The sequence below is a fragment of the Actinomadura macra NBRC 14102 genome (assembly GCF_001552215.1).
Taxonomy (GTDB): Bacteria; Actinomycetota; Actinomycetes; order Streptosporangiales; family Streptosporangiaceae; genus Spirillospora; species Spirillospora macra.
In genome coordinates, this window is record NZ_BCQT01000011.1 from 288,358 (window position 1) to 624,385 (window position 336,028).

290 protein-coding genes, 5 tRNA genes, 1 rRNA gene, 2 pseudogenes and 1 riboswitch (1 of these 299 cut by a window edge) are annotated in these 336,028 nt (G+C 71.1%); of the genes and pseudogenes, 175 read left to right on the top strand and 123 right to left on the bottom strand.

Annotated features, from left to right (window positions below):
• Nucleotides 1-104, bottom strand: partial view of a sensor histidine kinase gene (locus tag AMA02S_RS20990; RefSeq protein WP_084265421.1) — the beginning only. 1,159 nt of this gene lie to the left of the window's left edge; 104 of the gene's 1,263 nt are visible here — the first part of the coding sequence; it begins with the start codon at nucleotides 102-104; its stop codon lies off the left edge, out of view.
• Nucleotides 105-213: 109 nt separating this feature from the next.
• Between AMA02S_RS20990 and AMA02S_RS20995 the strand changes: the two genes are divergently transcribed.
• From AMA02S_RS20995 to AMA02S_RS21015, 5 genes are all read left to right on the top strand, one after another.
• The gene (locus AMA02S_RS20995) at nucleotides 214-1,161 is read left to right on the top strand and encodes an ABC transporter ATP-binding protein (protein WP_067461058.1); all 948 of its coding nucleotides are present in this window, start codon (nucleotides 214-216) and stop codon (nucleotides 1,159-1,161) included.
• Nucleotides 1,158-2,564: an ABC transporter permease subunit gene (locus AMA02S_RS21000; protein WP_067461059.1), complete on the top strand. Its 1,407-nt coding sequence runs from the start codon at nucleotides 1,158-1,160 to the stop codon at nucleotides 2,562-2,564. Before AMA02S_RS20995 ends, AMA02S_RS21000 begins: the two co-directional genes overlap by 4 nt.
• Nucleotides 2,561-3,340, top strand: a complete 780-nt coding sequence (locus AMA02S_RS21005) for an ABC transporter permease (protein WP_067461060.1) — start codon at nucleotides 2,561-2,563, stop codon at nucleotides 3,338-3,340. Before AMA02S_RS21000 ends, AMA02S_RS21005 begins: the two co-directional genes overlap by 4 nt.
• 906 nt (nucleotides 3,341-4,246) lie before the next feature.
• Nucleotides 4,247-4,591: a PadR family transcriptional regulator gene (locus AMA02S_RS21010; RefSeq protein WP_067461061.1), complete on the top strand. Its 345-nt coding sequence runs from the start codon at nucleotides 4,247-4,249 to the stop codon at nucleotides 4,589-4,591.
• Nucleotides 4,588-5,469 carry a hypothetical protein gene (locus AMA02S_RS21015; RefSeq protein WP_067461062.1) on the top strand — a complete coding sequence of 294 codons (882 nt, stop codon included), beginning with the start codon at nucleotides 4,588-4,590 and terminating at the stop codon, nucleotides 5,467-5,469. The genes AMA02S_RS21010 and AMA02S_RS21015 overlap by 4 nt, the downstream gene beginning before the upstream one ends.
• Nucleotides 5,470-5,657: 188 nt before the next feature.
• On the opposite strand, the pseudogene AMA02S_RS21020 reads toward AMA02S_RS21015, so the two are convergent.
• The 3 genes and pseudogenes from AMA02S_RS21020 to AMA02S_RS42955 form a co-directional block, all read right to left on the bottom strand.
• Nucleotides 5,658-6,086 (bottom strand): annotated as a pseudogene (locus tag AMA02S_RS21020) (transposase); the annotation flags it as partial.
• A 63-nt stretch (nucleotides 6,087-6,149) separates the two neighbouring features.
• Nucleotides 6,150-6,920: pseudogene (locus AMA02S_RS40520) on the bottom strand (transposase).
• A 16-nt stretch (nucleotides 6,921-6,936) separates the two neighbouring features.
• Nucleotides 6,937-7,506 carry a discoidin domain-containing protein gene (locus tag AMA02S_RS42955; protein ID WP_169806860.1) on the bottom strand — a complete coding sequence of 190 codons (570 nt, stop codon included), beginning with the start codon at nucleotides 7,504-7,506 and terminating at the stop codon, nucleotides 6,937-6,939.
• On the opposite strand from AMA02S_RS42955, the gene AMA02S_RS42960 reads away from it, so the two are divergent.
• Both AMA02S_RS42960 and AMA02S_RS21030 read left to right on the top strand, forming a co-directional pair.
• A complete protein-coding gene (locus AMA02S_RS42960; protein WP_169806868.1) occupies nucleotides 7,483-7,665 on the top strand; it encodes a 4a-hydroxytetrahydrobiopterin dehydratase in 183 nt (60 codons plus the stop codon). The genes AMA02S_RS42955 and AMA02S_RS42960 overlap by 24 nt on opposite strands.
• Nucleotides 7,666-7,884: 219 nt before the next feature.
• Complete coding sequence (locus AMA02S_RS21030) at nucleotides 7,885-9,753, top strand: CocE/NonD family hydrolase (protein ID WP_084265424.1); 1,869 nt, start codon at nucleotides 7,885-7,887, stop codon at nucleotides 9,751-9,753.
• Between the two features lie 37 nt (nucleotides 9,754-9,790).
• On the opposite strand, the gene AMA02S_RS21035 is transcribed toward AMA02S_RS21030, so the two are convergent.
• Nucleotides 9,791-10,228 carry a periplasmic substrate-binding domain-containing protein gene (locus AMA02S_RS21035; protein WP_067461064.1) on the bottom strand — a complete coding sequence of 146 codons (438 nt, stop codon included), beginning with the start codon at nucleotides 10,226-10,228 and terminating at the stop codon, nucleotides 9,791-9,793.
• Here AMA02S_RS21035 and AMA02S_RS43590 point away from each other — a divergent pair.
• The 3 genes from AMA02S_RS43590 (at nucleotide 10,191) to AMA02S_RS21045 (ending at nucleotide 11,714) form a co-directional block, all read left to right on the top strand.
• A complete protein-coding gene (locus AMA02S_RS43590) occupies nucleotides 10,191-10,898 on the top strand; it encodes a helix-turn-helix domain-containing protein (RefSeq protein ID WP_218005072.1) in 708 nt (235 codons plus the stop codon). The two genes, AMA02S_RS21035 and AMA02S_RS43590, sit on opposite strands and share 38 nt — an antisense overlap.
• A complete protein-coding gene (locus AMA02S_RS43595) occupies nucleotides 10,899-11,351 on the top strand; it encodes an integrase core domain-containing protein (RefSeq protein WP_218005073.1) in 453 nt (150 codons plus the stop codon).
• A gap of 120 nt (nucleotides 11,352-11,471) precedes the next feature.
• Nucleotides 11,472-11,714, top strand: coding sequence for a hypothetical protein (locus tag AMA02S_RS21045; RefSeq protein WP_067461065.1), 243 nt, complete (start codon nucleotides 11,472-11,474; stop codon nucleotides 11,712-11,714).
• A gap of 348 nt (nucleotides 11,715-12,062) precedes the next feature.
• Here the strand turns inward: AMA02S_RS21045 and AMA02S_RS42035 are convergent, their stop codons facing one another.
• The 3 genes from AMA02S_RS42035 to AMA02S_RS21055 all read right to left on the bottom strand — a co-directional run bounded on the left by AMA02S_RS42035 (nucleotide 12,063) and on the right by AMA02S_RS21055 (nucleotide 16,442).
• Complete coding sequence (locus AMA02S_RS42035) at nucleotides 12,063-12,476, bottom strand: hypothetical protein (protein ID WP_169806869.1); 414 nt, start codon at nucleotides 12,474-12,476, stop codon at nucleotides 12,063-12,065.
• Between the two features lie 143 nt (nucleotides 12,477-12,619).
• On the bottom strand, nucleotides 12,620-15,250 hold the full coding sequence (locus AMA02S_RS21050; protein ID WP_169806870.1) for an amidase domain-containing protein: 2,631 nt from the start codon (nucleotides 15,248-15,250) through the stop codon (nucleotides 12,620-12,622).
• Between the two features lie 1,118 nt (nucleotides 15,251-16,368).
• A tRNA-Arg gene (locus tag AMA02S_RS21055) sits at nucleotides 16,369-16,442 on the bottom strand.
• Between the two features lie 115 nt (nucleotides 16,443-16,557).
• Between AMA02S_RS21055 and AMA02S_RS21060 the strand changes: the two genes are divergently transcribed.
• From AMA02S_RS21060 to AMA02S_RS21070, 3 genes are read left to right on the top strand one after another with little or no spacing between them, the layout of a single operon-like run.
• A complete protein-coding gene (locus AMA02S_RS21060) occupies nucleotides 16,558-17,346 on the top strand; it encodes a phosphotransferase enzyme family protein (RefSeq protein WP_157430750.1) in 789 nt (262 codons plus the stop codon).
• On the top strand, nucleotides 17,330-18,241 hold the full coding sequence (locus tag AMA02S_RS21065) for a cobalamin biosynthesis protein (RefSeq protein ID WP_067461068.1): 912 nt from the start codon (nucleotides 17,330-17,332) through the stop codon (nucleotides 18,239-18,241). Before AMA02S_RS21060 ends, AMA02S_RS21065 begins: the two co-directional genes overlap by 17 nt.
• The gene (locus AMA02S_RS21070; RefSeq protein WP_067461320.1) at nucleotides 18,238-19,728 is read left to right on the top strand and encodes a cobyric acid synthase; all 1,491 of its coding nucleotides are present in this window, start codon (nucleotides 18,238-18,240) and stop codon (nucleotides 19,726-19,728) included. The genes AMA02S_RS21065 and AMA02S_RS21070 overlap by 4 nt, the downstream gene beginning before the upstream one ends.
• Before the next feature lie 5 nt (nucleotides 19,729-19,733).
• On the opposite strand, the gene AMA02S_RS21075 is transcribed toward AMA02S_RS21070, so the two are convergent.
• From AMA02S_RS21075 to AMA02S_RS21090, 4 genes are read right to left on the bottom strand one after another with little or no spacing between them, the layout of a single operon-like run.
• Nucleotides 19,734-20,726 carry a glycine betaine ABC transporter substrate-binding protein gene (locus tag AMA02S_RS21075; protein ID WP_067461069.1) on the bottom strand — a complete coding sequence of 331 codons (993 nt, stop codon included), beginning with the start codon at nucleotides 20,724-20,726 and terminating at the stop codon, nucleotides 19,734-19,736.
• Nucleotides 20,726-21,559: an ABC transporter permease gene (locus AMA02S_RS21080; RefSeq protein WP_067461070.1), complete on the bottom strand. Its 834-nt coding sequence runs from the start codon at nucleotides 21,557-21,559 to the stop codon at nucleotides 20,726-20,728. Before AMA02S_RS21080 ends, AMA02S_RS21075 begins: the two co-directional genes overlap by 1 nt.
• Nucleotides 21,556-22,785: a betaine/proline/choline family ABC transporter ATP-binding protein gene (locus AMA02S_RS21085; protein WP_157430751.1), complete on the bottom strand. Its 1,230-nt coding sequence runs from the start codon at nucleotides 22,783-22,785 to the stop codon at nucleotides 21,556-21,558. The genes AMA02S_RS21080 and AMA02S_RS21085 overlap by 4 nt, the downstream gene beginning before the upstream one ends.
• Complete coding sequence (locus AMA02S_RS21090) at nucleotides 22,778-23,425, bottom strand: ABC transporter permease (RefSeq protein WP_067461322.1); 648 nt, start codon at nucleotides 23,423-23,425, stop codon at nucleotides 22,778-22,780. Before AMA02S_RS21090 ends, AMA02S_RS21085 begins: the two co-directional genes overlap by 8 nt.
• Before the next feature lie 152 nt (nucleotides 23,426-23,577).
• Here AMA02S_RS21090 and AMA02S_RS21095 point away from each other — a divergent pair, with 152 nt between their 5' ends.
• The 4 genes from AMA02S_RS21095 to AMA02S_RS21110 all read left to right on the top strand — a co-directional run bounded on the left by AMA02S_RS21095 (nucleotide 23,578) and on the right by AMA02S_RS21110 (nucleotide 27,683).
• Nucleotides 23,578-24,264 (top strand): DUF1444 domain-containing protein, encoded by a 687-nt coding sequence (locus tag AMA02S_RS21095; RefSeq protein ID WP_067461071.1) that lies wholly within the window; start codon nucleotides 23,578-23,580, stop codon nucleotides 24,262-24,264.
• Between the two features lie 96 nt (nucleotides 24,265-24,360).
• Nucleotides 24,361-25,863, top strand: coding sequence for an AMP-binding protein (locus AMA02S_RS21100; protein WP_067461072.1), 1,503 nt, complete (start codon nucleotides 24,361-24,363; stop codon nucleotides 25,861-25,863).
• 80 nt (nucleotides 25,864-25,943) lie between these two features.
• Entirely contained in the window at nucleotides 25,944-26,585 is a 642-nt protein-coding gene (locus AMA02S_RS21105) for a LysE family translocator (RefSeq protein ID WP_067461073.1), read from the top strand.
• Between the two features lie 114 nt (nucleotides 26,586-26,699).
• Nucleotides 26,700-27,683 (top strand): alpha/beta hydrolase, encoded by a 984-nt coding sequence (locus AMA02S_RS21110; protein WP_067461074.1) that lies wholly within the window; start codon nucleotides 26,700-26,702, stop codon nucleotides 27,681-27,683.
• A 67-nt stretch (nucleotides 27,684-27,750) separates the two neighbouring features.
• Here the strand turns inward: AMA02S_RS21110 and AMA02S_RS21115 are convergent, their stop codons facing one another.
• From AMA02S_RS21115 to AMA02S_RS21125, 3 genes are all read right to left on the bottom strand, one after another.
• A complete protein-coding gene (locus AMA02S_RS21115; RefSeq protein WP_067461075.1) occupies nucleotides 27,751-29,064 on the bottom strand; it encodes a DUF4389 domain-containing protein in 1,314 nt (437 codons plus the stop codon).
• Between the two features lie 73 nt (nucleotides 29,065-29,137).
• Nucleotides 29,138-30,100, bottom strand: coding sequence for a quinone oxidoreductase family protein (locus tag AMA02S_RS21120; RefSeq protein WP_067461076.1), 963 nt, complete (start codon nucleotides 30,098-30,100; stop codon nucleotides 29,138-29,140).
• A 90-nt stretch (nucleotides 30,101-30,190) separates the two neighbouring features.
• Complete coding sequence (locus AMA02S_RS21125; protein ID WP_084265426.1) at nucleotides 30,191-30,877, bottom strand: TetR family transcriptional regulator; 687 nt, start codon at nucleotides 30,875-30,877, stop codon at nucleotides 30,191-30,193.
• Nucleotides 30,878-31,193: 316 nt separating this feature from the next.
• Here AMA02S_RS21125 and AMA02S_RS21130 point away from each other — a divergent pair, with 316 nt between their 5' ends.
• From AMA02S_RS21130 to AMA02S_RS21140, 3 genes are all read left to right on the top strand, one after another.
• On the top strand, nucleotides 31,194-31,466 hold the full coding sequence (locus AMA02S_RS21130) for a hypothetical protein (RefSeq protein WP_245667687.1): 273 nt from the start codon (nucleotides 31,194-31,196) through the stop codon (nucleotides 31,464-31,466).
• 108 nt (nucleotides 31,467-31,574) lie between these two features.
• The gene (locus AMA02S_RS21135; RefSeq protein WP_067461078.1) at nucleotides 31,575-31,850 is read left to right on the top strand and encodes a DUF6504 family protein; all 276 of its coding nucleotides are present in this window, start codon (nucleotides 31,575-31,577) and stop codon (nucleotides 31,848-31,850) included.
• Nucleotides 31,841-35,197: a DNA polymerase III subunit alpha gene (locus AMA02S_RS21140; protein WP_084265427.1), complete on the top strand. Its 3,357-nt coding sequence runs from the start codon at nucleotides 31,841-31,843 to the stop codon at nucleotides 35,195-35,197. Before AMA02S_RS21135 ends, AMA02S_RS21140 begins: the two co-directional genes overlap by 10 nt.
• A gap of 113 nt (nucleotides 35,198-35,310) precedes the next feature.
• Here AMA02S_RS21140 and AMA02S_RS21145 read toward each other — a convergent pair whose 3' ends face one another.
• The 4 genes from AMA02S_RS21145 to AMA02S_RS21160 form a co-directional block, all read right to left on the bottom strand.
• The gene (locus tag AMA02S_RS21145; protein WP_067461080.1) at nucleotides 35,311-35,991 is read right to left on the bottom strand and encodes a DUF4328 domain-containing protein; all 681 of its coding nucleotides are present in this window, start codon (nucleotides 35,989-35,991) and stop codon (nucleotides 35,311-35,313) included.
• Nucleotides 35,992-36,085: 94 nt separating this feature from the next.
• Nucleotides 36,086-36,427 (bottom strand): hypothetical protein, encoded by a 342-nt coding sequence (locus tag AMA02S_RS21150; protein ID WP_245667689.1) that lies wholly within the window; start codon nucleotides 36,425-36,427, stop codon nucleotides 36,086-36,088.
• Nucleotides 36,428-36,537: 110 nt separating this feature from the next.
• Entirely contained in the window at nucleotides 36,538-37,188 is a 651-nt protein-coding gene (locus AMA02S_RS21155; protein WP_084265428.1) for a response regulator, read from the bottom strand.
• A 12-nt stretch (nucleotides 37,189-37,200) separates the two neighbouring features.
• Nucleotides 37,201-38,448, bottom strand: a complete 1,248-nt coding sequence (locus AMA02S_RS21160; protein WP_067461325.1) for a sensor histidine kinase — start codon at nucleotides 38,446-38,448, stop codon at nucleotides 37,201-37,203.
• Nucleotides 38,449-38,675: 227 nt separating this feature from the next.
• Between AMA02S_RS21160 and AMA02S_RS21170 the strand changes: the two genes are divergently transcribed.
• The 4 genes from AMA02S_RS21170 (at nucleotide 38,676) to AMA02S_RS21185 (ending at nucleotide 42,827) form a co-directional block, all read left to right on the top strand.
• A complete protein-coding gene (locus AMA02S_RS21170) occupies nucleotides 38,676-39,401 on the top strand; it encodes an ABC transporter ATP-binding protein (RefSeq protein ID WP_084265429.1) in 726 nt (241 codons plus the stop codon).
• Nucleotides 39,389-41,404 carry an FtsX-like permease family protein gene (locus tag AMA02S_RS21175; protein WP_245667691.1) on the top strand — a complete coding sequence of 672 codons (2,016 nt, stop codon included), beginning with the start codon at nucleotides 39,389-39,391 and terminating at the stop codon, nucleotides 41,402-41,404. The genes AMA02S_RS21170 and AMA02S_RS21175 overlap by 13 nt, the downstream gene beginning before the upstream one ends.
• A 197-nt stretch (nucleotides 41,405-41,601) precedes the next feature.
• Nucleotides 41,602-41,823 (top strand): hypothetical protein, encoded by a 222-nt coding sequence (locus AMA02S_RS21180; protein ID WP_067461084.1) that lies wholly within the window; start codon nucleotides 41,602-41,604, stop codon nucleotides 41,821-41,823.
• A 203-nt stretch (nucleotides 41,824-42,026) separates the two neighbouring features.
• Nucleotides 42,027-42,827: a methyltransferase domain-containing protein gene (locus AMA02S_RS21185; RefSeq protein WP_067461326.1), complete on the top strand. Its 801-nt coding sequence runs from the start codon at nucleotides 42,027-42,029 to the stop codon at nucleotides 42,825-42,827.
• Nucleotides 42,828-43,021: 194 nt separating this feature from the next.
• Here the strand turns inward: AMA02S_RS21185 and AMA02S_RS21190 are convergent, their stop codons facing one another.
• From AMA02S_RS21190 to AMA02S_RS21205, 4 genes are all read right to left on the bottom strand, one after another.
• Entirely contained in the window at nucleotides 43,022-44,695 is a 1,674-nt protein-coding gene (locus AMA02S_RS21190; RefSeq protein WP_067461085.1) for an acetolactate synthase large subunit, read from the bottom strand.
• A 116-nt stretch (nucleotides 44,696-44,811) separates the two neighbouring features.
• Complete coding sequence (locus tag AMA02S_RS21195) at nucleotides 44,812-45,831, bottom strand: LLM class F420-dependent oxidoreductase (protein WP_067461086.1); 1,020 nt, start codon at nucleotides 45,829-45,831, stop codon at nucleotides 44,812-44,814.
• A gap of 256 nt (nucleotides 45,832-46,087) precedes the next feature.
• A complete protein-coding gene (locus AMA02S_RS21200) occupies nucleotides 46,088-46,288 on the bottom strand; it encodes a DUF397 domain-containing protein (RefSeq protein WP_157430753.1) in 201 nt (66 codons plus the stop codon).
• Nucleotides 46,285-47,130 carry a helix-turn-helix domain-containing protein gene (locus AMA02S_RS21205; protein WP_067461087.1) on the bottom strand — a complete coding sequence of 282 codons (846 nt, stop codon included), beginning with the start codon at nucleotides 47,128-47,130 and terminating at the stop codon, nucleotides 46,285-46,287. Before AMA02S_RS21205 ends, AMA02S_RS21200 begins: the two co-directional genes overlap by 4 nt.
• Before the next feature lie 192 nt (nucleotides 47,131-47,322).
• Here AMA02S_RS21205 and AMA02S_RS21210 point away from each other — a divergent pair, with 192 nt between their 5' ends.
• The 15 genes from AMA02S_RS21210 (at nucleotide 47,323) to AMA02S_RS21280 (ending at nucleotide 64,462) form a co-directional block, all read left to right on the top strand.
• Nucleotides 47,323-47,850, top strand: coding sequence for an ATP-binding protein (locus tag AMA02S_RS21210; protein WP_245667692.1), 528 nt, complete (start codon nucleotides 47,323-47,325; stop codon nucleotides 47,848-47,850).
• A gap of 92 nt (nucleotides 47,851-47,942) precedes the next feature.
• Nucleotides 47,943-48,074: riboswitch (cobalamin riboswitch) on the top strand.
• A gap of 55 nt (nucleotides 48,075-48,129) precedes the next feature.
• Nucleotides 48,130-50,208, top strand: a complete 2,079-nt coding sequence (locus tag AMA02S_RS21215; protein WP_245667693.1) for a putative cobaltochelatase — start codon at nucleotides 48,130-48,132, stop codon at nucleotides 50,206-50,208.
• Nucleotides 50,209-50,286: 78 nt separating this feature from the next.
• Entirely contained in the window at nucleotides 50,287-50,901 is a 615-nt protein-coding gene (gene cobO, locus AMA02S_RS21220; protein ID WP_067461089.1) for a cob(I)yrinic acid a,c-diamide adenosyltransferase, read from the top strand.
• Nucleotides 50,895-52,310, top strand: a complete 1,416-nt coding sequence (locus AMA02S_RS21225; protein ID WP_067461090.1) for a cobyrinic acid a,c-diamide synthase CobB — start codon at nucleotides 50,895-50,897, stop codon at nucleotides 52,308-52,310. The genes cobO and AMA02S_RS21225 overlap by 7 nt, the downstream gene beginning before the upstream one ends.
• A complete protein-coding gene (locus AMA02S_RS21230; protein WP_067461091.1) occupies nucleotides 52,307-52,966 on the top strand; it encodes a GNAT family N-acetyltransferase in 660 nt (219 codons plus the stop codon). The genes AMA02S_RS21225 and AMA02S_RS21230 overlap by 4 nt, the downstream gene beginning before the upstream one ends.
• Nucleotides 52,963-53,490 (top strand): hypothetical protein, encoded by a 528-nt coding sequence (locus AMA02S_RS21235; RefSeq protein ID WP_067461092.1) that lies wholly within the window; start codon nucleotides 52,963-52,965, stop codon nucleotides 53,488-53,490. Before AMA02S_RS21230 ends, AMA02S_RS21235 begins: the two co-directional genes overlap by 4 nt.
• Complete coding sequence (locus tag AMA02S_RS42040) at nucleotides 53,487-54,461, top strand: hypothetical protein (protein WP_067461093.1); 975 nt, start codon at nucleotides 53,487-53,489, stop codon at nucleotides 54,459-54,461. The genes AMA02S_RS21235 and AMA02S_RS42040 overlap by 4 nt, the downstream gene beginning before the upstream one ends.
• Entirely contained in the window at nucleotides 54,458-54,952 is a 495-nt protein-coding gene (locus AMA02S_RS21245; RefSeq protein ID WP_067461094.1) for a cobalamin biosynthesis protein, read from the top strand. The genes AMA02S_RS42040 and AMA02S_RS21245 overlap by 4 nt, the downstream gene beginning before the upstream one ends.
• Before the next feature lie 92 nt (nucleotides 54,953-55,044).
• Nucleotides 55,045-55,638, top strand: a complete 594-nt coding sequence (locus AMA02S_RS21250) for a precorrin-8X methylmutase (protein ID WP_067461095.1) — start codon at nucleotides 55,045-55,047, stop codon at nucleotides 55,636-55,638.
• Nucleotides 55,638-56,663, top strand: a complete 1,026-nt coding sequence (cobC, locus tag AMA02S_RS44285) for an Rv2231c family histidinol phosphate aminotransferase CobC (protein ID WP_067461096.1) — start codon at nucleotides 55,638-55,640, stop codon at nucleotides 56,661-56,663. Before AMA02S_RS21250 ends, cobC begins: the two co-directional genes overlap by 1 nt.
• Nucleotides 56,647-58,470, top strand: coding sequence for a nicotinate-nucleotide--dimethylbenzimidazole phosphoribosyltransferase (cobT, locus tag AMA02S_RS21260; RefSeq protein WP_067461097.1), 1,824 nt, complete (start codon nucleotides 56,647-56,649; stop codon nucleotides 58,468-58,470). Before cobC ends, cobT begins: the two co-directional genes overlap by 17 nt.
• Before the next feature lie 135 nt (nucleotides 58,471-58,605).
• Nucleotides 58,606-59,844, top strand: coding sequence for a uroporphyrinogen-III C-methyltransferase (cobA, locus tag AMA02S_RS21265; RefSeq protein ID WP_067461098.1), 1,239 nt, complete (start codon nucleotides 58,606-58,608; stop codon nucleotides 59,842-59,844).
• Nucleotides 59,841-62,195, top strand: a complete 2,355-nt coding sequence (locus AMA02S_RS21270; RefSeq protein ID WP_245667694.1) for an AAA family ATPase — start codon at nucleotides 59,841-59,843, stop codon at nucleotides 62,193-62,195. Before cobA ends, AMA02S_RS21270 begins: the two co-directional genes overlap by 4 nt.
• Nucleotides 62,192-63,913 carry a GTPase family protein gene (locus tag AMA02S_RS21275; protein ID WP_084265434.1) on the top strand — a complete coding sequence of 574 codons (1,722 nt, stop codon included), beginning with the start codon at nucleotides 62,192-62,194 and terminating at the stop codon, nucleotides 63,911-63,913. The genes AMA02S_RS21270 and AMA02S_RS21275 overlap by 4 nt, the downstream gene beginning before the upstream one ends.
• 84 nt (nucleotides 63,914-63,997) lie before the next feature.
• Nucleotides 63,998-64,462, top strand: a complete 465-nt coding sequence (locus tag AMA02S_RS21280; RefSeq protein ID WP_067461099.1) for a single-stranded DNA-binding protein — start codon at nucleotides 63,998-64,000, stop codon at nucleotides 64,460-64,462.
• A 31-nt stretch (nucleotides 64,463-64,493) separates the two neighbouring features.
• Here AMA02S_RS21280 and AMA02S_RS21285 read toward each other — a convergent pair whose 3' ends face one another.
• Nucleotides 64,494-65,129: a TetR/AcrR family transcriptional regulator gene (locus tag AMA02S_RS21285; RefSeq protein WP_067461100.1), complete on the bottom strand. Its 636-nt coding sequence runs from the start codon at nucleotides 65,127-65,129 to the stop codon at nucleotides 64,494-64,496.
• Between the two features lie 69 nt (nucleotides 65,130-65,198).
• Between AMA02S_RS21285 and AMA02S_RS21290 the strand changes: the two genes are divergently transcribed.
• Nucleotides 65,199-65,963, top strand: coding sequence for an SDR family NAD(P)-dependent oxidoreductase (locus AMA02S_RS21290; protein ID WP_067461101.1), 765 nt, complete (start codon nucleotides 65,199-65,201; stop codon nucleotides 65,961-65,963).
• A 242-nt stretch (nucleotides 65,964-66,205) separates the two neighbouring features.
• Here the strand turns inward: AMA02S_RS21290 and AMA02S_RS21295 are convergent, their stop codons facing one another.
• The gene (locus AMA02S_RS21295; RefSeq protein WP_067461102.1) at nucleotides 66,206-66,805 is read right to left on the bottom strand and encodes a dihydrofolate reductase family protein; all 600 of its coding nucleotides are present in this window, start codon (nucleotides 66,803-66,805) and stop codon (nucleotides 66,206-66,208) included.
• A 527-nt stretch (nucleotides 66,806-67,332) separates the two neighbouring features.
• On the opposite strand from AMA02S_RS21295, the gene AMA02S_RS21300 reads away from it, so the two are divergent.
• The 5 genes from AMA02S_RS21300 (at nucleotide 67,333) to AMA02S_RS21320 (ending at nucleotide 72,179) form a co-directional block, all read left to right on the top strand.
• Nucleotides 67,333-68,625: a GGDEF domain-containing protein gene (locus tag AMA02S_RS21300; RefSeq protein ID WP_067461103.1), complete on the top strand. Its 1,293-nt coding sequence runs from the start codon at nucleotides 67,333-67,335 to the stop codon at nucleotides 68,623-68,625.
• Between the two features lie 407 nt (nucleotides 68,626-69,032).
• Nucleotides 69,033-70,697 carry an energy-dependent translational throttle protein EttA gene (gene ettA, locus AMA02S_RS21305; protein WP_067461104.1) on the top strand — a complete coding sequence of 555 codons (1,665 nt, stop codon included), beginning with the start codon at nucleotides 69,033-69,035 and terminating at the stop codon, nucleotides 70,695-70,697.
• Between the two features lie 117 nt (nucleotides 70,698-70,814).
• Entirely contained in the window at nucleotides 70,815-71,276 is a 462-nt protein-coding gene (locus AMA02S_RS21310) for an acyl-CoA thioesterase (protein ID WP_245667695.1), read from the top strand.
• Nucleotides 71,273-71,890, top strand: a complete 618-nt coding sequence (locus AMA02S_RS21315) for a GNAT family N-acetyltransferase (RefSeq protein ID WP_218005075.1) — start codon at nucleotides 71,273-71,275, stop codon at nucleotides 71,888-71,890. Before AMA02S_RS21310 ends, AMA02S_RS21315 begins: the two co-directional genes overlap by 4 nt.
• 67 nt (nucleotides 71,891-71,957) lie before the next feature.
• Nucleotides 71,958-72,179: a hypothetical protein gene (locus AMA02S_RS21320; protein ID WP_067461105.1), complete on the top strand. Its 222-nt coding sequence runs from the start codon at nucleotides 71,958-71,960 to the stop codon at nucleotides 72,177-72,179.
• Nucleotides 72,180-72,297: 118 nt separating this feature from the next.
• Here AMA02S_RS21320 and AMA02S_RS21325 read toward each other — a convergent pair whose 3' ends face one another.
• Complete coding sequence (locus AMA02S_RS21325; protein ID WP_067461106.1) at nucleotides 72,298-72,906, bottom strand: hypothetical protein; 609 nt, start codon at nucleotides 72,904-72,906, stop codon at nucleotides 72,298-72,300.
• 225 nt (nucleotides 72,907-73,131) lie between these two features.
• On the opposite strand from AMA02S_RS21325, the gene AMA02S_RS21330 reads away from it, so the two are divergent.
• A complete protein-coding gene (locus AMA02S_RS21330) occupies nucleotides 73,132-74,553 on the top strand; it encodes a S28 family serine protease (protein WP_084265436.1) in 1,422 nt (473 codons plus the stop codon).
• 114 nt (nucleotides 74,554-74,667) lie between these two features.
• Here the strand turns inward: AMA02S_RS21330 and AMA02S_RS21335 are convergent, their stop codons facing one another.
• The 4 genes from AMA02S_RS21335 to AMA02S_RS44290 all read right to left on the bottom strand — a co-directional run bounded on the left by AMA02S_RS21335 (nucleotide 74,668) and on the right by AMA02S_RS44290 (nucleotide 78,323).
• Nucleotides 74,668-76,236 carry a glycoside hydrolase family 13 protein gene (locus AMA02S_RS21335; RefSeq protein ID WP_067461107.1) on the bottom strand — a complete coding sequence of 523 codons (1,569 nt, stop codon included), beginning with the start codon at nucleotides 76,234-76,236 and terminating at the stop codon, nucleotides 74,668-74,670.
• Between the two features lie 18 nt (nucleotides 76,237-76,254).
• Complete coding sequence (locus AMA02S_RS21340; RefSeq protein WP_067461108.1) at nucleotides 76,255-76,638, bottom strand: globin; 384 nt, start codon at nucleotides 76,636-76,638, stop codon at nucleotides 76,255-76,257.
• A gap of 20 nt (nucleotides 76,639-76,658) precedes the next feature.
• A complete protein-coding gene (locus AMA02S_RS21345) occupies nucleotides 76,659-77,675 on the bottom strand; it encodes a mechanosensitive ion channel family protein (RefSeq protein WP_067461109.1) in 1,017 nt (338 codons plus the stop codon).
• A gap of 216 nt (nucleotides 77,676-77,891) precedes the next feature.
• Entirely contained in the window at nucleotides 77,892-78,323 is a 432-nt protein-coding gene (locus AMA02S_RS44290; protein WP_245667696.1) for a hypothetical protein, read from the bottom strand.
• 503 nt (nucleotides 78,324-78,826) lie between these two features.
• On the opposite strand from AMA02S_RS44290, the gene AMA02S_RS21355 reads away from it, so the two are divergent.
• Together AMA02S_RS21355 and AMA02S_RS21360 are read left to right on the top strand one after the other, a co-directional pair.
• Nucleotides 78,827-80,395: an NsdA family TPR-like regulatory protein gene (locus tag AMA02S_RS21355; protein ID WP_084265437.1), complete on the top strand. Its 1,569-nt coding sequence runs from the start codon at nucleotides 78,827-78,829 to the stop codon at nucleotides 80,393-80,395.
• 7 nt (nucleotides 80,396-80,402) lie between these two features.
• A complete protein-coding gene (locus AMA02S_RS21360) occupies nucleotides 80,403-81,047 on the top strand; it encodes a GNAT family N-acetyltransferase (protein ID WP_084265438.1) in 645 nt (214 codons plus the stop codon).
• A 106-nt stretch (nucleotides 81,048-81,153) separates the two neighbouring features.
• Here AMA02S_RS21360 and AMA02S_RS21365 read toward each other — a convergent pair whose 3' ends face one another.
• The 4 genes from AMA02S_RS21365 to AMA02S_RS21380 all read right to left on the bottom strand — a co-directional run bounded on the left by AMA02S_RS21365 (nucleotide 81,154) and on the right by AMA02S_RS21380 (nucleotide 86,983).
• Nucleotides 81,154-81,621, bottom strand: a complete 468-nt coding sequence (locus AMA02S_RS21365) for a GNAT family N-acetyltransferase (RefSeq protein ID WP_067461111.1) — start codon at nucleotides 81,619-81,621, stop codon at nucleotides 81,154-81,156.
• A gap of 97 nt (nucleotides 81,622-81,718) precedes the next feature.
• Nucleotides 81,719-83,038 carry a helix-turn-helix domain-containing protein gene (locus AMA02S_RS21370; RefSeq protein ID WP_067461112.1) on the bottom strand — a complete coding sequence of 440 codons (1,320 nt, stop codon included), beginning with the start codon at nucleotides 83,036-83,038 and terminating at the stop codon, nucleotides 81,719-81,721.
• A 1,008-nt stretch (nucleotides 83,039-84,046) separates the two neighbouring features.
• Nucleotides 84,047-84,880: a class I SAM-dependent methyltransferase gene (locus tag AMA02S_RS21375; protein ID WP_067461113.1), complete on the bottom strand. Its 834-nt coding sequence runs from the start codon at nucleotides 84,878-84,880 to the stop codon at nucleotides 84,047-84,049.
• A 12-nt stretch (nucleotides 84,881-84,892) separates the two neighbouring features.
• The gene (locus AMA02S_RS21380) at nucleotides 84,893-86,983 is read right to left on the bottom strand and encodes a prolyl oligopeptidase family serine peptidase (RefSeq protein WP_067461114.1); all 2,091 of its coding nucleotides are present in this window, start codon (nucleotides 86,981-86,983) and stop codon (nucleotides 84,893-84,895) included.
• 323 nt (nucleotides 86,984-87,306) lie between these two features.
• On the opposite strand from AMA02S_RS21380, the gene AMA02S_RS21385 reads away from it, so the two are divergent.
• Nucleotides 87,307-87,816 (top strand): HNH endonuclease, encoded by a 510-nt coding sequence (locus tag AMA02S_RS21385; RefSeq protein WP_067461115.1) that lies wholly within the window; start codon nucleotides 87,307-87,309, stop codon nucleotides 87,814-87,816.
• Between the two features lie 71 nt (nucleotides 87,817-87,887).
• Nucleotides 87,888-88,097 (top strand): FmdB family zinc ribbon protein, encoded by a 210-nt coding sequence (locus tag AMA02S_RS40545; protein ID WP_084265481.1) that lies wholly within the window; start codon nucleotides 87,888-87,890, stop codon nucleotides 88,095-88,097.
• A 286-nt stretch (nucleotides 88,098-88,383) separates the two neighbouring features.
• Here the strand turns inward: AMA02S_RS40545 and AMA02S_RS21395 are convergent, their stop codons facing one another.
• The 3 genes from AMA02S_RS21395 to AMA02S_RS21405 form a co-directional block, all read right to left on the bottom strand.
• Nucleotides 88,384-88,734: a hypothetical protein gene (locus AMA02S_RS21395; protein ID WP_067461117.1), complete on the bottom strand. Its 351-nt coding sequence runs from the start codon at nucleotides 88,732-88,734 to the stop codon at nucleotides 88,384-88,386.
• 89 nt (nucleotides 88,735-88,823) lie between these two features.
• Nucleotides 88,824-90,686 carry a dihydroxy-acid dehydratase gene (ilvD, locus tag AMA02S_RS21400; RefSeq protein WP_067461118.1) on the bottom strand — a complete coding sequence of 621 codons (1,863 nt, stop codon included), beginning with the start codon at nucleotides 90,684-90,686 and terminating at the stop codon, nucleotides 88,824-88,826.
• 398 nt (nucleotides 90,687-91,084) lie between these two features.
• On the bottom strand, nucleotides 91,085-91,906 hold the full coding sequence (locus tag AMA02S_RS21405) for a nuclease-related domain-containing protein (protein WP_067461119.1): 822 nt from the start codon (nucleotides 91,904-91,906) through the stop codon (nucleotides 91,085-91,087).
• Between the two features lie 260 nt (nucleotides 91,907-92,166).
• Here AMA02S_RS21405 and AMA02S_RS21410 point away from each other — a divergent pair, with 260 nt between their 5' ends.
• Both AMA02S_RS21410 and malQ read left to right on the top strand, forming a co-directional pair.
• Nucleotides 92,167-93,693 carry an amidase gene (locus AMA02S_RS21410; RefSeq protein ID WP_067461335.1) on the top strand — a complete coding sequence of 509 codons (1,527 nt, stop codon included), beginning with the start codon at nucleotides 92,167-92,169 and terminating at the stop codon, nucleotides 93,691-93,693.
• 38 nt (nucleotides 93,694-93,731) lie between these two features.
• The gene (gene malQ / locus AMA02S_RS21415; protein ID WP_067461336.1) at nucleotides 93,732-95,774 is read left to right on the top strand and encodes a 4-alpha-glucanotransferase; all 2,043 of its coding nucleotides are present in this window, start codon (nucleotides 93,732-93,734) and stop codon (nucleotides 95,772-95,774) included.
• On the opposite strand, the gene AMA02S_RS21420 is transcribed toward malQ, so the two are convergent.
• Together AMA02S_RS21420 and pepN are read right to left on the bottom strand one after the other, a co-directional pair.
• Complete coding sequence (locus AMA02S_RS21420; RefSeq protein ID WP_067461120.1) at nucleotides 95,767-96,765, bottom strand: hypothetical protein; 999 nt, start codon at nucleotides 96,763-96,765, stop codon at nucleotides 95,767-95,769. The two genes, malQ and AMA02S_RS21420, sit on opposite strands and share 8 nt — an antisense overlap.
• A gap of 81 nt (nucleotides 96,766-96,846) precedes the next feature.
• Nucleotides 96,847-99,381, bottom strand: a complete 2,535-nt coding sequence (gene pepN / locus AMA02S_RS21425; RefSeq protein ID WP_067461121.1) for an aminopeptidase N — start codon at nucleotides 99,379-99,381, stop codon at nucleotides 96,847-96,849.
• 230 nt (nucleotides 99,382-99,611) lie between these two features.
• Here pepN and AMA02S_RS21430 point away from each other — a divergent pair, with 230 nt between their 5' ends.
• The 8 genes from AMA02S_RS21430 to AMA02S_RS21460 all read left to right on the top strand — a co-directional run bounded on the left by AMA02S_RS21430 (nucleotide 99,612) and on the right by AMA02S_RS21460 (nucleotide 105,917).
• Nucleotides 99,612-100,163, top strand: a complete 552-nt coding sequence (locus tag AMA02S_RS21430) for a mycothiol-dependent nitroreductase Rv2466c family protein (protein WP_067461337.1) — start codon at nucleotides 99,612-99,614, stop codon at nucleotides 100,161-100,163.
• A 108-nt stretch (nucleotides 100,164-100,271) separates the two neighbouring features.
• Nucleotides 100,272-101,000, top strand: coding sequence for an energy-coupling factor ABC transporter permease (locus AMA02S_RS21435; RefSeq protein WP_245667697.1), 729 nt, complete (start codon nucleotides 100,272-100,274; stop codon nucleotides 100,998-101,000).
• Between the two features lie 32 nt (nucleotides 101,001-101,032).
• Nucleotides 101,033-101,377, top strand: a complete 345-nt coding sequence (locus AMA02S_RS43600; RefSeq protein WP_218005076.1) for a PDGLE domain-containing protein — start codon at nucleotides 101,033-101,035, stop codon at nucleotides 101,375-101,377.
• Nucleotides 101,377-102,141: a cobalt ECF transporter T component CbiQ gene (gene cbiQ, locus AMA02S_RS21440; protein ID WP_067461122.1), complete on the top strand. Its 765-nt coding sequence runs from the start codon at nucleotides 101,377-101,379 to the stop codon at nucleotides 102,139-102,141. Before AMA02S_RS43600 ends, cbiQ begins: the two co-directional genes overlap by 1 nt.
• Nucleotides 102,138-102,920: an energy-coupling factor ABC transporter ATP-binding protein gene (locus AMA02S_RS21445; RefSeq protein ID WP_067461338.1), complete on the top strand. Its 783-nt coding sequence runs from the start codon at nucleotides 102,138-102,140 to the stop codon at nucleotides 102,918-102,920. The genes cbiQ and AMA02S_RS21445 overlap by 4 nt, the downstream gene beginning before the upstream one ends.
• A gap of 264 nt (nucleotides 102,921-103,184) precedes the next feature.
• The gene (locus AMA02S_RS21450; protein ID WP_067461123.1) at nucleotides 103,185-104,132 is read left to right on the top strand and encodes an ATP-binding protein; all 948 of its coding nucleotides are present in this window, start codon (nucleotides 103,185-103,187) and stop codon (nucleotides 104,130-104,132) included.
• A 45-nt stretch (nucleotides 104,133-104,177) separates the two neighbouring features.
• Nucleotides 104,178-105,380 (top strand): hypothetical protein, encoded by a 1,203-nt coding sequence (locus tag AMA02S_RS21455; RefSeq protein ID WP_067461124.1) that lies wholly within the window; start codon nucleotides 104,178-104,180, stop codon nucleotides 105,378-105,380.
• Between the two features lie 60 nt (nucleotides 105,381-105,440).
• A complete protein-coding gene (locus AMA02S_RS21460; protein ID WP_067461125.1) occupies nucleotides 105,441-105,917 on the top strand; it encodes a ribose-5-phosphate isomerase in 477 nt (158 codons plus the stop codon).
• 51 nt (nucleotides 105,918-105,968) lie between these two features.
• Here AMA02S_RS21460 and AMA02S_RS42045 read toward each other — a convergent pair whose 3' ends face one another.
• Nucleotides 105,969-106,199 (bottom strand): hypothetical protein, encoded by a 231-nt coding sequence (locus AMA02S_RS42045; RefSeq protein WP_067461126.1) that lies wholly within the window; start codon nucleotides 106,197-106,199, stop codon nucleotides 105,969-105,971.
• Between the two features lie 200 nt (nucleotides 106,200-106,399).
• Between AMA02S_RS42045 and AMA02S_RS21470 the strand changes: the two genes are divergently transcribed.
• The gene (locus tag AMA02S_RS21470; protein WP_084265442.1) at nucleotides 106,400-107,518 is read left to right on the top strand and encodes a PP2C family protein-serine/threonine phosphatase; all 1,119 of its coding nucleotides are present in this window, start codon (nucleotides 106,400-106,402) and stop codon (nucleotides 107,516-107,518) included.
• 45 nt (nucleotides 107,519-107,563) lie between these two features.
• Here AMA02S_RS21470 and AMA02S_RS21475 read toward each other — a convergent pair whose 3' ends face one another.
• Nucleotides 107,564-108,829 (bottom strand): serine/threonine-protein kinase, encoded by a 1,266-nt coding sequence (locus AMA02S_RS21475; protein ID WP_067461127.1) that lies wholly within the window; start codon nucleotides 108,827-108,829, stop codon nucleotides 107,564-107,566.
• A gap of 592 nt (nucleotides 108,830-109,421) precedes the next feature.
• Between AMA02S_RS21475 and AMA02S_RS21480 the strand changes: the two genes are divergently transcribed.
• Nucleotides 109,422-110,783 carry a sensor histidine kinase gene (locus AMA02S_RS21480; protein ID WP_084265443.1) on the top strand — a complete coding sequence of 454 codons (1,362 nt, stop codon included), beginning with the start codon at nucleotides 109,422-109,424 and terminating at the stop codon, nucleotides 110,781-110,783.
• Nucleotides 110,784-110,795: 12 nt separating this feature from the next.
• Here AMA02S_RS21480 and AMA02S_RS21485 read toward each other — a convergent pair whose 3' ends face one another.
• Nucleotides 110,796-112,211 carry an amidase gene (locus AMA02S_RS21485; protein ID WP_067461128.1) on the bottom strand — a complete coding sequence of 472 codons (1,416 nt, stop codon included), beginning with the start codon at nucleotides 112,209-112,211 and terminating at the stop codon, nucleotides 110,796-110,798.
• Between the two features lie 75 nt (nucleotides 112,212-112,286).
• Here AMA02S_RS21485 and AMA02S_RS21490 point away from each other — a divergent pair, with 75 nt between their 5' ends.
• Complete coding sequence (locus AMA02S_RS21490; RefSeq protein ID WP_067461129.1) at nucleotides 112,287-113,810, top strand: carboxyl transferase domain-containing protein; 1,524 nt, start codon at nucleotides 112,287-112,289, stop codon at nucleotides 113,808-113,810.
• Between the two features lie 57 nt (nucleotides 113,811-113,867).
• Complete coding sequence (locus AMA02S_RS21495) at nucleotides 113,868-114,575, top strand: type 1 glutamine amidotransferase (RefSeq protein ID WP_067461130.1); 708 nt, start codon at nucleotides 113,868-113,870, stop codon at nucleotides 114,573-114,575.
• Between the two features lie 4 nt (nucleotides 114,576-114,579).
• Here AMA02S_RS21495 and AMA02S_RS21500 read toward each other — a convergent pair whose 3' ends face one another.
• From AMA02S_RS21500 to AMA02S_RS21510, 3 genes are all read right to left on the bottom strand, one after another.
• Nucleotides 114,580-114,837 carry a hypothetical protein gene (locus tag AMA02S_RS21500; protein ID WP_067461131.1) on the bottom strand — a complete coding sequence of 86 codons (258 nt, stop codon included), beginning with the start codon at nucleotides 114,835-114,837 and terminating at the stop codon, nucleotides 114,580-114,582.
• 92 nt (nucleotides 114,838-114,929) lie between these two features.
• Nucleotides 114,930-115,628 (bottom strand): gamma-glutamyl-gamma-aminobutyrate hydrolase family protein, encoded by a 699-nt coding sequence (locus AMA02S_RS21505; RefSeq protein ID WP_067461132.1) that lies wholly within the window; start codon nucleotides 115,626-115,628, stop codon nucleotides 114,930-114,932.
• The gene (locus AMA02S_RS21510; RefSeq protein ID WP_067461133.1) at nucleotides 115,625-117,097 is read right to left on the bottom strand and encodes an aldehyde dehydrogenase; all 1,473 of its coding nucleotides are present in this window, start codon (nucleotides 117,095-117,097) and stop codon (nucleotides 115,625-115,627) included. The genes AMA02S_RS21505 and AMA02S_RS21510 overlap by 4 nt, the downstream gene beginning before the upstream one ends.
• A 107-nt stretch (nucleotides 117,098-117,204) precedes the next feature.
• Here AMA02S_RS21510 and AMA02S_RS21515 point away from each other — a divergent pair, with 107 nt between their 5' ends.
• Genes AMA02S_RS21515 through AMA02S_RS21525 form a run of 3 tightly spaced genes read left to right on the top strand, consistent with a single transcriptional unit; the run spans nucleotide 117,205 to nucleotide 120,422 of the window.
• Nucleotides 117,205-118,653 (top strand): aldehyde dehydrogenase, encoded by a 1,449-nt coding sequence (locus tag AMA02S_RS21515; protein ID WP_067461134.1) that lies wholly within the window; start codon nucleotides 117,205-117,207, stop codon nucleotides 118,651-118,653.
• A complete protein-coding gene (locus tag AMA02S_RS21520; protein ID WP_067461135.1) occupies nucleotides 118,641-119,543 on the top strand; it encodes a DODA-type extradiol aromatic ring-opening family dioxygenase in 903 nt (300 codons plus the stop codon). The genes AMA02S_RS21515 and AMA02S_RS21520 overlap by 13 nt, the downstream gene beginning before the upstream one ends.
• Nucleotides 119,544-120,422: a fumarylacetoacetate hydrolase family protein gene (locus AMA02S_RS21525; RefSeq protein WP_245667701.1), complete on the top strand. Its 879-nt coding sequence runs from the start codon at nucleotides 119,544-119,546 to the stop codon at nucleotides 120,420-120,422.
• 145 nt (nucleotides 120,423-120,567) lie between these two features.
• Here the strand turns inward: AMA02S_RS21525 and AMA02S_RS21530 are convergent, their stop codons facing one another.
• Entirely contained in the window at nucleotides 120,568-121,500 is a 933-nt protein-coding gene (locus AMA02S_RS21530; protein ID WP_067461136.1) for an LLM class flavin-dependent oxidoreductase, read from the bottom strand.
• Nucleotides 121,501-121,549: 49 nt separating this feature from the next.
• Entirely contained in the window at nucleotides 121,550-122,122 is a 573-nt protein-coding gene (locus tag AMA02S_RS21535) for a MarR family winged helix-turn-helix transcriptional regulator (protein ID WP_067461137.1), read from the bottom strand.
• Nucleotides 122,123-122,282: 160 nt separating this feature from the next.
• On the opposite strand from AMA02S_RS21535, the gene AMA02S_RS21540 reads away from it, so the two are divergent.
• The gene (locus AMA02S_RS21540; RefSeq protein WP_067461138.1) at nucleotides 122,283-123,725 is read left to right on the top strand and encodes an APC family permease; all 1,443 of its coding nucleotides are present in this window, start codon (nucleotides 122,283-122,285) and stop codon (nucleotides 123,723-123,725) included.
• Nucleotides 123,726-123,731: 6 nt separating this feature from the next.
• On the opposite strand, the gene AMA02S_RS21545 is transcribed toward AMA02S_RS21540, so the two are convergent.
• A complete protein-coding gene (locus AMA02S_RS21545; RefSeq protein WP_067461342.1) occupies nucleotides 123,732-124,292 on the bottom strand; it encodes a GNAT family N-acetyltransferase in 561 nt (186 codons plus the stop codon).
• A gap of 126 nt (nucleotides 124,293-124,418) precedes the next feature.
• Between AMA02S_RS21545 and AMA02S_RS21550 the strand changes: the two genes are divergently transcribed.
• Nucleotides 124,419-124,967 (top strand): GNAT family N-acetyltransferase, encoded by a 549-nt coding sequence (locus tag AMA02S_RS21550; protein ID WP_218005078.1) that lies wholly within the window; start codon nucleotides 124,419-124,421, stop codon nucleotides 124,965-124,967.
• 183 nt (nucleotides 124,968-125,150) lie between these two features.
• Nucleotides 125,151-125,753 (top strand): hypothetical protein, encoded by a 603-nt coding sequence (locus AMA02S_RS21555; protein WP_067461140.1) that lies wholly within the window; start codon nucleotides 125,151-125,153, stop codon nucleotides 125,751-125,753.
• 71 nt (nucleotides 125,754-125,824) lie between these two features.
• On the opposite strand, the gene AMA02S_RS21560 is transcribed toward AMA02S_RS21555, so the two are convergent.
• Complete coding sequence (locus AMA02S_RS21560; protein ID WP_067461141.1) at nucleotides 125,825-126,613, bottom strand: acetoacetate decarboxylase family protein; 789 nt, start codon at nucleotides 126,611-126,613, stop codon at nucleotides 125,825-125,827.
• Nucleotides 126,614-126,847: 234 nt separating this feature from the next.
• Between AMA02S_RS21560 and AMA02S_RS21565 the strand changes: the two genes are divergently transcribed.
• Nucleotides 126,848-128,197, top strand: a complete 1,350-nt coding sequence (locus AMA02S_RS21565) for a glutamine synthetase family protein (protein WP_067461142.1) — start codon at nucleotides 126,848-126,850, stop codon at nucleotides 128,195-128,197.
• 11 nt (nucleotides 128,198-128,208) lie between these two features.
• Complete coding sequence (locus AMA02S_RS21570; RefSeq protein WP_245667703.1) at nucleotides 128,209-129,474, top strand: cytochrome P450; 1,266 nt, start codon at nucleotides 128,209-128,211, stop codon at nucleotides 129,472-129,474.
• Between the two features lie 84 nt (nucleotides 129,475-129,558).
• Here the strand turns inward: AMA02S_RS21570 and AMA02S_RS21575 are convergent, their stop codons facing one another.
• Both AMA02S_RS21575 and AMA02S_RS21580 read right to left on the bottom strand, forming a co-directional pair.
• Nucleotides 129,559-130,986 carry an aldehyde dehydrogenase family protein gene (locus tag AMA02S_RS21575; protein ID WP_067461144.1) on the bottom strand — a complete coding sequence of 476 codons (1,428 nt, stop codon included), beginning with the start codon at nucleotides 130,984-130,986 and terminating at the stop codon, nucleotides 129,559-129,561.
• Nucleotides 130,987-130,990: 4 nt separating this feature from the next.
• On the bottom strand, nucleotides 130,991-132,514 hold the full coding sequence (locus tag AMA02S_RS21580) for a PucR family transcriptional regulator (protein ID WP_067461145.1): 1,524 nt from the start codon (nucleotides 132,512-132,514) through the stop codon (nucleotides 130,991-130,993).
• 91 nt (nucleotides 132,515-132,605) lie between these two features.
• Between AMA02S_RS21580 and gabT the strand changes: the two genes are divergently transcribed.
• The 7 genes from gabT (at nucleotide 132,606) to AMA02S_RS21615 (ending at nucleotide 141,112) form a co-directional block, all read left to right on the top strand.
• A complete protein-coding gene (gene gabT / locus AMA02S_RS21585) occupies nucleotides 132,606-133,958 on the top strand; it encodes a 4-aminobutyrate--2-oxoglutarate transaminase (protein WP_067461146.1) in 1,353 nt (450 codons plus the stop codon).
• 167 nt (nucleotides 133,959-134,125) lie between these two features.
• On the top strand, nucleotides 134,126-135,826 hold the full coding sequence (locus AMA02S_RS21590) for an amidohydrolase (RefSeq protein ID WP_067461147.1): 1,701 nt from the start codon (nucleotides 134,126-134,128) through the stop codon (nucleotides 135,824-135,826).
• A 1-nt stretch (nucleotide 135,827) separates the two neighbouring features.
• Nucleotides 135,828-137,000: an ABC transporter substrate-binding protein gene (locus tag AMA02S_RS21595; RefSeq protein WP_067461148.1), complete on the top strand. Its 1,173-nt coding sequence runs from the start codon at nucleotides 135,828-135,830 to the stop codon at nucleotides 136,998-137,000.
• The gene (locus AMA02S_RS21600) at nucleotides 136,993-137,850 is read left to right on the top strand and encodes a branched-chain amino acid ABC transporter permease (RefSeq protein WP_067461149.1); all 858 of its coding nucleotides are present in this window, start codon (nucleotides 136,993-136,995) and stop codon (nucleotides 137,848-137,850) included. Before AMA02S_RS21595 ends, AMA02S_RS21600 begins: the two co-directional genes overlap by 8 nt.
• Nucleotides 137,837-139,600 carry a branched-chain amino acid ABC transporter ATP-binding protein/permease gene (locus AMA02S_RS21605; RefSeq protein WP_084265445.1) on the top strand — a complete coding sequence of 588 codons (1,764 nt, stop codon included), beginning with the start codon at nucleotides 137,837-137,839 and terminating at the stop codon, nucleotides 139,598-139,600. The genes AMA02S_RS21600 and AMA02S_RS21605 overlap by 14 nt, the downstream gene beginning before the upstream one ends.
• The gene (locus tag AMA02S_RS21610; RefSeq protein ID WP_067461150.1) at nucleotides 139,597-140,322 is read left to right on the top strand and encodes an ABC transporter ATP-binding protein; all 726 of its coding nucleotides are present in this window, start codon (nucleotides 139,597-139,599) and stop codon (nucleotides 140,320-140,322) included. Before AMA02S_RS21605 ends, AMA02S_RS21610 begins: the two co-directional genes overlap by 4 nt.
• A gap of 1 nt (nucleotide 140,323) precedes the next feature.
• Nucleotides 140,324-141,112, top strand: coding sequence for an SDR family NAD(P)-dependent oxidoreductase (locus tag AMA02S_RS21615; RefSeq protein ID WP_067461151.1), 789 nt, complete (start codon nucleotides 140,324-140,326; stop codon nucleotides 141,110-141,112).
• On the opposite strand, the gene AMA02S_RS21620 is transcribed toward AMA02S_RS21615, so the two are convergent.
• The 3 genes from AMA02S_RS21620 to AMA02S_RS21630 all read right to left on the bottom strand — a co-directional run bounded on the left by AMA02S_RS21620 (nucleotide 141,099) and on the right by AMA02S_RS21630 (nucleotide 143,491).
• Nucleotides 141,099-142,109, bottom strand: coding sequence for an LLM class flavin-dependent oxidoreductase (locus AMA02S_RS21620; protein WP_067461152.1), 1,011 nt, complete (start codon nucleotides 142,107-142,109; stop codon nucleotides 141,099-141,101). The two genes, AMA02S_RS21615 and AMA02S_RS21620, sit on opposite strands and share 14 nt — an antisense overlap.
• A 45-nt stretch (nucleotides 142,110-142,154) precedes the next feature.
• Complete coding sequence (locus tag AMA02S_RS21625; protein WP_067461153.1) at nucleotides 142,155-142,481, bottom strand: hypothetical protein; 327 nt, start codon at nucleotides 142,479-142,481, stop codon at nucleotides 142,155-142,157.
• 137 nt (nucleotides 142,482-142,618) lie between these two features.
• Nucleotides 142,619-143,491 (bottom strand): NAD(P)-dependent oxidoreductase, encoded by an 873-nt coding sequence (locus AMA02S_RS21630; RefSeq protein WP_067461154.1) that lies wholly within the window; start codon nucleotides 143,489-143,491, stop codon nucleotides 142,619-142,621.
• Nucleotides 143,492-143,580: 89 nt separating this feature from the next.
• Here AMA02S_RS21630 and AMA02S_RS21635 point away from each other — a divergent pair, with 89 nt between their 5' ends.
• Nucleotides 143,581-146,676 (top strand): AfsR/SARP family transcriptional regulator, encoded by a 3,096-nt coding sequence (locus tag AMA02S_RS21635; RefSeq protein WP_067461155.1) that lies wholly within the window; start codon nucleotides 143,581-143,583, stop codon nucleotides 146,674-146,676.
• Here AMA02S_RS21635 and AMA02S_RS42050 read toward each other — a convergent pair.
• A complete protein-coding gene (locus AMA02S_RS42050) occupies nucleotides 146,607-146,882 on the bottom strand; it encodes a hypothetical protein (RefSeq protein ID WP_157430758.1) in 276 nt (91 codons plus the stop codon). The genes AMA02S_RS21635 and AMA02S_RS42050 overlap by 70 nt on opposite strands.
• Nucleotides 146,883-146,920: 38 nt before the next feature.
• Between AMA02S_RS42050 and selA the strand changes: the two genes are divergently transcribed.
• The 3 genes from selA to selD are packed head-to-tail and all read left to right on the top strand — an operon-like array spanning nucleotide 146,921 to nucleotide 151,115.
• Nucleotides 146,921-148,270 (top strand): L-seryl-tRNA(Sec) selenium transferase, encoded by a 1,350-nt coding sequence (gene selA, locus AMA02S_RS21640; protein ID WP_067461156.1) that lies wholly within the window; start codon nucleotides 146,921-146,923, stop codon nucleotides 148,268-148,270.
• A complete protein-coding gene (locus AMA02S_RS21645) occupies nucleotides 148,270-150,105 on the top strand; it encodes a selenocysteine-specific translation elongation factor (RefSeq protein WP_067461157.1) in 1,836 nt (611 codons plus the stop codon). Before selA ends, AMA02S_RS21645 begins: the two co-directional genes overlap by 1 nt.
• Entirely contained in the window at nucleotides 150,102-151,115 is a 1,014-nt protein-coding gene (gene selD / locus AMA02S_RS21650; RefSeq protein ID WP_067461158.1) for a selenide, water dikinase SelD, read from the top strand. Before AMA02S_RS21645 ends, selD begins: the two co-directional genes overlap by 4 nt.
• 20 nt (nucleotides 151,116-151,135) lie before the next feature.
• Here selD and fdh read toward each other — a convergent pair whose 3' ends face one another.
• The 3 genes from fdh to AMA02S_RS21670 form a co-directional block, all read right to left on the bottom strand.
• Entirely contained in the window at nucleotides 151,136-154,387 is a 3,252-nt protein-coding gene (gene fdh / locus AMA02S_RS21655) for a formate dehydrogenase (RefSeq protein ID WP_169806871.1), read from the bottom strand.
• Between the two features lie 160 nt (nucleotides 154,388-154,547).
• A complete protein-coding gene (locus AMA02S_RS21665) occupies nucleotides 154,548-155,174 on the bottom strand; it encodes a fasciclin domain-containing protein (protein ID WP_067461160.1) in 627 nt (208 codons plus the stop codon).
• Nucleotides 155,175-155,221: 47 nt separating this feature from the next.
• Nucleotides 155,222-156,736 carry a molybdopterin-dependent oxidoreductase gene (locus AMA02S_RS21670; protein WP_369688399.1) on the bottom strand — a complete coding sequence of 505 codons (1,515 nt, stop codon included), beginning with the start codon at nucleotides 156,734-156,736 and terminating at the stop codon, nucleotides 155,222-155,224.
• A gap of 166 nt (nucleotides 156,737-156,902) precedes the next feature.
• On the opposite strand from AMA02S_RS21670, the gene AMA02S_RS42055 reads away from it, so the two are divergent.
• Genes AMA02S_RS42055 through AMA02S_RS21705 form a run of 7 tightly spaced genes read left to right on the top strand, consistent with a single transcriptional unit; the run spans nucleotide 156,903 to nucleotide 166,633 of the window.
• On the top strand, nucleotides 156,903-157,358 hold the full coding sequence (locus AMA02S_RS42055; RefSeq protein ID WP_067461161.1) for a hypothetical protein: 456 nt from the start codon (nucleotides 156,903-156,905) through the stop codon (nucleotides 157,356-157,358).
• On the top strand, nucleotides 157,355-158,320 hold the full coding sequence (locus AMA02S_RS21680) for a hypothetical protein (RefSeq protein ID WP_067461162.1): 966 nt from the start codon (nucleotides 157,355-157,357) through the stop codon (nucleotides 158,318-158,320). Before AMA02S_RS42055 ends, AMA02S_RS21680 begins: the two co-directional genes overlap by 4 nt.
• Nucleotides 158,317-159,264: an AAA family ATPase gene (locus AMA02S_RS21685; RefSeq protein WP_067461163.1), complete on the top strand. Its 948-nt coding sequence runs from the start codon at nucleotides 158,317-158,319 to the stop codon at nucleotides 159,262-159,264. Before AMA02S_RS21680 ends, AMA02S_RS21685 begins: the two co-directional genes overlap by 4 nt.
• 4 nt (nucleotides 159,265-159,268) lie before the next feature.
• On the top strand, nucleotides 159,269-161,053 hold the full coding sequence (locus AMA02S_RS21690) for a hypothetical protein (protein WP_067461164.1): 1,785 nt from the start codon (nucleotides 159,269-159,271) through the stop codon (nucleotides 161,051-161,053).
• Nucleotides 161,050-162,297, top strand: coding sequence for a hypothetical protein (locus AMA02S_RS21695; RefSeq protein WP_067461165.1), 1,248 nt, complete (start codon nucleotides 161,050-161,052; stop codon nucleotides 162,295-162,297). The genes AMA02S_RS21690 and AMA02S_RS21695 overlap by 4 nt, the downstream gene beginning before the upstream one ends.
• Complete coding sequence (locus AMA02S_RS21700; RefSeq protein WP_067461166.1) at nucleotides 162,294-166,178, top strand: tetratricopeptide repeat protein; 3,885 nt, start codon at nucleotides 162,294-162,296, stop codon at nucleotides 166,176-166,178. The genes AMA02S_RS21695 and AMA02S_RS21700 overlap by 4 nt, the downstream gene beginning before the upstream one ends.
• A 20-nt stretch (nucleotides 166,179-166,198) precedes the next feature.
• Nucleotides 166,199-166,633 (top strand): hypothetical protein, encoded by a 435-nt coding sequence (locus AMA02S_RS21705; RefSeq protein WP_067461167.1) that lies wholly within the window; start codon nucleotides 166,199-166,201, stop codon nucleotides 166,631-166,633.
• Between the two features lie 43 nt (nucleotides 166,634-166,676).
• Here AMA02S_RS21705 and AMA02S_RS21710 read toward each other — a convergent pair whose 3' ends face one another.
• Together AMA02S_RS21710 and AMA02S_RS21715 are read right to left on the bottom strand one after the other, a co-directional pair.
• Nucleotides 166,677-167,930: a HEAT repeat domain-containing protein gene (locus tag AMA02S_RS21710; RefSeq protein WP_067461168.1), complete on the bottom strand. Its 1,254-nt coding sequence runs from the start codon at nucleotides 167,928-167,930 to the stop codon at nucleotides 166,677-166,679.
• Nucleotides 167,931-168,104: 174 nt separating this feature from the next.
• Entirely contained in the window at nucleotides 168,105-168,854 is a 750-nt protein-coding gene (locus AMA02S_RS21715) for an IclR family transcriptional regulator (protein WP_218005079.1), read from the bottom strand.
• 176 nt (nucleotides 168,855-169,030) lie between these two features.
• On the opposite strand from AMA02S_RS21715, the gene AMA02S_RS21720 reads away from it, so the two are divergent.
• The 7 genes from AMA02S_RS21720 (at nucleotide 169,031) to AMA02S_RS21750 (ending at nucleotide 178,304) form a co-directional block, all read left to right on the top strand.
• Nucleotides 169,031-170,242, top strand: coding sequence for an FAD-dependent monooxygenase (locus tag AMA02S_RS21720; protein ID WP_067461170.1), 1,212 nt, complete (start codon nucleotides 169,031-169,033; stop codon nucleotides 170,240-170,242).
• 29 nt (nucleotides 170,243-170,271) lie between these two features.
• Nucleotides 170,272-171,762 carry an aldehyde dehydrogenase gene (locus AMA02S_RS21725; protein WP_067461171.1) on the top strand — a complete coding sequence of 497 codons (1,491 nt, stop codon included), beginning with the start codon at nucleotides 170,272-170,274 and terminating at the stop codon, nucleotides 171,760-171,762.
• Nucleotides 171,763-171,988: 226 nt separating this feature from the next.
• On the top strand, nucleotides 171,989-173,317 hold the full coding sequence (locus AMA02S_RS21730; protein WP_067461172.1) for an MFS transporter: 1,329 nt from the start codon (nucleotides 171,989-171,991) through the stop codon (nucleotides 173,315-173,317).
• A gap of 5 nt (nucleotides 173,318-173,322) precedes the next feature.
• Nucleotides 173,323-174,969 (top strand): benzoylformate decarboxylase, encoded by a 1,647-nt coding sequence (gene mdlC / locus AMA02S_RS21735; protein WP_067461173.1) that lies wholly within the window; start codon nucleotides 173,323-173,325, stop codon nucleotides 174,967-174,969.
• Nucleotides 174,970-175,202: 233 nt separating this feature from the next.
• Nucleotides 175,203-175,814 (top strand): hypothetical protein, encoded by a 612-nt coding sequence (locus AMA02S_RS21740; protein ID WP_067461174.1) that lies wholly within the window; start codon nucleotides 175,203-175,205, stop codon nucleotides 175,812-175,814.
• A gap of 39 nt (nucleotides 175,815-175,853) precedes the next feature.
• Entirely contained in the window at nucleotides 175,854-176,879 is a 1,026-nt protein-coding gene (locus AMA02S_RS21745; protein ID WP_067461175.1) for an amidohydrolase family protein, read from the top strand.
• Between the two features lie 138 nt (nucleotides 176,880-177,017).
• A complete protein-coding gene (locus AMA02S_RS21750) occupies nucleotides 177,018-178,304 on the top strand; it encodes an MFS transporter (RefSeq protein WP_067461176.1) in 1,287 nt (428 codons plus the stop codon).
• A 498-nt stretch (nucleotides 178,305-178,802) separates the two neighbouring features.
• Here the strand turns inward: AMA02S_RS21750 and AMA02S_RS21755 are convergent, their stop codons facing one another.
• From AMA02S_RS21755 to AMA02S_RS21770, 4 genes are all read right to left on the bottom strand, one after another.
• The gene (locus tag AMA02S_RS21755; protein ID WP_067461177.1) at nucleotides 178,803-180,314 is read right to left on the bottom strand and encodes a CoA-acylating methylmalonate-semialdehyde dehydrogenase; all 1,512 of its coding nucleotides are present in this window, start codon (nucleotides 180,312-180,314) and stop codon (nucleotides 178,803-178,805) included.
• On the bottom strand, nucleotides 180,311-181,297 hold the full coding sequence (locus AMA02S_RS21760) for an alpha/beta hydrolase (protein ID WP_067461178.1): 987 nt from the start codon (nucleotides 181,295-181,297) through the stop codon (nucleotides 180,311-180,313). Before AMA02S_RS21760 ends, AMA02S_RS21755 begins: the two co-directional genes overlap by 4 nt.
• A 74-nt stretch (nucleotides 181,298-181,371) precedes the next feature.
• Nucleotides 181,372-182,715 carry an amidohydrolase family protein gene (locus AMA02S_RS21765; protein WP_067461179.1) on the bottom strand — a complete coding sequence of 448 codons (1,344 nt, stop codon included), beginning with the start codon at nucleotides 182,713-182,715 and terminating at the stop codon, nucleotides 181,372-181,374.
• An 11-nt stretch (nucleotides 182,716-182,726) separates the two neighbouring features.
• Entirely contained in the window at nucleotides 182,727-184,352 is a 1,626-nt protein-coding gene (locus tag AMA02S_RS21770) for an FAD-dependent oxidoreductase (RefSeq protein ID WP_067461180.1), read from the bottom strand.
• 260 nt (nucleotides 184,353-184,612) lie between these two features.
• On the opposite strand from AMA02S_RS21770, the gene AMA02S_RS21775 reads away from it, so the two are divergent.
• From AMA02S_RS21775 to AMA02S_RS21785, 3 genes are read left to right on the top strand one after another with little or no spacing between them, the layout of a single operon-like run.
• On the top strand, nucleotides 184,613-185,419 hold the full coding sequence (locus tag AMA02S_RS21775; RefSeq protein WP_067461181.1) for an IclR family transcriptional regulator domain-containing protein: 807 nt from the start codon (nucleotides 184,613-184,615) through the stop codon (nucleotides 185,417-185,419).
• Between the two features lie 32 nt (nucleotides 185,420-185,451).
• Complete coding sequence (locus AMA02S_RS21780) at nucleotides 185,452-186,384, top strand: intradiol ring-cleavage dioxygenase (RefSeq protein WP_067461346.1); 933 nt, start codon at nucleotides 185,452-185,454, stop codon at nucleotides 186,382-186,384.
• 2 nt (nucleotides 186,385-186,386) lie between these two features.
• A complete protein-coding gene (locus tag AMA02S_RS21785; RefSeq protein WP_067461182.1) occupies nucleotides 186,387-187,460 on the top strand; it encodes a maleylacetate reductase in 1,074 nt (357 codons plus the stop codon).
• A 34-nt stretch (nucleotides 187,461-187,494) separates the two neighbouring features.
• Here the strand turns inward: AMA02S_RS21785 and AMA02S_RS21790 are convergent, their stop codons facing one another.
• Nucleotides 187,495-188,385 carry a LysR substrate-binding domain-containing protein gene (locus AMA02S_RS21790; RefSeq protein ID WP_067461183.1) on the bottom strand — a complete coding sequence of 297 codons (891 nt, stop codon included), beginning with the start codon at nucleotides 188,383-188,385 and terminating at the stop codon, nucleotides 187,495-187,497.
• Nucleotides 188,386-188,476: 91 nt separating this feature from the next.
• Here AMA02S_RS21790 and AMA02S_RS21795 point away from each other — a divergent pair, with 91 nt between their 5' ends.
• From AMA02S_RS21795 to AMA02S_RS21815, 5 genes are all read left to right on the top strand, one after another.
• On the top strand, nucleotides 188,477-189,265 hold the full coding sequence (locus AMA02S_RS21795) for a CoA transferase subunit A (protein ID WP_067461184.1): 789 nt from the start codon (nucleotides 188,477-188,479) through the stop codon (nucleotides 189,263-189,265).
• Nucleotides 189,249-189,899, top strand: a complete 651-nt coding sequence (locus AMA02S_RS21800) for a CoA transferase subunit B (RefSeq protein ID WP_067461185.1) — start codon at nucleotides 189,249-189,251, stop codon at nucleotides 189,897-189,899. Before AMA02S_RS21795 ends, AMA02S_RS21800 begins: the two co-directional genes overlap by 17 nt.
• Before the next feature lie 124 nt (nucleotides 189,900-190,023).
• Nucleotides 190,024-191,325 (top strand): low temperature requirement protein A, encoded by a 1,302-nt coding sequence (locus AMA02S_RS21805; RefSeq protein ID WP_067461186.1) that lies wholly within the window; start codon nucleotides 190,024-190,026, stop codon nucleotides 191,323-191,325.
• Between the two features lie 281 nt (nucleotides 191,326-191,606).
• Nucleotides 191,607-192,659 carry a cation diffusion facilitator family transporter gene (locus AMA02S_RS21810; protein WP_084265451.1) on the top strand — a complete coding sequence of 351 codons (1,053 nt, stop codon included), beginning with the start codon at nucleotides 191,607-191,609 and terminating at the stop codon, nucleotides 192,657-192,659.
• Nucleotides 192,660-192,824: 165 nt separating this feature from the next.
• Complete coding sequence (locus tag AMA02S_RS21815; RefSeq protein WP_067461187.1) at nucleotides 192,825-193,556, top strand: DUF7873 family protein; 732 nt, start codon at nucleotides 192,825-192,827, stop codon at nucleotides 193,554-193,556.
• 807 nt (nucleotides 193,557-194,363) lie between these two features.
• Here the strand turns inward: AMA02S_RS21815 and AMA02S_RS21820 are convergent.
• On the bottom strand, nucleotides 194,364-194,630 hold the full coding sequence (locus tag AMA02S_RS21820) for a hypothetical protein (protein ID WP_067461188.1): 267 nt from the start codon (nucleotides 194,628-194,630) through the stop codon (nucleotides 194,364-194,366).
• Nucleotides 194,631-195,311: 681 nt separating this feature from the next.
• Between AMA02S_RS21820 and AMA02S_RS21825 the strand changes: the two genes are divergently transcribed.
• Both AMA02S_RS21825 and AMA02S_RS21830 read left to right on the top strand, forming a co-directional pair.
• Nucleotides 195,312-195,959: a DUF4360 domain-containing protein gene (locus tag AMA02S_RS21825; RefSeq protein WP_067461189.1), complete on the top strand. Its 648-nt coding sequence runs from the start codon at nucleotides 195,312-195,314 to the stop codon at nucleotides 195,957-195,959.
• Between the two features lie 44 nt (nucleotides 195,960-196,003).
• On the top strand, nucleotides 196,004-196,645 hold the full coding sequence (locus AMA02S_RS21830; RefSeq protein WP_067461190.1) for a DUF4360 domain-containing protein: 642 nt from the start codon (nucleotides 196,004-196,006) through the stop codon (nucleotides 196,643-196,645).
• Nucleotides 196,646-196,758: 113 nt separating this feature from the next.
• Here the strand turns inward: AMA02S_RS21830 and AMA02S_RS21835 are convergent, their stop codons facing one another.
• Nucleotides 196,759-199,200: a DUF8508 domain-containing protein gene (locus AMA02S_RS21835; protein ID WP_245667706.1), complete on the bottom strand. Its 2,442-nt coding sequence runs from the start codon at nucleotides 199,198-199,200 to the stop codon at nucleotides 196,759-196,761.
• Between the two features lie 348 nt (nucleotides 199,201-199,548).
• Here AMA02S_RS21835 and AMA02S_RS21840 point away from each other — a divergent pair, with 348 nt between their 5' ends.
• Both AMA02S_RS21840 and AMA02S_RS21845 read left to right on the top strand, forming a co-directional pair.
• Nucleotides 199,549-201,912, top strand: a complete 2,364-nt coding sequence (locus AMA02S_RS21840; protein WP_245667732.1) for a phosphoketolase family protein — start codon at nucleotides 199,549-199,551, stop codon at nucleotides 201,910-201,912.
• Between the two features lie 156 nt (nucleotides 201,913-202,068).
• Nucleotides 202,069-202,950 carry a universal stress protein gene (locus AMA02S_RS21845; RefSeq protein WP_218005080.1) on the top strand — a complete coding sequence of 294 codons (882 nt, stop codon included), beginning with the start codon at nucleotides 202,069-202,071 and terminating at the stop codon, nucleotides 202,948-202,950.
• A gap of 71 nt (nucleotides 202,951-203,021) precedes the next feature.
• Here AMA02S_RS21845 and AMA02S_RS21850 read toward each other — a convergent pair whose 3' ends face one another.
• The 5 genes from AMA02S_RS21850 to AMA02S_RS21865 form a co-directional block, all read right to left on the bottom strand.
• The gene (locus AMA02S_RS21850; RefSeq protein ID WP_067461194.1) at nucleotides 203,022-203,204 is read right to left on the bottom strand and encodes a hypothetical protein; all 183 of its coding nucleotides are present in this window, start codon (nucleotides 203,202-203,204) and stop codon (nucleotides 203,022-203,024) included.
• A gap of 97 nt (nucleotides 203,205-203,301) precedes the next feature.
• On the bottom strand, nucleotides 203,302-204,132 hold the full coding sequence (locus AMA02S_RS21855; protein ID WP_084265452.1) for a GAF domain-containing protein: 831 nt from the start codon (nucleotides 204,130-204,132) through the stop codon (nucleotides 203,302-203,304).
• Nucleotides 204,133-204,747: 615 nt separating this feature from the next.
• Complete coding sequence (locus AMA02S_RS42060; RefSeq protein WP_157430759.1) at nucleotides 204,748-204,888, bottom strand: hypothetical protein; 141 nt, start codon at nucleotides 204,886-204,888, stop codon at nucleotides 204,748-204,750.
• Nucleotides 204,889-204,950: 62 nt separating this feature from the next.
• Complete coding sequence (locus tag AMA02S_RS21860; RefSeq protein ID WP_067461196.1) at nucleotides 204,951-205,388, bottom strand: pyridoxamine 5'-phosphate oxidase family protein; 438 nt, start codon at nucleotides 205,386-205,388, stop codon at nucleotides 204,951-204,953.
• A 76-nt stretch (nucleotides 205,389-205,464) separates the two neighbouring features.
• Nucleotides 205,465-206,154, bottom strand: a complete 690-nt coding sequence (locus AMA02S_RS21865) for a response regulator transcription factor (RefSeq protein ID WP_067461197.1) — start codon at nucleotides 206,152-206,154, stop codon at nucleotides 205,465-205,467.
• Nucleotides 206,155-206,292: 138 nt separating this feature from the next.
• Here AMA02S_RS21865 and AMA02S_RS21870 point away from each other — a divergent pair, with 138 nt between their 5' ends.
• Nucleotides 206,293-208,011, top strand: coding sequence for a GAF domain-containing sensor histidine kinase (locus AMA02S_RS21870; RefSeq protein ID WP_067461198.1), 1,719 nt, complete (start codon nucleotides 206,293-206,295; stop codon nucleotides 208,009-208,011).
• A gap of 59 nt (nucleotides 208,012-208,070) precedes the next feature.
• Here AMA02S_RS21870 and AMA02S_RS21875 read toward each other — a convergent pair whose 3' ends face one another.
• From AMA02S_RS21875 to AMA02S_RS21915, 9 genes are all read right to left on the bottom strand, one after another.
• A complete protein-coding gene (locus AMA02S_RS21875; protein WP_067461199.1) occupies nucleotides 208,071-208,523 on the bottom strand; it encodes a pyridoxamine 5'-phosphate oxidase family protein in 453 nt (150 codons plus the stop codon).
• Nucleotides 208,520-209,296 carry an amino acid kinase family protein gene (locus AMA02S_RS21880; RefSeq protein ID WP_067461200.1) on the bottom strand — a complete coding sequence of 259 codons (777 nt, stop codon included), beginning with the start codon at nucleotides 209,294-209,296 and terminating at the stop codon, nucleotides 208,520-208,522. The genes AMA02S_RS21875 and AMA02S_RS21880 overlap by 4 nt, the downstream gene beginning before the upstream one ends.
• Complete coding sequence (gene argF, locus AMA02S_RS21885; protein ID WP_067461201.1) at nucleotides 209,293-210,228, bottom strand: ornithine carbamoyltransferase; 936 nt, start codon at nucleotides 210,226-210,228, stop codon at nucleotides 209,293-209,295. The genes AMA02S_RS21880 and argF overlap by 4 nt, the downstream gene beginning before the upstream one ends.
• Nucleotides 210,225-211,439 carry an arginine deiminase gene (locus AMA02S_RS21890; protein ID WP_067461202.1) on the bottom strand — a complete coding sequence of 405 codons (1,215 nt, stop codon included), beginning with the start codon at nucleotides 211,437-211,439 and terminating at the stop codon, nucleotides 210,225-210,227. Before AMA02S_RS21890 ends, argF begins: the two co-directional genes overlap by 4 nt.
• 13 nt (nucleotides 211,440-211,452) lie before the next feature.
• Nucleotides 211,453-212,835 (bottom strand): amino acid permease, encoded by a 1,383-nt coding sequence (locus AMA02S_RS21895; RefSeq protein ID WP_067461348.1) that lies wholly within the window; start codon nucleotides 212,833-212,835, stop codon nucleotides 211,453-211,455.
• A gap of 156 nt (nucleotides 212,836-212,991) precedes the next feature.
• Entirely contained in the window at nucleotides 212,992-213,504 is a 513-nt protein-coding gene (locus tag AMA02S_RS21900) for a CBS domain-containing protein (RefSeq protein WP_067461203.1), read from the bottom strand.
• 19 nt (nucleotides 213,505-213,523) lie between these two features.
• Nucleotides 213,524-213,910, bottom strand: a complete 387-nt coding sequence (locus AMA02S_RS21905; RefSeq protein WP_245667714.1) for a pyridoxamine 5'-phosphate oxidase family protein — start codon at nucleotides 213,908-213,910, stop codon at nucleotides 213,524-213,526.
• A 210-nt stretch (nucleotides 213,911-214,120) separates the two neighbouring features.
• Nucleotides 214,121-215,608 carry a bifunctional aminoglycoside phosphotransferase/ATP-binding protein gene (locus AMA02S_RS21910; protein ID WP_067461205.1) on the bottom strand — a complete coding sequence of 496 codons (1,488 nt, stop codon included), beginning with the start codon at nucleotides 215,606-215,608 and terminating at the stop codon, nucleotides 214,121-214,123.
• A 40-nt stretch (nucleotides 215,609-215,648) separates the two neighbouring features.
• Nucleotides 215,649-216,110, bottom strand: a complete 462-nt coding sequence (locus tag AMA02S_RS21915) for a universal stress protein (protein ID WP_157430760.1) — start codon at nucleotides 216,108-216,110, stop codon at nucleotides 215,649-215,651.
• 265 nt (nucleotides 216,111-216,375) lie between these two features.
• Here AMA02S_RS21915 and AMA02S_RS21920 point away from each other — a divergent pair, with 265 nt between their 5' ends.
• Together AMA02S_RS21920 and AMA02S_RS21925 are read left to right on the top strand one after the other, a co-directional pair.
• Complete coding sequence (locus AMA02S_RS21920; RefSeq protein WP_067461207.1) at nucleotides 216,376-217,221, top strand: universal stress protein; 846 nt, start codon at nucleotides 216,376-216,378, stop codon at nucleotides 217,219-217,221.
• 30 nt (nucleotides 217,222-217,251) lie between these two features.
• Entirely contained in the window at nucleotides 217,252-218,292 is a 1,041-nt protein-coding gene (locus AMA02S_RS21925) for a zinc-dependent alcohol dehydrogenase family protein (protein WP_067461208.1), read from the top strand.
• Between the two features lie 104 nt (nucleotides 218,293-218,396).
• Here the strand turns inward: AMA02S_RS21925 and AMA02S_RS21930 are convergent, their stop codons facing one another.
• The gene (locus AMA02S_RS21930) at nucleotides 218,397-218,984 is read right to left on the bottom strand and encodes an Rv1733c family protein (protein ID WP_067461209.1); all 588 of its coding nucleotides are present in this window, start codon (nucleotides 218,982-218,984) and stop codon (nucleotides 218,397-218,399) included.
• Nucleotides 218,985-219,243: 259 nt separating this feature from the next.
• On the opposite strand from AMA02S_RS21930, the gene AMA02S_RS21935 reads away from it, so the two are divergent.
• The 5 genes from AMA02S_RS21935 to AMA02S_RS21955 all read left to right on the top strand — a co-directional run bounded on the left by AMA02S_RS21935 (nucleotide 219,244) and on the right by AMA02S_RS21955 (nucleotide 223,675).
• Entirely contained in the window at nucleotides 219,244-220,131 is an 888-nt protein-coding gene (locus tag AMA02S_RS21935; RefSeq protein WP_067461210.1) for a universal stress protein, read from the top strand.
• Nucleotides 220,132-220,251: 120 nt separating this feature from the next.
• On the top strand, nucleotides 220,252-221,283 hold the full coding sequence (locus tag AMA02S_RS21940) for an Acg family FMN-binding oxidoreductase (protein WP_067461211.1): 1,032 nt from the start codon (nucleotides 220,252-220,254) through the stop codon (nucleotides 221,281-221,283).
• A gap of 97 nt (nucleotides 221,284-221,380) precedes the next feature.
• Nucleotides 221,381-221,878 carry a flavodoxin domain-containing protein gene (locus AMA02S_RS21945; protein ID WP_067461212.1) on the top strand — a complete coding sequence of 166 codons (498 nt, stop codon included), beginning with the start codon at nucleotides 221,381-221,383 and terminating at the stop codon, nucleotides 221,876-221,878.
• A gap of 55 nt (nucleotides 221,879-221,933) precedes the next feature.
• Nucleotides 221,934-222,797: a universal stress protein gene (locus AMA02S_RS21950; RefSeq protein ID WP_067461213.1), complete on the top strand. Its 864-nt coding sequence runs from the start codon at nucleotides 221,934-221,936 to the stop codon at nucleotides 222,795-222,797.
• 311 nt (nucleotides 222,798-223,108) lie between these two features.
• Nucleotides 223,109-223,675 carry a DoxX family membrane protein gene (locus AMA02S_RS21955; protein WP_067461349.1) on the top strand — a complete coding sequence of 189 codons (567 nt, stop codon included), beginning with the start codon at nucleotides 223,109-223,111 and terminating at the stop codon, nucleotides 223,673-223,675.
• Nucleotides 223,676-223,829: 154 nt separating this feature from the next.
• Here the strand turns inward: AMA02S_RS21955 and AMA02S_RS21960 are convergent, their stop codons facing one another.
• Genes AMA02S_RS21960 through AMA02S_RS21970 form a run of 3 tightly spaced genes read right to left on the bottom strand, consistent with a single transcriptional unit; the run spans nucleotide 223,830 to nucleotide 225,645 of the window.
• Nucleotides 223,830-224,522, bottom strand: coding sequence for a CBS domain-containing protein (locus AMA02S_RS21960; protein ID WP_067461214.1), 693 nt, complete (start codon nucleotides 224,520-224,522; stop codon nucleotides 223,830-223,832).
• Between the two features lie 26 nt (nucleotides 224,523-224,548).
• Complete coding sequence (locus AMA02S_RS21965; RefSeq protein WP_067461215.1) at nucleotides 224,549-225,409, bottom strand: universal stress protein; 861 nt, start codon at nucleotides 225,407-225,409, stop codon at nucleotides 224,549-224,551.
• A 17-nt stretch (nucleotides 225,410-225,426) separates the two neighbouring features.
• Nucleotides 225,427-225,645 (bottom strand): hypothetical protein, encoded by a 219-nt coding sequence (locus AMA02S_RS21970; protein WP_067461216.1) that lies wholly within the window; start codon nucleotides 225,643-225,645, stop codon nucleotides 225,427-225,429.
• 239 nt (nucleotides 225,646-225,884) lie between these two features.
• On the opposite strand from AMA02S_RS21970, the gene AMA02S_RS21975 reads away from it, so the two are divergent.
• Together AMA02S_RS21975 and AMA02S_RS21980 are read left to right on the top strand one after the other, a co-directional pair.
• The gene (locus AMA02S_RS21975; RefSeq protein ID WP_067461217.1) at nucleotides 225,885-226,346 is read left to right on the top strand and encodes a universal stress protein; all 462 of its coding nucleotides are present in this window, start codon (nucleotides 225,885-225,887) and stop codon (nucleotides 226,344-226,346) included.
• 50 nt (nucleotides 226,347-226,396) lie between these two features.
• Nucleotides 226,397-227,086, top strand: a complete 690-nt coding sequence (locus AMA02S_RS21980; protein WP_067461218.1) for an SRPBCC family protein — start codon at nucleotides 226,397-226,399, stop codon at nucleotides 227,084-227,086.
• 191 nt (nucleotides 227,087-227,277) lie between these two features.
• Here the strand turns inward: AMA02S_RS21980 and AMA02S_RS21985 are convergent, their stop codons facing one another.
• Nucleotides 227,278-228,417 (bottom strand): site-2 protease family protein, encoded by a 1,140-nt coding sequence (locus AMA02S_RS21985; protein ID WP_067461219.1) that lies wholly within the window; start codon nucleotides 228,415-228,417, stop codon nucleotides 227,278-227,280.
• A 278-nt stretch (nucleotides 228,418-228,695) separates the two neighbouring features.
• Complete coding sequence (locus AMA02S_RS21990) at nucleotides 228,696-229,166, bottom strand: proteasome activator (protein ID WP_067461220.1); 471 nt, start codon at nucleotides 229,164-229,166, stop codon at nucleotides 228,696-228,698.
• A 503-nt stretch (nucleotides 229,167-229,669) separates the two neighbouring features.
• Here AMA02S_RS21990 and AMA02S_RS21995 point away from each other — a divergent pair.
• Nucleotides 229,670-231,445, top strand: a complete 1,776-nt coding sequence (locus AMA02S_RS21995; protein ID WP_067461221.1) for a GAF domain-containing sensor histidine kinase — start codon at nucleotides 229,670-229,672, stop codon at nucleotides 231,443-231,445.
• A 15-nt stretch (nucleotides 231,446-231,460) separates the two neighbouring features.
• On the opposite strand, the gene AMA02S_RS43605 is transcribed toward AMA02S_RS21995, so the two are convergent.
• Entirely contained in the window at nucleotides 231,461-233,047 is a 1,587-nt protein-coding gene (locus AMA02S_RS43605) for a polysaccharide deacetylase family protein (protein ID WP_067461222.1), read from the bottom strand.
• Between the two features lie 263 nt (nucleotides 233,048-233,310).
• Here AMA02S_RS43605 and AMA02S_RS22005 point away from each other — a divergent pair, with 263 nt between their 5' ends.
• Nucleotides 233,311-234,159 carry a universal stress protein gene (locus AMA02S_RS22005; protein WP_067461350.1) on the top strand — a complete coding sequence of 283 codons (849 nt, stop codon included), beginning with the start codon at nucleotides 233,311-233,313 and terminating at the stop codon, nucleotides 234,157-234,159.
• A gap of 187 nt (nucleotides 234,160-234,346) precedes the next feature.
• Here the strand turns inward: AMA02S_RS22005 and AMA02S_RS22010 are convergent, their stop codons facing one another.
• Nucleotides 234,347-234,970, bottom strand: coding sequence for a class F sortase (locus AMA02S_RS22010; RefSeq protein WP_067461351.1), 624 nt, complete (start codon nucleotides 234,968-234,970; stop codon nucleotides 234,347-234,349).
• A 1-nt stretch (nucleotide 234,971) separates the two neighbouring features.
• A complete protein-coding gene (locus tag AMA02S_RS22015) occupies nucleotides 234,972-235,544 on the bottom strand; it encodes a hypothetical protein (protein WP_067461223.1) in 573 nt (190 codons plus the stop codon).
• Nucleotides 235,545-235,871: 327 nt separating this feature from the next.
• Between AMA02S_RS22015 and AMA02S_RS22020 the strand changes: the two genes are divergently transcribed.
• On the top strand, nucleotides 235,872-236,756 hold the full coding sequence (locus AMA02S_RS22020) for an ABC transporter ATP-binding protein (protein WP_084265458.1): 885 nt from the start codon (nucleotides 235,872-235,874) through the stop codon (nucleotides 236,754-236,756).
• On the top strand, nucleotides 236,753-238,399 hold the full coding sequence (locus AMA02S_RS22025) for an ABC transporter permease (protein WP_067461224.1): 1,647 nt from the start codon (nucleotides 236,753-236,755) through the stop codon (nucleotides 238,397-238,399). The genes AMA02S_RS22020 and AMA02S_RS22025 overlap by 4 nt, the downstream gene beginning before the upstream one ends.
• A gap of 184 nt (nucleotides 238,400-238,583) precedes the next feature.
• Here AMA02S_RS22025 and gap read toward each other — a convergent pair whose 3' ends face one another.
• The 8 genes from gap to AMA02S_RS42070 all read right to left on the bottom strand — a co-directional run bounded on the left by gap (nucleotide 238,584) and on the right by AMA02S_RS42070 (nucleotide 249,148).
• Nucleotides 238,584-239,582, bottom strand: coding sequence for a type I glyceraldehyde-3-phosphate dehydrogenase (gene gap, locus AMA02S_RS22030; protein WP_067461225.1), 999 nt, complete (start codon nucleotides 239,580-239,582; stop codon nucleotides 238,584-238,586).
• Nucleotides 239,583-239,857: 275 nt separating this feature from the next.
• A complete protein-coding gene (locus AMA02S_RS22035) occupies nucleotides 239,858-242,434 on the bottom strand; it encodes a cation-translocating P-type ATPase (RefSeq protein WP_067461226.1) in 2,577 nt (858 codons plus the stop codon).
• A gap of 208 nt (nucleotides 242,435-242,642) precedes the next feature.
• Nucleotides 242,643-243,221, bottom strand: a complete 579-nt coding sequence (locus AMA02S_RS22040; protein ID WP_067461227.1) for an Rv1733c family protein — start codon at nucleotides 243,219-243,221, stop codon at nucleotides 242,643-242,645.
• 147 nt (nucleotides 243,222-243,368) lie between these two features.
• Nucleotides 243,369-244,415, bottom strand: coding sequence for a hydrogenase expression/formation protein HypE (gene hypE, locus AMA02S_RS22045; protein ID WP_067461228.1), 1,047 nt, complete (start codon nucleotides 244,413-244,415; stop codon nucleotides 243,369-243,371).
• A complete protein-coding gene (gene hypD, locus AMA02S_RS22050; RefSeq protein WP_067461229.1) occupies nucleotides 244,412-245,500 on the bottom strand; it encodes a hydrogenase formation protein HypD in 1,089 nt (362 codons plus the stop codon). The genes hypE and hypD overlap by 4 nt, the downstream gene beginning before the upstream one ends.
• On the bottom strand, nucleotides 245,497-245,820 hold the full coding sequence (locus tag AMA02S_RS22055; protein ID WP_067461230.1) for a HypC/HybG/HupF family hydrogenase formation chaperone: 324 nt from the start codon (nucleotides 245,818-245,820) through the stop codon (nucleotides 245,497-245,499). The genes hypD and AMA02S_RS22055 overlap by 4 nt, the downstream gene beginning before the upstream one ends.
• 2 nt (nucleotides 245,821-245,822) lie before the next feature.
• Nucleotides 245,823-248,144, bottom strand: a complete 2,322-nt coding sequence (gene hypF / locus AMA02S_RS22060; RefSeq protein ID WP_067461353.1) for a carbamoyltransferase HypF — start codon at nucleotides 248,142-248,144, stop codon at nucleotides 245,823-245,825.
• Nucleotides 248,141-249,148: a DUF8189 domain-containing protein gene (locus AMA02S_RS42070; RefSeq protein ID WP_501162063.1), complete on the bottom strand. Its 1,008-nt coding sequence runs from the start codon at nucleotides 249,146-249,148 to the stop codon at nucleotides 248,141-248,143. The genes hypF and AMA02S_RS42070 overlap by 4 nt, the downstream gene beginning before the upstream one ends.
• A gap of 416 nt (nucleotides 249,149-249,564) precedes the next feature.
• Here AMA02S_RS42070 and AMA02S_RS22070 point away from each other — a divergent pair, with 416 nt between their 5' ends.
• Entirely contained in the window at nucleotides 249,565-249,996 is a 432-nt protein-coding gene (locus AMA02S_RS22070) for a hypothetical protein (RefSeq protein WP_157430761.1), read from the top strand.
• Between the two features lie 3 nt (nucleotides 249,997-249,999).
• On the opposite strand, the gene AMA02S_RS22075 is transcribed toward AMA02S_RS22070, so the two are convergent.
• Both AMA02S_RS22075 and AMA02S_RS42970 read right to left on the bottom strand, forming a co-directional pair.
• A complete protein-coding gene (locus AMA02S_RS22075; protein ID WP_084265460.1) occupies nucleotides 250,000-254,751 on the bottom strand; it encodes a lysylphosphatidylglycerol synthase domain-containing protein in 4,752 nt (1,583 codons plus the stop codon).
• A gap of 29 nt (nucleotides 254,752-254,780) precedes the next feature.
• Nucleotides 254,781-255,152 carry an STAS domain-containing protein gene (locus tag AMA02S_RS42970; protein WP_067461234.1) on the bottom strand — a complete coding sequence of 124 codons (372 nt, stop codon included), beginning with the start codon at nucleotides 255,150-255,152 and terminating at the stop codon, nucleotides 254,781-254,783.
• Nucleotides 255,153-255,387: 235 nt separating this feature from the next.
• On the opposite strand from AMA02S_RS42970, the gene AMA02S_RS22085 reads away from it, so the two are divergent.
• The 3 genes from AMA02S_RS22085 (at nucleotide 255,388) to AMA02S_RS22095 (ending at nucleotide 259,312) form a co-directional block, all read left to right on the top strand.
• Entirely contained in the window at nucleotides 255,388-257,805 is a 2,418-nt protein-coding gene (locus AMA02S_RS22085) for a glycoside hydrolase family 65 protein (protein WP_067461235.1), read from the top strand.
• A gap of 287 nt (nucleotides 257,806-258,092) precedes the next feature.
• Nucleotides 258,093-258,509, top strand: a complete 417-nt coding sequence (locus AMA02S_RS22090) for an Hsp20/alpha crystallin family protein (protein WP_067461236.1) — start codon at nucleotides 258,093-258,095, stop codon at nucleotides 258,507-258,509.
• Nucleotides 258,510-258,592: 83 nt separating this feature from the next.
• Nucleotides 258,593-259,312: a universal stress protein gene (locus AMA02S_RS22095; protein WP_084265462.1), complete on the top strand. Its 720-nt coding sequence runs from the start codon at nucleotides 258,593-258,595 to the stop codon at nucleotides 259,310-259,312.
• A gap of 101 nt (nucleotides 259,313-259,413) precedes the next feature.
• Here AMA02S_RS22095 and AMA02S_RS22100 read toward each other — a convergent pair whose 3' ends face one another.
• The 3 genes from AMA02S_RS22100 to AMA02S_RS42075 form a co-directional block, all read right to left on the bottom strand.
• Complete coding sequence (locus tag AMA02S_RS22100) at nucleotides 259,414-260,295, bottom strand: universal stress protein (protein ID WP_067461238.1); 882 nt, start codon at nucleotides 260,293-260,295, stop codon at nucleotides 259,414-259,416.
• Between the two features lie 67 nt (nucleotides 260,296-260,362).
• Entirely contained in the window at nucleotides 260,363-261,208 is an 846-nt protein-coding gene (locus tag AMA02S_RS22105; RefSeq protein ID WP_067461239.1) for a universal stress protein, read from the bottom strand.
• 174 nt (nucleotides 261,209-261,382) lie between these two features.
• On the bottom strand, nucleotides 261,383-261,613 hold the full coding sequence (locus AMA02S_RS42075) for a hypothetical protein (protein ID WP_157430762.1): 231 nt from the start codon (nucleotides 261,611-261,613) through the stop codon (nucleotides 261,383-261,385).
• Between AMA02S_RS42075 and AMA02S_RS22110 the strand changes: the two genes are divergently transcribed.
• The 8 genes from AMA02S_RS22110 to AMA02S_RS22145 all read left to right on the top strand — a co-directional run bounded on the left by AMA02S_RS22110 (nucleotide 261,612) and on the right by AMA02S_RS22145 (nucleotide 267,494).
• Entirely contained in the window at nucleotides 261,612-261,815 is a 204-nt protein-coding gene (locus AMA02S_RS22110) for a DUF1918 domain-containing protein (RefSeq protein ID WP_067461240.1), read from the top strand. The two genes, AMA02S_RS42075 and AMA02S_RS22110, sit on opposite strands and share 2 nt — an antisense overlap.
• A gap of 43 nt (nucleotides 261,816-261,858) precedes the next feature.
• Nucleotides 261,859-262,332 (top strand): cyclic nucleotide-binding domain-containing protein, encoded by a 474-nt coding sequence (locus AMA02S_RS22115; protein ID WP_067461241.1) that lies wholly within the window; start codon nucleotides 261,859-261,861, stop codon nucleotides 262,330-262,332.
• Between the two features lie 5 nt (nucleotides 262,333-262,337).
• Nucleotides 262,338-263,138 (top strand): FAD/NAD(P)-binding protein, encoded by an 801-nt coding sequence (locus tag AMA02S_RS22120; protein WP_245667716.1) that lies wholly within the window; start codon nucleotides 262,338-262,340, stop codon nucleotides 263,136-263,138.
• A gap of 2 nt (nucleotides 263,139-263,140) precedes the next feature.
• Entirely contained in the window at nucleotides 263,141-263,932 is a 792-nt protein-coding gene (locus AMA02S_RS22125) for an NADH-quinone oxidoreductase subunit B family protein (protein ID WP_067461243.1), read from the top strand.
• The gene (locus tag AMA02S_RS22130; RefSeq protein WP_067461244.1) at nucleotides 263,916-265,211 is read left to right on the top strand and encodes a Ni/Fe hydrogenase subunit alpha; all 1,296 of its coding nucleotides are present in this window, start codon (nucleotides 263,916-263,918) and stop codon (nucleotides 265,209-265,211) included. Before AMA02S_RS22125 ends, AMA02S_RS22130 begins: the two co-directional genes overlap by 17 nt.
• Nucleotides 265,208-265,654, top strand: a complete 447-nt coding sequence (locus AMA02S_RS22135) for a hydrogenase maturation protease (RefSeq protein ID WP_067461245.1) — start codon at nucleotides 265,208-265,210, stop codon at nucleotides 265,652-265,654. Before AMA02S_RS22130 ends, AMA02S_RS22135 begins: the two co-directional genes overlap by 4 nt.
• A gap of 181 nt (nucleotides 265,655-265,835) precedes the next feature.
• On the top strand, nucleotides 265,836-266,963 hold the full coding sequence (locus tag AMA02S_RS22140) for a 4Fe-4S dicluster domain-containing protein (RefSeq protein WP_218005081.1): 1,128 nt from the start codon (nucleotides 265,836-265,838) through the stop codon (nucleotides 266,961-266,963).
• Nucleotides 266,964-267,080: 117 nt separating this feature from the next.
• Nucleotides 267,081-267,494 carry an OsmC family protein gene (locus AMA02S_RS22145; protein ID WP_067461247.1) on the top strand — a complete coding sequence of 138 codons (414 nt, stop codon included), beginning with the start codon at nucleotides 267,081-267,083 and terminating at the stop codon, nucleotides 267,492-267,494.
• 98 nt (nucleotides 267,495-267,592) lie between these two features.
• Here AMA02S_RS22145 and AMA02S_RS22150 read toward each other — a convergent pair whose 3' ends face one another.
• On the bottom strand, nucleotides 267,593-267,982 hold the full coding sequence (locus AMA02S_RS22150; RefSeq protein ID WP_067461248.1) for a hypothetical protein: 390 nt from the start codon (nucleotides 267,980-267,982) through the stop codon (nucleotides 267,593-267,595).
• A 312-nt stretch (nucleotides 267,983-268,294) separates the two neighbouring features.
• Here AMA02S_RS22150 and AMA02S_RS22155 point away from each other — a divergent pair, with 312 nt between their 5' ends.
• Both AMA02S_RS22155 and AMA02S_RS22160 read left to right on the top strand, forming a co-directional pair.
• Nucleotides 268,295-269,200 (top strand): universal stress protein, encoded by a 906-nt coding sequence (locus tag AMA02S_RS22155; protein WP_067461249.1) that lies wholly within the window; start codon nucleotides 268,295-268,297, stop codon nucleotides 269,198-269,200.
• Nucleotides 269,201-269,250: 50 nt separating this feature from the next.
• Nucleotides 269,251-271,893, top strand: coding sequence for a bifunctional acetate--CoA ligase family protein/GNAT family N-acetyltransferase (locus AMA02S_RS22160; RefSeq protein ID WP_067461354.1), 2,643 nt, complete (start codon nucleotides 269,251-269,253; stop codon nucleotides 271,891-271,893).
• Between the two features lie 36 nt (nucleotides 271,894-271,929).
• On the opposite strand, the gene AMA02S_RS22165 is transcribed toward AMA02S_RS22160, so the two are convergent.
• Nucleotides 271,930-272,000 (bottom strand) — tRNA-Gly (locus AMA02S_RS22165).
• 143 nt (nucleotides 272,001-272,143) lie between these two features.
• Here AMA02S_RS22165 and AMA02S_RS22170 point away from each other — a divergent pair.
• Nucleotides 272,144-272,217, top strand: a tRNA-Pro gene (locus AMA02S_RS22170).
• A gap of 9 nt (nucleotides 272,218-272,226) precedes the next feature.
• Here the strand turns inward: AMA02S_RS22170 and AMA02S_RS22175 are convergent.
• The 3 genes from AMA02S_RS22175 to AMA02S_RS22185 form a co-directional block, all read right to left on the bottom strand.
• A complete protein-coding gene (locus AMA02S_RS22175) occupies nucleotides 272,227-272,739 on the bottom strand; it encodes a hypothetical protein (RefSeq protein WP_067461250.1) in 513 nt (170 codons plus the stop codon).
• A 20-nt stretch (nucleotides 272,740-272,759) separates the two neighbouring features.
• Nucleotides 272,760-275,402, bottom strand: a complete 2,643-nt coding sequence (gene alaS, locus AMA02S_RS22180; protein ID WP_067461251.1) for an alanine--tRNA ligase — start codon at nucleotides 275,400-275,402, stop codon at nucleotides 272,760-272,762.
• A gap of 247 nt (nucleotides 275,403-275,649) precedes the next feature.
• Nucleotides 275,650-276,045, bottom strand: coding sequence for a winged helix-turn-helix transcriptional regulator (locus tag AMA02S_RS22185; RefSeq protein ID WP_067461252.1), 396 nt, complete (start codon nucleotides 276,043-276,045; stop codon nucleotides 275,650-275,652).
• A 124-nt stretch (nucleotides 276,046-276,169) separates the two neighbouring features.
• Between AMA02S_RS22185 and AMA02S_RS22190 the strand changes: the two genes are divergently transcribed.
• Entirely contained in the window at nucleotides 276,170-276,745 is a 576-nt protein-coding gene (locus tag AMA02S_RS22190) for a YceI family protein (RefSeq protein ID WP_067461253.1), read from the top strand.
• A 221-nt stretch (nucleotides 276,746-276,966) separates the two neighbouring features.
• Here AMA02S_RS22190 and AMA02S_RS22195 read toward each other — a convergent pair whose 3' ends face one another.
• Both AMA02S_RS22195 and AMA02S_RS22200 read right to left on the bottom strand, forming a co-directional pair.
• Nucleotides 276,967-278,739, bottom strand: a complete 1,773-nt coding sequence (locus AMA02S_RS22195; protein ID WP_218005082.1) for a glycosyl hydrolase family 18 protein — start codon at nucleotides 278,737-278,739, stop codon at nucleotides 276,967-276,969.
• A 249-nt stretch (nucleotides 278,740-278,988) separates the two neighbouring features.
• Nucleotides 278,989-279,486 (bottom strand): MarR family winged helix-turn-helix transcriptional regulator, encoded by a 498-nt coding sequence (locus AMA02S_RS22200; protein WP_067461254.1) that lies wholly within the window; start codon nucleotides 279,484-279,486, stop codon nucleotides 278,989-278,991.
• Nucleotides 279,487-279,547: 61 nt separating this feature from the next.
• Between AMA02S_RS22200 and AMA02S_RS22205 the strand changes: the two genes are divergently transcribed.
• On the top strand, nucleotides 279,548-279,967 hold the full coding sequence (locus tag AMA02S_RS22205) for a cupin domain-containing protein (RefSeq protein WP_067461255.1): 420 nt from the start codon (nucleotides 279,548-279,550) through the stop codon (nucleotides 279,965-279,967).
• Between the two features lie 3 nt (nucleotides 279,968-279,970).
• Here the strand turns inward: AMA02S_RS22205 and AMA02S_RS22210 are convergent, their stop codons facing one another.
• Both AMA02S_RS22210 and AMA02S_RS22215 read right to left on the bottom strand, forming a co-directional pair.
• Nucleotides 279,971-280,615 (bottom strand): response regulator, encoded by a 645-nt coding sequence (locus AMA02S_RS22210; RefSeq protein ID WP_067461256.1) that lies wholly within the window; start codon nucleotides 280,613-280,615, stop codon nucleotides 279,971-279,973.
• Nucleotides 280,567-281,865 carry a sensor histidine kinase gene (locus AMA02S_RS22215; protein ID WP_245667718.1) on the bottom strand — a complete coding sequence of 433 codons (1,299 nt, stop codon included), beginning with the start codon at nucleotides 281,863-281,865 and terminating at the stop codon, nucleotides 280,567-280,569. Before AMA02S_RS22215 ends, AMA02S_RS22210 begins: the two co-directional genes overlap by 49 nt.
• Nucleotides 281,866-282,127: 262 nt before the next feature.
• Between AMA02S_RS22215 and AMA02S_RS22220 the strand changes: the two genes are divergently transcribed.
• Nucleotides 282,128-284,632, top strand: a complete 2,505-nt coding sequence (locus AMA02S_RS22220; protein WP_084265466.1) for a Tex family protein — start codon at nucleotides 282,128-282,130, stop codon at nucleotides 284,630-284,632.
• A 52-nt stretch (nucleotides 284,633-284,684) separates the two neighbouring features.
• On the opposite strand, the gene AMA02S_RS22225 is transcribed toward AMA02S_RS22220, so the two are convergent.
• Nucleotides 284,685-285,785 (bottom strand): DMT family transporter, encoded by a 1,101-nt coding sequence (locus tag AMA02S_RS22225; protein ID WP_174550975.1) that lies wholly within the window; start codon nucleotides 285,783-285,785, stop codon nucleotides 284,685-284,687.
• Between the two features lie 301 nt (nucleotides 285,786-286,086).
• Here AMA02S_RS22225 and tig point away from each other — a divergent pair, with 301 nt between their 5' ends.
• The 4 genes from tig to clpX all read left to right on the top strand — a co-directional run bounded on the left by tig (nucleotide 286,087) and on the right by clpX (nucleotide 290,670).
• Complete coding sequence (gene tig, locus AMA02S_RS22230) at nucleotides 286,087-287,640, top strand: trigger factor (RefSeq protein WP_067461257.1); 1,554 nt, start codon at nucleotides 286,087-286,089, stop codon at nucleotides 287,638-287,640.
• 225 nt (nucleotides 287,641-287,865) lie between these two features.
• A complete protein-coding gene (locus tag AMA02S_RS22235; RefSeq protein WP_067461358.1) occupies nucleotides 287,866-288,498 on the top strand; it encodes a ClpP family protease in 633 nt (210 codons plus the stop codon).
• A 61-nt stretch (nucleotides 288,499-288,559) separates the two neighbouring features.
• Nucleotides 288,560-289,222 carry an ATP-dependent Clp protease proteolytic subunit gene (locus tag AMA02S_RS22240; RefSeq protein WP_067461359.1) on the top strand — a complete coding sequence of 221 codons (663 nt, stop codon included), beginning with the start codon at nucleotides 288,560-288,562 and terminating at the stop codon, nucleotides 289,220-289,222.
• Nucleotides 289,223-289,395: 173 nt separating this feature from the next.
• A complete protein-coding gene (gene clpX, locus AMA02S_RS22245) occupies nucleotides 289,396-290,670 on the top strand; it encodes an ATP-dependent Clp protease ATP-binding subunit ClpX (protein ID WP_067461258.1) in 1,275 nt (424 codons plus the stop codon).
• Nucleotides 290,671-290,775: 105 nt separating this feature from the next.
• Here the strand turns inward: clpX and AMA02S_RS22250 are convergent, their stop codons facing one another.
• Both AMA02S_RS22250 and AMA02S_RS22255 read right to left on the bottom strand, forming a co-directional pair.
• Complete coding sequence (locus AMA02S_RS22250; protein ID WP_067461259.1) at nucleotides 290,776-291,435, bottom strand: response regulator; 660 nt, start codon at nucleotides 291,433-291,435, stop codon at nucleotides 290,776-290,778.
• Nucleotides 291,436-291,473: 38 nt separating this feature from the next.
• Complete coding sequence (locus tag AMA02S_RS22255; RefSeq protein WP_067461260.1) at nucleotides 291,474-292,325, bottom strand: sensor histidine kinase; 852 nt, start codon at nucleotides 292,323-292,325, stop codon at nucleotides 291,474-291,476.
• A gap of 217 nt (nucleotides 292,326-292,542) precedes the next feature.
• Here AMA02S_RS22255 and AMA02S_RS22260 point away from each other — a divergent pair, with 217 nt between their 5' ends.
• Nucleotides 292,543-295,188, top strand: a complete 2,646-nt coding sequence (locus AMA02S_RS22260) for a valine--tRNA ligase (protein WP_067461261.1) — start codon at nucleotides 292,543-292,545, stop codon at nucleotides 295,186-295,188.
• Nucleotides 295,189-295,248: 60 nt separating this feature from the next.
• Nucleotides 295,249-296,214 carry a hypothetical protein gene (locus AMA02S_RS22265; RefSeq protein WP_067461262.1) on the top strand — a complete coding sequence of 322 codons (966 nt, stop codon included), beginning with the start codon at nucleotides 295,249-295,251 and terminating at the stop codon, nucleotides 296,212-296,214.
• On the opposite strand, the gene AMA02S_RS22270 is transcribed toward AMA02S_RS22265, so the two are convergent.
• On the bottom strand, nucleotides 296,171-297,265 hold the full coding sequence (locus AMA02S_RS22270) for a folylpolyglutamate synthase/dihydrofolate synthase family protein (protein ID WP_245667720.1): 1,095 nt from the start codon (nucleotides 297,263-297,265) through the stop codon (nucleotides 296,171-296,173). The genes AMA02S_RS22265 and AMA02S_RS22270 overlap by 44 nt on opposite strands.
• Nucleotides 297,266-297,551: 286 nt before the next feature.
• Here AMA02S_RS22270 and AMA02S_RS22275 point away from each other — a divergent pair, with 286 nt between their 5' ends.
• The 18 genes from AMA02S_RS22275 (at nucleotide 297,552) to AMA02S_RS22360 (ending at nucleotide 320,634) form a co-directional block, all read left to right on the top strand.
• Nucleotides 297,552-298,922 carry a bifunctional folylpolyglutamate synthase/dihydrofolate synthase gene (locus AMA02S_RS22275; RefSeq protein ID WP_067461360.1) on the top strand — a complete coding sequence of 457 codons (1,371 nt, stop codon included), beginning with the start codon at nucleotides 297,552-297,554 and terminating at the stop codon, nucleotides 298,920-298,922.
• A gap of 5 nt (nucleotides 298,923-298,927) precedes the next feature.
• Nucleotides 298,928-299,266 carry a DUF4233 domain-containing protein gene (locus AMA02S_RS22280; protein ID WP_067461361.1) on the top strand — a complete coding sequence of 113 codons (339 nt, stop codon included), beginning with the start codon at nucleotides 298,928-298,930 and terminating at the stop codon, nucleotides 299,264-299,266.
• Nucleotides 299,267-299,402: 136 nt separating this feature from the next.
• Nucleotides 299,403-300,845, top strand: a complete 1,443-nt coding sequence (locus AMA02S_RS22285; protein WP_067461264.1) for a hypothetical protein — start codon at nucleotides 299,403-299,405, stop codon at nucleotides 300,843-300,845.
• A 108-nt stretch (nucleotides 300,846-300,953) separates the two neighbouring features.
• Nucleotides 300,954-301,364, top strand: a complete 411-nt coding sequence (gene ndk / locus AMA02S_RS22290) for a nucleoside-diphosphate kinase (protein WP_067461265.1) — start codon at nucleotides 300,954-300,956, stop codon at nucleotides 301,362-301,364.
• Nucleotides 301,365-301,592: 228 nt separating this feature from the next.
• Entirely contained in the window at nucleotides 301,593-302,627 is a 1,035-nt protein-coding gene (locus AMA02S_RS22295) for a rod shape-determining protein (RefSeq protein WP_067461266.1), read from the top strand.
• 34 nt (nucleotides 302,628-302,661) lie between these two features.
• Nucleotides 302,662-303,678, top strand: coding sequence for a rod shape-determining protein MreC (gene mreC / locus AMA02S_RS22300; RefSeq protein ID WP_067461267.1), 1,017 nt, complete (start codon nucleotides 302,662-302,664; stop codon nucleotides 303,676-303,678).
• A 1-nt stretch (nucleotide 303,679) separates the two neighbouring features.
• Nucleotides 303,680-304,279, top strand: a complete 600-nt coding sequence (gene mreD / locus AMA02S_RS22305) for a rod shape-determining protein MreD (RefSeq protein ID WP_067461268.1) — start codon at nucleotides 303,680-303,682, stop codon at nucleotides 304,277-304,279.
• Entirely contained in the window at nucleotides 304,276-306,348 is a 2,073-nt protein-coding gene (gene mrdA / locus AMA02S_RS22310) for a penicillin-binding protein 2 (RefSeq protein WP_067461269.1), read from the top strand. The genes mreD and mrdA overlap by 4 nt, the downstream gene beginning before the upstream one ends.
• A 61-nt stretch (nucleotides 306,349-306,409) precedes the next feature.
• Nucleotides 306,410-307,591 carry a rod shape-determining protein RodA gene (rodA, locus tag AMA02S_RS22315; RefSeq protein ID WP_084265484.1) on the top strand — a complete coding sequence of 394 codons (1,182 nt, stop codon included), beginning with the start codon at nucleotides 306,410-306,412 and terminating at the stop codon, nucleotides 307,589-307,591.
• A 53-nt stretch (nucleotides 307,592-307,644) separates the two neighbouring features.
• Complete coding sequence (locus AMA02S_RS22320; protein ID WP_067461271.1) at nucleotides 307,645-309,567, top strand: TIGR03960 family B12-binding radical SAM protein; 1,923 nt, start codon at nucleotides 307,645-307,647, stop codon at nucleotides 309,565-309,567.
• Between the two features lie 196 nt (nucleotides 309,568-309,763).
• The gene (locus tag AMA02S_RS22325; RefSeq protein ID WP_067461272.1) at nucleotides 309,764-310,639 is read left to right on the top strand and encodes a TIGR03936 family radical SAM-associated protein; all 876 of its coding nucleotides are present in this window, start codon (nucleotides 309,764-309,766) and stop codon (nucleotides 310,637-310,639) included.
• A 208-nt stretch (nucleotides 310,640-310,847) separates the two neighbouring features.
• Nucleotides 310,848-314,009 (top strand): Rne/Rng family ribonuclease, encoded by a 3,162-nt coding sequence (locus tag AMA02S_RS22330; RefSeq protein WP_084265468.1) that lies wholly within the window; start codon nucleotides 310,848-310,850, stop codon nucleotides 314,007-314,009.
• Nucleotides 314,010-314,302: 293 nt separating this feature from the next.
• A complete protein-coding gene (gene rplU / locus AMA02S_RS22335) occupies nucleotides 314,303-314,617 on the top strand; it encodes a 50S ribosomal protein L21 (protein ID WP_067461273.1) in 315 nt (104 codons plus the stop codon).
• A gap of 12 nt (nucleotides 314,618-314,629) precedes the next feature.
• Nucleotides 314,630-314,887, top strand: a complete 258-nt coding sequence (gene rpmA / locus AMA02S_RS22340) for a 50S ribosomal protein L27 (protein ID WP_067461274.1) — start codon at nucleotides 314,630-314,632, stop codon at nucleotides 314,885-314,887.
• Nucleotides 314,888-314,979: 92 nt separating this feature from the next.
• Entirely contained in the window at nucleotides 314,980-316,377 is a 1,398-nt protein-coding gene (gene obgE / locus AMA02S_RS22345; RefSeq protein WP_067461275.1) for a GTPase ObgE, read from the top strand.
• Between the two features lie 19 nt (nucleotides 316,378-316,396).
• Nucleotides 316,397-317,521: a glutamate 5-kinase gene (gene proB, locus AMA02S_RS22350; protein WP_174550976.1), complete on the top strand. Its 1,125-nt coding sequence runs from the start codon at nucleotides 316,397-316,399 to the stop codon at nucleotides 317,519-317,521.
• Complete coding sequence (locus AMA02S_RS22355) at nucleotides 317,521-318,777, top strand: glutamate-5-semialdehyde dehydrogenase (protein WP_067461276.1); 1,257 nt, start codon at nucleotides 317,521-317,523, stop codon at nucleotides 318,775-318,777. The genes proB and AMA02S_RS22355 overlap by 1 nt, the downstream gene beginning before the upstream one ends.
• A gap of 66 nt (nucleotides 318,778-318,843) precedes the next feature.
• Nucleotides 318,844-320,634 (top strand): TIGR03767 family metallophosphoesterase, encoded by a 1,791-nt coding sequence (locus AMA02S_RS22360; RefSeq protein ID WP_067461277.1) that lies wholly within the window; start codon nucleotides 318,844-318,846, stop codon nucleotides 320,632-320,634.
• 97 nt (nucleotides 320,635-320,731) lie between these two features.
• On the opposite strand, the gene AMA02S_RS22365 is transcribed toward AMA02S_RS22360, so the two are convergent.
• Nucleotides 320,732-321,772: a M48 family metallopeptidase gene (locus tag AMA02S_RS22365; RefSeq protein ID WP_067461278.1), complete on the bottom strand. Its 1,041-nt coding sequence runs from the start codon at nucleotides 321,770-321,772 to the stop codon at nucleotides 320,732-320,734.
• 227 nt (nucleotides 321,773-321,999) lie between these two features.
• Between AMA02S_RS22365 and AMA02S_RS22370 the strand changes: the two genes are divergently transcribed.
• From AMA02S_RS22370 to AMA02S_RS22390, 5 genes are all read left to right on the top strand, one after another.
• Nucleotides 322,000-323,286, top strand: a complete 1,287-nt coding sequence (locus AMA02S_RS22370; RefSeq protein WP_067461279.1) for a phenylacetate--CoA ligase family protein — start codon at nucleotides 322,000-322,002, stop codon at nucleotides 323,284-323,286.
• 60 nt (nucleotides 323,287-323,346) lie between these two features.
• The gene (gene nadD / locus AMA02S_RS22375; RefSeq protein WP_067461280.1) at nucleotides 323,347-323,949 is read left to right on the top strand and encodes a nicotinate-nucleotide adenylyltransferase; all 603 of its coding nucleotides are present in this window, start codon (nucleotides 323,347-323,349) and stop codon (nucleotides 323,947-323,949) included.
• 151 nt (nucleotides 323,950-324,100) lie between these two features.
• Nucleotides 324,101-324,514: a ribosome silencing factor gene (gene rsfS / locus AMA02S_RS22380; protein WP_067461281.1), complete on the top strand. Its 414-nt coding sequence runs from the start codon at nucleotides 324,101-324,103 to the stop codon at nucleotides 324,512-324,514.
• Entirely contained in the window at nucleotides 324,507-325,169 is a 663-nt protein-coding gene (locus AMA02S_RS22385) for a histidine phosphatase family protein (protein ID WP_067461282.1), read from the top strand. The genes rsfS and AMA02S_RS22385 overlap by 8 nt, the downstream gene beginning before the upstream one ends.
• Before the next feature lie 99 nt (nucleotides 325,170-325,268).
• Nucleotides 325,269-325,341: transfer RNA gene (locus AMA02S_RS22390), tRNA-Ala, on the top strand.
• Between the two features lie 295 nt (nucleotides 325,342-325,636).
• Here the strand turns inward: AMA02S_RS22390 and AMA02S_RS22395 are convergent.
• Complete coding sequence (locus AMA02S_RS22395) at nucleotides 325,637-326,236, bottom strand: peptidoglycan-binding domain-containing protein (protein ID WP_169806872.1); 600 nt, start codon at nucleotides 326,234-326,236, stop codon at nucleotides 325,637-325,639.
• 243 nt (nucleotides 326,237-326,479) lie between these two features.
• Between AMA02S_RS22395 and AMA02S_RS22400 the strand changes: the two genes are divergently transcribed.
• The 3 genes from AMA02S_RS22400 to AMA02S_RS22410 all read left to right on the top strand — a co-directional run bounded on the left by AMA02S_RS22400 (nucleotide 326,480) and on the right by AMA02S_RS22410 (nucleotide 327,360).
• Complete coding sequence (locus AMA02S_RS22400; protein WP_067461284.1) at nucleotides 326,480-326,710, top strand: hypothetical protein; 231 nt, start codon at nucleotides 326,480-326,482, stop codon at nucleotides 326,708-326,710.
• A 110-nt stretch (nucleotides 326,711-326,820) separates the two neighbouring features.
• Nucleotides 326,821-327,195, top strand: coding sequence for a hypothetical protein (locus AMA02S_RS22405; RefSeq protein WP_067461285.1), 375 nt, complete (start codon nucleotides 326,821-326,823; stop codon nucleotides 327,193-327,195).
• A 92-nt stretch (nucleotides 327,196-327,287) separates the two neighbouring features.
• Nucleotides 327,288-327,360, top strand: a tRNA-Ala gene (locus AMA02S_RS22410).
• Between the two features lie 40 nt (nucleotides 327,361-327,400).
• Here the strand turns inward: AMA02S_RS22410 and AMA02S_RS22415 are convergent.
• The 3 genes from AMA02S_RS22415 to AMA02S_RS22425 all read right to left on the bottom strand — a co-directional run bounded on the left by AMA02S_RS22415 (nucleotide 327,401) and on the right by AMA02S_RS22425 (nucleotide 329,802).
• Nucleotides 327,401-328,498: a baeRF2 domain-containing protein gene (locus tag AMA02S_RS22415; protein WP_067461286.1), complete on the bottom strand. Its 1,098-nt coding sequence runs from the start codon at nucleotides 328,496-328,498 to the stop codon at nucleotides 327,401-327,403.
• Between the two features lie 154 nt (nucleotides 328,499-328,652).
• Nucleotides 328,653-328,910 carry a DUF7218 family protein gene (locus AMA02S_RS22420; protein ID WP_067461287.1) on the bottom strand — a complete coding sequence of 86 codons (258 nt, stop codon included), beginning with the start codon at nucleotides 328,908-328,910 and terminating at the stop codon, nucleotides 328,653-328,655.
• A 52-nt stretch (nucleotides 328,911-328,962) separates the two neighbouring features.
• Nucleotides 328,963-329,802 (bottom strand): MBL fold metallo-hydrolase, encoded by an 840-nt coding sequence (locus tag AMA02S_RS22425; protein WP_067461288.1) that lies wholly within the window; start codon nucleotides 329,800-329,802, stop codon nucleotides 328,963-328,965.
• A 59-nt stretch (nucleotides 329,803-329,861) separates the two neighbouring features.
• Between AMA02S_RS22425 and AMA02S_RS22430 the strand changes: the two genes are divergently transcribed.
• A complete protein-coding gene (locus AMA02S_RS22430; protein WP_067461289.1) occupies nucleotides 329,862-333,116 on the top strand; it encodes an ATP-binding protein in 3,255 nt (1,084 codons plus the stop codon).
• A gap of 286 nt (nucleotides 333,117-333,402) precedes the next feature.
• Here AMA02S_RS22430 and AMA02S_RS22435 read toward each other — a convergent pair whose 3' ends face one another.
• Both AMA02S_RS22435 and AMA02S_RS22440 read right to left on the bottom strand, forming a co-directional pair.
• Complete coding sequence (locus AMA02S_RS22435; RefSeq protein ID WP_245667722.1) at nucleotides 333,403-334,221, bottom strand: ABC transporter permease; 819 nt, start codon at nucleotides 334,219-334,221, stop codon at nucleotides 333,403-333,405.
• Nucleotides 334,218-335,195: an ATP-binding cassette domain-containing protein gene (locus AMA02S_RS22440; protein ID WP_067461290.1), complete on the bottom strand. Its 978-nt coding sequence runs from the start codon at nucleotides 335,193-335,195 to the stop codon at nucleotides 334,218-334,220. The genes AMA02S_RS22435 and AMA02S_RS22440 overlap by 4 nt, the downstream gene beginning before the upstream one ends.
• Nucleotides 335,196-335,947: 752 nt before the next feature.
• Here AMA02S_RS22440 and AMA02S_RS22445 point away from each other — a divergent pair.
• Nucleotides 335,948-336,028, top strand: a 16S ribosomal RNA gene (locus tag AMA02S_RS22445); the annotation flags it as partial.

Genomic DNA, 336,028 nt, shown 5'->3' on the forward strand with positions numbered 1-336,028 from the left:
TAGCCGAACGTCCGCAGCGGCCAGGCCGACAGGACGAACCGCAACGGCCGATGGCGGATCGCCTCCACGACGGCCGTAACCCTCGCAGTGCCGGAGGTCACCATGCTCGCAATGGTAAAGGGAGGGACGCTGCCCCTCGGTAGGGCTGGCCCTCCCCCCAAGATGGGGCCGCGGCCTCCTGTGCCGCGCCGCTGTCCTGGTTTGGATGGTGCCGTGAACGCGAATCAACGGGACGCCGCGCCCACGATCGAGGCCCGTGGCCTGCGCAAGCGGTACGGACGTGTCCTCGCGGTGGACGGCCTGTCCTTCACTGTCCTGCCCGGACGAGTGACCGGCTTCGCCGGCCCCAACGGAGCCGGCAAATCGACGACGCTGCGAATGATCCTCGGCCTGGACGCGCCCGACGAAGGCAGCGCCCTCATCGGCGGCCGTCCCTATCGCGATCTGGGTACCCCCCTGCGTGCGGTCGGGGCGCTGCTGGACGCCGGCGCGATCCACCCGGACCGGCGCGCCGGCGACCACCTGCTGTGGCTGGCGCACAGCAACGGACTGCCGGTGCGGCGGGTCCGGGAGGTCCTTGAGATGGTCGGGCTGGCGCAGGCGGCGCGGCGCCGGGCCGGCGGCTTCTCGCTGGGGATGAAGCAGCGCCTGGGCATCGCCGCCGCGCTGCTCGGTGACCCGCCGGTGCTGATGTTCGACGAACCGGTGAACGGCCTGGACCCCGAGGGCGTGCACTGGATCCGGGGGCTGCTGCGCGCCCTGGCGGCCCAGGGCCGGGTCGTGCTGATCTCCAGCCACCTGATGAGCGAGCTGGAGGACACCGCCGATCACCTCATCGTCATCGGCCGGGGACGGCTCCTGGCCGACGCCGCCGTGCGTGACGTGCGCGACGCCGCCTCGGAGGGCCACCACGTCCTGCGGACTTCGCGACTGCCCGAGGCGGCCGGCCGGCTGCGGTCGGCCGGCGCGGCCGTCACCGCCTCCGGGCCGGACTCGCTGATCGTCGGCGGCTTGCCCGCCCACCGGATCGCGGCGCTGGTCGCCGAGGCCGGGCTGACGATTTCCGAGCTCACCGCGCACCGGGCGTCACTGGAGGAGGCGTATCTCCGCCTCACCCGCGCGGCCGCCGAATACACCGCGTCGGCCGGGGAGCGGCGGTGACGGCCCGACGGCCGGTCGCAGGAGCCGGCTTCGGTGGCCTGGTCCGCGCCGAATGGACGAAACTCCGGTCGGTTCCGTCCAGCCTCTGGTCACTGCTCGCCGCGATGGGACTGATCGTGCTCTTCGCCGTCATGATCTCCATGGGGAACCCCGGCACCTACTCCGACGCGCAATTCGTCGACCGCTTCCGGTTCGCGCACCGGACGCTCGCCGGAGATGGCTCGATCGTCGTCCGCGTACGCGACCAGCAAGCCGACCACCCCTGGGCCATGGCAGGCGTCATGGTAAAGCAGAGCGCCACCGCCGGAGCGCCGTATGCGGCGATCGCGATCACTCCTGGGCACGGTGTCCGCTTCCAGGCGCGCTTCACCACCGACATCGCCGGAAGCGCGCACCGCGCACCGCGCTGGCTCAAGCTCAGCCGGGCGGGCGCCACCGTCACCGGGTACGAGTCCGCCGACGGAGCCACGTGGCACCGCGTCGGCGAGGTCCGCCTGCCCGGGCTGCCGCCGGTCACCGAAATCGGCCTCTTCGCGACCGCGCCGGGCGGCGAGCGCGCCGTCCCTATGCGGCCGGTGCTGCTGAAGACCGGACCCGCGAAGGCCACCTTCGACAACATCAGCGTGACGGCCACCACCTCCCAACAGTGGCGCGTGGACGACGTGGGCCGCGAGAACTCACCGCAACAGCCCGCCATCGCCCAGCAGCCGGACGACGGCGGTGCCCTCACCCTTGCTGGCCTGTCCGGAGACATCCTCGGACAGACCGACGACGGAAGCCGGATCATCGCGGCGGTCGCCGGCAGCGTCGCAGGACTGGTTCCGCTGCTGGCGCTCGGTGTGTCCTTTATCGCCTCCGAATACCAGCACGGTCTGATCCGGACGACGTTCACCGCCGGCCCGCGACGTGGCAGGGTGCTCGCCGCGAAGGCGGTCGTGCTCGGCGGCGTCACCTTCGCCGCCATGCTGACAGCCATCGTCGCCGCGTTTCTGGTGAGCCAACCGCTGCTGCGCCGCCACGGCTTCTCGCCGCCGACCTACCCGGATCCCTCACTCGCCGACCCGGCTGTGCTTCGCGTTCTCGCCGGCACCGCGGCGTTCCTGTCCCTGATGACGGTGTTCGCCCTCGGCGTCGGGGCGGTGCTCCGGCGCGGCGCGGCGGCCGTGCCCATCGCCGTCACCGTGGCCCTCATGCCGATGGTGATCACGCCGTTGTCCGGCAGCCCCTGGCCGCAGCGGCTGGCACCCCTGGCCGGACTGTCGATCCAGCAGGTCAAGGAGACCGACGACGCGTTCCTCCTTCCGTGGGCGGGCCGTCCATGGACCGGACCGGCGCTCCTGGCGGTCTATGTGGCGGCCACGCTCGCCGCGGGCTTGTTGCTGATGCGCCGGAGGGACGTATGAGCCGCGCGTTGCTCGCCGAATGGACCAAGACGCGCACCGTGCGGAGCACCGCCTGGACGCCGTGGATGGCTCTCGGCCTGACGCTGGCGCTGAGCCTGCCGATCGTCGGCACAGCCGGGACGGATACCACCGCATGCGGCCTCGCCGCGGGGTGCGATTCCGTCCGGCTCAGCCTTACCGGCGTGCAACTGGGCCAGATCGCCGTCATCGTGCCGGCCGTCCTGACCATGACCGGTGAGTACGGCACCGGGCTGATCGTCCCGACGCTCACCGCCGAGCCGCGTCGGCTGCGCGTCCTGACCGCCAAGGCGATCATCATGACGGCGGTGGCGCTAGGCGCCGGCCTGCTGAGCGTGGTCGGCTGCCTGATCGCAGGTCATGTGCTGCTGCCCGGCAACGGCCTGTCCTCACCACTGACCCCGATCACCTGGCCCGCCGCGCGGGCGGCCTGCGGAACCCTCCTCTACCTCGCCCTCATCGCACTGTTCAGCCTCGGCCTGGCCACCGCCCTGCGCGACACCACCACAGCCCTTTCGACCGTCTTGGGGTTGCTCTACATGCCCGGGATCCTCGCCCGGTTCATCCCCGACGAACACTGGAGCACCCTGGTGGAAAGGTACGCGCCCATGTCCGCCGGACTCGCCGTCCAGAACACCGAAGACCCGTCCGCCCAATCCATCGGGCCGTCGGCCGGCCTGGGTGTCCTGGCCGCGTATGCCACCGCCGCGATGGCCGCCGGTGCCGTCTTCTTTTGCCGCCGCGACGCGCGTCCATGACCGCGCCGCCAGCAAGACCGGGCCATGCGACGCCCCCGCCGGGCGCCGGTCAAGACGGGGCTGGCGCCCGGCGCCGCGCTCGCTGCGGGATCGCTGGTGGGCTGTGGTCCCGATATGTGACGATGCGGTCTTCCCTACGACCGGGACTCCGAAGCACAGGCCGATAACGGTCCGGCGGAACGCGTTCGTGGTGCCGCTTGGGCAGGGCTGGTGTCGCTGTCACCACATGTTCGGTGAAGCTCTGCGGCTGATCCTGCGGCACGAGTCACACGGGATGGTCCCGGAGCTGCGTCGCCGCGCGGCGACATAGTTCGAGCGGTCGGGGTTGCTGGACGAGGCAGTGGGACAGGCCGTGGCAAGGAGAAGGTCAAGCCGTCTTTCGTCGAGTTCGAGTTCGAGTTCGAGTTCGGGGACGGGGCGGGGACCGGACCGGCGATGGCTATCGCGTCCAAGCGCTGCCCGTGCAGCACACCGTTCCTGCCCTGGACTACCGCATCACCGACCGGACGAGACCACACTCGGCTACACCGGTGACACCGCCTACTGCCCGAACGTGGAGCAACTCGCCTCCACCGGCTCGGAATTGGCGCTGGACACCACCTTCCCCGTCGGCGGCCAGAGGTTTACCGCTGACACCACCGGGCTGCACCCCCGCGGCGGCGCCCAAGCCGCATCCGCACAAACGACCTGACCGCTGCTCAACGGCCCCGGAAGTCCCGCCGCTGGCCGCGAGCGTCGCCGACGGTCGGGGCCGAGCCGCACACTCACCCGCCCGACGCGCGGTGGCCGGCGGCGCTGATCGACCACAGGCCATAGGCGTCCGTGACCTCCTTCGCCTCACGCCGGTACCGCTGAGGTGATCGGACTCATTCCCAATACTTCGACAGATGATATATCGTCCCTCGTATGGTCAAACGAACCACGGTGATGAGCGAGCCCACGTACTTCGTGCTGGCGGCGCTGCTGGACGGGCCGGCGCACGGCTACGGGATCATCAAGAGGACGCAGGCGCTGTCGGACGGGCGGGTCCAGTTGGCCGTCGGTACCCTCTACGGTGCACTCGACCGGCTGGCGAGCGGCGGGCTGATCGTCGTGGACGGTGAGGAGACCGTCCAGGGCCGTCCGCGCCGCTACTACCGGCTGACCGAGGACGGGCACCTGGCCGTCACCCGGGAGGCCCTGCGGTTGGAGCAGGCCGCCCGGGTCGTCACCGGCCGCGCCTCCCTGATGACGGGGGACGCCGGAGCATGAGCGGAGTATTCACCGAACGCTGGTACCGGCTGTTCCTGCGGGCGTTCCCGCCCGGTCACCGCCTCGAGTACGGCGATGAGATCCTCGGCACGCTGCTGAACGACACCCCACGCCGCCTTCCCTCGCCGCGGGAGACAGCTGGGCTCCTCACCGCGGGCTTGGCCGCCCGGGCCCGCGCGGCCGCCGGGGAGGCCGGGCCATGGTGGGCGGACGGCGCGCAACTCGGCCTTTTGACGCTGGCGCTTGCGAATCTGGCCTACGGCATCGCAGACCACGCCTCCCCCGGGTGGCTGATCGCTTCGGCGGCGCTCGTCGTGGCGTTGCTGCGCGGCTGGGCACTGCTGGCCCTGCCGCTCGCCCTGGCCGTGGCGTTCTCGACCGGCCGAGCCATGCTGGTGGGGGCCCAGGCGACGGCCTGGCCGCCGCAGCTGTTCGGACCGGCCTACCACAACTGGGTCTCGCTGGCCCCCTACGGCATGCTGGCGATCGGGGCCGTGACACTTGCGGCCGGCCGGGTGGGCCGGCCGTTGCATCTGCGTGCACGGCCGTGGGGGTGGCTGGTGATCCCCGCAGCCGCCTTGGCGCTCACCTACATGCCCTGGACATGGGAGTACGGCGAGACATGGCAGCTGGTCAGGGCGGGCACGGAGAGCGTCCTCCTGCTCTCCGGAGTGCTGGCCACCGCGATCGCGCGCAGCCCACGCTGGGCACTGGCCGCGGCCATCTACGTCGTGCCCGGCGTGACCTCCCCGCTGACCAACCCGCCATCGAATCCGCAAGACCTCGGCTACTGGTTGACCCTCACCGCGCTCCTGCTGGCCATGGCCGCGACAGCATGGCGACCCCAACCCATCCCCGAAACTCGCCAACCGCAATAGCCGAAGCACGAAACGCAGAGTCGCACCGTTGACTGCACCGACCCGGCGATGGCAGCCACCCCGGGACCGTGGCCAGCAGATCGAGCAAGGCATCAGACAGCCAGTTGCTCAATGGGTCAGGCCACGGTCCCAGGGCGACGTCATGATCGGGTGTGTCAATTTAACGGCTGATCTTGGTTGTTGAGTGGTCAGTTGTTGCTCGGGGTCAGGCGGCCCTCGAAGGCGATCTGGAACGCGTTCAGGGGTGCCTTCCAGCGCATAGTCCACCTCTTGCGGCCCTTCCTCGTCGGGTCCAGGCTCATCAGCGCCATGTAGATGCACTTGAGGGCGGCGGCCTCGTTCGGGAAATGTCCGCGGGCGCGGACGGCCTTGCGGATGCGGGCGTTGACGCTCTCGATCGCGTTCGTGCTGCAGATGACCTTGCGTATCTCGCCATCGAAGGAGAGGAAGGGCACGAAATTCGCCCAGGCGTCCGACCACAGCTTCACGATCGCCGGATACTTCGTGCCCCAGGACTCCTGGAACTCCAAGAACCGCTCCGTCGCCGCATCCTCGCTGGGTGCGGTGTAGACGGGCTTGAGGGCCTTGGCCACCTTGTCCCAGTCCTGCCTAGAAGCTGTCCCGTAATGGTGGAGGTATGGGTCCGGGCGTGCGGCGGTGACTTGTCGCCCCGAGCCGGATCAGCCGGCCATCGCCAGATTGTGCATGAGGGTGATGCCGCGGGTGGCATGGTGGACGCCGTCGCGTTTGCGGCGGCAATGCGGAGGATGTTCCACCACTTCATGTGCGCGAAGGTGTGCTCGACGCGGGCGCGAACCCGTTTGTGGACGGTGTTGAGATCGTGCTGCCAGCCGGGCAGCTCGCTGCCGCCCCGGGGCCGCCGGTAGGGCATGATGACCTGCCGGTTTCCCTGGTAGCCGCCGTCGGCCATCACGTGCGCACCCCGGCACGCGGTAGCGGCACCTGAATCGCGGAAGGCGGTGCAGTCGTTGTGGTTGCCCGGGACCGGACGTCCGACCGCGACCACCAGCCGGGTGTTGGCGTCGATGACGACCTGCATGTTCACCGAGTACCGGTAGTTCTTGGACGAGGCGGTGACCGTCCGGTCGTGGACGGGAACCAGCGTCCCGTCCACGATCAGCACGGTTTCGGGGCCGTGCCGGCGAGTGACCGGGGCGAGTGCCAGCAGCGGCGCCAGGTGGTCGACGACAGGGTGCGCGGCGGATTTTGACACCCCGAACAGCAGTGCGACCTGCCGCAGTGTGAGGTTGGTGCGGTAGTACACCGCGATCAGAAGGACCCGGTCGGCTAGCGGCAGGCTCCAGCGCCGTCCGGTGCCGGTCTGCTCACCGCCCCGACTTGCAACGATCCGCACCAGGCGGCGGAACTGCCGCACCGACAGGCCGGTCGGTGAACACCGGCACCCACTCGTCCCGATCGGCCCTGATCACCCGCTCCACACCAAGATCAACGATCTTGATCGCCTGGCGTTACGGGACAGCCTTTAAGGCCGAAATGGGCAGGACCGATGGATTCGCTCGCCTTGCCTTTCTCAAGGCCGACCTCACCTCGGCTTTGGCCGCTGCTGCACGGTCGTGACCCGAGAATTTTCGGAATGTCATCGTCGGTGCGTAGCGGGCGGGAGCAATGCGGGGCGCGTGCGGCGGCGAGGGTGGTCCAGTCGTTTGTCGTGCGTCGGCGCTGGACACCCTCGTCTCCTGCCGCGGAGATCCGTGCTAGTGAGCCGAAGACCTTGAGGTCCCAGAGGGAGTAGCCGCGGACGGTGCCGTAAACCCTGACGTAGCGGCCGCTGGTGCTCAGCGAGATGCGCTCGACGCCGCCCGCTCCCGTGGTGGTGGAGCGGACGGTGCTCCATGTGCCGTAGTCGTTGGAGACCTCGATGCGGTAGCTCTTGGCGAACGCGGTCTCCCATGTCAGCCTGACTCCGGTGATCTGGCGGACGCTTCCGAGGTCGACCTTGATCCATTGTGGATCGGCGTGGACGCTCCCCCGGTGAGTGAGGGCGGCACCGTCCACGGAGAGGTCGGCCACCACCCGGACATCCACAGCACCTGGCAGCGCATCAGGTTCGCGATCACCACCCACAACGCCGGCGGCTGGATCACCGTGAAGGATTTCGAGCTGGCCCGCCACATTGACGCGATCGCGGCCGGGCACGGGGCCGAGCCGGCCTAGACGTGTGGCGCGATGCACCGACGAAGGGAGCGCGTCCGCGCGTCCGATAGATTCCGGCAATTCGCCACAAACGGACCGTTCGTCGCACAGATCGACCGTTCGACCGACAGCCTCTGACCGCCCTCCTGACCAGCCGTCGTGATCATGCGATGCTCCGCCCGACGACGTCTGACAGTCGGCGGGCGGCCCCGCCGCCCCGGCCAGGAAGGGGTTGCGGCGATGCGCGCGAGACGGCGGACGACCTGGGCGAACAGAAGAAGTCGCAGCTGGCGGCTGTCCCTTGTAGCGGCGGCCGTGGTGCTGCTGGGTGGCGTCGCCGCCGTGCCCGGTGCGGCGGCCGACGCCCCGCAGAAGGCGGAGGAGTGCGAATTCAGCGTCCAGAAGGACGTCCCTGCCACTATGCGGGACGGGACGGTGTTGCGCAGCAACGTGTTCACGCCGAAAGGGACCGGCGAGTTCCCCGTCATCCTGATGCGGCTGCCCTACAACAAGGAGGGCGCCCTGAGCTTCGTCTATGGCCCCCCCGACCGTTACGCCAAGGCCTGCTACCTCGTCGTGGTGCAGGACGTCCGCGGCGAGTACAAGTCGGATGGAACCTTCTACCCGTACCGGAGTGAGGCTGAGGACGGCTACGACGCCATCGAATGGTCCGCCGCTCTGCCGCACTCCAACGGCAAAGTCGGCATGTATGGGTTCTCCTATCCGGGGCTCACGCAGTGGCTGCCCGCCACCCTCACGCCCCCGCACCTTGTCACGATCGCCCCGGCGTTCACGTCCTCCGACATCTACGACGGATGGACCTACGAGGGCGGCGCGCTGTACCAGTCGTTCATCCAGGACTGGCTGCTGAGCTTCCTCACCGGAGGCGTCACCAGCAAGCTCCCGGACGGCGCGAAGCTGCGCGCGGAGATGAACCAGGCGTCCAAGGACCTGCACGCCAAGTGGTACCGGCACCAGCCGCTGAACAATTTCCCGCCGCTGTACCCGGGGGACAACCGCATCGCGCCGTACTACTTCGACTGGATCGACCACCCGAGCGACGACGACTACTGGAAGCGCTGGAGCATCCGCACGAAGTATCCGCAGGTCAAGGTGCCATCGCTGAATTTCGGCGGCTGGTCGGACATCTTCCTCAACGGGACGGTGGAGAACTTCGCCGGTATGCGCGCCCAGGGCGGGTCCGAGGTCGCCCGGCAGGGCACGCAGCTCATCGTCGGGCCGTGGACGCACGGCGGCTCGGACCGCAAGGTGGGCGACGTCGACTTCGGTCCGGAGGCGGTCGTCGCGGTGGGCGATCTGCACCTCCGCTGGTTCGACCACTGGCTGAAGGGGATCGACAACGGCGTGGACAAGGATCCGCCGGTGAAGGTCTTCGTGATGGGCGCCAACAAGTGGCGCACAGCCGACTCCTGGCCGATCCCCGGCACCGCCAACACCACGTACTACCTGCACAGCAAGGGCGACGCGAACACGGCGAACGGCGGCGGCACGCTCGATACCACCGCGCCCGCGACGGACGAGAAGGCCGACCAGTACCAGTACGACCCGGCGAACCCGGTACCGAGCGTCGGCGGCCGTTTCCAGAGCTCGGTGCCCGGCGGCCCGCGGGACCAGCGGTCCGTCGAGCAACGGCCGGACGTGCTGGTCTACAGCACCCCGCGGCTCACCAAGGACACCGAGGTCACCGGCCCGATCTCGGTCACGCTGTACGCCAGGTCCTCGGCGAAGGACACCGACTGGACGGCGAAGCTCACCGACGTCCAGCCGGACGGCACCTCGATGCTGGTCCGGGACGGCATCCAGCGCGCCCGGTACCGGGTCTCGCTGGAGAAGCCGGAGCTGATAACCCCCGGGGAGGTCTACAAGTACACGATCAAGCTGTGGCCGACCAGCAACATGTTCAAGGCGGGCCACCGCATCCGGCTGGAGATCTCCAGCAGCAACTTCCCGATGTACGACCGGAACCCGAACACGGGCGGGAAGTTCGGCACCGACACGACCACGCAGCCTGCGTCGCAGACCGTCCTGCACGACCCGGAGCACCCGTCGTCGATCACGCTGCCGATCATGCCGGCGCCCGTCCGCTGACCCCGGCGTAGCGGCTGGCCCGCGCCCCCGCCGCGGGTCAGCCGGAGGCCAGGTAGACCTGCTCGAAGTGGGCGTTGCCGAACGTCCGTCCGGAGAAGTCGTTCTTGGGCCAGCCGCCGGTCTGGACCTTGTGGGCGTTCTCGACGTTGGCGAAGAACGGGACGATCCAGCCCCCGCGGTCGAAATGGATCCGGTACATCCGCTCGGTGAGCCGCAGCCGCTCGGCCTGGTCGCCGGTGGCCTGCGCCTTCTCGGAGATCGACCGCAGCTCGCGGAGGTCGGCCTCGGGCTGGTGGGTCAGCTTGGTGGTGTCGCTGAGGTCGGTCAGCGTCATCAGGGTCAGGTAGTCGCCCTGCGGCGGCCACTTCTCGACCGAGAACTTCCAGTCGTGGAAGTTGGGGCCGAACAGCGTGGCGGTGTCGACCTGCCGGACCTTGATGGTCATCCCGATCTCGGCGGCGTTCTTCGCCAGCACCGTACACATGGTGTGGGGTGCGGAAACTGGGTTGAGGGTCTCTGACCTGCTGGTTCGTGGCCTGAGCATGGTCGTGTGGCGGGCATCCTGGCTGCTTGTGTCTTGGTCTGTGCTTTTCCTTCTGTTCGGTCGGATCCTTCGGCTCGTGAATATTGCTGGGCGTGGTGATCGGGCCAAGGATCTCGAGATCGTGGTGCTCCGGCATCAGGTCGCGGTGCTGCGCCGTCAGGTCGGCCGGCCCGACCTGAACGACGGGGACCGGGTGTTGCTGGCCGCGTTGGCGCGGTTGTTGCCCCGGTCGTCGTGGGGCAGCTTCACGGTGACCCCGGCGACGCTTTTGCGCTGGCACCGCCGTCTGCTCGCCCGCCGATGGACCTACCCGCGCCGGCGACCTGGTCGGCCCTGCACCCGGAATGCCATCCGTGCGGCGGTGCTGCGGTTGGCCCGGGAGAACCCGACCTGGGGCTACCAGAGAATCAGCGGCGAACTCGCCAGGGTCGGCGTGACGGTACCGCCCAGCACGGTGCGCGACATCCTCAAACGCGTCGGCCTGGGACCCGCTCCACGACGTACCGGCCCCACGTGGGCGCAGTTCCTGAAGGCGCAGGCTGAAGGGATCATCGCCTGCGACCTTTTTCACGTGGACACGGTCTTCCTCAAGCGGATCTAGGTGTTGTTCTTCATCGAGCACGCCACCCCGATCGTGCACATCGCCGGCGCCACCGCGAACCCGACGGGTGAGTGGATGGCTCAGCAGGCCCGCAACCTTGTCATGGATCTGGGAGAGCGAGCCGAACAGGTGCGGTTCCTCATCCGAGACCGGGATGCGAAGTTCACGCGGTCCTTGGACGAGGTGTTCGCCTGGCTGGGTGCGAGGGTGATCCGGGCGCCGGTCCGCGCACCACGAGCGAACGCGATCGCCGAACGCTGGGTCGGCACCGTACGCCGAGAGTGCACCGACCGGCTACTGATCTACAACGAGCACCATCTCCGCCAGGTGCTCTGGGCGTACGAGCGTCATTGCAACACCTGGCGTCCGTATCGGGCGCGAGACCGGCGGCCGCCGGACCCCTCGTCGGTGCCGCCGGTTTCCGGCGATCCGGGACAGATCATCCGGCTCTAGCGCCGCCGCGCAGTGAACGGGCTGATCAATGAGTACACCGCCGCCGCGTAGCCGGACGCGGAACCCCCTGCTCAGCGGGCGAAACCGAATATCCGCACCCCACAGGCTCCGTTGGCGCCCATGGTGGTGTCCGAGCAGTTCCTGCTGCGCGCCGGGCACGACCTGAAAGTCGTGCAGGAGACCCTGGGATTGTCGTCGATCACGGTCGCCTCCGACACCTACACCAGCGTCCTGCCCGACCTGGCCCGCCAGCCCGCAGAAGACGCCGCCGCCGTCATCCTCAACGCCCGCACCGAACCCGAACCCACCGAAACGGTGACACCGGGACGCATCGCACACCTGGCTGAGGCGTCAAGACGATGACCGGCGGAGATTGACCGTCGGATTCCGGGCACCGGTGTCCGCATCCGAACCTGCGGTTGGACGCGGACATCGGTTCGCCGTTTCAGTCGAATGGTCGACCGGGAGCCGTCCAACCCCCGCCGGCCCGTGGCCATCGCGGGTGCGTCGGCGCGTTGGCCGGGGGCACCTGGAACTGGTGGTCAAGTGGGTTGGAGACGGGTTCTGCGACCGGGCGGCGACAGTCGAGCAGGCGTCGACCGGACAGGGACATATCGTGCGTCGTCCGGGATCTCGGCAGTGGCAAGACTACAGTTCAGGGTTTGCGTGCCCGGCAGGATCCGAACCCGCGACCGTCGGATTGGAAGTCGGTCACTGGGGGCACGGCGCGTTGAGAGTTGAGATGTCCGCTCCAGGATAGTCGTCGTACTCTTCTATTCTCCAGGTAATCGGAAACAGTAAGAGGATGGCCGCGCACAGCGCGGATGCACTGACCACCTTGGTCCAGATAGGAGACCGCCGTACGACGATCAGCGCGGTCAGGGCCAAGACAACCGCGAACAACAGTGCTATCAGCGAGCATACTGGGACGATGAAAGGATATCCTTTGGTCCATTGCGCAGAAGCCGGATTCACCTCACATGCTCGCCATGTGGCACGGGTGGCGCGATCTGCAAGGATATTCATCACCCAGAGGATCAAAGCGGCTAGGGCGCTGAATGCTGCCGCGCCTATAGAGAATCCTCTCCAGGCCCACGGGTGCGGTGATTGCCGGATCACTTTCACAGAAAAATTCCGTCTTCAAGATCGCAGTGTTGCGGCCTGTTACACCCCTGGGTGGGATGCTCCTCTCGGAGGCGCATCCCACCCAGGGCCAGGAAATCACTGCAAGTACCGTCCGCTTTACCTCTGTGTCGAGTTGCTACTTTTCACCAGAGCACGAAAGCGAACCCGAGCGCGCTGTAGTTTCCGGGGGCCAGCCCCTGCCACAGCGGCTTGTAGGTGTCGTGGTTGGGTGAGTTGTGCTGGGCGTAGTAGATTCCGTACTGACTGGGGGCCGTGACCTGAGAAACGATCGATGCGTGGGTGAGGGTCTTCTTTGCTTTGCTCTCCCAGTACATCGAGTCGCCGACGGTCACCTCGTCGTACGTTTTCTCCCAGTAGACTCGGCCCTGGCTGCTGAAATGGCGATGGTTGTTCACCACTGCGGCCCAGGTGTACGAGTCCTTGCGCCAGAACAGCTTGACTTTTCGGTTCTCCCACCAGGCCTTGTCGCTCTCCCTGTCCCCATCGACCTCTTCGGCGCCTCCACCATGACGAATCGCTTTGGAGATGAAGTTGGTACAGTCTTGGCCGTATTCGTGCTCTTCTGTTGGCGCCTTCTCCGCGGCCCAGACCCCGATATTGCGGTTGTTGACCGGCCAGAGGCGGGCGGCAACGCGCTTCTTGGTCTCCGACACCTTGCCGCCGGTGCTGTTGAGGGGGAAGGACTGGTCTTTGCCCAACCCCTGAAGCTGCCGGGCCTGCTCGGCCGTGTAGGCGTTGACCCGCTCAATACCGATGATCGGGCCGTCGGCTCCCAGGGCCGCCACCGACTGCACCAGCGTCGGCGAAGCGTCAGCGGTCGAGCCGAGCTTGTCACTGGGCGGGAGGGTGAAGGTGAAGTCTCCAGTGCGAACGAAGGTGTTGGTGACACGCTTCTCTGCTCCGGTCCCATAGTCATTCGCGTAAACCGTCGTGCCGCGCAGGGTCGTACGCACCGTGACAGTTTGTTCGTTGGGGGAATAGCTCACTAAGGTGTCGACCGGATTCATCTGGGTGCTGACCTGGGCGGCATTGCCGGCTGCCCCGTAGGCACGGGTTGCGAGGAGCTGCTCCGCCTCGGTGTAGAGCACCGAGCGGAAGGTACCGCCCTGAGAACTGGTGCTGACAGCTTGCTCGGCGTCACTGTATTTGCCCTCCAGCAGGCCCTCACGGCTCAGCGCGTACTGGCGCATGCCGTCAAGATAACGCTGCTGGCCACCGGGCACCGCCGCAGGTGTGAACACTTTGCTTTCAGCCCATTCACCGACGCCGTAGGCGGTCCGTGCGCGTACCCGGAACTTGTAGGACTTGGTGTTGTTCAATCCGGTGACCACGGCACGAAGATCCTTCACGCGGATTGTTCGCTCCGGGGTGTCGTAGGTGTCCAGGACCTGAAGCTCGTAATCTTGGACGACCTTCTGCTCCTCCGGTGCGTGCGCGCCGAGGTCGTCCGGAGGCGCCCAGACCGCGAGCGCACCGCCTTCTCCGGCTCGGGCGGAGATCTCCGGTACCTTACCCGGAGGGCCTGCGGCTAGGTACTCCAGGACCACGGACATCTTCTCCGGCGCGCCATCAGCGCCGAACGCCACCGTGTCGGCGGCATTCTTGGCGGTCAAGGCCAGACTGGCTGCGGTGCTCGGGTTGTTCTGCCAGATGTTGGCGAGCCCACCGAGATCGATCCTCGCGTCGTCCAACGCAGACTCCCCGACCGGGTCCGGCAATGAACTCGCGAGAACGTCATGACCTGTGGGGTTGTCCGGCAGCGACGCCTTCACCTGGTGCGCCGCGACCTTGCCCGCGCCGGGACAACCGGGCGCACATGACGGCGTGCCGAGGTTCAGCTTCGCCGAGACGATTCTGGCTCTGGCGGGCAGGGCCGCCATGTTGACCTTGACCAGGGATATGAGTTCCTCAGCGCCGCTACCACCGACGCGGACCTGGGAACCCGGATCAAGAGGACAAGGCTTGCCGGAGCAGGCATCCGCCGCCGATCTCCCAGTGGCGATGCTGAGCTTGTCCTTGCCCAGGGTCACGGTCTGGGGCGTGGGGGCGGACGGTGTGGCCGGAACGGTGAACCGTTTGTCGCCGAACGTCTCGTTGCACACCCACTCGACGCACGCCTGAAGCCGCCAGCGATAGGTCTTGCCCTCTTTCACGAAATTGTCCGGCAGGCGCAGCGAGACACGCGGGCTTTCGCTGGACGAGGCGATGCCCTCGGCGTATGGACGTGGCTCAACCGGATTTCCGGCTTCGTCGTACAGGAAGAATTTCCCCGTTACGGGCCGCCCGGAAGGGCGTGACACGACACCGGACAGAACCGGGTTCTCCGGGTCGATTCGGGGCGTGGATCCTCGCGGTGTCAGTTCTGTCGGCGCCAGAGGCGCGTCCACGGTGAACTGCTTCCATCCGGACCATTCACTGGTGCTGGCGCCATCGGACGCGCGCACCCGGAACTTGAACACTCCGGGATTACGCAGGTTCCCGGTCACGACGGCCTTCGCTTCTTGACCTGAGGGAACCTTTTCGGCGGTGAAGGTATGCACCGCCTGGGTGGCTTCATCCAGGAGTTCGAAGGCGTAATTCAGTGCGTCGCCGTCCGGGTCTGTCGCCGTGGCCTTGAGGGTCGGCTTGTCGCTGAACACGACGGCGCCGCCGGTCGACTCCACTGGACCGGCTTTGAGTTTCACCGGTGTCTGCGGTGGACCTGCGGCCATCGCGGTGCCTGGAATCGCAACGAGCACCAGCAGGAAGCTCACGGTCGCCGCCAAGACGCCTAAGCCGCGAACTTTGTTGTTCGGGGGAGGCATGCCTCTTCTCACTGAATTCTGGAATGTGGCTGACCCGGACGGAATTAGACTTGCCATTGATTGAGTTTCCCTTCGGGTTGGTCCCTGAACACATGCGGTGTTGATGTCATCTGTTTACAACCTCCTGTGCGGATCTCTTTTATTTGTTTACTCATGCTGGCCACTGCATTGAGAGCAAGATCATGCCTTCCCAAGCTATGAAATTTTCATCATCCGAACAAGATGCTTCTCATACTCGAAGATTGATTCAGCCATCTCACCCTTGATGACATGGCCAGTCATGGCGTGACCTAAACGGGTCAGAGTCTGTTGTAAACCGGAATGATCGGTCAAGCGTCGGTTGGTCGCGTCGGGTGCAAGGACCCGATGCATGCACTAATGCCTGGCCGATCCATGGCATTGGCTGAACGGGTTTCGTTGCCGCGTCCGACCAGGGTGTCGTCGGCTCCGATCACATCGTCAAGCGGTCCGTCCGGCCAAACGCCCGCCCCCGGGACGTCGGACGGCCACAACGCCGCTAAGCGTGGACGAGTGGGCGGGTCTGCCGCCGTTCGGTGAACGTGAGCCTTGGGCTCCCCGTCCTGTTCTTCGGTCGAAGGGCTAACTGGATAGCCCTCCGTATCGGCCACCGTGACAGGTCGATCCGCAATGAGTTCTGCCTGGCTGTGGCTCCACAGGCGTTGTCGACGTCGAAGTCCGCGGCCTGTTGTTGTGGGTGGTGCCCGTGACCGAGGCCAGCCTCGGCCCGGCCCCACGCGTCTGGGGCGGCTGGTCCAAGGCGTGGTGTTTGGGCTGGTCAGGGGTTGTGTGCCCGGCAGGATTCGAACCCGCGACCGTCGGCCTTCTGGTCTCCGCGAGGGGAGGGTGCGCTGGAGGTTCGGGAGCCCGTGCGTGGATGGGGTTTGCGCGGCCTGGGGGGTGGGGGTTGGCTGCGGGTGGTGGTCGAGGTGTTTGCGGAGGGTGATCGCGACCGGGTGCCGACTGTCGAGCGAACATCGAGCGAACACGGGGACATTCCGGGCGTGATCGAGTGATGCGTCTACGGTAAAACCGCAGGTCAGAGGGGGCGCGCCCGGCAGGATTCGAACCCGCGACCGTCGGATTAGAAGTCCGATGCTCTGTCCAGCTGAGCTACGGGCGCTTGGCGGCCCGGCGGGGCGCCGGGACACAGTGTATGGGTGTGCGTGGCTGGGCTCCACATCTAAAACGGCCGTAACGGGCGGAGTGGGGGGTGGGGGGTCATATCTTGGGGTGCTGTGGCGGTTGACAGTGAGGTGCCGCTCTCCGGCGGGGACGTGACGGAGGGCGTGGTGCGGGTCGGGGATACGGTGCGGAGGCCGTTGCGGGCGCATAGTCCGGCGGTGCACGGGTTGTTGCGGTATTTGGAGGGGGTGGGGTTCGAGGCGCCGCGGGTGCTCGGAGTGGACGGGCGGGGGCGGGAGGTCCTCAGTTGGGTGCCGGGGGAGGCGGGGCAGCGGCCGCTGGCGGCCCATGTGGTGACTGAGGGGGCGCTGGAGGGCGTTGGGGTGCTGTTGCGGCGGTATCACGAGGCCGTCGCGGGTTATGAGGCTCCCGTCGGTGCGCCCTGGGACGTGGAGGCGTCGAATCTGGATGGGGCGCCGGAGATCATCGGGCACTGTGATGTGACGCCGGAGAATGTGGTCTTTCGGGGTGGGCGGCCGGTGGCGTTGATCGATTTCGATCTGGCGCGGCCCACGACGCGGTTGTACGACGTGGTGACGGCGTTGCGGCATTGGGGGCCCATCGCGGATCCGGCGGATCGGGACGCGTTGTTGTATCGGGTGGATGTGGGGCGGCGGTTGCGGGTCTTCTGTGATGCGTACGGGTTGGACCGGGAGATGCGGCGTGCGGTGCTGCCGGCGTCGCGGGTGCGGTTCGAGCGGTCGTATCGGGCCATGGAGGCGAGGGCTCGGGGTGGGGGTGGTTGGGCCCGGATCTGGCAGGGCGGGGCGGGGCCGCGGATTCGGCGGGCTCAGGATTGGATGGAGGGGCATTGGGATGAGCTTGATGCGTGTCTCTCCTGAGGGACTGTTGTTGGGTGTCGCGCTGGACGCCCTGTTCGGGGACCCGCGGCGGGGGCATCCGGTCGCCGGGTTCGGGCGTGTCGCCTCGAGGTTCGAGGAGTCGGTCTATTCGGATTCGCGGGGGCGGGGGGTTCTGTACGTCGGGGTGTTGGTGGGGGGTGCTCTTGTTGGAGGGGTTGTCGTTGAGCGGGGTTTGCGGGGAGAGGTTTCGCGGGCTTTGGTGACCGGGGTTGTTACCTGGGCTGTATTGGGAGGGACTTCGCTGGGGCGCGAGGGCCGTCTTATGGCCTCCGCCTTGGAGCGGGGGGACGTGGCGGCCGCCAGGGCGCGGTTGTCTCATTTGTGTGCTCGGGACCCTGAGGGGCTCGGGAGTGCGGAGTTGGCCAGGGCCACGGTCGAGTCTTTGGCCGAGAACACCTCTGATGCGGCCATCGCGCCTTTGGTGTGGGGCGCGGTGGCGGGGATTCCGGGGCTGGTCGCCTATCGGGCCATCAATACGTTGGACGCGATGGTGGGGTACCGGAATCCGCGGTATGAGCGGTTCGGGTGGGCTGCGGCGCGACTTGATGATGTGGCCAATTGGGTGCCGGCGAGGGTGACGGGGTTGCTGACCGTGGCGTGCTCGGGGAGCGGTGAGGCGTGGCGTGTTTTGCGGAGGGACGGCAGGAACCATCCGAGCCCTAATGCCGGACGGTGCGAGGCGGCGTTCGCGGGTGCTCTCGGGGTGAGGTTGGGCGGGGCCAATTCGTACGGGGGAGAGGTCGAGCGGCGTCCAGGGATGGGGGACGGGCGGGCGCCCGGAGTCGCGGACGTGCGGAGGGCCGTGCGGCTTTCGGCGAAGGTCGCCTTGGCGGCGGCAGGGCTGGCGGCGGTCGTGGCGTGGGGGCGGCGGTGAGCGGGGCGCTGCTGGTGGCGGGGACGACGTCCGACGCTGGTAAGAGTGTCGTGACGGCGGGCTTGTGCCGCTGGCTGGCGAGGCGGGGAGTGAAGGTCGCGCCGTTCAAGGCGCAGAACATGTCCCTGAACTCGATGGTGACGGGGGACGGTGCCGAGATCGGGCGCGCGCAGTACATGCAGGCGCAGGCGGCGGGTGTGGAGGCTCGGGCCGTCATGAATCCCGTGCTGCTCAAGCCGGGTAGCGATCGGCGCAGTCAGGTCGTGGTTCTGGGACGGCCCGTGGCCGAAGTCGATGCTCTTCAGTACGGGGCGCACAAGCAATGGCTTGCGGGGGTTGTGCAGGACAGCCTTGCCGAATTGCGGGACGAGTTCGACGTGGTCGTGTGCGAGGGGGCCGGCAGTCCGGCGGAGATCAATCTGCGGGCCGGGGACATCGTGAACATGGGGTTGGCGCGGGCGGCGGACATTCCTGTGGTGGTCGTGGGGGACATCGATCGGGGTGGTGTCTTCGCGTCGCTGTACGGGACTGTCGCCTTGCTGGAAGAGGCGGATCAGGCGCTCATCGCGGGGTTCGTGATCAACAAGTTCCGGGGGGCGCGGGAACTGCTGGAGCCGGGACTGGAGCAGTTGCGGGCGCTCACCGGGCGGCCCGTTCTCGGTGTGCTGCCCTGGCAGTTGGGTTTGTATCTGGACTCTGAGGACACCCTGGCATTGGACGCGCCCCGGCCGGGGGCGAGGAGTCCTTACGGGAGAGAGACGCTGCGGGTCGCGGTGGTGCGGTTCCCGCGGATCTCCAATTTCACGGATCTGGACGCGCTGGCCTGCGAGCCCGGTGTCGTGCTGCGCTATGCGGCCAGCGCGGGGGATCTGGCGGAGGCGGATCTCGTGATCCTGCCGGGCACGCGCGCGACCGTGAGTGATCTGGCTTGGCTGCGTGAGCGGGGAATGGCCAGGGAGGTTCTGCGCAGGGCGCGAGACGGGTCGCCTGTCCTCGGGATCTGCGGCGGTTACCAGATGCTCGCCGGGGAGATCGACGACGATGTGGAGTCCAGGGAGGGAAGGGTGGACGGTCTCGGGCTTCTGCCGGCGAGCGTTGCGTTTGGGAAAGGCAAGGTGCTCGGGCGGCCGGAGGGGCGGGCCTATGGAGAGGACGTCCGGGCCTATGAGATCCATCACGGGGTCGTCACGGTGGAGGGCGGGGAGCCTTTTCTGGATGGGTGCCGTCAGGGGGCCGTATGGGGCACGACCTGGCATGGGGCGTTGGAAAATGATGGGTTCCGCCGCGCTTTCCTGAGGGACGTCGCGCATGAGGCGGGGCGTGACTTCACTCCCGCGCCGGATGTGGCGTTCCAGGCGCTGCGGGAGGCCACCTTGGACGCGCTCGGCGATCTCGTTGAGGAGCACCTCGATACCGACGCGGTGTGGCGGCTCATCGAGGGTGGGGCGCCCGGGGGGTTGCCGGTCATCCCGCCGGCCGGGGCCTGACGCGGTCAGGTGACGAGGCCCTGGGCGCGCATCCAGTCGCGGGCGACGAAGGCGGGGTCCTCGCCTTCCACGTCGACCTTGCTGTTCAGCTCGCGCATCACGGTGGTCGTCAGTCTCGGGCTGATCTTGGCGAACAGGCCGGTCAGTTCGGGGTGCGCGCGGAGCACCGGCTCGCGGACGGTGATCGCCGGGTTGTAGTTGGGGAAGAAGTGCCGGCTGTCGGACAGGACGCTCAGGTCGAGCGCCTGGATGCGGCCGTCGGTGGTGGTGACCTCGCCGAACGTGCACCGGTCGTCGGTGATGGCCTGGTAGATGACGCCTTCGGACATCTGCCGGACGTTGCCGGCGGGCACAGACGACCCGTAGGACAGCCCGTAGGCCTTCAGCATGCCGCGGAAGCCGTCGTTGCGGGCGAGGAACTCGGGTGCGACGCAGAACGTCCGCTGGCCGGTGGGGAGCTTGGCGATGTCGGTGAGGTCGCGCAGTCCGTACGTCGTGCGCGTCCTGGAAGTGACGGCCATCGCGTAGGTGTTGTTGAACGGTGCGGGAGGCGGCAGCCAGACGATGTGGTTCGTCTTGAGGTCGAGGTCGCGGACGGCCTCGAACTGCTTCTGCGGGTCGACGATGGGGTCCTCGCGGCCGAGGTAGGTGATCCATCCGGTGCCGGTGTACTCCCAGCCGAGGTCGTTCTCGCCACTCGTGATCGATTTGCGGAAGGTGACGCTGCCCTGGGCGTTCGTGTGGTCCACCACGTCCGCTCCGGCGGCCTTCAGTGCCAGCACGGCGATCTTGCCGAGGATGAGCTGCTCGGTGAACTCCTTGGAGGTGACGCGCAGCCTGGCGCCCTCCAGTCCCGGGATCGGCCGGATGCTGCCCGGCTCGACGGCGGGGATGAACGCCGAGGCGGGCTTCAGGCCGCAGGCGGCGAGCGTCGGCAGCAGGACGGAGAGCGCTACCGCGAGCAGCCTGCGTGGGGTCGGCGGAGTCCTGCGCGGCATCACAGCCCCTTCGGCGCCAGGAAGCGGGTCGCCATCCCGCCCAGCCAGTCGATCAGCAGGGCGAGCAGGGCGATGAGGATGCAGCCGGTCAGCAGGATCGGGGTGCGCTGGGTGCTGACGCCGGTGGTGATCAGGTCGCCGAGCCCGCCGCCGCTGATGAAGGACGCGATGCTCGCCGTCCCCACCATCAGGACGAGGGTGGTGCGGATCCCGGCGAGGATCACGGGCGTGGCGAGCGGCAGTTCGACGCGGCCGAGCACCATCGCCGGGGACATCCCGATTCCGCGTCCGGCGTCGGTCAGCGTGGGATCGACCTGCTGGAGACCGACCATGGTGTTGCGCAGCGCGGGCAGCACCCCGTAGGCGACGAGCGCCACGACGGCCGTCCAGAAGCCGATGCCGATGATGACCGCGAGCAGCACCACGACGCCGATCGCCGGGGCGGACTGGCCGATGTTGGCCACCGCCAGCACGAGCGGCGTCACTGGACGGGCCCACACGCGGCTGAGCACGATACCGAGCGGGATCGCGATCGCCAGCACGACCAGGGTGGACGCGACGGTCAGCTCGATGTGCTCCCACGTCTTCTGCCACACGTAGTGCGGCTTGAGGGTGCGCTCCTCGATGCTGTCGAGGTCGGAGTTCTCCACGTACAGCATCCAGGCGGCGCCGACGGCGACGACGACCAGCGGTTCGAGGAACGCGCGCCAGGAGCGGCTGGTGGGGGAGTGCAGGGCCGTGCGCGGCTCGTCGGGGCCGTGCGTGCCCGCGGCGCCGGCGGCACCCGGGGCGGGGTCGATCCGCGCGGACGGGTCGCGGGGCGGCGCGGTCATGAGCCGGCCGCCGGTCGTTCGCCGTTGCTGGTCTGGCTCTTCATCTCCTTGATCGCGTGTTGCAGGGTACCGAGGGTGACGGTGCCCCGGTAGACGCCGCGCGGCCCGACGACCGGCACCCAGTCGTGCTCGATCAGGATGAGCCGTTCGAGTGCCTGCTGGAGGGTGTAGCGGGTGCGGATGGGCGGGGCGGTCGTCACGCCGTGCGTGCCGATCGGCCCGGCGATCCCGTCGAGGTCTTCCAGGTGGATCCAGCGGACCGGGCGGCGCGCCTCGTCCAGGACGATCCCGAACGTGGTCTCGCCGGCCTCGATCCGTTCCCGGACGGTGGCGGCGTCGTCGTCCGGGGCGGCCTCGGGCACCTGCTGCAGCGGGACGTCCGCGACACGGCTGAACTGGAGCAGCCGCATCGTCTGGCCGCCGCCGATGAACTGCTCGACGTAGGCGTCGGCGGGGTTGAGGAGGATCTCCTGCGGTGTCGCGTACTGCGCGACGCGCGAGCCCTGGTCGAGGATGGCGATGCGGTCGCCGAGCTTGAGCGCCTCGTCGATGTCGTGGGTGACGAAGACGATCGTCTTGCCGAGTTCCTCCTGGAGTTGGAGCAGGGAGTCCTGGAGGTGCTCGCGGGTGATCGGGTCGACGGCGCCGAACGGCTCGTCCATCAGCATCGCGGGCGGGTCGGCGGCGAGGGCGCGGGCGACCCCGACGCGCTGCTGCTGGCCGCCCGACAGCTCCCTGGGGTAACGGTCGCGGAACGTGGCCGGGTCCATGTCGACGAGTTCGAGCAGCTCGTCGACGCGGGCGGCGATGCGCTCCTTGTCCCATTTCAACATCTGCGGGACGAGGCCGACGTTCGTTGCGACCGTCATGTGCGGGAACAACCCGGCGTTCTGGATGACGTATCCGATATGGCGCCGCAGCTCGGTCGCGTCCAGTCCGAGGGCGTCCCGGCCCGCCACAATGATCTTGCCGGACGTCGGCTCGATCAGCCGGTTGATCAGCCGCATCATCGTGGTCTTGCCGCTGCCGGACGGGCCGAGCAGCACGACGATCTCGCCGCCCGGGATCGTCAGCGTCACATCGTCGACGGCAGGTGTCCGCTGGCCGGGGTAACGCTTGGTGACGTTGATGAGCTGGATGCCCTTGTGGTCCTCACGCTCCTCGTCCTTGGAGGGGGGCGCGGCTGCGGTGGCGCCGGGGGACGGCGCTGGCGTGGCGTCAGACACGGATGCCTCTCGGGGTCGTCAAGCGGCCGACGAGCATGAAGCAGCCGTCGAAGATCAGGGCGAGCAGGACGATGCCGAGCGTCCCGGCGAGGGTCATGTTGATCGCGTTGGCGCCGCCGAGCCGGGCCAGCCCGGAGAAGATCTGCTCGCCGAGGCCGGGGCCGTTCACGTAGGCGGCGATGGCGCCGATGCCCATGGCGAGCTGGGTGCTGACGCGGACACCGGTGAGGATGACCGGCCAGGCGAGCGGCAGCTCGATCCGTAACAGGATCGCGGTGCGGGTCATGCCGATGCCGCGTGCGGCGTCCACAAGGGTGCGATCGACCCCGGACAGCCCGACGATCGTGTTCCGGAGGATGGGCAGGAGCGAGTACAGCGTCAGCGCCACCACGCTGGGCGCCACCCCTAACCCGAGCGGGGTGATGAGCAGGCCGAGCAGCGCCAGCGAGGGGACCGTGAACAGGACCCCGGCGGTGCTGGTGGCGAACGCGGACATCCGCTCGCTCCGGTAGACCGCGATGCCGATGAGCACGCCGATCACCAGCGCGACCAGGACGGTCTGGAACACCATGCTGGCGTGCTGCCAGGTCTCGAAGACGAGCCGTTCGCGGCGGCTGTCGAGGTATTCCCAGAAGCTCACGGTTCCCTCCAGGGAGGTCATTACCCCCGGTCCACCATGGATCACACATGCACAGGTCAGGGATCCGGCGGGCGCACCCGCGTCGGCGGTAGGGTGATCCACTCCGGAAGGCGCGCGGAAGGCCGTGTGGAGAGGCATAGGAGGAACGTCCCGTGACCGAGCCGCGGTCCAGTCTCGTCGTCCCGCTGATGAAGGCCCGGGTACCCGCCGAAGTGCAGCTGGAGTTCCCGCTGCCGCCGGACGAGGAACCGGTCCGCGACCCGTTCGCCGGCGACCTGTACGTCACGTACGCGCTGGAGCTCGCGGACGAGGCCGCCGCCCTCGGCCGCCGCTACGAGCACGTGGCGCGGCGGCACTGCGCGGAGCTGGGCGTGGCTGAGGGGGACCTGCGCCGGCTGGCCACCATCAACCTGCGCAACCGGCGGCCGGACCTCAGCCTGAGCTGGTATCCGGACGTGCGCGCCGTGACCGTGACCCTCGGCGACGCCGGCCCGCCCCCGGCACCCGGCGGTGTCGCCGCAGGTGGTCCCGGCGGCGCGGGAAGGCCGCGGCGGGGCGGCCTGGAGGCGGGTCTCCTGCTGGACGAGGGGTTCCTGGAGAAGCTCGCGCAGGACGTGGAAGGCGACCTCGTCGTGGCGGCGCCCGCGCGGGACGTGTTCGTCGCGTCCGGAACCGGCCATCCCGACGGCGTCGACAAGCTCCGCTGGGCGGTCGCCCAGGTGTGGGCCGAAGACCGGGGCGACGGCGCAGACCCCGCGTGGGACGTGCCGGCCGGGAGCCTTCTCACCCACCAGCTCATGGTGCGGCGCAACGGCGTGTGGGGCACACTGCCGGGCTGAACCAGCGCCTGCGCATCCGTAGTAACGAAACCCGCCGTGTCGCACCGCCTACCCGGCGTAGTCTCCGCATGTCGCTCCCGGCATGTGGAGGTACTGATGGAGGGTAACCTCGCGGCCGACCTGGCCGCCCGCGCGTACGCGCGCAGATGGCTCGACCGGCCGCTCTACTACATGGACGACGCCGTCTTCAGCCACGGCGAGGTACACGACGCGGGCGCGCGCGCAGCGGGCGTACTCCACGCGGCAGGTATCCAGGCCGGCGATCGTGTCCTCATCGCGCTTCCCGATTCGATCGGATTCGTGGCGGCGTTCCTCGGCACGCTGAGGCTGGGAGCGGTGGCCGTCCTCGCCGGCCCGGAACAGAGCGACGCCGAACACGCCGCCATGGTCGCGGACGCTCGTCCGGCCGTCGCCGTGTGCACCGCCGAAGCGGCGGCGCGCTTCCCGTTCACGTGCGTTCTCACCGACATTGACTTGTTGACCCACGGAGACTTGGCCACGGGGCCGGACGGGACTCCGCAGCCGGTTCTCGTGCCGTCGGACGCTTCCGCCTACGTCCAGTACACGTCCGGTACGACGGGGAGGCCGAAAGGCGCCGTCCACCGGCACAGTGACGCGCACGCGTACTTCCAGGCGATGGCGCTGGGCGCGCTCAGCCTCAACTCCGGCGACACCACCTTCTCGTTGTCCAAGGCGTGCTACCCGCTCGGACTCGGCGCGACAGTGCTCTTCCCCATGCTCAGCGGTGGCGCGGCCGTCCTCTGGCCGGACGCGCCCAGCGTGCGCGGGGCCGTCCGGCAGGCGCGCAGGCATCGTCCGACCCTGCTGTTCACCGGCCCGACCTGGTACGCGCGGCTGGTCGGTGAGCGGCACCGGAACGCGGTGCGGGTGGCGTTCGCCTCCCTGCGGGTGGCGGCGTCGGCGGGCGAACCCCTGCTCCCCTCGCTCGCGGATCGGATCGAGGAAGTCCTCGGATGTCCGGTGCTGGACGGTCTGGGCAGCACAGAAGTGGGCCACACGTTCATCTCCAACACCGTCGCCGGGCGTCGTCGAGGCGCGCTGGGCGTGGTCCTGGATCCGTACGAGATCGAGGTCCGCGCGGAGAACGGGCCGACCTGCCCGTCCGAACCCGGCGCCCTGTACGTGCGGGGGCCGTCGGTGATGAAGAGGTACCTGGGCAAGCCTGACGAGACCGCCGAGGTCCTCGCCCCGGACGGCTGGCTCCGGACCGGTGACCTCGTGCGCGTGGACGCGGAGGGGTTCGTCCATCACCACGGCCGGATCCTCGACCGGGTCACGGTGGCGGGGGAGGAGGTGCTCCCGCTGGAGGTGGAACGCGTCCTCGGGAGGCATCCCGCCGTCGTCGAGGTGGCCGTGATCGCCACCGGTGACGGGACGGCCCCGGGGCGGGCGCTCCGCGCGTTCGCCGTGATCGAGGGGCGGTTCCCGGCGACGGCCGCGCTGGAACGCGAACTGCTCGAACTGGCCCGCGCCGAACTGCCCGCGCACAAGGTGCCCGGTTCGGTGACGTTCCTGGCCGAGCTGCCCCGTACCTCCACGGGTAAGGTCCGCCGCAGCGTCCTCATCGCCTCCGGCTAGATCTCGGGGTTCGTGCCCGTCCTCAGGTAGGGCGCACAATGCGATGCGTTGTTTCGCCCGGTCTGCGTAGTGTGCGGATCATGGTGTCGACGCAGCAGATGCTGGCCTTCTCCGCGATGGCGCTCGCCATCATCGTCATCCCCGGGCCCACCGTCCTGTTCGTGGTCGGCCGAGCGCTCGCCCACGGCCGGACCACCGCGATGACCAGCGTCGTCGGCAACGAGCTGGGCGTCCTCGCGCTGACCGCCGCGGTCGCGTTCGGGGTCGGTTCGATCGTGGAACGCTCCGTGCTGGTGTTCACGACGCTGAAGCTGGTGGGCGCGGCCTACATCGTCTATCTGGGGGTGCAGGCGTTCCGGCACCGCCACTCGCTGGGGGAGGCGATGGGCGGCACGGGGGAGGAGGGCCGGGGCCTGCGCCGGGACCTGTGGCAGGGTTTCACGGTTGGCGTGACCAACCCGAAGACCATGGTGTTCTTCGCCGCCGTCCTGCCGCAGTTCGTCGACCGCGACCTCGGTCACGTCCCGCTCCAGATGCTCGTCTTCGGGGTGATCTTCGCCGTCATCGCGTTGCTGTGCGACAGCGTCTGGGGCCTCGCGGCGGGCACCGCCCGCGCCTGGTTCGCCCGCTCGCCCCGCCGCCTCGCCGCGGTCGGCGGCACCGGCGGGCTGATGATGATCGGCCTCGGCGTGACCATCGCCGCCACCGGCCGCAAGGACTGACGCGCCGGCCTCCCCGGCCCCGCGTCCGGCTCACCGTCCGGCACGGCGGCCGTGGGGAACCGGCGGACCCGCCGCACCGTACGCTGGGGACCTGCGGAACACCAGGGGAGCGCCATGAACGTGACGGCGGACGTGCTCGGGCCCGGGTACGAGGCGATCGAACTGCCGATGGGGCACGACGACGAGGGCGAGGTCGTGGCCACGCTCGTCCGTCGGCGCGGGGCCGGGGCCGGGGACGAGCCGCGCCGGCGTGCGGTGCTGTACCTGCACGGGTTCATCGACTACTTCTTCCAGAAGCACCTGGCCGACTTCTATGTGGATCTCGGCTTCGACTTCTATGCGCTCGACCTGCGCAAGTACGGGCGGTCGCTGCGCCCGTACCAGACCCCGAACCACATCGACAGCCTGTCGGACTACTTCCCCGAGATCGACGAGGCGGTCCGCATCATCCGGGACGTGGACGGGCACGGCACGCTGCTGCTGAACGGCCACTCGACCGGCGGGCTGATCGCCGCGCTGTGGGCCGACCGGGTGCGCGGGCGGGGACTCGTGGACGGACTGTTCCTCAACAGCCCGTTCCTGGACATCGCCGAGCCGCTGCTCATGCGCAAGCTCGGTGCGGGTCTGGCGCGGGCGCTGCGCCCCCGCTTCCCGAAGGCGAAGCTGCCCGCGGGCGTGTCCGACCACTACCCGCGCAGCCTCCACCGCGACCACGACGGCGAGTGGGACTTCGACCTGGGCTGGAAGCCGCTGCTCGGGTTCCCCGTGCGGGCGGCGTGGCTGGCCGCCGTGCGGCGTGGGCAGCTGCGCGTACACCGGGGGCTCGACATCGACGTGCCCGTGCTGGTCATGGCGTCGGCGCGCAGCGTCCGCCCGACCCGCAAGGTGCTGGACGTGACGGGCGCCGACGCCGTCCTGGACGTCGAGCACATGGCGCGCTGGGCGCCGCGCCTCGGGCGCAATGTCACGCTCGTCCGGATCGACGGCGGACTGCACGACCTGGTGCTGTCCGCCGAGCCCGCGCGCGGGCGGGTGTTCGCGGAGCTGACCCGCTGGACGAACGGCTACCTGCCGGGTTCCGAGGCAAGCCCGGCATAGGGAGCCTCGCCGTGAGCCTCGCCCAGCGCGCCCGCGCCGATCACCGGTGCGGTGCGGAACCGCCAGGTCAGGAGGTGCGCCGGGCCTTCGGCAGCGACCTGAACGGCGGCAGCATCTCGCCGGTGAGCCCGAACGCGTAGGCCACCACCCGGCTCGACCAGCGCTGGCAGCCGACGGCGAAGCCGTAGAGGGCGCGCGGGTAGCGGCCGGTGAACGGGATGACGAGCCAGCTCGGCACCATGACCAGCACCAGCAGCGCGTACATCAGCAGCATCACCACCAGGTGCGGGATGACGAGCAGGCCGCGCAGCAGCACGAACCACCGCTTCGGGCCGCGCCACGTCGCCGGGTAGGGCAGGTCGACCAGGACGGTTTCCTCGTCTGCGGCGGGCACGGGGGCGGCTGTCGGCGGCGTCGGGGCGGGCTCGTCCACGTCGATGGCGGTGCGCGGCGGCGGGATGCTCGCGGCGATGTCCGGACGGGGTGCGGCCTTGGCCTTGCCGCCCCCCGGACCGTGCCAGGTCGCCGAGATCGTCTCCGCGACCCGCTCGGGGTCGGCCTCCTCCTGCCCGACGAGCCGGGCCAGCAGGTCCCGCGCGGTCGGCCGGGCGGCCGGGTCCTTGCTGAGGGCGGCCGTGACGATCGCGCGGAGCCGGGGGTCGAGGCCGTCCAGCACCGGCTCCGCGGTACCGATGCGCTCGAAGGTCTCCGCGACCGACTTGCCCTGGAACGGTGGATGGCCCGTTCCGGCGTAGGCGACGACGCAGCCCCAGGAGAACACGTCCGACGCCTGCTCGACCGGCGCGCCGCGCAGCACCTCCGGCGCGATGTAGGCGGGGGTGCCGACGAACTGGCCGGTCTTGGTCGGGCCGTTGGGGGCGTCCAGCGCGCGGGCGATGCCGAAGTCGATGACGCGCGGCCCGGTGGACGACAGCAGCACGTTGGACGGCTTGAGGTCGCGGTGGACGATCCCGGCGCCGTGGATCGCGGCGAGCGCGGTCGCGACGCCGACCGCCAGGCCCTCCAGGTCGGAGCCGGGCAGCGGCCCCCGGTCCTGGACGGTCTTCTCCAGGCTCGGCCCGTCGATGTACTCGGTGACGATGTAGGGCGGGTCCTGGTCGAGTTCGGCGTCCAGGACCGGCGCCGTGCAGAACCGGTGCACCCGGCGGGCCGCGGTGACCTCGCGGCGGAACCGGGCGAGGAACGCCGGCTCGCCGGCCAGTTCCCGGTTCACCACCTTCACCGCGACCCGGCGCCCGGTGGACTCGGCCCCGAGGTACACCGTTCCCATACCGCCGCGGCCGAGCCGGCCGAGTAGGCGGTAGGGCCCGAGGACGCGGGGTTCGTCGTGCTCGAGCGGTCCGGCGGCGTACGTCGTCATGAGGGCTCGGGCTCCTTGGTGATCGGCTCTCCCGCGTCCAGCCTAAGCGGAGCCGGGCACCGGAGAACGCCGATCACGGGATCAGCAGGAGCTTGCCCGTCGTGCGCCGCGCCTCCAGATCGGCGTACGCGGCGCCGGCCTCGGCCAGGTCGTACCGGTGCCCGACGTGCACCCGCAGGTCGCCCGCGGCGACCCATCCGTAGACCTCGGAGGCACGCCACAGCAGCTCTTCGCGGTCCGCCGTGTAGTGCACGAGACTCGGCCGGGCCAGGTAGACCGAGCCGGCGGCGTTGAGGCGCTGCGGGTCGAACGAGGGCACCGGGCCGCCCGCGGCGCCGTACAGCGCCAGGGTCCCGCGCATCCGCAGGCTCGCCAGGCTCCCGTCGAACGTGGGCGCGCCGACCCCGTCGTAGGCGACGGCGACGCCCTCGCCTCCGGTCAGCTCCCGCACCCGGTCGGCGAAGCCGTCGTAGCCGAGCACCTCGTCGGCGCCCGCGTCCCGCGCGAGCTTCTCCTTCTCCGGCGTGGACGCCGTCCCGATCACCCGGGCGCCGCGGCTCTTCGCGACCTGGGTGAGCAGCAGCCCCATGCCGCCCGCCGCGGCGTGCACCAGGACGGTGTCGCCGGGCTGGACCTCGTACGTCGAATGCGTCAGGTAGTGCGCCGTCGCCCCCTGCAACAGGGTGGCCGCCGCGTCCTCCAGGCTCACCCCGTCCGGGACGGGAACGACGCTCGTGGCGGGGATCGCCGCCCGCTCGGCGTGGGCGCCCTGCACGTTGACCCAGGCGACGCGGTCGCCGACGGAGAACTCCTCGACGCCCTCGCCGAGCGCCGCGACCGTCCCGGCCGCCTCCACGCCCGGGACGTAGGGGAGCGGCTGCGCGTAGGCGCCCGTCCGGAAGTACACGTCGACGAAGTTGATGCCGCTCGCCGCGACGTCGATCAGGACCTCGCCGGGGCCGGGCTCGGGATCGGGACGCTCGGCCGCCGTCAGGACCTCGGGGCCGCCGTTCTCGGTGACGACGATCGCGCGCATTTCCAACTCCTCCAGTAGGGATTACCCATCGGCAACCACCCGGCCCGGCGCCCTATTCCGGCGCGATTCCCGCTCGCCAGGCGCCACCGCTCAGACCCAGTCGCGCATCGTCTCGCGGGCGAGCGCCACCGCCTCCTCGACCAGGGCCGCGACCGTCTCCGGGTCCCAGATGTCCTGCCGGGCGCAGTCCTCGAACGCCACACGCGCCGCTGCCGAGTGGAAGGCCACGACGATCTGCGGGCGCAGGTCCCGCTCGGGGTCGACGCCCTCGCGGCGGGCGATCTCGGCGGCGAGGATCCGCTCCGACGCCGAGTAGCGCGCCATCTGCGCCGCCTCCAGCGCGGGCGTCGCCTCGATCACCCGCCGGATCCGGCGGAACCTGGTGCTGTCCTCGGGATCGCCGCCGGCGACCGTCCGCAGCAGCACCCGCAGCGATTCGAACAGGGCGGTGAACGGCCGCTCGCCGGGGGGACGCGAGCTGAGCGCCTCCTCCAGCACCTTGTCGTACTCGCTCAGGAACGCTGTGACGACGTCCTCCTTGGTGGCGAAGTAGCGGAAGAACGTCCGCTGCGACACCTCCACCGCCGCCACGATCTCGTCGATCGTCGTCTCCTCGTACCCCTGGGCGAGGAACAGTTCGAGGGCCGCGTCGATCAGCGCCAGGCGCGTCCGCTGCTTCTTGCGCTCGCGCAACCCGGCCAGCGCGCGGCCGGGTGGCCCCGGGGCGGGCCCGTCCTCCGCCGAACCTGGAACGTCGCCGGCGGGGGCGGCGGTCATCGCGGTCTCCTTCGACTGTTCGCGGGGACGCGGCTCCAGGGCCCGTCTCACAGTGGCTTCTATCATGGAAACAACCTTGATATCCGGACAGTTCCACCATGTGGAAACATGATTGGCGCTGCCGGGCGCGGCGCGTCGTTCCCCCCTCCCCGGTCCATCCCCGCCTACCCGGGAAAACGCCTACGGACTCTCGGGGTTTCTCCTGCGCAGCAGCGGTTCTCGGGTCATGCTGGAGTTCCGGTCACCAGTTGTCGTCGCTCGATCGCCCATGGTCATGGGCGGCGGCCCGACCCCGTGTTGAGGCGGCTGATCGAAGGTGTCTGTAGTCGGTGGGCGCGAGACCTCGCAGGTGCGCAGGCGCCACCTCGCGGCGCTCGCGTACGAGGTCGAGGCGCGCGGCCTTGCGTGGCGGTTCGCGGGTCCGGGCGAGTCGGTCCTGACCGTGCTCGTCCCGCGGACGAGCCGCCAGGTCATGGTGGTCGCGACGCCGGTCGGGGACGGCTGGTCCTATCTGTGGCCGGGCGGCGGCATAGCCGACGTCACCGACGTCCCGCACGTGGCGGACCAGCTCGCCCGTTTGCTGGGCTGACAGACCCGCCTTGCTTCCTCGTCGGGGGCTTCCCTAGACTCGGCGCGAACATATGTTCGAAGATGTCCGCATGCCTTCCCCCGTGCGGTGAACGCGAGGGGGAGGCAGATGACGCGGGTTTTCGGCGATCCGGTGGACGTCTGGGTGAGCGATGGGCGTCCGATCCGGTTCGTCTGGCGTGGCCGGCTCTACACCGTGCGGCGGGTGCTGGAGCACTGGGTCACGACCCGGGACTGGTGGCGGGAGCAGCATCCCGACGGCGAGGCCACCGGCGAGCGGGAGTTCTGGCGGGTCGAGGCGACTCCGGACCGGGAGATCGGGGTGTACGAGCTGCGCTATGACGCGGCGTCCGAAACCTGGCTGCTTTCCCGGGTATGGGATTAATTGTGCATCTTCATGTCGCTTCAGGGTATTCGCTGAGGTACGGCGTGGCGTCGCCCGCCGCGTTGGTAGGACGTGCCGCGGAGCTCGGCATGCAGACCCTGGCGCTGACCGACCGGAACGGCCTCTACGGCGCGGTCCGGCACGTCCAGGCATGCCGGGAGGCGGGCATCGGCGCCGTCGTCGGGGCCGATCTCGGCCCGTTCCCCGGCGGCGGGCGCGTGGTGGTCCTGGCCCGCGGGCGCGCCGGATGGCGGTCGCTGTGCCGGCTGGTCACGGCGGCGCACGCGGCGGGGGAGCGGGGCCGTCCGGCGGTGACGCGGGAGATGGTCGGCGCGCACGCCGACGGGCTCGTGGTGCTGCTCGGACCCGCCTCCGACGTGGGACGGGCCATCGCGGACAGGCGGCCGGACGAGGCGGCCCGGCGGCTGGCGGCCTGGCGCCGGGCGGCCGAATGCGTGATCGAGATCGTCGACCATCTCGACACCGGCGACGGGTACCGCGCCGCGCGGATGCTCGCGCTGGCCCGGGCGGCCGGGGTGCCCGCGGTGCTCGGCAACGCCGTCCGCTATCTGGAACCCGCCGACCACCCGGTCGCGCAGGTGCTGGACGCGGCGCGCCGGCTCGTCCCCCTCGACCGGCGGCACCTCGACGCCAAGGCCGTTCCGGGGGGTGTGGGGGGTCGTCCCCCCACAGCAGACCGGACCGGGCAGGCCTACCTGAAGTCGGTGCCCGAGATGCTCCGGGCCGCGGAACCGGGCTGCGGAGGCGAGGCGGACGCGCTGCTCGCCGAGACGCGGCGGCTCTCCGAGCGCTGCGTCCTGGACTCCCACGATCTCGGCATGGACGGCGTCCACCTGCCCGAGGTCGGGGACGACCCCTACGCCCGGCTCGTCGCACGCTGCGGAGAGGGCATGGCCCGGCGGGGGATCGCGGGGCCGCGGGCGGCGGAACGGCTCGACGCCGAACTCGCGGTGATCGGCCGCAAGGGCCTGGCCGCCTACTTCCTGACGGTCGCCGACGCCGCGGCGCTGATCCGGGATCGCGGCATCCGCTGCGCGATCCGCGGCTCGGGCGCGGGCAGCCTGGTCAACTACCTGCTCGGCATCGGCGACCTCGACCCGCTCCGGCACGACCTCGTCATGGAGCGGTTCCTCGCCGACAGCCGCGACGGGCTGCCCGACATCGACCTGGACGTGGAGTCGGCGCGGCGGCTGGAGGCGTACGAGGCCCTGTTCGCCCGGTACGGCGCGGACGGTACCGCGTGCGTGTCGATGATGGAGACCTACCGGGCGCGCAGCGCGATCCGCGACGTCGGGAACGCCGTGGGGCTGCCGCCGCAGGAGATCGACGCGATAGCCAAGGCGTTCCCGCAGATCAGGGCGAGCCAGATCCGCGCGGCGCTGGAGGACCTGCCGGAGTTGCGGCAGAGCAACCTCGCCACGGGACACCTGGAGGTGCTGTTCCGGATCGCCGAGCGGTTGGACGGGCTGCCCCGCCACATCGCGATGCACCCGTGCGGCGTCCTGCTGTCCAACGCGACGCTCCGCGACCGGACGCCGGTCGAGACCAGCGCGCTCGGATTCCCGATGAGCCAGTTCGGCAAGGAGGACGTCGAGGCGATGGGCCTGCTCAAGCTCGACGTCATCGGGGTGCGGATGCAGTCGGCGATGGCGCACGCGGTCGCCGAGGTCGCCCGGACATCGGGGGAGGAGATCGACCTGGAGGACGTCCCCCGCGACGACCCGGCGACGTTCGAGCTGATCCGCACGTCCCGCACGCTCGGCTGCTTCCAGATCGAGTCGCCCGGGCAGCGGGAGCTGATCGGCAGGCTCCAGCCGCGCGACCTGGACGACCTCGTCCTCGACATCTCCCTGTTCCGCCCGGGGCCGGTCAACTCCGACATGGTCAGCCCGTTCCTGGAGTCCCGCGCCGGGACGCGTGAACCCGAGTATCCGCACCCCGACCTGGAGCCGGTGCTGCGGGAGAGCCTCGGCGTGGTGGTCTTCCACGAGCAGGTGCTGCGGATCATCGACGTCATGACCGGCTGCGGGCTGTCGCGGGCGGAGGCGGCGCGGCGGAGCCTGAACGACGAGCGCGGTCAGGCCGTGATCGGCGAGTGGTTCCGCGCCCTCGCCCACGCGCGCGGCTACGACGAGACGGCCGTCGAGCAGGTCTGGCGGATACTGACCGCGTTCGGCGCGTTCGGGTTCTGCAAGGCCCACGCCGCGTCTTTCGCACTGCCCACCTACCAGTCGGCGTGGCTGAAGCGGCACCACACCGCCGCTTTCTACGCCGGGGTCCTCACCCACGACCCCGGCATGTACCCCAAGCGCGTCATCCTGGACGACGCCCGCCATTTCGGCGTGCCGATCCTGCCGCTGGACGTCAACCGGTCCGCCGCCGAGTGGCACGCCGAGCCCGTCTCCCAAGGCGGCCCGTCCGGTATCAGGGTCGCGTTGAGCGAGGTCAAGGGAATCAAAGACGCGGAGGTCGGCCGCATCGTGGCCGAGCGTCCCTTCGGGTCGCTGACCGACTTCTGGCGCCGCGCCCGGGTATCGCGCCCCATCGCGGAACGGCTCGTCCTGGCCGGGGCGTTCGACGAGCTGTACCGCACGCCGCCGGTGCCGCGCCGCGACCTGCTCTGCCGGGTCGGCGCGCTCCACCGCACCGCCGCCCGCGACGTCCCCGAAGGGCAGCTCCCCCTCGGCGGTCTGGACGGCCCGGATCTCGCCGAGCGCGTGCCCGCCGGCGAGCTGCCGCCGATGACGCCCGCCGAGGTCGTCGAAGCGGAGCTGGACATCCTCGGCCTGGACGTGAGCCGGCACGTCCTGCGGTTCTACGACGGACTCCTGGACGCGCTCGGCGTCGTCCGTGCCGCCGCGCTGCCGGACCGTCCCGGCGGCAGCGAGGTGCTGGTCGCCGGAGTCAGGGTCGCGACGCAGACCCCGGCGGTCCGGTCAGGGCAGCGCGTCATCTTCGCGACGCTGGACGACGCGACCGGCCCGGTCGACCTGACCTTCTTCGAGTCCGTGCAGGACAGGTGCGCCGCGACGGTGTTCGGCTCCTGGCTGCTGGTCGCCCGAGGCCGCGTTCGCCACGCTGGCGCGCGCGCCGTCTCCCTCACCGCCACCGCCTGCTGGGACCTGACGACCCTGAACGAACTATGGCGCCGCGACGGCCTGAACGCCGTCCACACCGCCATGGCCCGCCCAGGCCCGCCCACCCGCAAGGTAGGCCGCCGCATAGTCCACCCCACAGGCTTCGCGATGTCCCCCTACTCGGTGTCTACCGGGGGGCGGCCCCCCAATCCCCCCGGCCGCGCGGCGCGGGTCTCCTCGCTCCGCTAGAGCATCGCTGCGGCGGCGCGGCGCGCCGGGCATGCCCGCTGCGCTCGTCGCGCTCGCTTCGCGTGCCTGTCCCGTAAACGGTTGCTGGGGTCCGAACCTGTCGGGCGCTCGGGTTAGGGCTCGCGGGAGACCTGGAGGCGGGTGATCTGGAAGACGGTTGCCATGCACATGGCGGCGGCGAGGGCCTGGAAGGCGGCGGCGGCCGCGCCCACGTGGATGTCGAAGCGGGCCTCGGCGAGGGTCTCGACGCTGCCGGCGGTGAACATGCGGGCGAGGAGGACGCCGAGCAGGACGCACGTCCACCAGGCCGCGACGACGAGCGCCGCCGCCTGTCGTTCGGCCGTCCGGTACCGGCCACTGTTGACCCAGATCTCGTAGACCAGACGCGGGGGCAGCCACAGGTTGACGATCGGGCAGAGCCAGCCGAACACCACCCAGGCGCGGTGGTGCCGGTGCGGGCCGGGCGACTGCCCGTAGGCGCGCCACAGCCAGCCGAGGTAGAGCAGTCCGGTGACGGCCGCCATGATCGCGCAGATCAGGAAGACGTCGGAGTAGGGCGCGAGGGCCCGGCCGGTGACCTCGGGGTCGTAGGTGTCGTGCGTCGCGCCGCGCAGCGGATATGCCATGCGGAGCAGGCTGATTCCCGAGCCGAGCGCGATGAACGCGTTGAAGCCGAGGAGCATGAACACGGCCACGCCGACGGCGCGGAAGTCCCGGCGCCGCGCCCACGCCCCGCACGCCGGGCATCGGGCGACCTCGGTCGGGATGATGTCGCCGCACAGCGCACACGGCATGATCCACCTCCGAGCCTGGTCCCGCGTTTCTTCGGATACTACGTACGTTTGACTTATGTCGCCCAGCGAGGGTTCGCACGTCCGCCGGGGTACCTCAGAGGATCAGGTGGCCGGCGAGAACCGTCGCGGCGGCGGTGACGGCGGCCCAGGACGCCAGCCGTCCGAGCCCGCCCGTGGCGAGCAGCCGCTCGGGGCGCAGCCCGGTCACCAGGATCAGCGCCCACCACTCGGCGGCCAGCGCGATCGTCGCGTACAGCGAGCCGAAGCCGACCAGGGAGAACAGCAGGACGACCGCCGCCGGGGTCAGTGTGTGGGCGAAGAGGGCGGGCCCGCGGGAGGGGCCGTGCAGGCCGCGCCGGAGCCCGACCAGGACCACGCCCCAACCGAGGCCGCACAGCACCCACACGGCCAGGACGGTCACGGGCAGGCCGTTCATCGACTCCGGTGCCAGTGCCGTCCCCCTCGTGCAGTGCCGTGGTTCGTGCGGTGCGGTGGTTCGTGCCGTGCGATGGTTCGTGCCGTGCGGTCATCTGTGGGTGCGAGGCGTCAGCCCATGAGGCCCGACTCCCAGGCCCACGCGGCCGTCTCGACCCGGTTCCGGGTGTCGAGTTTGCGGTGGACGCTGCCGAGGTGCGTCTTGATGGTGGACAGCGACACGAACAGCTCGCCTGCGATCTCCTCGTTCGTCCGCCCGCGCGCGACGAGCCGGACGACCTCCAGCTCGCGGTCGGTGAGCGGCTCGCGGGGAGGTGCGGGGGCGCGCGTGGCCGGTGTCGCCAGGCGCTCCAGGAGCCGCACGGTGATGGACGGCGACACCAGCGCCTCCCCGTTCGCGGCGGCGCGCACCGCCTCCACCAGCAGCGCGGGGCCGCTGTCCTTGAGCAGGAAACCCACGGCGCCGCCGCGCAGCGCGCCGTACACGTACTCGTCCATGTCGAACGTCGTGACGATCACCACGTGGAGCGGGTCGGCGACGGACGGGCCGGCGAGCAACCGGGTCGCCTCCAGGCCGTCCATCTTCGGCATCCGGATGTCGAACAGGCACACGTCGGGACGGAGCCGGCGGGCGAGCGCGACGGCGTCGGCGCCGTCGGCGGCCTCGCCGACCACCTCCATGTCGGGCTGGGAGTCGACGATCATCCGGAACCCGGTCCGGACCATCTCCTGGTCGTCGGCGATCAGTACGCGGATGGTCACGGCCCGATTCTCTCAGGCCCTGCGTGCGCCGTGGACGGGCACCACGGCGAGGACCTCCCAGCCGCCCTCCGGGCGCGGGCCCGCCAGCAACCGGCCGCCCAGCGCGTCCACCCGCTCCGCGAGCCCGGACAGCCCGAACCCGCCGGACGGCAGCCGCCGTCCCCGCCCCTGCCCGTCGTCCCGGACGGCCGCCTCGACCGACCCGTCGCCGAGGCGCGCGACCGTCACCCGCACGGCGGTGGCGTCGGCGGCGTGCTTGCGGACATTGGTCAGCGCCTCCTGGACCACGCGGTGCACCGACGTCGCGACCTCGGGCGGCAGCGTGCCGAGGTCGGGCGCGAGGGTCAGGGTGGCCGGCGGATGCGTGAACCCGTCCACGAGCTGCCGCAGCTGCGCGAGGTCCCCGACCGGGCGGGTGGACGAGCCGCCGTCGCCCCGAGCGGCGTGCCCGCTGGAATCGGCGGCGCGCGCCTGCCCACCCCGGGCGTCCCCGTCCCGGGCGTCCGCGTACTGGGCGTCCCGCAGCAGGCCCACCATCCGGCGCATCGAGGTCAGCGCCTCGGTGCCCGCCTGCTCGATGCCCGCGAACATCGTGTCGAGCTGGTCGGGGGTCTGCGCCGACCCCGATTGGGCGGCGAACCGTGCGGCCTGCGCCTGGACGACGATGCCCGTCACGTGGTGGGCGACGAAGTCGTGCAGGTCGCGGGCCAGTTCCAGGCGCTCGTCCCGGCGTGCGGCGGACAGTGACCGGGACCGCCGGGAGTCCACCGCGCGCAGGTAGAGCCCGGCGCCGAGGGCGAGTGCCACGCAGATGCCGAGCGGAGCGGTGAACAGCACCGCGCTGATCAGCGTCCAGCGCAGCGGCAGGATCAGCACCGCCGCGCCGAGCACCAGCGCGACCGCGACGAGCCGGTCGCGGGGGGCCTTCCACACCACCCGCCCGATGATGATGAGCATCCCCCCGATCTCGGCGAACACGCTGGGGTTGCCCAGGTCCGGATGGACGGCCGCCGCCAGGAACAGGGTGCTGAGCCCCGACAGCAGCGCGGTGGCCGCCGCCCACGCGAGCGGTCGCCGGACGATGATCGCGCCGATGCTGGCCACCGCGGCGAGCAGGATCGTCCACAGGTCCACCGCGTTCTTCGGTGTGCTGATCAGGCACGCCAGCAGGTACAGGCCCGCGAAGGCGCCGTAGGAGGCGCGCGCGAGGCAGCCGCCCACGGAGTGGATGCGGTCCAGCCGAGCCCCCGGGTCCTTCATGGACATGAAGGCTACGACCCCCGGCCGATGCCCGGGATCGACCGTTCGGCCGATCCCGCCGCCCCCGGTCCGGCCCCGCGCCCGATGCCGGTGACCTGCCGTCCGCCGCAGGCTGGAGGCATGTACCTGATCTATGCGCCCCTCTTCCTGGCGTTCATCGCCTTCGTCGTCTACGGCGGGATCGTGCTGCCCGCCCGCGAGATCGCCGACTCGGTCAAGGGCCGTCGGTGACCGTCCTGTCCGGGCGCGGCCTGGTCAAGCACTTCGGGCCCGCCGTCGCGCTGGACGGCGTGGACCTCGCGGTGGACCGCGCCGAGGCCGTGGCCATCATGGGCCCGAGCGGGTCGGGAAAGTCCACGTTGCTGCACTGCCTCGCCGGGATCATGCGCCCGGACGCGGGGGAGGTGCACCTGCTCGGGCAGCGCGTCGACACGCTCGGCGAACGCCGCCGCAGCGCGCTACGGCGGTCCCGGTTCGGGTTCGTCTTCCAGTTCGGGCAGCTCCTGCCCGAACTGCCCGCCGACGAGAACGTCGCGCTCCCGCTCATGCTGGACGGGACATCCCGGCGTGCGGCGGTGAAGGCGGCGCAGACCTGGTTCGCGGCGCTCGGCCTCGCCGGGATGGAGCATCGGCGGCCGGGGGAGCTGTCGGGCGGCCAGGCCCAGCGCGTCGCCATCGCCCGCGCGCTCGTGCCCCGTCCCGCCGTCGTGTTCGCGGACGAGCCGACCGGCGCGCTCGACCAGGCGACCGGCCACGACACGATGCGGCTGCTGGTGGAGGCGACCAGGCACAACGGCGCCTCGCTGGTCGTCGTCACCCATGACCCGTCCGTGGCGGGCTGGTGCGATCGGGTCGTCGAGGTCCGCGACGGCCGCGTCCGCCCTCCCGCCGAGGGCCCGCCTCTCCCTCCCCCCGGCGGCCACGCCCCTCCGCCCGTCCCGTGGACGTCCTGATGCGGACGGTGCTGGAGCTGTCGTGGCGGTTGCTGCGCGGCGGGGGCCGCCGCACGCTGCTGGGCACGCTGCTCACGCTCGCCGCCGTCGCCGTCTCGACCGGGCTGCTGCTGTTCGCGGTGGGCGCCAACCACGCGTTCCTGCAACGCTCCCACGCCGACGCCTGGCGCCACCCGGACAAGCCCGCCGCGGCACCGGCGGCGATCGAGGCACTATCGACCGACTACGTGCGGGGCCGGCCAATCGCGGTGATCGACCTGGCCGCGCTGAACGGCGCGGCGCCGGTGCCGCCGGGCATGCCGCGCTTTCCGAGACCGGGCGAGGCGTGGCTGTCGCCCGCGCTCGCGCGCCTGGTGAAGGACCTGCCCGCCGACCATCTCGCGCAGCGGTTCCCCGCACCCGCCGGGACGCTCGGGCGCGGCGCGCTCGTCCACCCCGGCGAACTCGTCGCCGTGATCGGACGCGACGCCCGCGACCCGGCCGTGACGGCCCCCCGCAACTCCTCCGACGCGCTGGAGACCACCGCCGGCCCGACCCGCATCGACCGGTTCCCCACCGCGGCGTCCTCGCTCGCGTCCGCCTACCGGGTGCTGATGGCGATCGCGTCGGTGCTGATGGTCGTCCCGCTGCTGGTGTTCGGCGGCGCGGCGGCCCGGCTCACCGTGGCGCGCCGTGACCAGCGGCTCGCGGCGCTGCGTCTCGTCGGCGCGACCCCCGGGCAGGTCGTCGCGATCACCACCGCCGAGGCCGTGCTGACGGCTGCCGCCGGCGCGGTGGCGGGCCTGCTGCTGTACGCGGCGGCGGTCCCGGCGCTCGCGCGCATCACGATCCAGGGCGGCGGCTGGTTCATCGGCGACCTGTGGCCCGGACCCTTGTCGGTCGCCGGCGTTCTCGCGGCGGTACCCGTCCTCGTCGGCGTCAGCGCGGTCGCCGGGCTCCGCCGCGTGGTCGTCAGCCCGCTCGGCGTCGCCCGCCGCGAGACCCCGCCGGCGCTGCGGGCCGTGCGGCTCGGCGCGCTCGTGGTCGTCCTGATCTCGTTCGGCGTGGTGAGCAGCGGCCTGATGAGCCTCGGGCGGGCGGCCCTGGTCGTCCTGCTGGTCTTCCTGGCGCTGGCGTTCCTCGCGCTTAACCTCGCCGGGCCGTGGGTGGTGGCGCTGATCGGCCGAGTCACCGTCGGCACCGCGCGCGGCCCGGCGCGCCTGCTGGCCGGGCGCCGCCTGCTGGACGACCCGCGCGCTGCGTGGCGGACGGTCGCCGGTGTCGCGCTCACCGGGTTCGTCGCGGGGTTCCTGGCGTTGCTGAGCGCGCCGCCGTCCCTGTCCACGGCCGGGGACCCGGACGCGCTGCGGCTGACCGTCCCGCAGGCGAGGTCCTCCGCCGTCGCCGACCAGGTCAAGAGCAGGCTCACCGGGATGAACGCCCGGGTCACGGTGAAGCGGACCACGACGGAGGACGACCCTCTGGCCGAGCACAGCACCGTGACGCGCAACGGGATCGTGACGGTCACCGTTCCCGGTGGCGTCGCCGCCCGCGACCGTGCCCGGACCGCGCTGGCCGGTGTCGTCCCCGGCAAGGTCGCCACCACTCCCGCCGACCAGGACGTGGACGGGGATCGCCTGCTGGCCGATCTGAGGACGGGTGCGTTCACCGTCCTTGCGGTCTCGTTCCTCATCGCCGTCACCAGCGCGGGTATCACGGGCGCGTCCGCTGTCCTGGACCGCAGGCAGGCGTACGCGATGCTGCGCCTCGCGGGCACCCCGCTGTCCGTACTCGACCGGGCCCGGCGGCAGGAGACGCTGATCCCGCTCACGGTGATGGGCGGCGGCTCGCTGCTGACGGGACTGTTCTTCGCCTCGCCGTTCGCCACCGGGATCGGGCCGTCCGGCCTCGTGGCGCTCATCGCGTTCGTCGTGCTCGGCTTCGCGGGGGTGCTCGGCGCGAGCGCGCTCAGCCGGCCGCTGCTTCGCGCGGTCACCACCGAGCCCGCGCCCCGCCCCGACTAGCGCCGGACCAGCGGTCCGCGCGGCGAAAATACGTTCGAGAAATGTCAGTGGTGGTGCGTAGCTTAAGGCTGTGAGCTCGGAGACATCCGGGAACAAGGGTCGAACCGAGTGGCTTGCAGAGACGTACCAATGGGTATGTGACAACCGGTGGCTTCCGCACAGCTGCGGCCCACCGGGTTAAGGAAGGGGTGTTGGCAGTGAGCGAAGCGACCGGCACATTCCATCTCTCCCGTCCACGGCTTGACGGGCCCGCCGAGCGGACCGTCGTGCAGCCGTGGCTCACCGAGTTGTCCCATGCCGCCCTGAACGCCTACGTCGAGATCCCGCCGGCGCTGGCCCTCGTCGAGGCGCTTCCCATCGAGACCCCGATGCCGGTGCCCGTTCACGCCACCGAGCGGCGCGTCGCACTGGCCGCTTAGCACTGGCCGCTTAGCACTGGCCGCTTAGCACTGGCCGCTTAGCACCGGCTGCGTAACACGGACGAACGGCGAACGAGGCCGAGGCGATCCCGCCTCGGCCTCCTTGTGTATCCGGACCTGGGTCGTCTCAAAATATAAGACTGACTTCTCGACATATGAGAACGCGGCGTAAGGTGAGGGCATCGCACGGAGAGGTGATCCCGATGAGCGCGAACGCGTCCTACACCCACGGCCATCACGCGAGCGTGCTGAGCTCGCACCAGTGGCGGACGGTCGAGAACTCCGCCGCCTACCTGATCGAACACCTCCGCCCGGGGCTGACGGTGCTGGACGTCGGCTGTGGACCGGGCACGATCACCGGCGGGCTGGCCCGCCGCGTCGCCCCAGGACGGGTCACCGCCGTGGACTCGGCCGCGATCGTCCTGGACGAGGCTCGCAGGACCGCCGAGGGTGTGGAGAACATCGAGTTCGCGGTCGCCGACGTCCACGCACTGGACTTTCCCGACGCGACGTTCGACGTCGTCCACGCCCATCAGGTTCTGCAACACGTTGCCGACCCGGTACGGGCGCTGCGCGAGATGCGGCGGGTCGCCAAGCCCGGCGGGATCGTCGCGGTGCGCGACGCCGACTTCGGCACCATGGTCTGGTACCCGGACCCGCCAGGAATGGATTCCTGGCTGCCCATCTACTACAAGGTGGCGCGCGGTAACGGAGGCGAGCCCGATGCCGGGCGCCGTCTGGTCTCCTGGGCGCGCGACGCCGGGTTCACCGACGTCACCGCGTCCGCGTCGAGCTGGTGCTACTCCACCCCCGCCGAGCGCGAGTGGTGGAGCGAGTCGTGGGGCGGGCGGCTGCTCCGCTCGTCCGTCGCGGACAAGGCCGTCGACGGCGGCCACGCCACCCGCGACGACCTCCAGCGGATCTACGAGGGCTGGAAGGCGTGGGCCGCCGCCGACGACGGCTGGTACGCCGTCACCCACGGTGAGATCATCTGCCGCCGCTGACGTCCCATCGCCCGGCGGCGGAAGCCGCCCTCAGTGTTGAGAACCTGCCCGGTGATCCAGCGGCCGTCGTCGGACACCAGCCACCGCACCAGCCGGGCGACGTCGTCCGGCGCGGCCCCACCGCCCGAACGGCAGCGCCTGGACGACCCGAGCGGTGAGCTCGGCGGGTCTGTGTCAGCCGCCGTTGTGCGGCATCAGAACGGGCCGGTGAGTTCGCCCAGCTTGTCGGTCAGTTGGAGGTTGTGGGAGTAGTCGACCGGCACCGTGATGACCGAGACCGCGTCGTCGGACAGCGCCTTGCGCAGGGTGGGCAGCAGCTCGTCCGCGGAGCCGACGCGGTAGCCGCGCGCACCGAAGCTCTCGGCGTACTGGACGAAGTCGGGGTTGCCGAACCTGATGTTCGAGCTGGTCCCGAGTTCGAGATCCATCTTCCATTCGATCAGCCCGTACGCGGAGTCGTCCCAGATCAGCACGGTGATCGGGATGTTCTCGCGGACGGCGGTCTCCAACTCCTGGGAGTTCATCAGGAACGCGCCGTCGCCCGTGGCGGCGAGCACCCTGCGGTCGGGGTGGGCGAGCTTGGCCGCGATGGCGCCCGGCACGGCGAACCCCATGGACGACAGTCCGTTCGACACGAGCAGGGTGTTCGGTTCGTACGTCGGGTACATCCGCGCCATCCACATCTTCACCGCGCCGGTGTCGGCGAGGACGATGTCGCGGCGTCCCATGGCGGCGCGGACGTCGGCGACGATGCGGCGTGGCGAGAGCGGGTGGCCGTCCTCGACGGCGCCCTCGGCCAGTTCCCCGGCCATCATCCGGCGGATCTTCTGGCCCGTCCCGTTGACGTCGAAACGGCGGTGGACGGAGTCGGCGAGCGCGCGCAGCGAGCGGGAGATGTCGCCCTGGATGCCGACCTCGACCGGGTAGTGGTCGTCGACCTCGGCCGGGAACTGATGGATGTGGATGATCTTCTTGTCCGCGTTCGGGTTGATCTTGACCGGGTCGAACTCCTGGAGTTCGTAGCCCACCGCGATCAGCACGTCCGCCTCGTCGAAGCCGTAGTTGACGTAGTCGTGCCGCATGAACCCGACCGCGCCGAGCGCGTTGCGGTGGTCGTCGGGGAACACGCCCTTGCCGTTGAACGTGGTCGCCACGGGCAGGCCCAACCGCTCGGCGAAGTGCACGAGCGCCTCGCCCGCCCGGGCCCGGGCGGCGCCGTGCCCCGCCAGGATGATCGGCTGCTCGGCGAGCGCGATCACGTCCGCGGCACGCGCGATCTGCGAGGGCGACGGCTCCTGTGGGCGGACGACGTTGACCGGCAGCGGGTTCAGGTGCGCGGGGACCTTCGCGGACTCCACGTCCTCGGGGATCGCCAGGTAGACGGCGCCCGGCCGCTCGGTCTGCGCCGTCTTGAACGCCTTGCGGACCATCTCGGGCAGCGCCTCGGCCGTCGGCGCCAGTTCCGACCACTTGGTGATGGGCCGGAACAGCGACACCAGGTCGATGATCTGGTGCGACTCCTTGTAGATGCGGTCCAGCCCGACCTGCGCGGAGATCGCGACGACGGGCGTGCTGTTGGTGGTGGCGTCGGCGACGCCGAGCTGCAGGTTGATCGCGCCGGGCCCGAGCGTCGCCGACGCCACCCCGGCCTTTCCGGTCAGCCGCCCGTAGATCTCGGCCATGAACGCCGCGCCCTGCTCGTGCCGGACGAGGACGTAGCGGATGGTGGAGTCCTTCAGCGCGTGGATGAAATGAATGTTCTCCTCGCCGGGGATGCCGAAGACGTACTCGACGCCCTCCGCCTCCAGGATCCTGACGAGCAGCCGGGCGGCGCCCTCTTGTGCGGGCGCTTCTTGCCGAGCGGACATCGTGTGCCCATCTCCAGTCTCTGATCGATCTCTCGGGGGCCCTTTGTGCAGCGTCCCCGCTCTACCTCCCATTCCATCGTGCGGTGTGTGATCGGGCACGCCCGGGGTCCCGCGAGTCAGGCGTCCACCAGACCCTTGACGGCGCGCAGGGTCGGCTCGTCCCTCACCCCGGCGATGAGGACGGTGGTGACGGGGCTGTCGCGCCAGAGCTGGAGCCGCTCCTTGATCCGGCCGATCGGGCCGAGGAGGGAGATGGAGTCGGCCAGCTCGTCCGGCACGGCGTTGATGGCCTCGGCGCGCCGACCGTCCAGGAAGAGCTCCTGGACCCGCCGCGCCGGTTCCGCGTAGCCGAGCCGGCCGATCATGTCGAGGTGGAAGTTGCGGTCGCGGGCCCCCATCCCGCCGATGTAGAACGCCAGCGGGATCTTCGCGAACTCCAGCGCGGCGGGCAGGTCGTCGGTGACGACCGTGGTGACGGTCGCGGCGATCTCGAAGCCGTCCGGACGGCCGGCCAGCGACTCCCCGAACACCGGCTCGATCTGGGCGGGGTCGACGAACAGCGGCAGCCAGCCCTGCGTGATCTCGGCGGACAGCGCGACGTTCTTCGGCCCTTCCGCACCCAGGTAGACGGGGATGTCCGAGCGGACCGGATGCGCGATCGACTTCAGCGGCTTGCCGAGCCCGGTCCCGCCGGGGAGAGGCAGCGGGTAGTGCGGCCCGGGGTTGGTGACCGGGCCCTCGCGGCGCCAGACCTGGCGGACGATGTCGAGGTACTCGCGGGTGCGGGCGAGGGGTTTGGGGAACGGCTGGCCGTACCAGCCCTCCACGACCTGGGGCCCCGACGCGCCCAGCCCGAGGATCATCCGCCCGCCCGAGAGCGCGTCGAGCGTGAGGGCGTGCATCGCGGTCGCGGTGGGAGCGCGCGCCGACATCTGCGCGACCGCGGTGCCGAGCTTGATACGGGACGTGCGTGCGGCGTACCAGGTCAGCGGTGTGAAGACGTCCGACCCGTACGCCTCGGCGGTGAAGACCGAGTCGTAGCCGCACCGTTCGGCGGCGAGGACGGTCTCGGTCTGGTCGTCGGGATCGCGATGCCAGTAGCCGACATTGATACCGAGCTTGAGTTCCGTGGTCACGGGTGCACCCCTCCGGTATGGACGCGCGCAACATGAGAACACGTTCTTGCCGTGCGACTGCGCGCTCGTGCCCAAGTCTGTCTCACGGTGACTTCGGGAACCGTGCGAGCGCGCTACCAGCCCGGTGGGGCAATGCCGAAGGCGAGCGCCACCGGGCTGATCGCGAAGCGATGACGAACTCGCACAAGCACGGCCTGAGGGGCGAACCCCTCAGGCCGAGATTGCCGGACACACAGCCGGAGTGCGGTGAAAGCGGTCAGACCTCCCTCAGTGACGCGAGGAGGGTCCGCCAGGCGTCCGGCGTCAGTACCAGTGCCGGGCCGCCGGGGTCTTTCGAGTCGCGCACAGCGTGCAGATCGCTGGAAAGGGGTGCCACCTCGACACACTGGTCTCCACTCCCACTGTGGGACGACGTGCGCCACTGGGCTCCGCTTAGTGCGTGCTGCAGGTTGATCACGGGCTGCTCCTTGCTGCCTCGGCGATGAGGTGCGCGGAATCCTCGGGGGACAGGGCGGCCGCCTCGATCCGATCGAAGCGGTCCCTATGTTTTGCTATTTCCTCGGCACTCTCAAGGTAAACGTCGCCCATGGTGCCCTCTACGTAGGCGATATCGGGGTCAGCGGGGTTTGGATACGACAATATGGTGAAACGTCCGTCAAGTCCGGCATGTGCCTGAGCGGTATAGGGAAGTACCTGAATCGTCACGGATGGGCGGGTCTTCACGGCCAGGCTGAGCGCGTCGAGTTGGGCGCGCATCACCTCGCGCCCTCCGATGTGCCGGTGCAGCACCGACTCATCGAACACGACGTGCAGTCGCGGCGCGTTCTCCCGGTCCAGCAGCGCCTGCCGGATCTTGCGCGCGGCGATCCGCCGCTCGATCTCCTCCGGGCTCGGCAGGAGCCGGCCCGCCGTGATCACCTCGCGGGAGTACTGCTCGATCTGCAGCAGACCGTGGATGAGCTGCGGGTCCCACGTGCGGATGTGGGACGCCTCGTCCTCCAGCGCGACATAACTGCCGGCGAAAACGTCCTGGTAGGCCGTCCACCAGCCGCGCTGCCCGGCCTGCCTGGCCAGTGTGATGAGCGCGTCCCGCGCCGGGCTCGGGACGCCGTACAGGTCGAGGATGTCGGCGATGTCGCCGGGGCGCGGCCGGGTCTGGCTCGTCTCCAGCCGGGACACGGTGGCCCGCGACCAGTCGAGGCGGTCCGCGACCTCCTGCAGGGTCAGCCCCTGCTCCTCGCGCAGCTTGCGCAGTTCCCGGGCCAGCCGGCGGCCACGGACAGTAGGGCGGTAGGTCATGGAAGTGGAGTCTCCTCACTCTTGCGCCACCCCACAACGCGAATGGCGAACACGGCACGAGGACAGAGCAATCTCATCAAGGCGGTTGCGAAGGTGAGAATCTCACGAGACGCTGGATTCTGTGACGACTCGGGGACTGAAAGTAATCGACCACGCAGGTGCGCGCATGAGCGCGTGACCCCGGGAGGACCCGTGAAGACCTCGCCTGACATCACCGACGACGCCGTGTGCGCGGTGCCGCCGCGCCGGGCGTCCCTCGGCACCAGATCCAGACCGGGCCGGGTGTGGGCCCTGCCCGGCGGGCCGGGCTGCGCCGGCTACGCCCGACGCGCCCTCGCCGACGCGCTCACCCCGCTGCGGGTCCCCCGCGACGTCGTCGCCGACGCCCAGCTGATGGTCAGTGAACTGGCCACCAACGCCCACCAGCACGCGGGCGACCACGGCCCGCACGAATTGTGGTTCGACCCCGGCGAACCCGGAGACGACGGCGCCGCGGAGGCGCGCTGCGCGGTGTTCGACGCCTTCGTCGACGCCGGTCTGCCGGGCTACTCCTGGACGTCCGGCGACTGCGGGCGCGGGCTCAGCATCGTCCGGGAACTGTCCGGCGGACGCTGGGGCATGCTGCGGACCCGGTCGCGGACCGGTTCGCCCGTCCACGGGAAGGCCGTCTGGTTCGCCGTGCCGCGGCTCCCGGCCGAACCGCTGTTCCCCGCGTCCTGACCGCTCGCCGCGCCGCGGTCGCCCGGGGCCGCGCCGGGGGCGAGGGGCGGCGCGGCGGCAGGTGTGCCATTCTGTGGCTGCGACGGAAGCGGAGGAACCCGGTGCGAATCCGGGGCTGTCCCGCAACTGTGACCAGGGGAGTTCTCCCTCGCTCGCGCCACGGCGGGCCCGCCCGGGCCGGCTGGAAGGCCGAGGGGGAGCGGTGATCTGGGAGCCAGGAGACTCCGGCCGTCGGACAGGAACCGCCACGGGCGTGGACACCCGAGGAAAGGACGAGGCATGCCCCCTGATGCGCCGACCGGAACCGACAGGCCGATGGGCCGCGGACGCGCCGGTACCGCGCGCTATCCCTTCTCCGCCGTCGTCGGGATGGCCGACCTCAAGCTGGCGCTGCTGGTCAACGCCGTCTCGCCGGGAGTGGGCGGGGTGCTGGTGCGCGGCGAGAAGGGCACCGCGAAGTCGACGATCGTCCGGGCCCTGGCGGCGCTGCTGCCGCCGGTTGGGGTCGTTCCCGGCTGCCGCTTCTCCTGCGACCCGTACGCGCCCGACCCGTCCTGCCCCGACGGCCCCCACACCGGCCCGGAGCGCGGCGACACGATGCCGGAGCGGGTCGATACGGCGGGGGAGCGGGCCGCGCGGCTGGTGGAACTGCCGGTCGGCGCGTCGGAGGACCGGCTCACCGGGTCGCTGGACATCGAGCGAGCGCTGACCGAGGGGGTCCGGGCGTTCGAGCCGGGCCTGCTCGCGGCGGCGCACCGCGGAGTGCTGTACGTGGACGAGGTCAACCTCCTGCACGACCACCTGGTCGACCTGCTGTTGGACGCGGCGGCGATGGGCGAGTCATACGTCGAGCGGGAGGGTGTGTCGGTCCGGCACGCGGCGCGGTTCCTGCTGGTGGGGACCATGAACCCGGAGGAGGGCGAGCTGCGTCCGCAACTCCTCGACCGGTTCGGGCTGACCGTCGAGGTCGTCGCGACCCGCGATCCCGAGGAGCGTGCGGAGGTCGTCCGGCGGCGGCTGCGGTTCGAGGACGATCCGGCGGGCTTCGCCGCGCGCTGGGCCGAGGACGAGGCGGTGCTGGCGGCGCGGATCGCCGCGGCGCGGGACAGGCTGCCCGGCGTCGAGCTGACCGACGCGGCGGTCCGCCAGATCACGGCCGTATGCGCCTCGTTCGAGGTGGACGGGCTGCGCGCCGACCTGGTCACGGCGCGGGCGGCCATTGCACTGGCCGCCTGGCACGGGCGGTCGACGGTCACCTCCGACGACGTGCGGACCGCCGCCCGGCTGGCCCTGCCGCACCGGCGGCGCCGCGACCCGTTCGACGCGCCGGGGCTCGACCGGCAGAAGCTCGACGAGATCCTGGACGAGCACGCCGAACCCGAGCCCGATCACGGGCCTGACCCGGGCGAGGAGACGGACCGGGAGCCAGAACCGCCCGACGACGACCCAGGTCCGTCCGATGACGGCCCAGGCGGAGGCGTGGCGGGTTCGCAGGAGGGCGGCGAGCGGCCTGAACCGTCGGAGCCGTCCGTGGAGAGCGGGCCTGGACATGCGCCGGACACCGAAACCGCTCCCGCCGATGCCGCGTACAAGCCACGCCTGTTCACCGTGCCCGGCGTGGGCGCGGGTGCTCCAGGGCGCCGCTCCAAAGCGCGTAGCCCTCACGGACGTGTGTCCGGTGCCCGTCCAGGCGCGCGTGGACTGCACTTGACCGCCACGCTGCGCGCCGCCGCGCCCTACCAGAGCGCGCGCGGCCGGGACGGCGCCGGGCTGATCGTGACCCCAGATGACCTGAGGGAGACCGTCCGGGACGGGCGGGAGGGCAACCTCGTCCTGTTCGTCGTGGACGCGAGCGGGTCGATGGCCGCCCGGAAGCGGATGCGCGCGGTCAAGGGGGCGGTGCTCAGCCTGCTGTTGGACGCCTACCAGCGCCGAGACAAGGTCGGGCTCATCACGTTCCGTGGCGCGGACGCAGCGGTGGCCCTCCCGCCGACGTCCTCGGTGGAGGCCGGGGCACGGCGCCTGGAGCGGTTGCCGACCGGCGGGCGGACGCCGCTGTCGGCGGGGCTGCTGCGCGCCGCCGAGGTACTGCGGGTCGAGCGGCTGCGCGACCCGGCCCGCCGTCCGCTGCTGGTCGTGGTGACCGACGGCCGCGCCACGCACGGGCCGGATCCGGCGCGGGCCGCCGGGCTGCTCTCCGGCGTCGCGTCCGTGGTCGTCGACTGCGAGTCCGGTCCGGTGCGGCTCGGGCTGGCGGCCGCGCTGGGCGCGCGGCTCGGCGCGGAGGTCGTCCGGCTCGACCGGCTGGGCGCCGACTCACTCGCCGGGATCGTCCGGGACGCGCGGAACGTCGCATGAGCGGTGCGAGCCGCGCACGCCGTGCGGACCGCGCAAGCCGCATGATCTTCAGGAGCGGGCGGAAGGACGGGGACTGAGATGCCGCAGGGCAAGCCGGAGTACGTGCCGGAGGACGGGTTGACCACGCGGGAGCGCCGCAACCGGCCGCTGGTGATGGTGCACACCGGTCCCGGCAAGGGGAAGTCGACCGCCGCGTTCGGGCTCGCGCTGCGCGCCTGGAACCAGGGCTGGCCGATCGGGGTGTACCAGTTCGTCAAATCCGCCAAATGGCGCATCGGTGAGGAGAACGCGCTGCTCGCGCTCGGCCGCCTGTACAACGAGACCGGCGAGGGCGGGCCGGTGTTCTGGTCCAAGATGGGGGAGGGCTGGTCGTGGATCCAGCGGCCCGGCACCGAGGCCGACCATGAGGCGGACGCCCGCGAAGGCTGGGAGCAGATCAAGCGTGACCTTGCCGCCGAGACATATCGCCTCTATGTCCTGGATGAATTCACCTATCCGATGAAGTGGGGCTGGGTGGACGTCGAGGACGTCGTCGCCGCGCTCCGGGACCGGCCCGGCAACCAGCACGTCGTGATCACCGGGCGGGACGCCGACCCGCGGCTGGTGGAGATCGCCGACCTCGTCACCGAGATGGGCAAGGTGCGGCATCCGATGGACCGCGGACAGAAAGGTCAGAAGGGCATCGAGTGGTGACCGTCCCGCGGCTCGTCATCGCCGCGCCCTCGTCGGGGAGCGGCAAGACGACCGTGGCGACCGGGCTGATGGCCGCGCTCGCCGGTCGCGGCCTGGAGGTCTCCCCGCACAAGGTGGGGCCGGACTACATCGATCCCGGGTACCACGCGCTCGCCACGGGACGTCCCGGACGCAACCTCGATCCCTGGCTGACGTCCGAGGGGCTGGTCGCCTCGCTCTTCTTGCATGGCGCGGCGGGTGCGGACGTGGCGGTCGTCGAAGGCGTCATGGGCATGTACGACGGGGCGACCGGTCTGAACTCGCCCGGTCTGGGCGCGCCAGGTTCTCTGGGTGGTGGCGACTACGCCTCCACGGCGCACGTCGCGACGCTTCTGGACGCCCCGGTCGTGCTGGTCGTGGACGCGTCGGCGGCGGCGGGACGCTCGGTGGCGGCGCTCGTCCACGGCTTCCGCTCGTTCGGGACGGCCCGGGTCGGCGGCGTGATCCTCAACCGGCTGGGCTCGGACGGGCACGAGCGCATGTGCCGCGACGCCGTGGCGGAACTGGGACTGCCGGTGCTGGGTGCGCTGCGCCGCCATGAGGACGCGGCGACGCCGTCCCGCCATCTGGGCCTCGTGCCCGCCGCTGAGCGCCGCGCGGACGCGGTGGACGCCGTCGCACGGCTGGGCGCGCTGGTCGCCTCGTCCTGCGATCTGGACGCCGTGCTGGCGCTGGCCCGCACAGCCCCCGCGTTGACGGCGACGCCGTGGGACCCGTCCGATGCGGTGGCGGGGAATGCGGCTCTCCGGGAGAGGCCACGCATTGCGGTCGCGGGTGGTCCCGCGTTCACGTTCGGCTATGCGGAGAACGAGGAACTGCTGGACGCGGCCGGAGCGGAGGTCGTCCGGTTCGATCCATTGCGCGACGAGTCTCTCCCCGTGGGAACCCGTGGCGTGGTCATTGGCGGTGGGTTCCCGGAGGTGTATGCAGCCGAACTGTCGGCGAACGGGCCGTTGCGTAAGGAAATCGGGGACTTCGCGAAGGCGTCGCGTCCTGTGTACGCCGAATGCGCTGGTCTTCTATATCTCGTGCAGGAGTTGGACGGTGCGCCGATGTGCGGCGTCTTGGATGGCGTCAGAGCGACCATGGCCCCGCGCCTGACGCTGGGCTATCGTGCCGCGGTGGCGGTGGCCGATTCGGTCGTCGCTCGGACGGGGGAGCGCCTGCGCGGTCACGAGTTCCATCGCACGGTAACGGAACCGAGTCATGGGGTTGGAAGGCCGTGGCAGGCGGCGTGGCAGTGGTCCACGTCCGGTCCGGAGGGTTTCGTGAAGGGTGGGTGTGTCGCCTCCTACCTGCATTTGCATTGGGCCGGGTCGCCCTGGCTCGCGAGCAGGTTGGTCGGCGCCTGTGGAGGGGAGCGCGTGTGAACGCCTTCGAGCGGAGCGTCCGCCTGGAGAGCGAACGGCTCGTCCTGCGCCCGTTCGACCTGGACGACGCCGCCGACGTGATCGAGGTGATCCGGGCCGGGGAGGACTTCCTTCCGCCCAATTTCCCGAACCGACTGGAGGCCCAGCCCCTTGCCTGGTTTCTCCGGGAGGGCGTCCACAACGTCCAGCGGCTTGGTGTAGGGATTCACCTGGCCGTGACCGACCGGCACACTGGTCGCCTCACCGGAACCATCGGGCTATTCCGGGTCGACTGGAAGCAACTCACATGCGAGGTCGGATACGGGATGCGGTCAAGCGCGCGCGGGCACGGATACGCGACGGAGGCTCTCGCGCTGGTGTCGCGCTGGGCACTAGAGGAATGCGGACTCTTTCGGGTGGAATTGCGCGCCCTGGTCACCAATCATGCCTCGATCCGTGTGGCGCAGAAGGCCGGCTACCACCGCGAAGGGGTGGCGCGGGGAGCCGAGCGCGGCCCCGGCGGCGCTCACGAGGACATGGTCGTCTTCAGCATGATCGCGACGGATCTGCGGCCGGAGGCGCCGGCCGTTCCCCACGACCCCGGTGAGTCCCGGCCGGCGACCGGCGGAGCCTCCGGAAGGCTCGTCGCCCACGACCAGGGAGAGGGACGGGCATGACCACGCTGGACGCGGCGTCGAGAGTGGCGGCGCAGGGCGAGACGACCCTCGTGATGTACGGGAAGGGCGCGGGCGAAACGGCACGCCGGATGCTGCCCAAGCTGCCGGACGCCTGCTTCATTCCCGCCGACCTGGAGGAACTGCCGGGCGCGGTCGAGCACGGCCTCACCCAGGTCGTCCTGATCGCCGGGATGGACGAGCAGGCAGCGATCGCCGGATGCGTCGCGGGCGTCGCGGGCGCCGCGGGCGTTTTCGACTCGATCACCCTGGACATGGACGGTGGGCGCGCGCTGGCCGCCGAGATCGCGGCGGACCCCACGGCCCTGCGCGCCTACGAGCTGTGGGAGGCGGCGGGCAGACTCGGGCCGTGCGGGCGGGAGCTGTGCCGCCGCACCGCCGGTGAGCTGGAACGCCGCGCCGCCGCGGCCGCGGGCTGGGCGGCGAGCCCGATCGCCGCGCAGGTCGTGCTGGTCGACGCCACCGGGCAGCGCATGGTCGGCATGTTCGGGCGGATGGCGCGATGATCCGCGCCTCCCTGGCGGCGCTGGCCTTCGCCCGCGCCGGACTCTCCCGACACGACGCGATCGTCGTGTCCGCCGACGAGTTCAGGCGGGCGGTGAACGTGTGCCGTGCCCATCCCAAGGTGGCGGTGCTGACGAGTCCTGGCTCGGGACCCGCGGAACTAGCGCGCGCGCTGTTCCCGCAGACCCCGCGTTCGTTCGTGGTCTGCGAAGACCTGGACGGGCCTAGAGAGCGCGTGGTGCACGTCCGTCCGGCCGAGGCCACCACCCGTCCGTGGAACGACCCGGAAGTGGTCCTCGTCCTGGACGAGCGGCGTCCCTCAGAGGGAACGGACTGGCTTTCCGGCGCCAGCTTGGGGCCGCCCGGATGGGCCTTGCCCGAGGAGGCGTTCGGTGGCAGGACCGCGCTGACACCCGAGATCCGGGCTTTCGTCCTGGCCCGGTTGGGGCCGCGCATCGGCGACATGGTCTGGGATGTGGGTTCGGGTGATGGCTCTGTGGGCATCGAGTGCGCGCGCTTCGGTGCGGCCGTGGTCGCCGTTGAGAGCGACAAGGCGGCGTGTGAACGGATACGGGAGAGCGTCCGCGCGCACGGCGTGAGGGTGGCGGTCTCGCGCGGCGAGGTCCCGTCCGTCCTGGACCATCTTCCCGAGCCCGACGCCGTGTTCGCCGGACGCGGCGGTCCCGCGGCGCTCGGGGCGTGCGCGGCGAAGACCCTGAGCAGGGTGGTCGCCATAGCGCACGCCGAGGAGACGGGCGCCGAGTGGACGCAGGCCATGATCGACGCCCTGGCAGGGCGGGGCTTCACCACCGGCGCCGTCCGGCTCCAGGCCGACCCTCTGAGCCCGGGGGCCGAGCCGGGCGGATCCGCGATCGTCGTCTGGGCGGAGCGGGGCGGCCGCGTCCCCGGGCCGCGTGAGCCGAAGGTCGTCCGCCCGATAGAGACGATCCCGATCAAGGACTGCGGACCGTGACCGTGATCAGGGCACCGGGGCTCCCACCGGGCCCGGAAGCCTCAGCGATCGGTATCGGCGCGTCGAGCGGGGCGAGCGTCCGCGAGGTCGGCGACCTGATCGATCACGTCCTCGCCGTGGCCGGACTGGCATCACAGGAGGTCCGTTGCGTGGCGACCGCGGACGGGCGGGCCGCCGAGCCGCTGCTGCGCGCCGCCGCCGCCGCTCGGGGACTCCCGCTCGTCACCTACCCTGTGGCCGTGTTGGCGCGGGTGGACGTGCCACATCCCTCCGACGCCGTCCGGGCACGGACGGGCACCGCCAGCATCGCCGAGGCGGCGGCCGTCCAGGCGGCCCGTCCACTCGGCGCGGGAGAGGCCCACCTCGTGGTGCTGAAGCGCCGCTCCGCACACGTCACCGCCGCTGTCGCCACCGCCATCCCCGATAACGGCGGTGGTAGGCACCAAGTCCGACAAACCTCGTCCAAAAGCGTGATGTCCGGCAACCCGTGACACCCTGGTGCCCGACGTGGAACGAAGCCCGGATGGAACGAAGCACAACGACCGGCGACATCGAGGATCGCCGTGATCAGCCTGGAGGCTCAGTGACCGTACGCCAGCCCCATCCGATCGAGATCCGGTCGTATGAGATCCTGCGCTCCCGCGTCGACCTGTCGCCGATGCCGCCGCTCTGGCGCGCCGTCGCCGAGCGGGTGATCCACGCCACCGCCGACCTGGAGTACGCGGTGGACCTGGTCACCACGGAGGACTTCCTCGGGCAGGGGTGGGCCGCACTGCAAGCCGGGGCGCCGATCGTCACCGACGAGGGCATGGTCGCCGCCGGAATCAGTGCGCGCGAGACGCTCTGCCACGCCACCGACCCCGCCGCCGCCCGGATGGCGCGCGCCGCGGGGATCGCCCGCTCCGCCGCCGCCGTCCGGCTGTCGTATGCGGAGGTGGGGCCCGGCGCGGTCTGGGCGGTCGGATCCGCGCCCGAGGCGATCGTCGAGATCATCGAGCGCGGGGTGCGCCCGGCACTGGTGATCGGGACGCCGGTGGGCTTCGTCGGCGCGGCCGAGGCCAAGCGGGCGCTGCGCGCCAGCGGGCTGCCGCAGCTCAGCAACGTCTCGGAGAAGGGCGGTTCGGTGGTCGCCGCGGCCGCCGTCAACGCGCTGCTCTACCACGAGGCGGCGAGCTGATGGGGGCACCGGACGAGGTGGACCTGCGCCATCACGGGGACGCCGAGGTCGGCGACGGCCTCGCCGACTTCGCCGTCAACGTGCGGACCGGGATGCCCCCGGCCTGGCTCGCCGAGCGGCTGCGCGCCTCCGTCGCGGGACTGGCCGCCTACCCCGACCCGCGTCCCGCCCGCCGGGCCGTCGCGCGGCGCCATGGGAGGGCCGCCGAGGAGGTCCTGCTCACCTCGGGTGCGGCGGAGGCGTTCGTCCTGTTCGCGCGGGTGCTACAGCCGCGCCGGGCGGTCGTCGTGCACCCCCAGTTCACCGAGCCGGAGGCCGCGCTCCGGGCCGCCGGACATGCGGTGGAGCGGGTCGTGCTCGGCAAGGACTTCACCCTCGACCCCGACGTCGTCCCGGACGATGCCGACCTCGTCGTGATCGGCAACCCGACCAACCCGACGTCCGTGCTGCATCCGGCGTCCACCGTCGCCGCGCTCGCCAGGCCGGGCCGGACCGTCGTGCTGGACGAGGCGTTCATGGACTGCGTCCCCGGCGAGCCGGAGACCCTGGCCACGCGCCTGCCCGCCGGAATCGCCGTGATCCGCAGCCTCACCAAGACGTGGGGGCTCGCCGGGCTGCGCGCCGGGTACGTCCTGACCGACCCCCGGCTGACGGCGCGGCTCGCCGAGGTGCAGCCGCTCTGGGCCGTCTCCACGCCCGCGCTCGTGGCGATCGAGGCGTGCTCCACACCGGACGCGGTCGCCGAAGCCGAGGAATGGGCCGTCCGGTTGGCCACCGAACGAAACCGGCTGGCGGCCGAACTCACCGCACGCGGCCTCTACGTGGTGCCCGAAGCGCGCGCGTCGTTCCTGTGCCTGCGTGTGCCGGACGCCCTGGGCATCAGGGCCCTGCTACGCCAGCGCGGTTACGCCGTCCGGCGCGGAGACACCTTCCCAGGGCTCGGCAAGGACTGGCTGCGGATCGCCGTGCGCGACCGTGCGTCCAACGAGGCGCTGCTTAAGGTGCTCGGTGAACTCGGCATCTAGCGCACCCTGGGACGAATTCGAGCGTGAGGCCGTCTACCGTGTCATCACCGATCGGCGCGACATACGCGACGGGTTCCTTCCCGATCCCGTGGACGACGCCGTCCTGACCCGCGTCCTAGAGGCGGCCCACCGGGCCCCATCGGTCGGATTGACCCAGCCGTGGGACTTCCTCATCATCCGGGACGAGGCCAAGCGGGAACGCCTCCGGGCACTGGCCGAACAGCAGCGCGCCCTGTACGCGGCCACGTTGCCGCCCGCGCGCGCCGCCCGCTTCGACGGGCTCAAGGTGGAGGCCATCCGCGAAGCCCCGGTCAGCATCGTCGTCACGTGTGATCCCACTCGGGGTGGACGGAACCCGCTTGGACGTCATGTCCAGCCCCGGACGGCGCATTACTCCGTCGCCTGTGCCGTCGAGAACCTGTGGCTCGCCGCACGGGCCGAGGGGCTCGGCGTGGGATGGGTGAGCTTCTTCGACGAGCGGGAACTGGCTGTCGAACTGGGGCTTCCCGCCCACCTTGAGATCATCGCCTACCTGTGCGCCGGGACCGTGGCCGCGTTCCCGCCCGCGCCGATGCTCGCGCTGACCGGCTGGGCCCGCCGCCGTCCCCTCGCCTGGGCGGTGCACGAGGAGGAGTATGGGCAGCGTGGGCTGCCCGGAGAGGACGTCGTGAACCTGATCGAACAGACCGTCGCCGCGATCGAGCCGCCCGATGAGGCCGCCATCCGGGATGCCCGCGACCACCAGGCCCGCCTCACCAAGCCGCCGGGTTCTCTCGGCGTCCTGGAGGATCTGTCGGTCCGACTCTCCGGGCTGGCCGGGCAGTGCCCGCCGCCGCTGCCCGAGCCCGCCGCCGTCGCCGTCTTCGCCGCCGACCACGGCGTTCACGCCCAGGGCGTGACTCCCTGGCCCCAGGAGGTCACCGCGCAGATGGTGGCCAACTTCCTCGCCGGAGGCGCGGTCGTCAACGCGTTCGCCACCCAGGTCGGAGCCGAGGTCAGCGTCGTGGACATCGGTGTCGCCGCCGAGCTCGACGCCGCGCCCGGGCTCCTCCCGCGCAAGATCGCCGCCGGTACCGCCGACATGACGCGCGGTCCCGCGATGACCATGGACGAGGTCCGCCGTGCCGTCGAGACCGGCATCGAGGTGGCCCGCGACCTGGTCTCCGCCGGCGCCCGCTGCCTGGTCACCGGCGACATGGGGATCGCCAACACCACCGCGTCCGCCGCGTTGATCGCCGCGTTCACCGGCCTGCCGCCCGAACAGGTCACCGGCCGCGGCACCGGCATCGACGACGCCACCCACGCCCGCAAGATCGAGGTCGTCCGCTCCGCTCTCTCGCGCCACGGGCTTCTTCCCGCCGACACGTCCGACACGTCGGAGGCGTCGGACACGAGCGCCACATCCGCGCGGGAGCCCTTGGAGGTGCTCGCGGCGGTCGGAGGGCTGGAACACGCCGCCATCGCCGGGTTCGTCCTCGGGGCCGCGGCGCTGCGCGTCCCGGTCGTGCTGGACGGGGTGATCGCCGGGGCCGCCGCGCTCGCCGCCGCCGCGCTGTGCCCCGAGGTGATCGGCGCCTGCGTGGCGGGCCACCGGTCGGCCGAGCCCGGCCACGCCGCCGCACTCGCGGCGCTCGGCCTGCGCCCGCTGGTCGACCTGGAGCTCCGGCTGGGCGAGGGGACGGGCGCACTGCTGGCGTTGCCGCTGGTCCAGGGCGCTGTCCGGGTCCTGCACGAGGTCGCCACGTTCGACTCGGCCGGAGTCAGCGGCAAAGAGGCCGGACACAGTAACGACATGATCACGGAATGAGTCACGCTCGGCTATCGACTGGCCAGAGGCCCTCTCCATGGACTCCCCAACACGAGTACCGTTGTTCCACAAAGACAGGTCTCCGTCACCGGCGTCCATGAGCCGCCCCGAACATCCGATCGTGAGAATCACCACGTGCCCCCGTACCTGCTAGGTCTGCGACTCGGCGGGCGACGCGTCCTCGTCGTCGGCGGGGGCCGGGTCGCCCAGCGGCGCGTGCCCGCGTTGCTGGCCGCCGGCGCGGACGTCGTGCTCGTCTCGCCCGACGTCACCGCCTCCCTGGAGGGGCTGATCGACGCCGGCCGGGTCCAATGGCACCGCAGGCCCTACAAGCGGGGCGACTGCGCGGGAGCGTGGCTCGTCCAGGCCGTCACCGACGACGCCAAGGTCAACGGGGACGTGGTCGCCGAGGCCGACGCCGCACGGATCTGGGCCGTCCGGGCCGACGACGCCGAGTCGTCCCCGGCCTGGACGCCCGCGAGCGGCCAGGCCGGCGACGTCACCGTCGGGGTCCTGCTCGGCGGCGATCCACGGCGCGCGGCCGGCATCCGCGACGCGGTGGTGGACGGGCTGCGCGACGGGGGCCTTGAGTCCCGGCACTCCCGGCGCAAGCCCGCGGGCGTCGCCCTCGTCGGCGGCGGTCCCGGCGACGCGGGGCTGATCACCGTCCGGGGGCGGCAGTTGCTGGCCATGGCCGACGTCGTCGTCACCGACCGGCTCGCACCCGGCTCGCTGCTGGACGAGCTCGCCGACGACGTGGAGGTGATCGACGCGGCCAAGATCCCCTACGGCCGTACCGTCACCCAGGAACGCATCAACGACCACCTGGTCGAGCAGGCGCGGCAGGGCAAGTTCGTCGTCCGGCTCAAGGGCGGCGACCCGTTCGTGTTCGGGCGGGGCGGCGAGGAGGCGCTGCACTGCGCCCGGCACGGCATCCCCGTCACGGTCGTTCCCGGGATCACCAGCGCCGTCGCCGTGCCGTCCGCCGCCGGGATCCCGGTCACCCACCGGGGCATCGCGCAGGAGTTCCACGTCGTCTCCGCACACGTCCCGCCGGGCCACGCCGAGTCCACCGTGGACTGGGCGGCGCTGGGGCGCGCGAACGGCACGCTCGTCCTGCTCATGGCCGTGGAGCGAATGGCGCTGATCGCACCGGCGCTCATGCGCTATGGTCGGTCGTCCGACACGCCGGTCGCCGTGATCCAGGACGGTACCCTTCCAGGCCAGCGGACGCTCACGGCGACGCTGGGAACGGTGGCCGACGAGATGGCCGCCGGGGGAGTCCGGCCCCCGGCGATCGTGGTCGTCGGCGACGTGGTCGACGTGGCACGAGAGATCGACATGATTCGAGCCGACATGGGACGGGATCCGTGACACCCCCGGCAGAACAGAGCGCGGTTCACGACGAGGAGGCGGGCGCCGGCCCGGGAGGCGGGGTCCAGGACTCCGCGGCGCCCGGCGACGACGCGCCCGGTGGTGACGCGGTGCCCGGAAACGAGCCCAGAAACCCCGAACCCGACAAGCCCGAGGCCGGAAGGCCGGCGGCCGGGAAGCCCGAGGCCCCGAAGCCCAAGCCCCGGACCTCCCGGGCCAGGAAGCCCGCGCCCGGTAAGCCCGCCCCCGGTAAGCCCCAGGCGGGCAAGCCCGCGCCTGACGAGCCGGAGCCGAAGGCCCCGGAGCCGAGGGCCGGGCGACCGGAAGCGGGGACGTCCGCGCCCGGAAAGGCCCAGGCGGGGAAGCCCGGCACGGGGAAGGCAGACGCGGAGAAGCCGGGCACGGAGAGGCCGGGCACGGAGAGGCCCGCGCCCGACAAGCCCGAGCCGGAGCCTGAGAAGCCGGCGGCCGGCAGAACCGAGCGTGTCAGGTCCCGCGGGGCCGCCAAGACCGGGCCCGTGAAGACCGGGCCCGTGAAGACCGGGCCCGTCAAGACCGGCAAGGGAGTACGCGGTGAAGGGGCACGCGGTGCAGGAGCACGGACGTCCGGCACGGCCCGCGGTGGAGGGACGGTGCGGCAGGGCGAGCTGATCCGAGCGCTCACCACGCTCCGCGATCAGCTCGGCGCGTTCGACTTCGTCCTGGACGTCCCGGACGTCGAGGAAGCGCGCGAGGCCCGCGCCGAACTGCGGGGCCAGCTGGAGGACTACATCCTCCCGCGCGTCCAGGCCGCGGGCACCCCCATGCTCGTGGTGCTCGGCGGGTCCACCGGCGCGGGCAAGTCGACGCTGGTCAACACGTTGGTCGGGGCCCGTGTCAGCGCCACCGGCGTGCTCCGTCCCACCACCAGCAGCCCCATCCTCGTCTGCCATCCCGACCACGCCGAATGGTTCCTGGAAGGGCCGCTGCTGCCCGGCATGGGCCGCGTCCGCGGGCCCGCCCCCGACGCCATCGCCGGTGACCAGCTCGTCGTCATCAGCACCGACGTCCTGCCGCCCGGGCTCGCGCTGCTCGACAGCCCCGACTTCGACTCCGTCTTCGAGGACCACTACGAGTTCGCCACCAAGCTGATGGCGGCGGCCGACCTGTGGCTGTGCGTCACCACCGCCGCCCGGTACGCCGACGCGCAGGTGTGGCAGATGCTCCAGCGTGCCAAGGAGAACGGCGCCACCATCGGCGTCGTGCTGTCCCGCATCCCGCAGAGCGAAGGCCCGGACGACCGTTCGGGCGAGGTGGGCTGGGGCGGCGCCGAGGTCGTCCAGCACTTCGGCGAGATGCTGGACGAGCACGAGGTCGGCGACGCGCGGCGCTTCACCGTCCCCGAGACCCGGATCGAGGAGAGCCGCCTCCCCGAGGAGGCCGTCGCGGACATCCGCGCCTGGCTCGTCGGCGTCGCCGAGGACACCGAGGACCGCGAGATCGTCGTCAGTGACACCCTCGCGGGCGTCCTCGACAGCCTCCGCACCCGCGTCCCCGAGATCGCCAGGCACGTCGAGGCGCAGGTGGAGCAGCGTGCCGACCTGGCCCGGCAGGTCGAGGCCGCCTACGCCACCGTCCTCGCCGAGCTTGACGAGGCCACCCGCAACGGCTCCCTGCTGCGCGGCGAGGTCCTCGCCCGCTGGCAGGACTTCGCCGGCACCGGCGACCTGCTGCGCGCGCTGCACGTCCAGCGCGCGCGCCGCGGACGCGCCGCCAGCCGGCGCCACCGGAGCCCCGCCCGTGTGCGCGCGCTCAAGGCCGCGCTGCGCAGCGGGCTCGAATCGCTGATCCTGGCGTCCGCCGAGCACGGCGCCGAGCAGGTCCTCGCCCGCTGGCGCGAGCACCCCGCCGGGGGCGAGGTCATGGCTGGGCCCGCCGCGGCGCTCGGCGGTGTCTCCCCTGAACTGTCCCGCCGCGTCACCCGTGCCGTCAGCTCCTGGCAAGACCACGTCCAGGAGCTCATCCGCACAGAGGGGGTGACCAAACGCTCGGTCGCCAAGCTCGTCTCCTTCGACACCGAGGCGGTCTCCCTCGTCCTGATGATCGGCCTGCTCGGCTACGGCACCTCCGACGTCGCCGTCGAAGGCGGCAACAGCGCCGTCCCGCAGCGGCTCCTGAAGGCGCTGTTCGGCGCGGAGTCGCTGCGCGGCATGGGCGCCAAGGCCCGCGCCGACCTGCGCAGCCGCATCGGGATGCTGTTCGACGAGGAGGCGATCAGGTTCGGGCAGGCGCTCGACGCCGCCGGCATCCCGGACGAAACCGTTCCGGTCCAGCTCTACCAGGCCACCTACAACCTTGAGGTTGCCCGATGACCACCTCGGCCATCCCCGCGAACTCGCCCATGGGCCCCGGCGGCGCTCCCATCCTCGGGACGCCCGTGGCCGGCCCCGCCGTGCCCACCGTGCAGGTGCCCGGTCTCACCGAGCGCCTCGACGGCCTCGACCGGCTCGTCGAGGTCGGAAGGGGCCGGCTCGACCAGCCGCTGCTCGACGACGCCGGCGCGCTGCTCGACCGCGCCGGGCAGCGGTTGCGGCTGTCGGGGGAGCACACGGTCGTGACCCTCGCCGGCGGCACGGGCAGCGGCAAGTCGTCGCTGTTCAACGCGATCTGCGGGCTCGAACTGTCGCCCACCGGCGTACGCCGCCCGATGACGTCCAAGGCGCACGCCTGCGTCTGGGGCCTGGACGGTGCCGGGCCCCTGCTCGACTGGCTCGACGTGGAGAAACGCCACCGCTACGCCCGCGCCAGCGCCCTCGACATGGAGCGGGCCGACAGCTCCCTCCAGGGTCTCGTCCTGCTGGACCTGCCCGACCACGACTCCATCCAGGCCCTGCACCGCGCCGAGGTCGACCGGTTCGTCACCATCGCCGACCTTCTCGTCTGGGTCGTGGACCCGCAGAAGTACGCCGACGCCGCCCTGCACCGCAACTACATCGTCCCGTTCGCCCGGCACACCGGCGTGACGTTGATCGTCCTCAACCAGGTCGACCGTCTCGGCCCGGACGAGATCGAGGACTGCGCGGCCGATCTGCGCCGCCTGCTGGAGGCCGAGGGCCTCACCCACCCGCGCGTCGTCACCACCTCCGCGGTCAGCGAGGACGGCGTCACCGGCTTCCGCGACATCCTCGTCGACACCGTCGCCGCCCGCCGTGCCCGCAGCGAGCGGCTGTCCGCCGACGTCGACAGGGTCGCCGAGCGGTTCGCCGTCCACCGCTACACCGCCGAGCCTCCCGTCACCATCGAGGAAGACCGGCAGCTGGAACTCGTCCAGTCCCTGACCGACGCCGCGGGCGCGCCCGCCGTCGCCGAGGCGATGGAGAGCGCCTACGAGCTGCGCGCCGCCGACTTCGTCGGCTGGCCCGTCGCCGCCCTCATCGACCGCCTCCGCTCGGACCCGCTGCGCCGGATGCGCCTCACCGAGCTGCGCGAGGAACTCCGCAACGCCTTCACCGGCCCGATCGGCGCCCAGCAGGGCGACGTCGACAACGCCCTGCACACCGTCACCGACGGCGTCGCCGCCGAACTGCCCCCGCCCTGGGTGCGCTCTGTCCGGGCGGCCGCACGCTCTCACGCCGTGGAGATCCCCGAGGCCCTCGGCGAGTCCCTCAAGGCGGCGCTGCCCACCTTCAACCAGGTGCCGCGCTGGTGGTGGCTGATCAAGACCTGGCAGTACTTCCTCGTCCTGGTGGCCGTCCTCAGCGTCGCGTGGATCGGCCTCCTCGTGGTCTACGGCCTCCTGGACGCGGGCGGCGACGACCCGCCCGGCCTCGTCGGAGAGGCGGGCCTCATCCCCTATGTCGCCGTTCTTGTCGTCTGCACTCTGGGGATGGGCTGGCTCACGTCGTCCGCCTGCCGGAATCTGGTGGCCCTCTCGTCCGCCAAGCACGGCGACAAGATGGAACTTCACATGAACGAGGGCATCGAGCGCGTCGCCGAGCAGAAGGTGGTGGCCCCCGTCACCGCCGAACTCGAGCTCTACGCACGCTTCCGACGCGACGTCGACACCGCCCTGGGCCGCACCGGCCGCTGAGTTATCCACAATTGCCGAGACGGCTTCCGCCCGCTTCACCACTGCGCCACCGTTGAACTCGTCAGCGAGAGCAACGGAGGAATCATGAACGAAGCGCACATCACCATCATCGGCTGGATTGCCGCGGAGCCCTACTACTCCGTGACCGCCAACGGCACCCCGTTCCTGTCCCTGCGAGTCGGCTGCACGCCCCGCCGCTATGACCGCCAGACCGGCCAGTGGCAGGACGTCGACACCATGTTCCTCACCGTCAACTGCTGGCGCGGCTTGGCCGACAACATCAACGCCTCTGAGTTCCAGCGCGGCCATCCCGTCCTGGTCACCGGCCGGCTCCGCATCCGCCAGTACGAACGCGACGGCCAATGGCGCTTCTCCGCCGAGATCGAGGCCACCACCGTCGGCCACGACCTCAGCCGCGGTACCGCCGACTTCCGCCCCGTCCACCGCGGCGGAGCCCTCACCGACGAGGACCGCCAGGAAGCCCGAGAGGCCGCCGATCAATGGGCCCTGACACCCTCCACCGAAGAGGAGGCCAAACAAGCCGCCTAGTGTCCCGCGGACCAGACGCCGCGCTGGCGCATCACCCACCCAGGCCGGTGCCGGCGAAGTCATCGCCGAAGGCGGCGGCAAGCGCTTTCGCGATCACGTCGGGCAGTTCGGTCCGGCCGTCGTCCTCGGCCCACCGCACCAGTGCCGTGTGCAGGGCGGCCAGGCAGGCGCTCGCGGCCACGTGGAAACGGAACGCGGTGTCGGCGTCGGTGTCATCGTCCCCCAGGGCATCGACGATCGCCTGCTGAAGGGCGTAGTTGTTGTCCAGATGCTTGGCACGCAGGGCCGGCGTCGAGATCATGAGCCGGAGGCGCGCAAGCAGGAACTGCTCATCCGCCGTCAGGCCGTGTCCCTCGCCGCCACCGGCCAACGTCGCGGCCGCGTCGATGAGCGCGCCGCCGATACGGCTGACCAGGGGTTGCGCGGCCGACGATGCCAGGATCCGCTCGGCGACGAGCCGGCCACGCTGGTCGAGGAGCACGAGGTCCTCCTTCGTCGGGAAGTGCCGATACACGGTCATGGGCGAGACACCCGCGGCCTCGGCGACGTCGGTCACGGTCGTGGCGTCGTAGCCGTGCTCGGTGAAAAGCCGCACCGCGTGCGCCTGAATCATGCGCTGCGTCTCGGCTCGCCGTTGCGCGCGCAATGTTGAGTGCTGGTCAGGCATGTGGTAGACACTACCGCAGTGGTAGTGACTACCAGATTGGTAGTCACTAGCAGATCGAGGTGATGAAGCATGAGTGATCCGACCGGCCGGACGGCTCTCGTGACCGGGGCATCCCGCGGCATCGGGCAGGCGATCGCGAACCGGCTCGCCGCGAACGGGGCAAGGGTCATCGTGCACTTCGGCACCGACGAGGACGGCGCGAAGGCGACGGTCGCCGAGATCGAGCGCACCGGAGAAACCGCGTTCGCCGTCAGAGCGGAACTCGGCGTGGAGGGCGACGTCGAGACGCTCTTCGCGGGGGTCGAGACGGTCCTGGACGGGCGACGGCTCGACATCCTCGTCAACAACGCGGCGGCCGCGCCCGCCGGCCCGCTCGCAACCACGACGCGAACGGAGTTCGATCACCTCTTCGCGGTGAACGTGCGCGCGCCGTACTTCATCATCCAACGAGCCCTACCGCTGCTCCCCGACGGTGGCCGCATCGTCACGATCTCGTCCGTGGCGACCCGGATGGCCAACCCGGCCCAGACGTCCTTCGCCATGACGAAGGGCGCGGTCGAGACGATGAGCAGGACCCTGGCCAACGAGCTCGGAGCCCGGGGGATCACGGTGAACGCGGTCGCGCCCGGCGCCACCCGGACGGCGACCAACGGGTCGGTCTTCGAAGCACCGGGCCTGGCCGACCTCATCGCCGCGACGACGGCGCTCGACCGGCTGGGCGGCCCCGACGACGTGGCCGACGTGGTCGCCTTCCTCGCCTCCGACGCTGCGCGCTGGATCACCGGCCAAGTCATCGACGCAAGCGGCGGCCTGTTCCTGGGCCCCCGCGCCTGATCGCCGCCGACAGGCAAGAGACCGCCACATGTCAGCGCAGTACTTGTGTTCGGGCACGCCGGCCCCAGCGTGTCGCATGGTGTCCTCGACCCGCGCCCTCGGCAAGTACGGCGCACGGTCGACCAGGGGCTGTCCTCTGCCTGCGGCCACCGCAGGTACGTCCTGACTCGCGACAAGCCAGGCACGATCCCGCCGTGGCCGCGCCACGTCACGCTGCCACGCCGCCGGTGACGTCATACCGTCTAGTCCGCGTTTCGGCGCTGCGGCCCGACGCCCTCGGGGATCTCTCCGTGGAGGTGCGGGATGTAGACGAGCTTCTGCGTCCGGCCGTCAAGCACGGTCGACTCGATGAGCTCCAGGTCGAGCTCGGCCCCGTCGTGGAGGAGGGCCGCCTGGCCGGCACGACCTGAGACGGCGGGGAACATGAGGATCTCGAGACGGTCGACGAGGCCGGCGGCGAGCAGAGCGCGGTTCAGCGAGATGCTGCCGTGCGATCGCATCGGGATGTCCGTGGTGCGCTTCAGGCGTTCGATCGCCGTCACCGCGTCCTCGTCGAGAACCGTCGAGTTCTGCCATCCGAGCGGCTCTTCGAGCGTGCTGGAGAACACGATCTTCGGCAGTTCGTTCAGGCTGTCGTAGTAGGGCTCGTCATACTCGACCACGAATTTCCGGAACTGCCGGAACGTCGTCGCGCCGAAGACGAGCACCTGGTCCTGCGCGAAGGTGCGCACCCGGTCCTCGCGGATTTCGGGGCCCTCCTTCCCCCAGTATCCGGGCCAACCCGTGGCCATGCCGTAGCCGTCCAGGCTGCAGAAGAAGTCGACGGTGAAGGTGGCGCTCATGGTGGTCTCCCTTTCCTTTGCCCCACGCCGCCTCAGGCGGGCGGCTTCACTGCGTCTACGAACACGACCGACCCGATCCGACACCTGCCTCGAAACCGGTTCCATCATCGGGCTGCGCCGAGCGAAGCCGGCGCTCGCGCCGGAGCCAGGGGTAACGAAAGGTGCGGTCGGGACAGGTGGAAAGTGCTGATGAGCCTTGCGGTTCTGGTGCTTTCGGGTCTGGAGTCCAGGGACCGTGGCGGGTGCGGGACGGAGCCCGGATGGGGGAGCGGGGGCGTCGCCGGGTCGATGGTTGTTGGTGGCGCCCCCGCACCGATGGGGTTCTGCGGCCTGCCTAGATCCAGGAAACGCCGCGCATAGTGAAGTTCCCCCTCAGGATGTGCTGAGGTCCGCGAGTCCGCGGCCCCGGTGCGGGTGCCTCAAGCGGCCAACCCCGCATGTGCGCCTCTGAAGGTACCCGTTTCGCGCCCGCTCCGCACACGTTGCAACTATCGTGTTACACAACGTGATGCGTGTAAGGGGGAAGGATGACGGCTGTGCAGTCGTCCGCCGAGGATCGCGGTGGGGAACTGGCCCGCAAACCCCGGCGCCGAGCGTTTCCAGGGCGCCTGTCCCTGCTCATGGTCTACGTGCCGCTGGTCGTCGCCGTCCATCTCGGGCTCATCGCGGCGGGGTTGCTCGGCACGTCCCCGCAGTTCAACGATCTGCTGACCTTTGCCTCGCTGGTGGCCTGCGGGGCGGTGTGCATCGAGGCGACGCGGCGGCTCGGCATGCCGGCCGGGGTCGGACGCGACCTGCTGTCGGCGTGGTGGTTGCCGGTCGCGCTGCTGCTGCCGCCGGTGTACGCGCTGCTGATGCCGGTGCCCTTGCAGGCGCTGCTGCAGTTCCGGGTACGCCGGACGCTCGTCTACCGCAGGGTGCTCGTCGCCTCCGCGCTGGGCATCGCGGGCGCCTGCGCGTCCACGGTGTTCCATCTGGTGGTCAGCGACCCCCTGGACGGTCCGCCCACCTGGTTGGTCGACGCCTATCCCGGCATTCCGGCGGCGGTGGGCTGTGCGGCGCTGTTCGCCGTGGCGAACTCGGCGCTGGTCGCCGTCGCGGCACACGCGGACAACCCTGAGGGCCGGTGGCGGGACGTCCTGTGGACACGGGAGAGCCTGCTGCTGGACGTGGTGGAACTGTGCGTCGGAATGCTCGTGGCGATCACGAGTGCGGTGACGCTGGGGCTGCTCCTGCTGGCCTTGCCTCCGGTCATGCTGTTGCAGCGGAGCCTGATGCACCAGCAGTTGCAGGCCGCCGCGCGTACGGATTCCAAGACCGGGTTGCTGAACGCCGCGACCTGGCAGCGAGAGGCCGGCACCGAACTGTCCCGGGCGCAGCGCACGCATGACCCGCTCGCCCTGCTGCTGATCGACATCGACCACTTCAAGCGGGTGAACGACACCCACGGGCACCTTGTGGGCGACCAGGTGCTGGTCGGGGTGGCAAGCACCCTGTGCCACCAGCTTCGTGACTACGACGTGGTCGGACGATTCGGCGGCGAGGAGTTCGTGGTGCTGCTACCCGGCACCGACACCGTCGAGGCGTGCAGGGTGGCGGAGCGACTGCGCGGCAGGGTACGGCGATTGGCGGTGCCTGCGGAGGAGGGGACGGTGGCCGTCACGGTGTCGGTGGGCGTCTCCCTGCTCCGCACGCACGGCGAGGATCTCATCGAGCTCCTCGCGTCCGCCGACCTCGCGCTCTACCGGGCGAAGTCGTCCGGCCGCGACCGGGTATGCCTGCCCGCACTAGACGGCCCCCCCAAGGCGTCAGAAGCCTAGAACCAGGGCGTCCCAGGCGAGGGACGGCGCCCAGCACGAGCGCAGCCGGAATCCGATCACGAAGGAAGGCGCCAAGCGAGCCGAACGGCTGTGTGTTGCTGTTCGGGGCGTGCGCTTCTCTCAGAATTGCGTGCCGGATGTGCCGCGCGTGTGATCGCGTGCGAAGCCAGGGAGGAGCGAAGCGAGGGCCTGATCGCGAAGCGAGCCGCCAGGCGAGTCGGAGCGATGCAGCGATCACCGCAGTGTCCGTTGAAGGAGGGCGCCCTGGCGCCCGACGCCGAGGGCAGTGCGATGAACACCGAGATCACCGCAGTGTCCGTTGAAGGAGGGCGCCCTGGCGCCCGAGGCCGAGGGCAGTGCAATAGACACCGTGAAAAACACTTAGCCTGACCCTCTAGTCTTGAGGGATGGCCGAGTACATCTACACGATGCAGCGTGTGCGCAAGGCGCACGGCGACAAGGTCGTCCTGGACGACGTCACCCTGCATTTCCTTCCGGGTGCCAAGATCGGTGTTCTGGGGCCGAACGGCACCGGTAAGTCGACGCTGCTGCGCATGATGGCCGGCCTGGAGCAGCCGTCCAACGGCGATGCGCGCCTGATGCCCGGGTTCACCGTCGGGATGTTGCAGCAGGAGCCGCCGCTGAACGAGGAGAAGACCGTCCTCGGGAACGTGCAGGAGGGCGTCGCCGAGACCAAGGCGATGGTCGACCGGTTCAACGAGATCGCCGAGAAGATGGCGACGGACTACTCCGACGAGCTCATGGAGGAGATGGGCAAGCTGCAGGAGCAGCTCGACCATCGAAATGCCTGGGATCTCGACAGCCAGCTTGAGCAGGCGATGGACGCGTTGCGTTGCCCGCCGGGCGATGCCGAGGTCGCGAAGCTGTCGGGGGGTGAGCGCCGCCGGGTCGCGCTGTGCAAGCTGCTGCTGGAGGCGCCCGACCTGCTGCTGCTGGACGAGCCCACCAACCACCTGGACGCCGAGAGCGTGCAGTGGCTGGAGCAGTTCCTCGCCAAGTACGAGGGCACCGTCCTGGCCGTGACGCACGACCGGTATTTCCTGGACAACGTGGCCACCTGGATCCTGGAGCTGGACCGCGGCCGCTGCTTCCCGTACGAGGGCAACTACTCCACGTACCTGGAGAAGAAGGCCGACCGGCTGAAGGTCGAGGGCAACAAGGACGCCAAGCGCAAGAAGCGCCTCCAGGACGAGTTGGAGTGGGTCCGCTCGAACCCCAAGGCGCGGCAGACGAAGTCCAAGGCCCGCCTGGAGCGGTACGAGGAGATGGCGGCCGAGGCGGCCAAGACCCGGAAGCTGGACTTCGAGGAGATCCAGATCCCGCCGGGTCCGCGGCTGGGCACCACGGTGATCGTCGCCGACAAGCTGACCAAGGGGTTCGATGACCGGGTCCTGATGGACGACCTGACCTTCAACCTGCCCCCGAACGGCATCGTCGGTGTGATCGGTCCGAACGGCGTCGGCAAGACCACCCTCTTCCGCATGATCGTGGGGGAGGAGAAGCCGGACGCGGGCGCTCTGCGGCTCGGCGAGACCGTGCAGGTGTCGTACGTCGACCAGGGCCGAGGTGGGATCGACCCGAAGAAGACCGTGTGGCAGGTCGTCTCGGACGGTCTCGACCACATCAACGTCGGCCAGGTCGAGATGCCGTCCCGGGCGTACGTCGCGGCGTTCGGCTTCAAGGGGCCGGACCAGCAGAAGCCGGCGGGCGTCCTGTCCGGTGGCGAGCGCAACCGCCTCAACCTGGCGCTGACCCTCAAGCAGGGCGGCAACGTCCTGCTGCTGGACGAGCCGACCAACGACCTCGACACCGATACCCTGTCCAGCTTGGAGAACGCCCTTCTGGAGTTCCCCGGCTGCGCCGTGATCACCTCTCACGACCGGTGGTTCCTCGACCGGATCGCCACGCACATCCTCGCCTGGGAGGAAGGCTCGAACTGGTTCTGGTTCGAGGGCAACTTCGCCGACTATGAGAAGAACAAGATCGAGCGCCTGGGCGCCGATGCCGCCCGTCCGCACCGGGTGACGCACCGCAAGCTCAAGCGCGACTGACGCGGGACGGCGGCCGTGCGATCCACCGGGTCGCGCGGCCGCTCGCGCGAATGAGGCGGGGGTCACGTGGGTGCGGAGCTGGGCGGCAACAGCATCCGGGTAGCATCGGGCGGACCGATGGAAACCCCCGTCATCGATCCAGGCGAGGACATGCAGCAGACCGAGGCCGAGTATCGGCACGTCTACGAGTTCAGCATCCGCTTCGGGGACATCGACTCGCAGGGCCATGTGAACAACGTCAAGTTCCTCGGCTACCTGGAGGACGCGCGGCTGGAGATGTTCCACGGCGATCCCGTCCGCAAGGGGGAGCAGCCCGTCCGCGGCATGGTGATCTCCCGGCATGAGATCGACTACCTGTTGCCGCTGCTGCCGACCGTCTACCCGATCCGTGTGGAGACGTGGGTGACGCAGGCGCGCGCCGCCTCGTTCACGTTGGCCTACGAGGTCCGCGACGATGAGAACGTCTACGCCACCGCGACGTCGACGCTCGTGGCGTTCGATGTGGCCGCGAACCGCCTGCGCCGGTTCACTCCTGAGGAGAGGGAGTTCATCGGTCGCTACATCGCCCCTGGGACATGACGGCTGTCACGGGCCCGGCGCTCGGCGACGGTCCGCAGGATCCGCTGCCCGGACTTGGTCTCGGACGCGGCGTCGAACTGCGTCTCGTGCGGGAAGCGGACGCGGTTCCTCTCGCGGTCCTCTATCAGGAGAATCGCGGGTATCTGCGCCCTTGGGAGCCGGAGCGTGCCGACTCGTACTTCACCGTCGAGGGGCAGCGGGCGAATCTGCGGTCCCTGCTCGATGCGTATGGCGCGGGGGAGATGTGGCCCGCCGTGATCCTGGTCGACGGCAGGCCTGCGGGACGGATCACGCTTAACAACATCTTGCGCGGGCCGCTCCAGAGCTGTTTCGTCGGCTACTGGGTGGCGCGCGCGCACGCCGGCCGGGGTGTGGCCACGCAGGCCGTACGGCAGGCGCTGGACGTGGCGTTCGGGGTGCTCCGCTTGCACCGGGTGGAGGCGTTCACCCGGGTGGACAATCACGCCTCGCAGCGCGTTCTTGCGCGCAACGGGTTCACGGTGGTCGGGACGTCCCGCCATCACATTCATGTGGACGGGCGCTGGCACGACGAGCGGCTCTTCGAGCGGCTCGCTCCCTGGGACGACGGGATCGCGTTGATTCCTCCCGGCTGAACCGGGCGTAGGGATCATTCTTGCCGGGTATTACCGGTAAGAATGAGTCGTCCTGAATCGAGAAGCCATGTCCCCCTATCTCGCTGCCTGGGTCCTGTGGATCCTGATGTTCTTCGCCATCGAACTGCCCGCGGTCTTCAACCGCCAAAAGGATGACACCCTGTCCGAGCTGGTCTGGAGCGTCTTCGCGATCCGCGGGAAGCCGTTCGGATGGCAGTTCCGCCGACTCGCCCTGGTCCTTGGACTGGGCTGGCTTCTGGCCCACTTCCTCACGGGTGGCGCCGTCTGACCCCGCCGCGGTCGGAAGGGCGGACTACCAAGGGCCCGTCCTCCCTCCTGGCCGTCCTTCCGGCTCGCGGCGGTGCCGTCAGGCGCGGTGCGGACCTGTCGCGCTGTGGCGCGCCTGGTCAGCGTGAGGCCAGCCACGGGTCCTTGAGGTCCAGGTAGGTGAAGTCGCCCTCGTAGAACTGGCGCATCTCCTCCATCGCGGCCTGCATCTCGGCGGGAGGCTGTTGCGTCTCGCCTCTGCGGGCCTCTGCCTCGGACGTGAAGTAGACGGCCTCGGTCATGCCGCCGTCCCCGTGGGCGGCCCAGACGCCGCCGATGATGTCGGGGCGGAACCGGTGGAGCAGGTCGAGGTCCGCCCGGTCCATCCACGCCCGCAGCCCGTCCAGGTCACGGACACGGCTGTGCATGATCTGGACGAAGCCGGCGTCGTCGGAGCCGCCGGCCAGCCAGGTGCCGGTCTCGGTGCAGTCGTGGAAGGTGACCTCACCGGTGAAGAGCTTGGAGAGTTCGGTCCACCATTGCTCCTGCTCGTGCCGGTGGCTGTTGCCGCGGGCGGCCTCCCGTGACTCGAACCGGGCGAGCGTGATGAACGTGCCGTCCTCGGTGACGCCGGCGGTGCTGCCGAGCCAGCCGATCGAGCCGGGCGCGAGGTCGCGGACCCAGCGGTCCATCGCCTCCTTGACCTCGTCGCGGTCGGTGATTTTCCCCTGGATTACCTGGATGAACATCGCGCGCCTCCTCATCGAGATCGTTGCGCGAACCGGCCGTTTGGACCGGTCCTTCTCAATTTCGACGCTACGCCGGATGCGTGGGGATAACCACTGAGTCGTCACGGGTCGGTAACAAGCAATGCAGAGATCCGTTTCTGCCCTACTTATCCCTCTAGGGTCGCCTCGCGAAATGTGGAGATCCCACGTGGAAGGGGCATGATGCGGCGCGTCTCAACAGGAGCGATGGCACTGCTGCTCGCCGCGGGAGTGACCGGGGCCGGCGCCACAGCGGCGCAGGCGGCGGCCACTGCGCGTACGGACACTGCACGCACGGACACGGCCCTGGCGGGTCCGGCCCAGGCAGGCGACATCCTCGCCCAGCTCAAGGCCATCCCCGGTATGCAGGTGACGGAGAAGACCTCGACGTTGCCGGGCTACCGATGGTTCTGGCTCAACTACCGCCAGCCGGTTGATCACCGCGACCCCAAGGGGAAGTGGTTCGAACAGCGGATCATGTTGCAGCACAAGTCCGCGGACCGGCCGATGGTGCTCTACACCAGCGGCTACAACACGCCGGAGACGATGTTCACCTCCGAGCCGACGTCGCTGATCGACGGCAACCAGATCTCCGTCGAGTACCGATACTTCACCCCGTCGCGTCCCGAACCGGCCGACTGGACCAAGGACACCATCTGGCAGGCCGCGACTGACGAGCACCGGCTGATCGGCGCACTGAAGAAGATCTACAAGGCCCGATGGATCTCGACGGGGGCCAGCAAGGGCGGCATGACGGCCGTTTACCACAAGCGCTTCTACCCGCATGACGTCGACGGCAGCGTCGTCTACGTGGCGCCGAACGACGTCGACAACAAGGACGACCGGGCCTATGACCGGTTCTTCCGGACGGTCGGCACCGACCCCCAATGCCGCGCCCACGTCAAGGCGCTGGCACGCGAGTTCCTCAAGCGCCGCCCCGCGATGTTGTCGCGTTTCAAGGACGCGGCGGCCAAGAACGGCTGGACGTTCGACATCCTGCGGACACCCGACCGTGCGTTCGAGAACTCGGTGATGGACTACGAGTGGGCCTTCTGGCAGTACAGCCTGCAGTCCGACTGCCCGGCACTGCCCGCGGTGGACGCCTCCGACGACACGCTGTACGGGTCGCTCGACGCGATCTCCGGGCTGTCGTTCTACACCGACCAGGGCCTCGCGCCGTACATCCCGTACTTCTACCAGGCGGGCACACAGCTCGGCTGGCCGTCGCCGCAGTTCACGAACCTTCGTCCGCTGCTGCGCTACGAGAGCAGCTACCAGCCGCGCACCTATGTCCCGAGCGACATCCCCGTGCGGTTCGACGGAGGCAAGGCGATGCGCGACATCGACGGCTGGGTCCGCGACCACGGTAGCCGCCTGCTGTTCGTGTACGGCGGGAACGACCCGTGGGGCTCCGAGCCGTTCCGGCTGGGCAAGGGCAGCCGCGACTCTGCCGTCCTCACCGCTCCCGGCATGAACCACAGCGGACGGCTGATCGCCAAGCTGTCCGACGAGGACAGGGTCGATGCCATCGCCGACCTCCAGCGCTGGGCGAACGTCACGCCCGGCGCGCGTGCGTTGACGACGCCCCCGGCCGACGACGTCCTCCAGCTTCAGCGCCCCCCGCTGTAGCGACCTCCGCCGCAGCGTTCGCGCTGTAGCGCCGGACCAGCGGCGCGCCGTCCGTGCGTAGACCCCTCGCACGGGTGGCGCGCCGCGCCCATGGCCCGGCGCGGCGCACCGGAGTCACGGGGACGCGAGCCAGGCGGCGGCATTGCCGGGGAGCAGATCGCCGTACGGTGGGATGCTGGTCAGCAGCGGCCGTCCCGGCGGCAGCCGCACGGGGTTCTCGCCGCAGTTGAGCGCGCAGGTCAGCGGGCCGCGCCGGAGGAACAGCGCCGCCGCGGGGGAGTCGAGCCACTCCAGGTCGTCCGGAAGCCCCGGGACGAGGCGGCGCCGCAGGGCGAGAGCCGCGCGGTAGAACGTCAGCGTCGAGGACGGATCCCCCTCCTGCGCCTCCACGGTCAGCGACGCCCATTCCGCCGGCATCGGCAGCCACGGCCGGACGCCGGCGAGCGAGAATCCGAACGGCTCGGACTTCCCGGACCAGGGGAGCGGCACGCGGCAGCCGTCCCGTCCGAGTTGCCCGCCGTCGCTGCGTTTGAAGATGGGGTCCTGGCGTGCCTCGTCCGGCAGATCCACCACTTCGGGGAGACCCAGTTCCTCGCCCTGGTACAGATACGCCGATCCCGGCAGCGCCAAGAGCAGCAGTAGCGCGGCCTTGGCGCGGGCCAGTTCGATCCCTGGAACCCCTTCCGGCTGCTCGTAACGCGTGATGTGGCGTATGGAATCGTGGCTGGACAGCACCCACGTGGGTGCGGCCCCGGTCGGTGCGACGGCCGTCACCGCGGCCTCCACCACGTCCCGGAACGCGGCCGCCGACCACGGTGCGAGCTGGAGATCGAACTGGAACACCTGGTGCAGTTCGTCCGGGCGCAGGTAGAGCGCGAGGTCGTCGGGGTCGTCGGTCCACACCTCGCCGATGGCCATGCGCTCGTCGTACTCGTCCAGGATGCGGCGCCAGCCCCGGTAGATCTCGTGGACCTCCGGACGGCTGTAGACCGGACCGTTCGCCGTCCGCACGCCGCGTCCGGCCAGGTCGCGGTAGCAGTCCTCCTTCACCAGGCCGGCCGCGACGTCGATACGGAAGCCGTCCACGCCGCGATCCAGCCAGAACCGCAGGATGTCCTCGAACTCGTGCCGGACGTCGGGATTGCGCCAGTTGAGGTCGGGCTGCTCGGTCGCGTACAGGTGCAGGTACCACTCGCCGTCGGGCAGCCGCGTCCAGGCGGGGCCGCCGAACGCCGACGGCCAGTCGTTCGGCGGATCCTCTTCACCGGGACCTTCTCCTGGCCTGCCGGGGCGGAAGATGTAGCGGTCTCGTGCAGGAGAGCCGGGCGGCGCGGCCACCGCCTTCCGGAACCACCGATGCCGGTCGGAGGTGTGGTTCGGCACGATGTCGACGATCAGCCGCAACCCGTGGGCGTGCGCGTCCGCCACCAGCGCGTCGAAGTCGCCGAGGGTCCCGAACCGCGGGTCCACGTCGCGGTAGTCCGCGACGTCGTAGCCGCCGTCCGCGAGCGGGGACGGGTAGAACGGAGTGAGCCACAGCGCGTCCACGCCGAGGTCGCGCAGGTACCCGAGCCGGGACCGGATGCCCCGCAGGTCGCCCTCACCGTCCCCGCTGGAGTCGGCGAAGCCGCGGACGTAGATCTCGTACACGACGGCATCGCGCCACCAGGGGGTTCGTGTCATACAGGGCGATCTACCCGATTATGTCGGGGCGTTCACCATGCTGCGCGCGGCCATCGTGAAGTAGTCCCAGAGCATCTTCTCCAGCTGCTCGGGCAGCTCCAGTTCGTCCACGGCGACGCGCATGTGCCGCAGCCACGCCACCCGCTCGGCCTCGCCGATCACGAACGGCACGTGCCGCATCCGCAGCCGGGGATGGCCTCGCTGCTGGCTGTAGGTGTTCGGACCGCCCCAGTACTGGATGAGGAACAGCCGCAGCCGCTCCTCGGCCGGGCCGAGGTCCTCCTCGGGGTAGAGGGCGCGCAGGGTGGGGTCTTCAGCGACCCCCTGGTAGAAGCGGTGCACCAGCTTGTGGAACGTCTCCTCGCCGCCGACCGCTTCGTAAAAGGTCACCTGTTCAGTCATGGCGCTCCCAGCCTATGTGATCAGGCGGATGGGGCGGGGGTCGCGACGCTGACGCCCGCCTCGTCGAACGCGCGCTTGACCCGCTCACGCAGCTCGCGGGCGGCGTCGGCCTGCTTGCCCGGCGCGGTCTTCAGCACGACGCGGATCACCAGCGCGTCACCCGCGAGCGCCTGCACGCCCCAGACCGACGGCTTCTCCAGGATGATGTCCTCCCAGGTGGGGGACTCGGCCATCGTGTCGGCGGCGCCCTGGAGGATCTCCTTGACCTTCTCGGTGTCCTCGTGGATGGCGACCGGGATGTCCAGGACGGCCCGGCCCCAGTTCTGCGACTCGTTCCCGACCTTCTTGATCTCCCCGTTGGGGACGTACCAGACGACGCCGTTGACGTCGCGCATCCGGGTGACACGCAGGGTGACGGCCTCGACCGTCCCCTTGGCGCTGCCCACATCGATCACGTCGCCGACGCCGTACTGGTCCTCCAGCAGCATGAACAGCCCGGCGAGGAAGTCCCTGACGATGCTCTGCGCGCCGAACCCGACCGCGACGCCGATGACGCTCGCGCTGGCGAGGATCGGCGCCAGGTTGAGGCCGAGCGAGCCCAGGATGCTGAACGCCGCCGTCCCCATGATCAGGATGGACGCGATGGAGCGCAGCACCGAGCCGAGTGTCTTGGCGCGCTGGGCGCGCCGCTGGTTGAGCAGGGCGGGACTGCCGTCGAAGACCGTCCGGGAGCGCTCCTTGACCTTCTCCGACATCGTGCCCTCGGCCATCCGCACGGTCACCTTGGTGATCATCCGGTGCGCGACGTTCTTGACGATCAGCGCGAGCACGAAGGTGACGACGATCCAGGACATGGTCGCGAGGGGCTTGTCGAGCCAGGTCGAGTAGAACCTGGTGAAATCAGTGTTGTGTGAGACGTTCCACACCAGCCTGCACGCGGTAGTGGGCGTCCGGTCGGTTCCGGCGGACGCCTGGCATGCGGTTTCGACCGTCCCCTCCTGCGCCCAGGGCAGCGACGCGTGGAGAACGAGTGACATCGGACAGACCCTCCCCGGCCATTGTGGGTGTCACGACACCTCGCCGTGGACCCGCGGCGGGTACGAGCCCGATCGTAGGGGACGGTGACGACCGATTCGTACCACGCCAGGTGATGTGGCGTGACCTGGCCGGGGAGGGACTGGCCAGACGAACGTGCCCCGCGGGCCGGTGGCTGCCGCGCCGTTCCGGCCACGGCCCGCGGGGCACGCCCGGCCCTAGGAGCGGCTCACCGGCCGCTCATGCCTCTCGCGCTTCACCGCTTCCCTGCCGAGCACGTCCCGGCCGTGGATCTCCCTGCCCAGGGGGTCTCTGCTCGGGGCCTGCCTGCCGTGCCCATCGCCGGCGAGGGGCTTCTTGCCGTGCGCTTCCCGGCGGAGCGGTTGCAGGACGTGCGCCAGCTTCAGGGCGGCGCCGCGCGGGTCGTCCACCCGGTGCATGCGCTCCCCCCATGACCACCAGAAGTAGTGGTCGAGCGACTCGGGTGCCGGTGCGCAGGTGACGTCCTCCGCGAGGCTCGCGGCCTCCGGGTTGACCACGCGCAGGAACACCGGTCCGGAGCGCGTCTGGACGACGCGGGCGACGAGCCCCCGCGCACCCAGCTCGTGCTCCAGCTCCTCGAGGTAGCCGACGCGTCTGTCGCTGACCACCTTCGCACCCCCTCCGTCTGTCGCGCTGCGAGGACCGCTTGGCCGTTTCCCGTGAGGCCGTCCGTCTCCGCCGAGTCCGACAACTGATCAACTCTGCGGATCCGTCTTGTTACCCGCGGCGAGAATTGCAACTCTCACCGTCCGGGGTCAAGGGCGCCCCTGTCCGCCGGAGTACCGAATCACCCCACCTCAGGCAAAGGTTCCTCCCCCCGGGAGGAAGAATCTCTACTCTGGAGGTCGGGGACACATCCTTCGCCTGCGCACTTCACGGGAACCGCTTGGCCTGCACCTGTGCGAGGGTTACGCTGCGTGCGCGAGCAATCATCTGTCGTGGCCATCAAATTACCGGTCGCCGTGGCAGGGACTCCGCCCCTTCCCCCGGGGAGGCGGTGCCCCGGCCCAGCGGTGAGGAGGCCGGATCCATGTCGTCGGACCCCCCTCGGAAAGAGACGGACGTCGCCCGCAGGATCCGAGCGCACGGTCTGGCCCGAGGACGCTTCCCCGTGGACATCGCACACGACATCCACGAACAATGCGCCCCCCTGTTCGGCACCAGCCGGGTGAAGGCACACCGCCTCGCCCACGGGGTCGCGCTGTCCGACATCGTGGCGCAGGTCAGGGCCCTGTACGAGGTCGACGGCAAGCCCGCCCCCAAGCTCGGGGAGACGCTGCTGTCGGCCTACGAGAGCGGGTACAAAAGACCCGGCCCCGAGTATCTGCACTACCTCTGCGCCGTCTACCGGGTGGAACCCGACTCGCTCGGGTTCCGGAGCCCCTGCATCTGCGGCCGCGGCCACACGGTACGCCCGGGCGCCGCCACCGTGCCCCTGCCGAGGGCACCGGAACGGCACCCCGCCCGCGAACCCGACGTCCCGCTCGTCGGATCCATCATCACCAGGGCCGAAGAACGGCCCTGGGTCACCGTCAACGATCTGCGGGGCCCCGACCGCGCCGAGGGCCCCCTGTCCATTGATGTGGGAGAGGAGGACATCGTGCTTCGTAGAACCCTTCTGCAACTCTTGGCCGGAGCGGGCGTGGCGCTCGACGGTCAGTTCCTGGGGGCGGTCGACAACCTGCGACGCAAGATGGACGACACGCTGGTCGGCGCGACCGTCTCACCGACCATGCTCGACCAGTGGGAGGAGACGACCTACGGCTACGGCCAGCAGTATCAGGCCACCCCGTCCCTGCGGATGCTCTGCGACGTGCTGCTGGACTTCAGTGAAGTGCGGCGCATGTGCGACAAGCGCCAGCCGGTCGAACTCCAGGAACGGCTGTGCCGCATCGCGGCGCAGCTGTCCGGGCTGTCCGGCCTGATCATGATCAATCTCGGCGACCACCGGCTCGCCCGGTCGTTCTTCCGTACCGCCCGCACCGCGGCGGACGAGACCGGCGACCGGCAACTGCGCGCCTGGGTGACCGTCCGCGAGTCGCTGGTACCGATGTACTACGGCGACCCCCGGGAGGCGCTGCACCTGGCCCGCAAGGCGCAGGACCTCGCCGGCCGCACCCCCGGTGTGGCCGCGGCCATGGCACCCGCCGTGGAGGCGCGCGCCCTCGGCATGCTCGCCCTGCGCGGACGCGGCGACGCCGCGCCCAGCGCCCGCCGCGCCCTGGTGCGCGGCCGCTCCGTCTTCGACCAGCTGTCCAAGACCGACACCGGCGACCTGGTATTCGGCTTCACCGACCGGCAGATGGCCTTCTACGAGGGCGACACCTTCACCAACCTCGGCGACCACAAGCACGGCGACGAGGTCCTCAGCCACGCGCTGACCCTCTACTCCTCCACCGACCGTGTCGACCTCACCCTCGTGAGGCTCGACCGTGCGACGTGCAAACTGCACGCCGGACACCCGGAGGCGGCGCTGACGGCGGGCCAGGAGGCCATCCTCGACCTCCCGCCCGATCACCGCTCCGACATCCTCGTCCACCGGGCCCGCCAGATCGGCGCCGCCGTCTCGGCCAAGCACGGCGACATCCCGGCGCTGAAGGGCTTCTACGAGGCGCTCGCGGGCCCCTGGATCACCAGCCCCGTCAACGACAGATCCGTCCCCCCGGCCGAACAGGTCTGACCGGGCCATGGGACCAGCAGACGGCGCTCCCCGGCACGAACACACAACGCCGGGGGGCGGCTACGGCGACGCCGAAAACAGTCCCCGGACACTCGTCCGAGTCAAGCGCGAGCCCCCCGAGTGGGCCTTCGCGGAACTCCGGCTGCGGCGCTACCAGGCAGCCGACCACGCCACCGTCCTCGCGCTGCACCGGGAAGGGCTCGCTCAGGTGGGCCTGCGCCCCGGCGACGGCGTCTACTACGACCACGACTTCTTCCGGATGGAGGACATCTACCTGCGCAATGACGGCGAGTTCCTCGTCGCCGAGACCGGCGGTCAGATCGTCGCGATGGGCGGCCTGCGCCGCGCCGACCTCGTCCCCGGAGGCAGGGCCCGCGCATTCGGCGGCTACGCCCCCGGCACACCCGCCCTCGACGCCGTCGAAATGGTGCGGCTGCGCGTCCGTCCCACCGTCCAGCGCCGAGGCTACGGCACCGCCGTCGTCCAGGCACTGGAGGAACGCGCCCGCGAATACGGCTACCGCATCCTTCGCGCCGACACCACCGATCTCCAAGCCCCGGCCCTCGCCCTCTACCAGAAGTTCGGCTGGACGGAGACCCGCCGCGAAGTGATCGGCGGCATCGTCAACATCTACATTGAAAAGGAGCTGTAATCCACCGGGGCCGGCTTCCTGAGAACCACCGGATCCCGGCCCCGGCACCATGAAGAACGGCAAATGCCGAGTGAGGCACGAATGTCCGCGGACGGCTCGCGCTGGACTACACCAGATCCTTCGTCATGAACACGCGGTTGGTCTCCGGGCGAGCCGCGGGGATCTCGCCAAAGACACGCCAGCCATGTCTGAGATAGAAATCCGGAGCCTGAATCTTCATGGTGTAGAGCACGCCGGTGCGGCATCCGCGCCTGCGGCTCTCTTCCTCAGCCCGCCTCAAAACCTCGCCGCCGATGCCTGTACCTCGTAGCTCGGGCGGGAGATAGAACAAGTCCACGAACATCAGGCCCAACGAGGTCCGCCCCGTCAATCCGCCGACCACCCGCTTGGTCTGAGGGTCCCTGACGAGCACCGCGAGGGGGCGGCGATCATCAGTGCCCGACTCCTGAATGTTGAACCTGTTGAGCCCGTCTGAGATGACCGCGAGATCTTCAGCATCAGGCTGGTCGGTAACGAAAACGGCGGACTCGCCTGCCTCGGAGAAGGCGGACACACGCATCGCTGGGTCTGTCATGGAACGACAGTAGCGGCAGGGGACTGACAACGGCCCTGTGACCAGGGCTCGGTCACCTCACACCCACCCCACGCCAAGATCGTGATCCGCCGGGGTCTCAGGTGCCGGATGCCAGCGCGGGTCTGGGGGCGGTTCTGGCCAGTACGCCGCGGAACTCCCTGACGGTCGGGCGTAGCTGCTGATCGAGCGGGACGGCTCGCAGGACGAAATGGCCCATCGCGGTGGTCATCTGGGTTCGGCGATCGGCCGGGATGCCGTCGAGGATCTGTGCTGCCTGTTTCATGCCGCGATCGGTTCCGCCCTTCACGATCGTGCACATGGCTTCATGCAGGCGGACGTTGGTCTCGTATGGGGTGTCCCCACCGCGGCGGCGAGCGATGGCCAAAACCTGGTCGCGTGCCTGATCAGCGTCCTGCTCGTTGCCCGCGGCCGCGTATACCCAGCTCTGCGCGAAACGAGGTTGGTCCTCCACCCACAAGTTGGGGAGGATGCTGGGGGGCGTGTCGGGTCCGCCGTAGTCGACGTTGACTTGCAGTGCCTTCATGGCTTGGTCATGTTGGCCAAGGATGGTGAACGCCTTGGCGCGGGTACCGGCGAGGTCAGCTTTCCAGAACGAGGGTGCGTCCCCGGCCAGATGCTCCGTCTGCCTGACGAGAGCCAGCACCGTTTCCAGGTCGCGCTGACCGTAGAGTCCTACCTTTGCCTCTTCGCATCGGATCATCAGTCGCAGATCGAGGTCGCCGGTGCTGTCGGCGGCGCTACGCGCGGTCCGCCACCAGCGGATGGCGGACCCATGGTCTCCCAGGCGGTTGGACATGTGCGCGTGGAGCATCGCCAGGGCGGCTTGTACCCGCTGTAGCTCGGTGAGGTCCCCGGCTTCGGCGGTATCGAGTTGCTGGCTGAGAGCCAGGAGATCGGTCACCAGGTCTTCCAGGGCCAGCGAGGCGGGACGGGTGCGCAGCGCGTGCAAATGATCGATGCACGCGAGATGCCAGTCGCCCAGGTCGTGAGGGGCCGACGTCAGGACGAGATCAGTCAGACGGCGGTGCAACGGTGCGGCCGCCGACATGCCGACACTCACGCCGATCGTGGTCAGGAGCTGAAGGGCTGCGCGGCGCTGCATGTCGTCGCCCCAGAGGTCGGGAATGCTGCCAAAGGTCACAGTACCCATCGCGGTGGCGCGCCGACCCTGAAAGGAGCGCCGCGGTCGTGAAGGTTCTGGTTTGAGGGCTGCGAGAGCCCCGTCCGCACCGAGGATCTCGTCCAACCGCTCCGCCATCTCCTGTGACGGAGTTCTCAGATCTCGGGCAATCCTCGACAGATAGCCGTCGTCGCAGGGGACGAGGCCGCTCATTTTGCGTTGGCTGATCTGCTGCTCGTTCATGAGTTCGCGGAGCTTTTCGCCGAACGTCGTCATCGACTCATCCCGTTTCGCCCGCATTTGCTCTGCCATCTGTTTTTGTCCCGGCCGTCGGGCAGATGGACAGCGACTTTCACGTTAACGCCAAAAGGAGTCAGGTGTTGGTCGAACGGTTTCGCAGGATATGAAACGGCCCCGGCTCGGCACGGCAACGCCGGGGGTATCTGTGGCCTTGCCGGCATAGGGGTCGAGAGATGGGAAACGTACGTCAGTCGCCGGAAGCGGACGATAGCGCGGGGCCCGACGGCCTGCCTCTCGGAGTGGTGACCGGGGCTCCGATCCCACCTGATGCCCCCAGGTCTCCCCTCTTCGCGGCCCCAGCACCCTTCCCGCGTGGGGTACGGCATTGGCGCGGTCGGGCGACGGGGACGTTCTGGGCGATGATTCCGTGGCCTTGGGCGCCGTCCGGTTACCGGCTGATCGAAGCCGCGACCGAGGCCGACCTCGCTGGACAGGTCCGGCACCTCATGGACGGCATGGCCGCACATTGGGCGAGCCACCACAGGGGGGCCTAGTTGCTGCCGGACCGTCTGGAAGATCCCATGGCCAGCCCTTGGACCTGGTGGTGGCTGCTGGGCGGGCCCCGTCACGTCCACCCGGTGCTTGCCAGGCCAGAGCCGCAGAGCCCACCCGCAGGCGCCGCCCATCCGCCCTGGAAAGAGGAGCCGGACGCGTCATCGGCGACCGAAGATGATCACCCTTGTGAGACGCCACCAGGTACGCCGGTGATCCAGAACCCGTCCGGATGCGAATAGAAGGAGGGGCGGCGCGACCGTCATGTCGGCCGCTGCGATCGGTCGCGTCGCCCTCCTTGGCCCCTGACCAAGTGCCAGAGCCGCACCCACCCCAGGGCCCGAACCCAACTCAGCAGGCTTGAACCCCGACCACGGCCTGAACCGAACCCCGGCAGGCTTGAACCCAAGCCGCCGGTTCGGGACAGGCACGCGGAGCGAGCTCTGCGAGTGCAGCGGGCATGCCCGGCGCGCCGTGCCCCCGGAGCGAGCGCTAGCGAGTGAGGAGGTGACGAGCCGCGCGGCCGGGGGGTTTGGGGGGTCGCACCCCCAAAACCAACTGCATGAGGGGGTAGCGGCGGTGCTTGATGTGGGTGAGGCCTCGGTCGGCCAGGGCGCTGGTGATCTCTTGGTCGCCGAAGACGGTGCATCCGGTGGCGCGTCGCACCAGTTCGCGGCCCAGGTCGGTGGGCAGGGGGAGGGGACGGCGGGAGGTGAGGATGATCAGGTGTCCGCCTGGCTTCAGGACGCGGGTCATGCCGTCCACGGCCGTCCAGGGGTCGTCGAACAGGTACAGGGCGCCGAAGCAGCAGACGGCGTCGAAGGTCGCGTCGCGGAAGGGGAGGTCCACCGCGTTTCCTCGGACGTAGCCGATCGGTGCGGTGGCGGGGGTATCGGCGGCGGCGCGGGTGAGCATGGTCTCGGACGCGTCCAGGCCGACGACCAGGCCGGCAGGGGAGACGCCTGCCGCCAGGGCGCGGGTCACGTTGCCGGGGCCGCAAGCCACGTCCAGGACGTTCGCGGGTGGTTTGGTGGCGTCGTCCGGTTGGGCGAGACCGAGCCAGTCGCGTGCCGTGGCCTGTTCGGTGGCGGTGTCAGGACCGAGGGGCCAGCCCTTCGCCAGGTTGAAGCCGACCGGCCGCCATACCTTCTCGTAGATGCGCGGCAGGAACGTCGACTGCATCACGGACTGCGCGGGTGACGGCGGTGGTTCGGCGGAGGGGCCCAGCAGGTCCAGATATCCGGCGGACATGTCGGGCTCGTCCGGCGGATCCTGGAGTAGTCCGGCGATTCGCTCAGCGGGTGGCAGCACCGACGTGGCGTTCACCCTCTCATTAGATCACCGCGCTCCCTCGCCGTCGGACAGGGGGAGGTTCGTCTGGGCGGCGGTGAAGGCGAGGGTGTCGGCCATCAGGTCGATCGAGCGGCTCACCGAGCGGGCGGCGTGGCCGACCTCCGCCTCGTCGCGGAGCAGGATCGGGGCGCCGGACGAGGTGGCGTGCTGGAGCGCGGCGCACAGCTTGCGGGCGTGCAGGGGATCCACACGGGTGTCGCTGCCGAACGTGGTGAAGAGGGTGGCCGGGTAGGCGGTCCCGGGGTGGACGTGGTGGTACGGGGAGTAGCCGATGAGCCAGCCGAACTCCTCGGGGTCGTCCGCGGTCCCGTACTCGTCGTTCCAGGTCTGCCCCAGGCCGAACTTCTCGTAGCGGACCATGTCCAGCAGCGGGGCCGAGCAGACGACCGCGCGGTACAGGTCGGGACGCTGGGTGAGCGCGACGCCGACGAGCAGGCCGCCGTTGGAGCCGCCCGAGATCGCCAGCTGGGCCGAGGTGGTGAGGCCGTCGGCGATCAGCTTCTCGGCGGCGGCGTGGAAGTCGTCGAAGACGTTCTGCTTCCGCTCGCGCATTCCGGCGCGGTGCCACTCCTCGCCCTCCTCGGACCCGCCGCGCAGGTTCGCGATCGCGTACACGCCGCCCGCCTCGACCCACGCGAGGATGCTGGCCGAGTACGCGGGGGTGAGGGAGATGTTGAAGCCGCCGTAGCCGTAGAGGATCGCCGGACGCGGGCCCGAGGCGCCGGGGCGGGACGCCACCAGCATCCGCACCTCGGTGCCGTCGGACGAGGTGTAGACGACCTGGCGGGTCTCGATCTCGGGGACCTCGACCGTGCCCGGCGCGGACGCCCACAGCGCCGTCTCGCCGGTACGGGCGTCGTAGCGCAGAACCGAGGACGGCGTGACGTTGTCGGTGTAGCCGAACCACGCCTCGTGCCCGCCCTCGGGGCGTTCGATGATCCCGCCGATCGAGCCCAGACCGGGTGTGGGAACCGCGCCGATCCGCTCGCCCGTCTCCAGGTCGTGGACGGTGATCTCGCTGATCGCGTGGCGGGTCCACCCGGCCAGCAGGACGGGTGTGTCCAGATCGTCCAGGATCGCGAAGTCGCTGAGGACGGCCTCGGGGTCTTCGGGGATCAGGTCGCGCCAGGTCCCGTACGAGGGGTCGGACGGGTCGGTCACGCACAGCCGGGACCGGGGGGCGTCACGGTCGGTGAAGACGTAGGCGCGGCCGTCGCGTCCGATGTGCAGGCCCGTCTCGGCGTCCACGCCTTCCTGGACGGCACGCAGCTCCGGCCGGTCGGGCGGCGAGGCGGACAGGTCGGCGATCCACAGGTCGTTGCGCGGCGCGGTGCCCTGGGACGAGGAGATCGTCAGCCAGCGCCCGTCGCGGCTGACGCCGACGCCGTAGTAGTTGGTCTTGTCGCGCCCCTCACCGAAGATCAGGATGTCGTCCCTGTCGGGATCGGTGCCGAGCCGGTGCAGGTAGACGCGCCGGTGGTACTGCTCCTCGCCCTCGGGGACGTCTCCGGCCGCCAGCCGCCGCCCGTAGAAGAACGCCTCACCGCCGGGCAGCCACGCGACGGAGGAGTAGCGGACCCGGTCGATGGGCCCCTCCACCGGCTCGCCCGTCTCGATGTCGATCACGTACAGCAGCGACTCCTCGTCCCCGCCGGTCGACACCTTGTAGCTCAGGAGGCGGCCCTCCTTGTCGGGCTGCCAGCCGTCCAGGGTGGTGGTGCCGTCGGGGTCGAGGGCCATGGGGTCCACCAGGACGCGCTCGGCGCCGTCCGGGCCGGCGGTGTAGAGCACCGGGTGCTCCTGCTCGGCCGTCCTGCGGGTGAAGAACCGCCGCTCGCCCCGCCACACCGGGGACCCGACGCTCCCGGCGCCGAGCAACTCGCCGAGCCGCCGCCGTAGCCGCTCCCGCCCCGGCAGGGCGGCGGCGACCTTGCGGAACAGCTCGTCCTGCGCGGCGAGCCACTCCTTGGTCTCGTCGCTGTCGGGGTCCTCCAGCCAGCGATACGGGTCGGCGACCGTGTGACCATGGATCTCGTCGACGATGTCCTGGCGCGGCGCGGACGGATACGGCGTCATGGGGTGAACTGTATTGGTCCTTGCGGCCGGCTCAGAACCCGCCATAACGCCGTCCTCACAGCGGATTCGACGCTCTCGGGGTGTGTTTTTGCGTTCGATCTGGCACGTGGTGGGGGATTATTGGGGTAGCGGACGGGCTCCTCAGACGCCACACTGATTCCGGGTCGGTTCGCCCCTGAGGAGGACCTCATGGCGAGTGCGCAGGTGCCGGAGACAATAATCGGGCCTCGGTGGGAGGCGCGCTCAGCCGCGCCCGCCGAGGCCAACGGACGACAACGCGGTGGACACAGTCGCGAAGCACAGCGCCCGGCGGAGGGCGTCTGATGCGACAAGTCCTCCTCCTGAACGCGACGTACGAACCACTCACCACCCTCCCGCTCAGGCGGGCGGTCTGCCTCGTGCTCCGGGAGAAGGCAGAGATCGTCCATCACGACACCTCCGGCGCGGTGCTCCACTCGGCCACCATGGCGATCGACGTCCCGTCGGTGATCCGACTGCGGCGTTATGTCCGGATCCCGTTCCGCACCCGCGTCCCGCTGACCCGCGCGGCCCTGATGCGGCGTGACAACTTCCGCTGCGTCTACTGCGGCCGCCGTGCCGAGACGATCGACCACGTCCACCCGCGCAGCCGTGGCGGCAAGCACGTCTGGGAGAACTGCGTCGCGTCCTGCATGACGTGCAACCACCGCAAGGCCGACCGCCTCCTCGAAGAGCTGGGCTGGACGCTCAGCATCACCCCCGGCGTCCCGCGGGGCGCCCATTGGCGCCTCATCGGCCTCGTCCACGACGGTGACCCCCAGTGGGCCGCCTACGTGACGGAACCCGCGGCCTGACGCCCTGAGACCCGGGCCGGGCGGCGCCGCGTGCTCTCGTCCGCCTCGTCCCCACCCCGTATCCTGTGGGCGTGCCACGCTATGACTACCGATGCCGCGCCTGCGGGTCCACCTTCGAGGTCTCCCGCCCGATGATCAACGCCTCGGACCCGGCGCCCTGCCCAGACGGCCACGACGACACGGTGAAGCTGCTGTCCACGGTCGCCGTCACCGGCACCGCAGGGGGCCCCAAGCCCCCGCCGTCCGGCGGAGGCTGCTGCGGCGGAGGCTGCTGCTCCTGACGCGCCCCCAGAGGGCGTCGAAGGGTGGGACGATCCGGACAACGATGATCAGTTGTCCGTGTGGATCCACCAGGAAGTGGAACCAGCCGCCTGCGGCGTCCATCCGCCGCAGGCCGCCGGGTCGGAGCCCTTGTCCGAGCTCGGAGACGTCGATTCCGCTCGCAGCGAGCTCACATAGCTTGACGAGCTCGTCCGCAAGTCGCTCGACCTCTTCGACCACCCGAGTCCGGGACCCGGTCGGTGACATTCGAGCGGCCCGGGTCGTACGCCCAGCTCCACGAGTCGTTCAAGGCCGGAGGTTCCAGCCCAGCGCGGCGAACGCGTCGTCCAGTATGCGGCCGGTCTCTGCTGCGGCGGCCCGAGAATCCTCACCCCTGCTTGCGGCGTCCTCTAGCTCCCGGAGCCGTGCAGAGACATGTGGTTGGCGGTGAATCTGGATCTCCAAGGACCACTGCCGGCAGAAACGCTGAAGCGGGGCGATGCCGGATCCTTGGCGTGCCACCTCGGCGCATTCGTCCAACTGGCCCGTGAACGCGGGCAGGGACGCGGGCAGGATCTGGGCGACCGCCTGACGCAGGGCGGGGATGGTGGCTGGAGGCTGCGGGATGAGCGGCTCCTCGGTCGCCAGGGTCGACATACGCTCTCCCATCCGAAAATGGCCGCCCCGGCTTATCGGGCGGGCCGACCGGCGGCTGGGGGCAGGCGGTCGACCCGTTGCCCGGGGCCTCAGGAGTGGGGTTGGTCGAGTTGGGTGACGTCGCGGGCGGCGCCGGTGGAGGCGGAGGTGGCCATGGCGGCGTAGGCGCGGAGGGCGGCGCTGACGGGGCGGTGGCGGTCGCGGGGGCGGTAGCCGCCGAGGTCGGCGAGGAGCTTCTCGCGGCGGATCTCCAGCTCGTCGGACGGGACGTCCAGCTCCAGCGTGCGGTGCGGGATGTCGATCACGATACGGTCGCCGTCCTGGACGAGGGCGATGATGCCGCCGCCCGCCGCCTCGGGGGAGGCGTGCCCGATGGACAGCCCTGAGGTGCCGCCGGAGAAACGGCCGTCGGTGATCAGCGCGCAGTCCTTGCCGAGGCCGCGGCCCTTGAGGAAGCTCGTCGGGTAGAGCATCTCCTGCATGCCGGGGCCGCCCTTCGGGCCCTCGTAGCGGATCACGACGACGTCACCGGCCTTGACCTTCCCACCGAGGATGCCCTCGACGGCCTGGTCCTGGCTTTCGAAGACGACGGCGGGGCCGGTGAAGGTCCACAGGTCCTCGTCCACGCCGGCGGTCTTGACGATCGCGCCCTCGGGGGCGATGTTGCCGCGCAGGACGGCGAGGCCGCCGTCGGCGGTGTAGGCGTGCTCGGCGTCGCGGATGCAGCCTTCGGCGCGGTCGAGGTCGAGCTCTTCCCAGCGGGCGCTCTGGCTGAAGGCGGAGGTGCTGCGGACGCCGCCGGGCGCCGCGTGGAACAGCTCGACGGCCTCGGGGAGGACGTCGGGGGAGCGGACGTCCCACTTGGCGAGGAACTCCTCCAGGGACGCCGAATGGATCGAGTGCGTGGAGGTGTTCAGCAGGCCGGCCCGGTGCAGCTCGCCGAGCAGGGCGGGGATGCCGCCGGCGCGGTGGCAGTCCTCGACGTGGTACTTGCCGGTGGCGGGGGCGAGCTTGCAGATGCAGGGGACGCGGCGGGACACCGCGTCGATGTCGGCCAGCCCGAAGTCGACGCCGCCCTCGTAGGCGGCGGCGAGCAGGTGCAGGATCGTGTTGGTGGAGCCGCCCATGGCCACGTCCAGGACCATGGCGTTCTCGAACGCCTCGCGGGTGGCGATGCTCAGCGGCAGGACGGAGGCGTCGTCGCCGTCGTAGTAGCGGCGGGCGACGTCGACCACGGCGCGGCCCGCGTCCTCGTAGAGGCGGCGGCGGGCGGTGTGGGTGGCGAGGACGGTGCCGTTGCCGGGCAGGGCCAGCCCGATCGCCTCGGTGAGGCAGTTCATGGAGTTGGCGGTGAACATGCCCGAGCAGGAGCCGCAGGTGGGGCAGGCGCTCTCTTCCAGCTCCAGGAGCTTGTCGTCGGCGATGGAACCGTCCGCGGACGCGATGATGGGGTCGATCAGGTCGAGCTTGTTGCCCCCCATGACGCCCTCGACGGGCTTGCCCGCCTCCATCGGGCCGCCGGAGACGAACACGGTGGGGATGTTGAGGCGCAGCGCGGCCAGCATCATCCCTGGAGTGATCTTGTCGCAGTTGGACACGCAGACCAACGCGTCGGCGCAGTGCGCGTTGACCATGTACTCGATGGCGTCGGCGATCACCTCGCGGGAGGGCAGCGAGTAGAGCATCCCGTCGTGGCCCATGGCGATGCCGTCGTCCACCGCGATCGTGTTGAACTCGCGGGGGACACCGCCGGCCTCGCGGACGGCGCCCGCGACGACCTTGCCGACCTCGTCCAGGTGGACGTGGCCGGGCACGAACTGGGTGAAGCTGTTGGCCACCGCGACGATCGGCTTGCCGAAGTCCTCACGTTCGACGCCGCTGGCCCGCATGAGCGCGCGGGCGCCCGCCATGTTCCTGCCGTGCGTGACCGTGCGTGACCTGAGCGCGGGCATCTTCTGACCTCTCCAACCTGTGACGTGCCGTGACCGTTCGTCCTGCCGTGCCGGCGCCGTTCTGGCGGGGACAGGGCGGACCTGCATGTCCGCAGCGGCGGATCGCGGCGCTGCCGGCCGGTTCAGCGGAGATCGCGCGCACCGGCCCGTGTCCTTCGATGCTACCAACGTCGGGTCGATGCGATCCCGGGCCCGGGAGGCCGGCCCTCCGGCTGTGCCCTGGCGGGCGGAATCGCTTCGCGATCAGGCGCGCCGGCTCGCCCACGCTCCGGCGTGCTGGTAGCGCGCTCGCGTGACGCCACTGGTGGGAGAAGGGGCCGCGACGAGGCGTCCCTCCCGGTCGTTCCGGGGTGTCATGTCGGGGCGGCCCGGGGAAAGGCGGGCCGCCCGCTCGCCTCTCAGTCGGCGTACTTCGGCGGCAGGGCCTTCTCCGCCGCCTCGAAGATCCGGTCGACGTCGGTGTCGGTGAGGATCTTCGGTCGGCGCCGCAGGTACGCGCGCGCCCGGTTGCCGGCGTAGACGTCCACGTCCCGGACCCGCATGACCTTCCACGGGATGGACGGGCCGTAGATGGCCACGGACGGCTGTACGGGCACGTCGAACCCGACCTGCCCGCCGATGATGCGGCTTGCCTGCTCGGCCTCCCAGCGTGCCTCGTCCAGGCGGTCCTTCTTGTTGAAGGGGCCGTGGAAGAGCTTGAGGTGGGACATGGTGCGCACCGGCAGCCGCTTGTCCCATTTCTCGGAGTCGATGGCGTAGACGCCGCTCGGCCCGATCACCAGGTGGTCGATCCGCCCGTCGCTGACGCCCTCGTCGTCGCGGGGCACGGCGCGTGCGTGGAGCACGAGGTACCCGTTGCGCTGGAGGGACTTCAGCTGCTTCTCGGTGCGCCGTTCGGCGGCCGAGGACTTCTGCCAGGCGGGGACGCTTGAGTCTTTGCGGGATGTGCGGACGGTGTCGACGATGACCACGAGTATCGCCGCGGTGATCCCGCCGCGGACGCCGACGATGAGGGAGAGCACGATGCCGGCCGCGATCGCCGCGCCGATGCGCCACATCCAGCGGCGGATCTGGGCGTCGCCGAGCAGGGCCCCCGACGCCCGCTCCTCGGTCGTCTCCTTCACCGGGGTCTCGTGGGCGTGCTCACGTGACTCCTCCGACTCGCCCGGAGGCTGGCCCCGGGCTTCTTCTTGGCTGTTGCCCCGCTGCATGATCGCCATGAGTGACGCTCCGTATTCCTTTCACATCGGGGGCATGATCCTCCGTGCGCAGAGTAATCATTGCGACGGTGGCCTACTAGTAATGCCGGGTTAATACTTTTGTCGCCGTCAGGAGGTGATTCACTGACGGTGCCGACGGGTATGATGGTACTTATCTTCTCTTCCGGAGCGGTACCCACTCCTGTCATCTTTGATGCGCGTCCGTCCGGCGTCTACCGTTCGCCCTTGTGACCCATACCCACGACCTCAGCGTCATACGGATGGCCGAGGCCGTCCGTTCCGGCGAGTTGTCGCCGGTCGAGCTCACCGACCACTACCTTGACCGCATCGACCGTCTGGACCCGCAGGTCGGCGCCTATGTCACCGTGACTGCCGAGATTGCCAGGGAACAGGCACGACAGGCCGAGAAGGCCGTGCTGGACGCGCCGGATCCGGACGCGCTGCCACCACTGCACGGCATACCGGTTCCGATCAAGGACCTCAACATGGTCAGCGGCGTCCGGGCGACGTTCGGCTCGGATGTTTTCGCCGAGCTGACCGGTTTCCTGGACGACAACGTCGTGTGCCTCCTGAGGCAAGCGGGATCTGTCCTCCTAGGTAAGACCACGGCCCCCGAATTCGGACTGCCCTGTTACACCGAAAGCGGCGTCGCGCCGCCGGCCCGGACGCCATGGGATCTCACCCGGTCGGCCGGCGGGTCCAGCGGCGGCGCCGCCGCGGCGGTGGCCGCCGGGCTCGCACCGACCGCGCAGGGCAGCGACGGCGGCGGTTCGATCCGGATCCCGAGCAGCGTCTGCGGGCTCGTCGGGATCAAGCCCACCCGCGGCCGGGTCTCGCAGGGGCCGATCATCCCCGACCTTTTCGGGCTGTCCACCAACGGCCCCATCGCCCGGACCGTCCGGGACGCGGCCCTCTTGCTGGACGTGATGGCAGGCCCGATGCCCGGCGACCTCTACGCGGCGCCGCCCGTCCAAGGAACGTTCCTGTCCTATGCGGACCGCCCGCCGGGACGGCTGCGCATCGCCAGGAGCCGCGAGCCCGCCGTGCCCGGCGCCGTCGTCCACCCCGACTGCGTGACCGCCTATGACGAGGCGTCCGCGCTGCTGGAGGAACTGGGCCACGAGGTCGTGGAGCTGCCGCCGGTGCTCGGCACCGATCTCGTCCCGCACTTCGAGCTGTTGTGGGGGGTGATGGCCACCATGACGCCGGTCCCGGGCGACAAGGAGCACCTCCTCCAGCCGCTCACCCGCTGGCTCCGCGAGCGCGGGCGGGCCACGAGCGCGACGCAGCTGTTCCAGGCGCACGCCGCGCTCCAGGCGGCTCTGCGCGGCGCCTTCCCCGTGATGGACGGGTTCGACGCGATCCTGCATCCCACCCTGGCCCAGCCGCCTGCGCCGGTCGGGTACTTCCACGACCAGGAGCCCGCGGAGAACTTCCAGCGGCAGAAGGACTTCACGCCGTTCTGCGCCGCGTACAACATTTCCGGCCAGCCGGCTGTGAATGTGCCTCTGCACTGGACCAAAGGTAGTTCCGGGGGGTCTGGGGGGTTGTCCTCCCAGGGGGTGCAGGGTAGTTCCGGGGGGTCTGGGGGGTTGTCCTCCCAGGGGGTGCAGGGTAGTTCCGGGGGGTCTGGGGGGGTGTCCCCCCAGGGGGTGCAGGGTGGACTGCCCATTGGGATCATGCTGGCGGGGCGGCTCGGTGGGGAGGGGACGCTCATCTCCCTGGCGGCGCAGCTGGAGGAAGCGCGTCCATGGGTCGACCGCAAGCCCGCCATCTGGGAGGCGTGACCCTTTTGGCCCCGTTTTGATGGGGCATGCCGGCAAGCGTGGCTGACGACGAACTGATCACGCTGGCCGAGCGGCACGGGGTCGCGACGCGGTACACCGACTGGCGGGGGCAGGAGGTCGGGGTGAAGCGGGACACCCTCGTCGCCGTTCTGGCGGCCCTCGGGGTGGACGCATCGTCGCCGGCTCCGCCCCGGCCGATGCTGCCGCCGGTCGTCGTGGTGCGCCGGGGCCTCGCGGCGCGGTTCGCGCGGACGTGGGCGGGTGAGCCACCGGAGTTGAGCGTGGAGCTTGACTCCGGGGAGGTGGTCCCGTTCGTCGAGGACGACCTTCCGCTCGGCTGGCACCGGCTTCACGCGCGCCAGGGCGGCATGCAGGAGACCGTGTCGCTCCTCGTCTCTCCGAGAGCGCTGGAGCCCCCTCCGAAGACGTGGGGGTTCACGGCCCAGCTCTACTCGGTGCGCTCCAGGGCGTCGTGGGGGATGGGCGATCTACGCGATCTGGCGGACCTCGCCTCCTGGAGCGCCGGGGAGCTGGGCGCCGGGTTCACTCTGATCAATCCGCTGCACGCGACGGAGCCCGTCCCGCCGGTGGGTCCCTCGCCGTACTCGCCGATGAGTCGCCGTTTCGCCGCGCCGATCTACCTGCGCGTCGAGGACCTTCCCGAGTACGCGGTCCTGCCACCGGACGACCGGGAGCGGCTCGCGGCCCTGTCCGCCCCGCTCCGCGACGCCGACGGGCCGCTCGACCGCGACGCGGTGTGGACGGCCAAGCTGGCGGCACTGGAACTGCTGTACCGCCTCCCGCGCGAGCCCGAGGCCCAGCGGCGCTATGAGGAGTTCCGTGGGCGCGAGGGACGGGCGCTCACCGCGTTCGCGACGTGGTGTGCCCTGAGCGAGGAGCACGGCGGAGACTGGCGGCACTGGCCCGCCCAGCTCCGCGACGTCGGGAGCCCCGCCGTGGCCGAGGCCGCCGACCGGCTCGCGGCCCGCGTCGACTTCCACGCCTGGCTCCAGTGGTGCCTGGACGGCCAGCTCGGCGCCGCACAGCGGGCGGCCAAGGACGCCGGGATGCCGGTCGGGATCGTCCACGACCTGGCGGTCGGGGTGGCCCACGGCGGCGCCGACTCGTGGATTCATCGTGACCTGATGGCCCCCGGCATGAGCGTCGGGGCGCCGCCGGACGAGTTCAACCAGCGCGGCCAGGACTGGGGTCAGCCGCCCTGGCATCCGCACCGCCTGGCGGAGGCCGCCTACGTCCCGTACCGGGAGATGCTGGCCGCCGCGCTCCGGCATGGCGGCGGGCTGCGCCTGGATCACGCGATGCAGGTGTCGCGGCTGTGGTGGGTGCCTGAGGGCGGCTCGCCGGCGGACGGGACCTATGTCCGCTATGACCGGGACGCTCTGCTCGGCTGTCTGGTCTGGGAGGCGGCGCGGGCGGGAGCGGTCGTGGTGGGCGAGGACCTCGGCACGGTGGAGCCCGAGGTCCGCGACGACCTGGCCGACCGAGGCATCCTCGGGACGTCCCTGCTGTGGTTCGAGCGCGACGAGCAGGGCCGCCCGAAGGCCCCGGACCGGTGGCGGGAAACCTCCCTGGCCACGGTCGGCACCCACGACATGCCGCCGATCACCGGTTTCCTGCACGGCGACCACATCGCGCTCCGTGACCGTCTCGGGCTCCTCACTCGTTCGCCGGTCGAGGAGGCGGACGACCATCGGCGGCAGCTGACCGACTGGCTTGCCCTTCTGCACGCCGAGGACCTGCTCGCCGCCCCACCGGACAAGATCATGCGCGCGCTGGAGGACGGCTCGTCCGCCTATGACGAGCAGGTGGTGGTGGCTCTCCACGCCCTTCTCGGACGGACGCCGGCCCGCCTCATCGGTATCTCCCTCGCCGACGCCGTGGGGGAGCGCCGTACCCAGAACCAGCCTGGAACGATCGACGAGTACCCGAACTGGCGGGTCCCCCTGGCCGATGCCACCGGCAGGCCCGTCCTGCTGGAGGATCTTGCGGCGAATCCCCGGGTGCGGGCGGCCGTGGAGTGGCTTCCGTCCAATCCGCCGCCCGGTCTTCCGCTCAGCTGAGCGTCGCCGTGATGCGGTCGGTGACGTCGTAGAGGAGGGTGTCGGGGACGAGCCCGGCGGCGGCGATCGTCGAGAACAGGGACGGCAGGCCCGCCAGCGGGTAAGGATCGTCGTCCGTGCCGTTCAGGGCGGTGTGCCCCAGGGGCTGGTGCACTAGGGACTTCCGCGCGCGCGTCCACGCGGTCTGCACTTCCTCGGGAGAGGGGACACCGAAACCGTGGCCCACCGGCGCGGCGTGGCGGAGCTTGACCAAGGCGCTGTCGGTGAAGTCGGCCGCGAGCTTGCAGCGCTCGGCCAGGTCGGTGCGGACGGCGTCGTCCAGGCGGGTCATGACGGTGCAGGGGGTGCGGCAGCGGGCCGCGCAGTCACCGAGTGCCGAGGCGACCTGGCTGTGCTGCCGGTCCAGATAGGCGCGCCAGCCGGGGCCCGGCTCCTTGGAGACCCGCAGCGTCCGCTCGCAGGCGGAACGTTCCGGACGGGTGTGGTCGCAGTTCCGCGCGGTCGCGGGGTCGATCGGCACGCCGAAGCGGCTGCCCTCGCCGTTCACCGACGGGCCGATCAGCGCCGGGTCGCCCGCGTGCCCGAGGACGGGTTCCCACGCCAGCAACGGCAGGTACTCGCTCGCGATGTGGACGGCGGCGACGAGCGCGGCCATGTCGCGGCGGTACCAGCGGATCGCGATGACCTCCAGGAGGAGGGCGTAGGCGGGACGCAGGCTCGCGAGGGCCCCGCGCGGCCGCTCCCTCGGCGCCTGCGGCATCCGGCTGGCGCGCGCGCGGTCGAGGAGGTCCTTCGGGACGTCTCCGACGTCCTCGGGCATACCGAAGTCCTCGGCGTCCAGGTCCAGGACGCGCTGCCCGAACGCGCACAGTGCCGCCACGGAGGTGGACTGCACGTCCGCCCCGGGCGTCCCCTGCGTGATGAGCGCCTCCAGGTCCCCGAACGCGTAGCGCCGTGCCAGTGCCGTCAGAACGTCCCGCGCCGTCTCCACGCCCCCACCTTTCCATCCCGTGACCATGCGATCCATCCGCTGCCCTGCCGGAAGCGGTCACATGGCCACGGGGATGGGTGGTCAGCCGGCCGAACGATCCTTCGCGCGGGCGCGCAGGGCGCGGGTCACACCGTCCCGGCCCTCCGACAGGAGGCGGACCAGGGCCGCGGGCGGCTTCTGCTCGGCGATGTAGGCCTCGGTCCGGTCGACAGTGGACTGCTCGATCACCAGGAAGGGGTAGGCGACCTCGGCGAACGTCTGGGACATGTCGCTGCTCCACTCCCTCCAGATCTTCCCGACCTCGGCGAAGTAGGCGTCGACGTAGGGGACCAGCAGATCGGCCTGGTCGGGTTCGACGAACCCGCCGAGCGTGGCGCGGTAGACGGCGTTGGGCAGCTTCCCGGAGACGATCCGCTCCCACGCCGCGGCCTTCGCCTCGGCGGTCGGGAGGGCGGCCTTGCCCGCGGCGGCGTGCCGCTCGCCCGCCGCGGTGCGGTCGCGCTCGTGCTCGGCGTCGATCTCCGCCTCGCCCGCCTTGCCGGTGACGACCAGCCGGCGCAGCAGTGCCCAGCGCAGATCGGTGTCGACCTTGAGGCCGTCGAGCGTGTCCGAGCCGTCCAGCAGGCCCCGGACGAACGCCAGGTGCTCCTCGCTGACGGCGGACGCGGCGAACGCCTGGACGTAGGCGAGTTGGAAGTCCGAGCCCGCCTCGGCCTCCCGGGCCAGCGTGGACAGCGCGTCCGCCATCAGGCCGAGACCCTCCTGGCGCCACGACGGGTCCGCGTACTGCTGGACGGCGGTGCGCGCCTGCCGCAGCAGCGTCTGCGTGACCGAGATGTCGGTGACGCCGCGGATGCCCTGGACGACGAGCCGGATGTAGTCGCGGGTCGCCATCTCGGCGTCGCGGGTCATGTCCCATGCCGCCGACCAGCACAGGGCGCGGGGAAGCCCGTCCCTGATGTCGCCGATGCCCTCGACCAGCGTCTTCAGCGAGTGGTCGTCCAGCCGGATCTTGGCATAGGTGAGGTCGTCGTCGTTGACCAGGACGAGGTCCGGCCGCTTCTGCCCGACCAGCTCGGCCACCTCGGTACGGGCGCCGACGACGTCCAGCTCCACCCGCTGCCGCCGGACGAGCCCCTCGGCGGTCCTGTCGTACAGCCCGATGGCGACCCGGTGCGAGCGGAGCGTCGGGTAGTCGGGCTTGGCCTCCTGCACGACGGTGAAGGACGAGAAGTCGCCGTCGGCGTCCACCTCGTACTCCGGACGGAGCGTGTTGACCCCGGCCGTCTCCAGCCACTCCTTCGACCACGACGCCAGGTCGCGGCCGGACGTCTCCTCCAGCGCGCCCAGCAGGTCCGTCAGGACGGTGTTGCCCCAGGCGTGCCGGTCGAAGTAGTGCCGCACGCCCTCCAGGAAGTTGTCACGCCCGACGTAGGCGACGAGCTGCTTCAGCACGCTCGCGCCCTTGGCGTAGGTGATCCCGTCGAAGTTGACCTCCACCGCGCGGATGTCGGGGATGTCGGCGGAGATCGGGTGGGTGGACGGGAGCTGGTCCTGCCGGTACGCCCACGCCTTCATCAGGTTCGCGAACGTCGTCCACGACCCGGTCCACTTGGTGGCCTCGGCCTGGCACAGGACGCTCATGTACGTGGCGAACGACTCGTTCAGCCACAGGTCGTCCCACCAGCGCATGGTGACGAGGTCGCCGAACCACATGTGGGCCATCTCGTGCAGGATCGTCTCGGCGCGCCGCTCGTAGGCGGCGTCGGTGACCCGCGACCGGAAGACGTAGTCCTCCAGGAAGGTGACGCAGCCCGCGTTCTCCATGGCGCCCGCGTTGAACTCCGGGACGAAGAGCTGGTCGTACTTGGTGAACGGGTACGGGCGCCCGAAGACCTTCTCGAAGTAGGCGAAGCCCTGGCGGGTCACGTCGACGATCGCGTCGGCGTCGAGGTGCTCGGCGAGGGAGGCCCGGCAGAACACGCCGAGCGGGATCACGGTGCCGTCCGTGCGGCGGTATTCGTCCCTCACCACGTGGTAAGGCCCCGCTACCAGTGCGGTGATGTAAGTCGAGATCTGGGGGGTCGGCGGGAAACGCCAGTCCCCCCCTTCCGCCGTTTCGGGAGCCTCGTTGGTGATCACTTCCCAGCCGTCCGGCGCACGCACGCCGAGCTCGAAAGTGGCCTTGAGGTCGGGCTGGTCGAAGCACGTGAACATGCGGTGCGCGTCGGCCGTCTCGAACTGCGTGTACAGGTACACGCTCTCGTCCACCGGGTCCACGAACCGGTGCAGTCCCTCACCCGATCGCGAGTAGGCGCAGTCGGCGACCACGCGGAGCTCGTTCTCGGCGGCCAGATCCGGCAGCGGGATCCGGCCCTTCTCCGCGTCGTAGGACGCCGGGTCCAGGTCCTGGCCGTTCAGCGTCACCTCCCGCACGAGAGCGCCGTGCAGGTCGACGAAGGTCGACGTACCCGCCTCGGTACTGCCGAACCTGACCACCGTGGTGGAGCCGAACCGGTCCTCACCCGCCGTGAGGTCCAGCTCGACGGCGTACGACTGCACGGTGAGCAGCCTGGCCCGTTCCCGCGCCTCGTCGCGCGTGAGGTTGCCTGCCACATGAACTCCTTGGTCGGCTTATCTGGTTGGTGACCCCATGTCTACCAACCTGTCGGCGGTCCGGTCCCGGCGCCACGGCCTTCGGTCGCCCCGGAGGGTGGGAATCAGCGCCGCCAGAGCCGGGTTGACGCGACTGGAAACTCTGATCGCCCCCAAGGAGGACGACGTTGTCGAAGGACGCCCTTACCCCCGTGGACTTCTGGTTCGACCCCCTGTGCCCGTGGGCGTGGATGACCTCGCGCTGGATCCTGGAAGTCGAGAAGCTGCGCCCCATCGAGGTGCGCTGGCATGTGATGAGCCTGTCCGTCCTCAACGAGGACAAGGATGTCGGCGAGAAGTACCGCAGGCTGTTGACCGTGGGCTGGGGACCGGTGCGGGTCGCCATCGCCGCCGAGCAGAAGTACGGGTCCGACGTGTTGGGCCCGCTCTACACCGAGCTGGGAACGCGTCACCACCACGACAAGCGGGAGTTCGGCCCGGAGCTGTACGAGGAGGCGCTCACCGCGGCCGGGCTGGACCCGGCGCTGGCGTCGGCCGCCGATTCCAAGGAGTTCGACGAGGCGCTTCGGGCCTCCCACAAGGACGGCATCGACCGGGTGGGCCAGGAGGTCGGCACTCCGGTGATCGAAGTGGAGGGCAGCGCGTTCTTCGGTCCGGTCGTGTCGCCGATCCCGCGCGGTGAGGCCGCCGTGAAGCTGTTCGACGGCGTCGTCGCGGTGGCGTCCACGGACGGTTTCTTCGAGCTGAAGCGCACCCGCACCCGCGAACCGATCTTCGACTGAGCCGAGCGGGTGTGCCGGTGTGCGACCGGCAAGTAATTGCGAAAATGTTGCAACTGCTAGGTGTGCGCCGTCAAACTGGTTCTACAGCCAGTAACAGGTAGGACGGTGATGGACGTGCACGTACCGGACGGATTCATCGATGCTCCGGTCTCCCTCGCGGCCGGTGCGGTCGCGGTGGTCGGAGTGGCGGTGGGGCTGCGCGGCGCCCGCCGCGAGTTGGACGACCGTACCGCCCCGCTCGCCGGGCTGACCGCCGCGTTCGTGTTCGCCGCGCAGATGCTCAACTTCCCCGTGGCCTCGGGAACCAGCGGGCATCTGCTCGGCGGGACGCTCGCGGCGATCCTGGTGGGTCCCTACACGGGCGTGCTCTGCGTCTCGGTCGTGCTGCTCATGCAAGGGCTGCTGTTCGCGGACGGCGGCCTCACCGCGCTCGGCGTCAACATCACGACCATGGCACTTGTCACCGTTCTCGTCGGATATGGGCTGTTCCGGGTGCTGCTGCGGGCACTGCCCAAGACACGTGCCTCGGTGGCCGGGGCCTCCTTCGTCGCCGCCGTCGTCTCGGTCCCGGCGGCGGCCGTCGCGTTCACGCTGATCTACGCCGTGGGCGGCACCACGGACGTCTCCGTCGGTAAGGTCGCCGCCGCGATGATCGGTGTGCACGTCCTGATCGGCATCGGTGAGGCGCTGATCACCGCCGTGACCGTCTCCAGCGTGCTCGCCGTCCGGCCGGACCTGGTGTACGGGGCGCGCGGCCTGATCAAGCCGCTCGAACTGCGCACCGCCGGGGCCGGGGTCGGGACGAGCGATGGTCCGGCCGAACCGTCGCGGGCCTGAGGCTCGACGTCGTCGTGTAAGGAGACTCCAGAATGACAACCAAGCGCTTCTTCGTCGGGTTCCTGCTCGTCTCGCTGGTCCTCGCCGGGATCGTCAGCTACTACGCCAGCGCCAACCCCGACGGCCTGGAGAAGGTCGCCGCGGACAAGGGCATCAGCGCCAAGGAGAAGGATCACTCGCTCAAGGACTCCCCGCTCGGCGACTACGGGGTCAAGGGCGTGGACGACGCCCGGCTGTCGGGTGGGCTCGCCGGAGTGATCGGCGTCGGCGCGGTGCTGCTGGTGGGCGGTGGCCTGTTCTGGGGTGTCCGGCGGCGCGGTGCCGCGCCGGCCGGGCGGTCCGGGGCTTCGGCGGAACCGTCGCGGAACGCCTCCTAGTGGGCGCTGGGCACGCGCACCGCCTCTACGTCCCGGGCGAGTCGCCGGTGCACCGGCTGCCACCGCAGTGCAAGCTGGTCGCGGTCCTGGCGTTCGTGCTGCTGGTCGTGGCGACGCCGCGCGAGGCGCTCTGGGCGTTCGGCGTGTACGCGCTGCTCCTCGCGGGCGTCGCGGCGACGGCCCGGGTACCGTTCGGCATGGTCGTGCGGCGGATCGTCATCGAGGTGCCGTTCGTCGCCTTCGCGTTCCTGATGCCGTTCGTCGCGAACGGCGAGAAGATCAGCGTGCTCGGGTTGCGGGTGAGCGAGAGCGGGCTGTGGGGCGCCTGGAACATCCTGGCCAAGGGCACCCTCGGGGTGGTCGCGTCCATCCTGCTCGCCGCGACGACGGAGCCGCGCCTGCTGCTGCTCGGCATCGAGCGGCTGCGGATGCCGCAGCTGATCACGCAGATCGCCACGTTCATGCTGCGCTACGGCGACGTGGTCACCGCCGAACTCGGCCGGATGCGGGTCGCGCGGGCGTCCCGCGGTTTCGAAGCGCGTGATCTGCGCGCCACGCGGGTGCTCGCCAGGTCGGTCGGCGCGCTGTTCCTGCGCTCGTACGAGCGGGGCGAGCGCGTCCACCTGGCCATGGTGAGCCGCGGCTACGACGGCCGGATGCCCGTCATGCACGACGTGGGCGCGACCGTGGCGCAGTGGACGGCCGCGGCCGCGCTGCCTCTGGCCGCCGCCGTGGTGACGGTGGCCGCTTGGACGGCGCCATGACGCAGCCGCCCGTAGACGTGTCGCCCGGGATGCCGTCACTTGAGGTCGAGGGTCTCGCCTACGCCTACCCCGACGGGACGCAGGCCCTCTACGGCGTGGACGTGACGATCCGGCGCGGTGAGCGCGTGGCCCTCCTCGGGCCGAACGGAGCGGGCAAGACCACGCTCGTTCTGCATCTGAACGGCATCCTGCACGGCGGGCTGGGCGAGGTCCGGGTCGGCGGCCTCTCCGTCGACCCGAAGGACCGCAGGACGCTGCGGGAGATCCGCCGCCGCGTCGGCATCGTCTTCCAGGACCCCGACGACCAGCTGTTCATGCCGACCGTGCGGGAGGACGTCGCATTCGGCCCCGCCAACCTCGGGCTGCGCGGCGCCGACCTCGACCGCCGTGTCCAGGACGCGCTGGGCCGCGTCGGCATGCTGCACGTCGCGGACCGCCCGCCGCAGCACCTCAGCTTCGGCCAGCGCCGCCGGGTCGCGGTGGCCACCGTCCTCGCGATGGAACCGGAGATCCTCGTCCTCGACGAGCCGTCCTCCAACCTGGACCCGGCCAGCCGCCGCGAACTGGCGGAGATCCTGCTGGGCCTGGACGTCACCGTCCTGATGGTCACCCACGACCTCCCGTACGCGGCGGAGCTGTGCCCGAGGTCGGTCATCCTGTCCGGTGGCGTGATCGCCGCCGACGCCCCGACCCGTGACCTCCTGATGGATGCCGACCTCCTGAAGGCGCACCGCTTGGAGCTTCCCTTCGGCTTCGACCCCGCCGCCGCCCTCCGCTGACCCCTGCCTGGTGCGCTCCACCTGCCTGGTGCGCTCAGGTGAACCTTGGGTGACGCCCAGGTGAAGTCGGCGGGCCTGGTGGTCGCGGTCTTCGCGCGGTCCTTTCGCAGGTGATGCACCGTGCCATGGGGGTCTTCACAAGGAACGTTCACAGGCGGTGAATTTTCGGTTCGGGGTTTCTGCTTGCGCCGTCTGGTGCGCCTTGCCACACTCGGACGACCCACTGAAAGTGGCAACGGTTTTCATCTCCGAATTGAGGTATTCGTGAAGGTTGCGTTCGTCGGCAAGGGCGGCAGCGGCAAGACGACCCTGTCGTCGCTGTTCGTCCGGCACCTGGCCGGGCGCGGGCTGCCCGTGGTGGCCATCGACGCCGACATCAACCAGCACCTCGGCGTGGCCCTCGGCCTCGACGAGGACCATGCCGCCAAGGTGCCCGCGCTCGGCGACCATCTCGCCGAGATCAAGGAGTATCTGCGCGGCGAGAACCCTCGCATCTCGTCCGCGAGCGCGATGGTCAAGACGACACCGCCCGGCGAGGGGTCGCGGCTCCTGCGCTTCCGCGGCGACGACCCCCTGCACGCCCTGGCGCACGAGGTGGACGGCATCACGCTGCTGGCCACCGGCCCGTTCAACGAGGACGACCTCGGGGTCGCCTGCTACCACTCCAAGACCGGTGCGGTCGAGCTCTACCTCAACCACCTCACCGACGAGCCAGGCGAGTACGTCGTCGTGGACATGACCGCCGGAGCCGACACGTTCGCCTCCGGGCTGTTCACGCGGTTCGACCTGATGTTCCTGGTCGCCGAGCCCACCCGCAAGGGAGTCGGCGTCTACCGCCAGTACACCGAGTACGCCCGGGACTACGACGTCGCCATCCGCGTCGTCGGCAACAAGGTCCAGAGCGAGGACGACGTCGCCTACCTGCGCCGTCACGTCGGAGACGACCTGCTCACCTGGGTCGGCCAGTCGGCGTCCGTCCGCGCCCTGGAGCAGGGACGCCGCGGCGTCGCGCTGGAGGAGGCGAACCAGGAGGCCCTCGCGCGGATGGTCACCGAGGTGGACGCGCGCGTGAAGGACTGGGAGAAGTTCCAACGGCAGGCCGTCGAGTTCCACGTCAAGAACGCGCGCAGTTGGGCGAGCAAAGCCGCGGGTGAAGACCTGGAGACGCAGGTGGACCCCGAGTTCCGCTTCCCCGTCGAGTACGCGCGGTGATGACGGCCCTACCGGCCGCCGGAGATCTTCACTAATCTGCCCGCCATGACGACGCGGCGGATCCTCGTGATGACGGGCGGCGCGCTCGCCCCCGTGCTCCTGCTCACCCTGCTGTTCAACAACCAGTGGGTCGTCGACGCGATTCGCAAGAGCGACCTCGAGTACGACCACGGCATCGGCCGGCTGGTCAGCTGGTTCGAATATCCGCAGTGGCGCCTCACCGGTGGCAGCACCCACGCCCCAGGCAAGTTCATCGTCGCGGTGGACATTGGAACGCTGCTGTTCTTCGTCCTGCTGGCGCTGCTCGTGCTGGCCGCATGCCGGGCGATCGACCCCCAGCGCGGGCTGTTCGGCGCGGTGGTGGCCGGCTGGTGGGCCACGGTCGTCGCGGGTGGGCTGTCCGGCATCTTTCTCGGCGCGCTGATCAACTGGGCCCTGGACCTTCCCGGAGAGGAGAACAGCACGACCATCTGGAACACCATGAGCCACGGTGCGAGCTACGGCCTGGTGTACGGCTGGCTGCCCGGCATCGGCGCGCTGGTGGGCTTCCTCTTCACCCGGCCCCGGCAGTACGCCCAGCAGCAGCCCATGCCCGTCCAGACCCTTCCGCCGAGCGGGCCCGTCCCGTCCGGTGCGCCGGGGCACTCGGGCGCGCACCTGCTGCCGGGAATGCACCCGCAACCGGGCGCGCCCATGCAGCCGGGTCAGATGCAGCCGGGTCAGATGCAGCCGGGTCAGATGCAGCCGGGTCAGATGCAGCACGGGGTCCCGATGGCGCCGCCCCAGCACGGTGGGCAAGGGCTCTCGCCGCAGCACCCTGCCGCCGTCCCGTATGTCCCCCCGCCGGGACCCCAGCAGCCACAGCAGCCGCAATGGGGCGGGACACCCGTCCCGCCCCAGGTTCCGCAGTTTCCGGGCGCGTCCGTCCCGCCGCAGCCGGGCCAGGGATTCCAGCAGGCGCCCCCGCAGCAGCCCTTCCAGCAGTCTTTCCAGGAGCCGCCGGCACCGGCCTCCCCGCCGCCCGCCGCGCAGGCGCCGCCGCTTCCCGTGCCCGAGCCCGCGCCGCCCGCCGACGACCGCGCCGAACCCGCCGAGCCTTCTCGCTCCGCCGAGCCGGCGGAGCGGCCGGAGCCCGAGCCGGAGGCCGAGACGAGGGCCGACCAGCCCGAGGACGAGACGTCCGACGGCGAGGCCAGGATGGACGCCGGGCCGGAGGATGACGACCGGCCGCTCCCGCCGCCCCGGTGACGCGGTGACCTGGTGACCCGGTGACCGCACCGCCCTCGGCCACCTGCGAGAATCGGCGTTATGCGCGTCTTCCTGGGATCTGACCATGCCGGTTTCGAGCTGAAGGAGCACCTGGTCTCCTGGCTGAAGGCGAACGGGCACGAGCCCGTGGACTGCGGCGCGTTCGAGTACGACGCCGTCGACGACTACCCGCCGTTCGTGCTGCGGGCCGCCGAGCGGACCGCGGCCGAGCCCGGGACGCTCGGGATCGTGCTCGGGGGCTCGGGCAACGGCGAGGCGATGGCGGCGAACAAGGTGCGGGGCGTCCGCGCCGCTCTGGTCTGGAACGAGGACACCGCGACGCTCGCCCGGGAGCACAACGACGCCAACGTCATCAGCCTGGGCGCCCGGCAACACGACGCGGCGACCGCGACCCGGTTCGTCGAGTTGTTCCTCGGCACGGCCTACTCCGGGGAGTCGCGTCACACCCGCCGGATCAAGATGCTCGGTGAGTACGAGACGACCGGCAAGCTTCCGCCGCTGCCGTCCGGGAACTGACCGTACGGGTCGGACCCTCGGAGGGCAGGGGAGCCTGCGGGGCGCGTTGTGTCAGGTGCCGTTCTCTGTGGGCGGCTTGCGGAGGCCGCCGCGCTTGCCGAGGCGGCGACGCTCGTTCTTGGCGGCCTTGGTGTTCCTGACGGCCGCCACGCCCCGGGCGGCCTCGGACGAACCAGCGGCCTGACCGGTGGCCGGGGGCTCCCCGCCCTCGGGCCGCGGACGGGAGATGTCCCGTGCCCGCATCGCCGCGTCCACCGTGATGCGCATGCCCGACTGTCCCATGTGCCGCCTCCTCGCCGCCCTCGGAAAGACCGTTCCGAGGAACCGGTCTTCAAGGACATTGGACACCATCAGGGCGGGATCATGGCAAGTTCCGGCCTCTCACCGGGTGGTCGATGTCACGTGGCTGGAGCGATGCAACCGGTCACCCCTGGCGCGGATGCCCGCCCGGCGGAGCCGATGCTCGGTACAGTGCCGGAGTCATGCTGCAACGACTGGTGCACCTCCTGCCGCCGAGAGCGCGCGCCATCCTGCGCAGGATCCCCGTCCTGGTGGGCCTGTACCGATGGCTGCGGCGGGGGAAACTGACCAGGGAGCGGTACGTGTTCGCCGCGCTCGCCGTCCTCGCGATCGTGACGGGCGTGACGGCGGCGACCGACACCCGCGGGCTCGCGCCGTCCGGTGCCCTGGTCCTCATCGTGCTGGGCGGCGGGCTGCTGCTGAAGGTCCGCAGCCTGGTCGTGCTGCTGTGCGTCATCGCGGCGATGGTGGCCTACGACGCCTGGCACGACATCGCCGCGATCGGGCCCGGCATGATCGCGACACTGGCGATCACGACGGTGCTGGCGCTGACGCTGGCGCGTACCCGGCAGAAGCTCGGCGTCCAGGGACTGCGCGGCGATTCGATGCTGCTGGAACTGCGCGAGCGGCTGCTCCGCCAGGGCGAGATGCCCGAGTTGCCGGACGGCTGGGACTCCCAGGTCGTGATGCTGCAGGCCGGCGGCTCCTCGTTCGGCGGCGACTTCGTGGTCTCGACCTGCGACGGGTCCTCGCTGGAGGTCGCGCTGGTCGACGTCTCGGGTAAGGGCACGGACGCCGGCACCCGAGCACTGATGTTGTCCGGTGCGTTCGGCGGCCTTCTTGGATCGATCCAAACTGATCGTTTCCTGCCCGCGTGCAACGGCTACCTGCAACGTCAGCGCTGGGACGAGGGATTCGTCACCGCGGTGCACGTCGTCGTCGACCTGAAGACGGGCGAGTATACGGTCGAGTCGGCCGGGCACCCGCCCGCGGTGCAGTTCGACGCCGCCACCGGGGAGTGGAAGGTCAGCCCGGCCAAGGGCGTGGTCCTCGGTGTCGTCCCCGACCTGCGTTGCGTGCCCGAGCGCGGCCAGCTCCGTCCCGGCGACGCGTTGCTGCTGTACACCGACGGGCTGGTGGAGTCGCCGGGCAGCGACCTGGACGCCGGCATCGACCGACTGCTCGGCGAGGCGGAGCGGCTCGTCCCGCGTGGCTTCGCCCACGGCGCGCGGGAACTGGTGGAGACGATGGCGGCGGCCCGCGACGACGACTGCGCGCTCGTCCTCATCTGGCGCACCTGACCCCACAGGCCCGGGTGTCGGTGAGCACCGCCGATGTCGTCGGCGCTACCGCTTCTGCCGCTTGCCGCCCTTGCCCGGTTTGCCCTTCCCCTTCTGCTTCTGGTGCTTCTGTTTCGGCTGATGCGTCTTGGTGACCTGTTGCCGCGACGCACGCGGCCGCGGCGCACCCGCCTTCTTCGTCGGCTGCGCGGAGACGCCCGGCGTGGACGGGGCGGGCGGCGGGTTCGAGTCACCCCTGTGTCCCATGAGGCCGAGGATGACGGCCCCGACGATGACCGTCCCGGCCGCGGCTCCGACGCCGGCCAGCAACCGGGTCCGGGTGGAGGAGAGGCCACCGGCCAGTCCCAGCCCGATCGGCGTGAACGCCTTGGTCGCGCTGTCGTCGGCGGAACGGTCGACCAGGGCGGGCGGTGACGCGGCAGGTGCGTGGACCGCCGCGTCCGCCGACGTCGAGGAGGTGGCGATGGCCGTGGGGACGGGCCCGGCCCCATGTCCGTTGTGCCCCTGCTCGACCAGCGTCAGCATCAGGTGGGACGCGGTCGGCCGGTCGGCCGGGTCCTTGGCCAGCGCGGCGCGGACGCTGGGGAGCAGCGGCTCGGGAAGGTGCGCGAGGTCCGGTTCTCCAGTCGTCACCCGCAGGGACGCGGCGTCGCCGCCGAACGGGAGCCGTCCGGTGCCCGCGTGGGCGATGAGGCAGCCCCAGGCGAAGATGTCGGCGGCCGGGGTCGCGGGCCCGCCGACGAGCACCTCGGGCGCCATCCAGCCGGGAGTGCCGAGCACCATCCCGGTGGTGTTGGTGGCGGTGTGGGAGTCCTGGCTGCGCGCGATGCCGAAGTCGATGACGCGGCAGCCGGACAGGGTCAGCATGACGTTGGCGGGTTTCAGATCGCGGTGGACGAGCCCGGCCGCGTGGATCGCCGCCAGCGCCGAGGCCACCCCGACCGCGACGCCGTGCAGGTCGGCGAGGGGGAGCGGCCCCTCCCCGGCGAGGCGCTGGTGCAGGGAGACGCCGCCGACATAGTCGGTGACGAGGTAGGGGCGCCCGTCCTCCTCGCCGTGGGCGAGGACGCGGGCGGTGCAGAACGAGGCCACCCGGCCGGCGAGTTCGGCCTCGTCGCGGAACCGGCGGCGGTAGGACGGGTCGTCGGCGAGGTGCGGGTGGATGGTCTTGACGGCGACCCGGCCGCCGGACGCCGGGTCGGTACCGAGGTAGACGGTGCCCATACCGCCCGACCCGAGCCTGCCCAGCAGCGTGTGCCCGCCGACCGTGCGAGGGTCGGCGGGTTCGAGGGGCCGAATGTCTCCGTCCATGTGGTGGTCCCGATTCCCTGGCATCTCTTCCGTCCGTCCATCCCCGTTCGTGGGGAAAGTATGGCGGCTTGCAGCACGAACAGTGGAAACGTCTTCGTCATGTGGATGTGGTGCTCAGTGCACCAAGGGAGTGCAGAGTGGGGATTCCGGCAGCGGTCCGGCCCGCCGATTCCTCTTCGGCGCGGGTGACGGGCGGCTGGCGGCACCGAAGGCGATGTCCGCGCGGACGGCACCCCAGGGGTGGGAGGCGCCGACCCGCGCGGGCATCGGTCCCCGGTACCACGGTCGAGACCGGCGTCCATTTCCGCTTAATCCTATTGACTTAGTGGGTATTGCGGGTCAGTATGGATATTGCGAGTTCCGCGCTCGTCGTCTCCGCCGTTCGGGGCGCTCTTACAGCGGGGACCGCCGGATGACCGGGACGGTGCGGCACGGCCCGTTCCGGTCACCGGCGACGCTCGCCCCGCCCCCGGCCCGTGAGGTTTCACCGGGCAAGGCCGGGTAAGAACCACTTTTGCGCACTCCCCCCAGGCGCTGGAACGCGGCGCGGCGCCGGCCGCCGCGCGCGCTGGGAAGGAGGAGGGGCGCCGCGGTGCCGATTCTGGGGAAGTGGCTGTCACCCTCGTGCTGGTCGGTCCGGACCCGCGTGACCGTTGCCGCGACCCTGATCGTCGGGCTCCTGCTGACCATCGGCGTGATCCTGCTCTACCAGGCCGTCCGGCACACGGTCTTCGAGGAGCTGCGCACCCGCGGGGTCCTGGCCGTCGCCGACGTGGCCGCGATCGTCCGCAACGGAGACCCGCACGGCCTCCTCCCCGTCCAGGACGCCGACTTCTCGCTGCTCCAGGTCGTGGACGAGCGGGGCGACGTGATCGCCGCAAGCGACGCGCTGCGCGGCCGTCCCGCGCTGGACGTTCCCGTGCCCCCCGTGCCTGACCGGCCCGTGACCCAGACCGTGCATGTGCCCGGCGTGGCGGCCGATGTCTTCGTGGTCAGCCAGCGGGTCCGGGGCCCGTCCGGGCTCCGCACCGTGCACGCCGGTGCGCCGATCACCGAGCTCACCCGCAACAAGAACTTCTTCGTCGCCGCGCTCGCCGCCACGGTGCTGCTCGCCACCGCCGCGGTCGGGTGGATCGTGGCGTCCGCGGTGCGGCGGGCGCTGCGGCCGGTGCGGGAGATGAGCGGGGAACTGGCCGACATCACCGGCGGCGACACCGACCGCCGCGTCACCGTCCCCGACCCGGTCGACGAGGTCTCCGACCTGGCCAAGTCGGTGAACGTGACCCTGGGCCGGCTGGAGGACGTCCTGATCCGCCAGCGCGGCTTCGTCGCGGACGTCTCGCACGAACTGCGCAGTCCGTTGGCGGGCTTGCGCGCCCAGCTCGAAGTGGCGCTGGAACACCCCGAGGACGAGGACTGGCCGACGGTCGCCCGGATGGCGCTCAGCGACGCCGACCGGCTCCAGGGCATCGTGACCGACCTGCTGATCCTCGCCAAGCTCGGTGCGGGCGTGCACGCCGAGCGGGAGCGAGTGGACCTCGGCGCGCTGGTCAGCGCCGAGGCGACGCGGCGTGTCCGGCGCGTCCCGGTCGAGGTCGAGGTGGGCGAGGACATCGTGATCCTGGCCGACCGCGACCACATGGTCAGGCTGCTGACGAACCTGCTCGACAACGCCGAGCGGCACGCCGCGTCCCGGGTTCGGGTGACCGCCGCCGCGCAGGAGCGGGACGCGGTCGTCGTGGTCGCCGACGACGGATCGGGCATCCCGCCCGAAGAACGCGAGCGCGTCTTCTGGCGGTTCCACCGGCTGGCCGAGGGCCGCAGGCGCGACCGCGGCGGCACCGGTCTCGGCCTGACGATCTCCCGCGATATCGCCCAGGCCCACGGGGGCACGCTCGTCGCCGCCGGGGACGACGGGGCGCGCCTCATCCTCCGCGTCCCGCTGGCCCCCTGAGCCTTCCAGGCGCTACGGCAGCACGGGACGGCGGAGGGCGTGGCGAGTCGTCTGCTCGAACGCGTGCCCGATCCGCAGGACGGCGAGGTCCGCGTGGTGCGGACCGACGATCTGCAGGCCGATCGGGAGCCCGTCCCGGGTGAATCCGGCCGGCACCGACAGGGCGGGGCAGCCGGTGGCCGAGATGAGGTAGCAGGACCGCATCCACTCCAGGTAGTCGGGCATCGGGCGCCCCGCGACCTCCTGCGGGTACTCGGCGGACGCGTCGAACGGCGGCACCTGGCTGACCGGCAGGAGCAGCGCGTCGTACCGGCCGAAGAACGCGCGGACGCGGTGGAACAGCGCCGTGTGCAGGACCTCCGCGCGTCCGACATCGCCGCCCGACAGGGCCCGGCCGGCCTCGATGTTCTCCCGGAGCGCGGGCTTGAGATCGTCCGGGCGGGTCTCCAGCAGCGGGCCGAGGGACAGGTCCCACTGCCAGGCCCGCAGCGTCCGGAACACCTCGTCGGCGCCTGACAGGTCGGGGCACGCCTCCTCCACGGTGCCCCCGAGGTCGGCGAAGACCTTGACGGCCGGTTCGAGGACGCCGGTGACGGCGGGATCGACGGGCACCGTCCCGCCGAGGTCGGGCGACCACGCCAGCCGCATCCCCGCGAGGCCGCCGTCGAGCGGGCCGGCGAACGCCGCGCCGGGCGTCTCCAGCGCGATCGGGCTCCGCGGGTCGGGCCCGGCGAGCACCGACAGCAGCAGCGCCACGTCCGCGACATCGCGGGCCATCGGCCCCTGCACGCCCATCGTCGCCCAGCCCGCCGGCACCGGCCAGGACGGGACCCTCCCGGGCGACGGGCGGAACCCGACGACGTTGCAGAACGACGCCGGGTTGCGCAGCGAGCCGCCCATGTCGCTGCCGTCGGCCAGCGGGTGCATTCCGCATGCCAGCGCCGCAGCCGCGCCGCCGCTGCTCCCGCCCGCCGACCGCGCGAGGTCGTAGGGATTGCGGGTCAGGCCGAAGACCGGGTTGAACGTGTGCGACCCGGCGGCGAACTCCGGCACGTTGGTCTTGCCCAGCGTGATGACCCCGGCGGCGCGCATCCGCTCGATGACCAGGTCGTCGGTGGTGGGCACATGGTCGGCGAAGATCGGGGAGCCGGACGTCGTCCGGATGCCCGCGGTGGCGTGGGTGTCCTTGTGGGCGACCGGCAGTCCGTGCAGCGGCCCGACCTCGGCGCCCGAGGCCAACCGCTCGTCGGCCGCGCGGGCCTGCTCCAGCGCCCGCTCGGCGACCAGCGTGACGACGGCGTTGACGTGGGGGTTCGTCTCCTCGATCCGGTCGAGATGCGCCTGGACGACCTCGCGCGCCGACAGCTCGCGGGCCCGCAGCCGCCGTGCCAGCCCGCGCGCCGAGAGGTAGTGGATCTCATCCGACAAGGAGTCTTCCCTTCCCGAGGGGCACCCGGAGTGCCCGGCCGTCCAGTGACGACGTCATCATGCAGGGAGGACATCATGCAAGTTGGACGCTATCCAAGGCGACGGAGGGGCCGGGTGACGGATCGGGTCGGCGCGCGCGGGCTGCTGGGCCGCGTGCTGGACGGCGGCGATTGGACGTCCTGGGACACCGCTCCGGCCGCCGTCGCGGAACCGGACTCCGCCTACGGCAGGGACCTTGCCGCCGCCCGCGAGACAAGCGGCTGCGACGAGGCCGTTCTCACGGGCTCGGGCCGGCTGCGCGGCCGGCGGGTGGCGTTCGTCGTGTCGGAGTTCCGCTTCCTGGCGGGCTCGATCGGGCTCGCCACCGCCGACCGGATCGTCACCGCCGTCGAGCGCGCCACCGCGGAGGGGGTGCCGCTGCTGGCCGCCCCGGCCTCGGGTGGGACCCGGATGCAGGAGGGCACGGCGGCGTTCGTCCAGATGGCCCGGATCACCGCCGCCGTGATGGCGCACCGCGCCGCGGGGCTGCCCTACCTGGTCTACCTGCGGCATCCCACGACCGGCGGGGTCTTCGCGTCCTGGGGGTCGCTCGGGCACGTGACCGCCGCGGAGCCGGGCGCGCTCATCGGCTTTCTCGGCCCCCGGGTGTACGAGGGGCTGCGCGGCGAGCCGTTCCCGGAAGGCGTCCAGGTCGCCGAGAACCTCGCCGCCAAGGGCCTGGTGGACGCCGTGGTGGGCCTGGACGATCTCGCGTCGGTGGCGTCCGGCGTCCTGGACGTCCTGTGCGCGAGGCCGCCCGGCCGCCCGCGGCCACCGCCTCCACCACCGCATCCACCGCATCCGCCCTGCGACGATCCGGCGTGGGACTCGATCGAGCGGTCGCGTCGCCCCGACCGTCCGGGCGCGCGGGATCTGCTCCGCCAGGGCGCGACCCACGTGACACCGCTCTCCGGCACGGGGCAGGGCGAAGCGGAACGCGGCCTGCTGCTCGCCCTGGCCCGCTTCGGTGACGCGCCGTGCGTCGTCGTCGCCCAGGACCGCCTGAGCCAGCGTGGCGGGCATCCTCTCGGGCCCGCCGGTCTCCAGGTCGCCCGCCGTGGCATGCGGCTGGCGGCCGAGCTGGGCCTACCGCTGGTCACGGTGGTGGACACGCCGGGCGCGAATTTGTCGGTCGAGGCGGAGGAGGGCGGGTTGGCCGGGGAGATCGCCCGCTGCCTGGCCGACCTGATCACCCTCCCCGCGCCGACGCTGTGCCTTCTGCTCGGCGAGGGGACCGGCGGCGCGGCCCTGGCCCTCCTTCCGGCCGACCGTGTCCTGGTGGCCCGGCACGGCTGGCTGTCCCCGCTCCCGCCCGAGGGCGCGTCCCTGATCGTCCACCGCACGCCCGACAGGGCGCCGGAGGTGGCCGCCGTCCAGGGCGTACGCTCGGCGGATCTGCTGCGCGCCGGCCTGGCGGACGTGCTCGTCGGCGAACTCCCGGACGCGGCCGACGAGCCGGTGGCGTTCTGCCGCCGCGCCGCCGCCGCGATCGAGTACGAGTTGTCCGGCCTCCGGCCGGGTGGCGCCCGACAGGACCGCTACCGGGCCCTTTCCCGTTGACCATATTTCGTTTGGGTACGTACGATCTCTGGTGACGACCCCCAAGGAGGCCCCCCGGTGCGTGCCCTGCTCATCCACCACGACCATCTGTCATTCGCCGGCCCCGTGGGTGAGCGCCTGACCGATCGAGGCTTCGACCTGGAAGAACGCGTGGTCGTCAGCGCCGAACACCACCACACCCCGGATGTGGAGTTCGACTACCCCGACCCTCTCGACTGGGACCTGATCATCCCGATGGGCTCCCCCTGGTCGGTGAACGATCCCGGTGTCGCGTCCTGGGTGACCCCCGAACTGGCCATGCTCGACAAGGCCCACGCCGCCGGCGTCCCGATCCTCGGCATCTGCTTCGGCGGCCAGGCCCTCGCCGCCGCGCTGGGCGGCGCCGTCGAGCGCGCCCCGCGTCCCGAGATGGGCTGGGTGGACGTCGAGACCGACGACCCCTCCCTGGTGGCCTCAGGCCCCTGGTTCCAGTTCCACTACGACCGCTGGCGCCTCCCGCCCGGTGCCGTCGAGATCGCACGGAACGCGGTCAGCTCCCAGGCGTTCGTGCTCGGCCGCTCGATGGGGCTGCAGTTCCATCCGGAGATCACCCCCACCGAGCTCGAAAGCTGGCTGACGCACGGCGGAGACGCCCACATGCGCGCCGAGGGTGTCGACCCCGAGGCCGTCCTGGAGGAGGTCCGTCGCACCGAGGCCGACTCGGCTCGCCGCACCCACGCGCTGGTGGACGCCTTCCTCGCTCAGGTGGCGGCCAGGGCCCGCTAGGCGATCAGATGGCGACGGGCGCCGGAGATCCGTTCGCCGCGGCCTCCGGGACGGCGGTCGCCCTTTCCGGCGTCAGGGCCGGGGGCGAGATGCTCCTGGCGCGCGCCTCGCGGCGGCGGGGGAGATGATGGGCGCCGCGGCGGTGCCGGCGGCCTCGGGGTATGAGCGCGGCGAAAGCCGCGAGACCGATCCCGCACAGGACCGCGGTGAGGACATAGACCGCGATCTTGAAGCCGATGCATCGCCCCACTGTGTCCGTCATATCGTTAGCTGTCCTGTCCCTGGGTTTTCCCACGCCTTTCTTCGTATTGCATTCTGTCAGAGATCAACTTGGCTGCGCATCGTGGCAATCCCTTACAGCGCGTGACCGTGACCAGCGGAAGCGCGCACCAAAGCGTTGAAAAGGGACTGCTGTGCGCGGTCCGTCGCAGCGGTGTCCTCCGGGTGCCATTGGACGGCCAGGAACCAGCCGCGCGGATCGGCCAGTTCGGCGGCCTCGACCGTTCCGTCCGCCGAATGGGCGGTGGGCGTCAGCGCCGGGGCCAGCGCCGCGGTCGACTGGTGGTGGTAGCAGGAGGCCATCGTCTCCTCGGTGTCGAGGATCTTGGCCAGCAGGCTGCCGGGGGAGACGGCCACCGGGTGGACCTTGTGACGATGGTCACGCTCCATGTGCTGGTTGAGCGTGCCGCCCAGCACCGCGTTCACCACCTGGAATCCCCGGCAGACCGCGAGCGTGGGCAGGCCCGTCTCCAGGACGTGGGACGCGAGGGCGAGGTCGAAGCCGTCCTGCTGCTCGTCCACGTCGTAGAGGGCCTCGTGCTCGGACGTCGCGCCGTAGTGGCGGGGGTGCAGGTCGCCACCGCCGGGTAGGAGGACACCGTCGCACCGCTCCAGCCGGGACGCGTCGAACGGCGCCGCCGGGTGCATGACGAACGGCTCGCCGCCCGCCCGATAGACGGCCTCCACCAGGGCGCGCGCCGCCACCTCCGCCGCGTACCGCAGCGCGGACGCGTTCGCGGAGAAACGGGCGGGGATCGCGATCAGGGGCCTCACAGCTCGATCCAGGTCGTCTTGAGGTCGGTGTACTTGTCCAGGGCGTGCAGGGACTTGTCACGCCCGTGGCCGGACTGCTTCACCCCGCCGAACGGCACGCTCATGTCGCCCTCTTCGTAGCAGTTGACCCAGACCGTCCCTGCGCGCAGGGCACGGGACACACGGTGCGCGGTGGACAGGTCGGAGGTCCAGACGGCGGCGGCGAGACCGTACTCGGTGTCGTTGGCGAGCGTGACCGCCTCGTCCAGGTCGTCGAACTCAAGGACGGCCAGTACCGGCCCGAAGATCTCCTCGCGGGCCACCCGCATCTCCGGCTTGACCTGGTCGAAGACGGTGGGAGCGAGGAACCGGCCGTCCACGCCGCCCCCGGCGCGCAGGCGGGCGCCGGATGCTCGGGCGGCCTCGATGTGCTCCATCACCCGGGCCTGGTGGGCGGTGGAGACGAGCGGGCCCATCTCGGTGGCCGGGTCCAGCGGGTCGCCCACCCGCAGCGACTCGGCGCGCGCCACGATCCGGTCCAGGACGCGGTCGGCGACCGAGCGGTGGACGAGCAGCCGCGACGGCGCGCTGCACATCTCGCCCGCGTTGAAGAAGATGCCCCAGGCGGCGGTGTCGGCGGCGGCGTCCAGGTCCGGCGCGTCCGGCAGGATGATGTTGGGGGACTTGCCGCCGAGTTCCAGCCACACCCGCTTGAGGTTGGACGCGGCGGCGTAGCGCAGGAAGTGCCGGCCGACCTCGGTGGAACCGGTGAACGCCAGGACGTCCACGCCGGGGTGCTCGCCCAGGGCGCGGCCGGCCACCTCGCCGGGCCCGTTGACGACGTTGAACACACCGGGCGGGAGGCCGGCCTCGGTGCCGAGGGCGGCCAGGTGCAGCGCCGACAGGGGCGACTCCTCGGCGGGCTTCAGCACGACCGTGCAGCCCGTCGCCAGTGCGGGGGCGATCTTCCACGCCGCCATCGTCAGCGGGAAGTTCCACGGCACGACGGCCCCGACGACGCCGACCGGCTCGCGCGTCACCAGCGCGAGGGACGAGGCGGACCCGCGAGGCGACTCGTCCAGCTGCTTGTCGGCGGCCTCGGCGTACCAGCGCAGGCAGCCGATCAGCGCACGCAGCTCGATCCCGTAGGCGTCGGTGATCGGCTTGCCCATTTCGAGGCTGACCAGCAGCGCGAGGGTCTCCCGGTCGCGCTCGACGAGATCGGCCCAGCGCAGCAGGGCCGCCTTGCGCTCGGCGGGTGCCAGCCGGGGCCAGGGACCGGTGTCGAAGGCGCGGCGCGCGGCGGCGACGGCGCCGTCCACCTGGGCGGTGCCGGCGGACGCGACGTGCGCGATCGTCCGCCCGTCGCGGGGTGCGACGACCGGGGTCGTCTCGGGCCCGTCCTGGAACGCGCCGTCGATGTGGTGGCCGGTGTGCGGGACGAGCCCGGCGGCACGGGCGCGCCAATCCTCGTACGGGACGTCGGTCACGGGCCCTCCTCTAAAGTCGTTTGAACCCGAACATTAGCCGGGACGGCTTGACCGCCGCCATCCCGCTTCCTAGATTATTTGGGACCAAACAAACTGGAGGTGCACCGATGGCAACAGTCGCGGGCGTCGCCGTCGAACCCCGGCACTGGATCGGCGGTGAGCGTGTGGCCTCCGCCACATCCTTCACCGACGTCTCGCCGATCGACGAGCAGCCGATCGCCGAGATCGCCCGGGGTGGGGCACGAGAGGCCGAGGCCGCGGTGGACGCCGCGCGCCGGGCGTTTCCCGCCTGGGCCCGCACCAGCCGGGAGGAGCGCGCCCGGCTGCTGCACGCGATCGCCGACGGCGTGGAGAAGCGGATCGAGGAACTGGCGCAGGTCGAGACGGCCGACAACGGCGCGCTGATCCGCTCGCACCGGCGCGGCGTCATGCCGCGTGTCGCGCACAACTTCCGGTTCTTCGCCGACTGGCTGCTCAAGCTCGGCCACGAGGACTTCGAGACGCGCGGCCACACCAACCACGTCAGCTGGGACCCGGCGGGCGTCAGCGCCCTGATCACCCCGTGGAACGCCCCGCTGATGCTGGCCACCTGGAAGATCGCTCCCGCGCTGGCCGCCGGGAACACGGTCGTCCTCAAACCGGCCGAGTGGACGCCGCTGACCGCCTCCCTCCTCGCCGACATCACGGCCGAGGCCGGGCTGCCGGCCGGAGTGTTCAACGTCGTCCAGGGCTACGGGGCGGAGGTCGGCGGGCCGCTGACCGCGCACCCGGACGTCAAGCGGATCAGCTTCACCGGGTCCGTGCCGACCGCAAGGATCATCGCCGCGTCCGCCGCGGCCAACCTGACGCCGCTGTCGCTGGAGCTCGGCGGCAAGTCGCCGCTGCTCGTCTTCGCCGACGCCGATCTCGACCTCGCCGTCGACCTGGCGGTGGAGCAGTACGACAACGCCGGGCAGGTCTGCCTGTCGGCGACCCGGCTGCTGGTCGAGTCGTCCATCGCGGACGAGTTCACTCAGCGGTTCATCGAGAAGGCAGGCCGCATCAAGCAGGGCGACCCGCGCGACGAGGCGACCGACCTCGGCCCGCAGGTCCACCGCAAGCACTTGGAGCGCGTGGACGGCTTCGTCCAGCGGGCCAAGGATGCGGGGGCGCGCGCACTGATCGGCGGCGGCCCGAACGATGACCTGGGCGGCTTGTACTACCGGCCGACCCTCTTCTCCGGTGCTTCGGAGAATGCCGAGATCCTCACCGAAGAGGTCTTCGGCCCCGTCCTGACGCTCCAGACGTTCGATACCGAGGAGCAGGCCGTCGCGATGGCGAACGGTACCCGCTTTGGTCTGGCCGCCACCCTCGCCACTGGTGACCCGGAGCGCGCGCGCCGTGTCACCGAGCAGCTCGTGGCCGGGACCGTCTGGGTCAACTGCTTCTTCGTCCGCGACCTCCAAGCCCCCTTCGGCGGAGCCCGGCAGTCGGGCGTGGGCCGCGAGGGCGGCGACTGGAGCTTCGACTTCTACTGCGACGTGAAGAACACGGTGACGGCACCATGGGCGAAGTAGTCGGCGCGGGGCTCCTCGCGCACGTTCCCACGATCGTGCTGCCCGAGGTGACGCGGCGCGAGCTCAACCACGGCGAGGACACCACCCTCGTCCCCGGCCTCCAGAGGCTCCGCAAGGACGTTTTCGAGCGCGACGACTACGACACCGTGGTCCTCCTGGACTCCCACTGGGCGACCACGGTCGAGTTCGTCACCACGGCCCACGACCGCAGGGCCGGGCTCTACACGTCCGAGGAGCTGCCGCGCGGCATGTCCCGCATGCCGTACGACATCCCCGGCGACCCCGAGCTGGCCCGCGCGGTCGCCGACTACGCCGGCAAGCACGGGACGTACATTACCCCGATCGACGACCCGTACCTGCCGATCTACTACGCCACCGTCAACCTGTGGACGCACCTCGGCGTGCGCGACAACCCCTACCTGGGCGACCCCGGCAAGCGGTGGATCTCGATCGGCGTCTGCCAGACCGCCGACACCGAGGACTTCCTGCGCCTCGGCCGCGCCCTGGGCGACGCGATCGCCGCCAGCGACCGCCGTGTCCTGCTGATCGCGTCCGGGGCCCTCTCGCACACGTTCTGGCCGCTGCGCGTCATCCGCGACCACGAGGCGGCCGGGCCCGAGCACATCTTCACGCCCGCGGCGCGGGCCGCCGACGAGGAGCGCATCGGCTGGCTGCGGGACGGTGATCACGCCCGCGTCCTGAACACCATGCCGGAGTTCCTGACCTTCAAGCCGGAGGCCCGCTTCGGCCACTACCTCATGATGATCGGCGCCCTGGGGGAACACGCCTGTACGGCCCCTGGACGCCTCTACAGCGAGTATGAGAACTCTGTCGGAACCGGCCAGGTGCACATCTGGTTCGACCGCCCCGAGAACGGATGGACCAGCTAAGTGAGCAGTGCCCGCCTGGGGAGCGACCCCCAGACCTCCGAGTACCGGCGCATCCTCCTCGAAGGAGCCGCCACGCAGGTGATCCGCGACGGCGACGAGCTCGTCAGCGCGGACGGCCGGCGTGTGCGCGCGGAGGACGCCGTCCACCTGCCGCCGTGCGAGCCGTCCAAGGTGGTCGCGGTGCACCTCAACCACCGCAGCCGTGTGGAGGAGTTCCAGACCTCGCTCCCGCCCGCTCCCACGTTCTTCCACAAGCCGATCTCGGCGCTGAACGCGCACGGCGGCGCGGTCGTCCGGCCGGAGCGCTGCAAGTACCTCAACTACGAGGGTGAGATCGCGATCGTCATCGGACGGACGGCGCGCAACGTGTCGCCGAAGGAGGCGGGCGACTACATCGCGGGCTACACGGTCGCCAACGACTACGGCCTGCACGACTTCCGGGACACCGACGCCGGCTCGATGCTGCGGGTCAAGGGCTCCGACACGCTGTGCCCGCTGGGCCCCGGCCTCGTCACCGGCTGGGACTTCCGCGGCAAGTACCTGCGCACCTACGTCAACGGTGAGCTGGTGCAGGACGGCAGCACCGACGAGATGGAGTGGGACATGCACTACCTCGTCGCCGACATCGCCCGCACGATCACCCTCTACCCGGGGGACGTGCTGCTGTCGGGGACGCCCGCCAACTCCCGTCCCGTCCAGCCGGGCGACGTCGTCGAGGTCGAGGCCGAGGGCCTCGGGCGGCTCCGCAACCACATCGTCACCGGTCCGGTCCCGGTCCGGGACGACTGCGGCGCGCAGCCGACCGAGTCCGAGGAGGTCATCTCCACGACCTTCGGCGGTGACTGGGAGTTCCGGGGCATCCGTGCCCCCCGCCGATAGCACGGTCGGATCAGCGCCGGTCAGGCCACCGTCGGGTAACACCGTGACGGCGGCCTGACCGGCATCGTGCCGTTCCGGCACAGGCCGGGTTCCGGCCCAAGGCGGTTCCGGCCCCAGGCTAGGTCCGGCTCAGGACAGGCCTGGCTTAGGACAGGAGGGCGTCGGTGCGCTTGACGACCTCGCGGCAGAACGCGCCGACGCCGTCGGGGTCGTCGGTGAACTGGGACGGCTTGATGCAGAACGTCGTGAACCCCTGCGCGATCTTCCCGGGGATGCCCTCCAGCGCCGGGGCGAGGGGCGACACGGAGTCGTCGTCGGGGAACACCGGGCGGCATCCCCCGATGCGCTCCAGGTCGGCGATGTCGCGTCCGGCCGCCGTCATCGCCGAGGCGAGCTGCTCCAGATCCTCCGGCGTCGGGTGGCCGAGCGGGTGGAAGCCGTGGCCGTACTTCACCAGCCGGTGGAGGAGCTTGGCGTGCATGTGCTGCCCGCCGAACCACATGCGCGGCCCGTCAGGGCGGTAGGCGCGCGGCTCGAAGTAGACGTTCTCGAAGGAGAAGTGCTCACCGCTGTAGGAGACGGGCGACCCGCGCCAGAGCAGCTCCCAGATCTCCAGCTGCTCGTCGAGGATCCTGCCCCGCTTCCCGAACGGCACGTTCATCGCCGCGTACTCGTCCCGGCTCCAGCTCACGGTCGGCTGGACGACGAGGCGCCCCTCCGACAGCAGGTCCAGCGTGCCGATGTCGCGGGCCAGCGCGAGCGGGTGCTTCAGCGGGGCCAGCACGGCCGCCGCGGCGAGCCGGATCCGGGTGGTGACGGAGGCGATCGCGCTGAGCAGCATCAGCGAGCCCGGCCAGGGAGTGAACGGGTCCTGGTTGCCGGGCAGCGCGTACTCGCGCGGGTTGCCCATCACACCGTCCGCGCCCGCGTCGGGGCCGAGCACGACGTGCTCGCTGACCATGACGGCGTCGAATCCGGCGTCCTCGGCCTCCCGCGCCCAGCGGACGAGAGTGGGCAGGTCGCGGCCGGTGGTCATCGTCCAGTTCTCGCTCAGCACGAGTACGAAGCGTGGCGTCATCGGACTATCGTACGGACCCAAACGACATGCCCACAAGGGGACGGGAGGGTCAGCTACGGGGGCGCCTGCCGGAGCGGCGCGGGGGCGGGGGAGACGCGGCCCGCAGGGTGGTGCGCCGCGCCTCGCCCTCCTCCTCCAGGTGCTCGACGACGGACCGAAGGGTCTGCGCCAGGTTGCGGTTCTCGTCCCCGTTCAACCGTTCCACCACGAACGCCTCTTCTGCGTTGAAGGCCGGGAACAGCACGCACATCAGCTCCTGTCCCTTGTCGGTCAGCCGCAGCAGGACGAGCCGCCCGTCCGTCGCGTGCGAGCCCCGCTCGATGAGCCCGCGCCCCTCCAGCGTCTTCACGACACCCGTCAGCGTCCCTTTGGAGATGCCCGCCTCCTCCGCGACGTGGCGCGTCTCCATCTCGTCCCAGATCCACACCACCCAGAGCACGACGAAGGAGGTCCAGGTGAGGTCGGCGCCGCGCAGCACCGAACTCTCGAAGTGCTGCCGGATCGCCGCGGCGGCCCGGTAGATGTTGGAGACCGCCATCATCGCGTCGTGCCGCAGGGGCACGTCGCCGAGCCGCCGCTGGATGGCCTGTTCGGTCTCTTGCAGTGTGTGATGCCCGGTCACGTACGTCCTTCCGTGGGGCCCGGCGCGGACTTCTTCCCGCGGGCCAAGTCAGAATCTACCGTTGTCAGTTATCGTTTGAGCCCGTACGATCCGTGCGATTCCACATATCGTGCGGGCCCAAACAATCATGCGGAGGCTCGCACCGGCAATGGAGCCGCGCATGGCGATTCCCGCAGTCGAGTCCCCCTCGTCACCCGGAACCGGCCGCCGTAGTATCGGCGTCCCCGAGATCGTCTTCTTCGTCGTCGCCGCGTCGGCTCCGCTGACCGTCGCCGCGGGCGGCCTGCCGACGTCCTTCGCCGTCACCGGCGTGGTCGGCATTCCGCTGCTGTACGTCATTCTCGCGGTCCTGCTCACCGTCTTCACCGGCGGATACGCCGCCATGAGCCGGTCGATCGCCAACGCCGGGGCTTTCTACGCCTACATCACGCACGGGCTCGGGCGCGTCGCCGGCGTCGGCGCCGCGTTCGTCGCCCTCATCTCCTACAACACGATGCAGGTCGGACTCTACGGGCTGTTCGGCTTCACCACCGCCGACCTGCTGAAGACCAAGCTGAGCCTCGACCTGCCCTGGTGGAGTGTCGCGCTCGCCGGCGTCGCGGTGGTCGCCGTCCTCGGCTTCCGCCGCATCGACCTGAACGCCCGCGTCCTCGGCGTGCTGCTCGCGGTCGAGTTCCTGACCGTCCTGGTCTTCGACATCGCCCAGGTGGCCGACGCCCCGTCCGGCGTCTCCGTCGCCCCGCTCGGGTGGGACGCGGCGAACTCGGGTGCGGTCGGCGCCGCGTTCTGCTTCGCGATGGCCAGTTTCATGGGCTTCGAGGCCGCCGCCCTCTACAGCGAGGAGTGCCGCGACCCCCGCCGGACGGTCAGCCGCGCCACCTACATCGCGGTCGCCGTCATCGGGGTGTTCTACGCCTTCACGGCCTGGGCGATGACCGTCGGCACCGGCTCGTCCCAGATCATCGGTCGGGCCCAGAAGGACGGCCCCGCGCTCGTGTTCGTCCTCGCGGAAGCGCACATCGGCAAGCTCTTCGCGGACCTGGCCCAGCTCTTCCTGGTCACCAGCCTCTTCGCGGCGCTGCTGTCGTTCCACAACGCCGTGGCCCGCTACTTCTTCTCCCTCGGGCGCGAGGGTGTCCTCCCCTCCCCGTTGAGCCGCACCCACACCCGTCACGGTTCCCCGCATGTGGGCTCGCTGACCCAGACCGTCGTGGCCGCGGTCGTGGTGGTTGTCTTCGCCGCGTCCGGCAAGGATCCGGTGCTCACCCTGTTCAACTGGTTCACGAACCTGGGCGCACTCGGCGTGATCCTGCTGCTGGCCCTCACCTCGGCCGCCGTCGTCGTCTACTTCGCGCGGGAGCACCGAGGCGAGAACGCCTGGAACCGCCTCCTCGCCCCCGCCGTCGCGGCCGTGGGACTGGGCACCGTCTTCGTCGTCAGCCTGCTCAACTTCGACGCCCTGCTGGGCGCCGAGAAGGGCTCGTCTCTCACCTGGGTCCTGCCTGGCCTGATCGTCGTGGCCGCCGCGGCGGGCGTGGCCTTCGCGGTGTATCTCCGCCAGGCCCGTCCGGACGTCTACGCCCGGATCGGCGGCGGCGCCTGAGCCTCGTCAACGTGTCCCGGTGGTTCGGACCGGCCACTCGGAGGCGAGCACGGCCCAGACCTCGGTGGTCTGCCGCACGCCCCGGTACGGGTGGTTCTCGCGCAGGGCCCCCTCGCGGGTCATGCCGAGCCGCCGGGCCACATTGATGCTCGCCGTGTTCTCGGACGACACCAACCACTCCACACGGTGCATTCCGCGTTCCCGGATCGCCCAGTCGATGATCACGCGGGCCGCGCGGGTGACCAGCCCGCGGCCCACCGCGTCCGGCTCCAGCCAGCAGCCGGCCTCGCAGTTGCCCAGGCGCACGTCGAAGATCCGGAAGAGGACGCCGCCCACGAGCAGCCCGTCGAGCCAGATGCCATAGAGGCGGCCGGCGTCCGCGGCGGCCTTGTCGGCGTACCCCTGGAGCCAGCTCCGCGCGGATTCGAGATCGGCGGTGACATCGGGGAGACCGACGTGCACGCCGATGTACTCGCGTCCGCGGTCGATGTGCGCGAGGAACTCCTCGGCCTGCCAGGGCTCCAGGGGTCGTAGCTCGGCGCCGTCGCCGAGGGATATCGCGAACATCTCGTCCTCCACGGTGATCGTGCCCGATCTTCGGATCCTCGCACGCAGGAGAAAACCGCGGGCGGTGGCGGCCGCGCGCCGGTTAGCGTGGGTCTCGTGACGGAACCCGGTTTCACATGGCGTCGAGTGACGGAAGAGGACTTCGGTCTGCTCCGGGAGTGGCTGGCGCGGCCCCACGTCGCGCGGTGGTGGAACCACGAGACGTCGCCGGCGGCCGTGATGCGCGACTTCGGCCCCGCGGTCAGGGGAGAGGAGCCCTCCGAGGACCTCCTGGCGTCCCTGGACGGTCGGCCGGTCGGCCTGGTGCAGTGCTGCCTGCTCGCCGACTACCCGGAGTACATCGCCGAACTGGCGCCGCTCGTCGACGTCCCCACCGGCGCGATGAGCATCGACTATCTGGTGGGCGACCCGGACCGCACCGGCCAGGGCCTCGGGACCCGGATGATCGAGTCGGTCCTCGACCGGATCTGGGCCGTCCACCCGTCCGCGACCTGCGTGATCGTCCCCGTCGTGGCAGCCAACCGACGGTCCTGGCGCGCCCTGGAGAAGGCGGGCCTGCGCAAGATCGGCGAGGGCGAGATGGAGCCTGACAACCCTGCCGACGATCCTGCCCACTTCCTCTACCGCGCCGACCGTCCATCGGCGCACGGCGCCGTCCCGCGGGCCGAGACATAGGACGGCCCCGCCGCCGTCGGCTCCGCATCGCTTCTCCTCAGCGCGGTGGACCGTCCGCACCGCTCGAAGGTGGTGTGACAGGGCCCGCCCACACCCTTGCGTGGTCCCCGATCCGCGACGGATGATCCCGTCTCGCGGAGGACCAATCGAGGAGTCCTCCGTTTGGCAGTCCAAGGAGGACACATGAGGCTTTCCACGCTCGCCACTGTCACTGCCGCTGCCACTGCCACCGTGTTGATGCCGGGGGCGGGTCTCGCCGCGGCCGCCCCGCCGGCGGCGGCGCCCGCGGCGCGGGCGGTGCTCGCCGACCACACCTTCGACTATGAGAGCGGAACCGAGGGGTGGATCGCCAAGAAGGACGACAAGCTACGGGACGGGGACGTGACCTGGTCCACCGACCTGGCCAAGAGCGGAACGCACAGCCTCGACTTCTGGCTGGACGGGCCCGGTGACGGCACCCTGTGGGTGGAACGTGGGTTCCCCGTGCCGCTGGGGCAGCCCAGCATCACCGTCGAACTGTCCGTCTGGGAGTGGAACGACGGCGACGACGAGGCGACCAACTGGCCGATCATCGCGCACGTGGACCGCACCGCCCCGACCCACGAGGAGGACTTCGTCAAGTTGGGCTTGGGTCGCACCCAGGTCGATGGGTGGCGGCAGTACACCTACAGCACGACCATCGATGTCCATGACGTCAGGACCTTCTACGTCGCCTACGGGGTCTCGGTGGGCGCGGAGAGATCGCGAGCCCACTACTTCGATCTGGCCCATGTGACCATCACCTGACCCGGAACCGGTGTGGTGGCGCCCGCCTCGGGCCGGCGGGCGCCCCTCCCGTCCGTCTGCGGCCAGGACACCTACGCCAGGCGGCGGCCGCCGTTCCAGACGACTCCCACCTGCCGGTAGTAGGCGCCGATGGGCTCGACCACCTCAAGGCGGGCCAGCTCCTCGGTGGGGGAATCGAAGAGGCGGAGGTCGGCGTCGCCCGCCCAGGCGGGGCCGGCCTCGACGTCCGCCGCGCCGGACTCGATCAGCTCGTCCAGCGCGGGCGGCTGGCCCGGCTCGATGGACGGCAGGAAGCGGTTGTGTGCCATGGGGTGGCCGTTGACGAAGCCGTTCGTCTCGGACGGCCCGCGGAGGGTCACCACGGCCTCGGCCAGGCGGCGGTCGGCGGCGGCCAGGGTCGCGCCGAAACGGCCGCCCGCGGCGATGCGCGGGGCGCCCTGCCCGTACGGGTGCGGGCGGGTCTGGTGGATCGAGCCGAGCTTCTTCGGGTAGCCCTGGTGCAACCCGCGCGCGATGGCGAAGTCCTTGTCGACCCAGATGTAGACGCAGCGGGAGTACGTCCGTCCCTCGAAGGAGCACCGGACGACGACGAAGCACTCCTTGTACTGGGCCCGGACCGGGTCGAGGAGTTCCTCGGCCGACGCCGAGCACGACTGCCAGTCCGCCCAGATGATCGCGACTGCGCCGGGGTCGTCGGGAGCGGGGGACAGCGGGGCGGGCAGCAGTTCGGCCACGCGCTCGGGGTCGGTACGGTACTCGACGGTGAGCAGGTCGCCCGAGTAGTGCCACGGCGGGCTCGGGATCAGTGACGACCGGCCTGTCGCGGTCTTGGGGTGCAGGAAACCTCGGACGGATGCCACCGCGCTCCTCCTGGAATGTCGTTTGGGTCCGTACGATAGGCGTTGCGATGCGGTTTTGCCACTCGGTTCCCATGGTCAGGAACTGTCCCCCCGAGAAGATCGGGCATGTTCGGCGGTTCCGCGGAGTTGTTTTCCAAGGGTGATCGAGTGTGTCCCGGCGGAGTCTTGTCAGGATCTGCTGACCCCACATATGGTTTGAGCCCAAATGAAGTTCGTCCACCGAGGAGAGCTTGCGTGAGCCGACAGGACCCGGCAGTCCATGACGTGGTGGAGCGACTGACCGCAGACGGCATCGACGTCGTCCGAGTCGGCTACACCGACCTGCTCGGCACCGAGCGCGCGCGTGACGTGCTGGTCGAGCGGCTGCCCTCGGTGATGGAACACGGGTTGTCCTTCTGCAGGGCGATCTACCACACCACCCCTCAGGGCGACACCGTCGAGGTCGCGGGCGGGCTCGACGCCGGCCTGCCCGACATCTGCGTCCGCCCCGACCTGTCGACGCTGGTCTCCGTCCCGTGGGAGCCCGGCGTCGCGTCCTGCCTCGGCGACGCCTTCGAGCCGGGCGGCGTCGAGCCCTGCCCCGAGGCCCCGCGCGAGGTCCTGCGCCGCGCCGTCACCCGGCTCTCCGAGCTCGGCCTCGACCCGGTGACCGGGCCCGAACTGGAGTACTACCTCTGCGAGCCCGACCCCTCCGCGCCCTCCGGTTGGCGCCGCTACGGGGACGCGCCCGGCAACGTCTACACCGCCGGCCGCAAGGGCGACCCGGAGGGCCACCTCCTGAGCACCCTGCGCCACCTGCGCGACCTCGGCCTCGGCGTGACGATGGGCAACCACGAGTTCGGCGGCGGCCAGTTCGAGATCAACCTCGACCACTCCGCCGCCCTCGACGCCGCCGACCGCGCGTTCCGGTTCAAGTCCGCCGTCCAGGAGATCGCCCGGGGGGACGGGCTGCTCGCCACCTTCATGGCCAAACCCTTCAACGACGAGGGCGGCTCCGGCTTCCACGTCCACCTGTCCTGCCTGGACGGCGACGGCCGCAACGTCTTTCAGGGCGAGGGCCCCGACGGGCTGTCGGAGACCGCGCACCAGGCCATCGCCGGGGTGCTGGAGCACGCGCCCGCGCTCGCCGCGCTGTTCAACCCGACGATCAACTCCTACAAGCGGTTCGGCCCCGACACCCTCGCCCCCTGGCTGATCGACTGGGGGCTGGACAACCGCAGCGCCATGGTCCGCATCCCGCCCGAGCGCGGCGCCGCGTCCCGGATGGAGGTCCGGCTCGGGGACGCCTCCGCCAACCCCTACCTGGGCATCGCCGGCCTCCTCGCCGCGGTCTACCTCGGGATCCGCGACAAGCTGACCTGCCCGGCGCCGCTGGAGGGCTACGGCTACGACACCGCCAAGGCGCCCGTCCTGCCCGCCGACCTGCCCACCGCGCTGGACGCCCTCGCCGCTGACACCGCCCTGATCGAGGTGCTGGGCGAGCCGTTCGTGTCCGCCTTCCTCACCTACAAGCGGGACGAGGTCGCCCGTTTCGGCCGGCACGTCACCGACTGGGAGTTCCGCGAGTACTCCTACCACCTGTGAAGGAGCCCTCGTTGCCCGTCGACACGCCACACGACACCCTCGCGGTGGACCTCGCCGACCCCGACAACTTCCTCGACGGCGAGACGCCCTGGCGGATGTTCGACGTGCTGCGCCGCAGCCGGCCCGTCCATTGGAACCCCGAGACCGACGGCGGCGGTGGCTTCTGGTCGCTCACCCGGCACGCCGACATCGTGGCCGCCGACCGCGACCAGGCCACCTTCACCTCCGAGAAGTTCGTCAACCTCGAAGAGGTGGACGAGCGGCAGGCGGCCATCCGCCGCTCGATGCTGGAGACCGACGGCCCCCGCCACCTCGCGCTCCGCCGCATCCTGGCGCGCGAGTTCACCCCGCGCTCCGTGGCCGGCTACGCGACGTTCCTGCGCGGCCTGACCGCCCGGACCCTCGACCTCGCGCTCGCCAAGGGCACCTTCGACTTCGTCAAGGAGGTCGCCGCCGACTTCCCGATCAACGTCCTGGCCCGCATGCTGGACGTCCCCGACGACGACACCGAGCAGCTCATCGACTGGGGCAACCGGATCATCGCCAACACCGACCCCGACTACGCCGACGTCCTGCTGCACAGCGCCGAGAGCGAGCGGTACCGCGACCTGCCCTTCCGCAGCCCCGCCTCGCTGGAGGTCTTCGAGTACGGCCGCGAACTCGCCGCCCGCCGCCGCGGCGGCGAGGGCACCGACCTCATCAGCCGTCTGGTCAACGAGACACCGCGCGACGGCGAACCGCTCACCGAGCGCGACTTCGACAACTACTTCCTGCTGCTCGTCGTCGCCGGCAACGAGACCACCCGGCACGCCATCACCCACAGCATGCGCGCGCTGATCGACCATCCCGAGCAGGCCGACCGGCTCCGCGCCGACCCGGACCTGATGCCCACCGCCGTGGAGGAGTTCCTCCGCTGGTCCTCGCCCGTCTACCACTTCCGCCGCACCGCGACCCGCGACACCGAGGTGCACGGCACCGCGATCCGCGAGGGCGACAAGGTCGTGCTGTGGTTCGCGTCCGGCAACCGCGACGAGGCCGTCTTCACCGACCCGCACCGCTTCGACGTCACCCGCTCCCCGAACGACCACATCACCTTCGGCAAGGGCGGCCCTCACTTCTGCATGGGCGCCGCACTCGCCCGCCTTGAGATGCGCATCATGTTCGAGGAACTCCTGCCGCGCCTGGCCGACATCCGCTTCGCGGGAGACATCCGGCGCGTCCGCTCCAACTTCGTCAACGGAATCAAGGAAATGCCGGTCACCACCACCCTCGCCTGACCCTCAGCGGCGCGTGAGGACATGCGGACTCCGGCACGCCTCGACCGCGACAGGGCCCCGCGCTGCGGGGCCCTGTCGGGTGGGTCAGAGGGGGAGACCGGTGAAGATCAGGACCTTCTCCTCGGTGTAGTCGGCCATGGCCGAGCGGAGGCCCTCGCGGCCGACGCCCGAGTCCTTGACGCCGCCGTAGGGCATCTGGTCGGCGCGGTAGGACGGGACGTCGCCGATGACCACGCCGCCGACGTCGAGCTCGCGGTGGGCGCGGAAGGCGATGTCGAGGTCGCGGGTGAACACGCCGGCCTGGAGGCCGAACTTGGAGTCGTTGACCAGGGCGAACGCCTCGTCCACGCCGTCCACGGGTTGGACGATCATGACCGGGCCGAAGATCTCCTCGCGGCACACCTTCGCGTCGGCGGGGACGTCGGCGAGGACCGTCGGGGCGTAGGCCGCCCCCTCACGGGTGCCGCCCACCAGGATCTTCGCCCCGGCGGCGACCGCCTCGTCCACCCATGCCTCGACGCGTTCGGCCGCGTCCTGGCTGACGAGCGGGCCGACCTGCGTCTTGTCGTCCCACGGGTCGCCGGTGACGAGGGCGCCGACCGTGTCGATCAGCTTGGGCAGGAACTCCTCGTACACCGAGCGGTCGACGTAGACGCGCTGGACGGCGATGCAGCTCTGCCCGGCCTGGTAGTTGGAGAACAGCCCGATCCGCTTCGCGGCCCAGTCGAGGTCGGTGTCCGGGAGGACGACGGCGGCGCCGTTCCCGCCGAGCTCCAGCGTGACGTGCTTGCGCGGGACCTGGTCATTGATCGCCCAGCCGACCGGGACGGAGCCGGTGAACGACACGATCGGCAGGCGCGGGTCGTCCACGAGGCCGGGGGCGCGGTCGTTCGGGACGGGCAGGACGGAGAACATCCCGGCGGGCAGGTCGGTCTCGGCGAGCAGCTCACCGAGCAGGAGCGCCGACAGGGGAGTGGCGGGGGCGGGCTTCAGCACGATGGGGGTGCCGACCGCGATGGCCGGCGCGATCTTGTGCGCGGCCAGGTTGAGCGGGAAGTTGAACGGGGAGATGCCGAGCACCGGGCCCTTCGGCACGCGGGTGATGTAGGCCATCCGCCCGTTCGCGGCCGGGTCGGTGTCGAGCCGCTGCGTGGTGCCGCTGAACCGGCGGGTCTCCTCGGCGGCGAACCGGAACGTGGACACCGCGCGGCCCACCTCGCCGCGCGCCCACAGCAGCGGCTTGCCGTTCTCGCCGGTGATCAGCCGGGCGACCTCCTCGGCGCGCTCGGCCAGCCGCGCGGACACGTGCGCGAGCGCCTCGGCTCGCACGTGCAGCGGCAGCGCCGCCGCCTCCGCGCGCACCGCGTGTGCCGCGGCGAGCGCCTCCTCCACCTGGTCGGGGGACGGGACGGCGGCGGTTCCGACCACGCGGCCGTCGTAGGGGTGCGTCACGGTCAGCTCGCCGACACCGGTCTCGGCCCGGCCGGCCAGCCAGAATGGGGTCACGTTCATAGGTTCACGCTATCCCCGGCGGACCTGGGGGCGAGTCTCCAGGATGTCCAATTCGGCTGTCCTCATTGGCCGTGACGGCTAGCGCGAACCACAGCTCCGCGCGGACCGCGGGGTCGTCGAGATCACGGTTCAGGAGCTCGGCCGCCTTGCGCATCCGGGTACGCAGGGTGTGCCGGTGGACGCCGAGCGCCCTGGCCGCCGCCTCGCCCTGGCCGTTCGCCGCGACGTAGGCCCGCACGGACTCCAGCAGGCCCTCCGCGCGCAGCGGCGCCAGCAGCCCGCGGGCGAACGCGCGGGCCGGGCCGGGTTCGAGCAGCCCGAGTAGCCCCTGCCCGGGCAGGTCGGAGTAGTGCAGCACGTCCTCGTCCCGCCGCCGTGCCGCCGCCAGCGCGTCCTCGGCCTCGCGGAGCGCCGTCCCCAGCGCGCCGGCCGGCTCCCGATCCTCGGCGGGCACCGGATCGCTGACGCCGAGGGGGCCGGCGAAGGCGAGCAGGGAGACGATGGTGCCGGTCAGCCCGTCCGGAACGATGATCGCCGTGTGGCCGGGGAGCGGCAGGGCCAGGCAGCGGTCGCCGGCGGGGTCGGAGTCCAGGGCGTCCAGGACGGGGCCGGAACCCCCGCACGCCAGGACGCGGAGGGTGCCGCGCGGGACGGCCGGGCCCTCCGGCGGCAGGCCGAGGAGCAGGGCGGCGAGCGCGGCGCGCAGTTCGCGGCCGGTGCGCGGGACCTCCGACTGGAGCGTCAGCAGCGCGACCGCCGCGCCCACGATGGTGTGGGCGACGTGAGGGAGCGGCGCGGCCGTCCCGACAGCGAGGAAGCCGCGCGGGCGCCCCCCGAGCCCGATCCGCTGCAGGACGATGTTCTCGCCCGGCACCGACAGGGCGACGCTGGCCAGGGCCGCGCCGTCGGCGGGCCGGGACTCCGGGTGCCGCCGGAGCCGGGCCACGTCGCCCGCGAGCGATTCCGCGCGGTCGCCGGCGGAGGCGGGTTCGGCGTGCCGCACCGATCCGGACGAGTCGAGCAGGAGCGCCCAGCCGCCGAGCAGCCGCGCGAGCCGGGCGACCAGCGCGGCGGGGCCGGTGAGGGCGGCGCGGGTCAGCTCCCGCTGGGCCTGGAAGGCGCGGGTGACGTCCTCGTACCACTCGGCGGCGAGCATCCGGGAGACGGCCTTGCCGATCGCGATGAACGGGGTGGGGCGCGGGACCTCCAGCAGGACGAGGTCCCGGTCGCGGGCGGCGGCGAGCAGTTCGGGCGGCACCCTCGGGTGGATCACGCCGATCGCGAATCCGAGGGCGGCGACGCCGCGTTCGACCAGGCGGTCGACGTAGGCGGCGGCGTTCGCCGGGGTGAGCCGCATGCCGGTGGTCAGCATCAGTTCGCCGCCCTCCAGGAAGGGCGTCGGATCCTCCAGCTCGCTCACCGCGACCCACACGACGGGCGTGTCCGGGACGGGCCCGGCGGGCGGCCCGGTGAGCGGACGGAGTCCGAGCTGTGGGAGCGCGGCCACGGCGGCCAGGGTGGGCGGCATTGCGTTCCTTGTGCAGGATGTCCATTCCAGGGGACGGTTTTCGCCGCCCCGTATGGTTCATCGTAGGCGCCGTCCGGCCTATGTTCGCGCCATGACCAGCCAGGATCCCGGCGGCATGAGCCGCCTGCCGCAGGAGCGGCGTGTTGTGACCGAGATTCCCGGACCGCGGTCCCGGGAGTTGCAGGAGCGCCGTCTCGCGGCGGTGCCACCGGGGGTCGGCAGCGTACTGCCGGTGTATGTGACCGACGCGGCCGGCGGCGTGGTCGTCGACGCGGACGGCAACAGCCTGATCGATTTCGGCTCCGGCATCGCGGTCACCGGCGTGGGCAACGCCAACCCGCGGGTCGCCGCACGGGTGAAGGCCCAGGCGGACCGGTTCACGCACACGTGCTTCATGGTCGCGCCGTACGAGTCGTACGTGCAGGTCTGCGAGAACCTCAACCGGATCACCCCCGGTGACCACGAGAAGCGGTCGTTCCTGGTCAACAGCGGCGCGGAGGCGGTGGAGAACGCTGTCAAGATCGCGCGGTACGCGACGGGCCGGCAGGCCGTGGTGGTGTTCGACCACGGCTACCACGGCCGGACGCTGCTGACGATGACGCTGACCGCGAAGAGCATGCCGTACAAGCACGGGTTCGGGCCGTACGCGCCGGAGGTGTACCGGATGCCGCTGGCCTACCCGTTCCGCTGGCCGACCGGGCCGCAGAACTGCGGGCCGGAGGCGGCGGCGCAGGCCGTCGACCAGATCGGCAAGCAGATCGGCGCGACGAACGTGGCCGCGGTGGTGGTCGAGCCGATCCAGGGCGAGGGCGGGTTCATCGAGCCCGCGCCGGGGTTCCTGCCGGCCATCGCGGACTTCTGCCGGGCGAACGGCATCCTGTTCATCGCCGACGAGGTCCAGACCGGATTCGCGCGGACGGGTGACATGTTCGCCTGCGAGCACGAGGGCATCGTGCCCGACATCGTCACCACCGCGAAGGGCATCGCGGGCGGAATGCCGCTTGCGGCCGTTACCGGTCGCGCCGACATCATGGACACGGTGCACGGCGGCGGGCTCGGCGGCACCTACGGCGGCAACCCGCTGGCTTGTGAGGCGGCGCTGGCCGTCCTGGAGGAGATCGAGGAGGGCAAGCTCACCGACCGGGCCCGCGCGATCGGCGAGACCATGCTGCCCCGGCTGCGGGCGCTGGCCGGGCGTCACCCGGCGATCGGTGACGTGCGGGGGCGCGGGGCGATGATCGCGATCGAGCTGGTCCGGGAGGGCACGACGGAGCCCGACCCGGTGCTGACCGCCGAGATCGCCCGCCGTTGCCATGCCGAGGGGCTGCTCGTCCTCACCGCCGGGACGTACGGGAACGTGCTGCGCTTCCTGCCGCCGCTCGTCATCCCCGACCACCTGCTGGCCGAGGGGCTGGACATCATAGAGGCGGCGTTCACGGGCTGACCTGCATGGAACGGGCCACCGGCACCTTTCGGGGGTACCGGTGGCCTGATGCTGCCCATCGGTGAGTGAAGCGCATCACTCTGTTATAGGTTCGTGATTGACCGTTCATCGTTTGGCCCCATACGTTCGCAATACGTTTGGGCCCAAATCAAGGAGCAGGGGCGCACATGAACCACTCCCCGGACCTGGTGCTACTGGACGGCGAGGTCCTCACGGCCGACGCGCAGTTCTCGGTGGCGCAGGCGGTGGCCATCACCGGTGGAAAGATCACGGCGGTCGGTTCGACCGATAACATACGGGCTCTGGCCGGCGCGCGCACGGAGGTCGTCGACCTTCGCGGGCGCACCGCGCTGCCCGGCATCAACGACTCACACCTGCACGGCTGCGCGTTTGGCACAAACCGGCCACCGCTCGCCCTGGAACTGGGCTACCCGGCGGTACGTTCGATCGCCGACATCGTGGCGGCCGTGAAGGAGGCGGTGTCCCGCACCCCCGAGGGTCAGTGGATCCGGGGGAACGGCTGGGACCCGGGCTACCTGAGCGAGTGCCTGGACGGCGGGCGCATGCCCGACCGCTCCGACCTCGACGCGGTCGCCCCGTCCCACCCCGTCTACCTCCAGGACTTCAGCGGGCACCTCACCTGGGCCAACTCGCGGGCGCTGGAGCTGGCCGGAGTCACGGCCGACACCGAGTCGCCGGAGGGCGGGCGCATCCACGTGGACGGCGCCGGCAACCCCACCGGCCTGCTCGCCGAGGGCGCCCAGGAACTCGTCCAGCGCCACCTGCCGCGCTACACGCGCCAGCAGATCGAGCAGGCGATCCGCGAGGCCGTCACCACCCTCCAGCAGGAGGGCATCACCAGCTACACCGAGCCCGGCCTCGGACCAGGCGGCAAGAGCCTGTTCGCGGGCGCCTCGGACCAGCTCACCCTGGACGTCTACGGCGACCTGGCCCGCGGCGGCGACCTCGGCGCCCGCGTCAGCGTGCTGCTGCTGCTCACCGGGATGGGCGGCTCGGCCGCCGAGATCGCCGAGGGCCTCGCCAACGCGAAGGTCCCCGAGGACGTCGACCCGCGCATCCTGAACGTCATCGGCGTGAAGCTGTTCGCCGACGGCATCCCGCCCAACGAGACCGCCTGGATGCGCGAGCAGTACCCCGGAGGCGACTTCGGGTGCCTGTGCGTCCACGGCGCCGCCGACGCGCTGCGCACCCGCGAGCTCAACGAAATGATCAGGTTGGCGCACGTCGCGGGCCACCAGCTCGGCGTGCACGTCACCGGCGACCGTGCCATCGACGCCGTGGTGGACGCGTTCGAGGCCGCGCAGGCCGAGCACCCCCGCGACGACCCCCGGCACTACGTCATCCACGCCGACCTCCTCGGCCCGCAGAGCATGCGCAAGCTCGCGCGGCACGGGTTCGGCGCCAACATGAACCCGGCGATCAAATGGATGATCGTCGACATGCTGGAGGAACAACTCGGACACGAGAGGGCCGCCTACCAGTACCCTGTCCGATCGGCGATCGAGGCCGGTATCCCGGTCACCGCCAGCTCGGATGCGCCCGTCGCCCCACCCAACTGGCGACAGGGTGTAGCCGCGATGCTGCTGCGCGAGTCCAAGGCCAGCGGACGGACGTTCGGCCCTGAGGAAAGGGTCGGACTGCCCGAGGCTGTCCGCGCCTACACCGTCAATGCGGCATGGCAGGACTTCGCCGAGGACTGGAAGGGCACCCTCGAATCCGGTAAGGCAGCCGACGTCACCGTCCTGGACGGGACGCTCACCTCCCTCGACCCCCATGACCTCCCGGAAGTCCCCATCGCGATGACCGTCTTCGACGGCCGGGTCGTCCACAGCACCGAAGGTGTCTGACATGCGAATCACACCCCTCTTCGCCGCTGCGCTTCTCGCCCTCCCCCTGGCGGCCTGCGCAGACGACTCCTCCGGGTCCGACTCCGGGCCGATCAACATCGGGTCGGTCTCGACCCTGAGCGGCCCGGTCACCTTCCCCGAGGCGTCACAGGCGGCCCGCGCCGTCTTCGACGAGGTCAACGCGAACGGCGGCGTCAACGGCCGCAAGATCGCCTACACCACCGCCGACGACAAGGGCGACCCGGCCAGCGCCGCGCTCGCCGCACGCGATGTCATCCAGAACAAGAAGGCCGTGGCCCTCGCAGGCGGCGCCAGCCTGGTCGACTGCCAGGTCAACGGACCGCTGTACGACCGCAACAAGATCACTGACGTGCGGGGTATCGGCGTGGACCCCGGCTGCTTCGCCTCGCCGAACATCTCGCCGGTCAACACCGGCCCGTTCTTCGGCTCGACCGTCACCCTCTACTACGCCTCCGAGAAGCTGAAGCTGAACAAGATCTGCGCGTTCTTCTCGATCATCGGCGGTACGGCGAACGCCTACCGTGAGGGCGTCGACCGCTGGTCCAAGATCACCGGCAAGAAGCTGCTGATCAACGACCTGAGCCTGTCGGCCTCCACGACCGACTACACCCCCTACGTGCTACGGGCTCGCAGCGCGGGCTGCCAGGCGGTGCTGTTCAACGGCGTCGAGCCGATGTCCATCGGCTGGGTCAAGGCCGCGCAGGCGCAGAACATCAACAACATCAAGTGGCTGTTCCTCGCCTCCACCTACACGGTCGAGGCCGCGAAGGCGCTCGGCCCGGCGGGCAAGAACGTCGTGGCGCTGTCGGAGTTCGAGCCCTACACCGACACCCAGTCCGCGGCCAACAAGGACTGGCGGGCGACCATGACCAAGCACAAGGTGCCGCTCACGGCCTTCTCCCAGGGCGGCTACCTCGCCGCCCAGCATCTGGTCACGGTGCTGCGCGGGATCAAGGGCGACATCACCCGCGAAGCCGTTACCAGCGCGATGAAGAGCCTCAAGCCCATCGAGTCGGGCATGACCGGGATGCCGTTCGCATTCGGGGCCGGCAGCACCCACGCGTCCAACCTCGCGGCCAAGTTCGTGAGGCCGGAGACGAAGGGCGACTGGACCGTGCTGACGCCCGAATGGATCAAGCTGCCCAATGCTTGAGGGAGCTATAGCAGGGTTGGCCGGGGGCGGCGCGTACGCCGCCCTCGGGCTCTGCCTGACACTGATGTTCCGCCTGGTCAGGGTCGTGAACTTCGCCCAGGTGGCGATCGGCGTCATCGGCGTCTACACGATGGCGATCGCGGCCGAGCACGGCTGGCCCTACGGCCTGGCAGCGCTCGCCGGCCTGCTCGCCGCCACCCTGGTCGCCGCCGTGCTCGGCTGGGTGATGGGCAAGTGGTTCGGTGAGGCGGGCGCCGACCAGCGCTCGGCGATCTCCATCGCGTTCCTGGTCGGCCTGCTGGCGGTGTCCTACCTGGTGTTCGGCACCGACCCGCGCCGCATGCCGGGCAAGTTCGGCGGTTCGTTGCTCACCGTGGACGGCATCACGGTCACGCAGGCGGCGGCCGTGTGCACCGTCGGCTCGATCGTGGTCGCGGGGGCGGCGTGGCTCGTCCTCACCCGGACCGTCCTCGGCCTGCGGCTCCGCGCCCTGTCGGAACGTCCGACGACCGCCGAACTGCACGCCATCCCGTCCCGCCGCCTCGGCGTCGGGATGTGGGCGGTCACCGGGCTGCTGTCGGCCGCCGTCCTGCTCGTCATCGCGCCGCAGCAGACCAGCGACCAGACGTCCTTGGCGCTGATGGTCATCCCCGCCGGGACCGCCGCGCTGGTCGGCGGCTTCCGCAGCCTCGGCCGCACGGTCGCCGGTGGACTCGGGCTCGGCGCGCTCCAGGGCGCGCTCGCCCACGTCACCGAACTCCAGCAGTACCGGGACACAGTGCCGTTCCTGGCGATTCTCGCCATCTTGATCTGGTCCCAGCGACGGGAGGTGTGGGATGCCGCGCGCTGACGCGAAGACCGCCGAAGGCCCGGCAGGCGCCGGGCGATCCGCCGGCCGGCTTGCACTACCCGCGGTGACGGGCGTCTTCGGCCAACCGGTCGCGGCGCTGCTGGTCGTCGTGGTCGCGGCGATCGTCGTGCCGCAGTACTGGCTGTTCCTTGCGACGTCCGTGCTGGTGTCGGCGGTCGCGCTGCTCGGCCTCGGCGTCGTCGGCCGGGCGGGGATGAACTCGCTGTGCGCGCTGTCGTTCGCGGCCGTCGGCGCCTGGACGGTCGCCCAGCTCAACGTGTGGCAGACCCCCGGCGGGCTGATCGCCTGGACGGTCGTGGGCGGCCTCGCCGCGATGCCGTTCGGTGTGCTGATCGGGCTGCCCGCGCTGCGCCTGCGCGGCGTGCACCTCGCCGTCGTCACGCTCGGGTTCGCCGCGGCGGCCGACGTCGTGATCGCCGCGGTCAACTTCCCCGGCGTGGACACCTACGAGCAGGTCATCCGGCCGACGTTCATCGCCACCGACCGGCAGTACTTCGTCTACGCGGGCCTGCTGTTCGTCGTGGCCGCGCTCGGAGTCGAGCTGGTCGGACGGACCCGGATGGGCGCCGCGTGGCGCGCCGTCCGGTTCTCCGAGCGCGCCACCGCCGCCTCCGGGACGAGCGTGGCCCGCGCCAAGCTGTCGGCGTTCGCGCTCAGCGCGTTCGTCGCCGGCCTGTCCGGCGGCCTGCTCGCCGGGCAGGTCGGCATGATCACGGCGCAGAACTTCGGGACGATCGGGTCGCTGGCCCTGTTCGTCGTCGCCGTCATGGCGGGCAGCGAGTACGTGGGAGGGGCGCTGTTCGGCGGCGTCCTGATCGCGTTCGTGCCGGAGCTGTTCCGCCGGGCCGGGATCAACCAGGACTGGGCGAACGTGCTGTTCGGCGTCGGTGCCGTCCAGGCGCTCTCGCAGGGCAGCAGCATCAGCGAGGGGTTCGCCCGCAAGCTGCGCGCCCGCCGGCCCGCCAAGGTCCCCGCGCCGCGGGAGCCGGTGGAGGCCGGCGTGCCACCGCTCGGCACCGAGCCGCTCCTGGAGGTCCAGGGGCTCAGCGTCCGGTTCGGGCAGGTCGTCGCCCTCCAGGACGTGGACCTCGTGGTCCCCGAGGGCACCGTCATGGGGCTCATCGGGCCGAACGGGGCGGGCAAGTCGACCCTCACCGACGCGCTGTCGGGGTTCCTGCCGTCCGCGACCGGCAGCGTCACGCTCGGCGGCCGTTCCCTGGACGGCCTGCCCGTGCACCGCCGCGCCGCCGCCGGGCTGCGCCGCACGTTCCAGCAGGACCGCGTCCCGACCGGCCTGACCGTCGGCGCCTACCTGCGGTTCGCCGCGCACCGCACGGTCACCCGGGACGAGCTGGAGGAGGTTCGCGCCTTCCTCGGCTGCCCGCTGCCGGAGGCGCACGTCTTCGACCTGGACGTCGGCAGCCGCCGCCTCCTGGAAGTGGCGGCCGCGATCCTCGCGCGGCCCCGGCTGATCGTGCTGGACGAGCCCGCCGCGGGACTCGCCCACGCCGAGTCGCTCGCGCTCGCCGACCGGCTCATCGAGGTCCCGGCCAGGTTCGGCGCGTCCGTCCTGCTCATCGAGCACGACCTCGACATGGTCCGGCGCGCCTGCGCGAGCGTCGTCGTCCTGGACTTCGGCGCGGTCATCGCCGCGGGCCCGCCGGCCGAGGTGCTCGCCAGGCCCGAGGTCGCCCGCGCCTACCTGGGAGACGAGGTGGCCCTCACATGAAGGAACTGAGGCTGGAGGACGTGGCGGTCGCCCGGGGCGGCGCCCCGATCGTCCGGGACGTCACCCTGACCGTGTCCGCGGGGGAGGTGACCGTCCTGCTCGGCCCGAACGGCGCCGGGAAGACCACCCTGCTGGAGGCGGTGGCGGGCGTCCTGCCGCTCGCCGCCGGGCGGCTGACCGGTGACGGCGACGATCTCGCCGGGCTCGACCGGGTGACGCGGGCGCGGCGCGGCATCGCGCTCGTCGAGCAGGGGCGGACGGTGTTCACGCAGCTGACCGTCGCCGAGAACCTGCGGGCCGTCCGCCGCTCGGCCACCGACCGCACCGTCGAGCTCTTCCCCGAACTGGAGAAGCGCATGGACGTGCAGGCGGGGCTGCTGTCCGGCGGTGAGCAGCAGATGGTGGTGCTCGCCCGCGCGCTCGCGATGCAACCGTCGGTGCTGCTGATCGACGAGATGTCGCTCGGCCTCGCGCCGGTCATCGTCAAGCGGCTGCTGCCGGCGGTCCGGTCGCTGGCGGACGAGGGCTGCGCCGTGCTGCTGGTCGAGCAGTTCGCGACGCTCGCCCTGGGGATCGCCGACACGGCGCACGTCCTGGCCGGCGGGCGGCTCACCCACAGCGGGCCCGCGGCCCCCCTCCGCAAGGCCCCCGAAGTTCTGCACGCAGCCTATCTTGGTGAGGCCGTGGGCGAGGCCGTGAGCGAACCCGAAGCGAGGAGTTGAGATGGGACGGGTGCTGATCGTCACCGGTGGCGGCAGCGGGATCGGGGCGGCCGTCGCGCGCGGCGCCGCCAAGGACGACCACGTGGTGATCTGCGGGCGCCGCAAGGACGCGCTGGATCGCGTCGCCGCCGAGTCCGGCGCGGAGCCGCGGGTCTGTGACGTGGCCTCGCCGGGCGCCGTCGCCGAACTGGTGGAGGGCGTCGTCGCCACCCACGGACGGCTGGACGGCCTGGTCGCCAACGCCGGCGTCCTGCGCGGTGGTGCCGTCCTGGACGTCTCGCCCGAGGACTGGCAGGCCACCGTGGACACCAACCTGACATCGGTGTTCCTGCTGGCCAGGGCGGCGTTGCCGCATCTGATCGAGGCGCGGGGCGCGCTGGTCACGGTCTCGTCGGTGGCGGCGCTGCGCGTCCCGACCGGCGTCGCCGCCTACGCGACGTCCAAGGCCGGGCTGACCATGCTCACGCAGACGATCGCTGCGGACTACGGGCCGCGCGGTGTGCGCGCGAACGTGGTGTGCCCCGGCTGGATCCGCACCGAGATGTCGGACGCGGAGATGGACGGGTTCGGTGGGCCGCACGGTCTTGGCCGTGAGGAGGCGTACGAGGAGGTCACCCGGCTCGTCCCGCAGCGCCGGCCCGGGACGGCGGAGGAGGCCGCGGCGGCGGTGCTGTGGCTGCTCGGCCCGGAGGCGTCCTACGTCAACGGCGCCGTGCTGAGCGTGGACGGCGGCACCGCCCTGCCCGACCCCGGGACGGTGCCGTTCGAGTTCCAGATCAAGCCCCGCTAGAAGCGCTGAGGCCGGGCGCGAGGCTGTCCTGGTACAGCTCGGCGAGGATGTCGTAGGAGCGCAGGCGGTCGGCGTGGTCGTACACCATCGTCGTGACCATGACCTCGTCGGCCGCCGTCCGCTCGATGAGCGCGTCCAGTTGCGCGCGGACGGCATCCGGGCCGCCCACCACCTGGTCCCGGATCCGCGAGTCGATCATCTGGCGTTCGAGCGGCGTGTACGGGTGCGCCGCGGTCTCCTGCGGTGTCGGCAGCGGCCCGGGACGCCCCTGCCGCAGCCGCACGAACGCCAGCGACTGCGGCGCCGCAAGTTCCTGCGCCCTGTCGTCGGTGTCGGCGGCGGTGACCGAGACGCCGATCATCGCGTAGGGCTCGTCGAGCGCCCCCGGCCGGAACGACTCGCGGTACAGGGCGAGCGCGGGCACCGTGTTCTCGGCGCTGAAGTGGTGCGCGAACGCGAACGGCAGGCCCAGCAACCCGGCGAGCCGCGCGCTGTAGCCGCTGGATCCGAGCAGCCACACCGGTGGCTCGTTGCCGGCGGCGGGCGTCACCTTGCTGCCGGCGCCGAAGTAGCCGCGCAGCTCCACGACCTGCTCGGGAAAGTCGTCCACCGACAGCGCCTCCGGGGAGCGGCGCAGCGCGAGGGCGGTCGCCTGGTCGGTGCCGGGGGCGCGCCCGAGGCCGAGGTCGATGCGTCCCGGGTAGAGGGCCTCCAGCGTTCCGAACTGCTCGGCGACCACCATCGGCGCGTGGTTCGGCAGCATGACGCCGCCCGACCCCACCCGCATCGCGGACGTCGCCGCCGCGACCTGCCCGATCAGCACGGCGGTCGCCGAGCTGGCGATGCCCGGCATCGCGTGGTGCTCGGCGAGCCAGTACCGGTGGAAGCCGAGCCGCTCGGCGTGCCGTGCCAGGTCGAGGGTGTTGCGCAGCGCTTGGCGGGACGTGGACCCGCTGACGACGGGGGCCAGGTCGAGGACGGAGAACGGAACGCTCATAACGGGTGACAACCCGGCCGCACCCCGTCCTCTTCCCGCCTCGGATCACCCGATCGCGGTTTTGATCACGGCCACGGTCAGCAGGATGGATCCCGTCACGAACAGCGGCAGGACCGTGATGCAGAGCCACGACCAGATCACCAGCACCCGGCCTCGCCGGGGGTCGTGCTCGGCGAAGCGGTTCTCGGCGCTGGTGTAGAGCAGCGCCGCGACCACGACCAGCGGCAGGCAGACGATCATGGTGAGGAGCCCGAGGACGAAGGCGGCGATCTGCCCGCCGAGCGTGTAGGTCCCGTCCGGGCCGATGCCGAGCGCGGGACGGGCGGGAGCGGCGGACTGGGGAACGGGCTGGTGGGGCACGGCCTCGTACATGGGCACACCGATCCGATCATGGGAACTGTGAGCCGGATCATACGCTCGGTGATCTCGGTAGACGAGAGGTGCGGCGGTCTGTTTTCCGTGCGATTACCGACCCGACCCGGACCCGCCCCGACCCGACCCGAGCCGATTTAGGACGTCTGACCTCGCTCCAGCAGGGTGACCAGCCGGGCCAGGCCGTCCGCGCCGTGTCCCTCCGCCACGGCGCGATCGAGCAGGTCGCGCAGCGACGGCAGGTACCAGGGGTCCACGCCCTGGTCACGGCTCGTCTCGATCAGGCCGGGAAAGGCGACCTGGCTGGTCGCGATGCTGGAGACGACGGTGCCGAACTCGCCCGCGTCGACCACCCGCGCGAGTTCGGGCAGGGAGCCGAGCATCGCGGTCAGCCAGTCCAGGATCATCGGCGCGAACGTCGTGGCCGTCACCTTCTCGGAGCGGACGAGCGCGAGCGCGTGGTAGATGCCCGCGAACATCCCGTACATCGCGTCGAGCAGTGCCAGGTCGAACAGGGGCGCAAGGCCCGGGTCGGCGCCGAGATGGCGTGGCTCGGCCAGGGCGGTGAGGACGGTGCGGTGCTCGGCGAAGGCCGCCTCGTCGCCGCTGTAGAGGATCAGCGCGCCGGGCCGTCCGATCATCTGAGGGACGGCCATGATCCCCCCGTCGACGTACCGGCCGCCGCGGACGGTGACGATCTCGGCCATGGCGCGCGCCTGGCGCGGCGTGCCGTTGCTGAGCTGCACGACGGTGGCTCCGGTGAGATCGTCGCAGGCGAGGATCTCCTCCGCGTTGGCGTAGACGGACAGGCACACGAGCACCAGCGGGCTCGCCGCGAGCGCCTCGTCGGCGGTGGACGCCTGGACGGCGCCCTTCGCGACCAGTGGTCCGGCCTTGGCGGCGGTGCGGTTCCAGACGGTGACGGAGTGCCCGTCCGCCAGGAGTGCTTCGGCGAGGGCCGTCCCCATCAGGCCCAGCCCGAGGACGGTCACGGAAGTTCTGTCGGTCATGTCGGATCTCCCGGTGTGCCGGATCAGTGGAGGCCCCAGCCTGCGGCGGGAGGGTTCGGGAACCGTTCGGGCGGCATTACGGTGGCGGTATGCGCTTCGGGGTGCTCGGTCCGCTGGAGGTGCGGGCCGGGGACGGCGCGCCGGTCCGGGTCGCCGACCTGAAGGTGCGCATGCTGCTGGCCGACCTGCTCGCGCACGCGGGGCGGGTCGTCCCGTCCGGGCGGCTCATCGACGACCTGTGGGGTGAGGCGCTGCCCGCCGACCCGGCGGCGACGCTCCGGGCGCGCGTCTCGCAGCTCCGGCGCGCCCTGGAGGACGCCGAGCCGGGTGCCCGCGCGCTCGTGGAGTCGCACCCGCCCGGCTACCGGCTGGACGCCCGGCCCGAGGACGCGGGGCGTTTCGGTGATCTCGCGGCGCGTGCCAGGGAGACCGCCGATCCGGCGGTCCGCGCGGCCCTGCTGGACGAGGCGCTCGGGCTGTGGCGCGGGCCCGCCTACGCGGGTTTCGCCGGCGCCGCGTTCGCCGCACCGGAGGTCGCTCGCCTGGACGAACTGCGCCTCACGGCCCTGGAAGGGCGGGCCGAGGCGCGGCTGGACCTCGGTGAACACGAGTCCCTGGCCGCCGAGTTGCGCGGGCTCGTGGACGAGCATCCGCTGCGGGAACGGCTCCGCGCGGCCTACATGCGTGCCCTGTACCGGACGGGCCGCCCGGCCGAGGCCCTCGCGACCTACGACGAGCACCGCCGCCGGATTCGGGACGATCTGGGCGCCGACCCGGGCCCGGCGCTCATCGCCCTGCACCAGGCGATCCTCCGCCAGGACCCGGCCGAGGCCCGCCCAGCCCCGGCGACGAACCTGCCTGCCGAGGTGACCGGCCTGGTCGGCAGGGACGCGGCGCTGGGCGCGGTCACGGGCCTGCTGGACCGCTCGCGCCTGGTGACCCTGCACGGGCCGGGCGGCGTCGGCAAGACACGGCTCGCGGTGGCGGCGGCCAGGCTGGTTCTGGAGCGTTACCCGGACGGCGTTTGGATCGTCCCACTGGACGAGGGCGCCTCGCGTGGTGCCACCGTCGACGACCTGGCGGGGCTGGTCACGGGCGTGCTTGGGCTGCGGGACGACGCGGGGACGCAGGGGACCGCCGGTGGGCGGCTGGCGGAGGCGCTGCGCGGTAAGCGGGTCCTGCTCGTGCTGGACAACTGCGAGCACGTGGTCGAGGCGGCGGCCCGGCTGGTCGCGGCGCTGCTGCGGGACGTCCCGGACCTGCGGGTCCTCGCGACCGGCCGGGAACCGCTCGGCATCTCGGGGGAGCGGCTCTGGACCGTCCGGCCGCTGTCCGCGCCCGACGCGGCGGACCTGTTCGCGGCGCGGGCGGCGGACGCGGCGCCTGGTTTCGCGCTCGGCGCGGGCGACTCCGGCGCCGTGGCGGCGATCTGCGCACGGCTCGACGGCATCCCGCTCGCGCTGGAGTTGGCGGCCACCCGCGTCCGGGCACTGGGCGTGGACGAACTGGCGCGGCGGCTGGACGACCGGTTCCGGCTGCTGTCGGCCGGTACCCGGGACGCCCCGGCCAGGCAGCGGACGCTCCGCGCCGTCATCGACTGGAGCTGGGAGCCGCTCGACGCGACCGAGCGGGCGGTGCTGCGCCGTCTCGCGGTCCATGCGGGCGGCGCGACGCTCGACGCCGCCGCGGAGGTGGGCGGGGGCGAGATCGATGCGCTGGCGCGTCTCGTCGACCGGTCGCTGGTCGTGGTGGGCGAAGGCCCCCGCTACCGCCTCCTGGAATCGGTCGCCGCGTACTGCCTCGAACGGCTCCGCGACGCCGGCGAGTACGAGGAGACGCGGCGGCGTCACGTCCACTACTACGCGGCGCTGGCCGAACGGGTCGAACCACGCCTCCGCGGCGCGGACCAGCGCGAGGCCCTCACGCACATGCGCGCAGAGGCGAGCAACCTGCGGACGGCGCTGGACACCGCCGTCCAAAGCGGCGACGCGGACGCGGCCTTGCGGCTGGTGAACGCCATGGGCTGGTCCTGGTTCCTGTTGGGCCGCGTGAGCGAGGCCCGGCGCGCGCTGGCGCACGCCCTGGCCGTCCCAGGAGGGACGCCCGTCGCAGTGGCCAGAGCACGGACGTGGCACACCGGATTCACCATGCTCGACGGCGATGGCGCAGATCGTGACGAACGCTGTCGTGCGGCCCTCTCCGGATACGACGGGATCGACGACGCGTGGGGGAGGGCGTGGGCGGAATGGTTCCTCGGCTCCGTCCGGGCCGGGTTCGGTGACCTCCCCGAGATCGCCGGCCTCGCCGGGCAGGCGCTCGCGGGGTTCCGGTCCCTCGGCGACCGCTGGGGCGAGGCGGCGGCGCTCTCCACCCGCGCCGCGCAGGCCGTCGTCGCGGGCGACCTCGACGCGGCGGCCCGCGACGGTGATCGCGCCCTGGAGCTGTTCGGCGCGGCGGGCGACCGGTGGGGGCGCCTCCAGGCCACCGAGACGCTCGGCCTCGTCGCCGAGGTGACCGGCGACCACGCCCGTGCGGCCCGGCTGCATGAGCGCGGCCTGCGCGACGCCGAGGAACTCGGGCTGGGGGCGGCGGCGTCCGGCGCGCTGTCGCGTCTCGGCCGGATCGCGCTGCTCATGGGCGACCACGAACGCGCTGACGCCCTGCACAAGCGCGCGAGGCGGCTCGCCGTCCGCGAGTCGCACCGGCGGATGGAGCACTTCGCCGACGTCGGGCTCGCGCTCGCGGCGCGGCGGCGCGGCCGGCTGGACGAGGCGGAGGCGGCCCTGCGCGGCTGGCTGGACTGGTGCCGCGACATCGACGGCGCGCCCGGCCTGGCGTTCCTGCTGGCGGAACTGGGGTTCATCGCCGAGTTGCGCGGCGACGCCGCGGCGGCCCTCGCCCTGCACGCCGAGGGGCTGGCGGCGGCCCGCGCCACCGGCAACCCGCGTGCCGTCGCGCTGGCGCTCGAAGGCACCGCGGGCGCGCAGGCCCTCGCCGGGCGGATCGAGGAAGCCGCGCGGTCGCTGGACGCCGCGTCCGCGCGCCGCGCGTCCGCCGGGGCGCCGCTGCCCTCGGCGGAACGCGGTGACGTCGACCGGATCACCGCCCGGATCGTTCAGGCGCGGCGGGCCAGGGGCAGTGCGAGCAGCGTGACCGCGCCGGTCAGCACCAAGGCCGCCGGGTAGCCGGTCTGGGTGGCGACGAGCACGACCACGGCGTGGCCGCCCGGCAGCATCAGCCCGGCCATTCCCGCCGCCGCGACGAGCAGCCCCGGCACGAGCAGCCGCCCGGCGCCGTTGCGCGCCCGTGACCACGACCGCGAGGCGATGCCCGTCCCGGTCGACGACCGGCATCGCCGCGGGCGCCGACCTCCTTCTCCCCGCCTGACCACGCACGACGGCGGAAGTCCCCGCGTGCGATGCTGGCGGCATGGATCGTGACGTGGCGCCGGTCGGGCAGGACGGGCGGCGGCGGATCGCGCGGACGGACGTCCTGCTCGCCGATCCGCGGCTCAGCGAGGCGGCCGGGCGGCTCGGGCGAGGGGTGGTGAAGGCGGCCGTCACCGCGGCCCAGCAGCGAGCGCGGGCGGGGGAGATCCCGCCCGGCGCGGTGGCCGACTCGGCGGTGGCGGCGCTGCCGGAGACCGCGTCGGGGTTGCGGGCGGTGGTCAACGCGACCGGTGTCCTGCTGCACACCAACCTGGGGCGCGCCCCGCTGTCGGCGGCGGCGCGGGACGCGGCGCTCGTAGCCTCCGGCGCGACGGACGTGGAGCTCGACCTCGCGACCGGCGCGCGGGCGCGGCGCGGCCGGTCGGTGCTGGCGGCGCTGCTGGAGCGGGTACCGGCCGCGGAGGCGGCGCACGTCGTCAACAACGGCGCGGCGGCGCTCGTGCTGGCCGCGACGGCGCTCGCCGGCGGCCGCGAGATCATCGTCGGCCGGGGCGAGCTGGTGGAGATCGGCGACGGCTTCCGCATCCCCGAGCTGCTCGCCGCGACCGGGGCCCGGCTGCGCGAGGTCGGCACCACCAACCGGACCGCGCCCGCCGACTACGCAGCGGCGGCCGGAGACGAGACGGGCTTCGTGCTCAAGGTCCACCCGTCCAACTTCCGTATGACGGGCTTCACACGAGAGGCCGACATCGCGGAGCTGGCCGGGCTGCCGGACCTGCGGGATCGGGGTGTGCCCGTCGTCGCCGACATCGGCTCCGGCCTGCTCGCGCCGGAACCGATGCTGCCGGACGAGCCCGACGCGTCCACCAGCCTCGCGAAGGGCGCCGACCTCGTCACCGCGAGCGGCGACAAGCTCCTCGGCGGGCCGCAGTGCGGGATCATCCTCGGGCGCGCGGACCTCGTACGGCGGCTCGCGCGGCACCCGCTGGCGCGCGCGCTGCGCGTCGACAAGCTGACGCTCGCCGCGCTGGAAGCGACACTTCGCGGCCCACGCACCCCGACCAGTGAGGCCCTGCACGCAGACGTCCGGACCTTGCGCGACCGAGCGGAACGGCTCGCCGCGACGCTCCGCCAAGACGGCGTGGACGCGCGCGCGGTAGCCAGTGACGCTGCGGTTGGGGGAGGTGGTGCGCCCGGTGTCGTCCTGCCGAGCGCGGCCGTGTCGCTGCTGGAGCACTACGCCGCCCGCCTCCGGCAGGGCGCCCCCGCTGTGATGGGCCGGGTGGAGGACGGGCGGTGCCTGCTCGACCTCCGCGCGGTCCCAGGCGAGCGGGACGCCGACATCGCGGCGGCGGTGCGCGCCGTTTCACCGGCGGTGGAGGGGACCTGATGCACGTCCTCGCCACGGCCGGCCACGTCGACCACGGCAAGTCCACGCTCGTGCGGGCGTTGACCGGGATGGAACCCGACAGGCTGGAGGAGGAGCGCCGCCGCGGCCTGACGATCGAGCTCGGCTTCGCCTGGACGGCTCTCCCCGGGGCCGGCGGCGGTCCTCTCGCCTTCGTGGACGTGCCGGGGCACGAGCGGCTCGTCGGCACCATGCTCGCGGGGGTCGGCCCGGCCCCGGCGGTGCTGTTCGTCGTCGCGGCCGACCAGGGCTGGCAGCGGCAGTCGACCGAGCACCTGGAGGTGCTGGACGCGCTCGGCGTCCGGCACGGGCTGCTCGTGGTGTCGCGTGCGGACCTCGCCGAACCGGGCGCCGCCACGCACGTCCGCGCCGACGCGCTCGCCCGCCTCGCCGCCACATCCCTCGGGGACGTGGCGCACGTGACGGTGAGCGCCGCCACCGGGCAGGGCATGGCCGACCTGCGCACCGCCCTCGGACGGCTCGCCGGGGCGCTGCCCTCGCCGGACGTGGAGGCGGACGTGCGGCTGTGGGTGGACCGGGTTTTCACCGTCCAGGGCAGGGGCACCGTCGTGACCGGCACCCTCGGCGCCGGCACGATCCGCACCGGCGACCGCCTGGTGCCCGCGGCGGGCGGCGCTCCGTTCCGGGTCCGGGGCCTGCAAAGCCTCAAACGCGACCGGGACGCGGTGGGCGCCGTCGCACGCGTGGCCGTCAACCTGCACGGTGAAGCCAGGACGGACGGGATCCGCCGCGGCGACGCCCTCCTGACACCGGGGCGCTGGCTCACCGCCGACGTGATCGACGTCCGGCTGCGCGGTGACCGGGCGCACGACCTGCCGGAACAGCTGATGCTGCATGTGGGCACGGCGGCCGTGCCGGTGCGCGTCCGCCCGCTCGGCGCGGACACGGCGCGGCTGAGCTCCGAGCGCGCGCTCCCCCTGCGGGTCGGCGACGTCGCGCTGCTGCGCGACCCCGGACGGCACCGCGTCCCGGCCGGCGTCACCGTGCTGGACGTCCGGCCGGAGCGGTTCGCGCGCCGTGGCGCGGCGGCGGCGCGGGCCCGGGAGCTGGCCGCCATGACGGGCCGCCCGGACGGTGCGGACGAGCTGCGCCGCCGCGGCCTCATTCGCCGGTCGGAGCTGGTCGCGATGGGCGTTCCCGTCCCGTGCGAGCCCGTCGCGGGGGACTGGCTCGCCGACCCCGGCCACTGGGACGCGCTCCGCGCCCGTCTGGTCGCGGCCGTCGAGGAGCACGCCGCCCGCAACCCGACCGACCCGGGGCTGCCCGCCGACGCCGCCCGCCACGCGCTCGGCCTGCCCGATCGGGCGCTGGTCGAGGCCCTCGCGTCCGGTACCGCCGGCCCGCCCGCAGGATCACCGGCCGGGCGCTTCGCCGGGCTCCAGCGGCGCGGCGGCCGGATCTACGGAAGCGCCACCGCGCCCGAACTGCCGCCGCGCGTCCGGGAGGCCGTCGCCGCCGTCCGCCGTGATCTGGAGGGGGCGCCCTTCCGCGCCCCCGAGGCGGGGCGGCTCGCCGAGCTCGGCCTCACCCCGAGGCTGCTGGCCGCCGCCGCCGCCTCCGGCGCGCTGCTGCGGCTCGCCGACGGGATCGTCCTGCTGCCCGGCGACGACGCGCGGGCCGCCGCGGTGCTCGCCGGACTGGACGCGCCGTTCACGCTGAGTGACGCTCGGCGCGCGCTGGGCACCACTCGTCGCGTCGCGGTGCCGCTGATGGAGCATCTCGACGCGCGCGGGTACACCGTTCGGGTGGACGACCTCCGGCGGCGCTGCCGCGTGCACACCGAAGGGACATCATGACGACCATCGAGCGACAGAGGCTGACCCAGTACGCGCACGGCGGCGGCTGCGCCTGCAAGATCCCGCCCGGCGAGCTGGAGGAGGTGGTGAGCGGCCTCGCCGCGCTCGGATCCCCCGCGCAGAACGCCGAGCTGCTGATCGGCCTGGACACCGGCGACGACGCGGCCGTGGTCCGGCTCCCCGGCGCCGCCGACGGGATGGCGGTCGTCGCCACCGCCGACTTCTTCACCCCCGTCGTGGACGACCCGTACGACTGGGGCCGGATCGCGGCCGCGAACGCGCTGTCGGACGTGTACGCGGTCGGCGGCCGTCCGCTCGTCGCGGTGAACCTGCTGGCCTGGCCCCGCGACGTGCTCCCGTTCGAGCTGGCACGCGAGGTGCTGCGCGGCGGCCTGCACATCGCGACGGAGGCCGGCTGCCATGTCGGCGGCGGCCACAGCGTGGACGACGTGGAACCCAAGTACGGGATGGCCGTGACCGGCGTCGCCGACCCCGAACTGCTGCTCCGCAACGACCGGGGCCGCCCGGGGATGCCGCTGACGCTGACCAAGCCGCTCGGCGTCGGCGTCCTGAACAACCGGCACAAGGCGACCGGCGAGGTGTTCGAGCACGCCGTCGCCGCGATGGTCGCGCTGAACCGGGAGGCGTCCGCGGCCGCGCTCGACGCGGGTGCCGTCTGCGCCACCGACGTGACCGGGTTCGGGCTGCTCGGGCACCTGTACAAGCTGGCGCGCGCGTCCGGTGTGACCGCCGTCGTCGACGCCGCCGCCGTCCCCTACCTGGACGGCGCGCGCGAGGCCGTCGCCGCCGGGTACGTCAGCGGCGGCACCCGCCGCAACCTCGACTGGGTCGCCTCGCACACCGACTTCGGCGGCGCGGACGAGGACACCCGTCTCCTGCTCGCCGACGCCCAGACCTCCGGTGGCCTGCTCATCGCGGGTGAGATCCCCGGCGCCCCCGTCATCGGCGAGCTGGTACCCGCCGGGGAGCACGCCCTCCTCATCCGGTGAGCACCGTCATCCGGTGCGCGTCACAGCTCGGTGCCGGTCCGGTCGGTGATCCCGGCGCGGTCGCGGTACGCGCGGACGAGCGCCAGGGCCGCCGGGCCGCGCGGCCGCCGGCCCGGCCGGATGTCGCAGGCGAGCGCCTTGGCCTCCTGGATGTGGGTGTTCGGGTCCAGGGCGAGGTGCAGCAGCTCGTTTGCGGCGTCGCCGCGGCTGTAGCCGTTCGGGCCCCAGTGGTAGGGGAGGCCGATCTGGTGCAGCGTCCGGCCGTCCACGGTCAGCGGCGCCATGCGCCCGGTGACCAGCACGCGGGCCTCGATCACGCCCCGCGGAGCGATGATCGTCGCCCAGCCGCCGTGGTCGAGGCCCCGCTCGGCCGCCAGCTCCGGTGAGACCTCGCAGAAGAACTCGGGCTGCAACTCGGCCAGGTACGGCTGCCAGCGTGACATGCCGCCCGCCGTGTGATGCTCGGTCAGCCGGTACGTCGTCGCCACATACGGGAAGACGTCCGCACCGGGCGCGTCCCCGCTCGGTGCGTACCGGTTGTCGGGATGTGCGGGCGGCAGGTGCCGGACGGGGTTGCGCTGCTGCTCGTACAGCGGGTTCGTGAACGGCGACTCCTGCGGCTCGTAGTGCGCGGGGAGCGGCCCGTCCATCAGGCCCGCCGGGACGTACAGCCATGCCTTGCCGTCCGACTGCATGATGAACGGGTCGTCCCCGGCGAGCGCGTCCGGGCCCTCGGCGTCCTGCGGCGGCCTGTAGCCGGGCGGCCGGTCGGCGACGAAGTCGGGCACGTCGTGACCTGTCCACGTGCCCTTCTCGGCGTCCCACCAGACGAGCGCCTTGCCTTCGCTCCACGGTTTGCCGTCGGGGTCGGCGGACGCGCGGTTGTACAGGACACGGCGGTTCGCGGGCCACGCCCAGCCCCACTCGGGCGCCACCCAGCTCTGGTCGCGGCCGGGCTTGCGGCGAGCGGGCTGGTTGACGCCGTCGGCGTAGGCCCCGGCGTAGATCCAGCAGCCGCACGAGGTGGACCCGTCCGGTTTCAGCTCGGTGTAGGACGAGATCGGCTCCCCGCCGGCGTCATGCCCGTTGATCTCGGCGAGGACCGCCTCCGCGTCCGGCTCGTCGAGGTCGCCCTTGGTCGGGTAGTCCCAGGTCAGATCGAGGATCGGGCGGTCCATCTCGTCCGTCGAGCCGGCGAGCCGCTCCCGGATGATGCGGCCCAGGTGGTACATGAACCACAGGTCGCTGCGGGCGTCCCCCGCGGGTTCCACCGCCTGGTGGTGCCATTGGAGCATCCGCTGGGTGTTGGTGAAGCTGCCGTCCTTCTCGGTGTGCGCGGCGGCCGGCAGGAAGAACACCTCGGTGCCGATGTCCTCGGTGCGCATCTCGCCCGTCTCGATCTCCGGGCCGTCCTTCCACCAGGTCGCGGACTCGATCAGCGAGAAGTCGCGGACGACGAGCCACTCCAGGTTCGCCATCCCGAGCCGCTGGGTCTTGGCGTTGGCCGACCCGACCGCCGGATTCTCGCCCATCAGGAAGTAGCCCTTGCAGATGCCGTCGATCTGCGCCATCGCCGTCTCGTACGTGCTGTGCGAGCCGGTCAGCCGCGGCAGGTAGTCGAAACAGAAGTCGTTGTCCGGTGTCGCCGCGTCCCCCCAGTACGCCTTCAGCAGGCTGACGAAGTAGGACCGCATGTTGCCCCAGAAACCCTTGCGGGCCGCCTCCGCCCGGACGAAGGCGTCCAGATCCTCGTTGGTGTGCGCGTGCGGCATCGGGATGTAGCCGGGAAGCAGGTTGAACAGCGTCGGGATGTCGGTCGAGCCCTGGATGGACGCGTGCCCGCGCAGCGCGAGGATTCCGCCGCCCGGCCGCCCGATGTTGCCGAGCAGGGTCTGGAGGATCGCCGCCGTCCGGATGTACTGGACACCGACCGTGTGCTGCGTCCAGCCGACCGCGTAAGCGAACGCGGTCGTCCGGTCGCGACCCGAGTTCTCGGTCACCAGCTCGCACACCTGGAGGAACTGCTCACGCGAGACGCCGCAGATCCGCTCCACCATCTCCGGTGTGTACCGCTCGAAGTGCCGCTTGAGCACCTGGAACACGCACCGCGGATGCTCCAGCGACGGGTCGCGCTCCGGCTCGCCCTCGCCGATCGCCGCGCCGCCGGACCCGTGCGCCTCGCCGCGTGCGGACTCCGAGACGGCCTCGGTGCGGTCCTCGTACTCCAGGTCGCGCTCACCGGCCGCCGACTGCATCTCCATGCCCGCGTACTGCCAGGTCCGGGGGTCGTAGCTGCGCGACTCCGGGTCCAGCCCGGAGAAGACCCCGGCCAGGTCCTCGGTGTCGCGGAAGCGCTCCGAGAGGATCACCGACGCGTTGGTGTAGGAGACCACGTAGTCCCGGAAGTACTTCTCGTTCCGCAGGACGTGATTGATGATCCCGCCCAGGAACGCGATGTCACTGCCGGCGCGCAGCGGGACGTGCACGTCCGCGACCGCGCTCGTCCGGGTGAACCGCGGGTCGACGTGGACGAGCTTCGCCCCGCGCGCCTTCGCCTCCATCACCCACTGGAACCCGACCGGATGGCACTCGGCCATGTTCGAGCCCTGGATGACGATGCAGTCCGAGTTCTGCAGGTCCTGCTGGAAGGTGGTCGCGCCGCCGCGTCCGAACGAGGTTCCCAGACCGGGAACGGTGGAGGAGTGTCAAATGCGGGCCTGGTTCTCGATCTGCACCGCGCCGAGCGCGGTGAACAGCTTCTTGATCAGGTAGTTCTCCTCATTGTCGAGCGTGGCGCCACCGAGGCTCGCCAGCCCCAGCGTGCGCCGCACCCGCGTGCCGTCCTCGTCCCACTGCCAGCCGTCCCGCCGGGACGCGATCACCCGGTCGGCGATCATGTGCATGGCCGTGTCGAGGTCGAGGCGCTCCCATCGCGTCCCGTGCGGGCGCCGGTAGAGCACCCCGTACTCGCGGGCGGACCCGGTGGTCAGCTGGAGGCTCGCCGAGCCCTTCGGGCACAACCGTCCGCGGCTCACCGGGGAGTCCGGGTCGCCCTCGATCTGCGTGACCCGCCCGTCCTTGACGTACACGTCCTGCCCGCATCCGACCGCGCAGTACGGGCACACGGACTTGACGACCCGGTCGGCGGTGCTCACCCGCGCGGCGAGCCGCCCGGTGCCCGCGCTCTTGGCGGCCGCGCCGCGGCCCAGCGGGTCGCCGCCGGTGAACTGACGGTAGACGGGCCATGATCCAATCCAGCTGCGAACGCCCATGTCACCGCCTCCCACCAGGGCACCCCCGCGGATGGCCGGCCCGTACCCGACCGCGGAACCGCGAAACACCCCGCTTGCGGGATCCCGGTGACCCTGGCAGACGGCCGGGCAATGGTGCCCGCGTGCCCGGCCGTCCCGCTCGAAGGACCGCTCCCGCGCCCTACTTCGGGGGCATCAGGACGGTGTCGATGATGTAGACGGTGGCGTTGGCGGTCTGCACGTTGCCGCACACGACGCTGGCGTCGTCCCCGACCTTGAAGCTCTCGCCGGAGCCGCTGGTGGCGACCATGCCGCCCTGGAGCGTCTTGAAGCTGTTGGACGCCAGGCCGCTCGGCGCGACCCGCTGCCCGACGACGTGGTAGGTGAGGATGCTCGTCAGCGTCTTCTTGTCCGCGAGGACCTTGCTCAGGGTGGCCTTCGGGATCTTCTCGAACGCCTCGTTGGTCGGCGCGAACACGGTGACGTCCTTGGCGGAGTTGAGCGTGTCGACGAGCCCGGCCTTCTTCACCGCGGTCACCAGCGTCGACAGCGCCGGGTTGTTGGACGCGGCGGTCGCGACGGGGTCGGTGGCCATGCCGCTGAAGCTGCCCTCGCCCGAGGCCGGGACGGCCGAGCAGGCGGGGCCGAACGGCTTGTCCGTCGCCGGTGCGGCACCGGCGTTCGCGGGGGCGGCCGACGTCGGCGAGGTCTCGGCCGCGCTGTCGTCGCCGTCGCCGGAGCAGGCGGTGAGCACGGCGGTCAGGGCGGCCGCGCTCAGGACGCCGGCGGCGATGCGGTTGCGGTACATGGTGAACTCCTCTTCTGGATGAACTGTGCTGGACGGTGTGCGCGCGGTCAGGTCACGGTGACCACCACCGAATGCCAGCCGGTGGCCCCGTCCGGGAGCGGCGGGGCGCGGTCCGCGGGCTGCGTCGCGCCCGTCCCGTCGGTGGCGCGGACGCGCAAGGTGTGGGAGCCGGGGGTGGCGTCCCATTCGGCGACCCACTGCCGCCAGGTGTCCAGGCCCGGGACGGGCGCCAGCCGCGCCTGCCGCCAGGGCCCGTCGTCGACCTGCCACTCGACGGCGTCGATGCCGCGGTGCTGGGCCCACGCGGTTCCGGCGACCGCGACACGTCCGGCCCTGACGCGCGCCAGCGGCTTCGGCACGTCGATCCGCGAGAAGGTCTTGACCGGCGCCTGTTCCGCATAGCCGCGTCGCGTCCAGTACGCCCGGTCGGTGGCGAAACGGGTGACCTTGAGATCGACGACCCACTTGGTCGCAGAGACATATCCGTACAGGCCGGGGACGACCAGCCGCGCCGGGAAGCCGTGCGCGACCGGCAGCGGCTCGCCGTTCATGCCCACGGCGAGGAGGGCGTCCCGCCCGTCCAGCACCGCCGCCAGGGGAGTGGACAGCGTCATGCCGTCCGCCGACCGGGAGAGGATCTGGTCCGCTCCCGCCCGCACCCCCGCCCGGCGCAGCAGCGCCGCCAGCGAAGTGCCGAGCCAGCGGGCGTTCCCGGCCAGGTCCCCGCCGACCTGGTTGGAGACGCACGCCAGGGTGATGTCGCGCTCGACCAGCGGACGCGCCAGCAGGTCCTCGAACGTCAACTCGACCGGCCGGTCCACGATCCCGTGGATCCGCAGCGTCCAGTCACGCGGGTCGACCTGGGGCAGGGTGAGCGCGGTGTCGACGCGGTAGAAGTCCCGGTTGGACGTCCGGAACGCCGTCATTCCCGGCACCCGTACCTGTGTTCCCGCCGGTACCTGCGTTGCCGGGCTGGAGGGGGCGGGAAGCCGTACTCCCGCCCGGATCGCCGAGACGTCCTCGCGCCGCAGCAGAAGCCGTCCCACGACCCCACCGGCCACGGCCGCGCCCAGGACGCCCGCGCCGGTCACCAGCAGCCGCCGCCGTCCGCCGTCCGTGCCGCCGGCCCGGTCCGGCCGGGTGGCACGCGTCAGGCGCGTCAGCGCGGCCATTCCCGCGCCCGCACCGGCGACCGCCGGGACGGCGTCGACGAGGTCCGCTCCCGGCCGGGTCATCGCCGCGACCACGCCGACCAGCCCGAACGCCGCGATTCCGGCGAGTCCCCAGCGCGGTCGGCGCCGCGCCAGCAGCCCGACCCCGAGCGCCGCGACCGTGATCCCGACGCCGAGCCCGACGAGCAGGACGGTCTTGTCGTCGTCCCCGAACCGCCGGATCGCGACGTCCTTCAGCCACACCGGCGTCAGGTCGATGAACCCGGCCCCGACCGCGAGCAGCGGCGAGGACTCCGCTCGGCCGAGCGCGCCCGCCACCAGCTCGGCCGACCCCATCGCGGCCGCCGCCGCGAGGACGCCGCCGACCGCGGCCCATCGTCTGCTTGTCACGACCGGTGTTCGGGGCCGCACGCTCCGCGGATGGGTGCGACTTCGAAGACGGCGGCCGGTAGCGGCCAGTCGCGGTATGGCCGCATTCAGTCGAACGCGACGATTCGCCCTTTCGGAAAATGGGAGGATACGGCCTGATCCGGGCTGAACGGACGGGGACGGTGCGTTGGACGACGAGGCTTTGCGGCAGGTCCAGAGAGAACTCGGGGGGCTCATCGACCCGGAGATCTGCGGCCAGGGCGCGCTGGCGGCCGCCCAGGTCGACGGGGAGTTCGGCTACGACTCCGACCTTGAGGCCGACGAACTCGCCGAGGAGCTGGCGGCCCGGTTCAGGGCCGGGCCGCATCTCGGCCGGCTGATGCTCGTCCGCGACGGGGTACGCGTCGCCGTCGGCACGCGGGAGCGTGTCCTCGGCGCCGAGGACATCACGGCGGGCGGCGAATTCGGCGCCGGTGATCGGGCCGTCCTGCTGGGCGGGTCGACGCGCTACCGGCTGCTGGAGTTCGCCTGCGGCCACGCGAGCTGCGGTACCGAATACAGGTCCTTCTACGACGAGCGCTTCCTGCCCAGGTGCCCAACACACGGGGCGATGGAGCTGCGGCTCGCCGGGGCCGCCCCGTGAAGCTGGACGCGCTGGTCAAGCCGCCCGGGGAGGCGGGATTCGGGCGCCGGTTCTTCCTCGTCGGCTACTTCCCCGTCTACGCCGCGACGCTGTGGTTGCTGCTGTTGATCTGGGCGGGAGCCTGGGGTCCGCTGCGCTTCAAGGACGCTTGGAAGACGGCCTCGGGGCTGGGGCTGGCGCAGGTGGTGTTCCTGGCACTCGGCATCACCCTCGTGGCCGTCGTCCTCCACCCGCTTCAGCTCGTGCTGGTCCGCGGGTTGGAGGGGGCGGCACCCCAGGGGCCGGTGCGCGGATGGCAGCTCAGGCTCAGGTGGCAGCACCGGAGCAAGAAGAGACTGGAGACCGCCGCCGTACCCACCGGGTCGCCTCCCGGCGCCGAGGAGATCCAGCGGGCCGGGGCGGCGGGCCGTCAACTGCGGCGCCGCTTCCCGTTGCCCGGCCACCTCGTTCGGGCGACCGCGCTCGGCAACGTCCTCGCGGCGATGGAGGACGGGGTGGGCCGCGCCTACGGGCTCGACGTGGTGACGGCGTGGCCGAGGCTCTACCCGTTGCTGGGCGAGCGGGTCCGGGAGATCGTGGACGACCGCCGCGACAGCCTGGACATGGCGTCCCGCATGGCGGTGACCATGGCGGTCACCGCGGTGGCCACAATCGTGCTGCTGGCGGCGTCCGGACCGTGGGTGCTTCTTGCGATCGTCCCTTCGGTACTGGCTGGGATCTGCTACCGGGGCGCCGTGCACGCGGCCCTCGCCTACACCGAGAGCGTCGAGGTGGCCGTCGACCTGCATCGGGCGGACCTCCTCAGCGCCCTGCGCATGAAGCCCCCGGAGAAGCCGGCCGACGAGCGGACGCTGAACGGGCGATGGAGCGACCACTGGCGCCAGGGCGTGCCGCTGCCGCACGACCTCAGGTACGTCTCGATCAAGAACGAGAGCTACATCGTGCACAAGGAACAGAAGTGACCGACCTGGACCCGGCCTCCTCCGTCCTCCCGTACTCGCTGATCGTCGGGCAGGAGGAACTGCGGTCCGCGCTGGAGATCGCCTACGTGAGCGACGCCGTCGGCGGCGTCCTCGCGACGGGCCAGCGCGGCACCGCCAAGACGACCACCGTGCGGGCGTTCACCCTGATGCTCACCGGCGAGCTGCCCGTCACGCTGCCGATCGGGGCCACCGACGACCGCGTCCTCGGCGGCTGGAAGATCGACAAGCTGATGGAGGGCAAGCCCGAGGCGCAGGACGGGCTGCTGGTGGAGGCGTCCAGATCCGCGGCCGGGATCCTGTACATCGACGAGATCAACCTCCTCGACGACTACCTCGTCAACATCATCCTGGACGTGGTATCCACGGGCGTCCTCAACGTGCAGCGCGACAACCTCGCCGAGGAGTCCGTGCCGGCACGGTTCACGCTCGTCGGCACGATGAACCCCGACGAGGGCAGCCTCCGCCCGCAGCTCCTCGACAGGTTCGGCCTGGTGGCGGAGGTCCGGCCGGAGAACGACGAGGAGCGCCGGGCCGAGATCATGGAGGCGGTACTGACCTTCCACGACGACCCGGACGCCGCCCAGGTGCAGGAGGCCAGGCGGCGTGACGAACAGAGACGCGCCGCCCTCCAGGAGGCGAAGGCGCGGGTCGGGGACGTCGGCTGGGCCCCGGGCACGCTCGCCGCGTGCGCCCGGCTCGCGGGGGCGTTCGGCCTGGCGGGGCACCGCGGCGAACTCGTCCTCGCGCGCGCCGCGCGGGCCCGCGCCGCCATCGACGGCGACACCGAGGTCACGACCGGCCACGTCGCCGCCGTCGCCCGTCCGGCGCTGGTGCACCGCCGGTCGAACGGCGACTCCGGCAGCCTTCCGATCTGGGAGGACACGGACGACGCCCTGGTGGCCGAGCGGCTGCGGGACGGCTGAGCGCGTGGCCTCCCTCGACCAGGTGCGGACGCTGCTGCGCTGCCTTGCGGCCGAGCCCCGGCTGGGCGGCGCCCTCTTCTACGACCTGGAACCCGCGCTGCTGGTGCCGCTGGCCCGCAGGCTCGCCGGCGCGCTGCCCGGCCCGCCGAAACCGCTGGTCCTCGGCGCGCACGCCGGGACCGAGGACCTCTTCGTCCAGACGCGCCTGGACGGCGACGTGCTGCGTACCGTCCGCGGCCCGCTCGCCGCGGAGCGCGGCGCCGTGGTGATAGTCCCCGATCTCGCCCGGGTCGACCCGCCGGTGGCCCAGACGATCGTGACCATGGCCGGAGCCGAGTTGGCGACGGCCGAGGTCCTCGGGCGCAGCCTGCGATGGCAGCCGCGGACGTGGTGGCTCGCGGCGGCCCCGCGCGCCGAGGTCGCCGGTCTCTCGGCGCACCTGCTGGACCGCTTCCCGATCCGGGTCCGCGCCGACCGGCTCTACCTGGAGTGGACCGGCGCGGCGGACGCGGCCGGCGAGACCGGCCTGGCCGCCGAGGAGGCCGCGCTCATGCGGGGGTTGCCCGAGGTGGAGGCGCCGGACGGGACGGGCGGGCCGCCGCTGTCCGGCGACGCCGTCCGCCGCGTCCTGGACTTCCTCCCGCCCGGCCCGAGCAGGCGCCGGGACCTGACGCTCGCCCGGGCCGCACGGCTGCTGGCGGGCTTCGCTGGCGCGGCGGCCACCGGCGCCGCCCACGTCGAGGAGGCGGCGGAGATGCTCGGCATCCCGCGCCGTCCGGCTCCCGCCTCCCCGCCCGTGGCGGAACCGGCCCCGAGCGCCCGCCCCGAACCCCGCCCCCTGCCGCCGCCGCCTCCACCAGCGGGAGACGTCCGCGGCACCCGCGCCACGGCCCCCGCCCCCCGCCCGGTGGCAGGTCGCTCCGGCCCGGCCGTGCCCCTGCCCGCCGCCGTCGCCGAACAGGCGTGGCCGTATCCCGAGGACGAGGCCGGCGCCCTGCCGCGCCTCGGCACCCTCCGCCCGGCGGGCGGTCGGCACACGCGGGCGCGGGAACTGCGGGGCCGTCCGCTCGGCGTGCGGCCCGCCTTCGACCTGCGCGATCTCGCGATCGTCGCGACCGTGGTCGAGGCGGCGAAGTTCCAGCGGGTACGCCGCACGAACCGCCCGGACGCCGCCCGGGGCCTGCTGGTCGCCCCGGCGGATCTGCGCCGCCCGCGCCGGCAACCCGAGCCCGGTTCCGCCCTCGTCCTCGTCCTGGACCACTCCTGCTGGCGGCACTTCGACCCCGCGCCCGGCATGGCCGCCTTCCTGCGCGCCGCGCACCGCGACGACGCCGCCGTGTCGGTGATCGAGTTCGGTCACCGCGACAACCCCGACGAGCTGAGGGCCGTCCGGTACCGGGCCCGGTCCGTCCTGGACCCGCGCGTGCTCGCCTCGCTCCGCCGTGCCGCCGGCCTGGCCAGCCCGCTGGCGCATGCGCTCGACCTCGCGGTGACCGAGGTGCGGCGCCTCCTGCGGCGCGGCCCCCTGCCGGTCTCCCTGGTGGTGGCCAGCGACGGCCGCGGCAACGTGCCGCTGGACGACAGCCTGCTCGGCACGGTCCGCGCGGCGGTGGGGCGCAGGGGAGTGTCCGCCGCGCTCGTGGCCGCCTCCCCGCTGCGGGTGCAGCGGGGTGTCGAGGCGGTGGTGCTGGCACCGGACGTCGACCAGTATCCGGGTCTGCCCTTCGACCTGGCGGAGGCCATGGGCGGTTCCGTGATCACCGCGCCGCGCAGGGACGACCGGCGATGACGATACGGGAGCTGGTGTACGCCGACGGCGGCGAACCACCGGAGCGCCGGACGCGGCAGGCCGTCCCCGACCCGGCCCCGGAGATCGAGGTCCGCGGAGAGAGCCGGGGGTTCACCGCCGAGACGGTATCGCTGGACCACGAGCTCCCGCCCGACGTCGCGCTGCTGTGCGTCAAGGCGAACGCCCGGTACGGGCCGCGCAGTTTCGAGCTGTACTTCCACCATCGAGGCACGGTCCGGGCCGCGAACTCGGGCGACGACCTGGACAAGCAGGAGGCCCACGAGAGGCTGTCGCTCGGCAGGCTGACCGACGGCCTCGCGGACGAGGAGTGGGGGGAGACCTACCGGTGGATGATGAACTGGTGGGGCCGCCAGTTCACGCTGAACTCCTGGATCAGGGAACTGCTGGAGTCCCCCGGGGCCCAGCTCGTCGTCTTCGACGTGACGAGCTACGAGATCCCGTGGGAACTGTGCTACCACGCGCCTCCGCCCGGCCGGCCCGGTGACAGCGGCTGGCTCGGCCAGCTCATCCCCGTCACCCGGTGGACCAGCCTGCTGTTCGGCGAGGCCGAGTGGCAGTACGGCGCGGTGCCGCAGGCGGCCTCGGGCGGCATCCTGATGATGGAGTCCGAGGATCTGCGCAAGGAACCCGACGGGTTCGCCGACTTCGTGGTGCGGAGCCGCGAGCCCACGGTCGAGAAGCTGCTGCGCGGCCTGGCCGACGACGATCCCGCCCAGTCCCTGTTCTCGCTGCTCATGATCCGGTGCCATGGGGAGTACACCCCGGACAACCGACTCAGTCTCAACGGGACGAACCTGGAGCGGCTCTTCGAGTACGACATGACCGCCCTGCGGAAGGCCGAGGCGATCGTCCTGCTCAACGCCTGCATCACCGGCCGTCCAGTGACCGACACCGCCCACCTTGCCGCCCCGACCCGCAGCTTCGCGCAGACCTTCCTCAGCAAGGGCGCCCGCGCCGTCATCGCGACCGCCGGCGACATCGGCGTGGTGCACTCCCATCTGTTCGCCGTGAAGCTCGTGGGACGGGCAGGGCAGGGCGCCCAGAACCTCGCGCGTCTGCTCTTCGAACACCGGAGCCACTACGCGGAGAAGGTGCGGCTGCGTCCGGGGGAGCCCGATCGCCGCACCGTGGGGGCGTACAAGCGGTTCTTCTGGAGCTTCATGTACGTGTACTACGGGCACCCGGACACCACCCTCCGGCTCTCACGTCCGGAACCGGCATGAGCGCGTCCGAGGTCCGCCTGTCTCCCATCGTCACCTGGCCGGAGCGGGTGGAGGCCGGCGGCAGCTATCTCGTGAGCGTGGACGTCGAGCTGGAGGGCGCCCTGGACGCCTGGCCCTATCCGCGGGAGGAGTACGCGATCGGCTGCATGCTTGACGGCGGCTCGGGCTTCGCCGTCGAGTCGGTCGGCGACACGACGCTGGTGGTGCACCGCTTCGGTGGGACCTACGGGCCGGTCACGTTCGTCGCGCACGCCTTGGACGCCCCGTCCGGCGAGCTGCACCTCACGCTGCTCACGGAAGGCGGCGTCCCCTTCCGGACGATCCCGCTCGCCGTGGACCACCCGGTTCCGTTGCCTCTCGGTGACCCGGTTCCCGCGCAGCCTCTCGCCGGACCGCGCCGCCGTTACTCGATCACCCCCTTTCCACCGCCGGAACTCGCGGACACCGGTTCCCTGCGGGACCTGCTCCCCAGCCGGGTGCTCGCGAAGGCCGGGAAACGCGCCCCCTTCCTCGGCCGGACACCCGAGCTGGAGCGCCTCCGGACCTGGCTGGACGGGGCAGGGGCCAGGATCCTCCTGCTCCACGGCCCCGGGGGCCAGGGCAAGAGCCGTCTCGCCGCCGAGCTGGCCCGGTACGGCCGGTCAGCGGGCTGGGAGGTGATGGCGGCGCACCTCGACGGCGGACACCTCGCCCCTGACTCCGCGGCCTCCGCGGCCGGACCCCCCGCCGGCTCCTCGGCTGCCGGCCCGGCGAAGCATGGCCTGCTCCTCGTCGTCGACTACACCGAGACCTGGCCGACCGATGACCTGCTCATGATGCTCGACGACGTCGCACTGCAACGGACGACCCCCGTTCGCGTGCTGCTCGTCGCCCGCCCGGCGGGTGCCTGGTGGCTGGCGCTGGCCGACCGGCTCGGCGACAGCCGGGTCGAGACCGGCGCCATGCCCCTTGGACCCCTGGCGGACGACGACGCGACCCGTGATGCGGCGTTCACGTCCGCCGTCGAACGGTTCGCCAGGCTGTACGGGCGCAAACCCGACAGCACGCTGATGACTCCGCCGGCCGGCCTGCACTACGACCCCGGGTTTGGGCAGGTCCTCAACATCCACATGGCCGCTCTGAGCGCCGTGCTCGGCGTCCATGAGGCGGGTGACCATCGCGGCGTGGCGACCGTGCTGGTCGGAGCGGAGCGCTCGCACTGGGCCTCGCTGCGGGAGAGGGAGGTCATCACCACGTCAGTCGAAGCCATGACGCGGGTCACGTGGGTCGCCGCCCTGTTCGGGCCGGTGCCAGAGGACGAGTGCGAAGGGCTCCTCCGGGCGGCGGGCATCACGGACGACTTGTCTGAGGCGGTGCGGGACCACGCGTACTGCTACCCCCCTCCGGCCCCCGGCATGGCCTTGCAGCCCATCTCCCCCGACGCCCTCCGCGAGGACTTCGTCGCGGTCCACCTCCCCACCGATCACTCGACTCCGGAAGAGTGGGTGCATGCGGGACTCCTGGCGACGCCACGGGGACCCTCGGCCCTCGCCGTCCTGGTCGAGACCGCACGCCGCTGGCCGGCCATGGCGCAGCGCCTCAACGCCATCCTGCTGGACGATCCCGCCCCGGCGATCGATGCCGGTGGCGCCGTCCTGCTCCGGCTCGCCGAGTTGGACGGCGTGGACCCGGACGTCCTGGAGACTATCGACCGGCGGCTGCCCGACGAGCGTCGCATCGACCTCGACATCGCTCGCGCCGTGCTCGGCGAGCGGCTGTTCCTTTCCCGCCTCGCTCGGACCAAAGGCGACACGGCGCGGCAGGGCAGGCTCTACATGGAGCTCAGTGGCCTGCGCTCCAACGTGGGCATGTACGAGCAGGCCGAGGAGGCGGCGGCGACCGCCATCGCCCTCCGGCGCGCGATGGTGGATGCGCAGCGCGGCGACATCGTCGCCGCGGGCGCGCTCGGCGACTCCCTCACGGTCTCGTCCCGCCACCTCGGGCGGCTGGGGCGGCACGAGCAGGGCCTCCAGCGGCTCACCGAGAGCGTCGACGTCATGCGCAGGCTCGCCGCCGAGCATCCCGTGATCTTCGAGTCGCAGCTCGTCTCTACCCTGAACGCCCAGTCGCTCGCCCTGGCGGACCTGGGCCGGCGCGAGGAGAGCCTGGCCGTCGTCCAGGAGGCCGTGGCGCTCTACCGGCGGCAGTCCGACGCCGATCCGCCCACCCTGGCCGGGCTCTTGAACAACCTCTCCGCGCGTTTGTCCGACATGGGGCGGTCGGCGGAGGGTCTGGCCGCGGCCGAGGAGGCGGTGGCGCTCTACCAGGCGCAGCCGGAGTCCCACCTTCCGTCCTTGGCTGCCGGCCTGCACAACCATTCGCGCAGGCTGGGGGAGCTGGGCCGGGATGCCGAGGGCGCGGAATCGGCGGCCGAGGCGGTGCGGATCCAGCGGGGTCTCGCCGAGGCAAACCCCGGCGCGTTCGAGGCCGGGCTCGCCGGTTCGCTCGACAACCTCTCCGTCCGGCTGGGGAACGCCGGCCGCCTGGAGGAGGCGCTCGCCGCCGTCGAGGAGGCCATCCGGATCCACCGGCGGCTCGCGGACCTGCGGCCCGACGCCTACCTGCCGGATCTGGCGGCGGCGCTCAACAACCACTCGCTCCTCCTCGGAGAGCAGGAACGCTTCAACGAGGGTCTGGCGGCCGTCGAGGAGGCCACCGACATCTACCGGGGCCTGGCCGCGGTCAACCCGGACGCCTACCTCCCCGATCTGGCGGTCGCCCTCAGCAACTTGTCCCGCCGCCTGTGGAACCTGGGCGACGGAGACGCCGGACTCGCGATGATCGAGGAGGCCGTGGCCCTCCGCCGGAGGCTCGCCGCCATGAACGCGGAGGCGTTCCATGGCGACCTGGCGGAGACGTTGGAGAACCTGGCGCTCCAGCTCAACGAACTGGGGCGCTTCGACGAGGCCGTCTCATCCGGCGCGGAGGCCGTCGACATCCTGCGCGGGAACGCCGCGGACCGTCCCGGGCTGGCCGCGTCCCTGGACATCCTCGCGACGATCCTCGGGCAGGCGGGACGTCTCGAAGAAGCCACCGAGGTGTCCGCCGAGACCGTCGCCATCAACCGGGACCTAGCCGCCTCGGAGCCGGCGAGATACCTGCCTGACCTCGCGCGAAGCCTGAACAACCATTCGGTGCACCTGGCGGGGCTCGGCAGGTTCGAGGCGAGCGTCGAGGCCGCCCGCGAGGCCGTCGAGGTCTTCCGCGGTCTCGCGGCCAGGCAACCGCAGAAGTTCACCTCGGGTCTGGCGAAGAGCCTGGTCAACCTCTCCCAGTGGGGGCTGGCCTTCGGTGTGGTCGGGCTGGCCGTGGTGAGCGGGATGGAGGCCGTCCGCCACTACCGGAACCTGAACGCGAACCGTCCCCGCCTCCACGACGCCGATCTGGCGGCCGCTCTGAGCAGCCTGTCGGAGACCCTCGGGGTCCTGAACCGCACCGAAGAGGCCGCGCAGTCCGCCGCGGAGGCCGTCACCGTCTACCGTCGCCTGGCCGGACAGAACCCCGATGCGCTCCCGCGCCTCGCCGGGACCCTGACCGCCCTCTCCTCGCACCTCGCGGCGCTCGGCCGCCGCGAGGAGGCCGTGACGCGCAGCCAGGAGGCCGTCGGCCTGTACCGGCGGCTCGCGGGCGAGCGGCCACGCCTGTTCCGCCTCGACCTCGCCGCGGCGCTGAACAACCACGCGCTCCACCTTGGCTCGCTCGGCAGGTCCGAGGAAGGCTTGGCCGCCGTCGGTGAAGCGCTGCGCATCTATGAGGAGAACCCCGCCGAACGCTCGACCACCGCGCTCAGCAACTCGCTGAAGGTACGCGACTGGCTGAGGACGCCGTACGGTAGTGACTAGGACAAGACCAGGAGCTTGCGGTGGAACCAAGGGTCGAGGCCGTGGGGAAGGCGCTCGTGGAGGTCATGGCCACGGACGCGTGGCCACGTGCCTTCGGGGCGTGCGCCGAGGCCCTGGCGCCCATGGGCGGGGACGAGATCGTGGAGCGCCTGATCGAGACCCGCGCCCGCGTCGAGGACGCCCACGCCCGCGGCGACGACGAGATCGAGGCAAGGTGCGTCGCGGAGTGGCTTCACCGGCTGACGGAGATCCTGATCAGGGAACCGGGCTTCGCCTCCGTCCTCCAGCATCTCCTGAACGAGGTGCTGACCCCGCTGCTCGCACCGTCCGAACGCGGGCACTACAGGATGATCGGCATGACCAACCGGGTCGAAGGCCACTACGTGTTCGGGGGCGACATCCACGGCGGTTCCATCGGCCAGAGCATCGGCCGGGACCAGGTTCGCGACTCCTGACCCGCTGACGCCCACCGCGCGGACGGCGCACCATTCCCCGGAATCAGGTGACCGTTGTCCCGGCAATGTACCGGGCCATCGATTCGGGATCACGCGGTAGCCCGTGGCCGTTGACGAGCATGGTGAAGTTACCGAAAGTCACTCCGTCTATCCGCCACGTCCCCGGCGAGTCGGCGAGGACACGGACCAATCGCCGCTGGCGTTCGTCCAGGGCCGCGAAAGGGGTTCCGGTGGGTAGCGGCGGGTCCGGGAACGCCATGTGCAGAGCCATTTCGGCGACCGGCAGCGCCTCGATCCCGGACACTTTCGGCAGCCGGTCCAGCAGAACGGCGAACGAGTCGTCCGCGTACGTGTCGCCCAGCGACGGAAGTGACCTGGCCGCATAGCCCCGGAGGTCGCCGTCGAGGAACGGGATCGATGCGTGCGGGGCCCCGTCCCGGCCCACCCATCCGTGCAACTCGGCGGCGACCCTGGGGCCCGCCTCCTCGGCGCGGATCCGCGCCAGCCCGATGGCGGCACCCCAGCGCACCACGTCCCGCGGATCATCCAACGCGGTCTCCAACACGGTTTCGGCCCCGGTCGAGCCGAGCAGCCCGATCGCCACCAGGGCGGTAGCGGCGGCGGCCGGGTCCGGGTCGGCCGCGCCCGACACCAGCACGGGCAGGCTGTCCGTGGCCGCCTCCGGGAACCAGGCCAGGACGTGGGCCGCGGCCGTGCGGGTTCCGGCGTCGGCATCGGTGATCAGCGGAAGGATCAGGGGCAGCCCGGCGCGCACCGCGTCATAGGCGGCCAGTGCGATGTACGCGCCGAGCCGGTTGTCGTCGGCGGGATCGAGCGTCTGCATGTAGGTGAAGAGGGCGGGTTCGTCCACCCAGTCACCGTCGTCGTCTTCGTCTTCCTCGTCTTCTTCCTCCTCCTCGTCATCGGTGTAGGCCCTGCCGGCGGCCAGCAGTTCGTCACCGCCGGCCGCGGCGGCGCGATGCTCGGCGACGGGATAGCCCGCGGGCAGATACTCCTCGCCGTAGCCCACGGCCAGGCTCGCCAGCAGTCCGAGGATCGCCGACCGGTCCGGCGTCGCGGGATCGGTGAGCAACTCCAGCAGGAACGGCACGACATGAGCACTGGCCTCGTAGCGAGTGCCCTGGTGGAAAACGTTTCCGTAAAGCTCGCCGAGGCTCTTGGCGCGGACGTCCGGATCGAACGAGCGCAAAAAGCGAATCTGGTCGGGCACATCGGTGGCATAGCCGTAAGCGTGGGTCAGGCCGGCCCAGTCGACGGTGTCGAGTCTCTCCAACATGGCCCTGAGCGTCGCACGCCCGGCACCAGTGCGGCGGAAATTCACGAGTAAACGCGGCCGCTGGAACCCACCACTGCGGTACGGCCTTCTCCTGGGACGGCTTCCCGGGAGCCCAAGCACGGTCGGGGGCGAGCCGCCAGGCGAGCTCCTGGGCCGGGATTGAAACAAGTGCAGTCACATGTCACGGATCTTGGTTCCCGGGCGCCAGCCGAGCATGCGGGAGATGCCGAGACCGCTCGCGATCACCGACGGGAGCACGGACTGGTGGTTGATCGAGCCGGTGCGCACCACCACCGACAACGCCGCCACGACGCGGCCGTCGCCGTCCACGATCCGCGTCGCGATCGAGTCGGCGCCGGCGGTGAGCTCGCCCCGGACGCCGGCGTTGCCGGTGCGCCGGCAGTCGGCGAGCTCGCTCCGCAGGACGGTCGGGTCGACGGTGGTCTGGGGCGTGTACCGGCGCAGCCGGCCGGCCAGCACCCGGTCGATCAGCTCGCCGCCGCCGTGGGCCAGGACCACCTTGCCCACTCCTGAGCAGTGCAGCGGCAGCCGCCCTCCCACCTGGGAGACGAGCTCCGGCGCCTTGGGCGCGGACAGCCGTTCGATGATCACGGCCTCCGTCCCTTCGAGGACGGCCAGCTGCACGTGCTGGTGGAGCGCCGTGTAGAGGTCCTCCATGAAGGGCTGGGCCTGGGTGCGCAGCGACTCGGTGAGCGGGGCCAGCGTCCCGAGCTGCCAGAGCCGCAGGCCGATGGTGAAGCGGCCGTCGTGCTGCCGGGTCAACGCGCCGACGCCGGTGAGCTCCATGGCCAGCCTGCGCACGGTCGCATGGGGCAGCCCCGTCCTGCGCGCGAGGTCGGCGAGACTGAGAACGCTCTGATCGGGCTGAAACGCGAAGAGCACCTCCAAGAGGCGGGAGCTCACGCTCCTCCCGGGCTCACTCGTCCGAGGCATGAGAGGAACCTCCTTGTCGCTTGGCCTGCGATGGTAGCCCACGATGTTCATAGGATGGCCAACTCGGCGCCTTCGAACCGACCGACCGGGCAGCATGGCGTCGTCAGCTTGGAAGCAGGGGACGACTGCGGGAGTCGAGAACTGAGATGCTCGGGGCGAACATCAGGACACCGGAGATCGCGATCCTCGGCGGCGGGATCGGCGGCCTCGCGACCGCCGCCTTCCTTCATCGGGCGGGTCTGCGCAGCACGGTGTACGAGCAGGCGCCGGAGTTGAAGGAGGTCGGTGCCGGGCTCGTGGTGGCCCCCAACGCCGCCCGCCTCCTGCGCCGGCTCGGCATCATGGACACCCTGCTGCGAACCGCCGTCCAACTGGACGTCGGGTGGGAGTTCCGCCGCTGGCAGGACGGGACGATCCTGTCCGCCGAGGACCTCGCTACGGCCTGTGAACGGCTCTACGGCGAGCACACCTACACGGTGCACCGGGCCGACCTGTTGCAGGTCATCAGGCGCGCCGTCCCGGAGGGGACGGTCCGGCTCGGCAAACGCTGCACCGCGATCACCGTGCGCGACGAACGCCCGTCGATGCGATTCGAGGACGGCGAGGTGGTCGAGGCGGACATCGTCATCGGCGCCGACGGCGTCCACTCCGTGGTCCGGGGCACGATCGCCGAACCGCAATCCGCCGCCTACTCCGGCCTGTGCGCGTTCCGGGCCCTGGTGCCCGGCGACCGCGCGCCGTCGTTCGCGCGGCGGCGCGCGCAGACTCTGTGGATCGGTCCAGGTCATCACCTGGTGCACTACCCCATCTCCGAGGGCAGGTTCGTGAACCTGGTGGCCTTCGCCCCGGCGGGAGACGACTCGGTGGAGTCGTGGACGGCACAGGCGACGATCGAGGAGTTCCTCCACGAGTTCGACGGATGGGACCCGAGGCTCGTCGACCTCATCCGGGCCGCGGAGACACCGGGCCGTTGGGCGCTGCTGGACCGCGCGCCGCTTCCGCGATGGAGCCGGGGGCCGGTGACGCTCCTCGGGGACGCCGCACACCCCATGTTCCCCTTCTTCGCGCAGGGAGCCGCGCAGGCGATCGAGGACGCGGCGGTCCTGGCCCAGTGCCTCGCCGAGGACGGCGCCGACCCGGCCCGGGCGCTGCGGCGCTACGAGGCCCTGCGCCTTCCCCGCACGACCAGGTTGCAGGAGGTCAGCCACGCGCGGTCGGACATCAACCACCTCCCCGACGGGCCGGACCAGCGTGCCCGCGACACGTCCTTCACCGAGATCGACCCGTTGGTTACCAACGGCTGGATCTACGAGTACGACCCCGACATCGCGATGGCCGGCGCGCCCGCCGCGGGCTGACCGTCCCGGCGAACTTCGAAGGAGATCCCATGACCGCCACCGATGACGCGCGCCCCGGCGCGCAGGCCGACCGGAAGAGCGAACTGTTCATCGGGGGCCGGTGGAGCGCGGCCGAGGCCGGGCGGACCGTCCAGACGAGATCGGAGCTGACCGGCAAGCCCATCGCCGAGGTCGCGGCCGCGTCGGTCGGCGACGTCCGGCGGGCCGTGGAGGCCGCCGAGCACGGGCTCGGGGCGTGGGCCGGGTGGCCGCCCGCGCGCAGGCGCGCGGTCCTGGAGCGCGCGGCGGCGCTGTTCGCGGAGCGGGCGGACGAGATCGCCTCCCTGATGCGGCAGGAGATGGGCGCCGCCCGGCCGTGGTGCGAGTTCAACGTGTCCGTCGCGCGGGGGATGCTCGCCGAGGCCGCCGCCCAGGCGTACTCGGCCGTTGGGGAGGTGATCCCCTCGGACGTCCCCGGCCTCACCGCGCTGGGCGTCCGCCAGCCGGTCGGCGTGGTGGTGGGCATCGCGCCCTGGAACGCGCCATTGATCTTGGGTGTGCGCGCGCTCGCCATGCCCCTGGCGTACGGGAACACCGTGGTGCTCAAGTCCTCCGAGCAGGTGCCCTGTACGCAGGCGGCGATCGTGGAGGTGCTGCACGACGCGGGCGCCCCGCCCGGCGCCGTGAACCTGATCAGCAACGCCCCGCAGGACGCGCCGGACGTGGTCGAGGCCCTCATCGCCCACCCGGCCGTCGCGCGGGTGAACTTCACGGGCTCCACCCGGGTGGGCCGCATCATCGCCGAGATCGCGGGCCGCCACCTCACCCGGACCGTGCTGGAGCTGGGCGGCAAGGCCCCGATGCTCGTGCTCGCGGACGCCGACGTGCCGGCCGCCGTCGATGCCGCGATATTCGGCGCCTTCCTGAACCAGGGGCAGGTCTGCATGTCGACCGAGAGGCTGATCGTCGACCGCTCGGTCGCCGATGACGTCGCCGGGAGGCTGACCGAACGCGCGGCGGGCCTGGTCGTGGGGCCGCCCGACGACCCGTCGACCCAGCTCGGCCCGATGGTGAACCGGGCCGCCCGGGACCGGCTGCTCGCGCTGGTGGACGACGCCTGCGAGCAGGGCGCCGAAGTGCTGACCGGAGGCGGTGCGGAAGGTCTGTACATGAGGCCGACCGTGCTGCGGGGAGTGACGCCGGCGATGCGGATCTACTCCGAGGAGTCCTTCGGGCCGGTGCTGTCGATCATCGAGGTGGACGGGACGGACGAGGCGGTCACGATCGCCAACGACACCGAGTACGGGCTGTCTGCGGCGGTGTTCAGCCGGGACGCCACGAGCGCGCTGGACCTGGCCCGGCGTGTCCGGTCGGGGATCTGCCACGTCAACGGGCCGACCGTCCACGACGAGCCGCAGATGCCGTTCGGCGGGGTCGGCGCGAGCGGGTGGGGCCGGTTCGGCTCCCGCGCGGCGCTGGAGGAGTTCACCGAGCTGCGGTGGATCACCGTCCAGTCCGGCCAACGGCACTACCCCATCTGAGAGCCCCGGTCCTGAGCAGGCCCGTGGCGGGCCTGAACCCCGCGCCCGCCACGGCGTGCTGACGACCAACGCGGCGATGGCCTCTCTTCCCACCCCCCGAACGACAGGCTGTCCATTCAACGGACATGGTGCTGGCCGCGCCGGTGTCCGTCAGGGAAAGTCCGGTAACAGCTCGTAACGATGTCATCCCCTCCCGGTGATCGGACATCGTCGTCAGGAGAGAGCAATGGCCTTCACCGACTCCGGCTTGGAGCGTGCCCGTGGCGCGCGCCGGGTGCTCGCGATCTGCTGGATCACCGTCGTGTTCGACGGGTACGACCTGATCAGCTACGGCACGGTGGTGCCGAGCCTGCTGCGCCACAAGGCATGGGACCTCAACGCCGCCGAGGTGGGACAGATCGGCAGCCTGGCACTGGTCGGGATGCTGATCGGCGCACTCGTGGTGGGCACCCTCACCGACCTCGTCGGCCGCCGCCGGATCATGCTGTGCTGCCTGGTCTGGTTCTCGGTCGCGATGCCGCTGACCGGCCTCGCGCCCAACCCGGAGATCTTCGGGCTGCTGCGCTTCGTGACCGGGCTCGGGCTCGGCGGGGTCGTGCCGACGGCCATCGCGCTCATGATCGAGTACGCTCCGCCCGCGCGCCGCCAGCTCTACAACGCGCTCATGTTCTCGGGCTACTCGGCCGGCGGGGTGCTCGCCGCCCTGCTCGCCCTCGCCGTGCTCCCGTCCGGCGGGTTCCGCGTCATGTTCTACTTCGGGGCCGCGCCGCTGCTGCTCGTCGTCCCGGTCGCCTACCGGCTGCTCCCGGAGTCCGCGGCGTTCCTGGCCGCGCGGCGCGGCGCCGAGCCGGCGGCGGTTCCGCAGGCGGCGGGCGTGGCCGTGGACACGACCGGATCGACCCGCAGGTTCGAGTCGATCCGCTGTCTGTTCTCCCGCCAGAACCTCCTCAGCACGTTGCTGTTCTGGGTGATATCGCTGCTCGGGCTGCTGCTGCTCTACGGCCTCAACACGTGGCTGCCCGAACTGATGCGCGACAACGGCTATTCGATGGGCTCGTCGCTGACGTTCCTCCTGGTCTTCAACATCGGCGCGGTGGTCGGTGTGATCGCCGCCGCCGCGCTGGCCGACCGGGTCGGAGAACGCGCCGTCGTCTGCGGAGCGTTCGGGGTCGCCGCCGTCTCCGTCCTGCTGTTCGCCACCCGCCCGTCCGTCGCGCCGCTGCTGGTCCTCACGGCCGTCGCCGGGTTCGGCGCGAACAGCCAGACCATGGTCAACGCTCTCGTCGGCGGTCACTACCCGCCGGCCGCGCGCGCGACCGCGCTCGGCTGGGCGCTCGCGGTCGGCCGGATCGGCGCGATCATCGGCCCGGTGTTCGGCGGACTCATCGTGACCGCCGTGCGGAACGGCGTCCTCGGGCCGGATTGGTACTTCTTCGCATTCGCCATCCCGGCCGTCATCGCCGCCGGTCTCGTGCTGCTGATCCCGCGACGAGGTGTGACGACAAGCGCGCACCCCGCCCGGATGCTCCATCACCGCCAAGCGAACGAAAGTTGAGGACGATGCAAGGCCGACCACTGCAAGGTCCATCGGCGCACGACCGACCGGCCGTCCCGAGCGTCCGCGAGGCCGCGTTCGCGGTGCTGCGGCGCCTCGGACTGACGACGATCTTCGGCAATCCCGGTTCGACCGAGATACCGTTCCTGACCGGCCTGCCCGATGACATGAGCTTCCGGCTGGCCCTGCACGAAGGCTCGGTCGTCGGCCTGGCCACCGGGTGGGCGCTCGCCCAGGGCCGCCCGGCCCTGGTGAACCTGCACACGACCGCCGGTCTCGGAAACGCGGTGGCCGCGCTGGCCACCGCCCGAGCCAACCGGGTGCCGCTGGTGGTCCTCGTGGGCCAGCAGGACCGCCGGCACCTTGCGCACGATCCCTTCCTCGCGGGCAGGCTGGACGGGCTCGCCGGGGAGTATCCCGTGTGGACGCACCAGCCCGTCCGGGCCCAGGACGTACCGGGAGCGCTGGCACGCGCCTATCACGAGGCCGTCACCGCCCAGGGCCCGGCGCTGGTCGCGGTGCCGATGGACGACTGGGACGCCCCGGCGGACACCGATCGCGCCGCGGCCCCGGTGACCCTGTGCCGCCCGCGCGCGGTGGACGGCGAGGGCGTCGAGCGGCTCGCCGACCTGCTGCACGCGGCCGAGCGTCCCGTGATCGTCGCCGGTGCCGGGGCGGACAGCAGGGAGGCGTGGGACGCGCTGGTCGATCTCGCGGGCAAGCTGCGCGCGCCGGTCTGGCAGGAGCCGTTCGGCGCGCGGGCGGGCTTCCCGCAGGACCATCCGGCCTTCGCCGGGCACCTGCCCCCTGGGCGTGCCGCGCTGCGCGCTACGCTCACCGGCCATGACGTGCTGCTCGTCGTCGGTGCCCCGGTCTTCCGCCAGTACCCGCGTGAGCCGGGGGAACTGGTGCCGGACGGCGTGCACGTTCTCCAGGTGACGTCCTATCCGGACGAGGCGCACAATAGCGTCGCCGACCTCTCGGTGATCGCGGACCCGGCGGGTGTGTGCCGGGCAGTGGCCGCCCGGCTCACCGACCGTGATCCGGCGTGGCAGCGTCGTGAGACGGCGGCGCCGATCGCGGCACCGGCACCGGGCGGACCGTTGCGGCCGGCGCACGTGTTCGATCTCCTGGCCCACCTTCTCCCGGCCGATGCGGTCGTGGTCGAGGAGACCCCCTCCAGCCGTCCGGAGCTGCACCGCCGCGTCCCGGCCCGCACACCGATGGGCTTCTTGAGCGCCGCCGCGGGCGGGCTGGGATTCGGTCTTCCGGCCGCGGTCGGCGTGAAGCTCGGCGCCCCGCACCGTCCGGTCGTCGCGGTACTGGGCGACGGTTCGTCGCTGTACGGGATCCAGGGGCTGTGGAGCGCGGCGCATTACCGGGCCGGCGTGCTCTTCGTGGTCCTCGCCAACGGCGGATACGCGATCATGGATCGGCTCGCCGAGCAGGCCGGCCAGGGAAAGCCGCCGTGGCCGTCGTTCGCCGAGGTCCGCATGTCCGCCGTCGCCGAGGGCTTCGGCTGCCCGGCGCAGCGGGTCACCTCGCACGAGGAGCTGACCCGGGTTCTGACCGAGGTGGCACCGTACCTGGCCGACAGAAACACGCCTCTGTTGCTGGACGTCGATGTCGCCCCCGATCCGACATATGGATGACGGCTTCCCGAGTGGGGAGTGTCGGTGCGTAATCGGTGTGCAAGAAGTTGGCGAAATTTCAACAAAGTCACTGGCGCCGTCCATTCAACGGACCGTGTGAAGCGCCGGAGGGGAACCGGCTCCTAGGCTGCACGGAACGGCCGGACAGCGATTTGATCTTCTGCTGGGCGGGGAACGTGATTCCAGAGAAGTGTTGCCGCCAGTAATTCTCGAATATCGAAGGAGTGTGGGACATGAAGGTATTCGACGTACGGGAGATCACGACGGGTGTCGACGCGGCGCTCGCGGTGGTCGACGACCCGCGGCATCGGCACATGCTGAAGAACTACCGCAGGCATGCCCTGCTGGAGGTGTCCGGCTACTGGGAGGACATCCTGGTGCCGACGATGACCGTCGCGCACCCGGTCTACCGGCTCACCGAGCGCGGGAAGACGCTGGTGCTCGACGGTATGGAAGAGGTCCGGAAGTTCTATTCCGGCATCGTCGAGCAAGGGGTGAACGTCTTCGGCGCCTTGGAGGAGAAGGTCGCGGTCTCTGACTACGGCATCTTCATCGAGGCCATCTTCGCCCAGATCGTCCGCGGCACCGATGCGGCGCTCGCCGGCGAGCACGTCGATCCGGACGGCACCTACCAGGTCTCGCACCGATTCGCCGCCGCCTGGCCCTACCGTGACGGTCTGCTCGCGGGTGAGTTCATCTACGACGACACCGGCAGCTGGCGCGTCGACGAGGTGGACCCGTCGGCGCTCATGACGCCCGCCGAGGCGCGGAAGGCACTGGCCCCCTTTCTGGAGCAGAGCCCGCTCTCCGAGGTCGAGGACGGCCTGCGGCTGTTCACGGCGTGAACGCATCGATCGTGGAAGTCGAACCGAAGGGAAGGCTCAATGGCGACGATCACTGACCACGGTGGCGAGGGGAACGGGCGCGCCGGTCACTACGTCGACATTCACGCGCATTTCATGTTGCCGAGTACCGAGGAAGAGCGTGTACGCGCCTGGCAGAACATGCTGGGAAAGGGCATCTACTTCCGCGAGCCCCTCGACTGGTCGCTGGAGCGGACGCTGGCGTACATGGACTCTTCGGGTACCGCCATGCAGATGCTGAGCAACGTCCCTGGCGGCCTCCCCGGCGGCGTTCCGGGCATCCGGGCGTCGAACGACTACGGCGCGACCCTGGTGGGAAGCCACCCGTCGCGCTTCGGCCTCCTGGCCGCGCTGCCCACGGACGACCCCGTGGCGGCGGTGCGGGAGGCCAGGCGAGCGCGCGAGGAGCTCGACGCCGACGGGTTCGTGGTGACGACCAACTACAACGGCGTCCACCTGGGCGACGCGATTCTGGACCCGCTGTGGGCACAACTCGATGACTGGGCGGCCGTGGTGTTCGTCCACCCGGACCCGCGGGTGCCGCCGACCCTCGACCATCCCGCCCCGCTGTACGAGGTGGCCTTCGACACCGCCCGCACGGTCTTCGACATGATCTACCGGAAGACCTTCGCGCGTTACCCGAACATCACCTTCGTGATCGCCCACTGCGGGGGTGCGTTCCCGGCGCTGACAGGGCGGCTTCGGCTGCTCGGAAACGAGTCGTGGGTCCCGCAGGGCGTGACGGCCCAGGAGATCGACGAGCAGACGTCCACCCTCTATGTCGACACGGCGGCGACGGCCTTCGCGCACTCGCTGCTGCCAGCGATGACGACGGTCGGGGTCGACCACATCGTCTACGGCAGCGACTGGGGCGCGCCCTGCACCACCGAGTCGTCCGCCGAACTGAACCGCACGAGCCTCGTGAGCTGCGGTGCGCTCTCCCCTGAGGAGGCGGGCGAGGTCCGGGGCCGGGCACTCGAATTGTTCCCCCGGGCGGCGCAGCGCATCGCCGAAGCCGCGGCGCTCACCAGCGACCTCGCCAGATAAAAAAGGGTCGGCGATCACGGCCGCCGCAATTCCTGCTCCCCACCAGAGTGACGTGCGTGTCTTTGACGCGCCCAATTATGTCCCATTCCAGCGTGAAATGACCGTCCGCTGGTCGAACCACCTCATGGGGAGTCCATCATGTCCGTCACCAATTCCCTGCACGGTCGAGATCTCGGCGACGCCGGCGCCGACCGGCAGAACACCCTCGTCGTCATCATGTTCTTCGCGGCCGGAATCGTGTTCCTCGACCGTTTCGGGATCACCTTCCTCTTCCCGCAGATCGGCGGGGACCTCCACCTGAACCACAGCCAGCTCGGCTCGCTGGTCTCCGTCACGGCCGTGACCTGGGCGATCTCCAGCCTGATCTTCTCCGTCCTGTCGGACCGCTTCGGCGGCCGGACCAAATGGATGATCGTCGCGAGCCTGGTCCTGTTCTCCTGCGCGGTCGGCCTGATCGGGCTGGCCCCGAACTACGGGGTCATGCTGCTGCTCCGCGCGATCATCGGCTTCTGCGAAGGCCCCGCGCTGCCCCTGATCCAGGGGGCGGTCGCCAGGGCGTCGTCGCCGGAGCGACGCGGCCGCAACATGGGCATCGTCATCGCCGGCACGCTGCTGATCGGCAGCGCGCTCGCGCCGAGCATCATGATCGGCCTCGCCACGGCGCTGAGCTGGCGGCTCGCCTTCCCGCTCGTCGCCATCCCCGGCATCCTGGTGGCGATCCTCGTGGCGGTCTTCATGCGCGAGGACCGCTCGGCCGACCCGGACGCCCGCCGGATCACGGCTCGTGACTTCCGCCTCGTCCTGGCCAACCGCAACGTCCCGCTGGCGCTGGTGGGCACGACCGTCTGTATCGGCGCCATCATCGGATTCGGCACGTTCGCGGCCACCTACCTCAGCGAGGAGGGGCTCTCCAAGGGCACCGCGACGCTCGTGCTCACCGTGTACGGCTGCATCGTCGCGCTCGGCAGCATCATCGCCCCCGCGGTCTCGGACCGCATCGGCCGCAAACCGGCCCTGTTCGTGGCGGCGATCTGCAGTGGGCTCGTGCCGGTGTTCTTCGTCCTGTTCGCCCATTCGGTGCCCCTGCTGCTGATCTCGCTGGTCGTCGGGCTGATGGCGGGCGGATCGCTCACGCTGATCACCTACGTGATCCCCGGCGAGTCGGTGCCGCGCGAGCTGATGGCCACGGCGTTCGCCCTGCAGATCGCGGTGGGGGAGACCATCGGCGGAGCGCTCGGCCCGCAGATCGGCGGCGCGGTCGCCGACGCGACCCATGACCTGAAGAACGCGCTGCTGCTGTACGGTGCGGCGCCGATCCTGCTGGCCGTGGTGGCCCTGCTGCTGCGCGAGACCGCCCCCCGCCTGGGCAAGAAGGCGCCCGCCCGAGGAGCCCACGAGGCGAGCGGCGAGGCAGCCCTGTCCTGAGGCGATGCTGTCCTGAGGCGATGCTGTCCTAGGGCGGACCAGGTCCACCCGGTGCGATGGAGCACCGGGTGGACTACTTTGCGTTCAGGGTCTCCCACTCCACCCGCGCCTCCGTCCCACGAGGGCCGGCTTGTGGAGCCCCCGGTCTCCTGGTGGCTATCGCACGATGAGCACGACGGTCCGGGTGCCCGTCACGGCGTACGAGAAGCCCAGAACCGGGACCGCTGCCAGGGCGGCGAGGGGGCACCCGGCATCTCTGCGGGAGCCCCGGCCGCGCCGCGGCGGCCACGTCCGGCCGGACCCGCGCGCCGGCGAGAACAGCCACGGTCAACGACCGCATCAAGCGCCGACGGTCACGCCCCTTCGGGCAAGCACACACGGTCAGCGCACGCGCCTACGGTCAGCGGCGCTTACGGTAAACGACGACGTCCCGGCCTGCGTGGTCCGCTGTGGAGATGCGGGCCGTACCCGTAGGCCGGGACGTGAAGGACGGTCAGGTCAGTCGTTCGAGGGGAAGCCCAGGTCGAGCCCGCGGCGCGCGGACCTGGGCCAGCGGCTCGTGACCACCTTGCCGCGGGTGTAGAAGTGCACGCCCTCGGCCCCGTGGGCGTGGGTGTCCCCGAAGAGCGAGTTCTTCCATCCGCCGAAGCTGTAGTACGCCATCGGTACCGGGATCGGCACGTTGACGCCGACCATTCCGGCCTCGACCTCGTTCTGGAAGCGCCGGGCGGCCCCGCCGTCGTTGGTGAAGACGCAGGTGCCGTTGCCGTAGGGGTTGGCGTTGATCAGCGCCATGGCCTCGTCGTAGGAGCCGACCCGGACGACCGACAGCACCGGCCCGAAGATCTCGTCGACATAGACCTCCATGTCCGGGGTGACGTGGTCGAGCAGCGTCGGGCCGAGCCAGAAGCCGCCCGCGGCCCCGTCGGGCCGCACGTCACGGCCGTCCAGGACGACCGAGGCCCCGGCCTTCTCACCGGACGCGATGTAGCCGGCCACCTTGTCCCGGTGCTGCGCGGTCACCAGCGGGCCCATGTCGCAGGAGCGGGTGCCGTCGCCGGTCCTGATGGCGGCGGCACGCTCGGCGATCTTTGGGACGAGCCGGTCGGCGACGGCACCGACGGCGACCACCACGCTGACGGCCATGCACCGTTCGCCCGCGGAGCCGAAGCCGGCGTTGACGGCCGCGTCGGCGGTGATGTCGAGGTCGGCGTCCGGGAGGACGAGCATGTGGTTCTTCGCGCCCCCGAGCGCCTGCACCCGCTTGCCGTGCGCGGTCGCGGTGGAATAGACGTACTGGGCGATCGGGGTCGAGCCGACGAACGAGACGGCCTTGATGTCCGGGTGCGTCAGCAGCTCGTCGACCGCGGCCTTCCCACCCTGGAGGACGGTGAACACGCCCGGGGGCAGGCCCGCCTCGGCCCACAGCTCCGCCAGCCAGATCGAGGCGGACGGGTCCTTCTCGCTGGGCTTGAGGATCACGGTGTTGCCCGCGGCGAGCGCGATCGGGAAGAACCACATCGGGACCATCGCGGGAAAGTTGAACGGCGAGATGATCGCCACCGGTCCGAGTGGCTGGCGGATCGAGTGGAGGTCGACGTTGGTCGAGGCGTTCTCGGTCATGGCGCCCTTGAGCAGGTGCGGCATGCCGCAGGCGAACTCGACGACCTCCTGACCCCGGCTGATCTCGCCGAGCGCGTCGTCGAGCACCTTGCCGTGCTCGGCGGTGATCAGCTTCGCCAGCTCCGGCTTGCGCTCGTTCAGCAACTCGCGGAAACGGAAGATGATCTGGGTGCGCTTGGTGAGGGAGAGGTCCCGCCAGGCGGGGAAGGCGGCCTTCGCCGAGGCGATCGCGACGCGTGCGTCGGTGGCGTCCGCCAGGGAGACCCGGCCGGTGACCTCGCCGGTCGCCGGGTTGGTGACGGGCGCGGTGTTCCCGCTGGAGCCGGCGTGCTCCTTGCCGTCGACCCAGTGCTGTATCTCGCGCACGTCGCTGGTGGAGGCGGTCACGCGTTCTCCTTCGTCTCGGGGACGGGCTCGGCGGCGGTGGGCACGGCGAGCAGCCCACCGAGGAGACCGGTCAGTTCGGACACGGCGGCGTCCGCGGCCGGTGACAGGCCGGGCATGCCGAAGAACGGGTGGATGAGGCCCGGGTACACGCGCAACGTGGTGGGCACGCCCGCTTCGAGGAGCCGCGCGGCGTAGACGGTGCCGTCGTCGCGCAGAGGGTCGTAGCCCGCCACCCCGATGACCGCCGGGGCCACCCCGGACAGGACGGACGTCAGGGCCGGCGAGACGAGGGGGTCCTCGGCCAGGGTGTCGTCGTCGTTGAGGTAGAGCATCCTGATGACGGCCAGGTCGTCGCGGGTCAGGAAGTAGCCGTCGGCGTTCTCCGCGACGGACGGGTAGTGGGTCGCGAAGTTCGTCACCGGCGAGGCGAGCAGCTGCCCCGCGACGGGGATGCCCGCGTCGCGGGCCCGCAGCGCCGTCACCGTCGCGAGGTTGGCGCCGGAGCTCTCCCCGGCGAGGCCGATGCACGCGGCGTCGCCGCCGAGGTCGCCGATGGAGTCGTAGACCCAGCACAGCGCGGTCATCGCGTCCTCGACCCCGGCGGGGAAGGGCGCCTCGGGGGCGAGCCGGTAGTCGACGGAGACCACCCAGGCGCCGAGGTCGTGGGCGAGCCGCCGGGCGACGTCCTGCATGAGATGGGCGCTACCCATGACGAAGCCGCCGGGGTGGAAGTAGAGGACGGTCGGGACCGGCCCCGGTCCCGCTCCGTCGAGCTTCGGCTGGACGATCTTGAGTCGCAGCCCGCCGCCGATGACGACGTCATCGACGCTCTTGACGGGGGCGAAGGTCGCGGGGTCCCAGTTCCCTTCGATCGCTCCCCGCATGCGCTCGCGCATCTCGGCGGGGGTTCCGGCGAAACCGGGCGGGACTCCGGCGGAGCGGAGCGCGGATAGGAACCCGGCGACGGCGGGGTCGAGTGGCATGACGGCCTTTCTTGGAGACATGGTCGTTCGGGCGGACATGGTCCTTCGGGCGAGCAAGGTCGCTCGGGCGGGCCTCAGCTGCCGAGGAGGCGGCGGTGGGACGCCAGCGCGAGTTCCCGGGCGCGGTCGAACGTGTCGCCGACGAGCGAACCGGCCCGCTTGCGGACGGTGCCCTCGACCAGCACGGTGTCGACGTTGCCGGGGTGCGCGGAGGCGACCAGCGCGGCCACCGGGTCGGTGACCGGGAAGAGGTTGGGGTCGCTCGCGCGGACGAGGATGATGTCGGCGCGCTTGCCGACGGTCAGGCTGCCGATGCGGTCGCCCAGCCCCAGCGCGTCGGCGCCGCCCTGGGTGGCCATCGTGAAGACCTCGGTGACGCTGAAGGGGTCGAGCTTGCCGGTGAACCGGGAGCGTCCCTCGACCAGCTGGCTGCGGTGGGCGGCCAGCCCCGCCCGCATCTGGGTGAACAGGTCGGCGGCCCCGTGGGTCTCGGTGTCGGTGCTCAGGCCGGTCGTGATCCCGAAGGCCCGTACACGGTCGAGCGAGGTGTGGCCGATGCCGGGGAACGCCTGCTCGTGCTGCGGGGCGAGCGCCACGGAACCACCGCTGTCGGCGATCATCGCGAACTCGTCGTCGGCGGACTCGCTGCAGTGCACGAAGTTCAGATCCGGGCCCAGCAGACCCGCGTGCTCCAGTTGCGTGATGGCGGCCATCGCGCCGAACTCGGGACCGCATCCCATGTGGATGGAGACGCGGATCCCCAGGTCGCGCGCCATGGCGAGGTCGGCGGTGGTCGCGTGGAGCGTGGACAGCTCCGGGCCGCGACCGGCCAGGTGCAGGGTGACCAGCGCGTCGTCGTCGGCCAGCAGTTCGCGGCGGATGCGCCGGACGTCATCGGTGTGCGGGCGGTCGCTGCCGCCGAGCCACGCCGGGAGGTCGACGAGCGGCCAGCCGTGCCCGAAGATCGCGCGGATCCCGCTGTCGCGCAGCGCCGCGATGGCCTGGTCGCTGTGCTCCGGGGAGTTCTGCACGTGCGACCAGTCCATCAGCGTGGTCGTGCCCGCGTCGATGGCGGACAGCGCGCCCAGCAGGTTCCCCGCGTAGACGTCCTCGGGGCGGTACTGCCCCCCGAGCCGGCCGAACATCTCCCCGAAGTAGGTCTGCAAGTCCAGTTCGGTACAGCGGTGCCGGACGGCGGACTGCCAGGTGTGCTTGTGGGTGTCGACGAGCCCGGGGAAGACGATCATGTCGCGGGCGTCGATCACCTCGGCGCCGTCGCCGGCCAGGCCGGGTCCGACTCCGGCGATGAGGCCGTCCTCGACCAGGATGTCGCACCCGGTGAGCGTGCCGACGGCCGGGTCGCCGGTGACGACCCAGCCGTTCTCGATCAGGATGCGCCGTGGCGCGTGCTCGGTCATGTCCTCTCCTCTCAGGCGTGTTCGGGCTGCCGGCCGGCGGCGGTGATGCCCGCCGCAGGCGCCTGGCCGAGTGCCTCGGCGGGCGTTTCGGCGGGTGCTTCGGCCGGCGTGAGCGGCTCGCCGGCGTCCTGCCGCGTCGCGGTCTGGTAGGCGGCCGCGACCTCCTCGTCGGTGGGCCGCGTGGCCCAGGCGCGCGCCACATAGGCGTCGGGACGGATCAGCACTGCGGCGGCGCCGAAGTCCCGGGCCAGCGAGGCGGCGGAGGCCGTCACGGCGGTGATCGTGTCGGGCAGCGACCGGGGCCCTTCTGGACCGGGGACGTCGGCCAGGACGAAGCCCGCGTCCTTGGCGACCTCGGTGTAGGTCGACCCGAGCGGGGATCCGGTGCCGGCGGAGGAGTCGACGGGGAAGTCGCTCACCCGGGTGCCGTCGGCGACATGGGAGTCGGAGTCCCGGTGGTAGGACGTGCCGAAGCCGCTCAGCCGGTTGCGGAGGATGGCGTTGACCTCGGGGATCGGCACGAGTTCCCGCTCGAAGAACTCCTTGAGGGCCATCCCGGCGGGGGAGAAGTCGAAGTGCAGGCCGCACTGTGTCGCGACGTCGTCCATCAGCGCCTTGAGCACGGGGTGCCGCTCGTCGTGGTAGGTGTCGAGCAGCGCGTCGGGGGCGCGGCCCGTGCCCACCCAGCCGAGCTTCCAACCGAGGTTGAAGGCGTCCTGGATGCAGTAGTTCATCCCGATACCGCTGGCGGGGTAGTGCACCCGGGTCGCCTCACCGGCGAGCAGCACCCGTCCGCGGCGGAACTCGGGGACCATGCGGTGGGCGTCGCCGTAGCGGGACAGCCAGTTCGCCGACGTCACCCCGAAGTCGTTCCCGAAGATCAGCCGCAGTGACTCGCGGACCTCCTCCATGGTGACCGGCTCGGTGTGGGGCACGTTCCGGCGATGCTCGGCGACGATGATGAACCGGGTGATCCCCTTGCCGAAGGGGTAGGCGAGCACCCAGCCGTGCTCGTTGCGCTTCATCTGCATGGACGCCTCCCAGGGGAAGGACAGGACGGCGTCCACGGCCACGGCCGTCATCCGCGTCTTGTGGCCTTCGAACGGGATGCCGGTCACCTCGCGGACGAGGCTGCGCGCGCCGTCGGCCCCCACCAGGTAGGGCGCCGTGAACTCCAGCACCTCGCCGGCGGCGTCGCGGGCGGTGACCGTGACACCGTCGGCCGTCTCGGTGTGGCTGACGTAGGTGATCCCCCGGCGCAGGTCGGCGCCCTGCTCCACGGCCCACTCCGCGAGCAGGTGCTCCGTGGTCATCTGGGGCATGATCAGCGCGTACGGGAACTTGCTGTCGAGCAGGTCGTAGCGCAGCCCGGTCAGCCCGGCGTAGATGTAGCGCGGCACCTCGAAGTCGGGCCGCCACCGCTCGGCCGCGGCCCGGAACCGGCCCATGAGGCCGCGGACGTCGAACAGCTCCAGTACGCGCGGCTGGATCACTCCGGCCCGCGAGTGGGTGTCCTCCGTGCGGCGTTCCAACACGATGACGCCGGCTCCGGCGCGCGCGGCCTCGGCCGCGACCGTCAGGCCGGCGGGACCACCGCCGATGATGACGACATCGGCGGATGTGGCGCTGTTCGACATGTGCTGCCTCCACTGGAGCGACCGCTCTACGGTCGCTTGACCGGTACGCGGTCATCCCTACCGCGCACCAGAAGCATGGGACGCGTGTTCACGGCTGTCAAGTGTCGTGTTCATTCATTGTTCTACCCACTTGTTCTGCAAAGACAGAGTAAACAAGGTCATTTTCGCGAAAACGGGCACTTGACCGTAGAGCGGTCGAGCGCCGTAGTCTGGATGGAAGGTGGCAAGGTAGCGATCCAGCCACCAGGGAAGGGAGCGACATGCCGCGCGAAGATGCCGGCCCCGATTTCATCGAGGCGTTGGCCCGTGGTCTCGACGTGCTCAAATGCTTCGGTTCGCACCGCGTGCCGATGTCCCTCACAGAGATCGCGACCGCGACCGGGCTGGCCCGCCCGACCGCCCGCCGTATCGTGCTCACGCTCGAACACCTCGGATACGTCCGCTCGGCGCCCGAGGGCGTCGTCCTCACACCGCGCGTGCTGGAGCTGGGGGTGGCCTACACGCTCTCGACCGGCCTGTGGGAGGTCGCGCTTCCGCATCTGCGCGACCTCGTCGAACAGACCGACCAGGCGGCCTCCGTCGCGGAACTGGACGGCTCGGACATCATCTACGTCGCCCGCGTCGAGGTCCCCAAGGTGGTCGCCGTCAACGTCAAGGTGGGCACGCGCCTTCCCGCCACCAGCACCGCGCTCGGCAAGGTCCTGCTCGCCTCCCTGGACGCCGACGCCCTGGGGACGGCGCTGCGCATGGAGCCGCGCTCGCCCGTCCGGCCCCACCAGCCCAAACCGGTCGAGGAGGTCGAGGCCGAGTTGCGGGAGGTGCGCGCCCGGGGCTGGGCCTCGACCGACGGTGAGGTGGCGCCCGGGATCCGCTCGGTCGCCGCGCCCCTGCGCGATGGCGACGGGCGGACGGTCGCGGCCGTCAACATCACCGCGATCGCCGCCGAGGTCGGCCCGGCCGAGCTGGTCGAGGACCTGCTGCCCCTCTTGCTCCAGGCGACCGGCGCGATCGGACGCGACTACGAACTGATCCACGCCGCGCCGCAACGATCCGTCCGCAGATCGTGAGAGACCGCGGCCGACAGACAGGAGAGATGATCATGGACCCGAACGGTTCCCCGGCCACCGCCCACCCCGCGCCCCCGCCCGCGGCCGAGCTGTTCAGCGAGGAGCGGTCGGTCGAGGTGGTCGCGGCCAGCCTCGCCGCGACGCCGGACCCGCGCCTGCGGCGGGTCCTCACCTCGCTCGTGCGGCACCTGCACGACTTCGTCAAGGACGTCGAGCTCACCGAACAGGAGTGGGCGGCGGCGATCGAGTTCCTCACAGCGACCGGGAAGACGTGCACCAGCACCCGGCAGGAGTTCATCCTGCTCTCCGACGTCCTCGGCGCCTCGATGCTGGTCGAGACGATCAACAACCGGGCCGGCGGGGTGCTGACGGAATCCACGGTGGAGGGCCCCTTCCACATGGTCGCCTCCCCGCCGCGCGAGCTGGGCGCCGACATCGCCGAGGACGGCAAGGGAGCGCCCTGCCTGGTCACCGGGAGCGTGACGGGTCCGGACGGCGGACCGGTGCCGGGGGCGACGATCGACGTGTGGCAGGCCAACGACGAGGGCTACTACGACGTGCAGCAGCCCGACGTGCAACCCCCGCTGAACCTCCGCGGGCTGTTCACCGCGGACGGGGACGGCCGGTTCTGGTTCCGCTCGATCGTCCCCCGGTACTACCCGATCCCGCAGGACGGCCCGGTCGGCAGGCTGCTGGAGGCGACGTCCCGGCACCCGAACCGCCCCGCGCACATCCACTTCGAGGTGTCCGCCCCCGGATACCGCACGGTGACGACCCACCTGTTCGTCGCCGGTACCCCCTACATCGATTCCGACGCCGTGTTCGGGGTCAAGCCCAGCCTCGTGCGCGAGTTCCCCACGGTCGACGACCCGGCCCGCGCGGCGGAGGTCGGCCTGCCCAACCCGTTCCGCACGGTGAACTTCGACGTCGTGCTGCGCGCCGACGGCACCGACCAGGAAGTGTGACCATGCTCCAGACGTCCTTCTCCTACGACGCCCTGCCGATGCGCGTGCGTTTCGGCTCCGGTGTCGTCGCGTCCCTTCCCGACGAGATCACCCGGCTGGGGGCGCGCCGTGCCCTCGTGCTCTGCTCGCCCGAGCAGAAGAGGACGGGGGAGACCATCGCGAAGGCGCTCGGCGACCGGTCGGCGGGCGTGCTCGCCGACGCGCGCATGCACGTCCCCATCGAGGTGGCGCGGCATGCCCGCGCCCGCGCCGCCGAACTTGGCGCCGACTGCTGCGTGGCCGTCGGCGGGGGATCGGCCATCGGCCTGGGGAAGGCCATCGCGCTGGAACACGACCTGCCGGTGGTCGCCGTCCCCACGACCTACGCGGGCTCGGAGATGACTGCCGTGTGGGGGCTCACCGAGAACGGGCGCAAGCGGACGGGCAAGGATCCGCGGGTGCTGCCCGCGGGCGTCCTGTACGACCCCGAACTGACGCTCGGCCTGCCGATCGAGATGTCGGTGACCAGCGGTTTCAACGCCGTCGCCCACGCCGTCGAGGCACTGTACGCCCCCGACCGCTCGCCGATCATCTCGCTGATGGCCGAGGAGGGCGTACGGGCGATGACCGAGGCGCTCCCGGCCGTGGTCGCCGACGGAGGCGACCTGGACGCCCGCGCGACGGCCCTGTACGCGTCCTGGCTGTGCGGGGCCTGCCTCGGCGCCACGACCATGTCGCTGCACCACAAGCTGTGCCACGCGCTCGGCGGGACGCTCGACCTCCCGCACGCCGCGACACACACCGTGGTCCTGCCGTACGCCCTCGCCTACAACCAGCCCTCCGCCCCTGAGGCGGCCGAAGCCCTGTCACGCGCACTGGCCTCATCCGACCCCGCCCACCGGCTCTGGGACGTCGCCGGCTCCCTCGGCGCACCGCGGTCACTCCGGGAACTGGGCATGGCCGAGAGCGACATCACCCCCATCGCCGAGCAGGTCGTGGAAGCTCCGTACGCGAATCCGGCGCCCGTCACCAAGGACGGCGTGGTGCGCCTACTCCGCTCCGCCTGGAGCGGCGAACCCCCGCGGGTCGAGCACTGATCGGACCTCACCGGGCCCGGCGCCGATCCGCCCCTCACCCCTCCCGGTACATCGCCAGCAGCGCCGCGTTGACCCGCGCCACCAGCGGCGATGTCTCCCCACGTCGGGTGGCGACCGCCAGCTCCAGGTCAACGGGATCCCCGGCGAGCGGCCGGAACACGACGCCGGGCAGGGGCAGTTGGCGTACCGAGTCGGGCACCAGGGCGACCCCGAGGCCGGCGGCGACGAAGACGAGCAGCGTCGAGGTCTCCGCCACCTCCTGGACCAGCCGGGGACGGTAGCCCGCGCGGCGGCACGCGTCGAGCACCGCGTCCCGGATCACCGACCTGTGCCGGGACGGGTAGCTCAGGAACTGCTCCCCGCGCAGGTTCCGGAGGTCGACGTCCTCGCCGCCGGTGAGCGGATGGTCCTGCGGGAGCGCGACGATCAGCCGCTCCCGCCGCAGCGGGCGCACGTCCAGCTCGGTGTCGGGGATCGGCGTCCGGACCACGGCCAGGTCGAGCCTGCCCTCATGCAGCGCGTCGACCTGGTCGGGGGTGAGCATCTCGCCCTTGAGGTCCAGTTCGACGTCCGGGATCTCGGCGCGCAGCCGGCGGGCCAGCGCGGGCAGCACCGCGTACGTCGCCGTGCCGATGAAGCCGATCGACACCCGGCCCACCTCGCCCGCCGCGACCCGGACCGCCTCTTCCCGCGCCTCGTCCACCGCGGTCAGGATCGTCCTGGCGCGTGCGAGGAACCGTTCCCCCGCCGGAGTGAGCGCCACCCGCCGGGTCGACCGGTCGAGCAAGGTCACCCCGACCTCCCCCTCCAGCTTCTTGATCTGTAGCGACAGGGGCGGCTGCGCCATGTGCAGCCGGTCGGCCGCCCGTCCGAAGTGCCCCTCGTCCGCGACGGCGACGAAGTACCGCAGGCGCCGCAGCTCCACGAACGCACCTCCTCATTAAGACCGAATACATATTACCAACCCAAGTAATTGATATTGGAGCATATGAATCGCGCGGTCTAGGGTCGGCCGTATGGACAAGGTGATCGCGACCGCGGCGGAGGCCGTCGCCGACGTCGCGCCCGGCGCGAGCATCGCGGTCGGCGGCTTCGGGCTGGCGGGCATCCCGCGGTTCCTCATCGAAGCGCTGCTCGACCAGGGTGCGGACCGGCTGACGATCGTGTCGAACAACTGCGGTGTCGACGGCGCGGGCCTCGGCCTGCTGCTGGAGCACCGCCGGATCATCCGCGTGATCGCCTCCTACATCGGCGAGAACCGCGAGTTCGGGCGCCAGTTCCTGGCGGGGGAGCTGGAGGTCGAGCTGACCCCGCAGGGCACCCTCGCCGAGCGGCTGCGGGCCGGTGGCGCCGGGATCGGCGCGTTCTACACCCCGGCAGGGGTCGGCACCCTCGTGGCCGAGGGCGGCCTCCCGTTGCGCTACCACCCGGACGGCACCCCCGCTGCCACCTCCCGGCCGAAGGAGACACGGGTCTTCAACGGACGGGAGATGGTGCTCGAAGAGGGGATCGTCACCGATGTCGCGCTGGTCCGGGCGGCCCGCGCCGACCGGCACGGCAACGCCGTGTTCCACGCTGCCGCCCGCAACTTCAACCCCGCCGCCGCGATGGCGGGACGCCTCACCGTCCTGGAGGCCGAGCAGCTGGTCGAGCCCGGTGAGATCGAGCCCGACGAGGTCCACCTTCCCGGCGTGTTCGTCGACCGCGTCCTCCCGCTCACCCCCGCCCAGGCCGCCCTGAAGTCGATCGAGAAGCGGACCGTCCGCACCCCGCCGAAGGAGCACGACGATGCCGTGGTCACATGAGCAGATGGCCGCCCGCGCAGCCCTGGAGCTGCGCGACGGGCAGTACGTCAACCTCGGCATCGGCCTGCCGACGCTGATCCCCAACCATCTGCCGGACGGCCACGGGATCGTCCTGCACGCCGAGAACGGGATCCTCGGCACCGGCCCGTCCCCCTACGACCACGAGGTCGACCCCGACCTGATCAACGCGGGCAAGGAGACCGTCACCACCCTGCCGGGCGCCAGCTTCTTCGACTCCCCGACCAGCTTCGCGATGATCCGCGGCGGTCACATCGACGTCGCCGTGCTCGGCGCGATGCAGGTCTCCGCCTCCGGCGACCTGGCCAACTGGATGATCCCCGGCCGGATGGTCAAGGGCATGGGCGGCGCGATGGACCTCGTCCACGGGGCCAAGCGCGTCATCGTCCTGATGGAGCACTGCGCGAAGAACGGCTCGCCCAAGCTCGTCGCCGCGTGCACCATGCCCCTGACCGGCCGCGCCGTGGTGTCCCGCGTGATCACCGACCTGGCCGTCCTGGACGTGACAGCGGACGGCCTGACGCTCGTCGAGACGGCCCCCGGCGTGACCCCCGACGACGTCATCGCCGCGACCGCCACCCCCCTCACCACCCCTTCCGCCGTCCCGACCCGCTAGTCGCGGGGGCGGACGGGTCACCCCGTACACGGGCCAGGCCGCCCCGCCGCCGACCGTCCGCACGGCCGCGGGCGCCCGCGGTGCCTCCTCGGCGGTCGTGGCCGCATACGGCATCATTTCGGGGATGAGCGACTCCGAACGCGTCGACGGTGCTGGTAGGGCCGTTCTCGCGCACCGTCTGGTGCCGATGATCGGCCGTGACCCGGAGGAGGACGGACGCGTCTCCACACCGCTGGAGTTGCTGTTCGACCTGACCTTCGTGGTCGCCGTGGGCACCGCCGCGTCGTACTTCGCCGAGATGCTCGCCGAGGGGCATCCGGCGCAGGCGATCACCGCGTTCCTGCTGGCGATGTTCGCGATCAGCGTCGCCTGGATCAGCTTCAGCTGGTTCGCCTCCGCGTTCGGCACCGACGACTGGCTCTACCGGGCACTGACGATGGTGCAGATGATCGGCGTCGTGGTGTTCGCGCTCGGCCTGCCTGCGATGTTCCACTCGCTCGAAGAGGGCGGACACCTGGAACTGCGGGCGATGGTGATCGGGTACGTCGTGATGCGGGTCGCGATGGTGTCGCAGTGGTGGCGCGCCGCGCGGGAGTCCCCCTCGTTCCACGACGTCGGAATGGCGAACATCCGCTGGACGATCATCGCGCAGGTCGGCTGGATCGTGGTCGGATTCGCGCACCTGTCCCTCACGGCCGTGTTCATCGGCTTCGCGGTGTTCGGGGTGCTGGAGCTGCTGCTACCAGTGCTCACCCAGGGCGGAGCCGGCGGGACGCCATGGCACCCGCACCACGTCGCGGAGCGGTACGGCCTGTTCGCGATCATCACTCTGGGGGAGGGGGTGGTCGGCACCGTCGCCTCCTCGGGCGACCTCCTCGGAGGTGCGGACGGGACGCACTGGACCGGCAATGCGATCGCCATAGTCGTCGCCGGTGTCGGACTGACCTTCGGCATGTGGTGGGTGTACTTCGCCACCCCCTTTGGTGACGTCCTGGTTCACCGCCGGAGCCGCGGATACCTCTTCGGCTACGGCCACATCCCGCTCTTCATCGGGATCGCCGGCGCCGGCGCCGGTCTGCACGTGGCCGGTCTGCAACTGGAGCATCACTCGCGGATCAGCGAGGTCGCGGTGGTCTCGTCCCTGGCGATCCCGGTCGGTCTCTTCCTACTGATGGTCTACCTGCTGCACACACTGTTGCTCTCCGCGACGGATCGGTTCCACCTGCTGCTGATCTCCCTCACCCTCGCGGTGCTGGCGGCGGCCGTCCTGCTGTCCGCGGCCGGTGTCGCGATCGCGGTGTCCCTGCTCGTGGTGATGCTCGCCCCCTACGTCACCGTGGTCGGGTACGAGACGATCGGCCACCGGCACCAGCGACAGATGTTGGACGACCTTCGCGCGCGAAACGACCAGGGCTCAGCCGCGTGACGGCGCCGGCCAGGATGAAAAGGCGCTGGTGAGGCTGGTCTCCAGGGACGCCCCGCCGGATTCCCGCGTCCGGACGACGGTCTGAACCTGCCGATGCCAACGCAGCCCGGGAAAGGGCCCGGCAAGCTGTGACCGTCATCCTCGCGTGACACGGTAAGGACCGTTCGGGTCGGGCTCCTGGCCGGTCTGTCTCCGTTTGCCTGAGCGCGAGGGCGTTGCACCTGCGTGTGATGCGTTGTCATCGAGATGCTGCAACGGGATTCGTCCGTCACTGTGGGGCTATGAGCAACCGGCGTTTGCCTCATCCGCCCGGAGGCCACCACCGACACGGCCACCACATTGCCGGCGGACGTGGGGATCGGGCACGGCACCGCCTCGCCCACCTGCTCGTCCCGCACAGCCATCGGAGCGCCGACAGGGTCGACACCGCGATGGAGGCCTCGCGTCAGGGCATGCGCACGTTGTGGCTGTCCCTGGCCGTTCTCGGCGCCACCGCGGTGGTGCAGGCCGTCATCGTCGCGATGTCGGGCTCGGTCGCGCTGCTGGGCGACACCATCCACAACGCCGCCGACGCCCTGACCGCCGTTCCGCTCGGCATCGCGTTCGTGCTGGGCCGCCGCGCGGCCAACCGCCGCTACACCTACGGCTACGGACGTGCCGAGGACCTGGCGGGCATTGCCATCGTCGTCATGATCGCCGCCTCGGCGGCGCTGGTCGCCTGGCAGGCGGTTGGCCGGCTGCTGGACCCCCACGACATCGACCATCTGTGGGCGGTGGCCGCCGCCGCGGCGGTCGGGTTCGCCGGAAACGAGTGGGTGGCCCGCTACCGCATCCGCATCGGCCGCCGCATCGGCTCGGCCGCACTGGTCGCGGACGGCCTGCACGCCCGTACCGACGGGTTCGCCTCTCTGGCGGTCCTGCTGGGCGCCGGCGGGGCCGCCGCAGGCTGGCGGGCCGCCGACCCCCTGGTCGGTCTGCTCATCACCGCCGCCATCATCTGGGTGCTGAAGGACGCGGCGGGTGAGGTCTACCGGCGGCTGATGGATGCCGTCGACCCCGCCCTGGTCCAGGCCACCGAGAACACGCTGCGCGCCGTCGACGGCGTCCGCGATCTGGGCCAGGTCAAGATGCGCTGGATCGGGCACCACTTGCGCGCCGAAGCCGACATCGTCATCGACGCCGACCTCACCCTCCTCCAGGCCCACCGCTTGGCCGTCGCCGCCGAGCACGCCCTGCTGCACGCCATTCCCCGGCTGGCCGCCGCCACCGTCCATACCGACCCCGCCCCGACCCGCGGCATTGACCACCACGCCGTCCTGGCCGGCCACCGGTAGGAACACCTCTACCGGCTTCCGCTGGGAGTCCCCAGAAGCAGGACGTCGATAGGACGGCGCGTGCTCAGAGCGCAGATGGTCCATTGGATAAGACGATATCGAGGTGCATGACTTGATTTAGGCCAGTAACGTTACGCCTCGTCACAGACGGGGAGGGCGATACCGATGGCGAAGCTGAATCAGATCATCGCGGTGGAGAAGGGCGCGAAGTCGCGCGCGCAGCGTGAGCTGACCGACATTCATCACCGCGTCCAGAAGACCCCGCTGCTGTCGGGCATCTCCCGGACCTACCAGCCGCTGGACGACGAGGGCGAGGTTCTGCCACCGGAGTCCACGCGAGTTCAGGTGAAGGCCGAGGAGACGCTCGCCGAGGCCGCGGGATCGCTCACCCGCCTCTTCGATGTCGTCGCGACAAAGGACTGGGCGAACTGCGATGCCCGCGCCGATGTCGTCGTGGACGGGCAGACGATCCTCGCGCAGGTGCCGGTCTCGTACCTGCTGTTCCTGGAGAAGCAGCTCACCGACCTGCACACGTTCGTGGACAAGCTTCCGGTGCTGGACGCCGCCGAGTCGTGGACGTTCGACGAGTCCGCGGACGTGTGGCGGACCGAGCCGGTGAAGACGATGCGCACCAAGAAGATCCCGCGCGCTCACGTACTGTACGAGGCGACCACGGAGCATCCCGCTCAGGTGGAGACCTATACCGAGGACGTCATTGTCGGAACATGGACGAAGGTCGCGTTCTCCGGTTCGCTGCCGGCCCGGCGGGTGAACGAGTTGCGCGAACGTGTCGCCAAACTGCAGGCCGCGGTGAAGTATGCGCGGGAGGAGGCCAACGGCGTGGAGGTGACCGACAAGAAGGTCGGCGACGCCGTGTTCGCCTATCTGTTCTCCTAACTGAAGACTCCCCCGCTGGAGCGCGGGGGTCGGGGGCACAGGCCCCCGGAAGCTGAGAATGAAGCTCAGTCTGAATCGCGGCGACAGTGGAGGTTCGATTCCTCCCCCGGGCATTCATGCCCGGGTAGCCCAATCGGCAGAGGCGGCCCGTTCAAGCTCAGGCTCTCGCTCCAGGCTCAGCACTCTCCGCTCATCGCCGGATCGAGCGGGGACGGACCGCACTCGTTGGATGCCAGTTCGAATCTGGCTCGCGGCTCTTCGCGCCGCGGTAGCTCAAGGGCAGAGCACAGCGACCTCAGGACTGATCCGTCTCCTTAAACGTCGCCGGCGTGTGCACGTGGGCGGAACATCTGAGGGCCCCGGAACATGGGCATGTTCCGGGGCCCGCCGCTCAACGCCGGCCGGACTGTCCCCCCTTCGAGACATTTCGTCTTTGCCTCCCGTTCCTTTCCGGTCGTACCGTGAAACAGCTCGACGAGGTGTCGACCGCGTTTTCTCCGAAGATGCGCTTTCTATGCACGTGATCGGTGTTCCTTCGGACGGGCCAACACACGATCGATCATGGTGGTCACTGAGCCCTCCTCGGCGACCGCCAAGGCGTACTCGTACTGACGAAGGCTCACCGGCTCCGCCCCCTTCGCGCGATGGACCGCGAGTCCATCCGGATGTAATTGTCATTACAACAATTACAACGTGGAAAGCGGCGCCCTTACTCCAGGTCCACACCGACCATCTGAAGGTGTCACCCTGTTGACTTCGAACCGGCCGGCCGTGCACGCCGACCAAGAGACCGACGAGCCGGAAGGCTCAGGCGACCCGGCTACAGCGAACGATCTTGAGATTGTGCTGGCAGGCGTAAACTCTTGCGAAGCACTCGTTGGTGAAGCGCCTGGCCGGAGCTCCGTCGTTGAAGATGCAGACGACCGGTTGATAGACCGCGTTGCAATGGGTGGGACAGGCTTCGCGTGGCTGAACGGGGGCCTGGGCCGAAGCGACCGCTGGGGCGGCGGTGGCGAACGTCAGGATGGGGACGGCGGCGAGGCTGCCCAGGACGGCCGAGAGATGAAGCTTCATGACTTTCACTCCTCGAACTTGTTTGACTACTTAAAGTTACGATGCGAGCGGAGGGCTCGCAGTGGGTCGGACGGTGAGGTTTTTCTCCCGTGCCCCGCGTGACCTGGTTCTGACCGGCGCGCCGTCCCGCCTGTCTCACAAGACCGCCGCGGCCCCACGGCCGGCGATGTGCCTGCCGGACACCGGCATCATCATTGGTGTCCCCACTCGCTCAAGCCTCTCCAGCACCAATCGGCGCGCATGTGATCAGGCGCTCTTCCTAGCGGACGATCCGCCGGGAGGGCGCATTCGACTCCGTAGTCAGATACGGCCATCCCGCCGTTCAGTCCATGGCGCGCCGTAACAGGCAGGACGATCGTCTCCAGGCATCCGTGAATACGCGTTCTGACTGCTCATCGCCCTACACGGTGCCGGAACGTTTGTTGGAACGATTCCCTGTCACCGGGGTGGTATTGACGCTCGATAATCCGTGTTCAAGGTGAATGAAGTGCTCTTGCATGTCAATTGAAGTGCGTTGAAATAGTTGAAAACCCTTGATTGACAGTACTTGACGCAAAGGTTACTCTTTTATTGAGATCCCGGGTCTACCTCTAAAACGCCGTCTGTTTGACTCAGGCATCCGGCGCCGCCTCTTCGGCCGCCGAAGGAATAGTAGCCGCCACCTTCGAGCAGAGGATTCCCATGCATAAAGGGATCGCCATTTCCGCCGCCGTCGCGCTCGCCGCGACCGCGGTGTCCGCCACCCCTGCCGCCGCGTCCGAGCGACTGCTCGCACGCGGCCCCGTCGGGGTCACCATCGACATCGTGAGCCTCAACGGCAGCGGATGCCCGCCCGGCACCGCCGCGGTCGCCCTGTCGGCCGACAACGAAGCGTTCACCGTCACCTACAGCAAGTACCTCGCCCAAACGGGCGGTGGATCCCCGCCCACCGATGCCCGCAAGAACTGCCAGATCAACCTGAGGGTGCACGTCCCGGGGGGCTTCACCTACGCCATCTCCTCGACGGACTACCGCGGCTACGCCTCCCTGCAGACCGGCGCAAGCGCCGAACAGATCGCCGGCTACTACTTCCAAGGTGATTCGCGTACCAGGAAGTTCTCGCACCCTCTACCCGGTCCCTACAAGGACAACTGGCAGAACACCGACAAGGTGGACGTCTCCCAACTCGTCTGGTCACCGTGCGGCGAGCAGCGGAACTTCAACACCAACACGGAAGTGCGAGTGGAACAGGGGACTTCGGACGCTGCGAAGGTCAGTTTCATCGCCATGGACTCCACCGACGGCAGCATCAAGACGACCTACCACTACGCATGGAAGAAGTGCCCATAATCCGGATTCCACCCCGGTAGCAACCCTCTGAAGGAGATGAGTCCATGCGCAAGGGAGTGACTGCTTCGGCGGTATGCCTCTCCGCTCTCGTGCTGACCACAGGCATACCCCCGGTGGCGTCGGCGGCGGTAGAGCCTCCCCCCGACCGGATCACCGTCCAGGTCAGCACCGTGAACGGCTCCGGCTGCCGCGCCGGCACCGCTGCGGTGTCCGCGGCGAGCGACAACACCTCGTTCACCGTCACCTACAGCGACTACCTCGCGCAGGCCGGCGGCGACTCCAAGCCGACCGACTTCCGCAAGAACTGCCAGCTCAGCCTGGCCGTCCACATCCCGCAGGGATTCACCTACGCGATCGCCAGCGCCGACTACCGGGGCTTTGCGAGCCTGGCCGACGGCGCGTCGGGAATGGAGCGCGCGAGCTACTACCACCAGGGCTCGTCGCAGACCTCGTCCGCCAGCCACATCGTGCGCGGCGAGTATTCCGACAACTGGCAGTTCACCGACCGGACGCCGGTGAGCGAGCTCGTCTGGAAGCCGTGCGGTGAGGACCGTAACTTCAACATCAACACCGAACTGCGCGTGGACAAGGGCAGTTCCTCGTCCGGCGAGACCAGCTTCATGTCCTTCGACTCCGCGGACGGCAGCGTGCGGACCGTCTACCACTTCGCCTGGAAGGAGTGCTAGACGCTGATTGCGTCACGCAGGCCACGGGTACGACGCTACGCGGCTTTGCGTACGAAGATGGCCGGTTCAAGATCAGACCTTGAACCGGCCATCTTCGGTCTGGCGGGGGCCTGCTATTCGGTGACGGGGCTGCCGGGGAGGCAGCGGGCCGGGAGGGGGTCGACGTCGCAGCCGGTCAGGATGCGGACGATCTGCGGGTCGTGGTCGCTGTCCTGGTCGGCGAACTCGCTGTTGATGTGGACGATGCCGTACGAGTACCCCTTGATCGACGGGCTGAGCAGGATGTGGTCGAGGACCTGGCTGTTGCCGTCGAAGTTGTAGCTGTAGCGCTGGTCCTCGGGCAGCGAGTTGACCAGGGCGTTGAGCACCGTGCCGTTGCCGGTGAGGGTCTGGAGGGTCGGGCTGAACTGGTAGTCGTTCAGGTCGCCCAGGACGACGACGCGGGCCCGGCCGGCGCTCTGGGTGGCCAGGTCCTTCACGAACGTGTTGACCTCGGTCGCCTGCTTGACGCGCTGGACCTCGCTGCCGCGGACCGGCGGCTGGACGGCGGCCGTCAGCGGATAGTCGCCGCCCTTGGAGTTGAAGTGGTTGGCGATCACGAACAACTGCTTGTTGCCGTCGAAGAGGAACTCGCCGACGAGTGGCTTGCGGCTGGCGTTCCAGGCGTCGCTGGACGGGTTGATGCGGCCGGGCGAGACCGACAGGGAGATCTGGTTGCTGGTCGGGCGCTGACGCACGACGGTGACCCCGGTGTTGGCGTCGCCGCCCGGACGGTCGACGAACGTGGTGCGGGCCGGGTTGAACAGGAACACCGCACGGATGTTGCCGCCGGGCGCGCCACCGTCGCTCCCGTCGTTCGGGTTGATGGAGCGCCACTGGTAGGCCGGGCCTCCCGCGGCCTGGATCGCCGCGATGAACTTCGTGACGGTCTCGTCTGCGGCGACGACACCGTCGTTGGTGGTGCCGTTGTTGTCCTGGATCTCCTCCAGGGTGAGGATGTCGGGCGAGCGGAGGTTGGTGACGACCGCCTGGGCGAGCCGGTCGAACTTCGACTGCGGGCTGGTGGCGGCGAGGTTCTCGACGTTGTAGGTGGCGATCGACAGGTCGCCGGCCTTCTTCGGCGGCGCCACCTGCTGGCGCTTGAGGACCTTGTTGTTCAGCTCGCCGAGGTCGGTCGCCTCGATGACGTAGCCGCCGAAGGACTGGTAGTCGAGCGGGCCGGTGCTGCCGGCCCTGAGGGTGTCGCCGACGTTGCCCTCGGGCGCGCCGTTCAGGCCGGTGAGCAGGAGACGGCCGCTGTTCGGATCGTCATAGGACTTGTAGATCGTTCCACCGCGGGGGGTCGGGTTCTGGTTCGGCTTGGTCTGCACCCACAGCTCGTTGAACTCGTTCACCGGGCTCACCAGGCGGGTGTCCTCGGTCAGGGTGACCCGCATACCCTCGTGGACCTCGTACCAGTCCAGGGTGTACGAGCCGGGTTCGAGGGGCTGGGCTTCGAGGCTCCCCTGCTTGGTGTAGGCGTCGGGGAGGGCGACCGGTACCGCCGCCGGCAGCGCGTTACCGCTGGTCAGCTTGATGGTGTTGACCGGTCCGCCGAGCTCGGTGAGCGCTTGCGCACCGGCTGTCGGACGGAACTCGGTGACGCGGCCGGTGGCCAGCACCGAGTCGCCGACGGCGACGGCAGGGGTGGTGGAGCCGGTGAAGACGAACAGGCCCTCGGAGGTCAGCGGGTCGGCGTCGGCAGAGGGGTCCTGGAACCAGTACCCGCGCGAGTTGCCCGTCGTGCGGACGGCCGTGACGATGCCCGGGACATTGGTGACGCTCTGACCGACGATCGGAGAGATGCGTCCGGTGCCCTGGATGTCGTGGATGCGGGTGGAACCGGGCGTGGGGTCGCCCCCGCCCGGGGTGTCGTCGGCCGTGACGGAGGTGCCCGCGGTGTTGGTGGCCTTCGGTATTCCCGAGGTGAAGTCGACCGAGTTGTTGTCGGTGTCGGCGAGCGATCCGCTGCGGGCGGCGGCCGTGGTATTCGTGAGCCCCGGCGCCGCGAGGGTCTCGACGTTGGCGGTCGCGCCGTAGCCGACCAGGTCCTTGACGTTGGGGGCGGTCGCGCAGCTGATGCCGCAACCGACCAGCGGGATCTGAGCCGTGACCAGGGCGACGACGCCGGAGGTCGCCGACATCGGAACGCTGCCGGAGGCGTCGGGAGTCGGCAGTTCGAGCGTGCCCCCCGCGCCCGCCGCCTGCCGAACGAGGTAGCGGCCGTGCGCGGGGATGGTGCCGGTGAGGTTGGTCATCTGGAAGACGGCACCGGCCGCCGAGGCGTACTGGACGCTCCAGCCGGAGACGTCGATCGGTGCGTCCGTGCGGTTGGCCAACTCGATGAAGTCGTTCTTGATCGTGGCGCCGGCGTTGCCACCGCCGCCGTAGACGGCGGAGATGACCACGTCGGACGAGAGTGCCTCCGCGGTTCCCGGCACTGCTGTCATCGTCGCCGCCACCACGAACGGCACGCACGCCGCCATGATCGGGCGACGTGTCTTCGGTGATGCCACTGGTTGTGCTCCTGAGATGTAGGGGTCCCCAGGAGCATCGTGCTGTGATGACCATGAACTACGCGGGCTATGTATGAGTGTTAATACAACCGTTTCTTGATTCTCTCCTTCATAACGAAATCCAAGCTACAAACAAGACATAAAGGGAGAAAACGACGCAGGTGCTTGCGCTCCAAGGGCGATCCCGCAGGGCGGTCGTGGGGATCCCAGCGCGCACCAAGGGCTCGTCCTGGGTGGGCGGCTCGGTCTGTATGAACGACAAGTGACATGTGACCTTCGGCCCTGACGATCGAGGCGGAGCGCGTGATGCGCTGGGGACAACGACCCCCGGGAGGAAACGTGACGTCCATGGCTCCCAGCGGCATGCCGCAGACCGGCGCCGACCTTGAACTCGTCGACGCCTACTGGCGGGCGGCCAACTACCTGTCGGTAGGCCAGATCTACCTGCTGGACAATCCGCTGCTTCGTGAGCCGCTGCGGCCTGAGCACATCAAGCCACGGCTGCTGGGACACTGGGGGACCTCACCGGGCCTCAACTTCTGCTACGTGCACCTGAACCGGGTGATCACATCCCGGGACCTCGACATGATCTACATCATGGGGCCGGGGCACGGAGGCCCGGCGGCCGTGGCGAACGCGTGGCTGGAGGGGACCTACAGCGAGGTCTATCCCCGGATCTCTCAGGACGCGGCCGGGATGAAGCGGCTTTTCCGGCAGTTCTCCTTCCCCGGCGGCGTGCCCAGCCACGTTGCGCCCGAGACGCCCGGTTCGATCCACGAGGGCGGCGAGCTCGGCTACTCCCTCGCGCACGCTTACGGCGCCGCCTTCGACAACCCCGACCTGGTGGTGGCGTGCATCGTCGGCGACGGCGAGGCCGAGACCGGCCCACTGGCGGCGAGCTGGCACTCCACCAAGTTCCTGGATCCGGTACAGGACGGTGCGGTGCTGCCGATCCTGCACCTGAACGGCTACAAGATCGCGAACCCGGCGGTGCTGGCCCGCATCTCCGAACAGGAGCTGATCCGGCTCTTCGAGGGATACGGGCACGCACCCATCGTGGTGTCGGGAGACGACCCGGCTCGTCTGCACCGGGAAATGGCGGCGGCGCTCGACCAGGCCATGGACGACATCGCTGAGATCCAGCGCGCCGCCCGCGAGGACGGGGCGCGGGACCGCCCCCGCTGGCCGATGATCATCCTGCGTACCCCGAAGGGGTGGACGGGGCCCAGGGAGGTCGACGGGCTGCCCGTGGAAGGCACATGGCGGGCCCACCAGGTACCGCTCGCTCGCGTCCGTGAGGACCCTGCCCATCTCGCGCAACTGGAGGCATGGCTGCGTTCCTACCGTCCTGAAGAGCTCTTCGACGACCAGGGCCAGCCGTCCGCGGCGTTGCGTGATCTGGCTCCTGCCGGCGACCGACGCATGAGCGCCAATCCGCACGCCAACGGCGGGCTTCTCCTGCGTCCACTGGATCTGCCCGATCCCCGCGCCTACGCGGTGCCGGTGGACAAGCACGGCACCGCCACCGCGGAGGCGACCCGCGTCCTGGGGGAGTATCTGCGCGAGGTCGTCTCCGGCAACTCCCGCTCGTTCCGCATCATGGGGCCGGACGAGACCGCGTCCAACCGGCTGGGCGCCGTCTTCGACGTCACCGACCGCGTCTTCGAGGGTGAGATACGTGCCACCGACGAGCACATGGCCCGCAGCGGCCGGGTCATGGAGGTCCTCAGCGAGCATCTGTGCCAGGGCTGGCTGGAGGGCTACCTGCTGACCGGACGGCACGGCCTGTTCAACAGCTACGAGGCGTTCATCCACATCGTGGACGCGATGTTCAACCAGCACGCCAAATGGCTCAAGATCACCCGGAACCTGCCGTGGCGGCGTTCGATCGCATCGCTGAACTACCTGCTGTCCTCGCACGTGTGGCGGCAGGACCACAACGGCTTCACCCACCAGGACCCCGGCTTCCTGGACGTCGTGCTCAACAAGAAGGCCGAGATCACCCGCGTCTATCTGCCCCCGGACGCCAACACCCTGCTGTCGGTCGGGGACCACTGCCTGCGCTCCCGCGACTATGTCAACGTCATCGTCGCCGGGAAACAACCCGCGCCGGTCTGGCTGACGATGGAGGAGGCCGAGCACCACTGCACGCGCGGCATCGGCATCTGGGAGTGGGCGTCCACCGATGGTGGCGCCGATCCCGACGTCGTCTTGGCCTGCGCCGGTGACGTCCCGACCCTGGAGACGCTGGCCGCCGTCGACATCCTGCGGCGGTTCCTGCCCGACCTGCGCGTCAGGGTCGTCAACGTGGTCGACCTCATGCGGCTCCAGCCGGTCCAGGAACACCCGCATGGACTGTCCGACGCCGAGTTCGACTCTCTGTTCACGGCGGACAAGCCCATCGTCTTCGCCTTCCACGGCTATCCGTACCTGATCCACCGTCTCACCTACCGCCGCAACGGACACCACAACCTGCACGTCCGCGGCTACAAGGAGGAGGGCACCACCACCACGCCGTTCGACATGGTGATGCTGAACGATCTGGACCGCTTCCACCTGGTCATGGACGTCATCGACCGGGTACCGAGCCTGGGCGGCCGGGTGGGACACCTGCGGCAGCGCATGATGGACGAGCGGCTGCGGCTGCGGGCCTACACCCGTGAACACGGCGAGGACGCCCCCGAAGTCGGCGACTGGGTCTGGCCCTACTGAACCGGACGAACCGAGAGGCGCCTGAGGCGGATCATGTTCGTCCGGACCGCCGTCGGGGGACCTTTGACCCTAGGGGCGTTCGCCAGGGCGGAGTTGGCTGGGCCAAAGGATCACCGGACTCGTACGGGACCGGTGTCGGCCCGGAGAGCGGAGAGCATGATGACAGACCAGGAGAGTGCACGGGGGATCGTTGTCGGGTACGACGGTTCCGCGCAGAGCGAGGTCGCGGTTCGGTGGGCAGCTGCTGAAGCGCGGCTCCGGGGCGCGCCGATCACCGTCTGCCACGCCTGGGAGGTCTACCTTGGCGCCGCTCCGATCGCGGTCCCGGTCTCCGACCTGAAGGCGGCCGCCGAGACGGTCCTGGCCACCGGCGTCGAACACGCCCGTAGGGAGACCGAGGACGTGCACGCGGTGCTCGGGACCGGCGGCGCGGCCTCCGTGCTGATGCGCGCCGCCGCGGAGGCGGAGCTCGTCGTCGTGGGCTCGCGTGGCCACGGAGGGTTCGTCGAGCTGATGCTGGGCTCCACGGCGGCCGAACTGGCGGCGCACGCCCCCTGCCCGGTCGTGGTCATGCGCGAGACGTCCGGCGGCCGGCAGGACGGCCCCGGTCCCGTCGTGGTGGGCGTGGACGGATCGCCCTCGTCGCTGGCGGCGCTGGATCTGGGGTTCGCTGAGGCACGGCTGCATGGGGCGGAACTGTCGGTGGTGTTGGCCTGGCCCGCTTCAGCCGAGGTCAAAGAGGCGCCGCTGATCGACGAGGAAGGGCTGCGCGAACTGGCCGAACGACGCCTCGCCCAACTCGCCGGCCCGCTGCATGCCACGCACCCCGACGTTGCCGTCCGGACCGAGGTGGTGACAGGACCGCCACGCGAAGTTCTGCTCAGCGCGGCGAAGACCGCCAGACTTCTGGTGGTGGGGACGCGCGGGCTCGGGGGCTTTCGCGGGCTGCTGCTGGGCTCGGTGAGTCACGCGCTACTGCACCACGCCCCCTGCCCGGTGGCCGTCGCCCATAGGTCTGAGGCGCACGACGCGGCATGAACGGGCACGTCCGGTGTGGCCCCCTGCCGCCCGACCATCCAGAGTCGGGCGGCAACCGGGGACGTGCTGATTCAGCCGGCCGGGTGGTGGTCGCCACGTTGGACGCGGGTGGCGGGGACGTTCCTGGTCCGCCGCCACCACCGGAGCAGCCGAGGCCGGCGTGCCTCGTCTTCCACCAGCATCCGAGCTCGCCGGTCGATCACAGCGAAGTAGGTGTCGTCGGATAGGTCGCCGCGGGCGACGCGTTCGGCCATTTCGATGACCTGTCCTTCGGACGGTTCGGGTCTAGATCCGGTACGCGCACCTACAGGCATTGTGATCACCTCTCGTGGCTCCCCATCGCGAGTATCGTCACACAATCTCGCGGTGATGGGCTAGCCCCGCGGCCAGTGCACCAGCGAGCAGCAGAAGCGTGCCGCTGTCGCTGGCGGTGAAATTGCCGATCACAGAGGAGTCGACCGTCAGAACGCCGTAGCCGTGATCTCCGACCGCCACCGGGACCGAGATGAAACTCTTGTAGGTGACCCGCCGATGATCGAAGCTGCCGCGGGTGCGGTCGCTCATGACATCGTCCACCAGATCAGCGCGTTCTGAGGTCACGCATTGCGCGAATTCGATCATGTTTCGGCCATGTGGGCGATCGGAGGCCAGGAAGGAACGGCGAGGCTCATCGCGTCTCCCGGTCCACGCCGCGCGCTTCAGTTCGGTGCCCTGCTCATCGAGCCGGTAGAACACCGCCCGGTTTTGCTCCACATCTCCCAGGCCGCACATGCTGAGTGCGGTATTGAGAACTCGTTCCTGCAGTAAATCGAGTTTTCGGGTGCATTCCACCTTTTCGTCGGTCGAACATAGCTCACCCAGAGCGATGACCACGGGTTGACCGGCACCGACGACGGCCCGCACCGCACGTGACGCGAGCGCGCGGTAGGTATAGGAACGCCGTTGCCGGGCCCACGCGCCGACTGCGTTCATCAGGGTCGACAGAACCAGGACCGCCATCAAGGCGATCTTCAGTTGTCCGTTTGTCGCGCCGACGATGACCCCGGGTACGGCGGTTCCGAGTCCCAGGATCAGAGCGGCGGGGAGGCTGGAGAGGACTCTACCCATTCGGCTTGCGTGGGTATGACTCCGCTGATCAAGTTGTCGCATCTCGCCCTCCCGTTCGATATTCGAGATCCACATTAATTGTTTTCCAGTGTCACTTTAATCAAGCTTTACCCAGCAGCGATGCCCGCACATTACTCTCCGTGAGTCCGCTTTCGGTCACCGTCGATGTGAACTGGGCCGCCCGCTCGTGCGTCCAACGCCTCTTGTGTTGCGTGACTTGGAAAAGCTGACCTGGGTGTCAGGCTATTGCCTCCGTGGAAACCCGGTCATGGCGCGCATCTCTGCGTGCAGGGCGTGCGGAGCTTGATCATTACCGTGACCTGCGACAACGGCATTAATAGATGTGCTAACGCTTCCGGTGGGTCAGTTGCCGCCCCAGGGTGCGAGAGGGCCGGCGCGTCCTCCAGGACAAGATCCGTGTTTCCACGGAATAACTCTCCGGGGATTTCCCGGTTTATTCGATCGCGCCATCCGCTTTAATGCTCTGAGAATGGATGCGCGGTCCCTCGCCGAGATCAGAGGTGTGCGCGGTCGGAGGTGGCCGCTTCCGGCCGTGCCTCCCCAGGCATGCCCCCCTGGGACGTGTGGAGCGCGCCAGGGGTCGCCGACCGCCCCTGCCGTTGGCGCGGCCGCCCTGGCTCCCGTGACCCGCAGGTGCCCACCACCCGGTCCGCCGACTGCTCACCGCCTTCAGGCGGCGACGGCGGTGATGCGGGGCCAGGCGGCGGCGTCGAGGGCCGCGGAGTCGAAACCTCGGTCATGGCGGGGTGGGGCGATCACGGCCTGGAGTCCGAGGAACCTCAGCGGGGGCAGCTCGTCCGCGGCCGACACCGTCTCCTTGCGTCACTGGCACTGCGCTGGTGCACAGGTCGGAGTCCGGCCCGGTGCGCGGCTCAGGGGTCTGCCGTGATGGCCGCGCACGGGACCTCCGGAATGCGGCGGCCAGAGACGATCTCGGGACGGATGCGGATGAAGTGATCGCGGCCTTCGGGTCTCCAGCTCCGCAACGGCAGGTCCTCCAGTACGGCGATCTCATCGGCCGCGGTGACGAGGCGGGCTTGGCCGACGATGACGACCGACCAGCCGGTGCGGGCCTCGGCGTCGAACTCGTCGATCTCGAATGCGACGACGGTGTTGGTGGCGGCGGTCGCGAGCCGCGACGCCCGGGAGGTCCTGATGATCACATCATCGGCGTGAAGGGTGAAGTTGACCGGCTGCACGGCCGGGAGGGCCTGGTCGGTGAAGACCACCCTGCCGACCACCGCGCGGGCGAGCAGGGAGCGGCACTCCTTGACACCCAGGACCTCCAGACCACTGTGATCGAGCTGCATGTATTCAGCATTCTTGCCCTGTGGCACCTGGCGTTAGGGACGAACGTCCCGTTCACCAGCCCGTTCCGCAGATGATCTACTCGGCTGCGTTCTTGGGCTTGGAGGTGTCGGCCTTGAGCTGTGCGGCGAAGGCGGCGGCCTGGGTGCGGCGCTTCATGCCGAGCTTGGTGAAGATGCTGGAGATGTAGTTCTTGACGGTCTTCTCGGCCAGGTACATGCGCTCGCCGATCTGCCGGTTGGTGAGACCTTCGCCGATGAGCTCCAGGATGTGCCGTTCCTGCTCGGAGAGTCCTTCGAGAGGGTCCTTGGTCTCCTGCCGCTGGCGGATGCGCTGGAGCATGCGGGCGGTGCTACGGGGATCCAGGAGGGACTGGCCGGTGGCGACGGTGCGCACGGCTCCGACGAGGTCGGAGCCGTGGATCTGCTTGAGGACGTAGCCGGAGGCACCGGCCATGACGGCATCGAACAGGGCGTCCTCGTCATCGAAGGAGGTGAGCATCAGGCAGGCCAGCTCCGGCATCTGCGAGCGGATCTCGCGGCAGACGGTGACGCCGTCGCCGTCGGGCAGCCGGACGTCCAGGACGGCCACTTCGGGACGGGCGGCGGGGATGCGGGCCAGGGCATGGGCGGCGGTACCGGCCTCGCCGACGATCTCGATGTCGTCCTCGGCCGACAGCAGGGCGGCCACACCGCGGCGCACGACTTCATGGTCGTCCATCAGAAAGACCCTGATGACCTTGCCGTCTCGGGGGGCGCCGTCGCTCATGGAGCAGAACCTACCCGCTCCGCGGTGACACGCACACGCAGCCGAGGTCCCATGTTCGCGAGGACCAAGGTCCTGAATCGCCCAATCTCCGTCCGGGAGGGGGATACTCACGATGTCCCGAACGGGGATACTGGCGATGTGGCTCAGGAACCTCATGCTGGCGACGATCGCGCAAGGCTGATCCTTCCGCAGCTCCAGTTGGACGATCTGCTGACCGAGCTCCAGGCCCGGCTGGAGACCGCCCGTTCCACCCGGGACCGGGTGCACGCGCTGCTGGAGGCGGTCGTCTCGATCGGCGGTGAGCTGGATCTGGAGACGGTGCTGCGGCGGATCATCGAGGCCGCCACCACGCTGGTCGACGCCCACTATGGGGCGCTTGGGGTGATCAGTGAGGAGGGGGAAAGGCTCGTCCAGTTCATCACGGTCGGTGTCACCGACGAGCAGATCGCGGCGATCGAGCACTGGCCGCACGGCCACGGCATCCTCGGGTTGTTGATCAAGGAGCCGCACGCGTTGCGGCTGGCCAACCTCTCCCAGCATCGCGAGTCGTACGGGTTCCCGGACAACCATCCGCCGATGCGGACGTTCCTCGGGGTTCCGATCCGGGTGCGCGATGAGGTGTTCGGCAACCTGTACCTGACCGAGAAGGCCGGCGGCGGGGAGTTCGAAGAGGAAGACCAGATCGTGGTGACCGCGCTGGCCACCGCCGCCGGCGTGGCGATCGAGAACGCCCGGTTGTACGAGGAGACGAGGCGGCGGGAGCGGTGGCTGGAGGCGTCGGCGGAGATCTCCACCGCCCTGCTCTCGGGCACCGGCCTTCACGAGGTGACGTCCTTGCTGGCGCAACGGGCCCGGCAGGTCGCCGATGCCGCGCTGGCCACCGTCGCGGTCGTCGACGAGGCGGCCGGCGAGTTCCAGGTGGTGGCGGCCGACGGCGATGACGCCGCGCGGCTGCGGGGTCTGCGGGTGCCGCTTGACCGCTCGATCGCGGGCAGGGCCTACCGCGAGGGTGTCGCGCTGCGGCTGGCCGATGGCGGCGCGGCGGCGAGTGAGGCCGGCCTGCCGACCCAACTGCCCGTCGGGCCACTGCTGACGGTGCCGCTGGGGGTCGGTGAGTCGGCACGCGGGGTGATCTCGGTGATCAACCCTCCGGGCGGGGCGGTCTTCTCCGAGGGGACGCAGCGGCTGCTGGAGGCGTTCACGGGTCAGGCCGCGGTGGCGCTGGAGTTGGCCGAGCGGCGCCGCGACTTCGAGCGGCTGGCGTTGCTGGAGGACCGCGACCGTATCGCCAAGGATCTGCACGACACCGTGATCCAGCGGCTGTTCGCCACCGCGATGACGCTGATGTCCGCCATCAAGATCACACAGAAGCGCGACGTGGCGGTGCGAGTGCAGCAGGCGGTGGACGACCTGGACGACACCATCCGGCAGATCCGTTCCTCGATCTTCGCGTTGCAGGCCCCGGCCGAGGAGGAGTCGCTGCGCAGCCGCGTCCACGCGGTCGTGGACGCGGCCAGCGAGAACCTGGGGTTCGCCCCCTCGGTGCGGCTGGACGGCCTGCTGGACACCGGGGTCGACGAGCACGTCGGCGAGCATGTGCTCGCGGTCGTGCGGGAGGCGCTGTCGAACGTGGCCCGCCATGCCGGCGCGTCCGAGGCGTCCGTGGTGATCGACGTTGGTGACGAGTTGAAGCTCCGCGTAGAGGACGACGGGGTCGGGATCCCGAAGGGCGGGCGCCGTAGCGGGTTGCGCAACCTGCGGGAGCGGGCGGAGGGGCTCGGCGGCTCCTTCACCACGCGGGCACGGTCGGGCGGAGGCACGGTGCTGCTCTGGCGCGTGCCGCTCAAGGATGCGTAGGGCCCACTCAGACGCCTGAAAGCGAGAGCTTGGCGCGGTGCCGGGCGAGGCCCCGGCGGCTACGGGAGATCGTCCGTGGTTCCGAGATTCTCTCTGGTCACGCCACCGGGGTGCAGGGGGATGCGGCGGCCGGTGACCGTGCGGGGAGTCAGGCGGACAAGCAGGTTCTCCGGCGCGCGGGTCCAGGGCGCGAGGGACAAGGCCCGCAGGCGCCGGATCTCTTCGGGATCGGTGACGATCTCGGCGGTGCCGGTGATGAGAACGCTCCAAGCGGTGCGCAGCGCCGGTTCGAACTCGTCCGCCTCGAAGGTGAGGAGACGCCCCTCACGTACGGCGTTCAGTTTCGCGCCCTCGGCTGTGCTGAAGACGATCGCATTCCCGTCCAACGCGAAATTGACGGGCAGGACGCTGACCCGCCCGTCGCTCTCGGCCCAGGCGATCCTCCCGACGGGGACGCCCCGGACCAGGTCCAGGCAGGTCGTCTCGTCGAGCGGCTGAAGGTTGTCGGTCATGGGACCTCGATTCGGGTTCCCGCGGCCCCGGTGCGGAGCTCGGGCGCGTCGGTGAGGTGACCGATCGCCGCGACGGCGCCGCGGCGGTGCTCGGCGAAACGGCAGGCCGCCTCGACCGTGGCGTTCATGGCGTCATCGGGCGGCGTCAGCGAACGCAGCTCGTCCGGGGTGATCTCGCGGATGGGACTTGGGTGACGGGAGCCATCGTCGCGCATGATGGCCGGGACGTCGGTGAGCAGCAGTAGCGTGTCGGCCTTGAGGCGGGCCGCGAGCAGTCCGGCGGCGAGGTCCTCGTCCACCATGGCCTCGACGCCGTGATGGTCGCCGCCGGTGGGGACGCCGTCTCCGTTGGCGATGGCGATGACGACGCAACCGTCGTCGAGGAGCCTGGCGATGGTCGGCAGTTCCACGATGTCTCGGGGCTCGGGGGAGGGGACGACCCTGCGCCACGCGAACCGGTCGGGGCGCATCGTCCAGCCGAGTTCGGCGGTGAGGCGGCCGGCCTGGACGGCCGAGTAGACCGGTCCGACGAATCTGGCCGGTCGGGCGAACGCCGGGTCGTCGAGGTCGACGACGGTCTCGGTGAGGACGGTGACGATCTCCCGGCCCGGCAGCAGACGGCGCAGCCTGCGGACGAGCCGGTAACCGGTGGACCGGGGGCCCTGGCCGCGCGTGATGACCACCTCGTTCCGATCAGCGAGCTTGGCGAGTCCGCGGGCGATCTCGTCGAGGTGCGGTGACGCGTTGCCGCCGAGGGATGCGACGATCCTCATCGGTGCCCTTCCAGTCGATCGGTGAGCAGCGCGTACAGGACGGCCTGGGTGGCGGGCAGCCGGTTGGCCGCCTGCCGGAAGGCCAGCGACCGTCCGCCGTCGATCACTTTCGGTGTGACCTCCTGGCCGCGGTGGGCCGGCAGGCAGTGCATGAAGACCGCGTCGTCGCGTGCGTGGTCCATGAGGTCGTCGTCGACCCGGTAGGGCGCGAGGACCTTCATGCGGCGGGTGCGTTCCCGGTCGGGGTCGCCCATGGACAACCAGACGTCGGTGTAGACGACACTCGCGTCCTCGACCGCCTCGGCGGGGTCATCGGTGAGCAGGACCCGGCCGCCGCGGCGCTCGGCCTCGGCGGTCGCGTACGCCACCGCCTCCGCCTGCGGCGCGTAGTGCGGCGGAGTTGCCACCGCGATGTCCATCCCGGCGAGCGCGGCCGCCTCCATGAGGCTGCGGGCGACGTTGCCGCCGTCGCCGAGGTAGGCGATGCGGTGGCCGCGCAGGTTACCGAAGTGCTCCCGGATGGTGAGCAGGTCGGCGACGGCCTGCAGCGGATGGTGACCGTCGGTCAGCGCGTTGACCACCGGGACCGGGGCCGCGGCGGCCAGGTCGCGGACGTCGGCGTCGGCGAAGGTCCGGATCACGATCGCCGCGGCGTAGGAGCCCATGACCCGTGCGGTGTCACGGAGGGTCTCGCCGCGGCGCAGTTGCAGCTCGTCGGGTCCGATGGTGACAGGCGTGCCGCCGAGCCGGGCCACCGCCGCCGCGGTCGACAGCCGGGTCCTGGTGGAGGGCTTGGCGAAGTACATCGGCACGATCCGGTGCGCGAGCAGGTCGCCGGCGGAGCCGGGCTTGTCCTCGAAGCCGACCGCCAGTTCCAGCAGTAGGGACAGGTCGTCGCCGGTCAGGTCGCTGATGCCGAGCAGATCCTTCATTGGGTGACCTCGTCTCGCTGGAGGGGGCAGGACATGCAGCGGGGGCCGCCGCGGCCCCGGCCGAGCTCGCCACCGGGGATGGTGACGACCTCGATCCCGTGGTGGCGCAGCATGGTGTTGGTGGTGACGTTGCGCTCGTAGGCGATGACCACGCCGGGCTCGACGGCCAGGACGTTGTTCCCGTCGTCCCACTGCTCGCGTTCGGCTGCCCGCACGTCCTGCCGCGCGGTGAGGATGTGCACGCCGGGCAGGCCGAGGGCGCGGGCTATCGCCGGGAACAGCGCCTCGTTCTCGTGCACCAGCACCTCACGGCCGCGATCGCGGCCGGGGGACAGGGTGTAGGAGCGCAGCGGCGGCAGCTCCGGGTAGACGGTGAAGGTGTCGTGGCCGACCATGGTCATGACGGTGTCCAGATGCATGAAGGCGCGGCTCGCGGGCAGCCTGACCGCGACGACCCTCTGCGCCGCCCCGGCGGTGAACAGCCGCTGGGCGAGCAACTCGACCGCCTGCGGCGTGGTGCGCTCACCCATGCCGACGAGGACCAGGCCGTCGCCGAGGACGTGGACGTCGCCGCCTTCGATGGCCGGCAGCGAGAAGTCGGTGCCCGGATACCAAATCGGGAACTGCCGGCCGGCGAACATCGGATGGTGCTTGTAGATCGCATGGAGGTGGACGCTCTCGCGACGCCGCGCGGGTTTGGCCATCGGGTGCAGCGTCACCCCGCCGTAGATCCAGGCCGAGGGATCGCGGGTGAACAGGTGGTTGGGCAGCGGCGGCAGCACGAAGTCGCCATCGTCCAGCGAGGCCAGCAGCAGACTGTGGACGGCGAGGCCGAGCTCTGCCTTGGTGAGCCCGCCGATCAGGTGCCGGGTGAGGGTCGCGGGATCGAAGCCGTCCAGCGCCGCCCGGACCGGTCCGGCGAGCGTCGGGCCGAGCGCGGTCTCGGACGTGGTGTGGTCGAGCACCTGGGCGCGGGCCTCGTCGACTTTGAGGGCCTCGGCCAGCATGTCGGCGAGGTAGTGCACCTGGACGCCGCGTTCGCGCAGGGTGTCGGCGAACACGTCGTGCTCCTGGCGGGCGCGCTTGGCCCACAGCACCTCGTCGAAGAGCAGGTCGTCCTTGTTGTCCGGGGTGAGGCGGAGGAGTTCCAGGTCGGGGCGGTGCAGCAGGACCTGCCGCAGGCGCCCGACCTCGGAGGAGACGGTGAACACGGAGTCTGTCCTTTCAGGCGGCCTGGGCGGATGGTCCGTGGTCGCCGGGTTGGCCGCTTCGGATGGTCTGGTCCTTCTGCCCGGTGCGCTGGGCGCGGTATTTCAGCCAGGCGTAGACGGGCATCCCGGCGAAGATCAGCAGCGTGCCCTTGTAGACGACCTCGTAGCCGGCGCCCGCGATCGCCCAGGTGGAGTAGCCGAACGCCAGGAGCGCGATGACGGCGTCGCGGGCGAGGCGTCCGCCGGAGAACGCCGCGCGGTCGGTGGCCAGCAGCACCAGCTCGGCGATGGAGGCGTAGGCATAGGGGATGACGGTGGTGAGCGTGGCGAGCAGGATCACGAAGGTGAACTGGTCGACCAGGCTCGCGTTGTAGTTCATGAGCATCAGCCCGGTGACCAGGACGCTGGAGACCACCAGCCCGACGACCGGGGTGCCCGCCCGCCCGGTGCGGGCGAACACGCGGGGGAAGAGACCGTCGCGCGCGGCGGCGAACGGGACTTGGCCCTGGAGCAGGATCCAGCCGTTCAGCGCGCCGAACGCGCTGATGGCCGCTCCGGCGGCGACCAGGTCGGCGGCCCAACCGCCGAACGCCGCGTCCGCCGCATCCGCGAACGGCGCGGTGGAGGTGGCCAGCGCGGCGGCCGGGACCAGGCCGAGGACGGCGACGGTGCCGAGGATGTAGACCAGTGCCGTGACCGCGGTCCCGGCGATGGTCGCGCGGGGAATGGTCCGCTCGGGGGCGTCGACGTCCTCGGCGGGGACGGTCGCCGACTCCAGCCCGATGAACGACCACAGCGTCAGCGCCGCCGCGGCGGTCACCGCGGAGAACGCGCTCTCCCCGCTGGCGTTGAACTCGCCGAAGTTCGCGGACTTGACGAAGAACAGCCCGCCGACCGCGATCAGTAGCAGCGGTACCAGCTTGACGACCGTCGTGACGACCTGGACGGCGCCCGCCTGGCGGAGCCCGTAGGCGTTGACGGCCGTCAGCAGCCAGATCGTCGCCAGACCGACGCTGGCCGCCAGGACCCTGTCGGTGGCAAGGGCGTGCCAGAAGTGGGCGAGGTAACCGACGAAGGCGACCGCTATCGCCGCGTTGCCGGCCCACACGGCGATCCAGTACCCCCACGCCGTCTGGAAACCGACGAAGTCACCGAAGGCCCGGCGTGCGTAGGCGTAGGGTCCGCCTGTGCGGGGGTAGGCGCGGGCGAGCCTGGCGAACACCAGGGCCAGCAGAATCGCCCCGGCCGCTGTGAACACCCACGCGATCAGGCTGATCGGCCCGTAGCCGGCAAGCGAGCTGGGCAGCAGGAACACCCCGGACCCGATCATGTTGCCCACCACGAGAGCCGAGGCCATCCACAGACCCAGCTTCCGGCGGACGGGTCTCGCGCTCATGAGAACCTCCTCGACGCTCGGTTTCGCGCTGCCCTTCCAGCCGACCACCGCGGCGTCGCGTGGGCGCCGGGCATGCGTCCCCGATCTAGCGGACCAAGGTCCCGGACCCGCGGATCCACCGGTCCCGACCCGGACACGGCGCCCAAACGGTCGTGATCAGGAGCCCGGAGCAGGCGGAACCTGCGGGCGGCGCGGGAGGACGGGCTCGACCCGGTAGAGGGACGGCATCCCCCCGGTGCGAGGGGGGATCTCGCGGCGAACACCTGCCAGGGCGGTGACCAGGTCATGGACGGTGAGCAGGCCGACAAGGGCGTTGCGCTCGTCCGTCACCGCCACGTGGTCCGTCCCGTTCTCCAGCATGGCGCGCGCCGCCTCGGGGACGGTCGCGGAGGGCCGCACGGTCACGGGCCGGCCGGCTGGCAGGAGCGTGGTGACGGGCCGGCGGGCCTCCTGCGGGCTCGCGGGCTTCCACATCGACGTGAGGGTCTGGGTGTCGATGACGCCGACGAAGCCGCCCTCGTCATCGGCGACCGGCAGGTGGTGAACGTCGGCCTGGCACATCAGCTCCCAGGCCATCAGCACCGATCCGCTCGCGGCGATGGTGAGCAGGTCCCTGGTCATCAGCTCGGCCACGGTGCGCTTCTCCAGCGGCCTGCGAACAATGATCATGGTTCCTCCCGGACAGCGGTCACTGGGGTGCGAGCGCCACCGGCCGGCCGGCGTACCTCCAGCCGGACAAACGGGCGCAGGATATGCGGAGGAACTCCTGGTGCGCGCCCGGCAGCCAGGGCACCAGGGGCAGGCTCTCGAGACGACGGATCTCGGGTGCGGAGGTCACCGCGAGGGCGGGCCCGATAACGGTGACCGCCCACCCCGTACCGGCGGCGGAGTTGAGGTCGTCGACCTCGAACGCGACGATCGCGTCGCGCAACGCGGCGTCGAGCTTCGACCCCGGCGCGGTCCTGATGACCACCGCCTCGTCGCCGTCCATGACGAAGGTGACCGGCCGGATGGCGGGCAGCGCCTGGTCGGTGTAGACGATCCGCCCGACTGGGACCGACCGCAGCAGCGTCAAGCATTCCTCGCGGCCGAGGGGCTCAAGGTTTGTCCCATCTCGCTTCATACCTCCAGGATTCGCGCTGCCCACCGGTTGTTGCAGAGGCGAACGTCCCTGGTAGGGATGGTCCTCGTGGCCAGATGTCCCACGTGCGACGGACCTTTGGTCCTCGCCGCCGTAGACGGCCGACTGCGATGGACGACGTGCGAGACCGAGCACTCGTGCCTGCTACCCGGGGGACAGGTACGGGCGGCGGGGCCATACGTCCTCGGCGCCGTGCGGGCGGACGGTGGCCAGTGCCTGTTCGAGAGCTCTGGCCAGGTCGCCACCGGTGTCGATGGTGACGGCCTCAGGCCACGGTGCGGCCTGCGCCGACATGGCGGCGGCGATCGAGATGTCGGCGTCGGAAGCGGTGCGCGCACGGGTGCGGATCCGTTCGGCGGTGAGGTCCGCGGGTGCGTCGCAGCGCAGGGCGAACAGGCGCGCGTGCTCCTGCACGGCGACGGTGGAAACCAGTTCCCGCTCGTGCTTGGACGTCCACGAGGCGTCGAGGACGACGTTCTCTCCCGACCGGAGCAGTAGTGCGGCGCGTTCGGCGAGTTCCCCGTAGGTGCGCCGGCTCCACTCGGGGGTGTAGATCCCGGTGCCGTAGGGAGCGGCGCCGGAGTCTTCGGGAGCCATGCTGGCGAGTTCCTTGCGGATGCGGTCGCTGCTGAGCAGCGTGCAGCCCAGCCGGTCGGCGAGGGCGCCCGCCAGGGAGGTCTTGCCCGTCCCGGGAAGGCCGCCGACGATGATCAACCCGACCTCTCCGGCTCGCAGATGGCGGAGGGCCACGTCCGTGAAGGCCCGCGCGTCGGACGCCGGGCGCGGATCGCCCTGGGCGACGCGGAGGCAAGCGACCTTGGCGCGGACGAACGCCCGATACGCGACGTAATGGTGGCGCAACGAGGACGGGGCCGGATCGGCGGCGTACTCGGTGTACCAGTCGACGAAGCGTTCCGCGAGCCGTGGCGCACCGAGGCGTTCGAGGTCCATGGCCAGGAACGAGGCGTCGTCGAGCCCGTCCAGGCAGCGCAACCGTTCGTCGAACTCCAGGCAGTCCAGGACGCGGGGGCCGTCATCGAGGCAGAAGACGTCGGTGGCCAGCAGGTCACCGTGGCCATCGACCACGCGCCCGGCGTTGATACGGGCATCGAACAAGGGTTCGCGTCCGGCGAGGAAGGCGGTGGTGAGCTCCTCGATCTCGGTGGCCGCCGCGCGGTCCATCGTCCCGCCGTGGAAGGGCCGCACCTCGTCGAAGCTCGCGTTCCAGCGCGCCCGGAGGGCGTCACGGGTTCCTTCGGCGGATATCCGCGCACTTCGGGGTGCCTCGGCATGCCAGGCGGCGAGGATCCGAGCCGTGGCCCGCAGCGCGTCCTCGACGGGTTCATGGTTCTCCACCAGCCTGGACAGGCGCCGTTCGGAGGGCATCCGGCGCATCGTCACCAGATGGTCGCAGACCTGCCCGTCGGGTCCGAGCACGTCGGCGACGCCGAGGTAGACGTCGGGGGCGAAGCGCCGGTTGAGGCGGACCTCCTCGTGGCATGCCCGTTCACGCGCCTCACGGGTGGTGAAGTCGAGGAAACCCAGGTCCACAGGCTTCTTGAGCTTGTAAGCCCGGTCCTCGGTGAAGAAGACAATGCCGCTGTGGGTCTCGCTCACGGCCGCGGTCGCCATCTGCCTCACATCCTTCCTTGCGGGTGCTGTGTGAGGCGGGTCACAGGCTCGCGGTGCTGTCGGTCGTCTGATCCGCGCAGATCACGAGCTGGCAAGGCGCACGATCCCGCACCACGGGCACGGTGTCGCCGCCGAACAGGCCCCCGTGTTCGGAGCTGAACCTGGCGCCGATGACGAGCAGTTCCGCATGCTTCGCCGCCTCAACAAGGGCTTCCCCGGCGACGCCGTAGACGATGCGGAGGCGGGTGGTGAGGTGCTGGGAGCGCGGGATCGTGCGAGCCACCAGGTCGCGCAGCCGCAGCCACTCCCGGGCGGCGCGCCACAGGCGCGGCGTACTGCTCTCGCCCGGTTCCAGCACATGGACGACGTCCAGGCGCGCGTGGCGTGACAGGGCCTCCCGCGCCGAGCGGCGCAGGGCGGCGATGGAGTTGGGTGATCCGTCCACCCCGACGACGACGCAACGGTGTTCGGGCATGACCTGCATCAGGACCTCCTCGGTCACCTCCACTGTCGCAGCGGAGGCGGCGGGCCGGTCAGTGCCGACCGTCCCACCTGCCCGGGACCTTCGACCCGGCCGAACGGACTCTCACCAGCCCGGCAGCGCCCGTCCCGCTGGGGCTCGGGAGGCCGTTCGCCCTCTGCCGTCAGGGGTACCCGCTCTTTGACCGCTCACAGCACGCCGAAGGTCCCGAGGCCGAGGGTCTTCCGACTCTAGGAAGACGAGCCGGCGGGCGGTGGGATGCGAATGAGTGCAATGAGGAGGACTCATGGGTGACGTGCTTGTCGGCTATGACGGAACGACCGAGAGCGAACGGGCCCTGCGGTGGGCGGTCGGAGAGGCGCGGTTGCGGCGGACGTCGCTGACGGTCTGCCATGCCTGGCGCTGGCCGTATCCGATCAGCTATGTCGACATCGAGGGTGCGGCGATCATCAAGAAGATGGGCGGGCACCTGCTCGATCACGGCGTGGCCCTCGCCAGGGACATGGCCCCCGGCCTGCAGGTCAGCGGGCGGCTGATGGACGGCGGCACGTTCTCGGCGTTGCTCCAGGAGGGGCATGAGGCCGAGGTGATCGTGATCGGCTCGCACGAGCCGGACACGATGCCCGTGGGGTCGACGGCGCTGCGCCTTCCCGCGCGGGCGCACCGGCCGGTCGTGGTCGTCCGGTCGGCCGCCCCCCAGGAGGGGCTGGTGGTCGTGGGCGTCGACGGATCGGCCGGAGCGGACGCCGCCCTGGCGTTCGGGTTCGAGCAGGCGGCGCTGCGCGGCTGGCAGCTGCGGGCGGTGTACGGCTGCTGGGAACCGGGAGCGGCTCCGGGCGGCGACCTTTCGCTCTTCGACGACGAGGAGAAGCTCCGGCGGGTGTGCGGCTCCGTCCTGGAGCGGTCCGTCGCCCCGTGGCTGGTGAAGTACTCCTACGTCCGGGCCACGACCTCCCTGGTGCTTCGGTCGCCGCGGGAGGCCCTGTTCGAGGCGGCGGACGAGGCGGACCTGGTGGTGGTCGGCACCCGCGGGACGGGCCCGGTCGCACCGCTGGCCTTGGGCGCGACCAGCGATGCCCTGCTGCACCATGCCCCCTGCACGGTCGCCGTCATTCCGCAGGCCATGAGCTGACCGGCCACCATGAGGGAAAGGGGATCGTCTATGCGAGCGCTCGTTTACCACGGCCCAGGCCAGAGGGCCTGGGAGGAGAAGCCGAAGCCAGAGATCGCGGACGCCGGTGACGCGGTGGTACGTGTCGACGCGGTGACGATCTGCGGGACGGATCTGCACATTCTCAAGGGGGACGTCCCGGCGGTCACCGACGGGCGGATCCTCGGGCACGAAGCGGTCGGGACGGTCGCGTCGGTGGGGCCGGGCGTGCGGACGGTGAAACCGGGCGACCAGGTCCTGATCTCGTGCATCACCTCGTGCGGGACCTGCCGGTTCTGCCGTGAGGCGCGGTACGGCCAGTGCCTGGGCGGCGGTGGCTGGATCCTCGGTCACAAGATCGATGGGACGCAGGCCGAGTACGTGCGGGTTCCGTTCGCCGACACCTCCGTGCACCCGATACCGGCCGGTGTCGCGGCCGGGGACGCGTTGATGCTGGCCGACATCCTGCCGACCGGCTACGAGGTCGGCGTCCTCAACGGGGGCGTACGTCCGGGCGATGTCGTCGCGGTGGTCGGCGCCGGTCCGATCGGCCTGGCGTCGATCCTCGGGGCGAGGCTGTTCAGCCCGAGCCGCGTCATCGCGATCGACCTGGCCGACAGCAGGCTGGAGGCCGCCAAGCAGTTCGGCGCGGACGTCACCGTGAACAACTCCCGCCAGGATCCCCTGACGGTGGTGCGCGAGCTGACCGACGGTCTCGGCGCGGACGTGACGATGGAGGCGGTCGGTGTCCCGGACGCCTTCGAGTTGGCCGTCGCGCTGGCCCGGCCAGGCGGCCGGATCGCCAACATCGGCGTCCACGGCCGTCCTGCCGCGCTGCACCTGGAAGAGCAGTGGATCCGCGACATCACGATCACCACCGGGCTGGTGGACACCTTCTCCACTCCCACGCTGCTCCGCTTGATCGCCGGCGGGCAGATCGACGCGGCACGGTTCGTGACCCATCATTTCGCCCTGGACGAGTTCCCCAAGGCCTATGACGTGTTCGCCGGCGCCGCCGAGACCGGCGCGCTCAAGGTCGTCCTGACCAGGTGAGCCGGTTCACCCACGGCGAGCCGCGACCCTGACGGGGCCGCGGCTCGCCCCGCCATGGACAGCGCGCCATGGACAGCAGGTCACGGTCAGCCGCCTGATCACGGTCAGATGCTCTTGTGGCGGTCGAGTCGCGCCCATGCCGTGTCCCACATCCGCTGACGGCGCCGGTCGCAGCGGCGGCGTACCAGCAGGTATGCGCCGAGCGGCGGAACACCGGCCGCGCCGATGGCCGCCACACCGGCGAACACCGCTCCGGTTACGCTGTCCGACCGGTTCTGGGGACGTCTCGTCATCTCGCCGGAGGCGTCCACCCACACCTGCTGTTCTGCGCCCCAGGTGGCTGAACGCCCCGCCGCGACGGTTGCCGAGTGCTGCCTGCCGTCCGAGGTGGTCCAGGTCAGCAGGGCGGAGGCGGGCCCCTGCGCAGGTCTCTCGACCCGCGCGACCTGGGCGGAGATCCGGTGGTGGGCGGACGACTGGCTCACCTCGGCCCGCAGACCGGCCTGGTAGGCGAGCGCGACGGCGGCGGCACACGCCGGCGGTCCGATACCCGCGAACACCAGGGCGGCTCCCAGCCCCACTGCCCACTGCCGGCGGTCGACGCTCCGCCGCAGGTCGTTGAGGTCGAAACCGAATCGTCGTCGCAGGCGGTCGACCCCGTCCCCGACGTGGTGCGGGTGAGCGCTGTTCATGACTCCTCCAAGTGCGGTCAGGCCACGCGGGGAACGTAACCGCCGGTCAGGAGGGGTGGGCAGGTGCGGAGGTCCCGGTCCGCCAGGCCGAACGGCCCAGCGGAGCGTCATTCGCACGGCGCCGCCCCGTCCCGGTGGGTGAGGCGTCCCAGCAAGCGGACGAACCGCCGCCTCAGGACCTTCGGCCCGTATCGGTGCTCCTGCGTGCGGGGAGACTGAAGATGAGGATCGTTCGCAGGCAGGCGGGAGGTGCCATGTGATGGAAGGATCCGCGGGAGCACAGCGTCGCCACGTCCTGTTCGGCTACGACGGGACCGACGAGAATGACGTCGCCCTGCGTTGGGCCGTCGAGGAGGCGCGGCTGCGCGGGCTCGACCTGGTGCTGTGCCATTGCTGGCATTGGCCGTACCCGCCGGGCCATGTGGACGACGACGTCGAGGCGATCATCAGACGGGCGGGGGAGAACCTGCTGGAGCGCGGGGCGCGCCGTGCCCGCGCGCTCGGCGTGCCGGGGAGGGTGCGCAAACGGTTGCGAGGCGAACCTGTTCCCGACGCGTTGGTCCGCGAGTCCCACGGGGCGCGGTTGATCGTCGTGGGGTCGCATGAGCGGCATCAGCTCCTGGCCGGCTCCACCGCGATGCAGTTGCCCGCGCGTGCGCGCAGGCCGACGGTGGTCGTCCGGCGGAGTGCCGTACCGCAGGGGCTCGTCGTGGTGGGCGTCGACGGATCGCCGGGCGGCGAGGTGGCGCTTGGCTTCGCCATCGAGGAGGCCGCGCTGCGCGGCGGCGCCTTGGAGGTGGTGTGCGGAGCGTGGGAGCCGGGTGCCGTGGCCGAGGAGGAACTCGTCCTGTTCAGCGACGACGCACGCCTCACCCGGCACCGGACGGCCATGCTGGAGCGGTCTGTCCGCCCCTGGCGCGAGCGCTACCCGAAGGTCGACGTGCGGATCTCACTGGAGCTCGACCGTCCGCGTGAGGTCCTGCTGAAGGCGGCGGATTCCGCTGATCTGCTGGTGGTGGGCGACCGCGGCACCGGCGGCCTGGATCCGCTCCTGCTGGGCGCGACCAGTTCGGCGATGCTCCATCACGCTCCCTGCACCGTGGCCATCGTCCCGCTGTCCGGGCAGGCCGTTCGGCGGGACGCCTGAACTCCCCCCAGCCACCGGAGACGACCGACCGCCGGACGTCCCGGTGGGAACGGACCTTCGGCCCTGCCGGACACGCGCGGTGGCTGATGAGCTGGAAACCGAAGCCGGGAGGACAGATTCATGCCTACACCACATAAGACCAGCCCAGCCGAGCAGCGGGCGGAGGACGCGCGGCGTGCCGTGGAAGACGCGATCTGGGCGCCCTCGGTGCACAACACCCAACCCTGGCGCTTCGGCGTGCGGGGGTCGCGGATCAGCCTGCGTGCCGACGCGGACCGCCGTCTGGACGTCGCCGATCCTGATGGGCGGGAGATGATCATCAGCTGCGGTGCCGCGCTCTACAACCTCAGGCTCGGGCTGCGCGCGCTCGGCCACGAGCCGGAGGTGACCCTGCTGCCCGATCCCGACCGGCCGCACCTGCTCGCCGACGTCGAGATCGGCCGGAGTGGCCCCGCGGACGAGCACACCCGGCGGCTGCACGCGCAGGTACCGCACCGCCGCAGTCACCGCGGCGCCTTCCATGCCGAGCCGATGCCGGCCGCGGTCCTGTCGGCGATCCGGCAGGAGGCCGAACGGGAGGGCGGCCGGCTCATCCAGGCCGTCGACGCCCACGTCGCGGGCGCGCTGGCCGCCCTGACCGACGCCGCCGAGCACATCCAGCGCCGCACCCCCGCCTACGCGAGCGAGGTCGCCCGCTGGGCACCCTCGCCGGGGACCCGACGCAAGGACGGTGTCCAGCACGCCGCCTACCCCAAGCAGACCAACCGTACCGAGCCGCATTTCCCCGGCCGGGACTTCGCACGCGGTCAGGGCTGGGGCATCCAATCGCCGCCCGATGCGGAAGGGGCGCGCGAGGACGGGATGCCGTTGCCCGGTGTCGTGGTGTTGCTGGTCAGCGCCGGCGATACCCCCGCGGATTGGTTGCGGGCGGGACAGGCGCTCCAGGCCGTCCTGTTGCGCGCTACCGAGCACGGCTTTTCCGCCGCCTACCACACCCAGGCTCTCCAGGTGCCCGAGCTGCGAGCGTTCATCCGCACCCACTTCTGCGGCGATGCGTACCCGCAACTCCTGCTCCGCCTTGGAGTGCCGGACATGCAGGAGCTGACCAGCGTCCGCCGTCCCGTCCAGGACGTCTTGACCGAGGAGACCTGAGAGCGCGGGGCGGCGGACCGCCCTCGCCACAGGCGGGTGCCACGCCGCTTGCGCTCGGTCGTGCCCATGGGCGCGCCACGACACCGGAGGAGTCACCATGACGCGGGTATTGGTCGTCTACGCTTCCGAGCGCGGCGGCACCGCAGAGATCGCCGGCTGGATCGGCGCCGGCCTGAGCGGCTCCGGTCTGGAGCCGGACGTCCGTCCAGCGGGCTCGACCAAGACCGTCGAGGGATACGACGCCGTCGTCCTCGGGGGCGCCCTCTACGCGGGCCGCTGGCATCGCGAGGCACGGCGCTTCGCCAGGCGGTTCTCCGGCGAGCTGGCCGCCCGGCCGCTGTGGCTGTTCAGCAGCGGACCACTCGACCACACGGCCGAGGCGAAGACCGTCGGGCCGGTACCGGGTGTTGCCAGGCTCGGCCGCAAGCTCGGCGCCAGGGACCACGCCACGTTCGGCGGGCGCCTCGCCCCCGACGCCAGGGGCTTTCTCGCCTCCAAGATCGCGAAGCGGGCGAGCGGCGACTACCGGGACCGTGACCGTGTGCGGGCCTGGGCGGATGAGATCGCCCGGGAACTGCGGACGGTTGGCACGTGACCAGAGGACCAATGTCCTCTGGGGGCGGCGAGGCCTGTTGCCATAGCGTTCAGGGATGAACCAGATCATCGTCGGAGTGGACGGCTCGGACCAGAGCATCGCCGCGACCAGGTGGGCGTCCGACGAGGCGCGCCGCAGGAACGCCTCCCTGCGCGTCGTCTACGTCGTGACCCCCTGGCTGTTCGACTTCCCGGTGGACCCGCGCGCCGGGGCGGCCCGGGAATGGCTGCTGAAGGGCGGCGAGGAGATCGTCGAACGCGCCGTCGCCGCCGCCCGCGAGAACTCGCCCGGAATCGAGGTGACGGGGGTCCAGAAGGGCGGCCAGGCCGCAGAGGTGCTGATCGAGGAAGCTCAGGACGCGCTGATGCTGGTGGTCGGCACACGCGGCACCGGCACTCTCACCGGCCTGGTCCTGGGGTCGGTGTCGCTGCAGGTCGCCTCACATGCCGGTCGCCCCACCGTGGTCGTTCACGATTCAGGGCCGGCCGACCACGGCGAGATCGTGGTCGGTGTGGACGGCTCGCCCGGAAGCGGCGCGGCGGTCGGGTTCGCCTTCGAGGAGGCCGCCTCGCGCGGGGCCAGGGTGCGGGCGGTCCTGGCCTGGACGCATCCGGCGTCCACCGTGCCGAAGGAGCTGCGGCCCGACGATCCGGAGAGCCGGACGGCCGAGCGGGAACGTGTCCTCGCGGAGTCCCTCGCCGGATGGCGCGAGCGTTTCCCGCAGGTCGTGGTGACGCAGGAGGTCGTCCACCAGCGGGCCGTCCGGGCCCTGGCCGGCGCCTCGGCAGGCGCGGACCTTCTGGTGGTCGGCTCACGCGGGCGAGGCGGTTTCCCCGGGCTCCTGCTCGGCTCGGTCGGCCGGGCGATGCTGCACCGTGCCCACTGCCCTGTCGCCCTCGTCCCGCCGCCGGGCGCCTGAGCGCGGCTCCGTCACCTGATCCCACCAGGAGGTGACTCACCGGCGGCCCGGCGTGTCCTCTGACCCTGTGCCGGGCGGCTCCAGGACGTCCTCCTCGTGACTCGCCTCTGGCCGACGCTCGGTGGGCGCCGCTGGTCGTCACAGGGGCTGTTGGTCCCGGGACAACCGATCGTCCGGGCTCTCGGGGCCCACTCCAGGGGGACGGAGGTCCCGGGGGAGCAGGGTCCAACGCACCTACTGGCGGCAGGGCGCGGGGCGTTGACTGATCTTGACAGAACCGTGGTGGTTCGATGGGAAAGGGTGAGACGACGATGGCTGTCTCCGAGCACAAGATCAGTGGGCGCCGGGCTCTGGTGAGCCTGCGTGTGGTGGCGGCCAAGCCGCTCACCGAGTCGCCCGCCGCGCGGTACGTCTGGGCGATCGCCCGTCTGGCGCTGGGATGGGTGTTCGTGTGGGCGTTCCTGGACAAGGCATTCGGGCTGGGACACGAGACCCCCGCGGCAAAGGCGTGGGTCGACGGCGGCAGCCCGACCGAGGGCTTCCTGAAGAACGCGCCGAAGGGGCCGTTCGCAGGCTTCTACAACGACCTGGCCGGGCAGGCCTGGGCGGACTGGCTGTTCATGATCGGCTTGGCCGGGATAGGCGTCGCGCTGGTGCTCGGCATCGGGATGCGCATCGCCGCCGCCGCCGGAGCACTGCTGCTGGTCATGATGTGGACGGCCGTCCTGCCGCCGGAGAACAACCCCTTCATGGACGACCACCTCGTCTACGCGATCCTCGCCATCGGGCTCGCGCTGGTCAGCGCCGGCGACGCCCTGGGGCTCGGACGCTGGTGGGCGGGCACCAGCCTCGTCCGCCGGTTCCCTGTCCTGAAGTAGCCGCACCGCGGCACCAAGGGCGCTCACCTCGGTGAGCGCCCTTCCGCGTCCCGCCCACACGTGTACCCGCCCGGCTGCGCCTCCTCGCGCTCGGCCGGGCGGGCTGGACGGAGATCGGTGTGGTGCCGGAGGGCACCTCGCCGGGCAGCCGTTCTCACGCTCGCGGGTAGGCGGTGGGGTGGGTGTCGTCGTGGTCGTAGTCGAGCTCGGCGACGACGTCCACCACTCCTTCGGTGGCGGCCGTCATCCGGACGACGACGGGGATGAGGCTCTTCAGCTCCATCTTCCCGTGCAGGTGGACGACGCCCTCCTCGACGCGGACCTTGATCTCGGACGGGTCCTGCCAGAGCCGGCAGACCAGGACCTCGCGGATGATCTCGCCGCGGATGGCGTCGTCGGACCGCTGGAACACGCTCAGCAGGTCACGGCGGGCGACGATGCCCTTCAGGCGCCCCCCGTCGTCGACGACGGGCGCCCTCTTGAAGCCGCGGGAGACCAGGAGCCGGGCCGCCTCGGCGACCGGTGTCCGCGGAGCGATGGTCACGGCCGGGCTGGTCATGAGGCCACGGGCATCGACGGCGTCTGCCTTGGCATGGACCTTGGCGCGGGCCCTGCGGTGCCGGAGCCGGTCCAGACGCGGTTCCGTATCGGGCGGGTCTGACTTGTACTGCTTGTGGAGAAGATCCGCCTCCGTGACGATCCCGGTGACGCGGCCATCACCGCTCAGGACCGGAACGGCACCGATGCAGTGATCGGCGAGGGTCTCGACGATCTCGATGAACGGGGTGTCCTCGGTCACCGTCACGACTTCCGTGGTCATGACGTCCTCGACCGTGCGGCGTTCCATGGTGACTCTCCTGTGTCTCGCGCCGGTCAGGCGGGTTCGGCCGTGTCCCGTGGGCGGACGACGGCGACGGGGCAGCGGGCATGGTGGATCGCGCCGTGGCTGACCGATCCGAGGGGGACGGCGCGACCACGGGAACCGACGACCACGAGGTCGGCGTTCGCGGAGGCCGAGACGAGCGCTTCGACGGGGTGGCCGATCACGACGTCCTCGACGGCCTTGACATCCGGGTGGCGCGACCGCCATGGCGCGAGGGCCGCGGCCAGATGGCCGCGGAAGGTGTCGCAGGCCGACGTCAGATCGACGCCGACCTCGACCGCGAGCATCGCGGGCCGCCAGGCGTGCAGCACACGTAGCCGCGCCTCCCGGGCGTCCGCGGCGGCGAAGGCGTACCTGAGGGCGGGCCCCGGGTCCTCCGCCAGATCCAGGCCGACCACGATCTCGCCCGCCGCGCCGTCGTCCCGGCCGCGGACGACGACGACCGCGCCCGGACAGTGCCCGGCCAGCCGCAGCCCCGTCGAGCCCAGCAGCAACTCGGTGAACCCGCCCCGCCCGCGATGGCCGATCACGACCTGCGCGGCGTCGTCGGCGTACTGCCGGAGCCCCTCCGCCACGTTCCGGGCATGGACCAGCATGGTCTCGACCCGCAACTCGGGATGACGGCGCGACGCCAGGTCGCGGGCGCCGCGCAGAAGAGGGTTCCAGGACTCCGCCAGGGACCCGGGTGCGCCGGCGGCGTACTCGACGCCATGGGGGGCGGGCTCGACGACATGGAGCACGCGCAGTGAGCCACCATTCCGGGCGGCCTCGTCGGCCGCCCAGGCGATGGCGCGGTCGGACTGCCCGGAGCCGTCTGTCCCGACGATGATCGCCGTTCGTTTCGTGGACATCATTTCTCCTTGGGGGGTCAGGAGGCCAGCGGCGGCAGGAGGAGCATTTCGTGCGCCCGCCGGGCCGCCGCCTTCGCGTCGCCGTCCGGCGTGTCCAGAGGGGTGCCTTCCAGCGCCGCGGCCAGGACACGGGACGCCTCGGCGAGGGCGGCGATCTGCCGCTCCAGCACGGCGATTCGATGCTCCAGCTCCTGGACGGAGGGTTCTGCGGACGTGGGGATGATCTGCCTCGCCATCGCGAAGCTCCTTCGCTTCGTCGTGCCGCCCGATGGCGGCCACGGTGTCGATTCCAGGGTCGGTCGAGCGCCGGCCGGTACCCAGGGACCTTCGTCCCGCGGGCGCGGTCGTTCGGCCCTGGGTACCGGCCGGCGCCGGGGCCGACCATCGAAGGCGAAGTGACCAAGGAGGCACCGCGTCAGGCGCTCGCCCCGTGCGACACCGGACGGGATCGGTGCCCGGCCCCCCAGGAGCGAACATGACCGCCTGCCTGCTGCTCGTCGTCGACGACTCGCCCCCGGCGCTCGTCGCCGCCCGCTACACCATCGAACTGGCGCGCACACTTCATGCCAGGGTCAGGGTGGTGAACGTCGCTGCCGACGCCGTCCTCACCTCTCCGGGCGCCGGGGCACTCGATCTCCCGGGCTCGGCGGGGCGACCCGACTCGGCCGACCACTCGGTACTCGGACACGTCGAACGCCTCGCCCACCTGGAGGAGGTGGAGGTGCAGGCGGTCCAGCTCACCGGAGACATCGCCCAGAGCGTTCTGGACGAGGCGCGCCGCGTCCGACCCGACCTGATCGTGCTCGGCCGCGCCGAGGATCCGGGGTCCGGCCTCCGAGCGGCGCTCAGCCCCTGGGCGGCGCGTGTGCTGGAGTCGGCCGAGCAGCCCGTCCTCATGGTCCCGCAGGAGTGGCGGCCCAGGGGGTCTCGGCCATGACGCCCCCACGCCGTGCCCGGTCATGCCGGCCGTCCTTTGGAGGAGTTCTCATGAACGTTCGGAGAATCGCGATCTGCGCCGTCGCCGCGGGCGCCTACGCGGCACTGATCCGTCCTCGCCTGCTCCGCTGGGGCGCCACCGCGCAGGAGGCGGGCGCCTCGTACCCGGGTGACGACCTCGTCGAGCACGCGACAGGGCAGTCCACCATGGCCGCCTCTCTCCCGGCGCCCCCCGAGGACGTCTGGCCGTGGCTGGTCCAGATGGGATGCCAGCGGGCCGGATGGTACAGCTGGGACCGGCTCGACAACGGCGGACGGCCGAGCGCGGATCGCATCGTCCAGGAATGGCAGGATCTGAAGCTCGGCTCACGGGTCCCCACGGTGCCCAGCGGGGCCTTCTGGTTCACCGTCGCCGCCATCGACCCGCCCACGACGCTGGTGCTCCGGGCCGATCTGGAGCTTCCGTGCGGCAAGTGGTTCGATCCGCGCGGACCACGGCCCAAGGCGTACACCGATGGGATCTGGGCGTTCCATCTGCGGCCGCTGCCCGACGGCGGGACCCGGCTGATCGTCCGGACCCGTGGCCGGGGAAGGCCCGCCGCGGTCGATCGGCTCATCGCGTGGTCGTTCGGTGAGGCCGCGCATTTCATCATGCAGCACCGGCAGTTCCGCAACCTCCGGCGGCGCGTCGGCCGCGCTCAGGCAGGTGACGTCGGCTCGTCGGCCAGTGCCACAGGATGAGGGAGTCACAGAGCCGCCCGCTCACATCCTCTGAGGATGTGAGCGGGCGGTTTCGTGCGGGTGGTTTCGTGGGGGATGGCGTCCGCTGGGTGAGAGCCGTTCTGCTTGTCGAATCCGGCGAGCCGACCTCGGCCAGCTGCGGGCAGTGCGAGTGCCGGCGTGCTGGCCGCGGTCGGCTCGTTCCTCGGACGTCAGGCGGTGGCGGTGGCGGCCTTCCGTAGCCGGCCACGCTGGAGCAGCCGTTCGACGTCGCCGGTGGTGACCGTGCCGATCACGTGGTGATCGGCCGTCACGACCGCGATGAGATCGCCCACCGCGGGTCCCTTGGCGAGGAGGGGAAGGGCGGGCTCGTCGGGCCGGACGACCCGGTCCGGGTCCAACCGGGTGGCGATGTCCCCGAGCGGTGCGCCGGCCTGAGCGGCGGGCACGTGGGCCAGCCGTTCCAAGGTCACGGCGCCGACCGGGTCGCCGGCGACGTCGATCACGGGGAAGGCCGACTGGCGTGAGCGCAGTGCGACGGTCTCGATGAACGCGCCGACGGGCTGCCAGGTCCAGCCCCGATCGGGATCGGGCGTCATGATGTCGCGGACGGGCGTCACCCCGGCGGCCTCGCGTACCGTCGTCCACCGGTCCTCGGCCTTGGCCGAGCTGGTGATGAACCATCCGATCAGCATGAGCCACAGGCCGTTGACCCAGCCGGCCAGCAGCAGGAACGCCAGACCGACTCCGATCATGGTGCTTCCCAGGACCAGGCCCGCACGGTCGGCGGTGTGGGCGGCGCCGTCCTGATCGCCGCGCCTGCGCCACAGCAGCGCGCGAAGGATCCGGCCACCGTCCAGCGGCGCCCCGGGCAGCAGATTGAACAATGCGACGGATGCGTTGGTGACGACGAGCCAGGTGAGGGACATGGTGACGAGTGGCGGTGCGCCCAGCGCGGCCGCCCCCATCCATGTGCCGCCGAATACCGCGGCCGCGGCGGCGCTGGTGAGCGGGCCGACGCCCGCGATGTGCAGGTCCGCGGTGGCATGCGGCGGTTCCCCGTCCAGCTCGGCCACGCCCCCCAGCATCCAGAGCGTGATCGACTTCACGGGTACGCCGTAGTGCCGGGCGACCAGGGCGTGGGCGAGCTCGTGCGCGAGCAGGCTGGCGAAGAACAAGATGGCCACGAGTAGTCCCGCCGCCCAGCGGGCCACGGCGGTCGCCCCGGGATCGGCCTCGGGAAGGCTCGACTGGGCGAGAAGATCGGCCACCAGCACGAGCATGACGAGCACGGACCAGTTCACCCCGACCGGGATGCCCTTCACAGCACCGAACTTCAACGTCTGTTTCATCGGAACCTCCTGGTTGCTGCTTCCAGCCTGAGGCCGGGAAGACAAGGCAGGTAGGGCCGATGCGCCCCTGCAATCGGGACTTTGGGCTGTGGGAGGTGGCGTCCGAGAGCGAGCGAGAACATGCCTGCGGCTCCTCGTCCCGCTGTGGGGGATCCGCGCCGTCGAATATGCCGCTCACAAGACGCCTATTCCAGTCAGAGAGGCGTCGTGGTGATCATGTCATCGTCCCGCCGCCGGCCCTCGGAGTTCGTTTCACAGACTCTGGGAGGGCGCGCTGATCACGGCCTGCCGCGTCGATTGGGAGGGGTGTTCCGTCCGGGGCGAAGGCCAAGGCTCGCACGTCCCTCCTGCGTCGCGATCTGCAGGAGCATTGCCGAAAGGAGGCTGTCGAACCAGCCGAGCGCACCGGCGTAGGCCACGCGGACGTCGTCCGCGGTCGGGTTCTCACCGAGCGGCGGAATCAGGCGGCGCAGCTCGTCGGCGAGCGGCGGAGACACGCATCGGGTCGCGTCCTCCCGGATGCGTCCGAGGATCCGGGCGGCGCGGAGCACGCCCGCGTGGGTGACGGCTCCCGCGTGCAGTTCCGCGTTCACCGCGGTCAGGAGCTTCCAGATCCGCATCAGACGCGCGGGCTCGGTGACCCGGTGACCACGACCCGACTCTCCGGATTCGCCGATCAGGACGGTGATGTGCGGCGGAGGCTGTGCCGTGACCCGCCTGTTCTCGTCTTCCCTCAGCCGACCGGTCATGATGTCCCCTCTCACCGCGATGAGCGCTCGGAGATCTCGGTCGCTTGCACTTGTTCTCCGGATAGCGTCACTCTCCGGATGCCGCTTTCATCGTCCCGCCCGCCTCCCCCGAATCCCAGGGACGAATGGCCCCCGATGGCATGACATTCGTCCGTCACCATCGGGTGAGCGGCCGCGAGCCGCCGGTACCCGTCGTCGTGAGGTACGTGAGGCGCACCTCTGCCGTGCACACTGCCCACCATGTGGTCCCATCCCAGTTCGGAGGGAACACTGTTTCATGACGAAGGCTGGTCATAATTTCGTAAAGCCGCGTGCATGTGGCCGTGATAGGGCCGTGAACATGGCGCACTCTGCCCGGTGATACGGAGTCGATGCCTACGCGGCGTAACAGAGCATGGGATCCCGAATCGGACATTGTAGACGTAAAGTATCCGCGTCGGACGGTTATCGGAGCCCGGTGGCGGGCTCTGCGGACTTGGCTCGGAAGGGCGAAGGGATGGCCGATGGGCAGGACCGGTTCGAACGCACCAGGCGACCAGGGCGGGCGGGATGTACCGCGCTTGGGCCTCCCCCAACTCCAGTTGGACGACCTGCTCGGGGAACTCCAGACGAGATTGACGACCGTGCGCACCACCCGGGACCGCGTCCACGCGCTACTGGAAGCCGTCGTCTCCATCGGCACCGATCTGGACCTCGACACCGTGCTGCGGCGCATCGTCGAGGCGGCCACCGCACTGGTGGACGCGCGCTACGGGGCCCTGGGGGTGATCGACGAGAGCGGCGACCATCTCGTCCGGTTCATCACGGCCGGGATGACCGATGACCAGATCGCCGAGATCGGTTCCTGGCCGCACGGCGAGGGCATCCTGGGACTCCTGATCAAGAAGCCGCAGGCGCTGCGGCTCACCGACCTCTCCTCGCACCAGGACTCGGTCGGCTTTCCAGCGGGTCATCCGCCGATGCGCTCCTTCCTCGGCGTGCCGGTACGGGTGCGTGACGAGGTGTACGGAAACCTCTATCTCACCGAGAAGGCGGGCGGCGGCGCCTTCGAGGACGACGATCAGGCCGTCGTCACCGCCCTCGCGACCGCCGCGGGCATCGCGGTCGACAACGCCCGGCTGTTCCAGGAGACCCGGCGCCGCGAGATCTGGCTCGGAGCCTCGGCCGAGATCTCCAACTCCCTGCTCTCCGGGGCACCGGGCTCCGAGGTGATCGAGCTGATCGCCCAGCATGCCCGGGACATCGGCGGGGCGTCGAGCGCTTTGATCATGATCGCGGAGGACGGGGAACTGGTGACCGCGGCGGCGGTGGGCGATCACCACGAGGCGTACCGGGCGCTGCGCCTGCCGGTCGGGGAGAACGCCACGGGGGCGGGCGCGGGGTCGTCCGCCGCGCGGGTCTTCCGCAGCGGCCGCTCGGCGCTGGTGGGCGACGCCCGGGCCGAAGCCCGCAACGCCGGCGTACCCGAGGAGGTACCGGCCGGGGCGGCGCTCCTGGTGCCGCTGGGACGCGACGACGCCGCCCGCGGAGTGCTCATGGTGATCAATCCGCCGGGCGAGGCGCCGTTCACCACCGCCACGCTCGACCTGCTCGAACCGTATGCCGCCCAGGCCGCCGTGGCGCTGGAATTGGCCGATCGGCGCCGTGACGCCGATCGCCTGTTCATGCTCGAAGACCGTGATCGGATCGCTCGGGATCTGCATGACACCGTCATCCAGCGGCTCTTCGCCACGGGCATCACCTTGACCGGCGCTTGCAAGATCATAGAGAAGCCGGGCGTGGCACACCGGGTCGGGCAGGCGATTCAGGAGATCGACGACGTCATCCGGCAGATCCGTTCCTCGATCTTCGCTCTCCAGGCCACCGCCGATGAGCGGCCCGCATTGCGCGGCAGGGTCCACGAGGTCGTCGACGCCGCTGCCCAGAGCCTCGGTTTCGCCCCGGCGGTGAAGGTGGACGGGCTGGTGGACACGGCCGTCGAGGAGGAGGTGGGCGAGCATCTGCTCGCGGTCCTGCGCGAGGCGCTGTCGAACGTCGCCCGGCACGCCCGAGTCCGCCAGGTCCGCGTCGCCATCGGCGTTCGGGCCGGCGGCGGCGAACACCTGCTGACCCTACGGGTCGAGGACGACGGGGTGGGCTTGCCCAGCGGAGGCCGCCGCAGCGGCCTGGCGAACATCGCGGACCGCGCCCGGCGGCTGGGCGGGGCGTTCGAGACGGGGTGCCCGGACACGGGCGGAACCGTCCTGGAATGGCGGGTGCCAGCGGGGCTCTCCCGCTGACACCCGCGGCCGGTCTCAGGGTGTCAGGGCGTCAAGGGTGGTGAAGGAGTAGCCGTTGGCGCGGAGCCCTTGGATGATCTGGGGGAGGGCGTCGGCGTCGAGGGTGGTGTGGTCGTCGGGGTTGGCCCCGACGTGCATGAGGACGATCATGCCGGGGCTGGCCGCGGCCAGAACACGCGCCGTGACCTTCGCGGCCGTCTGGCCGCCGGAGGTGCCCTGCCAGCCGAGGGAGTCGACGCTCCAGCCGACCGGGACATGGCCCAGTCCGTTGACCAGGGTGATGTCCGAAGCGGTATAGGCGCCGTAGGGGAAGCGGAAGAGAGCGCGCGTCTCGGCGCCGTTGGTGTTGAAGATCGCGGTACGCGCGTCGGTGACCTGGGTGCGGGCGGCGGCATCGCTGATCTTGGTGAAGTCGGGGTGGGTGTTGCTGTGGTTGCCGATGCGGAAGCCCGAGCCGGCCAGGAGGTTCGAGTAGACGGGGAACCCGCGGACGAAGTCACCGACCAGGAAGAAGGTCGCGGGCACGTTCTCGCGCTGGAGGGTGGCGCGGATCGAGGACACGCCGGCGGCGTCCCAGGCCCCGTCGAAGGTCAGCGCGGCCACCTTGGCGGTGGTGGGGATCCGGGTGACGTTCTTGCCGCGCAGCGAGGACGGCACGCCGGGGGGCGGGCCCGGCACCCAGGCGCGCTGGTCGGTCGTCCACGTGGTGCCGGTGACCGTCCGGCTCCAGAACGCCGCGTCGCGACCGCGGCCGACGACCACGGTCTTACCTCCGGCGTACGAGGCGCCCGGGCCGTCCACGTACAGGCCGCCCATGATCTGCCAGTCGCCCCAGGAACCGGTGAAGATACGAACACGCAGCCGGTGGGTGCTGGCATTGCGGACGAACACCCACGTTCGGCCGGTAGCGGCATCGGCGGCGATCCCCGGCGCGCTGTAGGTGCTCTCGCCCAGTGACGTCCAGTCCGACCAGGCCGTACCCGTCCGGGTTCGAGTCCACACCGCGTGGTCGCGGCCGGTGACGACCACGCGGACGGCATCGGTCCCCGTGACGGCCACGGCGGGCGCGCTGTCGGCCGTCACGTCGAGGTCCGTCCAGGAGCCCCAGCCGGTCGCGGGAGTGTAGGTCTTCGTCCGCAGCCGGTCGGCGGCGTCGCGGACGAACACCTCGACCCGTCCGTCGGGATGTCCGGCCGCCGCGGGCGGTGCGGTGATGACCAGGTCATCGACCTTGGTCCACGGTTGCCAGGTGCCGTTCACGCGGACCCGCTCCCATAGGCGCCCGTCCACGCCGCGGCCGAACACGTGTGGGGAACCGGCGGCGAACGTGACCGCTGGACCGCCCACCAGGCGCCCGTTCAGATTGAGCGGCTCGGCCCATACACCGCCGACCAGTCGGCGGTAAGACACGGTGGACTTCGAGGTCCGGTAGGCGACGTCGAAGCCCTTGCCGTCGGGCCATCCGGCCACGCCGGGCGTCGAGGTCGGGACGTCGGCCGCCGCCGTCCGGGCCGCGGCGGCGGGAGGGGCGGCCAGCGCCGGCCCGGTCGCCAGGGCGGCGGGGAGCAGCACGGCGGTGGAGAGCGCAATAAGGGATCGCATCGAGGGGACACCGTCCTTTGGTGGGGATCCTCAGCATCGGCCCGCCGCCCGGCCGGCGGCAGTGGACCAAGGTCCCCGGGCCGCGGGCCGAACGGCACCGGGCCGGCCACCGCCCTGCCACGGGGCACCCGCTTCCGGGGCCCAAAGGCGGCGGGAGAGGGGGACCTTCGCCCCTAGGCCGGTGCTGAAGCGGGGAGAAACGTGGGGGGTGAGCGGCCACGCCGGTGTGCTCGAAGACCGCCATCGATGAAGAGGAGAACACGATGTCCGAGCCGATCGTCGTCGGCATCGACGGTTCCGACGAGGCTGAACACGCCCTCGATTGGGCCGCCGCCGAGGCCGGGCTGCGTCAGCGCCCTCTGCACATCGTTCACGCTGTGGAGAACTGGCCCTACAAGACCCCGCTTTTCGCGCCCCCTGAGACGGCCGAACGCTTCACCCGCGCGGCCCACATGCTCCTGGCAGGTGCCCGCGAACACGTCCAGAAACGGTGGCCCGACCTTGAGACGTCGACCGCGGCGGTCGCCGGCGAGACGCCTGAGGCTCTGCGGGAGCAGTCGGAGAAGGCGTGCGAGCTGGTCCTCGGCAGCCGCGGCCGCGGCGGGTTCGCCAGCCTGCTCCTGGGCTCCACGAGCCTGCGGGTGGCCGAGCATTCCCCCGTCCCGGTCGTGATCGTACGCGGGGACGCCGCCGACCGCGGTGAGATCGTCGTGGGTATCGACCCGAAGCGGGACGCGAGCGCGATCCTCGACTACGCCTTCGACGCCGCTGCGCTCCGTGGCGCGCGAGTGCGGATCGTGCACGCATGGCGGACGTACGAGACCCTCATCGAGGCCGGTTACGCCATCGACGTCGAGCAGGCACGGCAGGATCTGCGCACGGAGGCCATCGAGGCGTTCGCGCCCCAGCGGGACAGGTATCCCCAGATCGATGTGGTCGAGGAGATCGTCCTGGGACATCCGGTGACCGCGCTGACCAACGCCTCGCGCAATGCCCGCCTGCTGGTGGTCGGCGCTCACGACCGGCACTGGAACGCGCCCCACCTCGGCTCGATCGGCCACGGGGTCGTCCACCACGCGCAATGCCCGGTCGCCGTCGTCCATCCCCGCTGATCCGTCGCGCGCCGCTGATCCGTCGCGGCGTCCGGCAGCGGGCCGTGGCGCTCGCCCTTCAAGGATCGTTCGCGTCACCCCGTTCCACCACCGGCCCTTGGCCCTCCCGAGTAGGGACCTCCGGCGCTGTGACAGGAGGCACGGGCCGCCGAACGGCCGGCGGTGGCCCGCCGGCCGTTCAACGGCTTCACCTGGTGGAGCCCGTCAGGACGCCGTAGGCGATGATGTTGTCCTTGTAGCTGCGCTTGACCGGGTCGAACTCGCCTCCGCAGGTCATCACCCGGATCGTCGGATCGGAGGTTCGGCCGTAGACCCGCTCGGTCGGGAACCGGGACTTCGGCACCTGCTCGATCGAGGTGATCTGGAAGATCGCGGTGCGGCCGTCCTGGCGGAGGACCTCGACCCGCGCTCCGCGCTTGAGGTGTCCGAGCTCGTAGAACACCGCCGGGCCGGAGGCGCGGCTGTCGACGTGGCCGTAGAAGGCGGCCGGGCCGCGTTCGCCCGGTGCCGCGCCGCCGTTGTACCAGCTGGTGAGCCATGGCTGTTTCAGGGAGGGCTCCTGGACCGTGCCGTCGGCGTTCAGCCCGAGGCTCAGCACCGGTGCGTCGACGCCGATGGCGGGGATCCGGATGCGGACGGGCGACGACCGTGCCATCGGGGCGGCGGCCCGCGTCACCGAGGAGGTGCCGCTCGGGCCGCCGCCCGGCACGTCCGGCGGCCCGCCGCGGGCGAGCCCGAAGAGGACGAGGGCGGCCCCGATGAGCACGGCGGCGGCCGCGACCGGCGGCCACACGCCGCCCCATCGGTGCATCTCACCCACCACCCTCGCGGCGCCTGCGCAGCGCGAACGCGCCCGCGGCGGCACCGGCGGCGACCAGAATCATGCCACCGAGCACCAGGGGACCGGAACCGGAAGTGGAGCCGCCCCCCGTCTGCGGCGGCCCGGACGGAGTCGGACCGGTCGGGGCCGGGCTCGTCGGCAACGAACTGGTGGGAGACGGTTCAGGCGTGCCCGAGGCGATCAGGAGGGAGGCCGAAGCGCTGACCGTGGTCCCGTCGCAGAGCAGGTCGACGCTGTAGCGGGCGGGTTTGGCGTCGGCGGAGGTCTTCATGGTGATCTTGGTGGCCCCCTGGAAGGCGCCGCTCCCGGTGAAGGCGCCGGACTTGACGACGGCCTTGGCGGTCCCGTCCGCGCAGACGGCGGAGACGGTCACCTGTGCGCCACCGGCGTTCACTGTCGACGGGGTCACGGAGACCGAGTTCTTGGGTGTGGCCGGCGGGGTGGTGGGCCCGCTCGTCGTGGGGGTCGGGGTCGGTTCGAAGGGACCGAGGGCGAGCGCCGCCGCGAGGACGGGGGTGAGAGCGAGAACACCGATGGGCGACATGCCAACCTCCTGCGCGCTGTTTGGCCCGCGTGGTCGGGGCCTTTCCGCTTCAAGTGCAGCCCGATCGGCGCTGTCGTTGCAGGGACGGAGGTCGTCCCGTGCGAGGCCCTAAGTCCCTGCCTGGCGGGGCACGCGGGACCGGCGGGCGGCGGGCCTGGAGGTGCTTCTCCGGTGAACCCGCAGTTGACCCGGCGGGCGGGTGCCGGCGAGGCTCGGTCACCACTGTCGTGGACCTTGTGCCGGACGCGGGTGCAGGGGGGACCTTCGTCCGTAGCCGGCCGAGGGACGCCTCCCTAGCGTCGGGGGGAGTGGTGTAAGGAGGCCGCGATGGGCGTACAGGCGATACGGGCCGAGGGCCTGACGAAGCGATTCGGGAACGTGGTCGCGTTGGACGGCCTCGACCTCGAAGTGGAGCGGGGTGAGATCTTCGGGTTCCTGGGGCCGAACGGGGCAGGAAAATCGACGACCATACGCCTGCTGCTGAGCTTGATCCGGCCGACCGCGGGGACCGCGTGGATCATGGGTGTGCCCGTCGGTGACGCCGTTCGCGCCCACCGCCATATCGGCTATGTCGCGGGGGACGTCGCGGTCTGGTCACAGCTGACCGGCATGGAGACCCTGACCTACCTCGGCCGCCTCTCGGGCCGGGTCGATGTGGCGTTCCGGGACGAGTTGATCGAGCGGCTGCGGTTCGACCCCGGCATGCGGGCGCGCTCCTACTCCAAGGGCAACCGGCAGAAACTCGCGCTGATCGCGGCCTTCATGTCGAGGCCCGACGTGCTGTTGCTCGACGAGCCGACGTCCGGCCTGGACCCGCTCATGGAGGCCGAGTTCCAGACGCTGGCCAAGGAGGCCGCGGGGCGCGGGCAGACCGTCTTCCTTTCCTCCCACCTTCTGGACGAGGTCCAGGACGTCTGCCAGCGCGTGGCGATCCTGCGCCGGGGACGCCTCGTCGAGGTCGCGGCCCTGGAGGACCTGCGAAACCTGGGCGGGAGCGTGCTGGAGGCGATCATCGATGGTCCCGTACCCGACCTCGACGGGGTACCGGGTGTGACCGGTGCCGAGCGGATCGACGGCGGGGTCCGGGTGACGGTCAGCGGCTCGCCGTCGCCGCTGCTGTCCCGGCTGAGCGCCTGTCCCCTGGTCCGGCTGCGCAGTCACGAACCGACCCTTGAAGAGATCTTCCTGAGCTACTACGAGGCGGACCGATGAACGGGACCGTGCCGCTGCGCGGCCGCGTGCCACGGGTGAGCGTGGAATCGGGCCGTCCGGCAGGCGTACAGGTGGCGCGGCTGACCGTCCGGCTGATCCGCCGCGGCGCCCTCTGGCTCGCCCTGGTCGTCGGCTTCTATATGGCCGTCGAGGTCTTCAGCTACGAGCAGACCTATCCGGACGCCGCCGCGCGTCTACGGCTCGCGAAACTCGGGGATGACCCGGCCATGCGGATGCTGCAGGGCATCCCGCACGCCGTCGAGACGCCGGGGGGCTTCGTCGTCTGGGACGCCGGCTGGATGCTGGCCGCGATCATCGGCATCTGGGCGCTGCTCGTCACCGGGCGCCTGCTTCGCGGGGAGGAGGAGTCCGGGCGCGCGGAACTCGTCCTGGCGGCCCCGGTCAGCCCCGCACGCGTCGTCCTGGTGCAGGCCGCGGTCGTCACCGCCGCGGCCGTTCTGACCGGCGCGGCGGCGGCGGCGGTGCTGACGGCGATGGGAACCGGGGTGGTGGGGTCGGTGCTCTTCGGCCTCGCCCTGTCCGGCGTCGCCGCGACGTTCGCCGGCGTCGCCGCCATCGCCTCGCAGCTCTTCCAGATACGCCGCCGCGCGACCGGGATCTCGGCCGCGGTCTTCGGAATCCTGTTCCTGCTCCGGATGGGAGCGAACAGCGCGGACTCCCGGGGGTGGCTGCGCTGGCTGTCCCCGTTCGGCTGGCTGGACGAACTGCACCCCTACCGGGAGCCCCGGTGGGGCGTGCTCGCGGTGTCGCTCATCGCACCCGCCGCCCTGTTCGCGATCGCCGTCCGGCTCCGCGGCGCGCGGGACACCGGCGGCGCGCTGATCACCGGGAACGACCGGGCCCGCGCCCGGTACCGCCTCCTCGGCGGTCCCACCGCGTTCGCCTGGCGCGGTGGCGAGGGCATGCTCGCGGGCTGGCTGCTCGGCATCGCCGCGTACGCCTTCATGTCCGGTGCCCTCGTCGCCACCGTCACCGACTTCGTGGCCGACGACCCGGACTACCGGAAGGTGCTGGAGTCGATGGGCTGGGACGCCGCCGACGCCGCCGAGGGCTTCGCAGGACTCATGGGCGTTCTCATCGGCCTTCTCATCGCCTTGTACTCCTGCTGGCGCATCGGGGCCGCCCGCGCCGAGGAGGCCACCGGACGGCTGGACCACGTCCTCACACGTCCCGTCACCCGCTCGCGGTGGCTCAGCGGTCATGTGCTGCTGACCTTCGCCACCTCGGTCCTGCTGGCGCTCGCCTCCGCGCTGGCGATGTGGGCTGGCGCGGCGGTCACCGGGGCGGATCTCGGCCTCGCCGACTCGCTGGCCGCGAACCTCAATCCGCTGCCGGTCGTCTTGCTCGCCGCCGGCCTGGCGGTCCTGCTCCTCGGTGCCAGGCCACGGCTCACCGTCACCGGCTCCGTGGCGGCGACCTCCACCGCCTACCTCGTCGAAATGATCGGGCCGGCGTTGAACTGGCCCGATCCGGTCCTGGGCCTGTCCCCGTTCCACCACCTCGCCAAGGTGCCCGCGGAGCCGTTCCGGCCCCTGGCCGCCGTCACGATGACCGCGCTGGCGGTGCTGCTGGCCGTGGCGGGCGGCGTCCTCTTCGATCGCCGGGACCTCACCGGCGACTGACCAGGGTGGGCGTGCCTGTTCCTCGCCCAGAATCGGGCGACGATCTCACCGCGGAGCGCGAGCACGCCCCCGTCCGCAGAGAGAAGCCGCGGTCTCCAGTCGGGAGACCGCGGCTTCGCCGGTCGCGACACCGTGCCCGGTGCCCCTCGCGCCTTGAGGCGCCTTGCGCGCACCTAGGACACCGTCACAGGCGGGCGGCGATGTGGTCGACCAGATCGGCGAGCCGGCAGGTGTAGCCCCACTCGTTGTCGTACCAGCCGAAGACCTTCACCAGCTCGCCGCTCGACTGGGTGAGCGGCGCGTCGAAGACGCAGGAGGCGGGGTCGCCGATCACATCCCGGGACACGATGGGGTGGGTGTTGTAGCGGACGATGCCCGCCAGCGGGCCGCCGGCGGCCTTGGCGAACGCCTCGTTGATCTCCTCGGCGGTGGCCGGCCGGTCCAGCAGGCAGGCCAGGTCCACCAGCGACCCGTCCTCGACGGGGACGCGCAACGCCATTCCGTCGAACCGTCCCGCCAGCTCGGGGATCACGGCGCCGACCGAGCGGGCGGCTCCGGTGCTGGTCGGGATGACGTTCACGGCCGCGGACCGGGCGCGGTGCAGGTCCTTGTGCGGGGAGTCGAGGAGGTTCTGGTCGTTGGTGTACCCGTGGACGGTGGTCATGTAGCCCTTGACCACACCGAACGCGTCGTGGAGCACCTTGGCCATGGGCGCCACGCAGTTGGTCGTGCATGAGGCGTTGGAGACGACCGTGTGGTGGTCGGGATCGTAGACGTCCTCGTTGACGCCCATCACGATGGTGGCGTCCACGCCCTTGCCCGGCGAGGAGAGGACGACCTTGCGCGCCCCGGACTTCAGGTGGGCGGCCGCGTCCTCCCGCTGGCGGAACCGGCCGGTGGACTCGATGACGATCTCGGCCCCGACCGCGCCCCAGTCCAGGTCGCGCGGGTCGCGGTGGGCGGTGACGGGAATGCGGCGGCCGTCGATGATCAGTGCCGTGTCGTCGTGCTCCACCGAGCGGCCGAGGCGGCCGTAGGTGGAGTCGTACATGAGCAGGTGCGCGAGGGTGGCGGTGCCGGTGATGTCGTTGACGGCGGCGACCTCCTGGCCGCGTTCCAGCGCCAGCCGCAGATAGTTGCGGCCGATGCGTCCGAATCCGTTGATGCCTACCGGCGTTGTCATCTCTTCTCCTCCTGGTCGGATCGGTGCGCGACCAGGGCTCACCGCCGGTGCCCCTGGACCGCTTTCTCAAGGCTCCGACGGAGGCGGGACCAGTTCATAGGGACCTTGGTCACCTCTGCGTGGTCTGTTGGACTCCCGGGAACCGCGGGTCGCCGCAAGGCCGCGACGTGACGTAGGGCGCTTCCCTCCGCGTGGGCCATGGACGCGTCCTGACCAGGTGGGCGGCCGTGTCGTTGCCGCCACCCGCAAGGTCTGCTCGCACCCCGCGCCAAGCTCTATCCCTTCGCCCGCCGTGCCCGGATGGTCTTGGCGGTCGCGTCCGCGAGGAGGACGGCCGGCAGGACGATCAGGGCGATGAGCCAGCCGAGCGGGGACGGAAGGCCGCCGCCGAGCAGATGCGCGAGCGGTGGGACCCCCATGAAGGCGAGCATGACCACGAGGTCGGCGGTGACCGCCCAGAGCAGCAGCGGGTTGCCGGTCCAGCGCAGGCGCCCGGCCCAGCGCGACTCGCTGCGGCAGGAGAACGCGGCGGCCATCTGACCCAGCATGATGGTGGCGAAGGCGGTGCCGGACGCGGTGAACAGCAGCGCGTCGGACGGGTCCTCGCCCCAGCTCCAGCCGCCGGCGACCAGAACGGTGGCGAAGGCGGCCATGGTGACGGCCGCCTCCGCCGGCCCGAGCACGCCGAAGACACGGCCGAGCAGGCCCCGGTCGATCAGGCGGGTTCTGCTGACGCGTCCCTCCATCGTGCGCGGCCCGGCGGGCTCGGCGCCCAGGGCGAGGGCCGGGAGGATGTCGGTGCCGATGTCCAGGGCCAGGATCTGCAGCACGCTCAACGCCAGCGGGAACTTCCCGCCGGTCGCCGCCCAGGCCACGAACGGCACCAGCTCGGCGACGTTGTCGGTGAGGTGGTAGGTCAGGAAGCGGCGGATGTTGGAGAAGGTCGCCCGGCCCTCTTCCACCGCCGCGACGATCGTGGCGAAATGGTCGTCCAGCAGGACGAGGTCGGCGGCCTCGCGGGCGACGTCGGTACCGGAGGCGCCCATCGCCACGCCGATGTCGGCCTGCCGGAGCGCCGGCCCGTCGTTCACACCGTCCCCGGTCATCGCCACCACGTGCCCACGTGCCTGAAGGGCGCGGGCGATGCGCAGCTTGTCCTCGGGGGTCACCCGGGCGACGACCACCTGGTCGCGGTCGAGCAGGCGCCCGAGAGCGGTCTCGTCGCGGGGGAGTTCGGTGCCGGACACCACCAGGGCATCCGGCCCCGCCAGTCCGACCTCGGTGGCGATGGCGCGGGCCGTCGTCGGATGGTCACCGGTGATCATCGCCAGCCGGATCCCGGCCCGGCGGCAGGAGGCGATCGCCGCCGCGACGTCGTCGCGAGGCGGGTCCTCCAATCCCACCAGGCCGAGCAGGGTCAGCTCGCGTTCGGCATCGTCGGGATCGTCGGGGAGGTCGTCCGGCAGGTCCTCCGGTCTCCGGACGGCGACCGCGAGGACGCGCAGGCCCCGGCCCGTCATCGCGGCAAGGGACGCCTCGGCGCCGGGAGCGGGTCCGCAGCGGGGGAGCACGGAGTCCGGGGCGCCCGTCAGATGGAGGCCGCTGGAGGTGAGCGCCGAGGCGCGCCGCCGGCGCGCGTCGAAGGTCAGGCGGCGGCGCACCGGTTCCTCGGACAGGTCGGATCCGGCGCGCAGGGCGAGGACGTGCAGAGCCGCCTCCATCGGATCGCCGATCGCCTGCCAGCGGCCGCCCGTACGGCGTGTCCGACCCGTGGAGCACCGGTGGGCGGTGGATGCGAGCCGCCGCACCGCCTCGACCGCTTCGGCCGCGCCGGTGAGGTGGCCTTCGGGGGAGTACCCGGCGCCCTGCACGCTCACGGTGCCGGAGGGCGTCCATACCTCGACCACCGCCATCTCGTTGCGGGTGAGGGTGCCGGTCTTGTCGGTGCAGATGAAGGTGGTGGAACCGAGCGTCTCCACCGCCTCCAGCCTGCGCACGAGGGCATGGCGCCCGGCCATCCGCTGGGCGGCCCGGGCCAGCGAGAGCGTGACGGTCGGCAGCAGGCCCTCCGGCACCAGCGCGACGGTGACGCCCACGGCCAGCAGGAAGCCCTTGCCCGGTTCGAGGCCGAGCAGAACGGCGGCGCCGAAGAACGACGCGCCGACGGCGACCGCGATCACCGCGACCGCCAGGACCACGCGGTGCAGTTGGAGCGCCAGCGGGCTCGGCCGCCGGTGCGCGCTCCGCGTCAGCGCGGCGATGTCGGCCAGCCGGGTCGCCGACCCGGTCGCGACCGTCACCGCCTCGGCCTCTCCTTCGGTGACGAAGGTCCCCGCGTGCACGCGAGCGCTCTTCTCCGGACGCGCCGGGACGCTCTCACCGGTGAGCATCGACTCGTCCACCGCCAGGGAATGGGTCTCCAGCAGTTCGAGGTCGGCGGAGATCCGGTCGCCCGGCCCGAGCAGGACGATGTCGCCGATGACCAGCTCCGCCGTGTCGATCACGGTCGGGCGCCCGTCGCGGCGGACGGTCACGCGGGCCGGAAGCAGCTCGCGCAGCCGTCTGCCGGCCCGTTCGGCGCGATACTCCTGGGCGAACGCGAACACCCCGTTGAAGACGACCACGACGGCGATGGCCACGGCGAGCTGCGGCATACCGCCTACGTAGGCGAGGCCGGCGGCCCCCCACAGCAGCAGCGCGAAGAAGTGCACCATCTGCCGGGCCAGGGAGATCAGCGGCGACGGGGAGCGCTCGGTGGGCAGTATGTTGCGGCCGTTCCGGTGCAGTCGGGCCGCGGCCTCGTCTGAGGTCAGTCCTCGCTGAACGGGTGTCGGCCCCGCCTCTGTGACCATGGGGCAAGCCTGTTATAGGCGGGCTCGCCGCTTTAGAGGCGCAAGCCCCCGGGTCGAGGGACCTTCGGCCCGGGACGGGATCTCGCCTGGGGAGCAGACTGGGACTTTCGCTGGCATCTCGGGTGATAGGCCAAGGGCGGGGCGTCCACGTCGGCGGTCCTCGAATCCGTTGCGGGTCTGGACCGCCCCACGGAGGCCGGCACGGGGGTCAAGGGCCGATGCGGCGGCGGTCGAAGGCGGCCCATTCGGCGTCCCAGAGCCGGTAGCGCCGCAGATCGCAGCGTCGGCGCACCAGCGCGTAGGCTCCCAGCAGCGGCAAGCCCAACGCCGCGGTGACACTGGGTCCGGTGACCAACGTATCGGCGATCGTTTGCGCGTGCCGCCGTGGCGGTTCGTCCCCCACCGTGGCCGAATCCGCCCAGACCTTGGGGTGCCCTCCCACACTGGCTCCGTGCCAGGTGGTGTAGGAACCGGTCCGCCGGCTCCCGTTCCGGTCGTCCCAGACGACCGTGACCTGCCGGCCTGACCGTAGGTTGTCGACCTTCACGACGGTGGCGTCGACTCTGTGGCGGGTGAGCGCCTCATGCCGTTCGGCCCGTACCCCGGAACTGTAGACGGCCTGGGAGACACGGACGCAGACGGGCGGGGCGACGGCCAGAAACGTGATCAGCAGGAGCAGGCCGAGCATCCTCTGGTTGCGGTCCACGTCGCGGCGCAGATCGTTGTCGTCGAAACCGCAGCTTCGGCGCCAGCGGTTCAGCCGAACCCATGGCGTCACCGGTGTCATGATGTCCTCCCTTCAGCCTTCCTGGTGCGACGCTAAGCGGCCGGCCATGCCCGGCCGTAGAGGCGGACGGCCTCTGCCCCACGGGCCTTCAGGGCCCTCTTGCCGTGCCGCGAAGGGACCTACGTCCCCCGCCCCGCGCCCTTGCGGTCAGCAGATACGGGGTAGTTGCTCGCCGACGAGCATGTCGACGACGCGGGTGGCGCCGAGCAGGGTGCGCATCTGGACGCGGCCGGGACGTCGCGGGGTGACCCGTCCGATCACGCGGGCCTCGGTGCCCTCGGGCCGGGCGCGCATCGCGGCGAGGACGGCGTCCGCCGCCGCAGGGGCGACCAGGGCGACCAGGCAGCCCTCGTTGGCGACGTGCATCACGTCCAGGCCGAGCAGTTCGCACGCGGCCGCCACCGGCGGGGGTACGGGAATCGTCTCCTCGTCCAGTTCGATTCCCACGGCCGAGGACTCGGCGAGCTCGTTGAGCGCACCGGCGAGGCCTCCCCGGGTCGGGTCGCGCAGCACGTGCACCCCGTCCCCGCCCGCCTGGATCATCGCGGCGACCAGCCGGTGCAGGGGCCTGCTGTCGGAGGCGATCTCGGCCTCGAAGCCCAGGCGTTCGCGGGCGCTGAGGATCGCGGTGCCGTGCAGGCCGATCGGGCCGGACAGCAGGACCACGTCGCCCGGACGGCCCCGGGCCGAGGACGGCATGGCCCCCGCCGGGCGGCGGCCCAGGCCGGTGGTCGTGACGTAGAGCCCGTCCGCGGCCCCGCGTCCGACGACCTTGGTGTCCCCGGTGACCACCTGGACACCGGACGAGGCGGCCGCACGCGCCACCGACGCGGTGACCGCGCGCAGCTCGGCGAGCGGCAGGCCCTCCTCGATGATGTAGGCGAGGCTGAGGGCGACCGGGCTCGCCCCGCGCATGGCCAGGTCGTTGACGGTGCCGTGGACGGCCAGGGAGCCGATATCGCCGCCGGGGAAGAAGCGCGGTGTGACGACGAACGAGTCGGTGCTGACCACGGCCCCGGCGGCGCCGAGGTCCACCGCGGCGGCGTCCTCGGCGGTCACGTCGCCGCCCAGCTCCGCGCCGATCACGTCCCGCAGCAGCTCGGCCATGAGCCGTCCGCCCGAGCCGTGCCCGAGCAGCACCCGCTCGGTCTCCGCGGCCGGGACGGGGCAGCTCATCATCGTCGGATCGGTCATCGTGTCCTCCCGGCGTTGTGGAAGGCGGCGCAGGTGCCCTCGGTGGAGACCATCGGCGCGCCCAGCGGTCGGCGGGGCGTGCACGACGTCCCGTAGGCGGCGCAGTCGGTGGGCAGCCTGGTGCCCCGCAGGATCGCGCCCGCGATGCATTCGGCGTTCTCGGCCGAGCTCAGGCCGTCCACGCCGAAGCGCCGTTCGGCGTCATAGGCGGCGTACTCGGGCGCGAGGACGAATCCGCTGGCCTGGATGGGACCGATGCCCCGCCACGTGCGGCCGGTCACCCGGAACACCCGGCGCAGCGCCTCCTGGGCGGCGGTGTTGCCGGACCGGCGTACAGCGCGGACGTACTGGTTCTCGACCTCGCGGCGGCCCTCCTCCAGCTGGCGGACGGCCATCAGGATGCCCTCCAGCAGGTCGAGCGGCTCGAAGCCGGTGACCACGATCGGCACCTGGTAGCGGGCGGCGATGGGCTCGTACTCGGTCCATCCCATCACCGCGCAGACGTGCCCGGCGGCGAGGAACGCCTCCACCTGGTTGTCGGCGGAGTCGAGGATCGCGGTCATCGCGGGGGGCACCAGCACGTGGCTGACGAGCATGGAGAAGTTGCCCAGGCCCAGGGCCCGGGCGTGCAGCACCGCCATGGCGTTGGCGGGCGCGGTCGTCTCGAAGCCGACCGCGAAGAACACCACCTGGCGGTCGGGGTTGTCGGCCGCCAGCCGTACGGCGTCCAGCGGGGTGTACACCACGCGCACGTCCGCGCCGCGGGCTCGAAGCCCGAGCAGGTCGCCGGACGATCCGGGGACCCGGAGCATGTCGCCGAAACTCGTGAAGATCACGCCTGGGCGGGAGGCGATGGCCAGCGCCCGGTCCAGGGTCTCCAGCGGAGTCACGCAGACCGGGCAGCCAGGGCCGTGGATCATGCGCATTCCCGCGGGCAGCAGCTCGTCTATGCCCTGCCGGACGATGGTGTGGGTCTGGCCGCCGCACACCTCCATGATCGTCCAGGGGCGGGTGGCGGTGGCGCGGATGTCGGCCAGCAGCCGGCGGGCCAGCCCCGGGTCCCGGTACTCGTCGAGAAATCTCATCGGATCCTTCCGGTTCCGTCCTGCCGGGAGCCGGTGGGGCGATCTCCCGTGTCCGTCGGGTCGCGGCCATCACCGCCGGTGCCGAGTTCGTCTCGCAGCGCGTCCGGGATGGCGCGGATCACCGCGAGGGTGCGGGCGGCCTCCTCCTCGTCCACCATGCTGATCGCGAAGCCGACGTGGACGATGACATGGTCGCCGGCGCGCGCCTCGGGTGTGAAGGCGAGGCAGACCTCGCGGCGGACGCCGTCGAAGTCGACGACGCCCATGCGGGGGTCGTCGCCATGGATCTCCACGACGCGTCCGGGAATGCCCAGGCACATCTTCACTCACCCCTGCCCGCGGTGGCCGACAGTCGCGCCGCCGCGACCACCGCCTGCCCGTAGCTGATGCCGCCGTCGTTCACCGGGACGCGCTCGCCGATGAAGACCTCGAAGCCGGCGCCGTCCAGCGCCTTGAGGACGTCGGCCGCCAGCGTGCGGTTCTGGAAGACGCCACCGGACAGGCAGACCGTGCCGACCCCGGTCTCGGTGCCGATGCGCTCGCACAGCACGGCGGTCACGGTGGCGAGGGTGTGGTGGAAGGCGGCGGCGATACGTCCGGGCGGCTCTCCGCCCGACCGGGCCTCCAGGACGTCGCGGAGGGTCGCCGCGGCGTCGTACACCCACAGGCCGTCGCGGTGGACGAGCCGCCAGGCGAGCGGACCCACGTCATCGTGCCCGGCCGCCGCCGCCTCCAACCGCATCGCGGCTTCACCCTCGTAGCGGTTGTCGCCGCAAACGCCGAGCAGGGCCGCCACCGCGTCGAAGAGCCGCCCGGCGCTGGAGGCCGGCGGCGAGTTCAGCCGACGTTCGATCATGCGGCGCACCAGGGAGATCTCCCGTTCGTGCAGGCCGTCCGGCAGGTGCTCGGCGGCCACCGCGTCCTGGAGACGTTCTGCCAGGGGTTCGGCGCCGAACAGGTAGCCCAGCGCCATGCGGGCCGGCCGCCGGACGGCCACGCTCCCCCCGCACAGCGGGGCACGGGAGAAGCGCCCGAGCCGCCGGTACCCCGTGTAGGTGGCCAGCAGGATCTCTCCGCCCCAGAAGGTGCCGTCGTCTCCGAGCCCGAGCCCGTCGTAGGCCACACCGAGGAAGGGGCCTTCGACCCCGTGCTCGGCCGCCGTGGCGGCGACGTGGGCATGGTGGTGCTGCACCGCGATCCGGTGGTCGGCGGGCCAGCGCGCGGCGTGCTTGGTGGACAGGTATTCGGGATGGAGATCATGCGCGACATACGCGGGGTCGACGTCCTCGACGCGCAGCCGCAGCTCCAGCGATCGTTCGAACGCCTCCAGCGTCTCCGCGTCCTCCAGGTCCCCGATGTGCGGGCCGAGGACCGCCCGCCGTCCTGACGCGACGGTGAAGGTGTGCTTGAGCTGCGCGCCCAGCGCGAGTACCGGTTCGGACGGCGCCACCGGCAGCGGCAGCGGAGCGGGGGCGTACCCGCGGGCCCGGCGCACCAGGGACGGCCTCCCGGCGGCGACTCGGGCGACGCTGTCGTCGTAGCGTGCCAAGATCGGCCGGTCGTGGGCGAGGACACCGTTGGTGACGGGGGTGAACAGGCGGACGGCATCGTCGTCATCGATCACCATGGGGCTTCCGGCGCGGTTGCCGCTGGTCACCACCAGGGGCCGGTCCAGGTCCCGCAGTAGCAGGTGATGCAGCGGGCTATAGGGAAGGAACATCCCGATATCGGGGAGGCCGGAGCACACCTGCGGCGCCACCGCCCCGTCCACCTGGGGTGCCAGCACGATCGGGGAGGCGGGGGAGGCCAGGAGGCCCACGTCGGTCACGGTGAGCGTCGCGATCGCGGACGCCGCCGCGATGCCGGGGACCATGACGGCGAGCGGCTTGGCCTCCCGTCCCTTGGCGTCGCGCAACCGCTCCACCGCGCATGGATCGGTGGCGTCGCAGACCAGCTGGTAGCCGCCGACGCCCTTGATCGCGACGACTCCGCCGCGCCGGATCGCCGTCACCGCCGCCGCCAAGGCGTCCTCGCCCGACGTGCCGTCCCCCCGCCAGGTCAGCCGCGGCCCGCACTGCGGGCACGCGATGGGCTCGGCGTGGAAACGGCGGTTGCCGGGATCGTGGTACTCGGCCGCGCACGCCGGGCACATCGCAAAGCCTTCCATGGTCGTACGCGCCCGGTCATAGGGAAGCCCGGTGACGATGGTGGCACGCGGCCCGCAGTCGGTGCAGTTGACGAACGGGTAGCGGTAGCGCCGATCGGCCGGGTCGGACAGCTCGTTCAGGCACGCCTCGCAGGTGGCCAGATCCGGGGGCACGTCCCGTGCCGCGGTCCCCCAGGCGGCGCTGTCGAGGACGGTGAACCTCGCAGGGACCACCGCTCCGGGCAGGCGGGTCGTCAGCACGTCGAGTACGGAGGCGTGCCGTGGTGCCTCGTCCACGAGCCGGGCCTGGAAGTCGTCCAGTACCGCGTCCTCGCCGACGGCCCTGATCACCACGGCGCCGCCGGCGTTGCGCACGTCGCCGCGCAGGCCGCAGGCAGTCGCAAGGCGGTAGACGAACGGCCGGAAGCCCACCCCCTGCACGGTGCCGCGCACTTCGATGCGCCGTGCCTCGATCTCACCGTCCTGGATCCCGCTCATGAGGACGCCGGCCAGGCGCGGGTGAGGGGGGACCACTGGCCGTCGGCGGTCGGGTAGGTGGTGGTCCAGACGGCTTTGTCGGTGCTTCGGACCGCCGCGATGATGTACGGCGTGGGTTCACGGGTCCCGGCGGCGGTCGGGGCGTCGACCAGTCTGCCGCCGAGGCTCTTCCATCCGGTGGAGCCGTCGCCGCCGAGCCCGTTCGCCCAGAGAGCGTCGTCGGTGCCTCGTGCGAGGACGAACAGGCCGTTGCTCTGCGGTATGTAGCCGATGGCCGGCGTGCTGTAGGTGCGGCCGCCCAGTGAGCTCCAGGTCGACCCCTGGGCACTGGACGTCCTCCAGATGGCGTGATCGGTTCCGGCAGCGACGATGTCGACGTGGCCGTCCTGGATGGTCACCGCGGCCGGTCCGGTCGACAGCCGGCCGCCCGCGCGTTTCCACGCCTTCAGCGATCCGCCTGCCTCCAGCGTCCGGGTCCACAGCGCGTTGTCGGTGCCGCGGGCGAACACGTCGATGCGCCCGTCGCTCCCTCCGGTGACCGCCGGTGACGAGGTCAGCGCCCCTCCCCAGCTGGTCCAGCGCCCCCAGCTACCGTTGCGCATCGTCCGCAGCCACACCGCGTCGTCGGTGCCGCGTGCCGCCACGACGACCGTCGTGCCCGCGACGGCCGCGGCCGGAGCGCCGACGACGACGCCGCCCACGTTGTGTGGCGCGGACCAGGAGCCTTCACGGACGAAGGTGCGCATGTATACCGCGCTGTCGCCCCCTTGGTAGAAGGCGAATCCAGAGCCGGCCGAGTCGAAGGCTAGCCCGACGGCCGAACGTGCGACCTGCCCCGGCGCTGCCGCGGGCGGAGCACCTGCTGCCGTCTGTGGGGCTGCGACAGGAAGCGCAAGCCCGAGAAGGCCGGCCGTGGTGCCCGCCCTTAAGGCGAGAATCCCGGGCGGACGGAACGAGATACGCCGTTTGATGCCTGCCATTTGTGCGGATCCAAGCATTTTCATCACCCCGATTCAGAATGAGCCCTGGTGATGAGGGTGAGGAAGGGCCGAAGGTCCCTGAGACCGACCCGCGGGCGTCGTGGTACCGAGAGGCCGACGCCGCCGGACGGGCAGGCTCCTGTGGTTCATCCGGTCCCGGAACCGCGGCCGCCGTGCCCCGTGCCTCTTGGGAGCGGGGGAGCCGTGACCGAGAGGGGACCTTGGTCCCGGCCGACGGTGGACGTGCTCCCCTGGCCGGCCGCGATCGCGAGCACGACGGTGGGAGCAGGCGCTGCCCGCCGCAGCGACGCGGTTTCCGGGCATCGGCCCAGGGAGGATGAAATGTTCTTCTCACGGTTCGCCTTTGCGGTGGTCGCATTCCACCGATTCGTCATGGGAATGGTAGGCGCCGAGCCCGCCTCCACACCGGGACCGGACTCATGAACGGCATCACCCCGGAACAGGTTCCGGCACCCGATGTGGAGCGCCTACTGCACACACGTCATCGTCGCTGCCTTCCCGCGCTGGCCACGTTGAGATTGCTGGCCGGAACGTCGGGAGATGAAAGGACAGGGCACGGGGTGCGCAGCGCGACGGAAGAGGTGCTGGGCGAACTGGCGGCCGCCGAGCGGATCCTGCTGAACTCGCTTGCGGGAGGTCTGCGTTCCAACGCGCTCGCGCATTTCCTGGAGTGCCGGACCAATCGGCTGAAGGTCGTGGCCGAGGATGCCGCCGTGGCCGCCGACGGCGGCGACATGCCGTCTCTACGGAGGCTGCTCTACCAGTTCAATGCCCTGGCCGACGCGATGTGGAAAGTGCAGATCGCCCTCAGCGAATCCGGCCGAGGCCGCCGGGCCGTGCGCTCCAGGTGAACCCTATTCGTGGCCGCCCGCACCGGACGCCGGGTGGCGCGTGCGGTGGAAGGCCAGGGCACCGGGAAGTACGGGGAGCCAGAAGCTGAGGACGCGGAAGAGAAGGACGGTCATGACGGCCTGGGTGGGTCCGGTGCCCAAGGCGACCAAGGCCAGGACGAGTACCGGCTCCACTATGCCGACCCCGCCGGGAAGCGGTCCCAGCAGCCGCAGGGGAATCAGCGCCAGGTAGACGGCGGCCAGGACGGCGGGGGAGAGAGAAACGTTCATGGCGTGGGCGACGGACAGGAACGCCAAGACCGAGCAACTGGTCACCGCAGAACTCCCCCCGACCAGCATGAGGAGGTGCGCGGGCCGCTCCAGGCGTCGGGGGAGGGCGAGCGCCGCGGCCCTTAGCGGGGGGATGAACTCGGCCCGCCGGTGCCAGGCGAGAACCGCGCCCGCGCACGCGGCAGCCGTGACTGCCAGGGCGAGCGGCCGGGACCAGACCGGCGGACGCAGGGTCCCCCAGCCCTGCGACGTTGCCGAGACGACGGCCAGGGTGAGCGCCGTTACGTGGACGAGCGCGCCGGTCAACCGGGTGAGGGCGATGGTCTCGGCCGCCTCCTCGGGTCCGGCTCCGTGGCCGCGCACGTGGCGTTCCAGGACGTCGCCCGCACCGCGTCCGGCCTGGTGCTGGCGGGAGGCGTAGGAGGCGGCCAGCTGGCACAGGTAGGTGCGTCCGAAGGCGAGATCACGCCAGGCGGCTCCCATCAGCGAGAGCGCGCCCGCGGCATAGCCGAGCACGACCAGCAGCGTCGCGGCGAGCAGCCAGCGGGCGTGCACCTCGGTCAGGACGGACGCGGGAGAACGCACACCGGTGATGCCGATGAGCGCGTGGTAGGTCCCGTACCCGGCGGCGACGAGCAGCAACAGGAACCAGGGCCGGGCGGGAAGCCGTGACAGCGGCCGAGGGGGGACGCGTGTGCCGCCCGCTTCGACCATTGCCGCACGGACCTCGTCGAGAAGGCGGGGGTTCCCGCGCAGCTTCGCCCGGGTGGATCCCGCCAGGGCGAGCGGTTGCAGAAAGCCGGCGGCGGCCTCGACGGCGGCAAGCCCCAGGACGCCCACCGCGGCCCGGACGGCCTGGTGCGGTCCGGCGACGAAAGCAGTGGAGACGAGCAGTTCCGCGACGTCCTGCGCCAGCCGCCCGTCCCCGGCGGCGTCCTCGGCGAAGCCGAAGTCCACGAGCACGGGACGTCCGTCGGAGTCGATGAGGACGTTCGCCAGTCTCAGGTCGCGGTGCGCTATCCGCGCCCGGCGGAGTTTCGCTACCTCGCCCCAGAGCGAGTGGAGGAACTCGTCGTCCGGCGGGCGCCGGGCTGGGCCGTCGAGGCTCTTGGCGTCGATGGCCTCCTCGGCGAGAATCCAGGTCCCTCGGCCCGCGGGCGCCACCCCGATGACGGCGGGGACGCGCACGCCCGCGGCCGCGGCCCGCATCAGCATGTACGCCTCGTGCTCCACCTGACGTTTGGGGCTCGGCACCGGCGTCTCGTCCTCCACCTCGCGGTAGAGCAGGAACCGGGCCGCCTTGAAGAGCAGGTCCGCGTCCCGCTGGTCGCGGCCGAGCGCCTTGACGAAGACGGAGCGGCCGCCGCCGGTGACGGCGGTGAAGGGAACCGACCCGCGGGCGTCCACCTTGAGCGGTACGGCCTTCGGCGCGGTCAACCCGCAGCGGACGAGCCCGGCGTCTATCAACTCCGGTGCCGGGACGTGGTTCGGTGTCCCGTGCACGAGGTGGACGGCGCCGCCGACGGCCCAGCCGAGTGCGGCCCCGGCGATGACGTCGAGCGGAAAATGGGCACCGACGTAGACACGGCTCAACGGCACGGCGATCGCCACCGTCCACAGCACCCAGCGGACCGGGCGGCGCACGTACGCGGCCGCCGCGGTGGCCAGGGCCGCCGCCACGGCCGCATGGCCGGAGACGAAGCCGAGCCCGCCCTCGTGCGCGCCGCGCAGGACGACCTCCGACAGCAGCGCTCCCGGCCGGCCGCGGTCGGCGACGCTCTTGACGAGCTTGGCGAGCAGCCAGGCCAGTGCGCCCGCGACCGCGAGATCCACGGCCGGGCGGGTGCGGCGGGCGGCGAGGGCCGCCACCGCCGCCACCGCGACGGCACCGAGCGCTCCGGCCTGCATCACGATGTTCACGGGCCCGAACAACCAGCCGGGCAGGGCGTTGACGAGCCGGAAGGCATCGGCCTCTGGACGCAGCAGGAACCCGTCGGCGGCGAAGACCGCCAGGATCAGGCAGGCGCTCAGCCCGGCCAGGACGCGGATCACGTCGGCGGGATGCCGGGCGGTGGCCGGAGCTTTCGCCAGAAAAGGGTTGAACCGGCCGATGGTGAGCAGCGGCCGCACTGGTGCCGGGCCGTCGGTCGGGATGTCAGGAGGGCGCCATGCGGGAGGGGGAAGAGTGTGGGTCACGTGGCCTACGGTGCTCATCGCGGCCAGGCGCGCGGCGTCCTCGTCGAACAGAGCGGGGTTCGTGTCCGTCTCCGCCCTGCCCCAGCCGACGATCCAGGGTCGTCGCCGCCCGTCGATCAGGATGTTCTCGGGAAGCAGGTCGCGGTGGGCGATACGGCCGCGCCTCAGCGCCGCGAGCTGCCGCCACAGATCGTCCAGCACCTCCCGGTCCGGGGCGTCGGGTGCGTGCGGCGGGCGCGCGTCGATGTGGTCCATGACCAGCGCCCAGCTGCCCGGGGCCACCTCGGCGACGAACCGGACGGCGGGGGCGCGCGCACCGGCCTGCCGCGCCCGCATCAAGAGGTAGCCCTCGTGCTCGGCCAGGTGCTTGGCGGTGGCGAACGGCGGCTCGCCCGGTCTGCGCCGCCACAGGCGGCCCAGCCGGTGCAGGGCGTCGGCGTCCCGCTGGTCGCGGCCGACGACCTTCACGAAGAGCCGTCCGGACGGCGTGGTCACCGCGAAGGGGATCGCGCGCCGCAGGTCACCCGGCACCCTGGCCACGCCCGTCACGGCGAGTCCGTGCAGGCCGAGGGCCTCCCGAAGCGCATCGGGCCGGAGCCGGTGCTCCGAGGTGCCGAGGACGAGGAGGACGCCCGCTCCGACGGCCCATCCGAGCGCGGCTCCGCCGAGAGCGTCCAGCGGAAGGTGCGCGCCCACGTACACCCTGGCCGCGCCGACGGCGGCGACCATGAGCCACAGGACGCGCCGGTACGGACGGGAAAGGTAGGCACCGGCCACGGTGACCAGTGCCGCGGCCACGGCCGTGTGTCCTGCGACGAACCCGGTGCCCCACGGGGTCCCGTCGGCCCGGAGCGTGACACCCTCCAGCAGCGCGGCGGGACGTGGCCGGCCCGACACGTCCTCGACGACCTTGGCGAGCAGCCACGCGAGCGACCCGCTCACCCCCAATGAGACGGCCAGGCGGAACCTGCGCGCCAGCGCGGCACCGGCCGCGGCCACGGCGACCGCGCCGATCCAGCCCGCCTGCGTCACCAGCCACATCGGAAGTCCGATCGAGCCGGGAAGATCGTTCACCAGCCGGAACAGGGCGACCTCCCAGCCGGGAGCACCCCCGTTCAGTGTGGCCAGGACCAGCAGCACGGCCAGGGCGATCACGAGCCTGACCGCGTCCATCGGGTGACGGAAGGCGGTACCGCGCGACCAGGTGGCGAGCAGCGGCCGGCCCCACCGCCAGCCGAGCCACAGGGCACCGCCCGCGGGCAGATAGGCGAGGTAGGTGAAGAAGCGGAACAGCAGCACCCCGGCGGTGGCGGCGGGCAGATCCGCACCCGTCAGGTCCAGACCGCCGATCATGGCGAGCTCGAGGACGCCCGCGCTGCCCGGGGTGAGCGGGATCGCGGTCACCTGCCGGGCGACCGTGTAGACCGCGAACGCCTCCAGGACGCCCACCCTCGACACGCCGGTCGCCTGGAGCGACAGGTACAGCACGGCGAACAGGCAGAGGTGGTACCCCACCGCGGAGACCGTCAGCACCGGCCACCGGGAGCGGATCAGCTCGCGGGCACCGGCCTGGAAACGCGCCACGTCATCGCCGTGGCCGCCGATCCTGCGGTGCAGCAGCCGGGCGAGGGGACGCGCGGCGCGGACGGCCGCGCCCACGACGGCGGAGGCGGCGCGGCCATCGCGCAGCAGGACGACCGCGAGCGCCACGAGCAATGCCGCGAGGACGAGACCCAGAACGCCCGCACCCTGGACCTGCGGAGGCACATCGGACGCCAGGGCGAGCAGTCCCAGGGCCAGCAGCGGCAGGGTCAGCCGCGCGACGAGGTTCCAGATACCGGTGACCAACACTTGGAGCGCGATCGGCGCGGGCGCGAAGCCGAGTTCCCGGCACATCGCGACGTTCAGCGCCGCCCCGGCGGCGCCACCGCCCGGCAAAGCGTAGGACAGAGCGGTGGTCACGACGTTGATGACACAGGCGGGGGCCGTCCGCAATCCGGGAAGCGCGGCACTGAGCGAGAGAGCCGAGACGACGACGGAAAGGACCGTGAACGCCGACAGCAGCGCCAGTTCCAGCGGGTCCACACGCGTCCGCAGGATGCCGGCGACCTCCTCCAGATCGACCATGCGGGGCAGGGCCATACCGAAGATCGCGATGACGATCAGCAGGCCGGGGGCGCGCCTGAGCCAGCTCCGGCGGCGTCCCTGGCCGTCCAGTCGGTCGTGGTGCGGCGGGGTCGGCACGGGGGGTACGGACCCGCTCCCGGGTGCCTGCGCGCGGGTCGGCATGCCTGCTCCAAGTGTCACGGACGGGGGGTTCAGCGACGTGGCGCCGGGGCTCCCGCCACCGGGACGAAGCGCCGGTACAGGCCGGTGATGCGCAGAACCTTCGCGACCTGCGGACGCACTCCGGTGATGGTGACCGACCCGCCGCGGCGCTCGGCCAGGTCGCTGACGGCCACGATCGCCGCGACACCCCGCGCGTCGCAGAACGTCAGCGAGGACGCGTCGATCACGATGTCCGGGCCGCGGTCCTGGATGATGCGGGTCAGCGCCACACGGAACGTCACGTCCGTGGCGATGTCCAGTTCTCCGGCGACCGCCACGCGGGTGGGACCGGACCCGGTGTCCCGGAGAAGCGTCGTGACCAGTTGCGGGGACGAAGGCGGCGATATGGCGTATGCGTTCATGACGTTTCCTTTGACGAGCCTGGGATTCCCCTTAGGTTCCGACGCCGGCGCATACGGACTGTAGGGACGAAGGTCCCGCAGGAGGTCCGCCAAGGTCCGCCGTCCTCGTTTCAGCCACGCATCAAGAAGGGGACAAAGCCGCCGGTAGGGCGATCCGCTACCGAGCACCGAGACCGCCGGGTGAGAACCTGGCAGCGCCGGACGCCGGATTAACGACGACATCGGAGGAGCGGCCATGAACCGATGGGTCCTGGCCTACGACGGATATGAGCCCGCCGCCGAAAGGCTGCGGGAAGCACTGTGCACGCTGGGCAACGGCTATGTCGCCACCCGGGGCGCCGCGCCGGAGTCACGCGCCGACGGCGTCCATTATCCGGGCACCTATGTCGCCGGCTGTTACGACCGGCTCTCCGCCGATATCCACGGCCGGCCCTTCGACAACACCGACCTGGTCAACATGCCCAACTGGCTGCCGCTCAACTTCCGTGCCGCCGGCGGCGAGTGGTTCGACCCCGACCGTGCCTTACGGGACGGGACGCTCCACTCCTTCCGGCAGGAACTCGACCTCCGGCGCGGCGTCCTGACCCGCCTCCTGCGCTTCACCGATTCGGCCGGGCGGGCGTTCCGGCTGGTCCAGCGCAGGATCGTGTCCATGCATGACCCGCATCTGGCCGCGCTGGAGACCACGATCGTGCCGGAAGACTGGACCGGCACACTGGAGGTCCGGTCGGCGCTGGACGGGCGGGTCCTCAACTCAGGGGTGACCCGCTACCGGGACCTGCCCGGGAAGCACCTGCGCTGCGCGGAACCACGGCCGCAGGACGACCCGGAACTGATCGCCCTCCACGCGGCAACCGTCTCCTCCCGGATCGAGGTCGCCGTGGCGGCCAGGACCCGCAGCTCGGCACCGGCTGAGCGCACCTTCCGCGTCGAGGACGCCTGGGCGGCCCATGACCTGGCCATAGACGTCCAGGAGGGGGTCCCCGTCACGATCGAGAAGGTGGCCGCCCTGTTCACCTCCCGGGACCGCGCGATCGAGGAATGCGGCCAGGCCGCCCGGGTCGCCGCCGCACGGGCGGGGGACTTCGACACCCTTGTGCAGCGGCACACGATGGCCTGGACCCGCCTGTGGCGGCGCTGCCAGCTGAGCGTGGACCACGTCGAGGTGCAGCGCGTCCTCAACCTCCACATCTTCCACCTGCTGCAGACGGTGTCGGAGCACAGCGTCGACCTGGACGTCGGGGTACCCGCGCGTGGCCTGCACGGGGAGGCGTACAGAGGTCACGTCTTCTGGGACGAGCTGTTCATCCTGCCCTTCCTGACACTGCGGTTCCCCGAGATCGCACGGGCGCTGCTGATGTACCGGTGGCGGCGGCTCCCCCAGGCGCGGCTCGAGGCCGCCGAGGCGGGGCACCGGGGAGCCATGTTCCCGTGGCAGAGCGCGGCGGACGGGCGGGAGGAGACGCAGCGGATGCACCTCAACCCGCGCTCGGAGCGCTGGCTGCCCGACCACACGCACCTGCAACGCCATGTCGGGCTGACCATCGCCCACAACGTCTGGCGGTTCTTCGAGGCGACCGGGGACCTCGACTTCCTCGCCGAGTACGGGGCGGAGATCATTTTGGAGATCGCGCGGTTCTTCGCCGACCTCGCCGGCTACGACCGCTCACGCGACCGGTACAGGATCCGCGGCGTCATGGGGCCGGACGAGTACCACGACGCCTACCCGGGCCGGGACGAGCCGGGCCTGGAGGACAACGCCTACACCAACATCTTCGCCGCATGGGTGCTGCGGCGCGCGCTGGAGGCGCTGGCCGCGCTTCCCGAGGATCGTCGCGCGGAGTTGCGCGAGCGCCTCGCGCTGACAGGTGAGGAGGTCACGCGGTTCGAGGACGTGGCCGGCAAGATGTACGTCCCGTTCCATGACGGGGTCATCAGCCAGTTCGAAGGCTACGCGGACCTTGAGGAGTTCGACTGGACGGGCTATCGGGAGCGCTACGGCGACATCCGCAGGCTCGACAGGATTCTGGAGGCCGAAGGCGACACTGCCAACCGCTACAAGGCTTCCAAACAGGCGGACGTTCTGATGCTGTTCTACGTGCTCTCACCCGGAGAACTCGACGGTGTCCTGCGACGCCTCGGGTACGACCACGGGCCCGGTCTCGTCGCCAGGACGATCGACTACTACCTGCGGCGTACCTGTGATGGATCGACGCTCAGCTCGCTGGTCCACGCCTGGATCCTGGCGCGAACCGACGGCGAGGCGGCGTGGCGAATCTTCCTTGACACGCTCGGCAGCGACGTCGAGGACGTCCAGCACGGCACCACCGCCGAGGGCGTCCACCTGGGGGCGATGGCCGGCACTGTCGACCTCGTCCAGCGCTGCTACGCCGGGATCGGCACCCAGGACGGCATCCTCCGGCTGGAACCCCGGCTGCCGGCCCAGATCGGTCACCTGCGCCTCGGGCTGCGCTACCGCGGACACTGGGGTATCGACCTGAGCTGTCGCCACGACAGCCTCCGGGTGACGCTCCAGCCCGGTGTCGCCTCTCCCATCAGCATCACCTACGGGACCGAAGAGATCGTCATCGAGCCCGGCACGTCCTGGGAGCGCCCTCTTCAGCAGGGCAGGACCGTCCCGCCCACCGGTTGAGCAGGCGCTTCGGATCCGTGACGGGCGAGCACGTCCGCTCGCGCTCGCTCAGGTGACCACGAGATGGACTTTGGTCCCGGTCATAGGGGACGCATGACCATGGGGACGAGGCCCACGCGGAGAAAGCATAAAGGTGCACTCACCGATGGGGAGGGCGCCGAGACCGGAGCAGACGAGGGGCGGCCATACCGAGGCCGCACGACCCACCGTCGCCAAGACGGCTCATCCGGGCCCGAGGGTCAATCCCCGTCGGGGGTGTCCACCGACCCCGAGCCGAGGGAGGCATAATGAGCACACTACAGCGGCGCGAGCAGCGGAGTATCTTCCCTGACCTGTTCGAATGGATGGAATCGCCGTTCGCTCTGCTGCGGGCAGGCTCCGGCCAGACCATGCGCGTCGAGGACTACGTCGACGGCGAGGACCACGTGATCCGGGCCGAGCTGCCCGGTATCGACCCCGACAAGGACGTGGAGATCACCGTCACCGGCGGCGTGCTGAGCGTTCGCGCCGAGCGCCACGAGGGAAAGAAGGAAGCGCACCGGTCCGAATTCCACTACGGGGCGTTCACCCGGTCCTTCACCCTTCCGCCTGACACCGCGATCGACGACATCAGCGCGTCCTACGACAAGGGCATCCTCACCATCCGCGTGCCGATGCCGAAGGCCGCCAAACGCGAAGCGAAACGGATCACCGTCAAGAAGTGACCCTTGGAGCCGGAGGAGGGCATCGGGCCGGGGCGGCCGGTTCGATGCCCTTCCTGCCGCCCTACCGAAGTGGGATGAGGACGATGGCGCCATTCTCCATTACAGATCAGATCCTCGTGGGACTGGACGGTTCGGCGGCGTCGCTGGCGGCCCTGCGCTGGGCCGTCGCCGAGGCGGAACTGCGGCACGCCGAGATCGTGGCCGTCCGCTCGTGGCGGGCCAGCCGCGAATGGCTGGCCCCCTACGCCGTGATGGCCAGCCGTCCGTCCCCCGGACGGGAACGCGAACGGGCACGGCGTGCCCTGGCGTCCGACGTGCTGGCTGTCCTGGGCCCCGCCCCGGCGGTGAAGGTCCATCAGGAACTGGTCTACGGGGAGCCCGCCCGCACCTTGGTCGACCGCGCTGCGACGGTTGATCTGCTCGTTCTCGGTGGCCACCGTGGCGATGGCCAGGCGACACCGGCCATCGGACCGGTCGGCGCGGCCTGCCTGAGACGCGCCGCGTGCCCTGTCGTGATCGTCGCACCCGGCAGCCGCCGCGAGGGTGCCCATGGTCACCGCGAACGCCCGGCCGATGAGGAGCGGACGGCCTCCCAGCCGGAGCTGACGCTCTTCGGCCCGCGTACCGATCGACACGGAGCGCGGGGGCGTGCGGGACGTCCCGACCGGGCGGAAGAACCTCGGACGGGGCGGGCTTCGCGGTCTGGGGAACAGCGGTCTGGAGAGCACGGGGACGACCGGCGGGCTCCACTGCACCACCCCGGCGTCGCCCGGTCGGCCGCCGGCCGCGCGTACCCGCGGTGAGGCACCGGTCAGTCGGACGTCCGGCACACGAAAGGCCCGGCACGTGCCGGGCCTTTCCTGCGTGCAGCCCGTTTGTGTTCAGGCTGTCGGCGTTGAGGCGGTCAGGTGTCGGTGCCTTCCTGCGCGGCGGAGCCGTGGGCGGGGACGATCGCCACCGGGCAGTGCGCGTGGTGCAGCAGGGCATGGCTGACCGCGCGGCTGCGAGGGATCATGAGACCTTCCCGTCCATGCGTGCCGGCGACGACGAGGTCGGCTTCCCGGGAGGCGGTCACCAGCGCCGCGGCGGGGTGCTCCTGGACGATCTCCTCGCGCACCTCGACGCCGGGGTACCGCTTGCGCCAGGGCGCGTGGGCCTCGACGACACGCCAGCGGGCCCTCTCTTCGATCCGCGACAGATCCGCTCCGGCTCCGGCTTCGTCCAGGCTCTCGGGGAACGGCCAGGCATGCACGATCCTCAGCCTGGCACCGCGGGTGGCGGCCGCCCGGAACGCGTACTCCAGCGTTGCCGCGTCCTCGCCGAGGCTCACCCCGGCAACGATCTCCCCGCGCTCGGACCCCGGTTCGCCGCGCACGACCACGACGGGGCACGCGGCGTGCCTCGCCGCTCCCTGGCTCACCGAGCCCAGGACGAGCCCGGTGAACCCGCCCAGGCCACGATGCCCCACCACGAGCTCGGCCGCGCGCTCCGACAGCTTGCACAGGGCCCGGACCGTCCGGTCGGAGACGAGCTCGATGCTCACCGGCACCTCGGGATGCCGGGAGTGGGCGATACGTTCGGCGCCCGCCAGGATCTGGCTGCCGGTCCGCGACAGCGACTCCGAGGTCTGCGGAGCGGTGTTCAGCGGAATATCGAAGGGCCAGTCCTCGGTGACGTGGACGATCGTCAGGTTCCGGCCGTGCCGGGCCGCCTCGTCCGCCGCCCACGCGACCGCGCGTTCGGACGGGGCCGAGCCGTCGGTCCCCACGATGATCGAATCGGACATCTCTCTCCTTCAGCTGGTCGGCCTCGTCAGCCGAGCGGTTTCTTGTCCGGAACGCCCAGCCCAGGGATCACGCCCGGGGGCGGCTCCCGGCGGGGACCAGCACGACGGGGGAGCGGGCGTGGTGCAGCACCGCGTGGTTGACCCGTCCCAGCGCCATGCCCGACGGGCCGTGCCGGTGCCGTGCGCCGACCACCACCAAGGCGGCGTGCTCCGATGCCTCCACCAGGGCACGGGCCGGCGCGCTGTCGGCGACCACGTGCTTGACCTCGACGTCAGGGAATCGCTCGCCCAGGCCCGCCAGCGCCTCTGACAGCTCCATGTCCTCGGTGACCCGCCGGTCGGGAGCGGCGAACTCGGCGCCCACCGCGTGCAGCGCGGTGATCCTCGCCCCGCGCGAGGCCGCCTCGGTGAAGGCCCAGTCGAGAAGCGCGTCCTCGGCGTGCCGGCCCTCTATCCCGACGACGACGTTGGCGGGCGTGTCGTCGGGGTCCGGGGCGGGACGGGGCACCACCAGCACCGGGCATCGCGCATGGGCCGCCGTGTACAGGCCGACGGACCCGAACAGCAGGCCCTCGAAGCCGCCGAGGCCACGCGAGCCCACGGCCACCAACCCCGCCCGGTCGGACTCCGCCACCAGCGCGCTGCCCGGATCGACCGGGACCAACCGCGTGCTGACGTCCAGACCGGGGTGGATCTTCAGGGCGTAGTGCCGGGCCTCGTCCAGCATGCCCTCGCGCTCGGCGATCAAGCGCCGCAGGGCGTCCTCGGGGATCGCTCCGTCGTGCACCAGCGCACGGGACCCGTGCACCAGCAGCATCGGGCGGCGATGACGGACGGCGTAGTCCGCCGCCCAGTCCAGAGCCCGCCAGGCATGGGCAGAGCCGTCTATTCCCACCGTGATCGGAGCCGACATGGGGCATCCCTCCTCAGCCGTTCCGGCCAATACGCCTCCGACGCTAGGCCGGAGTCCCCTGCCGGTCAGCGGCCGAACGTCCCTCATCGCAGGGACCAGGGTCACCGTTCCCGCCCGGGCCCAGAGGACCCAGGACGGAGGACCTGCTCGACGCTCCGGCGGGGGATCCCGGAGTCAGGGGCGCGGCCGTGGGAGCCTGCTCTGGAGCACCGCGCCGGAGCAGCCGTCGACCTCGCCGGTGGTGATCGCGAGGGTGCCCGCGAGGTGCTCGGCTCTCAGCGCCGCCGCAGCCGCTTTCGTGAAGCGGGGCCAGAGGCGTGCGGTAGTGAGGACCTTCGTCCCTGCCGCGGAAGCGGCACCGGGGGTCAGGCTGAGAGCAGTACCGAGGCGCGAAGGAGGAGTCATGAAGGCTCGCACGGGAGACTGGGTGATCGTTCGCGGGCACCAGGTGGGAGATCCGGATCGCAAGGCGATGATCATTGAGGTGCACGGCCGGGACGGCGCCCCGCCTTATGTCGTCCAGTGGGACGACGGGCACGAGAGCACGTTCTTCCCGGCGGCCGACGCCGTGATCGAAGCGCACGACGCGCCGTCCTCCGCCAAGTGACACCGGCCCACCGGTGGACGGCCCATCAGATGAGGTGGATGCGATGGATCGGGTCTCGATCGATGACCTGACGCGAGAGCGGTTCTTCCACGGGATGCCGGAGCGGCACCTCGCCCGGCTGGTGAGCGCGGGCCGTGCGGTGGAGGCACCGGCCGGGCATCGCTTCTTCGAGGAGAACGGCACGGCGGAATCGTTCTGGTTAATCCGTTCCGGCAGGGTCGCTTTGGACCTGCATGTGCCAGGTCGCGGCCCGGTGGTGGTGGAGACTCTGGGAGCCTCCTCCATCTTGGGCTGGTCGTGGTTGTTCTCTCCGCACCGGTGGCGCTTCGGTGCCATCGCCACCCGGCCTGTCGAGGCGATCCGGTTCGATGCTCCGCTCGTGCGGACACTCGGCGCCGCCGATCCCGCGCTCGGGTACGACCTCGCCCTGCGATTCGGGGCTGTGATGCTGGATCGGCTGGAAGCCACGCGGATCCGGGTCCTGGATCTGTATGCGCGCCCTGAGCAGGTCAGATGACACCCATGACACCGCTCCCGTACCGGGTGATCGCGAAGCGGGCGGAGACCGCAGACACGGTCACGCTCACGCTCTCCCCCGTGAGCGCGGCGATCCCCGAGCCCGAGCCCGGGCAGTTCACCATGATGTACGCGTTCGGGATCGGGGAGGTCCCGATCTCGGTCAGCCGCACCCGGCCCGTGCTCGAACAGACGATCCGGGCGGTGGGCGCCGTCACCGAGGCGCTGTGCGGGATGGAGGCCGGGCAGGTGATCGGCCTGCGTGGGCCGTTCGGCATCGGGTGGGACATCGATGAGGCGCGTGGTCGTGATCTCGTGCTGGCCGCCGGGGGCATCGGGCTGGCGCCGCTTCGCCCGGCGGTGCTTCGAGCGCTTTCCCAGCGGGACGCGTACGGGCGTATCGCGGTTCTGGTCGGGACTCGCACACCGGACGATCTGCTCTTCGAGGAGGAACTGGGGGAGTGGCGGGCGCGCGGTGCGCAGGTCGAGGTCACCGTGGACCGGCCCGGCCCCGGTTGGGCCGGGCACGTCGGATTGATCACTAATCTGGTCGGTTCCGCCGACGTCGATCCGTCCGAGGCCGGCGCCTACCTCTGCGGACCCGAGATCATGATGCGGCTCACCGCGCAGGCGCTGGTGGGGCGTGGGATGCACGCCGGGCGGGTACGGCTGTCGCTGGAGCGCAACATGCGGTGCGGCATCGGCTGGTGCGGACACTGCCAGCTCGGATCTCTGCTGATCTGCCGGGACGGCCCCGTGATGCCCTACGAGCACGCGGCAGCTTTGATGACCGTCAAGGAGTTGTAGCCATGAGACCCACTCTGGCGGTATGGAAGTTCGCCTCCTGCGACGGATGCCAGCTCACCTTGCTGGACTGCGAGGACGAACTACTCACCCTCACCGGGCGGATCGAGATCGCCCACTTCCTGGAGGCGTCGTCCGCGGTGGGGGACGGTCCCTACGATGTGTCGCTGGTGGAGGGGTCCATCACCACCCCCGGGGACCGGGAACGGATCCAGCACGTCCGGGCCGTCTCCCGGAAGCTGATCACGATCGGTGCCTGTGCGAACGCCGGTGGCGTGCAGGCGCTGCGGAACCTGGCCGATGTCCGCGAGTTCGCCTCCGTCGTCTACGCGCGCCCGGAGTACATCGCCACGCTCGCCGACTCGACCCCCATCGCGGCGCATGTCCCGGTGGACTTCGAGCTGCACGGCTGCCCCATCGACCGGCGCCAGCTCCTGGAGGTCCTGTCGGCCCATCTGACCGGCCGCAAACCCGACATCCCCACCCACAGCGTCTGCTTCGAGTGCAAGAACCGCGGCAACGTCTGCGTGATGGTCGCCCACGGGACCCCCTGCCTCGGCCCGATCACCCACGCGGGATGCGGCGCGATCTGCCCCTCGTACGGGCGCGGCTGCTACGGCTGTTTCGGCCCGACTCCGAACTGGAGCGGCGTGCGTCCGAACACGCGTGCGCTGCTGCCCTGGCTCGACATGACCGAGGACGAGACGCACCGCGTCCTGTCCACCTTCAACGTCTCCGCCTTCCGCGAGGAAGCCGCAAGCCAGACGCAGGAGAACGGCGATGACACACCGCAATGACCGCACGCTGAACGTTTCCGCGCTCGCACGGGTCGAGGGCGAGGGCGCGATGTACGTTCGCGTGCGCGGCACCGACGTCGAAGAGGTGCGGCTCAACATCTATGAGCCGCCCCGCTTCTTCGAAGCGTTCCTCCGGGGACGGGCCCACACCGAGCCACCGGACATCACGGCCCGGATCTGCGGGATCTGCCCGGTCGCCTACCAGATGAGCGCCTGCCTGGCCATCGAGGAGGCGTGCGGAGTGGTCATGGACGCCGCCCTCACCGACCTGCGGCGGCTGCTCTACTGCGGCGAGTGGATCGAAAGCCACGCCCTGCACGTCTACCTGCTGCACGCCCCCGACTTCCTCGGATACCCCGGCGCGGTCGAACTGGCCCGTGACCACCGCGACCTCGTCGAGCGCGGGCTGCGGCTGAAGAAGGCCGGCAACACGCTCATGGAGGTTCTCGGCGGCCGTGCGATCCACCCGGTGAACGTCCGGGTCGGAGGGTTCTACCGGACCCCGTCGCGCGGTGAGATGGCCGCGCTGGCCGAGAAGCTGCGGCCGGCCCTGGACGACGCGCTCGCCACGGTCCGGTGGGCCAGGGCCTTCGAGTTCCCCGACTTCACGCATGATCACGAGTATCTGGCGCTGTCGGCCGACCGGTATCCCCTGGAGGGCGGCACCGTCCGTACCAGCGCCGGACGAGCGTTCCCCGCCGCCGCGTTCGAGGAGAACATCGTCGAGGAACAGGTCCCGCACTCCACCGCGCTGCACGCCCGCTTCATCGACGGCGGCACCTACCTCACCGGACCGCTCGCCCGGTACTCCCTCAACCGCGACAAGCTCTCGCCGCTCGCTCTGGAGGCCGCGGCCGAGGCCGGGCTCGGCGCGGAGTGCCGCAACCCGTTCCGCAGCCTTCTCGTCCGCGCCGTCGAGATCGTCTACGCCATCGACGAGGCCCTGCGGATCATCGAGGGCTACGAGCCGCCGCCCCGCCCGTCCGTGCCGGTGCCGCCTCGTGCGGGTACCGGCCACGGCGTCACCGAGGCGCCGCGCGGTGTCCTGTTCCACCGCTACGAACTGGACGCGGACGGCTTGATCCGTGCGGCCCGGATCGTCCCGCCCACCTCGCAGAACCAGACCGCCATCGAGGACGACCTGCGGCGCTTCGTCGCGATCCGGCTGCACCTGGACGACGCCGAGCTGACCGGCCGGTGCGAGCAGGCGATCCGCAACTACGACCCGTGCATCTCCTGCTCCACTCACTTCCTCGATCTCACCGTGGACCGGACGTGACCATCATCATCGGCGTCGGCAACGAGTTCCGCCGCGACGACGGGGCCGGCCCGGCGGCCGTCACGGCACTGCGGGGCCGCGTGAGCACCACCCTCGCGGTGACCGACGGCGAACCCGCCCGCCTGATCGAACTTTGGGCCGGCGCCGACCTGGCGATCGTCGTGGACGCCGTACGCTCCGACCCTCCCTCGCCCGGCCGCATCCACGAACTCGGCCTGGAAACGGCGTCCCTGGCCACGGCGCCCGTCACCGGACACTCCCTGGGCCTGGGCGACGCCGTCGCGCTGGGCCTGGCCGTGGACCGGATGCCCGCCCGCCTGCAAGTCCTGGCGATCGAAGGAGACGATTTCGGTTTCGGCCAGGGCCTGACACCGCCGGTCGCCGCCGCCGTCGACACGGTCACGCGCCGTCTCGCCGGCCGGTTCGTCCCCTCGCCCTCATGAGCGCGGCGCGCGGCAGACCGCAGGGGCACCGGCACGAGGAAGCGATGACAGGTCCTGTCTTCTCGGGACCTTCGTCCCTAGGACGGCCCGTGTTCGCGGCGTCCGATGGAATCTGGAACATCCAGGAGGCAGACATGTTCATGTTCTCGTCCGCACAGCACACGGCCGGGCCGTCATGACGATGACGGAGACGAGAGAACTGAGGAGTATCGCCCCTCTGTACGACGCGCTTCGCCGGGCGGGCCATACGGTCATCGGCCCGACCGTCCGTGACGGCGCCATCGTCCTGGACGAACTGTCGTCAGCCGACGACCTTCCCTACGGCTGGGGCGTGACGCTGCGGCCCGGCGGCTACCGCCTGCGCCGCAGGGAGGACGGCGCGGCGTTCGCCCACGCGGCCGGCCCCCAGTCCTGGAAGCCGTTCCTGCACCGTCCCCGCGTCAAGCTGTGGGAGGCCGACCGGACCGCCGATGGATTCGAGATCCGGGACCACGCCCCCGAACCGCCGCGCTACGCCTTCCTCGGCGTACGGCCGTGCGACCTGCGGGCCATCGCCGTCCAGGATCGCGTCCTGATGGGCGGCCGCACCGTCGACCCGGACTATCGGCGACGGCGCCAGGGCGCGTTCATCATCGCCGTGAACTGCACGGAGCCGGGGGAGACCTGCTTCTGCGCCTCGATGGGAACCGGACCCGGGGCAGGCCCCGGCTACGACCTCGCCTTCACCGAGCTCATCGACGACGATGGCCCGCGCTATGTCATCGACATCGGCACCGAAGCCGGTGCCGCCATCATGGACGACCTGCGCTCCGACGCCGCCGCACCGGCCGAGGTCGACCGAGCCCGAGCCGAGGTGACGGCGGCGGCGGACCGGATGGGCAGGCAGATGCCCGCGCTCGGCCTGCGTGACCTGATGGCCGAAAGCATGGACGCCTCCCGATGGGACGACGTCGCCGAACGCTGCCTCAGCTGCGGTAACTGCACCATGGTCTGCCCCACCTGCTTCTGCACCACGGTCACCGACACCACCGACCTCACCGGCGACCACGCCGAACGCTGGCAACTCTGGGACTCCTGCTTCGACCGCGACTTCTCCCACCTGCACGGCGGGAACGTGCGGGAGTCCGCGAAGAGCCGCTACCGCCAATGGCTGACGCACAAGCTCGGCACGTGGCACGACCAGTTCGGCTCGTCGGGCTGCGTGGGCTGCGGGCGCTGCATCGTCTGGTGCCCGGTCGGCATCGACCTCACCGAGGAGGTCGCGGCCCTGCGCGCCGAAACGTCCCTCCAGGAACCTGCGGACGGATGACACCCGCGGAGAGTCCGCCGAAGCCTCCGACGTGGGGGACCTTCGGCTCTACCCGCCCGCCCGGCCGGTACCGACACTGAAGACGAGGCACCTGACCAGGGACGGAAGGAGCGCCCGATGAGCGAGATGATGGTCGTCCACCGTGAGGGTCACGCCTTCACCGTGCTCGTCCGGGATCACGTCATCCACGTGGACCAGCCGTACGCGGCGGGCGGCATGGACGGCGGCCCGACACCGGTCGAGCTGTTCGTGGCATCTCTCGGCGCTTGCGCGGCGCACTACGCGCGGCAGTACATGCTGCGCCACAGCCTGCCCGCGGACGGGCTGGAGGTCACGGCCGACTACGCCATGAGTCCGGGCGCACCTGCCCGGGTCTCCCGGATCGGTCTTCGGGTGCGCCCTTCCGTTCGGCTGTCGGCCAAGGAGCACATGGGGCTGATGGCCGCGGTCTCGGCATGCACGGTCCACAATTCGATCCTCGACCCGCCGCGCATCGACGTGGTCCTGGAGACCGAGGCCAACGCCGCCTGACCCGGCAGCGGAGTGCCCGCCGCAGACAGGACCGGGCGGTGCCCTGTTGCGGCGAATCGGCGGGAGTCAGCCGATCTCGTCCGTCCGGACGTCCACCCTCACGACCGGCGGTGTCCGTCTGCGGTGGCTTCGCCCGGCCCCGGTGCGTGCGAGTGCGCCTTGTGATGGGTCTCCCGGAACTGGGGGATGTTCTCCACTCGGGTGCGCAGGCGGGAACTGGCCAGGTTGATGGCCTCGGGCATCGTCGCCCCCGCCGCATGGGCGTTGACCGGCAGCCCATTGAGATCGACCTGGAAGTGGACCAGGTGGGGGCGCGGCACGGCGGGATCCGGAAGGACGCTCAGCGCGGCCTTGGCGTACAGAACGGGGCGTGGAGCGTGCGCCAACGCCTTGATGACGGCTTCACGGGCGAGCGTCACGTCCTCGTACCGCACGTCCCTGGTGGTCGTGAATCGGATATCGAACTCTGGCGATGCTGTGTCGGACACTGCGAGCCTCCCTGTGAAAGATCAGCGCAACCAGCATTGGCTCCGAGGGGAAGCCCTTCCTAGGGACCTTCGTCCCCTCTCCGGCCGCCGTACGGCCATGCGCGCCGGCAGAGGAAGCCGCTTCACAGGACCCCGGCCTCGGAACGAGGGGCCGGGGTTTCCGGTCGCCCCCAGCACCTCGGTCAGCCCTCGACCTGCGGAGAAGGGCCGAAAGTCCCCCCTGATCCGGACCGATGCCCCTGCCCCGAGAGGTGACCTCGGGACAGGCTGCTGGGTGATAGCACTCATTGGACTCGCCAGCCGGAGAGAAGCATGAACGCACAGCCGATCACTGGTGTGGTCGTCGGGTACGACGGCTCCCACAACTCTGTCCAGGCCTTGGACTGGGCTGCCGACGAAGCCCGGGCGCGAGACCTGCCGGTGACCGTGCTCCACGCATGGGACGTCTACGCCGGCGGTCCGATCGCCGTCCCCGTCATCGATGTTCGTGCCATGGCGCAGGAGACCTTGAACACAGGGGTCGAACATCTCCGCAAGGCGGCGCCTGACCTGGAGGTCCACGCGGCGCTCGTTCGCGGGCCCGCGGCAGCGGAGCTCGTTCGGGTGGGAAGGACGGCCGAGCTGATCGTGCTCGGCCCGCGAGGGCTCGGCGGATTCGTGGGACTGGCGCTCGGTTCGGTCGGGGCTCAGGTGGTCGCGCACGCCTCGTGCCCGGTCGTGGTCGTCCGAGGCGAACTCCACACGCGCGCGGAGAAGGGACCGGATCAGATCGTGGTCGGGGTGGACGGTTCACCGGCTTCCCGCTTCGCGTTGGCGATGGCCTTCGCCGAGGCCGACGCCCGGGGATGCGCGGTGAAAGCAGTGATCGCCTGGGACCGGATCTCCGTCACGGACCTGCCACCGCTGGTGGACGAGGCCGGGATGCGCGCGGCGGCCGAGAGGCGGCTCAACAACCTGATGATTCCGATGCGCGAAGCCCACCCGGGAGTGGAGGTCACGGCCGGGATCGTCGCCGGAGCGCCTCGGGAGGTCCTGATGGACGCGGCGCGCACGGCGCGCCTGCTCGTCGTCGGCTCGCGAGGGCTGGGAGGCCTCCGCAGCCTGCTGCTCGGCTCGGTCAGCCACGCGCTGGTTCACCATGCGCCCTGCCCCGTGGCGGTCGTCCACGCCCCGGACGAGCGCTCCGGTGATGCGGGGGACCAAGGTCCCGAGGTCTGATGACCTTGGGGGGCCTGATCTGGCCGCCCATCCCGTCCGATCCTGGGTCCATGGACGAGAACCTCACGGGCGCGCGGGCGTTCGCACTGCTGACCGACGGTACGCAGGTGGAGATCAGGCGGCTGGGAGTCGCGGACCTGGACGCGGTCTGCGAGCTGCATCGCGAGTTGAGCGAGGAGAGTCTCTACCTGCGGTTCTTCGGTCTCAACCGGACCATGGCCGCCGAGGTCGCCGACCGTATCTGCCGCTCGCACGGTGCCGATCACGCCGCACTGGGGGCGTGGCTGCGCGGCGCCCTGGTCGGCGTGGCGGAGTATGAGCCGACCGACGTGCCAGGTGAGGCGGAGATCGCGATGGCGGTCGCGGACAAGGTGCATCACCGGGGCGTCGGAACGCTGCTGCTGGAGCATCTGGGGTCGCTGGCCCGCGCCAACGGGATCGTTGCCTTCCGCGCGGACACGCTCGCCGCCAACACCGCGATGCTGCGCGTCTTCGCCGACGCCGGGATGCCGGCCCGGCGCCGCGGTTCCGGAGGCGTCATCGAGCTGACGATGCCGTTGGTCTCCGACGACGGCTATCTCGACGCGGTGGCCGAGCGGGAACGGCGGGCGGACACCGCGAGCCTGGAGCCGCTGCTGCGGCCACGGGTGATCGCGGTCGTCGGGGCGTCCCGGCGGCGCGGGACGGTCGGGGCCGAGATCGTGCGCAACATCGTCTCCGGCGGTTTCCGTGGCGCCGTCTACGCGGTGAATCCGCACGCCGCGGGGACCGATCTGCACGGGGTCCCGTGCGTGGCGGCCCCTGACGACCTGCCCGAACCGCCCGACCTGGTGGTCATCACGGTGCCCGCGGACGCGGTGGTGCGCGCGGCCGCCGAATGCGGTCGCCGCGGCGCGTCCACGCTGGTGGTCATCAGCTCGGGACTGACCGCCGCCCACGGACGCGACCTCCTGGCGGTCTGCCGCGAACACGGGATGCGCCTGGTCGGGCCGAACTGCCTGGGGATCGCCAACACCGGCGTCTCCCTGGACGCGACGTTCGGCGCACGCCACCCTGTGCCCGGTCACACGGGTGTGGCGGTCCAGTCGGGCGGAGTGGGGATCGCTTTGCTGGAGCAGCTGTCCCGGCTGGGGATCGGCGTGTCGTCCTTCGCGTCCGTCGGCGACAAATACGACGTCAGCGCCAACGACATGCTCATGTGGTGGGAGTCGGACAAGACGACGCGACTGGGCATCCTGCACGTGGAGTCGTTCGGCAACCCCCGCAAGTTCGCCCGTACGGCACGCCGGGTCACCTCCCGGATGCCGCTGCTGACGGTCCTGGCCGGGCGGTCGGCCCCGGGCACACGAGCCGCCGCCTCCCACACCGCGGCCGCGGCCACCCCGGAGATCACCCGCCGGGCGCTGTTCGAGCAGGCGGGCATCGTGGCCACCGACGACCTCGGCGAGCTGATGGACGCCGCCGCGCTCCTGGCGAGCCAGCCGCTGCCAGCCGGCCCGCGGGTGGCGCTGGTGTCCAACGCGGGCGGCGCGGGAGTGCTGGCCGCCGACGCGTGCGCCGACGCCGGCCTCACCGTTCCGGTCCTGGCCCCGGCCACCCAGCACCGCCTCACCCAGATCCTTCCCGTATGTGCGGCCGTCGCCAATCCCGTCGACACCACCGCGGCCGTCCCGGCCGGACTCTTCCGCGATGCCCTCGACGTCGTCGCCGCGGACGAGTCAGTCGACGCCGTTCTGGCGCTGGTGGCCCCCACCGCGCTCGCCGACCTGCGTGGTGCCCTCGGCGGCACCACCAAGCCGATGGCGGCCGTGGTCCTGGGACAGGCGGAGACCGTCACGATCACCGACGCGGGCGTGCCGTGCTACGCCTACCCCGAGAACGCCGTTCGCGCGTTCGCCCACGCCTGGTCGCACGCCCGGCGCCGCGGCGTCCCGCCCGGCGCACCGCCGAAGCTGCCCGACGTGCGGCTCGCGGAGGCGGCGGGCATCATCTCCAGATTCCTGGCCGACTCGCCCGACGGTGGTTGGCTGCCGCCCGCCGACGCCTTCCGGTTGCTGGAGTCCTACGGGGTGCCGCTGGCTCGCTGGCGCTGGACCCGGACAGAGGACGAGGCCGCCGAGGCGGCCCGTGAGCTGGGTGTGCCGGTCGCGTTGAAGGCCCATGCTCCGGGCATCGTCCACAAGACCGCCGCAGGAGCCCTGAAACTGGACCTGCATACAGAGGACGACGTCCGCAGCGCCTATCAGGCACTGGCCGCACGCATCGGCGACGGCTTGGAAGGCGTGGTCGTCCAGGCGATGGCGGACGACGGTATCGAGCTGCTCTGCGGCACCGTCCAGGAAGAGGTGTTCGGCGCAGTGGTGATCTTTGGCGCCGGCGGCATCGACACCGACGCGCTCGCCGACAGGGCCGCCCGCCTGGCCCCACTGACGACAGCGGAGGCCGATGAGCTGATCCGCCAGCCTCGCGTGTCCTCCCTGCTCACGGGCCACCCCGCGCGTCCGCCCGGGGACCTGGCGGCGCTGCGAGGCGTCCTGCTCCGGCTGTCCAGGCTGGCGGCCGATCACCCGGAGGTCAGCGAACTCGACCTCAACCCCACGATCGTCCGTCCCGACGGGGTCGTGGCCGTCGACGCCCGCGTCCGCCTCGCCCCCCGCCAGGTCTGGGACCCCTACCTACGCCGCCTCCGCTGAACGAGAGCCACGAGCCCCAGAGCGACACTCAGTGGGAGCGGGCGACGGGAATCGAACCCGCGTAGCCAGTTTGGAAGACTGGGGCTCTACCATTGAGCTACGCCCGCGCGGCGGAGGGCCTGGGCCCTCGATCGCCATCCCGTAGCGTACAGGGTTCCGGGGGTGGGCGGGCCCGGGGGCGGGTTAATGGGAGCGGGCGGGGGCTGATCGGCACTAGACTTCACGCGTCACCGTGAACGGCGGTGGCGTGCGGGCTGTAGCGCAGTTTGGTAGCGCACCGGCTTTGGGTGCCGGGGGTCGTGGGTTCAAATCCCGCCAGCCCGACCGTCTGGTTCACAGGGTGTTGACGCTCTGTTGGGGGCCGGTGGCGAGGGTGCCTTCGCGGACCGCGCCAAGGACGGTGGCTACCGTGCCGACGACCTCGGGGATCGCTTCGCGGACGGCTTCGGCGGACGGTCGGTGGGGGACCGTGTCGACGTCGGCCTCGGTGAGCAGGGGCAGCACGTCGAACAGTTGGTGTTTGAGCCAGCCCATCGGGTCGGCGGTCAGGCCGGGGACGAAGACGCGCTGTCCGGGCTCGTTGTCCGCCATGCCGGGGTGGTGGTGCATGCGGTCCTTGGAGCCGGGACCGCCCGCTACGGACTCCAGGAAGTCGGCGCGCCAGACGGCACGGTCCACGTTGACCGGCTGGGAGGCGTTGCCCGACCCGCGCCAGGGGCGCGGGTCGAGCAGCCGGAGTTCGACGCGCACGCCGCGTTCGTGGCCGCCGCGCACGGGGTCGGGGTCGATCAGGTAGAGGTCCTCGACCGTGATGCCGAGTGTGCCGAAGCAGAAGACGCGCAGCACGGGAGGCTCCTCTCGTTGTTTCAGATGATATGTGGCGGATCGTCGGAATCAAGGAGGTGACGTGCCTCCGTCGCCGCGAGGGTTATGGCCTTTTCCAGCCGTTCCGGCCTCCGGCCCCCCGCGCTCGCCAGAGGTCCTTTCCCGCCTGCGCCACCACCAACCTCGGCCGCCGCGCCGGTCAGGAGGGTGCGCGCCTGGACGGTGGTGTCCGAGACTGCCGCCACCAGCGCCGCCTTGCTGGACGATCGGGAGCCCAGGACCACCACTGCGTTTCCGCGGAGGTGCGTGAGGGTCCGGGACGCGAGGGGGCGCAGGTCGGGGACGTCCACGATCTGCGCGACCAGCCGTCCGCCGGGCAGGGATTCGGCGGACGTCGCCAGGCGGCGGGCGTGGGAGTCGAGTTCGGCCTCGCGGAGGGAGTCGAGTTCACGTTGCGCCTCCGCCAGGGTTTCCAGGCGCTGGCGGAGGCGTTCTGGTGCCTCGTCGGGACGGACGTTCAGGAGCCCGGCGAGTTGGGTGAGCAGGTCGCGCTGGTGGTCGTAGTGGCGCAGCGCGTCCGCGCCGGTGAGTGCCTCGATGCGGCGCAGTCCGGTGCCGATGGACGACTCGCCGAGGATGTGGACGGGGCCCGCCTGGGAGCCGTGTCCGACATGTATCCCGCCGCAGAGTTCGCGGGACGCGTCGCCGATGTCCACGATGCGTACGTCGGTGCCGTACTTCTCGCCGAACAGGGCGATCGCGCCCGCCTTCTCCGCCTCGGTGCGGCTCGCCTCCCAGACGCGGACGTCCGGGTCGTCCAGGAGGTAGGTGTTCACCAGGGTTTGAATGGTTTCCAGGTCGGAGGGGGCGACCGCGGAGAAATGTGCGAAGTCGAACCGCAGCCGCCCGGGTTCGACTCGGGATCCGCGCTGTGCCGCGTGGTCGCCGAGGACGCGGCGCAGCATCGCGTGCAGGACGTGCGTCGCGCTGTGCGAGCGCGCTGTCGCCGCACGCCGGTCTTCGTCGACCAGGGCCTCCGCTTCCTGGCCCGGACCTATCTCTCCTTCCACGACGTGGACGGTGTGGACGTGGAGACCGTCCAGACCGGGTCGTGTGTCCATGACGCGTAGAAGTCCGTCGGAGGTGCGCACGGTTCCCGTGTCTCCGACCTGTCCGCCTGCCTCGGCATAGAACGGGCTCCGGGAAAGGACCATCTCGATCTCGTCGCCCTCGCGCGCTCTCTGGACGGTGCCAGTGTCGTCCAGGAGGGCCACCAGGCGGGTCTCGGTGGACGTGGTGTCGTATCCGACGAAGTCGGTGAGACCGTGGTCCGCGACGATCCGCCTATAGAGGTCTTGGCGTGCGACAGCGTCGCCCTTACGGTTCTGGCCCGCGCGGTGTGTCTGGCGTCGTTGTTCCTCCAGCAGGTCGCCGAACGCTTCGACGTCGACGGTGAGCCCGGCGGAGCGCGCCGCGTCCAGGGTGAGGTCGATGGGGAAGCCGTAGGTGTCGTGCAGTTCGAACGCCGTCTGCCCCGAGAGGGTGGACTCCGCCCTGCTGATCGCGGAGTCGAGGAGGCGGGAGCCTTGCCGGAGGGTCCGCTCGAACCCCTCTTCCTCTGCCGTGACGACCCGCCGGATCAGTTCGGACTGCCGCTCCAGCTCCGGCCACGCGCCGGCAAGGGTGTCGATGACGCTGCTGGTCAGTGGCGCCAGCACGGGCTCGGCGATGGTCAGGCGGCGCGCGTGCCGGATCGCGCGGCGCATGAGGCGGCGCAGCACGTAGCCGCGGCCGTCGCGCGCGGGCAGCACGCCGTCGGCGATGAGGAACGCGATCGAACGCGCGTGCTCGGAGACGACGCGGAAGGATACCGACGCCTCGCTGCCGTCGCGTCCGGGGTACTCGCGACCTGCCATCTCCTGGACGAGCCGCAACGTCGGCGCGAGGAGGTCGGTCTCGGACAGGGTCTCGACGTCTTGCAGGATCGCCGCGAGCCTGTCCAAGCCGAGGCCGGTGTCGATGTTCCGGGAAGGCAACTCGCCCACGATCGAATATCCGTCCTTGCCCGAGCCCTCTCCGCGGAGGTTCTGCATGAAGACGAGATTCCACAGTTCCTGGTAGCGCTCGCCGTCCACGGCGGGCCCGCCTTCGCGCCCGAAGGCGGGCCCTCGGTCGTAGTGCAGTTCCGACGAGGGGCCGCAGGGGCCGGGTATGCCCATCGACCAGTAGTTGTCCTCCATACCGAGCCGTTGGATCCGTTCCGAAGGGACTCCCACACCTCGCCAGAGCTGCTCTGCCTCGTCATCATCGAGGTACACGGTGACCCATAGGCGTTCCGGGTCGAGGTTGTAGTTGCGGGTGAAAAGCTCCCAGGCCCAGGAGATCGCCTCCTGCTTGAAGTAGTCGCCGAAGGAGAAGTTGCCGAGCATTTCGAAGAAGGTCGCGTGGCGGGTCGTCCGCCCCACGTTCTCGATGTCGGACGTGCGCGCGCACTTCTGCACGGACATCGCCCGCGGGTGCTCCGGGACGGCTTCTCCGAGAAAGTACGGCTTGAACTGGTTCATGCCCGCGTTCGCCAGCAGCAGCGTGGGGTCGGACGGGATCAGCGGGCTGGACGGGACGACGTGGTGGTCGCGCTCCTGGAAGAAGTCCAGGAAGGTCGAACGGATGTCAGAAGAACGCATGGGACGGCCTCACGAGGTCGATGGGATGACGGCGCACACCGCCGAGCCGGGCCGGGCACGACTGCTCGTCCCCCAGCTCGGCGCGGCTAGCTCGCCGCCCCACCTCGTGAAAGGCCATCGGGCTTCCTGATCGGTTCGTGTGAAAGGCGTGTTCACGCTACCTCGCGGTGGCGGCCCGCCGCACACGGTTAAACGGCCGACCCCCTCCGCCGGCACGAACCGGGCTGGCCGCCGACGCGCCCGGGCGTCACGACGACTTGAGCGCCTCGATCTCGGCGGCGCGCGCGTCGTAGTCGGCGCGGGCGGCGTCGATCTCGTCCAGGTGCCCCTCGGCCCAGCGGACGAGGGCGGTGGTCGCGTCCATGAGGGTCGCTCCCAAGGTGGTGAGCGAGTACTCGACGCGGGGCGGCATCACCGGGTAGACGGTGCGGGTGACGATGCCGTCGCGCTCCAGGCCGCGCAGCGTGACGGTGAGCATCCGCTGGCTGATTCCGGCGATCTCGCGCTTCAGTTCGGTGAACCGCTTGGTGCGCTCGCCGAGCAGCGCGATCACCTGGAGCGACCACTTGTCCCCGACGCGGTCGAGGATCTCCCGCGCCCGGCATGAGACCGGACTGTGCTCGCCGAACGCGCTGACGTCCATGGTTATCTCCAGGTGACCGGGGCAGGTGAAAGTGCCTTCTTGTGCCGACTCCGAGGGTGTCCGCACCATGGGAGAGCGGTTCCGATCAGGAACCGCCTTACTTCTCATAACCCTAGGAGACACGATGACCGCCGAGCTTGTCGAGATCCCCGGATACGTCGCCGGCACATGGACGATCGACCCCGCGCACTCGGGTGTCGGTTTCACGATCCGGCACCTGATGGTCAGCAAGGTGCGGGGACGTTTCGGGACGTTCGAGGGGACGATCGTGACGGGGCAGAACGTCCTGGACTCCTCCGTCACCGCGACCATCGATCTGACCTCGGTCGACACCGGCAACGCGCAGCGCGACGAGCATGTCAGGACCGCGGACTTCCTGGACGTCGAGAAGTACCCGTCGATGACCTACCGCTCCACCGGCCTGCGCGCCGAGCGCGACGGTTTCGTCCTGGACGGGGAGTTGAGCCTGCGCGGCGTGACGAAGCAGGTCCCGCTGCGGCTGGAGGTCGGCGGCTTCGGTCCCGACCCGTTCCGCCAGGACGACCCGTTCAAGGGCGCCCGTGCCGGGTTCACCGCGACCGGCGAGATCAGCCGCCTGGAGTTCGGTGTCGGGGACGGGAGCACGGTCCCCGGGGGCGGGCTGGCGCTGGGGGAGAAGGTCCAGATCGTCCTGGAGATCCAGGCCGCCCTGCAGACCTGAGACGCCCTGGCAATCGCCCCTGGTCTCTCCGCGGTTCTGGATGCGCCAGCTGCCCGCCCGGTGCGGCTGGACGTGGTGGCAGGTCACAGCCGCAGGGCTCCAGGGAAGGGGATCGGGAAGGCGTTTCGGGAAAAGGGGCGGGCCCCTGACCGGCGTCCGGTTGGTCAGGGGCCCGAAGTCTCGGCTGTCTGAGGGGCTGGGAGGCGCCCCCTGCGAACAGCTCAGCCGAGACCGTTCTTGAGCGCGGTGATCAGTTCACCGCCCGTCGTGTCTCCGCTCAGTTCCCAGAAGAAGGCACCGCCGAGGCCCTCCTTCTTGGCCCAGGCCATCTTGGAACCGATCGTTGACGGGGTGTCGTAGCTCCACCAGTCGCTGCCGCACTTGCCGTAGGCGGTTCCGGCGATGGTCTTGGTGGCGGGGCACTTGTTCTTCAGGACCTTGTAGTCCTCGATGCCGGCCTCGTAGGTGCCGCCCGCGGGGTTGGTCGCGGTGCCGCCCGGTGCGTCCTGCGTGACGCCCGTCCAGCCGCGTCCGTAGAAGCCGATGCCGATCAGCATCTTGTTCGCGGGGACACCCTTGGCCTTCAGCTTGGCGATCGTGTCAGTGGTGTTGAAGCCCTCGTGCGGGATGCCCTCGTAGGCCGTCAGCGGGGAGTGCGGAGCCGTCGGGCCCTTGGCGTCCCAGCCGCCGAAGTAGTCGTAGGTCATCGGGTTGTAGAAGTCGACGTACTGCGCGGCGCCTCCGTAGTCGGTCACGTCCATCTTGCCGTCCTTGCTGGCATCGGCGGTGATGGCGGCCGTCACGAGGTTGTCGGAGCCGAACTTGGCCCGGACGGCGGCGAGCAGGTTCTTGAACGCGTCCGGCCCGCTCTTGTCGCAGGTGAGGCCGCAGGCGTTCGGGTACTCCCAGTCGATGTCGATGCCGTCGAACACGTCCGCCCAGCGCGAGTCCTCGACCAGCTTGTAGCAGGAGTCGGCGAACGCGGCGGGGTTCTGGGCCGCCTGGCCGAAGCCGCCGGACCAGGTCCAGCCGCCGAAGGAGAACAACACCTTCAGGTTCGGGTACTTCTTCTTGAGCTTGCGCAACTGGTTGAAGTTGCCGCGCAGCGGCTGGTCCCAGGTGTCGGCGGCGCCGTCGACGCTCTCACCGGCCTGGTACGCCTTCTCGTAGTCGGCGTAGCTGTCGCCGATGGTGCACTTGCCGCCCTGCACGTTGCCGAACGCGTAGTTGATGTGCGTCATCTTCGCGGCGGACCCGCTGGTGTCGATGTTCTTGACGTGGTAGCCGCGCTGGTAGATGCCCCACTGGGCGAAATAGCCGACGACCTTGTCGCCGGCGCCGGGGTTGGACCCGCTGTCCTCGGTGGTGACCGACAAGGAGTCCGACGCCGGGGAGCTGTTGCCGGCCTTGTCGACGGCCTTGATCGTGAACGAGTAGGCGGTCTTGGGAGACAGGCCGGTGACCGTGGCACTGGTGCCCGTGGCGGTGGTCACCTTCGTGCTGCCGCTGTAGATGTCGTAGCCCGTGACAGCGACGTTGTCGGTTGACGCGTTCCAGCTGAGCGAAGCTGTGGTGGCGGTTTTGCTGGTGGAACGCAGGTTGCTGGGAGCGCTGGGAGCCTCAGTGTCGAGCTCGGGTTCGCCGGAGCCGTCACAGCGAGCACCGTTGATCTTGCAGTCGGTGAACCAGCCGGATCCGGTGCCGCTGAATCCGAAGCTGACCGTCTTGCCGGCGGCGAGCGTGCCGTTCCAGCCGACGTTCGTGAAGGTGTAGTGGTTGCCGGAGACCGTCTTTGACGCCTCCCACACCGAGTTGATGGACGTGCCGGACGGCAGTTCGCCCTCGATCTTCCAGGAGGTGATCCCGGAGGCCGATCCATTCGTGATCGTGCAGTTGCCCTGGAAGCCGCTGCCCCAGTCTGACGTCTTGGTACAGGACGCGGTGACCGCCTCCGCCGACGACGCCGGCAGTGCCGACAGGAGGGTGGAGGCCACCGCTAGTGTCGCTGCGCCGACGAGCGCTGTAGCCCGCCGTCTGCCCGGTCTTGACATGACTCTCCGTTCAGTCCGTCCCCCGAACCAACAGGAATCCCGTCTTCTCTTAGGAAAGTTTCCTAAGAAATTGCGCTGATGGTAACCGGGTGGGAGGGGCCGTTCAAGAGCGCGCCGGGGCCACCGGGCGCGTAGGGGCCGGTGGTATGCGTGACTGCCTGGGGACATACGGTCGCCAGGGGAGAAGAAAAATCAGGTCGTCCCGAACCAGCCCGGGACGTCCAGCCGCCACAGGTCCGCCGGGGTGACCTCGCGGAGATCGGCCTCCAGTGCCCGCAGCCGGTCCGCGCCGAGCCGCTCGGCCCAGTCGTCCCGGATCCGGTCGAAGATCCGTGCCGACCGGGCAAGCGAGTCCACGCCCCGTGCGGTGAGCCGGACGATCTTTCGCCGCGCGTCGGACGGGTCCGCGGCCCGCTCGACGTAGCCGGCGCGCTCCAATGACTCGACCATCTTGCCCGCGGCCTGTTTGGACACGCCGAGCCGCCGGCCCAGCTCCACGGCGGTGGTGCCGTCCGGGCCGATCGCCTGGAAGACGAACCCGTGCATCGGACGCAGGTCGGCGTGGCCTTCCCGGGCCAGCTCCGCGTGCAGTTCGTCGATGATCACGCGGAACGCCAGGAAGAGGCGCAGCGGCAGCTCGAAACCGGGCGGGTCGCCGGCCGCGCCGTGTTCGGATGGGGGATTTGACATAAAAGACAACCTCATTGACTATATGGACAACCACATTGTCCAACTTAGGGGATCCAGGGCCATGACACTCGTCCGCGACGCCGAGAGCCGCCGCACCACCACTCCGAACGGCACCATGACCACCTTCGCCTCGCCCACCCAGGGCGGCTCGTCCGGCCTCGCCGTCTGGCGCGTCGACATGCTGGCGGGCAGGACCGGACCCCGGCACGCCTTCGACACCGAGCAGGTCTGGACGTTCCTGGAGGGCACCGCGACCATCGACCTGGACGGCCGCACGCTGGAGGCCGGACCCGGCGACACCGTCGTACTGCCCGCGCACGCGGCGCGGCAGGTAACCGCCGCGCCGGACGCCGGATTCACCGCCGTCGTCGCGGCGCCCGCGGGCTGTCTCGTCTACGACCCGGACGCCGTCGTGGATCCCGGCAAGTGCGAGCTCGAACCCCAGGGGGACGCGCGGATCGTTCCACCATGGGCGCTCTGAGGGTCAGGAACCGAGATAGGCGAGGACGGCCAGCACGCGGCGGTTGTCGTCCTCGGACGGGGGGAGTGCGAGCTTGCCGAAGATGCTGTTGGTGTGCTTGCTGATCGCCTTCTCGGTGATGAACAGCGTGCCGGCGATGGCCGCGTTCGAGCGGCCCTCGGCCATCAGCCCCAGCACCTCGCGCTCGCGGGGAGTCAGCCGTTGGAGCGGCTCCTCGCGGGCGTGCCGCGTCAGCAGCTGCGACACCACGTCCGGGTCGAGGGCGGTGCCCCCGCCGGCCACCCGGCGCACCGCGTCCACGAACTGCGCGACATCCGACACCCGGTCCTTCAGCAGGTAGCCGATGCCGCCCGAGCTGTCGGACAGCAGCTCCCGCGCGTACAGCTGCTCCACGTGCTGCGACAGCACCAGAACCGGCAGCCCCGGAACCCGCTTGCGCGCCTCCAACGCCGCCTTCAAGCCCTCGTCGGTGAACGTCGGCGGGAGCCGCACGTCCACCACCGCCACGTCGGGCCGGTGCTCGGTGAGCGCCCGCAGCAGCGACGGCCCGTTGTCCACCGCCTCGACCACCTCGAACCCGAACGCGCCCAGCAGGCGGATCAGCCCGTCCCGGAGGAGGGCAAGGTCTTCGGCGATGACAACGCGCACGGCAGCTCCATGGTCACGACGGTCGGTCCCCCGGGGGGACTCGTCACGGCCATCGTCCCATCGAAGGCGGCGAGCCGCCGCTCGATACCGCGCATGCCGCTGCCCCGCGCGGGATCGGCGCCGCCCGTCCCGTCGTCACCGACGATCATGAGCAGCCGGCCGCCCGAATGCTCGATCTGGACCCAGGCGCGCTGCGCGCCGGAGTGCTTGACCACGTTCGCGAGGATCTCCGCGACGGCGAAGTAGGCGGCGGACTCCACCGGCGCGTCCGCCCGTCCGGGCAGGTCGATCCGGACATCGACGGGCAGCGGGAGCGTCAGCGCCAGCGCGCGGACGGCCCCGTCCAGCCCCCGTTCGGCGAGCACCGGCGGATGGATGCCCCGGACCAGGTCGCGCAGCTCGGTGAGGGCCGTGCCGCTGGACGCGCGGGCCTCGGCCAGCAGCTTCTGCGCGGTCTCGGGATCGTGCTTCATCATCTCCTCGGCCAAGCCGATGTTCATGCTCAGCGCCACCAGCCTGGCCTGCGCGCCGTCGTGCAGGTCCCGCTCGATGCGGCGCAGTTCGGCGGCCGAGGCGTCCACCGTCTCCGACCGGGACTCGGCGAGCTGCCGCACCCGCTCGGTCAGCGCGCCCTTGGTCGGTGCCAGCAGCGACTGCGAGAACAGCGCGTGCGCCTTCAGGAACGCCCCGCTCAGCGGCAACGACATCACCGTGAGCGCGGCGCCCAGCACGATCGTGCCGATGATGCCGACCAGCCCGTAGTCCTCCAGCGGCCAGAACGGTCCCCAGCCGTAGTCGGTGACCGTTCCGACGATCGGCGCCACGAACACACCCTCCAGCCCGTACACGGTCAGACCGCCCGCCAGTACCCCGACCACCAGCCCGGCCGGGATGCCGAGCAGCGTCCACAGCAGGTCACGCCAGGTCGCCGGGTCGGTGAGCAGCAGCCTCAGCCGCCGGAACGGTCCGAGACCGGGCGGCTCCAGCCGGTACGGGACGGGGATCTGCACGCCCGACCACTCCGCCGCCCAGGTCCGCTGCTGGTTCGCCACCCCGCGGACGGCCTGGAGCACCACCGGCACCATCACCACACCGAAGCCCAGCGGGATGAACGCGATGGACAGCACGGCCAGGATGAACAGCGGCAGGTTCACCGTGAACGCCAGGACGATCTGGATCACGCCGCGGACGAGGTTGACGAAGGCGCGCCGCGCGCGCTCACCAAGGCGATCGACCAGACGTCCGCTCACCCTTGCTCCTCCTCCCACCCGGCCCAGGCCGGTTGTGGCTGCGACCCGAACCGCCGATGCGGTGTGCCCTTCGCCACCATTGTGGTCGGTGCCCCCGCAGGTCTCGGTAGGGCTAAGCCCCGCTTTCGCCTGGCTCATGGGGGAGTTAACCCCACCTTTGAGGACCGCCCTCCTCCGGCCTCGTCCGGGAGTGACAAGACAAGCGGCCCCGTTCCCTGGACAATGCTCAGGCGATATCCAGGGGAGAAAGCGAATCCACGTTGTGACAGCGACCACCAGCCAGACCTCGAACGACCAGACCGCCGGGGGCCCACCGCCGATCACCCAGCGGATCGCCGAGGAGATCGGCGTCCGCGAGGGGCAGGTGCGTGTCGCGGTCGACCTGCTCGACGGCGGCTCGACCGTCCCGTTCATCGCCCGCTACCGCAAGGAGGCGACCGGCGCGCTCGACGACGCGCAGCTGCGCGCCCTGGAAGAGCGGTTGCGCTACCTGCGCGAACTGGACGAACGGCGCGCCGCGATCCTGGAGTCGATCGAGTCGCAGGGCAAGCTGACCGGCGAGCTCCGCACCCAGATCATGACGGCCGACTCCAAGGCCCGGCTGGAGGACATCTACCTCCCGTACAAGCCGAAGCGGCGCACCAAGGCACAGATCGCGCGCGAGGCGGGTCTCGAACCCCTCGCCGTGCTGCTGCTGGACGACCCGTCCCACGATCCACAGGAGGCCGCGGCCGCCTACGTCGACGCCGACAAGGGCGTCGCCGACGTGGCCGCCGCGCTGGAGGGCGCCCGCGCCATTCTCGTCGAGCGGTTCGCCGAGGACGCCGACCTCATCGGCGCGCTGCGCGAGCGTATGTGGAGCCGGGGCCGGATGCTCTCGCGCGTGCGTGAGGGCAAGGAGGAGACCGGCGCCAAGTTCTCGGACTACTTCGCGTTCTCCGAGCCCTTCGCGAAGCTGCCCTCGCACCGCGTCCTCGCGCTGTTCCGCGGCGAGAAGGAGGAGGTCCTCGACCTCGACCTGGAGCCGGAGGAGGCGCCGGAGGACCCCTCCGCGCGCTCCTCCTACGAGGTGGAGGTGGCGCGCCGCTTCTCGATCGTCGACCAGGGCCGTCCGGCGGACAGATGGCTGGGCGACGCCGTCCGGTGGGCCTGGCGGACCCGCATCCTCGTCCACCTCGGCATCGACCTGCGCACCCGGTTGCGGCAGGAAGCCGAGGACGAGGCGGTCCGGGTGTTCGCCGCCAACCTCCGCGACCTGCTCCTCGCCGCGCCCGCCGGCACCCGCGCCACCATGGGCCTGGACCCCGGGCTGCGCACCGGCGTCAAGGTCGCCGTCGTCGACGCGACCGGCAAGGTCGTCGCCACCGACACCATCTACCCTCACGAGCCGCGCCGGAAATGGGACGAGTCGATCGAGACCCTCGCCCGGCTCGCCCGCGAGCACCACGTGGACCTGGTCTCCATCGGCAACGGCACCGCCTCCCGGGAGACCGACAAGCTCACCGCCGACCTCATGGCCCGGCACCCCGACCTCAAGCTCACCAAGATCATGGTTTCCGAGGCGGGCGCGTCGGTGTACTCGGCGTCCGAGTACGCCGGGCGGGAACTGCCCGGCATGGACGTCTCGCTGCGCGGCGCCGTCTCCATCGCCCGCCGCCTCCAGGACCCGCTCGCCGAACTCGTCAAGATCGACCCCAAGTCGATCGGTGTCGGCCAGTACCAGCACGACGTCTCCGAGGTGAAACTGTCCCGCTCCCTCGACGCGGTCGTGGAGGACTGCGTCAACGCGGTGGGCGTGGACGTCAACACCGCGTCCGCACCGCTGCTCACGCGCGTGTCGGGCATCGGCGAGGGGCTCGCGGAGAACATCGTCGCCCACCGCGACGCCAACGGCCCCTTCCGTAGCCGCGCCGGCCTGAAGGGGGTCCCGCGGCTGGGCCCGAAGGCGTTCGAGCAGTGCGCGGGCTTCCTGCGCATCCCCGGCGGAGACGACCCCCTGGACGCCTCCAGCGTGCACCCGGAGGCGTACCCCGTCGTGCACCGCATCCTGGCCGCGGTCGGCGACGGCATCACCGGGCTCGTCGGCAACACCGCCGCCCTGCGCGCGCTGAAGCCGGCCGACTTCGTCGACGACACCTTCGGACTTCCGACTGTCACCGACATCCTCGCCGAACTGGAGAAGCCCGGCCGCGACCCCCGTCCCGGATTCCGGACCGCCACCTTCAAGGAGGGCGTGGACAAGCTCTCCGACCTCGAAGCAGGCATGGTCCTGGAGGGCGTGGTCACCAACGTCGCGGCGTTCGGCGCGTTCGTGGACGTCGGCGTCCACCAGGACGGGCTCGTCCACATCTCCGCGATGTCGAACAAGTTCGTCCAGGACCCGCGCGAGGTCGTCAAGCCCGGCGACATCGTCCGCGTCAAGGTGCTGGACGTGGACCTCCAGCGCAAGCGCATCTCGCTCACCCTCCGTCTGGACGAGGAGCAGCCGGCCGGCAGGCGCGGCGAGACCCGCGACCGTGACCAGCGCCCGCCGCGGGGCGGGCAGGCTCGCGGTGGCCGTGGGCAGGGCAGTCAGCCGTCCGGCCGCGGAGGCAGGGGCGGCCAGGGCGGCCAAGGGGGCCAAGGTGGTCGCGCTGGGCAAGGTGGTCAGGGCGGCCGTGGAGGGCAGGGTGGTCAGGGCGGCGGCGCCATGGCCGACGCGCTGCGCCGTGCCGGCCTGGACAAGGGCCTGCCGTCCGACGACCGCAAGGGCCGCAAGAAGCGCTGACAGGCGCGCGGCGTGCCGCCCGGTGGCGGCACGCCGCGAGGCGGGCGTCCGATCAGTGGCCGAACCTCCGCCAGCGTCCGTCGGCCCCCGTCTCGGCGTGTGGTGGGGGCGGGATGGGCGAATGCGCCATCCGGGGACGGTCGTAGGGCCCCTGGCCGAGTGGATCGCGCGGGCGCGGTCCCGCCTGCGGCGGCACGAGGGGCATCGGGTCCCGGCTGTGCGGCGGCCCACCGGGTACGGGGCCGCCGAACGGATCCCGTGCCGCGTCCTCGGGCGCGGGATCCGGCTCGTCCTGGAAGGGCCGGTGCCGGGGGAACTGCAGCACCGCGACCGCCCCCAGAGCCAGCGCACCGAGCCGCATCGCGGAGTGCGTCAGGTCCGAGGGCCACGGCTCGGCGTACATGAACGTGCCCATGGTCAGCAGGTACGACTTGGCGCTCACCGTCATCACCGTCGACACGATCGACACCCGGCAGCGCTGGAACGCCATCACCATGATCCCGAACCCGATGGCCGCCGCGAGGACCGTCAGGTACGGCCACGGGGTCGTGAGGATGCGCGGGTCGGTGGCGTGCGCGTCGTCGCTCCAGCCCTTGATCGCCAGTTCGGCCGTGCCGACGGGAAAACCAGAGCCCAGTCCGTAGGCGATGCCGGTGACGGGACGGGCGTGTCGCCCGTCCGGCCGGTGGTCGCCGATGACGAGGATCAGGACCGGCACCAGCACCGCCGGACCCACCACGGTGGCGATCTTCCAGGGCGGCACGTCCGCGGAGCCGATCGGCTCGTGCCCGCTGATCGACGCGGTCAGCAGCAGGACCGCCGCGCCGATGAGCAGCAGGCTCAGCCATTCGCGTGCGGTGAGCCGCTCGCGGAAGAAGGCCATGGAGATCAGCAGCAACGGCACGAGGCCGGACATGAAGATCGGGACGGCGGTGGTCAGCGGCAGCCTTCCCAGGGCCAGGATCTGCAGGCTCAGCCCACCGAGCACCAGCCCCAGCGCGATGAGAAAGATGCCGTTGCTCAGGATCGTCCAGATCATGTGCAGGATCCGGTTGCCCCGAAGAGGGGCCATTCGGCCCGCCGCAATCCGGAACACGGCGAAGCCCAGGTAGTACAGGCCGGTCGCGCCGAAGGCCGCAGCTATCCCGTTCATCTCGGACGAGTATGAAGGGTTGTGGTGGAGAATGTCACCGCCTGTGGGGCTTTGTTAACACGGATTCGGCGGTCGCGTCCCGACCGGACCGTTCCGTAATGCGATCCCTCGGCTGCGGGGCGTGTTTCTGGGGGGTTGCCGCCCTCCGATGTCCGCAGACGTTGCCGGTACCCCATAGACTTGGCCGCGCGAAGGCGCGGAGCCGTATTTCGGCGTGCCCGCGCCACCTGAGAGACTGAGTGGCTGAGCACGCGTCGAACGCCGCGGCCGCGACAGCGCCCGATCAAGGAGACCTACCCCAGTGAAGACCGATGTCGAGGAGCTGACCCCCACGAGGGTCAAGCTCACCGTCGAGGTTCCGTTCGACGAGCTCAAGCCGAACCTCGACAAGGCGTACAAGGAGATCTCGCAGCAGGTGCGGATCAAGGGCTTCCGGCCCGGCAAGGTCCCCGCCCCGCTGATCGACAAGTACGTCGGCCGGGGTGCGGTCCTACAGGAGGCGGTCAACGACGCGCTTCCGGAGCTGTACGGACGCGCCGTCGAGGAGACCGAGATCTTCGTGCTCGGTCAGCCGGACGTCGAGGTGACCGAACTCGACGACGGCAACCAGTTCGCGTTCACCGCCGAGGTGGACATCCGGCCCAAGTTCGAGGTTCCGGACTACGACGGCCTTGAGGTCGTCGTGGACGACGCCGAGGTCACCGACGAGCAGGTCGAGGAGACCGTCGGCAACCTGCGCGAGCGGTTCGCCTCCCTGACCACCGCCGAGCGGGCCGTCGAGGAGGGCGACTTCGCCACCGTCGACCTGGTCGCCAAGATCGACGGTGCGGAGATCGAGGACGCCTCCACCTCCGGCTACTCCTACGAGGTCGGCAGCAAGTCGGCCATCGAGGGCCTGGACGAGGCGCTGACCGGCCTCGCCGCGGACGAGACGAAGACCTTCACCGGCACCCTGGTCGGCGGCGAGCGCGCCGGCGAGGAGGCCGAGATCACGGTCACCGTGCAGAGCGTCAAGGTCAAGAGCCTGCCGGAGCTGGACGACGAGTTCGCCCAGCTCGCCAGCGAGTTCGACACGATCGACGAGCTGCGCGAGGACGTGCGGACCCGGCTCGGCCGGCAGGTCCGGTTGCAGCAGCTGTCCGACGCCCGGGACAAGGCCCTTGAGGCCCTGCTGGAGAAGATCGACATCCCGCTGCCCGACAAGGTGGTGGAGGAGGAGGTCGGCCGCCGCAACCAGCAGCTGGAGCAGCAGCTCCAGATGGCCGGCATGAGCAAGGAGGACTACCTCAAGGACGAGGAGAAGTCCGAGGAGGAGTTCGACACCGAGGTCGCCGACGCGGCGCGGCTCGCGGTCAAGGGCGGCTTCGTGCTGGACCAGCTCGCCGTCCAGGAGGAGCTGGGCGTCGAGAACGAGGAGCTCAGCGAGTACGTCGTCTCGCAGGCCATGCAGATGGGCGTGCAGCCGCAGCAGCTCGCCGAGTACCTCACCCAGAACAACCAGCTTCCGGCGATCGTCTCGGAGGTGCTGCGCAGCAAAGCGCTGAACCTCGTGGTCGAGCACGTCACGGTCAAGGACGAGTCCGGCAACGAGATCGACGTCGAGGCCGTCCGGCGGGAGCTGAGCGGCGAGACGGGCGAGACCGTCGAGGCCGAGGACGCGTCCGAGACCGGCGACGCGCCGGAGACGGACGGCGCGCCGGAGACCGCGGAGGCCCCCGAGGAGACCGCGGAGGCCCCCGAGGAGACCGCGGCGGCAGCCGAGGAGACCCCCGTGGAAGCGGCTGAGGAGGCCGCTGCGGAGGCGCCGGCGGGTGACGCGGACAAGGAGGGCGAGGCGGAGAAGAAGGACGCCTGACGCGTATCAGTGCCTCCTTCGGCCTTCCCCAAGGCATCGGACACGCCCCGCACCCGGACGACCGGGTGCGGGGCGTGTCGCGTTCGCGGAGATCGTGTCGGGCCCGGGCGCCGCCCGGATACGCCCCTGGCGAAAAGGCGGGCCCCTGGGCTTGGCCAGGTGTCCGAGCGCGTTAATGTCCAATCATCCGAACCGATTAAAGGACCGGAGGAACACCCGGTGAGCATGCCTCCGACTTTCGACGAGTCGTCGCGTATCCAGGCGCGGGTCGCCGAGGCGCCCCTGTTGCCCCTGGGCGACCAGCTGTTCCAGCGCCTGCTGCGCGAGCGCATCGTCTTCCTCGGCCAGCAGGTCGACGACGACATCGCCAACCGCATCTGCGCCGAGCTCCTGCTGCTGTCGGCCGAGGACGGCCGCCGCGACATCACGATCTACATCAACTCGCCAGGTGGCTCCGTCACCGCGGGCATGGCGATCTACGACATCATGCAGTACGTCCCGAACGACATCGTCACCGTGGGCATGGGCCTGGCCGCCTCGATGGGGCAGTTCCTGCTCTGCGCCGGGACGACCGGCAAGCGCTATGCCCTGCCGCACGCGCGCATCATGATGCACCAGCCGTCCGGCGGCATCGGCGGCACGGCCTCCGACATCAAGATCCAGGCCGAGCAGATGCTGTACGTCAAGAAGACGCTCGCCGAGAAGATCGCCGAACACACCGGCCAGCCGCTCGACCAGATCGAGCGCGACTCCGACCGCGACCGCTGGTTCACCGCCGATGAGGCCAAGGACTACGGGTTCGTGGACCATGTGGTGCTCAGTGCCACCCAGGTGCCCTCCGAGGGCACCGTCTCCTGACGACCTGAATCAACTTCGGAGGCACACAATGAGCGACCTGATCCGACCCGGTCTCACCGACATGGTCCGGCCCGGCGTCCAGGCGGGCGGGTCCCCGATGCCGGTGGACAACCGCTACATCATCCCGTCCTTCGTCGAGCGCACCACGTACGGGGTCAAGGAGATGAACCCGTACAACAAGCTCTTCGAGGAGCGAATCATCTTCCTCGGCGTGCAGATCGACGACGCGTCCGCCAACGATGTGATGGCCCAGCTGATCACGCTGGAGTCGATCGACCCCGACCGTGACATCAGCATCTACATCAACTCGCCCGGTGGCTCGTTCACCGCCATGACGGCGATCTACGACACGATGCAGTTCGTCAAGCCGGACGTCCAGACGGTCTGCATCGGCCAGGCGGCCTCGGCCGCCGCCGTGCTGCTGGCCGCCGGGACGAAGGGCAAGCGGGCGGCGCTGCCGAACTCGCGGATCCTGATCCACCAGCCCGCCACCGAGGGCACCTACGGACAGTCCAGCGACATCGAGATCCAGGCGCGTGAGATCATGCGGATCCGCGATCTGCTGGAGAGCATCCTCGCCGAACACAGCGGCAAGTCCATCGAGGAGGTCCGCCGCGATATCGAGCGTGACAAGATTCTGACGGCGGACGAGGCCAAGGCTTACGGCCTCATCGACGATGTCTTCGCCAGCAGGAAGCGCAAGGCCGAGGTAGTGTCGTCCTGAGACGGCATGCGGACGAGGGAGTCCCCCAGCCCGGTCGTCATACTTCCGGGCGAGGGGCTTACCAAGTCCGTTGGAAACGGTAACGTCGAGTCCAACGTCGAGAGGCTTCGGGACGCAATCGAGCTGCGCCGCAATCTCTCAGGCGCGCGGCCCCACGAAAAGGAGACAGTTGGGTGGCACGCATCGGCGACGGTGGTGACCTGCTCAAGTGCTCGTTCTGCGGTAAGAGCCAGAAGCAGGTCAAGAAGCTCATCGCGGGTCCGGGCGTGTACATCTGCGACGAGTGCATCGATCTCTGTAACGAGATCATCGAGGAGGAGCTCTCCGAGACCTCCGACCTCAAGTGGGACAACCTTCCCAAGCCACGGGAGATCTACGAGTTCCTGGACTCCTACGTGATCGGGCAGGACACGGCGAAGAAGGCACTGTCCGTCGCCGTCTACAACCACTACAAGCGGATCCAGTCGGGTGACACCGGCAGGGACGACCCGGTCGAGCTGGGCAAGTCCAACATCCTTCTGCTGGGCCCCACGGGATCGGGCAAGACGCTGCTCGCGCAGACGCTCGCCAAACTCCTCAACGTCCCGTTCGCCATCGCGGACGCCACGGCGCTGACGGAGGCCGGATACGTCGGCGAGGATGTCGAGAACATCCTCCTCAAACTGATCCAGGCGGCCGACTACGACGTCAAGAAGGCCGAGACCGGGATCATCTACATCGACGAGGTCGACAAGATCGCTCGCAAGAGCGAGAACCCGTCGATCACCAGGGACGTCTCGGGGGAGGGCGTCCAGCAGGCCCTGTTGAAGATCCTGGAGGGCACCACCGCGAGCGTGCCGCCGCAGGGCGGACGCAAGCACCCGCACCAGGAGTTCATCCAGATCGACACCACGAACGTGCTGTTCATCTGCGGTGGCGCCTTCGCCGGGCTGGAGAAGATCGTGGAGTCCCGGGTCGGCAAGCAGGGGATGGGCTTTGGCGCTCAGATCCGCTCCAAGTCCGACTTCGAGGACGCCTCCGCCGTCCTCGGCGACGTCATGCCCGAGGACCTGCTGAAGTTCGGGATGATCCCCGAGTTCATCGGCCGGCTCCCGTCGATCACTTCCGTCCACAACCTGGACCGCGAAGCCTTGATCAACATCCTCACCGAGCCGAAGAACGCGCTGGTACGCCAGTACCACCGGCTCTTCGAGCTCGACGGCGTCGACCTGGAGTTCACCGAGGACGCCCTGGAGGCCATCGCCGACCAGGCGATCCTGCGGGGCACCGGCGCCCGCGGCCTCCGCGCGATCATGGAGGAAGTGCTCCTGTCGGTCATGTACGAGGTCCCGAGCCGCCATGACGTGGCGCGCGTCGTGATCACGCGTGAGGCCGTGCTGGAGCACGTCAACCCGACGCTCGTGCCGCGCGACCGCCCCAAGCGCGAACCCCGCGAGAAGTCGGCCTGACGACGAGATCAGCGCGCCCGTGACCCTGTCGCGGGCGCGCTGCTCATTGTCGTGCCGGTCGTTGTCGTGCCGGTGGTTCCCGTGCCAGGCAGAGTCGCGGGCGCGTCAGCGGGGCGTGGACTCGCCCAGCCCCGCCTCGCGGGCCAGGACGATGGCCTGGGCCCGGTCGGCGACGTGCAGCTTCATGAAGATGTTCGAGACGTGGTTGCGGACGGTCTTCTGGCTGAGGAAGAGCGTCCCGGCGATCTCGGCGTTGCTGCGGCCCTGCGCGATCAGTTCGAGGACCTCCCGCTCCCGTTCGGTGAGCTCCGGGAAGGCGGCCTGGCGCGGGTCGGGCATGTCGGTGAAGTAGGTGAGGACGCGGCGCGCGATCTCCGGGCCGTAGATGGCCTCGCCCGCCGCCACGGCCTTGACGGCGCGGGCGATCTCCTCGGCGCCGGACTCCTTCAGCAGGTAGCCGCGGGCGCCGGCGCGCATCGCGGCGAACACCGAGTCGTCGTCGCGGAACATCGTCAGCACCAGCACGCCGATCCGCGGGCTGGTGCGGGTGATCGTCCGGGTGGCCTCGATGCCGTTGCCGCCGGGCATGTGCAGGTCCATCACGACGACGTCGGGCTGGAGCTCGGCGGACATCCGCACCGCGTCCGGCCCGCACTCGGCCTCGCCGACGACCTCCACCCCGAGGGCCTGCAGAAGCCCCTTGAGGCCCTGCCGGAACACAGGATGGTCGTCGGTGATGAGCACGCGGATGGCGTCAGTGCCCATTGCTTCGCCTCCGCTCAGTGCCCAACGTTCGCATCCGCTCAGGACCGACTCCTTCGCCTCCGCTCGGCGGGGCGGGCAACGCGCGGCGCCGGCTTCAGCGGTCGCTCACCCGTCGAAGGCCGATGGTACCCGGCGACCGTCTCGGCGAAGGCGAGGGGGAGGTGGGCCGTGACGATCGTGCCGCCACCGGCGCGGGACGTGACCGCGCAGCCGCCGCCCAGCTCCGCCGCCCACTCCTTCATCGCGGCCAGGCCGCGGCGGGACTTCGGCCGGCCGCCGTTGCGGGCGACCTCGGGCAGCCCTGGACCGGTGTCGGCCACCAGCACGTGCAGCTCGACGTCCCGGGTCAGCAGCACCAGCGCGGTGCTGCCGGGGGCGTGCAGCCGGATGTTCGTCAGGGCCTCCTGGACGATCCGGTACGCGGCGACCTCCACCGCGGCGGGCAGCCCGAGGGGGTCGCCGTCGAACCGGACCTCCACCCGCTCGCAGCAGCCCTCGGCGAACGACTGGATGGCCGTGACGAGCCCCAGGTCGTCCAGGGCGGGCGGCCGCAGCCCGTGCGCCAGGTCGCGGATCTCCCCGACGACGATCGCGATCCGGTCGCGGACATCGGAGAGCAGCGGGTCCATCTGCTCGGGCTCGCAGGCCAGGGTGATGCGCGCCGCGTCCAGCGACATGGCGAGGCTGGCCAGTGTCGGGCCGAGCCCGTCGTGCAGGTCGTGCCGCAGCCGGCGGCGCTCCTCCTCCCTGCTGGCCAGGATCCGTTCCCTGGAACGTTGCAGGTCGGTGGTGAGACGGAGGAGGTGTGGGATGGTCGCGACATGTGCCGCCACGGCCCCCGCGGCGAACGCGCCGGCCAGCACGGCTGTGCGTGCCAGAACCGCTCGCATCCCGTCCTCGCTCCCTCTCGCACCCGCTTCCGCGGGTGTTCGCCGCCAGCCTTGCGGGTGGGACGACCCGGTGTCAGGTGACCTGTGTCCCGACGCCCACGGGAAACGTTCCGCGGGGTCAGTGCGATGTCGCGATTCGTTTCATCCGCGATCGCCGGGGTGGACTGCCTGTGGGAGGTGCGCGCCGGGGGTTTCGATCCCCGTAGAATCTCCGGTCGTGACACAGCCCAGCAATGAGCGCGGCCAAGGGGCCGCCGCGGACGTCGACCTGCCCACCCAGTACCGACCGGCCGACGTCGAGGGCCGGCTGTACGAGCGCTGGGTATCGGCGGGGCTGTTCACCGCCGACCCGGCCCGTGACCCCGCGCGGCCCGCCTACTCGATCGTGATCCCGCCGCCGAACGTTACCGGTTCGCTGCACATGGGGCACGCACTGGACCACTCGATTCAGGACACCCTCGTCCGGCGGCGCCGCATGCAGGGGTACGAGGCGCTGTGGGTGCCCGGCATGGACCACGCGGGCATCGCCACGCAGAACGTGGTGGAGCGCGAGCTGGCCAAGGAGGGCCTGTCGCGGCACGACCTCGGCCGCGAGGCGTTCGTGGAGCGGGTCTGGAAGTGGAAGGGCGAGTCCGGCGGCCGCATCCTCGGCCAGATGCGCCGCCTCGGTGACAGCGTCGACTGGACGCGCGAGGCGTTCACGATGGACGAGCACCGCGCCAGGGCCGTCCGGACGATCTTCAAGCGGCTGTTCGACGACGGGCTGATCCACCGTGCCGAGCGCATCATCAACTGGTGTCCGCGCTGCCTGACCGCCCTGTCGGACATCGAGGTCGAGCACGCCGACCGCGAGGGCGAGCTGGTCTCGATCCGCTACGGCTCCGGGGACGAGGAGATCGTCGTCGCCACGACCCGGACGGAGACGATGCTCGGCGACACCGCCGTCGCCGTCCACCCCGAGGACGAGCGGTACCGGCACCTGGTCGGGCGTGACATCGAGCTTCCGCTGACCGGCCGGCGTATCCCGGTCGTCGCGGACGAGCACGTCGATCCCGCGTTCGGGACGGGCGCGGTCAAGGTCACTCCGGCGCACGACCCGAACGACTTCGAGATCGGCCGCCGCCACGACCTGCCGTCCCTGTCCGTCCTGGACGAGCGGGGCGTCATCACCGCGCACGGCCCGTTCGAGGGCCTGGACCGGTTCGAGGCGCGGCCCGCCGTGGTGGCCGCACTGCGCGAACAGGGCCGGATCGTCAAGGAGGTCCGCCCGTACGAGCACTCCGTCGGCCACTGCCAGCGCTGCTCCACGGTCGTCGAGCCGCGCGTGTCGCTGCAGTGGTTCGTGACGGTCGCGCCGCTGGCGCGCGCGGCGGGCGACGCCGTGCGGGACGGGCGTGTCGCGATCCATCCGCCGGAGATGGCGGCCCGCTACTTCGAGTGGGTCGACAACATGCACGACTGGTGCATCAGCCGCCAGCTGTGGTGGGGGCACCGCATCCCGGTCTGGTACGGCCCGGACGGGGAGGTCGTCTGCCCCGGCCCCGACGAGGAGCCGCCCGCCGGGTGGACGCAGGACACCGACGTCCTCGACACCTGGTTCTCCTCCGCGCTGTGGCCGTTCTCCACGCTCGGCTGGCCGGAGAAGACACCGGAGCTGGAGCGCTTCTACCCCACGTCGGTGCTGGTCACCGGCTACGACATCCTGTTCTTCTGGGTCGCCCGGATGATGATGTTCGGCTTGTACGCGATGGACGGCGTGGAGCCGTTCAAGACCATCACGCTGCACGGGATGGTCCGCGACCAGCACGGTAAGAAGATGTCCAAGTCGTTCGGCAACGTCGTCGACCCGCTCGACTGGATCGACCGGTATGGCGCCGACGCGACCCGCTTCACCCTGCTGCGCGGCGCGAACCCCGGCGGGGACGTCCCGGTCGCGGAGGACTGGGCGCAGGGTTCGCGCAACTTCTGCAACAAGCTGTGGAACGCGACCCGCTTCGCGCTCATCAACGGCGCCCACGTCCGCGGCCCGATGCCCGCGGAACTGTCGACGGTGGACGCGTGGGTGCTGTCGCGCCTGCACACCGTCATCGCCGAGGTGGACGCGCACCTGGAGTCCTACGACTTCGCCAAGGCGTGCGAGACGCTCTACCACTTCGCATGGGACGAGGTGTGCGACTGGTACGTGGAGCTGGCGAAGGTTCAGCTCGCGGACGGGCGCGCCGAGGCGACCCGCCGCGTCCTCGGCGAGGTCCTGGACAACCTGCTGCGGCTGCTGCACCCGGTCGTCCCGTTCGTCACCGAGGAGTTGTGGACGTCGCTGACCGGCGCCGACAGCACCGGCGCCGACAGCACCGGCACCATCGTCACCGCGCCCTGGCCGGCCGCCGACGCCGGACGAGCCGACAGGAACGCCGAGGCCGCCGTCGAGTCACTCCAGCGGCTCGTCACCGAGGTCCGCCGGTTCCGGTCCGATCAGGGTCTCAAGCCGGGACAGAAGGTCGCCGCCGCGCTGGAGTGGGGGGCCTCGCCACTGGCCGAGCACGAGGAAGGCGTCCGCGCGCTGCTGCGGCTGACCGCGCCCGGCGACGGTTTCGCGGCCACCGCCTCCCTGCCGGTGGAGGGCGTCACGGTCCGGCTCGACACCGCCGGCGCCATCGACGTCGCCGCCGAGCGCAAGCGGCTGGAGAAGGACCTCGCCGCCGCGCGCAAGGAGGTCGACCAGGCCCGGCGCAAGCTCGGCAACGAGGCGTTCATGGCCAAGGCCCCCGAGGCCGTCGTCGCCAAGAACCGGGAGCGGCTCAACCAGGGCGAAGCCGACATCGGCCGTCTGGAGGCGCAGCTCACGGCGTTGCCGGCGAGCTGAACCACCGACGATCCGTCTCGTCCGCGGGCTCCGGCCGGCAAGGGAACCCTCAGGAGTGCAATGGCCGACTCACCTCCCCGGTCCGAGGTGCCGGACTCCGCGTCCGGTGGCGACCTGACAGTGTCGGAGGGCGTCGACGACGAAGTCCCGCCGGAGCAGCCGGAAGAGGCTGAACGGCCGGGGCCACCCGCCCAGGCCGAAGTGCCGGAGTTGGGGGAACAGGTCGAGCTTCCACCGTGGGGCATGTCGCCGCCGTGGTGGTCGCCCGGAACCGCAGACGGTTCCGGGCCCCAGATCGTCCTGGGCGGGACGGGCCCGCACGCGCTCCCCGGCCTGCCGAACGGAACCGGGCCCCACGTCCTGCCGGACGGCACGGGCCCGCTCCCGGCGATCGCCATGCCCGGACCGGCGGCGCAGGCCGTGTCTGCGGCGCAGGGGGCGCGCAAACGGATGTCCGGGCTGCTGCTCGGCGCGGGCGTCGCCGCGGTGCTGGTCGTGGCGATGGCGGGCGTGCTGGTGCTGCGGCAGGTCAACGGCGAGAACGCGCGTACGGCGGCGGTCCCCGCGTCCAAGAAGCGGATCGCGGCGGCGGCTCTCGCGGGCGGGCTGCACAAGGACACCACGGCGGCTCCGGTGAGTTCGGCGTATCCGTTCGTCGCTGCGGCGGTCCGGGCGGGCGGCGTGCCGGTGGGCGCGGAGGGCGTCTACGCCTCCGAGCCGAGGGGGCCGCTGAACGTGCTGTTCATGGGCGGGACGGGCCCGGTCGGCGACACGGCGGCCTTCCTGCAGAAGATCCGTCCGACGACGTACATCGCCGTGCAGAGCGCCAACGCGGGCAAGGGGGGCGGGCGGGCCCTGTGCGGCTCGTTCGCGGTGCTGGCCGATGTCCACCTGTACTGCGCGTGGGCGACCAAGGACTCCTACGGCGTCGTCGCCTCGAACGTCGCCGCGCCGGTCCGGCAGCTGCCGGCGATGGCCGAGCTCATGCGCGGGATCCGGCAGGACGTGGAGGGGCCGCGGCGCTGAACAGGCATCGGGTGGGCGCGTCCACCACGCCGAGGACCAGCCCGGTGAAGTAGACCGTCCCGAGGACGAGCACGCGGTATCCGAGGGTGGCGAGCGACTCGGGTGTCACCGCGGCGGCGTCGACGACGTCCCAGGCGGGTGGCAGGGCGCGGGTGAAGCGCAGGTGCGGCATCGGCAGCCGGACGAACGTCACCGGCAGGTCGCCCAGTTCGGCGACCGCCCCGTCCAGGTCCTTGTGGTCGGGCAGGCAGACGACCGCGTGGTCGATCGTCCCCCAGCGTTCGCGGGCGGCGGTGAGGGCGGCGGCGACGCCCGCCCGGTCGATGGCGGAGTCGATCAGTACGGTGGTCGCCGAGGCCGGGACGGGATGCCAGGACAGCCGCCCCGGCAGCACGACCGACCCCAGCACGGCCTCGGCCCGCCCGGCGGGGGGTTCCTGGACTCCCGGCAGGCGGCGGGCCGCGACGACGCCCAACTCGGCACTCACCCGTCCCAGCCCGCGGGGGAGCAACCGGGAGGCCAGGCCGCTGCCGCCGGCCGCCACGATCTCGACGCCCCCGCGCAGCGCGTCCGTGACCTCGGGGAGTTGCGGCGCCGACAGGACGGCCCGCGTCCCGGGCCCGGCCACAGCGGTCTTCTCCCGCGCGATCTCCGCCGCCGTGCCGCCGAGGACGTCGGCGTGTTCGAGGAAGACGGGGGTGAGCGCGACGACGTCGGGCGGGAAGAGGCTCACCTCGTCCGCCCGCCCGCCCATCCCCGCCTCCAAGACGAGCGCGTCCGCACCCGTGTCCCGTGCGTGCAGGAGTCCCGCGAGTGTGAACAGGCCCGCCGGGGACAGGTAGCCGTCCGACGGTGGCAGAACGTCGATTCCCGCGTGCAGCCGCGCGGCCAAGGACGCGAGTTCCTTCTCCGAGACCGACCGGCCACCGAGCCTGATCCGGTCCCGGTCGTCGCGGAGCCCAGGGCTGGTGACCGTGCACACCTTCAGGCCTGCTGCCGTGAGGAAAGCCGAGGCATAGGTGGCGGCGGTGCCCTTTCCCTTGGAACCCACGACGGTCAGAACAGGAATGTTCAAGGAAAGGACATCCAGAATCTCCGCGAGCGCACGCGCGCGCGGAAGGCTACGGCGCTCGCCAAGGGCGCGTCCTTCCCACTCTTGGAAGAACACACGGTCGGCTAGTCGGTCGGTACCCACACCACCCATGTTTCCAGCGTCCGACCCGGGACGGCGCCCCCGGCACCGCCGAGTAGGCTCTGAGGGTCACTTTCCGCAGTCATGGAGCATCGTGAGCCAGCCAACCGAGCCGCTCGACTACCGGGGCGCCGTCGGCGCGATCATGAGCCGCGGCGTCGAGTGGGAGATCGATCCCACGCTCGACCGCATCCGCGACCTGGTCGACGTCCTGGGAGAACCCCACCGCGCCTATCCCGTCATCCACGTGGCCGGGACGAACGGCAAGTCCAGCACCGCGCGGCTCATCGAGTCGCTGCTGCGCGAGCGCGGCCTGCGGACGGGGCTGTTCACCAGCCCCGAGATGACCACGCTGCGGGAGCGGATCGCGATCGACGGTGAGCCGATCGGCGAGGAGCGGTTCACCGAGGCGTTCCAGGACGTGCTGCCCTACGTCCAGCTCATCGACGGCAAGCACCCGGCGCAGCTGTCGTTCTTCGAGGTCCTCACGGCGATGGCGTACGCGGCGTTCGCGGACGCGCCGGTCGATGTGGCGGTCATCGAAACGGGCATGGGCGGCGTGTGGGACGCCACGAACGTGGCCGACGGGACGGTGGCGGTGATCACGCCCATCGGCCTGGACCACACCCGCTACCTCGGCGACACCATTGAGGAGATCGCCGGCGAGAAGGCCGGGATCATCAAGCCGGGCGCGGTCGCGGTGCTGGCCCAGCAGCCGGTCGAGGCCGCCGAGGTCCTGCTGCGGCGGATCGTGGAGACCGGCGCGGCGGCGGCCCGCGAGGGCATCGAGTTCGGCGTGCTGAGCCGGGACGTCGCGGTGGGTGGCCAGCAGCTCAGGCTTCAGGGCCTGCACGGCGTCTACGACGAGGTCTTCCTCCCGCTGTTCGGGGAGCACCAGGCGAGCAACGCCGCGACCGCACTGGCCGCGGTCGAGGCGTTCGCCAGTGGCGCACCGACCAGGGGAGAGATCAATCTGGAGGCCGCGACCCGCATCGCGCCCGGCGAGACCTACACCGGCGGCGAGGAGGGCCAGCTCGACCCGGCGCTGGTCCGCAGCGGGTTCGCCAAGTCGGCGTCGCCGGGTCGGCTGGAGGTCGTCCGGACCGGCCCCACCATCCTGCTGGACGCCGCGCACAACCCGGCGGGGATGGCCGCGAGCGTCGCCACGATCACCGAGTCGTTCAACTTCACCCGTCTGGTCGGCGTGTTCGCCGCCGCCGCGGACAAGGACATCGCGGGCATTCTCGACCAGCTTGAACCCGTTCTGGCGGAGCTCGTGGTGACCCGCAGTTCCTCGCCGCGCTCGCTGCCCCCCGAGGAACTGGCCGAGATCGCGCAGGGAATCCTCGGGCCCGACCGCGTCCACGTCGCGGAACGGCTCGACGACGCCATCGACCAGGCGATCGGGCTGGCCGAGGAGACCGGGGAATACCAGGGCGCCGGTGTGCTGATCACCGGCTCCGCGGTCACCGTCGGCGACGCCCGGACGCTGCTACGCGTGGCGGAGGGCCGGTGACGGCCATGAGCGCGACCCCGAACCCCGCCCGGCGCCTGCTGGCCACCGTGCTCGCCTGTGAGGCGATCGTGATCGCCCTCGCCATCCCGGTGGCGGTGACCGTGCTGGAGGTGGACGGCGGCACCGCCGGGCTGGTGTGCGGGGGGCTCGCGGTGGTCTGCGTCCTCATGGCGGGGTTGCTGCGGTTCCCGTGGGCGGTGCCCGCGGGCACCGTCCTCCAGGTGCTGATCATCGCGACCGGGTTCATGGTGCCGACCATGTTCTTCCTCGGTGCGGTATTCGGGGCGCTTTGGGCGACGGGCATTTGGATGGGACACAAGGCGGGGTCCTCCGCAACACGCTAAATTCACGGAGACGGCGCCGGATTCCCGGAGCCGTTTCCGCCCGCCGGCTCTCCCGGCCGCATTCTGTGCCAATTCCGGCATTTCTCCTTTTCGGGAAATGTTGGCTGGTGGGCGGCGACCTCCGAAGGAGCCGGCCGTGTCCCTCCCCGTGCCCGAACGCCCGCGCGCACGCCAGGCGACGGCGGGCGCGCTGTTGACGGCGGCGACCGCGCTGCCCGCCGCCGTGCTGGCCGTCCCCGACACCACCGCGAACGTGGTCCCCGCCGCCGCCGAGGCGCTCGGCCTCGGGAGCGGGCAGATCGCCGGCCTCCTGCGCGCCACCGGCCTGTCCCTCCCCGCGCTGCTGCTGGCAGTCCCGCTCGGTGCCCTCGCCGCACGCCGTCTGCCCGCGTGGACGGTGCTCGCCGCCGGCCTGCTGACCTTGCTGAGCGGACTCGGCGCCGCCCGGCTCGCGGTCTCGGTGCCGCAGGTCGGGATCGTCCGGGCGGTACAGGGCGCGGGCGCCGGCATCGCCCTGCCCGGCTCGCTCGTCCTGGTCTGGGAACGGCGAAGCCGCCTACCGGCCGCCCTGTGGGCCGGCGGTCTCACCGCCGCGCTGCTCACCGCGATGCCGCTGGCGCTGCGGGCCGTTCCGCTCCCGTCCGCCGCCACGGCCGCCCCCGACTGGCGCCGCGCGCTCGCACCGACCCCGTGGCCCGCCGTGGCCGCCGCCGGCGCGGTGATCCTCTTCCTCGTCCTGCGGGACCGGCGTCGGCGGCCCCTGCCCGCCCTGCGGCGCGCCGAGCGCGGCCAGCTCGTCCTGCCGCTCGTCCCCGCGGGCGGGTTCGCCTTCCTCGCCGTCATCGCCGCGGGCGGGTGGTCGCCTGGCGCTCGGCTCGCGGTGGCGGGCCTGGCGCTGCCCGCCCTCGTCGGCCTCGCCCTCACCGCACGCCGGGACGCGACCGCGGGCAGCCCGTTCGGATGCGCGGTCGTCATGATCACGACCGGGCTGCTGACCTACCCGGTGGCGGCGCCGCTGGCGGGGCTGTCCGCGGCGGCCGCGGAGGTGCGCGGCGACGAGACCGGTGTCCCGTTGGCGCCGTTCGCCGCCGGTGGAGCCGCCGCGCTGGCCGGAGCCCTCGCGGCCACCAGGGGAGACTCCCGGTGGGCCGTCCTCGCCGGGCACGCGCTGATACTCGCGGCCCTCCCGCTCGGCCTCGCCGCAGGCGCCCCGGCAGGCACCGGCTTGTTCGCCCTGCTGATCCCGCTCGGCACGGGAGCCGGGCTCGCGCTGGCCGCCTCACTGCGCGGCGCTAACGTCGGCGCGGCGCTGTTCGGGCTGGCGCTGTGCTTCCCCGCCGTCCTCACCGGGCAACTGCTCGTGCTGTCGCTTCAGTCGTCGTGGTTGCTGCGCAGGCGCCCGGTGACCGAGGCAGGGCAGGTGGAGGCGCTCACCGGCGGATACCGAGCCTGGCTCCTCGTCGCGGCGGTGTGCGCCGTGCTGCTTGCGGCGGCCAGCGCGCGCGCAGCCGCCAAGCCGACGGGCAAGACCGCGCCCATCGCACGCGCCGAGGCGTCCGCAAGCCCCAGCGGCCGGTAGGATTCGCGCGCAGTGGTGTGCAGGCCGCGGCGTGACGGATCACGCCGGGCCGGACCCCGCCGGACGGGGTGGCGCCACCTGATCCGACCTTCCTGAGGAGAATCATCCGTGTCCGAGCGCACTCTTGTCCTGGTCAAGCCCGACGGTGTCCGCCGCGGCGTCGTCGGCGAGGTCGTCTCCCGGATCGAGCGCAAGGGCCTGACGCTCGTCGCGCTCGAACTGCGCACCCTGGCGCGCGAGACGGCCGAGGCGCACTACGAGGAGCACGCGAGCAAGCCGTTCTTCGGTGAACTGGTCGAGTTCATCACCGGCGGCCCGCTCGTGGCCATCGTCGTGGAGGGCCCGCGCGCCATCGAGGCGTTCCGCGCACTGGCCGGCGCCACCGACCCGGTGAGCGCCACCCCCGGCACCATCCGCGGCGACTTCGCGCTGGAGATCGGTGAGAACATCGTGCACGGCTCGGACTCCACCTACTCCGCCGAGCGCGAGATCAAGCTCTTCTTCCCCGAACTGGGCTGACGATCTTCCTCCGGGACGCCGCCGCGCGGCGTCCCGGCACCGCCCAGCCCGATCGACACACGCGGGCCGGATCACTCCGGCTCACATCGGTTTAACTAAAACCACCCTGTTCAGCACCCGTTTTTTTGGCGACGCGCGCACCGCGGGTGACTGCCCGCTGGCGCGTGAGCACGTTACGATGGACAAGCCGCTATACACGCCCGTCAAGATGAAGGGCTCCCTTTCTTCATGGGTAACAAGCTGTCGTTTCTGGGCCGTGACATGGCGGTCGATCTGGGTACCGCAAACACGCTGGTGTACGTGCGGGGGCGTGGCATCGTCCTGAACGAACCGTCGGTCGTGGCGATCAACACCAACACCGGGAAGATCGTCGCGGTGGGCATCGAGGCGAAGCGGATGATCGGCCGCACACCCGGCAACATCGTCGCCGTCCGCCCGCTCAAGGACGGCGTGATCGCCGACTTCGACGTCACCGAGCGGATGCTGCGCTACTTCATCCAGAAGGTGCACAAGCGCCGGCACTTCGCCAAGCCGCGCATCGTGGTGGCGGTGCCGAGCGGCATCACCGGGGTCGAGCAGCGCGCCGTCAAGGAGGCCGGCTACCAGGCCGGCGCTCGCCGCGTCTACATCATCGAGGAGCCCATGGCCGCCGCGATCGGCGCGGGGCTGCCCGTCTACGAGCCCACCGGCAACATGGTCGTCGACATCGGCGGCGGTACCACCGAGGTCGCGATCATCTCGCTCGGCGGCATCGTGACGAGCCAGTCCGTCCGCGTCGGCGGCGACGAGCTCGACCAGGCGGTCATCTCCTTCTCCAAGAAGGAGTACTCCCTGATGCTCGGGGAACGGACCGCGGAGGAGATCAAGATGGCCATCGGGTCCGCCTATCCGGGTGGGGACGAGGAGCCGCATGCCGAGATCCGCGGCCGCGACCTGGTCAGCGGGCTTCCGAAGACCGTCGTGATCTCCGCCGAGGAGGTGCGGCGGGCCATCGAGGAGCCGGTCAACTCCATCGTGGACGCGGTGAAGACGACCCTCGACAAGTGCCCGCCCGAGCTGTCCGGCGACATCATGGACCGTGGGATCGCCCTCACCGGCGGCGGAGCCCTGCTGAAGAACCTCGACGAGCGGCTCCGCGAGGAGACCGGCATGCCGATCCACCTCGTGGACAACCCGCTCGACTCGGTCGTCCTCGGCACCGGCAAATGCGTCGAGGACTTCGAGTCCCTTCGGCAGGTGCTCGTCCCGGAGCCGCGGCACTGAGCTCCCGGCGAAACTAGGAACGGGAGGTCGGTGGGTGAAGGACACCCGGCGCACCCGCGTGGTCCTCGGCGCGCTGCTCATCACGGCGCTCGCCATGATCACCATTGACTACCGCGGCGGCGAGCACTCTCCGCTGCGCGGCCTGCGCGGGATCGGCGCGGCGGTGTTCGGCCCGGTCGAGCGCGCCTCGGCGTCGGTCGTCCGGCCGGTCGGCAACACCTTCGACGCGATCACCGACGCGCCCGGCGAACGGCGGCGCGCCGACCGGCTCGAACGCGAGAACCAGAAGCTGCGCGAGCAACTGCGCGCGGGCCGGCTCGACCAGGACCGCTCCGCCCAGCTCCAGCGGCTGCTCGGCACCGCCGGGATGGGCGGCTACAAGATCCGCGCCGCGCAGGTGATCTCCGCGGGGCAGGGCTTCGAGGACACCGTCACCATCGACGTCGGCAGCCGCAACGGCATCAGGACCGACATGACCGTGATGAGCGCCGAGGGGCTCGTCGGCCGCGTCACCCGCGTCGGGCCCGCGACCGCGACCGTCCTGCTCGCCACCGACCAGACGTCCTCGATCGGCTCCCGCCTGGAGGACTCCAAGGAGATCGGGATCGTGGAGGGCCGAGGCCGCCGCGGCCTCGGCAACGGCGGCAGCCCCCTGCGCTTCCAACTCCTGGACGCCGCGGCCCCGATGCGCGTCGGGCAGCGGGTCGTCACGCTCGGATCGCAGGGCGAACGGCCGTACGTGCCGGGCGTCCCCATCGGCGTGGTCGAGCGGATCGACAGCGCCAGCGGCGGCCTGACCCGCACCGCCTACGTCCGGCCGTTCGTCCGGTTCACCAGCCTGGACGTGGTCGCCGTGGTCGTGGCGCCGCCGAAGACCGACCCGCGGGACGCGGTGCTGCCACCGAAGCCGACCCCGCCACCGGCCCCGACACCGAAACCGAGCGGCACGCCGAGCCCCGGCGCGTCACCGTCCGCGAGCCCGGAGTCGAGCCGGAAGGCTCGACCGCGCGGCACCAAGAGCCCGACCACGAGACCGACCACGGGGGACTGACGTGCTGAACGCACCGGAGGCGTCGTCGACAGGACGCAACGTGATGGCCGGCGTGGTGATCGCGGTGGTGCTGATCCTCCAGGTCTCGGTGGCCAACCGGCTGCCGACGCCCGGCGGCGTGCAGCCCGATCTCGTCCTGCTGGCCGTGGTGGCGCTCGCGCTCGTCAACGGCTCGATGACGGGCATGGTCGCCGGGTTCCTGGCGGGCCTGGCCGCCGACATCATCCCGCCCTCCGACCACACCCTCGGACGCTACGCGCTGGTCTACTGCCTCATCGGCTACCTGTGCGGGATCGCGTCCGCCGAGATGGACCGGCAGTCGGCCGTCCCGTTCTTCGCCGTCGCCGCCGGGGCCCTCGCGGGCACCGTGCTGTACGCGGCGACCGGGATGATCCTCGGCGACCCGCGAGCCGAATGGGACACCGTGTCCAGCATGGTGCCGCTCCAGGTCGTCTACGACGTCATCGCCAGCCCCTTCATCGTGTGGGCGGTGCTGCGCGTCACCCGCCGGTACGAACGCGGCGAACGCGCGCGCGGGGATCGGCTGTCGGTGCCGGCCGCCCGTTACCGCGCGATGTCGGGGCGGAGCGGGAGCCTGTGAACTCCAAGACGCACTTCCGGCTCGTCGTCCTGTACGTCCTCGTCGGTGCGCTGCTGCTGGTCCTCGTCGGGCGGCTGTGGTCGCTCCAGGTCCTTGAAGGCACCCACTACCAGGAGATCGCGGCGCAGAACCGCACCCGCGACATCGTCGTCCCCGCCATCCGCGGCATGATCCTGGACAACCAGGGCCGTCCGCTCGTCCGCAACCGCAGCGCGCTCGTGGTCTCGGTCGACCGCACCTCGCTGGCACGGCAGAAGGACAAGGGCACCGGCGTCCTGAAGCGGCTCGCCGCGGTGCTCGGCACCAGCCAGGACGAGATCCTCAAGCGGATCAGGCTGTGCGGGCCCGGCATCAAGCGGCCCTGCTGGCCCGGCTCGCCCTACCAGCCGATCCCCGTGGACGACCGCGTCGACCCCAAGCGCGCTCTGCAGATCATGGAGCGGCAGGAGGACTTCCCCGGTGTGACCGCCCAGGTCCAGGCCGTCCGGGACTACCCGCGCCCCGAGGGCGCGGGGGCCGCGCAGACGCTCGGCTACCTCCAGCCGATCACGCAGGAGGAGCTCGACAAGCGCAAGGGCCTCAAGGTCACCGGCTACAGCGGGGTCGACCTGATCGGGCGCGCCGGCCTGGAGGCGCAGTACGACGGCGACCTGCGCGGCGAGCCGGGCTTCCGCAAGGTGCTCGTCGACAGCCAGGGCCGCGTCACCGGCACCGCGGCGGAGAAGGCGCCGGCGACCGGCGGCAACCTCGTCACCAGCATCGACGCCGGTGTGCAAGGTGCGGCGGAGAAGGCGCTCCAGGCCGCCATCGACGGTGCCCGCAAGGCCGGCAACAAGGCCGACGCCGGCGCCGCGGTCGTCATGGACGTGCAGACCGGCCGGGTGGTCGCGATGGCCAGCTACCCAACCTACGATCCGGCGATCTGGACCGGCGGCATCTCCCAGGACGAGTACGACGGGCTGCTCGGCAAGAAGAAGGGCGAGCCGCTGATCTCCCGCGTCACCGAGGGGCAGTTCGCGCCCGGGTCCACCTTCAAGATCTCCTCGGTGTCCGCCGCGGTGAAGGACGGGTACCCGTTGAACGGCATCTACCCCTGCCCCGGGTCGTACAACGTCGGAAGCCGCGCGTTCACGAACTTCGAGGGCCAGGGCCACGGCAACATGAACCTCCACCAGGCGCTGGTGGTGTCGTGCGACACCATCTTCTACAAGTTCGCCTACGAGGAGTGGCTCCGCGACGGCGCCATGAAGCCGCGCAAGAGCCCGTCCGACCCGATGGTGGGGATGGCGCGCAGCTTCGGCTTCGGGGCCCGCACCGGTATCGACCTGCCGAGCGAGACGCCGGGCCGCATCCCCGACCGGGGCTGGAAGCGCAGCTACTGGAACGCCACCAAGAAGGCCGACTGCAAGGGCGCCAAGGAGGGCTACCCCGGCGTCGCCAAGACCGACCCGGCCCGCGCCGCCTACCTCAAGGCCATCGCCACGGAGAACTGCACCGAGGGTTTCGTGTGGCGGGCCGGAGACGCGGCGAACTTCTCGGTCGGCCAGGGCGACGTCCTGGTGACGCCGCTGCAGCTCACGCGCGCGTACGCGGCTGTCGCCAACGGCGGCAGGCTCGTCACGCCGCGGCTCGGCGTCGCGGTGATGCGGGCGGACGGCTCGCTCGTCCGCCGGATCCCCGACCCGCCCGAGCCGAGACTGCCGGTCGATTCGAAGATCCTCAAGTACATCCGCAGTGGCCTGGCCGACGTGACCAAGAAGGGCACGGCCGCCGGAGCCTTCTCCGGATTCGACTTCAAACGGGTCGACGTCGCGGGCAAGACCGGCACTGCCGAGGTCTTCGGCAAGGCCGACACCTCGTGGTTCGCCTCGTTCGGGCCGGCCGGCAAGCCCCGCTTCGCGGTGGTCGCGATGGTCGCACAGGGCGGTACCGGCGCCTCCACGGCGGCGCCCGCCGTCCGCGCGATCTGGGAGGCCATGTACGGGACGAAGGACAAAAAGCCCCTCCTCAGGGACGGCAGGCTTCCGTCCGACCTCCCGAAGCCCCCCGCGGACGGGGCCGCGCCGTGACCCCGGATGGCGGCCCGACGCCGCGTGGATGCGGTCGCCCGACTCCGAGCGGAGCGAGGCCATGAACGAGGCGAACGTCGGATCCATCGGCGGATATCGCGACCGGGTGCTGTGGCAGAGCCGCGTCGCGGGTCTGCGGCGCCTCGACTGGACGCTGTGCCTGACCGTTCTCGCCCTGTCGCTGATCGGCGCGCTGCTGGTGCGCTCGGCGACGTTCCAGCTCATGACCGAGCAGGGCAAGGACCCCGAGAGCTTCCTCAAGCGCCACATCCTCAACCTGATCATCGGGTTCGTGCTCGGCGGCGTGGTGACCGTCCTCGACTACCGGCTGCTGCGCGCCTACGTCCCGATCCTGTACGGCCTGGCCTGCGTGGGCCTGGTCGCGGTCCTCACCCCGCTCGGCTCGACGATCAACGGGTCGCACTCGTGGATCGTGATCGGCGGCGGGTTCCAGGTGCAGCCGTCGGAGTTCGCCAAGGTCGGTCTCGTCGTGCTGCTCGCCATGATCCTCGGGGAGCCGCGGGACGGTGAGATCGGTCCCGGCCGGCGTGACGTGCTGCTCGCCCTCGCGCTCGCCGGCGTACCGGCGGCGCTGATCATGCTGCAGCCCGACCTCGGCACCACGCTGGTGTTCACCGCTGTGGTCCTCGGGATGCTGGCGGTCTCCGGCGCCCGGAAACGCTGGCTGGTGGGGCTGGTCGGCGGCGGTGTCGCCGCGGGCTTCGCGGTGTGGTTCTTCGGGCTGCTGAAGCCCTACCAGCTCGCCCGGTTCACCGCCTTCATGGACCCGTCCGCCGACCCGCGCGGCGCCGGCTACAACGCCCAGCAGGCCCGGATCGCGATCGGCTCCGGCGGCGCGTTCGGCAAGGGCCTGTTCAACGGCGAGCAGACCGGCGGGCATTTCGTCCCCGAGCAGCAGACCGACTTCATCTTCACCGTGGCGGGGGAGGAACTCGGCTTCGTCGGCGCCGCCGTGATCATCGTGCTGCTCGGCGTCGTGCTGTGGCGCGGCCTGCGCATCGCGACCCAGGCCGCCGACCTGTTCGGCACGCTCGTGGCGACCGGGGCGGTGTGCTGGCTGGCGTTCCAGACGTTCGAGAACGTCGGGATGACGATCGGGATCATGCCGATCACCGGGCTGCCGCTGCCGTTCGTGTCCTACGGCGGCTCCGCCACCTTCGCCAACATGATCGCGTTCGGGCTGCTCCAGGCCGTCCATGTGCGGCGCAGACCCTTCGACTAGGGCCCGGCGGTAGGCTGGACGTTCATCCATGGCCACAGCACGGAGGACCCGCCATGCCCGTCCAGTCGATCTTCCCGCGACTGGAGCCGCTGCTCCCGCGCGTGCAAAAGCCGATCCAGTACGTCGGTGGAGAGCTGAACTCGCAGGCCAAGGACTGGGACGAGGCCGAGGTCCGGTGGGCCCTGATGTACCCGGACGCCTACGAGGTCGGCCTGCCGAACCAGGGCGTCCAGATCCTCTACGAGATCCTCAACGAGCGCGACGGCGTCCTCGCGGAGCGGACCTACTCGGTCTGGCCCGACATGGAGGCCGTCATGCGGGAGAACGGCATCCCGCAGTTCACCGTCGACGCGCACCGTCCGGTCGCCGCGTTCGACGTGTTCGGCGTCTCGTTCTCCACCGAACTGGGTTACACCAACCTGCTGACGGCGCTCGACCTCGCCGGCATCCCCCTCGACGCGGCCGACCGCACCGACGCCCACCCGATCGTCCTGGCGGGCGGGCACGCCGCCTTCAACCCCGAGCCGATCGCCGATTTCATCGACGCCGCCGTGCTCGGCGACGGAGAGGAGATCGCGCTCGCGATCACCGACGTGATCCGGGAGTGGAAGGCCGAGGGCGAGCCCGGTGGACGGGACGGGCTGCTGATGCGCCTCGCCGCGTCCGGTGGCGTGTACGTCCCGCGCTTCTACGACGTGTCCTACCTGCCGGACGGCCGGATCCAACGGGTCGCGCCCAACCGTCCGGGCGTGCCGTGGCGGGTCGAGAAGCACACCGTCATGGACCTCGACCAGTGGCCGTACCCGAAAAAGCCCCTGGTCCCGCTTGCCGAGACCGTCCACGAGCGGTTCAGCGTGGAGATCTTCCGCGGCTGCACCCGCGGCTGCCGGTTCTGCCAGGCCGGGATGATCACCCGCCCGGTCCGGGAGCGGTCGATCACCACGATCGGCGCGATGGTCGACCAGGGGCTGAAGGAGTCCGGTTTCCAGGAGGTCGGCCTGCTCAGCCTGTCCAGCGCCGACCACAGCGAGATCGGCGAAGTCGCCAAGGGGCTCGCCGACCGCTACGAGGGCACCAACACCTCGCTGTCGCTGCCGTCCACCCGCGTGGACGCCTTCAACATCACCCTCGCCAACGAGTTCTCGCGCGGCGGGCGCCGGTCCGGGCTGACCTTCGCCCCCGAGGGCGGCTCCGAACGGATGCGCAAGGTGATCAACAAGATGGTCACCGAGGACGACCTGATCCGCACCGTCAGCACCGCCTACGAGAACGGCTGGCGGCAGGTCAAGCTGTACTTCATGTGCGGGCTGCCCACCGAGGAGGACGAGGACGTCCTGGCCATCGCCGACATGGCCAAGCGCGTCATCCGGGCGGGACGCGAGGCCACCGGGCGCAAGGACATCCGCTGCACCGTCTCCATCGGCGGGTTCGTCCCGAAGCCGCACACGCCTTTCCAGTGGGCCGCCCAGTGCGACCACGAGACCGTCGACCGCCGCCTGCGCGCCCTCAAGGACGCCCTGCGCGGCGACCGCGAGTACGGCCGCGCCATCGGCCTGCGCTACCACGACGGCCAGCCGTCCATCGTCGAGGGCCTGCTGTCGCGCGGCGACCGGCGCGTCGGCCGGGTCATCCGCGCCGTGTGGGAGGACGGCGGGCGGTTCGACGGCTGGAGCGAGCACTTCTCCTACGAGCGCTGGACGGACTGCGCCGCGAAGGCGCTGGCCGGAGAGCCCGTCGACCTCGACTGGTACACGGTCCGCGAGCGCGACGAGGTCGAGGTGCTGCCCTGGGACCACCTCGACGCCGGGCTCGACCGCGAGTGGCTCTGGCAGGACTGGCAGGACGCCGTGGACGGGACCGAGGTCGAGGACTGCCGCTGGACCCCGTGCTATGACTGCGGCGTCTGCCCGACCATGGGAACCGAGATCCAGATCGGGCCGACGGGCCGCAGGCTGCTTCCCCTGTCGGTGGTCTGACCGGGCCTCCGGATGCGCCGTCCCAGGCCAGAACGGGATTCGATCGGGGCCTGAACCGGCCGCCTGAACCCCCTGAGCTGCGGGGCTCGCGGTGTTCGCGCCCCGGCCGGGGGCAAAAGGGCACCGAGCGACCCGTACTCTATAGGGAGACGTTTTCGACTCGACACGAGTAGGAAGGACAAGAGCCCTGGCACCCATGCCGGAGGGTCCGGCGCCGGCCCCAGTGATCCAGCGCCTGCGCGTCCGCTACGCCAAGCGGGGCAGGCTGCGGTTCACGAGCCACCGCGACATTTCCCGGGCCGTGGAACGCGCCGTGCGGCGCGCCGGGATCCCTGTCGCGTTCAGCGCCGGATTCACCCCGCACCCGAAGATCTCGTACGCGGGTGCGGCGGCGACAGGGGTGGCCAGCGAGGCCGAGTACCTTGAGATCGGGCTCATCGAGACCCGCGACCCTGCGCGGGTACGGGCCGATCTCGACGCTGCCCTGCCCCCCGGGCTCGACATCGTGGATGTCGTGCCGGTCGGGGCGGGACGCGCCGCGGACGCGCAGGCGAAGCCGGGCGCGTTCGCCGATCGGCTCCAGGCGTCCGAATGGCGGATCCGGCTGGACGGCGTGTCGCACGACGACGCCGCCGCTGCCGTCGCCGCCTTCCTGGACGCGCGCGACATCGAGGTGGAACGCCTCACCAAGAAGGGGCGCCGCCGGTTCGACGTGCGCGCCGCCGTCCTCACCCTGGAGGCACCCGCCCCTGGGGCGGATCGGCGCGCCGCGGAGGCGGCGGATGCCCCTTGTGCGATACTTCGAATGGTTGTTCGGCATTCCACACCCGCCGTTCGACCCGACGACATCCTCACCGGACTGCGCCAGGTCGCCGACCTAGCGCCGCCGTCACCGCCACTGGTGACCAGGCTGGCGCAGGGGCCCCTCGACGCGGCCACCGGTGGCCTCGCGGATCCTCTGGATCCCGACCGGGAGATCGGCCTGCCGTCCGGCGACGACGCCGAGACGGCCCGCGGCCCTGTGCGGTCGCAGCCCGGGGAACCCGCGAGCGCGGATGCCGTCAGCGCCTGATCGTGGGACCGAAGCCGTGGCAGCACGGAACCGGTCCCGCAGGGGACGGCGGGCGCACCCCCGACGACTTCGTCGTCATGGCCGGACGACCGTCCGGCGGTGACGACGCCGACGACTGACGGAGAGCTCTCGTGCGGCGCACCGCACCGGTTCCGCCCCCTGGCGGAGCAGGCGGTCGCGCCCGGGAGCCTGACGGGAGATTGCCCGGATGCTTGATAACGAAGCCGATTCGGCCGCTGCCGAAGGCACTGGCAACGACAATGACGACACCACGACCGGGACCGGCGTGACCACACGCTCCCGGCGCCGCGCGAGCCGCCCCGCCGGCCCGCCGCCGGATGTGGAGGACACGCCCGCGGCGCCCGCCGCCGCGGCGCCGCCCGCCTCGGCGGAGGAGCCCACGCCCGCCCAGGAGCCGGAGCCGGCTCCCAAGCGCAGGACCACCGCCCGCCGGACGGCCGCTCCCGAGCCCGAGGCCACCCCCGCCGCAGAGCCCGCGCCCGAAGCCGGCGCCACGCCCGCGGCCGAGGCACCGGCGAAGAGGACGCGGACCCGCACCCGCACCAGGACCACGAAGGCCGCCGAGACCGCCGGCGACAGCACCGCGGAGACCGCGGAGACCGCCGAGGCCGTTCCGATGACCGGCGCGGAGACGTCGCCGGAGGAGACCCCGGCCGAGAAGGCGCCCACGCGCACGCGGACCCGCCGCCGCGCGAGCGCCGCCGCGCCCGTCACGCCGGACGAGCCGGACGTCCCGTCCGTGCCCGGGGTGCCCGGAGCCGCGCCCGAGGCGGGCCAGGTGTCGGAGACCGAACCCGCGAGCGGCGTCGTGCCCGGCGTGACGTTCCAGCCGCCGATGGTCGTCTTCCAGCCGCCGCAGCCGAAGGCCGAGGCCCCCGCCCGTCCCAAGGAGGAGCCGAAGGCCGCCGAGCCCGCCGCCGAGGAGCAGGACGAGCACGGCCCGTCCGCGCACGAGGACGACGACGAGGACGACGGCAGGCCCTCGCGCCGGCGCCGCCGCCGGGGTGGCCGTGGCCGCGGCCGCGGCAAGGACGGCGCCGACGACGAGGCGCAGGCCGAGGAGGTCGCCGAGGCCGAGGAGGCCAAGGACGAGCAGCCCGCCAGGGCGGGCAAGGCGGGCAGGGCGACGAAGGCCGCCAAGACCAAGGCCAAGGACAAGCCCGCCAAGGCCGAGCAGGACGAGCCCGCGCAGGACTCCGACGAGGACGACGGTGACGGGCAGGGCGGCACCAGCCGCCGCCGGCGCCGCCGTCGGCGGCGCTCCGGGACCGACGGCGAGGGCGGCGTCACCGACGACCCGCCGAACACCGTCGTGCACGTGCGCGACGCCCGCGCCGTGGAGGACGAGGTCCAGTCCGTCCGGGGCTCGACCCGGCTGGAGGCCAAGAAGCAGCGCCGCCGCGAGGGCCGCGAGCAGGGTCGCCGCCGCCCGCCGGTGATCACCGAGGCCGAGTTCCTGGCACGCCGTGAGGCCGTCGAGCGGATCATGGTGGTGCGGCAGGAGGGCGAGCGTACGCAGGTCGCCGTGCTGGAGGACGACGTCCTCGTCGAGCACTACGTCAACCGCGCCACCCACCAGTCGTACGTGGGCAACGTCTACCTGGGCAAGGTCCAGAACGTGCTGCCGTCGATGGAGGCGGCGTTCGTCGACATCGGCAAGGGCCGCAATGCCGTCCTGTACGCGGGCGAGGTCAACTGGGACGTCGCCGGCCTGGAGGGCCAGCCCCGCCGCATCGAGTCGGCGCTGAAGTCCGGCCAGTCGGTGCTCGTCCAGGTCACCAAGGACCCGCTCGGCCACAAGGGCGCCCGGCTGACCAGCCAGGTCTCGCTGCCCGGCCGCTACCTGGTGTACGTGCCGGACGGCTCGATGACCGGCATCAGCCGCAAGCTCCCCGACAAGGAGCGCAGCCGGCTCAAGTCGATCCTGAAGAAGGTCATGCCGGAGAACGCGGGCGTGATCGTCCGCACGGCCGCCGAGGGCGCGACCGAGGAGGAGTTGTCCCGGGACGTCTCGCGCCTCGCGGCGCAGTGGGACAACATCCAGAAGAAGGTCAAGACCGCCTCGGCGCCGTCGCTGCTGTACGGCGAGCCGGACCTGACGATCCGGGTCGTCCGCGACATCTTCAACGAGGACTTCGCCAAGCTCGTGGTGTCCGGCGGCGACGCCTGGGACACCGTCTCCGAGTACGTGGAGTACGTCGCGCCGCACCTCGCCGACCGCGTCGAGCGCTGGGCGGGCAACCAGGACGTGCTCGGCGCGTTCCGCGTCGACGAGCAGATCGCCAAGGCGCTGGACCGCAAGGTGTGGCTGCCCTCCGGCGGCTCGCTGGTGATCGACCGCACCGAGGCGATGACGGTCATCGACGTCAACACCGGGAAGTTCACCGGGCAGGGCGGCAACCTGGAGGAGACCGTCACCCGCAACAACCTGGAGGCGGCCGAGGAGATCGTCCGCCAGCTGCGGCTGCGCGACATCGGCGGCATCGTCGTGATCGACTTCATCGACATGGTGCTGGAGAGCAATCGCGACCTGGTGCTGCGCCGGCTCGTCGAATGCCTGTCGAGGGACCGCACCAAGCACCAGGTGGCCGAGGTGACGTCGCTGGGCCTGGTCCAGATGACCCGCAAGCGCGTCGGACAGGGCCTGCTGGAGGCGTTCTCGGAGACCTGCGAGTCCTGCAACGGCCGTGGCATCCACGTCCACCTGACGCCCGTCGAGCCCAAGCCGGACAAGGCGTCCGCCAAGGAGACCGGCCGGCGCCGCAAGCGCAAGGGCGAGGTCGAGAGGGTGGTCGAGGAGAAGCTGGCCCAGCACGAGACCAAGCCCCGGGAAGCCGCGGAGCCCGAACCGCAGGAAGAGCCTGAGCCGGCGCGCCCCGCGCGGTCGCGGGCGAAGAAGTCCGGGCCCGCCAAGCGCCCCGCGGGCCCGCCGCCGGAGGTCGACGCCGACGAGTCGCCGGCCCAGGCCGCGGTGGAGGCCGCGGACGCCGCGGCCGAGGTCGCCGCGACCTCGCCGGGCGTCCTGGACGACGCCGAGCCGGTCGCCGTCACCGGGGCCGAGGCCGACGGGGCCGAGGCCGACGGGGCCGAGGCCAACGGGGTTGAGGCCAACGGGGTTGAGGCGAACGGAGCCGAGGCGAACGGAGCCGAGGCCGGTGACGAGGAGGCCCGGGGCGCCGAGGCGGGTGCCGCGGAGGCCAACGGGTCCGCGGCGTCCAGCGCACCGTCCACCGCGCCCTCCGCCGAGGCGAACGGCGCGGCCACCGGGGAGGTCGAGGAGCCCGGCGGCGGACGCCGCCGCCGCGTCCGCCGTCCCCGCGCTGCCGCCCAGGCCGCCGATTCCGACTGAGGCCGGAACACCCCGCCCTGGCCGGACGCGTTCGCGTTCCGGCCAGGGCATCCGGTAGTCTTGTGCTTCGGCGCGTCGTGTGCGCGTCACCTGAACCCGCACCGCGAGCCCCGTCCAGGGCTGTGCCGGTGCACACCTCGCCGATCCGGTGAGGCAGAGCAGAGAGCGCCAGAGTCTTCTCTGGTGTGCCGCCCTCGGCACCGCTGCCGGGGGTAGGCCCCCATCCGGGGGCTGGTGAGCCACGCGCGGGACCGGTTCAGTCCGGAAGCGCGCGCAGACGAAGGGTTTCCGCGGTGTACGCGATTGTCCGCGCAGGCGGCAGGCAGGAGAAGGTCGCCACCGGCGACGTGCTGACCGTCGACAAGCTGGCCGGTGAGGTCGGCTCGACCGTCACGTTCCCGGCCCTGCTGGTCGTGGACGGCGACGACGTCGTCAGCGCCTCGGCCGACCTCGCGCGCTACGAGGTGACCGCCGAGATCCTCGGCGCCGTCAAGGGCCCGAAGATCAACATCATGCACTACCGGAACAAGACCGGGTACAAGCGGCGGATGGGTCACCGCCAGCCGTACACCGAGGTCAAGATCACCGGTATCAAGGCCGGGAAGTAAGGGAGCGGTCAGATGGCACACAAGAAGGGCGCGTCGTCCAGCCGTAACGGCCGCGACTCCAACGCCCAGCGCCTCGGCGTCAAGCGCTACGGCGGCCAGGTCGTCAACGCCGGCGAGATCATCGTCCGGCAGCGCGGCACCCACTTCCACCCCGGCCCCGGCGTCGGGCGCGGCGGCGATGACACGCTGTTCGCGCTGGTCGCGGGCGCCGTGGAGTTCCGCCGCTACCGCGGCCGCAACGCCGTGAGCGTCGTCCCGTCGGCGGAGTAGTCCGCCGATAGACGTTTTTCCGAAGGGGTGGACCAAGCACGGTCCGCCCCTTCGCCCTTTTCACCGTCGTCTTTTCACCGGGAGAGTCAACCGTGGCCGCTGGAGCGGGATCGGGCGCGCAGTTCGTCGACCGGGTGGTGCTGCACGTCGCCGCCGGCAGCGGCGGGAACGGCTGCGCCTCGATCCACCGGGAGAAGTTCAAGCCGCTCGGCGGGCCGGACGGTGCGAACGGCGGCCGGGGCGGCGACGTGGTGCTGGTCGTCGACTCGGGCGCGGCGAGCCTGCTGGAGTACCACCGGCGGCCGCACCGCAAGGCGGGCAACGGCAAGCCGGGGCAGGGCAGCCTGCGCACCGGTGCGGACGGCGGCGACGTGATCCTGCCCGTCCCGGACGGGACGGTCGTGAAGTCGGGTGAGCAGGTGCTGGCGGACCTCGTCGGCGAGGGCACCCGCTACGTGGTCGCGCAGGGCGGGCGCGGCGGTCTCGGGAACGCGGCACTCGCGACCGCCAAGCGCAAGGCGCCGGGGTTCGCGCTGCTCGGCGAGCCAGGCGACGAGCGGGACGTGGTGCTGGAGCTGAAGAGCGTCGCGGACGTGGCGCTCGTGGGATTCCCCAGCGCGGGCAAGTCGTCGCTGATCGCGGCGCTGTCGGCGGCCAAGCCGAAGATCGCCGACTATCCGTTCACGACGCTGGTGCCGAACCTCGGCGTGGTGAGCGCGGGCGACACGACCTTCACGGTCGCGGACGTGCCCGGTCTCATCGAGGGCGCGAGCGAGGGCCGGGGCCTCGGCCTTGAGTTCCTGCGGCACATCGAGCGGTCCTCGACGCTCGCGCACGTCCTGGACTGCGCGACGATGGAGCCGGGCCGCGACCCCGTCAGCGATTTCGAGGTGATCGAGCGCGAGCTCCAGGCCTACGACCGCGTGCTCGGCGACCGCCCGCTGTCGGACCGGCCGCGCCTCATCGTCCTCAACAAGGTGGACGTGCCGGACGCCCGCGACCTCGCCGAGATGGTCAGGCCCGAGTTCGAGGCGCGCGGCCTCCAGGTGTTCGAGGTCTCGGCCGCCTCGCACGAGGGGCTGCGCGAGCTGTCGTTCGCGATGGCGGCCATGGTCGAGCAGCACCGCGCGTCGCTGCCCCCGGCCGAGCCGACCCGCATCGTGATCCGGCCGGAGCCCGTCGGGGGCGATACCGACTTCGAGGTCCGGCCCATGGGGGAGAACACGTTCCTGATCACCGGGACGAAGCCCGTCCGGTGGCTGCGGCAGACCGACTTCGCCAACGAGGAGGCCGTCGGCTACCTCGCCGACCGCCTCGCCCGGCTCGGAGTGGAGGTCGCGCTCGCCGAGGCGGGTGCCGCGCCGGGCGCCACCGTGCTGATCGGCACCGTGGACGACTCGGTCGTCTTCGACTGGGAGCCCGAGGTGGCGGCGGGCGAGGCCGCCGCCGGCCCCCGCGGCACCGACCGCCGCCTCGACGGCTACCGCTGACCTCCGAGGAGATGGCCTGATGAGCGAGCGTGAAGCGATCGAGAAGGCGCGCCGGATCGTGGTGAAGGCGGGCTCGTCGTCGCTCACCACCCCGGCGGGCACGATCGACGCGGACCGCATCGACGCGCTGGTGGACGTCCTCGCCGCCCGCCGCGACGGGGGCACCGAGGTCGTGTTCGTCTCCTCCGGCGCCATCGCCGCCGGCCTCGGGCCGCTCGGCCTCACCCGCCGTCCGCCGGACCTCGCGACCCAGCAGGCGGCGGCGAGCGTCGGCCAGGGTCTGCTGTTCGCCCGCTACACCTCCTCGTTCGCCCGCTACGGGCGGACGGTCGGCCAGGTGCTGCTCACCGCCGACGACATGATGCGGCGCTCGCACCACCGCAACGCGCAGCGCACCCTCGCGCAGCTCCTCGCGCTCGGCGTGCTGCCGATCGTGAACGAGAACGACACCGTCGCCACCGACGAGATCCGGTTCGGTGACAACGACCGCCTTGCCGCCCTCGTCGCACATCTGATCCGCGCGGACGCGCTGATCCTGCTCTCGGACGTGGACGCCCTCTACACCGGCGACCCGAGCCGTCCCGGCTCCCGCCGCGTCGCGGACGTGCGCGGGCCGTCGGACCTGGCGGGCATCGAGCTCGGCGGGTCGGGGCGGGTCGGCACGGGCGGGATGGTCACCAAGGTCGAGGCGGCCCGGATCGCGGGCATCCCGGTCGTGCTGACCAACGCCGCGTCCGCTGCGCGCGCGCTCGCCGGCGACGCCGTCGGCACCCTGTTCCACCCCGGGGAAGGGCGGCGCCGCTCCACCCGGCATCTCTGGCTCGCCCACGCCACGACCGGCGCCGGGCGGGTCATGCTGGACGCCGGCGCCGTCGAGGCGGTCGTGCGACGCGGCAAGTCCCTCCTGCCGGCGGGCGTGACGGGCGTGGACGGCGATTTCGCCGCGGGCGACCCCGTCGACCTGTGCGGCGCGGACGGCGAGGTCGTCGCGCGCGGCCTCGTCAACTACGACGCGTCCGAGATCCCGGACCTGATGGGCCGCTCCACGCGCTGGCTCGCCCGCGAGCTCGGCCCCGAGTACGAACGCGAGATCATCCACCGGGACGACCTGGTCGTCCTGACCGACGGAGAGAAGGACGAGTGATGAGCGAGCGCGAGGAGTTCCTGGTGGTGGCGCGGCGCGCCCGGGAGGCCGCGGCGGGGCTCGCGCCGCTGCCGCGCGCCGTCAAGGACGCGGCGCTGCACACGGTGGCGGACGCACTCGCTGCCGCCGCGCCCGAGATCGTCAAGGCGAACGAGGCGGACGTCGCGCGGGCGCGGGACGGCGGCACGTCCGAGTACATGATCGACCGGCTGAGCCTCACGGTGGAGCGGATCGCGGCGATGGCCGAGGCCGTCCGCAAGGTCGCTGCGCTGCCCGATCCGGTGGGGGAGTCGGTGCGCGGCACCGTCCTGCCGAACGGGCTGGAGCTGCGGCAGGTGCGGGTGCCGCTCGGCGTGGTCGGCATCATCTACGAGGGCCGTCCGAACGTCACGGTGGACGCCGCGGCGCTGTGCCTGAAGAGCGGGAACGTGGCCTTGCTGCGCGGCTCGTCCTCGGCGCACGAGTCGAACACGGCGCTGGTGGGGGTGATGCAGAGCGCGCTCCAGGGCACCGGGGTCCCGGCGGACGCGGTGCAGCTCGTCCCGGGGACGTCGCGGGAGTCGGTGAAGCACCTGATGCGGGCCCGCGGCCTGGTGGACGTACTGATCCCGCGTGGCGGCGCCTCGCTGATCGGCTCGGTGGTGGAGGAGTCGACCGTCCCGGTCATCGAGACGGGTGTCGGGAACTGCGCGGTGTACGTGGACGCCGCCGCCGACGTGGACATGGCGGTGGACATCCTCCTGAACGCCAAGACTCAGCGTCCCTCGGTGTGTAACGCGGCGGAGACCTTCCTAGTGCATGCCGATATCGCGGACGCGTTCGTCCCGCGCGCGCTTGAGGCGCTCGGCAAGGCGGGGGTCACGGTGCACGGCGATGACCGGATGCGCTCGTACGGCGAGGACGTGGTGGAGGCGACACAGGACGACTGGTACGCCGAGTACCTCTCCCTCGACATCGCCGGACGCGTCGTCGACTCCCTGGAGGACGCCGTGGCGCACATCCGCACGTACGGATCGGGGCACACCGAGGCGATCGTCACGACCTCGCAGCCGGCGGCCAAGCGGTTCGTGGCCCTCGTCGACTCGGCGGCCGTGATGGTGAACGCCTCGACGCGCTTCACCGACGGTGAGGAGTTCGGGTTCGGTGCGGAGATCGGCATCTCGACGCAGAAGCTGCACGCGCGCGGGCCGATGGGTCTGCCGGAGCTGACGTCCACGAAGTACGTGGTCACCGGCGAGGGGCATCTGCGTGGCTGACGGGTCGCCCAAGTAGTGGGTTATCGCCATTGATGGCCCGTTGGTGGTGTGGTCTGATTCACGACTGTGACTCGTGAGTACAGCCGCCGCCGCGTCCTGAAGGGCGCCGCCCTCGGCGCGGGGATCGCCTCCACCGGACTGGTCGCGTTTCCCGCGCGCACCGCGTCCGCGTCCCCCGCCGCGCCGACCTCCGTGTCCGCCGAGACCGGGCCCGCGCTCCGCGGCCCGGTCGCCGGCACCACCCTTGACCGCACCTTCCTGCTCGGCGCGCCCGGCGCCGGCGGGTACCGGCAGGTCGTCGCCGGGCCCGGCGAGCCGCACCTGCTCCGCCGTGACCTCGGCGGCACCGCCGCCGCGCGGCGGGCCGCCACCCGGCGCGGGATCCTGGCGTTCGGGCACCTGACCGACGTGCACGTCGTCGACGCGCAGTCCCCGGCCCGCGTCGAGTTCGTGGACCGGCTCAAGGACGGGCTGCTCCTGCTGCCGGTCGAAGGCGCGTACCGCCCGCAGGAGATCCTCAGCACCCAGGTCGCCGACGCCATGGTCCAGGCCATGAACAAGGTCGGCCGGGGCCCCGCGACCGGGCTCGGTCTCGCCTTCACCATCAACACCGGCGACGCCGCCGACAACGTCCAGTACAACGAGGTGCGCTGGGTCATCGACCTGCTGGACGGCGGGCGGATCCGCCCCGACTCCGGCGACCCGGACCGGTACGAGGGCGTCATGGACCACGTGTCCTATGACCGCGCGTTCTGGCACCCGGACGGGCCGCCGTCCGGCGCCGAGGCCGACATCCCGATCAGCCGGTACGGCTTCCCGCGCGTCACCGGCCTCATCGACGCCGCGCGCAGGCCGTTCCAGGCCACCGGCCTCGCGTCCCCCTGGCTGGCGACGTTCGGCAACCACGACGGTCTCGTGCAGGGCAACCTGCCCGTCAACCCGCTGGTGTCGGGGCTCGCGACCGGCCGCATCAAGATCGGCGCGCCGGCGTCCGACGCGCAGGCCGCGCGCCTCGCCCGGATGCTGCGCGACGCCGACGCGAGCGAGCTGGTCCGGCTCAGCCGCGAGCAGGGCGGCGCGGGCGGCCTGTTCCGGCCGGTCACCCCCGATCCGCACCGCCGGATGCTGACGCGCGCCGAGGTCGTCGCCGAGCACTTCCGGACGACCACCTCCCTGCGCGGCCACGGCTTCACGCAGGCCAACCTCCGGGACGGGACGGCCTACTACGCGTTCGACAGAGGTGTCGTGCGCGGCCTCGTCCTCGACACCGTCAACCCGAACGGCTACTCGGAGGGGTCGCTGGACAAGGCGCAGTTCGCCTGGCTGGAGGCTCAGCTCAAGGCCGGTAGTGGCCGCTACCTGCGCGTGGACGGCACCGTCGTGGAGAACGGCGTCGAGGACAGGCTGTTCGTCCTGTTCAGCCACCACCCGATCGGCTCGCTGGAGAACTCTCTCGGCGGCGACCGCGTTCTCGGGGACGAGGTGAAGGCGGTCCTGCTCCGCTACCCCAACGTCGTCCTGTGGGTGAACGGGCACACGCATCGCAACCAGGTCATCCCGCACGCCCGCAAGGGCGGGGGAGGGTTCTGGGAGGTCAACACGGCCGCGCACATCGACTTCCCGCAGCAGAGCCGCATCGTCGAGATCGCCGACAACGCCGACGGCACGCTGTCGATCTTCGCGACCGTGCTGGACTCCGCCGCCCCCGCCTCCTACGACGGCCGCCTCACCGACCCCGTCCGGCTGGCGTCGCTGTCGCGTGAGCTGGCGGGCAACGACTGGCAGGAACGCGAGGAGCACCGCCGCGGGGAGATCTCCGACCGCAACGTCGAACTCCTCGTCCCCGCCCCCTTCTGACGGCGCGCCCTCCCGGGCGTGCCCGGGCGGGAAAGGGCCGCCGCGTCCGTGTCGCGGCGGCCCGGTCTCTCCCGTCCTCGTTCAGCGGAGCCGGCGGTCAGTTCGAGCTGTCGGTGGGACCGGTGTCGCGGCGGCCGCCGAACCGGTCGAACAACCCGCCCGCGGCGCCCGCCGCCGCGTCCGCCATGTCACGGACCTTCCCGACGAACGGGTCGGCCGTCCGCTCCCACGACTCCCGGTAGGACTTGGCGGCGTTGCGGATCTCCTCGGTGACCGAGGCGTCGCCGTCGTCGTCGCGGCGGGGGTAGTCGCCCGCCAGGATCCGCTCGTACTCGCCGCCCTTCGCCCACCGGTCGATCTCGGCGAAGCGGATCACCGCGTACGGGTGCGACTGCGGCAGCAGGTTCAGGAACTTCAGCAGCCCGTCCCTGACGTCGCCGGCCGCGTCGTACTCGCGGGCCTGCGCCAGGAACGCCTCGCTGCTCATCTCCGTCAGCCGGGTGCCGCCGGCGAGCTTCATGTGCGTGCGCTTCGCGGCGTCCAGGTCCTGCCCGGCGAGGAGCCCCGCCCGGTCCGCCGACAGCTCCGCCTTCCGGAACCACTCCCGCAGCCCGATGATGATCGCCGCGATGCCGATGTTCCCGAGCGGCAGCCAGGCCAGCCGGGACCCGAGCTGCAGCAGGATCTGCATCATCGTCTGGTAGACCGCGTGCCCGGACAGGATGTGCCCGACCTCGTGGGCGACGACGAACCGGAGCTCCTCGTCGTCCAGCAGGTCGATCAGCCCGGTGTTCAGGACGATGAAGGGGTGGTCGGAGCCGATCGCCATCGCGTTCGGCATCGGGTCCTGCTTGACGAACAGGTCCGGGACCTCCGGCAGGTCCAGGATGTAGGAGGCGTCACGGACCATGTCGTAGATGTTGCGGAACTGGTCCTCGCCGACGCGCACCGTGCCGCCGAGGAACATCAGCCGCAGCGCCCGCTCGTTGATCAGGCCCGACAGCTTCCGCAGGACGACGTCGAACCCCGACAGCGACCGCAGCGCGACCAGCGCCGACCGGTCGGCGGGATGCTCATAGGCCCGGGAGCTGATTCCGGGGAAGCGCGTACGCGCCCTGTCGGGAGCGTTCTCCGTCATGTCTGACCTCCTGATCGTGCAGAGCCCGCCTCCCGGCGGGAGGGAAGGCGGCGCCAAGCCGTTGCAGGCTGGGACAAGCGGATGTGGACGACGCCATGTCTGGCATGGTAGTTCCGACGAACCACCGTGCCGCAGGGTTCCCCGACGTGGGGATCAGGTCGGTTCCGGGGGTGTGGGGGTCGTTCCCCACAGAGGCACAGTCCGGCTCCGGCCCCGGGAGGCGTCCGATGTTCGACCCGAGATCCGAGGCGATGTCCATCGACGAGCGCTCCGCGCTCCAGCGGCACCGGCTCTGGGGCCTGGTCGACCGGCTCCTCGCGGCGGGCGGCGTCCAGGGCCGGCGCCTCAAGGACGCCGGTGTCACCGGTGGGTCCGATGTGACGCTCGCGGGGCTCGCGCGGCTTCCGTTCACCACCAAGCAGGACCTCTGGGACCACTACCCGTTCGGGATGCTCGCCGTGCCCCGCGACCAGGTCGCCGCCGTGCACGGATCCAGCGGGACGCGCGGGCGGCCCACGCTCGTCGCCTACACCAGGGCCGATCTCGACCTGTGGGCGGCGATGTGCGCGCGGTCGCTGTCGTGCGCAGGCGCGGTGCCGGGAAGCATCGTCCACAACGCCTACGGTTATGGACTGTTCACCGGTGGCATCGGCGTCCACCAGGGTGCGGTGGCGCTCGGCGCGACCGTCGTGCCGATGTCGGGTGGGATGACCGGCCGGCAGGTTCAGATGCTCGCCGACCTGCGCCCCGACATCCTGACCTGCACGCCCGCGTACGCGCTGCGGCTGGGCGAGGCGGTCGCCGAGGCCGGGGTCGAGCTGCATGCGCTGAAGGCGGGCCTGTTCGGCGCCGAACCCTGGTCGGAGGAGCTGCGCGCGGCGATCGAGCGCGTCCTGCCGATCAAGGCGATGGACATCTACGGTCTGTCCGAGGTCATCGGCCCCGGCGTCGCCACCGAATGCCTGGAGCAGGACGGGCTGCACGTGAACGAGGACCATTTCGTCGTCGAGGCCGTGGACCCGTCCAGCGGGGAGCCCGTCGAGGACGGAACGCCCGGCGAACTCGTCTTCACCACGCCGACCAAGCAGGCCCTTCCCCTGCTCCGGTACCGGACGGGCGACCTCGCGTCCCTGAACCGCCGGGAGTGCGCCTGCGGGCGGACCCTCGTCCGGATGAGCAAGATCATTGGACGGGTGGACGACATGATCGTCGTCCGGGGCGTGAACGTGTACCCGAGTGAGGTCGAGCGGGTCCTGCTCGGTTCCGGGCTCGTCGCCCCGCACTACCAGCTCGTCGTGGACCGGCGCAGCCCCGCAGTCCGGCTGCTCGTCGCCTGCGAGGCGCTGCACGGCGATCCGCGCGACGAGCTCGTCCGCGCGCTGCACGAGTCCCTGGGACTCACCGCGGAGGTGTTCACGCTGCCGCCCGGAACCGCTCCCCGCACCGAGACCGGCAAAGCCGTCCGGGTCGTGATCTGGGAGGACGGCCGCCCGCCGCTGCCCGGCCTCGGCTGATCCCCGCGATCGGTGGGGCGGACGTTCCGGGCATGGCACCCGCTGGCTATTCTCGTCGCCATGACGCAAAAGCGGCGGCTGGGGATCATGGGCGGCACGTTCGACCCGATCCACCACGGGCACCTCGTCGCCGCCAGCGAGGTGGCCCACTTCTACTCCCTCGACGAGGTCGTGTTCGTCCCCACCGGCCTGTCCTCCCACAAAGGCGGCCGCAAGGTCGCCGCCGCCGAGGACCGCTACCTCATGGCCGTGATCGCCACCGCGTCCAACCCCCGCTTCTCTGTCAGCCGCATCGACATCGACCGGCCCGGCGCCACCTACACGGTCGACACCCTGCGGGACATGCGCGAGCTCCAGGGCCCGGACGCCGAGCTGTTCTTCATCACCGGCGCCGACGCCCTGGAGAAGATGCTCACCTGGCACGACACCGATGAGCTGTTCGAACTCGCCCATTTCATCGGCGTCACCCGCCCCGGCCACCGCCTCGCCGACCCCGGGCTGCCCAACGGGCGCGTCTCGCTCATGGAGGTCCCCGCCCTGTCGATCTCCTCCACGGAGTGCCGCGAGCGCGTCGGCTCCGGCGAGCCCATCTGGTACCTCGTTCCCGACGGGATCGTCCAGTACATCAACAAGCGCGACCTCTACCGGGCCCGCGCCGCCTGAGCTGGGCGGGCCACCCGTCCGGCCGCATACCCTGGAAGGGACGGGGCCGCGGCACCGATGCGGCCGAACAGCGACAATTAGGGTCGTCGACCGCCACCCGTGAGAAGGTGTTACCGGACACGACCCCTACAGGGAGGATCGCGAGCGCATCGTGACCGCATCGGACAGGGCAGAGCAGCTGGTCCGGATCGCCGCCGAGGCGGCGGGCGACAAGCTGGCCGACGACATTCTTGCCTACGACGTGAGCGAGCAGCTCGTCATCACCGACGCGTTCGTGCTCTGCTCCGCGCCCAACGACCGTCAGGTTCGCGCCATCGTCGACGAGGTCGAAAAGCGGCTGCGCGAGGAGGCGGGCGCCAAGCCCGTCCGCCGTGAGGGCGAACGCGAGGGCCGCTGGGTGCTGCTGGACTACGCGGACGTCATCGTGCACATCCAGCACGAGGAAGACCGCCTGTTCTACGCGCTCGAACGGCTCTGGAAGGACTGCCCCCTCCTCGACCTGCCGGACAGCGTCACCGCGCACCAGGCCCAGCGTGCCCGAGCCGTCGGGAGCGCGAGTGAGTGACGCCCGTCCCACCCGCGAGCCGGGGAAACGCACGCTCGTACTCTGGCGGCACGGGCAGACCGCATGGAACGTCGAACGCCGCTTCCAGGGCAAGACCGACATCCCCCTGGACGACACCGGCCTCCGACAGGCCCAGCGCGCCGCCGGGCTCCTCGCCGGGCTCCGCCCCACCGACCTCCTCGCCTCGCCGCTTCGCCGCGCGGCCGAGACCGCACAGTCCCTCGCGGCCGTCACCGGGCTCGCCGTCCGCTACGACAAGGACCTGATCGAACGCGACGGCGGCGAATGGGAGGGGCTCACCTCCCACGAGATCCGCGAGCGGTACCCCGCCGAGCACGCCGCCTGGGAACCCCCCGGCGGCGAGACCAGCGCCCAGGTCGCCAAACGCGTCGGCACCGCCCTCGAACGCGCCCTCGACGAGCTGCCCCCGACCGGGCGGCTCGTCGTCGCCTCGCACGGCGCCGCGCTCCGCCTCGGCATGTCCCACCTCCTCGGCCTTCCCGAAGAGGTCTGGGAACGCCTCGGCGGCCTCTCCAACTGCTGCTGGTCCGTCCTCACCGAGATGCGCAACGGCGGCTGGCGCCTCGCCGAGCACAACGCGGGCACCCTCCCCGAACCCGTCCTCAGCGACGACCGCGCCGACAACGGCGCCTGACCGGGCGCCCGCCCGGCCCGTCCCAAACGATTCGAGACCAGCCCCCGGAGTCCTATACACTGGCGAGGCGCTGCGGGATGAACGTCCACGCAGTCGCGCGGGGCTATGGCGCAGTTGGTAGCGCGCCTCCATGGCATGGAGGAGGTCTGGGGTTCGAATCCCCATAGCTCCACGAGTCGGGCCTTGGTGCTCGTCGAGCTTCGCTCGACTTCGCCGAGGCCCGCAGTGTTTTCCCAGGGGGGCGACCCCCTGGAACCCCCGATGTGGGGGCTCCGCCCCCACGCCCCGGCGCGCGCTTTTGGGGCTCCGGCCCCTCGCCCCCCTTTCAGGGGCCCGCTCCTATTCCCGGGCGTGCGTTTTTTGGTTTTTGCCCCCTGTCTCCATTTTGAGGGTTTCGCCTTTTTCTTTACCTGGTGGTGGATGCCGCCTTGCGACCTTTGAGAGGTCGCAAGGCGGTGGTCGGTGGCTTAGTGGCCGGGGGTGCCCTTGTTCTCGGCGCCCACGCCGAAGGCGGCGTGGAAGGTTACCGGTCCGAAGATTCCGTCGGCGCCGATCCGCTTGCGCTTCTGGAAGGCGATGACGGCCTTCTGCGTGGCCGGACCGTAGACGCCGTCCACGGAGAGGCTGGGAGCCTGGAGGACCTTCATCGCGTACTGAATGCCCTTGACCTGGTTCTTGCGGGAGTTGCCCTGCCCCGTGGCGCCGGCGTCCTTGCTGATCGCCACCCAGGTCTTGGCGTTGATCGTGCCGGTGGCGGTCAGGCCGTGTCTGCTCTGATAGCGCTTGACCGGTTGGACCATGTTCTGCAGGTACACGTTCCCCTGGCCGGAGCCAGGCGCGCAGCCGTTGTAGTAGCCGAACTGGGTCAGGAAGCAGCGGACGGACGCGACCCGGTAGCCGCGGTCGCCCACCTTCAGCTCGACCCAGGACTGGGCCTGGATGGCCCGGAGCACCGCCGGGTCGGTACCGGGTCCGTCGGCGTGGGCCGTGCCGGTGGCGCCGATTCCGGCGCCGACCGCCAGTGCGGCGGCCGTAAGGCCCATTGCCGCACGTAGCATGATCTTCATTGGGAATCCCCCTGTCCATTGGTTGATCCTGCTATTGAGTGAGATGCCGGCCCATGACAAACGGTTCTCGACTTTCCGCGGAAGTGTTGGCGGGAAATGACGAATGGTGTTCGTCGTCGGTTTACGTACATTCCGAATCTTTACTGTTTGATGGGACAGTGTGTAGTGTCCTTCGGTAAAGATCCGGCGGACAGAGGGGACGAACGTCACGAACAGTCCCGCCGGGGTGGTTTCATGCGGGGTATGGGAAGACATCGCCGGGGTGCGGCGCGCGAGGTCACGGTGGCGGAGCTCATCGAGGAGCTTCGCCGGTTCGATCCCAGGATGGAGGTGCGGCTGGCGATCCAGCCGCGGATGCCCCAGGAGCACGCGGTCGGCGCGGTGGCGGAGGCCGACGGGATGGTGTGGATCGGTGACGCGGGGCAGCGGGGGTACGCCCCCGACGCGGTCGGCGAGCGCCTGGGGTGGTCCTGACGCAAAGGCTTCGCCATGGCGGCGGCTACCTTTCGCCGTGCCGCGCTTCGGCATCTCGATCATGCGGAAACAGCCACGTAGTGGCGATGTGATCGAGATGAGGTTGAGCAATGAGACTACGGATCACCGGAAAGCGACTGCTGCCCGCGGCGCTGGCCGCCGCCTCCATCCTGGTGATGGCGGCGCCCGCGTCGGCGCTTCAGGCTCCGCCGGATCCGCTCGCCCACGAACAGGAGGATGACTGCGCTCGCGCGCTGAAGGTGCTGTCGATCCTGCGGCTGCTCCCGAACAGCCCGGACGTCGCCAGGACCCTGTGCTCCACGAAGGAGTCCAGGGAGCTCGACGAGTACAACCGGGATTCGGACTCGAGCGAGAGCGGCGAGTTGTTCGGCCTGCCGAACCTGCCGGACCTGCCGGAAAGCCTCACCATCAAGATCCCGGGGCTCGACAAGCACCCGGACGCCCACCCACGCGGCGAGCGCTGATCCGACCCGTTGGGCCACGGAGGGAAAGATCCTCCGTGGCCCAACCTCCTCCCAACGTGCACTAAGCTTTTCCTCGGCCGGTTCGCCGGCGCGGGGCTATGGCGCAGTTGGTAGCGCGCCTCCATGGCATGGAGGAGGTCTGGGGTTCGAATCCCCATAGCTCCACTCACAGGTCTCCGGGCGTGGTCCGGGGGCCTTTTGTTCTTCAGGCGGTGTAGCGCAGGACGGCGCCCACGTGCAGGCCCGAGTTGGGGCCGTCGGACGGCAGGACGACCAGGTCCCCGTCCGTCGCGGCGACGGCGCGGACCAGGGCGGCGTCCGCACGCTCCTCGCGCGGGTCCCCGACGCCGAACTCGATGCGCAGCTCGTCCGGCGAGGCGGCGACGTGCGACGGCTCCGGGCCGATCCACAGGCGGGCGGGGGAATCGGGGTCGTCGTCCAGCAGGAGCGTCTCGACCTGGCCGTTCCGGACGGCCTCGACCGTCGCGGGAAGCCCCGCCACGGCGCGCTGGCCGTTCGCCAGCTCACGGTCGAAACGCTCGGCCACGGCCATAATGCGCTCGGCGGTCTTGAGCTTCAGGACGCGGTCCAGCTCGGCGCCGAGGTCAGGGTCGTCCACGTCGATGTTGCGGTCGGACTCGACGGTGCGCTCCAGGACGGTCTCGGAGACCTCGTCCAGGACGGCCGTGCGGGCGCGCGTGTCGCCGGCGATCACGATGGCTTCGGCGCCGCAGCGCTCGGCGGCTCGGTCGATCTCGTGGGCGACCTGCTTGGCGTTGGCCCTCCAGACGTTCTCGGCCGCGCGTTGGAAGCGGGGCTGGTTCCAGTCACCCGCCTTGGTCTTGTGGATCGGGTACTCCTCCCCTTCCACGTCGACGTGGTGGTGCTCGCCGGTGGCGGTCACGCAGTCGATGGCGCCGCCGCGGCGGTTCACGACCGCGACGAGGTGCGGGAATCGCTCGCCGCGCTCGACGAGATAGGGCAGGACATGCGGGAGTGGGGCGACGCGGGCCTGGGGCATGCGGGGCGCGTCGGGGAGCCGTTCGCGGTGCACCACCTCGCCGTCCGCCGCGAAGAGCACCAGCCCCTCGGAACTGCGGAGGTCCATCTCCTCGGCGATGATCTGCTCGATCGCGCCGAGCGTATCCTTCGGGGCGTTCTGGGCCTCCAGGTCCGTGCGCAGTGCCCGCCATCGGAGTTCGGCGGCCTTGGACGCGTCCTCGGTGTTCCGGGTCAGATCGGCGTACACCGAGGCATAGGGGCCCGGACGTTGGTAAAGCGTCTTGAGGAATGCCAGATCCATGGGTTGGCCCTACCCGTCCCGCATGGGGCAAACGTAAAGGATGCGACGAGTGAGACGTCTCCGCTCCGCAGCTTGCTGAACCAGCGCGCAGGCCAGGCGGACCCGGCGACGCGCTGCGGGAGCAGCACCAGTACGCCGCGGTCAGCCGGCTCCATCAATGGTTGCGCAGCGCGTCGACGAGCTGCGACTTGTTCATGGACGAGCGGCCCTCGATGCCGATCTGGCGGGCGCGCTTCATCAGGTCTTCCTTCGACCAGTCCGCGTAGGACGGGCTCTTGCCGCCCCTGCGGCTGACCTTCTTCTTCCCCTGCCCAGCGGACGCGTTGGCGATGCGCGCGGACTTCTCCTTGCTCTCGCCCTTCTTGCGGAGTTCCCGGTATGTCTTCTCGTCCTTGATCTGTGCCCTCGGCATGGTGCCCGTTCTCCTTTCTGGAACGGGGGCGGTGATACCCGCCGGGCCTGGCTCAAACGTCACCGCGAGCCTTGTCGCCCGAGGTCCAGGCATCGAGGACGCGGATGAACGGGGCTGGTAGGTGCGGTGCGGCGAGGACGCCGTCGTGCTCGCGCAGGCCGGCCAGCAGCGCCGTTCGGGTAGCGGCGGCCTTCTCGGCGTCGTCGTCGTAGATGTAGCCGACCGACGGATCGGCGAGCTGGACGGGGTGCAGGACGACATCCCCCGCCACCACCAACTCCATGTCCCCGAGGACGACCGACTGGTGCCCCGGCGTGTGGCCAGGCGTCGGCACGGCCTTGAGGGCGGGGGCGAGAGTCGTCTCCCCGGTGACCGGGTCCAGGAGAGGGCCCAGCGGACGGACGACGTCGTCCAGGACGGGACCGCCGCCGCTTTCCAACCAGTCGAGCTCGGCCCGCTGGACGAGGTGGCGGGCGTTCGGGAAGACCGGCTCGCCCTTCGCCACGGCACCGCCCACGTGATCGCTGTGCAGGTGGGTGAGGACCACGACGTCGATGTCCTCCGGGGCCAGGCCCATGTCGGCCAACGCGGTGGGCAGCACGCCGGGCACCGGTGCCCAGGACGCGGCAGGGGAGTCCTCCGGGCCGAGACCGGTGTCGACCAGGATCGTCGGCCCCGTGGGGACGCGCAGGACGAAGCAGTGGAAGCGCAGGATCCATTCGCCGTCCGGACCGAACACCTCGGGGGTCTCACGCCGGAGCCGCTCCCAAAGGGCGTCGGAACCGGGGAACGTCTCGGGCAAGGGGCGCCGCAGCGACGCGCCCATCGGCCCGATCGCGTCGCATAGCGGAACGATCTCGATGTTCGACACTGTCCTCGAATCCTGCTTCATGCCACGACGATCTCAGACGCGGCCGGCATCAGGGACAATGGCAGCCGGAAAGGGGACACGTGCGCATCGGCATCCTGGGCCCGCTCGAAGTGCGGGACGTGGCCGCCCGGCCGGTCGAGGTCAGCGGCCCGCGTCTGCGCGCCCTGCTGGTCCGGCTGGCGGCGGAGGCCGGTCGTCCGGTGTCCGCCGAGCGGCTGCTGGACGATCTGTGGGACGGTGACCCTCCCGGCGGCAACGCCCTGCAAGCCCTGGTCTCGCGGCTGCGCGGCGCGGCGGGCCGTGACCTGGTCGAACACGGTCCGGGCGGGTATCGGCTGGCGGTCGACCCGGGCGAGGTGGACGCGGTCGCGTTCGAGCGGGCCGTCGCCTCGGCGCGCGGGGAGGCGGATCCGGGCCTGCGCGCGGAGAAGCTGGGCCGCGCGCTCGGGCTGTGGCGTGGACCGGCGCTCGCCGACGTCGCCGACGCCGACTACGCGTCCCGCACGATCGCGCGGCTCGGGGAACTGCGGCTCGCGGCCGTCGAGGACCGGGCGGACGCCCGGCTCGCCGCCGGCCTGCCCGTCCCGCCGGTCGCCGAACTGGAGCCGCTGGCCGTCGCGCATCCGCTGCGGGAACGGCTCCGGGGGCACTACATGCGCGCGCTGTACGCCGCGGGCCGCCAGGCCGACGCCCTTGAGGTCTTCGAGGAGACGCGGCGGGCGCTCGCCGGCCGGCTCGGCGTCGATCCGTCCGCCGGGCTGGCGGCCGTCCATCTGGCCATCCTGCGCCGCGACGACGAGCCCGCCGGCGTCGAATCCGCGGCGTCCGTGGCCGTCGCGGCGCGTCCCGTCAGGACGAACCTGCCCGCGCAGCTCACCAGCTTCGTCGGGCGGGAGGAGGAGTCGCGGCGGGTCGGCGAGCTGCTGCGCGAGAGCCGCCTCGTCACCCTCACCGGGCCCGGCGGCGCGGGTAAGACGCGGCTCGCCGGGGAGAGCGCCGCCGCGCTCGCCGACGAACTTCCGGACGGCGTGTGGTTCGTCCCGCTCGCGCCGGTCAGCGACTCCGGCGACGTGGTGCACGCCGTGCTGGCCGCGCTCGGCGTGCCCGAGACCGTCCGTCCCGCCGAGACCCGCACGGCCACCCGCCCGCTGGACCGGCTCGCCGACTTCCTCGCGGCCAAACGGATGGTCATCGTCCTGGACAACTGCGAGCATCTCGTCGAGGCGTCCGCGCGGCTCGTCGACCACGTCCTCGGGCTGGCCGCCGGGGTCCGCGTCCTCGCCACCAGCCGCGAGCCGCTCGGCATCACCGGCGAGTCGCTGTGCCCGGTGCCGTCCCTGCCGCTGCCGCCCGAGGAGGAGACCGCGCCGGACGAGGCGCTGCGCTACGGTGCGGTCCGGCTGTTCGCCGACCGGGCCGCGGCGGTCCGACCCGGATTCGCGGTGGACGAGGAGACCGTCGCGGACGTCGTCGAGATCTGCCGTGCGCTGGACGGCATCCCCCTCGCGATCGAGCTGGCCGCCGCGCGGCTGCGCTCCCTCACCCCCGGCCAGGTCGCCGCACGGCTCGGCGACCGGTTCCGGCTGCTCGCCGCAGGCAGCCGCGCCGCCCTGCCCAGGCACCGTACGCTGCGGGCCGTCGTCGACTGGAGCTGGGACCTGCTGGACGACGTGGAGCGCACCGTCCTGCGCCGGCTGTCGGTGTTCGCCGGTGGCGCGACGCCGGAGAGCGCGGTCCGCGTGTGCGGGCTCGCGGCGCCCGACGCGCCCACCCCCGGTGACGTCATCGACGTGATCGCCGCGCTGATCGACAAGTCCCTCGTCATGGCCGAGGGCGACCCCGAGGTCCGCTACCGGCTGCTGGAGACCGTCCGCGTCTACGCGGGCGAGCGGTTGGAGCAGGCGGGTGAGGCCGCCCGTGTCCGCGCCGAGCACGCCGCGTACTGCGCCTGGCTGGCCGAGCGCGCCGAACCGGAGTTGCGCGGCCACGAGCAGCTCTACTGGGCCGACCGGCTCGGCGCCGAGCGCGACAACTTCGCCGCCGCGTTCCGCCACCTCACCGACTCCGGCGACGCCGCGACCGGGCTGCGGCTCGTGGCGGCGCTCGTCTGGTACTGGCTCATGCGGGACCTGGAGGTGGAGGCCGGCGGGTTCGCCGTCATGATCCGGCAGATGGTCGGCGACGACCCGCCGCCCGGCCTGGACGAGGAGTACGCGCTCTGCGTCTTCTCGGCCGATCTCGTCAGCGAGATGACCTCCGAGCCCGGCCCCACCGCCGAGTCGCTGCGGGCGACCCTCGACCGCGTGATCAGGCTCGTGCCCGAATCGCCGCGCCACCCCGTGCTCGTCCTCGCCCGTCCCGCCTGCCTCATCTTCGGTGGAGACATGGAGGGGACCCGCCAGGGGTTGCTGGCCGTCACCGACCACCCCGATCCGTGGGTGGTCGCCCTTGCGCGCGCCATGCTCGGTTACCTCGCGTTGAACGAGGGCCGGATCGAGGAGGCGGCGGAGGAGGTCGCCGCCGGGCACGCGCTCTTCGGCGAGATGGGCGACCGCTTCGGCCTCATCCTCAGCATCGGCGGGCTGCTCCATATCGCGATGGCCCGCGGTGAGACAGCCGAAGCCGTCCGCCTGGGGGAGGAAGGGTACGGATACGCCACGCAGGGGGTGAGCCCAGAGCAGGGGTCCTCGATGCTCATCCAGCTCGCCCGCGCACGGGCGAAGCAAGGTGACCTCGTGTGCGCGCGCCGGGACGCCGAGCAAGCCGAAATGGACACCGAACGCATCGGCGACCTCTCCAACGCCACGTCCGCCGCCCTGCTGCTGAGCGAACTGTCACTCCAGGAGGGCGATATAGCGGGCGCGCGTTCCTACGCCGAGCGCGCCTACGACTGGTGCGAGCCGCGCCGGCACCGTCCCGACTTCACCGAGGTCTCCCGCCGGACCTACAGTCGCCTCGGCTGCCTCGCCGAGGAACAGGGCGACCTGGCCGCCGCCGCCGACTGGCATGCGCGGGCCTTCGACCGGTTCGAGGACGACGTCTTCTCCAGCAACCCCGTACTCGGTGGACTGGTCGAGGGCTTGGCCGCTCTCATCGCCGCGAGCGGTGACCACACCCGCGCCGCCGAACTCCTCGGCACCGCGCATACCCTGCTCGGTTTCCGCGACGACGGGTCCTACGACGTCCGCCGGACGGTCGCCTCCGTCACCGAAGCCCTGGGCGAAGCCGCCTTCGCCGCCGCCTACACCCGCGGCCGCGACGTCACCCGCGAACAGATCCTCACCGATGGGCCGAGACTGATCGCCTCCAGGAGGCCCACTACCGCGCATCCCTGAGACGCCGCGGCCAGCCGCAGCCCGCCGTCGTCCGAACGGCTGGGACAGGGGAGTGGGCGACGCCCTCGCCTCACTCGCCTCCCTTGGCTTCGGCCTTCCGATTCGCCCGTGGGACCTGACGGGCGCGGGACTGTCTCTGTCCCTCCAACTGCGTTCATCGCAGGCACGCCGCTCGGGCGAGCACACGACCTCGCTTCGCGATCTGTCCCGGTGAGGTTCGCCTTCGGCGTTGCCTCACCGGGACAGGTAGCGCGCGCGTGACTGCCGAGGCTCCCTGGGACAAGCCCTACGCTCTCCGGGCGTACATCCGCATGGCCAGGGGGAACGTGACGAGCACGATGCCCGCCGCCCACGCGAGCGTGTACCAGACATGGTTGCCGACCGAACCGCCGATCGTCAGTGCTCGCACCGCGTCCGCCAGATGAGTGACGGGATTGATGTCCGTCCACTTCTGCAACCAGCCAGGCATGGTGGACGTGTCCGAGACCAGCACGCTGCTGCCGAAGGTCAACGGCATCACCCAGAGGAACGAGAATCCCTGGACCGTGTCCGGCGACGGTGCCACAAGCCCCACCAACACCGAGATCCAGCACACCGCCAGGTAGAACACGTACGCGAGTGCGAACGCCGCCAGCACCGACAGCGGATCGGTGTGGAACCGGAACCCCAACAGCGACCCGAAGGTCACCAGGACCGTCATCACGATGATGAACCGGACGGTGTCGCCCAGCACCGTCCCCAGCAAAGGGGCCGACCGCGCGATCGGCAGGCTCCTGAACCGGTCGAACACCCCCTTGTGGATGTCCTCGTTCAGCGCCGTCCCGAGTCCCATCGTCGCGAACATTGTCATCTGCGCGACAAGGCCAGGCAGGAGCTGTTGCAAGTAGTCGTGAGTGCTGCCCGCCACCGCCCCACCGAACACGTACAGGAACAGCAGCAGGAACACGATCGGTATCAGCGTCGTGTCCAGCAGCTTCTCCGGCGAGTGCCGCAGCTGCGCGATGTTGCGCCACGCCAGCGTCAGGCCATGGCGCAACGTCCTGCGCGGGCTGATGCGCGCCGGCGGCTCCGCGATCGGACGTGTTCCTACGGTCATCGCGTTCATGCCACGCTTCCTTCCGTGACGAGATCGGTCGCGGGCTCCTCGGCCGGATGCCCGGTGAGCGTGAGGAACACCTCATCCAGACTCGGCATCCGCAACGCCAGCTCCGCCGCCACGATGGACGCCTCGTCCATCCGCCGGACGAGCGCCGACATCACCGCGGGGTCCGCCACCGGCGCCGTGACCAGCCCCGCCGGCTCCTGGACGTCCGGCCGCTCGCCGGTCAGCTCGGCGACGATCGACGTCAGCTGAGCGGTACGGAACGCCTCGCTCGCGCGGACGCTGAGCGTCTGCCGCCCGATCTGGGATTTCAGATCATCGGACGTCCCCTCCGCGATCACCCGTCCGTGATCGAACACCATGATCCGGTTCGCGAGGGCATCCGCCTCCTCCAGATACTGCGTCGTCAGAAGGACCGTCGCGCCCTCGGTGACGACACCGCGGACCGTCTCCCACACCTCGTTGCGCGCGCGGGGATCCAGGCCGGTCGTCGGCTCGTCCAGATAGATGACCTCCGGACGGTTGATCAGGCTCGCCGCCAGATCCAGCCGCCTTCGCATACCGCCCGAATATGTCTTCACGGCGCGCGAACCGGCCTCGGCCAGCCGGAACCGGTCCAGCAGCTCCCGAGCCCTGGCCCGCGCCTCCGCCCGGCCGAAGTCCAGCAGCCGGGCGATCATCACGAGGTTCTCCGTCCCGGTCAGTTCCTCGTCGACCGAGGCGTACTGACCGGTCAGCCCGATCATCGCCCGGACCCGCACAGCATCGGTGACGACGTCGTACCCGCACACCTCCGCGTGCCCGCCATCCGGTTTCAGCAACGTCGCCAGGATGCGTACGGCCGTGGTCTTGCCCGCCCCATTGGGGCCCAGCACCCCGAGAACGGTGCCCCGCTTCACCGCGAGGTCCACCCCGTCCAGGGCCTTGGTCTCCCCGAATCGCTTGCGAAGGCCCTCTGCCTGGATCACATGCTTCATGTCGGCCTCTCGGTCTTGTTCGCTCTGCCGTTCCACGATGGGTGAGGCCGCTGACACGGCACGCACATGGGGACTCCGAGGCCTGACGTGGCGCTGACATGGCGCTGATGTTGACCCCTCGAATACGCGTGACCAGCAGATTTCTGGGAGGTGGCGAACGCGTGGCCGCGCTGATTTGACGGACCGTACGGCGGTGCCTAGTGTTCTTCCTGCCCCGAGGGGATGCGGGACGCCGGGAGGCGGACGGCCCCAGGGGAAGCCACATGAGGAAAACGGTTCGAAGCTTGCTACGAACCGAGGTACTCTTGAGTGGCTAGCCCGGAAGGGATGCAGGACGCCGCGAGGTGGCCGACCCTAGGGACTCCCTCGAAAGATCATTCACAGGCGGCTCTCTCGCTGCCTGCGATGGTGCACGGGGGACGGGCGCCGATCCTGAAGATCGACTCAGCTGAGTGGGTTGACAGGAGCGAAGATTCCGGTAAGTTAGAAGGGTTGCCCCGGAGCGGGGCCCGCGGGAGCGGGTTCGGTGCGGTGGGTGTCCGTTTCTTGAGAACTCAACAGCGTGTTAAAAGCCAGTGCCTTTATCGGCTCGGCCGGTTTTCGGTCGGGTCGCCCCGTGCCATCGTTCCTTGGTGTTCGGTGGTGGGGATTTCTTTGAGGCAATGCGATTCCTCCGTGTGGAGGGGTTGTTTGCTGGGATTTTCTCTGAGGTTTGGCTGCTTGGGGTTCGCCCCCTGGGTGGTCGTGTGGCCTTGATGGAGAGTTTGATCCTGGCTCAGGACGAACGCTGGCGGCGTGCTTAACACATGCAAGTCGAGCGGAAAGGCCCCTTC

Coding starts and splice junctions, on each gene's coding strand:
- AMA02S_RS22185 (WP_067461252.1), bottom strand. CDS start 276,045: ATGGACGTCAGCGCGTTCGGCGAGCACAGTCCGGTCTCATGCCGGGCG.
- AMA02S_RS22155 (WP_067461249.1), top strand. CDS start 268,295: ATGAACGCACAGCCGATCACTGGTGTGGTCGTCGGGTACGACGGCTCC.
- cobO (WP_067461089.1), top strand. CDS start 50,287: ATGCCGCAGGGCAAGCCGGAGTACGTGCCGGAGGACGGGTTGACCACG.
- AMA02S_RS21335 (WP_067461107.1), bottom strand. CDS start 76,236: ATGACACGAACCCCCTGGTGGCGCGATGCCGTCGTGTACGAGATCTAC.
- AMA02S_RS22055 (WP_067461230.1), bottom strand. CDS start 245,820: ATGTGCCTGGGCATTCCCGGACGCGTCGTGGAGATCCATGGCGACGAC.
- AMA02S_RS22010 (WP_067461351.1), bottom strand. CDS start 234,970: ATGCACCGATGGGGCGGCGTGTGGCCGCCGGTCGCGGCCGCCGCCGTG.
- AMA02S_RS21470 (WP_084265442.1), top strand. CDS start 106,400: ATGCTGCAACGACTGGTGCACCTCCTGCCGCCGAGAGCGCGCGCCATC.
- AMA02S_RS21185 (WP_067461326.1), top strand. CDS start 42,027: ATGAGCGCGAACGCGTCCTACACCCACGGCCATCACGCGAGCGTGCTG.
- AMA02S_RS21290 (WP_067461101.1), top strand. CDS start 65,199: ATGAGTGATCCGACCGGCCGGACGGCTCTCGTGACCGGGGCATCCCGC.
- AMA02S_RS22115 (WP_067461241.1), top strand. CDS start 261,859: ATGGATCGGGTCTCGATCGATGACCTGACGCGAGAGCGGTTCTTCCAC.
- AMA02S_RS21880 (WP_067461200.1), bottom strand. CDS start 209,296: ATGAGGATCGTCGCATCCCTCGGCGGCAACGCGTCACCGCACCTCGAC.
- AMA02S_RS21625 (WP_067461153.1), bottom strand. CDS start 142,481: ATGTACGAGGCCGTGCCCCACCAGCCCGTTCCCCAGTCCGCCGCTCCC.
- AMA02S_RS21315 (WP_218005075.1), top strand. CDS start 71,273: ATGACGGCTGTCACGGGCCCGGCGCTCGGCGACGGTCCGCAGGATCCG.
- AMA02S_RS21895 (WP_067461348.1), bottom strand. CDS start 212,835: ATGAGCGCGAGACCCGTCCGCCGGAAGCTGGGTCTGTGGATGGCCTCG.
- AMA02S_RS21615 (WP_067461151.1), top strand. CDS start 140,324: ATGGGACGGGTGCTGATCGTCACCGGTGGCGGCAGCGGGATCGGGGCG.
- AMA02S_RS21740 (WP_067461174.1), top strand. CDS start 175,203: ATGAAGGTATTCGACGTACGGGAGATCACGACGGGTGTCGACGCGGCG.
- AMA02S_RS22020 (WP_084265458.1), top strand. CDS start 235,872: ATGGGCGTACAGGCGATACGGGCCGAGGGCCTGACGAAGCGATTCGGG.
- AMA02S_RS21385 (WP_067461115.1), top strand. CDS start 87,307: ATGCGACAAGTCCTCCTCCTGAACGCGACGTACGAACCACTCACCACC.
- AMA02S_RS21955 (WP_067461349.1), top strand. CDS start 223,109: ATGGCTGTCTCCGAGCACAAGATCAGTGGGCGCCGGGCTCTGGTGAGC.
- AMA02S_RS22275 (WP_067461360.1), top strand. CDS start 297,552: ATGAGCCGCGGCGTCGAGTGGGAGATCGATCCCACGCTCGACCGCATC.
- AMA02S_RS21015 (WP_067461062.1), top strand. CDS start 4,588: ATGAGCGGAGTATTCACCGAACGCTGGTACCGGCTGTTCCTGCGGGCG.
- AMA02S_RS43600 (WP_218005076.1), top strand. CDS start 101,033: ATGACAACCAAGCGCTTCTTCGTCGGGTTCCTGCTCGTCTCGCTGGTC.
- AMA02S_RS22145 (WP_067461247.1), top strand. CDS start 267,081: ATGAGCGAGATGATGGTCGTCCACCGTGAGGGTCACGCCTTCACCGTG.
- rodA (WP_084265484.1), top strand. CDS start 306,410: ATGAACGAGGCGAACGTCGGATCCATCGGCGGATATCGCGACCGGGTG.
- AMA02S_RS22235 (WP_067461358.1), top strand. CDS start 287,866: ATGCCTCCGACTTTCGACGAGTCGTCGCGTATCCAGGCGCGGGTCGCC.
- AMA02S_RS21590 (WP_067461147.1), top strand. CDS start 134,126: ATGAACCACTCCCCGGACCTGGTGCTACTGGACGGCGAGGTCCTCACG.
- AMA02S_RS21300 (WP_067461103.1), top strand. CDS start 67,333: ATGACGGCTGTGCAGTCGTCCGCCGAGGATCGCGGTGGGGAACTGGCC.
- AMA02S_RS22420 (WP_067461287.1), bottom strand. CDS start 328,910: ATGCCGAGGGCACAGATCAAGGACGAGAAGACATACCGGGAACTCCGC.
- AMA02S_RS22090 (WP_067461236.1), top strand. CDS start 258,093: ATGAGCACACTACAGCGGCGCGAGCAGCGGAGTATCTTCCCTGACCTG.
- AMA02S_RS21135 (WP_067461078.1), top strand. CDS start 31,575: ATGACGCGGGTTTTCGGCGATCCGGTGGACGTCTGGGTGAGCGATGGG.
- AMA02S_RS21595 (WP_067461148.1), top strand. CDS start 135,828: ATGCGAATCACACCCCTCTTCGCCGCTGCGCTTCTCGCCCTCCCCCTG.
- AMA02S_RS21875 (WP_067461199.1), bottom strand. CDS start 208,523: ATGACCGACAACCTTCAGCCGCTCGACGAGACGACCTGCCTGGACCTG.
- AMA02S_RS42040 (WP_067461093.1), top strand. CDS start 53,487: ATGATCCGCGCCTCCCTGGCGGCGCTGGCCTTCGCCCGCGCCGGACTC.
- hypD (WP_067461229.1), bottom strand. CDS start 245,500: ATGAGATTTCTCGACGAGTACCGGGACCCGGGGCTGGCCCGCCGGCTG.
- AMA02S_RS21605 (WP_084265445.1), top strand. CDS start 137,837: ATGCCGCGCGCTGACGCGAAGACCGCCGAAGGCCCGGCAGGCGCCGGG.
- AMA02S_RS21710 (WP_067461168.1), bottom strand. CDS start 167,930: ATGTTGGAGAGACTCGACACCGTCGACTGGGCCGGCCTGACCCACGCT.
- AMA02S_RS21935 (WP_067461210.1), top strand. CDS start 219,244: ATGGAAGGATCCGCGGGAGCACAGCGTCGCCACGTCCTGTTCGGCTAC.
- AMA02S_RS21840 (WP_245667732.1), top strand. CDS start 199,549: ATGGCTCCCAGCGGCATGCCGCAGACCGGCGCCGACCTTGAACTCGTC.
- AMA02S_RS21865 (WP_067461197.1), bottom strand. CDS start 206,154: ATGAGCGACGGCGCCCCCCGAGACGGCAAGGTCATCAGGGTCTTTCTG.
- AMA02S_RS22295 (WP_067461266.1), top strand. CDS start 301,593: ATGGGTAACAAGCTGTCGTTTCTGGGCCGTGACATGGCGGTCGATCTG.
- AMA02S_RS21850 (WP_067461194.1), bottom strand. CDS start 203,204: ATGGCCGAACGCGTCGCCCGCGGCGACCTATCCGACGACACCTACTTC.
- AMA02S_RS21575 (WP_067461144.1), bottom strand. CDS start 130,986: ATGAACGTGACCCCATTCTGGCTGGCCGGCCGGGCCGAGACCGGTGTC.
- nadD (WP_067461280.1), top strand. CDS start 323,347: ATGACGCAAAAGCGGCGGCTGGGGATCATGGGCGGCACGTTCGACCCG.
- AMA02S_RS22440 (WP_067461290.1), bottom strand. CDS start 335,195: ATGAAGCATGTGATCCAGGCAGAGGGCCTTCGCAAGCGATTCGGGGAG.
- AMA02S_RS21490 (WP_067461129.1), top strand. CDS start 112,287: ATGCAAGTTGGACGCTATCCAAGGCGACGGAGGGGCCGGGTGACGGAT.
- AMA02S_RS21925 (WP_067461208.1), top strand. CDS start 217,252: ATGCGAGCGCTCGTTTACCACGGCCCAGGCCAGAGGGCCTGGGAGGAG.
- AMA02S_RS22085 (WP_067461235.1), top strand. CDS start 255,388: ATGAACCGATGGGTCCTGGCCTACGACGGATATGAGCCCGCCGCCGAA.
- AMA02S_RS21950 (WP_067461213.1), top strand. CDS start 221,934: ATGAACCAGATCATCGTCGGAGTGGACGGCTCGGACCAGAGCATCGCC.
- AMA02S_RS21540 (WP_067461138.1), top strand. CDS start 122,283: ATGGCGATTCCCGCAGTCGAGTCCCCCTCGTCACCCGGAACCGGCCGC.
- AMA02S_RS21235 (WP_067461092.1), top strand. CDS start 52,963: ATGACCACGCTGGACGCGGCGTCGAGAGTGGCGGCGCAGGGCGAGACG.
- AMA02S_RS21610 (WP_067461150.1), top strand. CDS start 139,597: ATGAAGGAACTGAGGCTGGAGGACGTGGCGGTCGCCCGGGGCGGCGCC.
- AMA02S_RS21995 (WP_067461221.1), top strand. CDS start 229,670: ATGGGCAGGACCGGTTCGAACGCACCAGGCGACCAGGGCGGGCGGGAT.
- AMA02S_RS21285 (WP_067461100.1), bottom strand. CDS start 65,129: ATGCCTGACCAGCACTCAACATTGCGCGCGCAACGGCGAGCCGAGACG.
- AMA02S_RS21815 (WP_067461187.1), top strand. CDS start 192,825: ATGGCGAAGCTGAATCAGATCATCGCGGTGGAGAAGGGCGCGAAGTCG.
- hypF (WP_067461353.1), bottom strand. CDS start 248,144: ATGAGCGGGATCCAGGACGGTGAGATCGAGGCACGGCGCATCGAAGTG.
- AMA02S_RS21320 (WP_067461105.1), top strand. CDS start 71,958: ATGTCCCCCTATCTCGCTGCCTGGGTCCTGTGGATCCTGATGTTCTTC.
- AMA02S_RS21750 (WP_067461176.1), top strand. CDS start 177,018: ATGTCCGTCACCAATTCCCTGCACGGTCGAGATCTCGGCGACGCCGGC.
- AMA02S_RS21140 (WP_084265427.1), top strand. CDS start 31,841: ATGGGATTAATTGTGCATCTTCATGTCGCTTCAGGGTATTCGCTGAGG.
- AMA02S_RS21345 (WP_067461109.1), bottom strand. CDS start 77,675: ATGTCACTCGTTCTCCACGCGTCGCTGCCCTGGGCGCAGGAGGGGACG.
- AMA02S_RS22325 (WP_067461272.1), top strand. CDS start 309,764: ATGCCGGAGGGTCCGGCGCCGGCCCCAGTGATCCAGCGCCTGCGCGTC.
- AMA02S_RS22125 (WP_067461243.1), top strand. CDS start 263,141: ATGAGACCCACTCTGGCGGTATGGAAGTTCGCCTCCTGCGACGGATGC.
- selA (WP_067461156.1), top strand. CDS start 146,921: ATGGATCGTGACGTGGCGCCGGTCGGGCAGGACGGGCGGCGGCGGATC.
- AMA02S_RS21310 (WP_245667695.1), top strand. CDS start 70,815: ATGGAAACCCCCGTCATCGATCCAGGCGAGGACATGCAGCAGACCGAG.
- AMA02S_RS21215 (WP_245667693.1), top strand. CDS start 48,130: ATGCCCCCTGATGCGCCGACCGGAACCGACAGGCCGATGGGCCGCGGA.
- gabT (WP_067461146.1), top strand. CDS start 132,606: ATGACCAGCCAGGATCCCGGCGGCATGAGCCGCCTGCCGCAGGAGCGG.
- AMA02S_RS21930 (WP_067461209.1), bottom strand. CDS start 218,984: ATGAACAGCGCTCACCCGCACCACGTCGGGGACGGGGTCGACCGCCTG.
- AMA02S_RS21065 (WP_067461068.1), top strand. CDS start 17,330: ATGCGTGTCTCTCCTGAGGGACTGTTGTTGGGTGTCGCGCTGGACGCC.
- AMA02S_RS42045 (WP_067461126.1), bottom strand. CDS start 106,199: ATGGGACAGTCGGGCATGCGCATCACGGTGGACGCGGCGATGCGGGCA.
- AMA02S_RS22140 (WP_218005081.1), top strand. CDS start 265,836: ATGACGGAGACGAGAGAACTGAGGAGTATCGCCCCTCTGTACGACGCG.
- AMA02S_RS21980 (WP_067461218.1), top strand. CDS start 226,397: ATGAACGTTCGGAGAATCGCGATCTGCGCCGTCGCCGCGGGCGCCTAC.
- AMA02S_RS21190 (WP_067461085.1), bottom strand. CDS start 44,695: ATGTCCGCTCGGCAAGAAGCGCCCGCACAAGAGGGCGCCGCCCGGCTG.
- AMA02S_RS21800 (WP_067461185.1), top strand. CDS start 189,249: ATGCCGTGGTCACATGAGCAGATGGCCGCCCGCGCAGCCCTGGAGCTG.
- AMA02S_RS21455 (WP_067461124.1), top strand. CDS start 104,178: ATGACGACGCGGCGGATCCTCGTGATGACGGGCGGCGCGCTCGCCCCC.
- AMA02S_RS21635 (WP_067461155.1), top strand. CDS start 143,581: ATGCGCTTCGGGGTGCTCGGTCCGCTGGAGGTGCGGGCCGGGGACGGC.
- AMA02S_RS21555 (WP_067461140.1), top strand. CDS start 125,151: ATGAGGCTTTCCACGCTCGCCACTGTCACTGCCGCTGCCACTGCCACC.
- AMA02S_RS21960 (WP_067461214.1), bottom strand. CDS start 224,522: ATGGAACGCCGCACGGTCGAGGACGTCATGACCACGGAAGTCGTGACG.
- alaS (WP_067461251.1), bottom strand. CDS start 275,402: ATGCGTTCTTCTGACATCCGTTCGACCTTCCTGGACTTCTTCCAGGAG.
- AMA02S_RS21100 (WP_067461072.1), top strand. CDS start 24,361: ATGGAGGGTAACCTCGCGGCCGACCTGGCCGCCCGCGCGTACGCGCGC.
- ilvD (WP_067461118.1), bottom strand. CDS start 90,686: ATGCCCGCGCTCAGGTCACGCACGGTCACGCACGGCAGGAACATGGCG.
- AMA02S_RS21160 (WP_067461325.1), bottom strand. CDS start 38,448: ATGAAGGACCCGGGGGCTCGGCTGGACCGCATCCACTCCGTGGGCGGC.
- AMA02S_RS21520 (WP_067461135.1), top strand. CDS start 118,641: ATGGGCGAAGTAGTCGGCGCGGGGCTCCTCGCGCACGTTCCCACGATC.
- AMA02S_RS22110 (WP_067461240.1), top strand. CDS start 261,612: ATGAAGGCTCGCACGGGAGACTGGGTGATCGTTCGCGGGCACCAGGTG.
- AMA02S_RS21030 (WP_084265424.1), top strand. CDS start 7,885: ATGCGCGCGAGACGGCGGACGACCTGGGCGAACAGAAGAAGTCGCAGC.
- AMA02S_RS22190 (WP_067461253.1), top strand. CDS start 276,170: ATGACCGCCGAGCTTGTCGAGATCCCCGGATACGTCGCCGGCACATGG.
- AMA02S_RS21205 (WP_067461087.1), bottom strand. CDS start 47,130: ATGACCTACCGCCCTACTGTCCGTGGCCGCCGGCTGGCCCGGGAACTG.
- AMA02S_RS21515 (WP_067461134.1), top strand. CDS start 117,205: ATGGCAACAGTCGCGGGCGTCGCCGTCGAACCCCGGCACTGGATCGGC.
- AMA02S_RS22400 (WP_067461284.1), top strand. CDS start 326,480: ATGGGAAGACATCGCCGGGGTGCGGCGCGCGAGGTCACGGTGGCGGAG.
- AMA02S_RS21430 (WP_067461337.1), top strand. CDS start 99,612: ATGACCTCGCGCTGGATCCTGGAAGTCGAGAAGCTGCGCCCCATCGAG.
- AMA02S_RS21115 (WP_067461075.1), bottom strand. CDS start 29,064: ATGACGACGTACGCCGCCGGACCGCTCGAGCACGACGAACCCCGCGTC.
- AMA02S_RS21075 (WP_067461069.1), bottom strand. CDS start 20,726: ATGCCGCGCAGGACTCCGCCGACCCCACGCAGGCTGCTCGCGGTAGCG.
- AMA02S_RS22120 (WP_245667716.1), top strand. CDS start 262,338: ATGACACCGCTCCCGTACCGGGTGATCGCGAAGCGGGCGGAGACCGCA.
- AMA02S_RS21580 (WP_067461145.1), bottom strand. CDS start 132,514: ATGCCGCCCACCCTGGCCGCCGTGGCCGCGCTCCCACAGCTCGGACTC.
- AMA02S_RS22395 (WP_169806872.1), bottom strand. CDS start 326,236: ATGAAGATCATGCTACGTGCGGCAATGGGCCTTACGGCCGCCGCACTG.
- AMA02S_RS21920 (WP_067461207.1), top strand. CDS start 216,376: ATGGGTGACGTGCTTGTCGGCTATGACGGAACGACCGAGAGCGAACGG.
- AMA02S_RS21545 (WP_067461342.1), bottom strand. CDS start 124,292: ATGTTCGCGATATCCCTCGGCGACGGCGCCGAGCTACGACCCCTGGAG.
- AMA02S_RS21380 (WP_067461114.1), bottom strand. CDS start 86,983: ATGACGCCGTATCCGTCCGCGCCGCGCCAGGACATCGTCGACGAGATC.
- AMA02S_RS21970 (WP_067461216.1), bottom strand. CDS start 225,645: ATGGCGAGGCAGATCATCCCCACGTCCGCAGAACCCTCCGTCCAGGAG.
- AMA02S_RS21110 (WP_067461074.1), top strand. CDS start 26,700: ATGAACGTGACGGCGGACGTGCTCGGGCCCGGGTACGAGGCGATCGAA.
- AMA02S_RS21725 (WP_067461171.1), top strand. CDS start 170,272: ATGACCGCCACCGATGACGCGCGCCCCGGCGCGCAGGCCGACCGGAAG.
- AMA02S_RS22240 (WP_067461359.1), top strand. CDS start 288,560: ATGGTCCGGCCCGGCGTCCAGGCGGGCGGGTCCCCGATGCCGGTGGAC.
- AMA02S_RS21105 (WP_067461073.1), top strand. CDS start 25,944: ATGGTGTCGACGCAGCAGATGCTGGCCTTCTCCGCGATGGCGCTCGCC.
- AMA02S_RS22255 (WP_067461260.1), bottom strand. CDS start 292,325: ATGCGAGCGGTTCTGGCACGCACAGCCGTGCTGGCCGGCGCGTTCGCC.
- AMA02S_RS22070 (WP_157430761.1), top strand. CDS start 249,565: ATGAACGGCATCACCCCGGAACAGGTTCCGGCACCCGATGTGGAGCGC.
- AMA02S_RS21830 (WP_067461190.1), top strand. CDS start 196,004: ATGCGCAAGGGAGTGACTGCTTCGGCGGTATGCCTCTCCGCTCTCGTG.
- AMA02S_RS21275 (WP_084265434.1), top strand. CDS start 62,192: ATGACCACCTCGGCCATCCCCGCGAACTCGCCCATGGGCCCCGGCGGC.
- selD (WP_067461158.1), top strand. CDS start 150,102: ATGACGACCATCGAGCGACAGAGGCTGACCCAGTACGCGCACGGCGGC.
- AMA02S_RS21620 (WP_067461152.1), bottom strand. CDS start 142,109: ATGAGCGTTCCGTTCTCCGTCCTCGACCTGGCCCCCGTCGTCAGCGGG.
- AMA02S_RS21435 (WP_245667697.1), top strand. CDS start 100,272: ATGGACGTGCACGTACCGGACGGATTCATCGATGCTCCGGTCTCCCTC.
- AMA02S_RS21120 (WP_067461076.1), bottom strand. CDS start 30,100: ATGCGCGCGATCGTCGTCACCGAGAACGGCGGCCCCGAGGTCCTGACG.
- AMA02S_RS21720 (WP_067461170.1), top strand. CDS start 169,031: ATGCTCGGGGCGAACATCAGGACACCGGAGATCGCGATCCTCGGCGGC.
- AMA02S_RS21730 (WP_067461172.1), top strand. CDS start 171,989: ATGGCCTTCACCGACTCCGGCTTGGAGCGTGCCCGTGGCGCGCGCCGG.
- rpmA (WP_067461274.1), top strand. CDS start 314,630: ATGGCACACAAGAAGGGCGCGTCGTCCAGCCGTAACGGCCGCGACTCC.
- AMA02S_RS21600 (WP_067461149.1), top strand. CDS start 136,993: ATGCTTGAGGGAGCTATAGCAGGGTTGGCCGGGGGCGGCGCGTACGCC.
- AMA02S_RS21900 (WP_067461203.1), bottom strand. CDS start 213,504: ATGATCATTGTTCGCAGGCCGCTGGAGAAGCGCACCGTGGCCGAGCTG.
- AMA02S_RS21700 (WP_067461166.1), top strand. CDS start 162,294: ATGAGCGCGTCCGAGGTCCGCCTGTCTCCCATCGTCACCTGGCCGGAG.
- AMA02S_RS21145 (WP_067461080.1), bottom strand. CDS start 35,991: ATGCCGTGTGCGCTGTGCGGCGACATCATCCCGACCGAGGTCGCCCGA.
- AMA02S_RS21770 (WP_067461180.1), bottom strand. CDS start 184,352: ATGTCGAACAGCGCCACATCCGCCGATGTCGTCATCATCGGCGGTGGT.
- AMA02S_RS21820 (WP_067461188.1), bottom strand. CDS start 194,630: ATGAAGCTTCATCTCTCGGCCGTCCTGGGCAGCCTCGCCGCCGTCCCC.
- AMA02S_RS21965 (WP_067461215.1), bottom strand. CDS start 225,409: ATGTCCACGAAACGAACGGCGATCATCGTCGGGACAGACGGCTCCGGG.
- AMA02S_RS21010 (WP_067461061.1), top strand. CDS start 4,247: ATGGTCAAACGAACCACGGTGATGAGCGAGCCCACGTACTTCGTGCTG.
- AMA02S_RS22405 (WP_067461285.1), top strand. CDS start 326,821: ATGAGACTACGGATCACCGGAAAGCGACTGCTGCCCGCGGCGCTGGCC.
- AMA02S_RS21765 (WP_067461179.1), bottom strand. CDS start 182,715: ATGACCGAGCACGCGCCACGGCGCATCCTGATCGAGAACGGCTGGGTC.
- AMA02S_RS21360 (WP_084265438.1), top strand. CDS start 80,403: ATGGGACCAGCAGACGGCGCTCCCCGGCACGAACACACAACGCCGGGG.
- AMA02S_RS21855 (WP_084265452.1), bottom strand. CDS start 204,132: ATGTGGATCTCGAATATCGAACGGGAGGGCGAGATGCGACAACTTGAT.
- AMA02S_RS42075 (WP_157430762.1), bottom strand. CDS start 261,613: ATGACTCCTCCTTCGCGCCTCGGTACTGCTCTCAGCCTGACCCCCGGT.
- argF (WP_067461201.1), bottom strand. CDS start 210,228: ATGAAGGATCTGCTCGGCATCAGCGACCTGACCGGCGACGACCTGTCC.
- AMA02S_RS42070 (WP_501162063.1), bottom strand. CDS start 249,148: ATGAAAATGCTTGGATCCGCACAAATGGCAGGCATCAAACGGCGTATC.
- AMA02S_RS21845 (WP_218005080.1), top strand. CDS start 202,069: ATGATGACAGACCAGGAGAGTGCACGGGGGATCGTTGTCGGGTACGAC.
- AMA02S_RS21825 (WP_067461189.1), top strand. CDS start 195,312: ATGCATAAAGGGATCGCCATTTCCGCCGCCGTCGCGCTCGCCGCGACC.
- AMA02S_RS21645 (WP_067461157.1), top strand. CDS start 148,270: ATGCACGTCCTCGCCACGGCCGGCCACGTCGACCACGGCAAGTCCACG.
- AMA02S_RS21910 (WP_067461205.1), bottom strand. CDS start 215,608: ATGGCGACCGCGGCCGTGAGCGAGACCCACAGCGGCATTGTCTTCTTC.
- AMA02S_RS21150 (WP_245667689.1), bottom strand. CDS start 36,427: ATGAACGGCCTGCCCGTGACCGTCCTGGCCGTGTGGGTGCTGTGCGGC.
- AMA02S_RS22330 (WP_084265468.1), top strand. CDS start 310,848: ATGCTTGATAACGAAGCCGATTCGGCCGCTGCCGAAGGCACTGGCAAC.
- AMA02S_RS21460 (WP_067461125.1), top strand. CDS start 105,441: ATGCGCGTCTTCCTGGGATCTGACCATGCCGGTTTCGAGCTGAAGGAG.
- cobC (WP_067461096.1), top strand. CDS start 55,638: ATGGGGGCACCGGACGAGGTGGACCTGCGCCATCACGGGGACGCCGAG.
- AMA02S_RS22435 (WP_245667722.1), bottom strand. CDS start 334,221: ATGAACGCGATGACCGTAGGAACACGTCCGATCGCGGAGCCGCCGGCG.
- AMA02S_RS21500 (WP_067461131.1), bottom strand. CDS start 114,837: ATGACGGACACAGTGGGGCGATGCATCGGCTTCAAGATCGCGGTCTAT.
- AMA02S_RS21365 (WP_067461111.1), bottom strand. CDS start 81,621: ATGACAGACCCAGCGATGCGTGTGTCCGCCTTCTCCGAGGCAGGCGAG.
- AMA02S_RS21005 (WP_067461060.1), top strand. CDS start 2,561: ATGAGCCGCGCGTTGCTCGCCGAATGGACCAAGACGCGCACCGTGCGG.
- AMA02S_RS21370 (WP_067461112.1), bottom strand. CDS start 83,038: ATGACGACGTTCGGCGAAAAGCTCCGCGAACTCATGAACGAGCAGCAG.
- AMA02S_RS22355 (WP_067461276.1), top strand. CDS start 317,521: ATGAGCGAGCGCGAGGAGTTCCTGGTGGTGGCGCGGCGCGCCCGGGAG.
- AMA02S_RS21795 (WP_067461184.1), top strand. CDS start 188,477: ATGGACAAGGTGATCGCGACCGCGGCGGAGGCCGTCGCCGACGTCGCG.
- AMA02S_RS21530 (WP_067461136.1), bottom strand. CDS start 121,500: ATGACGCCACGCTTCGTACTCGTGCTGAGCGAGAACTGGACGATGACC.
- AMA02S_RS21975 (WP_067461217.1), top strand. CDS start 225,885: ATGACCGCCTGCCTGCTGCTCGTCGTCGACGACTCGCCCCCGGCGCTC.
- AMA02S_RS22265 (WP_067461262.1), top strand. CDS start 295,249: ATGGCCGACTCACCTCCCCGGTCCGAGGTGCCGGACTCCGCGTCCGGT.
- AMA02S_RS42970 (WP_067461234.1), bottom strand. CDS start 255,152: ATGAACGCATACGCCATATCGCCGCCTTCGTCCCCGCAACTGGTCACG.
- AMA02S_RS22370 (WP_067461279.1), top strand. CDS start 322,000: ATGTTCGACCCGAGATCCGAGGCGATGTCCATCGACGAGCGCTCCGCG.
- mdlC (WP_067461173.1), top strand. CDS start 173,323: ATGCAAGGCCGACCACTGCAAGGTCCATCGGCGCACGACCGACCGGCC.
- AMA02S_RS21125 (WP_084265426.1), bottom strand. CDS start 30,877: ATGACCGCCGCCCCCGCCGGCGACGTTCCAGGTTCGGCGGAGGACGGG.
- AMA02S_RS21945 (WP_067461212.1), top strand. CDS start 221,381: ATGACGCGGGTATTGGTCGTCTACGCTTCCGAGCGCGGCGGCACCGCA.
- AMA02S_RS21775 (WP_067461181.1), top strand. CDS start 184,613: ATGCCGCGCGAAGATGCCGGCCCCGATTTCATCGAGGCGTTGGCCCGT.
- proB (WP_174550976.1), top strand. CDS start 316,397: ATGAGCGAGCGTGAAGCGATCGAGAAGGCGCGCCGGATCGTGGTGAAG.
- AMA02S_RS21280 (WP_067461099.1), top strand. CDS start 63,998: ATGAACGAAGCGCACATCACCATCATCGGCTGGATTGCCGCGGAGCCC.
- AMA02S_RS21810 (WP_084265451.1), top strand. CDS start 191,607: ATGAGCAACCGGCGTTTGCCTCATCCGCCCGGAGGCCACCACCGACAC.
- AMA02S_RS21785 (WP_067461182.1), top strand. CDS start 186,387: ATGCTCCAGACGTCCTTCTCCTACGACGCCCTGCCGATGCGCGTGCGT.
- gap (WP_067461225.1), bottom strand. CDS start 239,582: ATGACAACGCCGGTAGGCATCAACGGATTCGGACGCATCGGCCGCAAC.
- AMA02S_RS21330 (WP_084265436.1), top strand. CDS start 73,132: ATGGCACTGCTGCTCGCCGCGGGAGTGACCGGGGCCGGCGCCACAGCG.
- AMA02S_RS22095 (WP_084265462.1), top strand. CDS start 258,593: ATGGCGCCATTCTCCATTACAGATCAGATCCTCGTGGGACTGGACGGT.
- AMA02S_RS22025 (WP_067461224.1), top strand. CDS start 236,753: ATGAACGGGACCGTGCCGCTGCGCGGCCGCGTGCCACGGGTGAGCGTG.
- AMA02S_RS21410 (WP_067461335.1), top strand. CDS start 92,167: ATGGCCGAGGCCGTCCGTTCCGGCGAGTTGTCGCCGGTCGAGCTCACC.
- AMA02S_RS22415 (WP_067461286.1), bottom strand. CDS start 328,498: ATGGATCTGGCATTCCTCAAGACGCTTTACCAACGTCCGGGCCCCTAT.
- ettA (WP_067461104.1), top strand. CDS start 69,033: ATGGCCGAGTACATCTACACGATGCAGCGTGTGCGCAAGGCGCACGGC.
- AMA02S_RS22075 (WP_084265460.1), bottom strand. CDS start 254,751: ATGCCGACCCGCGCGCAGGCACCCGGGAGCGGGTCCGTACCCCCCGTG.
- AMA02S_RS22130 (WP_067461244.1), top strand. CDS start 263,916: ATGACACACCGCAATGACCGCACGCTGAACGTTTCCGCGCTCGCACGG.
- AMA02S_RS21760 (WP_067461178.1), bottom strand. CDS start 181,297: ATGCCACTCGACCCCGCCGTCGCCGGGTTCCTATCCGCGCTCCGCTCC.
- AMA02S_RS21395 (WP_067461117.1), bottom strand. CDS start 88,734: ATGTCGACCCTGGCGACCGAGGAGCCGCTCATCCCGCAGCCTCCAGCC.
- AMA02S_RS22320 (WP_067461271.1), top strand. CDS start 307,645: ATGCCCGTCCAGTCGATCTTCCCGCGACTGGAGCCGCTGCTCCCGCGC.
- AMA02S_RS21340 (WP_067461108.1), bottom strand. CDS start 76,638: ATGACTGAACAGGTGACCTTTTACGAAGCGGTCGGCGGCGAGGAGACG.
- AMA02S_RS22225 (WP_174550975.1), bottom strand. CDS start 285,785: ATGAACGGGATAGCTGCGGCCTTCGGCGCGACCGGCCTGTACTACCTG.
- AMA02S_RS21695 (WP_067461165.1), top strand. CDS start 161,050: ATGACGATACGGGAGCTGGTGTACGCCGACGGCGGCGAACCACCGGAG.
- AMA02S_RS22005 (WP_067461350.1), top strand. CDS start 233,311: ATGTCCGAGCCGATCGTCGTCGGCATCGACGGTTCCGACGAGGCTGAA.
- AMA02S_RS21985 (WP_067461219.1), bottom strand. CDS start 228,417: ATGAAACAGACGTTGAAGTTCGGTGCTGTGAAGGGCATCCCGGTCGGG.
- AMA02S_RS21080 (WP_067461070.1), bottom strand. CDS start 21,559: ATGACCGCGCCGCCCCGCGACCCGTCCGCGCGGATCGACCCCGCCCCG.
- AMA02S_RS21780 (WP_067461346.1), top strand. CDS start 185,452: ATGGACCCGAACGGTTCCCCGGCCACCGCCCACCCCGCGCCCCCGCCC.
- AMA02S_RS21940 (WP_067461211.1), top strand. CDS start 220,252: ATGCCTACACCACATAAGACCAGCCCAGCCGAGCAGCGGGCGGAGGAC.
- AMA02S_RS22250 (WP_067461259.1), bottom strand. CDS start 291,435: ATGGGCACTGACGCCATCCGCGTGCTCATCACCGACGACCATCCTGTG.
- AMA02S_RS21325 (WP_067461106.1), bottom strand. CDS start 72,906: ATGTTCATCCAGGTAATCCAGGGGAAAATCACCGACCGCGACGAGGTC.
- AMA02S_RS21805 (WP_067461186.1), top strand. CDS start 190,024: ATGAGCGACTCCGAACGCGTCGACGGTGCTGGTAGGGCCGTTCTCGCG.
- AMA02S_RS21745 (WP_067461175.1), top strand. CDS start 175,854: ATGGCGACGATCACTGACCACGGTGGCGAGGGGAACGGGCGCGCCGGT.
- AMA02S_RS21860 (WP_067461196.1), bottom strand. CDS start 205,388: ATGCAGCTCGATCACAGTGGTCTGGAGGTCCTGGGTGTCAAGGAGTGC.
- AMA02S_RS43605 (WP_067461222.1), bottom strand. CDS start 233,047: ATGCGATCCCTTATTGCGCTCTCCACCGCCGTGCTGCTCCCCGCCGCC.
- AMA02S_RS21630 (WP_067461154.1), bottom strand. CDS start 143,491: ATGACCGACAGAACTTCCGTGACCGTCCTCGGGCTGGGCCTGATGGGG.
- AMA02S_RS21295 (WP_067461102.1), bottom strand. CDS start 66,805: ATGAGCGCCACCTTCACCGTCGACTTCTTCTGCAGCCTGGACGGCTAC.
- hypE (WP_067461228.1), bottom strand. CDS start 244,415: ATGACCGATCCGACGATGATGAGCTGCCCCGTCCCGGCCGCGGAGACC.
- AMA02S_RS22100 (WP_067461238.1), bottom strand. CDS start 260,295: ATGTCCGATTCGATCATCGTGGGGACCGACGGCTCGGCCCCGTCCGAA.
- AMA02S_RS22425 (WP_067461288.1), bottom strand. CDS start 329,802: ATGAAGCAGGATTCGAGGACAGTGTCGAACATCGAGATCGTTCCGCTA.
- AMA02S_RS21405 (WP_067461119.1), bottom strand. CDS start 91,906: ATGGCGATCATGCAGCGGGGCAACAGCCAAGAAGAAGCCCGGGGCCAG.
- AMA02S_RS22015 (WP_067461223.1), bottom strand. CDS start 235,544: ATGTCGCCCATCGGTGTTCTCGCTCTCACCCCCGTCCTCGCGGCGGCG.
- AMA02S_RS22105 (WP_067461239.1), bottom strand. CDS start 261,208: ATGTCGGCTCCGATCACGGTGGGAATAGACGGCTCTGCCCATGCCTGG.
- AMA02S_RS22205 (WP_067461255.1), top strand. CDS start 279,548: ATGACACTCGTCCGCGACGCCGAGAGCCGCCGCACCACCACTCCGAAC.
- AMA02S_RS21045 (WP_067461065.1), top strand. CDS start 11,472: ATGGTGGTGTCCGAGCAGTTCCTGCTGCGCGCCGGGCACGACCTGAAA.
- AMA02S_RS22160 (WP_067461354.1), top strand. CDS start 269,251: ATGGACGAGAACCTCACGGGCGCGCGGGCGTTCGCACTGCTGACCGAC.
- AMA02S_RS43590 (WP_218005072.1), top strand. CDS start 10,191: ATGGTCATCCCGATCTCGGCGGCGTTCTTCGCCAGCACCGTACACATG.
- AMA02S_RS22365 (WP_067461278.1), bottom strand. CDS start 321,772: ATGACGGAGAACGCTCCCGACAGGGCGCGTACGCGCTTCCCCGGAATC.
- AMA02S_RS22035 (WP_067461226.1), bottom strand. CDS start 242,434: ATGGTCACAGAGGCGGGGCCGACACCCGTTCAGCGAGGACTGACCTCA.
- AMA02S_RS21475 (WP_067461127.1), bottom strand. CDS start 108,829: ATGGACGGAGACATTCGGCCCCTCGAACCCGCCGACCCTCGCACGGTC.
- AMA02S_RS22280 (WP_067461361.1), top strand. CDS start 298,928: ATGAGCGCGACCCCGAACCCCGCCCGGCGCCTGCTGGCCACCGTGCTC.
- AMA02S_RS21445 (WP_067461338.1), top strand. CDS start 102,138: ATGACGCAGCCGCCCGTAGACGTGTCGCCCGGGATGCCGTCACTTGAG.
- AMA02S_RS21665 (WP_067461160.1), bottom strand. CDS start 155,174: ATGTACCGCAACCGCATCGCCGCCGGCGTCCTGAGCGCGGCCGCCCTG.
- AMA02S_RS21990 (WP_067461220.1), bottom strand. CDS start 229,166: ATGACCGGTCGGCTGAGGGAAGACGAGAACAGGCGGGTCACGGCACAG.
- AMA02S_RS22040 (WP_067461227.1), bottom strand. CDS start 243,221: ATGACACCGGTGACGCCATGGGTTCGGCTGAACCGCTGGCGCCGAAGC.
- AMA02S_RS22200 (WP_067461254.1), bottom strand. CDS start 279,486: ATGTCAAATCCCCCATCCGAACACGGCGCGGCCGGCGACCCGCCCGGT.